Here is a 393,156-nt window from a genome sequence, read left to right on the forward strand (position 1 = left end):
AGCGCAATGGCGCAGGGGGCTTCAACGCCGGATGCCCCCGACTCTGATGCATCGGCCAACGTTAACGTCCAAAAGCAGTTCGATGCCGAATCCCTGGTCAAACTCCAACAGCATTTAAACGATATTAAGCAAGGGGTCTCCGTCGCCACGACGGATAAACAGCTAAGCGAGCTGTACGTCGAAACGCAGGAGCTGATTGGCAAGGCTGAGGACGGCGTTCAGCTACTGCATCCCGCATTAGAGCAGGTAAATACCCAGCTTGACGTGGTGGGCGCGCCACCCGCCGCGGGCGCACCGGCCGAAGCGCCGGAAGTGGCCCGCCAGCGCCGTGAATTGACAGACACCAAAGCGCAAATGGTGAAGACGCAAGGCCAGCTTGAAACGCTAAAAGCCGATGCGACAAACCTGTCCAAACATATTGTTCAATTGCGCCGAAGCGCGCTGAAAACCCAGTTGGCCCTTAACTCCGGCAGCATCATGAGCTGGCGCTTCTGGGCCGTGCTGTTTACGCCCCAGCAGGAAGATCTAAAAAAGTTTAACGACTTCAACCAGCAGTGGGCAAATGTCTGGAATGAGGCATGGCAGCCGGGCGCCCGTTCCGGCACCGTTGTGCTGGGGCTGTTAGCGCTGGCCTTTTGGGCGTTTGGCCGTCGGCTGCTGGAGCGAGGGCTCGTCTGGCTCAGCATTCAGGCATTTCCCGATGGCCGCCTGCGGCGCAGCTTTTTAGCCTTGGGAACGGTAACGGTGACGGTGTTTACGCTCTGGGGCGGCGCGCGGTTGATCTATCAGATTTTTGAAGATCTGGATGCCTTCACGCCGATCGTTGAACAGTTTTCTAACGCGCTGCTCGGGTTGACGATATTTTCAGCATTAGTCGTCGGGCTGGGCAGGGCGCTGCTGTCCATCCGGCGCCCTTCATGGCGGCTTATTGCCATGCCAGATCCTATCGCCAACGCGCTGCAGTTCTATCCTCCAATGCTGGCCGCGCTGCTAATGGCCTTCGGCTCCGTAGAGCAGGTCAATACCGCCATTAACAGCAGCGTGCCAACCGCTATCTTCGGCAACGGCATTATTGCGCTGCTGATTGGGCTATTGATGTTTTCAGCGCTGTACCGCGTTCGCATCGTGAGGCGCTCGCTGCTGGAGGAAGATGCGGCGGCGGAGGTCAAAGGTACGATAGCCGGTTTGATCTACGTCTGCGTTACGCTGGTTTCCACGGTGGCTCTGCTGGCGCTGCTCATTGGCTATATTTCTCTGGCGCGCTTTTTAAGCTATGAGCTGGTGTGGGTCGGCATCGTTCTGTCGGTGCTTTATCTGGCGGTAAAGTTTGTCAACGACCTGTGCGAGAGCCTGTTCTCGCTTAATAACGCCAGCGGAAAGTGGATAAAACAGACGTTCAATTTGAATGAACGCTATCTGGATCAGGCCACCATCCTGTTTTCCGCCATCGGCAAGACGGTGCTGCTGCTGTTGGCGATCGTCGCCCTGTTCAACGGTACCTACGGCACGACAACGCCGATAACGCTGGTTGAAAAAATTGTTGAGATTTTAGGCAGCGACAGCCTGGGCAAAATCAACATCGTTCCGGCGAATCTCATTAATGCGGCCATCAGCCTGACGATCGGCATTTATATCCTGCGAACCGCCCGACGCTGGCTGAGCGCCAAGTTTCTACCCAAAACGGCGATGGACGCCGGGATGCGCATGTCGCTGGTTACGCTGTTTAGCAACGTCGGCTACGTGCTGCTTATCCTGATTACGCTGTCGATTCTCGGCATCGAGTGGAACAAGCTGGCGTGGATCGTCAGCGCCCTGTCGGTGGGTATCGGTTTTGGCCTGCAGGAGATCGTAAAGAACTTTATTTCCGGCCTGATCCTGTTGACGGAGCGGCCGGTAAAGGTGGGCGATTTGGTCAGCATCAGCGGCGTTGAGGGGGACATTCGCCGCATTAACGTGCGCGCAACGGAGATTCAGCTCAGTGATAAATCGACGGTTATCGTACCCAACTCCCAGCTGATTTCTCAAAACGTCCGCAACGTGACGATGGGTAACGCACAGGGCGTCGCCACTATCGCATTGACCTTTCCGCTGGATATCGATCCGGAGCAGGTACGCGATATCCTGATTGAGGCCTACTCCTCCCATGAACTGATTTTTGACACGCCGGGGCCGTCGGTCACCTTTAGCCAGCTAACGCCTGACGGCATTACGCTAAGCGTTACGGGCTACGTCAGCAGCCCTCGTCTGGTGAGCCGCACCAAAAGCGATTTGCTGTATGAAATCTTAAAGCGCCTGCGTGCGGCGGGCGTTAAGCTGTCCAGCCCTCAGAGTTTGGTTCTTCAGCGGCATCCGCAGGATGATGTGGGGATTGAGCATAGAGGGGAAGAATAGAAAAGGGGGAAGCTCTCGCTTCCCCTGACGCCTATTTATCCTGCGCGGCCACGGCAACCGCCGTATTCACCGCGTCAGGAATGACGCTGCCGTGGTTTTTCCCCGGGAACAGGATAAAGCTTACGCTGGCGCCCTGTTGAGCCAGCGTTGCCGCCAGATCTCGCGCTTTTGTCACCTGCTGACGTTCGGCCTGCCTTTTGGCGCGTTCGGGGTCAACCGGCTGATTGACCTTGGCCGGATCGGGCTTCTCTTCGTACTCGCCGACGGTCATCGTGATGGACTTTGGATTAGCGGTTAACAGCGGGGAGCGTTTAGGAATAACGACGCCTTTTCCCCACCATAGCGAAGGGCTGGCCGCCACGTAGCGTTGGAAGCTTTGCGGGTGATTAAACAGAACGTACAGCGTAAACAGCCCGCCGAACGAATGGCCCGCCAGCGTTTGGCGAGACGCGTCAACGGCGTACTTAGCCGTAATCGAAGGCTTCAGCTCTTGTTCAATAAACTGATAAAAAGCCTCTGACTGCCCGCCCTTGGCGAACGCTTCGCCTTCCGCCGGCGGCGTATAGTCGCGCGTGCGAAGCTCCGTATTGTAGCTGACGCCGGTCGGGTAGCCGACGGCGATAATTAGGGGGGCCGGGCCGTTTTCAGAACGATAGCCGTTAACCGCGACGGGAAACTGGCCGTTGCCGTCCAGCATGTATAAAACGGGGTAGCCGCTCGCTGGCGCAGGCGCCTTCGGCACGGCGACGTAAATACGATATTCGTACCCTCGTGCGGAGGTCATGTCGTGCTGGCCGAGCGTAAAGTGTTGACGGGCGCTTTCTTCAATCGGAGGAATAACGGGCGAGGGCTTGGCGGATACGCCGGTGGAAAAGAGCAATGCGGCGGCGATGAGCGATTTATACATGGATAACATTTCCGAAGAGAAAATAGCGGTACCCGGTAACGGATACCGCATGAGGGTTAGAACTTCAGATTGAGGCCGACCCAGAAGCGGCGGCCGTCTTCAACGATCCAGTTGCCGCCGTTGGTATCAATATCATCCCCGGTTTCGTCGGTGATATTGAGTACGGCCATGTTCAGCTGGGCGTTTTTGCTAATCTGATAAGAGCCGCCTACATCAGCGGTCGTAAAGGCGTCGCGATAGCGGGGGCCGGTATAGCCGTTGCGCTGCCCGGCCCACACCTGCTTGCCGGTGTAGGTGACGCGCGCGTAGGTTTCCAGCCTGTCGTTAACCTCCCAAGTCAGCTTGCCGTTGGCGCTGTGCTTCGGCGTTTGCGCCAGCGGTTCGCCTTTTAGCGAAACCCCGCTGCTGAAGGACTCATCGTCGCTCGTACGCTTGGAGTCCAGATAGGTATAGTTTAAGTCCAGCTTCCACGAGGGAACGAGAGGAATGCTGGTCGCCGCTTCTACGCCCTTGATATTGGCTTCGCCGACGTTGTCAAAAGTATAAAGATTCAGGCCGGTAATGGGATCTTTAGTGCCCGTACTGTAGCTGGTGAGCTTGTTTTTAAAGTCGGTGTTAAACAGCGTCAGCGCGGCGCTGAAGCCCGATTCGTGATCGTAGGCGATGCCTATTTCTTCGTTTACGCTGGTTTCCGGCTTCAGGTTAGGATCGCCGTAAATGATGCCCGCGCCGCCCTGGGTTGCTGTGCCGTAGCTGGGGCTTATCTCGCGAAGCGTAGGGGCGCGGAACGCTTTAGCCACGCCGCCTTTCAGCGTAATTTCGTCCGTCAGGTGATAAACCAGGTAACCGCGAGGGTTCCAGTAGTCGCCGTAGGTCTCGTGATCGTCAAGGCGAACGCCGCCGGTAAAGATCAGATCGTCGGTTAACGAGATTTCATCTTCGACGAACAGGGACTGCTGGTAGGCCGAAATATTGGCGCCTTCCGTCTTTCCTTTGCCAATCGTCGAGCTGTCTTCCAGTTCGGAATACTGGTACTGACCGCCAATGGTCACCATGTTGCTCGGTAGAGGCAGCGTCATTTTGGCGTCGACCACCGTGTTGGTGATTTCAGGCCTTCGAGCGTCGTAGCCGCCGTTCCAGGCGCCAGTAGTGGCGTCTAGCTTATAGCTTTTGGTGATGCGCTTGGTTTTTTCCTGATAAACGCTGACGTCGGTAAAGCCAAAGTCCCAGCGGCCGTTATGGGTGATGCCCCAGTGGTTGCGCTCGTTGCTCAAATCGGTTTTTGCATTGGGCTGCTTTAAGCCGCCGCGAATGGTATAGGCATCGATAGATTTCCCCGGCGTTGACTCGCGCTTTTGTACGGTGCGGCCGGCTTCCAGCGTAATATCTTGAGATTCGGTCGGCGAAATGCTGAATTTGGTGGTGAAGTTTTTGTTATCGTTTTTGTTATAGCCGCCAATAATGTCGTCTTCAGGGCGGTAGTTAGCGTTGCCGTAGATTTGGAAGCCGAGCAGATTGTCCATCAGCGGGCCTGAAAGGTAGAAATTGCCACCGTAGAGGTTACCGGAATCGGCGTTTTCCTGAATGGTGGCGTCCATACCGACCGCGCCGACCCATTCGGTGCCGACTTTGCGGGTGATGATGTTGATAACGCCGCCCATAGCGTCAGAGCCGTACAGTGCGGACATTGGGCCGCGAATGACCTCGATGCGTTCAATCGCTTCCATCGGAGGAATAAAGCCGGCTTCAAAACCGCCGCTGCCGTTCGGGCGTGATTCACGGCTGTTCTGGCGCTTGCCGTCGACCAGGATCAGCGTGTAGTCGCCGGGTAAGCCGCGAATAGAGATGTCCTGGGTGTTGGTTTCACTGCCGGTGATGCTGATGCCTTCAACGTCTTTAACGGCGTCAGCCAGATTATGGAACGGCTTTTTCTCTAAATCTTCACGCGTAACGACGGAGATGCTGGCGGGGGCGTTGCGAATAGACTGTTGGAAGCCGGACGCTGTTACGACCATCGTCTCATCACCGTCGGCAGCAAAGACGGGGAGGGCGAAGCTGCCGATAATGGCCAACGTGAGGCGATTTAGCGAGTTGTTTTTCATTTATTATCCCTACTCAACGGTATGAAAACATCTGTGTGAATTTGTGTGGTTATGTAAAGAAATCGCAATGATAATAATTTCTATTTAGATTTGATCAAGCATTTTATTGAGAAATCTTTACAAATAAATTCGCCTCCGGCCGAAGCGCGAAGGCGAGATGAAGGAAATAGATGGAACGTTTTAATCAGTTATCGCCATTGGCAGGGTAGAATCCCTGATAAAGCTGCTCTACCGCCAGCCCGACGCGGGGCCCCATGCCCAGAATAATCGCTCTGTCGATGGCGACGATGCGCTGATTTTTCCAGGCTGGCGTTTGCTGTACGCCGGGGATCTCGCCAAGCTTTGCCATTCCGCCGGCGACGCTCAGGCTCTGTTGTGTTACCACAATAACGTCTGGATTACTGCTGATAATGCCTTCACCGCTGTACTTTTTGTACTGAACGTGAGCGGCGACGTTAACGCCACCCGCCATTGCCATAATGCCGTCGGCAATGCTTTGCCTGCCAGCAACCTGAGGCTCGGCGTTGTCAATATTGAGTAAAAACAGCACGTTGGTTTTCTTGGCGTGCCTATCTACGTTCTCTTTGACCGTGATGAGCGTTTTCTCAATGTCGGCGATCAGCGCGTCACCCGCCGCCTGACGGTTAAGCACAGTGGCGACCTGGCGAATGTTGTCGCTTAGCTGGGAAACGGTGGCCGGCGTACGGGGAAGCGCCACGACCTTAACGCCGAGCTTTGGCAGCTGGCTTAGCACGTACCCGGGCTCAGCGTCACTCCAGGTCAAAAACAGCGTTGGCTTTAGTGCGAGGATGCCCTCGCTGCTGAGCTGCTTCCAATAGCCTATCTGCGGCAACGACTGGGTTTGCGGCGGATATGAGGTTGTCTGATCCACCGCGATAACCTCATCGCCAGCGCCCAGCGCGTATACCACCTCGGTCAGCGAACCGCCCGCGATGACGACTCGCTCCTGAGCCTGCAGCCATAAGGGGGCGCTAAGCGCCGCCACTAGAGTAAGTAGTCGAATCATTCAGCGTCTCCTTAGAAGCTAAAACCAAAGCTGACGGCGGTATTAAAACCGGATGCCGGAATACTTTCGTGCGCCGTTTGGTAGCGCTTATCCGTCAGGTTATTCAGCGCCAGGTTGACCTGATACTGGTTTTCAGAGCCAAAGTAGCCGGTTAGCTCCAGGTTTGCCGTCGCCCAGCCCGGATAGTGGTACTCTTTGTCGGTCATTTTGTTATCTGCTCCGGACGCCGCGCGGATATAGAAATCAGCGTCTAGGTCCATAAAGTCCAGGAACAGGCTTTTCTTCACGCCGAAACGGCCCGTCAGCATCGGCTCGCCGGTGTCATAGGTGCTTCGGTTTTCCATCTTCAGCTCGCGCTGCATCATGTTGCCGGTGACGTAAGGAACGACGGCCCAGCCGCTGTATTCCGCGTGAAGCTCCATGCCGTAGGTATAGGCCTTATCCGCGTTGGCGTAGTACTCATAGGCTGAACGGCTGCCGTTGCTGTTACCGTTACAGACCGCGCCGCCGCTGCAGGGCAGCGTCGTGATGTAGTTATCGGCTACGGAGTAGTAAACGGCGGTGTCAATGAACCACTGGTGGCCGTTATAACGAAGCCCGATTTCATAGTTATCGGAGGTTTCCGCCTTCAGGTTCGGGTTGCCGTAGAGTATGCCGCTGCCGCCTGCGGTCGATTCGATGAACAGGTGAGACAGAGTAGGGAATACGTAACCCTCGGCATAAGAGAAGCGCAGCTCGGTATTGGCGAAGCCGGAATAGCGCAGGCTGGTAGACGTTGTCAGCGTGTTGTCTCTGACGGTTTTTTCATTTTCCGTCGCATAGCTTGTTCCTTGGCTTGAATGAACGGTGCGGCTGTGCCCGCTAAGAACTTTCGACTCCAGCCAGTACTGGCGAGCGCCCAGCGTCCAGGTCCAGTCTTCTGCTATTTGCAGCTCGTTTTGAGCAAAGAGCGCCCAGTTAGACTGCTCCCAAGCGTTATCAGAGTCCTTCTGCCGCTGGTAGTTAGTTGCCGGGGGAAAGCCGGTTGACGTGGAGGACGCCACTTGGCTTAAAGAATCTTGCGTGACCTTGTCACGTTGATACTGTGCGCCAAAGATAAGCGTGTCGTTGTTAAACGGCGTCAGGTCGGCTTGGAACGTTATCCCGTCCGTCTTCTGTTTATCATTAATATTGCTTTTCGTTGCAACGTTCAGGTCACCGATCATTGGGCTGCCCGTCGCCGTGCTGACTTCCACATGATTGCGGAACTGGCGCTCGGTTTCCTGGTGATAGCCGTCCAGGTGGAGATTTTTCAGTACGTCGCCGTCGAGCCGGTAGTCATAGAACAGGCCAATCTTTTCGCGCGTCAGCTTGGGGATTTTTACGCTAAAGGCCTGATAACCCGGTTCGTCGAAGTAGGTTTGAGTATCCAGCTTGTAGCGATCGAGAGAAAGCCCGACCTTGTGTTTACCCAGCGTATAGCCCAGCCATGCTCCTTGGCTTTGATTGTCGAAGCCGGTATTGGGCAGGCGGCCGTCCGGCGTATCGCGATCGCCATAGTCGGCATAGCTGGCGTTCAGACGATAGTCGAATCCCCCGACCGAGCCGTAAACGGCGGCCGACTCCGCCCAGCCGTCGGTTGCGCCGTCATAAACGACGTTGACCTTACCGCCGATCGGCTTATCACCGCCTTTTTTGGTGATAAAGTTGATAACGCCGCCAATGGCCTGTGAGCCGTAAAGCACTGAATGGGGCCCTTTAACGACTTCGATACGTTCGAGCGCAGAGCTGTCAATCAGCAGGCCGGGGCCAGAAGTGTGGCCGGAGCGTTGGTAAGTGACCTCTTGACCGTCGATAAGCAGCAGCACTCTTGACGGCGCTTCACCGCGGATGCGGATTTGTTTTCTACCCGCAAGCGCATTGTCATAGATCTCTACGCCGGGAACGTCGCGCAGGGCTTCGGCCACGGAATCGCCGGTAAGCTTGTCCAGCGCCTGACGGTCAATGACCTGAATGGACACCGGGCTTTCCCACAGCGGTTTTTCCGTACGGCTGGCGCTGACCACCATCGTCTCGTCTTCTTTTTCTTTGTCCGATCCAGATATCGCTTCGGCACTAGCGTTGGAAATCATTAGCAGAGGAAGAAGGGTGGTTAAAAAAGTTTTCCTTGTCTTTATCGTAGCTTTCATATTTTTTCTCTGTTTTTAATGAGAATGATTATCGTTGGCTTTTATAAAGAAAGAAAAGATGAGTTTCGAGTACTAATTTACCGATATTTGATCGCAGTCATAAAAATCAAAATTATTTTTTTGGAGTAAATATAAAAAATATCAATGAGTTAAATAATTAACCCTGGTTTGTTTTTGCAAATGATTAACATTTGCATTTAATAAAAGAACATAATGAAATGAAAACAAACATAAAAAATACATCTTTATATCCAAAGGAATTTGTTAAAAAAAAGAAAATTTTTATAAACGGCTAAACGGGGAGATCAAAAAATACCCCGTATTAGTGAGAAAAATTTCATTTGATAAACGATTATTATTATCATTTAATGCGGTGAATTTAGCTTAAAACGTCAGAACAAATCAGAGATCCAAAGATGGCTATTGATTTAACGCCTTACTATGCTCAGCCCGGCCCTTTGCCTTTTCCCGATCGTCATGCAACGATGCCGTGGCGCAACAGCGTGCCGCTTGCGCCGGAAGAAATAAATGACGCCTGGTTTTCGCTTATTCAAACGACGGTGCCTGCGCGTAAGCGCCTGCTGTATCTTCACATTCCATTTTGCGCCACCCACTGCACCTTTTGCGGCTTTTATCAGAACAAGTTTCATGAAGATAGCGCGCAGCGCTACGTTGACTATCTGCTCAAAGAGATTTCTCTGGAAGCGGGCAGCCGCCTGCATCAGTCCGCGCCGATCCATGCCGTTTATTTTGGCGGCGGAACGCCGACGTCTCTTTCAGCCGATGGGCTGTTTCGCATTATTGAGCGGCTAAAGTCGAGCCTTCCGCTGGCGCCGGACTGTGAAATAACGGTTGAAGGGCGGATCCTCAATTTTAACGACGAGCGCATTGACGCCTGCCTGGCTGCGGGGGCAAACCGTTTTTCTATCGGCATTCAGACCTTTGATACCCATATTCGCCAGCGTATGGCCAGAACCTCGGATAAAGAGCAGTCCATCGCGTTTTTGCAAAACCTGTGCAAGCGGGACAAGGCCGCCGTGGTGTGCGATCTGATTTTCGGCCTCCCGGGGCAGACAACGGAAACCTGGCGTGAAGATATCGCCATCGTTAGAGATATAGGCCTAGACGGCGTCGACCTGTACGCGCTAAACCTGCTGCCGACAACGCCGCTGGCCAAAGCGGCGGAAAACCAGCGCGTCACGCTGCCGGACGTCTCCGCTCGCCGCGATTTTTATCTTCAGGGCGCCGACATTTTAGACCAGTACGGATGGCGCCAGTTGAGCAACAGCCACTGGGCGAGGACGACCCGCGAACGCAATCTCTACAACCTGCTGATTAAACAGGGCGCCGACTGCCTGGCCATGGGATCGGGCGCCGGGGGCAACCTGAACGGGCAGGCCTATATGATGGAGCGCCGTCTGGAAAGCTACTATCAAACCCTTGATGCAGGCCGCAAGCCGATAATGATGATGACTCAGCCAGCGGGAAGCGCTTCTCGCTGGCGGCACGAGCTGCAGGCGGGCATCGAGGTGGGAAGAATTGACCTGCCCGCACTCACGCCGCGAGCTGGGGAGCTGACGCCGCTGGTATCCCAGTGGCGTCAGGCCGGGCTCGTGCGCGATGACGATCTCTGCGTTCGGCTGACGGACGAAGGGCGGTTTTGGGCCAGTAACCTGCTAGGCTCTTTGCAGCAGCTGGTTATGCAGCTTAACGCCTAAGGCTATCGCCTTATCCCCGATCTATTCCGCTGTCCACTGACGGCATAGATATCAAGAAGATAAAACCATAACGTGATTAGAAAGGACATTCCCATGAGTGAAGTAAGCCTGAATGAAACCGGCCTGAGTGAATTTATGAAGACCAATCCAGACGGCACGCTGGAGGACATAGCGCGTCAATACCAGACGTCGCTGCTGGACGTGGTAGACGCCTTACCCTCGCGCACGCTGGTCGGCGGCGAAAAGTTTGACGCCGTATGGGATGAGCTGACCACCTGGGGGCCGTTAACCACGCTGGTTCACAATCATGACGTCATTTTGGAGTTTCACGGCGAACTGCCTTCCGGCTTCCATCGCCACGGCTATTTTAACCTGCGCGGAAAGAACGGTCTGAGTGGGCACATCAAGGCGGAAAACGTCCGGCATATTGCGCTTATCGAGCGTCCGTTTATGGGCATGGCGACCGCTTCTATCGTATTTTTCAATGAGCAAAAGCAGGCGATGTTCAAGGTTTTCCTTGGTCGCGACAGCCACCGCCAGCTTCTGCCCGAGCAGGTTGAGGCCTTCCGGCGCCTGGGCGCGGGCTTAGCGAGCGGCGCTAAATGAGCGTGTGGTTAATCTTTGGGGCGGCGAAGGGAACCGGCGCTCACGTACTTGAATACGCATTGGCGCACCAACGGCAGGTTTTTGCTTTGCTGCGTAGAGAAGAGGACGCAGCGCGCCTGCGCGAGCGGGGCGTTATCGCTCTGGTTGGCGATGCGACGGATGCCGCCGCGGTCGAGCGAATTTGTACGATGGCGGGAGCGGATTGCACCATCGTTTCTACGATGGGCGGCAGCCATGACTATCTGGCGCACCGTACCGTTATCGACGCCGCCGAAAAAGCGGGCATAAAGGATATGGTGATGGTGACGTCGCTCGGCTGCGGCGACAGTTGGCCAACGCTGTCCGATCGCGCCAAGGCGGCGTTTGGGCAAGCGGTTAGAGAGAAGTCGCTGGCGGAGGTGTGGCTACAGACCAGCGGGCTTAACTACGGCATTCTTCGTCCTGGCGGCCTTTTAAACGGCGAAGCGACGGGAAAAGCGCAGTGCTATCAGCATCAGGAAGTGCATGGGTTCGTCAACCGCAGCGACGTGGCGTTAACCATTGCCAATCTCATCGGTAGCGGTCTGAGCGGACAGGTTTATAGCCTGATCGAGCCAGGGCTGGCGCCGGTTCGATAATCCTGTTGCAGAGGCATCGCAATTGAAAAGCAGTTTGAAAAGCTATCGCTATGCAAAAACGGTACTGTGGGGGCTGTTGGCGCTATTGCTGGTACTCACCCTGTCGGCGGCGAACCTCGGTGCGCTAAAGCTGTCGTTCGCCACGCTTTGGCACGCGTCTGCGGACGACGTCGTCTGGGATATCTGGTTAAACATTCGCCTGCCCAGAGTGCTGCTGGCCGCCGTGGTGGGTTGCGCTCTGGCGACGTCCGGCGCGGTCATGCAGGGGCTGTTCCGTAATCCGCTGGCGGATCCGGGACTGCTCGGCCTCAGCAGCGGAGCGGCGATGTTTGTCGGCCTGGCCATCGTTTTTCCCTATGCGCTTGGCCTTTATGGCCATATGGTTGCCGCATTCCTTGGTAGTTTAGCCGTCAGCATAATTATCTTTTTGCTGAGCCGCAGCAGCCACGGAACGATGTCCCGCCTGCTGCTGGCCGGTATCGCCATTAACGCGCTGTGCGGCTCTGCGGTTGGGATATTAAGCTACGTAGGCGACGATCAGCAGCTTCGCCAGCTGTCCGTTTGGATGATGGGCAGCCTGGGGCAGGCGCAGTGGTCTACGCTGGCTATCGCCGCGTCGGTTATTGTTCCCGTCACGCTGTTGACGCTGCTGTCCGCCAGCCGCCTGAACCTGCTGCAGCTTGGCGATGAAGAGGCGCACTATCTCGGCGTCAACGTTCACCAAATCAAAATCAGGCTGTTGGTGTTAAGCGCGCTGCTGGTCGGCGTTTGCGTTGCCGTTAGCGGCATCATCGGCTTCATCGGGCTGGTTATTCCACACCTGATCCGCATGCGCATCGGCGCCGATCACCGCTGGCTTCTGCCCGGCGCGGCGCTGGGGGGCGCGTGCCTGCTGTTACTGGCAGATACGATTGCGAGAACGGCGGCCGCGCCGTCCGAGATGCCCGTTGGGCTGATTACCAGCCTTATCGGCGGCCCGTATTTCTTGTGGCTTATTGTTAAACCTAAAGGAGGCACTCATGCTGGAGGCTGAGGGCGTTTATTATCAGGCCGGGCGGCTTTGCCTGACGCAGGACGTCAGCCTGAAGCTCAACCCCGGCGAGCTGGTCACAATTATTGGGCCAAACGGCGCAGGTAAATCAACGCTTCTTCGCCTGTTGACCGGCTATTTGAGGCCGTCTCAGGGAGAGTGTCGCCTGATGGGAAAACGGCTGTCGGAATGGTGTCCTCACGCGCTGGCGCGCACACGCGCAGTGATGCGCCAGCATTCCGGGCTGGCCTTTCCCTTTAGCGTCAGAGACGTCGTGACGATGGGGCGCTTTCCCTACGGCAAGGCGCGCCAGCATGAGGCTATTGAGCAAGTGATGGCGCGAACGGAGTGCATGCCTTTGGCCAATCGCGACTATCGACAGCTGTCCGGCGGGGAGCAGCAGCGGGTTCAGCTGGCCCGCGTGCTGGTTCAGCTGTGGCAACCTGAGCCTGAAGCCAAATGGCTGTTTCTCGATGAGCCTACGTCGGCGCTCGACCTTTATCACCAGCAGCAGACCCTGAGGCTGCTTAAACAGCTAACGCAGGAGCTGAATTTCAACGTTTGCTGCGTACTGCACGATCTCAACCTGGCGGCGCTTTACGCTGACCGCGTCGTGCTGTTGCATCAGGGAAAACTGGTGGCGCAGGGGACGCCGGAGCAGGTTATGCAGGCTGAATCGCTGACCCGATGGTATCAGGCTGATTTGGGCATTCAGCGCCACCCTGAAACGCAGCAGCCGCAAATTTATCTACGTCAGTGACAATGTCACTAAATGTTCTTGGGCGGCGGCAAAAGCCGCTTAGCTCAAGGCGACCTTTATGCCCAACCCAATCAACACGACGCCAAGGACCTTATCTACAGAGCGCTGCACCTTTGCCAGCCCGCGCCGAACGGGAGCGCTTTGAATAAGAACGACCAGCAGAGGCCACCAAATGGCCGCGAGGATCCAGATGATAAAGGCGTACCACAGCTTTTCTCCCGTACTGGAGTCCAGGCTCAGCACCTGAGTAAAAACCGAAAGGAAAAACAGCGTGGCCTTTGGATTAAGCAGATTGCACAGGTATCCCTGAATAAACGCGTTCTTGTAGGTTGTTTGCTGCCGTTCGACCTGCGATACGTCCATCTTTCCCGCGCCTTTAGCCAACAGCGCCTGTATGCCAATCCAGATGAGATAGCCCGCTCCGGCGTACTTTAACAGGTTAAACAGCCAGGGCGTGGTCGTTATCACCACCGCCAGGCCCGCGACGCAGTAGGCCATGTGGGTCGCTACCGCAACGATTATCCCAAGCGCGGTCACCATAGCCACCGAGCGGCGATAGCGCGCGGCGTTCTTTATCACCAAGAAGAAATCAGGCCCGGGGGACAGCATGCCGAGGGTTGCGATGGTGGCGACAAAAAGCGAGGTTTCTAACATAGCGGCTCCGGGAAAGCGTAAACGCACAATTGTCCATAATGTCAGAGCATTGGGCTGAAAAACAAGGGGGAAAAGCAGCCAAGGGAACGTAGCTCGCTTCAGGGGCGATAGCGATGCGGTTTTAAAACGTCTCTTTGAACAGCGGCGAAAGCCGCTTGCCCCGGATTATTTAGGAAATTTGAACGCAAAGTCGGCGATAAACTGTTCTCCGGCTTGTGCAATAGCCTGCGACAGCGCGCGATAATATGTCTCTAACCCATAGCTTTCAATCTGATGGATATGCTGACGTATAGGCGCACAGAACAGCTCGGCGTTACCGGCCTCGACTCTCTTATTGTTTGGCGGCAATTCCCCGGTAATTGACTTAAACCAGGTACGCACGGAGCCTTTTAGCGCGTTCGGCACCTTCGCGACGTTTTCACTATTAGTCAATACCTGCAGCGTAGGGAACTGGTCAGCGTTTACCGCGGTTTTCAGACGGTTAAAAAACTGAGCGAAGATTTCAAACGACTGTAAGTCTGCAACTTTTGGCTTTGTGGTTATTCCGTTCTTATTTCCTGACCTGTTCGTCGACGGGGCAGGTTTTTCTCGTGACGACGGGTCGTTTAACTGAAGGTCGAACAGCAGATTGCAGTGCTCGCGGCGCTTCTTGACGTCCTGGAACATTTCCAGAAATGTCGTGATAAATTCAGGCGTGATAAGGTCATGCAGTTCATGATTAATTAACCATTGGCCCCGAGCGAATTGGTTAGGCGTTTGAAACCAGGCGGGTATCGGATCGGCAAATTTCTTTGGCTTGCCGCTGCCGTCGAACTCCACAAATTCCGCACCGTCGTTGAAGGCAAATCGGCAGTTCTTGAAGGTTTTAATAGGATTACCGAACGTCATCGCATCTTTAACAAACTTTGCGACCTCATGAGACATCACGAAGGCTGACTGCCTGTCGGCATCTCGTAAGACATAGTTAAGATCTTCTACTGACTTCACACCCGGCTCAAGGTCGGAGAATTCAAGAAAAATGTGAAACATTTCGGCGACTTCCTGTTGGTATTCTATCTTTTATAGATTATCACAGACTCCCTAAACACACCATTAACCGCCCGGATGAAAACGTTTATCAACGGTATGACGTACAGTGAAGTCATACCAATGCGGTGTGATACGGATGCGTTTTCCAAAGACTTATTATCTTAGTAGTCTTTGATATGTCAATTAATTGCCGATGGCTATTAAACGATATGAATGTAGATGCGAACGCATTTGTTTGAAGGGATAGTTAGAAAAGCCAGCGGCAAGCTGGCTCCGTTGTCGTTGCCGTACGTCAGGCTAAACGGCGCGGTTCATTGTTTCAGATAACCAATAAACCTGTTGAACGCTGACAGCGCCGCTTTGCCTTTACGGTAGTAAATCACTGAATACTGCGCTTCGGTATAAACGGTGGCGGTAGGCTCGCGTTCCGCAATCTGCGCGCGCTTGCCGTTGATATAGGCTTCATCTTCTGAAACCAGCCTGAATTCTAATCCATAGCCTTTGAATATTTTAACCCGTTCTGCCTTTTGCTGTTTCTGCTGCTGACTATCAGGACGCTGAGCCCGATCGCGTATTTCCATTGCAGAACAGCCAAAAGCGACGAAAGCCAGCAGGGCGATGGTGACTATCTTACGCATGTCGTAGGTTTCCTTCGTTGCCTAAATTGTACGGTTAAAAAGACATATGCCAGCCGACGTTAGCGCCAGCGGCGTCGCCATCCCATGAGACGCCTACCGTCGCAGCGGAGCGGTACGTGGTTCGAAACTGTGCGCCGCCCGCAACGGAGCTTGCGCCATCGTATTCACCCACGGCTACGGCTAATCCGCTGTTATTGGCGTCATAGTGCAGCCCCGCGATAGCCTGCGCCATTGCCCCGACCTTCTTTATTTTCTGGCGATTCTGGTCAATGTCCCTATGGTTTTGGTCTATTTGCTGGCCGTTTTGCTCAATGGCTGCGGCATTGTGTGAGATAGCGGAGCTATTGTGGTTAATATTGCCGCTGTTCGTGTCTACCTGCGCCACTGTCGCTGTATCAACGGTATAGCTGTGAATCGTTCTGATCGTCGTTATGCCGTCTTTACCGTCCCGGCCATCTTTGCCGTCAACGCCGTTTTTAAGCGGTATTGCCTGTGCGATCGGCTGAGGCGTTCTTTGCGCCGGCGTCAGGTTTGTCTGCATGATTGGCGTTGGGGGAGTGGCGTTGCCGTATGTTATGACGGGAGCCTTGGTCAGTTGCTGAGTGATTGTTGGCGCTTTGGGTTGTGGCGGAGGGGTTATAGCAACCGGCGGTGGTGCAAAAATGACGTCCATATTTTGAATACGCGTCACCTCATTGCCTGCATATACCCATGCATAAGCCTTGTGATAGTCACTTCGGTCGGCATTAAACGCGTTATAAGCATCGTTTGCCTTGGTTCGGGCTGCTTGCAGCAGTGCGTCATACTGGTCAATAGTCATTGTAACCGGAGTGGCTACAGCAGAGGCGGCGAACAGGGCTGTTAGAGCGGTCAAGTTACGTATGTGCATCTAAATACTTCCTACATAAGTTTTAATCAGTTTAATAACGCATGATTTATGACTGGTTGAAAGTCTTTTATAAGTCTTTTGTCGGTATGAGGTTACAGACTAATGATAGAATGTGTAAAGTCTTTTTATTTGGTTTTTTATTAGGTTTAAATATGACTTTGAATGTGTTGTGGTTTTAATTTTTGCTTCTGAATTTAATTATTAAATCAATTAAAAATAAACTAATAGTCAGCTAGTTATATTTGAACAAGATTCAATAGAGAGAGCGCGGAAGAGAAACCGTTGTGGGGGTATTACGTTGGGGGATAGGGAGCCTATTGCGTAAGAAATAAGAAAACGGGGGAGGCGCGAAAGCCTCCCGCACGGTATGGCTATTTATTAACCTTAATAACGCGCTTCACGTCCAGCTCAATCGAATTCCAGTCCTTATCGATTTCGCCCTGTAGTTCGACCAGATCGTCAGGCGTCACAACCTGACCCTGCCAGCGCTTATCGTCAATGTCTACGTTCATCGTGCCGGTTTCATCGCGAAACAGGTATAGCTCTTTGCCGATTTGCTGAACGATGTTTCCGCGCAGAGTGACCCAGGCGTCGTCGCTCATCTTAAGGGCCTTGTCTACCGTTGTCGCAGAGGCTTTTGGGCCGGAGAAACCGCCCGCCGGCGCGGTTTGTGCCGTGCTTGAATTCGGGCCGTTGAACCCACCGGTTGACTGAGCCAGCAGCGGCGTGCTGATTAACGCGGTGACTAACGCCAGCATGGTTAATTTTTTCATTAACATCCTCCTCTTTTAAATGTGATTTCCTCTATTGACCAGGCTATTTAACACGCTTTTTCTTAACCAGATCTTAAGGCGAAAAAATAAAAAAATAGTGGGGATCTTGGGTGGATATCCCTCTTTTTATACGGTAAAAAGGGGCCGGATACGAGGAGAACCGCATGCGAATTTTATTGGTAGAAGACGACAGGTTGATTGGCGACGGTCTGAAAGCCGGATTGGGAAAGCTAGGCTTTAACGTGGACTGGTTTTCAGATGGCCTGGTTGGCCAAAGAGCGCTAAGCGCAGCGCCCTATGACGCCGTTGTGCTCGATCTCTCTTTACCCGGCATTGACGGTATGGACATCCTGCGCGCCTGGCGAACCGACGGGCATGACGTTCCGGTGCTGATTTTGACCGCGCGCGACGCTATCGAGAAACGCGTAGAAGGGCTACAGCAGGGAGCGGATGACTACCTGTGCAAACCGTTTGCCCTGACGGAAGTCGCCGCTCGCCTGCAGGCGCTTATTCGCCGTCGGCACGGCCAGCTTACGCCTACGCTAACCTATGGGGATATTACGCTTGACCCCGTTACGATGGCTGTCACCCAGCGGGGGAAGGCGGTTATCCTTAAGCCAAAAGAGTTCGCGCTGCTTACGCTGTTTATGCACAACGCGGGACGCGTGCTTCCTCGCTCACTGATTGAAGAAAAAATTTATAACTGGGATGAGGACGTTTCCAGCAACGCCGTCGAAGTGCATATTCACCACCTGCGCCGCAAGCTGGGCAATGAGACTATTCGCACCGTTTACGGCGTAGGCTATGCGCTGGGAGAACCCAAGTGAAATTCAACAGCCTGCGGCTGCGTTTAACTTTACTGTTTTCTCTGGTCGCGCTGCTGGCCTGGGCGTCGGCCAGCCTGATGGCCTGGTGGCAAATAAACAACAGCGTCAACGAACTGTTTGACACTCAGCAGATGCTGTTTGCCAAGCGGCTAACGGTGCTAAACCCTCAGTCGTTCTCTGAACCGCAAAGCCTGCAGGAAATGAAAAAGACGGTTCGCCACAATCGCGGCAAGCTGGACGACGACGCGCTGGCGTTTGCTATTTTCACCCTTGACGGCCAGCGCGTTCTTAGCGACGGAGACAACGGCAAAAGGCTAATCTTCGACTATCGCACCGACGGGTTTGCCGACGGAGGTCTTGTTGACGACGACGATCCCTGGCGCGTGATTTGGCTAATGGCGCACGACAAAAAGCATATTGTCGCCGTCGGTCAGGAGTGGGAGTACCGAGAAGACATGGCAAGGGACATCATTTTATCGCAACTGGCCCCTTGGCTGATTGCGCTACCGATGATGATCCTGCTGCTTATCGGCCTGATTACCTATGAGCTGCGCCCCTTAACGCGGATCGTCAATCAGCTGAACCAGCGTCGCCCTGACGACGACGCGGCGCTCGTCGTCCAGCGGGTGCCGAGCGAAGTCAAGCCGATGGTGGACGCGCTGAATCGGCTGTTTTCCCGCATTGGTCAGATGCTGACCCGCGAGCGACGCTTTACGTCGGACGCCGCACACGAACTTAGAAGCCCTCTGGCCGCGCTAAAGGTGCAGGCGGAGGTCGTTCAGCTGGCGGGGGACGATGACGATATGCGCAATGCCGCGGTTGTGAACCTGATGGACGGCATCGACCGCTCTTCCCGCGTCGTCGACCAGCTTTTGACGCTGTCTCGGCTGGATTCTCTGTCCCAGCTGAGCGACGTTCAGGAAATTGAGTGGCCGCTGCTGCTTCAGACAGCGATTGCCGACCACTATCAAAAGGCGCGCGCAAAGGACATCGAGCTTAGCCTGTCGGTAGAGCAGACGCCTAAACCGATAAGCGGCCAGCCGCTGCTGCTGTCTATTTTACTGCGCAACCTGTTGGACAATGCGATGCGCTATAGCCCGCCGGGCAGTACCGTGGCCGTGACGTTGACGTCAACCGGTTTTCGCATAGAAGACAACGGCCCGGGCGTTAATTCAGACTTTCTTGCGCGCATAGGCGAACGCTTTTTCAGGCCGCCGGGCCAGGAGAAAAGCGGCAGCGGGCTGGGGCTATCCATCGTGGAGCGGATAGCCCGCCTGCACGGGCTTGGCGTCAGCTTCCGCAATCGTCCTCAGGGCGGCTTTGTGGCTGAACTAAATATAAATATCGACTAAACTCAGAGTGATGCTAAAACAATAGTGACGTTCAAGGAGCGGGATGAGAATTCTTTTGGTCGAAGACGACGAGTTAATTGGAGACGGCATAAAGGTTGGCCTTGAAGAGATGGGCTTTACCGTAGACTGGTTTATCGATGGGCGACTGGGCGAGCAGGCGATACATTCCGCGCCTTACGACGCCGTCGTTCTTGACCTAAGCCTGCCTCACGTGGACGGTTTAGACATCCTTAAACACTGGCGCCAACAAAGGGTGGATACCCCGGTGCTTATTCTTACCGCCAGAGACGCGCTGAACGAGCGGGTGAGCGGCCTGCAGCTCGGCGCCGATGACTATCTGTGTAAGCCTTTCGCTCTTGAAGAGGTCGCGGCTCGCCTGCAGGCGCTGGTGCGCAGGCGGCACGGGCAGCTGAGTTCGGTGCTGGAATACGGCGATATCGTGTTTGACGTCGCCAGCGGCAGCGTGACCAAAGCCGGAGAACCCGTAACGCTAACCGCAAGAGAGCTGAAGCTGCTTGAACTATTTTTACTCAGTAAAAGCCGCGTGTTGAGCAAGGCGCTGATTCAGGAAAAGCTTTATTCCTGGAGCGACGACGTCAGCAGCAACACCGTTGAAGTGTATATCCATAACCTGCGCCACAAGCTGGGAAAAGACCTGATTCGAACTATTTACGGCATGGGCTATGCTCTGGGCAGCGATAAATGAAAAACCTCAGCCTGCGTACGCGCCTTATCGCCATTTTTACGCTTCTGATCGTACTGTCCTGGACGGTGTCCGCCGCGATTGGTTATGTCAAGGTTCGCCACCGCGTTCGCTTGATGTTCGACGCCGAGCAGATCCTTTTCGCTCAGCGCCTTGAGCGCTCGGGGCTGGACGATTTATTAAAGCTCGATCCCAACGATAAAAAAACCGCATTTTCCCCGCATTTTAGTCATCAGGCGCGTGAAGCGATCTCCTATGCGATTTTTACGCGGGAAGGGAAGCGGCTAATCGGCGACAAGACTGACGAAGCGGAGATAACGTATTCTCCCAACAAGATGTTGCTTGGCGACAAGCCACAGTTTATTGAAGGGAAAAAGTGGCGAGTGCTGTGGCTGGTTTCGCAGGATAAGCGGTTTGTTATCGCCATCGCTCAGGAAACCGCTTACAGAGAGCGGTTGGCCAAAAATATTCTGTGGGATCATCAGGTGACGCCGTGGGGCATTATGCTGCCTATCATGCTTATCGCCATTTTCTTTTTAATTAGCCACGAACTCGCTCCGCTTAAGCGCGTTTCGCGAGCGCTAAAGAAAAGGGCGCCGGATGACGAAAGCCCGATTGAAGAAGAGCATATGCCGAAAGAAGTTCAGCCGTTTGTCAATGCGCTGAACGCGTTGTTTCGTAAAACGGGCGATCTGCTGCGAAGGGAGCGTCGCTTCGTTTCCGACGCGGCTCACGAACTGAGAAGCCCGCTAACGGCGCTGAAGGTGCAAACGGAAGTTGCCCAGATGACGGCCAATAAGCCTGAAGTACAAAAGAGGGCGTTAGGCAACCTGACGCTGGGCATTGACCGCGCCTCCCGGCTCGTCGACCAGTTGCTGACGCTGTCAAGGTTGGATGCACAGTCTGAAATCCCGGACCGTGAAGCCGTTAACTGGCGCGCGCTGCTTGAAGAAATGCGTCCGACGTTTGAAGATACGGCACAGGCCAAAGGCACGGAGCTAAAAATCGACTATCGGGGTGATGCGCCGGTGACGCAGGGAAACGTCGTCCTGCTGTCGCTGCTTATCCGTAACCTGGTCGACAATGCGCTGCACTACACGCCGGAAGGCGGTGCCGTCCACGTAACGTTGAGCCACGAAACGTTTATCGTCGAGGATTCCGGGCCGGGCGTGACGAAAGAGCACTTGGCGCGCATGGGGGAGCGTTTTTATCGTCCTCCGGGGCAAAAGAAGATCGGCAGCGGCCTCGGTATTTCTATCGTGAAGCAGATTGCCGAGCTGCATCGCCTGAAGGTGGCGTTTCGAAACGGGGAACAGCGGGGATTTATTGCAGAAGTTTCTTTTAAGTAGCGTGAATGGGATAAAAGCAAGCGGCGAGGCCTGAACGACCTCGCCGTTTTGATTTATGATGCGGAGAAGAGCAGCCCAGGAAGCAGCAGGCCGCCCCAAACGATGGCGGCGAGAATAAGCGTCACCAGCACGGCGGCGGAACCGATGTCTTTTGCTCGTCCGGACAGTTCATGATGGTCATAGCCTATTCTGTCCACCACCGCTTCAATCGCGCTGTTGAGCAGTTCGACAATCACCACCAGAAAGACCGAGCCTATCAGTAAAATTTTCTCTATCGCCGGCACGTTTAGCCACAGCGCCGCTGCGGTAGCGACGATGCACAGCAGGCATTCCTGCCGGAAGGCAGCCTCGTTTCGCCAAGCGGCTATCAGCCCGGCGCGCGAATACCCCGCCGCCTTAACGATTCTCGTCAGCCCTTTGGCCTGTACTTTGCTCATCGCTACCCCCTTATTTTGCAGCGGATCGACAGGTTTTAAACATGTCCAGAGCCGGGTTATAGACGTTCGTTTGGATATCAAAGATGCCTAACAGCGAGTGGAACAGGTTGTCCTGGCTGAACGTACCGGTCTTGGCTTCTTTCTGCAGGCAGTTTTCGTCCAGATTTTGAGTTTCCCGGTATTCTGGCGACGTCCACAGGATAAACGGAACGTGCGTTTGCTGTGACGGTGCGATAGCGTAAGGCGCGCCGTGCAGGTAGAGGCCGTTCTCACCCAGAGATTCACCGTGATCGGACAGGTAGATCAGGGCGGTCGCGAACTTATCCCGATGTTTATCTAAAACCGCAATCACCTGGTCTAACATTGCGTCGGTATAGACGATGGTGTTGTCGTAGGTGTTAACCAGCGTTTTTGTGTCGCAGTTTTGAATATCGTTGGTATCGCAGGTTGGCGTAAACTTTCGATACTCGCTGGTATAGCGGTCGTGATAGCTGGGGCCGTGGCTCCCCATCTGGTGCATCACGATAATGCCGTCGTCATTTTGGCCGTTGATATAGTCTTCCAGCTTATAGAGCAGGACATCGTCCTTACACTCTCTGTTCTTACAAAGGTCTGGGAGTTTCAACAGCGTCATATCTTCATTAGGTACGCGATCGCAAACGCCCTTACAGCCGCCGTCGTTTTCACGCCAGAAGACGTTCACCTTCGCTCTGGCAAGAATATCAAGCACGCCTTCGGTATGCTTAGCCCTGGAGCCGCTGTAACCTTTGCGGTTCATGTCGGAGAACATGCAGGGTACGGAGACGGCCGTTGCCGTGCCGCAGGAGCTGACGTTCTGGAAGAACAGCACGCCGTCGCGCTTGGACAGCATCGGGTTGGTGTCGCGAGAATAGCCGCCGAGCGAGAAGTTTTCCGCTCTGGCCGTTTCGCCAACCACGAGCACCAGCAGCGTTTTCTTTTTCCTCTGCTGCGCCTCCGGGCCTTTTTTTGCATCCAGCCCAATCTGCACAAAGGGCTTTTGCGAATCAATATAGCTGGACACGTTGCTAATCAGCCCGGCAACGGCGTTTGACGGCACCAGCGTTTTTTCTACCCCGCGGTTGTTGCGAAAAAAGGGCGCATAGTCCTTAAAAAGGAAAAACGCGATGATGAGAACCACTAAAGCGGAAATAACGATACTTGCCGTTTTGGTCAGAAAAAAACGTATAGCGCCTCGTGAAGGCGCGACTTTCGTGAGCAGAACAATAATGGAGGGAATAATACCCAAACAGGTAAACCACATCACCATCTGCGGCGATACCAGATCCAGCGTTTCGTGAACGTTGGTCTCCAGCGCATTTTGGATCATGTTGCGGTCGATAACGACGTTAAAGGCATACATAAAGTAGTTAACGCCGGCGCCAATCAGAATGAAGGCGATTGCCAAGGGCTTTCGAATATAGGGCCAAAAAAGCAGGCTAAAAATAATATTCAACAAGCAAAAGAGCACTATCGGCATGGAGATGAAAAATACCAACGTCGCGAGAGAATCGACGCCGACGATCTTCCAGGCCTGAGTAAAAAATCGGGTATTTTGCGCAAGCGTAATAAACAGCGTCACGCCAAGAATAAACGTCAGGTCGCTGCATTGAATTTTCAAGACTTTTCTCACTACAGAGCTCCAGAGATAGCAATTATTCAAACGTGCATAGTTGAGCAATTAAACCTTAATCAATTATTAAGCCAAAATAGTGACGGAGTTCGTTGGCAACCCTTTAAATTTATTGCTATATATGGGCCATAGGCTCATTCCCTATCCTCTGAAAAAGCTAAAGGTGAATGATAAATGACGAGACTCCGTCAATAAGGGGGCTGTAAATGGAACAAACAACACAACCTGCGACCACGCTGAGCCACTTAAAAAGGCGAAAGTATAGTCTCCTAATTAAGTACGCGATGAAGATGTTTGAAGAAGGCGCTTTTCCAACCGTTAGCGAACTCGCGGTCGAGGCGCAGGTATCCCGAGCGACGGCCTACCGCTATTTTCCCACCCAGAGCGATCTCATCGCTGCCGTAGTAGAAGAAACGCTAAAACCCATCATCAACTGGCAGCCGGAACAGAGCGACGCGGAGTCCCGCGTAGAGGCGCTGCTGCGCTTTGCCTACCCCCAAATGTTGAAGCATGAAGGGGCGCTGCGCGCTGCGCTTCTGCTCTCTTTACAGCAGTGGGCCCAGCGGCGGGCGGCGGAGTTTAAGTTGACGTCTCTGGATGATGAAACCTCCGCAGATACGCAGGACCGACTGGTGCGGGGCCACCGTAAGGCGATTTTGTCTCTGGTTACGGAGCCGCTTAACCACGAACTGCCGGAAGCGATGGTTAAAAAGGTCAACTGCGCGCTGTCTATGGTGTACGGCTCGGAAGTTTTCATGGTGTTAAAAGACATCTGGCAGTTGGAAAACGACGAAGTGATGTCGATGACGCAGTGGATGGCGAAGGCCATACTGAATCAGGCCCGGGCCGATGCGAAGGAAAGTGAGGGGAAGGAAGCGCTTTCCCACACGTCTTGACGATGGCTGAGAAAAAGAGCGACGCTGTTTATCAGGATGTCGATTTTTCACAGCTTTATCTTAACCACATGCGGCGAGCGGGAAGAGTGACAAAGCCCGCTAGCAGCTGGGACGAAAAAGCGGAAAAGATGGCGCGAGTTTGCGCCAATCCTGAAGACGAGTATTTAAAAGCGTTTCTGTCGCGAATGGACCTGAGCGGCGCAGAGACGCTGCTTGACGTTGGCTGCGGCCCCGGCACGATTTGCCTTCCCTGCGCGCCGCGCTTGAGGCAGGTTTATGGGCTGGACTACAGCCCCGGTATGCTTGACGCAGCACGTCGACGGGCTAATGAGGCGGGGATCGTCAATGCGGCGTTTATTCAGCGTGAATGGGACGCCGCGTGGGACGACGTCCCCGTTTGCGATATCGTCGTCGCTTCCCGCTCTACGCTGGTTGCCGACATGGCAAGCGCGCTGCGTAAGCTTAATGAAAAGGCAAGAATGCGCGTTTATACCACGCACGCCGTCCAATCCCACTTTATCGACGAACGCATTCTTAGTGCCCTGGAGCGCCAAAGCGATGGGCTGCCTAACTATATTTATCCGCTAAATATTCTTTATCAAATGGGCATTCATCCACGTCTCGACTACATTGACGCCCACTATCCACAGCCGCAGCCTGAAAGCTATGAGGTGTTTGAACGGGCCGTGGGCTGGTCTTTGGGGGAGCTTAGCCTGACGGAAAAGCGACGCCTTAAAAGCTACTACCGCCGCTGTGAAGAGGACGACGTGGCGCCACTGAGTTCTCTCAGGCGTTGGGCGTTTATCTCCTGGCAAACGCAAGGCGGCAAATAAGGATTTACCGTGTTTTATATTTCAGATGACTTTATAGACAGACTGCTGCTCGATGACGTTCAGCAGGGCGATTTGACGACCAGAGCGCTGGGAATTGGCTCAGTGAATGGAGAAATGCAGTTTATTCGCCGCCAGGCCGGCAGAGTGAGCGGCGTTTTCGTCGCCTCTCGCATACTGTTAAAGCTTGGTTTGACGGTTGATATCCTCGCTTCCGACGGGCAGAACGCCCAATCAGGAGAGGTGCTATTGACGGCAGAGGGCCGGGCTGATGCTCTGCACCAAGGATGGAAGGTTGCGCAAAACGTGCTGGAGTGGAGCTGTGGCGTCGCCCAGTACATGGCCGAAATGACGCAGCGAGCGCAAAGCGTAAATCCTTCAGTGCGCATCGCCTGCACGCGAAAAAGCATCCCGGCAACCAAAGCGCTGGCTATTCCCGCCGTACTCGACGGCGGCGGCATCATTCACCGGGGCGGAACGGCGGAAACGGTACTGCTGTTTGCAAACCATCGTCGCTTTTTTTCCAATCCGAACGACTGGGCTGGCATGATCTCAAGGCTAAGAGCGCAGGCGCCGGAAAAGAAAATCATCGTAGAGGCCGACAGCGAGGAGGAGGCAATGGCCGCTTTAGCTGGGCAGCCTGATATTATTCAACTGGATAAGTTTACCCTGCCGCAGATCCGCCGCCTTCAGGATCTCGTCATAACGACTTCGTCACGCTGTCGGCTGTCGGTAGCCGGAGGAGTTCATCAGGAGAACGTTGCCGACTACGCGGCAACCGGCGTCGACCTTATCGTCACGTCGTCTCCATATTACGCGACGCCCGCGGACGTTAAGGTCGTTTTAGATCCTCAGCGGTAGGAATCTCAGTGGGTCACAGCCTCAGCGTTGGGCCCACGTGCTCAAACAGAATGTTGACGCCAATGCCGATAAGCACCAGACCGCCTAATACTTCTGCGCGCTTGCCTAACAGCGGGCCGATAAACCGGCCCAGCATCATACCCAGCGTCGCCATAATCATGGTCGCAAGCCCGATAGCCATTGCGGTATGGAAAATATTTACCTGAAGCAGGGCGAGACCAACGCCGACCGCCATGGCGTCGAGGCTGGTGGCGACCGCCGTAGCGGCTAAAATCCAGAATGAGTGCCTGTGCAGCTTGGGCGCCTCAACCTCCGGCGCCTTAAGGCCTTCAACTATCATCCGGGCGCCGAGAATAAGCAGCAGGCCAAACGCGACCCAGTGGTCCCACTCGGTAATATATTGGCCGGCAAACAGGCCGAGGCCCCAGCCGATAAGCGGCGTGATGGCTTCAATCGTGCCAAAAATAAGGCCTGTGCGGAAGGCTTCGCGAAAGCGGGGTTTGTGTAAAATTGCGCCCTTACCGACAGAAGCGGCGAAAGCGTCCATTGACATGCCAAAAGCAAGAATAAGCGTTGCGGAAAGATTCATTATTATTTTCTCTGGTCGGGAAAGCCAATAGCAAAACCAAACGTGGCCCAACCTTACCGCACGTTCGGAATGCTAATGGTCTCGCCTACCCGATAGGGCTGCCTACACCACGCCAGACGTAAAGCCCGGCGAGTATGTTGATGCAGGCGCTAATGTCAAAGACAAAAGCCGGCTACTCCCCAATAACGGACGCATTCTAACATTTGAAACGAAAGTCTGAAATTAAGAAGCGCCTATCAATTATTTTTATCAGTAAATGAGAATTATTTTCATCAATGGCTATATTTAAAACATTCTAACTTTTGATGAGTAAAATAATATTAGTAATAGTTAAATATAAGGGTGAAATGATAAAAGAAATAATCTTTTACCGCATAGAGGGAGATATCACTTCACTTAAAACATAAAGTTTTACATATGTTATTAAGGAATTACATCAATGAGGTTACTCACGAAATGAACAAGTGGTAAAAATGTCGTCACTTTATCTTAAAATGAAAGAGAGTTACACTCGAATATCCTTATGGTCCAATAGTGGACTTATGAACAAATAATGTTTCTTGTTATTATCGTGATAACAAAAGCATATTTCATTAATTGCTTTTATCGAGACAATAAAAAGTCAGCAGGGATATGAATTTAACTCTTTGACGTTAATCATAAAATGAATGGTATCTATGAATTTACCTCAAAAACCGCAGGAAAGCACTTTAAGACTTGTTGAGTGTATTTCAAATATAGGTGAAATCTATTCCCACAACCAGCAGGTTGTATTTTGTCAGGAAATTGAGAATAAGAGAAAAGAGTTCGTTTTCGCCGTGCAGGAAGGAAAGGTGGAAATTTACAGAAAAAATGTTTTCATTGGCGAGCTAAGCGCGCCTTGTATTATGGGGCTATTGCAGTCCTGTTTTCTTATCGATTTCTACCATTTAAAACCCAGCAGCGATAGCGTTATGGTTGTTACTGAACGTAGCGTGGCGATGGAAGCCATAACTCAAAAGGGACTGTGGAATGATGTTCTTAACTATCAAGCATATGTCTTTGATATACTCCTCTATCGAAGAGAGTTGATCATCAAAAATTCTGCCTATAGCGTTATTTGCAACCTGCTGGAAGAGCTGGCTAAACTGCCCTTGGCGGAGCGTGAAAAAATTAGCGTAGGAAGCTATATCCTCAAGTACAGTGATATGGCGCGCAGTGGGATGATGCGCATTTTGTCCGATCTCAAAATGGGTGGCTATATAGAAATGAAAAGAGGGAAGCTGATTCAGATATGCAAAAAGTTGCCTGAGAAGTATTAAACATTCCTATCTGATGTTTTGTAAGAAAAATCCTTTCACGATTAAATAAAATTTCGAAAGAAACAACACATCATCCTGCAAGTCGGTCTGATAACCTCAGATAATAAAAGCATCGTTTCTTATAATCAAATTGACATTAAAACGCCAAGATTTTTTCTGAAATCCTTGGCGTTTTGTTTTTTTAATATATTTTAAAAGGGTGTTCATTGTTTTTAATGGTGCTAATTTCAGCATTAAATAGTTTAGCGTGTTGCTAATTAAGGCGTGAAGACGACTTTGTGGTTGAACTTATTTGAGCATGACGCTTGGCTGACAGAGCTTTGCAGATAAAAAGCAAAGCTCTTCAAGCCATCAGGTAAGCGGAAAATTTAGGTTGTATAGCATGGGGCAGGCGTGGCAGCACTAATACCCATATTAAAATATGAATGCTCAGATAGAGGTTGTTTATAGTCAGCGTGATTTTTAAGACATCGAATGAAGGAATCCGATTAACGGGGCGTGGACGCCGCTTTCCGGCCTTTGGACCGACCGGAAAGCGCATCGTCGTTTTTATTGCATAAAGCGGCTCATTTCCTCAAAAATTTGCAGGTTTTCGCTGTAGTTGACCGCCTGCACGTCTTCAAGTTTTTCCACCTGGCTGACCATCTGGGAGAGGCGTAAATCCTTTTGTACCAAAAGCCAAATGCGGCTTTGGGTGCTGTCTTTGATTGGCATACAGAGGATACCCTCAACGTTGAACGCCCGGCGGGCAAACAGGCCGCAAATGTGCGACATGACGCCAGGATGGTTGCGCACGATGAGTTCCAAAGCAATGGCTTGATTTATTTGCGACATGTTCAGGCTCCAATCATTTCAATATTCGCCGCGCCGGGCGGCACCATCGGATACACTTTCTCGTTGATATCGATAAGCGCATGAATCAGACAGGGGCCCGGTCGGCGGATAGCCTCGGCCAGCGCGGTCTGAGGGTCGGCTTCGCTATTCAGGTCGCAGGTATCCAAGCCAAAGCCGGCGGCGATCTTCACAAAGTCGGTTAGGTAAGGGTAGGCGGCGGCAAAAATGCGCTCCTGATAAAACAGCGTCTGCTGCTGGTGAACCAGCCCCAGCGCCTGGTTATTCATCAGAATGATTTTAACGTCCAGACGATGCTCAACTGCGGTCGCCAGCTCCTGAATGTTCATCATCAGGCTGCCGTCGCCGGAGAAGCAAAGCACCTTACGAGAGGGTTCCGCCAGGGCTGCGCCGATAGCGGCGGGCAGGCCAAACCCCATCGTACCCAGGCCGCCGGAGGTCAGCCACTGGCGTGGACGGCGCAGCGGATAAGCCTGCGCTACCCACATCTGATGCTGGCCCACGTCGGTGGTGACAATAGCGCTTTCGTCCACGGAGTCGGCCACGGCTTTGATAAGCCCATAGTGGCTCAGCGGGTTGTCAATGTCGTTCATAACGGACGGATAGTCCGATTTAATCTGGTCGACGTTTGCTCGCCACGCCGCTCGTGGATTGGCTTCAATCAGAGGCAGTAGGTTTTTAAGCACCTGTCCGACGTCGGCCGCAATGGCGATTTGCGGCCGACGGATTTTACCGATTTCCGCCCGATCGATGTCTACGTGGATAATTTGAGCGTCGGGGCAAAACTGTTCCGCTTTACCGATAGCGCGGTCGTCGAAGCGCGCGCCCATGACGATAAGCAGATCGGCCTGTTGCAGGATAAGGTTAGTGCTGCGAGCCGCATGCATTCCCAGCATGCCGAGATAAAGCGGATGTTCCGCGGGCATGGTGCCCAGGGCCATCAGAGTCATGGTGGTCGGCAAACCGGCTCGCTCGGCAAGCTCCAGCGCGGCGCGCTGCGCCTCGGCGCAGACTATCCCGCCGCCTAAATAAAGCACCGGGCGCTTAGCCTGGTTGATTGCGGTGGCGGCGTCCATCACGGCGTGAACGTCAAACGGCGGCGGTGCGTCGGGTTTAGCGATGGGCGGCAGTTCGTCAAGCTCGATGGTGGCGGTCTGCACGTCTTTGGGAATATCTATCCATACCGGCCCTGGGCGCCCGGATTCAGCAATACGGAACGCGTCACAGATAACCTGGGGCAGTTCGTTGACGTGGCGCACCAGATAATTGTGCTTGGTAACGGGAATCGACATGCCGTAGGTATCCACTTCCTGAAAAGCGTCGGTACCTATCATGGAAGATGATACCTGGCCCGTGATGCAAACCAGCGGCACGGAGTCCAGCTTGGCGTCGGCGATGGCGGTGAGGAGGTTAGTCGCGCCGGGGCCGCTTGAGGCCAGGCACACGGCGGCCTTGCCGTTAGTTCTTGCCATTCCTTGGGCGATAAACCCGGCGCCCTGTTCGTGGCGAGCCAGTATGTGTCGGATGACCTTGCTTTGCCCAAGAGCGTCGTACAGCGGAAGCGCCGCGCCGCCGGGAATGCCGGCAACGGTCGTGATGCCCTGACGTTCCAATAAGCGAACGATTAACTCCGCTCCGGTAAAGCAGGTTTTTGGATGTGGCTTGCCCGATTCGACCATCGTTTTTATCCTTCTGTTTGGGCCGACGTTCCCGGGCGGGCGCCTATAAAGCAGAAACCCCGCCCGGTTTGCGCCGGCGGGGTTTCGAAATCTTGCGTTGATTCGGACCCGTTACGGCGCACTGCCGACGACCACCACCACACGCACGACGACCACCGCGGCAGGTTGCGCGGTGAGGAGGAGCGATTGAGCGAATGGGGTTGTCATTACGGGATTACCTTATCTGTTAAATGTGTCAGTAAATGACGCGAACGTTTTTATAAAAGCACAGGCTTACGAAAGGCTCAACGGGTTTATGCAAAAAATGCGCTCTCCCAGTAAAAAATGGGATATTCATCACCTTTATGTGAGTAACTCATAGTGTGAGTAGAGCGCCTGAACGTAGCGCATAAGCTCTCTGCGTACGCTCTCTGGCCCAATGCAGGTACAGCGAGTGCCGAAGCTTAACAAAAGCCGATAACCCCGTTCGTCCGGCACAAACGGCATAACGACGTGAAGTCGGCCATCTTCAGTTGGGGTTATATTTTGCGGCGGGCAGTATTCGTTCAGGGCTTCACGCAGGACCTTATCGGCAATGAGCTCAATATCTATCAGCCTCGGATCTATCCATGCGCTGCACGCCATGCTGGTTGGATTAAACGGCCTGGGCGTAAAAACAGTATTCTGCTCATGCATGCGGACAATTCGGCTCAGCTTGAAGGTGCGGAAATCGTTGCGTTGCAGACAGTAAGCGCGCAAATACCAGCGCTGCTCTTTTAACAGCAGCTGATAGGGCTCAACGCGTCGTACGCTTTGCGCTCCGTCGCCGTCTTCGTAGTGGATTTCCAGCACCCAATGCTTTTCCAGCGCGTCTCGCAGCGCGTTAAGGTCTACGTGGTGCGAAGGGTAGCCGGTCCATGACGTGAGGTCTATCGCAACCTGGCCGCTTTTAAACGCCACTTCTTCGGCGCGCTGAGGGGGAATCAGGCTTCTCACCTTCGCCCGCGCGGCGCTAAGTTCCGGCGTCGACAGGGCAGGAGACAGGGCGTTTAGCCCCGTCAGCAGCGTTGAAATTTCTGCGCTTGAAAACAGTCGCTTGTCGACTTTAAAGCGCTCTATAACCCCGATGCCGCCATTCGGTCCTGGCTCTGTGACAATCGGGATCCCTGCCCGCGCCAGGGTATCGACGTCGCGATATATCGTTCGAACGGAAACTTCGAACATTTCGGCCAATCTGGCGGCGCTTATCTTGTCTTTTTCCAATAGGGCCATCAGGATGGCAACAATTCGGTCTATTTTCATCGTTCGCCTCTAAATGCTGACATACAGATGTCAGGGTTAGCATGCCATAGTTTTGAAAAAGCGAGGGTATTTATCTTAACGGAGGTTAAACAATGAGCTACTTAGACGACTTTCACCGCCTGATGGACACGCAAAAAGAGATTGCGTTGGCGACCTGCCTGAACGACGAACCTAACGTCAGGATCGTCAATTTTTATTATTCTCAGGAAAGCCCGGGCGTCCTTTGGTTTGCGACCTTTAGCGATAACGTGAAGGTGGCGGAATTTGAGAAAAACGATCGCGTTGCCTTTACAACGGTTCCCTACGGTGACACAGAGCACGTGCGCGCTGCGCGGGCGAAGGTGAAAAAAAGCGCGCTGCCGCTGAGCGCGTTGCAGGATGCCTTTATCGATAAAATACCGGGCTACGCTGATATTATTACTATGGCGGGAGAGGCTTTAGCGCTGTACGAAATCCATTTTTCTCAGGCCAGCGTGGTGCTGGATGCGGAAAGAATGGGGAACATATCATTGTGACATTGTCACAAATAATTTCACCTCGGCAACCCATTGTAATAGTGTACTAGTTCAGTTAATGTGACGAGACGACGTTATCTTTATTATCGTATAGGTTAGGGAGCCACCTTTGTCCTCGTCCTCATCCAAAATAGAATTCCGCGGCGGCCCGCTGATGGTGCTGGTTCCCGCCGTGGTTTTCCTCATCGTTGCGGTTTACCTGTTTATATTCCAAAAGGCGTTCGACATGAACGGGCTTGCCATGGGCGGTTTTCTCGGCGTTATCGCCGGCTCGCTTTTGGCGAAAAACAGCGTCAACTATTGGAACGGCGCGATTGCTGGCATCGCCGCGCCGCTAACCGGCGTACTGGTCTGCATTCTGGTGATGGCCGGCATTTTTTCTTCCATGATGAAGGCTGGCGGCATTGCCGGGGGCTTCGTCTGGTTAGGCGTTGAAACGGGGATTTCCGGCGCGCTGTTCTGCACCTTCACTTTTATTGCCACCGCCATTATTGCAACGGCGACCGGCACCTCGATCGGTACTATTTTTGCCGCCGTGCCGGTTTTCTTTGCCGCGGGCGTTCAGCTGGGCGGCGATCCGGCCATGCTGGCGGGCGCGATACTGAGCGGCGCCATTTTCGGCGATAATCTGGCGCCGGTGTCCGACGTAACGGTTATCTCCGCCAGCACCCAAACCTACCGCGACGGCGAAACCGCCGAAGTGGGCGGCGTGGTGGTGTCCCGTAGCCCGTATGCGATTTTGGCCGGGCTTTTGACCATTCCCTTTTATCTGCTGTTCGGTCAGGGCCAAGAGGCCAATATGCGGCTTACGGAAACCGCATCGGCCAGCGGCCTGAGCATGCTGGTTCCGGTTATTATTCTGGTCGCGGTGGCCATCTATACCCGAAACATTTTTTCAGCGCTGATCGTCGGCGTCATCTCTGGGCTGGTTATCGGCCTGCTGATGGGACGCCTGGAGGTCAGTCAAATCCTGTCGGTGAAAGACGGCCAGCTGGACGGCATTCTCTATAACGGCGTAAGCAGCATGGCGGGAACGATTATGCTGTGCCTGTCGCTGTTTGCCGTTATCGGCATTCTGGAGAAAAGCGGCGCCATCGCCGCCATGACGCAGCGCCTGACCCGCGGCAATCAAACTATGAGCGCCGCCCGCGCAGAGGGTATCCTCGCCGCCGGGGCATTTTTATGTTCGACGGTGTTTGCCGGCGTCACCAGCGCGGCGCTCATCCTGTTTGGTCCGATTGGCGATAAGGTTGGCAAAAGCGCTGGCCTGCACCCGTACCGACGCTCCCACATTATGAGCGCCATGGCCAACAGCATACCGGTCATTCTGCCGTTTAGCGCCTTCGTCTTCGTCGTGATGATCGCGGTGAAGAGTCAGTCTTCCGGCGACGTTATCACGCCGTTTACGCTCTTAACCAGCGCGTTTTATCCCTGGGCGCTGTTCCTCGTTTTTGGCGGCAGCGTGATAACGGGCTTGGGACGTCGCTTTGAAGGCAATAACCGCGCCTCGCTGAAAGCGCCGATGGAGAATGAAAATGATGAACGATGAGTTTGAGCTTTACGATCTGCACGTCGAGGTCATCCCTGACGGCGACAGGCCCTACGTTTGTTCGCATCACACGGGGCAAGGCTTTGACGTCGTGGGCGAGAACCTGATTTTTCCAGAAGGGGGCCGCTTTTCCCTCTACGCCATGGGGGCGCTGCTGCCTCTGCTGCCGGCCAAGCAAAGAATGACTCATGCGCACGACTGGATGACGACCGATGCGCTGATAGCCTGTCCGGACCCATACTGCGGCGCACGTTTTAGGATTACGCGCACCGGCCTTAGAACGTTCAGGCACGGTGAGTGTACGGTCGTACCGCTTAATGCGGATACGCCTTCAAAATAAGAGTAACGGATAAACAATAATGGAAAACGCGATACGAATTAATTTGACGCCCGACTATCAGACATGTCGAATCATCAACGGCGGCTGGCAGCTCTCCGAAGGACATAAGCTACAGGGTGAGCACGACTTCTCGTCGGTTCTAAAAGCCTTTCATCAGTTGGCGGAACGCGGCTTCACCACCTTTGACTGCGCCGATATTTATACCGGCGTAGAAGAGCTTATCGGCCAGTTTATTCTTGAAAGAAGGCGCGACACGGGGAAAGACGACGTTCAGGTTCACACCAAGTTTGTGCCCGACCTGTCCGCGCTGTCCGAGGTCGACTATCACTACGTCGAACGCATCATCGCCCGCAGCCTAAAGCGCCTTAATAAAGAGCAGCTGGATCTGGTGCAGTTTCACTGGTGGGACTACCAGGTGCCCGGCTTTCTGGACATCGCCGGGCACCTGGTTCGCCTGAAGGAGGAGGGGCTGATTAAAAATCTGGGCACCACCAACTTTGACACGGCTCATCTGCAAAAGTTGGTCGATGCCGGTTACCCCTTGGTCAGCAATCAGACGCAGTACTCCGTGCTCGACAGGCGCCCCGAGCGGGCGATGGTCGACTTCTGCCAGCGCAACAACGTCAAGCTTCTGTGCTACGGCTCTCTGGCAGGCGGCTTTTTGTCTGAGTCATGGCTGGGTAAGCCTGCGCCTTCGACGTTGGAAAACCGCTCTCTGGTGAAATATCGCCTGATTATTGATGACTCCGTCGGTTGGGACGGCTATCAGCAGCTGCTACGGCTGATGAAAGAGATTGGCGAGCTTCGAGGCTGTTCACTGTCCAACGTGGCGGTAATGTACATATTGAATAAGCCCGCGGTTGGCGCAGCGATTGTCGGCACCCGCAGTGAGCGGCATATTGCCTCCAACGAGAAGGTCTTTAGCTCGCGGCTGCTGCCGGAAGACGTTCAGCGTATCGACGACTTCCTCAATCAGCACCGCATTCCCGACGGAGAGCCGTTTGGGCTGGAGCGGGAAGAGGGCAACAAGCATCGCAATATCATGAAAATGAACCTGAACGACGAGTAAAAAACGCAATAAAGGCGTGCTCGTGGCGCCGCTTTAGCGTTATGCTTCTGTTACTCAGACCGGCGGGGCCGTCAGGCTTTGGCCCCGCAATAAGAAAAGTAAAAGCGGGAGCATTCATGAACGTGATACTCGTGAAAACCGAGCCGGACGACGTATGGCTTGCCGAATCCCTTAGCCAATACAACACGGCCGACTACTATGCCAAATACGGCATAAGCTGGAAAACCCACCTGTTTACCACCAACTGGGAGATGCGGGAAAACTACCGCGTCGTCTACGACGATACCCACGTCGGTTTTTTGATGCTGGAAGCCGAACCGGAATCCGGCGAACTGTATATCCACGATCTGCAGCTGGATAAGGCCTATCAGCGTCGGGGCATCGGTTCTCAGGTGCTGACGCTCATTGAGCGCCTGGCGCGTCAAAGAGAAATCCAGCACCTGAGGCTGAGCGTTTTTATCGACAGTCCGGCGCAGGCGCTGTACGGCAGCAGAGGGTTTGTTGTGGTTAACCAGAATGAAAGTAGGGTGAGTTTGTATAAGCGGTTATAATAGTCGGTTCTTAATAACGAAACAGCAAGCGTTGGCTTGCTGTTTAACGCGAAGCTAACGCTGTGATGCTTAATGATAAAAGCTGAATTTGGAATAATTGATAAAATAGATGCTAGTGAAAACTACGACGTATATGAACCTGAAAAATACCACTGCGTCTATATTGATGATGATGTATATATCAACGACTGGTGGGAAGCACTCTTATCTATGAAAACGTATTTTCATTCAATGAGCCGTCCAAGCCATGCTCTTGCGCGTTGGGGTATTACTATCATTCCTCCGGAATCTTTAGCTAAATTCCAGCAGATCGTTTTATCCGATCGGCGGTTAAAGCAGGATCCACATCTTATGGTTTTAGCTGAGATAATACAAAAAGCAATTGATGGGAATAAGCACATGATACATTTCGGTGTGTAATGACCTAATTCGTAAATAGGGCCGCTTTCGCGGCCCTATTGTCATATTCACTACTTCAACGGCGGCACGCCGTCCTGCCAGCTATCCCAGTGGTTTACGATATAGTCGGTCATCTCTGAGCCTACCGTCGCGATGTTTTCCACCGTTTCCTTAAAGCCGCCGGCGGTCTGGCCCGGAGCCGGGTCCAGGTGTTCCAGCGTGGTTTCTTTCGGGTTGCCCTGATCGAAGTTCACCGCGCCGCGCAGGCTTAAAATCCGCTGCGTGGAGCCTTCCGTTTTGGCGATAACCTGAGTAATCGCCGCAATTTCCATTTCCGTCATCAGATAGTCATCCGCGCCGTACAGCTTGGCGATATACTGCGCCTCTTTTGACATGCCCGGCCCGTGGAAGAAGGTGTCTCCGGTCATATGCGTGCCGGTCAGCACCTTTGGCGTGCGGCGAGCGTTAGCGTCCGGATAGCGCTGGCGGTATTTCTGCGCGCCTTCGGAGTCTTGTAGCTTTGTGTCTCCCGTGATCTTCATGGCCCAGGAAACCAGCGTTGGGTTGAACTGATAGCGGCGGATGTTTTCATAGCCTTTACGCGGCATAAAGGTTTGGCCGTCGTGAAGGCCTTCTTCCGGTGCCCAGCGGTGGCCAAGGTCGTAGTCCACCGCCCAGGTGGCCCAGCTCACGTCGCCAATCGTTCCGCGGGACGGCGGCGTACCGGCGACGCCGTTAATGATGAAGTAGGCTTTGGACATATCAAACTTCGGGTTGAGAAGTATCGCCTGCATGGATGAAGAAGAGGCGACTTTCCCCATGCCCAGCACGGAACCGCATACGCCGCTGTCGTTACAGAAGACGGGGTTTGAGGCGCCCTTGACGGCGATGGGCTGGCTGTCTTTGAAATATTTTTCGTACCAGTTTTGGAATTCGCCCGCTTTATCTCCGGTGTTTTTACCAATTTCAAACATAGAGCCGACAAAAACCTTCACCTTAATCGGCGCATCGTCGGCCAGTGCGTGGCCTGACGCCAGAAGAGGAAGGAGAACCAGCGAACTAATACCTTTTTTAAACATCGTTTTGTTTCCCGTTTTTGTGTACGTAATCGTTTGCGCTATTTTCTCCGTTTGGGAACAAAAAGGCCAGATGTCGATAATGAATTTATGTCATTAAAGTTTGGCAGGACTATGCCAGGTGCTTATCGCTTGTAATTAAACCTGATGGAATAGGCGCCATTTTTCTTAATGGCGATGTCTGCGACAATGAAAATCTGAACGCGCTTCACGGCAGAAGAACTGCTTAAGAATTATACTAAAAGAAGAAAAACCACTGGCATAAATAGAGGAGGCGCACGATGTACAAGTCCATCTTAGTCCCTTTAGACGTCATGGAAGACGCACTGTCCCACAATGCGTTAAAGCACGCGGTTGGTTTGGCGAAAATGACCGGAGCGAAGCTGCATTTGCTGCACGTCTTGCCCATTTCCACCACGATCATCAACGCGTATGAGCTAGGCTATCTCGATTTGAAAGACAAGGCGTCGGCGATTGCCGAAGAGCGCTTAAAGCATCTGGCTGATGGCGTTGACCTGCCCAAAGACCGCGTTTCTTATTCACTGGCCTTCGGTTCAACCAGGGATGAAATTGTTGAATCGACGCAAACCGTACAGGCCGACCTTATCGTTATCGGCTCGCGCAGGCCCAATATAAAAACCCATCTTTTAGGCTCCAACGCCTCCGGCATCGTACGGTATGCAACGACGTCGGTGCTCGTCGTCAGGTAATCAACTCAGGTGCCGGGCGGAACATTTCGTCCGGCATGCTTTATTTTCTCTTTCTCAATATTGAATACTGTATTTTTATACAGTATCTTTGTGTCTGTCATTTCGGTCAGGGCCGCCTTCGTATTTCTACAAACGCCCCGGCCAGTGAGGGGGAGAAAATGAAAGACAAACTGTTGCATAAGCTTAAGGTCCTGGCCGAGTCGGCAAAATATGACGTGTCGTGCTCCTCAAGCGGCGTTGCGCGCAAGAATAACGGTTCCGGGCTAGGGAACGCCAGCGCCTGGGGCGTGTGCCACAGCTTTACCGAAGACGGGCGCTGCGTATCGCTGCTTAAGGTGCTCATGACCAACGTTTGCCTTTATGATTGCGCCTACTGCGTTAATCGACGCAGCAATGACGTTGAACGGGCTGCTTTCACACCCGAAGAGCTGGTTGAAATCACGCTGGAGTTCTATCGTCGAAATTATATCGATGGCCTGTTTTTAAGCTCGGGCGTGCTGAAAAGTCCCGATCACACGATGGAAAGAATGATAAGAGTAGCGAGAAGCCTGCGTACCGTTCACGGCTTCCAAGGCTATATCCATATGAAGACCATCCCCGGCGCCAGCCGCGCGTTAGTTTATCAGGCCGGGCTGGTAGTCGACCGCCTGAGCGTAAATCTGGAAATCCCGCTGGAGCAGGACCTCAAGCGCCTGGCGCCGGAGAAAGATCATCAGAGCGTCTATAAACCGATGCACTTTATTCAACAGGGCATGCAGCAAAGCCTGGAGGACAGAAAGAAGTTTCGTTCCGCACCGCGCTTCGCCCCGGCCGGGCAAAGCACGCAGATGATCGTCGGCGCTGCGGGCGACAACGATCGGGATATTCTTCATCTCTCCTCCTCCCTTTATCAACGCAGCGGAATGAAGCGGGTGTATTACTCTGGCTATATTCCTGTGAATACGTACGACGCCAGATTGCCAACGACCACGGTGCGTGAAAACACCCTCAAGCGGGAAAATCGCCTTTATCAGGCCGACTGGCTGATGCGTTTTTATCAATTCAGCGCGACGGAAATCGTCGATTCCGGACAGCCTTATCTCGAACTGGATATGGATCCTAAGCTGGCTTGGGCGCTCAGGCACCCAGAGCAGTTTCCTGTGGACGTCAACACGGCGGACTACGCCATGATTCTACGCATACCCGGCGTCGGCGTTAAGTCGGCGAAAATGATCGTCGCCGCCAGGCGGCACGGGCGGCTGACGCTTAGCGGATTAAAAAAGATCGGCGTAGTGCTAAAGCGGGCGCAGTATTTCATCGCGAATAACGAGCTGCCGCACTTTACCATACAGGAAGCGACGCCCGAATACGTCAGGCGAGCGTTGACCGAACCCGCAAGCGTTCGGCCGCCGTCACAGCAGCTGTCGTTAGGATTTTAAGGGGCAGGCCGTGTCTATTTTTTACTATGACAAAACCTTTGACGGGCTGCTCTCCACCGTTTTCGACGCCTATAGGCTAAAGATCTTCCCTGAACTGCTGCTAACCGAAGGCGACGTTGAGCCGCTGTTTATGACCAGACAGCACACGAGCGTAACCGATGCAGCCAAAGCGGACAGAGTGTGGACCGCCTTAGGGAAGCGCCTTTCCGGCAGAGCGCTTAACCATATTATGTACGTCTGGCAATCGGAACAGCAGGGCGCTGACATGCTGATCTTTAACTATATTCGTAAGGTGATTGATTCACCAACGCCCATTGAAACCGACTTCACCAATAGCGTGGTTAGCGAGATGTTGAAAATAGCCAAAAGGGTGGGTAACGATCGGATGCACTTAATCCAGTTCGTTCGGTTTCAGCAAACGAAAGAGGGCATTTTCTTCGCCTTGGTTTCACCAGACTATAACGTCCTGCCGATGTCCATTTCTCATTTCACCGATCGTTTCACCGACAGGCCGTGGGCCATATACGACATCAAAAGGAAATATGGCTTTTATTATGATTTAAGTGTCCTCAAAGAGGTCGTCATTCCGGACGATGGAAACGTCATAACGTCAGGTGGAAAGATTAACCCCGATTTTCTTCATGAAAATGAACGCATATTCCAAAATCTCTGGGTAACCTATTTTCAGTCCATATCAATACAAGAAAGAGCTAATCCAAAGCAGCAGGCGCGCTGTATGCCCAGGCGGTTTTGGCATTTGCTGCCGGAAATGTACGATCGCATCATTACCTGATTACGCCTGAATTTAGGATAGCCTTACTATATTATACCAATATTCACCAGCGTGTTTTTTGAGCAATTAAAACGATTTTTATTAATCGACGTTAATATAACAAAGTTGATAAAACCCTATCCACATAAATAGTAATTTATTATTTATTAGTAGGTTATATTTTATTTTATTTTTTGAATTAAGAGTAATAAAAATAATAACAAGGCTATATATTCCATTTGTTAGAATTTACTTTGTTGATTTAAACGCGTTGTTAATGTATTTTGCGACCTGTGAATAAAATGAAGCAAAGGAATTGGCTTATGAATAATAGGATGTTTAGAACCATATTTGATAAGGATAAGCGCCAATGGATTGTGACATCTGAATTAGCCAAATGCAGAAATAAGAGTTCTCGAATAAAAAAGCTGTGTTTGAGCACGCTGGCGCTGGCGGCGTTCGGCTCGGTTCCTAATATTTCCTTTGCTTCCCCCCTCTGCGACGCAGGCTACGTTTGTTACTTAGACTCCACGTGGACCCACCAAGGTATGAATAACGGCGTCGGAACGCTGTTAATTAACGACGGTAATGCCTATACGGTTTACGGCCCGACGTCGATGAAAACCAATATTACTTATCCAGTCCGCAAAGCCATAACGCTCACTGACGCATGGAATAACGGTTGGGTGAGCGGGTTGGCGGCCGCCGTCGATCCGTCAACGCTAGGCCAGATAGTCTTTTCAAATAACTATGAGGGCAGCGCAACCGTCGTCAACGACTCCGGCATTACCGAAACGGTAAACCTGTACGATCCCACCAAGCTGATTACGTCGAGTTCCGCATCTCAAACGATCGTGACGATTCTCGATCCCAGCGTAACAAACGTCGATTTTTACTATGATGCGGGATTTGTCAAAGTCACTGACGGGGAGGCGCGCGTACGCCTCAGCGGGCTTGACGCTATCACTACCGGATTGTCCCGAAATACCGCCTTCGCTCTGGCCGATGGTACTGGGAGCACGAAGGCCAAAATCGTATGGGAAAGTGACGTGGTCTATGAGCCCATCATTTTAAAGGACGATTTTTCCTTAACCAATACGAGCGGCTCACAGCAGGTTCTGTCCTACACATTCAAAGGGGCGTTTACCGCCTTCGACGGCACGCCGTGGACCGTTAACGGTCTGGATGACTATAAAGACTATCTGGCCTGGTTGAACGACAAGGTCAGGGACGGCAGCATTAACTCGGCGACCAAGTACGAAACCTATAAGTCGGCCGCGTATACGCAGCAGGCGTTTGATTATGATTACTTAATACCTGCGGGAACGGGGCCTGCCGAACTCTATGCGGCAAAAAACGGCGATGCGCTGCTGATGGCGAAGGGCGCTAACGCAACGGTAGAGGTCGCCGCGGGGGTGACCATTACTCAGAAAACGGGGCCGACGTCCGCCGTTGGCAACGCCGACTATGCGGATAACGCCAGCGTACCCTATGGCGTCGTTCTGGTGACGGAAGGCGGCCAGGGCCACAACTACGGAACGCTGCGGGCTCACGGAGGATACGGCCTGGTTTCCTCACAGGGAGAGGGCTCCAGATTTACCAACGAAAGCGTCGGGCTGATTGAAATCGGCTCAGGTTCATTGACCGACGATTCAGGCAAAAATCGCACTCAGACCATCGTTGCGCGCGACGGCGGCGAAGTCGTGAACCAGGGCCGCATCGTTCACTATGGCTCAAACGCCTCAACGTCTGACGCGTCAGTGGTTTTCTATGTATACAACAAAGGCGTCTTAACCAATGACGGCCTGATCTCTCTCGGCTCGACGGAAAAGCAGTGGTCTAACGGTGGCTATCAAACCATTAGAAGCATCGGCCTGACCGGCAGCGACAGCCGTTTTATCAATACGGCTAATGGCATTTTGCAGTTGGGCATCGACCCCGAAGACGGTAGCTCAACAGGCGTTGGCACAAACAGCTTCCTGTTGAAGCTGGACACGCAAAATACGCCGACCACTCAAAGCGAAAACCACGGCAAAATTAACGCCGGAAGCCGCGTTAGCGGCTCAAACCTGATTTACGCCATCAGCACCGGAATAAACTATTTCACTAACTACGGCGTGATTAATCTCGACGGTAACCGCGATGAAAACGGCGATCTGGCGTCCAATGCAGTTTTTAACGCCGCCATGTATCGTTCCAACAGCTCCAGCGCCAATCCGATAGACTTTGAAAACCAAGGCACCATTAACGTCGACGGCTACGGCAACGTTGCTCTGAAGGCCGTGACGCGTGGAAAAATCATTTCTTCCGGCACGATTAACGTCAAGGGAAACCGAACCTCGTCAGGACTAAACAACTACGGTGCCTGGGTTGAGGGCTCCGGTTCACTCATTGAGATCTCCGGCAACGTCAACCTGACCGGCGACGACTCTATCGGCGTGTACGCCACTAATCGGGGCACGATTAAGCTTTCCGGCAATGGCCAGGTTACCTTCGCCGACGGTGAAAATCAGATAGGCTATTACATTTATGGCGCGGGTTCAGCCATCAACAATACCGGCTCTGGCACGCAGGACGTCACGACCGCTCGTTCAACGCTGATGCGCCTTGACGGCGGAGCATCGTTTACCGGCTCCGCCAGCGCAGCGTCCATCATGAGCGCGTCGGGTGAAGGCTCGACGGTGATCGTAGCAACCGGTACCGGCACAACGGTAAGCTCTGGCGGCATGACGGTTAACGTCAGCGGTAAAGACGCCACCGGCTTTTTGGTCGAAGGCGGAGCCAAGGGAACCATCGATAACACGGCGATAATCAACCTTGACGGTGTGGGCGCCACGGCGGGGATCGCGGATGGAAAAAAGCATAGCTTGAGCGGTGAAGAACAGATTCTTACCGAGACGGAAATGCGCGCTACCGAACTGACGGCCGGCGCAACGCTGACCTCGACGTTAAACGGCGCGATTGGCTATATTGTCCGAAATCTGGCAACGCTGAAGAATACCGGCGACATCACGTTCACCGGCGTTGGCGCGACCGGCATCATGGTTGAAGAAGGGGCGACCGGTGTCAACGACGGCAATATAACGTTAGGTGAAAACGGCGTCGGCCTGTTTGCCTCGGCGAATACCAATACGACGTCTTTAACCAATACGGGCAACCTGACGCTAAATGGCGATGGCGCCGTCGGCATTTCGGCTACGGGCTCGAAAGTGGTCGTAGACATGGTAAGCAGCGGCGGCAGCACGCCAACAATAAAAATGAACGGCAATAACGCCGTTGGGGTTAAGGCGTCTGGCGGCAGCGTCGTTAATCTGGATAGCAGCGTCGTTATTGAATTCTCTGCTTCTGCGACCGACCAAATTGCCTTCTGGCTAAGCGGAAAATCCGACGCGGGCGCGTCTTCAACGGTCAACGTAGTCGCCAGCGCGACGCCGTATAGCGTGTCCGGCGAACGATCGACGCTGTTTTTCGTTGACGGAGCGGCAAACCTAAGCGGCGCTCTGAACGTTCTCGTTTCGGGTAAGGACGCCAGCGGTCTGCGGGTCAGTGGTACTGACTCTACCGCTACAGTGAATTCAGGCAGCCAAATTGAAGTCACTGGCGAAAACGCAACCGGCGTGCTTGCGCAGCTGGGCGGCAGCGCAATCATCGCCAGCGGCGCAGCGTTTACCGTTAGCGGCGTTTCGGCTACCGTGGGTATTGCCGAAGACGATGGTTCCGTGATTACTAACGGCGCGACCGTCACGTCCTCCGTCGGCAGCTCCGGCTCTACGGCGTTTATCGCCCGAAACGGCGGCGAGCTGAGAAATACCGGCAATATTGACCTGTCCGCCGGCAGCCAGAACGTAGCTATTGATATCTTCAACGGTAAGGTATACAACTCCGGCAGCATCAAGGCGAACGGTACGGCAATCCATATTCGCGGTTCCGGTTCCGTTATCAACAATAACGGCAGCATTGAGGCGACCGGCGGCAGAGCAGTTATTGAACTGGGGCAGGACGCCAGTCTGGATCTGGCCGCCGTATCCGGCAGCGGAACGATTACGGCAAAAGGCACGGCTGACGGCATTTTGCTGTCCGAAGGCGCTATTGCGCTAAACGTTTCCGATACCACCATCGACATGAGCGACGTCAGCAGCACCGGCGTCGGCATTCACAACAAGGCCGGTATCAGCGGCATTCGGTTAGACAACACCACTATCCGAGTTAACGACGGCGTAGGGATCTACACGGGCGCAACGCTTGACGCCAGCAACAGCGGTACGATCGCCGTTCGCGACGGGGTTGGCATTCTGTACCAAAACACTAACGGCACAGCGACCGCTAACGATCTGGACCTGTCAGGCTCACAGGGCCTGACGATTAACGTTAATGGAAACGGCGGGCGAGGCATCGTCGCCAACATGACCGGCGCAGATAAAACCGTAGACTCTGCGGTTAATGTCAACATTCTCAGCGCTTCCGGCAGTGCTGCACTGGACGTTACGGGGGCCGCGACGCTTATACAACGCGGCGACCTCGTTTCCGCGTCCGACGACGTAATCAAAGCGGGCAACGCGACCGCGATTATTAACAGCGGAAAGATCCACGCAGGTTCTCGTACCAGCAACGTCGTAGTAATGAACGACGCGCTAAACAAGTCGTTCACCAATACCGGCAATATTCTCGGCCAGTTGAACTTTGGCGCTGGGGTTAACGTCGTACAGTTGAAAAACGGCAGCGCCATTGACGGCGATATTGCGCTTGGCAGCGACGACGGCAACCAGATTACGCTTTCCGGCGCATCAAACTCGCTGACCGGCAATATCAGCGGTACGGGCAACGGCAATCGAGTTTCGCTGCAGGACGGCGCCGATGTCACCGGCAGCGTCTTGCTGGCCGGCGGAAATAACCGGCTCACGCTGAGCGACAGCGCCGTTTTGACCGGCAACGCGAGCACAGGCAGCGGCAATAACGAAATTTATCTGAGCGGCAGCGCTACGCTGGCCGGCACGCTGTCGGTCGGTTCGGGGGCCAATGCGCTAACGCTGTCAGACGCTTCACACCTCGATAACTTTACGGCGGTCAGCGGTGGAGAAAACTACGTCACGGTAAAAGACGGCGCGACCTTTCAAACGCTGAACGCCGGAACGGGCGGGGCAACCGACAGCCTGACGTTTGATAACGCCAGCTACGCGCTGACCAACGTCTCCAGTATTCAGCACTTTGACCGGCTGAACCTGATTAATGGCGCTCTTTTTACGACCGCTCTAGCGCTACAAATGGGTGACGGACCTTCGACGCTTGGCGTAATCAATGTCGATAGCTCATCAACCTTGAAGCTAAACTCCCTGGCCGCCTATACGCTGGATCATCAGCTTACGGGCAGTGGGCTGCTCGACGTCGTTTCCGGCACGTCGTTCAACTTTGCCTCAACGGTCGGCAATCAGTTTACCGGCACGGTACAGATGAACAGCGACAGCTTTGCGCTGTCCGGTACGAATACGCTGGCGCTGACCAACGCAACGCTAGCCGTTATGAATGACAATGTCACAATTGTTGGCATCGGAACGCAGAATGTCGGCGGGTTAGCGTTTGGCGGCGGCATGCTGGATTTCGGCATAACGATTCCTAACGCCAGCGTTTCCAGGGCGTTTATCCGCGCAACCGATGCTCTGGACGTAAGCGGCAGCGGCAGTGTGAAGGTCAACAGGTCCGGCTTTGACAACGGTACGGCGCCGACGGTTAATGCTACGCTGGGGCTATTGGATCAGCAAAACGAGGCGCTGGTGCAGCTGGTTTCCTCTGCTACCGTGAACGGCAATGCGGGCGCGATTCGCCTGATTGATGAAAACGGCGCCGCCATCAGCAACGGCAGCGTTGTGGCCATTGGTCAGAACGGTACGCACGCGGCTGACGCCACCTACGACTACCGCTTGGTAACGGACGGTTCAGGCGGTAAGGGGCTATACGTCGGCTACGGCCTGACGCAGGTAAACCTGCTGACGTCGGGTTTGACTCGGCTGACGATCGACGCTTCCCACAGCGCAGAAAAAACGCTGTCCGCCAAGGTTACCGGCACGGGCGATTTGGGCATTAAGGCAGGAAACGGCGCGAACGCGCTGACGATCGCCAATGAACACAATAACTATAGCGGGGAAACCGATCTGCAGACCGGTACGCTGATTTTAGGCAGCAACGGAGCGCTGGGTGAGACCTCAAAGCTAAGCCTGGCTAATGCAACAACCGTTAACGCCAGCGGCTATAGCCAAACCGTCGGTGAACTGAACGGCAGCGTGGGCTCCACGCTGGATTTAGGCGGCGGTTGGTTGACGATGCTTAACGGCGGTTCTTCTTCCGGCGCTCTGAGCGGCAGCGGGCAGATAACCGTCAGCGGCGGAACGCTGACCGTAAACAATGCCAATGCGGGCTTGAGCGCCACGACGACCGTTGACGCAGGCGCTATCGCGCTGTTGAAAGACGTCGCAGCGCTGGGAACCGGCGGCGTTGTGGCTAACGGCGCAGTGACGCTGAATAACGCCAGCGGCGCGTTCACTAACGCGCTTTCCGGCAGCGGAACGTTGGAAAGTCAAAACGGCAGCGGCGTGACGCTTATCGGCAACAACGCGGGCTTTAGCGGCGAAATGCGAATTGATGGCCTTTCCTCGCTAACGGTAAACGAAGGTAAAAACGTAGGAGCCGCCAGCGCTATTCAGAATGCAGGGCGCTTTATCGTGAATAACGCAGCCGATATGACGCTGCCTACGTTGGTTAACGGCGTTGGTTCGCTGGTAAAAAACGGCGCCGGTACGCTGACGCTCTCCGGCAGTAATACCTATAGCGGCGATACGCTGATTCAACAGGGCAACGTGGCCATTTCCCAAAGTGCGAACCTGGGGGATGGGTCCTCAACCAACCGCGTGGTGCTCGACGGCGGCCATTTACAAATCACCGCAAATACGACTTCAGGGCGCGACGTTACGCTAGCGAAAAGCGGTAGCGTAATTGTTGATAGCGGCGTAACCGCAACGCTGAACGGCTGGAATGACGGAGGCAATGCGGCGCTCGCCATCACCAAAGCGGGCGATGGAATTCTCATCTGGAACGGTGATAACAGCGCCAACGCGGCAGCGGTCAACGTGACCGGCGGCGTCTTGCAGGTCGAGGCGTTGGAGAATTTAGCCAGCGCGACCGGGGTAGTTAATTTATTGTCCGGCAGCGCGCTGTCGGTATTAAAAACCGGCGCGACGGCGGACAACCTGCATTTTACTCGCCAGCTTCAGGGCAGCGGCGAATTGCGCATCAATCTGGGCGACAGCGATAAGGCGTTTACCTTTGACGCCAGCGCCGGTGGCGGTGACTTTAGCGGTACGTTGACCATGAACGACGGGCACTTCATTCTGGATACTCAGGCCGACAGCGTGATGAGTAATGCAACGCTAGCTCTGAACGGCGGGGCCGGTAAGCTGGGCAGCATGAAGTTACAGGGTAACCATTTAATGGCAGGCCTAACGCTCAACGGCGGTCGTTTGGAAGTTGACTTCCGCGCGGCGGACCATCGTCCCGACGGCTTCCTGACGGTAGACCGATTGGATGCTTCCGGCGGCGGCTCCTTGGCCATTACCACACCGGCAAACCTGCCGAACCCGTTACCGGTGACCGGCGCGTCGCTGTTCGATCAGGACGACGGCGTCTATGACCAAATCGTCGCCGCTGCGTTGGTAAACGGCAGCGGCAGCCAGATCTCACTGGTTAAAGCGGACGGCTCGCCCGTTGGTTTGGACACCATCGTCGGCCTTATTCAAAGCGGCGTAACTGCAGGTAACGCGCACTATGGTTACTTCGGCGCAGTGAGAGACGATGGTCTGTATTTGGGCTATGGCCTAACACAGCTGGACGCTTTCGCTAACCAGTCCATCATTTTGGATAATACCAACGCCGTGGATAACGCCCTGGGCGCCAGGCTAACGGGAGACGGCGGATTTACCGTTAACGCAGCGGGAACCGTACGCATCGGCAACGCTGCCAGCGACTACAGGGGGACGACCCTCGTCAATCTGGGCAGCGTGGTTCTGATTACCGACAACGCCTTCGGCCAAACGTCCGAGTTGCTGATGCAGGCCAATGTCGGCGTCGACCTTAACGGCAATGCCCAGACGGTAGGCTCGCTCAATAGCCAAAGCGGCAGCCTGTTGAACCTCAACGGCGGCGAGCTGACGGTTAATCAGGGAGGAATGACAAACGGGCAGATGGTCGGTCAGGGAACTCTGAATTTGACCGGCGGGGTACTGAACGTAACGCAAAATAATGCCGGTCTTAACGCGCAGGTGAACGTTGACGCGGGCGCAACCGCTCGGCTGATTCAGGCTCAGGGCCTGGGGCTGAGCGCTATAAATCTTGAAGGGCTGCTGGACCTGGACGGCGCAGGCGGATCGCTAAACAATGCGCTGAGAGGCAGTGGGCACGTTGCGCTAAACAATGCAGCTAACGTAACCCTGACGGCGGATAACGCCGGTTTCAACGGCCTGTTCACGACCGATGTCGGTTCAACGCTAGCGGCGTCGGAGAAAAGGCAGCTGGGTTCAGCCTCCGTAAATAACGACGGTACGCTGATTTTGAACGCCGGTGGACACTGGGAGCTTGAGAACGACATTCAGGGAACCGGTACGTTGGTCAAACGCGGTTTTGGCACGGTGCAGATTGACGGTAGCAACGTCACAGTCGGCCAGACCAGAGTTGAAAACGGCCTGCTGCTGATCGGCAGCGAGCCAGGTTCGACGGCGAATCTGGTCAGCGACGTCTTTATCGATACGCAGGGCATTGTCGGCGGCTACGGCACGGTGACCGGCGAGGTAGAGAACAAAGGCAGCATCTCGGTTGGACGTGCGCAAAGCGGCAGCGAGTACGGTGGATTCACCATTGACGGCGATTACGTCGGCAGCGGTGGTAAAGTGGTGTTTTATACCCAACTCGCCGGGGACGGCTCTTCCACCGACCGGTTGACGATCGCGGGCGATACCCGCGGTCTCACCGACGTGGTCGTTCTTAACGCTAACGGGGCAGGGGAAAAGACGGAAAACGGCATTAGGCTTATCGAGGTCGGCGGTAACTCTGACGGCGTATTCAAGCTAAGCGGACGCGCCGTGGCCGGAGCCTATGAATACTTTCTGTATCAGGGCGGCGCAGCGACACCGGACGACGGCGACTGGTATCTTCGTTCAGAGATCTACTCACCGACGCCGGATCCCAGCGTATATCGCCCGGAGGGGGCTGGCTATATGGCCAACATGGCGGCTGCGGGTAAACTGTTTAGCCTGCGGCTGGAAGATCGTGAGGGCCGAGCGGAAAACTCCAGCATGTGGCTGCGCCAAGTCGGCTCCCGAACCAAGCACCGTGACACGTCAGGCCAGCTGCATACGGCGACCAACAGCTATGTGGTTCAGGGCGGCGGTGAGATTTGGGGTACGGATTTTGGCGATGCGGATCGCATAGGGCTGGGCGTTATGCTGGCCTACGGTAAGGCAAACAGCAAGGTTCGCTCAACTCAAACGCATTATCACGCCAAGAGTTCGATTGACGGCTACAGTGCAGGGCTGTATGGCTCGTGGTATCAGGATGCCACCACGTTGAACGGCCTCTACGTCGACAGCTGGGCGCAGTACAGCTGGCTGGACGCCGAGGTTAACGGCGAAGGCATGGCAAAAGAGTCGTATAACATGAAAGGCTATTCCGCCTCTTTGGAAGCGGGCTATCGCATGTCGGTTTACCAGAGCGCTAACGGAGAAGTCTTCCTGACGCCGCAGGGGCAGGTCACCTGGAACGGCATTAGGCCTGACGATCATTGGGAATCTAACGGTAAAGCCTATGTTACTGGTTCAGGTAAAAATAACGTTCAGACCCGGCTGGGAATGAAGCTTTCTCGCGACGGCGTCAACGATGCGGATAAGGGAGCTGATAAACTGTTTACCGCTTATGCCGAAGCTAACTGGCTGTATAACAGCGAACAGGCGGGCGCGGTGATGGACGGCGTGAAAATAAAGCAGGCCGGAAGTCGAAACGTCGGCGAGCTGAAGCTGGGCGCGGAAGGCAAGCTCAACGGCGGCCTGAACCTGTGGAGCAACGTCAGCCAACAGCTCGGCGACAAAGGCTATAGCGATACGTCGGTTACGCTGGGGATCAAGTACAGTTTCTAAGCGACGGCGTTTACGTTAGACTACGCGAATACGGGCCGGTGGTACAAACTACCGGCCCGATTTTATCGTCTAAATACTATAAGAGATATTGTCATCAATGACGGAAGAAGCAAACGCGCAGCACAGCGTTCCCGGCAGGACGCAAATTACAGAACTGCTGGCGGAGTACCACACCGTTAAGGGTTCGCTGCGTAAAATTATTATCGTATTTTTCTTAAGCGTCGCCATTGACGCCTACCTGATACTGGTCAACAGCGTGCTGGATATTCCCATGCTGGTTTTTACCCTCATTATGGGCGGCTACGTTCTGCTGCTTAATCACAGAAAAAAGGCGTTCGAAAGGCGCTTGGACTCCGTCTGCCTTCGCCTGTTTGAGCGCTGCTTTAATACGTCGGGAGCGATGCTGAACGACTATCTGCGTGAAGAAGAGGGCGCGGAGTAAAGCGCCGCGCCGCGTTTTTACGTCTGGCTAAAAGTCGCGCGATTCGCGCTCTATGAGTTCCGCCAGCTCGCCGTTTTGCAACCAGCGCTCAATCAAGGCGCTGACGCGAGCAAAAAGCTCCGGCTTGGCGCGAGGAACGCAAACCGCCTGGCGAATGGTGGTGAAGCTGTCCGGCAGGACGACAAAGTCCGGGTTGAGCTTGGCGGCGCGAACGAGAGGTTGCCTGATGCCCGCCGCCATGTCGCCTTCACCCGCCAGGAAGCGGTCGATGGCCTCCTGTGAGGAAACGCAGCGGTTTAGCGTGGCGTTTTTTAAATAGCGGGTTAGGAAAAGATCGTAGGCAGCGCCCTTGCCAACGTTAATCACCACGTCGGATTTGTCCATTTCTTCAACGCTTTTCCAGCCCGCGCTGCGAAGAACCAGGCAGGTGCCCTCAATCGTGATATAGGGCGTTGTAAACGCCAGCTGTTCTTCTCGCTTGGGGTCAACGGCTAAAAATGCGATATCCCACAGGTTAGCGGCACTGTCGTCGACCACGCTGCCGGCGGTGGGATAGGGGTGAAATCGCGGCGTGAGCCCAAGCTCGTTGGCAATTTTTCTGGCCAGAGAAACGCTGATCCCACCCGGCTCTTTTTGTCCGTCTTCCTGATAGGCCAGCACCGGATTACCCAGATTTATCGCAAAGCCCAGCCCGCTGGCTTGGGCAAGCTCATTACTTATTCCCGACATATATTTTCCCTGAAATCAATTTGTTGAAAGCGTTCAGATTACCACTGAACGTGGAGTAGGAAAGTTGTCACAGGTCACAGTAACGGAGGTTAACGGTGCTGTCCGCATAGCGCAGGCCTGACGCCATTTTTGAAGATCGGACGCATAAATTATCGGGCCGGTGTGGCCCGGCGTAATTTGCCTATAGCGGCTTGGCCGTAATAATGCGGCCCGCGCTGACGAAGCCGCCGCCGCCGAGGTGGTGGAGCGTAAACAGCGTAGGATCGGCGGAGTCAAACAGCCAGCGACCGCGGTTGAAAATGCGTTCATCGGCCGATGCGGAAATCACTTCGCCAAACAGCGTGTCGTACTTTTGCTGAGCGCCGACCTCCGGCAGAAGGCGACACTCCAACCAAGCGGAACAGCCTTCTTCAAGCAGCGGCACGCTTAGCGTTTGCGAATCCCGATATGGAATAGAAAAACGGCTGAATTTGTCTTCCTCGCGCCCCGATACGCTGCCGACCGCATAGGTAAGATCCGCGCTGGCTGCGGTTGGAATGCAGATGCCGAAAGCGCCGCTGGCTTCGATAAGCTCCCGCGTCCAGGCGCTCTTATCAATAACGATGGCCACTCGGGGCGGTGCGAATTCTACCGGCGTCGACCAGGCGGCCGCCATCACGTTTCTCTTTTGCGATAGGGGATCTCGGCTAGTGATAAGCACCGTTGGGCCGTGGTTTAGCAAACGGCTGGCGTGCTTTAAGTCAACGGGACGAAAGTGGGACATGGCTTTTCCTTATCGATGGCGCTAAAGCGGTAGAAACTAAAAAAGCGGATCGCTTCATCATATCCACAGGTCGTGAAAATAACCAGCGCACTCAATTGGCTGTATCGTTCTCTTATACTGCTGCGCTACACTACGGCGATAGCGGATCTCAAAATAAAAGGAATTATTGTTGAAATTCATTACCCGATTTTTTTCCCGCAGAGAGTCTCCCGATAGCGCTGAAGAACGGTTCCTGTTGGCTAAACGCCTTGAGGCTCAGCAAGATTTTGTTCAGGCTTTTTTCTGGTATGAAAAAGCCGCGTCGCAAGGGCACACCAACGCGCAAAATAACCTGGGGCTGCTTTATGAACGGGGTAAGGGCGTCGCGCCCGATAGCCAAAGGGCGATGTCGCTTTATCGCCGCGCGGCGGAGCTTGGCAACGCAAAGGCACAGCACAACCTTGGCCGGATGTATCATACGGGAGAGGCGGTCGAGCGGGACTATCCGCAGGCGCTCTTCTGGTACCTTGAGGCGGTTGAAAACGACGGCGTCGCCCATTCGCTGTTCGCCCTAGGATCGCTATATTACGCCGAAGACTTTCCCCAAAGAGATTTGGCCAAAGCCGTGGAATACTGGCGTCAGTCGGCGTTAAAGAACCTGAGTGAAGGACAGTTCCGGCTGGGGTATGAGTATCATCAGGGCGGCGGCGTCGAAATTGACCTGTGTCAGGCCGTCTACTGGTATCAGTTGGCCGCCGAGCAAGACCATCCCTCCGCCTTATTCAACCTGGCCCATATGTATTACTCTGGTGAAGCCGGTAGAGAAGATCCCGAACGAGGGCTTTCCTACCTTCGGCGCTCTGCCGAGCTGGGCTGTCTTTTAGCCCAGCTTGACCTGAGCGACAGGTATATGCACGGAGATGGCGCAGGAAAGGATCTCGCAGAAGCCCTTCGCTGGTGTGAAACGGCGGCGGAACAGGGCAGCCCAGAGGCTCAATACAATCTCGTCATATTTTATTTAAAAAGCGGTGATGCGGCGCAGCGCAAAAGGGCATTCGATATTCTTCACACGCTCGCGGCTCAAAGCGTCGCCAATGCCCAGTTTTTGCTTGGCGCTCTCTATCAGGAAGGCGAGCTGATTAATCCGGAACCTGAGCTTGCCATTTACTGGTATACCAAAGCGGCTGAACTTGGGCACAGAGGCGCTCAGCAAAGCCTGATCGCCGCGCAAAATATGGATATCCGCCTTGACCGCTATGCGCCAGACATAACCATGCGGCCCGAAAGCTTACCCTACGGTCAGACATTTATTTCACCCGACGGGAAATACGTTAATTAATATTCTTGCACTGACAAATATCGAAGGAACGGTAAGCCTGACGCTAGACGTCGTGGGCTATCAGTTCCCCGCCGACGAAGAAGACAACTGGTGTTTATTAAAAGTAGGCGTCGTACAGGGGCGCGATCGGTTTGATAAAGTCGATCCTTCGCTAGAAACGGGGGATCTGATTCGCCTCTATAATTGGTTTCTTGCACTGTCGGAAAGAAAGCTGCCGTCTTCTGCGCGATTGAACTTTGTTGAACCCTGTTTGGAATTGGAATATGTGTCCTACAAAGGTGACAATGTCACCATAGCCGTTGAGCTTGGGTGCGAAATTAAGCCTCCTTTTACCCTAAAGCGCGCTTACACCCGCTATTATGGATCATCTGGAGATAAGCGCTGGAAGCTGTTTTTTAATCTAAACGCAAAGGCTTTTTCAGCCATTTTGACCGAGTTAGAGGCGGCAATGGAGAAATATCCAACTCGCAAACATAGGTAGCTATTCTCAAGTCATTTGTTGTATGGGCCGAGGCGTACGGCCATCAATAAACCTACTGCCAAAAACTGTCACAACCGCGCGTTAAGCTCTCATAAACCGTTTACATAAACACGTTATGGGAGGCTTTATGGATTTTCACGGTAAAGTGGCGATCGTCACCGGAAGCACTAATGGCATTGGCGAGGCGGTGGCCGATTGCTTATATCAGCGAGGGGCCAGCGTCGTTATTGCATCAAGATCTAAACGTCTTGTTGAGAACAAAGCGAAATCCCTGTCTCCGGATGGCGAGAGAGTTCTGGGCATTCAGTGTGACGTGTCCGATCCGGCGCAGGTTGAACGACTAATTAACGATACGGTTAGCTATTTTGGCAGGCTCGATCTTGCGGTTAATAGTGCGGGCACGACGGGCGACCACGACAAAAGCCTGCCGGAGCAGACGATAGAAAATTGGGAAAGAGTGATAGCCACAACGCTGAGCGGCGTTTTTTACTGCATGAAATATGAGATACCGGAAATGCTGAAATCCGAAGGGGGCGTGATAGTTAACCTATCTGCAGTAAATGGATTTGTCGGTATTGCTGGATTGGCACCCTATACGGTAGCAAAACACGGCGTCATTGGCTTAACCCAAACCGCTGCGCTGGAATTCGCTGATAAAGGCATTCGAGTTAATGCCGTTGCTCCCGGCTATGTCGGCACGCCCAGAGTCAATGCGCTGCCGGAAAACGTTTTAAAAAGCTTTGCCGACAGCCACCCGATGAAAAGGTTGGCAAAAATGGAGGAGGTTGCCGAATTTATCATGTTCCTTCTGTCTGATAAGTCGGGATTCTGTACCGGGGGCATCTATCCCATTGACGGCGGATATCTGTCACAATAGCGGCTTTGGCAAGCATGAAGAAAGAGGAACGGAAGATAATGGAAAAGCAGCTAACGGAACTAAGCAAGTTTTTAAGCTTTGTGCTGCGCCATAAGCCTGAGGCTATTGGTATGACGCTGGATTCGGAAGGCTGGGCGGATGTTGATACGCTCATTGAGCGCGCAAAGACATCCGGAAAAACCTTAACGCCATCCCTTATTGCGACGGTTGTAGAAACTAACGCTAAAAAGCGGTTTAGCCTTTCCGACGACGGCAAGCGCATCCGCGCCGCTCAGGGGCATTCAACGGAGCAGGTGTCTATTGCCTATGAAGAAAAGACGCCGCCTGAATTTCTGTTCCACGGTACCGCCAGCCGCTTTCTCGACTCGATAAAGGAACAGGGGCTTGTTCCTGGTTCGAGGCACTATGTGCACCTTTCCGACTGCAAAGAAACCGCCGTAGCGGTAGGGCGCCGACACGGTTCGCCAGTCGTGCTGACGGTCAGAGCCGGAGAAATGCATAAGCAAGGGCTGAAGTTTTATCAAGCCGACAATGGCGTGTGGCTGACGCCGTTTGTTGCAGTGGCGTTTTTGGAACCATAGGGAAGAAAATTGGAAACCGTACAAATCGTCTATCCTAATGACATGTTTCATCCTGATGAAGCGGATGAAACGTTTGTCCATGAATATCAATGCGCTAAACAAAACGGCATCCATTGCCTGTTACTCGATTCTGAGGCAGCAGCTCTGGGCAAATATCGTTTTTCTTCATCATTTCATGTAGGCGTTCCGGTTATTTGGCGCGGCTGGATGATGAAAGAAAATGAGTATCGAAGTTTCTCCCTTGCAGTAGAAAGACAGGGAGGAGATATGATGACATCCATCGAAAACTATCTTCGGTGCCACCATCTGCCTGGGTGGTACGAAGATTGTCGAGATTTCACGCCAGAAACAGTCATCGTTGGCAAAGATTCAGACATTGATGCTTTGACGTCGTCGCTCCGATGGCCAGCCTATTTTGTTAAAGATTATGTTAAATCATTAACGACAACTCGAGGTTCTATTGCGCGTAACGTAGATGAAATTCACGACATTACAGCGCAGCTAAAGCAGTATCGAGGAGAAATTGAAGGGGGGATCTGTCTACGTCGCGTTGAGAAATTGGATGCCCAGACTGAAAGGCGCTATTTTTCATTTCAAGGGAATGTTCATGCAGCGGATAACTGTATTCCAGAACCGGTCACCGAAATTGCCCGTCAAATAGACAGTCCATTTTTCTCTATTGATATGGTTGCCAACGATAGCGGAGAGCTAAGGCTGGTTGAGATAGGTGACGGACAGGTATCCGACATTAAAGAATGGCCAGTAAATCTCTTCGTTCAGATGCTATGTGGTAAATGTCTGAGCCATACGTAAGGGCGGCTTTTGGTTATGTATTATTAAATGAGTTCTTAAAGCGAATGGATGGGTAATAGATGAATTTGACTAAAACAACGATAGCCCTAAGCCTACTACTCGCTTCAGCGGCCTATGCCGCTGGGGAAAGCAAAGGGGGTTCTTTGGCGTTTTTAACCAGCCTGATAAAGGGCGGCACGCAGGCCGTCGCGGCAAAGACCATGAGCAACGCAGCGGGTGTGATGGAGTATTGCGTAAAAAGAAAGCTGGTTGAGGCGACCGATCCTGAAAACCTCAAAAATAAGCTGAAGGATAAGCTTGGCCTAAGCGATCCTAAAGCCAGCAAGCAGAAGGAATACCAGGAGTATATGGACGGTCTTAAAGGCGTTATCACGCTTCACAATAATAAGACGCTCGACCTCAACAGCTTAGGCAATTCGGCGCTGGCAGAGAAGGTGAAATCCAAGGCCTGCGACGTCGCTTTGTCGCAGGGAATAAACTACATTTCCAAGTAATCGATGGCTAAAGCCGGTGAGAATAGCGCCCTCAAACCTGAGGGCATTATTTTTATCGGCCGACCCGCGCCTGTAACGCTGCCGGGTATCTTTCTCCCGTTATTTGCACGGCGTCAAGAGCCTGAGCGATGCTTGCCAAATCTTGACGTTCAAGCACAACGTTCGCGGCGCCCAGGTTCTCCGTAAGGCGATGCGGCTTGGTCGTACCGGGAATAGGGACAATCCACGGCTTTTGAGCTAACAGCCACGCCAGCGCGATTTGTGCGGGCGTAGCTCTTTTTTCAGCCGCGATGTCGTTTAGCAGAGCGACCAGCTTCTGGTTTTCCTCAAGCGCCTGAGGAGAAAATCGCGGTACCTGACTACGAAAATCGTCTTGACCAAAGGTAGCTTCAGCGCTGATTGTCCCCGTCAAAAATCCCTTACCCAGCGGGCTGAAGGGTACAAAGCCGATGCCTAATTCCTCCAGTACGGGAAGGATTTCCCGCTCAGGCTCCCGCCACCACATGGAGTATTCGCTTTGCAGCGCGGTAATGGGCTGAACGGCATGGGCACGGCGAATGGTTTGAACACCGGCTTCGGAAAGGCCGAAGTGTTTCACCTTACCTTCCTCAATGAGTTTTTTTACCGTACCGGCGACGTCCTCTATCGGTACGGCTGGATCGACGCGGTGCTGATAGAGCAGGTCAATGACGTCGGTTTTTAACCGACGCAGAGAACCTTCAACCGCTTTACGAATGTGCTCTGGCCGACTGTTGAGAATTTGCTGCTTATTATCATCGCCAAAAGTAAAACCGAACTTGGTGGCGATAACTACGCGGTTTCGAAGGGGCTTTAACGCCTCGCCTACGATCTCTTCGTTAAGGTAAGGGCCATACACTTCCGCCGTATCAAAAAAGGTCACGCCTTGTTCAACGGCGGAGCGAATAAGTTCGATAGCCCGTTTTGTATCGATTGCAGGGCCATAACCGTGGCTTAGCCCCATGCATCCAAACCCTAAAGATGAGACTTCCAGACTTTTACCAAGAATGCGCTTTTGCATAAGCTAATACCTCCAAACGAGTTTGAACAGAAACAGGGGAAGTCAGAGTGTAGCGCCGGCCTAGTAACAAGATTAGATAGGATAATCCACATAAAGATATGAATTTAATTCATGAGCAATAGAGACAGGTAAGGTGCGGTTAATTCGTTGCTTTTTAATATAAATGATTAACTAATGAGTTAATTTCATAGCTCCTTTCGTATTTCAATAAGTAATGCGCCTGCGATAACTGCGCTATCTTGTTTATGTGAATCGATATATCTCACTTTTATGAAGATAAGAGTAGAAAAAGGCCTATAAATACAGTTCGAGGAAACACAATGACATTAATATCAACAATGGCCATCGGGGCCTCATCCTGCACGGAAATCGACAAAGTAAAAATAGCGCGCAGCGGATCTCAGGCGTCGGTATCCGGGCCGGACTCATGGTTTAGCGGAAACGTCAGGATTGACGCGCCTTTTCAAGCGACGGAGCCTGCACGCGTTGGCGGCGCGACGGTAACGTTTGAACCCCAAGCGCGCACCGCATGGCACACTCATCCGCTTGGACAAACGCTTATCGTTACGCAGGGAAGAGGATGGATACAGGAATGGGGTAAGGCTGTCCGCGAAATAAACGCCGGAGACATCATTTGGATCCCTGAAGGCGTTAAGCACTGGCACGGCGCAACCGCCGAAACGGGCATGACGCATATAGCCATTGCGGAATCCCTTAACGGGAGCGCAGTGGAGTGGCTTGAGAAGGTCGATGACAAACAGTATAAGGGCGAATGCTAACGCATATCCCGCTGAAGGGCTCGTTGCGCCAGGCTGCGGCGAGTCCGTTTTATGGCTCTGAACCGCCGTAGCGTATAGCCTCAATAAAAAGTGAAAAGGCGGTCGTATGCTGCCTTCTGCTGGGATAATACAGGTAGTAGCCAGGAAACGGCTCACACCATTCGTCAAGAACGCGTATCAGCTGACCGTCTTCCAGCTCCCGCGCTACAACGTCCTCAGGGATGTAAACTAAACCCAGACCCGCTTTTGCCGCCTCAACTCGGTGAGCCAGCGGATTTATCGTAAGCTGGCCTTCAACGCGTACTTTCAGGGCTTTTCCCTGCTGAGAAAATTCCCATGGGAGCAGGCCGCCGGAAGTAGGAAGGCGCATGTTAATGCAGCGATGCGTTTGCAAATCGGCCGGAACGCGCGGGGCAGAATAGCGCTTGAGATATTCGGGAGATGCCACAATCGCCATTCTCATCGGCGGGCTTACCGGTATGGCTACCATGTCCTTTGCAACGGCTTCGCCTAATCGGATCCCAGCGTCAAAGCGCTGTGTAACGATATCCATCAAGGCGTTATCTACAGTAACTTCTACGTTGATGTCCGGCCATTTGGCTAAAAAATCCTTTAAAATCGGCCATAGAACGCGGTCTACAGCGTGCTCTCCAGCGGTAATTCGAATATTACCGGCGGGAACGTCGCGCATATCCTTGAGCATGTTCAGCTCGGTTTCAATATCCTGAAAATGAGGACCGATACGATCAATAAGGCTTTCACCAGCTTCGGTAGGAGACACGCTGCGCGTTGTGCGCGTAAGCAGGCGAATGCCCATACGTTCTTCAAGGCCTCGCATGGAATGGCTTAACGCCGACTGAGACAGGCCCAGTTTCGCCGCCGCCCGCGTAAAACTCTTTTCCTGCGCGACGACGAGAAACGCAATGAGATCGTTGAAATTTTCTTTTAGCACAGAGCGTCACTCCCTTAAAACAAGCCGAGGAATATAAGTATATAGGGTTAACTATGAACTTAACTCATAAATGGAAATTATTTTTATTCGTAGCGGTTAAAGTGAATTAAAAGGTTGAATAAATAACGACCATTGAAAAAAACACCTCCAAATGGTTATAAAAAAACGGTGGTTTTATTAAAAATTTTCCGCATGTTTCACATTCAATTTTCTTTTTCATGAAGCAATTATCACAAAATAAAAATATGGACTAAATATAAAGCTGGTGAATTAAAAAAGTGTTATCAGCTAAATACTAAACCAATATACCACGTTGATGTTGATTTTTAACTACAAATCAGAGTTAATTTCTTAAATTTAAACAACAACCAAACCATTAATCCATTTCATGTGGTTTGCACAATATATTCGATCGTGTTTAAATGCGTGGTGTAGGGATGAATGTCATCAGGAAGGATGCTTATGAACTCGCTTATATACACGCCCTTTATTTTCCTCGAAAAAATAACGTCTTCACTGCTGATAAGCGCGCCTGCTATCAGGTCTTTTCGGATCTTTATGCTCATTTCTTTGTATGGGCAACTGTCGTTTTTTTAGTTTAGACCACCAAGTAGAAACACGCTTTATAATTAAAATGGAGAATAATAATATAATGAAAAAACAATGGAAAAAAGTAATGCCGGTGGTGTTAGGTGGCTCATTCTTTTGTAGTCCATTCATAGAAGCGGCAGAATTAACGAACCAGAACTATACGAGCAGTATTAGCTCTATTACTAGTGGAAATCATACCGTTAGCAACGGCGATGTTACTTTAAACGCCTCAGGATATACCGGGAGCTCGGCCAACCAAAGGGCTATCATCAATACGATGAATGGCGCAGTAAACATTAATATCAATGAAGGCAAGACGTTAACGATAAGAGGCTTCAATAATAATACGTCGAACCAAAGCTCTACGCTGTATGCCTATAAAAACGGTACGCGAAGCGGGATCATGACCTTTACCGGCGGCAACGTCGTAGTAAGCAATGAAGTGACCAACAGCTATTCAAACGTTTATGGCCTGTTTGCTGGAGCTGGCGGCAAGTTTGATTTTAAAAGCGATGGGGATAATAAAATTAACCTTACCGTGTTGATGCCGCAGGCTGGTCTGGTTAACACCCACCGCTGGGGGATAGGCCTTTATAAAGGAGAGCTGGCGTTCGACGGCGGGGACTTCGTTATCCGCGTTGACGGCGATCCGGGCGCTAATTCTATCGATCGGCGAGTCGGTATCGTCGTAGCGGCAGGGAGTAGCGTCGACGTTAACGCCGATCGGATTTATATCGATGCCAACGAGCTGGCGCTTCATTTCGCCGGAACGACCGGTTCCGGCAATCCCACGGCCTATAACGTCGTGAATACCGCAAAATTTGAGGCTGACTCTATCATTTTCAAAGGTAGCCAGGGCATTTTAGCCGGGCTTTCAAGCGACTACTTCGGAACTCGGAACGTTATCGAGTTTACCGGCAAGACGTCAATTGAAGCCATCGTGCGGGGCGATGAGAATAACCTTTTTGGCGAAGTCGGCGGTGGTCGAGCGCTAGACCTTATGGCGACAGATATCACGTTTAACAGTAATGACACCGTTGTCCTGATTGGTGAAAACTTAACGCCTTTGGGGACACGCCCCGGCTACCAGCATGAATATGCCGGATGGATAGACCCCTATTGGTTGAGAACCGTCTCACTGACGGACGAAACCGTTTTAGAGGCTAACGCAGACGTTGCTATAAGCAGCAACGGCGGTTACTACAATACCGGCCTATACGTGTGGGAAAGCCAGGCGCATCTGAACGGAAAAACCAATATCGTTATGAAAAATGGCGTAGACACAACCAGGGCAGTCTATGTCTATGACGGCGGCATTGGCACGAGTAAAGCGGTATTTAGCGATGATTTAGCTATTTCATTAGCGGATACCGAAGCTCGCTATATTGCTGGAATAGAGGCGGCGGCAGGCGGTAAAGTCGACGTAAGAAAGGGACTTATTCTGAATGACAATAGCGACGTCTATTGGTCGCTCTATTCCCGAGGGGCAAACAGTCAGATTGACGTTAACTCATTGGGCGCTGGCGTTGTACAGGTTGTTGGGGATATCGGCGCCATTAACGGCGGTACCATCAACATGACGATGGACAATGCCAACTCCTATTTAACGGCGGCCAGCTATACCTCTACCTCAAGTTCAACCAGCAGGGGCACGGTCAATATGGATATCTCCGATCGCGCCGTTTGGAACATGACGGGGAATTCCTGGGTCACAAGCCTGACGCTGGATCGGGGCCACGTCAACTTTATGGCTCCGAACGACAGCGGAGCGTTTAAAACGCTGACCGTTCACGGTGATTACGTCGGCAGCGGGCTCTTAACCATGAACACGGCATTGGGAGGCGATGACTCCGCCACCGATAAGCTGATTGTAGAGGGAAGTACGACAACCGGCACGACGGGGCTGATTGTCAACAACTACAACGGTACCGGAGCGAAAACGACGAACGGCATCGAAATTATTACCGTTGCCGGTGCGTCAGACGGCATATTTGAATTGAGAAATCGAGTCGTTGCCGGTGCGTATGAATACAGCGTGGCGAAATCGGGCAATAACTGGTATCTGGTCAATACGCTCACTCCTGAGCCAACGCCTGAACCAGAGCCTGGCCCCGATCCGGATCCCGCGCCTGAAGAAAATGAAGACGGCACCAAGGTTATCCGCCCTGAAACCGGCGCCTATATCGCTAACCTGGCCGCGGCAAATACCCTGTTTACGACGCGGCTACACGATCGTTTAGGCGAGACGCAGTATACTGACTACCTGACGGGTGAAGCTAAGGTCACCAGCATGTGGCTGCGTCAGGAAGGTGGCCACAATCGCAGCAGAACGCAGTCCGGTCAAACGAAAACCCAGGCCAATCGCTACGTCGTGCAAATCGGCGGTGACGTTGCCCAATGGAGCAGCAACGGGCTTGACCGTTTCCATCTGGGCGCTATGGCCGGTTATGGCCACGTTCAGGGCAACACCCATGCGAAATACACTGACTACCGCGCCAAAAACAAGGTGGACGGCTATGCGCTGGGCCTGTACGGTACCTGGTACGCCAATCAGGCAGACAAATCCGGGCTGTACGTCGACAGCTGGGTGCAGTACGCCTGGTTTGACAATACCGTTCAGGGCGACGGCCTCGCTCAGGAAAGCTATGACTCTCAGGGTTGGCTGGCCTCGGTTGAAACGGGCTACAGCTTTAAAATGGGAGAAAATGAGCGCGCCAGCTACTGGCTGCAGCCTAAAGCCCAGCTAACCTGGATGGGCGTTCACGCCGATACGCATCGCGAAGTTAACGGCACGAAGGTGACCGGCACCGGCGATAACCTGTCTACACGCTTAGGTTTGCGCGCCTATGCGCAAGGCCACAGTGAAATAGACGATCGCACCGGCCGAGTATTCCAGCCGTTTGTAGAAGCCAACTGGATATACAACAGCAAAAACTTCGGCGTGACGATGAACGATGCTTCCGACTATCAGGCCGGCACTCGCAATATCGGCGAAGTGAAAGTCGGCGTTGAAGGCCACTTAAACAAGAACCTAAACATGTGGGGCAGCGTGGCTCAGCAGTTGGGTGGAGAAGGCTACAGCGACACTCTGGCCATTGTAGGGGTTAAGTACAGCTTCTGATTATCACCGATCGGGTTACCCCAGACGTTTTGGGGTAACCTGAAAAGCACATTTCATAGCGTTCTCCAATCAAGAACGCTACCTTATCAAAGCTTCAATTTTCATCTCTACGCCTGCGTGGCAACGTTAGCGGATTAAAGCACAGCAGCAATAATCGCGGTAACGGAAGGCCTTATGACATCATCTCCAACGTTGGAACGCTCTGCGCTGGTCATTAACGACCGGCAATATCATTTTATCGACTTAACGCAGTTCCTCCCGCTTGAGCGGCTTCAGAAAATACCGTTCAGTCTTCGTATCTTGCTGGAAAACGTCGCTCTGCGTTCTCCTGATATGCTGCCAAGGTTTCTGGAAATGCTTTCCGGCGATGCGCCTAACGGCGAGGTTGAGTTTTATCCCGATCGCCTAATGTTTCACGACACGACGTGCCTTCCCGCACTGGCGGACTTCGCCGCGATGCGCGATCTGACGACCGAGTTGGGTGGTGATGCCAGCACGATTAATCCCCGCATTCCGGCAGTGCTAACCATTGACCATTCGGTCATTGTGGAAAGCTATGCGTCCGCCTCCGCGCTGGAGGACAACATGCGGTTCGATTTTCGCCGCAACGCCGAACGATACCGCTTTATTCGCTGGGCGGAAAAGAGCCTGGACAACTTTCGGGTTATCCCTCCTGGAACCGGGATCATTCATCTGATGAATCTGGAAGCGGTAGCCGACGTCGTTACGGTGGACGCACATGAAAATATACCGCTTCTGCATTCAGACTGCATGGTGGCGACCGACAGCCACACGCCGATGATTAACGCATTGGGCGTGCTGGGATGGGGCGTTGGCGGGCTGGAAGGCCAGGCAGCACTGGTAGGTGAGCCCGTAACGTTGCGTTTCCCTGACGTGATAGGGATTTCCGTTTCTGGCCAGCTGTCGCCGAACGTCAGCGACAGCGATCTGGTTTTGCATATTACCCGTTTACTTCGAGAAACGGGCGTTGTGGGCAAGTTTGTGGAGTTTACCGGTCCGTCGCTGCACGCGATGCCCGTTGAGTCGCGCGCGACGATCGCCAACATGGCGCCGGAATATGGCGCAACGGTGGTGTTCTTTCCATTTGACGAACGCAGCGCAGAATACGTGAACACGACGGGGCGTAGCGAGGAGAAGCAGGCGCTGATCCGCGGCTATATGCAGGCGCAGCGCTTATGGCGCAGTGAAAAAACACCGCAGCCTGAATTCACCCAGCTTATTGAACTGGACTTGTCTGACATCGAGCCCTGCATGGCCGGGCCGTTTAATCCCCATCAGCAGGTGCCATTGAGCGGTGCCGCCAAAAGTTTTGATGACAGCCTGCCGCCAGAGGCCCGCAGCCTTAGTTGGCGCCATGCGGCATACCCAGAACCGATAAGGCAGGGGGCAGTTGCCATCGCCGCCATAACCAGCTGTACAACGACGGCGAATCCTTGGCTGATTGTTCAGGCGGCGCTGTTTGCCCGCAATGCGGCGCGATGTGGCCTCAAACCCAAGCCGTGGGTAAAAACCTCTTTTTCACCCGGTTCGCGTGCAGTAACGGACTATCTTGGCGCTTCGGGGCTGCTGGCCGAATTGGAAAAAGTTGGATTTAACGTAACCGGCTACGGCTGCATGACCTGCATTGGTAGCTCGGGCGCATTACAGCCAGCAATGGAAGAGATGGTGAGTCAGGGCCTTCAGGCCGTTTGCGTACTGTCAGGCAACCGAAATTTCCCGCGCAGAGTGAACCCTTCACTTGGCCATGGTTATCTGACTTCTCCCGCATTGGTCATTGCCTGGGCGCTTGCCGGGCATATGTCAATGGATATCACGAACGTCGCGCTGGGCTATGATGAACAACGACGCCCGGTCACAGTGTGCGACCTGATGCCGGAGCGTGAAGAAGTAGAACGATGGATTAGGCGGGCGATAAAGCGCGATGACTACGTTAAGCGCCGCGACGCCATTTGGCTGGGCACGCCGCACTGGCAGCAAATCGCCGCATCGGGCAGCGAGCGCTACCCGTGGGATGCAGAGTCGACCTATTTGCGCCGGCCTGGCTATCTTGAACGTTTACCTCGGGAGCCGTCCGAACCGCTGTCATTGTCCGGCGCTCGCCCATTTCTTTGGCTTGGCGACGATGTGACAACCGATCATATCTCGCCCGCCGGCGCTATCCCGGCGGCTAGCCCGGCCGGGCAATGGCTGTTGGCCCATCGTGAAGATCCTCAGGATCTCAACCTTTACTCTACGCGGCGAAGCAATCATGAAGTCATGGTGCGTGGGGCATTTACCAATAAGTCGCTGTCTAACCGGCTGCTGCCAGAAGCGCGGCGCGGGGCAGGAGGCTATGCCTGGGATGCTCAGCATCAACAAATACTACCAGCTTATGAAGCCGCGCAGAGCTGGCTGGCGCACGGCATACCATTGGTCATTTTTGCGGGAGAGCGCTACGGTGCGGGTTCAAGCCGCGACTGGGCCGCGAAAGCTCAAGCGTTGATGGGCGTAAAGGCCGTAGTCGCCCAAAGCTTTGAGCGTATCCACCGTACAAATCTCATAGGCATGGGCATTTTGCCGCTGCATATTACCGCCAGCGACGCTGCGCGCTTGCCGGATATGGACGGACGTGAAAATATTGACTTTCTGGGGCTGGAAAAGATACAACCAGGCAGCACATCATTAACGATGCGCATTAGCCGTGACGGCGGACTGCTTGGAGAATTCGCTCTGACGATCGTTCTGGACTCGCAGCAGGAGCTACGCTATCTGTATCATGGCGGCATTCTTCCATACGTTGTCCATCAAACCCTGAAGCGCCGATAACCGAAACGCCGAGCGAGAAACTATGCGATTTGACCTGGTCTCCTTATCCCTCTTTGTTGCCGTAGCACAGGAGCAAAATTTGACCCGCGCGGCGCGCCGAAAGCATACAGCGGTCTCGGCCGTCAGTAAGCGTATCGCAGAGCTGGAACAGCAGGTAGGTACGCCGCTGATGCTGCGTTTGCCTCGAGGAATTGAGTTAACGCCAGCCGGGCACTCATTGCTCTATCATGCGCGCAAAGTGTTCCAAAACCTTGAAAAGATGGAGGAGGAGCTGGGTGATTATGCCGCCGGCATTCGCGGTCATATCCATATCTATACGATCTCTGCCGTGCTGATGAGCAGCCTTCCTCATGCAATAAGCGAGTTTCTTACGCTCTACCCTCAAACCGACGTTGATATTGAGGAGCATACCGGCATTGGCGTCGTTCAAGGGCTGCTTCGGGGGGATGCTGACGTCGGCTTTTTCTCCAACTGGACGCCGGCTGCCGGCATTGAATTCTGGCCATGGCAGTATGACCGGCTGTCCGTTTTGGTCTGGTCGGGCCATCCGCTTGCTGAACGGGCGTCCCTGAAGCTGGAAGACTTTATTAACGAGAAGCTCATCGGCTCTCATCGCGAAAGCGCGGTGAGCCATATTCTAGACAGGCAGGCGCGTCGATTAGGAAAGTCGCTCAATATTGGGCTTCGCGTCAGCAGCTTTGTCTCAATGGCCGATCTGGTTGCCCAACGGCTTGGCATAGCCGTTTTGCCCATCAACGAAACGGCGCCTTTTGCCCTGCATGATGGCGTTCGCGTACTTCCCCTGACGGAGCCCTGGGCAAGGCGGGAATTGCTCGTTGGCGTAAGAAATTTCACCCAGTCATCTCCTTGCGTAAAAACGCTGATTGAGAGCCTTACGCCGTCCCAAACGCGTAAACACAATAAGGGAGAAGAGGAATGCGGCGAACCCCGGAAGCTCACAGACGAGTAGGCCAAATCAGGCGAAGCAAATGCAGGTAGGGCTTGCAGAGGTAATAGATATCCCCGTATCCAACAGCATACCGGTTGTGCTATCAACGTTGAAAACCTGAATATTGTCAGAGTCCTCATTGGCGCTATAAAACGTACGTCCATCCGGTGAGAGCGTGGTAAAACGCGGCGTTTTTCCTCCGCACGGAACCCAGCCGATCGGCGAAAGGCCCCCGTCATACTGACTAATCTCGAACACGGCGATGCTGTCATGCCCACGATTTGCCGCGTAGAGAAAGCGGCCTGACGGATGAACTTCGACTTCGCTTGCATCGTTACGCTGAGTATATCCCTCGGGTAAGGTGCTGAGCGTCTGTTTTAGTGACAGTGTTCCTTTTATAGCGTCAATATCGAATGCCGTCACCGTACCGCTTAGTTCACTAATTCCGTATAACCACCTGCCGTTAGGGTGAAAATCCGCATGGCGGGGCCAGCTTCCGGTCGGAAGTCGAACCTCATCAAGCAGGCATATCTGATTATGCTCCCAGCGGTACAACCGCATCATATCAATACCTTTTCCCGCCGGGCGCCCTTGAGCGGGAACGGCAAAAAGAGGGCCGTCGGGTGCGAAAACGACTTCATGCGGCCGAGACAGCGTCATAGCGGCATGAGTGTGCCCCGGGATTTTGGCATAGTGAACGGGAGGCAGAAGGCCCTCATCGCTTATCGGCAATGCGGCGACGTTGCCGCCTTCATGATTGGCGATAAGCAGCGTATTCATATCCGGAGTCAGCGAGGCGCTAACGGGATTGTTTTTACGGTTGGGATCCAGATCGGGATTTGGATGACGCGGCCCCGTCGTTTGATCATGTAGCCAGCCAAGCAGCCCGGTTGCCGGATCGCGCTTAAAAACGCCAACCCGATCGCCGTCGCCATGCAGCGCATATAAGCGGTTGCGTTTTATATCGATCGTTAGCCACGACGGGTTGTCCTGAATGGACGCAATGCACTGCAGGCGCTCCCATACTCCCGAATCCGTTATTCGAAAAACCTCGATGCCTTTTCCACGCGCCCCGCGCCAGGCGGACGTTCGGCAGCCTACGTAGGCATAAGTTGTCATTGTTGCTCCCGTTTTGGGACTTATTATCGTTTTTGTGGGGATGTAAAAGCAATATTCGATGAATGAATCTCAGCGGGTAGATGGCAAAGAATATAGCGATAGTCCACGCTTTATTCCCGTACCGATAATCTCTTTCAAGGTAATCACGTGCTGTATAATTATTCTAAATTGAATATTTAGCTCAATTAGCAACACAATTGATTTTAATTGAAATTTGATAAACAGAGCAAACCATTGTACATTAACAACATCTTTGTTGAATGATTTTATAATGTTTTTGAAACGGATGTCATCATGCCTATTTGCAAAAAAAACCTAATTTTCATTGGGTTAGTAACCGCTCCATTGGTCAGCAATTCAATTTATGCTGCGCCCCCCCATTATAACAATACCGGGGAAGTTAGCAGCGGCTTATGGGATTGGGAGAATCAAGGAAACGTTATTGGCGGTGGGGACGGGAACAGCGGCGAATTAGTTCTGCAAGGCTCAGCCAGCTACAATAATCCTTTTTTTGTTGGATACAACGGCGGCAATGGTTCTCTGACAATTAAAGACAATGCTGCATTCATTGGCGAGATTACCAGCTTCAACGTAGGGACAGCCACCAGTCAGATAACGCAATCTAATGAAACAAAAGGCGTTTTAAATCTTATCGGCGCCGGTATTGGCCACATTAACGCCAGCGTATTGAAAGTTGGCGATACCTCGGTATACGACAGATATACCCAACGAGATAAAAGCGTTACGGGGATATTAAATATTCTTGATGGCGCCAGCGTAAGCGTTGGTCCGGTTTCCGGTTCGCCGGGAACCTCTATGGGCGGTATTCTTTGGGCTGGAAGCGGAAATACTGCCAACACGGGCATAATTAACGTCAGTGGAAAAAATAGCCAGCTCTATATACGTAATGAAATTATAGAATCCAGCCCTTATGTTGAAGACTATATTGTCGATGGGAATGCCTATTTGGGTTACCTCGGCGATGCCACGGTTAACATATCTGACGGCGGTTCATTGATTACCGGTCGCATGATTGCGTCATTCGCCAGAAGCAGTGACGTTATTGATAATTTAACCAAAACGCCAACGGTTAATATCAACGTTACGGGTTCAGGGAGCAAATTAGGCATTCAAAGCCTATTAGCATTGGCTTCAAGCGATGCCGGCAGCGTTTATAGCATTGATTTTTTCGCACAAACTAAAGGGGTAGGAACCGCCGTTCTAACCGTCGCAGACGGTGCGGAAGTCTATTTCGAAGGCAAAGCGTATATGGATGCGGATGGTTTCGATGTACTGAAGTCAGGGTTATTTCTGGCGGGAGATACAGGGACATCCGCCACTGTAAACCTTAACGCAGGCGGTACGATTTCCATCTCTGACAGCATCCTGTCCCCGACTGAAGACGGGATTGTCGCCGGCGACGGCACATATGACTTTAATCTTAATGGCGGGACGCTTCGCGTTAATTCATGCGAATACTGCGACGATAAGCTGACTACCGCAGTTAATATGAACGTTCTCTCCGAATCGTTCCTGGAAGCTGATGCCGACAAGCAGATGATGCTTAACGGCAATTTGGTGGGCGAGGGCGGGCTGGTCAAAACCGGCGAAGGAAGCGTTATTTTCTCCGGTGAAAATAATTATACCGGCGGAACGCGCGTAGAGGCGGGAGAACTTCGAGCAAACTCCACCAACGCATTTGTTGATAATACGACTTATACGGTCAATGGCGGCCTGCTAAACCTTAACCACCACGACCTTATTATGTCATCACTCTCCGGCGCGGGCGGCGTAGTTGACGTTACGTCTGCGGATCTGACGATAAATCAGAATAATGACAGCTATTTTGCAGGGCAATTTGCTGGCGCAGGAACTATCGCTAAGTCAGGAACGGCTCAATTAGCCCTTAGCGGCGACAGCCGTGACTACAGCGGAATAACCACTGTTTATAGCGGCAACCTTGATTCAACCAACGCTTTAGGCGGGCAGATAATCGTTAAACCGGATGCGCTGCTTTCCGCCAAGGGCTATTTGGGGGAGACAACGGCAACCTCTGGCGGCAGCCTTTTGGTCGGAAGCCTGTATCACGCCAATCAGCCGAGCTTATCGACTCTGACCATTGATGGCCGCTTCAGCAATCAGGGCAATACCTATATAGGTAGAGTCAACAACAGCGACGGGGCGCTGGTAGGAAACCGGCTTGTGGTTAACGGCGACTATCAGGGCGGCGGTTCACTTCATTTTAATACCGTTGCCGGCGATGATAATTCCGTCACTGACCACATGACGATAATGGGTAATACCTCGGGAGAAACCAGCGTTTACGTCACTAACGTCGGCGGTATGGGGGATTACACAGAGAAAGGCATTGAGTTGATTAACGTCCGCGGCCAATCGGACGGGGCTTTCCGCCAAGCGGGGCGCATTACCGCCGGAGCGTATGAGTATTTCCTCAATAGAGGAAATGAAGAAAAGGGTACTGACAGTAACAATTGGTACCTGACTAACTATCGACCAAATCCAATTCCAACGCCTTCTGAACCCGATCCTGAACCAACGATCAGGCCTGAGGCCGGAGGCTATATTCACAATATCGCCTCGTCTAACATGCTTTTTGTTCATCGCTTACACGATCGCCTGGGTGAAACCTACTATACCGATGCGCTTACTGGCGAAGAAAAGGTCACCAGCATGTGGATGCGTAACGTTGGCGGACATACCCGTTCAAGAGACAGCAGCGGGCAGCTCAAAAGCCAGACTAATCGCTACATTCTGCACTTAGGCGGCGACGTTGCCCAGTGGAGCAACGACGGTCAGGACCGTTGGCATATCGGCGTTATGGGTGGCTATGCCAACAGCCGCAGCAATACGCGCTCATCGATAACGTATTATAGAGCCGATAGTTCCGTAGATGGTTACAGCCTTGGCGGCTATGGCACCTGGCAACAGAATGAAGGCGAAAACACGGGGGCCTATGTGGATACCTGGGCCTTGTATAGCTGGTTCGATAACCAGGTTCAAGGGCAGGGCCTGGCGACGGAATCCTATAAGTCTAAAGGTATTACGGCCTCTATTGAAACGGGTTATACCTTTAAAACCGGCGAATATAAAGACAGTAAAGATGAAACCAACGAGTGGTTTGTACAACCTCAGGCACAGCTAGTCTGGATGGGCATCAAGGCCGATTCGTTCACCGAGGCTAACGGCACGCGTATTCACAGCAAAGGCGCGGGGAATATTCAAACTCGTTTGGGCGTTCGCACTTTTGTTAAAGGGCATCATCAGTCTGATGAAGGCAAAGGACGCGAATTCGAGCCGTTTGTCGAAGCCAACTGGATACACAACACTAAAAAATTCAGTACGGAAATGGGAAATAAGCGAGTTACGCAGGCTGGCACAGATAACATCGCCGAACTTAAGCTGGGCGTTGAAGGCCAGATAAATCCTAATTTCAATCTGTGGGGGAACGTCGGCGTGCAGGTTGGCGACAGCGGATACAGCGATGCGGCGTTCATGCTGGGCATCAAATATAACTTTGGGCAATCTTCGAGGAAATGACGTAGTCAATTGTTCATAGCGTAATGAAAATTGCCGGGGTGTTTTGCGGCAACAAAGCGGCTTTCTTTGAAGGCCGCTTATTTCATTACTGCAGCACGAAAAAAGCTCGTGGATAAAACGGATGGCCTGAAGCAACAAACAAAAGGGTAATGGTGAATAAAATCTAAAGCTATCGGCATATAGCTTATTTAACATAATATACATTATGCGAACCAAGGTATCGGAATTTGCAATCTGGGATTCTGCTTGATGACTTATGCTGTTCAACGGCTCTGCGTGTGCCGGCTAAAGGCTGTCAAAAACCTTCAACGAACATCTGACAGCTGTAATGTCCGTTTTGGGTTAAGTGATGCCCGCCATGTATAATCACTACGAAGGCTCACGCTGCAGAGTTATTTACTTAACCGACTCAAAATCATTCAGGATTTTGCCGACCGGCATATGACCTCGCTATCAAGGAGTGTTATGGATCATATTCAACGGGAAACGCCTTGTCCGGGTCTGCGATTAAATTCAAGTCTACAAGTCTGGAAAGAAATGCATACCCTTTTACCATTCTCACCCGATCCCGTTGTGACTCATGGCGACGTCTCACTTGATAACCTTATTTTTGATAAAGGCATACTAATGGGTTGTATTGATGTTGGGCGAGTTGGACTTGCAGATCGGTATCAGGATCTTGCTATCCTCTGGAACTGTCTCGGGGAATTTTCACCTTTATTACAGAAACGGCTTTTTCAAAAATATGGCATTGATAATCCTGATATGAAGAAATTGCAGTTTCATTTGATGCTTGATGAGTTTTTCTAACCTGTAATCTCTCCAAATATCTTTGAGTATTAACACGTTATTTTTCCTGATATGTTCTATTGTTTATAGACTTATGAAATCATTTTTAGTGACACCGTCACCTTTATTGTCTGATATCATCTACAACTGGAGCGTCTCTTATGGCTAAAACGGCGAAACAGCTGCGTTACCTTCGCGCCCGGCCTGAAGACTATCCCGCCATTTTGGAGATAGCCGAGCCCTTTTACCCCGACGTCAACAATCACGACGGTCAGAAAGGCTTTCTCGACAGGCGTTTCAGCGCGCCGATGCTGGATGCGATCAATACGCGATTGGGGCTGTTAGTGGCAAAGGATGAAAATCACGTTGTTCTCGGCTTTTTGGGCCTTTCGCCCTTTTCTTTCGATTCCCCTTCGCCGGTCGTCGAGGCGATGGTCAAGGCGCTGCAACCCTGTTCGGCTCCGGCCCCCTTTATCTTTGGCCCCGTTTGCGTAGCGGAAAACGCCGGCGGCTTAGGGATTTTTAAAGGGCTTTATGCCGCCATGTGGCGTTTCCTGCCGGCATCGGAGTATCAAACCGGATTCGCTTTTATTAATGAAGGAAATCAGCGCTCTCTCAATGCCCATCTTATCAGATTGGGGGCAACGAAAGTCGGCTCGTTTCTGTTCGACGGTGAGCGCTATATCACCGTGAGCTACGCCAGATCGAAATAATAATAGGCTATTCCTGCCATAGATGGATACTATCAACGGCAATAGCTATTAGAATCAATACGATCTCTTTTTTATATACAATTAGACAGCATAACCAATACTATTTTGCTATAAGTAGTCATAACAATTAACTGATAAACTTCTTTTCATACCGCTTTTGGCGATTACCTTTTGAACAATAAAAACTTTTCTGAGGTTGGGAATGAATATACCACTAACGATTAACGTGCTCGTTTTCGTAGCACTTCTGGTACTGCTGGCGCAAACCCGCCGCACGCAGTGGAGCCTGGCCAAAAAAGTGCTGGTCGGCCTGATCGTCGGCGTTCTGTTTGGTTTAGGCCTTCAGTTCGTATACGGCGTCGACAGCCCGGTTTTAAAAGAGTCCATCTCATGGTTTAACATCGTCGGCAACGGCTATGTCCAACTGCTGCAGATGATCGTGATGCCGCTGGTGTTTGTTTCCATCCTCAGCGCCGTCGCCAAGCTGCATAACGCCTCTTCGCTCGGTAAAATCAGCTTCTTAACTATCGGCATTCTGCTGTTTACCACCATGATCGCGGCCTTTATCGGTATTATGATCACGCTGGCATTTGGCCTGACGGCGGAAGGCCTGGTGCAGGGCGCGCAGGAGACGGCTCGCCTGGGAGCGATTGAATCCAACTATATAGGGAAAGTGGCCAACCTGACCACGCCTCAGCTGATCCTCTCCTTTATACCCAAGAACCCGTTTGCCGATCTGACCGGCGCGAACCCAACGTCAATCATCAGCGTCGTTATCTTCGCCGCATTCCTGGGCGTCGCGTCTCTTCAACTGCTTAAGGATGACGAAGCTAAAGGACAGCGCGTGCTGACGGCTATCGATACGCTGCAGTCCTGGGTTATGAAGCTGGTTCGCCTGGTTATCAAACTGACCCCGTACGGCGTACTGGCGCTGATGACCAAGGTCGTAGCCTCTTCGAACGTACAGGACTTGATTAAGCTTGGTAGCTTCATCGTGGCCTCCTACATCGCGCTGGCGCTGATGTTTGTGGTTCACGGCATCCTGTTGAGCTTCACAGGCATTAACCCGCTGAAGTTTTTCCGCAAGGTGCTGCCGGTGCTGACCTTTGCCTTTACCAGCCGCTCAAGCGCGGCCAGTATTCCGATGAACGTAGAGGCGCAAACCCGCCGCCTCGGCGTCCCGGAGACAATTGCCAGCTTCTCGGCTTCGTTCGGGGCGACGATTGGGCAAAACGGCTGTGCCGGCATTTATCCCGCCATGCTGGCGGTGATGGTGGCGCCAACCGTCGGCATCAACCCGTTCGATCCAATGTGGATCCTGACGCTGGTCGCTATCGTTACCGTAAGCTCTGCGGGCGTCGCCGGCGTGGGCGGTGGCGCAACGTTCGCTGCGCTTATCGTACTGCCGACGATGGGGCTGCCGGTAACGCTGGTCGCACTGCTGATTTCCGTTGAGCCGCTTATTGATATGGGCCGCACGGCGCTTAACGTCAACGGCGCCATGACGGCGGGTACAATAACAAGCCAGATTTTAGGGCAGACGGATAAGGCAGTGCTTGACTCTGAGGACGACGGCGAATTAGCCCACCGCTAAGCGCTCTTCTGTTCATATGTAAAGAAATGCAGCCATCTCCGGGCTGCATTTTTTCATTTCATTACTCACTTCTTCACCAAAAAAACACACGACTTTGCTAGTCTTAAAACATATCGGCAAATCGTAAACCAAGGAGCCCTGTAATGAATAAACCGCTGATGATGGCCGTTGCCGCCCTGTTCTCTGTCGCTCCGCTGGCCGCGTTGGCCAACAACTGTGAAGAGATAAAGGCCGACATTTCACAAAAAATTATTAATAACGGCGTTCCGGAATCCAGCTTTACCTTGTCAACTCAGCCCGTTGGTCAGGACGTATCCGCAGACGCTAAAGTCGTTGGCACCTGCGGCGGTGGCCAACAGCAAATTATCTATAGCCGCGTAAGCGGTTCCGCTGCTGCAGACGCGGTGCAAACGCCTAAGGTTGAAGACACGGAACACCCGGACCTTCAGCCCCAAACCGAACCTAAAACCGAATCCCAAACCCAGCCTTGACGGTGTATGAGTATGGGTTCTTTATGTACTCAGAAGTTAGCTGCACCCTCACGTGTGACGTTGTCACTAAAATTGTGTAAAAAAAGTTAAATTGGCTATAGCCCTTGTTCTACAAGGGCTGTCGCTCTATTCCCTCCCCATTCCCATAAAATTTATCCCCCCCATAATTTGGAAATCCGCTTGGTATGATGTTATACCTTAAAACGTACGATAAGCCTTGGAAATGCTGTTTCCAGAGGACTTATTGATATTTTTTGCTAGATACATCCGCGTTTTTCCATGTTTAAACCAATTTCGCTAGCGCAGCGACCGTCTGAATCAGCGAATTGATTTTGTCCAAGAGCTCTGTCAGCTCACATCGTTTTCTCCTGGGGACTATATGCATAACAACTGGCATAAATCGGCGTTAATAAAACGCTTAATTTTGGGGGGGCTGCTGTTTATCGTCGTCATTGCTTTTATTGCCTATGGCATCGGCATCGACGCGCTTAAACAGCATAAAGAAGATCTGTTCTATTTAGGCCATCAACACCTTTATTTGGTCGCCTGTTCTATGCTTCTGGCGCTTGTCGTCGGATTGCCCAGCGGCGTGCTTTTAAGTCGACGCTTTGCAAGGCGCTGGGCTGAACCCGCCATGCAGATTTTCAACGTGGGCAACACGCTGCCGCCTCTTGCCGTGCTGGCATTGGCGATGGTCGTCGTAGGCATCGGCGATAAGCCCGCCATTTTTGCCCTGTTTTTGGCTTCTCTTTTACCTATCGTCCGCAATACCTATTCCGGATTGAAGGCAATTCCCCCTTCATTAATTGAGGCCGCCGACAGCATCGGCATGACGCCGCTACAAAGATTAATGAAAGTGGAATTGCCCAATGCGCTGCCGGTCATCATGACGGGAGTCCGCATTGCGGCCGCCATTAACGTAGGTACTGTACCGCTGACGTTCCTTATTGGCGCCAGCAGCTACGGCGAGCTGATCTTCCCCGGTATTTATCTGAACGACGCGACGCTTCTCTTTCTGGGCGCCACGGCAACGGCCGTTGTAGCCCTGCTGCTGGACACCGCCCTTGCCGCACTGAGCTATTTGCTTAGCCCACAGCTGGCCAGATAAACAACTTAACGGGATACCTATGTCTATATTCAAAAAGCGACTCATCAATAAACTACGAGCGCGTTGGCAGCGCGCCGCCTCGGTCGGCACACTGTGCGCCGGGCTGCTTTGCAGCGCCGCCGCTTGCGCGGAGCCTTTGGTACTTGCCAGTAAAAACTTTACCGAACAGCACATATTGTCAGCTATCACCGTTCAATATTTGGCGACTAAAGGAATTGAAGTAACGCCTAAAACCGATCTGGCATCAACCATCATTCGTTCGGCGATGTTGAACAAGCAGGTAGATATGGCTTGGGAGTACACCGGCACGTCGCTCATCGTCTATAACCAGATCAAAAAGCCGATGACGCCGGAAAAAACCTACCAGACGGTTAAAGAGCTGGACGGAAAAAAAGGCATCGTTTGGCTTGAACCGGCCAAAATGAACAACACCTACGCCTTCGCCATGCAAAAGACGCGAGCGGAGAAAGAGAATATTCATACGCTCTCTCAGCTGGTTGAACGCCTCAATCAAATGCAAAACGGCGACCAAAAGCGGCTTTGGATGATGGGTTTCGACCCCGAATTTGTAAACCGCTCTGACGGCCTGGCGCCAATGCAGCAAGCGTATGGCCTGAAGCTGGAGCGCCCGCAGATCCGCCAAATGGACTCAGGGCTGGTATATAACGCCATTCGCGACGGCTTTGTTGACGTCGGGCTGATTTATACCACCGATGGCCGCGTCAAGGGGTTCAATCTGCAGGTGCTGGAAGACGATAAGGGCTTCTTTCCAAGTTACGCCGTCACTCCTATCGTCAGGAGTGACATACTCGAGCGCACGCCGGGGCTTGCCGATGCGCTCAATACCCTGTCGCGCCTGTTGAACAACGACGTTATTTCAGCGTTAAACGCCAAAGTGGATATTGAACACCAGTCCGCTGAGCGCGTAGCAACGCAGTTTTTGAAAGACAACGGACTGCTTTAAGGAGGCGCTAAGTGGAAACTCTACAGTATATGTGGCAAGACGCAGGCTATATCGCCACCCTTACAGGCCAGCACCTGCTGCTGGTCAGCCTGGCCGTAGGCATGGCGATTGTCATTGGCGTGCCTCTGGGCGTGCTGATCGTAAAACATAAATGGCTTGCCGCGCCGGTTTTAAGCTTGGCGACCGTGGTGCTGACGATCCCTTCCATCGCCCTTTTTGGCCTGATGATCCCACTATTTTCCATGGTAGGCCAAGGCATTGGCGCGGTCCCTGCCGTAACGGCCGTCTTTCTCTACTCGCTGCTGCCCATCGTGCGCAACACGCACATCGCGCTCAGCAACCTGCCGGCGGGCCTGCGTGAGGCGGGTCGAGGCATCGGCATGACCTTTTGGCAGCGTTTGCTCTGGGTTGAAATCCCCATGGCGCTGCCGGTGATTTTTGGCGGCGTCAGAACCGCCGTTGTGATGAATATCGGCGTTATGGCCATTGCCGCCGTCATCGGCGCAGGTGGATTAGGCCTGCTGCTGCTGCACGGCATTAGCCGAAGCGACCCTCGTTTGCTGATTGCCGGCGCCGTCATGATTAGCCTGTTGGCTATCGCGATGGACTGGTTGCTGCACCGCTTACAGATTGCCCTGACGCCTAAAGGAGTTCGATAAATGATTAAATTAGAAAATCTGACCAAAGAGTTTAAGCAAAAGAACGGCCAGACCTTCAAGGCCGTCAACGACGTCAATCTGCACGTTCCTGAAGGCGAAATGTGCGTCCTGCTCGGCCCTTCCGGCTGCGGCAAAACTACGACGCTAAAAATGGTAAACCGTCTGATTCGCCCCAGCGGCGGCCGCATTCTTATCAACGGCGAAGACACCGCCAATATGGATACCGTCACCCTGCGCCGTAAAATCGGCTACGTCATTCAGCAAATTGGCCTGTTTCCCAACATGACGATTGAAGAGAATATCACCGTCGTTCCCCGCATGCTGGGCTGGGACAAGAAGGCCTGCAAAGAGCGCGCTGCCGAGCTGATGAATATGGTCGCCCTGGACCCTAACCGCTTCTTGAAGCGCTACCCGAAAGAGATGTCCGGCGGTCAGCAGCAGCGCATCGGCGTTATTCGCGCCCTGGCCGCGGATCCGCCGGTTCTGCTGATGGATGAGCCGTTTGGCGCGGTAGACCCCATCAACCGCGAGTCCATTCAAAACGAATTCCAGGAGATGCAGCGCAAGCTGAAAAAGACCGTCATGCTGGTAAGCCACGATATTGATGAGGCCCTGAAGCTGGGCGACCGCATCGCCATCTTCCGTAAAGGACAGATCGTGCAGTGTGCGACGCCGGACGAGCTGTTGGCCAAGCCGTCCGACGAGTTTGTCGGTTCCTTCGTTGGTCAGGACCGCACCCTCAAGCGCCTGCTGTTGGTGCAGGCCGGAGACGTGACCGATATGCAGGAGACGTTGACCGTTCGCCGCTCAACGCCGCTGAGCGAAGCGTTTGCCGTCATGGACGATAACGATATGCGTTCTATCGTGGTGGTTAACGACGATGAGAAGCCGCTTGGATTTGTAAAGCGTCGGGAGGCCCGCGGCGCTGACGGCGTTTGCGGTGAATTGACGCACCCGATCACCATAACCGCCCGAGCGGAAGACAATCTGCGAGTCGTGCTGTCTAAACTTTATGAGCACAACCTGGTGTGGATGCCGATCGTGGACGAACAGGGACGCTACAGCGGCGAAATATCGCAGGACTATATTGCCGACTACCTGAGTTCGGGCCGTACGCGGCGCAAGATTTCAGCGCAATAACGTGACACGGTCACTCACAATGTTAAAACGGCGCCATTCGGCGCCGTTATCTTATATAGGGAAATATAGAAAGCGTACTGAATAATCAGGAGGCCTTGGTCACTTTCAGAGCGTTAAAGCTTTGCGTTACCGGCATGAGCTCAATGCGGTTAACGTTCATGTGGGCCGGCAGCGTCGCTATCCAGAATACGCTCTCCGCAATGTCGTCCGCCGTCAGCGGATTAGCGCCGTCGTACAGGCTTGCCGCCTTTTCGTCATCACCTTTAAAGCGCACGTTGGAGAACTCAGTCGTCCCACAAAGGCCCGGCTCTACGTCAGTTACTCGGATAGCCGTGCCGGACAGGTCGGCGCGCAGGTTGAGGCTAAACTGCTTAACGAAGGCTTTGGTCGCCCCGTAAACGTTGCCGCCGGGATACGGATAGGTGCCGGCGATTGAGCCCAGGTTGATAACGTGGCCGCGATTGCGTTCGACCATCTGCGGCAGAATGGCGTGAGTTACAGACGCCAGGCCGATAACGTTCGTATTGATCATGGTAGTCCAGTCCTGAAACTGCGCCTGATGCGCTGGCTCTAAGCCTAAAGCAAGGCCAGCGTTGTTCACCAATAGATCGATTTCTTTGAAATCGCTCGGCAGGTTTTTCAGAACGTCCAGCAGTTTTTCGCGATCGCACACATCCAGCTCCACCGGCAGGAAGCGCTCCCCCAACTCGCTTTTAAGCTGCTGCAGGCGATCGAGGCGGCGGGCCGCGCCGATGACTCGGTGCCCTTCTTTAACAAATCGCCTAACGATGGCTTGACCAAACCCGGCGGACGCACCGGTTACGAAAACAATCATGGCATCTCCTTTTTAATCGGTTGAACGCACTGCTTAAAGGCAAAAGCGGTGGCTGTCTGAGCGTATCACAATAATTCGGCGGGCACACGGCGCGCTACTCGCAGCAAATAAGATCCAGATTAATATAGCCGCTAAGATCGCGCTCTTCCGGGCGAGCAAGATAAGGCAATTCGCCGATACAGGGCGCAGAGATATTCTGTTTAAGCGCCGCGATCGTTTCTGCATAGTAGGCCATGCCTGGGTTGATGCGGTTTGCGACCCATCCCGCAATGGTCAATCCGTCGCGCATAATGGCTTCAGCCGTTAAAATTGCGTGGTTGACGCAGCCCTGCTGGATGCCGACCACCAAAATAACCGGCATTTTTTCTTCAATCACCCATTCGGACAGCGGGCGCATGCCGTTGAGTAAAAAGCGCCAACCGCCAATGCCCTCGACGATAACGCAGTTGCTCTGCGACTGGAGTCGGCTTAACCCACGCGACAGGCTTTCATAATCCAGAGGGCTTTCGCCATAGGTCAGTGCGGCATGGTGTTCAATAATAACGGGATTAACGTCTCGATAGGTGACGGCTACGGACGAGGAAGACTGAAGCACCAACGCATCGTGGTTTCGCATCCCTTCATCCGTTTCATGAGAAGCGATGGCGATGGGCTTGTAGCCAGCAACGCTCTTCCCTCGCTTAATAAAGGCCTGCAGCAGGGCGCGTGAAACCACGGTTTTACCGACTTCGGTACACGTCCCCGTTACAAAAAATCGATTTGGCATAAAGGTATTTGCTCCAGAACCTTCAATAAAAAGAACAGCATCTGTAGAACGGGCGGAAAAGCGCCGTTAAGCGTTTACAGATTAACCTTTGTGCATACAAAGGCGTCATTACGTTAATGTCAAAAGTCTAGGCGATGCCCTGATGCAATAGATTGCGTTAGCTCAATGTTTAATGAATAAAGGGAAATGCGTTATAAAAACAAAGTGTTAATGGTTACTTCGGTAGCTATCCCTGAAGTAATCCTAACAGCAAAGAACCATCATAAAGCGCCATTTTGACCAGCGTCGATGCGGGCATAGTGCCTACGTTCATAAAGCGCGTCGGCTCCACGCGAAGCGAATGGGTGTAGTCCGGCATCGCCGCGCTGCGGATACTCTCTTCAATGACGGGATAAAGAATCGAAGACGCCTTGTTGAGCGGCGAGCCGATGAGGATTTTTTCGGGATTGAACACGTTGACCATGACGGCGGCGATTTGGCCCACGAGCGCGCCTACGTGCTGAATTATCTCTTTTGCCAGCGCGTCGTTCGCATTTGCATAGCGGCACAGGTTATCGATGCTCAGGGAAGAGAAATTTAACAGCGATTCCGGATGGGAACTCAGCAGGCCTTTCGTACGTTCAAGAATGCTTCCCATGCTGATGATAGTTTCCAGACATCCGCTATTGCCGCAGTAACAGGCTTTACCGCCTGCCTCAACGCGCGTATGGCCAATTTCTATGCGGCGGCTGGAGTCCGCGTGTAGCATGCGTCCCCCGCTGATAACTGACGCACCGACGGTATCGTCGATGGTGATTTGAATGACGTTCTGACAGTTCATCGCCGCGCCGTACAGCGCTTCGCTCATCGCCCAGGCGGCGATGTCCTGCTGTACGTATACCGGCAGTCCGGTTTTTTTACTCAGCGATGCAGCCAGCGGAAGGTCTTCTTCATCATAAAAAGGCAGCTTTTTAACGACGCCCGTCGCGGTATCGATAATGCCGGGAACGGTGATGGCGATAGCCGTCAATCGCTCCAACAGCGCCTGATGGCGTTCAAAAAAGGCCTCGATGACAACAGTAAAGCGAGTAAGCCAAGGAACGACTTTATTATCTACCGGGAAAGGAATCTGCTCTTCAACAATGAGGCGGTTGCTGAGGTCCTGCAGCGCCAGCGACAGATGGCCATAGTGGACGCGCACGCCAAGATAGTGCCAGGCCTTCGTGTCCAGCTCTACGCCTACCGCCGGCCGCCCTCGGCTGCCGGGTTCGCTGACTTCCGTTTCTTTTACCAGGTGGGCGTCCTGAAGCTCACGTACGATTTTGGTGATGCTTGCCGGCGCCAATTGGGAAATCTTGGAGAGCGAAATTCGAGAAATGGGGCCAAACATATCAATCAGACGATATACGGTTCCCGCATTGGCCTGTTTGATGTGGTCAATATGCCCCGGTTGCCCTTCTCTGTTCACCCTACTGCCTCTTTTCTCACTTGCGAAATAATTGTCGCGGTCGCCGGAATTTATTCGACAAGCTATGTATAATCATTGTTTATAGAAAAAGCACAAGATCGTCGAATTCTACCCGCCGTGACTCAAAACGACGCATTGAGACTACCGTGCCCGATGGCAGTGGATTATCGTTTAAGCCACTCGGTTTGTCATCCCTATCGAGCCGATTTCCTTGCGCGGGTTAACTGACTAAGGAATTGCTGTGGAACGCAATGAGTCTGAAAAAGACGCAGCACCAATGACCGAATCTCAACCTGAACCCTCTGCCCCCACAGATACCGCCTCCAAAAGCGGCCATCGTCGTACGCCCTTTATCGTTCGCGGCACGCCGAGCTTTGCCCGCGTAACCGCGGCGCTGTTTTCCGCCGGGCTTGCTACCTTTGCGCTGCTCTACTGCGTTCAGCCCATTTTGCCGATTTTATCCGCCGACTTTAACATTTCTCCCGCCAGCAGCAGCCTGTCGCTATCGTTGTCTACGGCGATGCTGGCGGTAGGACTGCTGTTTACCGGCCCTATTTCCGACGCGGTGGGCCGCAAACCCGTGATGGTGACAGCACTGCTCTTGGCCGCGCTATTCACTATCGCCAGTACGCTGACGACCAGCTGGCACGGCATTCTGATAACCCGATCGCTGGTCGGCCTTGCTCTGAGCGGCGTTGCCGCCGTCGCAATGTCTTATCTGAGCGAAGAAATAGACCCTATGCACGTGGCGTTTGCCATGGGGCTTTATATCAGCGGCAACTCGATTGGCGGCATGAGCGGCCGCCTTTTAACCGGCGTGCTGACCGATATTTTCTCCTGGCGGATTACGCTTGGCATTATCGGCCTTATCGCACTGGCGGCGGCGCTGGTTTTCTGGCGCATTCTTCCGCCGTCTCGGCACTTTCGTCCTTCATCCCTGCGTCCAAGAACGCTGCTGCTCAACTTTCGCCTGCACTGGCACGATCGCGGACTGCCGCTGCTGTTCGCCGAGGGTTTTCTGCTGATGGGCAGCTTTGTGACGCTGTTTAACTACATCGGCTATCGCCTGATGGAGGCGCCTTACAACATAAGCCAAACCTTCGTCGGCTTTCTCTCGCTGGTCTATCTCACCGGTACTTACAGTTCGCCGAAAGCGGGCGCGCTGACGTTTAAGTACGGCCGCGGGCGGGTATTTATGATTTCCGTCGGGCTGATGCTGCTGGGCCTGTGTATTAGCCTCTTCTCGTCTATCTGGCTGATTCTGGTTGGGCTTTTGATTTTCTCCTGTGGTTTTTTCGCCGCCCACTCGGTTGCCAGCAGCTGGATCGGGCAGCGGGCCAAGCGAGCAAAAGGCCAGGCGTCGGCGCTTTATCTGTTTTTCTACTATACGGGATCGAGCATAGCGGGCACCTCTGGCGGGCTGGTCTGGTATCATTACGGCTGGTCCGGCCTGGTGCTTTTCTTATCCCTGATGCTGGTCTGCGCGCTGTTTATCAGCCGATGGCTGTCACTTTTGCCTTCAGTAGGCAAAAAGAAAACCGCCTGATGAGAGGTTTATAAATGAATAACGCAAACGACAAGCCAAACCTGCTCTCGCGCCTGTTGAACGCCGTGGTGCAAAACGTACGAGAGCACCTGATGATTTATCTGGTGATTTGGCTTATCGTGCTGGCGCTGGATGTTTACTTTATCTGGTTTTATGAATAACGCAGGTTGCTATCTCTATACGAAAAAGGCGCCCTTCGGCGCCTTAGTCTTACCTATCCTAACGGCCTATTTTTTCATACTGCCAACCATATCTTCCGGGCGGACCCACTCGTCAAACTGGGCTTCCGTCAGGTAGCCCAGCGCCAGCGCGGAAGCTTTCAGCGTCAGTCCCTCTTTGTGGGCCTTTTTGGCGATTTCCGCCGCTTTGTCGTAACCGATATGGGTATTGAGCGCGGTAACCAGCATCAGCGACTCGTTAAGGAGTTTCGTGATGCGCTCCCTGTTTGGCTCGATGCCGGAAGCGCAGTGCACATTAAAGCTGTTCATGCCGTCGGCCAGCAGGCGTACGGACTGCAGGAAGTTATCGATGATCATCGGGCGGTAAACGTTAAGCTCGAAGTTGCCGGACGCGCCGCCGATGTTGATGGCGACGTCATTTCCCATCACCTGTGCGCACAGCATGGTCACGGCTTCACACTGCGTCGGGTTGACTTTACCCGGCATAATGGAGCTGCCCGGCTCGTTTTCCGGAATGGCGATTTCACCGATGCCGCAGCGCGGCCCGGAGGCCAACCAGCGCACGTCGTTGGCGATTTTCATCAACGATGCCGCTAGGCCCTTCAGGGCGCCGTGGCTGTGAACCAGCGCGTCGCAGGTTGCCAATGCTTCAAACTTGTTGGGCGCGGTAACGAACGGCTGGCCGGTCAGCGATGCAATTTCTTTTGCAACGCGAACGGCGTATTCGGGATGGGTATTAAGCCCGGTGCCTACGGCGGTACCGCCGAGCGCCAGTTCGCACAGATGAGGCAGCGAATCTTCAATGTGTTTGAGATTATAGGCCAGCATTGCCGCCCAGCCGGAGATTTCCTGCCCCAGCGTCAGCGGCGTGGCGTCCTGCAGGTGAGTGCGGCCGATTTTGACGATGTCTTGATAGGCCGCGGCCTTGTCTGCCAGAACCTTATGGAACGCTTTAAGCTCAGGAATAAGGTGCTCTCGAACCGCAATAACCGCCGCGACGTGCATTCCGGTCGGAAATACGTCGTTAGAACTCTGGCTCTTGTTAACGTCGTCGTTTGGGTGCACCAGGCGATCGTTACCACGCTTTCCGCCAAGGATCTCGCTGGCGCGGTTGGCCAAAACCTCGTTCATGTTCATGTTGGTCTGCGTACCGGAGCCGGTTTGCCAAATAGCTAAGGGAAACTCGTTCGGGTGCTTATCCGCCAGCACTTCATCCGCCGCGCTGATGATAGCGTTGCCCTTTTTCTCATCCAGCAGCCCCAGCTGCATGTTCACCACCGCCGCAGAACGCTTGACCTGAGCGAGAGCGTGGATAAGCGCTTTGGGCATTTTTTCCTGAGAAATGCGAAAATGTTCCAGCGAACGTTGAGTCTGTGCGCCCCACAGGCTGTTCTCAGGAACACCGATCGGACCCATAGAATCTTTTTCTGTACGCATAGCAACCATGATTTTCTCCTGATATCGATATAATAAAAATCGCGAACTACGTTATACTTTACCCGCAGCGAATACCTATCATCCCTCAACTGCGACAACGTTTCTGTGATGATACCGCCGTTAATGGGGATGAGACTCATTAATATTACTGATGTAATAGATTAACGTTATTTATGTATTTTCTGCTGTTGAAAAAACGCTGCTGAATTTAAGTTTACCACTAGCCAGGCAGGCTGCTGGTCAATACCCCAACAGAACGATAAGGATTGCATAATGAAAAAATCGCTGGTTGCCATTGGAATAGTGGCCGTATTAGGCGGCGCTTGGGTTGGCGGCGCCTGGTATACGGGAAAACAGATTCAAACTCAGATAGAAACGTCCATAGCGGAAGCCCAAACGCGCCTTGATAAGTTAGGCTATAAGGCCAATGTGAAAATTTCTGACTATCAGCGCGGCATTTTTTCTTCTCAGGCAACGTACACAGTAACCGTTGCAGAAAAGGGGCAATCCGATACTGTCTCTCTTTTACAAACTATCAGCCACGGCCCTTTCCCTTTAGCCAAGTTCAGCTTGGCGCCTAAACTGGCCTATTCACAGATTTCGCTGATGGAGCAGGCGTCGCTGAAAGACCTGTTTGTCATGACGGAAGGTAAATCGCCCTTTACCGCTAGCGTATTGACCGGCTACAGCGGCGATAGCGAACTTGATTTTACGTTACTGCCCCTACGGGAAAAAACGGAAGGCGGACTGACGTTTAGTGGTACAACCTTTAACGGCCAGGTGCGCGTTCAGGGCGACACCAGAAGCCTTTCTCTGACCGGCTCTCCTCTCGACCTTAACGAACTGGGTTCGACCTTCCGCTACGACGCCCTCAAGCTTGACGTGGCGATTGATAAAGACGAGGTGTACACCGTTACCGGCAGGCTCGGTAAAACCGTTATGACCTCGCCGAGTGATGAGGAAGAAGCGGGACAGGAGCAGATTCAGTGGGATGAGTTAACCGTCAACAGCCGCGGCAAAACGGGCTCTTTCGGCATGAATATGGGACAGGTCGACGTTGCGCTGAAGAATATGAACATCAGCAAAAACGGCACGCCCTATTCTACGATTGAAGGCCTGAAAGTTAACAGCAACGCGCAGGAGAGCGGTAAGTTCATTAACCAAACGGTAGACGTTGCGGTTGATAAGCTTAGCGTTGAAGGCAAGAACATGGGTTCCGGTTCAGCAAAAATCAAGCTGGACAATTTTGATGGAAAAACGCTTCAGTACTTTAACCAAAACTCCAATATTCTGGTTTATATGTTAAGCGGCATTCCCCTCGATCCGAATTCGGCTCAGGGTCTGAACGCTAATCTGATGACCTTTCTGGAAGGCAATCCAACCCTCAGCATAGCGCCTTTCGTTTGGAAAAACGACAAGGGCGAAAGCCAGCTAGACACTTCGCTAACCCTTATGCGCCCCGCTGATTTAGGTGAGCAAACGGATCCCGTTCAACAAATAGTCAGCTTAACCAAATCGTTTAGCAGCAAGGTTAAGCTTTCCGTTCCGATGATGATTGAACAGGCTCGCATGACGGCTGAACTTGAAGGCAACATCACGGGTGAAGAAGCGCAGGCTCAGGCGTCAGACTCTATCCGTCAGCTGATAGATATGGGCGTGAACCAAAAGCTTCTGACCAAGGTTGATGACAACACTGCAACCTTCTCGCTTAACTATGCGGACGCTCAGGTTGATTTAAACGGCCAGAAGATGCCTTTGGAAAGCTTCCTCGCGCTTTTCTTTGGGCCAGGATTCAACTAGTCAGAATATGAACGATTGATGAAAAAATAAACGTTTCCGCTTGAAATAAATTGTTTCAGGCGGAAACGTGTCAGCTAGCGATTGTTTTTAATGTTTTTAATTATTTCACTTTTACTATCAATTAATTAAGTTAATAATCCCTTCACTTTACTCAAGAATTACCCCACCGTTTCACAAATTTTTTCGGCATTTTCACTATTGTTAAGCCCTCTTTCCTGTGATAAACACCATAACCATAATAAAAGTGATGGTTAACCCAATTACAATAGCGTTCCAGCACATCGGAACATAACAGGAAGTTTTTATGAACCGCTTTGTCATTGCCGATGCAAAAGAGTGTATCGGATGCCGCGTTTGTGAAGTCGCCTGCGTGATGACCCACAATAACGGACAACACCCGGAAGTCCCTGAGCTCTACCTTCCCCGAATCAAAGTTATCAAGACCGCCGCTATCAGAACCGCCGTAACCTGCCGGCACTGTGAAGATGCGCCCTGCGCTCAGGTCTGCCCCAGCGGCGCCCTGACTCACGCAGACGACAGCATTCAGCTCAATAAGGATAAGTGCATCGGCTGTAAAACCTGCGTACTGGCCTGCCCCTTCGGCGCTATCGGCATGGTTGAAGAAAGCATAACGCTTGCGGGAAGTCATTCTGACTCACGCACGACGGCCCACAAGTGCGATCTGTGCGTCAACGACGCTCAAAGCCCCGCCTGCGTATCGGCCTGCCCGACGAAGGCTCTGCGCGTAGTGAGTGAAGAATCCATGCTGGCGCAGCAAAAGCAGAAGCTACAGCACGCCGCGCTGCGAGAAGACCCAACCGGCGCGACGCGCCTCGTTGTCGAGGCCCCCCGTCAGCTAACGGACCGACTGGCGGAAAAGGTTTCGGTTCCCCGCGGCGATGCGCATAAAATAGATCTTACGGCGCGCAAAGAAGAATTCGTTGAAATCTATAAGCGCTTTACGCCCGAGCAGGTAGAAACTCAGGGCAACCGCTGCATTACCTGCGGTAACCACGCCTTCTGTGAATGGACCTGCCCGCTGCATAATCGTATCCCCCATTGGATTTCCCTGGCTAAAGAAGGGAAGATTATCGAAGCCGCTGAACTATCCCACCAGACCAGCAGCCTGCCGGAAATTTGCGGGCGCGTTTGCCCTCAGGATCGCCTCTGTGAAGGCAGCTGTACGCTGAACGCGACGGGCGGCGTTACCGTTGGCAACATTGAGCGCTACATCACCGATACGGCCTTTGAAATGGGATGGCGCCCTGACCTTTCCCACGTAAAACCGTTGGGCAAAAAAGTGGCTATCATTGGCGCGGGGCCGGCAGGACTCGCCTGTGCGGACATTTTGGCGCGTAACGGCGTTGAGGCCGTCGTTTTCGATCGCCATCCGGAAATCGGCGGCATGCTGACGTTCGGCATCCCTTCCTTTAAGCTGGATAAAGACGTGATGGTCAATCGTCGCCACGTCTTCACTGAAATGGGAATTACCTTCCATTTAAATACGGAAATCGGTAAAGACGTCGAGTTTAGCCAGCTGGTTAACGACTACGATGCGGTTTTTGTCGGCGTTGGCACCTACCAGTTTATGCGCGCCGGACTGGACAACGAGGACTCGCCGGGCGTTTATGACGCGCTGCCGTTCCTTATCGCCAACACCAAGAAAGTAATGCACCTGCCCGAGCTGAAGGAAGAGCCTTATATCGATCTGTCCGGTAAGCGCGTCGTGGTGCTTGGCGGCGGAGATACGGCGATGGACTGCCTGCGGACCTCTATTCGACAGGGCGCCAGCGAAGTCACCTGCGCCTACCGGCGCGACGAGGCCAACATGCCGGGCTCTAAGAAAGAAGTGAAAAACGCGCGGGAAGAAGGCGTTGAGTTTATGTTCAACGTTCAGCCCGTCGCCCTGGAGCTAGACGACAATGGCCACGTGTGCGGCGTACGCCTGGTCAGAACCGAAATGGGCGAGCCCGATGCTGAAGGTCGTCGACGTCCTAAAGTGATTGCAGGCTCTGAGTTTGTTCAGCCCGCTGACGCCGTTATCAAAGCCTTTGGCTTCCGCCCCCACCCAATGCCCTGGCTTGCTGACGTTGGCGTTGAAGTTGACAGCTACGGCGTCATCCTTGCGCCTCACCTCAAGCAGTTTGCCTGCCAGACCAGCAATTCGAAAGTGTTTGCCGGCGGTGACGTCGTTCGCGGCGCCGATCTGGTGGTGACGGCTATCGCAGACGGCAGAAAGGCGGCCAAGAGCATCGTTCGCTACCTGACCGACGATGACGCCTTGCAAAGCAAAGCGGCCTAGTAAAACATCGCGTTAAACCGAATCGGGCGCCATTAGCGGCGCCCGATTGCTTTACTTCTCTGCGCGACTTTCCAGTACGCGTTCGACGGTGTCGACAATCGCCTGCGTTTGCGGGTCTATTTCTATATTGACAGAATCTCCCAGCCTTTTCGCTCCAAGCGTAGTTCGTTCCAGCGTCTCCGGGATAAGGTGCACGCAAAAGCGCCCTTTTGACACTTCGCCTATCGTCAGGCTAATGCCGTCAATGCCGATAAATCCTTTATACAGAACGTACTTCATCAGCGCATCGGGCATCTTAAACCAGATTTGACGGTTGTTCTCCGACGTCAGGATCTTCACAATCTCAGCCTGACAGATGACATGGCCGGACATCAGATGCCCGCCGATTTCATCACCGAAGCGCGCGGCCCGCTCCAGGTTGACGCTGTCGCCGACCTTCAGATTTCCTAAATTGGTTACGCGCAGCGTTTCTTTCATCAGATCGAAGCTGATAACGTCCTTTTCTATCGCCGTTATCGTCAAACAACAGCCGTTATGCGCAACCGAAGCGCCAAGCTCAAGCCCGGGCAGCAGCGCTTTGGGAAATTTAATTTTATGAACGCGAAAATTGGACTTTTCTTCAATGGCGACAACGGGCGCTGTCCCCTGAACAATACCGGTAAACATAAGCGGGCCTCGGAACAAAAAGAGTAAACTGGACTTAACATTGCCTGCGGGAAGTTTGACTCAAAATGTGTGAAAAACCAAATGCAGTTTTCATTTCAATCCCATATTGGCTTTACCCGCGTTTGACAGGTAGAATCATCCCCCCACGCATTTTGGCGCTTTTGGAGATTGGCGCCATCGCGTTATGACTCTCGCGTTTTAAAACAGTCTCACTTTATAAAACAGATAAGGTATATACGTGCAGAACTACATTAAAGAAGCGCGTAGCCTGTTGGTATTGGCTCTCCCCGTTATCGCGGCGCAGTTCTCCCAAACGGCTATGGGCGTTGTTGACACTATTATGGCGGGCGACTACAGCGCAACCGATATGGCTGCCGTCGCGGTCGCGACGTCAATCTGGATGCCGGCTATTCTTTTTGGGCAAGGGCTTCTAATGGCGCTGACCCCCATCGTCGCTCAGCTTAACGGCAGCGGAAGACGGGGCAAAATCGCCCATCAGGTTCGGCAGTCCGTTTGGCTGGCCCTGTTCGTCTCCCTGCTCGTCATGACGGTGCTGTACAACAGTCACTATATTATCGAGAGCATGCATAACGTCGACCCCGAGCTTGCCAGTATAACCGTCAGGTTCCTGCGCGTTATCATGTGGGGCGCTCCCGCCTATCTGCTGTTTCAGGTTTTTCGCAGCCAGTGCGACGGACTGTCTAAAACCAAGCCGAGCATGATAATCGGTTTTATCGGCCTGATGGTCAATATTCCCATTAACTACGTCATGATACACGGCAAGTTCGGCATGCCCGAGCTGGGCGGCGTGGGCTGCGCGGTGGCTACCGCATCGGTTTACTGGGTCATGTTTATTGGACTTCGCCTGTACGTTCACACCGCGCGTTCACAAAAGGACATTAACGCCCAACGCGGATTTGAGCTCCCCCAATGGTCGACGCTAAAGCGCCTGATTGGCCTCGGCTTGCCCGTTGCGCTGGCGCTGTTTTTTGAAGTGACGCTGTTTGCCGTCGTCGCCCTTCTGGTTTCGCCGCTGGGCGTCGTCCCCGTCGCAGGCCATCAGATTGCGCTGAACTTCAGCAGCCTGGTATTCGTTTTCCCGCTGTCTTTAGGCGTAGCGACCTCTATTCGCATCGGCTTCAGCCTGGGACAAAAAAAGGTTGATGACGCCAGAGTTGCTGCCTATACGGGCCTGATAATGGGCTTGATTATTTCTGCGATCACAGCGCTGTTGACCGTCATCTTTCGCCATCCGATTGCGCTTTTATATAACGATACGCCGGCCGTAGTAGCGATGGCGACTCAGCTTATGCTATTGGCCGCAATTTATCAGTGTTCTGACGCCGTTCAGGTTATCGGCAGCGGCGTGCTGCGGGGTTATAAAGACACGCGCTCTATTTTCTTTATCACCTTTACCGCCTACTGGATTATCGGTCTGCCCGTCGGCTATACGTTGGCCCTGACGGACGCCATCGTGCCACGCATGGGGCCTGCGGGATTCTGGACGGGATTCATTATTGGTTTAACCGCGTCGGCTATCATGATGATGTCGCGCATGCGGTGGCTGCAAAAACAGCCGACCGAAACCATTTTAGGGCGCGTACAGCGATAACCTGCGAGGTGAACGCCGCTGGCAGAAGGGCTACTTGAATAAAAAAACGACGGACTGCGCAGTAACTCATCAATTGAACGCGTTATTGCAAGAAAATCGTTTTTTTCCCTTGCCAGTGAATGCGTTCACCGTTAATATTCGTCCGCACTGCTGATGCAGTTGTTAAGAAATCAGTTATGCGTCCGTAGCTCAGTTGGTTAGAGCACCACCTTGACATGGTGGGGGTCGGTGGTTCGAGTCCACTCGGACGCACCAGATTTTAACTCATAAATCTGGCGCCTTCAGTCTTCATTCCCGTTTAATTCTCTCTTGTTATTTTGACACCGCCTCTATCTTATGAATTTTTTCATCGAGATTGAAACCTACTGCCCTGCCCGTTTCCCGTAAATACGTTCGTGCTATAACCACATTCCGCCTTTGAGCCAGAGGGAAGAAGAATGCTATTCTGACGCCACTTATCGATCGCATTACTCGGCAGTTGGAGGACAAGTGGCAACGACACTCAAAGGCGTTTACATGCGCGGCGGCACCAGTAAGGGGCTCTTTTTTCTGAAAGAATGGTTACCCGAAGATCCCGTAGCGCGAGACCGACTGCTGCTTCGAGCAATGGGAAGCCCTGACCCCTTCGCTACTCAGATTGACGGCATGGGCGGCGCAACCTCCAGCACCAGTAAAGTAGTTATCATTTCTCGATCGCAGCGCGCAGACAGCGACGTCGATTATCTGTTTGGCCAAGTCGCCATCAACCAGCCTACTGTCGACTGGTCGGGAAACTGCGGCAACCTGACCGCTGCGGTTGGGCCATTTGCCGTCAGCCAAGGGCTGGTGCATGCGCCTGAGAACGGAATGGCGGAAGTGCGCATTTGGCAGGCGAATATTCACGCCAGAATTATTTCACATTTTCCCATGCGAGATGGAATACCGCAGGAGGAAGGCGATTTTCAGCTGGACGGCATCCCCTTTCCGGGCGCCGAGATCGTCATTGATTATTTAGATCCCTGCGGCGCCAGCGATAGCAATCAGCCGGTCTTCCCTACGGGAAACGTCATAGACAACATTGATGTACCCGGCATCGGCCCTGTAAGCGTGACCATGATGAATGCGGCTAACCCCGCCGTCTTTATTCACGCCTCTACGCTTGGGCTGTCCGGTACCGAGCTTCCCGTGGAGATAAACGGAAATCAGAGCCTGCTGGCGCAGGCTGAACTTATCCGCGCCACGGCGGCGGTACGGATGGGGCTGGCGAAGGATCTGGAAGACGCCAGCCGCAATCGACTTCATACGCCAAAGCTGATTTATCTGGCGAAGCCGACCGGCTACCTCTCTACCGGCGGCGTGTGCGTTGAGGCCGAAACGCTGGATGTGAACGCCCGCATTTTTTCCATGGGCAAATTGCACCACGCCATGACCGGCACCGGCGCTATCGGCATCGCAGCGGCGGCGGCAATCCCCGGTACGCTGGTTCAGCAACTGCTCTCTGAGCCTCGCGGGCAGCAGCTAACGATGGGCCACCCAGCCGGGCGCGTTCAGGTTGGCGTTAAGGCGGAAAACAGCGGCAGCCAGTGGCGAATCGTTAAGGCGACGATGAGCAGAACGGCGCGTCGAATAATGGTTGGAGAAGTGTTTGTACCGAACGACGTGGTATAGTTCAACACGGTCAGACGTTGGCGGAAGTGACAACGCTTCCGCCCTTCTTTCGCGCTAATTGTCCTTTCTGGAAGAACCAATTACCGTCATATTGACGAAGTAGTCGTTACCAAGGATTCGGCCATTGCCAAACCAGGTTACGCCGTGCGATATCAGCTGTGGGTTGGCATCAGACTGGATGAGCCTATTCCCTTCATTATCTTCAATAGTGTAACCATTATCTTCAATGCTTCGCGCCAAAATCGGTTTGTCTAACCCCGAAGCGTAGAACATATCAATCGATCGCAAATATTCCGCGCCATAATTGTTAACAATGGCGATGACGCGCTGTTGATATTCAGGCCACGTCAGCGGCGTAGAGTCGCTTATATTCGCCGCAATCACCGCATACAGCTGCGCGGTAGACTGCGCAACGGCCATTCTGGCATGCATATCCTTATTAAATCGGGGCAAATTGAAGACCTGTTCGTTTTGCGATACCGCATTTTTGCCCGCATTTTCCTTATTGTCTGACTTCCAGAAAGTCCAACCGGACGGCTCTTTCTCTTCTTTCTTCTCCTTTACCGCAGGCTTCGGCGCGTTTTCAAGGTAGATGCGCGTGTTCACCGGCTGAAACATGGAAGACGCCAGATAAGCGGTGCATACCGCCTGCTGCTGTTTAAGGTTGCCGTTCACCAGCAAGGACCACGGGCTGCCGGACGTGGGGATTTTTCTGGCATTGATGCCCCGCTTGCTTAACTCGACGTTAACCTGCTGCTGCGTGACATCGCCGCGCGCCAGATCGCAAACCTGCTTCATCAGAAAATCATCGCGTTTTCCTTCAAGCTTTGGCGTCATCTCATTTAGCGTGTCGGTAATAATATTCCACGTCGGTATGCTGACATATTTCACGGCAAGATCGTCGGCGCTGGCTATTGCCTGGCTGGCCGAAAGGAGAAGAAGACCGCCGACGGCGGTCTTGATTACAGATGTTAAACGCATTTTTACACGACCAACGTTAATGATTAGCAACATCAATAGTCATACGGCGATTGGGCGCCAGACATGCGATCACCGCGGGGGATTTTTGCCCCGGACACGTGACCTTTGGCATAACATCACCCAGACCGCGCGTTTCGATTTGCGATGCGGAGATACCGCGAGCTATCAAAAGGCTTTTGACCGACTCCGCGCGCGCTAAAGAGAGCTGCTGATTTTTCACCGGTTGACCGATACGATCGGTATAGCCGGTTACGGTCACCCGCTTTCCCTTCTTCACTTCGCCTTTGAGATCTTCAGCCAGGCGATTGACCTGCTCAACGCCCTGCGGGCTTAAGGACGCACTACCGAAAGCAAACAGGCTCTCCGCGCTCAGTTCCTTATATACCGTCTTTACGGGCATTCTTAGACGCGCCAGGCAGTCCTCCGGTTTGAAGTAGAAGCTCTGTGCAGTCATGTTTGAATCAAATATCACTTTATATTGACAGGTGAGTACTGAATTATCCGGCTGGGTAAAATGGAAAATATAGTCCCATTCTTTCACCCGAAATACGCCTTCCTTAAAGTGCGGCGTACCGATTAACTCATAGACCTGCGCTTTAGATAGGCCCGGACGCATCTGCTTCAGGTTATCCTGATTTACAAAGCTGCCCTCTGCTCTCACGGCGCTATTGGGTTCTGGAAATACCGGATTCTCGGTTTTACCTTCTGAATTTACATCGCTGATGGAGCGGGTGCAGGCGGATAACAACACCATACAGCCCACGACCAGCGCCAGGGGAGTATTTACATATTTCATAATGACTTTCTCATTCAATAATGGGGAAACGGATCCCCCGGCCCGTCTACAGGCCGGGGAGTTAAGGTTGATTAACAGAGGATTACCACTGGTAACCTATGCCAACGGTGGCGCCAAGGTCGCCCTGGCTGTTAGTTGAGCCCGATAGCTTAGTGACCCATTTACCGTTATCGGAGATAGTTGATATACCCAGCGCAACGGCAGACTCACCTTGATAAGTACCGCCCGCAAGGCCGACCATGCTTGCACCTGGCTGATAAGGCTGTGGCAGCCCCGCCATCGCCATTGCCCCGGCAACGCCGGCGCTCAGCTTGTCTTTCTGGTCGTTCATCATGTTTTTCAGATCGTTGAACTTGCTGTTAGTGTACTGATAAGAGTTGCTCATCCCCTGTTTCAGCTGGCCCACGTTTACTGCGTCGGTGTTTTGCGTACCGGCCGCAACGTTGGTTATCTGACGTTCCCCGCCGGCGAACCCTACAGAGACGCTGTTATCACGATCGGTGACCGAGTTATTACCCAGCGATACCGAGTTGGTATGGGTGGCTTTCGATTTCGTACCAATCGCCACGCTGTTGTCCCCTGATGCCGTCGCACCGGCGCCGCCAGCCACTGCGTCTCTCCCCGTTGGCGTAGGCTTTGGCAGTTCGCTGGTGTTATTCACCTGGAACATGCCGTCCGTACCGTTAGAGATATTGGTCACGCGCTGATCGACCAGATCCAGCTGGTACTTGTTCACCGCATCGCTTGGATCAACGCCGTTCGCCACGTTGGTGATGGTCGTACCGCCGATATGGGTTGAGTTATCGTAGGTATCTCCTCCCATGGTCACCTTGTTATAGTTCACTGAGCCGTCAACGTTAATGTCGTACTTAACGCTGCCTTTATCCACTTCGTTGATATTGACATTAATATTCTCAAGCGCCTGATTAGTGGCATAGAGCTGGGAACCGTTGATGGCATCCGTACTGTCGGCAGAAATGCGGCCCGCGGCAACGTTGGTGATCGTGCGCTCATCGCCCTCACTGCCGACGCTTACCGTACTGGTTGGCGCAGTACCTGCAAATGTGTACTTATCGCCTCTGATCGTGACCTCTGTCGTCGCAACGGCCGCTGAAGTAACCGAACCAGCCCCAAGAGCGACGTCACCGGCATTGTTAGCAACGGCGCCAGCCCCCATTGCCACGCTGTTATCACCAAGAGTTTGAGCGCCCTGACCCACAGCTACGCTGCTTGCGCCGGTGGAGGCCGCATCGTCACCCATGGCGATTGAGCCGTTTCCGGTGGATCTGGCGTTAGGCCCTACCGCAATGGAATCTACGCCGATGGCAACGGAATCCGCTTTATCCGAATTCGCATGGAAGTACTTGATGCCGTTCTCGTAAATGTTGGTCGTTGCATCAGTGAGCTGCTGTACGTTAACCGCATCGCTTGGATCGACGCCGTAAGCCACGTTAGTGATACGGGTGCCGCCGGTCTTCGTGATGCTGTTATAGGTGTCGCCGCCTAGCGTAATGCTGTTGTAGTTCACCGAGCCATCAACGTTGGTGTCATACTTCACGGAACCCTTATCCAGATTATCGATAGCCTGATTAGTGGCATACAGCTGGGAACCGTTAATCGCATCCGTGCTGTCTTCTGTAATACGACCCGCGGCTACGTTAGTGATGGTCCGTTCGTTACCACGGCTTCCTACAGAGACCGTACTCAGCGGATCGATACCGGCAAAGCGATAGTATTTACCGTTGATGGTCACGCCCGCGGTTCCTACGGCCGCTTCCGTTACGGAACCGGAACCTAGCGCCACGTCGTTAGCATTTAGCGCCTGAGCTTCACGGCCCAATGCAATCGCACTGTCACCGGTAGCCAAAGCGTTGTAGCCTACGGCAGTGCTGCCTTGCCCCTGTGCCGAAGCGTCAGAGAGCGCCAACCCTGTGTCGTTAGTACGCACATAGCGAATGCCGCGACCGTTGATCTCGGTGTATTCCGTCGTCTGATCGCCCGCGAAGTTGTTAACGGTATCAATAATATTGGTAACGTTTTCATTGGTCTCGTTCAGCTGAGACATGTTTACCGCGTCGCTATCATCCACGCCTCGAGCCACGTTTTTGATGCGGGTACCGCCTGTTTTAGTGGTGCTGTTGTATGTATCACCACCCAGCGTAACGCTGTTGTAGTTGATAGTTCCATCAGGATTAACGTCATACTTCACCGCTCCCTGATCCAGACCATTAATAGCCTGATTGGTAGCATAAAGTTGTGAACCATTAATCGCGTCGGTACTGTCAGCGCTCAAACGTCCTGCCGCTACGTTGGTAACCAGACGCTCATTGCCTAGCGAGCCTACGCTCACCTGACTGGTCGGGTTTGCGCCTGCAAAGTAATAATCCACGCCCTGTAGCGTCACGCCCGTCGTACCGGTGGTGGTCCCCGTTACGGAACCGGAGCCGAGCGCCACGTCGCCGTCATTGAGCGACTGCGCGTCGCGACCCAGCGCCAGGCTGTTCTGCCCGGTTGCGCGCGCATCGTAGCCCACCGCCGTACTGCCCTGACCGTGGGCGAAAGCGTCCGACTCCGGCAGGCCGGTATCGTTGGTACGAACGTAGCGAATGCCGCGACCGTTGATTTCGGTATAGCTCTCGCTCTGATCGCCGGCGAAGTTGTTTACCGTCTCAGTAATGTTGGTGACGTTGTTGTTGGTCTCCGTCAGCTGAGAAAAGTTAACCGCATCGCTCGGCGCTACGCCGTCCGCCACGTTGGTGATGGTGGTGCCGCCCGTGTGGGTGCTGTTGTCGTAGGTGTTTCCACCCAAGGTGATACTGTTGTAATTCACCGAGCCATCAACATTGGTATCGTAATGAACGACGCCGGCATCCAGTGACTCAATGGCTGAATTAGTTGCAAACAGCTGTGAGCCATTCACGGCGTCAGTACTGCTGGATGAGATACGCCCCGCAGCAACGTTAGTGATGGTTCGTTCAGCATTTACGTCACCAACGCTGACCGTCGCAACGGGAGCGATGCCTGCAAAATTGAACAGCTCGCCGTTAATCATCGTGCTGGCGGTGGCTACTGCGGCCAGCGTTTTAGCGCCGGACCCCAAGGCTACAGAACCGTCATCCAAAGCTTGGGCGCCTTGCCCCAGTGCCAGACTGTTTGTTCCTATAGCCGCAGCATCTGCGCCAATCGCCGTCGCACGTTCACCTGACGCAGAAGAGTTCGCGCCAAAGGTTGAGCTTCCTAACCCTGATGCAATGGCGCCAGAGCCAAAGGCTGCAGAAAACTGGTCCAGCGCCTGAGCATTCTGGCCGACTGCGGTAGAAGCAAACTGCGTCGCTTGGCTGTTGGCACCAATCGCGGTAGTGAAATCGGATGAGGCAGTGCTTGCCTGACCGATAGCTACGGACGCAACATTGTTAGCCTGACTGTTCGCCCCCAGAGCCAGTGAGTAGTCACCTGTAGCCCTGCTTGACTGACCGATCGCAGTAGCGATATAGCCGGTAGCATTACTGTCCTGGCCCAGCGCCATGGTTTTTTCGCCGCTGGCGATACTGTTTGCGCCAATCGCCGTCGACTCAGCGCCTGCGGCATTTGCGGACAGGCCTATCGCCACGCCATCCTGACCTGATGATGTAGCGTTCACGCCCGCCGCCAGAGAATTAAGCCCCGTTGCGCCGTCGTTGTCATAGTTGCCGCCGACAGTGCCATTGTCATTGACGCTGTAGTAGTGGGTCTTCGCGCCGTCAACCACTTCGTTAAGCTGATCGACGTTGACCGCATCGCTGCCGTCCACGCCATAGGCCACGTTAGTGATGGTGGTGCCGCCCGTGTGGGTGCTGTTGTCGTAGATATTGCCGCCCAACGTGATGCTGTTGTAGTTCACCGTGCCGTCAACGTTAGTATTGTAATGAACGACGCCCGCATCCAGAGCTTCAATAGCTGAATTAGTGGCAAACAGCTGTGAGCCGTTGATAGCATCGGTGCTGTCAACGCTGATATGGCCCGCCGCCACGTTGGTAACCAGACGTTCACTGCCCGCCGAACCGACGCTCACCTGACTGGTCGGATTGGCGCCAGCGAAGGCGTAGTTATTGCCATTAATGGTCACGCCAGGAGTACCGGAAGTCAGACCCGTTATGGAACCGGCGCCCAATGCTACGTCATTGTCATAAGTCGCCTCGGCGAATTCACCCAATGCCATTGAACGAGAGCCGATAGATTTACTGCGCGTACCGATGGAAATACCGCTTCCATTCATTGCCGTAGCGCGATCGCCCAGCGCAATGCTGCTGTCGCCTTCTGCGCTTGCAAACGGACCAATTGCCGTGCTTCCGGCTTTTTGAGCCTTCGCTCCGGAACCTATGGCTGTCGCATCGGTATCCGCCGCCAACGATTCCCAGCCAATCGCAACCGCGCCGGTACTGGTCGGGTTGCTCGTGCTGGCGTCAACGCCTAACGCAATGCTGTTGATTCCCTGTGAACTTGCGCCGTAGCCGGTAGCAATACTGGATTCGCCAATGGCTTTGACGTTGTGCCCTACGGCCAAAGACGCCTGTCCAAGCGATAGCGCGCCAACCCCTGCAGCCAGCGAGTTCATGCCCGTTGCGCCGTCGTTGTCATAGTTAACGCCGATATTGCCGAAATCGTTAACGCTGTAATAATGCGTGGAGGCGGCATCTAACCCGCTTTTTAACTGCGCCACGTTAACGGCGTCAGTATCCAGCGTACCAGCGGCAACGCTGGTAATTTGGCGAGTGTAGTTATTTGCAACATCGCCGACGCTGACCGCACCCAGCGTGCTCCGCCAGACGGAACCGGTATTAAGACTGCCCGCTTTGGTTAATGGATCGTAGCCTTCGATACCCGCAACCGTTGATGCGACGGAGCCAGCCCCTAACGCCACCGAATTAAGGACGGTAGCGTTGGAAGCAAATCCCCAGTTGCCGCCCAACGCAAGCGATCCCTCCGCGGAAGCAGTACTGTAAGGCCCCACCGCCGTGGAGTAGGCAGCCAGAGAGTGTGCGCCATAACCCAGCGCGGTAGACCCAGTGAGGTTAGCCCGAGTATTGTTGCCCACCGCCGTAGCATTATCGCCATTTGCCATGGAGCTAGCGCCTAACGCGGTTCCATAGTAATTACTTTGTGCCCCCGTACCTACAGACACGGCGCCTTCAGCAGTAGCCTTAGCGGCCCGACCGAGAGCAACCGAATAGTTTCCACTGGCTTTCGCCGTATCGCCCAGCGCAGTAGCCGAACCACCGCTTGCGGTACTGGAGGGACCCACAGCGACAGCATTATCGCTGGTAACCGATGTGTTATTACCCAATGCTAAAGACTGATAGCCGGTCGTAGAGGAGTAGGCGCCGATGGCAATGTTATTACCATTCAGGTTATTCACGTTTGCCTGTTTGCCGATCGCAATACCGTTAAAGTTTTGCGCCTTTGCGTCAGACCCCATAGCAACGCTATCGCTTCCTGTTGACAGAGAACTTACGCCAACAGAAATAGATCCAGCGCCCGATGCTGTCGACATCGTGCCGATAGCCGTCGAGGCGGTACCGTTCGCTGTCGCCAACGTCCCCATGGCAAAGGCCTGCGTTTTGGTCGCAGAAGCGCTGGAACCCATCGCCAGCGCGTCTTGTGCTGAAGCCAGAGCCTTAAAGCCGAGTGCCAATGCGCCGGTTGACGCCGGATTCGCGGGGTCGCTTAACGCCTGAGCCTGTTGGCCAATGGCGATGCCGGTTCTTGACGTTACTGATGCAAGGTTACCCATAGCAACAGAACCTGACCCTGAGGCATTCGTTAGCGCGCCGATGGCGGTTGCCGCATCTCCCGATGCCGCTGCGCCGCTGCCCATAGCGAAAGCCTGTTTTTTGGTTGCCTTAGCAGAGGCCCCCAACGCCATGGCGTCTTGAGCATTAGAAAATGCGCCCCAGCCAATGGCGATAGCCCCCGTAGAGGCAGGGTCGGCAGGATCGACTAATGCTTTCGAGGACTGGCCGATAGCGACGCCGCTACCAGACGTACTTTGTGCGTTAAGGCCCATCGCGACGGAGTTATTGCTCGTCGCCATGGCATTTTGCCCCATTGCCAACGAGGCTTCTCCGGCGGCTTGCGCACCGTTGCCATAAGCGGAAGCCGCCAAGCCGGAAGCGATAGCGTTAGTTCCCGTCGCGACTGAATCGACACCGGTAGCCTGAGCGCCTTTACCAATGGCAACGGCATCCTGTTGATTAGCCAACGCGTTAGCGCCGATTGCAATAGTATATTGCTCGCTGGCCGTCGCCGTTGGCCCAATGGCGGTCGCGTTACCCGTAGCCGCAGTTGCTTTTCCGCCGTTAACTGAGGTGTTACTTGCGACGTTGCCATCCAGCGTTGCACTGCTGACGCCAGTACCCGCAACCCAGGCTCGTGCATCTTCAATCGGAATCATTACCAAAACGGCGGCGCCGATAATCCCTGCGGCAGAAGACGACAGCTGAAGGCTGCCGCTTTTGCCTTTACCTTTTGCTTTAGCAAATTCACTTACCGCAGTCCATATTCTTAAACTGGGATTCCAAACCAGCCGATAAATCTTATTCATATCTAACTCCCGCTGTTTCTAATGAAACGGCAATATCCTTATTTACTTTGATGGGTAAGCTTGTTTAACGCGATGCATTCCCGATCAATAAACGGTCGTTCAAGCGAAACGCTATTAAGCTTGCTTTGGTTGGCGTTAAACAGTGCTCTGGTCCTGTCGGTATCCTGTTTAACGTGTTGTAAATAACCGCCCACGAAGAAAGTTGCTTCTGTAAGCGCGTCTTTTTTTACTGCTTCTTCTACATTCCAATTTTCAATAGACTGAAATACGGAATCTTCAGAACCTTTACCGATATAAAGTTGAGCAATTTCCTGTTGATAAGGTAATTGCCACTTATAATTGACAGCTTGCTTTTTCAGGTTATGCGTTAATTCAGCCCGGGTGCCTTTCCACTGTTTCGCCGTTAGCCACAGTTGCCATAGTCTTGCGTAGTCTCTTTCCCGTGCATTAGCGGACGAACTCAGCATGCGAAATGCCTTCATTGCGTCATCATATTGACCAAGCGCCGCATAGTTGATAGCTGACGGAACTGCTGACACGGTGGCCATTTCACTAATCTTTAGGCGATCGTAAATGCTTCTAGCTTCCTTATTGCGACCGGATAGATCGTCGTTGATGGCGTCCAAAAACAGCTGTTGGTGCGTTGATCCCATCTCTTTTGAAATGGTAGGCTCGGCGCTCTCTTGCGCCGCTATAGCGGTATGCCCATGTATTACAAAAAATCCTGCAAACATCACATATGAGAAAAGCTTTTTTGCTAAAAAAACTTTTCGACAAGAAGAAAAATCTACTACGTCATGCATTTGAAAGTACCTGAACTTGCAAAAATAAAACAACGCAATGACTTCCAAGCTATTTTGTTAATTGTGACACGATGGAAATCACATTTTCCAAAATAATAAAATGAAAATCATCATCATTTAATATTTATAAGATTTATTCTCCAGCCTTATAATAAAGCGGTGTAATATCACTATATTTAATATGATAACCACGCCCCTTTGAGTACTGAATGAATCCCTCTGGCATACCTATAGAATTAATTTTCTTATTTAAATGAGTGAACACTTGCCATAGCCTTTGCGTGGAAGGACTTAGGTCGTTGTCCTCCCATATTTCTTTTAAAAGCACTTCTTTACTTACACCATGGAAACGTGCGTGGTTTAAGAGATAAAGAAAAAGGTTCATCATCGTGTCGTTAAAAAATAACGCACCGAAGAGCAAGTTTTTTTCTGAACCGCTGGTTGTCAATCTATAAAGGCATTTATTTTCTATATCTAAATGAAAATCTTTACCAATAAGATACCCATACAATTGATAATGCATAAACCTACATCCAAATAATTACTCAGGTTATAAATACATTCAAAAACCCTTTTCCAATTTTGCGTGATTATATGAGTGTTCACATTACATTCAACGCATTGGAAAACATGTTCTTGAAATCAATCCACCCCGTTTTTTTAGATTTAAAACCCATTAAAGAGCATAGGGAAAGATATAAAAACTAATGCGTACCAAAAAAATGATATTTGATACAACAAAGCGTTAGTTTTATAAACTCAACATAAAACAGCAAAATTCATTTTCACTTAAAAATTAAATAACAATATATTTAATCATCCTCATGTTTCATAAAGAAAATTACGTAAATTTTTTTGAAAAAACTCTTCCTATCCTTTGTACCGTAAACGTAAATGCGTTTATCAAGCACAGTTGTGAGAACAGTATGTTTTCTTGCCTCATGCTGGCGTTGAAAGATAGTAAGTAGAAAAGGGAAAATAGTGGACAAAAGTAATTTGAAGTAATCTAAAGAGTAGACTAACCTGTTGTAATAAAATAAAAATAGCAATACATAGCGTCGCACTTAAGAAAAACACGCCGTCTAACGCTATCCATTTGAATAGATTGGCTTTAGATTTCTTAAGAAATTTGTTTGGTTCACCGTTGATTGATGATCATTCATGCAACAAATTGATTTTATAGGCCATTCGGTAACCCTGTTATGAAAGTCCATTATGAGATCGAAAAGAAGGTAATCTTTGCTCCGGAAACGTGCACTATGTGGCCTACGGACGATCCCCTAGCTCGGATCACGCTTTATGCTACCGCCAGCCAGTGTTTCCTTCTGCTTTTACAAAATGCGGGTGACACACTAAGTCAAAAATTTCTTTTTGCCGAAGTCTGGGAGAAAAACGGTCTGTACGTTAACGCCAATACGCTCTATCAAAATATTGCCGTGCTTCGTAAGGCGCTTAAGTCGATAGGAATTAAAGAAGAAGTGATTAAAACAATTCCTCGACAAGGGCTGAAATTCGTTGGAAAGAGCACCCTTATTCAATATGAAGAGAAGATCGAGGCACTTATCGAGCGACAAGTACCATTACCAGACGTCGAACCTGATAAAGATAGAGTCTTGGCGCCACCGACGGTAAGAAGTAGCGACATGGAAGTAAAAAAAGCTTCTCAATTCATACCGTGGCGAAAAAAAGCGGTCTGGTTAATTCCAGTAACCACGATCGTACTGTCCCTCTTTCTGATTGTTTACTCGTTTATGATGAAGAACAATCAGACCGAACGTTTCTTCAACGAATATAGCTATATTGATGAGTTTGAAGGGTGCAAAATTTATTCAACCAATCAAAACCTCGGCGTCAACCATACCTTTCTTTCTGCCCTCACCCGTTTAACCGGCTTGACCTGCTATAAGGGCGACAGCATATGGTTGACGCTTAATCATCAACTTCAAGTCAAATCAGCCATAAAATGCAGCAATGATATAAGTTCACCGGACGCTAAATGCAGCACATGGCTCCAACTTGGAGATAACCAATGAATAAAAAAGGCGTATTCGCACTCTGGGGCGTGGCAATCCTCATGTCAATCGGTGCAGCAGGGCTAACATTTATGAAAACATCCTCCGTCAGTGATTTTTCCTGTCAAGGAGAGGTTGTTGTCATTCCCATCGGACATAAAACTAAAATGGCGTCATCAATAAAATTTAACTTTACCGATGGCAATGGCCGCTATGATTCTAATGCCACCGTCACGCAGACGGGGGTACCTGACCAATCGTTCAGCAACACGATTTATTTCAAATACTGGCGCGAAGGCGATGAAACCGTCATGTTATCGGATAGCAACAATGCGCTTTCTGAAACCCTTAAACCGCTGTTGGATATTCCCGACTTTTTCTTGTATCGCGATCGGGGCATTGCGCTAAAAATTCTGAAAATAAACCGCAATAGCTTTATGTTTACTCACGACGACACGCCGATCTTCTACTGTAAGTCGAAAGATTAAAATAGAGCTATTATTCACTTGCCACAATATAAATCCCGCACTCAAAGCCGCCATTTCTCCCTTCGCGCGAACTTCCCGCCAGACCGCTGTCTATCGGGACTTTTGGAGATTCCCACTAAATTCATTTGCCATTTTCCTGATTATTTCGACATTTATCCATTTTCTTCCTGACACATTCCCCTTTATAATAGGCAAATTCGTTAGGTGAAAGGTTTCAGCAAAGTATCGGAGTCATGCCTTTTCGCCCTGATAGTCGCGGCCTGTCGCGAATTTCTGGCGAGATGGGCAATGTTTCGCAATACTAATAGAATTCCAGCCGAGAGTGCCGGCTTTCATCATCATCTTCTCTCACAACGTATTGGTAAAAGTGTCATCATGAAGAAAACTAAAATTGTATGTACCATTGGCCCGAAAACCGAATCAGAAGAAGTGCTGGGTAAACTCCTGAAAGCAGGAATGAACGTCATGCGCTTAAACTTCTCTCATGGCGATTACGAAGAACACGGCCAGCGCATCAAAAACATCCGCGCAGTACAAGAAAAAACCGGCCTGAAGGCCGCTATCCTGCTAGATACCAAAGGTCCGGAAATCCGTACCGTTAAGCTGGAAGGCGGAAACGACGTCTCTCTGGTTGCAGGTCAGACTTTCACCTTTACCACCGACCTCAGCGTCGTAGGCAACAAAGATCGCGTGGCGGTCACCTACAGCGGCTTTGCCGAAGACCTTAAGGTCGGTAATACCGTTCTGGTCGACGACGGCCTGATCGGTATGGAAGTTATCGAAATCAAAAAAGGCGAAGTGGTTTGTAAAGTACTGAACAACGGCGATCTGGGCGAGAACAAAGGCGTCAACCTGCCTAACGTGTCTATTCAACTTCCTGCCCTGTCCGAAAAGGACAAGAAGGATCTGGTTTTCGGCTGTGAGCAAAACGTTGACTTCGTTGCCGCTTCTTTTATTCGCAAGCGTTCCGACGTGTTAGACATTCGTGCGCACCTTAAGGCGCACGGCGGCGAACACATTCAGATCATTTCCAAAATCGAAAACCAGGAAGGCCTGAACAACTTTGATGAAATCCTGGAAGCTTCCGACGGCATCATGGTTGCCCGCGGCGACCTGGGCGTTGAGATCCCGGTTGAAGAAGTTATCTTCGCGCAAAAGATGATGATCGAGAAGTGCGTCAAGGCGCGTAAAGTGGTTATCACCGCGACCCAGATGCTGGACTCCATGATCAAGAACCCGCGCCCTACTCGCGCTGAAGCCGGCGACGTAGCGAACGCGATCCTGGACGGCACCGACGCCGTTATGCTTTCAGGCGAAAGCGCCAAGGGCAAGTACCCGCTGGAAGCCGTTACCATCATGGCAACCATTTGCGATCGCACCGACCGCGTAATGCCTTGCCGCGTAGACGCCCTGACGACGACCGGCAAGCTGCGTATTACCGAAGCCGTTTGCCGCGGTGCCGTTGAAACCTCCGAGAAGCTGGACGCAACGGTTATCGTAGTAGCCACCGAAGGCGGTAAATCTGCCAAGGCCGTGCGCAAGTACTTCCCGACCGCGCCGATTCTGGCTCTGACTACTAACGAAACGACCGCCCGTCAGCTGCTGCTGAGCAAAGGCGTAACGACTCAGATCGTCACTGAAATCACCTCTACCGATGACTTCTACCGCATTGGTAAAGAAGCAGCTCTGGCCAGCGGCCTGGCTAAGAAAGGCGACGTGATCGTAATGGTTTCTGGCGCGCTGGTTCCAAGTGGAACCACCAACACCGCATCGGTTCATATCCTGTAATTTTTTTCCAGAAGCACTTTCAAGCGCCGCACCGCGGCGCTTTTTTTATGTATTGATAAAATTTTTTAGGGTATCTTTCAAAGCGCGCCATTTTCACATTTGAGACGTGGGTAAACCTTTATACGTTTCAGCTCAATGGCTGCGCCCACGCCGCTTTTCCCTAGGCTTTTGTTAACACTGAGTAAGCCCTTTTTTCACGGTGGAAAATATTTTGCTCATTCTTTAACCAATCGAGCTAAATACTTTGCAGTAAGTTAAAAATTTATTCTCATTCCAAAAAAGTTTGTGTAATACTTATAGGGCTACATGCAAAAAGTTAACTCAAATTGAGGGTGTAAATATGAACCGTACTAAAGTGGTACTGGGTGCAGTAATTTTAGGTGCTACTCTGTTAGCTGGCTGTGCAAAAAGCACTGACACTGCTACTAACAGCAAGCTGACTCAACTGATCAGCGATGTTGCTGCTTTACGTTCTGATGTACAAGTTGCTAAAGATGAAGCAGCTCGTGCTAACCAGCGTTTAGACAACATGACTCGCGGTTACAAGAAGTAATAACTTCTTTGTAAGGAAAATGGCGCACTTCAGTGCGCCATTTTTTTTACCCTCTGCCCTATACTCTCCCCGTTTTCATGCATAACTGAGCGTATTTCTTCTTTTATTTTCTCATTGAGTTCAAAAATCAAAATAGGCCATGAGGCCAACACGTTATTGCCAACGCTAAATAGTTGAACTCAGGCCGCGTACATAAACACTTTCGGCTCTATTCTTCAATGCCAGAGCGCTTAAAAAAGCGATAGGTGCATTTTTAGATAGAACTTATATCTACGGCGCCTTTTAATTTGCAACGCCTTAAACAGCGTTCTATGCGTAAAAAATAAAAAGCGCGGTAGCTCATAGTGAACGACCGCGCTTTTTCTGAACAACTTACGATAATTAGCGGTTTACCTGCAGCGGCAAACCAGAACGACGAGTAATTTCTGCGCTCATTTTCGCAGAGTCAGTACCGGCATCGTTCATAAACTCTGCAACGGCTCCGTGCAATTCGATAGGCATGGTTTGCGCATCGTCCTGCTCGGTGCGAGACAGCGGCTGGTGAACCTCGATATACCTTTTACCGTCAGGCTCTACGGTAGCCTTCACCGGCTCGTTAACGATTTGAACGCGCGTGCCGACAGGTACGGTGTTGAACAGCGCTTCAATGTCGTTCGGACGCAGGCGAATACAGCCAGAGCTAACGCGCATGCCGATACCGAAATCGGCGTTAGTACCGTGGATCAGATAGGTACCTCCGGCAGCGGCCAAACGCAGCGCAAACAGCCCCATCGGGTTATCCGGACCGCCGGGCACCACGGCCGGCAGCGTAATTCCCTGAGCCGCATAGTGCTTACGGATATTAGCCGTTGGCGTCCAGGTTGGATTCGCTCTTTTCTCCGTAATCGCCGTGGTCATAACCGGCGTTTCACGCCCCAGTTGGCCAATGCCGATCGGATAAACGATAACGGTATTGCTGCCTTTAGGGTAGTAATACAGGCGAAGTTCAGACAGGTTAATAACGATGCCTTCACGAGGCGCATCCGGCAGGATCATCTGAAGCGGGAGGATCAGCTCTGAGCCTGGTTTAGGCAACAGCGGGTCAACGTTAGGGTTGGCTTCCAGCATGGCAATCAGGCCAATTTGATAATCCGCCGCGATGCGCTCCAGAGAACGCCCGTCGTTCGGAACAATCAGCACCCTATTCTCGCCGATTAAACGGCTGTTGCTTGGTGGCAACTGATATTCCATTGCCTGGGCGAAGGCCGCCTGTCCTATCAACACTAAGGCCACAATGGCTTTACATACTGCAAAAACACGGTTCATGCTTAATTCCTAACCTTCTGCTATTAATCGGTCTCTTTGGCTGGTTCTCAAACACGGGCTTAGTAAATAACCGCCGGAGATTACTATTATGTCGCAAAACAGAGCCTTCACCTAGTTCAAGCGCACAAGAACGCCTTGAGAAATGGTAAGATTTCTTATCATACCCATGATTTATAAGTAAAAATAGCTCGTCAATTATTTGCTATAAAAGACTCTATCTCTGTGATAACAATAATGATGTATTCAAAGCCGCTGAGATGGACTAAGATAATTAAATGTTAATTCAAAGTAAATTATTATGGAGAACGTCATGGCACAAACCGTTACTATGAAAGGTAATCCCGTATCCGTTGGCGGTCAGCTTCCAAAAGCCGGCGCTTCAGTAAAATCATTCACACTCACGGCCAACGATCTTTCCGACGTCAGCCTCAGCGCTTATAAAGGAAAGCGCAAAATTCTGAACATTTTCCCCAGTATTGATACCGGCGTATGCGCTACTTCGGTAAGAACCTTCAACAAGCGCGCAGGTGAAGCGAATAACACCGTTGTATTGTGTATATCCGCCGACCTGCCCTTTGCTCAATCCCGCTTTTGCGGCGCGGAAGGTCTTAGCAACGTCGTTACTCTCTCCGCTTTTCGCAGCCCCGATTTTAAGCAGGACTATGGCGTTGAGGTGCTCGACGGCCCGCTTAAAGGCTTAACCGCCCGCGCGGTAGTCGTGCTGGATGAAAATGACCGCGTGCTCTACAGCGAGCTGGTCAAAGAAATTTCCACTGAGCCAGACTATGACGCAGCGCTGGCCGCGTTAAAATAACGGCATCATAAAAAGCAAAGGGAGAACCGGCTGGCTCTCCCTTCTTTATTTAGCTTTATTCAGCCTCGACGCTATTCGCTTTCCGCCTTCGCCTGCTGGCTCAGCCCATACTCCCGAAGCTTATTGGCTATTGCCGTATGCGATACGCCCAGCCTCTTGGCCAGCTTACGGGTGCTAGGATAACTGCCGTAGAGCTGCGTCAGCACCGCACACTCAAACCGCTTGCAGATTTCGTCCAGCGAACCGTCCATGATGTCGTTGTTGAGCATCATCTCGGCCGTCACTTCGGGCAGAACGATGTCTTTCGCCTGTAGCTCGCTGCCTTCCATCTGCGTTACCGCACGATAAAGCACGTTTTTTAACTGCCTTACGTTGCCGGGCCAGCCGTATTGGGTCAACAGCGGCGTAATATCCGGCGACAGACGCGGCTTCGTGATACCTAACTGGTCAGCAAACAGCGTAATAAACTGCTCGGCCAATGGCATAATATCGGGTACGCGCTCGCGAAGCGGCGGCAGCGTCAGCGTCAGCACGTTAAGGCGGTAGTACAGGTCTTCACGGAATACGCCCTGGCTGACTAAATTAAACAGGCTCTTTTGCGTCGCGCAGATAACGCGCACGTCGACGTGCACCTCTTTATCTTCACCAACCCGGCGGAAAGTGCCGTCGTTTAGAAAGCGCAGCAGCTTGCTTTGCATTTTAGGCGACATCTCGCTGATGTTATCCAACAGCACCGTTCCGCCATTCGCCTGCTCAAAAAATCCCTTTTTGGCTTCCTGCTGGGCGCTTCCCGCATGCCCATACAGTTCGCTTTCAACCACGTCGTCAGGCAGCGAGGCGCAGCTCAGCGCCAGAAAGGGCTTGTCGCGACGCGCGCTCCTCATGTGGCAAGCCTGTGCCAGAACGTCTTTTCCCGTACCGGTATCACCGACGATCAGCAGCGGCGCGTCCAGCATCGCCAGGCGGTTAGCCTGCTCAATCAGAGTCTTCATTTTACCACTGACGGAAACGATGTGGCTGAAGGCCTGATTGTCCGCCACGTTTTTATTTTGCAGCTGTCGTCCGATTTTAACCGCCGACTTCAGCACCACGACGGCGCCGGTCACCGTTTTTTCGGCGCTTCCTTCATCGCTTTGGTATATCGGCATAATGTCCATCAGGTAATCCTGCCCGCGAACAATAACCCGCTCAGAGTGAGGCGTAATGCTCTCGCCTTCCAAATGGCGAAGGAAAGGATAGCCGTTAACCAGAACAGAGGCGGGCTGCGCCACGATTTTATCTTCCGTCACGCCAAACAGCGCTAGCGCCGCAGAGTTAACTAAATCAATGCGCCCTTTCAGGTCGATAGACATAACGGGTTCCGGCAGCGATTCAAACAGCGCTTTCAACGCGCGCAGGCGCTGCTCCGAAGGCATGTAGGACACGGTCCGTACGTCGATAACGCCTTTAATACGCCGGATGCTGACCATTAGCGCGCTAAATACGTCAAAATCTATAGAGGAAAAGTTCAGATAAATCTTACCGCTGAGGTCAAGCTCAATGCCGCGAAGGTCGAGATGACGTTCAACCAGTAGATCGAGGAGTTCCCGGGTTAACCCCAGTCTGTCTTCGCAAAGGACTTCAAGACGCATGATAAAAGCCTTGTACCGTGGACGCTGTAATCGGGTGAGGCGCTATCATACCCGCAGACGCCCGCCAAATGAAGATAAGTGTCACAAAAAGTTGACAGATCTAACACTAAAACGCCGACAAAATGAAACTAGCTATCTCAAAATCACTTATCTCATGAATTTTAAGACAATGTTCTACCGTTAAGGGCTCTTTCTATTACATTGGAGAAATGAATTTTTTAGTTCCCTTTCTGCGAAAACAGTGATTAATTAACGTTTCCATAATAAATAACCTTATCGAGACACAGCATGAAAGACGCAACGCTAGCCCTACACCACGGATTCCAATGTGACCCGGTAACAAAATCCGTCGCCGTTCCTGTTTATCAAACGGTCGCCTATGAGTTCGACAATGCCCAGCACGGCGCGGATCTCTTTAATTTGGCGGTTCCCGGAAATATCTATACCCGCATCATGAACCCGACCAACGATATTCTAGAAAAACGCCTGGCGGCCCTTGAAGGCGGAATCGCCGGGCTGGTGGTATCCGCCGGCAGCGCCGCTATCACCTATGCCATACAAACGCTGGCCAGCGCTGGGGACAACATCGTCAGCACGCCCCAGCTTTATGGCGGCACCTATACGCTATTTGCCCACATGCTGCCCGGATTCGGCGTCAACGTGAAGTTTGCCCGCGACGACTCGCCGCAGGCCATCGCTGAACTTATCGATGAAAAAACCAAGGCGGTATACTGCGAAAGCATCGGCAATCCCGCGGGCAACGTTGTTGATATAGAGGGATTGGCCAACGTCGCTCACGCCAAAGGCGTACCGCTTATCGTCGACAACACCGTCGCTTCGCCGGTCCTGTGCAAGCCAATTCAGTTCGGCGCGGACATCGTCGTTCACTCAATCACCAAATACGTCGGCGGTCACGGCAACTCGCTCGGCGGCGTAATTATCGATTCGGGAAAATTCCCCTGGGCTGAACATAAAGAACGTTTTCCCATGTTCAGCACGCCGGAAGCCGCTTACCACGGCGTGGTCTATACCGACGCCTTTGGCCCCGCGGCTTTTATTGCCCGCGCGCGTACCGTACCGCTGCGCAACTGCGGCGCGGCGCTCTCTCCGATGAACGCTTTTCTGTTGCTTCAAGGACTAGAGACGCTGTCGCTGAGAATGGAACGCCACGTCGAGAACGCGCGTAAAGTGGCCGAATACCTGCAAAGCCACGATAAGGTTGGCTGGGTCAGCTACGCGGGCCTTCCCGATCACCCCCACTACGCGCTGGCGCAGAAGTATATGAACGGCACGCCGTCGGCGATCCTCTCCTTCGGCCTGAAGGGAGGATATGAGGCCGGGGTTCGTTTTTATGATGCGCTGAAGATTTTCAAGCGCTTGGTCAACATCGGTGACGCCAAGTCTTTGGCCTGCCACCCTGCTTCCACCACTCACCGCCAGATGTCCGAAGAAGAACAGGCCAAGGCGGGCGTGAAGCCTGAGATGATACGCCTGTCTATCGGCATTGAGGCCATCGAAGATATTCTTGAGGATCTGAATCAGGCGTTAAGCGCCTGACGGCGGGCGTAAGCGTAAGACAAAGGCCGCGAAAGCGGCCTTTTTACTATTTGTCCTTTCCTCCAACTTTCGACAGCCCGTTTTTAAGCTGGCCGATAAGCTGGGTTCTAAAATCGCCCAGCCGGGGCTTATCGCCGTCCAGCCAGGGCAGAGGTCGACACAGCTCCATCGCTTTGATGCCCAGACGCGCTGTCAACAACCCTGCCCCGATGCCCTGCGCCGCGCGGGCCGAAAGCCTTGCCGTGATGTCTTGAGACAGCCAGTCCATACCGACTTCACGGATAAGCTCGCTGGCGCCGGCGAAGGCAATGTTTAGCAGCACCAGCTTAAACAGCCGAATGCGGCTAAAGTAGCCCAGCTCAATGCCGTAGATGTTGGCGATGCGGTTGATTAGGCGAATGTTGCGCCAGGCGATGAACGCCATATCCACCAGCGCCAGCGGGCTGACGGCGATCATCAGCGCCGATTCCGCCGCTGAACCGCTGATTTCCCGACGCGCCTGCTGATCCAACACGGGCTGCACCAGCTCGGCGTAGAGCGTAACCACCTCTCTGTCGTTTTGCGTTTCATGCAAAGAGGCCTGCCAACGGCGCAACGCGGGATGGCTGTTGTCAATTCCCGCCTGCTTGGCCAGCGTTTCGCAAAACGCGCGACCTTTGCCAAGCCCGTGGCTTTGCAGCAGTTCGCGGGCCGTATCGCGCTCCTGAGCCCGCTCTCTCAGGCGATAAAGCCGCCGCCATTCGGTAATCACCGAGCCCACTCCCGCCACGACGATAATCGCGCCTGCGCCGTAAGCGCCCAGCGTGATCCATTCGTGTTGAGCGATTGCATCGGAAATACGGTAAACCCCCTGAGCAATGACGCTAATGCCAAACAGCCCTAAGCCGAGCGTCACCATCTTTCGCCACAGGCTTTTTTTCGGCCTCAGCACGTTGGCGATTAGCCCTTCGGCTTCGCCTTCCGCCTCCTCGGCCTCAAGCTCCGGCGCCGTAGGATAAAAACGTTCGGCCTGCTCGTCATCAAACCGCTGATGGTGACGCAGCTCAGGTTCTTTTTCTTCGACCAGGGGCTTATCGAACTCGATTCGTCCCTTGATGGGTTGGTTCATCTCAGTTTGTCTCCTAACAGGAACTCCATTACCGCGTCCAGTCGAATGTGCGGCAGCGGCGTATCGACGCTCATTGGCTTAGGCCGGAAAGCGTCGAAGTGGAAGCCCTGCGTTTGCCAAAAAGAGGGCTCCGGCAGACGAGCCGGAACTTCTCCGGGATAGACGGTTAAAAGCTGTCCATCCTCTAATCGGTGTCCTTTGAGCGCCGGCATTCGGTTTCCCTGATGCTCGATAATTCCGCTATCGGTCGCCTGTACGGAGGCAAGCCCGACGCAGTCCATGGTAATCCCCTCAAAGGCGGCATTCTGCCAGGCTTCCTGTACGAGCTGCTGAAGCAGGGAAACCAGATTGGCATGCTGGTCGGGCGTAATATGGTCCGCCTTGCTGGCGGCGAACATCAGCCTGTCGATACAGGGTGAAAAAAGCCGGCGGAAAAGAGAGCGCTGGCCGTAATGAAAGCTCTGCATCAGCTGCGTCATCGCCAGGCGCATATCGTTGAACGCCTGCGGACCGCTGTTTAGCGGCTGGAGACAGTCCACCAGCACGATTTGGCGATCGAAATTCAGAAAATGGTCCTTATAGAACCCTTTCACAATATGCTGACAATAATAGTCATAGCGCGCTTTCAGCATGCCGAAGTTAGTGTGCTTATCGGCCTGCGCAAGCCTGGGTTCATTTTTCTCGTCGATCTCCGGCCAGGGGAAAAACTGCAGCACCGGCGCGCCGGCCAGCTCCCCAGGTAAAACAAACCGCCCCGGTTGGATAAAGTGCAGCCCCTCCTGTTTACACTGTTGCAGATAAAGGCTGTAGGCCTCCGAGATTTCCGCCAACAGGTTTTCATCTACTGGCCCCAGCGGGTCGCATTTACGGCACAGTTCCAGCCAAGGCTCGGCCCATTTGGCGCGTTCCCCTTGGCGGACGTCGTTCATTTGCCGACTCCATTCCAGATAGCTTTGTTCAAGCATCGGCAGATCGAGCAGCCACTCTCCCGGATAGTCGACAATCTCCAAATAGAGCGTCGAATGCGTCGTAAAATGGCGCATCAGGGAATCGTTGGAGCGAAAGCGTAACGCCAGACGGATCTCGCTGACGCCGCGCGTCGGCACCGGCCAGCTTGGCGGCGTGCCATAGAGGGACGCCAGCCCTTCATCATAGGCGAAGCGGGAAATGCCGAAGTCCTGTTGAGGGATCCTTTTCACGCCAAGCAGGCGCTCTTCGCGCACGGCGGAGAACAGCGGCAGCCTGGCGCCGTTGTTGACGTTCAGCAGTTGATTGACAAACGCCGTGATAAACGCCGTCTTGCCGCTGCGGCTAAGCCCGGTCACCGCCAGCCTTAGGTGACGATCCAGACCGCGATTAACCAGCGATTGAATTTCGTTCTTCAGTCGTTTCATCAGAAGCCTTCTTCATGCGGCGGGCGGTCAACGCTATTCCTTTTCTCAACAAAGGTTCGCCAAACAAAATTAAGGCCGTACGCGCCGGCCGCCACAGGTTAAGTTTCAATAGCAATGATAACACGAACGTCGGGCCGTAATATTTACTCAGGAAAAAGAGCAGCATCGCCAGCGTTTGAACGACCTGCTGCCTTTTAAAAGAACGCGTCATTTTTTGAATTCCTTACCCGTGGAGCTTTGTATCAGACCGCGCCGAAGGTTCCTTAAGCAAGGAACCCGGCGCAGAAGGGAAAGTGTCGATTGAAGGCGCTACAGGCGACGAAAACGGCTTTCAACCTGAAAGGTGTCGGAGGTCAGATAGCGCTCCAGCTCGCGCAGGCGGCGTTCGCTCGCCTCCAGCTCCTGCGTCGCCTGATGAAGCCGCTGGCGAACCGGAATGCGGCTGTGTAACGAGGCTTCCGCGCTCGGGGCGCTGTCCAGAAAGAAAACCATGGTGAAATAAATCACGATGGTGATGAAGAAAAAGCCGAAAAACAGCGCCAGTACCGCCAGAATGCGTACAACGACGACCGGAATGCCCAAGTAGCGGGCGATCCCCGCGCAAACGCCGCTAATCATGCCCTCTTCAGGAATACGATATAGCTTGTTGTTCATTAACGTTGCCTCCAGTTGGGATGCTCTTCGTCTAAAATAGATTCCAACGCCGCAATGCGCTCTTTCATTCGCTGAGCCTGTTCACTCAGCGCCATGAGGCGCTGCATATCCTGCGAGTTAAGCTGTCCGCCGTTACTCTGCTTATTGCGGTAGTGCAGCCAAAGCCAGATCGGGACAATAAACAGAATAAACAGCGTCAACGGTACGGCAAGTAAACCCATTAGCCAGCTCATTGATATTCCTTACTTTTGATGATTCGGGGGTCGCTTATCCGCCAAAGGGATAAGCGACATAGCTACACCTGACTATCAGGCTTCTTTATCTTTGTTCATCTTGGCCTTCAGCGCGGCCAGCTCGTTGTCGATCGCTTCGTTGACCTTCAGCTCGGTGAACTGCTGCTGTAGGCTCTTTTCTTTGCCAAAGCCAACGCTTTGCGCTTCTGCTTCCATATGGTCGATGCGGCGCTCGAACTGCTCGAAGCGGGCCATCGCTGCATCGACCTTACCGCTGTCCAGCTGGCGACGGACGTCGCGTGATGAAGCGGCGGCCTGATGGCGCAGCGCCATTGCCTGCTGGCGAGCGCGCGTTTCGCTCAGTTTAGCCTCAAGTTCGGTAATATCGCTACGCATACGCTCCAGCGTTTCGTTAACTAACGTCAGCTCTGACTCCAGAACGGCCACCAGATCGGCCACTTTCTGCTTTTCAATCAGGGCGGCGCGCGCCAGGTCTTCTTTATCTTTACGCAGCGCCAGCTCCGCCTTTTCCTGCCACTCGACCACCTGCGCCGTGGCTTGTTCAATGCGGCGGGTCAGCTGCTTCTTCTCGGCCAGCGCTCTGGCGGAGGTAGAACGAATTTCAACCAGCGTGTCTTCCATTTCCTGAATCATCAGGCGAACCATTTTTTCCGGATCTTCCGCTTTCTCCAGCAGAGTGCTGATATTGGCGTTTACGATGTCTGCAAAGCGAGAAAAAATACCCATGGCTGTGTTCCTCTTTATCTACGGTCGTTAATTAAGGTAGTGGCAAGATGCCTTCCCTTTGCATATATCAAGAAGCGTGCCAAGTTTGCACAAAAAATTAACACACTGATTTAAAAGTAAATATATTTTTACTTGCCATCTGGCTATAAAAAATGATTTGATGAAAAAAACCAACTAATGGCGAATTTAACCATGAATAGCGGTGTAAACAGCGGTATAGACAACCTAATCGGTCAGTCCAACAGCTTTATCGACGTGTTAGAACAGGCGTCCAGAGTCGCTCCGCTCACCAAGCCAGTGCTGATTATCGGCGAACGCGGCACGGGGAAAGAGCTTATCGCCCATCGATTGCACTATTTGTCCAAACGGTGGCAGGGGCCGTTTATTTCGCTGAACTGCGCCGCTCTGAGCGATACCCTGCTCGATTCAGAGCTGTTCGGTCACGAAGCCGGCGCGTTCACCGGCGCGCAAAAGCGACACCTTGGCCGCTTTGAGCGTGCCGACGGCGGAACGCTGTTTCTTGACGAGCTGGCGAACGCCCCCATGCTGGTGCAGGAAAAGCTGTTGAGGGTGATTGAATACGGTCAGCTAGAGCGCGTTGGCGGCACTCAGCCTTTACAGGTGGACGTGCGCCTGGTCTGCGCAACCAACGAAGACCTCCCCGAACTGGCTCGTCAGGGGAAGTTTCGCGCCGACCTGCTCGATCGCCTGGCGTTTGACGTTATTAACCTCCCTCCGCTTAGAGAGCGGCGCTCAGACATCATGCTGCTGGCTGAGCATTTCGCCATTCAGATGTGTCGAGAACTGGAACGCCCCCTTTTCCCCGGCTTTACGCCGCTTGCCGTTGATACGCTGATGGGCTATCGCTGGCCGGGCAACGTGCGAGAGCTGAAGAACGTGATTGAACGTTCCATTTATCGCAATAAGGATGCCGATGAACCGCTGAACGATATTATTATCGATCCTTTCGTTCACACGCAAAGCGCAAAACAAAAAGATCCTTTATCGTCTGAAGCGCCTTTATCATCGCTTCCACCGCTGCCCGTCGATCTTAAAGGCTGGCTGGCGCAGCAGGAGCGGGAGCTGGTTGAACAGGCCCTGATGAAGAGCCAGTACAACCAGCGGCAGGCGGCAAAGCTTTTATCGCTCAGCTATGACCAGCTGCGCGGCATTTTGCGTAAATATGAGCAGGGTAAGAAAGATGAATGACTCACTATCGGCACTCCCGCGCCGATAGTTTTTTAACCACTCGACTCCTCAACCGCGATGAATACCGGTTAAAGATTGGGATGGCGGCTATACTCTTGTATAATCATCGGCTGACTTCCATAACCAAGATCTTTTGAGATATGCGTGGGTTAAAATTAGGGGCTTTGCTCTGTGCCAGCCTTGCGCTGCCCGTTCAGGCGGCGCCAAATGACGAATCTCCCGTGGAGGGCGCTGCGACAACGCAGGCGGCGTCTCCCGCTGTCGACGTTCGTCAAAGCGGCTTCGTTTACTGCGTCAATGGCCTCATTGACAGCTTTAACCCGCAAATTGCCAACGGCGGCGTCATGGTGGATACCATTGCGGCCCAGCTTTACGATCGCCTGCTGGACGTCGATCCTCTTACCTATCGTCTGGTTCCCGAACTGGCCGAGCGTTGGGAAACGCTGGACAACGGCGCAGCTTACCGTTTTCATCTGCGCAAGGACGTACCGTTTCAGACTACGCCCTGGTTTACGCCAACTCGAAAAATGAACGCAGATGACGTGATTTTCAGCTTTAACCGGATTTTTAACCCGGAAGCGCCCTATCACGCCGTCAACGGCGGCCATTACCCCTATTTCGACAGCATGCAGTTTTCCAATACGGTTCGCGAGATTAAAAAAATCGACAGCTACACGGTCGAAATTCGGCTCAAGCAGCCGGACGCCTCCTTTCTGTGGCACATGGCGACGCACTATGCGCCCGTATTGTCCGAAGAGTACTCTCGCAATCTGCTGAAGATCGGAAAACAGGAACGTATTGACCGGCTGCCGGTCGGTACCGGACCGTTTTTACTCAACGAATACCGTCCCGGTCAGTTTATTCGGCTACAGCGCAATGAAAGCTACTGGCGCGGCCTGCCCCGCATGCCGCAGGTGGTTATCGATCTGGGCGCAGGCGGGACGGGCCGCCTGTCAAAATTACTGACCGGTCAGTGCGACGTACTGGCCTACCCGGCCGCCAGCCAGCTGACTATTTTACGCGACGATCCCAGGCTTCGGATCTCTCTGCGTACCGGCATGAACGTGGCCTATCTGGCGTTCAATACCAGCAAGCCGCCGCTAAACGATAAGCGGGTTCGCCACGCGATCGCGCTGTCTATTAATAACCCAAGGCTGATGCAGTCCATCTATTACGGCACGGCGGAAACGGCGTCCTCTATTCTGCCCCGTACTTCCTGGGCCTACGACAGCGAATCGGAAATTACCGAATACAACATTGAGAAAGCCAAGCAGTTGCTAAAAGAAGCCGGCGTCGGTCCTCTTCGCCTGCACCTGTGGGTTTCCACCGCGTCTCAAGCCTATAACCCAAGCCCATTGAAAACGGCGGAGCTTTTGCAGGCGGATCTGGCCCGCATCAATATCAAAGTCACCATCGTGCCGATTGAAGGCCGCTTTCAGGAAAACAGCTTAAGCGATGAGGACCACGATCTTACGCTTGCCGGGTGGGCGACCGACAGCAACGATCCCGACAGCTTCTTCCGCCCGCTGCTAAGCTGTGCCGGCATTGATTCACAGACAAACTACGCCCGGTGGTGCCACCCTGAGTTTGATAGTCTGCTGAATGAGGGCGTTATGGAGCAGGATCTTTCCTCCCGAATAGCCATCTACCGTCAGGCGCAAAAGACGCTGGCGGATGAGCTGCCGATCCTGCCGCTGGCCTCATCGCTGCGCATTCAGGCCTACCGCTATGATATAAAAGGCTTGGTTCTCAGCCCGCTTGGCAACGTCTCTTTTGCCGGCGTGTATCGGGAAAAGGCGTCTAAGGAGCAGCAATGATTATTTACTTACTTCGTCGACTGCTGCTGGCGCTGGTAACGCTTTTTATCCTGACTATCGTAGGGTTTAGCGTTTCTTACTATACGCTCCACGCGCCGCTGGCCAATGAGAGCGCGGTCCCCGCCTATATTCACTATATCGGCGGCCTGCTGAAGGGCGATTTTGGCGTTTCCGCTATCAACGGCGAGTCAATTAGCGAACAGCTGAAGTTCGTTTTCCCCGCGACGCTGGAGCTGTGCGTGCTGGCCTTTGCTATCTCCCTTGGGTTAGGCCTGCCGCTGGGAATTATGGCCGCGATGTTTAAACACAAGTGGCCCGATAACGTCATTACTACAGTTTCCCTGTTCGGTTTTTCTATCCCCACGTTTTGGCTGGGCCTGCTGCTAACGCTGCTGTTTTCTCTGAATCTTGGCCTGCTGCCTGCCTCCGGGCGTTACGACCTGCTCTATCAAATTCCTCCAGTGACCGGCGTCGCCCTGATTGATGCCTGGATGTCCGACTCTCCCTATCGGGAGCAGATGATGATTAGCGTTATCATGCACCTTATTCTGCCGGTTACGGCGCTGTCGGTTGCGCCGACAACGGAAGTTATTCGCCTGATGCGCCAAAGCGTTCTTCAGATTATTGGTCAAAACTATATCAAAGCGGCCGCAACCCGCGGGCTCTCTCGTTTTACGATTATAAGGCGCCACGTGCTGCACAACGCGCTACCCATTATTTTACCGAAGCTAAGCCTGCAGTTTTCGACCATGCTGGCGCTGGCTATCGTAACGGAAACCGTGTTTAGCTGGCCGGGATTGGGGCGCTGGCTCATTATCGCCATTCGTCAACAGGACTTCGCCGTTATCTCGGCAGGAATCATCATCATGGGTGCGCTGGCCATCGTCGTTAACCTGCTGGCCGATATTTTTAACGCCATGACCAACCCGTTGAAAAATAAGGAATGGTATGCTTTCCGATAACGTATACCGAGAAAAGAAGATGCCCAGCGCGCTGAACTACGTCTGGCATCATATCCACCGGGATATTCTGGCCATGATTGGCCTGTACGGCATGCTGTTTTTGATAGTGCTCTGCCTGTTTGGCGAAGCGCTCGCGCCCTATCAGCTCGATCAACAGTTTCTCGGCTATCAGCTGCTGCCGCCTTCCTGGTCGCGCCATGGGGACGTTTCCTTCTTCCTCGGCACCGACGATCTGGGCCGCGACGTGCTAAGCCGCCTGCTAAACGGCGCTGCGCCGACGGTTGGCTCGGCGATTCTGGTTACGCTGGCCGCTGCGCTGGTAGGTACTCTGATGGGCGTGCTGGCCGGCGTTAGCCGCGGGCTTCGCTCCGCATTTCTTAACCATATTCTCGACATTTTGCTGGCCGTTCCTTCCCTACTGCTGGCTATTGTGGTTGTCGCGTTTGTCGGTCCCAGGCTGGAACATGCGATGTTCGCCGTATGGCTGGCGCTGTTGCCGCGCATCATTCACACCATTTACCTCACCGTACATGACGAGCTGGAAAAAGAGTATGTGATCGCCGCGCGTTTGGACGGAGCGTCTACGAGCTATATCCTGTGGAACGGCCTGCTGCCGAATATCGCGCCGGTTTTGGTTTCTGAATTCACCCGAGCGCTGTCGATGGCCATTATGGACATCGCCGCACTCGGCTTTCTCGGCCTTGGCGCCCAGCTCCCCTCTACCGAATGGGGAACCATGCTGGGCGACTCTTTAGAGCTGGTATACGTCGCGCCCTGGTGCGTCATGTTGCCCGGCGCTGCGGTGATGATTAGCGTACTGCTGGTTAACCTTCTCGGTGAAGGCGTTTACCGCACAATTACGACAGGTGATGAATAATGCCGCTTCTGGATATTCGCAATCTGACCATTGAAATTATGACGCCGGACGGCCCGGTAAAGGCCGTTGACCGCGTAAGCCTGGCTCTGACCGAAGGTGAAATTCGCGGCCTGGTGGGCGAATCAGGTTCAGGAAAAAGCCTTATCGCCAAGGCTATTTGCGGCATTAGCAAAGACAGCTGGCGCATTACCGCCGATCGCTTTCGGCTCAACGACGTTGACCTTTTGAAGCTCTCACCTCGTCAGCGTCGAAAGCTCGTTGGCCACAACGTTTCAATGATTTTTCAGGAGCCGCAGTCCTGTCTCGATCCGATGGAGAAAGTCGGCAAGCAGATTGTTCAAACGATCCCCGGCTGGACCTACAAAGGCCGATGGTGGCAGCGCTTTAACTGGCGCAAGCATCGCGCAATAGAACTGCTTCATCGCGTAGGCATCAAGGATCATAAGGACATCATGAACAGCTATCCTTATGAGCTGACTGAAGGTGAATGTCAAAAGGTCATGATAGCTATCGCCCTGGCCAACCAGCCGCGGCTTCTGATCGCCGATGAGCCAACCAATGCGATGGAGTCTACGACCCAGGCGCAGATTTTTCGCCTGCTTGCAGGCATGAACCAGAATAACAACACGACCATCCTGCTTATCAGCCACGACCTGCAAATGATGAGCAAGTGGGCGACGCGCATCAACGTCATGTACTGCGGACAGACGGTAGAAAGCGCCCCCTGCGAGGAGCTTCTGACGGCGCCCCATCACCCCTATACTCAGGCGTTGATCCGCGCAATGCCGGACTTTGAGCGCGCGTTGCCCCATAAAAGCCGCCTGAATACGCTTCCCGGCGTCATCCCGTCACTGGAGCACCTCCCCATTGGCTGTCGCCTTGGGCCTCGATGCCCCTACGCACAAAAGAAGTGTATTGAAACGCCGCGCCTGCGCGACGTAAAGGGACACAAGTTCGCCTGCCATTTCCCGCTTAACTATGAGGAACCGTCCTGATGGATACGCTGCTTGAAGTCCGTAACCTGTCCAAGACGTTTCGCTACCGAACCGGCCTGTTCCGTCCGCATGAACTGGATGCGGTAAAGCCGGTCAGCTTTACGCTGAGAGAAAAGCAGACGTTGGCCATTATCGGGGAAAACGGCTCGGGAAAATCAACGTTGGCCAAAATGATATCAGGCATGATCAAACCCACCTCGGGCGATATCGTGATCGACGGACACCGCCTGGAGTTTGGCGACTATCGCTACCGCAGCCAGCATATCCGCATGATTTTTCAGGATCCCAACACCTCCTTTAACCCGCGCCAGCGCATTGGCCAGCTGTTGGATATCCCTCTGCGGCTAAATACCTCTTTGGAAGCCTCTGAGCGAGAAAGGCGCATTAATCTGACGCTGCGTCAGGTGGGGCTATTGCCCGAGCACGCTTACTACTATCCGCAGATGCTGGCCTCCGGGCAAAAGCAGCGGGTTGCCTTAGCCCGAGCGCTGATTTTGCAACCCAAAATTATCGTTGCCGACGAAGCGCTGGCGTCGTTGGATATGTCATTACGTTCACAGTTAATCAACTTAATGATGGAACTGCAGGAAAAACACGGTATATCCTATATCTACGTCAGCCAACATCTCGGCATGGTCAAACACGTCAGCGATCAGCTTATCGTTATGCAACAGGGCGAGGTGGTCGAACGCGGCAATACGGCGGAAGTTATCGCTTCCCCGCTGCATGATATTACGCGCCGAATGATAAACAGCCACTTTACCGAAGCGCTGACCGCCGATCACTGGCGAAAGGACATTGCCCATATTTAACCGTTTGTGCGGCCTCTTTTTCCTGCGCTTTACGCATAAAACGGGCGTAGGAGGAAATGGTCGTACGATGCAACGCGACAAAGGTGCACGATCTTTACAACAGGCATGATAGAATCGCACCGTTTTATTAACAGAGATCGTTTCGGACACATTCCGTCGGTCTATATTGACTACAAGGATCATAGCTATGGGTTTTCTAACCGGTAAACGTATTCTGGTAACCGGCGTTGCCAGCAACCGCTCAATCGCTTTTGGCATCGCGCAGGCGATGAAACGCGAGGGCGCTGAACTGGCTCTGACATATCAGAACGACAGGCTGAAGTCGCGCGTAGAAGAATTTGCCGCCGAACTTGGCGCAAATCTCGTTCTGGCCTGTGACGTAGCGGAAGATGACAGCATTACTGCCCTGTTCTCTGAGTTAGGGAAAACCTGGCCTAAATTTGACGGTTTTGTTCACTCTATCGGCTTCGCTCCGGGCGACCAGTTGGACGGCGACTACGTTAACGCCGTTACCCGTGAAGGCTTCAAAATCGCTCACGACATCAGCTCCTACAGCTTTGTCGCAATGGCCAAGGCCTGCCGTTCAATGCTGAACCCAGGCGCTGCGCTGCTGACGCTATCCTACTTGGGCGCAGAGCGTGCTATCCCGAACTACAACGTCATGGGCCTGGCTAAAGCCTCTCTGGAAGCTAACGTACGCTATATGGCTAACGCCATGGGCCCTGACGGCGTTCGCGTTAACGCGATTTCCGCCGGCCCGATCCGTACGCTGGCCGCGTCCGGCATTAAGGACTTCAAAAAGATGCTGGCCCACTGCGAAGCGGTCACGCCGATCCGTCGCACCGTTACCATTGAGGACGTCGGCAACAGCGCCGCCTTCCTGTGCTCTGACCTTTCTGCCGGCATCAGCGGCGAAGTGGTTCACGTCGACGGTGGCTTCAGCATCGCCGCAATGAATGAATTAGAACTGAAATAATTTATTGATCGTTCATCAAAAAGCGGGCCGTCATCGGCCCGCTTTTTTACTTTTTACAGATAGCGACACAGATAGGCGCTAGTCTCACATACCTGAACCGTAAACTCGCTTTTTCCCGGAACGGGGAACGATTCTCCCACGCCAAAGGCAACCCACTCCGTCGAACCGGGCAACAGAACGTTTAATGAACCGGCAATGACGGTCATCTCTTCCGGTTGGTTGGTGCTGAAATTATACTCTCCCACTTCCATTACGCCGACGCTCGAACGGCCAATGCTGCCGTTCTCAAAGCCGATAGACTTTACTTTTCCTGCAAAATATTCATTTACGCTCAGCATATTCCTACCGCCCAATAGTTTAGAACCGCACTGCTTATAAAAAGCGAGGCTCTCTGGTTTTAAAAACAGTTAATGATGAAACGCCCTTACGTTCAGCATTCGCCGAGCCGTTCCTCTTTTGTAACATACTTTAAGCCGCTCCTCACCCATCAATTTATTCAATTAGCTTGCCCCCACGCGGCGTTTTGTGTAAAAAGGCCATCATAAAACGCCTATTCACTACTGCGGAAAATATGTTTCAAGATAACCCGCTGCTTGCCCAGCTTAAACAGCAACTCCACGCCACCGCGCCTCGCGTAGAAGGCATCGTCAAAGCAACGGAAAAAGGCTTTGGATTTCTTGAAGCGGACAATCAAAAGAGCTACTTCATTCCACCGCCGCAGATGAAAAAAGTGACCCATGGCGACAGAATTATTGCAACGCTGCACTCCCAAAATGATAAAGAACAGGCAGAGCCTGAAACGCTGGTAGAACCCTTTTTGACGCGCTTTATCGCCCGCGTGGTAAAAAAAGGCGAGCGCCTGTTCGTTCAGTCCGATCACCCGATGGTAAAAGACGTCTTTCCGGCAAAAGTGAAAAGCGGCGTTCCTACGCCGCTTAACGAAGGCGACTGGGTCGTTGCAGAAATGAAGGGCCACCCGCTCAGCGGAGAGCGCGGGTTCAGCGCGCTAATAACCGAATTTATCACCTTTAGCGGCGATCACTATGCGCCGTGGTGGGTGACATTGTCACGTCACCAGCTGGAGCGAGAGGCGCCGCAGTGGACCCCTTGCGACATTCAGGATGACGGCATTGTTCGTCGCGACCTAAGCCAGCTGCACTTCGTCACCATTGACAGTGAATCGACGCAGGATATGGACGATGCGCTTTACGTTGAACGCGGCGATAACGACATTCTCAAGCTGTTTATCGCTATTGCCGATCCTACGGCCTACGTCAGCGAGGGAAGCGAGCTGGACGTTATCGCACAAACACGTGTGTTCACCCACTATCTTCCCGGCTTTAATATTCCCATGTTGCCAAGGGATTTATCGGAAAATTTGTGTTCTCTTCAACCAAACGAGCGGCGCCCTGCACTTGTTTGTCAGGTATCCATCTCGGCTGATGGCGCTTTGAGTGAAGATATTGAGTTTTTCAGCGCCTGGGTAACGTCAAAAGATAAGCTGGACTACGACCACGTTTCTGATTGGCTGGAAGGCAAAGACGGCTGGCAACCGCAGAGTGAACCATCGGCTGAACAAATTCGCCTGTTGAACCAAATCGCCCTTCGCCGCATAGAGTGGCGCACTCAACACGCCCTGGTGTTTAAAGACAGGCCCGATTATCGCTTCATTTTAGGAGAAAACGGCGCCGTTTTAGATATCGTGACCGAGCGCCGCCGTATCGCTAACCGCATCGTCGAAGAATCAATGATTACGGCAAACGTCTGTGCAGCTAGCGTATTAAAACAAAAGCTGGGCTATGGAATATTCAACACCCACGCCGGCTTCGATCCCGCTCTGGTTGAACAGGCCGTCGACGTATTAAAAAATAACGGGATTAGTTTCGATAAAGATGAACTCTTAACGCTGGAAGGCTTCTGTCGCCTACGCCGTTTGCTTGACGCACAGCCAACGTCCTATCTGGACGGCCGCATCAGGAAATATCAAACCTATGCAGAGGTAAGCACTGAGCCAGCCCCCCACTATGGCCTGGGGCTTGAGGCCTATGCAACCTGGACGTCGCCGATAAGAAAGTACGGAGACATCATTAACCACCGCTTGCTTAAAGCGCTCATTCACGGACAACCGTCAACCGCGCCGGATCGGAGCGTTATCCAGCCGCTGAGCGATCGCCGCCGCGCAAATCGCCTTTCTGAACGAGACGTCAGCGATTGGCTCTACGCCCGATTTCTTCAGGATAAGGCCGGAAACGGCGTTCATTATCAGGCCGAGATTATTGACGTATCTCGCGGCGGAATGCGGGTCAGACTGCTGGATAATGGTGCAGTGGCCTTTGTACCGGCACCCTTTATCCATGCCGTACGCGATGAACTTACCTGTAGCTCAGAGAGTGGAGCGGTTATATTAAAGGGAGAGCCGCTATATCGTCAGGGTGACACTATCAGCGTGACGGTCGAAGAAGTTCGAATAGAGACCCGCTCAGTCATTGCCAGACCGGCGCCGTCGCTCGCGTAATCACGCTGCGGCCAATAAAAAACCCGCCGAAGGCGGGTTTTTGGCTGCTGGGTGACACCTTATAGGGCTACAACGTTGGCAGCAGACGGGCCACGTGGGCTGTCTTGAATAGAAAATTCAACGTGCTGGCCTTCTGCCAGAGTCTTGAATCCATCAGCAGCGATAGCAGAGAAGTGTACGAACACGTCCTTGCTGCCGTCGGTTGGGGTGATAAATCCAAAACCTTTACTTTCGTTGAACCACTTAACGTGACCAGTTTTCTTAGACATTACAAAAATTCCTATTGATATTTAACCTGCCAAAAAAGGCATATACGACCCATTCGGACTATCTATTAAGGACAAAAATCACTCATCGTTCCACTATTGTCATTAACCATAGGGAAGTCCAAAATGATTACCAAAGTAGCTCTCATTAATGGGTCAATTTCATTACCTCATATCTATTAAATTTAGGCAAGGTGTTTTCAACCACACAATTAAAAATTAGATCGGGAGCACATAAATTACCACACGCCTTTTATAGAAACGGTTAAGCAGTTTTGATTCCATTTCTAATTCATCGAGTAGTAAATATACCAAAAAGGACAAAATTAAGACGCCCGTGCAACCTTTTTTATCTCATGATAAAATAGAAAGGTTAATCATAATACAATATGCTCAATTCATGACAATGTTACAGTATTTAAACGGCTACCCCGAAACGCTTCGGCAACAGGTTAAGATTCTGATTGAAAGGGATCAATTGGGAACGTTCCTTTTGAAGCGCTATCCTACCCCTCACGGCTATACGACAGATAAGTCGTTATATCAATATGCTACTTTAATAAAAAATGAATATATAAGAAATTCATCGCAGCTAAGTAAAGTTTGCTATGACAATAAGATTCACATTATTAAACATGCATTGGGTATGCACACGTCAATATCGAGAATTCAGGGAAGTAAATTAAAAGCCAAGAGTGAGATTAGAATATCAAATGTATTCAAATTGGCGGCCGAACCCTTATTAAAAATGATCGTAGTTCACGAATTAGCCCACTTAAAAGAAAAGTCGCACAACAAAGACTTCTATCAATTATGCTGCTATATGGAACCGGAGTACCATCAGTTGGAATTCGATGCGCGACTCTATTTGACCTATCTGGAAAAATTCGGGCCACTCTATTGAAAAAGCGAACAAAGGCGTTGGCGTTTTACTCCTCGTCCCAAAAGGCGACGCGCCCTTTTCCCGTATGATTTTCTCTGATTTCCTGAGCAACCAGCGCAATCGCTTCCCCGCTTCCCATGCCCTGAGCCATCAGCTCCTGAATGCGCTCAACCGCTTTTTGCTGCTCTTCATGATTTAACGTCGGAAAGTCTGCTGAAAACATAAACGCCCTTTTACACTGGCGAGCATCGGAGCGCCGTGCGCCCGATGGCCCAATAAAATCAATACGCTCTTGGCGCGAAGGAGATTATACTCCCATTTAGAGGTGTGAAACATGTACAAATTCATTGATCCAGAAGTTGCTAGTGGGTTTGGTGACTCAGCTTGGCTTAACGCTCAAAAAATCAAATTTCTACAGTCATGAACAACGACATTCTCAATCACTTTATACGACGTTTCCAACTGCTGTCATTACCCGAAACGCCGCTCGGGCGACAGATAAAGCAGGCCGCCGTATTGATTCCAATCATTCGAAAAGAACAGCCATCGATCCTGCTCACGCGCCGTTCAAGAACGCTGCGCCACCATCCTGGGCAAGTGGCGTTTCCCGGCGGCGCCGTCGACATCAGCGACGTAAGCCTTAGCGCAACGGCGCTTAGGGAAGCCTGTGAAGAGATAGGCCTTGAGCCCAAAAATGTTGACGTATTAGGGCAGCTTCCCTCGCAGGACAGCATCAGCGGCTATCGGGTCACGCCCATTATCGGCCTGCTGCCCGATGGGCTACATTTTAGGCAAAATCGCGATGAGGTCGACGCCCTGTTCGAAGTCCCTCTAACCCACATTCTGCGCATCCAAAACTACCGGACGATTAACGTGTTTCGCCGGGGCCAAGGTCATGATATTTACGTTATGCCGTACAAAGGCCACCTAATCTGGGGACTTACCGCAGCAATCCTTCGACAGCTGGCAATACAGGAAACGTTTTCAAGATAACTATTTTCAGCCTGAATTAGATAAATGAGAAGAAAACGATTGCTTTAATAATCTTCTAATTTTATAGCTAGCCTCACGATAAAAAGACTATAATTAGCGAGTATTGTAAAACTAAATTTCACCCATATCTTTATGCTCAGGCCAATTGACTAGTTCAATGAAATGACCTGAGCCGTTTTTACATCATTTATTTCCCTGAGGAACCCCGCGTGATTAGCGTTTTCGACATGTTCAAAATTGGTATTGGCCCTTCCAGCTCACATACGGTTGGGCCAATGAAAGCCGGCAAAGCGTTTGTCGACGATCTCTGCCGCAGCGGGATGTTAACTAATGTGAATCGTATTGTCGTCGACGTTTATGGTTCACTCTCCCTTACCGGTAAAGGGCACCATACGGACATTGCCATTATTATGGGGCTGGCGGGAAATCAGCCCGATACGGTCGATATTGACAGCATTCCCGGCTTTATCCGTCGGGTAGAAGAAACGGAGCGCCTGTCGCTGGCCGCCGGCCAGCATGAGGTTCTATTTCCACGCGTAGGCGGCATGGTCTTTCACAGCGAAAACCTTCCCCGTCACGAAAATGGCATGAAAATCACTGCATTTGCAGGCGAACGTGCGGTATATAGTAAAACCTACTATTCCATCGGCGGCGGCTTTATCGTTGATGACGAAAACTTTGGAAAAGAGGACAAGAGTGAGATCAGCGTCCCCTATCCGTTCAAATCCGCCGAGGCGCTGCTGACGCTTTGTAAGCAGTACGGGCTTTCTATTTCCGGGCTCGTTATGCAAAACGAACTCGCTATGCACAGCGTTAAGGAGATTGACAGCTACTTCGCCGCCGTCTGGCAAACGATGAAAGACTGTATCGATCGCGGAATGAATACCGAAGGCGTACTGCCCGGCCCACTTCAGGTACCTCGTCGCGCGGCGCCCCTGCGCCGTATGCTGCTGTCGTCTGATAAGCTGTCTAACGATCCGATGAACATCATCGACTGGGTAAACATGTTCGCGCTTGCGGTAAATGAAGAAAACGCCGCCGGCGGCCGCGTCGTCACCGCGCCAACCAACGGCGCCTGCGGCATCGTCCCGGCAGTATTGGCCTACTACGATCGCTTCATTCAACCGGTTTCCCCCGAAGCCTACATCCGCTATTTCATGGCAGCGGGCGCCATTGGCACGCTTTATAAAATGAACGCCTCCATTTCCGGCGCTGAAGTGGGCTGTCAGGGCGAGGTAGGCGTAGCCTGCTCAATGGCGGCCGCCGGCTTAACGGAACTTTTGGGGGGAAGCCCTCAGCAGGTCTGCGACGCAGCGGAAATCGGTATGGAACATAACCTTGGACTGACCTGCGACCCGGTCGCCGGGCAGGTACAGGTTCCCTGCATTGAACGTAACGCCATCGCGTCGGTAAAGGCCATTAACGCATCCCGAATGGCGCTTCGCCGCACCAGCGAGCCCAGGGTGTCGTTAGACAAAGTGATAGAAACCATGTACGAAACCGGTAAGGACATGAACGCCAAATACCGGGAAACCTCGCGCGGTGGGCTGGCGATTAAGGTCGTTCCCTGTGATTAACGCGCATTTGATATAGCTAAAACGGCGCCTTTGGCGCCGTTATTTTTTACCGCTTTCGGTAGAGCCGAACGTAGAAATCGGCCTCGCACTCAAAGGTCGTTTGCCCCTTTAATTCGGCAGTCAGCGCTTCGCTTGCACGCCAGGCAAATGGCGTCATTAACAACAGATCCGCTGCCTGCATTCCCGTAAGCGTCATTGAATAACTTATTCTTTGCTGGCTAACGAACTCGAATCCGTCAATCTCTTCCAATATGTCATCATGCGGTTTCGCTTCGCGATAAATCAGCGCTTTTAACTGAAAAAGATGGCGCGGAGCGGGAACTGCCGTGACGATAACGCCGCCGCTCTTGACGACTCTTTTCAGCTCTTCATCTCTGCAGGGTGCGTAAATGCGCACAACGCCGTCGATTGCATCATCGGTAAACGGCAAGCGGTGGCTCGAAGCAACGCAGAACTCAATGCCGCTATGGCGTTTGGCGGCGGCTCGTATTGCGTCCTTTGATATATCAAGCCCGTAGGCGGCAATGTTGCGACTAGCGCTAAGCGATCGTTCAATAAAGCCGGTGTAATAGCCCTCTCCGCAGCCAATATCCAATAAGGATAAATGGCCGTCTCTCGGTAACGCACTATCTAACAAATGCATTACCGTTTCGCATAGAGGCTGATAGTGTCCGCCGTCTAAAAACCGCCGCCTTGCCTGCATCATCATTGCGTTGTCGCCGGGCAGCTTAGACTTCTTATGCTGTACGGGCATCAGGTTAACATAGCCTTCTTTTGCGCAGTCAAACTGGTGCCGATTATCGCACAGCCACGCTCTGTCATTTAGCCGAAGGGGTAAATGACAGAGAGGACACTGATAGTGCATAGGAGTTCCTAATGGACAAATGAGAAAAATGCGTTTTTACACAACAAACATGAAGGAAGTATACCATTAACGCCGCGCTAAGCCGACGCGTTAACGCATCCTTCCTTCACTGTGTATACGTCAATAACGGATTAAAACGCAATAACGTCCAGAGCCGACGGGCCCCTTGAACTTCTCTGCGTAGAAAACTCAACGTGTTGGCCTTCAATCAGCTGCTTGGTCGACGTCGCAATGGCGTTTCGGTCAACGTAAACATCGGAAGTGCCGTCTAGGGGGGAGATCAAACCAAAACCGTGGTCTTTATCGAACCACTTTACATATCCAGTTCTTAAAGTCATTGTTATACCTCTTACTTCAAAATTAATTTCAAATAGTCTATTTCCTTCTACAGTGAGTTATAAAAACGTCTGTACTTGGAGTCACAGGCAGTTATCGGTTAGTCCGATTTAAAACCGTGTTAAGAAAAACAGCCATAAAAAAACCCGCATCAGGATGCGGGCTTCTTGTGCTAACGTCGCGTGCTGATTACAGCGCGATAACGTTGGCAGCGGCCGGACCGCGCGGGCTATCCTGGATGGTATACTCGACTTTCTGGCCTTCAGCCAGGGTCTTGAAACCTTCGCTCATGATTGCAGAAAAGTGAACGAATACATCCTTACCACCATCATCTTGCTCAATAAAACCAAAACCTTTGCTTTCATTGAACCACTTAACTTTGCCAGTTTTCTTGGACATCTTTAACTTACCTTTAATTTAGTTAACCTGCCATACATCATAGGGTATAGGCATTACGGCCAGATTCTCAGAGTTTACTTATGGAGGCACTAAGAAGATGTTCATCTAACAAGCGAAATCAAACGATAACGGCTTTAAGAGGGAACGAGCTTTACTCTAATGTCGTACACATAAATAGGTCTGCAACACAGGCCGGGTTACATTTACTCATAATGCCCCGCATAACGCAAGCGTTTTCTTCCCTCTTTTGAATAAAAGAAATGCTGGCGTCATCAATCGGTTAAAACAGATTAATAGAGCGATAACTCGCCCGCCGGGCGCGTTTTAAAACGACGGTGCAGCCACATGTACAGCTCCGGCGCTTTTAATATCTCTTTTTCCACAATTTTATTCATGAAGGCCGCGGCTTCAGCCGTATCCTTCATGGGGAACCCTTCAGGCGGTTCGGTAATCATTACCGTGTATCCACTGCCGTCAGCGTGGCGCTTCGGTGTAAAGGGCAAAATAACCGGATTGGCCTGACGCATCAAAATACTGGTTCCCACCGTCGTTGCCGCTTGAGGAACGGCAAAAAACGGCGCAAAGACGCTGTTACGAGGGCCGTAGTCATGATCGGGGGCATACCAGAGGATCTCTCCCTTACGCAAAGCGCTAATCATGCCCTTCACATTATGGCGGTCAATAAACGCTTTATTTGAGCGGCTGCGGCCTAAAAACTGAACCCAGTCCATCAGTTTGTTATTGTGGGCTCGATAAACGCCGATGCCGGGGTTGTACATGCCGTAGATTCGGCCGCCCAGCTCCAGCGTTAAAAAGTGGATTCCAACGAGAAGAACGCCTCGGCCCCCTTCCCTTATGCGAGACATGATTTCGGGGTTGTCGATTTTACACCACTTTTTGATTCGGCTATCGGGCCAAAACCATGCCATTCCGGTTTCAAACAGCCCCATACCTAAAGCTTCAAAGTTCTCAACCAGCATTCTCTCTTTTTTATCCTGACTGAGCGCAGGAAAGCAGAGCTCGATATTTCTTCGCGCGATGTGGCGTCGGCGTGAAAGGAAGCGCATAGAAAAACGCCCGATTCTGCTGCCGATAAAAAAGATAACGGGATAAGGCAGCTGAACCAGGAGATAGAGAAGCGCTAACCCAAACCATACGTGCCAATACTTAGGCAGTAGGAAAGAATAGCGAAAACGCGGAGGCTTCATAACTGACATACAATCTCTCTGATTACTCGTAACACAATTAAAAACGGGCTGAAAAGCCATTGTACAAAGAGAGATTAATGAGCCAGATAGGCAGATTAAAATGCCATTGATACAACGCTATCTATGCTCATTATGACAGATCGGATGTGTGAAAGTTCGTTTATCTAAAAAAAAACCAATAGATTGACAATTATTTAAATTCACTCGGTTTTCTTTTCAATTCTCCGGGCATAGCGCTGCGCCATTACGGCACAAACCATAAGCTGGATCTGGTGAAAAATCATTAACGGCAGCACCATCATTCCTACTGCCGCTGCGGGAAACAGCACGTTGGCCATCGGAATGCCGTTAGCCAGGCTCTTTTTCGAACCACAAAAAACGATCGTGATTTCATCTTCTTTAGAAAAACCCAGCGCGCGCGCAACCACCGTATTGACCACCAGCACGATAGCCAACAAAACAAGCGAGAAGAAAACGATGGTCAGCAGCGACCATCCATTGACCTTGTGCCAAATCCCCTCAACGACCGCTTCGCTGAAGGCCGTATACACAACTAACAAAATGGAGGTTCTGTCCGTTTTGTTAATCAGCTTTTTGTGTCGCTCTACCCAATTGGCGATCAGCGGCCTGGCAAGGTGCCCGATAACAAACGGCACCATCAGCTGAATAATGATATCGATAATGGCCTGTACCGTATCCGCACTCCCTTCCTGAGTATGCATCAACAGTCCGACCAGAATGGGGGAAAGGAACACCCCAAGCAGGCTGGAAGCCGAAGCGCTGCAAATGGCGGCCGCAACGTTGCCTCCGGCAATAGAGGTATAGGCGATGGCCGACTGAACCGTCGCCGGTAGCGCACACAAATAAAGAAACCCTAAATAGATGCCGGAAGACATTACGCCAGGAACAAAAACGCCTAACCCGAGCCCTAATAAAGGAAACAGTATAAAGGTGCTAAACAGCACGACCAGGTGCAAACGCCAGTGCCCTAGCCCATTGACGATATTCTGCCTCGACAGCTTGGCGCCGTGCATAAAAAACAGCAGCGCGATCGCCGCCTTGGTCAACCAGCCGAAAAAAACCTTGGCGTCACCTTCACAGGGGAACAGCGATGCAAGAACGACGACGGTAATAAGGATTAATAAAAAAGGATCGATCCGGAGGAACTTCAGCCACGACATGAAACAAACATCCCATACAACAAGCGTATTCTTTAATCTATGCTATTTTGCTGTAAAAGCAACCTGAAGCGCCCCGCTTCGTTCGATTCTCCATCCGAATATCCCGCAATTTGTATCAAGAAAACGATATCGTTTGCTTTTTTCCGTTCGGCTTTATGACATAATCCTGCCTTCGTATCAGGCTATGTCCCACCCAACATGACGAACAGACAGGATCGTAGAAAGAATGGCTTCTCAACCCGCATTAAAACCAATTAGCGATATTGCACTGCGTTACGGCATTTCCTCTGAACACCTCATTCCCTATGGCAACGATGCGGCAAAAGTCGATTTATCGCTGCTGAACTCCCGCCCGGTCAAGGGAAAGCTGATTTTAGTTTCCAGCATTACGCCTACGCCTCTGGGCGAAGGAAAAACAGTGACCACCATTGGCCTAAGCCAGGGACTTAACGCAATCGGTCACGACGCGATCGCCTGCATCCGCCAGCCAAGCCTTGGGCCGGTTTTCGGCGTGAAAGGCGGCGCGGCCGGTGGCGGAAAAGCGCAGGTTTTGCCTATGGAGAAGCTAAACCTACACCTCACCGGAGATATTCACGCCATCACCGCCGCACACAACCTTGCCGCCGCGGCGCTGGACGCCCGCCTGTATCACGAACAGCGGTTGGGCGATGCGTTTACCGAACAGACTGGCCTACCCCGACTGAATATCGACGTCGAACACATTCTGTGGAAACGCGTCGTTGACCACAACGACCGAGCGCTGCGCCACATTGAGGTCGGCGTCGGCGGCGGCGTTAACGGCGTTGAACGTCAGGACGGTTATGACATCACGGCGGCGTCCGAGCTGATGGCCATTCTGGCCCTGTCTGAAAACCTGAAGGACATGCGCCAGCGCATTGGCCGCATCATTCTGGCGCTGGATACTCAAGGCCAGCCGATTACGGCAGAAAAGCTGGAAGTCGCCGGCGCGATGACCGTTCTGATGAAAGACGCCATTCAGCCTACGCTGATGCAGACCAGCGAAAATACGCCGGTGCTTATTCACGCCGGCCCGTTCGCCAACATCGCCCACGGCAACTCTTCCGTTATCGCCGACCGCATTGCGCTTCAGCTTGCTGACTACGTCGTCACCGAAGCCGGCTTTGGTTCCGATATGGGAATGGAAAAGTTTTTTAACATTAAGTATCGCCAGTCGGGCATCAAGCCGTCCTGCGTTGTATTGGTCGCCACGCTGCGCAGCCTGAAGGCCAACAGCGGCAAGTTCAACATTAAGCCAGGCCAATCGCTGCCGCCTGAGATCGCCGAAAGCAACGTTGAGCTACTGGCTCAGGGATGCCAAAACCTCGGCTGGCACATCAACAACGCCAAGCGCTATGGCTTACCGGTAGTTATCGCCATCAACAAATTCCCGACGGATTCCGAGCAGGAGTTGGACTACCTGCGCGAATTTGCGCTTTCCTGCGGCGCCGTGGGCGTTGAGGTCAGCCGGGCATTTGCCGAAGGCGGTCAGGGTACGGCTGAGCTGGCCAAGGCCGTCGTGGCCGCAAGCCAGAATGAGGCAAAGGTAAACCTGCTTTATCAGGACGAAGTGCCTTTACGCAGCAAGCTCCAAACGCTGGTTGATACCTACGGTGCAGACTCCTTGATATTAACCGAGCAGGCTGAAGCGCAGCTGGCCGCGCTGGAAAAGCAGGACTTCGGACGCCTTCCCCTGTGTATCGCCAAGACGCCGCTGTCTATCAGCGCCGATCCTTCGCTGAAAAACGTTCCGCAAGGGTTTTCCGTGACCATTTCATCGCTGAAAGTCTCGGCGGGCGCAGGCTTTATCCGCGCCTATGCGGGAAATATCATGACGATGCCCGGTCTGGGAACGCTGCCTGCCTATCGAAATATCGATCTTGACGACAATGGGGAGATCGTAGGATTAAGTTAAAATACCGCTCAATTCTTACCCAATTGTAGGTAATCCTCAATAACCCTACGCTTACAGTGTTGTGCTCAAGCCGCCAATTACCGATAATACGGCGGCTTTTTTTCTTTTAGGCATCAAGATGAGCGACTATTTGCTGCTTTTTGTCGGCACCGTTTTTGTCAATAACTTCGTTTTGGTCAAGTTTCTCGGGCTGTGCCCCTTTATGGGCGTCTCCAAGAAGCTTGAAACGGCGATTGGCATGGGGCTGGCGACTACGTTCGTATTAACGCTGGCGTCGATCTGCGCCTGGCTGGTGGAAAACTACATCCTGTCCCCACTGGGACTGGGCTATCTGCGCACGCTGGCGTTTATTTTCGTCATTGCGGTCGTAGTACAGTTTACCGAGCTGGCCGTGCGTAAAACCAGCCCGGTGCTCTACCGGCTGCTGGGCATCTTCTTGCCGCTGATTACCACAAACTGTGCGGTTCTGGGCGTCGCCCTGCTTAACGTAAATCAGTCGCACGGTTTTATGCAGTCAACGATTTACGGCTTTAGCGCCGCCGTTGGCTTCTCTTTCGTTATGGTGCTGTTCGCCGCGCTGCGCGAGCGTCTCGCGCTGGCCGACGTTCCTGCGCCGTTTAAAGGTTCATCGATCGCCCTGATTACCGCAGGGCTGATGTCATTAGCATTTATGGGCTTCACCGGGTTGGTACGATTTTAATGATTTCACTGTGGTCTAGCATCATTGCCCTGACGCTGCTTGCACTGGTTTGCGGCGCGGTCTTGGGCTTTGCCGCGCGCCGGTTCAGAGTTGAGGCCGATCCCATCGTGGATAAGGTCGAGGCCCTGCTGCCCCAAAGCCAATGCGGCCAGTGCGGCTATCCGGGATGCCGTCCCTATGCTGAAGCCGTAGCCAATCAGGGCGAAGCGATTAATAAGTGTGCTCCCGGTGGTGAAAGCGTCATGTTAAAGCTGGCCGATACGCTGGGCGTAGAGCCTCAGCCTTTCGATCCGGACGTGGCGGAAATCAATCCGGTAAGAAAAGTTGCCGTCATTGATGAATACAACTGCATCGGATGCACGAAGTGCATTCAGGCATGCCCGGTTGACGCCATTGTTGGCTCAACTCGCGCTATGCATACGGTAATAACGGCGCTCTGCACGGGCTGCGACCTCTGCGTCGCTCCCTGCCCAACGGACTGTATTGAAATGCGCCCGGTGCCCGAAACGACAACAAACTGGAAGTGGAATTTGCAGTCAATTCCGGTCAGGATCGTCGAGATAAATTCACATGTTTGATCTGTTCGCTCGATTCAAAAAAACCGCCCTGTGGGATTTCAAAGGCGGCATTCATCCTCCAGAGATGAAGGATCAAACCCGTCACGTCCCCATTCGCCGCCTGCCGCTTCCCGAACGGCTATATATCCCTTTGCAACAGCACTCGGGGCCGGGAGGCGAGCTGCTGGTCAAAGTAGGCGACTACGTGCTGAAAGGCCAGCCGCTAACGGCCGGTACGGGCAGAGAGCTTCCCGTACACGCATCAACGTCGGGTACCGTGACCCATATTGGCTTTTACCCCAGCACTCACCCTTCCGCGATCCCCGAGCGCTGCGTCCAACTGGAACCAGACGGCTTGGACAAGTGGGGCAAGATGCCGACGCTTGTAAACTATCGCGACTATGAGCCACAGCGGCTTATTGCCCATATTCATCAGGCTGGCGTCGCCGGGCTGGGCGGCGCCGTATTCCCCACCGCCAATAAGATAGACGGCGGCCTGAGCAAAACCAGGACGCTGATTATCAACGGCGCAGAATGCGAGCCCTACATCACGGCGGACGATCGCCTGATGCAGGAATACGCCGATGAGCTCGTACAGGGCTGTGAAATTCTTCGCCACGTCCTTGAGCCGGAAACTATCCTAATAGCCATTGAGGACAACAAGCCTGAGGCCATTAGTGCGTTAAATAATGCGTTACAGCGTCACGAAAGTGGCGCAATAGAAGTTCGCGTTATTCCAACTAAATACCCTTCCGGCGGCGCCCGCCAGCTTACCAAGATCCTTACGGGCGAAGAAGTTCCACACCAAGGACGTTCGTCAGACATTGGCGTACTGATGCAAAACGTCGGTACGGTATACGCCATAAAGCGCGCCATCATCGACGGCGAACCTCTGCTGGAGAGGATCGTCACCTTAACGGGCGAAGCCATGGCGCACAAAGGCAACGTATGGGCCCTGTTGGGCACGCCTGTTTCATTTCTGCTTAAACAGGCTGGCTATCGCCCGCAGACGCCGCCGCGCGTCATTATGGGCGGTCCCCTAATGGGATTTGTTCTTCCCGACGTGAAAGTCCCGATTACCAAAATGAGCAACTGCCTCATTGCGCCAACGGAAGAAGAAATCGCATCGCCCGAGCCGGAGCAGGCATGCATACGATGCAGCCAGTGTGCGGACGCCTGCCCGGCAGGCCTTTTGCCCCAACAGCTCTACTGGTTTAGCCGCGGAAAAGAACACGAAAAGGCTCGCGCCTATAACCTGTTTGACTGCATTGAGTGCGGCGCCTGCGCCTACGTCTGCCCAAGCCATATCCCCCTGATACAGTATTATCGGCAGGAAAAGGCCGAAATTCGCGATCTGGACGAACAGGCCGAACTCGCACGCTCTGCAAAAATTCGTTTTGAAGCAAAGCAGGCCCGTCTTGAAAGAGAAAAACAGGCGCGACAGCTAAGGCACAAGAAGGCCGAAACGCAGCCTGATAGCGAAGACAGCGAACTGATTCAATCCGCGCTGGAAAGAGTGAAAAAACGACGGGAAAGCGCCAGCAGAGTCTCTACGCCTCCGGTGATTAAATCCATCGAGGGCGCAGCCTTACCGGATAACGCCGCCGCCATCGCGGCCCGCCAGGCAAGAAAAGCCCAGCGTTTGGCTAATGCAAGAACCGAAGTCACGCCGTCAGAAGCTTCAACTCCCGCCGCTGACGACCGTAAGGCCGCGTTAGCGGCGGCAATTGCCCGCGCCAAGGCGAAAAAAGCCCAACAGCAGTCGGCGACGGCCAAAGAGGCTGCCGTTCAGGCTGCGCCAAAAGAAGAAACCGAACAGAACGATCGCAAAGCCGCCGTAGCTGCCGCCATCGCCCGCGCCAAAGCGAAAAAGGAGCAGTCACAGTCAGCGGAGCCTGACGTCGCCGCTCCCCTGCGGGAAGAGCACGCGCAGGACGACCGCAAGGTCGCCGTTGCCGCCGCTATCGCCCGCGCTAAAGCGAAAAAAGAGCAGTTGGCGCAATCAGCCTTATCCCCTGAGACGGATGAGACTGAAACGGCAGGACTTCAGGGAAAGAACGTCCCCCTGTCTGAAGCCGATGAGCGAAAGGCGGCCGTGGCACAAGCCATCGCCAGAGTAAAGGCGCGTAAAGCCCAACAGGCCGCCGCATTGACAACAGCGAGTGAAAAATAGATGTCGTTTCGTATTACCAGCTCACCGTTCTCTCATTCCCAGCGTTCAACGCAAAGGCTGATGCTGTGGGTCATTTTGGCCTGCCTGCCGGGAATTGCCGCGCAGTGGTACTTCTTTGGCTACGGTACGCTGATTCAGATCGCGCTGGCCGTTCCTGTCGCCTTACTGTCAGAGGCGTTAGTATTGCGCCTTCGCCATCAGCCGATAAAAAACAGCCTGACCGATAATTCCGCGCTATTAACCGCCCTGCTGCTGGCCATCAGTATTCCTCCGCTCGCGCCTTGGTGGATTATCACTATCGGCACGCTGGCTGCTGTCGTCATCGCTAAACAGCTTTACGGCGGACTGGGGCAAAACCCCTTTAATCCCGCCATGGTAGGCTACGTTATTCTGCTGATATCGTTCCCCGTTCAAATGAGCAGCTGGCTGCCGCCAGAGCCGCTACGAGCGACGACCATCACGCTTTTAGATTCAGTGAACCTGATTTTTACCGGCCATACCTCAAGCGGCGGCGACGTATTTACGCTAATGCTTGGCGTTGACGGCATGAGTCAGGCGACGCCGCTAGATACGTTGAAAACCGGGCTGCGTGGCGGGCATGCGATAGCCGACGTGATGCAGGCCCCCGTTTATAACGATTTCGGCGGCGTAGGCTGGCAGTGGGTCAACGTTGGTTTTTTCATCGGCGGCCTTCTTCTTTTGATTAAACGAATCATTCACTGGCACCTCCCCGTCAGCTTTTTATGCTCGTTGGGCGCCGTTTCTCTTCTGGGATGGTTGATTGACCCGAGCCACAACGCGGCCCCATGGTTTCACCTGCTCAGCGGAGCGACTATGCTGTGCGCCTTTTTCATTATTACCGACCCGGTAACGGCCTCAACGACGGTTACGGGGCGGCTGATTTTCGGCGCGCTGGTCGGCGCACTGGTCTGGCTGATTCGAAGCTATGGCGGCTACCCGGACGGCGTAGCCTTCTCCGTGCTGCTTATCAACATGACCGTACCGTTGATCGACCACTATACGCAGCCTCGCGCATACGGGCATCGGTGAGGTAACGGCATGCTGAACACCATGAGAAAGCACGGACTGACGCTGGCGCTCTACGCGGCGCTATCAACGGCGTTAACTTCCGGCGTCTATTTAATGACGCGTTCAACGGTCGAAGAACAGGCCGCGCGCCAGCAAAAAGCGCTGTTTGACAACCTGTTGCCGCCCAGCGCCTATAACAACGCGCTGCAAAATGAATGTTACATTGTCACAGATGGCGCGCTGGGTAATGGCGCCCCCCATCGGCTTTACCTGGCTCGAAAGGACGGTGCGCCCGTTGCGGCCGTGATTGAAACCACCGCGCCCGACGGCTATTCTGGCGCAATCCAACTTATCGTCGCCGCCGACTTTAACGGGACCACACTGGGCGTTCGTACGCTTGAGCATCACGAAACGCCGGGGCTGGGCGATAAAATCGAGCTGCGCATTTCCGACTGGATCACCAAATTTGCAGGGAAAACCGTTAACGGCGAGCAGGACTCTCGCTGGGCCGTTCGCAAAGACGGCGGTGAGTTCGATCAGTTTACGGGGGCGACTATTACGCCACGCGCCGTCGTCAAAGCGGTAAAACGGACGGCGCTGTACGTTCAGACCCACCATTCCCAATTTAGCGCCCTTCCTCACTGTGAGGCTAAGCCATGAGTGAAATGAAAAACCTGCTCAGTCAGGGCCTGTGGAAAAACAACTCTGCGCTGGTTCAGCTGCTGGGCCTCTGCCCGCTTCTGGCAGTTTCCTCCACGGCCACCAACGCGCTTGGACTGGGACTTGCCACTACGCTAGTGCTGGTCTGCACCAACGTCGCCGTCTCGGCCCTGCGCCGCTGGGTGCCGCAGGAAATACGCATTCCTATTTATGTGATGATCATTGCGTCCGTGGTTACGGTCGTGGAACTGCTGATTAATGCTTACGCCTATGGCCTTTATCAGTCGCTGGGCATCTTTATTCCCCTTATCACCACCAACTGTATCGTTATCGGGCGAGCCGAGGCTTTTGCTGCGCAAAATCCGGTAGCGCTGTCCGCCGTTGACGGTTTTGCTATGGGCATGGGCGCTACCTTTGCGCTGTTTATTCTTGGCGCTATGCGCGAAATTTTAGGTAACGGAACGCTGTTTGACGGCGCTGACGCGCTGCTCGGCTCTTGGGCAAAAGTATTGCGAATTGAAGTCATTCATCTAGACAGCGCCTTTCTGTTAGCAATTCTGCCTCCCGGCGCGTTTTTAGGCCTCGGTTTTCTTTTGGCGTTAAAATATGTTATTGATGCCAAAGTTAAAGCGTACAAAAAGAGAGTCGCCGTAGCCTCTGCTTCACAGCAAAGCCACGAACCCATTCAGTAAGGACACCCAGTTTGAATCAGGCAAAGCGTATAGAAATCCTCACTCGGCTTAGGGACAGTAACCCTAAGCCAACGACGGAGCTAAATTTCTCCACTCCGTTCGAGCTGCTTATTTCCGTTCTGCTTTCAGCGCAGGCCACGGACGTCAGCGTCAATAAGGCGACCGCCAAGCTATACCCTGTAGCCAATACGCCAGAAGCCATTCTGGCGCTCGGCGTAGACGGCGTGAAGGAATACATAAAAACGATTGGTCTGTATAACAGCAAAGCGGAAAACGTGATTAAAACCTGCCGCCTGCTGATTGAAAAACACGGCGGCCAGGTTCCGGAAGACAGAGCCGCGCTGGAAGCGCTGCCCGGCGTGGGAAGGAAGACCGCCAACGTAGTGCTTAACACCGCCTTCGGATGGCCCACCATCGCTGTAGACACCCACATCTTCCGCGTCTGTAACCGCACAAACTTCGCGCCGGGGAAGAACGTCGAGCAGGTTGAAGAAAAGTTATTAAAGGTCGTTCCAGCCGAATTCAAGGTAGACTGCCACCACTGGCTTATCCTTCACGGCCGCTATACCTGTATTGCCCGTAAGCCCCGCTGCGGCTCCTGCCTGATTGAAGATCTTTGCGAATACAAAGAAAAGACCGAGATCTGACCCGGTTGGGCTATCGAAGCGACCTTTCGCTGGCCCACTACTCTACCGCTTTTCCATTCCCACATGCTTAAACCGAGCTTTTAACTTTCACAACAAATATCAAACATTTCACCAACCGCGTAGCCTATACTAGATAGGTTAATCGCCCATTTCGGCGTCAACAAAGCGCGGCGGACACAGCATAGAAGCCGCCCGCGCGGACTCTATCACTAACGGATCGTGGAGTATAACAATGAAGCTATTTTATAAGCCGGGCGCCTGTTCTCTGTCTCCCCATATCATTCTTAACGAAATCGGCCTTAGCTATTCCGTTGAGAAAGTCGACCTGGCGACCAAAAAAACGGAACACGGCGAAGACTTTTTAAAGGTCAACCCGAAGGGGCAAGTGCCTACGCTTCAGCTTGATGACGGTGATATTCTGACCGAAGGCGTCGCTATCGTGCAGTATCTGGCGCACCGCGCTCCTACCAAGCACTTAATGCCGCCAGCCGATACTAAGCCGTTCTACCATGCGCTTGAATGGTTAAACTTTATCTCTACTGAACTGCATAAGGGGTTTAGCCCCCTGTTTAACCCCAAAACGCCGGAAGAGTATAAGCAAGTGGCGAAAGAAAAGCTGTTCAACAGCTTTAGCTACGTAGACAGCGTGCTGCAGGCGCGTCCTTACATTCTCGGCGCCAGCTTCAGCGTGGCGGATGCCTACCTGTTCACCGTAACGCGTTGGGCGGCGGCGGTAAAACTGGATCTCAGCGGCCTGAAGGCGCTGGCGGACTATATGGCCCGTATGGCTAACCGCCCTGCCGTTAAGGCTGCTCTTAAAGCCGAAGGCTTAAACTAGCAACGTGCGCATGTAAAAACGGGCCATTTTGGCCCGTTTCTCGTAAAGAGAGGCTTACGGTCGAATTACAGCTTTACGGCCTTAAAATGATGCTCCGGCGCGACGATGTTATCCTGCGCGGCCACGATCTGCAGCTCGTACTCACCTCTGCGCTGCGTTTCCAGCATGATTTCATACACTGCGGCGGTAACGTGTTCCAGCGCCTCAGGCAGCGGCTTTTCTTGCAGCAGGTTCACCAGCATCAGGCCGCTGGTAATATCCCCCACTCCGACCGGCTGGCGAGGGCCAAAGTCAACCAGCGGGCGGCTGATGTGCCAGGCTTCATCGGCGGTTACCAGCGCCATCTCAAAGCAGTCGGCACGATAGCCGGCTCGGCTAAGATGTTTCACCAGTATCACTCTGGGCCCTTTTCGACAAAGCTCTCGGGCCGCGGCAACAACCTCTTCTACGCTGGCAATCGTTTTTCCACTCAGCTGCTCCAGTTCAAGCAGGTTGGGCGCCATCATGTCGCTTGCGGGCAGCGCTTCGGCACAGAAAAACTCCGCCACGCCCGGCGCAACGATACACCCTTTTTCTGGATGCCCCATCACCGGGTCGCAAAAATACCAAGCGTCAGGATTGGCCGCCTTAACCTTTGCAACAACGTCTAGAATCGTTTTTCCCTGCTCCGGCGAACCAATATAGCCGCTCAATACGGCATTACAGCGGGCAAGCTGGTGGATCTCGTCAATGCCGCGGGCAATTTCCGCAATGTGGGCAGCCGGCATAACGCATCCCGTCCACTGGCGATATTGGGTGTGGTTGGAAAACTGAACCGTATTCAACGGCCAGACGTTAACCCCCATTCTGCGCATAGGAAACTCGGCGGCGCTGTTTCCCGCATGGCCATAAACAACGTGAGATTGGATGGAAAGTATATTTTTCATAGTTAAAACGCGAACCTGAATTAAAAACGCAGTGAGGCCATTGTGTCAGAAACCGCTATCGCCGCGCTATGCGATGAGACAAAAAAATTCGGCCGCAGAGCGGCCGACGAAATGGAACGTAATCTTTCCGACTATTTCCAGGCGATCAGGCAATAGTGTTTCTTACCGCGGCGCAGCAGCGTATAGCGTCCGAACAGACGATCGCCGTCGGCAAAGGCATATTCAGGGTTTGACTGTTTTTCGCCGTTGATCGTGACCGCATTAGAACTAATCATCGTTCTGGCCTGGCCGCGAGACGGAACCAGCTCGGCAGTAACCAGCGCCTGCTGCAGATCGGCGCCCTTTTCCAGCTCAATAACCGGCATGCCGTCCTGCGCCAGTTGGGCGAAGTCCTGCTCGGTCATCTCGGCCAACTCGCCGGAGAACAGGCTTTGGGTAATGCGCTGAGCGGCCTGAAGCCCCGCATCTCCGTGAACCAGACGCGTCACCTGCTCGGCCAGCACGTACTGCGCACGCGGCGCTTTACCGCTGTTCTTATCCTCTTCTTCCAAGGCGTCAATTTCTTCGATGCTCATGAAGGTAAAGAACTTCAGGAAGCGATAAACGTCCGCATCGGCCGTATTGATCCAGAACTGATAAAACTTGTAAGGGCTGGTCTTATTCGCATCCAGCCAAATCGCGCCGCCTTCGGTTTTACCAAACTTGGTGCCGTCAGACTTGGTGATAAGCGGAACGGTGAAACCATAGGCCTGCTTCTGATGAAGGCGACGAGTAAGATCGATACCCGACGTAATGTTGCCCCATTGGTCAGAGCCGCCGATTTGCAGCTCTACGCCAAGCTCTTTATTCAGACAGGCGAAGTCGTAGGCTTGAAGCAGGTTGTAAGAAAACTCGGTGAAGGAGATCCCACTGTCGTCGCGGTTTAAGCGCTGCTTAACGGCTTCTTTATTGATCATCGCGTTAACAGAGAAGTGTTTACCGATGTCGCGCAGGAACGTTAGCACTTTCATGCCGCCGAACCAGTCGTAGTTGTTAGCCATCACGGCGCTGTTGGCGCCGCAGTTAAAGTCCAGAAACGGCGAAACCTGCTGGCGAATCTTTTCTACCCACTCGGAAACAGTCTCTTCCGTGTTCAGCTTACGCTCTGCGGCCTTAAAGCTGGGATCGCCAATCAGACCCGTCGCGCCACCGACCAAAGCAACCGGCTTATGGCCCGCCAGTTGAAAGCGCTTTAAGCACAGGAGCGGAACCAAGTGACCCAAATGCAAGCTGTCGGCCGTCGGATCGAAGCCGCAATAGAGAGCAATCGGCCCTTGCGCCAACCGCTCCGCCAGCGCTTCTTCATCCGTAAGCTGGGCTACCAGCCCACGCTCTTGCAGTTGTTCAATCAGGTTTTTCGCCATCGATAGATAACTCCGTTGTTATAGTTTTACGCAGGCCTCAGGCCGCGTGGTTAAAACACATATTTTTGTCGAATGGGATAGCATAAACGCCGCCACGAATAATGACCAGTACTTAAGGCGCTAAACGATCGATATTCCAATGAGTTTGCTCTCGCTGATACAGAAAACGGTCGTGAAGCCGATTTATGCGCCCCTGCCAAAACTCGATTTCGTTAATGCTGACGCGAAAGCCGCCCCAGAAGCTGGGCAAAGGCACTTCTCCCTGCAAAAACTTCTGCTTAAGTTCAAGAAACTTACCTTCAAGGACGCTTCGCGCCGAAATACGCGACGACTGTTGGGAGACCCAGGCCGCAATCTGGCTCTCTTTAGGCCGGGAATGAAAATATTTTAATACTTCTGTCGGCGACAGGCGTTCCGCTCTCCCGGAAACGATCACCTGGCGTTCAAACATGTGCCACGGGAACAGTAAACTTACCTGATTGTTTTGCGTAATCTCGCGCGCTTTTCGACTACCTAAATTGGTATAAAAAACAAATCCCTTTTCATCGTAGTGCTTGAGCAGCACGATGCGCTGAGACGGGCGGCCGTTTTCATCCACCGTCGCTACGCACATCGCGGTCGGATCGGAAATCTGGGCCTCGCAGGCCTGCTTTAGCCAAAGCTCAAAAAGGGAAAGCGGATCTTCAGGAAGATCCTTTCTACGTAAGCCGCCCTGCGCATACTCCCGACGCAAATCGGCAATGTTTTTTGAAGTGGGCATCGTCAAAAAGCCTATCAGTGTGAAATGAGGCCCTATCTTGCACCCACTCCGGCAGGATTTCAAACGTGGACGAGAAAAAGCAATGCGTTACGGCGCGTTGACGGTGTACAAAAATCCCGCCGGACTCGAGCGCCGTTTTGCGCTGACTCGGGCGGGATGTCAAAAAAGTCGGACTATTTGATCAGCTGACATTCCCTGAGCCTGATATCTTCACCGCGCATAACGATGGCGCCGTCCCCTTTAGACCAAAAGGTATATTCCCCATCGCTGTATCTGGCGCCAGAGGCGGAAACGGCCTGAACCAGCCGACGGGACTGACCGTCCATCATGAGAGTGACGGAATCGCCGGCATTGTCCAGCGTCACTTCCAGCGTTTGCGTTTCACACTGATAAACCAACGTCTCTTTCGCGGCGTCCTGCGCGCTACATCCCGCTATCGCGATAACGGCAGCGATCGTAAACAGCTTTTTCATCGTGTTCCTCCCGTAAAGGTATTTTATTAAATCAAGGAATATAAACTGCGCCCAAAACCGTCTCTCTGGATGCGCCGGTGACCGCCGGTAAATTTCCGGGTTCGCCGGACAGCGTTCTTGCCGCCAGCCAGGCAAACGCTATCGCCTCCATATCGTCACCGCTGATGCCGTAACTGTCCGTTGTTTCAACCGCTGACTCGGGCAAACATTCAGCCAGCCTCGACATCATTAACGGATTGCGCGCACCACCGCCGCATACCAGCAAACGATGACAGCCTCCGGCAGCGATAACCTGTTCAGCGATAGTTTGAACCGTAAATTCCACCAGCGTCGCCTGTACGTCCGCCGGCTCGAGATGCGAGAAGCCTTCAAGCTGCTCATGCAACCATTGAAGATTGAAGCGCTCCCTTCCGGTGCTTTTGGGCGGGGGCTGCTGAAAATAGCGATCGGACATCAGTTTTGCCAGCAAGTCTGCGTTTACGCGGCCTTCACGCGCCCAGCGGGCGTCTTTATCAAAACCCTCGCCCTTGTGCTCCTGTATCCAGGCGTCCATCAGCATATTGCCCGGGCCGGTGTCGTAGCCGCTTACCGGCTGGCCTGGAATGAGTAAGGACAAATTGGCGATGCCGCCAATATTGAGAATAAAGCGTCTTTGCGTATCGTCGGCCAGCACGGCCTGATGAAACGCAGGCACCAGCGGCGCGCCCTGGCCGCCGAAGGCCATGTCTTTACGCCTGAAATCGCCAACGGTGACGATGCCGGTCATTGCGGCAACGCGGTTGTTATCGCCTAACTGCATGGTGAACGGCAGTTCCCCCGTCGGCTCATGCCACACGGTTTGACCGTGGCAGCCAATGGCCACAACGTCTTTTGATTCGATGCCGTTATTTTTCAAAAGCCCCAGAACGGCCTCGGCAAACAGAATGCCCAGGCGCAGATCCAGGCGCCCCAAGTGGGAAAGCGTAACGGACTGTCCCTGACAGACGGAAAGGACATCCTGACGGATATCGTCAGGCATAGGATGGAAATAGCTGGCTTTTTGAATTACGGTAGCTTCAGCGATCGTCACCAAAGCTACATCAACGCCGTCAAGACTGGTTCCTGACATGATACCTATATAGTTACCCGCTTTCATTCGTTCATCCCCGTGGCTTTTTTCGTCGTAACCGCTTGGGGCTATTAAAACAAAAATACCCCCAGGATTGCCATATGAAAGAACGATAAGCGTGGGAACGAAACGCTATCCCTTACTGCTGATTTCCATGTCTGCGATATTTTTCTCAAATTTACGAATGATCTCGGCAAACAGCGCCAGCTGCTCCTTCGGGATATCCCGTTCAATCCCTTTTCTAACGCCGTCAACAACGCTGTTCACTTGTTCCAGAATTGGTTTGGCTTCTTCTGTCAAATTGATCTGCTTAGCTCTGCGGTCGCATGGACAAGGTTCTCTCTTTACGTATCCCATACCTTCCAGCTGGTCCAGCGTCCGAACCAGTGACGGCTGCTCGATGCCGATCGCTTTAGCCAACTGAATTTGAGACTGGTTTGGAGGCAGCCCGTTCAGATAATAGAGCGTCACCCAATGCGTTTGAGTGAGCCCGAGCGGCTTAAGCTGAAGGTCAATAATACTGCGCCAGCTACGGACCAAACGGGCAATATCTGCCCCTAAGGTATAATCGTTTTTTGAATTCATAAGATAACCTGACAATTAGTGTAAAACATCAATAACATTAATACGTTTACAATTATTACGCCTTTCATCAAAAAAGACTAATAAATAAAGCATCATTTCGAAATTAATCGACATTAATATGGATTTAATCTACCGTTAAAGCAACATTAAATAAAGGGGAAAGTGATGTGGCGTGCCACACCGCAAAGATAAAACATGCTCAATACATTAATAAAACTGAACTTAACATTAAGTAATTATCAATTAAAAAGCGCCAACTTCGTCCTTTGGCGCTTATATAAAACTGACATCTAAAGCGTTTTAAATTATTTTATCACGCCGCACGCGGCTCTCGCGCCACCGCCGCCCAGAGCCTGCGGATGATCGTCATGGTTATCGCCGCCTGCGTGAACCATTAGCGCAAGCCCCTTAATCTGGGCAATGGTTTTCAGACGCGGTGCAAGTACGGGATAGCTGGCCTTACCATCGCTATCAACGTAAATAGCCGGCAGATCGCCCAAGTGCCCTTTGGCGTTATACGGCCCCAAGTGCTTACCGGTTTTTTCCGGATCAAAATGTCCACCGGCAGCCAGCGCGGCTACCGATTTACCGTCTTTCATACCGGCGTCGCAGCTGCCTTTTTCATGCACGTGGAATCCATGCACTCCTGCGGGAAGCGACGTCAGGTTTGGCGTAAACAGCAAACCATATTCCGTTTCCGTAATAGTGATATTACCGATAGATTGCCCAACTCCCTCAGCGGAAACACTATTCACTGGAACCTCTACGGTAGCGGCCTGAACGCTGGCGCAGGCCGCCAGTGCGGCTAAAGCGGTTAAATAACGTTTCATTGTTTTATCCTTTTAAAAATGCTTAATTATCTAAGCCTTTTTATTATGAGTCATCTATTGGTTAATTACATTTTTGCAACTTGGTAAAGTGACCAAAGTCACGATAACCGCTTGTAGAAGAACCATTTTTATATCGTATCGAAATATAAAAACGTGTGTACATATCAAAAAAGAGAGGGCTGGCTATGTGTGTCATCCTCTTTATCTACAGGTTTCCTGTTCTTAAGCATTTTCCGTTGACGGCATAAGCGTAGCACGTTCTGCTTTTCAGCATCCGTCATGCTCATCCACTGGAAACGCTCGTCCCTGCTTCTGAAGCAGCCCAAGCAGTAGCCTCGATTGTCAGATTGACAAATTCCACGGCATGGAGAGGGAATTGCAAAAAACTCTAACTGTTGAGGCATAGTTGTCTGCTTAGAGAGCGCAATAATTAAACGAAAGATTACTCTAAGGTAATAGATGCAGTTTGACCAGAAAGCAAGCAGCTTATTTGACTCGCCAAACCTCATCCCTCGAGCCTTGTTCTGCGTAAAAATGGCCGCCAGCGCCATCCGTGCGCAATTGCGGGTCACAGCCTGATTATCATATCGATGGAATATCAGTCCATTAACGATAAGAATAATCGTTTATTAATAACGACGCTCGGGTATACTTCATTACGCCTATCACTATCGCTTTTTTGTATTACGAGGACTGCAGCATGCGTTTACTTCACACCATGATCCGCGTAGGTAACCTACAGCGCTCTATCGATTTCTATACTCAGGTTTTGGGCATGCGCCTACTGCGCAGCAGCGAAAATACAGAATATAAATACTCGCTGGCGTTCGTTGGCTATGGCGACGAAAGCCAGGGCGCCGTTATTGAATTAACCTACAACTGGGGCGTGGAAAGCTATGAAATGGGCACCGCGTTCGGCCATATCGCTCTAGGCGTTGATAACGTTGCACAAACCTGCGAACAAATTCGCAGCGCCGGTGGCAAAGTGACGCGCGAAGCGGGCCCGGTCAAAGGCGGCACGACCATTATCGCCTTCGTCGAAGATCCGGACGGATACAAGATAGAGCTTATTGAAAACAAACAGGCCGCCAACGCGTTGGGCAACTGATCCCCTCTCGTCTATCGGGCGCATTTCGCGTCCGATAGTTTTTTTCGACCTATCCCGCAAAATGACCATTACCAAAGAGATTGCCGAGCATCTGGCTCCGTTTTTTGGCATAATGCCCCCTTTTAATCGTCCGCAAAACAGGTAAGTATGGCTGATACAAATACACAGAACTGCTTAAGCGAGCGCTTTCGCGGCTTCTATCCCGTCGTTATTGATGTAGAAACGGCAGGATTCGACCCTCGAACTAACGCCCTGCTGGAAATCGCCGCCTTTACCTTAAAGATGAACGAACAGGGTTGGTTAATTCCCGACCAAAGCCTGCATTTTCACGTCGCTCCCTTTGAGGGTGCAGTGTTATCGCCGGAGGCGTTGGCCTTTAACGGCATCGATCCCCATAATCCTTTACGCGGCGCGGTCAGCGAATATGACGCTTTGCACGCTATTTTTAAAATGGTGCGCAAAGGGATAAAAGACCAGTCGTGCAATCGAGCCATCGTCGTAGCGCACAACGCGGCCTTCGATCACGGATTTCTAATGGCCGCCGCTGAGCGTGCAGGCCTGAAGCGTAACCCCTTTCATCCTTTCGCTACGTTCGATACCGCGGCCCTGAGCGGCCTGGTGCTGGGACAAACGGTACTGGCGAAAGCCTGCATTACGGCCGGGCTTCCCTTCGACAGCGCGCAGGCGCACTCTGCCCTTTACGATACCGAAAGAACGACCGCGCTCTTTTGTGAGCTGGTTAACCGCTGGAAGAAGCTGGGCGGCTGGCCGCTGACGCCGGAACTGTCCACTCACGGCTAGATAGCGTCCCTTAAACGATATCGGCCACCCCGAGGGATGGCCGATGCTTCACTGGTTTCGACTAATGAGAAACGCTTACGCTTCGTCCGCGCTTTGGGCTTTAGCCGCTTCCTTTAGCAGCGGCTGCAGTTCACCGCGTTGATACATTTCAAGAATGATATCGCATCCGCCGATAAGCTCTCCATTAACCCAAAGCTGTGGGAACGTCGGCCAATTAGCATACTTGGGCAGCTCTGCCCGGATATCCGGGTTCTGTAAAATATCAACGTAGGCAAAACGCTCTCCGCAGGCAGAAATAGCCTGAACGGCCTGTGCGCTGAAGCCGCAGCTTGGCAGTTTAGGAGAGCCCTTCATGTATAACAGGATTGGGTTTTCCGCGATTTGAGCCTGAATTTTTTCTACTGTGGTCATGATTTGCTTCCTTAAGCAGACATTGCGCATTTTTGAGTATTGTAGCCTTGAATACGAACAGAAAAAACACTACTTTTCACAGGGATTTAAGCCAGGATGCCGATTTTCGCCTATCCTTTAGTGAGTTCGGGCATTCATGCCCCCGTTCGTTACGATGCTTTTTCCTTTTTTCTCTTTTAATATAGGAAAAAGTTGATAGAATTACCCAATATAACAAAGTTACAACATTTTATTTTCAAATGAGTCATGACGCATGGCCCTCAATCGCAGGCTATGTCGTCACAGAACTCTACTTTTATAAAAGGAGCAAATAATGTCGTTTGAATTACCCGCACTGCCTTATGCCAAGAATGCCCTGGAACCCCATATCTCCGCAGAAACGCTGGAATACCACTACGGCAAGCACCATAACACTTACGTCGTTAACCTGAACAATCTGGTTAAAGGCGGCGAGTTTGAAGGTAAATCACTGGAAGAGATTATCATGAAATCTTCCGGCGGCATCTTCAACAACGCGGCTCAGGTTTGGAACCACACCTTCTATTGGAACTGTCTGGCGCCTAACGCGGGCGGCGAGCCAACCGGCGCGCTGGCTGACGCTATCAACAAAGACTTCGGTTCTTTCGCCGCATTCAAGGAACAGTTTACCGACTCTGCCGTGAAGAACTTCGGTTCTGGCTGGACGTGGCTGGTGAAAAAAGCTGACGGCAAGCTGGCTATCGTGAACACTTCGAATGCCGCTAACCCGATGACCGACGGCGATAAGCCTCTCCTGACGGCTGACGTTTGGGAACACGCGTACTACATCGACTATCGCAACGCGCGTCCTAAGTATATGGAAAACTTCTGGGCGTTGGTTAACTGGGCGTTCGTCGCCAAGAATCTGGGCTAATCCCCCTTACCTAACGCTTTAAACGAAGCCGCCCTCTTTAGTTAAAGAAGGCGGCTTTTTTCATTTATCGTCGACGAAGTACACGACCTCGTGCGCTTCATGCGGCGCCGGAACCTCAAGCTTATCCAGCATCCTGGCAAGCGCCGATTCTGCAACGGGGTAAGGCCTGTCGGCGTTCTGCTTTTTCCAGCGGGCAAAAGGAACCTCGATGTAAACTATCCTGACCTTTGCCCGATAGGCGACAAACAGTGAAACCAGCTGTTGGCGAAGCGAATACGTCAGGTTTGTCGCATTCCAGACAAAGTCGCTGCTTTGCCGCAATAGCTCTCTCGCCCGTTCCTTAGCCTGCTGAACCACCCAGCCGTTAGAGGCTTTGTCATTCGGCTCAATGCGGTGCTGCCGACGGATGTCGTCCAAACTCACGACCGGCATCCCCCGGCAGTATCGGTCCAGATAGCGATCCTTCCCCATCCCCGGCAGGCCGCACAGCATGGTCACCTGACATTCGCAATCGTCATAAGGTTGATAGTCAGCCTGCCCGCCCTCTTTTGAAAAGTAGACGAAACGCGCCAACGCAGAAGGAAACTCCCTCGCCTTTTTCCAACAGGCCTGTTCCATACAGTACAGTTCAAAAAGCTCAATACGCTCCAAAAGCGCCTGTCGGTCCCCACACTCGCGCCCGAGTACGTCAGCTTTAGCCAACGTTGCCAATAGCCCCATATCGCATCGCAGAGATGCCGCCAGCAGCGCTTTTTGCGGATCGGGCTTTTCCATGATCCACAGCGGCAGCCCGTGATGGCGAACAAGCGCTGCTATCTCTTCACGAAGAGCAAAAGGCGTAGGAACGTCTTTAAACAGGATCTGCCTGGCGCTAAGCTCGCCTCGTTTCGCATGCCCAGGAGAAACAATAGTGCCGTCTTCATCAATTCGGGTTGTGCTTCTCTTTTCTACGTCGTGTAGCGCCGCCGCCGCCCAGAGGACTTCCTGACGCAGCAAAGAAAGCTGCTGATATTCCGGCAGTTCGACTAACGCACGCAGTACGCGCTGCGTATGCTCAGCAACGTCGCCCTCGGCGTGATGCTTTGGATCCTGCATAACGCCGTGCATATCGGCAAAAAAAGAAAAGCGCTGCGTTAAGTGGCTCCACGACCTGTCGTCACTAAAGCGCCAGTTCATGCTCGCCTCCCCGATCGTTACGCTCATAGCGGAGCTGCGCCCTTTTCCAGCTGCGTTTCCAGTGAACGTCGGTCTTTACGTGATTTTTTCGAACATACTTAAAGACGTTGTGCGCAAATGCCTCTACGGGATATTCATCCTGATTTCGGCTGACAACCCCCTCCATAGAACAGGGTTGATTTGTATGCGTATCCCACGAATCAAAACCGCTGGGCCCTTGGGACGTTTCAATAATTTGCCGGCTGAACGCGACTCCATCACTGGCGCTGTCGATATTAAGCTCGGGTACCCGAGGAAAATCAAACAGGGCCGCGTAAAATCCAACCTCTTCCCAGCTTAGCCAACAGTCTTTGCAGCGTACCGCAAAGACGAAAAAGTCATGCTCCAAACGGCGGTATTCAATCGAATGAATAGCGTATAAATTTTCACCAAAGATTTCGATGTCGTTTAAGTCGTTCTTAATCAGCGCCCAGCGCTGACGAATTTTCTGCGTCCACGCCGACTGCGTCGGCGCTGCATGAGAGCGTGCAAATACGCCGTACTTATTCAGGCAGTTGTTTTCGCCGTCCAACTTTTCGGTATGCACCAATGCCTCAATGCGGGAAACGTCATCCCACCACGTAGGGTTAATGCGATCGTCGCTGGTAGTACCGGGCGAAAACGGATAGTGATAGGTCCTGCCGTATTTCCTTGATTGTCCATTCATCATGTTTATTCCTATGTCTACGAGTGCGCGCAGTTTCGCCGCGCGGTAGACGCTGTCCTCATGAGTAATGGTCAAAAGGCAACTGTGTCTGAAACGAGCGCACGGTCTGTTTACCCAGGCTAGCGGGCTATTTTAACGAGAAAAAAGCGTAATAACGGAGGAGATTAAACGCAGTGTAGGTGAAAGCGCGCGAATATTAACAGGATAGAGAGAGGATTGCCAATAGCGGGGAGCACAAATTCTCACCGCTATTGTTCAATTACGGCAGTTCAACCTTAAAAAGCTGACGGAAGTTATGGCTCGTTGCCTGCGCAAACGCTTCAAGCTCAACGCGCTTTAAAACGGCCAGGTATTCGGCCACGTCGCGCACGTAGGCGGGGCGATTCTCCTTGCCGCGATGGGGCACCGGCGCTAAATAAGGCGAATCGGTTTCAATCAGCATGCGGTCTAATGGCACGTAGCGCGCCGCTTCCCTAAGCGCGTCCGCGTTGCGGAACGTCACAATGCCGGAAAACGAAATATAAAAACCAAGATCCAACAGCTGCCTTGCCGTATCGCAGTCTTCGGTAAAACAGTGCAGTACTCCGCCGCAGTCTCTCGCATTCTCTTCTTTCAGAATAGCGAGTGTATCTTTACGCGCGTCGCGAGTATGAACAATCACGGGCTTATTCAACGCATTGCCAACCTGAATATGCTGTCGAAAGCTAAGCTGCTGTAGCGGAATATTATCCTGCTGATAATAGTAATCCAGCCCGGTTTCTCCCAGCGCCACTACGCGAGAAGCCGCAGCCAAAGCCTGAAGTTGCTCAAGCCGATACGGCTCATCGAGATTTAGCGGATGAACGCCGCAGGAAAGAAAGACGTTCGAGTACGCAGCGACGCTGTCATAAAGCGCCTGAAAGCCTGGCAACGTTGTAGATACTGCCAGGCAGGCATGAACGTCACGGCGCTTGGCCTCCGCCAGAACGCCGTTCAGATCGACGCCCTGCTTGTCGAAGTCTAAAGCGTCAAGGTGACAGTGTGAATCAACTAAGTACATAAGAAATATTGCTCAAAGAACCCAACGTTAAGCTAATCCGCTCTCCGTTTGGTTTAACATATTGGTTAATAAAAGCTCGCGATTTATGCCGGCGACCGTCTGCAGTTCGCGCCGACACGCAAGCCAGCGCTGCGTTATACGGTTAATCTGCCCTGGGGACATAATGACCGCCAATCGCTGTACGGTATCGATCGCATCCTGATTGACAATATAGCTCCCCGCGCCCTGCTGATGCTTAACGACGTCCAGCAGCAGCGAAACGCTCCAGTGGATGCGCTCGGCCGCATTGTCTTCATTGAGCAGCGGCAAAAGCAGCAGCAAATCGCGCCGTTCAAAGGCTTCAGCCATCCGCTGACAAATCGCCGCGCGCGCGGCCCAGACGTCAGACGTTAACAGCTGCTGCGCGGCAACGGGCGCGCCGTTGCTTAATCGCAGCGCGGTGCGCAGGCTGTCCGGCTGTCCGGCGTTCTGCCGGCGCAGCCACTCAACGCTAAACGCCTCATCCGGACACGCAAGCAGCCAATGCAGGCACCGGCTTCGAATGGTCGGCAGCAGCGCAGAAGGCTCGTGACAAGACAGCAAAAAGTAGGTGTGTTCCGGGGGCTCTTCGAGGGTTTTTAGCAGCGCGTTGGCCGCCGCTTCGCTCAGCCGTTCCGTTTCACGGATCCAGGCGACCTTAACGCCGCCCTGCTGCGCACGGTTGTAGAGCGTTTCCGTCAGCTGGCGCACCGTTTCAACGCCGATAGCCGTTTTGCCCTTTTCCGGTTCGACAACGTGCCAATCCGGGTGGGTTCCCGCCTTCATCATGTGACAATTATGGCAGACGCCGCAGGTTTTCTCCCCCTGCGGTTCCTGACACATCAACCAGTATCCCAACGCCTGAACCAGCGGCTCATCGCCGCAGCCAGGGATCGACTGCAGCAGCAGCGCATGATGGCTGCGATCGGAGGAGTATTGGGCAACCAGCTGCCGGTATGCAGGGGTCAGCCACGGATACCAAATCACGCGTTTTTCTCCAACCACTGCCTTACGGCGGTACGAATATCCGACGTCACCTGCTCTAAAGGCTGAGACGCGTCGATAGTAACGATCGAGCAGTCCTGCTCGGCCAACTCTCTATAGCGCTCGCGAGTACGCTCAAAAAAGGCCAAAGACTCTTTTTCTATGCGGTCCAAAGCGCCTCTTGCTCTGGCTCTCGCCAAACCCTGCTCGGGAGGAATATCCAGATAAAGCGTCAAATCGGGGTGGAAATTGCCTAAAACGGCGTCTCTAAGGGTCGTCATCAGCCCTGCATCGATGCCTCGGCCGCCTCCCTGATAGGCCTGAGACGAAAGGTCGTGCCGATCGCCTATCACCCACTCTCCCTGCGCCAGAGCCGGTTTTATTACGTTCTCGACCAGCTGCACGCGTGACGTGTACATCATCAGCAGTTCGGCTTTATCCGTAATTCGTTCATCGTGCACACCCTCTTTGACCAGCGCACGCAGTTTTTCCGCCAGCGGCGTACCGCCAGGCTCTCGCGTAAAGCGGATATGTTCGATGCCCCAACGCTTAAGTTCAGAAACAACGGTTTCCCGCGCGGTGGTTTTCCCCGCGCCTTCCAGCCCTTCAATAACGATAAACTTACCCTGAGTCATTACTATTTTCCCGCTCGAAGCGTTTGCAAATACTGACGAACCGCCTGATTGTGACTTTGCAGGTTGGTGGTAAACGTATGGCCGCCCTTACCGTCGGCGACAAAATACAGATAGTTGGTCTTCGCCGGATGCGCCGCGGCTTTCAAAGAGGCCAGCCCCGGCATGGCGATGGGCGTCGGCGGCAGTCCGTCAATTGTATAGGTATTGTAGGGCGTCGGCGTAGTTAAGTCTTTACGGGTAATGTTGCCGTTATACTGGCTACCCATACCGTAGATCACCGTCGGATCGGTCTGCAGCTTCATGCCAATGCGCATGCGGTTGATAAAGACGGAAGCCACCTTGTCGCGTTCGGCGTCCACCGCCGTTTCTTTTTCAATAATCGACGCCATGATCACCATTTCATACGGCGTCTTATACGGCAGGTTTTCTTCGCGCCCCGCCCAAACTTCGTCTACGGTCTTCTTCATTTTATCGTGGGCGCGCTTAAGCAACGCCAGATCGGTCGTCCCGGCCGTATAGTTATAGGTATCCGGATACAGCCAACCTTCCGGGTGAACCGGGGAGTCAATTGCCAGCTTCTCCGCGATCTGCGCTTCGCTCAGCCCCTGCAGTGAATGCTTCACATAAGGCGCCTGTTCAAGCAGCGGGATCCAGTCCTGCACTCGCGTGCCTTCAATGAATCGAATAGAAAACTGAGCCTCTTTTCCGGAGCGAAAAAGCAGCAGCATCTCTTTCACGTCCATATCCGGCGTCAGCTGGTAGGTTCCCGCTTTAAATCCGCCCAGTTCCGGCTTGAGGCGCAGCAGCCACGGCAGCGGTTTAACGTCCCCGATAACGCCTTTATCCACCAGGAGTTTGCCAAGCGCCGCCTGTCCGGTTCCCGCAGGAAGCGTAAAATAAACGGCGTCTTGAACGCTAAGCGGCGTCTGTTCGTATTTTTGCAGCCATTGATACCCGACAAAGGCTCCGGCAGCTCCTGCCAGAATTGCGACGGCTAAAATCCCTATGAGTTTTTTCTTCATTGCCCTGGTCACTTAATGGGTGGTTTTAAACGCGGTTACTGTATGACGCTATCGTGGTACTACAATACCAAATTCTATAAGCAAAACGGCCCGGTGAATATACCGGGCCGTCTTAATTATATTATTGCGACGGCTCCGCAGAGCCGCTCACTGCTTAAACCTTACGGAACAGCACAGAACCGTTGGTTCCGCCGAAGCCGAAAGAGTTACACAGCGCGTATTCCATCCCCTTAACCTGGCGCGCTTCGTGAGGCACAAAGTCCAGATCGCACCCTTCGTCCGGATTGTCCAGGTTGATAGTAGGAGGTATCGCCTGATCGCGCAGCGCAAGAATAGAGAAAATAGACTCTACCGCGCCGGCTGCGCCCAGCAGGTGGCCCGTCATTGACTTGGTTGAGCTGACCATCACGCGCTTGGCGTCTTCTTTGAAGATCGTTTTCACCGCTTGCGCTTCAGCTTTATCCCCGGCATTCGTTGAGGTGCCGTGTGCGTTGACGTAGCCAATTTGTGACGGCGTCACGCCTGCATCGCGCAGCGCGTTTTCCATAGCCAATGCGGCGCCCGCGCCGTCTTCCGGCGGTGACGTCATGTGGTAGGCATCGCTGCTCATACCGAAGCCGACGACTTCAGCGTAGATCTTGGCGCCGCGCTTCTTGGCGTGGTCGTACTCCTCCAACACCAGAATGCCCGCGCCGTCGCCCAGCACAAAGCCGTCGCGGTCTTTGTCCCAGGGGCGGCTCGCCGCCTGCGGATTATCGTTACGCGTAGACAGCGCGCGGGCCGCGCCGAAACCGCCAACGCCTAACGGCGTACTCGCCTTTTCGCCGCCGCCGGCTACCATGACGTCCGCATCGCCATAGGCGATAATACGCGCCGCATGGCCAATGTTGTGAACGCCAGAAGTACAGGCCGTAGCAATAGAGATACTAGGACCTCTAAAGCCATAAATAATGGATAAATGGCCTGCGATCATGTTCACGATCGTCGAAGGCACAAAGAATGGGCTCACCTTGCGCGGACCGCCGGTCATCAAAGCGCCGTGGTTTTCCTCAATCAGGCCAAGACCGCCAATGCCAGAGCCGATGGCGGCGCCGATGCGAGGCGCATTTTCCGGGGTAATTTCAATACCGGAATCTTTAATAGCCTGCATGCCGGCTACGATACCGTATTGAATAAAGGGATCCATTTTTCTCGCGTCTTTACGCGAAATAAAATCGTCTGAATTAAAACCTTTTACTAAACCAGCAAAACGCGTGGCAAAGGCGCTGGTGTCGAAATGGTCAATAAGGCTGATACCGCTCTGCCCGGCAAGAAGAGCCTGCCATGTAGTCTCTACAGTGTTGCCGACAGGGGATAACATGCCCATTCCGGTCACTACAACTCGACGCTTAGACACGTTGAATCCTCCAGAGGGGGGAATGACTTGTTGTTGGATATGAAAAAACTTAGGCGGTCGAGTGACCGCCTAGATAGATATGTCTGATTACGCGTTAGCAGCCGTGATGTAATCAATCGCCGCTTGAACCGTAGTAATCTTTTCTGCTTCTTCGTCTGGAATCTCAGTATCAAACTCTTCTTCCAGAGCCATAACCAGCTCAACGGTGTCAAGAGAATCAGCGCCCAGGTCTTCTACGAAAGAAGCACTGTTTTTGACTTCTTCTTCTTTAACACCCAGTTGCTCAATGATAATTTTCTTAACACGTTCTTCGATAGTGCTCATACTCTTAAATTTCCTATCAAAACTCGCTAACGCGATGGTTTTCGTAGTTTATTCAATGTTGAAAAAGATGCAACCAAATATAGGCTGGTCGAACCAGAATTTTGAACCAACTTGCTAAATTTAGCGCAAATTGAACAAAAATTCATCGATTCTTTACAGCATATACATGCCACCATTCACATGTAAGGTTTCACCCGTAATGTATCCAGCTTCATCAGAGGCCAAAAATGCAGCAGCGCTGGCAATCTCTTTTGCGTCGCCTAAACGGTTTGCGGGAACCTGTGACAAAATGCCTGACCGTTGTTCATCTGTCAATGCACGCGTCATGTCGGTCTCGATAAAACCGGGAGCGATGACGTTAACCGTAATGCCTCTGGAGGCAACCTCACGCGCCAGCGATTTGCTAAAACCGATAACTCCGGCCTTAGCCGCGGCGTAGTTAGCCTGCCCTGCATTACCCATTGTACCAACAACTGAGCCAATAGTAATTATGCGGCCATAACGTTTTTTCATCATGGCGCGCATAACGGCCTTCGACAGGCGGAAAATGGCGGTCAAGTTGGTATCAATAATGTCCTGCCACTCTTCGTCTTTCATACGCATCAGCAGGTTATCGCGCGTAATGCCGGCATTGTTGACGAGAATATCAACATCGCCAAATTCCGCACGAATCGCCTCAAGCGTCGATTCGACTGAAGCGGCGTCGGTGACGTTCAGCGCCAGGCCTTTGCCCTGTGCGCCCAAATATTCGCTAATAGACTGAGCGCCGCTTTCTGACGTAGCCGTGCCGATGACGCGTGCGCCCTCAGCGGCCAGTCGCTGTGCAATAGCTTTGCCAATCCCGCGGCTGGCGCCGGTGACAAGAGCAATTTTTCCTTCTAACTTCATGCAGTTCCCCTTTAGGATAAATTCGGTTTTCGCTTACCCTTCAAGCGCGCCTTGCAGGCTGGCAGGATCGTTGACCGCAGCCGCGGACAGAGTGTCCACAATGCGCTTAGTCAAACCGGTCAGCACTTTACCTGGCCCCATTTCCAGAAGATGGGTCACGTTTTGCGACGCCATAAACTCAACGGTTTCCGTCCAGCGAACGGGGCTATAAAGCTGGCGAACCAGCGCGTCGCGAATCGCATCGCCGTCGGTCTCAGCTTTTACGTCTACGTTATTGATAACGGCGATCTTCGGTGCGCTAAACTCAATGTCTTTCAACGCCTGAGCCAGCTTGTCGGCCGCGGGCTTCATCAGCGCGCAGTGGGACGGAACGCTGACGGAAAGCGGCAGCGCGCGCTTGGCGCCAGCGGCTTTACATGCGGCGCCCGCGCGTTCGACGGCTTCTTTATTGCCGGCGATAACAACCTGCCCTGGCGAGTTAAAGTTGACGGGCGCAACGACCTGCCCCTGAGCGGACTCCTCACAGGCTTTGGCAATTTCATCGTTGCCAAGACCAATGATGGCGTACATCGCGCCGGTACCTTCCGGCACGGCGTCCTGCATCAGCTTGCCGCGCAGCTCAACCAGGCGAACGGCGTCTTTAAACGCCAGAACGCCGGCGCAAACCAGCGCAGAGTATTCACCCAGGCTATGGCCCGCCAGCATCGCTGGGGCCTTACCGCCCTTTTGCTGCCATACGCGCCAAACGGCGACCGAAGCGGCCAGCAGCGCGGGCTGCGTTTGCCACGTTTTGTTCAACTCGGCTTCCGGCCCCTGCTGGACCAGCTGCCATAAGTCATAGCCGAGCGCCTCAGAGGCTTCGGCAAACGTTTCTTTTACCAGTGAATTCTCTTCGGCCAATGCGGCGAGCATGCCTACGGACTGAGATCCCTGGCCCGGAAAAACAACGGCAAATTGACTCATACTTTTATTATTCCTGATGCAGTTAGAATCGAATTAACGCTGAGCCCCAGGTGAAACCACCGCCAAAGGCCTCAAGCAAAATTAACTGGCCGCGCTGAATACGACCATCGCGCACCGCTTCGTCCAGCGCGGACGGAACGGAAGCCGCCGAGGTGTTGCCGTGACGATCGAGCGTAACGACAACTTTTTCCATCCCCATGCCCAGCTTTTTGGCCGTCGCTGAAATAATGCGTAGGTTCGCCTGGTGGGGAACCAGCCAGTCCAGCTCGGACCTGTCGATACCGTTCGCCCCAAGCGTTTCGTCAACGATATGGGCCAGCTCCGTCACCGCGACTTTAAATACGTCGTTGCCCTTCATGGTCAAGAAATCGGGTTTGGAAGGATCTACGCGATCGTGATTCGGCAGCGTCAACAGTTCGCCATAGCGGCCGTCGGCGTGAAGATGCGTCGAGATGATACCGGGTTCTTCGGACGCCCCGATAACCACGGCGCCCGCACCGTCGCCAAACAGAATAACCGTTCCGCGATCGGCTGGATCCAACGTGCGGCTAAGGGCGTCAGACCCCACAACCAGCGCGGTTTTTACAAAACCGGTTTTAATAAACTGATCGGCCACGCTCAGCGCATAGGCAAAGCCCGCGCAGGCGGCGGCGACGTCAAAGGCGGCCGCGTCTTTAATGCCTAAATAATTTTGAATCTCACAGGCCGCGCTTGGAAACGCATTGCTTGACGACGTAGTAGCAACAATAATCAGGCCGATATCGCTTTTATCGATACCCGCCATTTCGATTGCCTTATCTGCCGCGTGACACCCCATTGTCGCTACGGTTTCATCCGCCGCAGCAATATGACGCTGACGAATGCCGGTACGGGACACGATCCACTCGTCGCTGGTTTCCACCATCTGCTCTAAATCAGCATTGGTACGCACTTGTACAGGCAGGTAGCTGCCTGTACCGAGAATTTTTGTATACATGAAATGTCATTCACTCTTAGGTAATACCGCCTGAAGACGAGCGGCAATTTGCATGGGCACGCTGCGTTGCACGGCCTGTATGGCCTGCTCTATGGCTACAGCAAAAGCCTGTTGATTAGCCGCACCGTGACTTTTTATCACCGTACCGCGTAATCCTAACAGACAAGCCCCGTTATATCGATCGGGATTTAAGTGTCCGAAACGTTTAGATAAACGTTTTTTGAACCAATAGCTAAAGATCTTCATCCACCAGGTCGGCCTGCGCTTCCCCGATGAAAGTAAAGAAAGGAAGACTCGAATAACGCCTTCGAGCGTTTTCAGCGTTACGTTGCCGACAAAACCATCGCACACCAATACGTCGGTTTTCCCGGTTAAAAGATCGTTCCCCTCAAGGTAGCCGATATAGTTTATCTGCTGTGCATTCTTGAGTATAGCGGCGGCGGCCTGAATATTATCAAGACCTTTGGTCTCTTCTTCACCAATATTCAGCAGCGCAACGCGAGGATTATCGACCTGTAAAATCTCTTCCGCCATCACCGCGCCCATTACCGCAAACTGCACCAGCATGTCGCCGTCGCACTCTACGTTGGCGCCCAGGTCAAGAACCAGCGTTTTGCCGCCCTGCTGATTCGGAATCGCCGACACCAGCGCGGGGCGTTCTATGCCGTCAAGTGGCTTGAGCATAAGCTTTGCCAGCCCCATGAGCGCCCCGGTGTTGCCGGCACTGACGCACGCCATCGCCTCTCCGCTTTTCACTAAGTCCAAGGCAATGCGCATGGACGTCCCTCGACTATTGCGAATAGCCTGCGACGGCTTCGCGTCATTAGCCACCATGGACTCAGCGGGAATAATTTCAAGACGGGAAAGAACCTCGGACGAGGCGGATTTGAGCAGCGGCTCGATATTAGAAGAGAGACCAACCAACTTAATGATTAGTTCTGAATTAGAAGCCAATGCCTGCAAAGATGCAGGCACTGTGACGCAGGGACCGAAGTCCCCGCCCATAGCATCTAACGCAATGGTTAGACTTGCCAAGGTATCACCTAAAATTACTTAGCGATTACCTTGCGGCCACGGTAGTAACCGTTAGCGGTAACGTGGTGACGCAGGTGGGTTTCACCAGAAACTTTATCCACGGATACTGCAGCGGTAGTCAGTGCATCGTGAGAACGACGCATGCCACGTCTTGAACGGGTACTTTTGTTCTGTTGTACGGCCATCGACCTTACTCCTCGGTTACTTTTGCTTTAAACTGGCTAATACGGCAAATGGATTTGGCTTCTCCGCCTCGGGAGGCAGCTCGCCAAACGTCATTTCCGCGTCGGACACTTCACAGTGTTCATGTTCATGCACCGGCACGATCGGCAAAGACAGAATGAGTTCATCCTCTGTCAAAGCCAGCAGATCGATTTCGCCAAACTCATCGACGTCGACCGGCTCATAACCTGCCGGTAATGCTTCAGCCTGCTCATCATTTTTGACCGGACTGAAACAATACGTTGCCTGAACGGTGTATGCATAAGGCTGATTGCAGCGCTGACAGAGCAGCGTAACGGGAACCGTCGCCTTTCCGTTCAACACGACCAAGCGCTGATTATCGATAAAAAACGATAGCTCAGCCTCAATATCACCATCCACGCTCTCTACCGACTCGGCTAAACGCGTAGCCTGCTCTGCGGTATAAACACCGGCATAGTCCAGGCTTTTTTGAGCCGCGCGAAGCGAATCGATAGTTAAGGGTAATTTTACCTTTTGCATAGGGCGCGCATATTAACGTTGTCATGGCCTTTAGTCAAAGGAAAAGCGCGAGATACGCGCTAAAAACGTGCTTTTTGACCTAAAGGGCTTTCAATAAGGCGCGTAGTTTAAGATAGACGACGTCGTTTCGCTACGTCTATTAATAGAAATCCCCTTTTCTTCTTTGTATGTTTACATTTTCTTTCACTATTTGTGCTCGATAAAATAAACCGGGTACACTGCCGCTTCTCACAACAGCTTTGGAAACGCTATGACTTCGCTAATCCTCGCCTCAACGTCGCCCTATCGCCAGTCCTTATTATCAAAGCTTGCGCTTCCCTTTACGGCGCTGGCTCCCGACGTTGACGAAACGCCACTTCCGGGCGAATCCGCGGATGAACTCGTCGTTAGGCTGTCAAAGCTAAAAGCGCAGGCCGTTGCGCTTAAGCATCCGCAGTCGCTGGTGATTGGTTCCGATCAGGTTTGCGTGCTGAACGGGCAGATTGCAGGTAAGCCGCTCACGCGCGAAAATGCCGTGGCGCAGTTAACTCTGGCGAGCGGGAATGCCGTTACGTTTTATACCGGACTTTGCCTTTATATACCGCAGACAAAAACCTATCGGACGGTATGCGAACCGTTCATCGTCCACTTCCGTACGTTAAGTAAAGACGAAATAGAAGCCTACGTAGACAAAGAACAGCCGCTGTACTGCGCCGGCAGCTTTAAGTCGGAAGGTTTGGGCATTACGCTGTTCAAACGCTTGGAGGGCCGAGATCCCAATACGCTCGTCGGCCTGCCGCTGATTGCGCTGAATAGACTATTGCTGGAGGCCGGAGTAAATCCGCTGCTGAACAATAAGTGACATTGTCACTAATGAAAGGCCGCCTACGATAAAAGCAAAGGCGGCCCTTTTTCCTGCATTCAAACGCTATTTCGCGCCGCGCAAAACGGTCAAACAGCGACGCAGCCTATCATCCATTGGCGCTTCAACACGCATCGTCTCCCCCGTTGCCGGGTGTTCAAACCTTAGCGCCGCTGCGTGCAAAAACAGCCTGTCCAGGCCCGTCCCCGCAAGCTGCGCGTCAAATTCTCGATCGCCGTAGCGGTCGTCAAATGCAATAGGATGCCCTGCGTGCAGCGCATGAACGCGAATCTGGTGGGTTCTTCCCGTCACGGGGCTGGCCTTGATAAGCGTCGCAAATGAAAAACGCTCTTCTACCTTAAAGCGCGTCTCTGAAGGCTTGCCTTCGGCATCAACTCGAACAATACGCTCTCCGCTTTGCAGCACGTTCTTAAGCAGCGGCGCCTGCACCACCTTACAATGGGACTGCCACTGCCCTCTGACCAGCGCCAGATAGTCCTTTTGCATGGTTTTAAGCCTGAGCTGTTCGTGAAGCGAACGCAGCGCAGAGCGCTTTTTCGCCACTAACAGCACCCCCGAGGTCTCTCTGTCGAGGCGGTGAACCAGTTCAAGAAAGCGCGCGTCCGGCCTTAACGCACGAAGCCCTTCAATCGCGCCGAAGCTTAAGCCGCTGCCGCCGTGAACCGCCGTTCCGGAAGGTTTATTCAATACCAGCAGATGCTCATCTTCAAAAATGATGCAGTGCTCCAGCGCCGCGACCTTGTCCAATTTGGCTGAAACGACGTTTTCGACCTTCTCGGCCACTCTGACGGGCGGAATGCGCAGTATGTCTCCATCTTCCAACTTATACTCCGGCTTAATGCGCTTTTTGTTCACGCGCACTTCTCCCTTGCGCAGGATTCGATAAATCATGCTTTTAGGGACGCCTTTAAGCTGGGCGATCAGGAAGTTATCGACCCGTTGACCGGCCGTATCGGCCGTTACGGTGACCATTTGTACTGTAGGTTGATGTGTTTTCATGGCGCAGAGTTTAACACGATCGTTTTTTGCTAAATATGCCTTGATGAAATTGTTTTGTGTCTACACTTAAGATAAGCCCCGTTTACGCCATCAAACGGTTTAAAACATGCTGTGGATAAAAAAATATCCTCCGTCACCGAGGGCAATCGGCGTACGGTTTTCAACACCTTTTCCACAACATTATGCTTAAGTGCAAAAGTCACCTTGCCATAATGCCTTTGGCAGTTAATAATGTGGCTGATTTTCTGCCTTATTCACTCTGAACCAAGAGTAATAGGCAAAAAATGACATTTGCAGATAGCTCAAACGGTGCAGCAATGGCGTAAGACACGGTGAGTATCGGGCAATGAGCGGGCTGCTGCGAGCGGCTTGGATGGACACATAGAAAACCGGTTTGCACTGAGATGATTCAATATCGGTCGCCGATTTTCCTGATAAAAAGCGCCGTTTTTTGCAAAGCAGAAACGGGCTTACCGAGATAATGCGCCCCTGCGCAGGCGACAACCGTGAGGTTGACGATCCTGCTATAAGACTCGGGGCCGTCGGTTAATGCCATCTATTGACACCTCTCGCGCAGACTCAGTGGACAATAGAAAAATGAGTACTTTTTAATGAAAAGAATGTTGATTAACGCAACTCAACAGGAAGAGTTGCGCGTTGCTTTAGTTGATGGACAGCGTTTGTATGACTTAGATATTGAAAGTCCTGGCCATGAACAAAAAAAGGCAAATATTTACAAAGGAAAGATCACCCGCGTAGAGCAGAGCCTGGAAGCAGCCTTTGTTGACTACGGCGCAGAACGTCACGGTTTCCTCCCCTTTAAAGAAATTTCTCGCGAATACTTTTCCTCCGGCGTCGGCGGCCGTCCTAACATTAAGGATGCCGTTCACGTAGGTCAGGAAGTCATCGTTCAGGTCGATAAAGAAGAGCGCGGCAATAAGGGCGCCGCGCTGACAACCTTTATCAGCCTGGCGGGCAGCTATCTGGTTCTGATGCCGAACAACCCTCGCGCCGGCGGCATCTCCCGTCGTATCGAAGGTGAAGATCGCCAAGAGCTTAAGGAAGCGCTGGACTCGCTGGAAATTCCTGACGGCATGGGGCTTATCGTCCGTACCGCCGGCGTTGGGAAATCCGCCGAAGCCCTTCAGTGGGACCTCTCCTTCCGCTTAAAGCATTGGGAAGCCATCAAGAAAGCGGCCGAAAGCCGTCCTGCTCCATTCCTGATTCACCAGGAGAGCAACGTCATCGTTCGCGCTTTCCGCGATTACCTTCGTCCCGATATCGGCGAGATCCTGATCGATAACATCAAAATTCTCGACTTGGCCAAAGAGCACATCGCTGCGCTAGGCCGTCCGGACTTCAGCAGCAAGATTAAGCCCTATACCGGTGAAATCCCGCTGTTTAGCCATTACCAAATCGAATCCCAGATTGAGTCTGCCTTCCAGCGCGAAGTGCGCCTGCCTTCCGGCGGCTCAATCGTTATTGACACCACCGAGGCGCTGACCGCCATCGACATCAACTCCGCTCGCTCTACCCGCGGCGGCGATATTGAAGAGACGGCGTTCAACACCAACCTCGAAGCAGCGGACGAAATTGCGCGTCAGCTGCGCCTTCGTGACCTGGGCGGCCTTATCGTCATCGACTTTATCGACATGACGCCGGTTCGCCATCAGCGTGAAGTGGAAAACCGCCTGCGCGACGCCGTTCGTCAGGACCGCGCCCGCATTCAGATTGGCCGCATTTCTCGCTTTGGCCTGCTGGAGATGTCCCGCCAGCGCTTGAGCCCGTCGCTGGGCGAATCCAGCCATCATATCTGCCCTCGCTGCAGCGGCACCGGTACGGTTCGCGACAACGAATCGCTCTCTCTGTCCATCCTTCGCCTGATTGAAGAAGAGGCGCTGAAGGACAACACCAGAGAAGTCGATGCGATTGTCCCTGTTCCTATCGCCTCTTACCTGCTTAACGAGAAGCGCGAAGCCATTAACGCCATTGAACGCCGCTCCGGCGGTAAAGTACGCGTTGTGGTCGTTCCCAACGACAACATGGAAACGCCGCACTACGAAGTTATCCGTAAGAAGCCGGGTGAAGAAAGCCAGGTGCTTAGCTACATGCTGCCTCAGCTGCACGAAAGTGAAATCGAGTCGGAAGAGGAAGTTTATCACGAGCGTAAAGCGCCCGAGCAGCCTGCTCTGGCCAGTTTCTCTATGCCTGCTGACAGCGCGCCTCTAGAAGAAACCAAGGCTCTGCCTGCTCCCGTCAGTACGGCTGCAACAGCGCCTGCCGCACCAGGGCTGCTTAGCCGCCTTGTTAGCGGACTGAAGAACCTGCTTGCCTCTCCGGAACCGACTAAACCGGTAGTCGAAGAGACAAAAGAAAAGTCTTCATCCGAGAGGCCGGATCGCCGAAATAATCGCCGCAGCGGCGGACGTAAAGAGCGCGGTGAACGTACCGAGCGCACTGACCGCAACTCCGAGCGCCAAACTCGTGAAGCTGGTCAGGAATCTCGCCGCAATAACCGTCAAGCGCAAAGTCAGGATGCCGCAACTGAAGGCAGTGCTGATAACCGTCGCGAAACCCGCGCCGAGCGTCAACGTCGCCGTAACGAAGAAAAGCGCCAACAGCAGGCTGTAAATCAGCAAAACGACGCCATCGTTGAAAGCGCAGCGGAAGACGCCGTCACAGAAGAAGAGAAGCCCGTTCCGACCCAGCGCCGCCAGCGCCGCCAGATGTCGCAAAAAGTTCGCACTGCGACTCAGGGCGAACGCAGCGCAGACGCCGTCGAAAGTACCACTGCGCCAGTACCGCCGACCGAGAAAGAAGAAATCAAGCTTCTGCCTCAGGCTAACGTAGCTCAGGAAAACGGCGTCGCGTCAGAAAACGCTGAAAAGAATGGCTTTACCAATAACGGTGGTGAAAACAACGGCATGCCTCGTCGTTCTCGCCGTTCGCCTCGCCACCTGCGCGTCAGCGGGCAGCGTCGCCGTCGCTATCGCGATGAGAAGTACCCAACCGTATCAGCGATGCCTTTAGCTGCTGCCGTTGCTTCTCCCGAGCTTGCGTCAGGTAAGGTGTTTATCAACTATGCGGCAATCGCCGCCGCTCAGGCCGCCCTGCAGGAAGACGCCGTTCAGGCTGAAGTTCAGAGCGACGTTCAAGAGCAGGTAGCCGTTTCCAGCGTCGTTATCGCTGAAGGCGTGCAGCAGCCGGAAGTCGTTGAGTCTCCGATAGCTGAGGTCGCTGCAATTCCGGCGGTAGAAGCCGTAGCAGCAGCGCCTGAAGTGGTTGAAGCAGTGATTCAGCCTTCCGCTGAGCCGGTTGAGACTGAAGCTGAGGCCGTTGCCGTACAGCAGGAAGAAACCGTTCACGTTCAACAAGAATCAACGCCGGACGTTCTGACCTCGATTGAAACGCCTGCGCCGATCCGCGTAGAAACCATTCAACCGGCTAGCCATGCCTACGGCGCGTCCGCTTCTGCGCCCGCCGCCAAGCCAGTCATGCCGGAAGAAACGGCTGAACCCGTGGTTCAGGAAGCGGCTCCAAAGCCGTTTGAAGAACCCGCAGTTCAGGCTGTTACTGTGGTAGAACAAACCGTGCGCGAGCAAAACGTCTCCAGCGCTCCGGCCTTTAAGCCTGCTGCTGTACCGATGGACGACGCGGAGCCCGCTCCCGTAGCGCAAGCGCCTGTCGTTTCAACCGACGCCTCGGCGCAGAACGCCAAAGGTTCTGCAGGCGGCCATTCGGCAACCAGCCACGCGGCTGCCCCGGCGGCAAGGCCTGCTCCCATTGACGACTAACCGTCAATAACACAAAAAACCCGCCGTTTGGCGGGTTTTTTTATGGTTCGCTTTAAGCGCCCGGCCAATATAAACGGCCAGGCTTGGAGAAATTCAGTACACTTTATGCATCAGGTTAATAACCAAAGATTCAACCTTACCTTTCGTGAACTGCGCAAACGAGGTGAAGTGCTCAGACTGGCTGTGCAGATCTAACGCTTCCTGTGACGCCCAGCGTTCAATAAAGACGTACACCATGGGATTTTGATTATCCTGATGCAGGTCGTACTGGTGACAGCCCTCTTCAGCCCTGCTGCTGTCAACGATCTTTTTCAATGCTTCCACTAAAGGCGCCTGAAAGTCGCTCTTAATCGTCAACGTAGCCACAATGGTAATTTCACTCATTATTGATTTTTCCTTTGCCGTAAAAAGTGTACTTTCGGTATTCTCTCCTCTAACGAACTTTTTAGCCAGCCTCTTAAACTTCATCTTTCACACTATTTTTACTTAATCGGCCATTTTTCTTTATGCGGATAAAAGCGTTGACACTTCGCCTTCAATCCAGTTAACTAGTACACAAATACTCCCAGAGAGATACGCTCATGATGACAATGACTACAGCTGCAACACGCCCCCTCTCGGCCAAGACGTTAATCTGGTGGCCAGACAAGCCTTAACGGCGGGTCGGCTTTCTGCTGTAAAAAGAACGCCTATAGCCCGCAGCCTGCGGGCTTTTTAGTGCCCGCCGTTCGGTAAGTTTGATAAAAACGCAAAACAAATACGGTGATAAGACGCTATGCCAATACAGAAACCCGCTTTACAGATCGTCACGGTAGAGACGCCCTACCGAAACGATCCCACGGCCATATTCAGCCAGCTCTGCCATCAACGCCCGGCCACGTTGCTGCTCGAGTCCGCAGAGATAGACAGCAAGCAAAATCTGAAAAGCCTTTTGGTTATCGACAGCGCGCTGCGCATTACCGCTGACGGGCATCGCGTAACGCTGCAAGCATTGACGGAAAACGGCGACCGCCTGCTCACGCTGTTAGACGAGCGGCTATCGAGCGACGTAGCCCATAGAAGCGGCCCACGATTCAGAGAGTTGGTTTATTCTCCCCCTGACGCCGCACAGGATGAAGACGCGCGCCTGAAGGCAAGCTCCGTCTTTGACGCCCTACGTCAGCTCTTATCGCTGCTTGAGGTCCCCGCAGATCAGAAAGAGGCCATGCTGATAGGCGGGCTGTTTGCCTACGATCTGGTCGCCGGTTTTGAAGACCTGCCCCAGCTTAAAAGCGATCGCAACTGCCCGGACTACTGCTTTTATCTGGCCGAGACGTTATTGATCCTCGATCACCAAAACCGCGAATCGCGCCTGCAGGCCAGCCTGTTCGTCCCCCACCGGGACGATGCCGAAAGAAGGCGCCTGAAGGCGCGCTTAAGCGAGCTTCAAACCCAGCTCCTTGAACCGCCGTCGGACATTCACGCCGTCGCGCTCGAAAGCATGCAGCTTGACTGCGATCGCAGCGATGAAGACTACGGCCGAATCGTTCAGGAGCTACAGGAGTCCATCCGCCAGGGCGATATTTTTCAGGTTGTTCCTTCCCGGCGCTTCACGCTTCCCTGTCCTTCGCCTTTAGCCGCCTATCAGACGCTAAAAGAGAATAACCCCAGCCCCTACATGTTTTTCATGCAGGATGACAACTTTACGCTGTTTGGCGCATCTCCCGAAAGCGCCTTGAAATACGACGCAGAAAGCCGCCAGATTGAGATCTACCCCATTGCCGGCACGCGCCCGCGCGGCCGCCTTCCCGACGGCTCGCTGGATAAGGATCTGGACAGCCGCTACGAACTCGACATGCGTACCGATCATAAGGAGCTGGCGGAACACATCATGCTGGTCGACTTAGCACGCAACGATCTGGCCCGCATCTGCGAACCAGGCAGCCGCTACGTCGCCGACTTAACCAAGGTTGATCGCTACTCCTTCGTTATGCACTTGGTATCGCGCGTTGTCGGAACCCTTCGGCGCGATCTGGATGCGCTGCACGCCTATCAGGCCTGTATGAACATGGGAACGCTGAGCGGGGCGCCAAAGGTTAAGGCTATGCAGCTTATTGCACAGTATGAGGGCGTGCGCCGCGGCAGCTACGGCGGCGCCGTGGGCTATTTTACCGCTCACGGCTCTCTTGATACCTGTATCGTTATCCGTTCGGCCTACGTTGAAGACGGCATCGCCACCATTCAGGCCGGCGCGGGCGTCGTTTTGGATTCAAATCCCCAGTCCGAAGCCGATGAAACGCGCAATAAGGCCCGAGCGGTGCTGCGCGCTATCGCCAGCGCCCATCAGGTTAAGGAGATTTTCTAATGGCCGATATTTTACTTCTCGACAACGTCGACTCGTTTACCTACAACCTCGTCGATCAGCTTAGAGTCAGCGGGCACCGCGTCACCGTGTACCGTAACCACCTGCCCGCCGAGTTTATTCTCCAGCGGATGAGCGATATGAAAAAGCCTATCCTGCTGCTTTCTCCTGGCCCTGGTAAGCCTTCCGAGGCGGGCTGTATGCCGGAGCTGCTGCAAAGGCTAAAGGGGAAAGTGCCGATTATCGGCATCTGTCTGGGCCATCAGGCGATTGTTGAAGCCTATGGCGGAACCGTAGGCCAGGCGGGCGAAATTCTGCACGGCAAGTCCTCCCCCGTAACGCATGACGGACAGGCTATGTTTGCCGGGCTGCCTTCCCCGCTGCCCGTCGCCCGCTATCACTCTTTGGTCGGAAGCCAGCTTCCCGATGAGCTTATCGTCAACGCACACTATCAGCAGATGGTGATGGCCGTTCGACACGACGCCCATCGCGTTTGTGGGTTTCAGTTCCATCCGGAGTCCATTTTGACCACCCAGGGCGCAAAGCTGCTGGACCAAACGCTGGCCTGGGCCGAATCGTAGGAGGCGAGATCAAAGCGGCTATTTTTTATTATAAAAAGATTGACAACGCCCCTTTAAACTAGTTAACTAGTACACAGAAACGCAGCGCACTATTTGCAACAGGCTGTTCGTAAACACCTCGTAAACATATAGGTACTTATGATGACAATACAAACTCAATTAACCCTTTGGTGGCGACCTCTCCTTTAGCGGGCGGTCTACTTGCACCTGTTTGTCATCAAACAACGCAATAACCAAGAAGCCCGCGCCCTGCGGGCTTTTTTGTGGGCGCTCCCCACAGTGCGTAAAGAACATAACTTAGAGCGGCGAAAGAAAATGCAAACACAAGACATCAAGCAGTCAATCCTTAATAAGCTTTACGGCGCACAGGCGCTCACTCAGCAAGAAAGTCAGGCATTGTTCAGCGCCATCGCCAGGGGAGAACTGGAGTCGTCGCAGCTGGCCGCCGCGCTGATCAGCATGAAAGTCCGCGGGGAGACGCCGGACGAAATCGCAGGCGCGGCATCCGCATTTTTAGCCGATGCTCAACCCTTTCCTCGCCCAGATTACGACTTCGCCGACATCGTAGGTACCGGCGGTGACGGAACCAATAGCATCAATATTTCCACTGCCAGCGCCTTCGTAGCGGCCTCCTGCGGCATCAAGATCGCCAAGCACGGCAACCGCAGCGTATCAAGCCGTTCGGGCTCCTCTGATCTGCTGGCGGCAATGGGCATCAGGCTTGACCTGCCGGCCGAAACGTCCCGCAAGGCGCTGGACGACCTCGGCGTTTGCTTCTTGTTCGCGCCGCAGTATCACGCCGGCTTTCGCCACGCAATGCCGGTGCGTCAGCAGCTTAAAACCCGCACGCTGTTCAACGTATTAGGGCCGCTTATCAACCCTGCCCGCCCGAAAAAAGCCCTGATCGGCGTCTATAGCCCCGAGCTGGTTCGCCCTATCGCCGAAGCGCTGCGAGTGTTGGGCTACGAACAGGCGGCCGTCGTGCACGGCGGCGGCATGGACGAAGTCGCCATCCACGCGCCTACGGAGGTCGCGGAACTGCGTGACGGCGAAATCAGCGTTTACAGTCTGGATCACCGCGATTTCGGCCTGAATAAATACGCACTGTCCTCACTGGAAGGCGGGACGCCGGATGAAAACCGCGATATTCTGTCTAGACTGTTACAGGGAAAAGGCGAAGTGGCTCACGCCAGCGCGGTTGCCGCCAACGTCGCCGTGCTGATGCGGCTGTTTGGCCAGGAATGCCTGAAAGAAAACGCGCAAAGAGCAATGGACATCATTCACAGCGGCGTAGCCTATGACCGCGTTCAGGCTCTCGCGGCAAGAGGATAAATCATGCAGGAAACCGTATTAGCGCGCATCGTTCAAGACAAGCAACAGTGGGTTGATGAACGCCGCCAAAAGCAGCCGTTAGAAAGCTTTAAAAGTAAAATATCGCCCAGCGAGCGCAGCTTTTATCAGGCGCTGACCGATAACAAAACGGTCTTTATTTTGGAATGCAAAAAGGCATCGCCGTCAAAGGGGCTGATTCGCTCGCACTTTGACCCTCGCGCCATTGCCGAAAGCTATCGCCCTTTTGCCTCCGCTATTTCCGTCTTAACCGACGAAAAGTACTTTCAGGGCAGCTTTGACTACCTGACGATAGTAAGCCAGCAGGTGCATCAGCCCGTGCTGTGCAAAGACTTTATCATTGACGCCTACCAGATTTATCTGGCGCGCTTTTACCGTGCGGACGCCATTTTACTCATGCTGTCGGTGCTAAATGACGAACGGTATCAGGAACTGGCCGCCGTTGCCCACTCGCTAAATATGGGCGTACTGACCGAAGCCAGCAACGAAGAGGAACTGGAGAGAGCTATCGCCCTCAATGCGAAGGTCGTCGGCATCAACAATCGCGATCTGCGGGATCTCTCCATCGATCTCAACCGTACCAGAACAATGGCGCCCAGGCTGCCATCTTCAACCATCGTCATCAGCGAATCCGGTATTCATACCTATGGTCAGGTGCGGGAGCTGAGTCAATATGCCAACGGGTTTCTCATTGGCAGCGCGCTGATGTCTGAACCTGATTTGGATCTGGCGGTTCGTCGCGTCGTTTTCGGCGATAACAAAGTGTGCGGATTAACCCGCCCGGAAGACGCCGAAGCCGCTTATCGCGCCGGCGCGGTCTACGGTGGATTAATTTTTGTGGGCAAATCGCCCCGCTATATCGACCTGGCTCAGGCGCAAAAAGTGGTTCACGCCGCGCCTCTGCGCTGGGTCGGCGTATTTTGCAACGCCAAGCCGGAAACCGTTTGTTTGGCGGTCGAGCGCCTTAATCTCAGCGCCGTCCAGCTTCACGGCCAGGAAGATGACGCCTATATCGCCCTTTTACGCCAACGCCTTCCCGGCGGTTGTGAAATCTGGCAGGCCAGAAGCGTCGGCGAGCATATTCCCAAACTCGACACGCCGCACGTCGACCGCTACCTGCTGGACAACGGCGCGGGCGGCTCCGGGCAAACCTTCGACTGGTCGCTTTTAGCCGGCGCCGCGCTTGAGAACGCCATGCTGGCCGGCGGATTGACGCCGGACAACGCACAACAGGCCGCAGTGCTTGGCTGTCGGGGGCTAGACTTCAATTCCGGGCTGGAAAGCGAACCAGGAAAAAAATGCGACGATAAGGTTCGCGCGGCGTTTTCCACCTTACGCCAATACTAAATTCGTTTATTACACAATAATTCAATTCGTGACGTCCCTGATGTCGGCAACAAAAGGATATAACATGACATTGCTTAACCCTTACTTCGGCGAATTTGGCGGAATGTACGTTCCACAAATATTAATGCCGGCGCTACAGCAGCTCGAACAGGCCTTCGTCAGCGCGCAGAGCGATCCCGGCTTTCAGCGGGAATTCCACGACCTGTTGACCAACTATGCGGGGCGCCCCACGCCGCTAACCCTGTGCCGCAACCTGACCGCCGGTACCAAGACAAAGCTATACCTCAAGCGCGAAGATCTGCTGCACGGCGGCGCCCATAAAACCAACCAGGTACTCGGCCAGGCGCTGTTAGCCAAAAGAATGGGTAAAACGGAAATTATCGCCGAAACCGGCGCCGGCCAACACGGCGTAGCGGCCGCGCTCGCCAGTGCGCTGCTGGGCCTGAAGTGCCGGGTGTACATGGGTGCGAAAGACGTCCAGCGCCAGTCGCCGAACGTCTTCAGAATGCGCCTGATGGGCGCTGAAGTTATTCCGGTTCACAGCGGTTCATCAACCCTTAAGGACGCCTGTAACGAAGCGCTGAGAGACTGGTCCGCCAACTACGACAAGGCGCACTACCTGCTCGGCACCGCCGCCGGCCCTCACCCGTTTCCTACCATCGTGCGGGAATTCCAACGCATGATCGGAGAGGAAACCAAAGCGCAGATGAAGGAGAGAGAAGACCGCCTGCCCGATGCGGTGCTGGCCTGCATCGGCGGAGGTTCTAACGCTATCGGCATGTTCGCCGACTTTATCAACGAGCCGGGAGTGCGCCTTATCGGCGTTGAGCCAGCGGGGCTTGGCATCGAAACCGGTCAACACGGCGCGCCCTTGAAACACGGTCGCGTAGGCATCTATTTCGGCATGAAGTCGCCGATGATGCAGACCGACGAGGGGCAAATCGAAGAGTCTTACTCTATCTCTGCGGGGCTAGACTTCCCGTCCGTTGGGCCGCAGCACGCCTACCTCAACAGCATCGGGCGCGCGGAATACGTTTCCATTACCGACGACGAAGCGCTGGACGCTTTCAAACAGCTTTCGCGCCACGAGGGCATCATCCCTGCGCTGGAGTCCTCCCACGCGCTGGCCTACGCGCTGAAGATGATTGCGGCCGAACCGCAAAAAGAACAAATCCTGGTGGTTAACCTGTCCGGCCGGGGAGATAAAGACATATTTACCGTTCACGATATTTTAAAAGCGCGGGGAGAGATCTGATGGAACGTTATCAACGCCTGTTTAACCAATTGGAAGCCAACGGAGAAGGCGCGTTTGTCCCCTTCGTCACGCTGGGCGATCCAAACCCCGAGCTGTCGCTAAAGATTATTGATACCCTGATTGACGCAGGCGCCGATGCGCTGGAACTCGGGATCCCGTTTTCCGACCCGCTGGCGGACGGCCCCACCATTCAAAACGCCACTCTGCGCGCCTTTGCCTCAGGAGTGACGCCGTCACTTTGCTTTGACCTGTTGGCAAAAATACGCGCCCGTCACCCCAATATTCCGATCGGCCTGCTGATGTACGCAAACCTGATTTTCACCCGCGGGATCGACGAGTTTTACGCCCGCTGCGCCGCGGTTGGCGTAGACTCCGTACTGGTTGCCGACGTGCCTTTCGAAGAGTCAGAGCCGTTTCGCACCGCAGCGCTACGCCACGGCGTAGCACCGATCTTTATCTGCCCGCCTAACGCTAACGACGACCTTCTGCGCCAAATAGCCACCCACGGCCGGGGCTATACCTATCTGCTCTCCCGAGCCGGCGTTACGGGCGCAGAAAACAAGGCCCATCAGCCGCTTGAGCACCTGATAAACCGGCTTAAAGAGTACAACGCCGCCCCAGCCATTCAAGGGTTCGGCATTTCCGAGCCGTCTCAGGTTAAGGCCTCCATCGACAGCGGCGCTGCGGGTGCGATATCGGGCTCGGCTATCGTAAAAATTATTGAGGAGCTCAGCGCCAAGCCGGATGAGATGCTCAACAGGCTGGCCGAGTTTGTAAGAAACATGAAGGCAGCAACTAAAAGGTAATTCATTCAAGAAGCCATAATGCAAAACGGGCGCCTATAACGGCGCCCGTCGTCTATCCGCGACCGGAAATTATTCACTCACTACTGCGCCCACCGGCAGCACAAAGCTGAACTCGCTGCCCTTGCCCGGCTGGCTTTCAATCTCCAGCCGAGAATCGTGATGGTTGAGCGCGTGTTTAACAATCGCCAGCCCCAGCCCGCTGCCGCCCGTCTGCCTGGAGCGGGAAGGATCGACCCGGTAGAACCGCTCCGTCAGGTGGGAAAGATGTTGCCGCTCAATGCCCGGCCCATTGTCTTTCACGCTAAAGCGCGCGCCTTTTGGCGTCAGCGTCCAGTCAACCTGAACGGCCGTTCCTTCCGGCGTATGGTTAACCGCGTTGTACACCAGGTTAGACATCGCGCTGTAAAGCTGCTCCGGATTGCCGTAAACGTACAGCCCCGGCGTAACGTTGAAGTTAAGCTTATGCTTACCGCCGCTTAGCACTTCTCCTTCGCGCAGCAGCGTATCCAGCAGCGCCGGAACGTTAATCTTTTCATTCGATACGTGGCGCGGCGCGGCTTCAATGCGCGACAGGGTCAACAGCTGATTGACCAGCAGGTCCATGCGCTCGGTCTGCCCTTTCATGCTGGCCACGGCGCGCTGGCGAATTTCAGGGCGCGTATCTTCATCGTCCAGCATTTCCAGATAGCCTCTAAGCACCGTCAGCGGCGTTTTCAACTCATGGCTGGCATTGGTGAAAAACTTGCGCCTCACCTCTTCCAATTGTCGCACCTGCGACACGTCGCGTGCTGAAATCAGTATTTGCCCTTCATCATAAGGCACCGCGCGAAACTCAATGTGGCTGCCGTTGTTGAACTGAAGGGTCAGCGGTTCGCCGAACTGCCGCTGGTTAATAAAGTCGGTAAACTGCGGATAGCGAATCAGGTTAAGAATGTGCTGGCCGTTGTCCTCCGGCCAGCGAAAGCCCAGCATGCTTTGCGCCAGGCGGTTACACCAAAAGATATGGCCGCTTTCCGTACTGAGCACCACTGCGTCCGGCAGCGATTCCGCGCCGCTGCGAAAGCGCTTGATAAGCGAAGTCAATTCTCGCCGACGCTGGCGGTTGCGGTGCTGCATCTGATACAGGCCGTAAAACAGCGGCTCCCAGCTTCCTCTTCCCGACGGCGGCATAATGCTGCGATCCAACCACAGCCAGTGAGAAAGCTTCAGCAGGTTGTAAAAGTGCCAGCACAGCGCAGCGCTGACGGAAATCAGCAACAGCAGCGTCAAATGGCCGATAAAAATGCTTAACAGCAGCGCGGGAAGACAAAAGAGAAACAGCTCTAAAATGATTTTTTTCCACGACAGGCGTTCTAACACTGGCAGTTTCCTAATTAAAAGCGCGTTGAAAAACGGTAGCCGGAACCGCGTACGGTCTGCAGCATCTTATCATAGCCGCTGCCCTCCAGCGTCTTACGCAGTCGACGAATAAACACGTCTACCGTTCTGTCCTCAACGTAAACGTTGGTGCCCCATACCTGATTTAGCAGCTGTTCGCGGCTGTAAACCCGTTCCGGATGGCTCATAAAAAAGTGAAGCAGCTTGTACTCCGTCGGTCCCATATCGAGCGGCACGTCGTCCGCCATGACTCGATGAGAAGACGGATCGAGCACCAGGCCGCTAAACGTCAGCTGCTCGTGTTCCGTCATCGGCGACGCTCTGCGCATCACCGCCTTGATGCGGGCCATCAGCTCTTTGGGCGAAAACGGCTTGGTCACATAGTCATCAGCGCCGGACTCCAGCCCCTGCACCCTGTCGTCCTCTTCGCTGCGCGCGGTCAGCATGATGATAGGAATATCTTTGGTCAGCGCTTCGCGCTTCATCGATTTGATAAACTGTATGCCGGAACCGCCCGGCAGCATCCAGTCCAGCAATACCAGATCGGGATACGGCTCTTTTAACTGCGCCTGCGCGCTGGCCAGGTCCCCCGCTTCTACCGTCTGATAATCGTGCTGTTCCAGCACAAGAGAGATCATTTCCCTGATAGGCGCTTCGTCTTCAACGATCAGTATGCGTTTCATCATCGGCGTTAGGCTCTTTCGCTGTAGATCTTTATTGGAGCTGTAATGCGGGCCAGTATGCTACAGATATATGACAGTTTTATGACGTTAACAACCTGAACGTTGTGAATTAACTCGAGATTAACGGAAAAAGACCGCCGCTTGGCCATTCGCTGCGTATAATGTCGCGAAGGAAAGGTTTCTACACTACTGCGAACGATAACCGTGAGGATCCATGCGAATTATTCATACGTCTGACTGGCACCTGGGACAATACTTTTTTACTAAAAGCCGCGCCGCAGAGCATGAAGCATTCCTGAACTGGCTGACTGAACAGGTAGTTACCTACCGAGTCGACGCCGTTATCGTCGCTGGGGACGTGTTCGACACGGCGTCGCCGCCCAGCTACGCCCGCGAGCTGTATAATCAGTTTATCGTCAGGCTTCAGCCGACGGGCTGCCGCCTGGTGGTTCTTGGCGGCAATCACGACGCCGTTGCCGTACTGAACGAGTCCCGCGCGCTTTTAGCCTGCCTTAACGTTGACGTAATAGCCGACGTCGCAGAAGACGAATCACAAGAGCTGTTGCTGTTAAATGATAGAACAGGAGAGCCCTCGGCCCTGCTGTGCGCCGTGCCGTTTATACGAAAGCGTGACATTGTCACTAGCCAGGCGGGGCAGTCGGCGGAGGAAAAGCGTATAGGAATGCAGTCGGCCATCGCCGAGCACTATCGGCGCGTTTACGAACTGGCGCTGGCTAAAAGAGCAGCGCTCGGTCGTCACTTTCCCATTATATTAACCGGGCATCTGACGACCGTCGGCGCCTCAACGTCAGACTCTGTCAGAGAGATTTACATCGGTACGCTTGACGCGTTTCCCGCACAGGCCTTCCCGCCGGCCGACTACATCGCGCTGGGCCATATTCACCGGCCTCAGAGGGTGGCAGGCCTTGAACACGTTCGCTACTCCGGTTCCCCCATAGCCCTAAGCTTTGACGAAACCGGCCAGGAAAAGAGCGTCGTTTTAGTCGACCTTAATCCTGACGCTTCGCCGCAAATAACGCTGCTGCCGGTGCCGGAATTCCAGCCCATGCGCTTAATCAAAGGCGATATCGACGAGGTGCTGGCCAGACTTGACGCGTTTAAATCGTCCAGCGAGGAGCGCCCCGTTTGGCTGGATATAGAAGTCGATACCGCACTTTACCTCAGCGATCTACAAAAGCGCATTCAGCTAATGGCCGACGACCTGCCGGTGGAGATCGTTCTGCTGCGGCGCAGCAAAACCATGACGCATCGCCATCTGGAACGACAGGAGAAAGAGACGTTGACCGAACTGACCGCCAATGACGTTTTTGAGCGCCGACTGGCGCAGGAACAGCAGGAATCTCCCGATGAAAACGTCGCTTCGCGCTATCCTCGGCTGAGAGAGATGTTTAACGGCATATTGGATGAAGTCAGGCTTGAGGGTGAACAAAAGGCACAGGAGGAGATAAAGTGAAAATTCTCAGCCTACGCCTTAAAAACCTCAATTCGCTTAAGGGCGAGTGGAAAATCGACTTCACGCAGCCGCCTTTTTGCGACAATGCGCTGTTCGCCATCACCGGCCCCACCGGAGCGGGTAAAACCACCCTGCTGGACGCCATCTGCCTGGCGCTCTATCACAAAACGCCCCGCCTCGCCGTCGGCCCGACGCAAAACGATCTGATGACCAACCATACCGCCGAATCTCTGGCGGAGGTCGAATTTGAGGTTCAGGGCATCGGCTACCGCGCCTTTTGGAGCCAGCGGCGCGCCAAAGGCCTAGCGGACGGCAACCTGCAGGCGCCGAAGGTTGAACTCGCCTATTTGAGCGACGGAAAAATCATCACCGATAAGGTTCGCGACAAGCTTGAGGCCATAGCTCAAATCACCGGCCTCGATTTCGGACGCTTCACCAAGTCCATGATGCTCTCCCAAGGGGAGTTCGCCGCCTTTCTCAACGCCGAACCTAACGAACGGGCTGAGCTGCTGGAAGAGCTGACCGGCACCGAGATATACGGCCAGATTTCCGAGCGGGTCTTCCTGCGCCATAAAGAGGCCAAAAGCGAGCTGGACGCGCTATACGCCCGATTCGAGGGCGTACGGCTGCTTGGCGATGAGGAGCTGAATTCGCTACGCGAACAGGCACAACAGCTTCACCAACAGGAGCAGGTCCTGGAGCAGCAAATTCAGCAGTTGACCAACGACGGGCAGTGGCTGGCCCAGCAGGACGACTATCGGCAGCAGCTATCGACGGCCCAGCGGCAGTTAACCGACGCTCAGGACGAGCTGCAAAAGAGCGCCGATCGGCTGGAGCGCCTGCGGCAAAGCGAACCGGCTGAAAAGCTTAATCCCCTTTACGGCGAACGCCAGCGGCTGCGGGATGAAACTCGTGAGTTGGAACAAACGCTTGTTCGCTTAACGACAGAGACGGAACGGCTTCGCCTGAACGTCACACAGAGCCAGCGGGCCTGTGAACAGGAAGAAAAGACGCTAAGCGCCATGCTCATTGAGCATGAACAAACGAGAACGCTGATCGATGAACGGATAGCGCCGCTCGATTTACACATTGCCGCCAGGCGTCAGGAGCTGGAGCAGTGGACGGCGCAGAGGGTTGAACTGACCGGGCAGAAGCAGAACGCGTCTTCTGCTCACGCAGCGCAGCTTGCCCAAAGCGGGACGCTTGAACGACGACAAAGCGACCTGGAAGACTACTTCTCTCGCCACAAGCAGCACGCTCAGTGGGGGGAAAACCTCCCCCTGTGGCAAAGCCTGATGGAAGAGCTAACGAGACAAAAAGCCGAGCTTGTCCTGTTGGCTCAAGACGTAGAACAGCGCCGCCAGGATCGGGAAAATCTTGAGCGCGCCTTCACCCAAACGTCTCAGGAGCAGCAGGAAGAACAAACGAGGCTTCAGTCCCAGCAAGAGGCGTTCGAGCGCCTTCAGAAACAGCATCATGCGTTAGCGGCTGAATGCGACTTGGCGTCCCTTCGAAAACGGCGGACGGCACTGGCAAACGCCCGAGAGGGCGCGCGCGAGCAGCGCCAGCTTCAGGCTCGCTATTTAGAAACGCAGGCCCGGCGCAGCGCGCTCGGTGAACGACAGGCGCTGCTCATGGTCGATATTGAGCAACAAAAGGTCAGGCGAGCGACCAATCGGCGAGAGCTGGAAGATAAGCAGGCCCATTTGGCCGATTTGGAAACGCTACACCAACAAGAAGTATTGCTGGCCCGCTTTGCGCAAGAGAGAGCACAGCTGAAATCAGGCACTCCCTGCCCTCTTTGCGGCGCGCTGGAGCATCCCCTTAATGAAAAAAGCGGCGCCCATAGCGATAACGGCAGTGCGGAGCGGCTCGCAGCGCTAAAGGCCGACGTTCAGCGTCTGCACGATGACGACGTACGGCTACTGAGCCAGATTCAGGCGCGAGAAGACGAAGTTCAACGCCTGCGACTCGAAGCGACGGCGTTAGACCGCTCGTTGACCGAAGCGCAATCCCAGTGGCAAACGCTTGGCCAAACGTCAGAGGCGACCTTTAGCATCGAGGATGAACGAGGCCTCAATGACCATCTGAGCGCCCTTTTGCTGCACGAACAAGCGCTGGAAGAGAACCTCTCGCGTCTGGAACAGGCGGAAAAAGATCTCCAACAGCAGAAAGAGCGGTTAAATCAGCACGCCGTCAGCCTGAAAGAGGCTCAACAGCGCGTAACGCTGCTGGCGCAGGATCTCGCGCACCGCGCGCAGCAAAGCCAGCAGTCGGAAGAGCGGCTCAAATCTGCGGGCGATAAATATCAAAGCCGATTGGAACAGCTGCGCCAGCGGCTGGAAAAGCATTCACTTCCCCTGCCTTTGCCAGAAGGCTATGCGGACTGGCTTAGCGCCCGCGAAGGCGAATGGCGCCAATGGCAAACCCACCGCGCTGAATCCGCAGAGCTAGAGCAGCAGGCCGTTGCGCTCAATGGCGATCTTCTCGCGCAGCGGGAGCGCATATCGCTTATACAGGCCCAGCTACAGGACATCGATGAGCGGCTTGCCGCCGGTCAAAAAGAGGTCGAGCGCTTAACCGAGGAGCGCCTGGCGCTCTTTGGCGAACGAACGACGGCGGAAGCCCTGCGTGAAATGACGAAAGCGCGTGCTGAACGAGAACAGGCGCTGGCCCAAACTCGCCAACGCTGGCAGCAAAACAACAGCGAGCTGCAGTCGATGAGCGGGCGGCTGTCGGCGCTCGACCTACAGCTTCGCCAGAGCCGGGAACGCCTGACGAAGCTCGAAACGCTTTTCCTTCAGGCGCTCAACGCCAGCGTTTTCAGCGACGAAGACGCCTTTTTGGCCGCCCGGCTTAGCGACGAAGAACGACTGTCGCTTAACGCTCTTAAAGAGCGCCTGGCAACGGCGTTCGCTCAGGCTACCGCGCTGGTTCAGTCGGCCGAACAGCGCCTTCTCCAGCACGTCGAAACGCCCCCCGCTCACCTGCCGCATGGTGAAACTCGCCAGACGATCGCGGAGCGGCTGGCGCAGCTTTCTCAGGAGATCCGCGCCAACGGCGTGCTTCAGGGGGAGGTTCGCCAAAAGCTGACGGAAGATGGGCTCGCCCGCGAGCGCCAGGGAGAGCTTCAGGCGCTTATTGCCCGCCATCAGAAAAATCTGGACGACTGGTCGACGCTAAACGCGCTGATCGGCGCAAGCGACGGCGCCAAGTTCCGCCGGTTCGCGCAGGGCCTGACGCTGGACCACCTGGTCTATCTGGCCAATCTTCAGCTTGAGAGGCTGCACGGCCGCTACCAGCTTCAGCGCAAGTCAGACGGCGCTCTGGAAATGCAGGTCATTGACACCTGGCAGGCAGACAGCGTGCGTGATACCCGCACGCTGTCCGGCGGCGAGAGCTTTTTAGTCAGCCTATCGCTGGCGCTGGCGCTATCCGACCTTGTGAGCCATAAAACGCGCATCGACTCCCTGTTTCTGGATGAAGGATTCGGCACGCTGGACAGCGAAACCCTCGACATCGCCCTCGACGCTCTGGACAACCTTAACGCCAGCGGGAAAACCATTGGCGTCATTAGCCATATTGACGCAATGAAAGAGCGAATTCCGGTACAGATTAATGTGAAAAAGGTGAACGGGCTTGGCGTGAGTCGGTTAGACGAAAAGTTTAGAAATTAGTGCGTTATTTCCAATAGCGACGCGCGGCCTGAAGTAAAAGTGCGGCAAGCCACGTTGCGATTGGGTATGATGGCATCTATGTTTATACAGAGCGCTGCTCTCTTTACGTTAAATGGAAATAAGTATGTTGTGGTTTAAAAACGTTATGATTTATCGCCTCAGCCGTGAGGTTTCACTCTCTGCTGACGAAATGGAAAAGCAGCTCAAGCCGCTAACGTTCACCCCCTGCGGCAGTCAGGATATGGCTAAAACAGGCTGGGTTTCGCCGATGGGTTCGCACAGCGACGCATTAACGCACACAACGGGTAACCAGATCCTCATCGTTGCCCGTAAAGAAGAGAAAATTTTGCCGGCGCCGGTCATTAAGCAGGCGCTCAATGCGAAAATCGCACAGCTTGAAGCGGAGCAGCACCGCAAGTTGAAGAAAACGGAAAAAGACGCGCTAAAAGACGAAGTGCTCCATACGCTCCTCCCTCGCGCCTTCAGTCGCTTCAACCAGACCAGCCTGTGGATAGATACGGTAAACGGCCTGATTATGATCGACGCAGCCAGCGCCAAACGAGCAGAAGATACGCTGGCCCTGCTGCGCAAGAGCCTTGGCTCGCTGCCGGTCGTGCCTCTTACGATGGAAAGCCCCATCGAGCTGACGCTGACCGAGTGGGTTCGTTCCGGACAACTGCCGGAAGGCTTTACGCTTCAAGAGGAAGCCGAACTTAAGGCGCTGTTGGAAGGCGGTGGAGTGATTCGCTGTAAAGGGCAGGAGCTGGTGTGCGACGAAATCGCAACGCACATCGAGGCAGGTAAGCTCGTCACCAAGCTGGCTCTGGACTGGCGCGAGCGCATTGAGTTTATGCTGGCCGACGACGGCAGTCTGAAGCGCATCAAGTTTACGGAAACGCTGCGTGAACAAAATCAGGACATTGATAAAGAGGATTACGCAGCCCGCTTTGACGCAGACTTTTCTCTTATGACGGGAGAGACCGCCGCGTTAATTAGCGAGCTCATCGAGGCGCTCGGCGGCGAACGCGCAGAATAACCTTTATATATACATGGTTTTTCAACCTCTCGCGCTAAGAATAAATAAAGGCGCGACGGTCTAAAAATGGTGGGATTTATATTTTCATTACAAGCAGGAGTGGTAAACTACCCTCCTGCTTACAACACATTATAAACAGAATTATAGTTTTACTCTTTTTTAGTTTTTGGCCCATTAGTTCCATAATTTGCTAAAAACACAGTTTTGCGAACCAATTTAGCGAAAGTAAACGGAGGGAGCGTTTGCATAATTATATCATTAACGACCGGGTTCTTTTTAATACGCATACCGGTACGTTAAGCCGCCTTGACGACCCGCGGCAGATAAGCACGCTCGACGGACACGCTAAGCGCCTGTTTTTGCGCCTGATAGACAGCGGTTATCAGATTATTCCCTTCGATCAGCTGGCGCAGGAAATTCACCGCCCGCCTTCTTCTGAAGCCACCGCGCTTTTGGTACACATACTGGAAGGCATCTCTGAATCGTTTCTGAAAATTCGAGAGCCGGAACCCATATTAACCACCTACTCTTACGGCGTTCAGCTTTCAACCGACGTTGAACTTAAGGTTATTGCCAGCTACAGAACCTTTAACAACAACGGCAAAGAAAAGCCCTATATTGCCAAGAGGCCCATTCTCAACGCGACGCTTCTGGCGGAGAAATCCAATATTCAGACGTCTTCCCAAAGTCGGCTTCGCCGGTTTATTTGGTACTACATTCGCGTTGCGCTGCTGGCGGCGCTGTTTATCATCCTGCTCTATGGCGCCCTGTCGCTGTTTTCCAGCCGGCCTAACTACTACGCCGACTATCACTATCAGGGCAACTATTACAGCTGTAAGGTGTTTATCCATAACCAAAAGCCAACCGATTTAGCTCGCCTGAAACAGCGCATCGACAGTCTGAAAATAGACTGTTCTACACCTAAAAACGTGTACTTCAGCCTCCCCGCCGACGACAGGCGGGAGTCCTTTCAGGTCTGTCAGGGCGATCCGGATAAAGATGACGCTCCCTGCGTTAATTACTATGTGGTGAAGGTCAAATGAAACGTAGCCTGTCTCTTATCATCATCGCTGCTGTGGGAGCAACAATACTGCTGATAACCAGCATTTATCTGTTCTACACCCGCCAACAGGACTCGTTCACCTGCTCTACCCATGGCTCTTATCTGTTTGAAAGAAGCGATAAGAGTACGGATGCGCTAATGATATCCAACATGACGTTTCATTTTAAAAACGGTAAAGGCAAGAACATGATAACGGGGTACATTGAGACCGACGGCCAGCGTTATATCATTGACAGAACGATCCTGTTTGACTATTACCGCAGTAAAAACAATGACTTTACCCTAAATACTACCGACATTTTACGCACGTCGCACGACACGCTCCCCAATGAATTGGGCGAACGCTACCTTTACCGCTTTAGTACGGAACGCCATGAATCGACCTATCTGCACGTCATTGATATGAATAGCGGCAAGAAGATTTTTTCCAACGGAACGCTGCCGTATTTTATTTGCCAGTAGTGCGTTCGCCGGTCAGCGCTTTTCGTCTTACGAAATTTCGTGAAAACGCTGACCTTTCATTGCTATATCCTAAATAATTCGAGTTGTATGACAAAACGCCTACGGCGTTTTGAACAGCGCAAAGCGCTGGCCCTGAAAGGGTGAACCCCGTAGGGGGAATTACGCAGCCAACGCACAGGCAACTTGAAGTATGACGGATATAAACCTTCATATTTCTTTCATTCTTTTTATTGGCCATCGATTTATACTAAGCGCCAAGACGTCCAATTCTGGAGAATAGCCCACTGGACGGGGCTATTATGGTGAACAATCCACATGACACGACCTTCTTCCCGACTGTTACGCCCTTTAACCGTTGCGATTGTCGCGGTATTTGCCGCTGGGGCTTACTTTTACTTCAAATCACCGGCTGACAGCGGAACGTCAACGGCGAAAAATGCCAGTGGCCAGACCCAGGCGCCAACGGGCCGTCGCAATATGCCGATGCCTCCGGTGCAGGCCTCTGTCGCCACGACTCAAGACGTTCCCCGCTACCTGAGCGGCTTGGGGACGGTAACCGCCTCAAACACCGTTATCGTTCGCAACCGCGTTGAAGGCCAGATCGTTGCCATCCACTTTATCGAAGGGCAAGACGTTAAAGAAGGCGACCTGCTGGTTGAAATAGACCCTCGTCCTTTCGAAATACAGCGGGCTCAAGCCGAAGGCCAGCTACAAAACCTACAGGCGACGCTGGTCAACGCCAGGCGAGATCTGGCGCGCTATCAGTCGCTGATTAAAACCAAAATGATTTCACAGCAGCAGTTGGATGAACAAACTGCGCTGGTCAAACAAACCGAAGGCAGCATCAAGGCGGCCCAAGCGACGCTGGATAACGCTCACCTGATGCTGACCTACAGCCGAGTTACCGCCCCTATTTCCGGTCGAGTTGGCCTGCGTCAGGTTGACGTCGGCAATTATGTCACCAGTGGTGACAGCACTGGTTTGGTGGTTATTACGCAAACTCGCCCCATCGACGTCCTGTTTACGTTACCCGAAGCCGCACTAAGCGACATACTCACAACCTATCGAAGCGGCGCGCCTCTGATCGTTGAGGCCTGGGATCGGGAAAATAAGCGGCTTATCGCCACCGGCACGCTGCTAAGCCTGGACAACCAGATCGACGCGGCTACGGGCACCATTAAGCTCAAGGCGCGCTTTGACAATCAGGATGAGCGCCTCTTCCCCAATCAGTTCGTTAATACGCGCATCAAGGTCGATACGCTTAAAAACGCCCTCGTCATTCCCGCCGCCGCCGTACAGACCGGCAACAATGAAAACTTTGTCTGGGTTCTCGGCGACGATAGCAAAGTGACGAAGCAGGCCGTAACCGTCGGTCTGCGCTACGGCGAGCTGAGCGTCATTAACAGCGGGCTGTCGCCAGAACAGCGCGTCGTTACCGACGGCGTTGACCGACTTAAGGAAGGCGTGCAGGTAGAGGTCGTCACGCCTGGCGCCGCGAAGGATGGCGGTCTCCGGGGACCGTCAACGAAATGAGCGCCGTCAGCGAAATGAAAGCCGAGCGCGCTCTGCCGACGGGCGGCGGCCTGTCCCGCCTTTTCATTCTCCGCCCGGTTGCGACCACGCTGCTGATGGTGGCAATCCTGCTGGCGGGCATTCTCGGCTACCGGGCGCTTCCGGTTTCCGCGCTGCCCGAAGTCGACTACCCGACGATTCAGGTCGTTACGCTTTATCCCGGCGCCGGGCCGGACGTCACTACCTCGGCCATCACCGCGCCGCTGGAGCAACAGCTGGGACAGATGTCCGGCTTAAAGCAGATGTCTTCCCAAAGCTCCGGCGGCGCGTCGGTCATTACGCTTCAGTTTCAGCTCGATCTGGCGCTGGACGTCGCCGAACAGGAGGTTCAGGCCGCCATTAACGCAGCGACCAACCTGCTGCCGGGCGATCTGCCCTATCCACCGATTTACAGTAAGGTCAACCCGGCCGATGCGCCAATCCTGACGCTTGCCGTGACTTCCGATGCCGTTCCCATGTCGCAGGTGCGCGACATGGTGGAAACGCGCGTGGCGCAGAAAATATCGCAGGTTTCCGGCGTCGGGTTGGTTAGCCTGTCCGGCGGCGAACGACCGGCAGTCAGAGTAAAGCTGAATCCTCAGGCGCTGGCCGCCTATGGGCTGGATAGCGAAACGGTCAGAAGCGCCATCACCGGCGCCAACGTTAACTCGGCGAAGGGCAGCCTCGACGGGCCAACCCGTTCCGCCACCCTGTCGGCCAACGACCAGATGCGCTCGCCGGAAGATTACCGTCAGCTGATTATTTTCTACAAAGACGGCGCGCCTATCCGGCTCAAGGATATCGCCACCGTTGAAGACGGCGCAGAAAACGCCCAGCTTGCAGCCTGGGCGAATCAAAAGCGGGCCATCATCATCAACATTCAGCGCCAGCCGGGCGCCAACGTGATTACCACCGCCGATGAAATTCGCAGCCTGCTGCCCCAGTTAACCAACAGCCTGCCGAATGCCGTCAACGTACAAATACTGACTGACCGAACCATCACCATTCGCTCCTCCATTGACGACGTGCAGCTAGAACTTATGCTGGCCGTCGCGCTGGTAGTTTTGGTTATCTATCTGTTTTTACGCAATCTGCCCGCAACGATTATTCCCAGCGTCGCGGTCCCGCTCTCTCTGGTTGGCACGTTCGCCATCATCTATTTCCTCGGGTTTTCCATTAATAACCTGACGCTGATGGCGATGATCATCGCCGCCGGCTTCGTTGTCGATGACGCCATCGTGGTGATAGAAAACATTTCTCGCTATATCGAACAGGGAGAGAAACCGCTTAACGCCGCGCTTAAAGGGGCGGGAGAAATCGGCTTTACCATCGTGTCCCTCACCGTTTCACTGGTGGCCGTGCTTATTCCCCTGCTGTTTATGGGCGACGTGGTAGGGAGGCTGTTTCACGAATTCGCGCTAACGCTGGCGGTGGCGATACTGCTTTCCGGCGTGGTTTCGCTCACCCTGACGCCGATGATGTGCGCCCGCCTGCTGAGCCATGAGTCGCTGCGTAAACAAAACCGCTTCTCTTTAGCCTTTGAGAACTTCTTTACTCGCGTGGTCGCCGGCTATGGCCGCTATCTCACCGTCGTGCTCAAGCACCCGATGACTACGCTCGGCGTGGCTCTCGGCACGCTGGCGCTCACCGTCACGCTTTATCTGTTCATCCCCAAAGGCTTCTTTCCGCTGCAGGATAACGGGCTCATTCAGGGAACGCTGGAGGCGCCGCAGGCCATTTCATTCAGCGCGATGGCCAAGCGCCAGCAGGAAGTGACCGCACTGCTGTTAAAAGATCCCGACGTTGAAAGCGTTTCGTCGTTTATCGGCGTCGACGGCAACAACGCCACGCTCAACGGCGGGCGAGTTCAAATCAACCTGAAGCCCTTAAGCCAGCGCGACGCGCGGGCGCCGGAAATCATCGATCGCCTGCTCGCTCGAGTAGAAAGCGTGCCCGGCATAACGCTATACCTACAGCCGGTACAAGACTTAACCATTGAAGACAAAATCAGCCGAACGCAGTATCAGTTTACGCTACAGGCTATGTCGCAAGAGCAGTTAACTCAATGGGTGCCGGTACTGCTCGAACGCCTTAAAGCGCTGCCGCAGCTGGCTGATGTCACCAGCGACTGGCAGGATCGCGGTCTGATGGCCTATGTGAACGTCAACCGCGACGACGCGAGCAGGCTTGGGATCGATATGAGCGCTATCGACAACGCACTGTATAACGCCTTTGGGCAGCGCCTGATTTCCACCATTTATACCCAGGCTAATCAGTACCGCGTAGTGCTGGAGCAGCAGGTCGATAAAGACCGGGTGATGGACGCCTTTGACGCTATTTACCTAAAAAACGCCAGCGGTCAGCCCGTTCGCTTAACCAGCATCGCCACCGTTGAAGAACGCTTTGCGCCGCTTTCCGTCAACCGAATCTCCCAGTTCCCGGCCGCCACCGTCTCCTTTAACCTGCCGCCGAACGTCTCGCTGGGGGAAGCAACCCGCGCCATCACCGACGCGGAGCGCGAGCTTAACTTCCCAAGTGACATTGTCACTCAATTCCAAGGCGCCACGCTGGCGTTTCAAGCCTCGTTAACCAGCACCCTGTGGCTTATCCTGGCGGCGATCGTCACGATGTACATCGTGCTGGGCGTGCTGTATGAAAGCTTTATTCATCCGGTCACCATTCTGTCAACACTGCCCAGCGCAGGCGTCGGCGCACTGCTGGCGCTGATGCTATTTGGCAAGGAGCTGGACATCATCGCCATCATCGGCATCATTTTGCTGATAGGCATCGTCAAGAAAAACGCCATCATGATGATCGACTTCGCGCTGGCCGCCGAGCGAGAGGAAGGCAAGTCGCCCTATGACGCTATCTATCAGGCCTGCCTGCTGCGTTTTCGCCCCATTCTGATGACGACCATGGCGGCCCTGCTCGGCGCGCTGCCGCTGATGCTAAGCCAGGGCATCGGCGCAGAGCTCAGGCAGCCGTTGGGCATCTGCATGGTTGGCGGCCTGCTGGTAAGCCAGGTGCTGACGCTGTTCACTACGCCGGTGATTTACCTGCTGTTTGACCGCCTTAGCCACCGCTTGGTCGTACGCAAGCCAGAGCAGCAAGAGGTTGCGCCGTGAGGTTCTACGCCCTGTTTATTCACCGGCCGGTGGCGACCACCCTGCTGACGCTGGCGATTGTGCTCGCCGGCCTGCTGGGCTTTCGGCTGCTTCCCGTTTCGCCGCTGCCGCAGATAGACTTCCCGGTGATTTCCGTCAGCGCATCGCTGCCCGGTGCGTCGCCGGAAACCATGGCCGCCTCAGTGGCCACGCCGCTGGAGCGCGCGCTGGGCTCTATCTCTGGCGTCAACGAAATGACCTCCAGCAGCTCTTTGGGCAGCACTCGCATCATTTTGCAGTTTGACATGGACCGCGACATCAACGGCGCGGCGCGAGACGTGCAGGCGGCGATCAACGCCGCGCAAAACCTGCTGCCAAGCGGCATGCCGTCTCGTCCCACCTACCGCAAGGCGAACCCGTCCGACGCACCTATCCTGATCCTGACGCTGACGTCTGACGTCTATTCGCCGGGTGAACTGTACGACTACGCCTCTACCCAACTGGCGCAAAAAATCTCGCAGCTGGAGGGCGTAGGCGACGTCAGCGTTGGCGGCAGCTCCCTGCCGGCCGTTCGGGTGGAGCTAAATCCGCAGGCGCTTTTTAATCAGGGCGTCTCTCTGGACGACGTCAGAAACGCGATCAATAAAGCCAACGTGCGCAGGCCGCAGGGTTCTCTGAATCTGGAATCACAGAGCTGGCAAGTGCAGACAAACGATGAAATAAAAACCGCCGAAGGCTATCGTTCGCTGATTATTCACTACCAAAACGGCACGCCGGTCAGGCTGCAGGACGTTGCCGACGTCGCCGACTCCGTGCAGGACGTCCGCACCGCGGGGATGGCCAACGGCGTACCGGCTATCCTCATCATGGTGCGCCGAGCGGCGGACGCCAACATTATCGACACCGTCAACCGCATACGCCAGGAGCTGCCGGAGCTGCAAAGCGCCATTCCCAGCGCAATTAATCTTTCTATCGCTCAGGACCGTTCCCCGACTATTCGCGCTTCGCTAAGCGAGGTCGAACGTGCGCTGGCCATTTCAGTTGCGCTGGTTATTCTGGTGGTTTTACTGTTCTTACGCGAAGGCCGCGCGACGCTTATTCCCGCCGTCGCGGTGCCCGTATCGCTGATAGGCACCTGCGCCGCCATGTATCTGCTGGGATTTAGCCTGAATAACCTGTCGCTGATGGCGCTTACCATCGCCACCGGCTTCGTGGTGGACGATGCGATCGTCGTATTGGAAAACGTGGCGCGCCATATTGAAAACGGCCTTAAGCCTTTTGACGCCGCGCTTAAGGGCGTGAGTGAAGTAGGCTTTACCGTACTCTCCATGAGCCTCTCTTTAGTGGCGGTGTTTATCCCTCTGCTGTTTATGAGCGGCCTGCCCGGCCGATTGTTCAGCGAATTCGCCGTCTCGCTGTCGGTCGCCATCGGCATTTCGCTGGTGGTTTCTCTGACGCTCACGCCCATGATGTGCGCACGGCTGCTTAAGGCTCATCCTCCCAAGAGCGAACGCGGCTTTGGCCGCTGGCTTCTCGCCATGCAGCACGGCTATGCGCGATCGCTTGCCTGGATGCTTAACCGCGCGCCGCTGGTGCTGACTCTCTTTATCGCAACCGTAGCGCTAAACGTTTGGCTGTATACGATCGTGCCGAAAACCTTTTTCCCCGAACAGGATACAGGAAGGCTGATGGGCTTCGTTCAGGCCGACCAGAGCATTTCGTTTCAAGCCATGAAGCAAAAGATGAGCACCTTCATGAAGATAGTCAACGGCGATCCCGACGTTGACAACGTAACCGGCTTTACCGGCGGTTCGCGCACCAACAGCGGCTCAATGTTTATCTCGCTCAAACCGCTCGGTGAGCGTAAGGACACCGCACAGCAGGTGATTAGCCGCCTGCGCGGCAAGCTGGCCAAAGAGCCCGGCGCCAGCCTGTATCTTATGGCGGTACAGGACGTACGGGTCGGCGGCCGTCAGGCCAACGCCGGATATCAGTACACGCTGCTGTCCGACGACCTTGCATCGCTTCGTCAGTGGGAGCCTAAAATTCGCTCAGCGCTGGCGGCGCTGCCCGAACTGGCGGACGTTAACTCCGATCAGCAGGACAAGGGCGCGGAAATCGCCCTGACCTACAACAGAGAGACCATGTCGCGCCTCGGCATCGACGTAACGGCGGCCAACGCGCTTTTAAATAACGCCTTCGGCCAGCGGCAGATTTCCACCATTTACCAGCCGCTCAACCAGTACAAGGTCGTCATGGAAGTGGCGCCGCAATACGCTCAGGACCCCAGCGCGCTGGACAAAATGTTTGTCATTAACGGCGAGGGCAAGGCCGTCCCCCTTTCCTATTTTGCGCAGTGGTACCCTTCCAATGCGCCGCTTTCGGTCAACCATCAGGGGCTTTCAGCCGCCTCTACGGTCTCTTTTAACCTGGCCGACGGTTATTCACTGTCAGACGCGACCTCTGCCATAGAGCGCACGATGACGGCGCTGGGCGTCCCGCCGACCGTCCGCGGCTCATTCGCCGGTACCGCACAGGTGTTTAAAGAGCTGCTGCAGTCACAAATTATGCTGATCGTCGCCGCCGTGATAACCGTCTATATCGTGCTCGGCGTCCTGTATGAAAGCTATATTCATCCTCTGACCATCCTTTCTACGCTGCCGTCGGCAGGCGTTGGCGCTATACTCGCCCTAGAGCTTTTCGATACGCCGTTTAGCCTGATAGCGCTCATCGGCGTGATGCTGCTGATAGGCCTGGTGAAAAAGAACGCTATCATGATGGTCGACTTTGCCCTGGCGGCGGAGCGAGAAGGCAGATTGACGCCGCGTGAAGCCATCTATCAGGCCTGCCTGCTGCGATTTCGCCCCATTATGATGACCACGCTGGCGGCTATCCTCGGCGCGGTGCCGCTGGTATTGGGCAGCGGCGACGGCGCGGAGCTGCGTCAACCCCTTGGTATCACCATCGTCGGCGGCCTTATCGTCAGTCAGCTTCTGACGCTGTACACCACGCCAGTGATTTATCTTTATTTCGACCGTCTTAGCCGCTGGTTTGAACGCCGCAGAGCGTCAGGCCGCGCCATAGGGCTGCGGGCATAATTTTCAGGAGTCCGTTCATGACCGATAACGCCCCTCACGTACGCTGGCAGCTGTGGATCGTTGCTCTCGGCTTTTTTATGCAGTCGCTGGACACGACGATCCTCAATACCGCCCTGCCCGCCATGGCCCACAGCCTGAACGAAAGCCCTCTGCGCATGCAGTCGGTTATCGTTTCTTACGTATTGACGGTGGCGATTGGGCTACCCGCCAGCGGCTGGCTGGCCGATCGCATCGGCGTTAAGCGCGTATTTCTTGCCGCCATCGTGCTGTTTACTCTAGGCTCGCTGCTCTGCGCACAGGCCGAAAGCCTGCAAGAGCTTATCCGCGCCCGCATCGTCCAGGGCATCGGCGGCGCGATGATGGTGCCAGTAGGCCGCCTGACGGTGATGAAAATCGTCCCCAGAGAGCAATATATGGCGGCCATGACCTTCGTCACGCTTCCCGGTCAGGTAGGCCCGCTGGTAGGGCCGGCGCTGGGCGGCTTTTTGGTCGAATACGCCAGCTGGCACTGGATCTTCTTGATTAACCTGCCGGTCGGGATTATCGGCGCACTGGCCACGTTTTGGCTGATGCCCAACTATAAGATGCCGCCGCGCCGGTTTGATATGGTGGGATTTATTTTGCTGGCGGTCGCCATGGCAACGCTGACCCTGTCGCTGGACGGCCACAGCGGGCTGGGGCTGACGCATTCCGCCATCATTCTGCTTTGCGCCTGCGGCGCCTGTTCGCTCGGCCTTTACTGGCTCTATGCCCGCCGGGCAGAATCGCCTATTTTCAACCTGTCGATGTTCCGCATCCCCGCCTTTTCCGTCGGGCTAAGCGGAAGCCTGCTGGCCCGCATCGGCAGCGGTATGATGCCCTTCATGACGCCGCTGTTTCTTCAGGTCGGGCTCGGGTTTTCGCCCCTCCACGCGGGGCTGATGATGATCCCGCTGATTATCGGCAGCATGAGCGTGAAGCGGCTGGTGGTTCGCATCGTCAACCGCTTCGGCTATCGCCACGTTCTGTGCGTCTCCACGCTTGCTCTGCCGGTGTTTACGCTGCTTGTCGCCCTTTGCGGCATACGGGGCTGGTTCTGGGCGCTGCCGTTTATCCTGTACCTGCTCGGCGTGACCAACGCGGTGCGTTTCTCCACCATGAACACTCTGACGCTTAAGGATCTGCCCGACGAATTCGCCAGCGGCGGCAACAGCATGCTGTCGATGGTCATGCAGCTTTCCATGAGTCTTGGCGTCAGCATCGCGGGCATTCTGCTGGGCGTGTTTTCAGCCCATCAGGCCGCGGCGGGAACGCCTGAGATCCAGCAGGCGTTTTTACACACCTACTTTGGCATGGCGCTGATTATGACGATCCCAACCTTTATCTTTATGCGAGTTCCGCTTAATAATGCGCCAAACGTTCAGCTTGAATCGCGCAAGAAGCGTTAACGCCCTGACGGAGAAGCCGAGAGATGAAAATAGGCATTACCGGTAAGCTCTTTCTCGCCATTTTGGCGACCTGTATGCTCGTTATCGTTACCATGAACTGGGGCGCACGCTTAAGCTTTGAGCGGGGATTTACCGACTATATTCGCCACTCTAACGAACAGCGCTTTAACCTGCTGGCGAACTCTCTGGCCGAGCGCTATCGCATTGAGGGAAACTGGGACTTCCTTCGCTATAACGAGAAACAGCTCTACCGCCTCCTTCGCTCTTTTGACCAAAACGACGGCCATGAAGACATGCCGCCCCCGCCCGGATGGCGCGTTCCCTTTTGGGTGTTCGACACTCACGATCGCTTGATCTCCGGCTCATCCCACCCCGTGCCGAACGAAGCGACGCGCACCGCCATTACTCTCGACGGTAAAATCATCGGCTGGATCGTCGCCGTTCCCAGCGAAAAGCTAACCCGGCAGGCCGATATCAACTTCTCTTTGCAGCAAAGCCGCACCAGCTGGATTTTAGTCGCGCTGTCCACCTTTTTGGCTGCCCTGATGACGCTGCTGGTATCCCGCAGCCTGCTTTCTCGCGTAAAAACGCTGGTCAACGCCACCCATAAGCTTGCCGCCGGCGACTTCAGCGCCCGGGTCGCCGTCGCCAGCAAGGATGAACTGGGTACGCTTGCCAACGACTTTAACCTGCTTGCCCATACGCTTGAGAAAAACGAGTCTATGCGGCGCGCCTTCATCGCCGACGTGTCTCACGAATTGAGAACGCCGCTGGCCGTCCTGCAGGGTGAGCTTGAGGCCATGGAAGACGGCGTCCGCCAGCTAACGCCAACGTCGCTTCAGTCGCTTCAGGCGGAGGTCAGCGCGCTGACGAAGCTGGTTAACGATCTTCACCAGCTCTCTCTTTCCGACCTCGGCGCGCTGAGCTATAAGAAAGCGCCGCTAAACGTTATCGACGTTCTCGAACAGTCGTTGGCTATCTATCGGGGGCGCTTTGAGCAAAAGGGCCTGGATATCGAGACCTGCCTGCCGCCAAAAGCAGTTATCTTCGGCGATCCCGACAGGCTTGCCCAGCTGTTCAATAACCTGCTGGAAAACAGCCTGCGCTATACCGATACCGAGCCCGGCGGGCGGCTTATCGTTTCGGCCGATATAGAGAAAGAAAACCTGTTAATCCGCTGGCAGGACTCCACGCCCGGCGTGACGGACGAGCAGATGACGCAAATCTTTGAACGCTTTTATCGTACCGAACTCTCGCGCAACCGCACCAGCGGCGGCTCAGGGCTTGGGCTTTCTATCTGCTGGAATATCGTAAACGCACATGACGGACGCATTAGCGCAGCGCATTCCCCTTTAGGCGGACTGGAAATTGCGGTAACCTTACCTCTCATTTCTACGGCGAGCGCAGCGGTACGATGACAGAAAAAAGCGAACTGGCCGAAGGCGGCCTGCCCCCCATCCTCATCGTTGAAGACGAACCCAAGCTTGGGCGCCTGCTGGTCGACTATCTGCAGGCGGCCGGCTATCAGACGCAGCTGTTAACCCACGGCGGCGAAGTGGTTGAGCACGTTCGCCGTTTTCCGCCTTCGCTCATTCTTCTGGACCTGATGCTGCCCGGCGTCGACGGTATGACCCTCTGCCGCGAAATTCGCCTCTTTTCCGACGTGCCCGTTATTATGGTGACGGCGAAAACCGAAGAGCTGGACCGGCTTTCCGGGCTTGAAATCGGTGCTGACGACTACGTGTGCAAGCCCTACAGCCCCAGAGAGGTGGTCGCCAGAGTTAAGGCGCTGCTCAAACGCAGCTATACGACGCCCCGCCCGCTATCGGCTCAGGACGACGCTCTGAGGCTTGACGAGACGCAGTTTCGGGTGTCCTATCGCGAGCTTCAGCTTGACCTCACCGCCGCTGAGTTCCGACTGCTTAAGGCGCTCATGGCCAATCCCGGACAGGTGCTGACCCGTGAATCTCTGCTAAATAATCTGTATGATGACTACCGCGTCGTTACCGACCGCACCGTCGACAGTCATATAAAAAACCTGCGCCGCAAGTTGGAAACGTTGGACGCAGAACGGGTCTTTATTCGCTCCGTTTACGGATTAGGATACCGTTTTGAGGGATAGTCCAGGCTATATTCCTTAGTGATTTATGCGCAATGTCGCCCATAATTGAAGGAATACGGCCTAATACAAGGAAAGACAATGGAGTCCACTGTCGAATGAAATATCAATCAAAGAGCGCCGCTGCGGCGGTCTTTCTTAGCGTTACCGCTGCGTTCTGTGCGCAGAATGCGCTTGCGGCGCCCTCAGAGGGCTGCGCAATCAGCGAAAGCGTCAACGCCAATAACCACCTTATTCTTTTAAGTTACCCCTATACAACGCCCGTCAAGCGCGTTGAGACCTACACCGAAAGCGATGACACCGGCTCTGCCTTTTATTCGGTCTTTAACTATGACCGCTGCGGCCAGATCCTCGACATGCACTATCAGCTGGTAAAAAACGAGCAGCGCTTTATTCTGGATTCGGAATACGGCCTGACGAAAATGGACGACGGCTGGCTAAATAGTTACAGCGTCACTATGTATAACATCTTTGCCAAACAGCGGGTGCTGGCATTCGCGCGCGAAGGGACAACCCGCTATCGCACCGACGCTAACGGGCTTATCGTCGGATCAATAGAAAACTATACCGCCGGCAGCAAAGAAAAAATAGAAAGTGGTGAAACGCGCGGCAGCTATCTGTTAGACAGCACAAAGCGTATTGCTAACGTAACCCTGCTCGGCTCGGACGGCGGTGATAATCGTTTTTTCTACAACGGCAGCGGCATGCCGTTTTCATTCACAAGCCCCAACTCCCATATTATTTATCTGTACGACAAGCAGGGGCGTCAGGACAGTTCGCTCGAAATCAGCGTGTCATCGTTCTACTTCGGCAGCAAAAAAAGCAACTGTACGGAATGGAACTCCCATAACGACTGTACCAGAGCCGTTTCCGATGAAATTGAGCTGTTTCCTAACTATGCCGTTCAAAGGAAGAGCGTCTTTCGGTCTACCTTTAGCTATTGGGATGAAGAGTCAAATCAAGATGCAAGGTTGGTAAATAAAGAAAAATGAAACACAGCCTTATTGCAATCGCACTGGGAGCTGCGTTTTTTAGCGGCACTGCTTTGGCTGACATACCGTGTGATGAAGCTGTTATTAAATATCGTCAGTTGAACGCGGATATTCTCGGTAAGAGCCTGCCACAAGGCCACCCACGCAGCGTTGAGACGACGATAAGCAACCGCTCGGAAAACGGTGAGAGTACCATGTCAGACGAGGTCAACTATGATGCCTGCGGTCGCCTGACAAGTGGGAGAGAACGCATCAATTCTGTTACATTCAGTTCTTCAGGGTCAACGATAAAAGTTGAAGGAAGTGCACATATGAGAGCGCATCCCAATGGCTGGAAATATGACATCGCCATGACGACATCCGTTGAAGAAGCCGGCAAGCAGCAGATTGGCCAAATAAACAGCCAAGGTTTCTACGCGCTGAATGAGCAAGGATGGATTTCAGTGTATAAAAACACTATCACTACGGGCTTATCAGGACAGAGTAAATCAACTATCGCCACGTCTCACTACCGTATCAACGATAAAAACCAGTTGGTTTTTTCGCAAACCGACAAGGGGCTAGACAGAGGCGAAGTACGCTATACCTATAACTCAAACGGCCAGCCAGAATTTATCGTTTCGCAGAAGAAACAGATAAGCACTGTTTATGATGCCAATGGCCGTAATTTAGCGTTCTTTTCTATAACGCTTTACCCTTGGGCACTGATTTCAGCAAGCGGGCGCTGCCAAGAATGGGATAAGCAGGATAACTGTACTTTAGTAAAACATAGCGAAATAGAAATTGGCAAAAAAGGGCAAGGAACATCAAGAAACTTGGAAACCCGCACCGTTTATCGCTATTGGGATGATGCAAAATAGCTCTGGCCCACACACAAAACCACATAACGACGCCTATTACACGGCGTCGCCTATTTCTCCGTCTTTCTCTGCCAGTTTTACCTTCATTTAGCGCCACTCTTTCATCATTTTTGCTATCCCTACAGACATAAAAATATAACTAATTAATAAATATAAAATTTATTTAAATTAAATTGCACTGCCTTCAAATTATTTCCGACAAAAATCACATTCCTGATAAAAACCCCTAGTCTTTCACTTTGCTTCAAGTAACCTGCTAATTCGAATTAGCACATAGAAAAACAAAAATTATCGCCTTTATACCTCTCTGCCTATCAAGGGGAACCGGTTTATAACCAACATAAAAGGGACCACTCTATGAAAGCGAACAAACTCCTCTTTACCCTAACCTTAGCCTGCGGGCTTACCTGCACCTCTGCGGCTCTTGCCGCGCAATATACGCTGAAAGTCGGGCACAGCGCCCAAACCTCTTTTCATATGCACAAAGCGTGGGAAAAATTTGCCGACGAGGTTAAAAAAGGGTCGAACGGCGAGATAGACGTTCAAATCTTCCCGGCGGACCAAATGGGCAACAGCCTCGAACAGCTCGAATACGTCCAAACCGGTACGCTAGACATGACCTCCCAATCAATGAGCCTGTTGGCCAACTGGGATAAAGCGTTCGGCATTACCGAAATGCCCTACGTCTTCACCAGCCGCGAAGAGGCGCTGAGCGTGCTCAACGGCGACTTTGGTCAATATCTGTTTAGCAAGCTTGAACCCCTGGAGCTTAAAGGACTGGCCGTGGCGGAAAACGGCTTTCGCCAGATAACCAATAACCGCGGGCCGATTTATAAGCCCGACGATCTGAAAAACCTGAAAATACGCACCATGCAGATAGACTCCCACATTCTCGCCTATCGTCACATGGGCGCAAACCCGACTCCCATGGCGTTCGGCGAGCTCTATTCGGCCCTGCAACAGGGCGTAGTCGACGGGCAGGACAACCCGCTAAGCCAAATTGTCACCAGCCGCTTTTATGAAGTGCAGAAATACGTTTCTCTGGCCAATATCGTTTATAGCACCGACGTCGTATTAATCGGCCTGAATAAATACAACTCGCTGCCGGAAAAATACCAAACGCTGATTAAAGATGCGATGAAATCCGCCATGGCCTATCAACAGGAGTTAATTAAGCAGGAAGAAGACGGCTACGTCGCTTTTCTGGAAAAGGCTGGGCTTAAAGTCAATTCGCTGTCGCCAGAGCAAATCGCCGCATTCAAAGAGAAGGTCAATGAGGTTCGTCCTCAAATGATTAAATCCATCGGCCAGGAAAACTGGGACAAGCTGGAGAGCAGCATTAAGGCGTATCACGCTAATAAGCAGTAGATAAGGCATATAAAACCCGTACCTCACCTGCCTTCTGAAACAGGAAGGCGGGCATCCCATTGCCGGAAAACGCGTTATGAAAATTATTTACTATATTAACGAGAACCTCGAAAAAGGATTATTAATATTAACGCTGGGCCTGATGAGCGCATTTATCATTATTCAGGTCGTTATGCGCTACGTATTTCAATCCTCCCTGGCCTGGTCTGAAGAGTTTATCCGCTGGCTTTTTGTTTGGTTTATCTGGATTGGAATTAGTTACGGCTTTAAATTAAAAAAGCACGTTAGCATTCCGCTTATCGTCGATCTGTTCCCAGACAAAATCAGAAAAGGCATCGCCATATTCACTCAATTATCCATGGCCGTCTTTTTCATCTTTCTTTGCTACTACAGCTATAAGCAGGCCACGTCCCCGCTGGTGCTTCGCCAGTCTTCCGTCGTCCTTGCCTGGCCTATCGACAAACAGAACGTCAGCATGTTTTGGCTTTACGCCTCGATGCCTTTAGGCGCCCTGCTTTCCTCATTTCGCCTGTTTCAAAACGCCGTTCTGGATATCGGGCGTTTTAATAAACATTAAGGGGACATCATGGTTACGTTAGTTCTTTTTTCCGTTTTCCTGATCCTTCTGGTTCTGAACTATCCCATCGGCGTATGCATGGGAATAGCCACCTTTATCGTCGTCTATTTTGTTCCCGGCGCGCCCGGCGGTATGGCGCTGCTGACGAAAAGCGCGGTCATGGGCGGCAACAACTTTCCGCTTATCGCCATCCCTATGTTTGTACTGGTAGGCGAAATTATGCAGACCGGCGGGCTGTCGCGCAGGATCATCGCCTCCGCCGCGCGCGTAGTTGGCAGCGTAAAAGCCGGGCTGGCCTACGTTAACGTGCTGGCCAGTATGATCTTCGCGGCTATTTCCGGCTCTTCTCCGGCGACCGTCGCCGCCATCGGCAGCAACATGATCCCCGAGATGAAGAAGTATGGCTACGACCCGACCTTTTCCACCGCCGTCACCGCGGCCTCCGGCACGCTGGGCGTAATGATCCCGCCGTCGATTCCCTTCATCATTTACGGCGTGACCGCCAGCGAATCCATCGGCGCGCTGTTTCTGGCCGGCATCGTGCCCGGTATTCTTTTCGCGCTGTTTTATGCCCTTCTGTCGCGCTATTTGTTGCGCCATCAGAAAAACGATCGGGAGCTGACGCAGGGAATAAAAGAAGAAGCGCCGCCCATCGCTGGCGGCATCGCCAACAGCAGCTGGTGGGCGCTCCTGGTGCCTATCATCATTCTCGGCGGCATCTACGGCGGCATATTCACGCCGACCGAAGCCGCTGGCGTTACCGTCGCCTATGCGCTGTTCGTCAGCCTGTTTATTTATAAAGAGCTTAAATGGTCAGACATGCCGGACATTCTGACCCGCACCAGCGTCACTTCCGTCTGCTGTCTTATCATGGTGGTGATGGCAAGCCCCTTCGGCAAGCTGTTGACCATTGAACAGGTGCCCAATCAGGTCGCTGAATTCATTACGTCTCTTTCCAACGATAAGTGGACGGTTATTTTACTTATCAACCTGATGCTGCTGGTCGTCGGCATGTTTATGGACACCATTGCCGCCATTATTATCCTGACGCCGATCCTGCTGCCGGTGATGGTCGGCTTCGGCGTCAATCCCGTCCACTTCGGCGTCATCTTAACCTGCAATCTAGCCATCGGTTTTTGTACGCCGCCGCTCGGCATCAACCTGTTTGTCGCCAGCAATATTAGTGAAATCCCCATAGCCCGAGTGATTAAGGCCATATTCCCCTTCCTGTTGGTCATGCTGCTGGCGCTGGCGCTCATCAGCTATATCCCGGCTATTTCTCTTTATTTGCCGTCCGTACTGAATTCATAGCGATGGAATCGTTTTTAGTTAATCTCTGACGAGGAAAATATGGAAAAGAAAAAGGTGTTAGTAACCGCAACAAACTACTCGCGGCTATGCGCTGCGGGGAAAAAGCTGCTTGAGGAACACGGCTGTGAAATTATTGAGAACCCGTTCGGACGCCCGATGACGTTTTCCGAACTGCAAGAGTTCGCACCGCAGGCCGACGCCGTGGTAGCCGGCGTCGACGACTGGAACAGCAGCATATTTAGCCTGACGCCCAGGCTGAAGGCAATTTGTCGTTTTGGCGTCGGCGTTGACAATATTAATCTTGAAGATGCTTCAAAAGCCAACATCAAGGTCACCAACGCTGCGGGTATGAATGCCAACGCCGTAGCGGAATTAACCATCGGACTGTTGATATCCGCCATGCGCAACATCCCTCAGCTTTATCAAACCACGCAGCAAGGGCAGTGGGATCGCTTCGTCGGTGACGAGCTGATAAACAGAAAGGTCGGCCTGCTGGGCTTTGGCAACATCGCCCGCTGCGTGGCGAAAAAGCTGATGGGCTTTGATGTAGACGTATCGACCTACGACAAGTATCCCAACCTTGAGGCCGCGCGGGCGCTCAACGTCACAATTTGCGATAAAGAGGAGATCTTGCGCACCTCCGACGTCGTCATTCTGCTGCTCCCCAGCCTGAAAGAAACCTACCATTTTATGAATGACGACGCCTTCAGCATGATGAAGCCCGGAAGCTATTTCATCAATACCGCCAGAGGCGCGCTGGTGGATGAGGCCGCGCTCTACCGTGCGCTTACCTCCGGCAGGCTTTCCGGGGCGGCCATCGACGTTTACGAGGCGGAGCCAACGCAGAAAGGCAATCCGCTATTTACGCTCGACAACGTCATCACTACGCCCCACACCGCCGCAGAAACCTATAAAACCTATCACGATATCGGGCTTTTGACCGCACAGGCGATTCTGGACGTGTTCAACGGGCGAGAACCCAAGAATTTATTAAATTGAAATAAGCAACAGGAGACTTAATGAAGACTATTAACGGCATTATTCCGGTTATGCTGACCCCCTTTACCCCGGATAATAAAATCGACTATCCCAGTCTGGATCGCCTTATTGAATGGTATATCGCAAGCGGTATTGACGCGCTGTTTGCCGTCTGCCAGTCCAGCGAGATGATTTATCTCTCTTTGGAAGAGCGCGTGGAACTTTCCCGCTACGTGATAAAACAGGTCAACGGGCGCGTGCCGGTTATCTCTTCCGGCCACATCAGCGACGAGCTGGAAGACCAGAAGCGCGAGCTGCTGGCCGTGGCGCAAACCGGCCCGGACGCCTTGGTTTTAGTGACCAACCATCTGGATCCTAAAAACGAGGGAACAGAGGTCTTTTTATCCAATCTGCGGGCGCTGTTGGATACGCTGCCGCCAGAGCTTCCGCTGGGGCTTTACGAGTGCCCGGCCCCCTATCGCCGCCTGTTGACAGATGAAGAGCTGACGTTTTGCGCCAACAGCGGGCGCTTTGTGGTGATAAAAGACGTCAGCTGCGATCTGGCGACCGTTCAACGCCGCCTGTCGCTGACAAAAAATACGCCGCTAAGCATCGTCAACGCCAATGCGGCTATCGCCTATCCCGCGATGTTAGCAGGCGCGCGCGGATTTTGCGGCGTAATGGCCAACGTGCATCCTGAACTTTACGTATGGCTGCAGTCACAGGGAAGCCGCCGTTCAGCGTTAGCCGACGAAGTAGCCCGCTTTCTTTCGCTGTCTGCGCTGGTTGAGAAATGCGGCTATCCCAAAAATGCCAAAATTTATCAACAGCGTCTGGGCATTTTCAAAAGCACACACTGCCGGGTGACCGCAGATGACGTGTTGGAAACCCAGTGGGCGCTCAGCGTTATTCTGGATCAGATCCGCGAAGGCACGGAAGACTATCAGCGTAAAGTCGGACTGAGGCCCTGATCGCTTGAATGTTCATTCGCGCGCGGGTTTTCCACGCCGCGCGCGAATCGTTTTCATCGATTGTTTCTTTCGCCAAACTCCTTCAGAATGACCGCTTTCGTGCGTTTTTATTACGCGCCGTTCTCGTTTCCTCATCAAAAGGTTCACTAGCGCTATGGCTAAAACCGCTGAAGAAATCGCGCAGGCTCTTAACGTCTCTATCACCACGGTTCGTCTGGTGTTGACCAACAAAGCGGAACAATATCGCATCAGTCCGGCTACCCAAAAAAAGGTTGAAGACTACGTCGCAGAGCATGGCTATACGCTGAACTACACGGCTCGCAGCCTGAGAATGAAAAAAACCTACACGCTGGGGCTTGTCGTTCCCAGACTGTCCAACCCTTTTTTCGCCAAGCTGTCGGAAAAGCTGGAGACGCGCTGTCGCCAGGAGGGCTATCAGCTCATGACCAGCTGCACTTATGGCGACGAGGCCTACGAGAACCGGTTGGTAAAAGCGCTGGAAGAACGCAACGTTGACGGCATATTCATTGCGCCGACGTCTAAAAAAAGTCAGGAACACCACGTAAAGCATCGAAAAAAGCCGCTGGTGTTTCTCGACCGCGACTTCGGCAGCACGCTGCCAAACATTGCTGCTATCGTGACGGACAACCTCGACGCCGGCTTTACGCTAACCGACGCCATGCTCAGGCAGCAGCCTTCGCCCGTTCACTTCTTCGCCGGCAATCCAACGCTGCCGACCATCGTTGCTCGCATGGAGGGCTACCGTCAGGCAATAACGTCTGTCGAAAAGCGCCGGGAAGACGACCTCATTTCCTGTAGCCCCTATGACGCCATCGACGACGGGGAACTGATGATGAATGCCTTTATCGATCGACACGGCTGTACGCCAAAGGCGCTTATCGCCTCTTCGCTGACGGTGATGGAAGGCGCGCTTTTTGCCGTTAAAAATCGGCTCGGCGCAATTCCTCCGGAAATGAATATTGGCACCTTCGATGAGTACGTGATGCTGAGCTTTTTAACCAACAGCGTATGGTCTATGCGCCAAGATAAGGAGGCGCTGGCGGCTAACGCGTTCAACGCGATGGAAGAGCAGATTGCCGGCCGTCCGAAGTTTGGCCTTCAGGTATGCAGGGCGACGCTGATGTCGCCCTTGTCCTAAACGCGCGCGTTACCTAGCCAGCGGTTGGGATAAATCAGCCGATTTCCAGACGAACTTCTCGATAAACGCCTTCGAGCCCCGCTGATTCTCTGGATATTTCTTTTGAGAGGCGCAGCGCAGCAGCATTAACTGCTCGCCTCGCTGAACGGCCACCAAGTAGAGACCGTCGACATATTCATTGTTCACCACTTTGAACGACCACGCGGTTCCCGCCTTGGCGAATGATCCCTCAGCCAACGTTATGGGAGAAGCTTTACCCGTTTCCACGGTCGAAAACCTTCGGTTCAAATATTGTTGCAGCTGTTCGCCAAACTGCGGCGTTGAGGTTGAGGCTTTCGGCCTTTTTTCAATTTCCAGCGATACCAGTTGGCCGGTTTTCAAATTGTGATAATAGAATTGCGTTTCACCGTCCGCTTCCAGATGAAAGTCACCGATCCTCACAGGCAGGGTCAGGTCGTACGTTTTGCTGACGACGGCGGTATTGTCCTGCGTGAACGCCCAGTATCGGCCAAAAAATCCGGACGTCACCACCGCCTTATCAAGCTCTTTCCCCCGCTCAGTTCGCCCTTCGCTCCAGGCGACATCCGCAACGTATTTCAAAGCGGTATCATAAACGCTGTAATCGCCGTTGTGGCTGTACTTCTGCATCTCCATCATGCTGTTCAGCGATTGGCTGGCTTTTTGCAGATCGTTCATCCGATACTGAGCGATACCCAGCGCGCCGTAAAGCTGTACCAGCTCATAGGGAAATTTGGCGTCATTTAATGCCTGCGTCGCCTGTTCGATAACCTCCTCCCATGGAGAATCCCCCATACGCAGGCTGCTGGGCGACAGTTTATCCAGACGTTCTTTCATCGTCATTTTCCCGTACAGCTTGGGGGCGTCGTCCCACGTCAGCGCGGCGAACAGCTTTTCAATCTTGGGCGTCATCGCCGACACTTTATCTTCGTAGACGTTAACCTGCGCTTCCAGCATCCACTCCCCTCGCGCCACGGCCCAGCGTGCGCGAACGTCAGCGGGATGTTCATCGTTTCCTGGCAATACCTTCGACGTTCTTGCCGATACGGCCTGCGGAAAACTCAGCGTCGGAAGCGAATTATTTATCGCCTCCTTATCAGATTTCGTTTGGTAGTCCAGCCAATGGTCGAGGTTCTTCTGCGCAAAGGATGGGCCACCCTGCGGCGGATCGTCCGGATCGCGATAGTCCGGTTCACGATATGAAACGGAAAAGCTCAGCATCGCGGCGCTATCCAGCCCTCTGTCGCGAATATAGGTTATCTCGGCCCTGTCGCCGCGTTCGTCAGCCGGATCGAAGCTCGCCAACACCCATCCGTCCTGAACGAGGGGAAAACTCATCTTCGCCAACGAGTAGTCGAGCCGGTGAGTTTGTTCATCTATGGTCCATATTTGAGGCCAGGCCCGAGACTGGAGAAACATCTGCATCTGAAGCCGATAGACGTCGTTAATCCGCCCGGCATTGGAGGCATCGGAAATAGCAATATTCAGCCACTTGTCAGGCTCGGAAGCGACAACGCCCCAGGGCTTGTTGGCAAACTCTTCCGCCAGCTGGCTGGCCTCAGAGAACTTATGCTGCTTTTCCAACAGATACAGTATCAGCTCAATGGTATGCTGATACTCATACATGTTGAAAGCGGGCATCGAATCCGCCGTTTGGCGCGCTCGCTGGGCCAGCGTCAGCGCGTTCGATAGCTCCCCTTTTCGCCCCTGCTCTACCGCGGCGTCAATGTCTGCCCGCCAGCTTAGATATGACAGGCGCTGCTTCTCTTTTTCTGCGCTGCTCATATCGGGGCTGCCTTCTTCATTCAGCCACTGCTGCACCATCGATTCGCCATAGGTTGCTTCTTTTGCATAGCCGGAAAGGCTGAAGGCGCCTAAAAGAACGCACAGCAGTAAAGGGGACGTTTTCATAACTACATTCCGTAAAAAAGAGTACCTAATAATTGCCCTTATCATTATAGAGCGTCAATGATTGCTATCATGATTTTAGCAGTCTACAATCCCCGCCTTGGGAAAACGTTCCCAAAGTCGCGCCAAAGGGCTATGTCCCGCGCGGCTCTGACCTGCGATCAGACAATACAGAGATAACCTATGTTTAAACCGGAACTTCTTTCTCCGGCCGGTACGCTGAAAAATATGCGCTATGCCTTTGCTTACGGCGCAGACGCAGTGTATGCCGGCCAGCCGCGCTATAGCCTTCGAGTGCGTAACAACGAATTCAACCACCAGAACCTTCAGTTGGGCATTAATGAAGCCCATGCGCTGGGCAAAAAGTTTTACGTGGTAGTGAATATCGCGCCCCATAACGCCAAGCTGAAAACCTTTATTCGCGACCTGACGCCGGTAGTGGAAATGGGGCCCGACGCGCTGATCATGTCCGATCCCGGGCTCATCATGATGGTGCGCGAAGCCTTCCCCCATATGGACGTTCACCTGTCCGTTCAGGCCAACGCCGTCAACTGGGCGACGGTCAAGTTTTGGAAGCAAATGGGGCTAACCCGCATCATTCTTTCGCGCGAGCTGTCTTTGGACGAGATCGCAGAGATCCGCCAGCAGGTGCCCGACATCGAGCTGGAAGTTTTCGTTCACGGTGCGCTTTGCATGGCCTATTCCGGCCGCTGCCTGCTTTCCGGCTATATCAACAAGCGAGATCCCAATCAGGGTACCTGTACCAACGCCTGCCGTTGGGAGTATAAGGTTCAGGAAGGCAAAGAGGACGACGTCGGCAACATCGTTCATATTCATGAGCCGATTGCGGTGAAAAACGTGGAGCCGACCCTCGGCGCAGGCGAACCGACGGATAAAGTGTTTATGCTGGAAGAGTCCATGCGCCCGGGCGAATACATGAGCGCCTTTGAAGACGAGCACGGCACCTACATCATGAACTCCAAAGATCTGCGCGCCATTCAGCACGTCGCCCGCCTGACCGAGCTTGGCGTACATTCGCTGAAAATTGAAGGCAGAACCAAGTCGTTCTACTACTGTGCGCGTACGGCTCAGGTATATCGCCGCGCTATCGACGACGCCGTCGCCGGCAAGCCGTTTGACGACTCGCTTTTAACGACGCTTGAGTCCCTCGCCCACCGCGGCTACACCGAAGGCTTTCTGCGTCGCCACGTGCACGATGAATACCAAAACTATGACTACGGCTATTCGGTGTCCGACCGTCAGCAGTTCGTCGGCGAATTTACCGGAGAGCGTCGTGATGGCATGGCGGCCGTTGAGGTGAAAAACAAGTTTTCCGTCGGCGACAGCGTTGAGATGATGACGCCGCAGGGCAACGTTCACTTTGTGATTAAGGAAATGCTAAATCGCAAGGGTGAAACGACCGACGTCGCGCCGGGAAACGGACATCTGGTTTATCTGCCGGTGCCTGACGACGTCAGCCTTGAGTATGCTTTGTTGATGCGTAATCTCGGTGACGGAAACGACACGCGCAATCCCCACAGTGCATCCAACAATGCATAAAACGGCATTTCCGCAAGCTGAGTGAGTAAAAAAACGTCATGATGTGTAAATTTTTAGAAACCGATCACATCTATGAGGAAAAAAATAGACTAACATCGCAGTCCTAAAGATTAATAACTAGATGTGTTCCTATTATCTGTTTAATAGAAACCACCTCCTTACCAGTCCAATCTCCCTTGGGCTGGTTTCTTTTTTTAAGGGGGTATAGAAACTCCGCTTGTGCTTTTCAGCCCCCTATCCCCATCAGAGAATTTTCTTAAAATTTAATTCGATACGTCTATCATTGAGCATAAGCAATGCTTGATATTTACCCTATTACTGGCAAACATATTTTTGATAATTTCGGTCTGCGTTAAACCACGCAGACCGAAAAGAATAAAGAAAGTGGGGAGAGGAAAGGCGCTTAGCGGCTGCCTTGGAGATGTTCTTCGCGGATCGAGTGCTGCATTTTCTGCCAAATAACGCCGCTTGCCTTACCGTAGTGGCGAACGCATTCCATCACCTGATCGTGCAGTTTTTCTCGACTGATATCCGCCAGGCGACGGTAAAAATTCAGCGCCAGCTGCCTTGCTTCCGGATTGGCGAAATAGTGACGCCCTACGCGCATATACAGCCCCTTGATGCCGTTTAAGATCAGGCCGTAAATAGGATTGCCGGAGGCAAACGCCAGTCCGCGGAAAATATTGTAATCAAGCTCGGTAAAGCTTTCCGGCCGCTCTTCCGACAAATCCGCCAGCGCCAGCACTTCTTGCGCCTTTTCCGGGTTTTGGCGCACCGCCGCGCGGATGAAAATAGCGGCGATATTGGTTCTCACCGCCAGCAGGTTGTCCATCAATTGAGGAACGCTGTCGTGGTCCAGACGCGCCAACGTCTCCAGCAGGCTCAGGCTGGACGTTTCCCAAAAATTGTTCACTCGCGTCGGCTTACCGTGTTGAATCGTCAACCAACCGTCTCTGGCCAAGCGCTGAAGTACTTCTCGCAGCGTGGTTCGAGTTACGCCAATCAGTTCGGACAGCTCCCGTTCAGCGGGAAGAATAGAACCGGGTGGAAAGCGATTGTTCCAGATGCTTTCAATTAAATACTCTTCCGCAAATCCAGCCGGGCTCTGCGCTTTAATCACCATAAAAGCGTTATTCCATCAGGGTACACATAGATAGGCTGCATCATATCAGAAGCCTATAGCCGGACATAGCGGCAATAGAAGCCTTTGGAACAAACTGTGGATTGGATTACAAAAATATGTTTTTTTGAAAAGGCTCTCGCTAAAACGGTACATTGGCGACCATAGTTTCAGACAGGAACGATAATTCTTTAACATAAATGACATTTGAAAGATGGTTTTAGTATAAATCTGGTTTACACTAGGCCGCATGAACAATTGCACAAACGCAATAAAGTGAAGGAATCATGTTATCTTTTCTGAATGGCTGTTCTAAAGGGCGCGGCGCGTGGTTTCTGCTGGCTCTCAGCGTTATTATTTTTGAGGGTGTCGCCCTTTATTTTCAGCACGTCATGCTGCTTCGCCCCTGCGTCCTTTGTATTTATGAACGCTGTGCTCTGTTCGGCATTTTGGGCGCAGCTCTCATCGGTATGATTGCGCCATCGTCGACGGTGCTTCGCTATCTGGCCATTATTGTTTGGATTTACAGCGCAATCGAAGGCGTTTTGCTGACCTGGAAGCACACCATGATGCAGCTTTACCCTTCACCAATGAACGTGTGCGATTTCTTCGTCAGCTTCCCTTCCTGGCTACCTCTGGATAAATGGATCCCGTCGGTATTTGTCGCCAACGGCGACTGCTCGGAAAAGCAGTGGTCCTTCCTGTCGATGGAAATGCCCCAGTGGCTGCTGATCATTTTCGGCGTTTACCTGTTAATCGCTCTGCTGGTCGTTCTCGCCCAGTTCGTTAAACCGAAAAGACGCTATTTTTCTTAACTAGTCCACAATCTTTTATGTAACGGCGCCAATGGCGCCGTTGTCTTATCCAACGACCAAGCGCTTCACTCACAGCCTACTGCGCCTCCAGGCTTTCTTGCATTTTCAACGCCTCGATGCAGCGTAGCAAGCAGCATACGGGACTGTTCTCGACCGGCTGTTCTGACGTCACCAGCGTGATGTCCCGGTAAAAAGCGGGCTCGAGCGCAATGGCGCGCATATCGGCTGCCAGCGAATTGAGCGCCAGCCCCGGCAGCAGCGCGATCCCCAATCCTTGACGAATAAAGCTTAGCGCCGTGCTGGGGTGGTTAAATTCGTACTGAACGTTGGGTATGACGTTCCTTTCCTTAAACAGCGTCATAATACTCAGCTCATAGCGCCCCTTGCTGACTATCAGCGGCTCTTTGCTTAACTCCTCTACGCTGACTGCGGAACGTTCGGCAAACGGATGTGAGTCAGGAACGACGACGGTGAATCGGTCCTTATAAACGAGCGTGCTGCTCATACCGCTGACGGGGAAATGAACAAATCCGGCGTCAATCTCCTGGCGCTGAAGCGCGCTCATAATCTCTACGCTGTTGGCCTCATAGAGAGTAACTTTAATTTTTGGGTGGTGCGTCTCAAAGTAACGAACGACCTGAGGCAAAATGCGTGAGCACACGCTGGGGAAACAGCCTACGCTAAGCGTTCTGCTGGGCGCCTCTTTTTCCTGTTCGGCCAGTTCGCGGATCGCCGCCACTTCCTGCATAATGGTACGAATATGGGCGACGATGCGCTCTCCGAACGCCGTAAGGCGCAGCGGCTTGCCCTTTTCACGCGTCAGAATCGCCACGCCGAGCTCATCTTCCATAGCCAGAACGGCCTGGCTGACGGCGGACTGCGTCATATGTAACCGCTTCCCCGCTTCCGTAAAGCTAGCGTACTCCAGTACGGCAATAAGCACATTCATTTGCGTCAATGTCATAATGAATAACTAATGATATTTATTAAAATGATTAATTTTACTAATACTGAGTGAGGGACTAGAATTTTTCCGTTATTTAAATCACAAAATGATGCATGGTTTCGATTTATTCATAGATATTTAATAAGCGTACTTCCCCCTGTTACGCCCAAAAGTTCTCGGGATGAAAGCGGACCTGCTCTCCGTTTAGACAGGCTATTATGAAAGACAAACTGTGGACAAAAGATTTTTGGGCCATTACGGTCATCAGCTTCATTATTTTCTTCGTGTTTTATATTCTCTTAACGCTATTGCCTATCTATATATCAGACAGGCTGCACGCCACGGCGGATAAAGCGGGTTTGCTGGTGACGCTGTTTTTAATTGCAGCGATTGCCATTCGCCCTTTTTCCGGACTGTGGGTAGGAAAATATTCAAATAAAAAAATTCTGGTTATTTCCTCTTTTGCTTTTCTGGTCGTTACGGCGCTATATCCTTTTTGCACCAGCATCGAAACGCTTCTATTTATTCGCGTACTTCATGGCATAACGTTTGGCGTTCTCACGACGGTTAAGGGAACCATCTCCGCCCGGCTTATTCCCCTGTCTCGTCGAGGTGAAGGGATCAGCTTTTTCTCTCTGGCGATGGGGCTGGCGATGGTCGTGGGCCCTTGGATTGGCCTAAACATGGCGCGCACAGGCGCATTCTCTTTCGCATTTATGCTGTGCACGGCCGTTAGCGCTATCGGCATTGTTTTAGCGCTCATTATGCGCGTTCCTCTGCTGCATTCCGCCACGGGGAATGAACACGGCGCAGCCCCTAAAATCAGCTTTAGCGCCATGTTCGATCGCGCCGCTATGCCGTTCGCTATCGTGACCTTTTTTATGACGTTCTCATATTCCGGCGTATCCGCCTTTCTCGCGCTGTATGCCAGAGAGTTAAACCTGATGGAGGCTGCGAGTAACTTCCTGCTGTGCTACGCCGCGCTGCTGATGTTCTGCCGCCTGTTTACCGGTCATATCTGCGATAAAAAAGGGCCTAAGTACGTTATCTACCCCTGCCTGATTGCCTTTACGGTCGGGCTGGCGCTGTTGGGATATGCGCACGACAATATGACGATGGTGATTTCCGGCGCGCTCATAGGCATTGGCTACGGTTCAGTCACGCCGGTGTTTCAAACGCAGATCATCAGCTCCGTTGAACACCATAAAATCGGCGTTGCCAATTCGCTGTTCTTTAACGCGATGGATGCAGGGCTAGCCATTGGCGCGTTTGTCATGGGGATCACCGTTGAAGGCGCTGGATATCGCGTTATTTATCTTGCGGGCGCCGTGCTGGTGGTTATTGCAGGCATTCTTTACATACGGCAAATGAAGGCGGCGCGTGCGGTAGCGCATGCCTGATGAATTCCTGAGGTCGTCGATGGCGACCTCAGGGCGCTTGGCACTACAGGCTAACCCGATAGCGGGGTCGTTTTTTGCAGGCTTCGCGATAGCTGGATCTCTGACGCACAAAAATCAAGCAGCTTCCTTACGCGGCTCAACGGATGTTCGGGAAGCGCCTCATCGTACTGTCTGTCATCGCTGGGGATCCTATGCAGTTTGCTTTCCCGCAGCCGCGCGAAAAGTTCCTCACCGGAGTTCAGCATTTCCGGCTCTTCCTCACTGAATTCGATTTCCCCTTTGTGGAGCAGAAGGTTTGCAACTATGGCCTCCCGAACGCCGGTAGTTCCCCTCTCCACGTCTTCGACGTTAATTTGAAACAGGGCGTCCTTAAACGGCAGCCAGATAATGCCGACGTAATAGATGCCCAGTGAGCCTGGCGTAGGATCCCGATACTTAAAAATCGCCCGCAGCGCAGGAACCTTCTGAATATTCAGCGTTTCAATGTCTATCAACGCGCCAGAAAGACGTTCCGTTTCGCGTTGCCAATACTCTTTCGCGGCCTCAACGTCGCTTAGGGAGAATGGCCATTCGCAGGCGGGGAAAAGCTGAATTCGCACGGCTTCACGCTGCGGTGCGAACCATGCAATGCTGGCTTCATTTTGATGGTGTAGCTCCCAGCCTTCGGTATTTAACGTAAGGTCCGTCAAGCGGGGCTTTTTTGAACCGAATAGCGAAGAAAAAAATGACAGCACGCGCATCTCCTTAACACAGTAAATTCCTACAAATTATTGTCGCTACTGATGCCTGCGGGCATAGTTACTGGGAATCGCCCCAATGGCTAAAATAAGCAGAATTGAAAAAATACGCGCCCAAAGCCCGCTGTCTATAAGATAATTGATGACCACATGCTCAGCGCCACAAAGCGCCAACGCAAGCAGCCATGCATACTTCATACCAATATCCCGAAACCTTTTCGCTAGCGTATTGACCCAAACCCAAAATAGTAAGATCGCAACAATGAGGAAAATACACAGAACCTTAAGCGACAGTATTTCATAAAAAGAAACAATAGTAGAAGCTAAGGCTATCTGCGCGGCAACGCAGGCCAATTGATAAATTAAAAACGGCCTTCTGCGCATTTGAGCGTTGCGCAGCCCCAAAAAAGCCTCAGAGAAAACGCGGCGTCCTAGTGTTGGTCTTTCCATAACCATTATTTCTATTCTACCTTTCTAATTAGGAATATAGCGGTGAGAAGCGTTACGCTAAGCGGCTTATGTCGCTCATCTTCTCTTCGTATTTACACTAAATAAAATAAACCTTTGCCTTGGCCGACGGATTTTAAGCTGGCGATAACGGCTGGCGCAATCAAAAAACACCGCCTAAGCTAACTAGGCAACGTTATCGATGCGACGATCCTTGCCGACTATTGGGACGTGCTAGCTCCGTCGCTGCCGTCTCTTACGATAAGATCAGTTTGCTGGAAACGTTCGGCCCCTATGGCGGGCTGCTCGTCACCTATTTAATGCTGTTGGCCGCATTTCTTTCGGTTGTTATGCGGGAAAGACGATTTTTCCTAAATAAAGCACGGCCGTTAGTGTCCCTTAAGGAGAGCGCGTAATGAATAAAAAAGAGATCGTTCCTGACTATCGCCTGGACATGGTTGGCGCCCCCGGCCCTTATCCCGCCGCTGCTACGCTGGAGGCTATGCCTTCTCTGAAACCGGGAGATATTCTTGAGGTAGTCAGCAACTGCCCCCAATCAATTAATAACATTCCGCTTGATGCGAAAAATCACGGCTATACCATGTTGGATATTCAACAGGACGGCCCAACTATTCGCTATTTAATTCAGCGTTAATTATTTCCCTCCTTTATTTAAAAGAACAAATAGAGGGAGAAGTATTTCCAAACATAAAAATCTTAACAAAACCTTATTTGAATAGAATTAATACAAAAAACATCAAGAACAATAAAAATAATAATTTCAATAACAAACAATCATGATGTTAACATATTTATTTAATTTTCAATAAAGTAAAAAACAGGCTGACGTCGTTTATAAAAGCTGTTATCTTTCTCAAAAAGCTCCCGCTTCAGGTTTTAATTATATTTATACCATTGCAGATAAATGGAATTTTGATGAAGATATCTAATATAAAAAAGAAGTCTCTATTACTTTTTGTCCTTGTCGTCCTTATTGGTTTTCTGTTTAAAGATAACGTCATTCACGCCTACAGGTCAGTGCTGAAACTCGGCGACCCGGCCAATAGTTCCGAAATAGGACATTACCAGGTTGAAATAGAAGCCAGAAAAATTGATGGCATTAAAAGAAATATTTCATCGCTCACTTACTCAAAGGTTAGCAACACGTTCTTCAGCACGATTAACTTTCCGCCTTCCATCGTTGAATTAAGCAAAGACGGTCGCTTAATCAGAACCATTCCCTTAAATTTCATGAAGGATGCGGAAACCATCGAGCATATTGAAGGCAATATCTTCATCCTGGCAGATGAAAAAGACTATACCATTTACGCAATCGAGCTAGGTGAAGATTCAGAGATAACCGTTCTTAAGAAGCTAAGAATATCTCTGGACGAATCACCGACCAACAGCGGATTTGAAGGCCTCGCCTATTCGCCAACTGACCAAATCCTCTATTTATTTAAAGAAAAGGATCCGATCGTCATCTATAAGGTAAAAGGCTTCTTTGGCTCTGATAATTTACACATTATCGACGACAAGGCGCTCCAAAGTAACTTAACGACGCAGGACATTTCCGCCGCAGACTTTTATGCCCCGAACAACACGCTGCTTATCGCCTCTCATGAGTCCAAGCTCGTCAAAGAGATTTCTCTTTCTGGCAAGGTCATCGACAGAATGTATTTACGTAAAGGATGGCACGGCCTGAAAGAAGACATCAGGCAGGCAGAAGGGCTCGCCATGGATGATAACGGCGACCTGTACATCGTCGGTGAGCCAAACCTGCTGTATAAATTTGTCAAAAAAAGCCGCTAACGCTCACGACAGACGTTAAAACGGCCTGATATAGCTTCGCGCCTGTCTTACCCCGTCAGGCGCTTAGTCCAGCCATTCGGGCCGATTTAAAATATGATCCTGCCAGTCTTCAACTTCACTCTCAGGGACCGCAATATGACGCACGGAAATGCGGGCTGCGTGCATCGCAGACGCTGAGCCGCTAATCAGAGGATGCCACGGCGCCAGCCCCTTCCCTTCGTGTATCCGGCGATAGGCGCAGGTTTCCGGCAGCCATTCGAAGGTCAACAGGTTTTCACGCGTCAGCTTGATGCAGTCCTCTTCCAGCTCGAAGCGGCGTTCGTACTGACGGCAGCGACAGGTTTTTATATTCAGCTGATTGCAGGCGACGTTGGTGAAGTAGATTTCATCCGTATCTTCGTCCATCAGCTTGTGCAGGCAGCACTGGCCGCACCCGTCGCATAGGGATTCCCATTCTTCATCGTTCATTTCAGCCAGCGTCTTGCGCTGCCAAAAGGGGAGCTGATTCATATAGCCTGTATCTCTAACCAAAAGCGTGAACAACGTTAAAAGCGAACGCCCGTAGCGTCAGTACGGGCGTTCGATTTAATACCAATGGCGGGATTATAGCACGCGGCTGTGAATTTCTTTACCGTTAAGAGCGACGGTAAAGCTATCGCCGTGGTTCAGCGGCCCGACGCCGGAAGGCGTGCCGGTTAAGACAATGTCTCCAGGGCGCAGCGTAAAGAAGCGGCTCATATAGGAGATCAGCGGCAGAATGGGCAAAATCATATCCCGCGTATTTCCTTCCTGACGCACCTCGCCATTAATCACAAGGGACAAGGACGCCTGCAGGGCATCGCCAAACTCGCTTACGGGAATAAAGCCCGAAATCGGGCAGGCACCGTCAAACCCCTTGGCCTTTTCCCATGGTTCGCCGGCTTTTTTACACTCGGCCTGTAAATCTCTTAGCGTCAGGTCCAACGCAATGCCGTAGCCGGCAATGGCGTTAACGACCCGGCTTTCTTCCGCATTTTTTAGCGGCAGGCCGATAAGCACGGCCAGTTCGACTTCATGGTGCACAGAGCCAAGCCCATCAGGAATGGCGACCGGCTGACTGATATCGCACAGCGCCGTTTCCGGCTTGATAAATAACAGCGGCTGCACGGGCGCATTGCCGCCCATCTCTTTGATATGATCAGAATAGTTCTTGCCTACGCAAACCACTTTATTTACCGGCAGTTCAAGCAGGTCGCCCTGCCAGTCGCGATGTTGATACATATGCCTGCTACTCCTTTAACGCAACCGTAATCGGTGCGCCTGTTTTATCAGATGTTGTCGCTTATCAACCTGACTCGGCGTCGGCTGAGACTTTTTTATAGATTAAGTTTTGGATAGTAACACTATGCTGCTACCAAAAATCTAGGCCAAGTCTCGCAATTTTCCAAATTGATTCAATCAATAGATTAAAAAACAACCGCTATCGGAGCAGCGCCTCCAGAATGTCTTGGCAACTGGATTCATAGCCGTAGACGGGCAGCGCTCTGGCTTTCTCCTCCAGCGCCTGTGCCGCCTCGCCTGGAGAAGACGAACGCGCCACGCGGCCGACTCCATCGGTTAACTCACCGATGACGTTGGAATAGCAGATGTTATCGTCAAATCGGGCGGAGCCCTTTCCCGCCCAATAGCTCCCGTAGCCAATCACAACCACCGGGACGACAACACTCAAAAAGCCTGTAATACGCAAAATGGGCCTCCTGCCGCATTGGAATTTGTTTTATTTCTTCACTACGCTGTCCGCCAGCATGCCGACGTTAATGCCAAAATAGGTCGAACGATTCCAGTGCATCAGCGTACGAAAGTTGTTAAACACCATAAAGGTTCGCCCCTGCGCGTCGTCTGGCTGAACTATCCAGGCACGCTGCCCGTTGGGGATTTTCGCCGGAGATACGGCCCTAATGCCGAGCTTTTTCCACTGCCCGACCGTTTTGCCGCGCTCATCTTCCAACCCTACCCACTCGGCCTTAAAGTCTTTGGCAACCGTGACCTCTATGCCCCAGCCCTCTTTCGCATTCCAGCCTTCGGTTGCAAGGTAGTTGGCGATGGAGGCAAATACGTCGTCCGTGTTTTGCCAAATATCGACCTTTCCGTCACCGTTTCCGTCCATGCCGTATTTCAAAAACGACGTCGGCATAAACTGACACTGTCCCATCGCGCCGGCCCACGAGCCTTTAAAACGTTCGGGTGCGATGTGGCCCTGCTGCAAAATCTGCAGTGCGGCCATCAGCTGATCGGTAAAAAAGGCTTCGCGACGCCCGTCAAAGGCCAGCGTGCTCAGCGCGGAAACGATGTCCTCTTTTCCCTGAAAGCGCCCGAATCCACTCTCTGAGCCCCACAGCGCTACAATATAGTTTGCCGGTACGCCGGAACGCTTGCTGACGGCATCCAGCTGCTTTTTATAGTCAACGTACGCGGCGCGGGCGCGCTTTATTTTCGCCGCCGACAAAGAGCGGCGCAGATAATCGTCCAAGGTCAGCTTTTTTTCCGGCTGGTTTTGATCCGCCGTGACCACCCGCTTAAGGTAGTAGACGTTAGCAAACGCCCGTTCAACGGTCTGCTGCGTGATGCCCTGCGTCAGCGCTTTTTCCTTTAGCGTTTCGACATAGGCGCGAAACTTCGCCTCTTCTTGCGCCTCTACAGGCGAAGTCGACTGCGCCCAGGCGCAGCTCAAGGCGCTGGCCGTCAGGAGCATTCCTGCGGACAAAAGCCGCGCTGCTGATAACTTCATCATCCCTAATCCTGAATTCCGTTTTTTATCGACGGGGTATCCCGCGTTGTTCATCACGTCGGCGCCTTTGGAGTCAAAGTTCGGTTTTCAACAGGCTTTCTACCGGCGGCGGCACCTGCAGGTAAAAACCCTGCTCGGACAGCGCCTGCTTAACGCGCTCGATATCGGCCATCGCCAGCGCCTCTCTTTTGGCAAGATCCAGCGTCATCGCCAGCGCGGGGGTTCCAAACGTTCGCATCAGCTCCTCCGGCACGCGGGAAAAGTCGTCCAGGGATTCGATATAGAGGTAAGTACCCTCTTTTTTACTGCTTCGATAAATAGCGCATCGCATGCGTGTGGGGTTCCTAATAGCCTGAATCATTAAAAAATCGACGGACCGATGAGTCTGAAAGAAGCGACTAAGTGAATCATTTAGTCGCGTAATCTAAACGAATAAACGCGCCCACCGTTTGATTCACTGCGAATTAATTCTTTCATCGGCTTGCCTAGATATGCCGCTAACTATAACATGCTGCCATATATTGGTGTATTTTACAGATACGGCTCTATTTAACGATGATTGAGCCCAACTTGAGTCAGAATCGATGTCACAATCGCCCGTTGAATTGAAAGGCAGCAGCTTTACGCTGTCAGTTGTCCATCTACATCATTCAGAGCCCGACGTTATTCGCGAGGCGCTAACGGAGAAGGTCAAGCAGGCGCCGGCATTTTTACAAAATGCGCCCGTCGTGTTAAACGTCGCCACGCTGGAGCCGGGTGCAGACTGGCTTGCGCTTCAGCGCGCCGTGAGCGAGGCGGGCCTTCGCGTCGTGGGCGTCAGCGGCTATCAGGGCGATGAGCAAAAGCAGGCGATTCAGTCAGCAGGCCTGCCGCTTCTGACCGAAGGGAAAAGCCCCAAGGCGTCAAAAGCGGCGGCAGCGGCCCCTATTCAACCCCCGTTGGCAAAAACTCAAATCATCGATAAACCGATTCGCACCGGGCAGCAAATTTATGCCCGCAACAGCGATTTGATCGTGGTAAGCCACGTCAGCGCCGGCGCTGAGCTGATTGCCGACGGCAATATCCACGTTTACGGCACGATGCGCGGCCGCGCCTTGGCCGGCGCCAGCGGCGACTCTGGCTGTCAGATATTCTGCACACAGCTGGCTGCCGAACTGGTATCTATCGCGGGCCAGTACTGGCTGAGCGACCGAATACCAAAAGAATTTTATGAACGCAGCGCCAGACTGTTTTTAAAATCAAATATACTCACCATTGAACCACTAAATTGAAGCCCTTTTACAAGGAACACGCTATGGCACGTATTATTGTTGTTACTTCCGGTAAGGGTGGCGTTGGTAAAACTACCTCCAGCGCGGCCATTGCTACCGGTTTAGCACAAAGAGGTAAGAAGACCGTCGTTATCGATTTCGATATCGGACTACGTAATCTTGATTTGATCATGGGATGTGAACGCCGTGTCGTGTATGACTTTGTCAACGTAATCCAAGGGGACGCGACGCTGAATCAGGCGTTAATCAAGGACAAGCGTACTGAAAACCTGTACATTCTGCCGGCATCGCAAACGCGCGACAAAGACGCGCTGACCCGCGAAGGCGTGGAGAAAGTGCTGAACGAACTCGACGAGATGGGTTACGACTTTATCGTCTGCGACTCTCCGGCCGGTATTGAAAGCGGCGCGCTGATGGCGCTCTACTTCGCCGACGAAGCGGTGATCACCACCAACCCGGAAGTCTCCTCCGTTCGCGACTCAGACCGCATTCTGGGCATCCTTGCCTCTAAGTCTCGCCGCGCAGAAAACGGTCAGGATCCGATTAAAGAGCACCTGCTGCTCACCCGCTACAACCCCGGACGCGTTACCCGCGGCGATATGCTGAGCGTGGAAGACGTGGTTGAAATCCTGCGCATTCCCCTGCTGGGCGTCATTCCGGAAAGCCAGTCCGTGCTGCGCGCCTCGAACCAGGGCGAGCCGGTCATTCTGGATGCGGAATCCGACGCGGGTCAGGCTTACTCTGACACCATCGACCGCCTGCTGGGCGAAGAAAAACCCTTCCGCTTTTTAACCGAAGAGAAGAAAGGTTTCTTAAAGCGTCTGTTTGGAGGGAACTAAGACATGGCACTGTTAGACTTTTTCCTGTCGCGTAAAAAGCAGACGGCCAACATCGCCAAAGAACGCCTGCAGATTATCGTGGCCGAACGCCGCCGCGGCGACAGCGAACCGCACTACCTGCCGCAGCTCAAGCGCGATATTCTTGAGGTTATCTGTAAATACGTGCAGATCGACCCTGAAATGGTTAGCGTGCAGCTGGAGCAAAAAGGCGACGACATCTCCGTGCTGGAGCTGAACGTGACCCTACCGGAAGCCGAAGAGAAGCGGAGCTAAATCCCCTTTTCTCTTTTACTAAATGGAAAAAACGCCGTTTATTGCTTGTTGAATAAACGGCGTTTTTTATTCAGGCGTCATTTATCCCCGCCAACAGCGCCCGATAAATATCCGCATTCTCCTGCTCAAAGCAGACAACGTTCACCTTCTCAATCGCCGGATTGTCGGCAAGCGCATCAAAAATCGCCGCCAGCGCGATTTCCGCCGCCGCTTCTTTTGGGAAACGATAAATGCCGGTGCTGATATTGGGGAAAGAGACGCTGGCTATGCCAAGCGCTTTCACCCGTTGAAAACAGCTGCGATAGGCCTTTTGCAGCAATTCGGCCTCATTTCTTTGCCCGCCGCTCCAGAACGGCCCAACGGTGTGGATCACGTATTTAACGGGCAGCTTTCCCGCCGAGGTGACAACCGCTTCGCCCACGTCGCACTTGCCCTGGCGCGCGATGATTTTGCGGCATTCGTCGAGGATCTCCTTCCCGCCGGCTCGGTGTATGGCGCCGTCAACGCCACCACCGCCCAAAAGAGAGGTATTCGCCGCATTCACAATCGCGTCAGCGGCGATAAGGGTGATGTCGCCTTTCAGGACGTGGATTTTCTCTTTCATACGGTGATTTCCTTAACAGAGCTACTGCTACTGCTGCTGCGCCATAAACGCCCTCAGCCGCTCTCCCATCAGCTCGCCGCGCCAGCCTTGCAACAGCTCGGGCGTACACGTTTCCTCACGGGACTGCCAGTAGGACTTCAGCAGCTGGTTAATCTGCCGGCGGGAGGCCAACAGCTCGGCATTCAGACCGCACTCCGTTGAAATCGTCTGAACGAGCGTCTTAATCTCTTTAAAGACCCTTTTATAGTTCGGGTAGTCAACGATGCGGACAATCCTTTCAGGCAGTTCAGCGTCGTCCAGCGCCGCGCCTTCTGCCGCCAGCTTTAACAGAGTGCGCCCGTGAAAGCGGATCTCTGGCCCGCTCAGACCAAGCGACTCCAGCTCGGACATCGACGTCGGCTGACGTTTCGCCACCTGCCAGAGGCTGTCTTCTCGTACGACAAAATTGACCGCCATATCGCGCTCGCGCGCGTAGTTCAAGCGCCACGCGGCCAGCAGCTTAAGTACGCCCAGCTGGCGCTCGTCCAGCTGCCAGGCGTTGTTGATTTCAAAGTAGGCCGCGTCAGGACTGAGCGTTTCGCCGCGGCGGGCGCTCATCATGATGCACTCGTCCTCTGCCGCAGCCAGCCAGCCTCGCTCCTGCGTTTCGTTTTGGATCTTTTCAGCGATCGGCAGCAGGTAGTAAACGTCGGCAGCGGCATAAACACACTGCTTCTCCGTGAGCGGCCTTGCCAGCCAGTCGGTGCGAGATTCGCTTTTGTCCAGCTCAACGCCCAGATACTCGGCCACCAGCGTGGCAAATCCGGTAGACAGCGGACGCTGGTTAAACGCCGCCAGCACCTGCGTATCAATCATCGGATCCGGCATCACGCCGAATTCATGTTGGAACACTTCCAGATCTTCGCTGCAGGCGTGAAGATACTTAATCACCTGCTTATTGGTCAGCAGCGCGACGAACGGCGACCAGTCTTTAATATTAAGCGGATCAACCAAAGTGACATTGTCACCATCATACAGCTGTATCAACCCCAGCTGAGGGTAATAGGTTCGGGTGCGGACAAACTCGGTGTCCAGCGCAATAAGCGACTTCTGGGAAGCGCTGTCGCACATGCCCTTCAGCTGTTCATCAGTCGTAATCAGTTGATAGTTCAAAACGGTTCTCTTTATAGAATTTCTTAACTACAACGCCGGATAATCCGGCGCTATGAATAGATAAATACACAGAGCGCTATACCGCCCTACTTGTCGTCTTTAGGCTTCATCGCCTCGTCGCGCAGCGCCTTTCTCAAGATTTTGCCCACGTTGGACTTCGGCAGCTCTTCGCGAAACTCGATAATTTTGGGCACCTTGTAGCCGGTTAACCCTTCGCGGCAGTGCGCCAGCAGCTCTTCGCGCGTTAGCGTAGGGTCTTTTTTTACTACGCAGATTTTTACCGTCTCGCCGGAAACCTCGTGCGGCACGCCGATAGCGGCCACCTCCAGCACTTTCGGATGGTGGGCCACGACGTCTTCGATTTCGTTGGGGTACACGTTAAAGCCGGAAACCAGAATCATGTCCTTCTTGCGATCGACGATTTTCATAAAGCCCTGTTCATCCATCACCACGATATCGCCGGTCGCCAACCAGCCGTCTTTCAACACTTCTCGCGTTGCTTCCGGGCGCTGCCAGTATCCTTCCATCACCTGCGGCCCCTTTACCCACAGCTCTCCGGCCTCGCCTTTAGCAACGTCGTTGCCGCTGTCGTCCACCAGGCGAACCTCGGTCGATGCGACGGGAAGACCGATGCTGCCGCTGTATTCTTTCAGGTCGTAGGGGTTACCCGCCACCAGCGGCGAGCACTCCGTCAGGCCGTAGCCTTCAAGCAGGTGCGTGCCGGTGAGCTGGTGCCAGCGCTCGGCGACGCTGCGCTGCACTGACATACCGCCGCCGACGGTAATGTGCATGCGGCTGAAGTCCAACTCGCGGAAGTCTTCATCATTAAGCAGGGCGTTAAACAGCGTGTTTACGCCGGTCAGGGCCGTAAACGGATAGCGGGAGATCTCTTTCACCATGCCCTTTAAATCGCGCGGGTTAGTGATAAGAAGGCTACAGCCGCCGATTTCCATAAACAGCAGGCAGTTCACCGTAAGGGCGAAGATGTGATAAAGCGGCAGCGCCGTCACCACCATCTCGCCGCCGACGGTCAGCAGCGGGCTGTAGTTGGCACACGCCTGCGCCATATTAGCCAGCAGGTTGCGGTGGCTCAGCATGGCGCCCTTAGCGACGCCGGTCGTTCCGCCGGTATACTGCAACAGCGCCAGATCGTCATGGCCCAGCTGCGGCTTGACGTACTGCTGGTGGCGACCGGTGCGCAGCGCGCAGCGAAACGACACCGCGCCGGGCAGGCTGTATTTGGGCACCAGCCGTTTAACGTATTTCACGACAAAGTTGACCAGCGAACGTTTGCCCACGGCGAGCTGATCGCCCAGGCCGGTCAAAATAACGTGCTCAATAGCGGTGTTCTTAACCACCTTATCCAGCGTGTGGGCAAAGTTGGAAACGATGACGATGGCCTTGGCGCCGCAGTCGTTTAGCTGATGTTCCAGCTCCCGCGGCGTATAGAGCGGGTTTACGTTAACCACCACCAAGCCTGCGCGCAGCACGCCAAACAGCGCTATCGGATATTGCAGCACGTTGGGCATCATCAGCGCGACCCGATCGCCCTTTTTCAGGCCCAGCGTATTTTGTAAGTAGGCGGCAAAGGCGCGGCTGCGCTTTTCCAGCCGGCGAAAGGTCATCACCTTGCCCTGATTGATATAGGCAGGCTGATCGGCAAAGCGCCTGACCGAGTTCTCAAACATATCCGCCAGCGAGTTATAGCGATCCAGATTGATGTCCGACGGAACGTCTTTGGGATAGCGAGATAGCCAGATTTTTTCCAATTTTAACTCCTTTACGACCGCGTCCTTTTCCCGTTGTTATTCTCATCGGAAAGGCTAAGAGCGCGCCACAGTGCAATATTTATTCAGGGCTTAATGCAATAACAATTCTATTCTCGACCCGGCAGCTTCTTCCAAGCCACTTCGTTACGCAGATAAACGGGTTCTATGCGATCCGCCGGCAGCGTTTCGCCTCGCTGCCAGCGCGCCAGCGCCAGAGGCAGCATATCCTGCGCGTGGGGAAACAAAACGCCACCGTCCCGAAGCCTGGCCGGGCTGCCGTTCCCCATATCGGGATACGTTTGCCAGCCGGTGCCGACGGTCGCCCACTCGCCGCCGACGGCGCTCAGCGACTCGCTCACGCTCAAGGGAGCAAGTACGCTTTCACCGCCAACGGCCAGCCATTCGCCCTGCGCCGAGCGCTCATAGCGCCCCCAGTAAACTTCGCTCATGCGGGCATCAATCGCCGACAGCACTCGCGTTGCTCCGCTAATGCGGTAAGCGCCCTGCGCCATGGTTTCCAACGTTGACAGGCCAATGACCGGCAGCTCAGCACCCAGCGCCAGCCCTTGCGTAATGCCAATAGCAATGCGTACGCCGGTAAAGCTGCCGGGGCCATGACCAAACGCCAGAGCGTCAAGGTTTTGCAGCGTCAGGCCGGACTCATCAAGCGCCTGCTGCACCATAGGAAGCAGGCGTTGGGCATGTTCACGCGGACACTCGGCATAAACCGAATGAACCTCGCCGTCGTTCCAAACGGCGACGGAACAGGCTTCAGTAGCAGCGTCAATGGCCAGAATTCGTGTAGACATAGAAAACCTCAGGCAGGACCTTCTTTTTGAATATAACTAAAGTGGGCAATAGTATCATATAGGCACCATTCGCCTCTATTTATCGTCATTCGGCGGCGTTCCCTGCTTTAGAAAAGCCATCGCTTTGTCCAAATCGCGCGTGCGCGGCGCCGGCGGCAGGCTATTGAGGAAGATTTCGCCGTAGGGGCGCATCACCAGGCGATTATCGCAAATGACAATCACGCCGCGATCGGTCGTGTCGCGAATAAGCCGCCCTACGCCCTGCTTAAGGGTAATGACCGCGTCGGGAAGCTGAACCTCTTGAAACGGATCGCCGCCGCGCAGCCGGCAGTCCTCAATGCGCGCCTTAAGCAGCGGATCGTCCGGCGCGGTAAAGGGCAGCTTGTCGATAATCACGCAGGACAGCGCATCGCCCCGTACGTCTACGCCTTCCCAGAAGCTGTTGGTCGCGACCAGCAGCGCGTTGCCCGAAGCGACAAACTCCGACAGCAGCTTGGCTTTGCTGGTCTCTCCCTGCATCAGAACCGGCAGCGTCATGGTTTCACGAAAGACCACCGTCAGGTCGCGCATCATCTTGTGCGACGTACAGAGGAAAAAGCAGCGTCCGTCGTTGGCCTCAATCAGCGGGCGCAGCATGTGAGCCAGCTGCTTTGCGCCGTTGAACTGATTGGGGGACGGCAAAAAGCGCGGCACGCATAAGAGCGCCTGGTTGGCGTAGTCAAAGGGGCTGGCCAGCAGCAGCGTCTCCGACTTGGTCAACCCCAAGCGCTGATTGAAGTGCTCCAGCGACTCATTGACCGACAGCGTGGCGGAGGTAAATATCCAGCTCCCCTTTTTGTCCTTCATCACTTCCTGAAACTTTTCCGCGACCGACAGCGGCGTCAGCGCCAGAATAAAGTGGCGGGCGCTGCACTCATACCAGTAGCTATAGCCGGGGATCGAGACGTCCTTCAGGCGGGTTAAGCGCGAACGGTAAAGGGTCGCGCGTTCGAAGGCGGCGTCCAGCAGGGCCGAACGCCCAAGCGCCATTTTAATGACGTCGTAACACAGCGTCAGCGCGTCGTCTACCAGCAGCAGCGCCCGTTGAACCGAAGCCTGCTCAAGCAGGTCTCGCAGGTTGCCGCGAAAGCCCGGATCGCCGAGCGCCAGCCTAAAATCCTGCGTGCTTTGCGTCAGGCGATCGGCGCTCTTTTGCAGCTGCGCCATATCCCGCACTTCCGTGCGGTAGGCGATAGTGATGTCTTTGGCCAAGTCCATCAGCTGGCGGCTGGAGAGCTGCTGGCCGAAATACTGGCTGGCGATGTCCGGCAGCTGGTGCGCCTCGTCGAAAATCATCACGTCGGCGTCGGGGATAAGCTCGGCAAAGCCGGTCTCTTTAACTACCACATCGGCTAAGAACAGGTGATGGTTAACCACCACCAGATCGGCCTCCATCGCTTTACGCCGCGCCCTGACCACGAAGCACTCTTTGTAGTTGGGGCAGTCGCCGCCCAGACAGTTGTCGTTGGTGCTGGTCACCAGTGGCCAGATGAAGCTGTCTTCCGCCACCTGCGTGCAGGTGCTGATATCGCCGTCTACGGTGCTGGAAGACCAGCGTCTAAGCTTGACGAGATCCTTAAGCGATGCGTCGGACAGCTCGCCGCCGGTCATGCTCTGCTGCTCCATGCGCTCCAGGCACAGGTAGTTGGAACGCCCCTTAAGCAGCGCCAGCTTGCCGCTAAACTCCAGCGCGGTAGCTACCGTCGGCAAATCGCGGGCGAACAGCTGGTCTTGCAACGCCTTGGAGCCGGTCGAAACGATGACCTTCTTTTTAGAACGCAGAGCGGGAACCAGATAGGCGTAGGTTTTACCGGTACCGGTGCCGGCTTCAACCACCAGCTCCTGGCCCTTTTTTATGGCCGTCGTGATGGCTTTCGCCATTATCCGCTGGGGTTCACGCGGCTTGAAACCGTCAATCGCCTTGGCCAGCGCGCCTTTGGGAGAGAAATCGTCCGTCAAATCAGTTGTCCGTCATTGTGGCCGCCATCATATGACGGAAAGTAAAAAACAAAACTGTCGACTATTATGCCAAGGCTCCCCACCTATCACCACTCGGATTTCCATTTCCACTGCTTTGATATCGCGAGTTCTTGTGAAAATGTATTCCCGCAGGCGGTTATGTTAACCTCTCGCCCTATCCGTTTTCTAAACCGAATATGTAGAACGGTTTTATTGTTGAACTCACCCTTCAGGAGCAATGCCCTATGACTCTCGAACGCATCAACCCGGCCAAGCGCTGGTCGGACGCCGTGGTTTATAACGATACGATTTACTACACCAGCGTGCCGGAAAATCTGGACGCCGACGCAACAGAACAAACCGCCAACGTGCTGGCCGATATCGACAGAATGCTCGCGCAGCTAGGGTCGGATAAAACCCGCATTATCGATGCGACCATATTTTTGGCCGATCGCCGGGACTTCGCCGCCATGAACGCCGCCTGGGACGCCTGGGTCGTCGACGGCAAGGCGCCGGTGCGCTGCACCGTTGAGGCGGCGTTGATGAATGCGAAATATAAGGTGGAAATCAAGATTGTTGCCGCCCGCTGAGCGTTAAGCCGATAGCTGAACGTATATTAATGATGATGGCCGGAAGATTTTAATTCGTCTCCCGGCTTTTATTTTTAGGCAAGAAGTGGAAATTCCCCAAGCATACAAAAACAGGTAACAAGATCGGATATAAGATAAAAATCAATGTGATAGGCCAACAACAATTCACAATTCAAATCGATGAGGCAAAAATAGAATTAAAAATAGAATATTTCACCAAACAGCGACAACATAACGATCTATTAGGAATATTCGGCCTGACTAAGGCAGAAAATATGACCTAAGAGATTTATTAATATCAATAAGATAGCCCCTTCGCTCCCCCGTCTTAAAATTGACACGTTACAACGCGTTATTTTTAATAGCTGCCACAGTAAAAGCAGACTTCATGGTCCAAGAGCCCCAAAAAGTCTCTCTGCGTCGTCAAAAAGATAAGGGACTACGATTTTGAAACGCTATCTAACCACTACTCGCCTATTCCTCACTGTAGGCTTAAGCTATATTTTATTCGCTACGTCAACTCAAGCAACGGTGATTTATCATTATCCCGTGTGGACAGGCTCTACTGACAATGCGGGTACCTGCACTTATAGTCTATCCGATCTTGCGCCACTATCAGTACCGAGAACGCTGGTTGTTGATAACAACCTGCCTAACGATACTGAGTTGTTCCACTGGAACTACAGTGAGTTTGTACCCAATATAAGCGGGTACTGTATGCCTAATGGTGAAAGATTAGGCAATAGCAGCGATATGGCTGTCCTTTCGACGTCTCTCCTTCCTCAATTTGGAGCTTTTGAGACCAACGTTCCTGGAATTAGGCTAAAAATTTATTACACGTATACTGACCGTGGCGTGGGAAAGGACGGCAACACGGAGACAACGCGATGGTATCATGACGGTGCTCTACTACCAGGGACAACGCCTCTTAATATTGAATACCTGTGGGAAGGGGCTTATTTCGGAAGCCACTTTGCCCCCGACGGCAACATGGCACCTATGCCTAAGACTAAATATTCTTTTTCTCAGACGGCTAATCGGATCGGTTATTCCCTTCGCGCCGTATTAGTTAAAACGGGATATGTGACGTATACCTCAACACCATTATCACTTCGGGCAGGCGTATTCTTTGGCAATAATAAAGATGGCTGGACTTCAGTTCCCAACCTTATTGGCAGTGGGGGCATTACCATCGTTCCCCCTTCCTGCCGCCTGAAAGGCGCGACCGACTATACTATTGACATGGGCCGCTGGCTCCATGCCGGCCCCAGCAGCCTCCAGCCTGGTATATCTCTGCCAGTCAATGGCCTTGCCAAGCCCGTCAACATCAACCTTGAGTGTTCCAGCAAGCTGAACAACGTCTATTTCCGATTTGAAGACGCGGGCACCTCTCCGTTGAGCAATAATAATATTAGTTTGTATGACAGCGGTGGTACCAAAATCGACGGATTAGAAATCGAAATGCTGTACCGCGGTAATCACCTCAACGTGGATAATTCTTCCAAAACCAATGTCGGCCCGCAGGGTACGATAAATACGAGCCCTGCGGATACCCTCTTCAACAGCCAGTCCACCATCCCCTTCACTGCCCGCTACGTTCAGCGCAGCGCGATTAAAAAAGGCGGCGCCAGCTATACCGGGCCGGTCACCGGCAAAGTAAATATGTACGTCACCTATCAGTAATGACCGCACCGTTGGCGGCGCTCCAGTCGCCAAATCCAAAGCGTCTCAAATCTCAACTGTTCCATGAAATTCAGGGAAATAATTCACCAACAATTCGCAGTTCAGAATATTTCAATGATGTTACAAATCAAAAAAGATCAATTCGCTAAAAAATAATAACATCACGATCTAATCATTAAACAAAGCCATTTAGAGGTAGAAAAAATACCCCTTGTCATCTATCAATATCAATAAGATAGAATCATTGCACTTCCTCTAACAATTGACACGTTGACTAAACGCTATATTTTAACCGCCATACCAAAGGCTGGTTCTATAAGTCAAACAGGCGGAGAATTCCACAGTTTTCGAATGGATATAAACGCTAAAACACGCATTAATTCTCAGAGTAAAATTTAAAGCTCCGCAGCAATAGTCGGCCTCAATTAAAGCAACGCTCAGTAATACCTTCGGAACCTTCAGCAAAGGGACAGGAAATAATGTTGAAATCTCATTTTAAAGCGGCTTATACGCTAAGCGTTATTGGGCTATGCTACTTTTCATTTAGCTTTTCGGTTCAGGCTTTAACGCTAGTGCACTATCCCCAGTGGGTTGCTGGCGGAGCGGCTAGCGGCACTTCCGGCACCTGTTATCACACTCTTCCTGAACTGGCCCCTCTCTCTGTGACAAGAACGCTTGTCGTAGATAATCACCTACCGGTAGGTAGCGAACTTTTTCATTGGGGATACGGTGAATTTATTCCCAATATTAACGGTTACTGTATTCCGAATGGCACTAATAACGTTTCGTCTTACGGTCGTTTTTTCACCGTATTGGCGGGAAACGCTTTCGCCGATGCCAACGGTGCTTTTGCGACCTCCATACCTGGTATCGGAATAAAGTTTTTTATAACCTATACGTCAAGAGGCGTTAGCGCCTACCGCCCCGCAGCCTCATCCCAAACGAGCCGTTTAGTCAGCTATGCTGGCTGGATCCCGGCTTCAACGCCTATCAATATCGAATACCCTATAATGAATAGCAATGGTTCGGGCGTTTGGTTTTATACCGACGTTACTACCACCTCACCAGCAACGCATCACTTCTCACAACAGGCTAATAACGTAGGTTATTCTATCCGCGCCGTGTTGGTGAAAACGGGCAATATCACTTATACAACCACACCGCTATCTATTCCCCAATCGGCTGAGTTTAAGGCGATAGATCTTGGAAATACGACCAACCTTCCAAACCTTATCGGCGGCGGCGGAATAACCATTGTTCCCCCTACCTGTAGATTAAAAACGCCAACTGACTATGCTATCAATATGGGTCGCTGGGTACACAGCGGCCCTGGCAGCCACCAACCCGGTATTGCTCTCCCTGCCTACGGCGTGGCCAAACCTATCAACATCAACCTTGAGTGCTCAGGTTCTCTGGACAACGTCTACTTCCGATTTGAAGACGCAGGAACTTCACCGCTGAGCAACAAAAACGTCAGCTTGTATGACGGTAGCGGCACCAGAATTGACGGACTGGAAATCGAAATGCAGTACGGCGGTAGTCGAATTAACGTGGATAATACAACCAAGACCGATGTAGGCGCCCATGGCACAGTCAAAACCAATCCGCAGGATTTCTCCTTCAACAGCCAATCCACCGTCCCCTTCACCGCCCGCTACGTGCAGCGCAGCGCGATTAAAAAAGGCGGCGTCGGCTATACCGGGTCGGTGACGGGCAAGGTGAATATGTACGTAACTTATCAATGATGATGGCATCGGAGGCGGCGAGTTTGCCGCCAACCGTCAGACATTAAATTAGAGTAGAACGGAACGATCAAGGTAATATACCACCAACAATTCAACATTAAAAACAATGAGATAATTTTTTTATTAAAAACAAGATATTACTCCAAGCGGTGATCTTATCACGATCTATTAGGGAAATATTTTTAAACTAAATCAGAAAATTTAACCTGAGTAATTTATGAATATCAATAGGATATGACCTACATTCTCTGACCTAAAATTGACACGTCGCACCGCACTATTTTTAATAGCCAGCATTCATTAAGGCGACAATAGTTAATTCTTCAACGGACAGGGATATAATCATGTTGAAATCTGATATTAAAACCACTCATATTTTTGGGGTTTTATGGTTATATTTTTTTTGTTTTTCAACCCAAGCAATAACTTTTACACACAATCCCAACGCTACAAGCTCCTGCTATTACAACTTACCAGAGCTTGCTCCTCTGTCTGTTCCAAGAACCTTGGTCGTGGATAATAATCTGCCAAATGGCACCGTGCTATATAGCTGGGGATATAATGAGTTCATTCCCAACATTAATAGTTATTGTACGGGATTGCCAGTATCATCTACGCTCCCTTCCACCATATTATTCTTTTACCCTGCAGGGCAACATGCCTTTTCAGGCGGAAGTAACGGCGCTTACCCAACGCGGATCCCTGGTATTGGAATAAAATTTTATTTTACCTACACGGCCAGAGGCGCTAGCGCCAGAAGCACTACACTCAACACATCTGCAGCACAGGCAAACGGTTCTATTCTTTCACCTTCAGAACCACTCAACGTTGAATATACTTTGCTCTATAACATTATGTTTCCACCTGTTGGTGTTGAATTCAGGTCGGACATAATATCTTCCAACCCATTTAGTTATTCTTATAGCCAACAGGCCAACCACATAAACTATTCAATTCGCGCTGAACTGATTAAAATAGGAACCATACCTTACAGTTCAACACTCTTATCATCTCCCCTATTCATGAATAATCCCCCCTCAGTCAGGGTAAATAACAGCTACACTAGCGTATCCAATGTAATTGGCGGTGGAGGAATTAGAATTGTTCCGCCGTCCTGCCAATTAAAAAGCTCAACCGACTATTCCATCAATATGGGCCGTTGGCTTCACAGCGGCCCCAACACACTCCAACCCGGCATATCTCTTCCCGCTTACGGTCCGACCAAACCTATCAACATTAGCCTTGAATGCTCCAGCAAGCTGAACAATGTTTACTTCCGATTTGAAGATACTGGTACAGTAAAGCTGAGTAATAAAAATATCAGTCTCTACGACGATAATGGAACCAAAATTGATGGAATAGAAATCGAAATGCTTTACAACGGCAGCCGCATTAACGTGGACAACTCAACCAAGACTAATGTAGGCAGTCAAGGAACGCTTAATACCAATCCTGCAGAGACTACCTTCAACAGCCAATCCACCATCCCCTTCACCGCCCGCTACGTGCAACGTAGCGCGATTCAAAAAGGCGGCGTCAGCTATACCGGGTCGGTGACGGGCAAGGTGAATATGTATGTGACCTACCAGTAATCCCTACATTATGGGCGGCGCATATCCGCCCAATCTGTATTTTCGACTTAAATATCTTATAAAATTCAGCGCAATAGGCCGCCAACAATTCGCACTTCAGAGTAAACAAGTGAATCTATCTATCAAAACAGGTAGTTTTACCATTAAATAAGCGCATAACGAGCTAATCATTGCGCCATTACGTTCCAAAATAGAAAAAATAACCTGGCGCATTTATTCTTATCAATAAGATAGCAACATCCTATTTATCTCTCAAATTGACATATCGGCAGCTCGATAGATTTAATAGCTGCCATAGAAAGGGCTGGAAAGGGTTAAAAGACTCATTAATTTTCTAATAACCGTAAACGATAAAGCACAGGTTGAGATAAATTAAAAGTAACGCGTCATTATTTCCAATGACCAGGCCATCATTATTAACCTCTCCGGAGCCTTCCACAAAGGGATGATAGATTATGTTGAAATCTTATGCCAAGATCATTTATATATTAGGTTCTGTCGGGCTGTGTTATTTTTCATTTATCCATACGGCTCAATCGGTGACGTTCACCTATAACCCTAATGCGACAAGCATTTGCTACTACAATCTACCTGAACTTGCCCCTTTATCGGCGCCAAGGACGTTGGTTGTTGACAACACGTTACCCATCGGCGCTGAGCTATATCATTGGGGATATAACGAGTTTATTCCCAATATTAACGCCTACTGCCAGTCAAGCGGAAAACTTCCAACGCCTACTGGTATTATATCTATGTATTTTTTCCCCGTGACGGGTATAGCTCCGGACGCTAATGGCGTTTATCCAACCTCTATTTCTGGCATTGGCATAAAATTTTATTTTACCTATACGTCCAAAGGAACCAGCATTTATTCGAGTCCCTATGCGACGACGAGCCTACTTGGGGGAACAGGTAATTGGTTGGCAGCCAATGAACCGCTCAACATAGAATACTCTTTTACCGCGGACATGATAGGTTCGAGGTTCTACAATGACATTCAAAACTCTTCTAATTATTATCTTTCCCAGCAGGCTAATAACGCCGCTTATTCCATTCGGGCTGTATTGGTTAAAACAGGCAGCATAGGTTACAGCTCAACACCGCTATCGATGTCTCGTGCTTCTACCGTTCAAGTTGGTGGTCTTAGCGGCAATCTTCCCGTCCCCAACGTCATTGGCGGTGGGGGTATCACCGTCATTCCTCCCGCATGTCGACTAAAAACCTCCACCGACTACACCATTAATATGGGGCGCTGGGTTCACAGCGGTCCAGGAAGCCGTCAGCCGGGCGTATCTCTACCTGCCTATGGTCCGATCGTGCCTGTCGACATCAATCTGGAGTGTTCTGGTCGCGTGGACAACATTTCCTTTAGGTTTGAAGACGTTGGCTCATCCCCGTTGACCAATAACAACATTAGCCTGTATGACAGCGGCGGCACTAAAATTGACGGACTGGAAATCGTCCTGTTTTACGGCAGCAACAAGATAAATGCAGATAACGTATCCCAAGTTGGTCTTGGCAGCTGGGGAGAAACAAATACCAATCCCAAAGATACTTCATTCAAACCATCCATTGCCCGCTTTACTGCCTATTACGCCCAGCGTGCGCCTATTCAAAGAAACGGCGTCAGCTACACCGGGCCGGTGACGGGGAAGGTGAATATGTATGTGACCTATTACTAACGACCGTACCAAAGGCTGTGAATCTACTGCTCGAAATATCAGGCGTTCATTCAGATCGAATATAGAATCTTCTCTAACGAAACAGCGATGTTAAAGCCGTACCGAGGCAGGCGATAACGTCATCAGTCGACCTCCCCATTTGCATATGTATCGTGGCGCCATCCAGCGCCATGACGCTGGCCGCCAGCAGCGTCGGATCGGCAATCTTCCAATGAACGCCCAAGGCTTCCTGAACGGCAAGCTTATGATCGCGGGTCAGTCGCTCAACGTCAGGCAACATCTCACCTATTTCTGACGTCGCATTTAAAAACGCGCAGCCGCGAAAATCAGGCATACCTCCCCAGTCCCTAAGCGTGTAAAGCAGCGCATTGATATTACCGACTCCCGCTTGTATATGCCGGACCATCTCGCCGTTAAACCAGTCCATCCAGAGAGCGTGTCGGTATTCGAGATACGCCAGAATCAGGGCATTTTTACTGGGGAAGTGACGATAAAACGTTACCTTCGTTACCTGGGCCTGCTCGATAATTTTATCGATGCCAGTGGCTCGTATCCCATGCAGATAAAAAAGCTCATGCGCTGTATGCATGATTTTCTCTTTCGCACTGCGCTTATCCGACACATCTGTTTTGACGTTCATCTTTTTTACCATTGACACGTTTATGCAATGGGCCTAGATTACCACCATGTAGACAGATCTGTCTACATGCAACTAACGAGGATTTTGTTATGAATAACCGCCCTCCACTTCCCCCATTTACCCATGAAACCGCACGTCAAAAAGTTCGCCTGGCCGAAGACGGCTGGAACAGTCGCGATGCGGAAAGCGTCTCCCTCGCCTATTCACCGGACACCCAGTGGCGAAATCGTACGGAGTTTGCTAGCAATCGCGGCGAGGCCAAAGCATTTCTTCAGCGCAAATGGAAAAAAGAGCTGGAGTATAGGCTGATCAAAGAGCTGTGGGCTTTCGAAGGTAATAGGATTGCCGTTCGTTATGCCTATGAGTGGCACGATGACTCTGGCAATTGGTTCCGTTCTTACGGCAATGAAAACTGGGAGTTTGCAGCAGACGGATTAATGCAACGCCGCTACGCCTGTGTCAACGATATGCCGATTAAAGAATCGGAACGCCTTTTTCACTGGCCTCTGGGACGTCGTCCTGACGACCACCCAGGCCTGAGCGACCTCGGTTTATAGCGCATCAATATTAAGATGTCACTGTAGGCGATCTGCGTTCCAGGTTTTGCCCCTCTAATACCGATTGCCGGCAACGGCGTGAAACGCTCTTCACGCCTCATAAGGCTTTATATCAATTGATGAGGGCTAGTAACCGGCTAACTTAACATGCATGCGGTCTATTGTTAGCCACAGCGCGAGCTAATCCATAGTAAAAAATGAAAGCGCCTCAAAAATCGAACGAGGCGCATTATTACTGCGGATCCTGTATCGGAACAGGAATAACGTATCGGCCCTTTTTCTTTATTTATATTATTCATCCCCTAATAAAAACGGGCTCATCGCTGAATGCCTTTTATAATTCTCCGTCGCCAAAATGTGATTCGACGTCGCATAGCAATACCGACAGCCGTGCAGGCAGGTGTTATAAGCGCCGATATCGACGCTTTTCACGCAGCCGCATCCCTCCCGCTGGCCTCTATCTTTTGCCGAGCTTACCTCTATCGCAAACAGCTGCTTTAAAAGCGCCTCGTCGATGCACTTGCCGTGCGCAATGCCAACGCTGGTTAAATCTATCGGCTCTGCACAGCTAAAAATCTCCATACCGTTGGCGCGAGCAATCTCGGCAAGCTCCCGCGCCAGCGACTGACACAGGCTGGCATCCTGAGCGATATCGGTATAAATAAGCGAAGGCGTCGCCTTTAAATTTCTCGCCGTTTTGGCGTAGATATCGGCAAAGCTGATAACAACGCGCCGGCAGTAGCCGTTCAGGCTTTCAGCCAGCTTGCCGAACAGCCGCAGATGCTCGTCGAACGGCAGCAGGTTGGAAAGAAGAATGGGATCGTAGCGCCACACTACCTTTTCTTCGCCTATTTGGTCGGAAAGCCGCTTAAAAACCTCAAGGCCTTTTAAAGGATGCAGCGTCTTGGCCTCCAGCGCGCGCGGATAGCCGGTCAGCGTGTATTGAAAATAGTAGCGATAGCCCAGCGAGTCCAGCTCCGGCAAATACGACATCAGCCGGGTTGGATTGCGAGTCCAGAAGACGATAGCGTCAACGTCTTCGACGGCCAGAGAAATTCGGCTAACCTGGCGTGGATTAAACGGGTTTCGATTCAACAAAAAACCCGCCCTGACGCGCTGGATAAACCAGTCGGAGTAAAAAGCGGGAATGTCCGTTCGGCGGCTTGCGCTGATAATCATGCGAGTTTCTTGTTTATCGCTTTGCGTCAGATGGCCACTTTAAGCATTACCATCCCAACAAGCAACAGCGCAAGCCCTGCCCAGCCCTTTCCGTTTAGGCGCTGGCCAAACATTATCCAACCAGCGGCTATGGTAGCGGCAATACCAAATCCGCCCCACAGCGCGTAGGCAATGGCTAGGTCCATCCCCTTCACTGCCTGCGCCAGCGCGCTGAACGCGCCGAGCACGCAGGCAAGGGAAAGCAGGCCAAGCCAGACTCGCTTAAAGCCGTCAGACAGTTTTAAAAATACGTTGGCGACAATTTCCAAAACGATAGCGAGCGCTAAAAACGCAACGTGGTAGATATCAAGCTGCTGCATGATTGCTCTCCCGCTTGTTACCCTGCGTTTTAGCAACGCGGGTGCCCTGCTTGATAAGCATAATGCCTAACAGCAGCGTACCGAGCCCAAGCGCCTTCATCGGTGAAATCGCTTCGTCAAAAATCAGGGCGCTAAACAGAGTAATCAGCACCACGCCTACGCCTTCCCACAGCGCGTAGGCAACGCCTAGGGCGACGCGCTTAACGGAAAGCGACAGCAGGATATAAGAAAGGGTTATCATCACATACATAACGACGTGCCCAGAAATATGCCCGGTTTCGCTGGCATATTTCATCGATAGCGTACCGATAACCTCGCTTACGATCGCCAGAAATAAAAAGAACCAATAAATCACGTTATTTTCTCCGCTAAATTTTTATAGGCGTATTTCCGCAAAAAAGAATTAGCGAATTTATTTCAAATAAGAAATAAATAGAGACCAATCGTTTTTATAGTAGAAAAACGCTTTTTAATTATTCGTTAGCTAATGAATGAATTAACAAAATAATTCGTTAGCCAAAAGCCAGGAGAAAGACGCTAACGCTCGGCGCTCCAGTTGAGCAGGCTGGCGAGTACAGAAGAAATGAAGAAAACGAAGGTAGATGTTTGCAGTAAAGAACGTTGTATAGACGTCATAATAAGTTGGTTGTCAGTCGTGTAAAAAACCACGATTTGCTCTTACCCCTCCCGTAATATGGTTAGCGACTCTATTTCTACCATGCCAAAATGGCGAAATCAAATAAAGAAACGCATTTTATTTATAAAAGCAACGCCTGTTCCGTGGCCAATTTAATAAAACGGCTGCTTTGCTGCATAAAAAAACCGCCTGCGTTTAGCGTCAGGCGGCTTTTTATTGACAAGCGGCGCTTAGCCTTTCGCGTGAGCTACCGCTTCGCTGGCAAGCTCGGTGATGCGCTTAAAGTCGCCTTTGGCGATAGCGTCAGTTGGAACGAACCATGAACCGCCGACGCACAGCACGCCAGGCAGAGCCAGATAGTCGCGGCAGTTGGCAAGCGAAATCCCGCCTGTCGGGCAGAAGCGAACCTGAGGAATGACGCTGCTGATAGCCTGCAGCGCCTTCACGCCGCCGTTGGCCTCGGCTGGGAAAAACTTGAACTCGCGCAGGCCGTAGTCCATACCGAGCATCAGTTCAGACACGCTGCTAACGCCGGGAATAAGCGGAATGTCGCCGTCAACCGCCGCCTGCAGCAGGGGTTCTGTCAAACCGGGGCTGATGGCGAACTGGCCGCCGGCCGCCGCAACGTCGGCCAGCTGCTGCGGAGTAAGCACCGTACCCGCACCGATAATGGCTTCCGGTACCTCTTTGGCAATGGCGCGGATCGCGTCGAGGGCGCAGGGAGTACGCAGCGTCACTTCTAAAACGCGTACGCCGCCGGCAACCAGCGCCTTTGCCAAAGGAACCGCGTCCTTTAGCTCTTTAATCACGATGACGGGCACAACCGGCCCGGCGGATAAAATGCTTTCTGCGCTCGTTTTCCAATTTTTCATTTATTGAGTTCTCCAGGTGGCCGGTTGATACTCTTGGTATGCCGCAGCCGTTAAAAATAGCGCGCGGCGGGCGGCCGCACGCGGGGTTCATACTCTACGTCAGGCCGACCAAAAAACGTCAACCGGCGTTTTGGTTTGATGCAGTATCGCGCGCACGGGCATCTCGTTAACGTCGTCTCCCGCCTGCGCCTGATGATAAACGGCCCGCTTATTCTCACCGACTAAGTGAAGAAAAATCTGGCGGCTGTTAAGCAGCGCGGGCAGCGTCAGCGTCAGCCTGTCTAACGGCGCCGTCAGCGGCGTCATGCCAATGCACAGGCGTTTGGACGTCATATTCAGCGCGGCGGCAAGATTGTCCGCGCCGGGAAACAGCGACGCTGTATGGCCGTCGTCGCCCATCCCCAAAATGACGACGTCAAACGGTTTGGCTATCTCTTCAAGCGCCTTTTCAACGTCGTCCACGTCGCTAAACGGCGTTGGGCTGGCGTTCTTTAACGGCACAAAGCGCGCCGCCTTTGCCGCATCGCGCAGCAGGTTTTCACGAACCAGACGTCCGTTGCTTGACTCATCGTCTTCATCTACCCAGCGTTCGTCCGCCAGCGTTATCGTCACTCGCGCCCAGTCCAGCGGATGCTGGCTGAGCAGCTTGAACAACCCCAGCGGCGTCTTTCCGCCGGAAACCACCAGACTTGCCTGTCCCTTTTCCTTAATCCCTTGCTGTAACGTAGCAACGATACGTTGAGCCAGCCGGCGGTTTAACTCGTCTGCGGTAGGAAAGCTCGTTAAGTTGGCCATGGCGTTCACCCTTTATCTCTTTTTATCCACCTGATTTCGGCGACCCGTCGGTCGCCGATGCATAAATCGGCTCGGCGATTTTGCTATTCGAACTCGCTCCACGAGCGGCCATCGCGAGTAATCATCGCAACAGAAGCGACCGGCCCCCAGGTACCCGACTGGTACGGCTTGGGCGGTTCGTTATCCGCAGCCCAAGCGTCCATAATAGAATCAACCCACTTCCAGGCCTCTTCTACTTCGTCACGGCGCACGAACAGCGCCTGAATACCGCGCATGGCCTCCAGCAGCAGGCGCTCATAGGCGTCGGCGACGCGCTGCTCGTGGAAGGTGTCTGAGAAACTCAGGTCAAGCTTGGTGGTTTGCAGGCGATGCTTGTGATCGAGCCCCGGCACTTTATTAAGGATCTGTACCTCAACGCCTTCATCCGGCTGCAGGCGAATGGTCAGCGTATTCGGCGGCAGCGACTGGTAAGAGTCGCGGAACAGGTTCATCGGCGGATTCTTAAAGTAGACCACCACTTCGGTACACTTGGTCGGCAGACGCTTACCGGTTCTCAAATAGAACGGCACGCCGGCCCAGCGCCAGTTGTCGATGTCGACGCGAATAGCGACAAAGGTTTCCGTATTACTGCGCTTGTTGGCGCCCTCTTCTTCCAGATAACCGGGCACTTTCTGCCCCTGAACGAAGCCCGCCGTATACTGACCGCGAACGGTTCTTTCACGTACGTTAGTGTGATCGATGCGCCGAAGCGAACGCAGCACCTTAACCTTTTCGTCGCGGATGCGGTCGGCGCTGAGATCGACCGGCGGCGACATGGCAATCATCGTCAGAATTTGCAGCAGGTGGTTTTGCACCATGTCGCGCATCTGGCCCGCTTTGTCAAAGTAGCCCCAGCGGCCTTCAATGCCGACCTCTTCAGAAACGGTGATCTGCACGTGATCGATGGCCGAATTGTCCCACTTGGCGGCAAACAGCGAGTTGGCAAAGCGCAGCGCCAACAGGTTCAATACCGTTTCTTTACCGAGATAGTGGTCAATGCGGTAAACCTGCGATTCGTCAAAATACTGCGCAACCTGATCGTTGATTTCCTGAGAAGACTTCAAATCTGTTCCCAGCGGCTTTTCCATCACCACGCGGCTGGGAAACTTGCTTAGGCCGGCTTCGCCCAGTCCGCGGCAAACGGCGCCGAACGTGCTTGGCGGCATAGCGAAGTAGTTGATGGTAATTCGGCTTTCCTGATCGAGCATCTCTCCCAGGCGAGTAAAGCCGGCGCCGTCGTTAACGTCCAGATTGCAAAAGTCCAGACGCTGGCTCAAACGCTGCCAGACTTCGGCGTCAACCGCCTCTTTCATGAAGGTTTTCAGCGCGGTTTCAACGACCTCAATATAGGCAGCCTTATCCCAGTCTGCCCTTCCCACGCCGATAATGCGGGTATCGATATGGATATGCCCCGCTTTCTCCAGCTGATAAAGGGAAGGCAGCAGCTTGCGGCGGGCCAGGTCGCCCTTTGCGCCAAAAATAACCAAGTCACACGCCTGAGCGATTGAATCATCCACCATGACAGTCTCCTCAATCGACCGCAGCTTTGTCTCTTTTGCGGTCTGAAGTTCTTGTAATTTTATTACATAAGTACTCTACTCTTTTACTTTACTGACGTAAACAGTCAAAAGAAAAAGCGTGCCTCATATAATAAAACGCCGTTTCAATAGGCTTAATGCGTTAAAACTGCAAGAGTTTTATCTCGTATTCGCCCTGTTTTTTATCGCGTTCTTGTCAAAATAAGACCGCGATCAAAGTTCGTGAAAAAAAATTACAAAAATGCGTTTTTGTCGCGACGCGCGCTTTTACGCCATAGTATATTTTCATAAAACCAAGATTGGTTTCTCCTTTAAATGTAATAGGTAAAAGAGCGCGAGGCAGAAAAGAGATGTTGGAAAGAATTCATCAATGCCGAGATTCACTGAGTAAATCGGAGCAGAAAGTCGCCGATGCCATCCTCGCCGCGCCTCAAACGGCCATTCATTCCAGCATTGCGACGCTGGCCAAGATAGCAAACGTCAGCGAGCCTACCGTTAACCGCTTTTGTCGACGGCTAAATACGAAGGGGTTCCCTGACTTTAAGCTGGCGCTGGCCCAAAGCCTCGCAAACGGAACGCCCTACGTTAACCGCAACGTGAGCGAAAACGACGCCACCGACGCCTTTACCTACAAAATCTTTGATTCCGCCGTCGTCAGCCTTAACATGGCGAAAAGCAGCCTTGACATTATAGCCATTAATCGCGCCGTTAACCTGCTGATCGCGGCGAAAAAAATCTCGTTTTTCGGCTACGGTGCCTCTTCCGTCGTCGCTCATGACGCCATGAACAAGTTCTTTCGCTTCAACGTGCCGGTCATCTATTTTGACGACATCGTTTTACAGCAGATGAGCTGCATGAACGCGAACGCTGGCGACGTCGTGGTGCTGATCTCACACAGCGGCAGGACGAAAAACCTGGTTGAGCTGGCGGAGATCGCCATTAAAAACGGCGCCACCGTTATTGCCATAACCTCTCAGGGAACGCCGCTGGCAAAAGCGGCGGATCTTGCCATCCTGCTCGACGTGCCGGAAGATACCGACGTTTATATGCCGATGGTCTCTCGCCTTGCTCAGCTCACGATTATCGACGTTCTGGCCACCGGCTTTACGCTACGCAACTCACAGGCCAAGGACAGCCTGAGGCGGGTAAAAGACGCCCTGAAAGAGTCTCGCTTCGACAAAAAGTAACCTTTTGTCATTAACGTTTTCGATCGGGTCGCGGCGCGTCGTGAAACGAGGCAGCATCGATTTGTGAAGTGATTGAGATAATGGTATAAAGCCTGACGGTATTAGAGCCTGTTTAAACGGGCCCGCCATACGAGAAACGAGAAATATACGACAAAAAGCAGCAACCTCAGGTATCACCCTACCTGATTTTCTACCAACAGCTAGAAAATGGCGGTCAAGCGCTATCGGCCGCATAAATGGAGTTACTCATGTCCAGAAGGCTTAGAAGAACCAAGATTGTTACCACGTTAGGCCCTGCAACTGACCGTGACAATAACTTAGAAAAGGTCATTGCAGCAGGCGCCAACGTTGTTCGCCTCAATTTCTCCCACGGTTCCCCAGAAGATCATCTCCTCCGCGCTAACAAAGTTCGAGAAATCGCCGCCAAGCTAGGCAAACACGTTGCTATCCTCGGCGACCTCCAGGGCCCCAAAATCCGCGTATCCACCTTCAAGGAAGGCAAAGTTTTTCTTAACATCGGCGATAAGTTCCTGCTTGATGCTAACCTTTCCGTTGGCGATGGCGATAAAGAAAAGGTCGGCATCGACTATAAAGGGCTGCCGTCCGACGTAGTTCCCGGCGATATCTTGTTGCTGGACGACGGTCGCGTACAGCTCAAGGTATTAGAAGTTCAGGGTATGAAGGTGTTCACTGAAGTGACCGTCGGCGGCCCGCTTTCTAATAATAAAGGTATCAACAAGCTGGGCGGCGGCCTGTCGGCAGAAGCGCTGACCGATAAAGACAAGGCCGACATTCTTACCGCGGCTAAAATCAACGTTGACTACCTGGCCGTTTCCTTCCCGCGCACCGGCGAAGACCTCCACTACGCCCGCCGACTGGCGCGCGACGCCGGCTGTAACGCCAAAATCGTCGCAAAAGTCGAACGTGCCGAAGCGGTATCAACCGATGAAGCGATTGACGACATCATTCTCGCCTCGGATTCCATTATGGTGGCCCGCGGCGATCTCGGCGTTGAAATCGGCGATCCGGAGCTGGTTGCCGTACAGAAGAAGCTTATTCTCCGCGCGCGCCAGCTCAACCGCACCGTGATTACCGCCACGCAGATGATGGAGTCGATGATCACTAACCCAATGCCGACCCGTGCGGAAGTGATGGACGTCGCCAACGCGGTGCTTGACGGTACCGACGCCGTGATGCTGTCGGCGGAGACTGCCGCCGGCCAATACCCGGCTGAAACCGTCGCCGCCATGGCCCGCGTTTGCATCGGCGCGGAAAAGATGCCGCGTCTTAACGTCTCCAAGCACCGTATGGACGTTCAGTTCGACAACGTTGAAGACACCATTGCGCTATCGACCATGTACGCCGCTAACCACCTGAAGGGCATTAGCGCGATTATCGCCATGACCGAGTCCGGCCGCACGGCGCTCATGATGTCCCGCATCAGCTCCGGCCTGCCGATTTTCGCCATGTCTCGCCATGAGCAAACGCTGAACCTGTGCGCGCTTTATCGTGGCGTAACGCCGGTGCTGTTCCCCGGCGACTGCGACGGCCTTACCGCCGCAATGGCCGCAACCAATCTTTTGAAGGAAAAGGGCTTCCTGATGTCCGGCGATCTGGTCATCATCACCCAGGGCGACGTGATGGCGCTGGTCGGCAGCACCAACACCTGCCGTATTTTGCGGGTTGAATAATTGTTGTTCTGCTTATAATGAGAAAAGGGCCGATTTCGGCCCTTTTCTTTATAGTTAATCTCGTTGGCTACTTTTTCTTTCTCGGCCACAGATCCCTTCTTTTATAGGGCTGGATCTCCCCGTTTCTGCGCGTCTTGATAAACTTGAGGATCCAAACGTACTGTTCGCGATTTGGCATCACCAGCTTTTCCAGCTCTTCATTCATTCGACGGGCAATGGTCGGCGAATCCGCATCGGCGATGTCGTCCATCGGCGGATGGATATAGATATCCAAAATCCCCTCTTTCGCACGATACACGGGAAACAGCGGAACGATCGCCGCGTGGCACACCTTCATAAGGCGCCCCACCGCGGGCATCGTGGCCTTATAGGTGCCAAAGAAATCCACAAACTCGCTGTGCTCCGGACCGTGATCCTGATCGGGGAGATAATAGCCCCAGAATCCCTGACGAACCGAACTGATGAAGGGCTTTATGCCGTCGTCCCGGGCGTGCAGTCGGCCACCGAAGCGGCGGCGGGCCGCGTTCCACAGCCAATCGACCAGCTCGTTTTTCTGATTATGAAACATGGCCGCCATTTTCTGCCCCTTCGCAGCCAATAGCATAGCGGGTACGTCGACGCTCCAGCCATGAGGCACCATGAAAATCACGTTGCGACCGGCGGCGCGCATCTCTTCCATCACCTCTTCGCCGTGCCAGCGTACCCTTTTAAGCAGATAGTCCGGGCTGCGCACGGCCTGCTCAACCATCAGCAGCATTGACTGGGAGGCGGTGGCAAACATATCGTCAATTAAGGCTTCCCGCTCGCGTTCTTCCATTTCGGGAAAGCAGTAATAAAGGTTAATTCGCGCTCTTCGGCGAGCGTCGCCCGAAAAGCGGCCAACCCACTTGCCGAGCGCCCCCAGCAGCGGATTTCTTATCTTGGCTGGAACAAAAGCCAAAAGCAGCATGGCGCCGACGCCAAGCCAGACTCCCCAATATTTGGGAAGAAAGAAAGACTTCTTGAAAACCGGAATAAACTCAACGTTTGAACGAGATTGTTTCTGCATGCCAAAAGCTCATTAAGTCGACGAACCGCGTCCGCCTTTATCATTATTGAATTATTACTCGTTATACTTCGAGTATATACTCTTCATACTTCAAGCTGCAGGTGCGTTGGCTACGCTCGTTCACCCGAATCACTTACTTATGTAAGCTCATCGGGACTCTCTCCCTTGCCGCCTTTCTGCAACTTGAATTATTTCGAGTATAGGCCGTGTCCTTAAGACACAAAAGAAAACGCTGCCAGGATCGTTAGCAGCGTTTTCTCTTTTTCTCCAAGATCTAGAAAGTTAGCTGCGGCACAACTTCTTTCACCAGAGCGACATATTCAGCGCGATCTTTACCCGCCAGGCCGTCGGAACGAGGCAGCGTCGCGGTCAGAGGGTTAACCGCCAATTCGTTGACCCACAGCTCATAGTGCAGGTGCGGCCCGGTTGAACGTCCGGTATTGCCCGATAGCCCAATGCGATCGCCGCGCTTCACTTTCTGTCCCGGCTTCACCAGAATCTTATTCAGGTGCATATAGCGGGTGCTGTACTGACGGCCGTGGCGGATAGCGACATAGTTGCCCGCTGCGCCGCTGAACTTGGCGACCACCACTTCGCCGTCGCCGACGGCCAATACCGGAGATCCGATAGGCATTGCAAAGTCAACGCCCTTATGCGGAGCGACTCGGCCAGTGATCGGGTGCAGGCGACGCGGGTTAAACTGGGATGAAATCTTATACTGCTTGGTGGTCGGGTAACGCAGGAAACCCTTCGCCAGCCCGGCCCCGTCCTTATTATAGAACTTGCCGTCGGTAGAGCGGATAGCGTAATAGTCTTTGCCGCCGCTTTGCATTCTGACGCCCAGCAGCTGGCTGTTTTCATTCTTGCCGTTCAGCTTCTCTCTGGAAAGCAAAACGGAGAAGCGATCGCCCTTGCGCAGCTTGCGGAAGTCGAGCTGCCACTGCAGCGCCTTCGTTACCGCGTTGATTTCGCCGTTCGTTAAGCCCGCGGCGCGCGCGCTGGAAACAAAGCTGCCGTCCAGAGTGCCGACAACTACGTCGTTTTTCCATTCTCCCTTTAAAACGTCTACCGTTTCTTTAAACGCGCCGTCGACGCGTTGATAGGTTCGGGTTTCCCGGCGAGAAACGACCCAGGTCAACGCCTGCAAATCGCCTTCTTCGTTCAGCGTCCAGCTCAGCTGCTGACCAATCTTCAGGTTAGCCAGCGCGCTGTTTTTGTTCGTCAGCAAATAGACGTCGGAGGAATCGATGCCGAACTGGGTAAGAATGCTGCTTAACGTATCGCCGCTGGACACAACGTACTCGTTGGGCGCACCCGCGTCGCCAATCTTTTCGTCCAGCTCGTCTTTAGGAATATCGTCATCCGGCGTCGGCTGGTCCATCGGCTCGGAGTTGTCTACCGCGGCCGTCGAACCATTGGCGGACTCATTGGGAATGGGGATAGTCGGGAGCGGAATAAACCTCTCGCCCTCTGAAGCAGGCTTATAAATAGCGGCCTGCCAAACGAGTGCACTCCAGGTGAGAAACAGAAGAGCCCCAAAAGTCAGCTTATGGGGCATAGGTAAATTGTTATACTTTACGGCAATCGAGCGAACCACTTGCAGCACTACGAATATTCCTCATTGTTTCATTCCAGGCAGCTCGCAAACTGTTGGGATAGCTGAGTTAGAAATTGTAAGTAGCTATCTTTACCTAACGTTATATTGCTGCCGAGCGGATCAAGCACGCCAATTCGGACATCGGTCCCTTTAGCGACAGCGTTGACGACGGCTGGCTGGAATTGTGGCTCAGCAAAAACGCACTGCGCTTTATGCTCAACCAACTCTGTTCTTATACTATGCAATCGTTGCGCGCCGGGTTGGATTTCCGGATTAATAGTAAAATGACCCGACTGGGTTAATCCGAACGCTTTCTCGAAATAGCCATAGGCATCATGGAAAACGAAATATCCTTTACCCCGCAACGGCTGCATTATATTAGCAATATTTTCTTTTGTCTTCTCTAGTTCTTTTTCAAACTGTGCCAGATTAGCATCTAATTTGTCTTTATTTTGCGGCATAAGTTCCAATAATTTATCGTGGATTGCGATAGCTGAGCGTTTTGCAATCTCCGGCGACATCCAAATGTGCATATCCATACCGCCGTGATGATGTCCATGTTCATCATCATGTTCTTTATTATCAGTAGATTGCGTATCGTGGTCGTGGTCATGATCGTGGTGTTCGTCTCCCTCGGTTCCCTCCGCCAGCAGAGGCTTAACCGACGCCAGTTCGGTCAGCACGATTTGTTTAGATACGTCCACTTGTGAAAGAGGCTTGGTTAAAAAAGCTTCCATATCGGGGCCAATCCAAACGACTAGAGAGGCCGAGCGTATTTTCTGGACATCTGACGGCCGAAGCGCATAATCATGCGGCGAAGCGCCATCGGGAAGCAAAACGTCCGTATCCGTTACGCCATCCGTAATAGCTGCAGCAATAAATCCCAGCGGCTTGGTCGAGGTTAATACGGTCGCGAACGCGCTTGAGCTTACGCCGGCGGCGCATAGGACGCCAACGAGAAAAAGACGCCGTAATCCGCTAGATTTTCGTATTTGCTGCATGTGTATGCCTCACTATAGGTAGCTATTTTGTAAACGAGTGTTTGACTATTTTGGTAGATGACTATCGCCTCTGGTATGTTATAATATAACAAATCAAAGGTTGTGCAAGAAAAATGAACTATGTCCACTTTGCTTAAGCTAGACCGCATTTCCGTCGTTTTTGGTCATCGTAAAGTGCTGTCCAACGTTTCGCTCAAGCTTGACGAAGGCCGCATTCTGACGCTTCTAGGCCCAAACGGCGCGGGTAAATCGACGCTGGTGCGCGTCGTACTCGACCTCATAAAACCCACGTCCGGTTCCGTTAGCCGCAGTAAAAACCTACGCATTGGCTACGTGCCGCAAAAGCTGCATCTTGACCCGACGCTTCCCCTGACGGTGTCGCGCTTTATGACTCTGCGTCCGGGCGTAAAAAAGGACGATATTCTACCGGCGCTGGCGCGCGTACAGGCGGAACACCTGATTTCCATGCCGATGCAAAAGCTCTCCGGGGGTGAAACCCAGCGCGTGCTGCTGGCCAGAGCGCTGCTGAATAAGCCCCAGCTGCTGGTGCTGGACGAACCGACCCAGGGCGTAGACGTCAACGGCCAGCTGGCGCTGTACGACCTTATCGCCCATCTGAGGAGCGAGCTGAACTGCGCCGTGCTCATGGTTTCTCACGATCTTCACCTGGTGATGGCAAAAACCGACGAGGTGCTGTGCTTAAATCAGCATATTTGCTGCTCAGGCGCGCCGGAGGCGGTGTCTCATCATCCTGAATTCATCGCCATGTTCGGCCAGCGCGGCGCCCAGCAGCTGGCGATTTACCACCATCATCACAATCACCACCACGACCTTCACGGCCGTATCGTGCTCAAGCAGACAGGCAGTAATAAATCATGATTGAACTGTTATTTCCCGGTTGGATGGCGGGCGTACTGCTATCACTCGCGGCGGGTCCGCTGGGCTCATTTGTGGTTTGGCGCCGTATGTCCTACTTCGGCGACACGCTGGCGCACTCTTCCCTGCTAGGAGTCGCCTTCGGCCTGTTGCTCAACGTAAATCCATTTTATGCCGTTATCGTGATTACCCTACTGTTGGCTATCGGGCTGGTCTGGCTGGAAAGACGGCCGCAGTTCGCCGTCGACACCCTGTTGGGCATTTTGGCGCACAGCGCGCTCTCTCTCGGCCTGGTCACCATAAGCCTGATGTCAAACGTTCGGGTAGATTTGATGGCCTACCTGTTTGGCGATCTGCTTTCCGTCACCGCCGAAGACCTGTGGGCCATCGGCGCGGGCGTTGCCGTAGTGCTGCTTACGCTCTGGTGGCAGTGGCGCAACCTTCTGTCCGTCACCATTAACGCCGAGCTGGCGCACGTCGACGGTATCAATCCTGAACGCTCGCGTCTGCTCTTGATGCTCATTACCGCGCTGACGATAGGCGTGGCCATGAAGTTTGTCGGGGCGCTTATCATTACGTCGCTGCTGATTATTCCCGCCGCCACCGCGCGCCGTTTCTCCCGAACGCCGGAACAGATGGCGGGCTTCGCCGCGATTGTCGGCATCATCGCTGTCAGCGGCGGGCTGACGCTTTCCGCCTACCACGACACGCCGGCCGGGCCGTCGGTGGTGCTGTGCTCCTGCTGCCTGTTCCTGCTCAGCCTGTTTAAAAAGCAGCTTGGAGACTGACGCCCTCCTCTTATTATTCATTTATTGCGGTCTGTTTACGAAAACACATATTTTCAGAGTGAATAGCGGCGCAATAAGATCTAAAATATCGCCCGACGGTGAAAAACGTCTTGCTCCAGTTTGATAAAGACTCAGAGCAAGGCGCTTTTTTATAGCGATGCTGTAAAATATTTCACTACTTAACCGCTGCAGACAACGTTGAAGTCAACACTGTGAATATCGATATTATCGGCCTGTTAAACAGCAACTATATATTGCTGCTGTTCGTCGTATTGGCACTCGGCCTGTGCCTTGGAAAGATTCGCTTGGGGAGCGTCCAGCTCGGAAACTCCATCGGCGTACTGGTGGTGTCGCTGCTGCTGGGCTACTTCCACTTTTCTATTAACACCGAGGCGCTGAACCTTGGCTTTATGCTGTTCATTTTCTGCGTGGGCGTCGAAGCCGGGCCTAACTTCTTCGCCATATTTTTCAGAGACGGCAAAAACTATTTCATGCTGGCGCTGGTGCTGGTCGGCAGCGCCCTGCTCATTGCGCTGGGCCTGGGCAAGCTGCTCAAATGGGACATCGGCCTGACCGCAGGCATGCTGGCCGGCTCCATGACGTCAACGCCGGTACTGGTTGGCGCAGGCGATACGCTGCGCCATACCGCGACCGATTCGGCTACGCTGGCCCAGGCGCAGGATCACCTGAGCCTCGGGTACGCGCTGACCTACCTGCTCGGCCTCGTCAGCCTGGTTTTCGCCGCCCGCTATTTGCCTAAGCTACAGCATCAGGATCTGCCGACCTGCGCCCAGCAAATCGCCCGCGAACGCGGTCTGGATAACGACAGCCAGCGTAAGGTGTACCTGCCGGTGATCCGCGCCTACCGCGTCGGCCCGGAGCTGGTAGCATGGGCCGCCGGGAAAAACCTGCGGGAGCTTGGCATCTATCGTCAAACCGGTTGCTATATAGAAAAAATCCGCCGCAACGGCATTATCGCATCGCCGGACGGCGACGCCGTGCTTCAGCTGAATGACGAAATTTCGCTGGTCGGTTATCCGGACGCTCATGCCCGCCTTGACCCCAGCTTTCGCAACGGTAAAGAAGTCTTTGAGCGCGACCTGCTGGACATGCGCATCGTCACCGAAGAGATTGTGGTTAAAAACAACAACGCGGTCGGCAAACGGTTAAGCCAAATTAACCTGACCGATCACGGCTGTTTTCTTAACCGCGTTATCAGAAGCCAGATAGAGATGCCGATTGACGACAACGTCGTTCTGAATAAGGGCGACGTTTTACAGGTCAGCGGCGACGCTCATCGGGTAAAAAGCGTCGCTGAGCGCATCGGCTTTATTTCTATCCACAGCCAATTGACCGACCTGCTGGCCTTCTGCGCCTTCTTTGTTTTGGGGCTAATGATAGGACAGATAACCTTCCAGTTCAGCAGCTTCTCTTTTGGCATCGGCAACGCCGCCGGGCTGCTGTTTTCCGGCATCATGCTGGGCTTTATGCGCGCCAACCACCCGACCTTTGGCTACATACCACAGGGAGCGCTGAACATGGTGAAAGAGTTCGGCCTGATGGTGTTTATGGCGGGCGTTGGCCTTAGCGCGGGCAGCGGCATCGGCAACAACCTCGGCATTATCGGCGGACAGATGCTCGGCGCCGGCCTTATTGTCAGCCTGGTTCCGGTGGTTATCTGCTATCTGTTTGGCGCCTACGTTCTGAAGATGAACCGCGCTCTGCTGTTTGGCGCCATTATGGGGGCCAGAACCTGTGCGCCGGCGATGGAAATTATCAGCGATACGTCGCGCAGCAACATACCGGCATTAGGCTATGCCGGCACCTATGCTATCGCTAACGTTTTGCTCACGCTGGCCGGTTCGTTGATTGTCATTATCTGGCCTGGGATTTTTTAATTTGTTATAAATCAATTAGATAATTGAATTTTTTAAAAAAGTACTAAAAATTCAATTTTAAGGTGAACTAATCGAACGGCCCGGCGTCTTAATAAGTGCCACTGCTTTACTTTCAATCTTCCCTCATTGAGGTTGGCCCGATAAGCTCTTAATACGTTTCATGCTTATCGGGCTTTTTATTGTCCATTTTCCGGCCTTCTGTCAAAACCGCCCCGCTACTCTCTGTTAATTCGCCCCAAACGGCCCCGGTATACCCGGAGTTCACTTTTTCTTTAGGCATGCGCGCGCACAATATCATACAATAATGGTATACCGCGTCCGGCTTGTGCCGTTCAACCTCATAGGGAAGCGTGATTGCTATGTCATTAATCAAAAAAATCTTTATCGGCTATCTGGTCTGTTTCGCCATCGGGACCGCGCTGCTTTGCAGCTACTATCTCCCTTCCAGCCATATCGTAAAAATCACTGGCTCTGAAGTAAAACGGGTGGATAACGACGGCCCTATTTCGGCGGAAAACCCGGCTGACGGGCCAACGCGCGACGTGTACTACATCTACACCATTGATGAAGATAAAAAGATCGTGGTTTATCGCAATGAAGATACCGCCTGGAGCTTCCCTTGGTACTTCAAGTTCAACAGCGCCGACATTCAGGCTCAGGCTCAGGCCGCCAACGATGCCAACCAGGTAACTCGCATCACTTACTACGGCTGGCGTTTCAACATGCTCAACATGTTTAAAAATATCGTCTCCGTCAAGCAGGTTGAAAGCTACGAATCGTCCACCTTTTCTTTTTATACGATAGTGAAAGGATTCGGCTGGTTCGTCTGGCTGCTGCTTATCGTTTTACAGGCCGCAATGCCCTCTCTGTACACCAGCTGGCGCGAGCGCAAGGACTTCCGTCGCCCGGACGGCTCGGTCGTTAAGTAACGCATTCTAACGGCGGCTTCGGTCGCCGTTACTGTCTCTCTGCTCTACTCCGATCTACCCCTTCTCCCTTCTATAATTCAGCCCTCCCTTTGTGCTAGAATCCGCGCAGTTTTCCTTAATGAGTAAAAGTTTTCATGAGTAATGCCCCAACTATCGGCTTTGTTTCCCTCGGCTGCCCCAAGAACCTCGTTGACTCTGAACGCATTCTGACCGAGCTTCGCACGGAGGGTTACCAAATCGTTCCCCGCTATGACGGCGCCGACCTGGTGATTGTCAACACCTGCGGCTTTATCGAAGGCGCGGTTCAGGAGTCGCTGGAAGCGATTGGCGAAGCGCTGGCGGAGAATGGCAAAGTTATTGTCACCGGCTGCCTCGGGGCAAAAGAAAATCAAATCAGGGAAGTTCACCCTAAGGTGCTGGAAATTACCGGCCCGCACAGCTATGAACAGGTACTGGCCCACGTTCATACCTACGCGCCAAAGCCGGAATATCATCCGTTCACCAGCCTAGTGCCGGCTCAGGGCGTTAAGCTTACGCCCAAACACTACGCCTATCTGAAAATATCAGAAGGCTGCAACCACCGCTGCACGTTCTGCATCATTCCGTCTATGCGCGGCGATTTGGAGAGCCGCCCCGTCGGCTCCGTACTGGACGAAGCCAAGCGGCTGGCGGAGGCCGGCGTTAAAGAGCTGCTGGTGATCTCTCAGGACACTTCAGCCTACGGCGTAGACGTCAAGCACAGAACCGGTTTCTGGAACGGCCAGCCGGTAAAATCCGATATGGTCAGCCTGTGCGAACAGCTGGCAACGCTCGGCGTCTGGGTTCGCCTGCACTATGTTTATCCCTATCCGCACGTTGACGACGTCATTCCGCTAATGGCCGCGGGCAAAGTTCTGCCCTATCTGGACATTCCGCTACAGCACGCCAGCCCGAAGGTGCTCAAGGCGATGAAGCGGCCTGGTTCGGTGGAACGCACGCTGGAGCGAATCAAGCGCTGGCGCGAAATTTGCCCACAGCTTACGCTGCGCTCTACCTTTATCGTCGGCTTCCCCGGCGAAACGGAAGAAGACTTCGAGATGCTGCTTGAGTTCCTGCGGGAAGCCCGGCTCGACCGCGTCGGCTGCTTTAAGTACAGCCCGGTCGAAGGCGCCGCGGCAAACGACTTGGACGACCAGGTTCCAGAGGAAGTTAAAGAAGAGCGCTTCCATCGCTTTATGCAGCTACAGCAGCAGATCTCCGCTGAACGCCTGCAGGAAAAGGTCGGCATGACCCTGCCGGTCATTATCGATGAAGTCGACGAAGAAGGCGCTATCGGCAGAAGCATGGCCGACGCCCCAGAAATCGATGGCGTGGTTTACCTCAACGAAGAGCGCGGCGTAAAGCCCGGCGACGTTGTTCCGGTGCTGATTGAAAACGCCGATGAGTATGACCTGTGGGGAAGCGTAGTGCGCTAAGTAAAACGCGTTCTCAGGTTCAAATGCAATCCCGATGGCCTTTCCGGCATCGGGATTTTTTATTCTTTCCGGGTTTTCCCCTTTCTTTTTCATTATCAAAGAAAATTTTGCTTGCCTATTCGCTCAAATTGACTATATATTCATTTTATTCGATTTTTTAGTCAAAAAAGACCCTTATTTATCTGGAGCGATCGTTATGAAAAAAGTTTTAGCTACCCTGTTATTCGCCAGCGCCGCATTGTCCGTACAGGCTGCTGAGACTATCCGCTTTGCCTCATCCGCTACCTATCCTCCGTTTGAGTACATTGATAACAATAACCAAATCGCCGGCTTTGATATCGACCTCGCCAAGGCGCTGTGTAAAGAGATGAAGGCCGAATGCACCTACTCAAACCATCCGTTTGACAGCCTGATCCCGGCGTTAAAATTCCGGCGCTATGACGCCGTTATTTCCGGAATGGACATTACGGCCGAGCGCAGCAAGCAGGTGCTGTTCAGCCAGCCTTACTACGCCAACTCGGCGGTGCTTATTGTACGTAAAGGCACTATCACGTCGCCTGACCAGATAAAGGGTAAAAAGGTGGGCATGGAAAACGGCTCGACGCACCAGAAATATATGAACGAGAAGCACCCTGAAGTCACGACCGTCCCCTACGACAGCTATCAAACGGCGGTGATCGACCTGAAGAATGGCCGTCTTGACGCGGTGTTTGGCGATACGGCGGCGGTAAACGAATGGCTGAAAACCAATCCGGAGCTAGAAACGCTGGGTGAACACATCGCCGATCCCGCCTATTTCGGTTCGGGCCTCGGCATTGCCGTTCGTCTGGACAACGCGGCGCTGATGGAGAAGATCAACGGCGCGCTGGACGCACTGAAGAAAGACGGAACCTATCAGAAGATTAACGACAAGTGGTTCCCTAACTGATCTAAATTAAACCTCACGGCGGCCTCATCACGAGGCCGTTTTTGTTTTTCATCGGCGCGGTGATAGGATAACCCCCTGTGCCAACGACCGTCCGACAAGGAGTCCCCTATGTACCACGCTCTCTACCATTCTCCGGTAGGGCCGCTTCGCATCGTTGCCGACGATGCCGCCCTCAAGCAGCTCTGGCTTCCCAATGAGGTTAAAAGCCGCAGGCCTGAAAACGGCTGGATAGAAAATGAGGCGCATCCCATTATCGCTTCCGTTATCCGCGTACTGACGGAATATTTCGCGGGCAAGAGAGTTGATTTCAACGTCATTCCCTGCGAACCGGAAGGTTCCGAATTCCAGCGGGCGGTGTGGCAGAGGTTAAGAGATATCGACTACGCGGACGTCATCAACTACGGCGCCATTGCCGCAAGCGTGGGCCGGCCTAAAGGCGCTCAGGCCGTCGGGGGCGCGGTAGGCTCTAACCCTATCGCCATCGTCCTGCCCTGCCATCGCGTTCTGGGTAAAGACGGTACCTTAACCGGCTACTCCGGCGGGCTGGACGTCAAAAAGGCGCTGCTGGCGCTGGAAGGTATTCCCTATAAAGAGCGCAACTGAGGTGAATTAACGCTGACGCTGCAGTAGCGCCAGCGTTTCATAGTGCGCAGTGTGCGCAAACATATCGAACAGGCGAACTTTAACGATGCGATAGTCCGCCAAGTGGCGAATGTCCTGAGCCATGGTCACGGCATTACAGCTGGAATACAGAATGTAGCCCGGCGCCGTTTCGCGCAGATAGTCACACAGCGGCTTGCCAATTCCCCGCCTTGGCGGATTCACCAGCACCAAATCAGGCGTTTGAAGATGGCTTTTAGCAAACGCCGTCGAATCCAAGGCGTCAAAGCGGATATCCGTTAGCCCTATCGCTTTTGCAGAGCGCTTGGCGCACTCAATGGCCTGAGCGCTGATTTCTATCCCCGTAAGCGATATCGCCTTTCCCGGCACGCTGGCGCAGTGCAGACCGAAGCCGCCTACGCCGCAGAACAGATCCCACATGCTGCTAACGTCTAGTTCACTAACCCATTGTTGCGCTTCGGCGTACAGCGCTGCGCCGACGGCAGGATTGGTTTGAAAAAAGCTCTGCGGGCGAATAAACAAGGGGATGCCGTTAAACCGCTCTTCCAGCGCATCGCTTGCTGTCAGAATAATTTCCTTTTCGCCTTCCAGAATCGCCATATGAACGGGCTGAACGTTAGCCGAAACGACGCGCAGCTGAGGTAGCTCCGCCAGCAGCTCCGGCAGCGCCTGCCTAAGCTGGAGCAGTTTGTTTTCAGAACGTAAAACGAAGCGCACCATAGCGCTTCCGTCATGCCGGCTTTGGGTAACCAGAATGAACTTTAGCTCGCCGCGCCGCTTCTCTACGTTGTAAGGAACCAGCCCCGCTTTGGCGATAAAGCGTTTAAGAGAGGGAAACAGCGCTTGGATCGCTTCGGGATAAAGCGGGCATCCGCAGAGATCGACCGCTGCTCCGTCTTTCATCGGCAGCCCTAGGATCGGACGCTCAACGCTGCCGCTGACCACCATTTTAGCTTTGTTTCTAAAGCCCAGCGCATCGCTGGTAAAAGGCGCAAGCGTCTGCTCTACGGGAAGGCCGTTTAACAGCGTACTCAAATCGTGAAGCTTATCCCTCAGCTGCTGCTCATAGGGACGGTCAAGCCACTGGCATGAACGGCACAGCCCCGATGCATAAAGCTCACAGGGCGTCTGTTCTGTCGCTATCATTTAAGACGAGTCTTCGAACGAACGCTTAATGAAGCGTATGGGTGATTGGACGAGCGATCTGAATTTCTTCTTCGGCTTCACGATCGGTTTCAGAGCTGGTTAACAGCTCGTTGGTTCCCGCTTCAAAAATGATTTGCGCAGTTTGCTCTTCCGCTTCCTGCAGCAAAAGATGGAACTGTTCTATCGCAATGCCTGCGCCGATGCTTAAGGACTGACAGATAACCAGCTTGGGCAGGTTATCATCCTGCACGTCGACAAACACTTTGGTGGTTAACGATGAGGCATTGATTTGGCTAAGATCGGCAACTAAAGGAATAAGCGCCACGGGGCGAATTTCCGCCACGGCGGAAAAAAGAATAACGTTGTCGACCAAATCAACCTTGGCGTCAAATATGCCGTTAATGTTTTGCAGATGCGGTAAATGCAGGGCCTGACAGGAATCGCACTCGAAGAAAGAGATACCCAACTGACCCAGCCAGCTGCGCATTAACGCCAAATCAGGGACATAAAGCTTACCCATTATGGTATTTCCTCGATAAAATCAAAAAACAGTGCATATACGTCGTCCATATTACCTTATTTTGAGCCCATTGAGGTAAGTTATTACCGATTCTTACAACAGGCCGGAGAAAAAAATGCCGCTAACCCGCTTTTCAACGATGGATCCCAACATGCTGCTGAGTATAGTCAACATGAAGCTCAGGGACGAGTTCGACTCCCTCGAAGAACTGGCCCGCAGCTATGACATCGACGCAGACGCGCTGTGCGAAAAGCTGTTGGACGCCGGATATCGCTATCAGCCATCCAACAATCAGTTTATCGCTAACGCGTGATCCAGCCCTGCTCATGCAGGTAATCGAGAATAAACGGGCGGCTTTCTTTAGCCAGCGTCGCTGCGATCTGTCCGCTCCAGTTGACGTGCTTTTTGTTGTCGCTTCGGGACGCGTAATAGGCCGTTATTTGTGCGTCATAATCGGCCAACGCCGCTTTATCCAGCGGGTGGTAGCGATTTTCATGAACGGTAATCGCCGTAGGCAACCTTGGCTTACGCTCCGGATCCTGCGCCGGATGCCCGAGACAGAGCCCAAACAGCGGCAAAACGTGCTTTGGCAATGCCAGCAGCGCCGTCACGTCGGCGATATGGTTTCTCAGTCCGCCGATATACACGCCGCCTAATCCTAGAGACTCCGCCGCGATAAGGGCGTTTTGCGCCATGATGGCGGTATCAACGCAGCCTAAAAGCAGCTGCTCCGCATAGCCAAGCTGGGCCTCTGGATACACTTCCTGATTGCGATGAAAGTCGGCGCAGAACACCCAGAATTCAGCCGCCTGGGCGACGTAAGCCTGCCCGCCGCTGCACGCGACCAGCTTTTGACGTAACTGAAGATCGGTCACCCGAATCACCGACGTGCACTGCAAAAAGCTCGAGCTGGAAGCGCTCTGCGCAGCACGGAGAATTGCCAGCCGCTGTTCCTCGCCTATGGGTTCAGGCGTAAAGGCGCGGATGGAGCGATGTGCACAGAGAAGATCGATAGTTGGAGTCATGGGATTTCCTTTTTAAGTCTCGATGCGCTGACAGCCTGTTGCTGCCCTACTTTAGAGCGCTACGCGGAATTCGCTATTTTAACCACGCATTTTTATTTTGACTCAGCAAAAAGTGATATTAAAACGCTTCGCTGCATGCCTAAGCTGCGCCAAGGCTTCAAGAAACCTATGCTAAACGCGCGGTAAGCGCAGCCGTGAAGCGGTAGTCCTCATGGAAAGCCTTCGCAGCGAATGCCCTGACGGTTGGAAAAACGCTCCGCCGATGGCTACAAACCTATCCGACTGAGAAAACGCATAAAACATCGCTCACCGTCCGCGAAGCCTCCTCAGATAGGCCATATTTATCAAACCAACAGGCAATTCCTACTTTTTTTTATCACCAATTGCGGGCATAGTATCGACAATTTATCATATGGCTAACGGCGATCCCGCCGCTCCGGTCAACCTCTAAGGAGATTTCATGTTTGTAGTCATTTTTGGGCGCCCCGGCTGCCCCTACTGCGTCCGCGCAAAAGAGCTGGCAGAAAAACTGAGTCAAGAGCGCGACGACTTCAGCTACAACTATGTCGATATTCACGCTGAAGGCATTACTAAAGCCGATCTGGAAAAAACCGTCGGTAAGCCGGTAGAAACCGTTCCGCAAATCTTTATTGACCAGAAACACATTGGCGGTTGTACCGATTTCGAAGCCTACGCCAAAGAACATCTGGGTCTTTACACCAACTCATAAGAGCGGGTAATGCAGAAAAAACGGCGCCTTGGCGCCGTTTTCTATTTCTATCGCAGTCCTTCTACTCTTCCCGACTGATACCGAAGTGGCGGTAGGCGTGCTGCGTCGCCATTCGTCCTCTTGGCGTACGCTGAATAAAGCCCTGCTGGATGAGGTAAGGCTCAATGACGTCCTCAATGGTTTCCCGCTCTTCGCCGATGGCCGCCGCCAGGTTGTCCAATCCGACCGGCCCGCCCATAAACTTGTCGATAATCGCCAACAGCAGCTTACGGTCCATAAAGTCAAATCCTTCGGCGTCGACGTCCAACATGTCCAGCGCGCGGGTCGCAACCTCTGCGCTAATAAGACCGTCGGCGCGCACTTCGGCAAAATCGCGCACGCGGCGCAGCAGGCGGTTGGCGATACGCGGCGTTCCGCGCGCTCGGCGAGCGATATGGTTAGCCCCCTCCGGCGAAAGGTCGAGATCCATGCACTGCGCGCTGCGAGAAACGATAGAGGCCAGATCTCCTACCTGATAGAACTCCAGCCGCTGCACGATGCCGAAGCGGTCGCGCAGAGGAGACGTTAGGGAACCGGCGCGGGTGGTAGCGCCGATAAGCGTAAAGGGAGGCAAATCTATCTTGATGGAGCGCGCCGCCGGTCCTTCTCCTATCATGATATCCAGCTGATAGTCTTCCATCGCCGGATAGAGAATTTCCTCAACGACCGGCGACAGGCGGTGGATCTCATCGATAAACAGCACGTCGTGAGGTTCCAGATTGGTCAGCATAGCCGCCAGATCGCCCGCCTTTTCCAACACCGGCCCTGACGTGGTCCTGAGGTTAACGCCCATTTCGTTGGCAACGATATTGGCAAGCGTCGTCTTTCCTAGCCCCGGCGGCCCGAAAATCAGCAGGTGATCCAGCGCATCGCCTCGAAGCCTGGCGGCCTTGATGAAGATTTCCATCTGCTCGCACACCTGAGGCTGGCCGACATACTCGCTCAACAGCTTTGGCCGCATGGCGCGATCGACCGTGTCCTCTTCAGAAAACTGCTCGACGGGAGATATTAAGCGATCGGCTTCAATCATAGTTTGTCTCTTTCAGCTTGCGTCGACACTTATCGGCGGCTATAGCGCAGCGCGCAGCGCCTCGCGGATCAGAGTTTCAGAACCGCTTCCCGGCTTGGCCACTTTACTCACTAAACGGCTGGCTTCCTGAGGCTTATAGCCCAGCGCCACCAGCGCGGAAACGGCCTCGGCCTCAGCGTCGCCGTCTGCGTTTTTCGCACTGGCAACCGGAGGCAGCGTGCCGCCGCCGTTGAACAGATCGCCGTTTAGCCCCTTAAAGCGGTCTTTCATCTCCACGACCAGGCGCTCTGCGGTTTTCTTTCCGACGCCCGGCAGCTTCACCAGTATGCTAACCTGCTCTTGCTCAACGGCCTGTACAAACTGCTGCGCCGACATGCCGGAAAGGATCGCCAGGGCGAGCTTGGGGCCTACGCCGTTCACTTTAATCAGTTCGCGAAACAGCGCCCTTTCCTGCTTATCGTTAAAGCCGTACAGCAGCTGAGCGTCCTCACGCACGATGAACTGAGTAAAAATCGTCGCTTCCTGGCCGCGTTCCGGCAGCTCATAAAAGCAGCTCATCGGCATAAACACTTCATAGCCGACGCCGTTAACTTCAATAAGCACTTCAGGCGGCTGCTTTTCCAGAATAATGCCGCGTAAACGACCAATCACGATTTGAACTCCTTAACTCACCGGTTGGGGAAACGGCACGCAGATCTTTGCATAAAACTGCAGCGCGCACTGTCATTTCGCCTATTACAAACAAAAGCTGGATAAATATCCAGATAAATATGTCAATTGTGCGTTTTTGTTTATATTCGTTTGCGGGCTTTTATTCAAAAACGGCGCGTATTCTGTGCGCCTTGAAGAAAAACCTACTCCGCTACGCGGCCGCGGGCCAGGGTCAGCCTTCCGTTACCCATGCGAAGCGTATTTTGAAAAAGATGGCAGTGAGTAATGGCGATAGCCAAGGCGTCGGCGGCATCCGCCTGCGGATTGGCGGGAAGCTTGAGCAGCGTTTTCACCATATGCTGCACCTGCGACTTTTCGGCGGCTCCCGTGCCAACCACCGTTTGCTTAACCTGACGCGCCGCGTATTCAAATACCGGCAGGTCCGCGTTCACCGCAGCCACGATCGCAGCCCCCCTCGCCTGGCCAAGCTTAAGCGCCGAGTCGGCGTTGCGCGCCATGAATACGCGCTCGATGGCAAAATAGTCGGGATGGAATTGAGTAATAATCTCGCTTACGCCGGCATAAACCAGCTTCAGCCGAGTGGGAAGATCGTCGACAGCGGTGCGGATACATCCGCTGCCGAGATAGGTCAAAACTCGCCCCTGCTGGCGAATAACGCCGTAGCCTGTTATCCGCGAGCCGGGGTCGATGCCAAGAATGATGGCCATTACAGCGTTGCCGCCACCTCGTCAGAGATTTCACCGTTATGGTAAACCTCTTGAACGTCGTCAGAGTCTTCCAGCATATCGATAAGACGCAGCAGCTTAGGCGCCGTTTCGGCATCCAGTTCCGCCTTAGTGGAGGGAACCATGGAAACTTCCGCCGCTTCGGCGACCAGGCCGGCTGCATCCAGCGCATCTTTGACTTCGCCGAAGCTTTCCGGCGTGGTGAACACGTCAATAGCGCCGTCGTCATAGGTCACGACGTCGTCGGCGCCCGCTTCCAGCGCGGCATCCATTACCATATCTTCATCGGTCCCGGCCGGATAAGAGATGACGCCCTTCTTGGTAAACAGGTAGGACACCGAGCCATCGGTACCCAGGTTGCCACCGGTCTTGGTAAAAGCGTGGCGAACTTCGGATACGGTGCGATTGCGGTTGTCGCTCAGACACTCAACCATTACGGCGGTGCCGCCCGGGCCGTAACCTTCATAAATGATGGTTTCCATGTTGGCATCGTCATCGCCGCCAACGCCGCGAGCAATAGCGCGGTTAAGCGTATCGCGCGTCATGTTGTTTGACAGCGCCTTATCGATAGCCGCACGCAGGCGCGGGTTGGAGCCAGGATCGCCCCCGCCGAGCTTGGCGGCCGTTACCAGTTCGCGAATGATTTTTGTAAAAATTTTACCGCGCTTGGCATCCTGTGCCGCTTTACGGTGCTTTGTGTTGGCCCATTTACTATGACCTGCCATAAAAAATCTCCAGTAGAAAGCCCTGTGGCTTAATCTTAATCAACAGTCAATTAACAACAAAATTCCTCAATCGCCTGCCGGTTGCTCCATGACTTGGTCATTAAAGCCGCCTGCCGCGCGTCAACCCACCGGTAAGCATCGTGCTCTGACAGCTCAACCTCCCGTTCCGCAGGCAAAGCCAGACAGAACCAGTGTTCAAGATTGTGCGTCGTTCCGGGCGCATAGCGATGGCGAAAGTGGGTAAAAATCTCAAACGTTACGCTGCGCTGACAGTTGTGCAGCGGCAGGCGTTCCGCCTCGATATCAATGCCCGTTTCTTCCTTGACCTCACGACGCGCCGTTTGTTCCACGGATTCCCCCTCTTCCAAGCTGCCGGTAACCGACTGCCAGAAGTCAGGATCGTCGTGACGTTGTAACATAAGCACCCGCCCGCCGTCGTGGCTAAAAATAACGACCAGTACGGATTCCGGGCGCTTATAGGTTTTCACATTACTTGTCCTGCTGCGGGATAACGCTGATAGCCAGCTCCTGCAGCGCCGCCGGGTTCGCGAAGCTCGGTGCGTCCGTCAGCGGGCAGGCCGCCGCCGTGGTTTTCGGGAACGCGATAACGTCACGGATATTCTCCGTACCGGTCATCAGCATCACCAGACGGTCGAGGCCGAAAGCGATGCCGGCGTGAGGCGGCGTGCCGAACTTCAGCGCGTCCAGCAGGAAGCCGAATTTTTCGCGCTGCTCCTGCTCGGTAATGCCCAGAATGCCGAAAACCACCTGCTGCATCTGTGAATTGTGGATACGCACTGAGCCACCGCCGACTTCATAGCCGTTAAGCACCATGTCGTAAGCGTTAGCCACCGCAGACTCTGGATCGCTCTTCAGCTGTTCCGGCGTAAGATCTTTTGCTGAGGTGAACGGGTGGTGCATCGCCGTCAGGCCGCCTTCGCCGTCGTCTTCAAACATCGGGAAGTCGATAACCCACAGCGGCGCCCAGCGCTGCTCTTCGGTGATGCCCAGATCGCGGCCAACCTTCAGGCGCAGCGCACCCATGGCGTCAGTGGCGATCTTTCTGGTGTCCGCGCCGAATAAAATAATGTCGCCGTCTTTTGCCTGAGTGCGCTCAAGCAGTTCGGCAATGATTTCCGGCGTCAGGAATTTGGCTACCGGGCTCTGTACGCCCTCAACGCCCGCCTGGCGATCGTTAATTTTGGCCCAGGCCAGCCCTTTCGCGCCATAGATAGACACAAACTGGGTGTATTCGTCGATTTGCTTACGGGTAAGCGCAGCGCCGCCGGGGACGCACATGGCGATAACGCGCCCTTTAGGGTTGTTTGCCGGGCCGGAGAAGACCTTGAAGTCGACGTCTTTCACCAAATCGGCGACGTCGACCAGCTCAATCGGGTTGCGCAGATCGGGCTTGTCCGAACCATAGCGGCGCATAGCTTCAGCAAAGGTCATTACCGGGAAGTCGCCTAAATCGACGCCCTTCATCTCCTGCCACATTTCGCGCACCATCTTTTCCATCACCGCACGCACCTGATCTGCGGTCATGAAGGAGGTTTCCACGTCGATCTGGGTGAATTCCGGCTGGCGGTCCGCACGAAGGTCTTCATCGCGGAAGCACTTCACGATTTGATAGTAGCGATCGAAGCCGGACATCATCAAAAGCTGCTTAAACAGCTGAGGTGACTGCGGCAGCGCGTAGAATTTCCCCTTGTGGACGCGGCTTGGCACCAGATAGTCGCGGGCGCCTTCCGGCGTGGCCTTGGTAAGCATCGGCGTTTCGATATCCAAAAAGCCGTTGCTGTCCATGTAGCGACGTACGAACGCCGTCATGCGGGCGCGAGTCTTCAGACGTTCGGCCATCTCTGGGCGGCGCAGGTCAAGGTAGCGATACTTCAGGCGCTGTTCTTCGCTGTTGTTTTGGTTGGAGTCAAGCGGAAGCGGTTCTGAACGGTTAATGATATTCAACGACTGGGCGAAAATCTCTACGCCGCCGGTCGCCATATCCTTATTAACCTGGCTATCGGGGCGAGCGCGCACCGTGCCGGTAATTTGAATGCAGTATTCATTGCGCAGCTCGGACGCCAGCTCAAACGCCGCTTTACAATCCGGGTCGAAAAACACCTGCACGATGCCTTCACGATCGCGCATGTCGATAAAAATTAACCCGCCCAAATCGCGACGGCGGTTGACCCAACCGCACAGAGTAACTTCCTGCCCAACGTGAGAGGTGTTGAGCTGACCACAATAATGAGTACGCATAACGCTATCCTTTTATTCAGCCGAACCGTTCGCCGGGCAGTTAGCCTGGCAGGCTTTGGCACAACGGGTGTCTGATGGGCTATTCTTACGGCTTTGCGGGGCATCGCTCGCATACCAGCCGGAACCCTTCAAACTGAAGCTTCCGGGGGAGACCAGTTTTTTCAACGCTGCTTCACCGCACTCAGGGCATTCCACCAGCGGCGCATCAGCAAACTTCTGTAGTTTATCCATGCGATAGTGGCAAGCGCCACATTCGTATTCATAAATAGGCATAATTATCGCTTTTTAAACGCTGAGTTATTTACGAACCGTTCAGGGCACGCTAAACCTTGCCCAAAAGCCGGTTATTATAATGGAAATAATCACCGCCGATAAGAGCGCATCGCCGTACGAAGAAAAGATGCGTTGCATTTCGCGACTAAGCGAACAAAAAACAGCCGTTCTACCCTGCCGTTTAAACAATTAGCCCCTTTTCCGTCGGTCGCATAGGGCAAAAACGATAAGGCAAAAGGCTAAGATCTGGCAAGAAGTATGTTTTTTGTTTTATAAAACATGAAATAACTTCTTATTGGCGTTTTATGGCGGAAATCTTTCACATAGCGAGTTATGATTCTGTTGTAAAAATAGCGGGTAGCGAGGTAAAAAAATGGTTAGCGCACTGTATGCGGTATTGGGTGCACTACTATTGTTCAAACTGTCTCTAAACGTCGTAAAGTTGCGCACGCAGTACCGCGTTCCCTTTGGCGACGGGGGCTTTTATGAGCTGCAAACCGCAATCCGCATTCACGGCAACGCCGTCGAAAATATCCCTATCGCCCTTATTCTGATGGTCATCATGGAAATGAACGGCGCCAACATCTGGCTGGTGCACGCCTGCGGCATTATGCTTTTTGCCGGACGGTTTATGCACTACTACGGCCTGCACCACCGCGACTGGCGCTTTCGCCGCTCCGGCATGAGCGCCACCTATATTTCCATCGGCATGATGGCCTGCGCCAACGTTTACTATCTTCCTTGGGAGCAGCTGTTTATTTTATATTAACGGTTGAACAACATGAGTTCCGTTACAAAGGATAAAAGAACAATACGATGAATCCCGTTATCTATTTCGAAATTCCCGTGCAAGACGTTGAGAGAGCGACTCAATTTTATGAAGAAGTTTTTGGCTATAAGCTTGCCCGGGCGATAAACGCCCGTACTCGAGAACCTTATGCGTCTATCTTTCCACGGAAAAAAAATCAGGCGGGCGCTTTCGGCATTTTATTGAAAGCCAAAGAAAATAAACCGTCAAAAGCGGGCGTAGTCGTCTATTTTTCTTCAGACAACATCGAAAACACACTATGTAAAGCAACGAAAAATGGTGGCGTCATCGTCAGCCCTTCCGAAAATACAGGGATTGGATATACCGCAACCATTGAAGATACAGAAGGAAATCTTATCGGCATCCTTCAGGAATGCGTCGACGAAAATAAGTAACAAATTCCTAAAGACGAGAGCGGGCGGGCTTTTGACAAGACGCCCGCCGTACAGACATTGTTCCCGCGTTTTGGTATACTTGCGCCCCTGACTTAATACCACTAACAACGCCACTCACAGATATGCCGAACCGAGATATGCTATTTGCCGCCCCCATCGATAAGCTGGGCGATTGGACCTTTGATGAACAGGTTGCCGAAGTTTTTCCTGATATGATTCAGCGATCCGTTCCCGGCTATTCCAACATTATCTCCATGATAGGCATGCTGACGGAGCGCTTTGCCCGAGCGGACAGCACGCTGTACGATCTTGGCTGTTCTTTAGGCGCAGCGACTCTTTCCATGCGCCGCAACGTGCACGTCGATAACTGCCGCATCGTCTCCGTGGATAACTCACCTGCGATGATCGAGCGCTGCCGCCGCCATATCGACGCCTTTCGCGCCGCTACGCCGGTAGAGGTGATTGAGGCGGACATTCGCGATACGGTGATTGAAAACGCGTCCATGGTGGTGCTGAACTTTACGCTTCAGTTTTTAGAGCCGGACGACCGACAGACTTTGCTCAACCGCATCTATCAGGGGCTATTGCCCGGCGGCATTTTAGTGCTGTCGGAGAAGTTCTCTTTTGAAGACCGCCCCATTGGCGAACTGCTGTTTAATATGCACCACGACTTTAAGCGCGCCAACGGCTACAGCGAGCTGGAAATCAGCCAAAAGCGCAGCATGTTGGAAAACGTGATGCTCACCGACAGCGTAGAAACCCACAAGGCTCGCCTTCACAGGGCCGGTTTTCCCCACGCGGAAACCTGGTTCCAGTGCTTTAACTTCGGCTCGCTTATCGCCGTAAAAGATGAGGTCGCCCATGATTGATTTCGGCGACTTCTATCAGCGTATCGCCAAAGGCCAGCTTAGCCACTGGCTGGAAACGCTGCCCGCCCAGCTGGCGGCCTGGCAAAAGGAGTCTCTGCACGGCCAGTTCAAGCAGTGGTTTAACGCCGTCGACTACCTGCCGCACGTCACGCCCGAACGGCTGGACCTGCTGCACAGCGTAACGGCCGAGGCCGCGCCCAATGCCCTAAGCGAAGGCCAGATTCAGGGCATCACGACCCACCTTCGTACGCTGATGCCCTGGCGCAAGGGGCCGTTTCATCTCTACGGCATCCACATCGATACGGAATGGCGTTCGGACTGGAAATGGCAGCGCGTAGCCCCTCATCTTTCCTCGCTGGTTGGCAGAACGGTGCTTGACGTCGGCTGCGGCAGCGGTTATCACCTGTGGCGTATGGTTGGCGCAGGCGCGCAGTTGGCCGTCGGCATTGACCCAACTCAGCTGTTCCTCTGCCAGTTTGAAGCCGTACGCAAGCTTATCGGCGGCGACCAGCGCGCGCACCTTCTGCCGCTTGGCATAGAGCAGCTGCCGGCCCTCGGCGCGTTTGACACCGTATTTTCCATGGGCGTGCTGTACCATCGCCGTTCTCCGCTCGATCACCTCTATCAGCTTAAAAACCAGCTGGTGAGCGGCGGCGAGCTGGTGCTTGAGACGCTGGTCGTTCCGGGAGACGCCCAAACGGTTCTGCTGCCGGGCGATCGCTATGCCCAGATGAAAAACGTTTACTTTATTCCCTCAACTGACGCATTGGCCAATTGGCTTGAAAAGTGCGGCTTTATCGACGTTCGCGTCGTGGACGTCTGCCCGACGACGACCGAAGAACAGCGTAAAACCGAATGGATGATCAATGAATCTCTGGCGGACTTTTTAGATCCTCGCGACGCAACGAAAACGCGCGAAGGCTATCCGGCGCCTGTCAGAGCGGTTCTCATTGCCAAGAAACCCTAAAGGACAAAGGAATGATACAAAAATGGCTTCTGGGCGCGGCCCTGCTGTTTATCGGCGGGTGCACCGTACAAGTCTCAGACAATCGGAGTGAGGCCTTGGCTCAGGAGAACGGCGCCCTGCCGGTTGATATCCAGCTTCAGCGCCTTCATTCCTATCCCAAGGGCGGAAGCGTGGTTATCCCTGCATCGCAAATGAAGGCAGGAGACATTCTGCTAACCTCCCCCTACGGCCCCACGTCGCTCGGCATTCGCCTGTTCAGCGGCTCGACGGTCAGCCATGCGGCGATTTACCTTGGGGATGATAAGGTCGTTGAGGCCGTCGGCGGTAGCGGAGTCCAGGTCGTCACGCTCGAACAGGCGCTCGACCATAACTCAAAAATCGTCGTTATGCGCGTGCCGGGCCTGACGGAAGAACAGGCGCTCTCGATTCAAAACTTCTCTGAAGAAAGCCTGGGGAAACACTACAACTACAACGGCGTCGCGCTGATAGCGCCGTTTATGCTGACTCGCCAGCTGTGCAGCCTGAACCCCTTCTCGTCGGAGTTTCGCAACGGCTGCATCTCTCTGATGGCCCAGCTCCAGTTGGGAAGCGATGAAGACGCCAAGGGCAACTATTTTTGCTCTCAGTTCGTCATTGAGGCCTACAACCGCGCCGGCAGGCCGATCACCGAATCCGCGCCGGTCTGGATAAGCCCGGTAGACCTTCTGCACATGCGCGAAGGCGACGTCGCCTCCTTTACGCCCAACGTGCCTTTACAATACGTTGGCCATCTCAAGCGCGGCGTGGTGGAAAACACCACCATTGCGCTACAGCAGTTCTTTCATCTCGACTGACGTAAAAAAGCCGGAACGAATTCCGGCTTTTTCTCTATATTAGCCCATCACACTCTGACGCCGTGCAGCGAAGAACGCACCATTTCGGGCGCGAACATCGCCTTCATCGCCGCCACCATATCGCCGTCAACCTGAAAGCGCTCAAATTCATCGCCTTCCCCACCAAGACCGATGTTGACGCCCGCTCTGCGATAGCGCATGGGCGATGCGGTCACCAGGCCTGCGGAGGTGTGCACTTCACTGGCGCCCGCTTCTATGAACTTATGGATATTGGTCAACCGAACGCCTCCGCCGGGCATAATTATCGGCCTCTGGCTTAGCTGCACCAAGCGGCGGATCAGCGGTAGCCCCACCTCCGCCGTTTGCTGCTGCCCGGAGGTCAGAATTCTGTCGACGCCCATCTCCGTCAACTGTTCCAGCGCCAAAAAGGGATTGACGCACATATCAAAAGCGCGATGAAAGGTGACGGACATCCCCTGCGTTAGCGAAAAGACCTGCTTCATTCGCTCCCGGTCAATCGCGCCGTCCTCCGTCAGCATGCCGATGACAATGCCGGAAAAGCCGAGATCGCGAATGTGCGCAATATCGCTTTTCATAATGTCGAACTCGCTGGCGGAATAACAAAAGTCGCCGCCTCTGGGGCGTACAATCGGATGTACTGGGACTGAGATTCGACGCGCGGCCCACTCAAGCATGCCCAGGCTGGGCGTTATTCCCCCCTCCGACTTACTGGCGCAAAGTTCTATCCTGTCCGCCCCCGCTCGTTCAGCTATCGTTGCGCAGTCGACGCTGTAGCAACACACCTCTAGCTTTGGCATCCCACCTCCTAATCAGCAAAAATCAAAACACCGCTTGAGCATATCAATGCATCTGACGTAGTCTACGGAAGGCAAACTGCAATAAATACGCAACAACGGTGGATTAAGGACTTAAGTATGGCATCGAATTTTGATTTATATGTGGAGAGGCGTCACACGGATAGTGATAAGTGGCACAAATATGAAAATAAGGAGATTATTCCGCTGTGGGTCGCGGACAGCGATTTCAAATCTCCCGATGCCGTGATTGAAGCCCTGCAGCAGCGCGTCGCCCACGGCGTATTCGGCTATGGATATCCGTCGCCGGAATTAACAGAAGTCTTTATCTCCCGCATGAAGTCACTCTACAACTGGGAAGTAAAGCCGGAGTGGCTGGTGTTTCTCCCCGGCTTGGTTAGCGGCCTGAACCTTTGCGTTCGCGCATTAACCACGCCGGAGCAGGCTACTATCGCGCCGCACCCTATTTATCCACCGTTTATGAAATCCGCTCGCTTGGCCAACCGCCAGCAAATCTCGGCCCCCATCAAGCTACAGGGGAAGCGCTGGGTGCTGGACCTCGACGCGGCAGAGCCTCAGCTTACCGGCAACGAGAAGCTGCTGATGCTGTGCAACCCCCACAACCCGGGCGGAACGGTATATCGCCGCGCTGAATTGCTGGCCCAACTCGATTTTGCGCAGCGTCATAACCTGATCGTCTGCTCGGACGAAATCCACTGCGATTTGCTGTTAGACGAAGGCGTTGAACATATTCCCTTCTCTTCCCTAAGTGAAGACGCCGCCCAGCGCTCCATTACGCTGATGGCGCCATCCAAAACGTTCAATATCGCAGGGTTGGGTGCCTCCATCGCCGTCATCCCTAACGCTGCGCTGCGTCACCGTTTCACCGAAGCGCGCGCGGGGATCGTTCCCAGCGTTGATATCCTTGCCTATGTTGCCGCGACTGCGGCTTATAAAGGCGGCGATGAATGGCTGACCGAACAGCTCGCCTACCTGCGCGCCAATCATGCGCTGGTGATGGAAAAGATTAATGCGATCCCCGGCCTGAAGCTTATGCCGGTTGAAGCAACCTATTTGGCGTGGATTGACGCTTCCGGGCTGCCGGTGAGCAATCCACACGCCTTCTTCGAAGAGGCTGGCGTAGGCCTCTCGCCGGGGAGTGATTTCGGCAATCCCAACTTCGTTCGCCTCAACTTTGCCTGTCGGCGCGAACTCCTAAGCGAAGCGTTGGAACGAATGGAAAAAGCCGTAGCCGCTTTACCGGCTGAAATAGAATAGCGTGGACGCGACAAGCCTCTTGGTGACGTTGTCACTGAGAGGCTTTGTCATTTTTAATTAGCCTTCCGACTTAACCACGTCGCGGATGCTGTAAGGATGAAGCTTTATCGTTACGCCCTCTTCCGTAACGGCCAGCGTCGGATTAGGCAGTGATTCTCCCTCTCCGATCGGATTGCTGAACTTAAGCTTAAGCTGGGGCATCAGCAGTATCTCATCGGAAAACAGCGCCAGCGCCGTTTGGTGGAAATCATCGCCGTTGGCGCTGGGTACTACCCATTCCACGTGCTCCCATCCCTCATGTGGATACAGCCTGTTTCCCGGATAAGGCAGCTCAACGCAGTCTATCGTCCACTCTCCAACCCGCAGTGGTTCGTTCAGGCCAAACAGGCAAATGGGGCGACCGTTTATCTCCTTTTCGGAAATCAGCTCGCCGCACTTTGCCAATCCCAGGCGCCAGCGCTCCGCCGTTGCGTGTTGAAAGCAGCGCACCGAGATATGATCGGCGTGATAGTCGGTTAGCGAGAGTTCCAAGCGAGCCAGCAGTCGCTGTAGCTTTTGCTCAAAAGTCGGCAGGCTCTGCCACAGATCCTGCAGCTCGGTAATGCGATGAAATGAAAGCATAGCGTTCTCCCGAATAGCTCTCCTAAAGGTGGCCGCTTACGTAGGCCATAAAACGGCGGCGCTATTATTCACTATTATGGCTTTCAGGCAAAGCAACGCATGAAGGCACCATTTTATCAGCCCCTACGCTCCTCACGATCGGCCTTTCTCCCTTATCCCAATCAACTGTTTTATCCATATCCTCTCTCATTCGCATTATCTATTGGCTTTTATATGGGTAAGATCGTTTTAAAAAAGAGCGATAGCCTAAGCTCGGCTTTGCAAGCGGCCATACGTCACTCTTTTACAGGAAAGGGGGATCTAAGAAAAATGGTAAAGAGGCAGGAATGGAAACACAAAGGCTCGGAAATTCCGAGCCTTTTTAGGTACAGAATGAATTAGAAATCAATTTAGTTTAATAACTAATGCAAAAACGTCATTTAAAGCAGTAAAGACAAATTTTCATTCTGTATCGTGGCACGAACACTTCAATCACTGAAAAGTATGAAAATGCGTGCTTCTGATTTATCGTTATCATACTCTTATTCCCCCAAGCGCACTTCTGTTTGCATGTTAAGACGTCTGTATTAACACTCAACTCGGGAAAGTATCCTTAAGATAAATCACACATTTCTATGCTTTCAGGAAAGCTTTTAGGAAAGTGCTACCGCAGGTTCTGCTTCTGCTTCTTTATAATATGCTGAGTAAACGTATTTAACCTGGAATGTCCGGCTACAATTAACACAATAGAAACGCTGATAACCTGCTCGCCCCTTTCCGTGCTTTCTTACAGACTGTGTATCATGGCAATAACGACAGGGCGTTCTCTTCTTGAACATAATTTACTCCTTAAAATGAATACCACATTAAAAACTATTCGCCTAAATTAATCGATGTCATAAAGATCGCGTTATCCGAAAAACGAAAAGATGCCCCGTCAGCAGGGATCTGTTTATTATTAATTTCTCATTACATAAAAGAATGGAAATAAAAACAGCTCATTAGGTCTAAAAAGATAATTAACTTAATAAGACACTTAAGAAATAACGCTTTGAGGCCGGGGAATCGATTAATCTTCCACCACTCTGACGAACTGACCCCTTTTCTGGTTTCTCATCAATGTATGGCTCGGATATTCTCCAAACGTTTTTCGATACTGTTCGGAAAAGCGCGAAAGATGTTGAAATCCCCACTTCGTCGCAATACTGGAAACTGAACTTTCAGCCGACGCATTAAGCAGATCGCGAAGCGCGCCGTTCAAGCGTAGATTAAGAAACCACTTACCCGGCGGCATGCCGACCGAATTGCGAAAAATCAGTTCCAAAGCTCTCAGGCTATATCCCGTACGTTCGGCAATATTAATTAAACTGGAACTTACGTCCTCTCTGGACATAACAAAATCTTCACTATCGCGAATCAAATTGTTATGCCGATGCGAGATGGCGCTCTTCTTCTCTTCGTTGTTTAAAATAACGCTATGGCATAATGCCGAGACGTAATGATTAAACAGCTTATCGCATAAAGCATCTGAGAATTCAGAGTCAGGATCGACAGATCCCATCGCCCGGCTCTGGCTTACGGTAAACACTTCGTCCGTGAGCCTGATAAGTTCATCAACGGCATTCTTCCCCAAACGAAGGGAAACAATCCTGTCTTTCGATAGCGGCAAAGGTTCTCCGCTGTATGCAACCGCCGCCTGCTGTAGAAGCTTTCGCTCAACGCTATATACGACCCAGCGCGCCGGCCCGGAAGTGTGATACAGCAGCTCGCATCCTTCAGGGTAAATTTGCACTTCATCGGGGTCTATCGGCGTTGTGTTATAGCGAGCAACCTCGCTGCCATAGGCCATAAAGCCAATACAGACCCGATCCGACGGCATACGCCCTCGGGCAATAACGGGAAAACTGTAGTTACCGGTTTCCAAACACCCTACTTTAGCCCTAACTCTTTGGTGATAAAGGCTTAGCTGAGTTGAAGAAAACAGCCGGTGTTCAAAATATCCGCCGAGGATAACGTCGGTCGCTTTGGCAACGTCCAGTCCCAAATAAACGTGACACTGATAAACGGGAAAAGATACCATTCAATATAACGCTCTTATCTCAATATTTCGTTTTTTGGATAGACAAAACGAAAAATAACGATTACTCACTGAAACAGAAACGGCTGGGTTTAGGTTATTTGGCGATTAAAGCCTAAATAAAAACCACCCGCCGACCCGATGAGTAAAAGGAAAAGGGCTTAAAAGGAAAGCAAATGACGGTGGTTTCCCGACATTCTTAAAACCAACAGGTTAGCTATCTAAGGCAAGACAGAATAAAACTGACCGCCCTTTTCCTTTAAATAAAAAGAGAAATCTAACATTACAATCCCTAACTTTGACTACGTTAAACCAATTTAAGAAAATGCGTTATCCAAAAAACGAAAAAATAGCAATATAGAGGTGTTTTTATTTTGTTATGCGGAAATGTTTTTTCCGTTTATTAAAAAAACAATGCGGTAGAGAGAGTTACGTATGCTCTCTCGCCGTGATATTTGAAGGTTCCTACAGCATGCACGTTAATATTTATTCATCATACATATAGCTTTACTATATTGCCGGCGCAGACGGCATTAATGAAAAAATGGAACATTGTGCGGCTTAAAAGAAACAATTCGTTATGAAAGGAAACAAAACACACTTACAAAAACGCCAATTAAATAAGAAAAATTCGGGCCTATTGAACACAACTTCAACAGTAAAAAAGCGAGCACGTTACAGAATAGCTTTACCAAATATAAAAAAACGGAACCTTTTGGTTCCGTTTTTTTATTCCGTAAGTAAACTAACTCTCATCTTCCCACTTAAGTACCGGCTTATCGTCGTTAATGAGATAAACGGCGTTAACCTGTTCATTAATCAACGGGAGAAAACTCTCCCCGTCGGGTAGAAAAAGCTTAACGGCCATACCGCACTCGGCAGTTAACGCTCGGGGTGCATCAATAACGCTATAGGTCAATCCCTTTGCCGCTAGCGCCTTTTTCAATTGAATAATGCCCAAAGGCGTATGAAAAAGAAAAAGATAGCCGTAATGCGCCGTATTATTCTTCATTCAGCTCGGCCTCTAACGACTTCCTGAGAATCAGGGTATATATCATTCCAATGGCCAGAACGATAATAATACCGACGGCTACAACAAGCTTTCCACCTTCAGTCGGGCCCGCTGGGCTGGAAGCCATTGAGAAATTGTGAGCAATCGCAGCGCCCGTCAGCATTCCCAGCACGCTGACAGCGGCGTCTGAGCTGCCCTGCCCGGCGCTAACCAACTGACGAAGCGGACATCCGGTGATAAAAACGCCGCACAGGCCAACCAGCGCCATTGACAGAAAATTCCATACGCCGTCGGAATGAGCGATAGGCTGATTTTCAAAACCCAGGTTAAACTTGCCAAGATAGACGTTACCCGCGGCCACCAGCAGCGTTAAAGCCAGTACGCCGAGCGCCATGTTAAAGTTACGCGACATAAATACGTTTTTAGCCATACCGATAAAACAGAAGCGAGTACGCTGCACGATAGCGCCAATGAAAAGCCCTGCCGCAATTGAAAGCCATACGGGGGCGTGGCTGGCGCCCGGCCCCTTTTCACTAGCGCGAAACAGGCCGCTGTCCCAAAGAAAAATTCCCAACAGCGCAATGCAAACAATAGGGAATATAGCCCCCTCAACCGATGACTGTCGGTAGCTGCGGGGCAGCGAAAACCCTTTTTTAAGGAACAGGCTGCCGATGCCGATGCCTGAAACAAGCCCGATAAGTCCGACAACCGCGTTCAGATCGCCGGCGCCGAGGCGAAGCACCATTCTTAACGGACATCCTAAAAAAACCAGGCATCCCAGCATCATAAAAAAGCCCAGTGCAAATCGCACCAGAGGCGCAGAGCCGGCCTTCGCCTTAAATTCTTTAAACAACAACGCCGCCGCAAAAGCGCCAATGACAAAGCCTGTAATCTCCGGCCTGAAGTACTGTACCGTAGGCGTGCCGTGTAGCCCCATACTCCCCGCGCTGTCGCGCAAAAAGCAGGCGACGCAAACGCCCATGTTAGGCGGGTTGCCCGCCGTTGCCAGAATTAAAGCAAACGCGCCTATGATGGCGCCGGAAATAACCAATATCCACGTTCTGGACATAATTTTTATTCCTATGATGGCGGGATAAATCCCTACTAATAGACCTATTAAGTAACTGGGAATTCTACTTAAAACACCGCAACATATCTTTGCCCATCGTCACAACATCCTGTCCTTACAGCACTTTTTTTTCAAACAGGGACTCCAAATCGTTTTATAATTTATTTATCTTCGCCGCGCGAAAAGAAGTTCGGGTTTTCTCCCAAAAAGAGTATGTTATGAAGGCACTGCCAGCCTTCATTTCGCTTTTTGCCGCATGGCTTTTTATACTTTAAGAAATCACCGTGCGTTATACGGGACGGGTTTACTAACGTGAATAATGGATTTTTTAGCCAAGGCCTTGCGCTACCGGATTTGATATTCGGTTCTTCTCTTTATTTTCCCCCTGTTTTTAAGGCTCTGTTTTTCGGTCTCATCCTATGGCTGCTGGTTCACCGCTGGCTTCGAGACTGGCTCTATTCCGGGGACGTCTGGCATCCGACTTTAATGGATCTGTCTCTTTTTATACTCTGCGTTTGCAGCGCTCTGTGGGCATTAACTCGTTGGTAATAGTATGAAGCTCAATACGTTAAAATATTTTTCGACCGTCATCGTATTTGCCGTTGCCGTCGTCTCCGGCTGGTGGCTGTGGAACTACTATATGCAATCCCCTTGGACGCGCGACGGTAAAATCCGAGCGGAGGTCGTTAACATTACGCCGGAGGTCTCCGGCAGGCTGACGCAGATACACGCCAAAGACAACCAGAGCGTAAAAAAAGGCGATTTGCTGTTCGTTGTTGACGCCAGCGCCTACCAGATTGCGGTGGACAAAGCAGAAGGCGACTTAGCCAAAGCGCTTTCCGACCTGAATAAGGCAACGCACGAAGCCGCCCGCCGGCGGGGGCTGGCGGGCAGCGTCATCTCGAAAGAGGAACTGGACGACGCCAATCTGGCCGTTGAGGCCATGCAGGCTAACTATAAGGCCGCGCAGGCGACTCTCGAGCAGGCGAAGTGGAATCTGGCCCATACCCATATTTATGCGCCCGTCGACGGCTACCTGACCAATCTTCAAACGCGGATCGGCAGCTACGCCACCGCCGGCTCGCCTTTGGTTGCGCTGGTCGACACCAACTCGTTTTACGTCATGGGCTATTTCGAAGAAACCAAGCTGGGCAACATCAAGCCGGGGCTCAAAGCAGACATCACGCTTTACAGCGGCAACGCGGCCTTAAGCGGCGAAGTCGAGAGCATCGGGCGAGCGATTTACGACCAAAGCGTCGATCCGGACAGCGATATGCTGATGAACGTCAAACCCAACGTCCCCTGGGTTCGCCTGGCGCAGCGCGTGCCGGTAAGGATTCGACTGACCCAGGTTCCCGACGGCGCCCTGCTGGTCGCCGGCACAACCTGTACAGTTTCCATTAAGCCTTAGGCCCGCGCGTGAACATCCCCTGGTTGGAATGGAAAAGCACCCCGTGGGGCAAGGCGAACGCCGGCCAGTGGCGATACGCCCTGCGTAACGCCATCGCGATGTGCCTGTCGCTGGGCATCGCGTTTTGGCTCGACCTTGACGATCCCTACTGGGCAATGACCTCCGCCGCCGTCGTCAGCTTTCCGACGATCGGCGGGGTTATCAGTAAAAGCATCGGACGAATTCTGGGCAGCCTTTTGGGCGCGCTGGCCTCAATGCTGATTGCCGGCGCCTGTCTGAACGACCCTTGGCTGTTTACCTTTTTCATTGCCGGATGGCTGGCTCTGTGCACCTATATTTCTAACCACTACCAGAACAACGTTGCCTACGCCTTCGCGCTGGCCGGTTATACGGCGGCGATTATCGCCTTTTCCCTCACCAACAGCGCCGACTCGATGGACATTTTCAATATTGCCCAAGCGCGAGTCTGTGAGGTTGTTACCGGTCTTCTGTGCGGCGCTTTGATGATGATGATTCTGCCCAGCACGTCTGACGGAAGCGCCATGCTGGATGCGCTCAAGCGCATGCACGTCAAGCTGCTCGAGCACGCCCAGCTGATGTGGCAGGCGGGAACCTCGCCCCAAATGCGCACCGCGCACGAGGGCGTTATCAGCCAGATCCTTACCATGAACGTGCTTCGCATTCAGGCCGTATGGAGCCACTACCGCCTTCGCCGTCGCAAAAACATTCTGAATTTTATGCTCCACCAGCAGCTGCGCCTGACCAGCATTATCTCAGGCATTCGTCGCATGATGGTCAACTGGCCGGAGCGGCCGGAAACGCTTACCGACGGGCTGCAAAGATTACTGGACGAACTGCGCCAGCCGGATACCAACAAATACCGCCTGGCCAAGGTGCTTAAAGATCTCTACCCGACCGACCCCAACGACTTTCGACATCGCGCCTTCTGGTTCAGGCTGCGCCATTTTTGCTGGATCTACCTTCAGTCCAGCCGCTGGCTGCGCCAGTTGGACAACGCCGCGCCGGATACGGTTCTTCAGCCGCCCAAGGTCAACACGCTGGCTCAGCATACGGATACCGTCGAGGCGTTGTATAACGCGCTGCGCACGTTTTTATGCATCGTCATCGGCTGCGCCTTCTGGATTAACACCCAGTGGGACGCCGGCTCTGCGGGCCTGACGCTGACCGCCATCAGCTGCGTGCTCTACTCTTCTACCGCATCGCCCATAAACAGCGTCATGACGCTGATAAAGGCGGTCGTGCTGCTTTCCATCGCCTGCTTTGTCGTGAAGTTCGGCCTGATGATCCAGATTTCCGATCTTTGGGTCTTTTTTCTGTTCCTGTTTCCCGTTCTGCTCACCATGCAGATGATGAAGTTACAGCATCCTCGCTACGCCGCCCTCTGGGGGCAAATGCTCGCCTTTATGGGATCGTTTCTCGCCATCACCAATCCGCCGACCTACGATTTCGACATTTATATTAACGACAGCGTTGGCAAGCTGGCGGGCGTACTGCTGGCGGGCGTCGCGTTTCAAATTCTTCGCCCCAGTTCAGATAAGGTGAAAAGCCACCGGCTTATTCGCGCGCTGCGGCGCGACTTTATGGACCAGCTCAGCGCCCATCCTCAGCAAAGTGAAAACCAGTTTGAGTCCGTGGTTTATCACCGAGTCAGCCAGCTCAGCCAAAGCAAAGACGAGCTTTCTCGCCTGTGGGTGCTGCGCTGGGGCGTCGTATTGCTCAACTGCAGCCACGTGGTTTGGCGGCTGCGCGACTGGCAGACGCGTTCCGATCCGCTGTCCGTTGTGCGGGAAGTCTGCATTCGCTGCCTGAAGGACATCATGTCGGAAAAAGGCATTCAGCACCGCACGCTGGAGGCCTCGCTAAACGAGCTGCTTCGCATCTGCAACGCGCTCTCGCACCATCACGACCCCGCGGCCAGAGAGCTCGCCGGGCTGGTTTGGCGCCTACACTGTTCGCTGTCGCCGCTGCAGACTGCGGCGGTACCGCCCGCACAATAAAAACGGCCTCTTGCGTTCACTGCAAGAGGCCGGGTTCAATCGGAAACGATAGCGCTTATTTTTTCTCCGCTACCGCATCCTTCTTCAGCATCATAATGGCCAAGGCTCCGATGATGGTCAGCACCGCCAGCGTCAACAGCCCGGCAATGGAGTTATTCATCACGCTTTCCGCCTTAACGCGAATGAGCGGCGCCAGGAAGCCGCCGATGGCGCCGAACATGTTCACAAAACCAATCCCGGCCGCCAGCGCAACGCCGGACAGCACGCCGGTAGGGATCGTCCAGTAAACGGGCTGTACGGCAATAAAGCCCGCCGCGGCAAAACAAAGTGCAATGATAGCGACCACCGGCGTTGCAAAGGCGGAAACGCCGATGCCGACGCCGGCGATGGCCAGCGTTATCGCCGCCAGGTTGCGACGGTTGCCCGTTTTGTCGGAATAGCGAGGGATGTAGTAAGTCCCGAACATCGCCGCAATCCACGGGATCGCCGCCACCAGTGATGCCTTAAAGCCCACGTTAGTGCCTATCAGGGCCGCTACCTGGGTCGGCAGGAAGAAAATGAGGCCATATACGCTGATTTGAATCAGCATATAGATAACGGCCAGATGCCAGACCTGCACGTTGGTAATTGCGTCAAGCAGGCGCGACGTCTGCTTTTGCGACTCCTCGCTGGAAATCTGGTCGAGCAGCGCCCTGCGCTCTTCCGGCGTTAAGAAGCGCGCCTTTTCCAGATTGTCATCCAGATACATAAAGGTCCAAAATCCCGCCAATACCGCCAGCGCGCCTTCAATCATAAACATCCAGAACCAGCCAGGATGGCCGCCGAAACCGTGCATTTCCAGCAGCGCGCCCGACAGCGGCGAACCTAACGTCAAGGCCAGAGGCGCCCCCATATAGAACAGCCCCATAACGCTGCCGCGCGTACGCTGCGGGAACCACTGCGAGGTCAGGTAAATCATGCCGGGGAAGAAGCCCGCTTCGGCCGCGCCCAAGAGCGTGCGTACCGTCAGGAACTTCCACTCCTCGTCGCAAAACGCCATCGCGGAAGAGAGTACGCCCCAGCACAGAGTGGTTAGTCCAATCCACTTTCTGGCGCCGAACTTTTTCATCAGCAGGTTAGCCGGCGCCCCCAAACAGGCGTAGGCGACGAAAAAGATCCCTGCCCCCAGCGCATAGGCTTCATTACTAAGCCCGGTATCAATCTGATAAGACTCCTTGGCAAAGCCGATATTGGCGCGGTCAAGAAACGCCAGAATGTACAGCGTCAGCATAAACGGCACCAGCCGCCAGCGTGTTTTAGTTACAGCCGTATCGAGAACCGTAGTCATGACTAGATCCTTATAGTAATTATCGTTTTTATGGAGCCCGCGTCGGGCGGGCTCTCAATGATGAACTAACGGCGCGGCGTTAATGCGTATACGGACGCGTTAACTGGCATTGCGGATTCAGCTCCACGCCGAAGCCCGGCTTATCAAGCGCGGACTTATGCATACGTCCGTTAACCGGTACGGGTTCATCAAGCAGGATGGGATCAAACTGAGGACGCAGCGTCGAGCAGTCCGGGCTGGTCATCAGGAATTCGCTAAACGGCGTATTGGTAAAAGTGATCACCGCGTGGTGAGAGTAAACGGAAGAGCCGTGCGGAACCACCAGCTGGCCGCGCGACTTGGCGATAGCCGCAATCTCCAGCAGCGTCGTCAGACCGCCGCACCAGCCGACGTCCGGCTGCATGATGTCGATGCCGGTTTCAGACAGCGTTCGGAAAGACTGTACGGTACCGTGGTGTTCGCCGGAGGTGACCATCATTCCCGGCGGGGCGTTGCGCTTAAGCTCGGCGTAACCTTCGTACTGCTGAGGCGGCAAGCACTCTTCAATCCACTTCAGGTTATAAGGCGCGCAGGCGTGGGCCAGCTTGGTGGCGTAGTTAACGTCCTGGCTCATCCAGCAGTCGAGCATCAGCCAGAAGTCCGGGCCGCACTTCTCGCGCATGTCCGCCACCATGGTGGCATCTTTACGAATGCCGGCGTCGCCGTCGTGAGGCCCCCAGTGAGTCGGCATTTTCCCGCCGATGAAGCCCATTTTTTGCGCCAGATCCGGACGCGCACCCGTTGCGTAAAACTGGATTTCATCGCGAACCGCGCCGCCGAGAAGCTTATAGACCGGCAGGTCGACCACTTTTCCAAACAGGTCCCATAGCGCTAAGTCAACGCAGGAGATGGTGTTCATCACCAAGCCGCCAGAACCGGAATAGTACATGGTGGCGTTCATCATCTGATCGTGAATGAGCTTGATGTCGGAGACGCACTTACCTTCAATAAAGCGGTTGAGGTGTTTTTCAACGATAAAACAGCCCATTTCGCCACCGGTGGAAACGGCAAACCCCTTCACGCCGTTATCGGCCTCAACTTCGACGATAAGCGTTCCCAGCACGTTAATCCCGAACGACTGACGGGATTGCTCATACTGCTTGTACTTGCTCATCGGCGTAGCGATGTGGTCGTCAATCCAATGGCCGCCGCCCTGATCGTGATAGTCCGCACCGCCGGAACCCTTCTCGGCAGTAGCGCCGCCCATAAAATAAGCGCTGACCCGTTTGATTTTAGGTAATTTCATGGTTATCCTCTGTTTCGCTTAGTTGGCAATAGTTAGAAGTTGTTGCAAGGCTTTCTCTAGTTTGTTTTTTATGGAGTTAGCCTTCTCTTTCACTGCATCAATCTGTGGGAACGGTGATTCCCCCATCTTGAATCCTCTGATTTCCATTCCGAGCTTGTAACCCAGCGGGAAAGGAAGCGAAGACATCATCATCATGACCGGCAGCGCAGCCATTTGCAGCGCCAGCGCCTCTTCGTCGCGGCCCGCTTGCGTCAGGCGATAGATCTTGACCATCACTTCCGGCAGCACGCCTGACGTTGCCGTCATGCACCCTTTGCCGCCCGCCTTCAGCGAAGGGTAAAGAAACTCCTCTCTGCCGGTCAGTACGCAGAACTGCGGGTTCACCTCTTTGCACAGCGTGAGCATCTGCATAAAGTCAACCGCGTTGCCGCCAGAGTCTTTAATCCCGACCACGTTCGGCAGGCGAGCCAGTTCAGCAACCATCGACGGCGTAAGGGCATCGGCAAAAAACGGAATGTTGTAAAGGCACACCGGCAGCGTCGTGCTCTCGATAATGCTTTTCATCGTCGCGACGATAACGTCCGGCGCGTGGCGATAAAACGTCGGCGGCATCAGCACCAGCCCCGCGGCGCCCTTCTCCTTGGCAAACTCCCCCAGTGCAATGCTTTCCTGCGCGCAGCTGGAGGGAATGCCGCACCAAACCGGCGCGCGCCCGGCGGCCTGATGGATAACGGTTTCCATCAATGAGCACTTTTGTTCAAACGACATTAGGCCGGACTCGCCGACGGAGCTAACCGGGAACAGCCCGCTAAGCCCTGCGTCTATCTGAAAATCGACAATTTTTCTAAGCTCGTCCAAGTCGGGCTGCCCGTTCTTCCACGGCGTCAGCATCGCGCTGTAGATACCTGAAGGTCGAATCATGACGTGTTTTACTCCTTCTTTATTAATTTATAACGACACTCTGGGCTGCATTTCGCACCCCATCTCTTTGGAAATCAGCGCGGCGGCATGCATTACCCTTTCCGCCAGCGCCTGCAGGTTGCTTTCGTTCACCTGCAGCGTGGTGCCAACCGCCGAAATGGCGGCCACCAGCCGATGTGAGGAGTCAAACACGGGTGCGGAAATGCACTGAATGTTTAGCAGGTCTTCCTGATTGTCGAAGCTCCAGCCGCGCTGCCTAATCAAGGCCAGCTCGCGGACCAGCTCTTCTTCGCAGGAAAGGGTATAAGGCGTCATCACCTTAAAATCGATGGCCGACATCAGCTCCTTCTGGCGCTGCGGGCCTGCCCAGGCCAGCAGGCATTTCCCCAGCGCAGAGCTATAAAGAGAAACGCGCTTGCCCTCCCAAGAGCGCACCTGGATGGTGCTCTGTGAGTCTATTTTTAATAAATAGATAGGATCGTCGCCGTCGAGAATGCCCAGATGGCAGACCAGGCCGGTATCCAGCATCAGGCGGGTTAAGTGGTCTTTGGCAATTTTCCGCAGATCGAGCTGTTCTACCGACCGGCTTCCCAGCTCCATCAGCTTGAGCCCTAAACGGAGGCTTCCGTCATCGCTTTGCGCCAGCAGGCGAAGCCGCTTTAGCTCGTCAATCATCAGGTAAAGGGAGCTTTTGGGCAGCATCAGGCTGGTCGCCACGTCAGTGATAGTGCAATGGCCGTTTTCCGCTACAAAGTCAAGAATATCGATAGCTCTGGAGAGCGCAGGAACTTTCGATTTTTTGTTATTTTCCATTATATTGGAATCCGTTCTTTTATATTAGAAGCCATTTCTACCACTGACGAATGGGTGAAAAAAACACCGACGTGTCCAATCTGTGACCGCTCTCTCACAGCGACTGAGTAATAAATTCGGCTTTCCAACCGGATGGAAAAAAAGCTTAAAAAGCAGAGGGATCTCCCACTAAAAACACGCTTCAGAAACGGATAAAGCGGCGAGCTTCTCAGCGAGAATAAAGAGGCGTTGAATAAAAAAAGGACGATGAGTCAACATCGTCCTTTTTGCGGGTATTCATAAAGGGAGAATTAGAAGCTAAAGCGATAACCGCCGTTAACCTGCCGCTGTTCGAACGCATTGCCGCTGGTGTAATCAGCTTCCAAATACAGCGTATGCTGCCCGCTAATCTGCGCGCTAATGCCCAGACCGTTGTTCCAACCGTTGCCTTTAAAGCAGTGCTTCTCTTTGGAACCGTTCAGACGATAGTCGGTATCGCCGGAGAACTCCCGCAGCGCGCCGGTCTTCAGATAAACGTTCACCTTACTGTCGCCCGCCATAGTTTCATAACCCAGCAGCACGCTGGCGCGGCCCAGCATCGACTCATAGCTGCTCAGATCGATGTTCAGGCCGTTGCTGGCCTTCATGTCCATGGCGTTCTGATGGCTATAGGTAAACTGCGCCTGCGGTTCAACGTAGAAACCGCTTCCCGTCTGGTTCAGGCTGAATTTTTTCCCGGCTTCCAGCGAGGTACTGAAGCCGCTGGCGCTACCGTCAGCGTTAACGCCGTTGTTCTGGCTGTCCAGCACGCTGAAGCCGTTCTTCTGGCGAGACGCCTTCAACACCAGGTCGCTGTAAAAACCGCCCTGCGCCATGTAGCTGGCGTACATGCCCATATAGTCAGAACTGGCCGTGCCGCCGCCGCCGCGATAGTCCGGCGAGGCGTGGGTAGAACCGATAAACAGGCCGATAAACAGCGGAGTTCCAACGGAAATACGTTTGTCCGCGCCGAACTGTACGCCGCTGTAGCCCATGTCAAAACCGCTCAGCTTGCCGCTGGCAAACGCGCCAAACTTGCCGCCGTAACCGCGGATCCAAACGTTGCCGCGCTCGCCGCTCTGGCGCAGGTCCCCCATGCGCTGCATCAGCGTCTGGTTTTCGGCGTAGTTCATCAGATAGCCGACGTTTAAGTAGTTACCGCCAGCGTCCGCTGCCGAGGTCGGAGTTGGATCCGGATCCGGCGTTGGCAGTGGTGCGGAGCTGGAAGCGTAAAGTTCCCAGTTGTTGCCGTTTTTACGCACGTCGTACAGATAGCCGCCCAGCTCAACCTGTGACGTCGCCGCAAACGTCGCTGCCCCGTCGGCGGTTTCCACCACCGTCAGCACCTCATTACCGGTGGTTGCCATGCTGCCCTGATTGTTAATCGTCAACAGATGGTTGCCCGCGCTGGTTCCGGTGACTTTCAGCAAATCGCCTGAGTTATTCACGCCGTCGCCGTCGCCCACAATATCAGCGCGCATAATAAACGTACCGTTTCCGCTTAGGTTGGCAACCTGTAGTATGGAATAGTCGCTGCTTGACTGCGCGCGGCTGGCAAAATCAATAGTTGAATTCGCCAGAGCCAGCTTATCTACTTTGGAGCTGTCGGAAACATTCCACAGGCTGTCCTGCATGGTAACGTTTAAGTAGCCATCATTGGCATTGTCGCTATAACCCTGGCCGCTCCACACAGAGCCGGTACGCATGTTTAAGTCAACAAGCCCGCCTCTGGAAATAACCCCGCCGGTAATCGTCAACTTACCGTTGGCATCCACGGTGCTTGGGGCATAACCACACTCGCAGTCGTCCTGAGTGACAATAGCCCAGTCGGTAACGTATTCCATATTAATTGCCACATCACCGCTTAAATTAATGTGGCTGCTGCCATCCAAATAGATACCCGTCGATCCGGTTTTACTGTTAATGGTAACGTTTTCCGCTGAGATCGTTGCGCCACGTTGAGAATAAAGGCCAGTCCAACCGCTATTAACGTTAATATCGGTATAGGCCAAATTCAGTGACGCATTGCCATATGCTGTGGCAACGGCGAAATTGTCAGAAGACAGTATGTTGCGATTATCGGCAGTACCCAAGTAGTTCAAGACGCTCAGACTCTGGTCGTCGCCACCTACGGATATCGCATACCCTCTGTCAGAAGATACATGGCTACCGGCGCCGATGTTCATTGTCCCGCCAACCTCGTTGCCAGATACGTGAATATCCAGGCCCGAGCTATAAACGCCTGAAACATGAACCATCAGCGCATCAGCCGTCAGAGTGCCACCGCCAACGCTGGAAATACCGTTAGCACGGTCTCCAGAGGTCGTGATTGAGGAACCGCTGCCTAAATCAACGACAGCATTCCGGCTCAGCACAATGCCATCGCTCTCTTCTCCTTGGGTCTTGATAGTCAAACCGTTTGCAGTAACGCGCGATAAATATTCGCTGTCATTAAATATTATGCCTGCGCTTCTGTACCCTGAGGTGCTAATCAAACTCCCGTCGCCAAGATCAACCGAAGCCCCGCCCCGTTGAAAATAAATACCGTACCTATACGCTCCTGATGCTTCAATCGTTAATCCGTCGGCCTTTAACGATGCGGTTTGGCTAAGTAAACGGATCCCAATACCGTCTGTAGCGAGAATTGTGCTCCCTTGACCCAGATCGAAATCCAGCGAACCACCGTCAATAGAAATGCCCATACCGAGACCGCCCATGCCGTCTACGTTAATCGTCAGCGCATTTGCGGTAAACGTACTGTCATTGTTGGCGCCGCCAGTACGTATACCAACGCCGCCGTTGCCCGTCATATTGATAGTCACCCCGTTGGCTAAATCAACGTGGCCGGTCGTTGTGCTGTTAATCGCGCTGTAGCTTGAACCTGTAGCGACAATAACGTCATTGTCTTGAAGGGTAATGTCGCCGCCTGACTGTGGCCCCAGCTCAGCCGCGCTGACCTGACAAACGCAGGCGCTCAGGCTGACGAAACCCAATATAGCTAGCTGGCGATAAAAAGAGCTTTGAGAGAAATGCTTTATCCGCATAATTGAAAATTCCCTTTTCACTTTTAACTAATTTATGTCCATAGCCCCGCAATCTAACGAGGGAAAAACATTCAAAAAAACAAATCATCCAACGCCCAACAGATTAATCGCTGAGAAAAGAGGATTAAACAACGAATTAAAAACCCTTTTGGCATCAACAAATAAATATAAAACAAGACATTATTCATGACGACTATTCTTATATTAATAACATCTTACGATCTAACAAAAGGGATAGTCAATAGCTATTGATCGATCTAAACTGATCGAAGGCATCAATATTATAAAAATGTAAATTTATTTTAACTCACTGTTTTAAATAAAAATAGAACCCCACAGCATGTACATAACTCATTGTTTTAATTTTTATTTTAAAAAATAAAAATCTCCCCCCAAGAGATAGTAAACATCTTGACATTATTTTTTAAAAATAAAATATGTTTCATTTTCAACTCTATTGACTAGCAATAGAGATTAAAAAACGAGTATGTAGATTGATAAAGCACAAAAAGTAAAGCGCTCAATGAAAGGTAAGATTGAACATATAAATTAATTGAAAATAACACACGGAAACAGATATACATTGGTATTTATATTTTTCACGTCATGAATTTTTAGCAATGCCGATAACATGATTCAAAAAGGAATAAACGTAATGCCGAGAACGGCGCTTTTGGTCATTTTGTTTCAAAAATAGAACGTTAACCTAAACCCTGCGTCCCCGTGAGTTCCCTAGCTCAGGGCAAACGAACAGCAAATTTTGCGAAACGCCATTTTCCGTCGTCCATAAAAAAGCGGACGATAATCGCTCACCGCCCGCTTTACTATAATTAACGATAGCCTATAGCTTAAAAGCTAAAGCGATAGCCACCGTTCACCTGCCGCTGGTCGAACGCATTTCCGCTGGTGTAATCAGCCTCCAGATACAGCGTATGCTGCTTATTAAGCTGCGCGCTAATACCCAGGCCGTTGTTCCAGCCGTTGCCCTTGAAGCTGTGCTTCTCTTTGGAACCGTTCAGACGATAGTCGGTATCGCCGGAAAACTCCCGCAGCGCGCCGGTCTTCAGATAAACGTTCAGCTTGCTGTTGCCCGTTATGGTTTCATAACCCAGCAGCACGCTGGCGCGGCCCAGCATCGACTCATAGCTGCTCAGATCGATGTTCAGGCCGTTGCTGGCCTTCATGCCCATGGCGTTCTGATGGCTATAGGTAAACTGCGCCTGCGGCTCAACGTAGAAGCCATTACCCGTCTGGTTCAGGCTGAACTTCTGCCCAGCTTCCAGCGAGGCGCTAAAACCGCTGGCGCTGCCGTCGGCGTTGACGCCGTTGTTCTGGCTGTCCAACACGCTGAAGCTGTTCTTTTGGCGAGATGCTTTCAACACCAGATCGCTGTAGAAACCGCCCTGCGCCATGTAGCTGGCGTACATGCCCATATAGTCCGAACTGGCCGTGCCGTCGCCGCCGCGATAGTCCGGCGAGGCGTGGGTCGAGCCGATAAACAGGCCGATAAACAGCGGGGTTTCAGCGGAAATGCGTTTGTCCGCGCCGAACTGTATGCCGCTGTAGCCCATATCAAAGCCGCTCAGCTTGCCGCTGGCAAAGGCGTCAAACTTGCCGCCGTAACCGCGGATCCAAACGTTGCCGTGCTCGCCGCTTTGACGCAGGTCCCCCATGCGCTGCATCAGCGTCTGGTTTTCCGCGTAGTTCAACAGGTAGCCGACGTTCAGATAGTTGCCGCCGGCATCTGCTGCCGTCGTGGGTACCGGAGACGGCGAAGGCTTTGGATCCGGAGTAGGATCGGGTGTTGGCGTAGGATCCGGCGTAGGGGTTGGGTCCGGGCTTGGAGTAGGATCTGGCGTTGGGGTGGGTTCCGGCTCGGTGCCTGAAGAATAAAGTTCCCAGTTAGTCCCGTTCTTACGTACGTCGTACAGATAGCCGCCCAGCTCAACCTTTGAAGTCGCTGCAAAGGTCGCCGCACCGTCGGCGGTTTCCACTACCGTCAGTACTTCATTGCCGGTGGTCGCTAAACTGCCCTGGTTTTTGATCGTCAACAGGTGGCTACCGGCGCTGGTTCCGGTGACTTTCAGCAGGTCGCCGGCGTTATTAACGCCGTCACCGTCCCCGACGATGTCAGTGCGCATAATGAACGTGCCGCTGCCGCTCAAAGAGTCCATCGTGAGCGTAGTAAAGGCGCCGGTCGGCGCTACGTCGCTGGAGAAGTCAATGGTAGAATTGCTCATCGTCAACGCATCCAGATAGGAGTTTCCTGCGACGTTCCAAAGGCTCCCCGCCATCGCAACGTTTAGCGTTCCCACATTTGCGGCGCTGCTATAGCTATAGTTATCAGCGACCCCGTTCCAGACGGAGCCTGACTGCATATCTAATGAAACCTGCCCGCTCCGGCCGGCCATTACGCGTCCGTTAATGGTTAATTTTCCGCTTGCACTGACCAGTGTATCCGCACCGTCCGTCGACACTATTGCGTTATGGCTGAGGCGGGCCATATTCAAAACCGTATCGCCAGTAAGTTCGACCCGCCCGCCGCTGAATGCACTTACCCCCGAGGAGGATGCGCTACTGTCTGCGCCGTTAATCGTGAGATAGTCCCCTTTGATAACGCCGCCGCTGCTCGCAGAAAGGCCGGTAGAGCTAACGCCAGCCAGGGTATTTGTAAGATTAACATCGGTATAGGCCAGATTGATTTGCGCATTGTCGCTAAACGCCTGGGCGGCAAAAGAGCCGTTTGCAGAGACAACGTTGCGGTTATTGGCTGTCCCTTTAAAGTTAAGCACCGTCGCTTCGCTGCCGCCGTCAGAGGAAAGCCCATAGGCTCCATCGCCTGGCGTAATGGTACTCCCCGCGCCAACGTTGACCGTTCCGCCATTTCTAACCCTTATCCCCTCGCCATAGCTTGACGCCGAATTATCAATGGTCAATTTGTCAGCTTCGAACTCACCACCGTCAACGAAAACACCGACAGTACGAGAGCCCGAGCCTTGAATCGTCGAGTTAGAACCCAGATTCACATAGGCATTTTCTTTTACCGTTACGCCATTGGCGCCAATGCGCGTGGAGTCATCCCCCTGCGTATTAATGAACAGATTGGTCGCGGTAAACGTTGCTCTATCACCGGTTCCACTGCCATCAATGTAAACGCCGCTGGCCGCTATGCCGGTTGTCGTTATGCGGCTTCCGCTGCCAAGATTAACCGACGCGCCGGCCCGCCGATCGATATGGACGCCGTGCTTAGATTCTCCCTGCGTGTAGATATCGATCCCTTCCGCCGAGATTGACGACGCTCCGTTCATATAAATACCGACACCGTCCTCTACCCGGATCGAACTTGCCGTTCCCAGATCGATGTTAGCCGCAGCGCCCGTAACGTTAATCCCCGCCGTATTGCCGCTGCCTTTAACAACAACGCTAAGTCCATTGGCCGTTAACGTGCTGCCGTTGGCCTGCATTTGAATGCCTTTCGCAACGGTAACGCCGTTGGCCGCAGCGTCAACCACAATGCTCACGCCCTGCGCTAAGTTCACCGTTCCGGTTGCATCGTTCAAGACGCCGTAAGCAAAACCGTCCGTACTATCGGCAACAATGCTGTCGTTATTTTGCAGCGTAATGTCTGCCCCTGACTGGCTTCCCAACTCGGCGGCCTTTGCCTGCTGTGAACAGGCGTATGACCCGAACCCAATAACGCCGAGTAACGCCAACTGATGATAAAATGCGCGTTGAGACTTTTTCTTTATTTTCATCCCTGTCATTCCTTTCTGCCGCAGATCCCGTTTAGCACCATGCCCAATGTAAAACGCGGCTTCTAACTTAAAAAGGCGGCAAAAGCCGCCTATAACTTAAAGATCAATTTATTAAAAACTAAAGCGATAGCCGCCGTTGACCTGTTGCTGATCGAACGCGTTGCCGCTGGTGTAGTCCGCTTCCAGATACAGCGTATGCTGCTTGCTAATCTGCGCGCTGACTCCCAGACCGTTGTTCCAGCCGTTGCCCTTGAAGCTGTGCTTCTCTTTGGAACCGTTCAAACGATAGTCGGTATCGCCGGAGAACTCCCGCAGCGCGCCGGTCTTCAGATAAACGTTTACCAGGCTGTTGCCCGCCGTTGTTTCATAGCCCAACAGCACGCTGGCGCGGCCCAGCATTGACTCATAGCTGCTCAGATCGATGTTCAGGCCGTTGCTGGCCCTCATGCCCATGGCGTCCTGATGGCTATAGGTAAACTGCGCCTGCGGCTCAACGTAGAAGCCATTACCCGTCTGGTTCAGGCTGAACTTCTGCCCGGCTTCCAAAGAGGCGCTGAAACCGCTGGCGCTGCCGTCGGCGTTGACGCTGTTGCTTTGGCTATCCAACACGTCGAAGCTGTTTTTCTGACGGGACGCCTTTAACACCAGATCGCTGTAAAAGCCACCCTGCGCCATATAGCTGGCGTACATCCCCATATAGTCCGAGCTGGCAGTGCCATCGCCGCCGCGATAGTCCGGCGAGGCATGGGTCGAGCCGATAAACATGCCGATAAACAGCGGGGTTTCAACGGAAACGCGCTTGTCAGCACCGAACTGCACGCCGCTGTAGCCCATGTCAAAGCCGCTCAGCTTGCCGCTGGCAAAGGCGTCAAACTTGCCGCCGTAGCCGCGGATCCAGACGTTGCCATGCTCGCCGCTCTGGCGCAGGTCGCCCATGCGCTGCATCAGCGTCTGGTTTTCGGCGTAGTTCATCAGGTAGCCAACGTTCAGATAGTTGCCGCCCGCATCAGCGGTTGAGGAAGGCGTGGGCGATGGTGTTGGTGACGGAGTTGGATCCGGATCGGGCGTCGGTTCAGGGGTGGAACCAGACGCGTAAAGCTCCCAGTTGTTGCCGTTTTTGCGCAGATCATACAGGTAGCCGCCCAGCTCCACCTTTGAGGTTGCCGCAAACGTCGCTACGCCGTCGGGAGTTTCCACCATCGTCAGCACTTCGTTGCCGGTGGTCGCCAGGCTGCCCTGGTTTTTGATCGTCAGCAGGTGGCTGCCGGCGCTGCTCCCTGTTACTTTCAGCAGGTCGCCGGCGTTATTAACGCCGTTACCGTCCCCTACGATGTCAGCACGCATAATAAGCGTGCCGCTGCCGCCGAAATTATCAACGGTCAGGGTCGTATAGCCGCTGCTTGACGCCGCATGACTGGCAAAATCGACGGTTGAGTTTGTCAACGACAGCTTATCTAATTCGGAGCTGGTGGGAACATTCCACCGGCTGTCCTGCATATAGACGTTCAGCATGCCGCCGTTGACGTTGTCAGTATAAGCCTCACCGGTCCAAACGGAGCCGGAGCGCATGTTCATATTAATAACGCCGCCTTTGGAAACTACGGCGCCGTTTAGCATCATCTTTCCGTCAGCGTTTACCCTGCTGGCCGCATAACCGTCGCTGCTGTCATCGCGGGTACCGATAGCCCACTTGCTGGCATCCCCCATATCGATAACGATATCGCCGCTTAAATCAACCTGACTGTCGCGAAGCAAATAGATACCGACTGACGCTCCGTCGCTGCCGTCAATGGTTACATTTTGACCAACGATGGATCCATAGGTTTGTGCATAGAGGCCGAACCAGCCGTTTTTAGCATAAACGTCGGTATAGGCTAAATTCAGTGAGGCGTTGACCATCGCCGTTGCAACGGCGTAATCATTAGCGGTGAGCGTATTACGGTTGTCGGCAGTTCCTTTAAAGTTGGCAACGGAACCGCTGCCGGCGGCCGCGATCGCATAATAGGTATTGCTCGTAATGGCGCTGCCCGCACCGATATTAACGCTGCCGCCCTGGCCGCCGGAAGAGCGATCCAACAGAATACCGGCGCTGTTGTTTCCAGAAACCTCAATCTTTAACGCATTTGCTGCCAAAGTCCCGCCGTCGAAAAGGCTGAGGCCGTGCGCATAGCTACCAAGCGTAGTGATAGAGGATCCGCTACCTAAATTAACAACGGCGCCCTTCCTGATATCCATACCATATGCGGAATCGCCTTTGGTATTGATAGATAAATTATCGGCGACAAAGGTTGTATCTGGCCCGCCCGACGACGATCCGATTCTAACGCCTGAATAGCCTGAATTAATTACGCTTCCGCTGCCCAAATCGACAGAGGAGCCAGGCATTTGAAAATGGATCCCGTTCCCTTGCTCTGCGTTAATCGTCAACTTATCGGCTCGCAGCGTCGCGCCTGCGTTAAAAAAGTTAATACCGGTGCCCTGCTTGACGTTGATAACGCTATCGGTACCTAAATCAACGCTTGCGTTAGCGCCGTCATTGATGTTGATCCCATTGCCACCCGTATTGAGAACGTTAATCGTAAGCCGGTCTGCGGTTACGGCCACGCTGCCGCTGCCGTTAGTCCAAATGCCTATACCGTCGCCGGATGTTCCACCTGCATTGACGGTAATTGTCACATCCTTGGCCAAGTCAACGATGCCAGGAGCATTAACCTGAATAGCCGAATCGCCGCTTATAGGCGTATAGACAACGGTATCATTATCCTGCAGGGTAATATTACCGCCCGTTTGTTGCCCCAGCTCAGCGGCGCTAACCTGACAAACGCAGGCGCTCAGGCTGGCAAAACCCAAAATGGCTAACTGACGATAAAAGGAGCGTTGGGAGAAATGCTTAGTCTGCATAGTTGAAAATTCCTTTTCATTTCCAGGTAGTTAATATCCGTCTCACCCATAATTTTGTGAGTAAAATGATTTTCAAAACAATTTTTTAATGTAAAATAGTAGGTAAAAAAACAACACTCTTACGTACAAAACAAGGAATTTGAAAACCATTTTTAGATACAACCAAATACATAATAAAGTAATGCTTATGATTAATAGCATTACTACTTATAAATATTACATTTCAACTCAAAAAATAGTCAATAACTATTACAGATCGCTTAATTGATCGAGAGAATCGATCCAAACGTAAAGCACTCACCCTCAAAAAACAATATAACAATTTGATTTTATTAAAAAATTTAAAAATAAATTATTTTATTTATAAATAAAAAAATAAATGAATAAAATATATAAAAAGAATAGATTCCAACCAAACAAAATGCGTTGCAATTTATTTAAAATAAAAATAAATATGTATTACAAATCTAAAAGCAAATATTAAAACCACTTTTATGAAACAATTAAAGAATCAATGTAAATATAAAAACACCCATATTGAAATAGGGAAAACGATCTAAACTATATTTACATATTTTTATTAGAAGATACGTATCCATTCTTATCTCATACGGAAATATACATTTTTGCTATTCAGAAAAACCGCCAAAAAAGGGGAACGTTTGCATACCCGCTATGACGGCATTTAAGGGAACTTTACGCCGTTAATACAGCGTATCCTCTTTGCTCAGAACAGGGTCATAAATGGATATAATTTGAAGAGAACGAAGCAGATGAGATGGGCGCCCTTTTGTTACCATAAAAAACGGACGATAACCTCTTATCGTCCGTTTTATTATCGACCTCTACTGTCTATAGATTAAAAGCTGAATCGATATCCGCCGTTAACCTGACGCTGGTCGAACCTGTTGCCCGTTGCACTATCAACTTCAACATAAAGCGTGTGATTTCCATTGATATTGGCACTAACACCCAGACCGTTGCTCCACCAGTTGCCCTTGAAGCTGTGCGCCTCTCGAGAGCCGTTCAACTTATAGTCGGTATCGCCGTCAAATTCCCTGACAAATCCGGTCTTTAGGTATACGTTGACCTTGCTGTTACCCGCCGTCGTTTCATAGCCAAACAGCGCGCTGGTGCGTCCAATTATGGACTCATAGCTGCCAAGATCGATCTTCAGGCCGTTGCTGGCGTTAACGCTCGCTGCGTCCTGATGGCTATAGGTGAACTGCGCCTGAGGCTCTATATAAAAGCCCTCGCCCGGCTGGTTCAGGCTGAACTTCTGCCCTACTTCCAGCGAGGCGCTGACGCCCGTTGAGCTGCCGTTGCCGCTGACGCCGTTATTCTGGCTATCCAGTACGCTGAACTTGTTTTTAAGGCGAGAAAGCTTGGCAATACTGTCAACGTAGAAACCGCTGTCTGCCATATAGGTCGCATAAAGCCCCATGTGGTGTGACTGTACGGTGCCGTCTCCGCTGCGATAGTCCGGAGAACCACGCGTTAAGCCCATAAACGTACCGATATACAGCGGCGTTTCCGGGGAAATGCGTTTATCAAATCCCAACTGGGTTCCGCTATAGCTCATGTCGAATCCGCTCATCTTGCCGCTGGCAAAAGAGTCGAACTTGCCGCCGAACCCTCTCATCCATGCGTTGCCCTGCTCGCCGCTTTGGCGCAGGTCGCCCATGCGCTGCATCAGCGTCTGGGTTTCTGCATAGTTGATCAGGTAGCCGACGTTGAGGAAATTACCGCCGGCGTCTGCCGTGGTCGTAATCGGCGGTTTTGGTTTCTCTTCTGGATCCGGGTCCGGATCTGGGGTCGGATCGGGATCTGTCGGAGGAACATAAATGCCAGAGGAGTACAGCTCCCAGTTATTGCCGTTCTTACGTACGTCATACAGGTAGCCGCCTAGCTCAACCTGAGACGTAGAGGTAAAGTTTGCCGCGCCGTCCGCCGTTTCGACTACCGTCAATACTTCATTGCCGGTGGTCGCCAGGCTGCCGCGGTTCATTACGGTCAATGAATGATCGCCAGAGCTGGTTCCCGTCACGACCAGCTTATCGCCCGCGTTGTTGACGCCGTCTCCGTCGCCCACGATGTCGGTGCGTAAAACGAACGCGCCGTTTCCGCTAAGGTTAGCCACGCTCAGCGTCGAATAGTCGGCGGCCGTCAGCGCGTGTGATAAATCGACCGTCGTATTGTTCAGCGTCAGGTTATCCAGATTGGAATTTCCCGCTACGTTCCAGCGGCTGTCGTTCATGGTGATATTCAGCAAGCCGCCGTTGACGTTGTCGCTATAGGCGTTCCCCGTCCATGTCGAGCCGGACGCCATGTTCACGTTGACCAATCCGCCTCTTGACTGAATGCTGCCGTTAATCGACATTTTTCCCGTCGCGTTAATCCGGCTGGCCGCATACCCGTCGTTATGTTGAGTATCTATCGCCATTTGATCGGCGCTGGCCATATTTACCGTCAGGTCGCCGGTCAGATCGATCTGGCTGTTGGTCATGGCGTATATGCCGCGGGTTCCCGCGGCGCCGGTCACGGTAAGATTCTCACCGGTAATTACGCCGCCGCCGAGCGCCCACAGCCCCAGAGCCAAACCTCCGTTGCGGTCGACCGTGACGTCGGTATTCTTCAAGTCGATTTTAGCGCTGGAAAACTGGGCTGAAGCACCATAGGAACCGCCTGAAAAGATGGTATTGCGATTATCCGCCGTGCCGATAAAGTTGATGGTGGTATTGGTACCGTTAGTCACCAGGCCACCGCCCAATTCGGAAGAAACGTGGCTGCCCGCACCGATATTAGCCGTACCGCCGCGTACTTCAAGGCCGTTAGAGTTATTGCCCTTGGCGTCAATCGTCAGCGCATCCGCTTTGATTTCACCAAAGCTCCAGATGCCGTGCGCATCGCTACCGTTGGTCATAATCTTGCTGCCGGCGCCCAGATCGACAATAGAGTTTCTCTGAACGTTCATACCGTACGCGCTGGAGCCCTGCGCATCGATAGTCAAACCGGTCGCGGTAAATTTCGCCGGGCCGTTTGCCGCTGTGCCATTCAGGCCACCAACATAAACGCCGTAGCTGCCGCGCCCATTGGTTTTAATCGAGCTACCGCTACCTAAGTCAGCAGTGCTGCCGTAGTCATCAACGCTCAACCCTATGCCGCTGTCGCCTTTGGTTTCAATAGAAAGGCGGTTTGCCACCAGCGTAGACGCGCTGTCAACCATGACGCCGCTGGCGCTTGCGTTTGCTGCCCCTTCAACCTTAATGCTGCTGCCCGTGCCCAAGTCGGCATGCACTTTACTGCCAGCTAAATTAAGGCCAACGGCGCTTCTACCAACGACGTCAACGGACAGGCCGTTAGCCGTCAAAACGCTATTAGCCCCCTGAATAAGAATACCTTTAGCGTAGTGAGTAGGATCCGTCACGCTGATGGTAACGTTATTACCCAGGTTGATAGTCCCCGTATTGTTATAGGGGTTCATTACGCCATAGAGGTTTCCTGACGAATCCCCAGCGTCGGCGATGATCCTGTCACCGTCGTTAACCGTGATGTTTGTGCCGCTTTGGCTGCCTATATCGGCAGCCTGTACCGGCTGTAGGAAAATGACCGAGCTCAGGCTAAGAAGGCCAGCCGCCGCCAAACGGCGCTGGAGTGAGCGTCTTGTGAATTTAGAGAGATGAGTTCCCTGAAATTCCCTATCGTGCAGATTAATGTCCATAACATTCCTTTCAACTACACACTAAAAAACAATTCCTTTTTGGGTTTGCCTGAATACGTTAATTTTTAACAAAAACAGCCAGGCTAAAGAGCACCCTAATATTGAGCCCTTGGCATAAAGCGAATAAAAAAACGGTTGTTATAAGATCTACGAATGAGTTGGATTTTATATGAACAGTTTGGAACCGCAAATTGTTCTTACCTAATAAAACACACGTATTGATAGGTTTTGCGAATTGAATGCTAGATTTCGATCGGAGTTAACGATCTAAATAGTAATTAAATGTGTCACATCAACACGCTACACTTTGACAAAATAAAATTAACATATTGATATAAAATACATTAAATTAACAAAATGAACCTTTACTCATTAATATTTTGTTATTCAATAAATGCGATAATTCTGGTTTCTTCCCCTGTTTCTTATGGCCAATAAAGTCAGCAAAAAGTATAAAAAATCAGCAAAAAATCACCCTAATGATTAGTGCGCTAATTAAGTTGCCGCCATTAAGTCAAAAGATAGAAAGTCTATAGATGGACTTTATATAAAAGAGTTGCCAATTTAATAATCACGGAGGAAATATAAATTAAAGCGTTTTTACCCCCTTAATAGCTTCCTCTATCGCCTCTTTTTTCAGACCTATGCCCCACTTCCGTTCACTTGGCCACGCAAAGTAAGGCATCGCTTCTACCGACGCCCAAAATCTGCATATCGATTGCTGCCGATCAAAGAATTTGTGATAACTACCGCTGAATTTATTCATTTTATGAGAAGAGGAGTGGTTTCTTATCTTATACTTAGAGCTCGCCCCTACAGATACAGCATAAAGATAATGAAAGAGATGATTACGGCAGTGGTGATGGCATTTACTCTGTTTGCCCAGCCGGCCGCTTACGCCGAAAGCGTCGTCGCGGTTGACGCCGACGTATACCGGTTTGATAAACACGATGACTTCAATATTTTTTGGAGTGACCTACAGCTTGCCGTTCAACATAACGACAAACGAGCCGTTGCCAAGATGATGCTTTTTCCCTTTAGCGACTATGAGCATTCGCCGGTTATTTTTCAAAGTGAAGACGAGTTTATCGCCCACTATGACGAGCTTTTTGACCGGGAGATGGTAGAACTTATTAAAAACAATCGATATCGCCCTGGCGATCCCGATCAAAGCGAGGTGCTTGATGCAGCCTCCCCAGAGGGCTTCGTTATTGAACACGAAAACAGCGATCTCGGCTACAACCTGGTGATAGAGAAAGTGGACGGCGTTTACAAAATCGTTCGCGTCGCGTTTTATTCCTAGTTCTCTCTCGGCGGTCATAGCTATCCTCGCGCTGCCACCTCTAACGTTGACCTTATTGCGCGATCGTTCATGTCGCCTTGAATCGTTTCATCTCATGATTTAAATCAACATTCCTCTCTCCTGCCGCCTTCATTTCGACGAAGGAATCACAAATTTAATATGCCTTTTCTTTATGATGAATGAGCCCATCGCTAAGGCTATCGTTGCGAATCAGTGCGAGCGTCGAACCGATGGCGTTTATCGACAATCTCGACAAGCCTCTGGGCAAAGGCTTCTCGGCAAGGATAGAAACGATGAGTGATATAGCTCTGACGGTCAGTCTACTGGCTTTGGTTGCCGTTGTTGGCCTATGGGTAGGCAACTGGAAGGTTCGCGGCGTTGGGTTAGGCATAGGCGGCGTGCTGTTTGGCGGGATCGCGGTAGGCCACTTCAGCCACGTTTATCACATCTCTTTGAATGAAAATATGCTGCACTTCATTCAGGAATTCGGACTCATTCTCTTTGTTTATTCCATCGGCATTCAGGTCGGCCCTGGGTTCTTTTCCTCTTTGCGCCGTTCCGGCATGAGGCTAAACGCCTTCGCCTGCCTTCTGGTTCTGACCGGCGGTCTGGTTACCGCCGCGCTGCATAAAATCTTCGCCATTCCTTTGCCGATTGTGTTAGGCATTTTTTCCGGCGCCGTGACCAATACCCCTTCACTCGGCGCCGGGCAGCAGGTTTTATCCGATCTGAGCGCGCCGGCCGAACTGGTTAATCAAATGGGTATGGCCTATGCCATGGCCTATCCGTTCGGCATTTGCGGCATTTTGTTAGCCATGTGGATTATTCGCCTGGCGTTTCGCATCAACGTCGATAAAGAAGCCAAGGCATTTGACCAAATTTCCGGCGCGGCGGCCGATAATCTGCAAACGATGAACATTCAGGTATGCAATACGAACCTGGTCGGTATGCAGTTGCAGGATATTCCTATCGTTAATGAAGAAGGGGTCGTTTGCTCCCGCCTAAAGCGCGAAAATCTGCTGATGGTGCCTTCAGCGACAACGACGATAGAAATGGGCGACCTGCTGCATTTAGTCGGCGATCGCCACCTGCTCAATCAGGCGAAGCTGCTAATCGGCACGGAGGTCGACGTCGCGCTGTCGACCCGAACTCGGGATCTGCAAATGGCCCGCGTCGTGGTCACCAGCGAAAAGGTGATGGGGAAAAAGATTGCCGATTTAAACCTGCACCGCTACGACGTGGTTATTACTCGGCTTAATCGGGCCGGCGTTGAGCTGGTGGCAAGCAGAAGCCTGTCTCTGCACTTTGGCGACATTCTTAACCTGGTCGGCAAGCCGTCGTCAATAGACACCGTCGCCGATCTCGTCGGCAACGCTCAGCAGCGCCTGCAGCAGGTGCAAATGCTGCCGGTTTTCATCGGCATTGGCCTTGGCGTACTGCTGGGCTCGATTCCGCTGTTCATTCCCGGCTTCCCCGCCGCCCTTCGGCTAGGGCTGGCCGGCGGCCCGCTGGTAGTAGCGCTTATTCTTGGGCGTATCGGCACCCTTGGGAAAATGCACTGGTTTATGCCGCCCAGCGCCAACCTGGCCTTAAGGGAACTTGGGATCGTACTGTTTCTTTCCGTCGTAGGGTTTAAGTCCGGCGCCAGCTTTATCAGCACGCTGCTAAACGGCGACGGCGTTATCTGGATGGGGTACGGCGCCTTAATCACGATAGTCCCGCTGTTGGTCGTCGGGCTGCTGGCCTATGCGGTAGCGAAAATGAACTACTTAACTATCTGCGGCCTGCTCGCCGGCTCGATGACAGACCCGCCGGCGCTGGCGTTCGCTAACGGAATGCATCCTACCAGCGGAGCTGCGGCGCTTTCTTATGCGACGGTGTATCCGCTGGCGATGTTCCTACGCATTATGTCGCCACAGCTTCTGGCGCTCATTTTCTGGATCTAGGCGGCGTCTCGCCGAACGTCAGCGCCGGGTGGCGATAAGCGTCACTCGGCGAGTTTTTTCTGCCAAAATATCGCCTGCCCCATTTCCGGATCCAGTTCATAGCCGCTAAAACCAAACTTCCGGTAGCTGCTTTGGGCGCCGAGGTTGCCCTGTAGTACTTCTAAGGTCATTTTGCAGCACCCTCGCTCTTTAGCGATGCTTTCAACCTTGGTCAACATGCGTTGAGCAATCCCCAATCCCCTGTAAGCGGCGTCAACCGTCACGTCATGGATATTCACCAGCGGACGAGCGGCGAAGGTAGAGAAGCCCATAAAGCAGTTAATGAGCCCGGCAGGCTTTCCTCCTACGTAGGCCATTACGCTAAAAGCATGAGGCAGCCTTGACAGCTCTGCCGCCAGCCGCGATTTGACGTCGTCCTCCAGCGCTTCGCCTCCGCCCATAGGATCTTTCGCATAGCCATCCAAAAGCGCTATCAGATCTTCCGCCTGCCCGGCGTTGTTATAATCTACCAATATCACTTCTACGTTCATTACTGTCTTCCTATAGCGCGGTGAAAGCGCATCACTATAGCAAAGCCATTCCGTCGCGTCTCGCTTGGGGCTATGCCTCACTCATTTTCTTAACGATGAGCGCTTAGCGCGTGCGCGCCCTTCTTCCTTAATACAAATAGGGGTAATATGGCAGTGTTTTAAACCGACGGTTTCCAATAAAAAAGCCCGCCATGAAAATACGGTTCAATATAGTAGACGCAGAAAAAAGATCGGCTCAAGCCTGGAAGGGAAATGCGCAATGACGCTGCTACTGGCGCTGTTAACCAAGCTGCTGATAGGCGCGCTGCTAGGGCTGGTCATCACCACGACCGGCGTCGGCGGAGGAATTCTGGTTTTACCCGTACTGACCTGGATGTTCGGCATGGACACGCTGAGCGCCGTGGCGACCGCAAACCTGATGTCGATGCTGATGAAGCTTTCATCAAGCTGGGTACACTTCCGATTGGGCAATATTCCGCTAAAACCTTCAATGGTGATATTGCTTATCATGCTGCCTAGCACGCTGTTGGCAAGCTACGGCATTACCCTGCTCGCCGACGTTGACGCATGGTACGCCCACGTTCAATGGGGAATCAATTCGCTGGTCGTTATCGCCATCGCCCTTTCGCTTTTTATCTTCTGCACCCGGATGTTCCACCCTGACCGGATGGCCGTTCAAAGCGCGCGCCAGCCGGGCAGACTGAGTCAGTTCATCGTCCCCGGAACCTGTGCGGGCATAACGATTGGCGCAACGGGCGTCGGCGGCGGCGTCGTCATGCTCCCGCTGCTAATGAGGTTTGCCCGTATGGACATTAAGCGCTCGATAGGCACGTCGGTCTTCGTCACGATGCTGCTGTCCGGTGCGTCGGCCTTTGCCTACGGCCAGGGCGGCTATACCGATGTACAGCTGGCGCTGATATTGAGCGTGGGCTCCATTCTCAGCCTGCCCCTGGCCCGCTATCTCTTAAAAACCGTATCGGAAAAAACGTTCCAATGGGTCACTTTTGCCTTTATCGTGACCAGCGCCGCAACGATGCTTTATCGCATGATATAAAAATGCGGCGAGCCTTCGCCCGCCGCGCGCCTTTTAGGCTTTTGTTCCTTTAGCCTTTTACGCAAACCACCTGCTTTAGCGTATGAACAATCTCAACCAGCTCGGACTGTGCCGCCATCACGGCGTCGATGTCCTTATAGGCCATTGGGATTTCGTCAATCACGTCAAGATCCTTACGGCACTCCACGCCCACCGTCGCTTCAATCTGGTCTTCCAGCGAAAAGCGGCGTTTTGCCTCCGTACGGCTCATGGTTCGCCCCGCGCCGTGGCTGCATGAACAGAAGGATTCCGGGTTTCCCTTTCCGCGAACGATAAAGGACCGAGCCCCCATAGAGCCGGGAATAATTCCCAATTCTCCCGCCTTAGCGCTCACCGCGCCTTTACGGGTTACCAGCACGTCCTGACCAAAGTGGTGTTCTTTCTGTACGTAGTTATGGTGGCAGTTCACCGCTTCCATTTCTAACGTAAACGGCTTGGCAATCACTGCTCTCACCGCGGCAATCACGCTGTTCATCATGGCTTCGCGGTTCAGGCGAGCGAAACGCTGCGCCCAGTCGACGGCAAACACGTAGTCGTCATAGTGTTCGCTTCCCTCGACCAGATAGGCGAGATCCTGATGGGGAAGATTAATGAAGTAGCGCTGCATGTCCTTTTTAGCCAGTTCAATAAACACGTTGCCGATAGCGTTTCCTACGCCGCGCGATCCCGAATGCAGCATAATCCACACCGCCTGATTCTCATCCAGGCAAACTTCAATAAAGTGGTTGCCGGTTCCCAGCGTTCCCAAGTGAACGCGGTGGTTACTGTTGCGAAGCTTGGGGTACTTATCGACGATTCGCTGGAAGTCCGGGTCCAGCCCGGCCCAAATCTTATCTATCGCATCGGGTACGTTACCCCATGCCCCCTTATCACGCTTAGAGCGAGTATAGGAACGTCCGTGCGGTACGGCCTTTTCAATGGCGTCACGCAGCGCGGCCAGGCTGTCCGGCAGGTCGCTGGCGTGAAGCGAGGTCTTCGCCGCCATCATACCGCAGCCGATATCCACCCCCACTGCGGCGGGAATAATGGCGCCGACGGTCGGAATAACGGACCCAATCGTGGAGCCTTTTCCCAAGTGTACGTCGGGCATCACGGCGATATGTTTAAACACAAACGGCATTTTGGCCGTATTTTCTAGCTGACGCTTCGCCTCTTCTTCAACGGGAACGCCCTTGGTCCACATTTTTACCGGACGTCCGTGTTCTACGTTGATAACATCAATAGCGGGTTTCATCATTTTTCCTTTTATTTATTATCGCATCGGTTACGCATTCCCTTAACCAACGCTTTAAGCTCAAGCAAGGTGGATTTTTCTCTCACTCAATATGCGGCGACGTACTAGGTGACCTTTGTCCTCTATCGGTACGCTCTGCAGACGCTTTATCCTATAGCCATAATCGTGCCAATTCCGGCCAATTAAAAATAATTAATTGATTTATAAATGATTTTAATTAAACAACCACGAATACCAAGAGCTACCGCAGCAGATTAGTTATTGGATTTTTATCTTTTTAGATAACTTTATATCTTTTTGTATATGCTCATTATCGCCCTACTCACCCCATATTTACACTACCTGAAAAAACCCGCGTAGAATCCAACGCTTTCTGCACCTATAATAGCCTTCGTTATTTACCCGTTATAAGGAAAGAGAAAATGAATACACGGCTTCCGGCCATCGCCCTGGCGTTGAGCATCGCCAGCCCCTTGGCTCTTGCGGCGTCAAAAACGCCTGCGCTTAGCGAAGTTGCGCCCTATCCCGATGCACAAAAGGGCCAAACCCGTTACGCCATTTTTCTTCCGGAAATGAAGCACGAAAACGGCTTGAAGGTTGAGCTGCTTATCGGTAAAGAAATGGACGTTGACTGTAACCGTCACGCCCTCGGCGGTAAGCTTGAGTCAAAAGATCTCAAGGGTTGGGGATATAGTTACTACGTCGTTAATGACGTCAAAGGCCCCGTTGCCACAATGATGGCTTGCCCGGATGGGGTAAAGCATAAAGAATTCGTTACTATCCCTCTTGGCAGCGATCTCATTAGCTATAACAGCAAGCTGCCCATCGTCGTTTATGTGCCCAAGGACATCGACGTTCGCTATCGCGTTTGGTCCGCTGAAGTCGCCGTTACGCCTGCCGAGGTGAAGTAACTCCTCTGCGGCGACTGCTCCTATGGACAGTCGCCGCATTTATGATGGCAAGGCGACGGCCTAATTCGCATTCACACTATAGCTGTATTTGTAATAGTCGCTTTTTTTCTTGATAACGCCGTTCAAAATTATTCCTTTCACCTCAACGCCGCTTTGAGTAAGTCGACCAATGCCGGCTTCAACCTCTTTTATCGTATTTACGCCAAAACGCGCCACCAGCAGCGTTGTTCCCGCGAATCGCCCGATAATGGCCGAATCCGTTACCGGCAAAACGGGCGGGGTATCGACGATGACGATGTCATAGCGTTCACCAACCTGCCGCAATAAGCTCTCAAGACCGCCGAGCATAAGAAGTTCTGACGGATTCGGCGGCGTTTGCCCGCGAGAAATAAAGTCAAATCCTCCGGGCTCAATGTGCTGTAGTACCGCATCCAGCACACACTTCCCCGACAGAACGTCAGAAAGCCCCACGCCATTGCCCACGTTGAAGAGAGTATGCGCATATCCTTTCCTCATGTCGGCATCAATATAGAGTACTTTTTTTCCCGCTAATGCCACGCTCGCTGCCAGGTTGCTGCTAATGAACGTCTTGCCGCACTCCGGCGTTAAGCCAGAAATCATCAGCACGCCGTTGCGCGCCTCTATCATGGCAAAATGAAGGCTGGTGCGTAATCCACGAATAGCCTCAATGGAAAGATCCAAGGGGTGAGTCGCGGCCAACAGGCCGCGAGGCGGCAAGTTGCCCACCTTTGCTTTTCGCATAAACCATCGATGACGGCGCGGCTCTTTCTTTTTTACTATGTCAGAGAAAGGAACGCTGGCGTACACGTTAATCCCCCTTTCCTCTAGCTGCTCCGGCGACTCAATCCCCTTATTCAAAACCATGCGCATCAAGACAATGCCAGCGGAAACGACCAGCCCCATGATAAATCCAAGCGCGACCACTAAAGCCTTCTTGGGCCGTATCGGCGCCGGGTAGGATAAGGCGGAATCAATAATCCTCACGTTACCAATCGCGCTGGATTTAGCGATATTGAGTTCCTGTTGGCGCTTTAGCAGCTGCATGTAAATAGCGCGCCCCGACTCTACGTCCCGGCTTAGGCGTAACACCTCCTGCTGCGTCGCCGGCATGGCGGAAACGCGCTCATTCAGCCTCTGTTTTTCCTGCTCCAGCGTCAGCTTTTTTTCCATCAGCGACTTATAGGCCGGATGGTTCTTTTTATAGAGCTGCGCTATTTCCGCTTCGCGAAAGGTCAACTCGTTGAGCTGATTTTCAATGTTTACCGTCTGGGCCAGAACTGACTGCGCCTCCAGATTCAGGTCAACGGAGTCCTTCTGCTGTCGATATTGGTTGAGCTTATCCTCGGCCGCATCGAGCTCGCTGCGCACTCTGGGCAGCAGCTGCTGTAAAAAACTCAGGCTTTTCGAGTCTCTCGCGGCCTGGCGGGCGATGCTCTGAGTCAGATAGTTATCCATAATGCTGTTAAGGATAGTTTCGATCCGGCCCGGCTCTTCCCCCGTCAATGCCAGCTGCAGCATTCCGCTGTCTTTCCCTCGATCGGTAACGACAAACTGTTGCTGAAGCCGATGGATAGCCTCCTGACGGGTCAAGTACGCTACGTTAAAGACCGTACTTTCCTGAACGTCGATAGAAGCAACGTTAATGCCGACGCCGCCGCTTTCCACAAGCTCACCGACGCGCCCTTCCAGCTCGACGCCGTTAAACCGCAGGCGATAGCTACCTTTTTGCTCAGCGTTCACGTCAATCTTGAGCACGGACTCCTGCTCATCAGGCAGCCGCAAATAGCTTACGCTCAACGTTCCCGCGCGTTTCCCCATAAGCTTCGCCCAGCCTTTACCCCATAGAGGGAAATAGTCCGGCCTCACCTCGTAGCGCAGGTTAAGGTCGTCTACCGTTTGGCCCAGAATCATTCTGGACTGCAGGATCTGAATATCCGGCGCGGCGGAAACCTGCCCGTCGGAAAACATCTGGTTAAGGTTTTTAAGAATTACGCTGTCCTGCCTTTGTTCCACCTGAACCAGCGCATCCGCTCGATAAACGGGCGTGGCCATCAGCGCGTACAAAACGGCGCCAGCGACGAAAGCCGCCGTAACGCAAAAGATGAAAATCCAACGTTCCGCCAGCGTCGCAATCAGGGCGACGAGGTCAATTTCCTGTGAAAAGGGAGGCTCAAGCCTGGTGGTCGCTTCGGTTGACATAATCAACATCTACCTTTCTATATCCAAGTTTATTACTCCAGCGTTCGCCGGCGCTGTCGAGCAAGCGATACACATAGTGGAAAGCCTCTCGGTCACGGCGGTAGGGATCCGGTATATCCCTTTTGTCCACCCACTGTGAAAAAAGCAGCGTTCTCCCCCTCGCCTCCGGAGCGGTATCGCTTATGGCCTCAATATGCCGCCTCTCCATCACTAGAATAAGGTCATAGTCCCTAATCAGCCTCGGCGTTAACTGTCGGGCAAAGTGCCCTTCGAGGGACAGCCCATACTCTTGGGCAACGCTCAACGCCTGAGGATCTGCTGGGAAGTCAGCCATGGCGGCGATACCTGCTGAAGCAATAAACTTGCCCGGAAGGCGGCGGCGCAAAAGCCGTTCGCCAATAGGCGAGCGACAAACGTTTCCTGTACAGACCACCAATACAGAATCAAATGTCATTGTGGCCAGTTCCTAATCATGCGCGCGGCTTCAGAGAGATCGTGAATGCCGGTAATCGTTGGCACCAGTTGGGTAATAACGCGATTCCAGCGCACGATTGGAGCGGCGGTAACAAAGACGACGTCGTAAGGCTTTAGATAAAACTCCGTAGCCATGATCATGGCCGCAGCGTCTTTGGCATCAAGCTGGTAGATACTGGCGATCTTTCCCTCTTCGTCGCCTTTAAGCTGGCGTATAACAAAAATGCCCGACGCGTCGGAAAGCGACTGAGAAATCCCCTGAGCGTTGCCGATGGCCTCCGCCAGCGTCATACCGCTGCGGTCCATTTTCATGGTGGTCTGCTTACCGACTTCTCCCATAACGAACACTTTCTGGTCATCGTTACGCGGAACAAACAGGATATCGCCGGGATAAAGCAGGCGATTTTGAGTCAAATCGCCTTTTTGCATTAGCGCGTGCAGAGAAATAACCGAATCCTGTCCGTCGTGCGTCAGCACGACGTTGCGCCAGTCGGCATCTTCCGCCAGCCCTCCGGCTGCGTTAATCGCATCCATAACCGTGAGCGGGATATTGGTGATGGGCTGCTGCCCCGATTTGGCAACCTCTCCCGTTACGTAAGCCTTCTGGGAGCGAAATGCCGCAATGCTGACGTCAACCTGAGGGTTTTCAATAAACTTGGACAGGCGCGTCGTCAGCACCGTGCGAACTTCGCCGATCGTTTTTCCAGCCACCTTCACCAACCCGGCATAGGGATAAAAAATGGCGCCGTCCTCATTTACCCAGTTCCCCGTATCGCTGGCGCTGCGGTACTGACCGGCCGGAGTGGTGAGTTCAGGGTGATCCCAAACCGTTACCATAAGCACGTCGCCAACGCCGATTTGATATCGATAACGGCTTAACAAACCGTCCAAATCAGGGTTTTGGCGAGATATAATCGGTTCAGGCCGTAACGCTTCTATAACGTCAGGAGTAATGGAATATACGCTAATCAGATTTTTCCAGTCATATTCTTCATTCGGCTCCTCCGCCGAATGGCTTAATTCCTGGCCGGGCGTAACGGTGCAAGCGTTTAATAAAAGAATAAATATAGTTACGTAAAAGAATTTTACTATCCCATGTTTGTTGCTTACTGACTTATTAAAGATAAGAAAAACTTTATCCATACATAGCTTCTCAACAACCATTAACCAATTTTAATTAACAGGGTTATTTTCAACGGCGTTATTAATAATCAAAGTATCATTTAATAACGGATGTGGATAGAGGCATTTATCTGAAGGTAATCCTAAGGATCTACCTTCCTCAATAATAATTTAATAGAGATAGTATAAATAGCTAAGCGCCAGCCTATGCATACTGCCGCTAAATGCCCAAGGCCAAAGCGTTACAAGAGCCCTCCTGTTAAAAGCCGCTCTCACTTGCATTGGCTTACACAAGGTCCCCGTCGTCATGAAAAACGCACTACTTATTCACTCATTGGAAACTTTAATTTAATCACGAACCGTCAAAAAATAGAGAGATAGAGAAATAGGAAATAAAGAAACTCAGCATAATAATAGATAATTATTGCTTAGAACAACCAAAAGTTTTCAAAGTAATCATAATAAAATATTTATATAACCACTAAATCGTCAACGGGTTATTACGCCTATTATTTAATCATAGGCAAACTGAATTTCACTATTATCCATCGATAATAATTAGATAACCGTCCTGCTATTTATTATTGACCTTGTACCAACACGCCATCCGCCTTAATTATTTAATGAAATGTTAAAAATAAACAAAATGACCACTCACTCGCCGCCCGTTTTTAACACTCTTTTTTCCGCATAAAAGCAGTACAACTCTACATAGACATTGACAAATAAATTGATATATCACCATGCAAGAGGCTATTAAAGAGAGTATGGTATCGGGGTTAAATTACGACGGGCGATTAAGTCCCGCCATTTTTTATTTTTGAGATGGTTAGGTTATCCCCAGATGAAAACGCATGGAATGAACGGCGTTCGGCCGTTTAGTGCATTAATTGACGCCTGTTGGCGCGATCCCTATACAATTCAACGTTTTTTCAAAGACATTATCGCCGGCATTACCGTCGGCATTATCGCAATCCCCTTGGCTATGGCGCTGGCGATCGCCAGCGGCGTTCCCCCGCAGTACGGGCTGTATACCTCTGCGGTTGCCGGCATAATTATCGCCGTCACGGGGGGCTCTCGCTATAGCGTGTCCGGACCTACGGCCGCCTTTGTCGTGATCCTCTATCCCGTATCACAGCAGTTTGGCCTGTCTGGGTTGCTTATCGCCACGCTGATGTCCGGCGTTTTCCTTATTATTATGGGGCTCGCTCGCGTCGGGCGGCTCATTGAGTATATCCCCATTTCCGTTACGCTGGGATTTACCTCCGGTATCGGTATCACCATCGCGACGATGCAGATAAAGGACTTTTTCGGGCTCACGGTAGACGTTCCCGAACACTATGTCGATAAAGTCATCGCTCTGGCATCGGCGCTCCCGACTATCAGCTGGGCCGATACGCTTATCGCCAGCGTCACGCTGGCCGTTCTGATTTTGTGGCCAAGGTTGGGGCTGCGCGTTCCTGGGCATCTTCCCGCTCTGCTGGCCGGCACCGCCGTCATGGCCATTCTTTCATGGGCCGGCTATTCCGTCGCTACCATTGGCTCGAAGTTTCACTACCTGATGCCGGACGGCTCCAGCGGTCAGGGGATCCCTCCCATCCTGCCCCAGTTCGTTCTGCCTTGGAACTTCCCCGACGCCTCCGGCCAGCCCTTCGTGCTGAACTGGTCTACGATTTCCGCCCTGCTGCCTGCCGCTTTTTCAATGGCGATGCTTGGCGCCATTGAATCTCTGCTGTGCGCCGTCGTTCTTGACGGCATGACGGGCAGAAAACACCACTCAAACAGCGAACTGTTAGGGCAAGGGCTAGGCAACATCGCGGCACCCTTCTTCGGCGGCATCACGGCTACTGCTGCAATAGCGCGTTCCGCCGCCAACGTCCGCGCTGGCGCCACCTCCCCCATTTCGGCCGTCGTACACTCGGTTTTGGTGATTTTGGCGCTGCTGGTGCTGGCGCCGGCGCTTTCCTATCTGCCGTTGGCCGCGATGTCATCCCTGCTGCTGCTGGTGGCCTGGAACATGAGTGAAGCGCACAAGGTGGTTGATATCCTAAGGCGCGCGCCGAAAGACGACATCATCGTTATGCTTTTATGCATGTCGCTCACGGTACTGTTTGATATGGTAATCGCTATCACCGTTGGTATCGTGCTCGCCTCGCTTTTATTTATGAGACGCATCGCCCGCATGACGCGCTTGACGGAAATTAAAGGCGGCAGCGACGATAGCTGCATCGCGATGCGCGTAAGCGGCCCGCTGTTCTTCGCCGCGGCGGAGCGCATTTTTAACGAATTGACTCAACGTTTAGACGGTCAAAAGACGATTGTTTTACAGTGGGATGCCGTGCCGGTTTTGGATGCCGGCGGCCTTAACGCACTACAGCGTTTCATTGACGTTCTGCCGGAAGGCGTTGAGCTGATTAACTGCGATATTCAGTATCAGCCGCTCAAAACGCTGGCAAGGGCGAAGATTAAGCCTGTCGACGGGCGGCTTTCATTCTATTCATCTTTGGATGAAGCGCTGGCGGCGGCTAAGCGATAAGCTCGAAATAACCCTGTATCAACGGCAGGGCGGCCTATAGCCGACGCTATGATTGTCCATATGCCCCGTTTTTCCTACGGGGCTTTCTATTTACAGCAGGCTCAATGCTTCATCGAGCTCAGCTTCCGCTTCTTTTAATTTACGCGTTTTATTGGCTATCTTCTCCGGCTTGCCGGACGCCTGGGCTTCAGCCAGTTCAACCCGGCGCTCTGCGACCTTACGCTCCTTGTTTGCAACCTTTTCCTCTTGATTTACGCGGTATTCACCGCTATTGCAGTGAGCCTCTACGTTACGCATCGCGCGCTCCAGCCCCGCCAGGCGGTACGGATTGTTATACTGCCGGGCATACTCCATCTGCTGAGCGATCTTCTCTTTCTTTATTTGACAGTGGTCTTTACCTTCGTAGTGACTTCCCGCAACGACGGCGGCTGATGAAGCCATAAGCGGTAAAATTAAAATAAATTTCTTAAACATAATGCTCTCCCTAAGCATAAATCGCATTCTCAAATATCGAGAACGCCGGCATCTTATCATGCAAAAATAACCACACAATCGGAGGAAACATTACGTAACATATCCTGAAAGATTCCTGATGATATAGATAAAAAACAGATAAATCATGTAATTATAAATATTGTTGTTATTTGAAATAATATTAAATCAAAAGCGTTTTATCCCTATTGAAATAAAAAAGGGAGCTCGGTTGGCTCCCTTGATGGTTATTAACGGTATTTCACATTAACAGCTGGTGTCCAGCTCATCGAAACTTTTAACCAGGTCGTCAATCGCCTTTATTTGCTTAAGGAACGGTTCCAGTTTATTCAGCGGCAACGCCGACGGACCGTCACACTTAGCGTGGGCCGGATCCGGATGGGCCTCGATAAACAGGCCCGCCAGGCCAACCGCCATTCCCGCACGGGCCAGCTCCGTCACCTGCGCGCGACGCCCGCCGGAAGCGGCGCCGAACGGATCGCGGCACTGTAGCGCGTGGGTCACGTCAAAGATAACCGGACTGTTGCCGCTCACCTGCTTCATCACGTTAAAACCCAGCATGTCTACAACCAGGTTGTCATAGCCAAAGTTGCTGCCGCGATCGCACAGGATAATCTTGTCGTTGCCGCCTTCTTTAAACTTGTCGACGATGTTGCCAACCTGACCCGGGCTGACGAACTGAGGCTTTTTAACGTTAATCACGGCGCCCGTACGCGCCATAGCTTCAACCAAATCCGTCTGGCGAGCCAGAAACGCGGGCAGCTGAATGACGTCAACCACGTCCGCTACCGGCTGAGCCTGTGCAGATTCATGAACGTCAGTGATGACCTTGACGCCGAACGTCTGCTTAAGCTCCTGGAAAATTTTCATTCCCTCTTCCAGGCCCGGGCCGCGATAAGAGTGAATTGATGAGCGATTGGCCTTATCGAAGGAGGCCTTAAAGACGTAAGGAATGCCGAGTTTTTGCGTTACGGTCACGTAGTGTTCGCAAATGCGCATCGCCAAATCGCGAGACTCCAATACGTTCATGCCGCCAAACAGAACGAACGGTAGATCGTTCGCAACCTTAATCTCGCCAATATTCACTACTTTCTGATTCATTCGGTAGGTTCCTTAGTTATTAATCAACGTTATGCCGCAGCTATGCCGCCGGGCTGCGCCTCATTATTTATTAATGGAGCGTGATGTTGCCGTTGTTCGTCTGCTCAATACTGCTGAGCTGCATTTTAATCACTTCCGTCACCGGATCTTCCGGGCACTGTTCGATGAAATAGTTCAAATCGCGAGCGGCAATGTGATTGCAGTCCAACTGTGCGTAAATCAACCCGCGATCGCGAATTTCATAAGGGTCTTCCGGATCAAAACTCAGCGTCAGCTCACTCGCTCTCAATGCCAATTCGGGCCGGTTTTCCTGCATCAGCGCGCCCTTCAGCGTTCCCAACAGCTTAATGACGATTTGACTGTTTTCCGAATCGTTCAGATCGTCATAGGCCAGCTTTGCGTCGATGCCAAGATGCCCTTTGAGCCAAATGTCTAAAACGTGACAGGTTAACGTTTCGCCATTAAGCGGATTAATCACCCAGCTATCGCCGTCCAGCCAGTCGGCCTTCACCAGCAGCTGCGTCGGAAACATGACGGGGAAAAGGGGAATATCCAGGCTGTTGGCAATGTAAATGAGGATAGTCCCCAGCGAAGACGGCGCGCCGCACCGCGTTTTTAGTACGTGGTCTAACCAAAGCGTTTCTGACAGGCGATAAACGCCCTCGGCGGACCCGAAATCCCACGTGTGGTAAAACAGATCTAAAAGCCTTTCAAGCCGGAGATCGACGTCAAGATTTTCCGGTATGCGAACCCGGGCCTGAGCTGCCAAGGCATCCAGCTCGCGGCGCACTTCATCTTCCGGAAAGTCATCGCGAATAAGCCGCGTAATGAGGCAAATTCCGTCCAGTAAAGCGTGGCTGTTAAATTCAAAATCGGTAATGTTGTCGCGACTCATGCATACTCCATGATTAACGGCAATTTGGTCACTGCCAGGGCTACAATGAAATAAACAACAAGCAGCGCGGCCATAAAGGCCGTCACGCGCAGCGCTTGGCCCATTGTACGCCGACTCAGCGCAATATGCCCTAAGCCAATGTAGATTATCACGCCGACAAGCTTTTCAGTCATCCACGTTCCCTGCGGCGTAAACGGATAAAAGTGGGTAATAAAAACCAGCGCAATTCCGGTAATAAACAGCACCGTATCGTTAACGTGGGGAAGAACTTTTACCCACTTACGCGCAAGCAGCGCCGATCCCCTCCATCGCCAGTAGAAACGCAGAGCGAACATGGCAATGCTAACAATGGCTGTCGCAACGTGTAGCCATTTAACCCACAGGTACATAAATGCGTCTCCGCTAAACGGCCGGCCGCAGCAAGCCGCCTTAGAATGTGTTAATGACTGAACCAGCGCCCGAGCGTAACGCGATCGTTACCGCCGTAGTCCTGATGCGTTGCGATAAGATCAAATCCCCGCTGCTTAAACAGCGTTCTTACCTTTTCTCCCTGCTCCCAGCCGTGTTCTACCAAAAGCCATCCCCCCTGCTTGAGGTAATCGGGCGCATTCTGAACAATCCACAGCAAGTCCGCCAGGCCGTCCTGCTCCGCCACCAGCGCGCTGCTGGGCTCAAAGCGTACGTCGCCCTGCTGAAGGTGAGGGTCGTTTCTGTCGATATAGGGAGGATTGCTGACGATAGCATCAAAATAGCATTCGCTAAGCGGCTCAAACCAGTTTCCCTGAACAAAATGAACGTTATCAATACCCAAACGTTCTGCATTGTCCTGCGCCAGCGCGATGGCGGCGGGTTGAAGATCGATGCCGGTGACGGAACTGTCCGGACGTTCACTGCCCAAAGCCAGAGCGATCGCGCCGGTCCCGGTCCCGAGATCGAGAATATCGCACTCCACCGTAGGAAGATGTTCCAAAGTCAGTTCAACCAACCTTTCCGTATCGGGCCTGGGAATAAGCGTTGCAGGCGACACGTTCAGCATAAGGGACCAAAACTCTCTCGAACCCACCAGGTAGGCTATCGGCTCTCCGGCTATTCTACGCACGAGCAGGCTTTCCAACTGGGTCAATGCCGTTGGCTCAATCGCCGTTTCGCTAAACGCCATCAGAAACGTTCTCGTTTTACCCGTAACGAAGCCGAGGATAATTTCTGCATCCCGTTTCGGGCTATCGCCGCCCTTCAGCCGGGCGATAGCCTGTTCCAGCCATTGATTAAAAGTCATAGCGGGATTAGGCGTCCAGCTCGGACAGCGCCGCCAGCTGATCGGCCTGATATTCCTGAACGATAGGCTGAATCAACATATCGAGCTTGCCTTCCATCACTTCGTCGAGGCGATAGAGGGTCAAATTGATTCGGTGATCGGTCACCCGTCCCTGTGGGAAGTTATAGGTTCTGATACGATCGGAACGGTCGCCTGAACCCAGCAGGTTGCGGCGCGTAGACGCCTCTTCCGACTGGCGCTTTTGCATTTCCGCCTGACGAATTCGCGCTCCCAGCACCGACAGCGCTTTGGCCTTGTTTTTATGCTGCGAGCGCTCGTCCTGACATTCGACGACGATGCCGGTCGGCAAGTGGGTGATTCGGATGGCGGAATCGGTGGTGTTGACGTGCTGCCCGCCCGCGCCGGAGGAGCGGAAGGTGTCTATTTTCAAATCGGTCGGGTTGATTTCCGGCAGCTCCGCCTCTGGTACTTCAGGCATGATGGCGACCGTACAGGCCGACGTGTGAATGCGGCCCTGAGACTCCGTTTCCGGCACCCGCTGCACGCGGTGGCCGCCCGACTCGAACTTGAGGTGGCCGTATACGCCATCGCCGGAAACTTTTGCGATAACTTCTTTATAGCCGCCGTGTTCGCCGTCGTTGGCGCTCATCACCTCGATGCGCCAGCGCCGAGCTTCCGCATAGCGGCTGTACATTCTAAACAAATCGCCGGCAAAAATAGCCGCCTCGTCGCCGCCGGTTCCGGCGCGCACTTCCAGAAAGCAGTTGCGCTCGTCGTCCGGATCTTTTGGCAACAGCAGAACCTGAAGCTGCTGCTCGAGTTCTTCAAGCTGACGCTGCCCTTCGTCTATCTCTTCCTGAGCCATCTCTTTCATTTCGGGGTCAGTCAGCATGAGTTCTGCTGCGCTCAGATCTTCCTGAACTTTACGCCACTGGCGAAAACAGGCGGTAACGTCCCCTAACTGGGCATACTCGCGAGAAAGTGCACGAAACCGTTCCTGATCGGCGATCACGGTCGCATCGCCTAAATGCGCCTGCACTTCTTCATGGCGCTCCTGTAAAGCTTCTAGTTTGGCAACTATAGAAGGTTTCATTCGTGGCTAAACCCTATGGTAAATATTGAAGGTCACTAATACTGGTCCAGCCCGAGGCTGTCGCGCAATACGTTTAACTGCTCAAGATCGCCGCTGCTGGCGGCTTTCTGAAGCGATTTGGTTGGTGCGTGGATAAGACGATTGGTTAATCGATGGGACAATGTCTCAATAGTGCTTTCTACGTCGGCACCCTGGGCTATCGCGGTCAGAGCCTTTTCAACCAGCTCTTCGCGCACGCCTTCCGCCATCGCGCGGTAGTCTTTAATCGCCGTGACGGCCGACTGAGAACGCATCCAGGCCATAAAGTTGGCGCTTTCCTGCTTAACGATGTCTTCTGCCTGAACGGCCGCGGCCCGGCGCTGAGAAAGATTATGTTCGATAATGGAGTGCAAGTCGTCAACCGTATACAGATAGACGTTCGAAAGCTTGCCGACTTCCGGCTCAATGTCCCGAGGCACGGCGATATCAATAAACAGCATCGGCTGATTGCGGCGCGCTTTTAAAGAACGCTCCACCATGCCTTTACCGATTATCGGCAGCGGGCTCGCGGTCGAACTTATCACAATATCGGCTTTATACAGAGACGCATCGATTTCCGGCAGCGTGATGACGTCGGCCTCAACTTCATCGGCCAGCTGCTGCGCCCGCTCGCGAGTGCGGTTCGCTATCGTCATTTTCTTAACCTGATGCTCGCGCAGATAGCGGGCAACCAGCTCAATAGTCTCTCCCGCTCCCACAAGCAGAACGTTGACGTCGCGCATCGACTCAAAAATCTGGCGCGCCAGCGTACAGGCGGCAAAGGCGACGGAAACCGCGCTTGAACCAATTTCGGTTTCTGTCCTGACGCGCTTGGCGACGGAGAACGACTTCTGAAACAGGCGCTCAAGTTCGGTATTCAGCTTTTGATGTTCCTGCGATTCGGCAAAGGCCTTTTTTACCTGGCCTAAAATCTGCGGTTCGCCTAACACTAAAGAATCCAACCCGCTGGCAACGCGCATCAGGTGGCTGACGGCGTCAAAGTCCTGGTGCCAGTAGAGGCTGCCCGCCAGCTCGTCCTTAGTCAGATGATGATATTGACACAGCCAGTGGGTTAGCTGAGAAAGCGCGTTGTCATCGGGCTCAACGCTTAAATACAGCTCGGTTCGGTTGCAGGTAGACAGCACGACGCCGCCCTGCACCAACGGCTGTTGGTGCAGGCTATCGAGCGCCTCGCCCAGCGTGTCCGGAGAAAACGAAATTCGTTCTCTTAAGGACACTGGCGCGGTTTTGTGATTGATTCCAAGTGCAAGAAGCGTCATGAACTGCCGTTTTTATTATATATCGACGGTCAAACCGTTATCTTAATGAGATATTCTACTTGATGCTGACTGTCAATAAAAGTCGCGCATTACCACGAAGGCAAATCGCAAAAAGCGGCGTAAAAAATGTAGCGCCGCCTGTTCATTCTATACTGCCTAAGTAAGATCGTCGTTGACGTTTGGCTCGCAGCCGATTAGCGTTACACCACTCTACCGCATAGAGGCGGTAATTCACCATCGACAGGATCTGACGACATCATGAAGACACCTTTACGAACTTCCTCGTTCATTAAGCTCATTCCGCTAGCCAGCGTGCTGCTGACCGCCTGTACGCTGACGGGCACTGGCGAGCAAAGCGGTGCGTCTCCCCTGTGGCAATCCCATGAACAGCAGGTCAAGGCCTTGACGCAATACCAAACGCGCGGCGCTTTCGCCTATCTGACCGACAGCCAGAAGCTTTATGCGCGTTTCTTCTGGCAGCAGCAAACCCCCGAACAGTATCGACTGGTGTTAACCAATCCATTGGGAAATACCGTGATGGAGCTTAACGTTCAACCGGGGATGGTTCAACTGGTTGACGACAAGGGACAGCGCTACGTCAGCGATAATGCCGAAAAGATGATTTTCGAGCTAACCGGTATGACCATTCCTCTTGAAAACATGCGCCAGTGGATGATTGGCCTGCCCGCCGACGCTAAAGACCTCACCTTCACGCCAGAGGGGCAGCTAAAAAAGATTACGCTTGACCAAAACGGCCAACGTTGGACCGTGGAATATCGAAACTATGATACAAAAGCCCAACCGGCCCTCCCCGGTCTGATCGAAATTTCCCACGGCGATGAGCGCATTAAGCTGAAAATGGACGACTGGACGCGGCAATGATGAACAAGTGGCCCTCTCCCGCCAAGCTGAATCTGTTCCTATATATTACTGGCCGTCGCTCCGACGGCTATCATTCGCTGCAGACGCTGTTTCAGTTTTTAGACTATGGCGACACGCTGAGCTTTAACGTTCGTCAGGACGGCCGCGTAAATTTGATGACGCCCATCGCCAACGTCCCTGACGACCAAAATCTGATAGTGCGCGCCGCCCGGCTGCTCCAGCGGCATACCGGCAGCGCTCTGGGAGCGGATATCTCCGTCGACAAGCGTCTGCCAATGGGCGGAGGCCTGGGCGGAGGATCGTCAAATGCGGCGACAGTGCTGGTCGCGCTTAATCACCTGTGGCGCTGCGGGCTGTCGCAGGATGAGCTTTGCCGAATCGGGCTGACGCTCGGCGCCGACGTGCCCATTTTTATCTACGGCCACGCCGCGTTTGCAGAGGGCGTCGGAGAACGCTTTACGCCGGTTGAGCCTCAGGAAAAGTGGTATCTGGTCGCTCATCCTGGCGTAACTATCCCTACCGTAGCCATTTTTACCGACCCGGAGCTACAGAGGAATACGCCTGAAAGAGATCTCGAAACGCTGTTATCTTCGCCTTTTTTCAACGATTGTGAACCAATCGCAAGAAAAAGGTTCCCCGAGGTTGAACAGCTTATTTCTTGGCTGTTAGAATATGCGCCGTCACGCCTCACAGGGACAGGTGCTTGCGTATTTGCCGAGTTCGATACTGAAGCCGCCGCCCAACGCGTGTTACAACAAGCCCCTGAATGGTTGCACGGCTTTATTGCGCGAGGCGTTAACGTTTCGCCACTAGCGTCGTTCCTGTCAGGGCAAGAGTGAGCGCCGCGCTGATGCGGTAAACAAAGCTATTTGGAGTCGGCCCTGTTTACCGCATTTTGCGGTCTCAAATTTATCGTATACCGTCACCTATCCACGCTGTCGGTATCTTTCTGGATGCAAGCCTGAGGTTCTTCTCGTGCCTGACATGAAGCTCTTTGCTGGTAACGCTACGCCGGAACTAGCACAACGTGTAGCCAATCGTCTTTATACTTCTCTGGGTGACGCCGCTGTAGGCCGTTTTAGTGACGGTGAAGTGAGCGTTCAAATCAACGAAAACGTCCGCGGTGGTGATATTTTTATTATTCAATCCACCTGTGCGCCGACCAACGATAACCTGATGGAACTGGTCGTTATGGTCGACGCGCTGCGCCGCGCTTCTGCTGGGCGTATCACTGCGGTTATTCCTTACTTTGGCTACGCTCGTCAGGATCGTCGCGTACGTTCCGCCCGCGTGCCTATTACGGCCAAAGTCGTTGCGGATTTCCTTTCCAGCGTCGGCGTCGACCGCGTTTTAACCGTCGACCTGCACGCCGAGCAAATCCAGGGCTTCTTTGACGTTCCGGTTGATAACGTTTTCGGCAGCCCAATCCTGTTGGAAGATATGCTGCAGCAGAATCTGGAAAGCCCTATTGTCGTATCTCCGGACATCGGCGGCGTCGTTCGCGCTCGCGCTATCGCCAAGCTGCTTAACGATACCGACATGGCCATCATCGACAAGCGCCGCCCTCGCGCCAACGTCTCTCAGGTGATGCACATCATCGGCGACGTCAATGGCCGCGACTGCGTTCTGGTTGACGATATGATCGATACCGGTGGAACCCTGTGCAAAGCGGCTGAAGCCTTAAAAGAGCGCGGAGCCAAGCGCGTATTCGCCTACGCGACGCACCCGATCTTCTCCGGCAACGCCGTCGACAACATCAAGAACTCAGTGATTGATGAAGTCGTCGTTTGCGATACGATCCCGCTGTCAGCCGAAATCAAGGCTATCAACAAGGTTCGCTCGCTGACGCTTTCCGGCATGCTGGCTGAAGCCATTCGCCGCATTAGCAACGAAGAGTCCATTTCCGCCATGTTCGAACATTAATTTCGAACCTGCTGAAATGTAAAAACCCGGAAGCAAACGCTCCCGGGTTTTTTATTTGCAGAAATTAAAACGGAAAATCTCTTTTTCCGGCAAACTTTGCCTTTACGTCATCTTTCCGGTTCTCTGTGCCCTATCGCGCGAATTTACAGATGCTTATGGCGATAGCGGCGGTTATCGTAGTGCTTAATCCACCAGTAGCGGTCGGCCACTTTCTCGCGCCCGCTAATGCGTGCGCCGACCAGCCAAATAAAGGCGCCGATAAAGATACCTGCGATGGGAAGGTTTGCTAAATCGCCTGACAGCAAGGCGATGTCTTTTACGTGAGAGACGATCGTCAGGCCCGCGCCACAAATCATGAAAATAAGGCCGAAGACCATAAAGATGTTACCTAGAATAACGAAGGTTTTCCGTTTCATAAGCTCCTCCACCAAGTGCTTGCTGAAGTAATTATTAAGCTGCTTACCTTTGCTATGAGTATAACAGCGGGGGGCAGTAAATGTGTGGGTGCGATCACAGCTCGGACATTAACACTTACAATTTCCTTACATTTCACAAAAAACCTGACGGTTCTTCAATATTCTCAACTTCATTCCTTAAGTCTGCGCCCAAACGCACTATTTTGTGATTCCCCCCAAGAACGGTAGAATAGTCCCCTACTCTGTTTTCAATTTCGGGCTAGCGCTAGAAAGCCCGATATGCGTTGATTTGGATACTGACTGTGAGCAGCATTAAACTGATTGTTGGCCTGGCGAACCCCGGTGCCGAATACGCCCAGACGCGACATAACGCCGGAGCCTGGTTCGTTGATTTATTGGCCGATCGCTATAACCAACCGCTAAAGGAAGAGCCCAAGTTTTTTGGTTATACTTCCCGCCTTAGCATTGGCGGCCAGGACGTTCGACTGTTGGTTCCCACCACCTTCATGAACCTGAGCGGTAAAGCCGTTGTCGCCATGGCAGGTTTCTTCCGCATTTCGCCTCAGGAAATTCTGGTTGCCCACGACGAGCTCGATCTCCCCCCCGGCGTCGCCAAACTTAAGCTAGGCGGCGGCAACGGTGGACATAACGGGCTAAAAGACATCGCCAATAAGCTAGGGAACAACCCCGATTTTTACCGTTTACGCATTGGTATCGGCCACCCTGGGGATAAAAACAAGGTCACAGGGTTTGTATTAGGAAAACCGCCGGCCTCAGAACAGTCGCTGATAGACGACGCCATTGACGAAGCCGTACGCTGTACGGATATATTAATAAAAGAAGACGTCACTAAAGCGATGAACCGGCTCCATGCCTTTAAGGCTGGCGCATAGCGATAGCTCAGCCGTCAGTCCCGGCTGACGGTTTTCGCATCGCCCCCCTTGATGTTACGGTAAATTAGCACCACCTAGCGTGCGGCAACATTCTGATTTTTGAGTTAAAGCCATCAACGGTTTTCCGACTGCCAAAAATTCATCTCCCTCGATAGCTCGTGCGCCAATCTTTTCTAAAATCCCTCGTCGAAAGAGTGTTTGTGCTAACGAGTCCCCCCCTCATTTGCTTGCATTCTCCTAACTGACGGTAATGCGCGCTTCCTTCGTGAACGTGCACTCGTAGCCTGGCCTGTCGTTAACTCAATGAAAACATTAATATTGATAAAAATGTCATTACTAACCAAAATATATCTTTCTGTTATAATTTTTTAATAATTATGGAATGACAAAAATTAAGTAAATAAAAATTAAAGGTTACAAAAAGGTATTTCTCACCCGGTCATTTAGGATAGAGAATAAAAACGCTTTTAATACAATAAATAAATATGAATTTCTTCGCTAACCCGATAAATTCAAGTACCATCCATTAATCTCTACGCTGGAAAATTTGCCATATCCCCCACAAAAAAATGCGCAGCCCTGCATCAAACAGAGTCTCTATCAGATCTCGACAAAACTAATGACAAATGCTTCCATTGAACTCAAAACACACAATAAAATACATATAGTTCAACAAATTAAACAAAATTACGTTTAAGAGAAAGGTAAGGGTTTAACATAAAAAATAGGGGTAAAACTAAGGCAAAAAGCCAAATCACAACACTTATACAAAGTAAAGACAGTTTCTCTTACCCTTAGTTTTTTAAAGTAAAATACGCACAACAACTCAGTAACCCTAATTTAATTTCAGCCCATGCCTGAATCCTAACTTATTTGTTACTATTCATAATAGGATGGGTTATTCGTGCCCTTTTTATGCACTATTTTTTACTTCCAGCATTGTGTCTCAACGCCCGTTGCGGTAAGCTGTGAGAAGTAAATCTATAATGGATGATAGATGAATATGCACGTACGCAGTGATGAAGTGCATAAATCGGATGGTGCACACGTGTGCAGTGATTTATGCCACCTGACCAGAATGTCATTAAAACACGCTCACAATATGAAGAAGGTTGAGGCCCAATCATATTGGCGTCGTTGCATGTTTTTCTTGGGCGCCAGCGCCGTCGTCACGCTTTTCTTTGGCATCGTCTTCTTTACTACGCCAACGCTGATAACCTACTTCATTGAAATGATCGTTTCCATCATGGGAATTACGATTTCTCACGCTTGGTATCGCGTTACGGCCAACAACATCCACTGGCATAAAAGCTGGTATGCGCACGTTAGAGGCCTTGAAAACCAGCTTGCATCCTGCACTAAAAAGCCCATAAGGATGATAAGCGGAATACAGGCGCCCCACAGCCTCAATGACTCATTCCTCCTTAACAGAATGCTCAACGTGGTCTTTTTCGTGTTCTGGTGCATTCTTCCCGTTATCTCGCTGCTGAAATTTTTCTACTACTTCGTTTACGTCAACGGCGTTTCCCTTTCGCTGGCTAACACCCTTTTTCTGTGCATACCTTTCCTTATTATGGTTTTCCTCTCTATCGCGCTTAACGTCTTTATGTGCATGTTCTCATCAAAAGATGATGCGGAGATCGACAACCGAGAACTCGATATCGCCCTACAGTATAAAAACGGCCAAAACCAACAGAACTGAACGCCCCGTTATGCCCTCCTTTTAGCCCTTTTCAAGCCTCTTTCCCACCCTTGCTCTATAAGCCTATAGCCATATTCCCGTTCGATGAACAGCAGGAAAGCTGACTCCGCAATCAAGATCGGGTATCATTCTGCGGTTTCTTTTTTATTGTGAAGCAGGCGATTTTTATTCTCTGCCGCTTTTGTCGTTGCGCCCAACGGACTAATCCCCTCTATTGGCTTAGCGATAAACAACATGACGCTGTAATAAGGTAATCCGGTGAATATACAGGCACTCTTATCAGAAAAAATAACGCAGGCGATGATTGCCGCAGGCGCGCAGGAAAACTGCGAAGCCCACGTACGCCAGTCTGCAAAACCTCAGTTTGGCGATTATCAGGCAAACGGCATTATGGCCGTTGCAAAACAGATGGGACTCCCTCCTCGCCAGCTCGCCGAGCGAGTGTTATCGCATCTTTCCCTTTCTGGCATTGCCAGCACCGTTGAAATCGCCGGCCCGGGCTTTATTAACATCTTTTTGGACGCACAGTGGTTGGCGGAAAATGCAGAACGGGCGCTGCAAAGCAGCCGGCTGAACGTGACGCCAGCCCAGAAGCAGACCGTCGTCGTTGACTACTCCGCCCCTAACGTTGCTAAAGAAATGCACGTAGGCCATCTGCGCTCAACGATCATTGGCGACGCCGTAGTCCGCACGCTGGAGTTTTTAGGCCATCACGTTATCCGCGCTAACCACGTCGGCGACTGGGGCACTCAGTTCGGTATGCTTATCGCCTATCTGGAAAAGATGGAAAACGAGCACGCTGACAACATGACGCTTTCCGATCTGGAAGCGTTCTATCGTTCGGCTAAACAGCACTATGACTCCGACCCGGTTTTCGCCGAACGCGCCCGCGAATACGTAGTGAAGCTTCAGGGCGGCGATGAGTACTGCCGCACGATGTGGCGCAAGCTGGTCGACGTCACCATGCAGCAGAATCTTGCCACCTATCAGCGCCTGAACGTCACGCTAACCGTTGATGACGTTATGGGCGAGAGCATCTATAACGCCATGCTGCCCGGCATCGTTGCCGACCTTAAGGCTAAAGGCCTGGCGGTGGAAAGCGAAGGCGCCACCGTGGTCTATCTGGATGAGTTCAAAAATAAAGACGGCGACCCGATGGGCGTCATCATCCAGAAAAATGACGGCGGCTATCTCTATACCACAACGGACATCGCCTGCGCCAAATACCGCTACGAAACGCTGGGCGCAGACCGGGTGCTCTACTATATCGATTCGCGCCAGCATCAGCATCTGATGCAGGCTTGGACGATCGTTCGCAAAGCGGGCTACGTGCCGGAAAACGTTACGCTTGAACACCACATGTTCGGCATGATGTTGGGCAAGGACGGCAAGCCGTTTAAAACCCGCTCGGGCGGAACTATCAAGCTTTCCGAGCTGCTGGATGAGGCAATTGAAAACGCGGACGCCAAGCTGCGTAACCTCATTGTAGAGAAAAACCCGGACATGTCGGAAGACGAACTTAACAACGTGATAAATGCGGTGGGCATCGGCGCGGTAAAATACGCAGACCTCTCCAAAAACCGCACCACGGACTACGTTTTCGACTGGGACATCATGCTGGCGTTAGAAGGCAACACGGCGCCCTACATGCAGTATGCCTACACCCGCACCGCGTCTATCTTTAAGCGCGCGGGCATCAGTGAAGATGCTCTCAGCGGCGAACTGGTCATTGCCGACGAACGCGAAAAAGCGCTAGCGGTTCGGCTGCTGCAGTTTGAAGAAACGCTGTATGCGGTCGCAAAAGAAGGTACGCCTCACGTAATGTGCGCCTACCTCTACGACGTCGCCACGCTGTATTCAAGCTTCTATGAAAACTGTCCGATTCTCAACGCCGACAGCGATGCGATTCGCCAAAGCCGCCTGAAGCTGGCCGCCCTCACCGCACGCACGCTGAAACAGGGGCTCGACACGCTCGGCATTCAAACCGTAGAGCGCATGTAGCGTTCAGCCATTAACGAAAAAGCAAAGGCGCCGAGAGGCGCCTTTCTTATATCCATACTCATCTACACTACCGGCTTAGGCCACTCGACGGGCGAAATCGCGAATGCGGAAGCCTAACGCGGCCAGCGTACCAAAATAGGCCACGATGCCCACAATCACGACGGCCAGCAGCCTTAAAATACGCATCGGCATATTGCCGATGTCCCATGCAGGCATCAGGTACATCATTCCCAACAGCGCGGCCGTCATAACTAACAGCGCGACAACAAGCTTCACAAAAAACGATAGCCACCCTGCCTTTGGCTGAAAGTGGTTACGCTTTCGCAACTGCCAGTACAGCAGCGCCGAGTTGATGCAGGCAGCAATGCCGATAGAGAGCGACAGCCCGGCATGCTTAAGCGGCCCGATAAACGCCAGGTTCATCATTTGAGTAGCAAACAGCGTAAAAAGCGCAATCCTGACCGGGGTTTTGATGTCCTGACGGGAATAGAATCCCGGCGCCAGCACCTTAACCAAAAGAAATCCCATCAGACCAACGGAGTAGGCAATCAGCGCCTGACGCGTCATCATAGCGTCATACGCGCTAAATTCGCCGTACTGAAACAGCGACTTGATGAGCGGCTCAGACAGCACGCCAAGCGCGACGGAACAAGGCAAGGCCAAAAGAAAGCAGAGGCGCAGCCCCCAGTCCATCAACCCCGAATAGGCTTCGCTGTCCCCGCTGGAGAAGCTTTTAGCCAGCGAAGGCAAAAGAATGGTTCCCAGCGCTACGCCCAGCACGCCGGAAGGCAGCTCCATCAGGCGATCGGCATAATACATCCAGGAAACGGAGCCGGATGCCAGAAAAGAGGCGAATATGGTATTGATGATCAGAGAAATCTGACCAACGGATACGCCAAGGATCGCCGGCCCCATTTGCCTGAGCACCCGCCAGACGCCGCTGTCTTTCAGGCTCACTCTCGGCAGCACCAGCATGCCGATTTTCTTAAGGTACGGGAGCTGGTAAAGCAGTTGAAGCACGCCTCCGGCAACCACGGCCCACGCCAGCGCCATGATAGGCGGATCGAAATACGGCGCGCCGAAAACCGCAAATCCAATCATGCTGATATTCAGCAGCGTTGGCGCAAAGGCCGGGACAGAAAAGCGATTCCAGGTATTGAGGATTGCTCCCGCCAGCGAGGATAGCGAAATCAGAAAAATATAGGGAAACATGATCTTCAGCAGCTGCACCGTAAGCGCATATTTCTCTGGATCTTTGGTAAAACCGGGCGCAGTGGCCCAAAGCACCCACGGCGCGGCGACGATGCCGATGAGCGTCACCAGCGCCAGCACCAGCGTCAGCAGGCCGGAAATGTAGGCAATAAAGGTTTTAGTCGCCTCTTCTCCCTGCTGGGTTTTGTACTCGGCAAGAATTGGCACAAACGCCTGAGAGAAGGCCCCTTCAGCAAAAATGCGGCGCAGCAGGTTCGGCAGCTTAAAGGCGACGAAAAAGGCGTCCGTGGCCACGCCGGCTCCGAATGCGCGAGCGACGATCGCATCGCGGGCAAATCCTAACACCCGAGAAACCATCGTCATAGAACTGACGGCGGCCAACGATTTAAGTAGATTCATAATGATTGAATTAAACGGCTTTGAATGAATCGTATCGCCCATCGCGGCGATACGGAGCTGGGCGTAGTTTACGTGGTGTTAAGGGAATCACCAATCGAAAAGCGTATAAAAATATGAATCCCCGTCGCTTTATCGCCGACGGGGATCGTCGCTCACACAGAATGAGTGACAGCGTCACCAATTAGCCAATCAGCTCGTCCAGGGTTGCCTTCAAGGTATTAACCAGCTGTTTTAGCTGAGCGACCTCCTCTTCCAACGCTTCAACGCGTTCGGACAAAGAAGAGGAATATTCCACATCACAGGGCGCGGCACCCGCAGCGCTGACGTTATCAACCTCCCCGCTGAACAGGTGCGCATAGCGCAGCTCTCTTTTTCCCGGCTCGCGCGCCAGCCTGACAATAAAGGGGCCGTCCTCACGTTCAGTCAGGCCTTCCAGCGTCTTTTCCACCTCTTCCATATCGCTAAACTCGAACAGCCGATTTGAGCGCGTGCGCAGTTCTCCCGGCGTTTGCGCTCCCCGCAGCATCAGCAGGCACACGATGGCCAATTCGGCGGGGGTTAACTTTAAATCGCCAAACTCGGTGTTGCAAAAGCGATGGACGTATTTAGCCACGCGGCTGCCCGTTCCGCTTGAAGGGCGAACGAGGTGCTTTTTCTGCAACGCGTCCAGCGTCTCCTGCACTTCGCTTTCGCTTAACGACATCACCGGCTCGCGACTGGTTTTCTGATTGCAGGCCAGCGTCAACGCGTTAAGAGAGAGCGGATACTGGTCGGGCGTAGTGACCTCTTTTTCCAGCATGCAGCCAATGACGCGGGCTTCTCTTTCATTCAAAACGTATTTCATTACAGGCTGATTCCTTACGCTAAAGGTTTCCAGTTCGGGTTAATTAACGCCATCATGACGTGGTCGCGCCACTCGCCGTTTATTCGTAAATAGCTTTTCGCATAGCCTTCTCGCTCAAATCCAAGCCTTGTCAGTAGGTTGCCGCTGCGGTGATTATGAGGCATATAGTTGGCCATAATGCGGTGCATTCTCTGCTGTTGAAACATGTAGCGCAGCGCCGGTTGCAGCGCTTCATACATCATTCCCTGACCTTCCCATTTTTTGCCCAGAGAATAGCCCAATATGCAGGCATAAAAATCTCCGCGAATGACGTTACTAAAGTTTGCAACGCCTCTGACTTCTTTTTCGTCCGCGTCGAGCAATAGGAAATAAAACGCGCTGCCCTGCTTGTGCAATTCATTGATGATGTTCAAACGAACCTGCCAGCCGGAAGGATAACAGTAGCTTTGATCTCTGACCGGCTCCCAAGGCCTGAGGAACTCGCGGTTTTCGGTATAGTAGTCCGCCAGCCGATAAGCGTCGCGATCGCAGGCCAGACGAATAACCAAACGTTCAGTGGTTAAGGTAACTTTGGGTATATTTGAGCGATAGCCAAACATTCGCCCCCCTAAAAATTAATCCAGCGCATTAAAAGACAAAGATAGTCTACTAAAATAGTATCGTTGTTACGTAAATAAGTTCAGAATAGTCAAAAAAATCCTCTCATTGCTTATTTTTTCGCTTACGGTGAAATTATGCCTCGCGTGTCGCACGTTAGGAATTTGGGTAAATATTTTTTACTCGTGGATAACCTGCTGGTCGTTCTCGGTTTCTTTGTCGTCTTCCCTCTTATTTCGATACGCTTTGTCGACCAGCTCGGCTGGGCGGCGCTTTCCGTTGGTCTGGCGCTGGGCATGCGCCAGTTTTTACAGCAGGGATTAGGCATCTTCGGCGGCGCTCTGGCGGACCGCTTCGGCGCCAAGCCGCTTATTGTAACGGGAATGCTGATGCGAGCGGCAGGATTTGCCGCAATGGCCATGGCCGACGAGCCGTGGATCCTGATGCTCTCCTGCGTCCTTTCCGCCTTTGGCGGCACGCTGTTTGACCCGCCGCGCATCGCGCTGGTCATCAAGCTTACTCGCCCCCATGAGCGAGGCCGTTTTTATTCATTGCTCATGATGCAAGACAGCGCCGGCGTAGTTATCGGCGCGCTGTTGGGAAGCTGGCTTTTGCGCTACGACTTCCACTGGGTTTGCTGGTCCGGCGCGGGCTTTTTCATTCTGGCCGCCGCGCTTAATGCCTTCGTGCTGCCCTCCTACCGCGTATCTACGTCCGTACGGGCGCCCATTCTAAACGGCATTAAGGCTGCCGTTCGCGATCGCTTTTTCCGCCGCTACGTGCTGACGCTGACCGGCTATTACGTGCTGTCGATTCAGGTCATGCTGATGCTTCCGCTGCTGGTCAACGAAATATCCGGCGAGCCGGAAACCATTCGTTGGATGTACCTCATTCAGGCGCTTCTCTCCCTGACGCTGCTGTACCCTATTGCTCGCTGGAGCGAAAAGCGCTTCAGGCTGGAAAGTCGACTAATGACCGGGCTGCTGCTAATGACTTTCAGCCTTGTTCCTTTGGGATTTATCAATTCCCTATCCCTCGCCCTGGGGCTTATATTCTTCTTTTATCTGGGGCTGATTATCGCCGAACCGGCGCGAGAAACGCTCAGCGCATCGCTTTCCGCTCCGCAGGCTCGCGCCAGCTATATGGGATTTAGCAGGCTTGGCCTGGCGCTGGGCGGTGCCATCGGCTATACCGGCGGCGGCTGGCTGTATGATATAGGCCACGAGCTTAACCTGCCGCAGATCCCCTGGATGCTGCTGGGCGTAACCGGGATTGTTACCGCGCTGGCGCTTTATCGACAGTTTACGCCTCAGGCGATAAGGCCCAAGAAAGCCGCGGCGTCATAATGCCTCTATTGCCTGCGGGCTCTTGGGCTTGTACCCTACGCTAATGATTTATTCACTATTATCAAAGGTCAGTATGCTAAAACAGTTTCCTCGCTTTGTTTTTTTCCTGTTTATCGCTTTTCTGTTTGGCTGCAGTCAAATGACGCAATACTCCTTAAGCGAGCAGGACATCAATAAGTACCTCAGTAAAAATACCGAGAAGGCCACCCGTAGCTTTAGCCTCAGCGGCCTGGCGGAAGCGGACCTGTCATTAAGCAATCTCAATGCACAGATCGGCCGTACACAGGGCAAAATTACGCTCTCTGGCAACGCTCTGTTCGCCGTCTCCTCGCTGCTGGGCAAACAGGACGCCAACCTTCAGCTAACGCTCAACGCGCGCCCGGAGTTTGACCCTGTCAAAAGCGCCATCTATCTAAAGGATTTAGAGCTGGTGGACTATGACCTGCAAACCAGCCAAGGGAAGGTGAAAAACGTAAAAACCTTTATTCCTTTACTCAACAGCGCGCTACAGCTTTATTTCAACGACCAGCCGGTTTACGTTCTGAATTCGGACAAGAGCGCGCTGGAAGCCTCGGCGAAAAAGCTGGCTAAAGGCATTCAGGTTGAAGAAGGCAAGCTGGTATTCGAATTTATTAAGTAAATAAGCAAACGGGGCGCAAGGCGCCCCGTTTTATATCTTGAGTATCCTACTCGACTATTCCCCCCTTCCCGACTTCACCGCTCGCAGCACGACAAACTTGTTGTTTGACGCCAAAAGCTCACAGTGGCCAAACAGGCGCTTTAGCTTTTGGTGATAGCCAAGATGTCGGTTGCCGACAATCCGCAGCTCTCCGCCTTGCGACAGGCAGCGGCGCGCATCAAGGAACATCTGCCAGGCGATGTCGTCGGTGATCACCTGCTGTTGGTGAAACGGCGGGTTACAGATAACGGCGCTAAGGCTTCCATCGGCGATGCCCATCAGCGCATGCTGGGCCTCAAAGCGGCTGCGGGAAAGCGCCTGCGGCAGGTTCTTTTCCACGTTTAGCCGACTGGAGGCGACCGCCATAAAGGATTCATCGCGGAAAGTCACGTGAGCCTGAGGGTTTTGCGCCAACAGCCTCAGCCCTAAGACGCCGTTGCCACACCCCAGATCCACCATATTCCCCGGCGCGTTTGACGGCAGATAGTCGGAAAAGAACCGCGCCCCGATGTCCAACGAAGTGCGGGAAAAGACGTTAGGATAGTTATGTATCTCGTAGGACGTTCCCTCAAGCGGCCATGACGCCAGCGGGTTAAACGCCGCGACGTCAGGGCGCTCGGCGCGACAAAAAATCAGCCGCGCCTTTTTCCACGCAAGGCTAGTACGGGTTGGCCCCAGAATCTGCTCAAACAGCCGTAGCGTTGACGTATGCACATCGCGACTTTTCGCCGCGGCGATAATTTGCGTCTCCGACGTAACCACCTGCCGCAGGGCGTGCAGCTGATGCTCCAGCAGCGCCAGCGTCTTGGGCACTTTTATCAACACGGCCGACGGTCCAGCAGGAAGCGGCGTCAGGCTGTCCGTAAAAGTTACATTGTCACCATTGATTCCATTGCGCGCAAGATTACTCTGCGTCGCATATTGGCTGATAAAAGAGTCGCTGTTGCACACGGGGTGATACTCCGCCAGCGCGCAGGCCAGAGCGCCAAAGGCGTCGTTGAGAATAATCAGCGGCCCGCTGTTTAAGCGTGAATAGTCGAGCTCATTTAGCAAAAACTCATCGGCCGCTTCCCACGCCCGCAGCGGGCTATCGCGACCGGGATCGGGGAAACGGCTCAGCGACAGCCCGGCAAGCTGGCTCTCACCAATGGAAAGCTTCGCTTCTTGTGGTTCCGTCATTGTGCTTCGCCATCCTCGGCTTCGGTCAGCTCATCCCGCATGGCCTGAAGCGCTTCTCGCGCCAGAGAGGCCAGCGCGCGATAAAACGCCGTTGTCGCATGAGCCTCTACCTTGCCTAAAAAGCGCCCGCACCAGGGAAGAAGATAGTCATCAAACAGCGCCAGCTGTGCCTGAACCTCGTCGGCCTCCGCCGCGTTGTCCTCGATCCAGGATGCGGCCAAAAGCAGTTGGCCAAAGCCGTTGGCCGCAGAAGCAGACAGCGGGACGCCTCTTTCGGTTAAAAACGCCCTCGCCTGCGCCTCGCTCGGCCCTTCATAGTCAGAAGCATAAGGCGACACGCTGCCGCCTTCGCCAAACATGGCCTGATAGTCTGCCGCCAGCTTTTGGCGATCGGTATCGTTGCCCATCCGTTCCAGTAGCTCGTCCTGTTCCAGCGGCCAATGCTGCTTTAGCTTGCCTTCGCCCAGCAGGCCAAACAGCGGATCGAGCACCGTATCGTCCGGCGACCGGGAAAACAGAGAGCCGAGTATCCGGCAAACAATTGAAAACTCATTCATAAACGTTAAACTCGCTAATTCTTGCTATAACCCCAGCACGCGCTTGTCTTTCGGATATTTCACCGAGTAAGACAGCCCAAGCAATCGGGACTCGTTAGGCGCCAGGTTTAAAGACCACTGAACCTCGCCCTTATCTTTATCAAAAGTTGCGCCGTCGTGGCGTAGGTTTTCTACGACAACGTCGCTGCTGCGGCTCATCGGCACCTGATCGATAACCGTCAGCGCGATAGGCTCGCCGCGCGTATTCTTAACCTCGATGCGGTAGGCATAGCTACGCTGGCTTGCGTTGCCAAAAAACTCGGCCTTTTCCGTCGTTTTGGCGTCATTTTCGCGACTGACCAAGATCTTCCGATCGCGCCCCAGAGAGATATCCAGCGTTTTCTGAATACGGCGCGGATCTATGCTTCCCTGACCGACAAACGCCCCCTCATAGAAAACGCTCGATCTGCCCGGCAGCAGGTTCAGGCTTTCCCAGTCTTTTAGCTGTACCTGTAAAAAAGCGTCCTGCTCGATTTTCGGCACGGCAACATAGCGATACTCGCCCTGAACATCAAGCTGTTTTATGACGACGGAGTGCCCTTTGCCGTCCGCGGCAATGCGATAAGGCAGAGAAATGCTGAACCGGGCGTTAAGCCCTCCGGAATCGGTGACCACATAGTCCGACATCGACTTTTTGGCGCTGACAGAGCGCATTCTCGAACTGTCCGCCACCGGCGCTTCCACCGCCATTGGCGCCGGCGTAGCGACTTCATACATGGCGTCGTTGGAACTCGTCTTGCCCGATAGCATCGGCGCGCGGTAAAGATCGATATACCACGGAGAAAGCGCCGGAGCCTGTGCTCCCCGGCTCGGATTGCCGGTAGAGAGCGTAAGCTTGACGTTATCCCAGTCAATGCCGCTGTTTTGATAAACGTTGGCCTTATAGGTCAGCTTTACCGGTTGAGAAATGCTGTCGACCCGAACGTCATAGGTAGGAACCCAGCCCGCATCGCCGATCGCGTAGGATAGGGTTACGTCGCTGGTCATCGCTTTGGGGGAGTAGAACTTCACCACCAGCTGATTTACCGCCTGGCCGTCTTTTTGCTGCGCCTCGGCCAGCTGATGATTAAGCCTGTCGATATTTCTCTCAATCTCTTCCGCCTTTTCCTTCAGGTCGATGTCGGCCAGCAGCGCCTCATTCATTTTATCGCTAACAAGCTGCAGCATTTTATTGACCTGGTCTACGGTCGCCCCTTCCTTCTCGCCGCCTACGCTGCGGTTGCTTTCCAACACGGCCAGCTGGGCCTGGATAACCTGCCGGCGGGCATTAACCCGATTCTGTTCTCTGACCTCGGCTTCCAGCTGCTTTTTCAGTTCATCCACTCGAGCGGAAACTCGCTCGTTGAGATAATCTCGGCGCACGCTGAACGACTTGACCACCGCGCCGCCGCCCGCCTCAAGCTGCAGGCTCTGTTCGTTAAGCCCGTCGGCGATATTGGTAAAAATCACTTCGCTTTCCCCCGCGGGAAGCGTCACTTTATTGGCGTTAAACAGCTCGGCTCCGCGCAAGAAAACAGTCACGTCGTGCAGACTTGCCCTTTCCATCTGCGACTCAGCCCACGCAGAGGAGGAAAAGGCCAAGGCGACGGCACCGTACAGCAGCGTTGTACGGTAGAAAGTCGCGCGGTAGGAAAATGCATACTTCATCGTTTTATCCTTAAAATCGTGATGACATAGCCCTCTTTAAACGCTAAAGAGAGGCAAATTCCGCGATATGCGGCTTTCCGTGAGATTCAAGAAAATCCAGAACCCGGCGCGGCGTGACGTTAAGAATGCGCTCTTCCGGGAAGTTAACGTCGCGCAGCACCCGTAATGACTTATCAAAACCGCCCAGCGCGAAGGCGGTATGGGAATCCGACCCCAGCGCGACCCAGCCCCCCGCGTCGCGAATGGCCTTAGCGACCTCAATGCAATTTTTTTCACTGCCCGCGCGGGAATGAATAAAGGACGAGTTATTGATCTCCAGCGCCACGTTGTGGCGCGCCGCGGCTTCAGCAACGGCTGGAATATCAATCGGATATTTAGGATTACCCGGATGGCTTATTATCTGCACCACGCCGCTGGATATGGTCGCTATCATCGCCTGCGTGTTGTCATCTTTGCCCATAGGGGCCAGCACCGGTTCGTGAAAGCCAGCGATGACTAAGTCCAGCGTCTTGGCGATCGCTTCATCGCAGTCCGTTTCGCCCTGCAGGTTTTTGATATTGGCCTCGATGCCATACAGCAGGCCGACGTCGTTCACTATTCTGGGGATCACCGCCATATTCATAAAATGCCAGCGGTGAGGCGCATCCACCATGTCAGGACCGTGATCGGTAATGGCAAACAGCCTGATGCCCTTACTCTTGGCGATAGCAAAATAGTCGCTTACCGTACTGTAAGCGTGCGTGCTGGCGATAGTATGCGCATGCAGATCGACCGGATACATAGCTGACTCCCTTTTTAATGCTAAAAATCAACGAATTCGGGACAGAAAAAGCTTGAGATGACGGGCTGTACGCGCAATTGGCGCCTATCCCAAAATACATCCTCAAAGTATACCTTGAGTTGCGCCAATGCCGGATAATTACTTTTGTTAACACCGGAGAACGGCGCCGATGTCGCTAAAGTCGCCCACAGTTGTTGATAGCTTGAGCAAACGGACAAAGAACGCGAATTTATGCTTGACCGAATCCGGTCTTCTCCCTATAGTAGCGCCCCGTTGACCTTCATTATTAGATCAACAAAAATACGGTGAGATGTCCGAGTGGCTGAAGGAGCACGCCTGGAAAGTGTGTATACGGCAACGTATCGAGGGTTCGAATCCCTCTCTCACCGCCACATTCAAGAGCCCGCTAATTAGCGGGCTCTTCTCGTTTTCAGGCTAATAAAACGGCCCCGCCAAACGCCCAATAAATAAGATCGGTCATCCTCATTGCCCTTTCCTTCTTTATCACCCGATAAAAAAACGGCCTCCCGTTTGGAAAGCCGTTTTCATAAACACATCAACTACGCTTAGAAGCTATAGCGAATGCCGAGATGGCCGCTGTAAGGCGTCTCTACGTGGCTGCCTTTTGCGTAGTTAAACTCCGCGTAGGTTGACCACTGATTGTCCAGCTGTGCGGTCAGGCCTACGCCGTACTTGCCCACGGTGCCGGACATATCGTTAGAGAAGCGCTCGGTGTCGTTGATAACCACGTCGTTGTTCTTTTTGAACTCGTGGCTCACCGCCAGGCGAACGTAAGGCTTAATCAGCGCGCCGTCTTCCATCAGGAAAGACTTGCCGAACGTCGTACCGATCTCGCCCTTCACGGACTCCGCAGAATCGGCCTTAACCTTCATGCCGCTGCTAAACCGATAGCCGGTCTTCTCACCGTGGAACACGGAGCCCAGCACGTAAGGTTCGATAAAGTAGCTGTCAACCTTGATGTGCTTACCCGCTTCCAGCGAGAAGCCGATACCGTTGCTGTTGTCTTTGGCCGTGGTTTTTCCGTCGTTGAACCTGGCGCTGTTTTCCGTTCTGAAGTGGTTTGCCTTCAGCACGCCGTCGAGATAGTAGCCGCTGTTGTGCATCCAGGTGGTGTAAAGGCCGATCGCGTAGCTGTCGACTTTACCGTCGCTGGTGCGAGCGTCCAGCTCTGAATGCGTGTAGGAGAACATGCCGCCGACCAGCAGGCGTCCATTATCCAACGCAATAGCATGGTCTCCGCCCAGCATGACGCCGTTCATATCCTGCCGATAGCCGACGTTATCGGTAGAGATGCGGTTGCGGCTGGTGATGTATTTCCCCCACGCGCCGTCCTGCGCCGTATGGTTATCGCGCAGATCGCCCAAGCGAGTTCTCAGCGTCGACAGCTCGCCGTCCCAGATAGTTGGGGTTACGTTAGCCATCGCAATTGCGTTCTTACCGCTTTCGGAAATTTCAGGCTTGGGATTCGGCGTTGGATCCGGACCTGGGCCTGGCCCCGGTTCGGGATTCGGATTTGGATCCGCCGCCTGCGGAGACAGATACCAGTTATCGCTATCCGTACCTTCGCCCTGAACCAGATAGTACTTATAGGCCCCTAAATCGACGCTGCCGTTAACCAGCGTAAAGCTGTCACTGGCGCTGCCGTTGGCAAAAATCAGGTGGTGCGGATTGACGCCGGCGACGCCGCTTCTCAGCTCCTGACCGGAATCCATCACCTTGACGTTGAAGGCGCCGCTGATGCTGTTAGTAACGTTCAGAAAATCGCCCTGCCCACCGTTAATATTGGTGTTCATCACAAAGGTGCCGGAACCGGTTAAATTATAGATTCTCAAGCGGCTGTACTTACCCGCATCGCTGCCGTCTCTGCTGCCAAACGCGACGGTGCCGTTATTAGTCAACGCCTCAACCGTAGCCTCAGACGAAACGCTATCGGCATTGTGCTTAAGGTACAGGAATGAGCTATCGCCGGCCAAATTTACCTGAATCGCGTAAGCGCCCTTGCCGTCCATAACGCCGGTCCAACTGTGAAGATCGCCGCCTTCCATCGTCAGAGAACCGTCGTTAACGTCCAGCGTACCGGTTGAGTATGCGCCATAGGCGATAGTAGACTCGCCGCCGTTTTGAATAGTCGTATTTGAAATATGACCAAATTCGTTAACCAGCTGCGTGCCGCCGTCTACCAGGGTTTTATCCGCATCGGCGTAGTATTCCACGCGCTGTACGCCGCCCTGATGAATAGTAGACTCGGTTGCAACCTGATCTTTACCAATCCAGCCGTCCTGTTCGACCCACCGGCCGCCGGTCCAACCGCCCTTCTTGCCGCTGACGATCTGTAACCCGTAAACCTGAGTGCCTACAGCCTCGCCGGTTTGAATGCGCTGAACGCCGCCTTCATAAATCGTGGCATTATTTGCCGTTTGGCCGTCGACTCTGACAGTGCTGTCCGACGTCCACTGGCCGTTTGCCCAGGTACCGTCAACACCGGTAATAATCTGGGTACCGTAAACTTTCGCGTCGTCAGAAGAACCAAAGGTAATAAACTGCAGCGCGCCTGCGTGAACGGTCGTATTGCTGTCGGCCGCCGTTCCCTTGCCCGAATAGACCTGCTGAACGGCGCCGTCGTACAGTACGGTGTCAATCGCCAGGCCACTGGTCATCTGATAGCTGCCGCTGCCGATGTGGCTGTTGGTGGCCGTGCCGCCGTAGATAATATGTTCGCCGCCGTTAATGACGAGAACGTCTTTGGTATTAGAGGTACTGGTGACAGACTGCTCCAAGTGGCCGCCGTCAACCAGAATGGCCTGCGCATAGCCGCGCGTACCGACGACCATCCGCCCGCCGGCATTAACGGTGGTGTTATAGGCTTTGGCGTCATTTCCCAAGCTTAGGCTACCCAGATTTTCAACGACGGTATTGTAAGCCACCGAGTCTTCCATCATGGACAGAAAGCCGCTGTATATCTTGGTGGCGTCGCTTGGATTAACGATCCCGCCCTTCACCACGTTTCCAATGGCGACGCTCCCGCTTCTAAAAGTAAGCTGAAAAGAATCAACAACGTTGTTCAGGCTATAGGAATTATTTTCAACGTAGAGGATCTGCTCTGGGAACCAGGTTCTGGTGAGCGTTTCACCGTTGATATATTGGTTTCCAGTGATAATTGATTGATATTTGCTCTCCCACTTTCCCTTCGCTATCGGCCACCCGTCGGTTGCGGTGCTTAGAATCGCGTTAACGTCCGGCGTCTCTATTTCAGAGAGGAAGGGAGGAGGAGGAACGGGCGCTTCTGCGGCATAAGCAGCAAAAGAAGTCGAGAATAGCGCAGGCAACGCCAGCACTAGCTTATTAAGCGTCATATCTAAGTCCTTTTTTATAAAAGATAAATCCCTATATCTACTTGAATGACAACAGTACCTGTCGTAATTGCATGTCCATTTCCCTTTTATTAGAAAATTTCCCGCCTAATGCGTAGCTGCCCATAAAAGTCAAACAGGGATATGACAAATATAATAAATGTGTTGTTTTTATATTTCAACCTAAGAAAATCAATTCATTAGTTGTATAATTAATAGTGTTTATCGTTATTTTTAAAAATAAATACATTTATAATCATTGCGTTGCATTCATTACTTATTCAATAACAATAATTAGCCTTCGTTATTTATAATTTCACCAAACAAAATTAAATTTGTTGATTAAATAAAATTAAAAATTCTAGACGCGTTGTTAATGACCTTTGCGCCTGACGCTATCTGGCTTGATGGTTGTTTGAGCACAATCGAAAATGCAATAGGATATGAATTGAATGATTTTTGTCAGAACGAATGAAAGGTGCTACCTATTCTATTAATAGGCAGTACCTACTCTATTCAATGCCACATGAGAACGTTAAAAATACTTCGGCACCTTTAGGCGCCGAAGTATCGATTTCAAGCACTATTCGGATTCAGGCTTTACCCGCAGGCTACACCAGTTGTTGCTCTCTTTGATACCGCCGTCCGGCGAGGTATAGCCCAGGCATCCCATGATGCTGTCATATAGCTCTATGTGGCGATGCGTTACGCCCTTGTCCGCCTGCTTTTGCAGTTGTTTAAACATCTCGGCCTTTTCTGGGGATTCAAGATATTTATCCGACATCCATACCAGCATAGGAACCCTAAACTGCTCCGGCGGCGCCATCTTGCGCGGCGTGCCGTGCAGATGTTCCCGCTCATTGATGGATTCTCCGTGATCTGCGGCATAGAACACGATCGCCTTTTTATCTCTGAGCTGGTCGAACACGCTGGTGATAAAGCTGTCGACATAGGTCACCGAATTATCATAGGAGTTGATAAGCTCCTCCTTGCTACAGGGCGAATCTATCCCAACGCACTCGGGCGTCCACTGGGCAAAGCTGCGCGGATAGCGCTGAGTATAGTTATAGTGCGACCCTTTCGTATGAAGAACGACAAGATGCTTTCCTTTGGGATGATCGATAAGCGAGCGCCTTAGTTCTTCCACCAGCAGCATGTCGTCTACGTGCTTGCCTCGGTTTCTCGGCTCAGCCCCGATCTGTTCACGGTAGGCGATGTTGTCTGACATAGTATTACTGTAAAACCACAGTTCGCTCTGCATGGCGTACAAATCTGAACTAAAGCCCAACTGATTGAGGACAGCAAAAACGTTCTGCTCTTTTAACGTTCGCTGAGGATTCTCTTCCGCCCCGCCTTCTCGAACAAACATACAGCGTAAAGAAAGCTTGGTGGCCGTATCGCACGACTCGCCGCGAAACGCTATCAGGTTTTTCTCTTGAGCAAGCTTCGGCGTTGTATTGCGCTCGTAGCCCAAAATGCCCATATGATCCCAACGCGTCGTTTCGCCAATGATGAACACTACGTAGGCGTCGTCCAGATCGTCCGGCGCTTTATAGGTAAATTTCGTCATTGGATTGAACAACAGCTGATTATCGGACGACTCGTCAATTTGCGTCCAGGCATAGAGCCCCAGCGCAGAAATCCAGTTGGAAGGAAGATATGAATTAGAGACCACGCCGCCGTAGCTGGGTAAATCCACGCCGCTGGCACGCTCGACCTTCTTTTGCTGGAGATCCAAGAGGCGGATAGGCCCCCAGACCAGCAGCCCGGCTAATAAGACCACGAGCACGTTCTTCACCCGCTGCCCGCGGGTTTTGAGCTGCTGTAAAAGGGTATCCTGACCGCGATTAATCCAGATAGCCGCCAGCGGCAGCGCGCTGATTAGGACCAGCCAGCCGATAAAGTGCCAACCGACGACTTCCTTTGACAAATCGATATCCGTCGTCATTACTGAGGCGATAATGCCGTAGCCGATAACAACGTTCAGGAAGGTCATATAGTAGCTTGCCCCGGCGGAGCACAGCACGACCAAAGAGGTCAGTATTCGCCAAGCGCGACGCCCCGGCAGCGACAGGATTCTCAGCAGGCAAAACGTTGCGAGAACCGTAGCCGACAGCTCTACTACCGCCGCTGCGCCTTTCCACACGCTAAAATCGTAAGAGTAACCAATGAACCTGCGGTAAAACACCGCGCTATTCATAAATAGCCCAATATAAAGGGCTAATAAAAAACTCAGCTTCTGCTGCGTTATCGATCTTATATATTCCATGCAAACAGCCTAGGGAAAAGAAAAAACTTCAACCTCGGCGCAAATGCGCCAGGGCAATTAATATGCACAAAAGGAGAGCGTCCGATTTTCCTCAAGTGCGGCTAAGTAGACCACGCCAAATGAGAAAAGTGTCTTATAGCGCCATCATTTGCGGGATTTTTTTTAATTACGGGAGCGAACGCTTAAAAAGCAAACAAAACGCGCCCTCTGCGGCGCGTTGTTATAATGCATTTTTCACTGTCGATCTATACAAATAGTTTCATTTCACAATAATTGATTACTCTTCTAATTAGCGCATCCGCCAAATTAGCCAATGAGTGTGGATAGCCGATCGAACTCACTTCGCGCCGTTCGTTCATACGTTAGCGGGGTTAGCGTAATATAACCCTGCTGTACGGCTAAAATCTCGCCGTCGCTCAGCGCTTCAGGCTCCCCTTCCTGAATCCTTATCCAATAATAGGATTCTCCGTACGGATCGCAGGTTTCGGTCGCGCTCAGCTTTTCAACGTTTCCTCTTCCCTGAACCGTAACCTTTATGCCCTTCACGCCGTCAGGCTCAACGCCCGGAAAGTTAACGCTTAGGCAAACCGATGTGTCCCAGCTGAGCGCCGTCAGCTTTTTCAGCGTTTCGGCTAAATAACGTTTGGAGCAAGACCAGTCTAGCGCTCCATCTGCCCGTTCGTTTTGGCTTAGCGCAATCGACGGTATGCCCATCAGCATTCCGGTCATCGCTGCGCCGACGGTGCCGGACAGCAACGTCTCAAAACCAAGATTAGAACCTGAATTCACGCCGGAAAGCACCAGATCGGGTAAAGCCGCTTTCATTATCTGATTGACGGCCAGCGCTACGCAGTCTGCCGGCGTGCCGTAAACGGCGTAGTGCCGCTCGCCTCGACGTGAAACCCGCAGCGGTTCCCTAAGGCTAATGCCGTTGGACACGCCGCTTTTGTCTACCGCAGGTGCGATAACCCACACCTCATCGGCAATAAGCCGAGCAGCCTGCTCAAGAAGCGCGATGCCTGGCGCATCAATGCCGTCATCGTTTGTTAAAAGAACCCGACGAATGCCTTTCTTTACCACGTCACTTCTCCTTAATTTTGGGGATTCAGCCTAACACAAATCGTTTCAGCCTAGCTAAAAAAGCGGCCATCGGAAAGTCGGCGACGGCGCTCGCATAGATATTAACGCGACATAACGTGTATAATAGCGCATCGATTTAGGCGCCACCTCGCGCAAAGATAGAATAATTCATTGATATTAAACGATTTAAGGTGATATAAGCTATGGGATTCAAATGCGGCATCGTCGGACTGCCAAACGTGGGGAAATCCACCCTGTTCAACGCGTTAACCAAGGCGGGTATTGAAGCGGCCAACTTTCCGTTCTGTACCATCGAGCCTAATACCGGCGTCGTTCCCATGCCAGATCCTCGCCTCGACCAGTTGGCCGAAATCGTTAAGCCGCAGCGCACCCTGCCTACAACGATGGAATTCGTCGATATTGCCGGCCTGGTGAAAGGCGCGTCCAAGGGCGAAGGCCTTGGTAACCAGTTCCTGACCAACATCCGCGAAACTGAAGCTATCGGCCACGTCGTGCGCTGCTTTGAAAACGACAACATTATTCACGTGAATAACAAGGTGGATCCCGCAGAAGATATCGATGTTATTAACACCGAGCTGGCGCTGTCCGACCTGGAAGCCTGCGAACGCGCTATTCACCGCGTACAAAAGAAAGCCAAAGGCGGCGATAAAGATGCAAAAGCTGAGCTGGCCGCACTGGAAAAATGCCTGCCCCATCTGGAAAACGCCGGCATGCTGCGCGCGCTGAAGAGCCTGACGGAAGAAGATAAGGCGGCTATCAAATACCTGAGTTTCCTGACGCTGAAACCAACGATGTATATCGCCAACGTCAACGAAGACGGCTTCGAAAATAACCCCTATCTGGATAAAGTGCGTGAGATTGCCGCTGCTGAAGGCTCTGTCGTTGTTGCCGTGTGCGCAGCCGTTGAATCTGATATTGCCGAACTGGACGACGCAGACCGTGAAGAATTCATGGCTGAACTGGGTCTTGAAGAGCCAGGTCTGAACCGCGTGATCCGCGCGGGCTACGAACTGCTAAATCTGCAAACCTACTTCACTGCAGGCGTTAAGGAAGTCCGCGCCTGGACCATCCCCGTCGGCGCTACCGCGCCTCAGGCGGCGGGTAAAATCCACACCGACTTCGAAAAAGGCTTTATCCGCGCCCAGACTATCTCCTTTGACGACTTCATCACCTACAAGGGTGAGCAAGGCGCTAAAGAGGCCGGCAAGATGCGTTCTGAAGGTAAGGACTATATCGTTAAAGACGGCGACGTGATGAACTTCTTGTTCAACGTCTAATTGCCTTTGCTATCCGAAAAATCCACGCAGCCGCGTGGATTTTTATTTTCCGCTTTGTCTACTTCAACAACCTCACCTTCACCGCCTTCCCCTTAATCTTCCCCTGCTGCAGCTGCTTCCACGCGTGGCGCGCCACCGACTGCTTCACCGCTACGTACGCGTGCACGGGGTGGATCGCAATCTTGCCGATGTCTGCGCCGTCTAGCCCGATATCGCCGGTTAACGCGCCCAAAATATCGCCCGGGCGCATTTTGGCTTTCTTACCGCCGTCGATACACAGCGTCGCCATGACGGCTTCCAGCGGGGTGATGCGCAGGCCGGTCGGCGCAGGCTGCCAGTGGATTTTCATATTGAGCATATCCTCCAGCGCATTGGCGCGCTGGGCCTCTTCCGGTGCGCAGAGGCTAATGGCCAGCCCGCTTTCTCCGGCGCGAGCGGTGCGGCCGATACGGTGAACGTGCACTTCCGGATCCCACGACAGCTCGTAGTTGATCACCATCTCCAGCGCTTTAATGTCCAGCCCTCGCGCAGCGACGTCGGTCGCCACCAGCACGCGGCTGCTGCCGTTAGAAAAACGCACCAGCGTCTGATCGCGGTCGCGCTGCTCCATGTCGCCGTGCAGCGCCAGCGCGCTCTGGTTACTGTCGTTCAGAGCGTCGCATACCGCCTGACAGTCTTTTTTGGTATTGCAGAACACCACGCAGGAGGCAGGCTGGTCACGGCTCAATAGCTTCTGCAACAGGTCTATTTTTCCGCTGCGGGAAATCTCATAAAACTGCTGTTCAACCGCAGGCAACTCGTCCACGGTGTCAGTTTCAACGACGAGCGGATCGTGCTGAATGCGGCGGCTAATGGCAGCAATAGCGTCGGGCCAGGTGGCGGAAAACAGCAGCGTCTGACGCTGAGTGGGCGCGTGGGCGATCACCGCGTCGATGTCGTCGGCAAAGCCCATATCAAGCATCCGATCGGCTTCATCCAGCACCAGCGTCCGTAAAGCATCAAGGCTTACCGTCTCCTTTTTCAGGTGCTCCAACAGCCGCCCCGGCGTCGCGACAATAATATGAGGCGCGTGGCTCAGGGAATCGCGTTGGATATTGAATGGAACGCCGCCGCAAAGCGTCAGCACCTTAATGTTTGGCCTGTAGCGCGCCAGTCGGCGCAGCTCGTTTGCAACTTGATCGGCAAGTTCGCGTGTCGGACACAGCACCAGCGCCTGAGTGTTAAACCGTCCTGCCTCGATGTGCTGTAACAGGCCCAGACCAAACGCGGCGGTTTTGCCGCTGCCGGTTTTCGCCTGTGCACGAACGTCTTTCCCGGCAAGGATCGCCGGTAGCGCCGAGGCCTGAACCGGCGTCATCGTCAAATAGCCCAATTCGGTAAGGTTGGAGAGTTGCTCCGCAGGAAGCGCATTAAGTTCAGCAAATGAGGTCACGGTGAAAATTCCGGATGAAGTAAAAGGGCCAATGGGCGGCAATGATAGCATCCCTTCTCTGCCACGCCGTGAGGAATTTTTATCTCATCGCCGTCGGGCAGCTATAGCCTGAACCGCTAACCTCTCTGAATAAGCCGCAGGCAAGAACCCTCAACATTCATCGCTGGGTTTACTTGGGCTTACTAAGCACCCCAAAGCCATCTTCTGGCTTTGAGGCATGCGCGACTAATGGCTAATAACAACCTTCCCCACGTGCTGGCGTGAGCCGAAATACTGCCAGGCCTCTCTAACCTGCGTAAACGGAAATACGCGATCGATAACCGGCATAATTTTATGCTGAACTAACGCCCGGTTCATTTGCTCAAAATCCTCTCGCGATCCCACGCTTATCACTCGGAAACGGGCAGCGCTTTTAAACAGGCTGAAGAAATCTATCGCTGCGGCGTCCTGAGCGACAAATCCAATCAGCGCTAATTCACCGCCAATACAAACGGACTGAATCGACTGATTCAATGTTCCTGGGCCACCGACCTCAACCACCCGGTTAACGCCTTGCTCGTTAGTCAAGCGTAAAACTTCCTGGCTCCACTGAGGATGTTGAACATAGTTGATAACCTCATCTGCCCCTAACGTTCTCAGCCGAACAGCCTTAGCCTCGCTGGATGTGGTAGCGATAACTTTTGCTCCCATTGATTTGGCCAACTGGATAGCAAACAGTGAAACGCCACCTGACCCCAAGGTTAATACGGTTTCTCCAGCCTTAATCGGCCTGTCGCCATTGAGCGCCGCCCAAGCGGTGACCGCCGCACAGGGAAGCGTTGCGCCTTCCTCATAGCTTAAGTAGTCCGGCAGTGATAACAGCGACTCTTCGCTAACGACTTTGTATTCGGTTAACCAACCGTCGCGATCGCTGCCGTACAGCTCGTTACGGGATGATGCCTGAAAAACCCCTCCAAACCAGCGCGGCATGAAGGTATTCACGACCCTATCACCCACCTTAAAACGCTCGACGCGCTCACCGACACGCACTACATCTCCAGCGGCGTCGGACAGTGGGATATGCCCAGCGCCGGCGGGAAGCGTATATTGGCCGTTCATAATGGCCAAATCGCGATAATTAAGCGACGTGGCGCGGATCCGTACCAACACTTCCCGCGCCTGAGGTTCGGGCATCTCCTCCTGATGAGGCACCAAATAATCCAAACTGCCGAACTGCTTGAAACGATAACTTTGCATAATTAAATTTCCACCATGTGCATGACATTTTCCGTATAGCGCGTGCCGCTAGCGGCATCGGACGGAAAAACGGCGTCAATTTCAGCTAATTCACGGTCATTCAGCTTAACGTTCAGCGCCCCGAGGTTTTCGTCCAAATTTTTGATTTTTCGAGTACCGGGAATAGGTACTAAATGCTCCCCTTGCGCCAATACCCATGCGAGCGCTAGCTGTGCCGGGGTACAGCCTTTGTCCTGCGCCAAGGAGGTCACTTTTTCAACCAGTTGCAGATTGTGAATAAAGTTGTCCCCCTGAAAACGCGGATTATCACGACGAAAATCATCAGCGGTAAAGTCATCCGGGCTTTTTATCGTACCGGTTAGAAAGCCTCTACCAAGCGGGCTATAGGGAACAAAGCCAATGCCCAATCGGTCGCAAGCGGCAAGAACCGAATTCTCAGGATCTCGAGTCCACAGAGAATATTCGCTTTGCAGCGCCGTAATCGGGTGCGTCCTGTGCGCTCGTTCCAACGTTTGGGACGAAGCTTCGGACAGGCCGAGATAGCGCACTTTGCCCGCCTGAACGAGTTCCGCCATAGCGCCGACCGTCTCCTCAATAGGCACATTGGGATCGATACGATGCTGGTAATACAGATCGATGTAGTCAACGCCGAGGCGCTTCAGGCTGGCGTCACAGCTGGCATGAACGTATTCAGGCCTGCCGTTAACGCCGCGCGCAGCAGGATCGTTCGGATTGAGCTGGATGCCAAATTTAGTGGCTAGAAAGACTTCATCTCGCCTTCCCTGAATCGCTCGACCAACCAACCGCTCATTAATATAAGGGCCATACATATCCGACGTATCGAGAAAATTAATCCCGTTATCCAACGCGTGGCGAATCGTTCTTAACGACTCGTCATCATCATGCGCGCCATAAAAAGCGCTCATTCCCATACAGCCAAGCCCAATGGCTGAGACCCGCGGACCGTTTTTACCCAATCTACGAATTATCATAATAACCTCTTGTATTAATAAAGATTAATGTTGTAAAAAATAAGTGGCGATGCTCAGATTAGTTCGTTCTTCCAATCGAGGAGGTGATTTTGGCTTTGCTATTCACGGCTATTCTCTCCCTGGATAAAGCTGTTAAAAGACAGCAGAGAAAGTCTAGACAATGATGATTAATGAAAATATATTGATAAATTGAAACTTAAATTTCGAAAATGAAATCATGCTGGATGAATTAGCGCTGTTTGTAAGCATTGTAGAAACGGGAAGTTTGCGCGCGGCAGCCAAGAAAGCCTCAATCCCGGCCCCGACGCTAACGCGCCGACTGCAGAAGCTGGAACAGCATTTGGGCTGTCGCCTGCTGCATCGCAGCGCTCGGCGAATGACGCCAACGCGAGAAGGATGGCAATACTACGAGCAGTGTAGGCCGCTGGTTCATTCTCTACAGCAGGCAACCGCCAAACTGGACGTTACGCTCCATCAGGTTAGCGGCCTTCTCCGAGTTCTGGCTCCGGTAGATTTGGCTAATGACAATCTGGCGCCGGCCTGGATGACCTTTTTAGCCCAATATCCAGAAGTCCGCCTCGAGCTGGAACTGGATAATTATACTCAGGATCTGATAGGACACGGCGCCGACGTAGCCATTCGCGTTGGCGCACAGCCCGACTCATTGCTTAACATGCGTAGATTAGGGCAGGCAAAAGAAGTCCTGTTGGTAGCCTCCCCCGACTATCTGGCAAAGCGCGAGCCGCTTAAATCAGTAGACGATCTGGAGCTACACGATCTGGTCGTCAGCTCACCGCTGTCTACCTGGACAATGCAACACAGTCAAAGCGGGGAGATCGTACGCTGGCAGCCACAGGGAAAATTTTGTGTTAATGGCGTCTATTTAGCGCTTCAGGCTGCGCAGGCTGGATTAGGGATCTTGTTTTGCCCCATTAGCCTATGCCATGGCCAGCTGCGCAGCGGAAAGCTGGTTCGAGTACTGCCCGAATGGCAAGGCGCCCCGCGAGATATCTATGCCGTGTGGTCACAGCAGCGCTACGTTCCGGCCAGAGTTCGAGCGCTTATTGAACATCTTGCTGACTTTTGCCGCCAAAATCCGCAGCTAGCGATCTAAATACGTCCCCTGTACAGCCTTTAATCAACTATCTATTAGGAACCCATACGGCTACATGGGTTCCTAAACTCATATCACGCGGTTAAACGGACAGCGTACAGTTATCTATCAACCGCGTGCTGCCGATATAAACGGCCAACGCACAGAGCGTTCGATCTTCAATGCGCTCTACTGGCCTTAGGCTATCGGCATCAACCAGGCTGATATAGTCGACCTTCGCCAGAGGCTCTCGTTTGATTTCGTCTTTCAGGCGCGAAGCCAGCGCTAAACCGTCTCTTTCTCCATCGAAAACCAGCTTTTGGGCAAGCTGAATTGCCCGATATAAGCAGACCGCCGCCCTGCGCTGTTCGAAATCCAAATAGCTATTACGGGAACTTTTGGCCAAGCCGTCCGCCTCACGAACGATAGGACAGCCGACAACGCTTACGTCAATATTCAAATCCCTGACCATGCGTCTAATAACCGCCAGCTGTTGAGCATCTTTTTCACCAAAGTAAGCGCGGTTCGGTTGAACGATATTGAACAGCTTGGACACCACGGTACATACTCCCCTAAAGTGCCCCGGGCGGCTTTTGCCACATAGCTCTTCCGTTAGCCCCGTCATGTCGACGTAGCTGGAGAAGTTCTTACTGTACATCTCTGTCGCCTCAGGGTGAAAAATGACGTCCACGCCCTCTTCCGCACAGCGCTGGCTGTCTCGCTCAAAATCGCGAGGATAGCTGGCTAAATCTTCTTTTGGCCCAAACTGCATAGGATTAACGAAAATAGATACCACTACTTTATCGTTTTCAGCCTTGGCCCTATGCATCAGGCTCTGATGCCCTTCGTGAAGAAATCCCATTGTCGGCACTAACCCGACGCTTTTCCCTTCCTGTTTCCAGGATTTGACTCTCTCCCGCAGTTCGGGAATGGAGGTGATAACGTTAATCACAGCGCGGCTCCTGTTTTTTCGTGATTTCACAACGCGACTACAATATCAGCCGAGAGTCCGTTAAGTCATCAAGTGGTGGAATAAAATGTACGGCTGTCTCGTTACAATCGCTACGGCCTGTATATCAACATAGGCATACTAGTCAATATGGACTTTAACTGACTAAAAATCAGAAAAATGTTAATTAACAAAATTTTTAACAATTAAAACATAGAGATAGAAAAACTCCCCACCCAAAATAACACACATTAACCATCATAAAACCAAAAAACAAACAGGATAGAACATAATAAAAACCAAAAAAAGAAAAAATAGAAAAAGGAATTAATAGAGTTAATAAAATAATAAATTAACAATAAAAAACCCCTCTATTTAATTAATAATTATTAATTAAAGATAGAAACAACAAACATAAATTAGACAATAAGAGAATAAAAAACAATATCATGTTTTCATTGAAATTTTTAAAACAACAAAAACAGACTGTGATTATATACAACGATCAATCAAAAGATTACAATAGCTAAAAACTATTAATAAACTGAATTCGATCTGTAAAAACAATTTTATTAAGTATATTCACTTAACTATAATTTTAAAATACCAAGATTGAGAATTTTTCAAAATGAAGCACAAATAATATTTAGGATTGCCTATGTCCTGTTATACGGTTCCGCTTCCCAAATGCCCTATTTGTAGTAATCATCGCAGCGTTATACGTTACGGCTATAGTAAGACAAAGGCACAACGCTATCGTTGCATGAGCTGCCAAAAGTCATTTCAGCTTAAATATATTTATACAAAAGAAAAATCTGCGCTTGCCGTTGAATAAAATATATTTATCGTATTAATACGTTTAAAAAGCGTCACTCTCCGCCACTGCGTATTCACTTGCATAAATTTTTATGTATATTGGGCGTTACGTTTACAGTGGAGGAAACGTCGTGCAAAAAATGTTAATACTCTCCCTTCTGCTGTTGCTGACCGCATGTTCCGCGAATACGGCAACGGGCGTAGGCGCATCGGGTGGGACTTCAGGTGTGAGTATCGGTATAGGCGGTGGGATCGGATTTTAACCCCCGTTCAGGTTAAGCCCTGGCTAACGTCAGGGCTTAAAAATCGACGATTATTTATGTAACGCCAGCTCCGATGAAGCCTTTCCTTCGTGAGGCTTTCTAAGGTACATATACCAGAAGGGAAGCCCAACCATCATTCCTCCCAGAATATTCCCAATAGTTACCGGCAATAGGTTTTTTACAAGAAAATGGCTTACCGTTAAGTCAGCAAATCTCTGTGGGTCAGCGCCAACAGAATGCCAAAACTCAGGCGTCGCGAAGTCCTTTATTATAATCCCCATAGGGATCATGAACATATTAGCGATACTGTGCTCAAAGCCGCTGGCGACGAACATACTGATGGGCAAAATGAGAATAAACATTTTATCTATCAGGCTTTTTCCCGCATAGCTCATCCAGACGGCTAAACAAACCATCACATTAGCCATAATTCCTAAAAAAACCGCCTCTATAAAGCTGTGTTCCAACTTATGTTGGGCGGTGTTTAGTACGTTCAATCCCCACTGCCCATTGTCTAAAACGTGTTGACCTGCAAACCACATAATGGCGACTAAAGACAGCGCGCCGATAAAATTGCCGATATAAACATTAAGCCAGTTAGCCGCCATCTGGCTCCCGCTAATCCTGCCCCCCGCTTTCGCTACGCAGGTTAAAATCGTAGAGGTAAACAAATCGACGCCGCAGGCGACGACCAGCATAAGTCCCAGAGAAAAGCAGGCGCCGCCAAGAAATTTGGACCAGCCAAACGGCACGTCAGCAGTCCCCGTTGTCGCGGTAATGTAAAAAACAAACGCGATAGAAATAAATGCGCCCGCCAATATGGCGGATATGTAGGTTTGAAACAGCGGTTTATTCGTTTTATAAATCCCGGCATCTTCTGCAATATGGGCCATATCGGACGCTGAAAAACATCCGGGACCGGTTAGATCGCGACCATTCATACGTACTCCCTAAGAGCCTTATAGGATAGGCCCTAAGTCATCAGTTGCTACACGGCCCACAGAAAGCGCAGCTCTGGCGATATGAATGCGCAGGCGGCTCGTCGTAACCGTGTGAGAAAATTAACGTTGGAATATCACTGAAGCGGGCTTCATCGGATAGAGATATTTATCTAAATGAAGCTGCATTTGAAAATGCACGTTGCGTGCCAAACTGAGAAATACTTAATCACATGAAAATAAATAAAAATAAATTTTTTATTACAGACATGTTCCCTTTTTCAGCAGAAGTGTCGAAGTGGCCTCGTCATTTATGCTGAAAAAATGAACAGATAAAGCCTGCGCACTTTTTAAGGCGCACGTTTAAGGCTGTAAATATTGAAATCAGCCATGTCCCTATCCGTCGTTTTTAGCGCCAGTCCTCCAACCGGTCGCCCTCTTACGGCCCCCAGCCACGTTCAGCTGGCCTATTTTTCACAATTCTCCTTTCTCTTGTCTATAGTTAAAAGGATGTTCGTAATCCTATCTGGTTACAAAAAAACTTGAGTTCTGCACTCTGTCTTATACAAAAGGAGTTAAAAACATCATGGCTAAACCTTATGTCAAGCTCGATAAAAACAACGCCGCGGTTCTTCTCGTTGACCATCAGGCCGGCCTGCTCTCTTTAGTTCGAGATATCGATCCCGACAGGTTCAAAAATAACGTTCTCGCTCTGGCCGATCTTGCAAAATATTTCAAACTCCCGACGATCCTGACCACCAGCTTTGAAACTGGCCCTAACGGCCCTTTGGTTCCCGAACTAAAAGCGTTGTTTCCGGATGCGCCTTATATAGCCCGCCCTGGCAACATTAACGCCTGGGATAATGAAGACTTCGTCAAAGCGGTTAAGGCCACCGGGAAAAAGCAGCTGATTATCGCCGGCGTGGTGACTGAAGTATGTGTGGCCTTCCCGGCCCTGTCGGCTATTGAGGAAGGGTTTGAGGTTTTTGTCGTGACGGACGCTTCCGGTACGTTTAACGAGCTCACCCGTCATTCCGCCTGGGACAGAATGTCGCAGGCCGGGGCGCAGCTAATGACTTGGTTTGGCGTTGCCTGCGAGCTCCATCGCGATTGGCGAAACGACATTGAAGGCTTAGCGGCGCTTTTCTCTAATCATATTCCCGACTATAGAAACCTGATAACCAGCTTTGACCTGAAAAATAAGGGATAAAAGTAATCAATTAGTGAGTCGCTTTTCCCTCAAGTTTCTTCATTAGCCCTGCATTTGTGGGGCTATTCTCAATTCTGTACCCTATAAATAAAATCTAGACAACAGGAACATAGTAGTCACACTTTATATTTACCCTATCTCTGAAAATTGCACCGTTATAGGTAAATATTTCAATATCCTTCCCCTCTCGCCGCTTTATACGATATTTCGGCAAAACGTTAGTATAAATATACCGAGAAAAGTGGAAAAAGTTTTCAACGCTGCCGTCAAAATGAAACTTGGCGTATCGCCCTTCAACGTTAACGACGGTGCTTACGCTTCTTGTCCGTTCTGTCGCTACTGTACACGCAATGGTAAGCGCTCCTGAAACCCTGCTGTCGAGCTTAAGATCGTAAAGCATGCATATATTAGTCGCTAAAAGCCGCATGTTATCCCTAATTAATGACAGCTTTAACACTTTACTATTGTCACTGACTATTGAGAGCTCCGGTTCCTGATACATCACTTCTAAAACGGTATGGAAAACCTTCTTTAAATAGCATAGTTCAGGAATTACAGCGCCATAGTCGTGGCCATCAAGATTTATTGCCGCTCGAAATCTGGAGAAATCCCAGTCCAGGGCGTTTCTAAACTGAAGAGGAGTACAGCCAAAATGCTTCTTAAAAGCCCTATTAAAGCTTTGAGAAGACTCAAACCCCATCTTGTGAGCAATGTCGCCAATGCGCAAGTTGGTTAATTTCAGCAGCATAGAGGCTCGGGACAACTTTCTCTGACGAATATAGCAACCGAGATTCTCTCTCGTATATAGCTTAAATACGGTTTGAATTTGCCGCCTACAGTATCCAGATATTTCAGTGACCTGACTTATATCTATGTCATCTTCAATATGTTTTTCAACCCACAGAAGCGTATCTTTAACAATCGACTTTCTTATTGGCATAATTAATATGTTATGTAGATATAACGCAGCAGTTCTTAATTACTTAAGGCTAAGGTTCTTGACGTTAGCCACAGCGATCGTTTCCCTTCTAATCATCAATAAATTAAAAGAATGCTGGTAAAGATATAAAATAAGAAGCCAGCTTGGCTTATCAAAGCATTACAATAATGTCCGAAAAAATCTCAAGCAAGGAATATTTTCACCAAAAAATAAAAAACATACAAACAGACAATGAATACAATAAGTTATAGGCAATTATTTCTAAACCATTCCAATTCAACTCTTAATAACATAAGAAACTATTATCTTGATAACAAATAATTGCACAAAAAGTTAATTTTTCTCTTCGGTAAAATCTTTTTGTGCATCCTCCTAAAAACCACATAGCCAGCATCACATTGAAAAATATAATATTATTATACTTGCAATCCTAATAAAGATTAAACAAATTAACAAAATGCTATAAATTAAAAGTGTTGTTATATAAAATAAAATAATTGAAATCGCCAGGTTAATAGTAAAGATCAATCTATCGGATATAAATATCTACAGGCACTTATTGAGCGTTTAAAATACCCATCATTCATAATTTATATAAAAAATAAAAGTACAAAAATGCCTAATTTAAAGAATAAGCCGACTATATGCCATTTATGCAACGGAGAGAACTGCGTCAGGAAGCATGGGAAATCGCGAGCGGGTTTACAACGTTACTACTGTAAAAACTGCAAAAAATCCTTTCAAATAAAATACATATATACAACCTATGAGAGCCCCCACAAAGAAACTATCCTGAGTATGACCAATGCAGGAAAAAGTCCTGATGAAGTATCAAAGCTTCTCAACATCAGGAAGACAAAAGTCCAATTGGTGGTATCCGCCTTAAGTGGTAAAGAAGCGCCATTACAATACAACAAAATAAAGAGTAACTCTTAACAACTGCCGTTATGCATTATGGAAAACAACATCAATAAAAGATGCCTTTACCCGCAGTCTCAATGCTCATCTTCCATGTTTCCCGATTCGCGAGATGACGTAGATCTATATATTCTGATGGAAACGCTTCTTTTAAAAAAGAAATGCCTATTTGTCATTGTGCTTTTTTTTGGATTGAGCGGCCTGCTGCTATCTTTACTATTACCTCAAAAATGGACAAGCCAAGCAATCGTCATTCCGCCGGAGATGCCCGAGCTAATTCAAATCAAAAAAGAACTGACCGAGCTTCGTGCATTAGATATAAATTATGATGTCGATGCGAATACGCTTTACCAACAGTTCATCAAACGATTTGATTCCTCTACTCTTCAGGAAGAGTACTTAAGTCAGTCTCCTTACATAATGAAACAGCTGGCAAACAGTAGCTTTGATGCTGAAGCTCGCCGTCGGCTAATAGTTAAAACGACAGAACTGCTGGAATTGATGTCCAGTGGTTCATTGAGTCAAAAAGAGCCTCGTCCATATACGTCCTGGACGCTTAAGTTTACCGCAGCCACAGCAGATGACGCACAAACGGTCCTTAGTGGCTACATTGACTATGTTTCAACAATAGTAAGAAAAGAAGTTATTAACGATCTGCTTAGCTCGTTAGCATTAAAAATCCAAACAGAAAAGGATAGCCTAGCGTTAGAACGAAAAGCGCTAGAAAACGAACGCAATATAAATATACTGCGCCTTAACTATTCGCTGGAAGTCGCTAATGCCGCAGGAATCAAGCAGCCAGTGTACAGCAGTGGCTTAGCGGTTAAAGACGATCCCGACTACTCCGTTGCCTTAGGTTCTGACGGTTTAGCGCAAAAGCTAAAAATAGAGCAATCTATTACGGACGTTGCCCACTTAAACGCATCAATTCAAAACAGAGAGATGCGTTTAAATAGAATGGAAAAAATCAACATCCAAGATGTAGCGTTCCAGCCTTACAAATACCAAATGGCTCCCAATTGGCCGGTAAAAAAGGATGGCCCTAGTAAGCCGCTTATTCTGACTCTATCAACGCTATTCGGCCTTATGGTCGCCTGTGGCTATATCTTGATGCATCAGGCTATTCTAAAAAGAAAAGATATATTAAGTCATAATTCAACCACAAACGCACTTTACTCATGATATGAGTCATAAAAAAGGGAGCTTACGCTCCCGTTTTTAGCCCTACCGTTTCTGATTACATATTCGCAATCATCGCCTTGCCAAACTCTGAACATTTCAGCAGTTTAGCGCCGTCCATCAGGCGTTCGAAGTCGTAGGTCACGGTCTTGTTCTTGATAGCGCCTTCCATACCTTTAACAATCAGGTCGGCGGCTTCGAACCAGCCCATGTGACGGAGCATCATCTCGGCAGACAGAATAACCGAGCCCGGATTGACCTTATCCTGCCCCGCATACTTAGGCGCCGTACCGTGAGTGGCTTCAAACAGCGCGCACTCGTCGCCGATGTTAGCGCCCGGAGCAATACCGATACCGCCGACCTGTGCGGCCAGCGCATCAGAGATGTAGTCGCCGTTCAGGTTCATAGTGGCGATAACGTCGTACTCAGCCGGGCGCAGCAGGATTTGCTGCAGGAAGGCGTCAGCAATCACGTCTTTAATAATAATGTCTTTGCCGTTTTTCGGATTCTTGATTTTCATCCACGGGCCGCCGTCCAGCAGCTCGCCGCCGAACTCTTCTTTGGCCAGCTGATAGCCCCAGTCCTTGAAGGCGCCTTCGGTGAACTTCATGATGTTGCCTTTGTGGACCAGCGTGACGGACTCACGTCCGTTATCAATCGCATATTCAATAGCGGCGCGGATCAGGCGCTTGCTGCCCTGCTCTGAACACGGCTTGATGCCGATGCCGCACTGCTGAGGGAAGCGAATTTTCGTTACGCCCATCTCTTCTCGCAGAAACTTGATAACCTTATCGGCTTCCGGCGTTCCCGCCTTCCACTCAACGCCGGCGTAAATATCCTCTGCGTTTTCACGGAAAATCACCATGTCGGTCAGTTCAGGATTTTTCAGCGGGCTTGGCGTGCCTTCGTAGTAGCGAACAGGACGCAGACACACGTAAAGATCGAGCTGTTGACGCAGCGCTACGTTAAGTGAACGGATGCCGCCGCCTACCGGCGTCGTCAAGGGGCCTTTGATCGCTACTTTGTATTCTCGAATGAAGTCCAGCGTTTCATCCGGCAGCCAGACGTCTTTACCGTACAGCTCTGTCGATTTTTCCCCGGTATAAATTTCCATCCAGGAAATTTTACGTTCACCGCCATAGGCTTTCTGTACTGCGGCATCAACAACCTCAATCATCACCGGCGTTACGTCAACACCAATGCCGTCACCCTCAATGTAGGGGATAATAGGATCGTGCGGAACGTCGAGTTTACCTTTGGCATTCATCGTAATTTTTTTGCCTGTAGCCGGTACAACAACTTTGCTTTCCATCAAACTCTCCTCTGAGGACCTGTTTGTTAATTTTTTGTAAGACTCACGATGATACTACTTGAATAATTTGTCACCGCCAATAAAAAATGTTTTCGGGTATAATGGTTTAACGATTCAACGCACAGAACGCCATGTTAACATTAGCCACTAAAAAAAATTCCGCCAGCCGTCGGCGGCCAAAAAAGACAAAAGCTCTTGAATTTAAAGGGCCTCGACGCCTTATTTTGCTAAATAAACCCTTTGATGTCCTACCTCAATTTACCGATGAAGCGGGAAGAAAAACGCTGAAAGATTACGTGCCGATCCCCGGCGTATACGCCGCCGGTCGCCTCGATCGCGACAGTGAAGGGCTTATTGTTCTCACAAATGACGGCCGCCTGCAGGCAAAATTAACACAATCACAACATAAAGTTCATAAAGTTTATTTTGTTCAGGTGGAAGGTATTCCAGATGAAAGCGCGTTAGAGAAACTTCGCCAAGGCGTAACCTTAAACGACGGCCCTACGCTTCCCGCTGGAGCTGAGCTGGTTGATGAACCTGAATGGCTGTGGCCGCGCACGCCCCCAATCCGCGAGCGCAAGTCAATTCCTACCCAGTGGATTAAGATAACCCTGCACGAAGGCAGAAACCGGCAGGTGCGAAGAATGACGGCCCACGTTGGCTTCCCTACCCTGCGGCTAATTCGCTATAGCGTAGACGGCTGGACGCTAGAGGGGCTTCAACCGGGTGAATGGAGAGAGGTGCATAGTGTCTGAAACTCAGTATAAGCCCCACGTAACGTTGGCCTGCGTCGTTCAAGCCGAAGGTCGATTTCTCATGGTGGAAGAACGCATCAACGGCCGCCCGACGCTAAACCAGCCGGCGGGCCATCTGGAAGCCGGGGAAACCGTGCTGGACGGCGCCGCCCGCGAGCTGTGGGAAGAAACCGGCATACGGGCTCGCCCTCAGGAACTGCTCCGCATTTACCAGTGGCTGGCGCCGGACGGAACGCCGTTTATCCGCTTCACGTTTTCTATTGATTTAGAAAGCATGGTGGCCGCTTCGCCAAACGACACCGATATCGATCGCTGCCTGTGGCTGAGCGCGGACGATATTCTTACCTCGCCTAACCTACGTTCGCCACTGGTAAAAGAAAGCTTGCTGCACTATCTGCAGCCAACGCGCTATCCGCTGGATATTTTGACCTATTTTGGCGGCTAGATTGGCGGTGCCAACGGCCTTACAACGTGATAGAATCAGCGGTTATTGTGTTATACAGCAACAGCAGCATTCACTAGCTACACGAGAGACCTATGTCAGATAATCGTCAGAAAAAAGTCGTTGTCGGAATGTCCGGCGGTGTTGATTCCTCAGTCTCAGCCTATCTGCTTTTACAGCAGGGCTATCAGGTCGTTGGCCTGTTTATGAAGAACTGGGAAGAAGACGACTCTGATGAATACTGCTCGGCCGCGACCGATCTGGCCGATGCGCAGGCGGTTTGCGACAAGTTGGGCATAGAGCTCCACACCATTAACTTCGCTGCCGAATACTGGGATAACGTATTTGAGCACTTTCTGGCCGAGTACCGGGCCGGGCGCACGCCAAACCCCGATATTCTGTGCAATAAAGAAATCAAGTTTAAAGCCTTTCTTGAGTTCGCAGCAGAAGACCTGGGAGCAGACTATATCGCAACCGGTCACTATGTCCGCCGTCAGGACGTTGACGGCAAAAGCCGCCTGCTGCGCGGCGTAGACGACAATAAAGACCAAAGCTATTTTCTCTATACGCTCAGCCATGAGCAGGTCGCCCAAAGCCTGTTCCCGGTTGGCGAACTGGAAAAGCCGGAAGTGCGCCGCATTGCCGAGGAGCTCGATTTAGTCACGGCCAAGAAAAAGGACTCTACCGGCATCTGCTTTATCGGCGAGAGAAAGTTTAAAGACTTTCTGGCCCGCTACCTGCCGGCTCAGCCGGGCGATATCGTCACCGTGGACGGCGAGGTTATCGGCAAACATCAGGGGCTGATGTACCACACTCTGGGCCAGCGTAAAGGTTTAGGCATCGGTGGAATGAAAGACGGTGGTGAAGACCCTTGGTACGTGGTTGATAAGGATCTGACGGCCAATCGCTTAATCGTCGCACAGGGCCACGACCACCCTAGCCTGTTTTCCACCGGGCTTATAGCTCAACAGCTGCACTGGGTCGACAGAAATGAAGTTACCGAGACCTTCCGCTGTACGGTGAAAACCCGCTATCGCCAACAGGACATTCCGTGTACCGTCACGCCTCTGGGCCCCGATCGCCTGGAAGTGCGTTTTGACGAACCCGTCGCGGCGGTAACTCCCGGACAGTCCGCCGTGTTTTACCAAGGGGAAGTCTGCCTCGGCGGCGCCATTATTGAAGAACGCATACAGGATTAACCGTGGCCAAAAATTATTACGATATAACGATCGCGCTGGCCGGCGTCGCTCAGGCGTCCCGTCTGGTTCAACAGCTGGCGCTCGGCGGGCAGTGCGATGCGCACGCTCTGCAGGTGTCTCTTCGCAGCATAATGGTGACGGATTCCCCCACTACGCTGGCTATTTTTGGTCAGGAAAGCGATTTAACCCTCGGGCTGGAGTCGCTCCCTGCGGTACTTACCAACAGCCGCAAAGAGCTTAGCGCCGACCTGACCCGCTACCTGCTCAGCCTGACGGTGCTTGAACGCAAGCTGTCGTCAAATCCTCAGGCTCTTGATGAGCTTTCTAACCGTATCTCTCAGGTGGAGCGCCAATTGCTCCACTTCGATATTGATTCCGAAACCGTCGTTCACGCGCTGGCCGACATCTATGTCGACGTTATCAGCCCGCTGGGGCCGAGAATTCAGGTTACGGGCGCGCCGGAAGCGCTACAAAAACCGTTGATCCAGGCGAAGGTTCGCGCCGCGCTGCTGGCTGGCATTCGCGCCGCCGTCTTATGGCAGCAGGTAGGCGGCCGCCGGCTTCAGTTCATTTTTTCACGCAGTCGCCTGCTTACGCAGGTGCACCAGATTCTTTCAAATCGTTAAACATTTAGACTTCAGGAGTCCTATTGATGGAATTATCTTCACTGACCGCCGTATCACCGATTGATGGACGCTATGGCGACAAAGTCGACGTTCTGCGCTCCATTTTCAGCGAATTCGGGTTACTGAAGTTTCGCGTAACGGTTGAAGTTCGCTGGCTTCAAAAGCTGGCAAGCTGCGCACAAATCAAGGAAGTCCCCGTTTTTAGCAAAGAAGCAAACGATTACCTTGATAATATCGTCACCAGTTTTAACCAGGAAGACGCCGCCCGCATCAAAACCATTGAGCGCACAACCAACCACGACGTTAAGGCGGTGGAATACTTCCTGAAGGAAAAAGTCGCCGGCGTAGCCGAACTTAACGCAGTATCGGAATTCATTCACTTCGCCTGCACGTCGGAAGATATCAACAACCTGTCCCACGCGCTGATGCTGACGACAGCCCGCCGCGACGTGCTGCTGCCAAACTGGCGCACGCTTATCGATACGGTGAAGGCGCTGGCCGAGCAGTACCGTACGATCCCCCTCCTTTCTCGAACCCATGGGCAGCCTGCCACGCCGTCAACCATCGGCAAAGAGATGGCTAACGTCGCCTACCGAATGGAACGGCAGTATGCCCAATTGGCGAAGGTAGATATTCTCGGCAAAATCAACGGCGCCGTCGGCAACTATAACGCCCACCTGGTAGCCTACCCAGAGATTGACTGGCACCGCTTTAGCGAGGAGTTTGTGGCCTCTCTGGGCGTAACCTGGAACCCCTACACAACCCAAATTGAGCCGCACGACTACATTGCCGAGCTCTTTGACTGTGTCGCTCGCTTTAACACTATCCTGCTGGATCTTGACCGTGACGTTTGGGGCTACATTGCCCTTAATCACTTTAAGCAGAAAACCGTCGCCGGGGAGATCGGTTCCTCAACGATGCCTCATAAAGTGAACCCTATCGACTTCGAAAACTCCGAGGGCAACCTGGGGCTGGCTAATGCCGTACTGGGACACCTGGCCACTAAGCTGCCGGTATCCCGCTGGCAGCGCGATCTGACGGACTCCACCGTGTTAAGAAACCTCGGCGTCGGCATCGGCTACGCGCTCATTGCTTACCAGTCCACCCTTAAGGGACTTAAAAAACTGGAAGTGAACGAAGGCCATCTGCGCGAAGAACTCGATAACAACTGGGAAGTGTTGGCGGAACCTATCCAAACGGTTATGCGCCGCTATGGAATTGAAAAGCCCTATGAAAAGCTGAAAGAGCTTACTCGCGGCAAGCGCGTAACGCAGGCCGATATGCATCGCTTTATCGACGGACTGGAGCTGCCGGCAGAGGAAAAAACTCGCCTGAAGGGCATGACGCCGGCCAACTATATTGGCTATGCCGTCGAAATGGTGGATCTTCTCAAGTAGACAGCGCCGTAATGGTTAAGTAAAACGGGGTGCCAATAGGCGCCCCGCTTCATTTTCTACCCGCGCCCTCAGGCGTCTTTAGCAAAACGCTCGTGGGTCTGCTTAACGATCTCCACCAATACGCTGCTTGCTGCCCTCAGGGATTTAACCGGCAGATATTCGTAAATCGAGTGGAAGTTGTGCCCGCCGGTAAAGACGTTTGGACAAGGCAGCCCGTTTTGCGACAGCGCCGCGCCGTCATAGCCGCCGCGCATCGGGATAACCTTCGGCTCAATGCCCAGGCTCCGATAGGCGTCCACGGCGATATCGATAGGATAGCTGGCATCGTCCTGCAGGCTATTAAACACGTTGGTATAGCGATCCGCCAGCTTGCAGGTTACGCTGCCTTCGCCCCACAGGTCTTCGCAGTGCTGCGCCAAGCGAGATAAAAACTGCATGCGGTGCTGGTATCCCTGTTCGGTAAAGTCCCGAACGTCCATCTTCAACACCGTTTTGGCGCTGTTACCCTGTAACTGTTTGACCCAATAGTAGCCTTCCCGGCCTTCTGTATACTCCGGCGCTTCACCGCCCGGCAGCATGGCGATATATTTATGCGCCATCAGCAAAGAGTTTTTCAATCGGCCTTTAGCCGACATGGGGTGAGCGGACTGGCCGGTAAACACCAGCTCCACATCGCCCGCGTTCCAGTTCTCATAAACCAGCTCGCCAATGCCGCAGCAGTCCAGCGTGTAGGCAAAATCCGCGCCGAAGGCCTTAACGTCAAACGCCTTCGCGCCGCGAAGCCCCTGCTCTTCATCAGGCACCAGGCCGACTTTTACCGTTCCGTGCTTGATTTCCGGATGGGCTAACAGAAACTGAACCATGTTCACAATGGAGGCAATGGCGGCCTTATCGTCAGCGCCCAACAGGCTGGTGCCGTCGGTGACGATAACGTCGTCGCCTACATACTCTTGAAGCTCGGGGAACTCGCTCTGCCGCAGGAAAATTTGCTGCTCTTCGTTCAGGCAGATATCTCCCCCCTGATAGGAAACGATTTTTGCGTGAGTATCGCTGGTTTGCTCGGCGCTGGTATCCAGGTGGCCGAAAAAGGCCACCGTCGGCAGCGGATAATCAACGTTAGCGGGGAGCGTTGCCGTCAGTATCGATCGCTCATTGACCATGACGTCCTTAAGCCCAAGCGCGCGCAGCTCTTCAGCCACCTGATTGGCTAAAACCCTTTGCCCTTCCGATGACGGCATAATGCCCGCAGCGCCCTTGTCGCGGTCCGTAGTCGTATTGATCTTGGTATAGGAAATAAAGCGATCGACGATATCCATCATATTTACCTTTACATATTTAATAGTCGCTGATTACGTTAACATAGCCCCAAGCGGCGTTAAACCGCTTTGAGAAAATCCTGAACGCGTGTCTCAATAACGAAAGGCTATCGTACAACTTTTCAACACGCGCTGCCTGACCAAGCGGAAATATTCGCGCTGCTTTTCTCTATTTGCTGAAAATCCTACCGCAGAAAAGCATGCAAATTGGGTGAATTAGTGCGCCCGCCATGACAACTCGTTAAAAACCGTGCAGTGCGCTTTTGATGCTATCCTTACCCCATCGCCTGTATCACTTGGGGGCATCGTGGTAAACTTGCAGCACCGCTGGTTAATCCCTTAACCTTTTCAGCCTTTTGCTCATGGCTACTATATAGTTACCGTATATCCGCTCATCCGTAACCGCCAAGTCTGACAGTCTTCAGGTTGCTCTACGATGACATATTAGGAAAGAAAATGGGTTCGATTACAGATCTATTCCACGCACTTTTACAACACGACTTTAAAACGTTGGCGAATCCGGAGTTTCTTTGGGCCATTTACGGCATTCTTTTCGTCATTATCTTTCTGGAAAACGGCCTGCTTCCCGCCGCATTTCTTCCGGGGGACAGCCTCCTGCTGCTGGCCGGCGCGCTGATAGCCCAGGGCTCGCTTCACTATCTTCTGACGCTTGCCGTACTTTCAGCGGCCGCCGCGCTGGGCTGTTGGTTAAGCTATTTGCAGGGGAGATGGTTAGGGAAAACCAAAACGGTCCAGGGATGGATGGCAAAAATTCCGGCACACTATCATCAACGCGCCCATAACCTGTTTCATCAACACGGTTTCTTTGCGCTGCTGATAGGCCGATTCTTAGCGTTCGTCCGCACGCTGTTGCCTACGATTGCCGGTCTGTCCGCGCTTGACGGCAAACGATTTCAAATCTTTAACTGGCTTAGCGCCGTTCTGTGGGTTGGCGTAGTGACGAGTATTGGTTATCTGATAAGCCTAACGCCCTTCTTTAAGCACCATGAAGCGCTGGTGATGAATGGCCTCATGATTCTTCCTATTGCGCTATTGGTTATTGGCCTGCTTGGTTCTCTGCTCGTGGTATTAAGGAAGAAGTCGCACCAGAAGAAATAGCCTATTGGCATTGAGCGGCTAGTCCGATGCCAGACCTTGCTCGAAGTTTTTACCGGTTAGCGGCGTTTTCCATACCTATGACGCAGGAAGAAAAAAACGCCGTAATTGCCTCATCAAACTGCAGCTCTTTTAACAGCATACGATGTTTAAAATAGCGTTCCCGCCCCTCTTTCTCCCAGCCCCATTCAACGCTGACAGAGCCTGCATTCGGCTCAAGCGTTAACATAACTTTTGCGTCAGGGTTCAGCCTTCTGGCCTGTAAAAGAAAGTCGGATATGTCCATCTGCATTCTCATTTTTCTTATAGAAATGAGTCTTATATTACCATCATTTTTTACTACGCAGGCACCAGGCTTGCGCGCTATGGCTCAGGGCAGGATGATTCGAAGGATAACGGCGCTGAAACTATACTAATATAGGAAGAAAAAACGGTTTACACCCAAAAGCCCGCAATCATGCAGACTTTAGGGCGCGGGGTTCTATTAGCTACGAAGCTTTCTGTATATTGCAAGCATGACAATCGCGCCAATAACTGCAACAACAAAGCTGCCCATATTAAAACCGTCTACTTTACCAAACCCGAAGAAGGTGCTGATCCAGCCGCCAACAACTGCACCGACGACGCCGAGTATTACCGTCATTATAAAGCCGCCGCCGTCTCTCCCCGGCATAATCCACTTAGCTAAAATACCCGCAATCAGGCCAAATACAATCCATGAAAGAATACCCATATACACCTCATTTTCTGCATCAATAACCAACTAATACCTTTAAAAGAGTAAACGCGATAAAGCTATATTTCAACTTACCGGCCTACCTGACAGCTCACTGCACCACCAACGCTCAGGCGCGGATATCGTCATATTCACGGGTTTTATCAAACTCATGCTTCGCAAACGGGCAAAGAGGAATGACTTTGCGATTTTCCTGACGCATTTTTTCGACCACGCGCGCAACGAGTTGCTTACCAACGCCTTGGCCTTTCAGGCTTGGGTCGACGTCGGTATGCTCGATGATGCTCAGATGCTCTCCCGTAGGGACGAAAACAATCTCCGCCACCAGGTTGCCCTGTTCATTATTAACATAAAATTTGTTGTGGCCTTCCAGTATTTCCATAGCTCCCTCGCTTGGTTGTGACGATACCCTCAGCGCCCTGTATTGGGTGGGTATCCGTAATATAAATCACCGCTGTGATGCCTGCTTCGTCCAAAACGGGCTACGGTGCCTTTATTGGCTCGGTATAAGTATAGTTCTGTAAAAACGGGAGGACGTAATTTCAGGCAATAAAAAAACCGCAAATCGCGGCTCGTTTTTCGTTCTATCAAACTGTTTTTTATTGATTTTGAATGGTGCCCGGGACGAGACTTGAACTCGTACGGCGTTGCCGCCGAGGGATTTTAAATCCCTTGTGTCTACCGATTCCACCACCCGGGCTGATGCTGGAGGCGCGTCCCGGAGTCGAACCGAGGTGGACGGATTTGCAATCCGCTGCATGGCCACTCTGCCAACGCGCCTTATCTGATACGCCTAACACTCAACCGCGGGGGTTGAATTGGAGCGGGAAACGAGGTTCGAACTCGCGACCTCAACCTTGGCAAGGTTGCGCTCTACCAACTGAGCTATTCCCGCTTCGTGTTCGACCGGCAAAGGCTGCCGATTTAATCACTTACCCTCTGCGGCCCAGCCGCAATCGGATGCTGTGCATTCTACTTACCTGACGAGGTGAGTCAATAGAATTATTAAAACATTTGGTTCGTTTGCTGCTTTTTCCGGCGTATTGCCTAGTGCTCCAGCAGATCGTTACGCGAAGCCTTCAAATACTGGAACATAGACCAGAACGTAAGGATAGCGGCGATGTAAAGAAGCACAAAGCCCAGCACCTCAACCCACTGATTAGGACGCCACAGCAAACCGATCAGCGCCATCATCTGGGCCATGGTTTTCACCTTTCCAATCCAGGAGACGGCCACGCTGCTGCGCTTACCGATTTCCGCCATCCACTCTCTCAGGGCGGAAATAATAATTTCTCGAGCGATCATCGTTGCAGCCGGCAGTGAAATCCACCAGACGCTGTAGTGTTCAACCACCAGCACCAACGCCGTTGCGACCATCACTTTGTCGGCAACCGGATCGAGAAATGCGCCAAACCTCGTCGTCTGCTTCCACTTTCTTGCCAGAAAACCGTCAAACCAGTCCGTTACCGCCGCAATGACAAAGATAGAGGCGCACGCTAACGGAGCCCAAGTATAGGGAAGATAAAACGCCAATACGAAAAACGGAATCAGAATGACGCGAAACAGAGTAAGCAGAGTAGGTATATTAAATCGCATAATGTTCTGGTGCTCTATCACTCAGAATAAATTAGGGAGGGCTTGCTATATGTTGCTACATTGCCCTCAATGTTTCAATGCATTGTGTATTTTTTCTGCCAAAGATTGCGATATTCCCGGAATTTTTGCGATTTCCTCAACGGAAGCATTAAGCAGCGGCTGTAAACCACCCATATATTTCAACAACGTTTGGCGACGCTTAGGCCCCACGCCTTCGATATGCTCCAGCGAGCTGGTCTTTTTCACCTTAGCCCTGCGCTGCCGATGCCCGGAAATAGCGTGATCGTGCGATTCATCCCTAATGTGTTGAATTACGTGTAATGCGGGTGAATCGGGAGATAAAGACATCCCCTCACCTTCGGCCTCAAAAAACAGCGTTTCCAGACCGACCTTCCGATCGCTGCCTTTGGCTACGCCTATCAGGCGCGGTTTGGATTTGTCCCAAGCGACGTCAAGTTGATGAAAGACCTCTATCGCCTGCCCCAACTGCCCCTTGCCGCCGTCGATGAAAATAACGTCGGGAATTTTTTCCTCTGTCAACGCCTTGCCGTATCGCCTGCGGAGCACCTGAGCCATAGCCGCATAATCGTCCCCACCGGTAATGCCGGTAATGTTATAGCGCCGATACTCCGCTCTTAGTGGCCCGTTTTTATCAAATACTACGCACGATGCTACCGTTTGCTCCCCCATCGTATGGCTAATGTCAAAGCATTCCATGCGATTAATTTCGGGCAGATTTAACAGTTCGGCCAACGCCGTCAGGCGCTGATGGACAGTAGATTGCTGAGACAGCTTAGTTTTAAGCGCGATGCTGGCATTGGTTCTGGCCAGCTTCAAATAGCGCGCCCGGTCGCCCCGCGGGCGGGTCTGAATCTGAATTTTCCGCCCCGCCACTTCTGAAAGCGTTTCTTCCAGCGCAGTTTTATCCGGCAGATTAAAGTCCAGCAGGATTTCCCCAGGCAGCGACCTTGACTGGCTCCCCTGAAGATAAAACTGCCCGACAAACGTCTGGATAACCTCTTCCAGATCGGTTCCCTTGGGGATTTTAGGATAGTAGCTGCGACTGCCCAGCACTTTTCCCTGCCGTAAAAACAGTACGTGCATACAGGCGATGCCTGACTCATAGCTGACGCCGATAACGTCCAAATCATCGCTGTCGCCGGAGACGAACTGTTTCTCAGTAACTCTACGGATAGCCTGAATCTGGTCGCGAATGCGGGCCGCCTCTTCAAAATTGAGCGCCTTACTGGCCTCTTCCATACTGGCAATGAGCTGATCGAGAACCTGGCTATCTTTCCCTTCTAAAAACAGGCGAATATAGTTCACCTGCTTTTGATATTCCTCATCCGTCACCAGACCTTCAACACAGGGCCCCAGGCAGCGACCAATTTGATACTGTAAACAGGGCCTTGAACGGTTTCTATATACGCTGTCTTCGCACTGGCGGACGGGAAATATTTTCTGTAGCAGCGCCAACGTTTCGCGCACCGCACCGGAGTTGGGGAACGGGCCGAAATACTCCCCTTTCGCATGTTTGGCGCCGCGGTGAATCTTTAAGCGGGGATGCCTGTCAGAACTGAGAAAGATCAGCGGGTACGACTTGTCGTCACGAAGTAAAACGTTATAACGCGGCTGGTACAGTTTGATATAGTTATGTTCCAGCAGCAGGGCTTCCGTTTCCGTATGAGTGACGGTCACATCAATGGAGTGAATGCTTTTTACCAACGCCTCCGTCTTCTTACTGGAAACGTTTTGACGGAAGTAGCTGGACAGGCGCTTCTTTAAATCCTTCGCTTTTCCCACATAAATAACAACGCCAGAGGCATCGTACATACGATAAACCCCTGGCTCGTTGGTTACGTGCTTTAAAAAAGCCTTGCTGTCAAAATGCTCAGTCACTGTTTAGCAATTTATCCGATGAAACGATGCCGTGCCGTATTGCCAGATGAGTGAGCTCAACGTCGCCGCTGATGTTAAGCTTGCTGAACATTCTATAGCGATAGCTATTGACCGTTTTCGGGCTAAGATTCAGCGCCTCGGCGATTTCATTCACCTTAAGCCCTTTGGTGATCATCATCATAATCTGAAGTTCACGTTCAGACAGCGCGGAAAGCGGCGTATCTGCCTCTGGCGCCAGCTGGCTTAGCGCCATCTGGCGAGCAATATCCGCACCGATGTAGCGCTGCCCGGAAGCAATAGCGCGGATCGCGTTGATAACTTCATCCGGCGCAGCTCCCTTACTCAGGTATCCTGACGCTCCGGCCTGCATAACTTTTGCCGGCAGCGGATTTTCCGTATGAATCGTCAACATGATCACTTTAATATCCGGAGAGTAGCGGAGGATCTTTTTCGTCGCCTCAAGCCCCCCTATTCCCGGCATGTTCATGTCCATAAGGACGATGTCAGCCTCATTGGCGCGGCACCATTTTACGGCGTCTTCGCCGGTCTGCGCTTCGCCAACAACTTTTATTCCTTTAACATCTTCTAAAATGCGTCGGATCCCTGCGCGCACCAGTTCGTGGTCATCAACAAGAAGAACGCTTATCAACAGAAAATCTCCAAAAACAAAAAGAATAAAATCGACGCACTTATCCGCAGAAACGCCGCGCCAAGCGGGGATACAAAAAGGAATCGCTTCGAACGCGCGCCACAGAATCCCCTTAAGAAATCAGATAATTATTTCAGCTGACGCCCATTAACGCAATCACTATCGTTTGAGCAAACGACCGCAAGCCGAATGTATCCTGTCAGTAAGCCAAACTCCGCGACAGTATACAATACATACCCCGTATAAAAACGTCCGAGCCTGTAGCAAGAGTGCGAGACATAAACTTGCCTCTGAGGTTCCATACTCTATAAATACGGGAGAGTTCTCCCGTATTTTCTCATGCATTGTATCGCCACTGTCCTATCCACATTTGCGCTAAGGTTGGCATTTTCACCAAAAAGATGGCACATTCCCCACAATGCTTAAATTACGTTAATGCCATTTACAACAGGAGAAACTCATGGCCGTTGTACTTCAAGTCGATTTCAACATGTCGGCGGAAATGCTGGGAGACGCACTGTCCAAAAGCGCCGTTGGGCTAGCGGAAAGCATCAATCAGGAACCCGGGTTTATCTCTAAAATCTGGACAGAGAATAAGGAAACCGAAGAAGCCGGAGGCATCTATCTGTTTACAGACAGGGACTCCGCTGAGCGCTATTGGCAAATGCACAAACAGCGTATCGCTTCATTCGGCGTCACTCACGCTAACTGTAAAATCTTCGATATCAATGAGCCTTTAACTCTGATTACTCACGGTAAAATCGACTGATTGCAGATTGCCGAAGGCGTTTGTATCAAGCCGTTTGAAATATCCTTATCGATTAACCAAGCGGGATACTCAGCCCGCTCATTTTGTTGATTATCCTTTTTTTTCATAATCTCATTGCCCATACTCAACAAATCATCTCTATACAAATAGCTGATTTTCGGTCCCTGCCATGCTTTATCGAAAACCAATACCGCAATGCCAAAAGACGCCGTCGTTACAGCCTGTTTATTATTTGCCGCAACGAACCACTTTGGCAGTTCAAAAGGTATTCTTCCGCGAATAAATGCCACATGATCTATTTGTTCTGCGGGCCACCACTCTTCAGCCGTGGCGACTTTAACCAAATAAACATAGCGACCGCCCTTGTCCCTTTGTTCAAGCGTGTGACGCATGATATGAGACATCCCGGTAATATATTGCCCTTTATACTGCTTCGATCTTGAATACGGAGGATTAGCAAAGGCCGCGCCTTTAGCCTCATCCAGTTTGGCTGCCCAATCTTTAGTCAGCGCATTGTCCTCAATAGTATAAAAATAAGGGCATTTGCTGTTTTCCCCATCGCTAAAAAGATCGAGAACCAGAGGGCCGTAAAGCGCATCAATTGCCCAAAAGAGCGCATCAGGCGTACACCACTGGTCGCCTACGTCTTTAAGATAATGAGATTTTTTTTTACGCTGTCGGTTAATTTGTTGAAAATACTCAGTTTCAGAAAAATCGATCATTGTGACCCTTAGAATATTGGGCCCAGACGGAAACACACTGCGCTTATTACGTGCGCAGTTACCCCTATCTTTAATAGGGATAAATTAAAGTCCGTTTACCGATTTATGTTGATTACCGTTTGGAGCGAGATATAACGAGTTAAAAATGCAAACATTTTTCATTAAAAATGTTAACGCGTTTCGACTTACTCTTTACGCCTTCATTTCTTTAAGAAATAAAAATGCTTTTGCACAGTAAAAATATAAACCAATAAATAAAAAAAGCGAACCTAAAGATATAAACAATTACTTCAAAAGTTGATACAACATTACAAAATGTATAAATTAAAATCACACAAGACCACAAAATAACATAAATTTCAATGCGTTACAAAAATGGCAATTTTAAAAAACAAATAAATTTAATTAATTATCTTTAATTAATAAGCGATTAATAATATAGATTTAATAGAATGCATAATTACAAGAATTAAAAACCGCATGCGGTATCGACCATCCACTATCATCCTGGCAATATTTTCCGCTGCGTCTCGCCGCTCTTTGAAGAGCTTTTTACATAGTTTTGCATAACATTGTTGTCGTTTTCATAGACAGAGTATGAACGAGCTTCTTAGAAACTACTCCATAAAACACAGAGACTTAAATCTCGAAATAACCATCATTCTTATTCAAAAAACCTAGTGATTTTACCAGCTTGTTTTATATGACAAAACTCGGCGATAATAATCACAGCGTTTTATCAGTTAAAAATGACTGTTTTTGGTTTGCCGTGAAGCCGACTCCACACACTTTTTGGTTTCACGGCTATTTTTTTGCCTTTTTTCAACGATAAAAAAGGCTATGTTTCCATAGCCCTTTATATATCAACTAGTTTCTTAACCTTGGTGCCTGAAGCTGGTCACGGATGGAAGCCGCCAACTCGTCCAGAGACGGCTGTTCTGGATGCGTTTCATCCTCCTCACGCATCAGCTGAATCTCCGCCAGATAGGTATGCACAGGTTGCCCGTCATCGTCTTCCATCACAACGTGATACCAAGGAGATTTCCTCAGGCGATCGTCGGCAGCTACTTCATCCTCAGAAGCCGGTTGAGTAAGGGAGTATTCAGCGTCAATATCAATAATGACGCCGAGGCTTCCCAATAGTGAATGTCTAACCTGCTGACCAATAGAGAACTTACTGGTAACCATCGTCTCCTCCTCGTATTCAGGCTGCGCCTTTCTCTTAAATATGGGGGGTGTCGGTCACATTTCAAGCCAATTTTGATAACACTGACTTAACTTTACTCGCGTAAAACGTTTCCTCTTTGGTTTAGACGGTGCCTCTCAACATTCTCCGACGACTCAGATACACTTCACCGGTTTCGGTAGACCGGCGATCTTTGTAGCCTGTTTGGCCGGGCCTTTGCTAAACAACCGATAGAGATAGCGGCTGTTCCCCTTCTCTTCACCATACTTCTGCGACATGGCTTTCACCAACATGCGGATAGCCGGTGAGGTATTAAATTCCTTATAAAAATCGCGGACAAAGCGAACGACTTCCCAATGTTCTTCGCTGAGCTCTATCCCTTCCTGACGGGCGAGTTCCACTGCCATTGACTCACTCCAGTCCTCAACGTTTACCAGATATCCCTGTGCGTCGGTATCAATCGTTCTTCCCTCAAACTCAAACATAGCGCCTCAAATCCCAAACCCTTTTCCCTTATTGTATAGTAAAAACCTTTGTCGTGTTTACACGCGGAAACGCTGCATGTGGATAGCATTGCACAAATCATAAAAAAAACGCTATAAATGATTAACTCATACCGTCGGTGTATAGTGCACCCATCGTTATCATCATCAAAAATAAGGGAAGTTCATGGCTATTGAATGGGTGGCGGCCTATCTGGCGCTAGGCGCAGTCGTCGGCTTTATGGCTGGTTTACTGGGTATCGGCGGCGGAGGGATCATGGTGCCTATTTTGACGGCAATTTTTGCCGCTCAGGGAACGCCGCCGGAACATCTGGTACATATGGCGCTCGGTACGTCCATGGCTTCCATCGTTTTCACCGCCATATCCAGCCTGCGGGCACACCACAAGCATCAGGCTGTTCTTTGGCCGGTCGTTTGGAAAATCACGCCAGCCATTCTATTGGGAACGCTTTCCGCAACCTGGCTTGCCGCCATGCTGCCGACTAAAGCGCTAGGCATTTTCTTCTCCTGCTTTATGGGCTACGTTGCCTTACAGATGATCCTTAACATTAAACCGAAGCCCAGCCGCCAACTGCCTGGAATGGTAGGAACGTCTATCGTAGGGCTTTCTATCGGCGGCATCTCCGCGCTGGTCGCTATTGGCGGAGGTTCTTTAACTGTTTCATTCCTGAGCTGGTGCAACGTACGCATACAGAATGCTATTGGCACTTCGGCTGCCGTAGGTCTGCCAATAGCCCTTTCCGGCAGCATCGGCTATATGATTAACGGCTGGGGCTCGGCCGGTACGCCGGACTATAGCATCGGCTATGTCTATTTACCTGCAGTGATCCTTATCTCCGTCGTCAGCTACTTTACCGCGCCGCTGGGCGCAAAGCTGGCTCATCGCCTGCCGGTCGCTACGCTTAAAAAGGTATTTGCCTGTCTGCTTATCCTGCTCAGCCTGAAAATGCTGCAGACCATCTTCTTTAACTAGCCACCTAAAAAGCAAAAATCCCACTGTTTCGGCAGTGGGATTCTAATCACCTTAACGATGGTATTGCTGGCTGTCTGCGGGCGCTTCTTCTCTCTCATCAAGGCTATAGTCTCGCAGAACGCTTGCGACCCTGAGCCGATAGCCTGCAAATATGTGGCTGCGCCCTTTAGCCTGCGCTCGGCGATGCTGTTCGATATTTCTCCACTGCTTTACCGCTTCCTCATCTCGCCAAAAAGAAAGGGAAAGCAGCTTTTCCGGATGGGTCAGGCTTTGAAAACGCTCTATTGAAATAAAACCGTCTATCTGGGATAGCATGGGCTTCAGCTCGGCGGCAAACTGTAGATAGGCATCTCGTTGCCCCTCCGCTGCTTCAAGTTCAAAAATTACGGCAATCATCGCTTCTCCCGTCTTATGAATATCTGAATAATCCCTCTTAATAGGCAGCAAGATACAACAGACGGTTAGCGGTTTAAAAGAAGAAGCTACTTCATTTCAGATTTAGGCCTAACCTCCGTACTGCCTTTCAGCCGGGGCCGATTCGCTTCTATCTCCGTTAACGGCTGCGTTTCGCGTAAAGACAGGCGGGAGCGCCCAGCGAGCTCCTGATATTCTTTAGTATTAAGACGCTTCCAATAGAGCTCATCATCAGTGACGTCACGCACGTACTTGGCCGGGATCCCCATCAGCATTTGCCTTGTTTGCCCAATAAATCCCGCCTTAACGAAGCTCATCGCACCGACAATACTTTCATCGCCGACAATCGCGCCGTCCATAATTACGCTGTTCATACCTATCAACGCATCGCGCCCGATAACACAGCCGTGAAGTATCGAACCGTGTCCGATATGCCCACATGAATGTACGACAGTATCCATGTCGCAGTAGCCGTGCATAATGCAGCAGTCCTGAAGATTAGCGCCATCCTCAAGAATCAGCCTCCCATAGTCCCCTCGAAGCGATGCGTGAGGGCCGATATAAACGTTTTTGCCGACGATAACGTCGCCAATAAGAACTGCGCTGGGGTGAACGTAGGCTGTGGGATGAACGACGGGGATAACCCCCTCAAACGAATAGAAGCTCACGGATGACTCCTTGTATCCGACGACCGGCATGAGTGATTAATCAGGCAAACAGGTTACCTCAGCGACATTATGGAATAAGCGTGATTATTCAATATTGGTGAGCCGTTTCGCTAAAAATAAATTGTTATTCCCACAAATAAAAAGTCGATATACTCCCGCCTGTTTTTTCACAATATATTTATGGCTCACGCCATAAACAGGAGTTTTCCCCTATGACAGGTCTGTTTTTGGGTCTTCTTCTCGGTTTTGTCATGCAGCGCGGTCGTTTTTGCATAGCAGGTGGGTTGCGGGATCTTTACCTCTTCCGCGATAGTCGAATGACTATTGCCATCCTCATTATTATCACGCTTCAAAGTATCGGCTTATTCGCTTTTATCGAGCTAGGCTGGGCCAAGCTGCCTTCAGGTGACTTTCGCTGGCTGGCGACCTTAGTCGGTGGACTGATGTTTGGTATCGGCATGGGTCTGGCCGGATCTTGTTCTACCGGCGCCTACTACCGAGCGGCTGAAGGCCTGGTTGGCAGCATGGTCGCTGTAGTGGGTTTCGTTATATCCAGTTGGTACATACGACAACCTTCGGGCAAACAAATTTTCGCCCCAATCAGCGCGCCGTCTCTACCTGATGCATCCTTAACCCAAACGCTTAACATCTCTCCCTGGATAGCCGTTCTGGCCTTAACGCTGATTACGCTGTTCCTTACCTATCGCTACATGAATAAGAAATCATTCCCCATTCCTCAGCCTAAGCCGAGAAAAACGGGCATTTCCCACCTGCTGTTTGAAGCAAGATGGCATCCCTTTATAACCGCCGCCATTATTGGCGTTATTGCGTTACTCGCATGGCCTTCAAGCCTGATGTCAGGACGCGTCGGTGGATTGGGGATAAGCGGCCCCAGCGCTCAGCTGTTTTCTTTAATCACCGAAGGCAAAACCGGTTTCTTCGGCTGGGCGGGATATCTTCTCATCGGCATTTTTGTCGGCGCGCTTGTCGCTGCCTGGGGAAGCCAGGAATTAAGGGTTCGTTCCCCCGGTTGGAAAGCATTGGCCAAAAGCCTGTTCGGCGGCCTACTGATGGGTATAGGTAGCGGGTTGGCGGGTGGATGCATGCTCGGCAATACGGTTGTTAATACGGCCTGGTTCTCCTGGCAGGGATGGCTGTTCATCCCCTGCATTTTGTTAGGTAGCTGGCTGGTCAGCTATTTCACTATCATTATTCCTAATCAATTAGTTAAAAAGAGTGAGGCATAACGTCATGAAAACGATAAAGCTTGATACTACGGGCAAACTCTGCCCCTTTCCGCTGATTGAAGCCAAAAAGATAATTGTCGGACTCAACGTCGGTGATACGCTGGTTATTGATTACGACTGTGCTCAGGCGACGGAGAACCTGCCCCGCTGGGCCGTAGAGGAAGGCCATAAGGTGACCGACTTTCAACAAACCGGCGACGCTCAGTGGCAGATTAGCATTCAGAAAGGTTAAGCCTTAGCGGCCTTAAACCTGCCTGCATCGGCCTCGATAAGCACAGGCCGATGCGGAGAATGATTCTATCATCGACGTCAGCCCTTCCTTTCCTATATCACTTCACATAAATATCAGGCGTTACGCCACGCTATCGTCAATATCGACTGGAATAAAAGGCAAGAGATGAATACCAGGAAGAAAGGAGATGGGCTGTGAGGGGTTCGAACCCGCGACCTATGGATTAAGAGTCCACTGCTCTACCAACTGAGCTAACAGCCCTTTGCGTCTGGGGAATAAAATACGCCCCTGATTTAGCGTGTTCAAGAAAAAATTTCTTCTTTAAGCCTTCCGGAAAAGTAAACGAAAAACAATGTTTATCACGCCAGCAATAAAGCCAACAACAGCGCCAATAGGGGCATATGATTGAATATCAGACAGAGTAAGGATCTCGCCCCTACCGTAAAAAATAGCTTCGCCAAACAAAACTACAGCATGAATAGATACGCCAATTAGGGCGTACTTTACCACCATGGATAGCAGGTATTTTATTGTAGATATCATCATAGTACCTCCACTCCATCGTATTTACCCGATCTCTTAATTTGGATATAGGCAAATTCCGACAGTGCGAGTTTCTAATGCGGATGGGTCACAAAACAGCTTTTCGTACCTACAAGCGCAAAAGAAAACGGGCCAGCTTTCGCTGACCCGTTGTCAAATTTGGCGGAGGAGGTGAGATTCGAACTCACGGATAGTCGCCCATCGACGGTTTTCAAGACCGTTGCCTTCAGCCGCTCGGCCACTCCTCCGTAACGGCGTGAAATATAGAACAGCTTGAGGTAGCTTGTAAAGCAGAGAATTTAGCAAATTCGTTTGTTCGGCTGAAAAAACAGCAAAATATCATTTTTTGCCGATTTTATAGCCTCTCCGTTCGCCAAAATCCCCCAATTTCGATAATACACCTCAGCTACCTGATCCAGCTCATCCAGTCCGCAACCATGTAGAAAAGCAGACAAAACGCCATAAAAGCAGCAATATCTTTTATTAACGGCATAGCATTTCCTCGCGTCAGCATTCATCATGCAGTGAGTAAGCCATCCATTTCTTAATGGAATCTTAAGACGTGGGAAAAAGGAAATTAATTGCTCGTCAGCATCCTATGCTATCTATTTTATCAGCCCCAGCCTCTTAATCTCTTTCTTGGGACAGACATCCATCACAACCGTCAGGCCGGCATCCTGCGCCAGCTTTTCTGCATCGTGGTTCACAACGCCAATCTGCATCCAGAGCACTTTTGCGCCGATGGCAATAGCCTCTTGCGCAACGCCGTAAGCCGCATCGGCATTGCGAAAAACGTCCACCATGTCAACCGGGGACTCTATATCCTTAAGCTCTGCGTAAACCTTTTCGCCTAACAGCGTTTTTCCAGCAAGCTTAGGGCTTACGGGAATGACTCGATATCCCTGCCCCTGAAGGAATGCCATAACTTCATTACTCGGCCTTTCCGGATTATCGCTTGCACCTACCAGCGCAATGGTTTTCACGTTCTGTAAGATAGCCAATATTTTGCTGTCGCTCATGTTTCGTTTCCTCTTATGGGTCGCACCTGTGAGAATAAAGTATACATTTTCTATTTTATCGCTTTTTTATAAAACGCAGTTTCAGTAATCTATCTGTTATCACTCTTTTTCAAGGAATTTTACCGACTATGCAACTGACGACGCGGACCATCCCGGTTCAAAAGAACGTAGCGCTGGTAGCCCACGACCACTGTAAAGCATTTTTACTCAAGTGGGCGGAAGACAATAAGCAGACGCTGGCCAAGCACACGCTTTTCGCGACGGGAACAACGGGCAACATGATCCAGCGCGCCACCGGAATCAACGTACACAGCATGCTCAGCGGCCCAATGGGAGGCGACCAGCAAATTGGAGCGCTAATTTCCGAAGGTAAAATCGACGTTCTGATTTTCTTTTGGGATCCGCTCAACGCCGTCCCCCATGACCCTGACGTTAAAGCGCTTCTACGTCTGGCGACCGTATGGAACATTCCTGTGGCAACCAACCGCGCAACTGCAGATATGCTAATGTCATCCGTCCTGTTTGAAGAAGAGGTAGAGATAGCGATCCCCGACTATCAGCGCTATCTTCAAGAACGCTTAAAGTAACGGCCTTTTCTCCGGACGGAAAAGAAAGCCCGACTCACGTCGGGCAATTGTTCTATCAGGGTTTACGCTTCACCACCGCGCCCATGTCAAGCAGCTGTTTCACAAATACGGACGGTGACTCCGTATCCTGCAGCAGCCATACGCGATGGCGTGCGCGCGTTAAGGCGACGTAGAGCAGGCGGCGTTCCTGCGCGTCGGGAAACGTTTCCGCCTGGGGTAATAAAACCCGTTCGACGACGCCTTCCTCATCTCTCGCGGGGAACCCGTCCGCCCCGTCCTTCAGGCCAACGATAATGACGTAGTCAGCCTGCCTCCCTTTACTCGCATGTATAGTAGAAAATTCAATTTTCAGAGTTGGCCAGCGCGTTGGCGCCTTATTTAAAATCTCAGGTTTGGAATAATGATAACGGCCCAAAACCAGAATATCGTCATCCGGCGAGGCATAACCGCTGAGCTTATTGAGCAGCGCCTCCAGCTGCTGTTCGGGTAAAAGCACGATGGGATGCTTTTCACCCTGAAACTCACTTTGGATCCTGCGCTTAATCTGCGCGGGATTTTGTTGGACGTATTCACCGGCGATTTCCGCCGTTTCCTGCCCAAAGCGATAGGTCGTAGTCAGAGCGCAGCGTTCTCCGGCGCCAAAGGCGTCGTTAAACCTGGAGGTTAATTCGGGCGCCGCACCGCTGAACCTGTAGATAGACTGCCAATCGTCCCCAACGGCAAACAGGGCGGTCTCTGCGTTCTGCCGGCGTAAGGCTTTTATTAACGCCGCTCGCAGCGGCGATATGTCCTGAAATTCATCGACCAAAATATGCCGCCAAGGGCTGACAAACTTGCCCTTTTCAATCAAGCCGATGGCCTGATGCAAAAGCCCTGAAAAATCTACCGCGCCTTCCTCTTTCAACGCCTTTTTCCATGCCTTTAACAGGGGAGACAATAAACGGATCTTCTTCTGAAACTCCGACTTAATCTCCGGCGGCGCTAGCGCAACCATATCGGCCTGACTGCCGCCGCACTCGCGCATAAGGCGAAGCCAGCCGTCCAAACGAGCGCCCATACGTTCGGTCAGCGACGCGTCCTGCCAAAACTGCTCTCCGCTCAACGGCCAGCCCAGGTCTTGCGCGATCCAGTTCCGCCAACCTGAGGCCTGGCTCTTTTTCGCTGTACACTGTGCCCGCCATTCGGCGCATAGGAAATCCCTACGTCGCTCTGCATCGGTTTCTAATTTACTGATTGAAGGCGGCTTTTTACTGCACTGAGAGATGACCGACAGGGCCAGCGCGTGGAAAGTTTTCGCGTCAACATGGGATGCGCCAAGCCGCCGACTAACGCGTTCATTCATTTCCTGAGCGGCCTTACGCCCAAAAGCCAACAGCAGGATCTCTTCTTCTCGCGCAATCCCTCGGTAAAGCAGCCAGCCTGCCCGCGCGGCCAAAACGGACGTTTTACCGCTGCCAGCGCCCGCCAACACCAACACGTTTTTTTCTCCACTGAGCACGGCTCGGCACTGTGATGGATTTAGCGGCTGAGACTCAACGCTGGCGAAAAAGTCTTGATGCTCTTCCAGCATGTTCCGGATCCACTGCCGGTTAGCCTTTTCTACTTTTTCTTCACCCTCGTTTAGCCACTGCATGCAGACGTCATAAAAACCGCAGCAGGAAGAAAACGCCGTTAACCTCTCCTGAGGCAAAGGGATGGACGACAGAGTGGCTCGGATATCCGCCTGAATCTGGGCAAGATCTTCTTGCGTTAGCCAACGGCCCTGTGCCAGATGGGCTTCAATCGCCAGAACCCTGTCGGACAGTAAAGACGCCGTGATCCTCTCCATCTCAACGTCCCACCGGCGCCATACCGTCATCAAATGATGATAAAATTGCTGAGTTTCTTGCCACTGGGTTCCGTGAAGGCGGACGACCTTCTCTTCCGGAAGCTCAAACTCCAGTTCCCCCCAAACCAGCCCTCTTTTACAGCGCACCGCCAACAGTTGATTAAACGGAATAGCCGTCATGTGTTTAGGACCGCTGACCTCTACGCCCGCGTTCAACATTTTCACTTTATTATAAGGATGCTGAGCCAGATGCTGCCCTACTGCCGTTGACTTTAGTTCCATGATATACCGCTTAAACTCATGCCGTTTATTAACGTCCGCAGGCAAAACGCCGATTTTTGCTCGCGTTTTCACTGCCTATAGCCGAATAATTTATCATTACGGGAGGAATATCTAACGCTTTTCGATTGAGTAAAGCAAAATAAGCCGTAACATAACGGGTTTTATCATACTTGACCGCCTTACTTTGAGGGAATCACGGTTATTCCTGAAGGCAAGCAGATCGGCGGCAAACGGGAGCCAGGAGCGATTTATGCGCAGCGTACTGAATATACTTAATTTTATCCTCGGTGGCGTTTTTACCACCTTAGGCTGGCTGCTGGCCACCATCGTCACCGTACTACTGATTTTTACGCTTCCGTTGACGCGTTCCTGTTGGGAAATTACCAAACTGTCTCTGTTTCCCTTCGGCAACGAAGCCGTTCACGTCGATATGATTAACCCCGATGACCGCAATTCGGTAAGAAACGCTGGCGGTACGCTGCTTAACGTATTCTGGTTTATCTTCTTCGGCTGGTGGCTCTGCCTTTCTCACATTACGGCCGGTATCGCCCAGTGCCTGACTATCATAGGAATACCGGTCGGTATCGCCAATTTCAAAATTGCCGTAGTCGCTTTGTGGCCCGTAGGGCGTCGAGTCGTGCCTGTCGAAATGGCGCGTCAGGCCAGAGTCGATAGCGTTAAGCGCCAAATGCGCTCCCCCCGTTAAGGCCTACGATAATGACGGCACGTCAGGGGCTTCGACGCTATTTTTATAACAGCCATTGGCTATACGGCATCCGCATATTTATCGCGCTTAGCGGCACCGTTTTTGCACCCTGGTGGTTAGGTGAAAGCCTGCTGACGATCCCATTAACGCTCGGCGTCGTTGCCGCAGCGTTAACCGATTTAGATGACCGATTAACGGGACGGTTACGCAATCTGGTCATCACTCTGTCCTGTTTCTTTATTGCCTCCGTCTCGATTGAAATCCTCTTCCCCTACCCTTGGCTATTTGCTCTTGGCCTTTTGCTCTCGACCGCGGGCTTCATTCTGCTTGGATCGTTAGGTCAACGGTATGCCACGATCGCGTTTGGCGCGCTTCTAATTGCAATTTACACAATGCTCGGCGTTTCCATGTACTCAGCCTGGTACACGCAGCCGCTGCTTCTGCTTGCCGGCGCCGTTTGGTATAACTTCATCACCCTACTGGGCCACATCATTCTCCCGATCCGCCCACTGCAGGATAATCTGGCCCAGTGCTTTGAAAAGCTAGCGGCGTTTCTTGACGCCAAAGCGATGCTATTCGATCCCGACGAAGAGCAGCACTTCGCCCGTCAGCTCATTCACCTGACGATGGTCAACGGTTCCCTGGTCGACACGCTAAACCAAACAAAGGCCTCGCTGCTAACCCGACTTAAGGGGGATCGGGGGCAGAGAAGCACTCGACAGATGCTGCACTACTACTTCGTTGCACAGGATATTCACGAGCGAGCAAGCTCCGCCCACGCTCAGTATCAACAGCTTAGCGACTCACTGCGCTATACCGATATTCTGTTTCGCTTTCAACGACTGCTGACGCTACAGGCAAAATCGTGCCTAAGCCTTGCCCACGCCGTTCGCTATCGCCAAAAGTATGTCTATAACGTCTATCAAACGCAGGCGCTTCTTCACTTGGAAAAGAGCCTCTCCAACCTGACGTCGAAATATGAGCTGCCGCCCGGCTTGATGCAGTCGCTTTCTCACCTGCTGAATAATTTAAAATCGATTGACGCTCAATTAAGCAGCCTTGAGTCAGAACAGGCGGCAGACGTTCAAAGCCTGCAGGACAACACGCTAGCGGACGATAAAATTGCGGGCCTGCAGGACATCAAAGCGCGTTTTGCTCAACACCTGACGCCGCAATCAACGCTGTTTAGACACGCCGTACGGATGTCCCTCGTTTTATGCCTCGGCTATGCGATTATCCAGTTTGCTCATCTACAAAACGGCTACTGGATTATGCTTACCAGCCTGTTTGTCTGTCAGCCGAACTACAACGCAACGCGAACCCGCCTGACGCTTCGCGTCGTCGGAACGCTAGCCGGCATTTTAGTTGGGTTGCCCATTCTCTATTTCGTACCATCGCAGGAAGGGCAGCTTATTCTCATCGTTATCAGCGGCGTTTTGTTTTTTCTTTTTCGCAACGTGCGCTACGCCTACGCCACAATGTTCATTACGTTGCTGGTTCTGTTTTGTTTTAACCTGCTGGGAGAAGGGTTTCGCATCGCGCTTCCGCGCGTAGTTGACACCCTGCTGGGCTGCGCTATCGCCTGGGCCGCCGTTAGCTTTATATGGCCAGACTGGAAATTCCGCCACATCAGCACCGTTCTGAATAAAGCGGTCAACGCTAACTGTCGATATTTGGACGCTATTCTCGAACAGTACCATCAAGGGAAAAGCAACGGTGTCGATTATCGGATCGTACGTCGCAACGCTCACAATTGCGACGCTGAGCTGGCCTCCGTTGTTTCAGGAATGGCAGCAGAACCGAAACGGGATCCGGCTTTATTAGACAAAGGATTTCGCTTGCTCGGCCTAAACCATACCCTTCTTGGCTACATCTCGGCTCTAGGCGCCCATAGAGAAAAGTTGACGGAAAACTCAAACGTATTGGCTATGTTAAACGACGCCGTTTGTTATATCGACGGAGCCCTACAGCGTGAAGCGAGCGAAAGCGCTCTGGCACAGACGCTGAAAAACGTAAATCGCCAGATATCAGCAATCGGCGCAAGCAACGACGATACGGCGCAGCTTATCGCTCAGCAACTTTCCCTGATTATCGATCTGCTGCCCGAGTTCATAACGCTATCAGGTAGCCTGGCGAACGAGCGCATTTCCGCAGTCTGAGCCAGGCTGACCGTTGTTATTTGTGGTGGGGAAACGCCTCCTCTTCCAACGCATCGTGTTGACTAAGCCCATCGAGCAGAGCTTGACGTACTTCACTAGGCAACGCGGCTGCATGGCAGCCTAAAATCGCACCAGCTAAAGAAAACAGCAGCTCGGTTTTGACATCCTTTCTAATTTCTCTGATTTTAATAAACGTTTCTAATGCGCCGACTTTAATCAAATCTTCAATGCTTTCTACGTTCACTAACCACAGCAGGCGCTCTGTAGCTAACGTCAGGTTAGGAAGATCTTTTAAGCGCGTACACTTAGGAGCGTTCTTTTTCTTACTGTCCATCATAGCCGCCACAAAGGCGCATGAAAGAAAGCTTCTCAATCTTTCTTCATTTTGCCAAAGCGCCTGATGTACGTGATAGTACTTCATGAAAACCGGAACGCCCTTTTTATGATAAATATACTGCTCCATTCCCTGATTGATGAATGTCGACTCCAGCTTGCTATTAGCCCTTAGGTAAAATTTTCCTTCAGAAACCAATGCGAACATAACGTTATCTTTGCAGATGCCGTATCCTCCAAACATAGACTGGGAACTCAGCTCCCCAAAATCACTAAAGTGGGCAATGATTTCTTTGACATACTGCCTCATAACTTCTCTTTTCATACAGATCCTTAATTGTTTTCAATGTGTAGCGTATGGCCTCATTGAACGACTAAGATAGATTAGTTAGTCGATGAAATAATCGACAAAAAGAACAATTATCAAATTTTCCCTTGAATTAATAGATAGTTAATCACCTGTTCATGTCAAATTTGCGAGACATCGTGAAAATAGTTGATTTTAATTAACGCCTCGGATACTGTATATGCATACAGTAAAGATTGAAGGGGTATTTTATGTACATCGCGCCACTGATTACCAATAACGCTTCACATACACTTTTTTCCGGATTGAGTAACAGCAGAATCGGCATGACCACCAATCTGGTCAGCGAGATTGTGTACGACCCACAGAACCCTTTTACGCTACATTTGCTGCTCCCCTTTTTGCAGCAGCTCGGGCAGCAGCCGCGCTGGCAGCTATGGCTTTCATCTGAGCGTCGCTTGAACAGACATTGGATAAGCCGTTTGGGGCTATCGGAGAAAAAAAGCATTTCTCTGCGCACTTCTTCTACACAAGAAAGCGTGTTAATGCTGGAAAAAGCGCTTCGCAGCGGCAACTTCAGCTCCGTCATCGCATGGCTACCGGAATTAACCCAGCAGGATAAAGAGAGCTTGAATCAGGCCGCAGCTGAAGGAGACTGCTACTGCTTCGTATTACAGCCGATGATGATATACCGAAACAATGCTCCTCAAGGTTCGCTTAACGGACAGTGGCACTAAAATTTAGCACAGCGAATGCGGCCTCAGAGCACCCGAAAGAATCAATATCTATATGAAAAACAAATTGAAATTAGTGAAAAGAGCAAAACATCAGGTGAGCAAGACGATAACGCCACCTTTCTTATTGTTGCCAGCCTACTGCTTATAACCCAAAGGAAGAATGAGGTGGTTTTTATAGGTGAAAATTTCATATATATAAATCAACACCTAAAGCATAAGGGAGATAATTCATTATTAACCAAGAAAGAACGCCGGCTATTTTTACTATATAAATAAGCTACTCAAATTAGCTCAACCTATACTTACAACATAATAAAAAGACGTTTTATTAACGCATTAAATATGCTTCTTTACTTAAGCTAACATAAAATTACATTTCTCCTTATTGTTAAGCCAACTCCTTGCTGCCTTCGAGCTGTGAAATCGCACAATATGCTCATAAACATATGTATCTCAAGCGTAGTACAATAATTTTTTTGCATATCGTGTCCAAACGCCATTATTACTAAGGAAAACGCTTTCCTTTATTAAGCCATATTTCCTTCTATAAACTATGTTAATAAGCATGCTAAACAAGATATTTTTATGTTCTTTTAGTATTCAAGACTTGTAACTTTTCTTACAAGCGGTAAACTTTAGCATGATCAGGTTGCTTGTTATGGTTCCGGTTTTTCGATGTCAGTCATGGAATGATAGTTGAATGTTAACTTCGAACCTTTGTACCGGGCCCAATAAGCGTATAACTGAATCATAACTAATTTAGATGATAACGAGGCGCAAAATGAAAAAGACAGCAATTGCATTAGCAGTGGCATTAGCAGGTTTCGCTACCGTAGCGCAAGCTGCTCCCCTAGATAACACCTGGTACACCGGTGCTAAAGTGGGTTGGTCTTACTACCATGATACTGGTTTCTATAACAAGTATGCATCTGGTGCAGATACTCATCCGCATCAACTCGGTGCCGGTGCTTACGTTGGCTACCAGGCTAACCAGTATCTGGGCTTTGAGTTTGGCTACGACTGGTTAGGCCGTATGACCTACCGTGGCGATGACAGCGCTGCTTATAAAGCACAAGGCATCCAACTGTCTGCCAAGCTGAGCTACCCGATCATGAACGATCTGGATATCTACACCCGTTTAGGTGCGATGGGCTGGCGTGGTGACGTAACTGCTCACCCTGCAGCAGGCGGTACCTACAAAGATCACGAAACTGGCGTTTCTCCGCTGGCTGCCGTTGGTGTTGAATATGCAATCACCCCGAGCCTTGCTACTCGCCTGGACTACCAGTGGGTTAACAACATCGGTGACGCCGACAGCGTTGGCACCCGTCCGGATAACGGCATGCTGAGCCTGGGCCTGGCTTACCGTTTCGGTCAGACCAAGCCGGCTCCTGCCGTTGCTCTGCCGGTTGTACAGACCAAGCGCTTCACTCTGAAGTCTGACGTTCTGTTCGCTTTCAACAAAGCAAGCCTGAAAGCAGAAGGCCAGCAGGCTCTGGATCAACTGTACGGCGAACTGAGCGCGCTTAAGCCTCAGGACGGTTCTCTGGTAGTTATCGGTCACACTGACCGTATCGGTTCAGAAGCCTACAACCAGAAGCTGTCTGAGAAGCGTGCACAGACCGTTGTTGACTACCTGGTCAGCAAAGGCATCCCGGCAGACAAGATCTCTGCTCGCGGCGAAGGCAAATCTAACCCGGTTACCGGTTCTACCTGTGATGGCATGAAGCGCGGCGCAGCTCTGATCGACTGCCTGGCTCCGGACCGTCGTGTAGAAATCGAAGTAACTGGCGCTAAAGACGTCGTTACTCAAGTTAACGAAGCTGTACAGGCTGCTAAATAAGCAACCCTTACGCTCTTAGCATCAAAAAACCCCGCGCTAAGCGGGGTTTTTTATTGATAACACATATTAAAAAATTATTTAACTACTTGTCCTCAGACAAAATAGCCTTCAGATCCTGCTTAAGCAGAGACATTTGGTTCGCGTACAGCTCTTTTCGTTCAGCGTCTTCTATCAGCTGCACTATCGTTTCCGATAGCGTAGCGCCGCGGCGCTGTGAAAGCGCGGAAAGCCGCTGCCAGACTAAAAACTCCAGATCGATAGACTTCTTGCGAGTATGCTGCTGCTCTGCGTTAAAATGCCGCTTGCGCCGCGCCCGGATGGTCTGCTTAAGGCGATTTTCCAAATTTGGATTTATGTGAGCTTTAATCCACTCCAATACCTTTGTTGGCTCATTCTCCAACCGCAGCAGTTCTTCAACGACCTCTTGCGCCGCGCTATACTCGATATAGCGGGTGATTTCCTCGCCTTCCCGGTGCTTTTTGACTAGATACTTCCATTTCCAGCCGCTTTCCAAATTGTCCAACTGCTGATATTTCATGGTATAAACACCCGCTTAGTGACCGCGTAACATCCGTAGCATAGCACTTTTTTTCACCATCACAACCCCAATCCCACTCTTTCGCCCGCATTGATTTTAAACCTACCCTAGGGAGTATGAACTGCGCTCGATTCTTGTATAATCTCGTTTTCTTTTTAAATAAAAGCAGCGAATATTTTGACGATTAATCAGCTTGAATGGCAACAGCTGTTGCCGGACACCACGCCCTATACAGGACTGTTTGAGCAAGAGTTCCGCCGCGAGCCTATCGATCTCGCCATCACGCAGCCGCGCCTTCACCAGGCTTTGGCAGCCTTCTGTGGTCAGCATACCGCATCGCCTTTTATGGTAGTCAAAGCGGTAGACAGCCGCGCCTATCTTGCCCTGATTAACGACGGCGTTGAAAAATTTGTCTCTCCGTCTCCCTCGCCTATCGGCAGCCGTTACGACATCCAGGGAAAGATCGTAACTCGTTCCGATGCGCAAAGCGCTGAAGACAACTTTGCCGCAAAGTCAGCCAGCCTCTATGAAGAATGGCTGGAAGCGGAACAGCTGTTTGGCTGTCTGCGCAAATGCGGCGATAGCTATACGCTTGAGCCGGGGCTGGTTCATCAGGCTAACGGCGGCGTACTTATTCTCTCCGTCAGAACGCTGCTGGCACAACCCCATCTGTGGCTGCGTTTAAAGCAGGCCGTACTCAGCAAGCGCTTTCAGTGGTGCTCAGCCGACGAAACCAGGCCTCTTGCGCTTTCCATCCCTTCGATGCCTCTCGACCTGAAGGTCATTCTGGTGGGCGACCGCTATGGACTGGGAGCGTTACAAGATCAGGAGCCTGAGCTTATCGAACAGGCGCTTTACGCTGAATTTGAAGACGATCTGACGCTTAATGATGAAAACGATATCGTAACCTGGTGCGCCTACGTTACCAGCGTCGCCTGCCGCTATCAGCTGCCTGAAGTTAATGCCGACGCCTATCCGCATCTTATCAGAGAAGGCGCCAGGAGAAGCGGAGATCAGGAAAGGCTGCCGCTGTGTCCACTGTTTATTAGCCACCTGCTGTCAGACGCGGCGCGCTTTACCGATTCGTCAATCACGGCTCAGGCCGTTATCCAGGCAAGAGACGATAAGCGCTGGCGCGAAAGCTATCTGTCAGAAATGGTGCTGGACGATATCGATTTAGGGCAGGTTCATATTGAAACCGAAGGCGCGGTCATCGGCCAAATCAACGGCCTGTCCGTGCTGGAATATCCCGGTCATCCACGTGCGATGGGGGAACCGTCTCGCATCAGCTGCGTCGTTCACCTCGGTGACGGTGAAATTACCGACATAGAGCGCAAATCCGAACTTGGCGGCAACCTGCACGCAAAGGGAATTATGATTATGCAGGCCTTTATTACTTCTGAACTGGCCTCTGAACAGCAGTTTCCTTTCTCCAGCTCGATCGTTTTTGAACAGTCTTATGGCGAAGTCGACGGCGACAGCGCCTCTCTGGCAGGGTTGTGCGCTCTGATAAGCGCCCTTTCTCAGTTGCCGATAAGCCAGCAAATCGCCGTAACCGGTTCTGTCGATCAGTTCGGCAACGTCCAAACTATCGGCGGCATTAATGAAAAAATCGAAGGCTTTTTTGACGTATGCAACGCGCGTGGCTTAACCGGCTCGCAGGGTATCATTCTGCCGCTAACCAACGTGCGCCATCTGTGCCTGAAGGATGAAGTCATCGAGGCCGTAAAGCTTGGACAATTCACTCTGTGGGCGGTCGAGCACGTCCGCGATGCGCTGCCTCTGCTGACGGGAGTGCCCTATATTGAAGAGAATGCGCCCTGTATTTTAAGCGCCATTCAAGAGCGGATATCTCAGGCCGGCGGCGGCGATCGTAACCGTCTTCCCTGGTTTTTACGCTGGATTAATTGGTTTAACCGTGGCTGATCGGACTTGTTCGGCTTACATCTGTAAGCTAATCTAGTCGGCTACGATTGTGGGTATACTGCCCTTTACCTGTTAAAAAATTAAGGTTAGTCAATTATGTTTGAAAAACGCGAATCCTATACAAAAGAAGACCTGCTTGCCTCAGGTCGCGGTGAACTATTTGGCGCAGGCGGTCCGCCGCTTCCGGCCCCGAATATGTTGATGATGGATCGCATTATCAAAATGACAGAAACCGGCGGGCAGTACGACAAAGGCTATGTTGAAGCCGAGCTGGATATTCAGCCCGACCTGTGGTTTTTCGGTTGCCACTTCATCGGCGATCCCGTCATGCCCGGCTGCCTCGGTCTGGATGCGCTTTGGCAGCTGGTTGGCTTCTATCTGGGCTGGCTTGGCGGAGAAGGTAAAGGCCGCGCGCTGGGCGTCGGTGAAGTTAAGCTGACAGGTCAAATTCTGCCGACGGCGAAGAAAGTGACCTATCGCCTTCACATGAAGCGCGTCATTAACCGTCGCCTGATCATGGGCATGGCCGATGGTGAAGTGCTGGTCGACGGCCGCGTTATCTATACTGCTACCGATTTAAAAGTCGGCCTGTTTAAAGACACCAGCGCATTCTAAAAATCCTCACTGAAAAAAGCGCCTTCGGGCGCTTTTTTACTATCGTCCCGCCCCCTCTTTTTATCCGTTACGCGAATACGCTCCCTGCGTAGTACACTTAAATTCTACGCTAAGTGATAGACTTACCTTTCAACAAGTCGTCATAATGGCGTCACTATTCAGTCGCCACCATTCAGTTGCCACGGAGTCATGATGAATCAGGAAAAACTCTATATCGAAAAAGAGCTGAGCTGGTTATCGTTCAACGAGCGAGTTCTTCAGGAAGCGGCGGATAAAAGCAATCCGCTTATCGAGAGGATCCGCTTTCTGGGCATCTATTCAAGCAATCTGGATGAGTTTTACAAGGTCCGCTTTGCCGACGTTAAGCGACGCATCCTGATTAAAGAAGAACAGGGTTCCGCTTCCAGCTCTAAACAGGTATTGAAAAAGATCCAGTCGAAGGTGCTAAAAACCGATCAGGAATTCGATAACCTGTATAACGAGCTGCTGCTGGAAATGGCGCGAAACCAGATATTTCTTATCAACGAACGCCAGCTGTCGGAAAATCAGCAGGTGTGGCTGCGCCACTATTTTAAAAACCATCTCCGCCAGTACATTACGCCCATTATTTTGTCTAACGACATCAATCTCGTTTCATTTTTAAAAGATGACTTCACCTATCTGGCGGTTGAGATCGTCATTAGCGAAGACAAAAAAGAGTATGCGCTGCTGGAAATTCCGTCCAATAAAGTATCGCGCTTTATTACGCTGCCGCCCGAACCGCCCAGACGGCGTAAGCCCATGATTCTGGTGGACAACATTATCCGTCTCTGCTTGGACGACATCTTTAAAGGCTTTTTCGATTACCAGTATCTGGAAGCCTACTCGATGAAGATGACGCGCGATGCCGAATACGATCTGGTCAACGAAATGGAATCCAGCTGGCTTGAGCTAATGTCCTCCAGCCTTAAGCAGCGATTAACGGCGGAACCGGTGCGCTTTGTCTATCAGCGCGATATGCCGAACGACATGGTGGAAATCCTGCGCCATAAGCTTGGCATTTCGTCCTATGACTCGATTATTCCCGGCGGGCGCTACCACAACTTTAAAGACTTCATCAACTTCCCCAACGTGGGGAAAGATAATCTGCTAAACAGGCCGCTGCCCCGTCTAAGGCACAATTGGTTTACTCTGTTTCGCAACGGATTCGAAGCCATAAGGGAACGGGACGTTCTGCTTTATTATCCTTACCACACGTTTGAACACGTACTTGAGCTGGTGCGCCAGGCCTCTTTTGACCCAAGCGTGCTGGCGATAAAGATCAATATTTATCGCGTCGCGAAAGATTCCCGCATTGTAGAGTCGATGATCAACGCCGCCCACAACGGTAAAAAGGTCACCGTCGTCGTGGAACTGCAGGCGCGCTTTGACGAAGAGGCTAATATTCACTGGGCCAAGCGCCTGACGGAGGCTGGCGTCCACGTCATTTTCTCCGCACCGGGCCTCAAGATCCACGCTAAGCTGTTTTTAATCTCACGCATTGAAGAGGGGCAAATCGTCCGCTATGCGCACATAGGGACGGGCAACTTTAACGAAAAAACCGCCCGGCTTTATACGGACTTCTCCCTCCTAACGGCCGACGCCCGGATAACCAACGAAGTTCGCCGGGTATTCAACTTTATTGAGAACCCCTATCGCCCCGTCAGCTTTGAGCACCTTTTGGTTTCACCTCAAAACTCGCGCCTGATGCTTAATAAGCTCATTGACCGAGAGATTTCCTGCGCGCAGGCAGGCCTTGAGGCCGGTATCACGCTAAAAATCAACAACCTGGTGGACAAAGAGCTCATCGACAGACTTTATGCAGCATCCGGCGCGGGCGTAAAAATTCGGCTGATTGTCCGGGGAATGTGCGCTCTCGTCCCTAACATTCCGGGCGTTAGCGAGAACATTCAGGTAACGAGCATCGTCGATCGCTTCCTTGAACACGCCCGCGTCTATATTTTTGAAAACCAGGGCGACAAGCAGGTCTTTATCTCCTCAGCCGACTGGATGACCCGCAATATCGACTACCGTATCGAAGTCGGCGTCGCGATCCTTGACCCGGTGCTGAAGCAGAGAGTGCTCGACATTATTGACTTGCAGCTTTCCGATACGGTCAAAGCCCGCATTATCGATAAAGACTTAAGCAATGATTACGTTCCGCGCGGCAACCGCCGGAAAGTGCGCTCCCAAATAGCCATCTATGACTATTTAAAAGCGATTGAAGAAGCCTCGACAGAAACGCCAACGTCAATTGAGTAATTTTTATGCCTTTAACCAAAACTACCGCATCAAAACAACAAGAAATTGCCGCGATCGATCTGGGGTCCAACAGCTTCCACATGGTGATTGCGCGCGTCGTCAACGGCGCGCTGCAAGTTTTAGGTCGCCTGAAGCAGCGCGTTCGACTGGCCGACGGTTTGGACAAAGACAACGTATTAAGCGAAGAGGCTATCGTTCGCGGCCTTAACTGCCTTAGTCTGTTTGCTGAACGCCTGCAGGGTTTTCCTATTAACAGCGTCCGCATTGTTGCAACGCATTCGCTAAGACAGGCCGCCAACAGTCAGGAATTCCTTGAGCGGGCAAAAGAGATTTTGCCCTACCCCATAGAGATTATTTCCGGCCAAGAAGAGGCTCGCCTTATCTATATGGGCGTTGCCCACACGCAGCCGGAAAAAGGCCGTAAGCTGGTCATTGATATCGGCGGGGGGTCAACCGAAATGGTTATCGGCGAAGACTTCTCTCCGGTCTTGGCCGAAAGTCGACGCATGGGCTGCGTAAGCTTTTCTCGCCAATTCTTCCCCGATGGGGAAATAAGCTCGCAAAACTTCAACAGGGCCAGGATTGCGGCCGAACAAAAGCTGGAAAGCCTAACCTGGCAGTATAAGGTTCACGGCTGGCAGTACGCATTCGGCGCATCCGGCACGATAAAGGCGGTACACAACGTTATTATTGAAGAGATGGGAGAGCCTGACGGTACCATCACGCCCGAGCGTCTTGAATGGGTCATCAAGCAGACGCTGAAGTTTAAATCCTTTCGCTCACTAAAGCTGGCCGGGCTTTCTCCCGACCGTCAGGGCGTATTCGTTGCAGGGCTAGCCATTCTGAGCGCCGTTTTCAATGCCCTATCGTTAAAAGCGCTTCGCCTGTCCGACGGAGCCCTGCGCGAAGGCGTTATCTATGAAATGGAGCACCACTTTCGGCATCAGGACATTCGTAGCCGAACCGCTATCAGCCTGGCCGAGCATTACAATATCGACCGAGATCAGGCCAACCGCGTTTTAACGCTGACGAAAAATCTATATGCCCAGTGGGTTAAGCAAAACGAAGCGCTGGCCGACCCTCAGTCGGAAGCACTGCTGGGCTGGGCCGCGATGCTGCATGAGGTTGGCCTCAGCATTAACTACAGCAACCTGCAGCGTCATTCCGCCTACATTTTGCAGAACACCAACCTCCCCGGCTTTAATCAGGAACACCAGCTGCTGTTGGCTACGCTGGTGCGTTTCCATCGTAAAAGCATAAAGCTGGATGAGCTTCCCAGCTTTAACCTGGTCAAACGGCATCAGGTTATTCCCCTGATCCAGTTACTGCGCCTGGCCGTACTGTTAAGCAACCAGCGTCGCTCAACGACGGAGCCAGACTACCTGAAGCTAAAAAGCGACGGTTTCCACATAACGTTGACCTTCCCCTGTGACTATCTGGAGAAAAACAGCTTGGTACAGGCAGATCTGGAACGGGAACAGGAGTATTGGGAAAACGTCAGCGGCTGGCGCCTTATGCTTGAATGCGATGATTAATAAATATCCTCCGGCATAGCCGGAGGTTTTTCATATGCGCCTATAAGGCTCTCCTACCAGCCGCGCCCTAACAGGCGCATCGCGATCTGACATTTGCATCTATGGGTTACTTACGGCCCGTAAACGGGCTGCCTGGATATGGGATCGATAACTGTTCCCCCATTTTATCCTCTTTCAATTGATGCTTTATGTACTCTTGTATTCGGGATGTATTTTTCCCCACCGTATCTACATAGTACCCTCGGCACCAAAACTCTCGATTGCGATATTTGAACTTTAGATCTCCAAACTGCTCATAAAGCATCAGGCTGCTTTTACCTTTCAGATATCCCATAAAGCCC

At 52.4% G+C, this 393,156-nt stretch carries 346 protein-coding genes, 7 tRNA genes, 7 pseudogenes, 1 riboswitch and 1 other annotated feature (1 of these 362 only partly in view); of the genes and pseudogenes, 182 read left to right on the forward strand and 178 right to left on the reverse strand.

The window, feature by feature from the left end; genetic code table 11:
* A protein-coding gene (locus G544_RS19800) for a DUF3772 domain-containing protein (RefSeq protein ID WP_081650717.1) crosses the window boundary here: on the forward strand, positions 1-2,391 show its 3' portion. 60 nt of this gene lie to the left of the window's left edge; the window shows 2,391 of its 2,451 coding nt (coding positions 61-2,451); its start codon lies off the left edge, out of view; its stop codon occupies positions 2,389-2,391.
* A 31-nt stretch (positions 2,392-2,422) separates the two neighbouring features.
* Here G544_RS19800 and G544_RS0102630 read toward each other — a convergent pair whose 3' ends face one another.
* From G544_RS0102630 to G544_RS0102645, 4 genes are all read right to left on the reverse strand, one after another.
* Positions 2,423-3,298, reverse strand: a complete 876-nt coding sequence (locus G544_RS0102630; protein ID WP_027273145.1) for an alpha/beta hydrolase — start codon at positions 3,296-3,298, stop codon at positions 2,423-2,425.
* Positions 3,299-3,354: 56 nt separating this feature from the next.
* A complete protein-coding gene (locus tag G544_RS0102635; protein WP_027273146.1) occupies positions 3,355-5,400 on the reverse strand; it encodes a TonB-dependent receptor domain-containing protein in 2,046 nt (681 codons plus the stop codon).
* A gap of 184 nt (positions 5,401-5,584) precedes the next feature.
* Positions 5,585-6,427 (reverse strand): heme/hemin ABC transporter substrate-binding protein, encoded by an 843-nt coding sequence (locus G544_RS0102640; protein ID WP_027273147.1) that lies wholly within the window; start codon positions 6,425-6,427, stop codon positions 5,585-5,587.
* Positions 6,428-6,438: 11 nt separating this feature from the next.
* The gene (locus G544_RS0102645; RefSeq protein ID WP_027273148.1) at positions 6,439-8,595 is read right to left on the reverse strand and encodes a TonB-dependent receptor plug domain-containing protein; all 2,157 of its coding nucleotides are present in this window, start codon (positions 8,593-8,595) and stop codon (positions 6,439-6,441) included.
* A gap of 416 nt (positions 8,596-9,011) precedes the next feature.
* Between G544_RS0102645 and hutW the strand changes: the two genes are divergently transcribed.
* The 5 genes from hutW to G544_RS0102675 all read left to right on the forward strand — a co-directional run bounded on the left by hutW (position 9,012) and on the right by G544_RS0102675 (position 13,326).
* The gene (hutW, locus tag G544_RS0102655; RefSeq protein WP_027273149.1) at positions 9,012-10,313 is read left to right on the forward strand and encodes a heme anaerobic degradation radical SAM methyltransferase ChuW/HutW; all 1,302 of its coding nucleotides are present in this window, start codon (positions 9,012-9,014) and stop codon (positions 10,311-10,313) included.
* A gap of 93 nt (positions 10,314-10,406) precedes the next feature.
* The gene (gene hutX, locus G544_RS0102660; RefSeq protein ID WP_373876141.1) at positions 10,407-10,919 is read left to right on the forward strand and encodes a heme utilization cystosolic carrier protein HutX; all 513 of its coding nucleotides are present in this window, start codon (positions 10,407-10,409) and stop codon (positions 10,917-10,919) included.
* Entirely contained in the window at positions 10,916-11,536 is a 621-nt protein-coding gene (locus G544_RS0102665) for an NAD(P)H-binding protein (protein WP_027273151.1), read from the forward strand. The genes hutX and G544_RS0102665 overlap by 4 nt, the downstream gene beginning before the upstream one ends.
* Before the next feature lie 34 nt (positions 11,537-11,570).
* Positions 11,571-12,569 carry a FecCD family ABC transporter permease gene (locus G544_RS0102670; RefSeq protein WP_051155566.1) on the forward strand — a complete coding sequence of 333 codons (999 nt, stop codon included), beginning with the start codon at positions 11,571-11,573 and terminating at the stop codon, positions 12,567-12,569.
* Entirely contained in the window at positions 12,556-13,326 is a 771-nt protein-coding gene (locus G544_RS0102675; RefSeq protein ID WP_036023077.1) for a heme ABC transporter ATP-binding protein, read from the forward strand. The genes G544_RS0102670 and G544_RS0102675 overlap by 14 nt, the downstream gene beginning before the upstream one ends.
* 39 nt (positions 13,327-13,365) lie before the next feature.
* On the opposite strand, the gene G544_RS0102680 is transcribed toward G544_RS0102675, so the two are convergent.
* The 5 genes from G544_RS0102680 to G544_RS0102700 all read right to left on the reverse strand — a co-directional run bounded on the left by G544_RS0102680 (position 13,366) and on the right by G544_RS0102700 (position 17,309).
* Complete coding sequence (locus tag G544_RS0102680) at positions 13,366-13,980, reverse strand: LysE family translocator (RefSeq protein ID WP_027273153.1); 615 nt, start codon at positions 13,978-13,980, stop codon at positions 13,366-13,368.
* A 165-nt stretch (positions 13,981-14,145) separates the two neighbouring features.
* The gene (locus G544_RS0102685; protein WP_027273154.1) at positions 14,146-15,009 is read right to left on the reverse strand and encodes a hypothetical protein; all 864 of its coding nucleotides are present in this window, start codon (positions 15,007-15,009) and stop codon (positions 14,146-14,148) included.
* Positions 15,010-15,320: 311 nt separating this feature from the next.
* Positions 15,321-15,647: a hypothetical protein gene (locus G544_RS21235; protein ID WP_051155539.1), complete on the reverse strand. Its 327-nt coding sequence runs from the start codon at positions 15,645-15,647 to the stop codon at positions 15,321-15,323.
* Between the two features lie 34 nt (positions 15,648-15,681).
* On the reverse strand, positions 15,682-16,536 hold the full coding sequence (locus G544_RS21240) for a YadA C-terminal domain-containing protein (protein WP_051155540.1): 855 nt from the start codon (positions 16,534-16,536) through the stop codon (positions 15,682-15,684).
* A gap of 371 nt (positions 16,537-16,907) precedes the next feature.
* Complete coding sequence (locus G544_RS0102700; protein WP_027273155.1) at positions 16,908-17,309, reverse strand: YgiW/YdeI family stress tolerance OB fold protein; 402 nt, start codon at positions 17,307-17,309, stop codon at positions 16,908-16,910.
* Positions 17,310-17,473: 164 nt separating this feature from the next.
* Here G544_RS0102700 and qseB point away from each other — a divergent pair, with 164 nt between their 5' ends.
* The 4 genes from qseB to qseC (G544_RS0102720) are packed head-to-tail and all read left to right on the forward strand — an operon-like array spanning position 17,474 to position 21,540.
* Positions 17,474-18,136, forward strand: coding sequence for a quorum sensing response regulator transcription factor QseB (gene qseB, locus G544_RS0102705; RefSeq protein ID WP_027273156.1), 663 nt, complete (start codon positions 17,474-17,476; stop codon positions 18,134-18,136).
* On the forward strand, positions 18,133-19,488 hold the full coding sequence (qseC, locus tag G544_RS0102710) for a quorum sensing histidine kinase QseC (RefSeq protein ID WP_027273157.1): 1,356 nt from the start codon (positions 18,133-18,135) through the stop codon (positions 19,486-19,488). Before qseB ends, qseC (G544_RS0102710) begins: the two co-directional genes overlap by 4 nt.
* A gap of 43 nt (positions 19,489-19,531) precedes the next feature.
* Positions 19,532-20,194 carry a response regulator gene (locus G544_RS0102715; RefSeq protein WP_027273158.1) on the forward strand — a complete coding sequence of 221 codons (663 nt, stop codon included), beginning with the start codon at positions 19,532-19,534 and terminating at the stop codon, positions 20,192-20,194.
* Positions 20,191-21,540 carry a quorum sensing histidine kinase QseC gene (gene qseC, locus G544_RS0102720; RefSeq protein WP_027273159.1) on the forward strand — a complete coding sequence of 450 codons (1,350 nt, stop codon included), beginning with the start codon at positions 20,191-20,193 and terminating at the stop codon, positions 21,538-21,540. Before G544_RS0102715 ends, qseC (G544_RS0102720) begins: the two co-directional genes overlap by 4 nt.
* A gap of 53 nt (positions 21,541-21,593) precedes the next feature.
* Here the strand turns inward: qseC (G544_RS0102720) and G544_RS0102725 are convergent, their stop codons facing one another.
* Entirely contained in the window at positions 21,594-21,977 is a 384-nt protein-coding gene (locus G544_RS0102725; protein WP_027273160.1) for a diacylglycerol kinase, read from the reverse strand.
* A 10-nt stretch (positions 21,978-21,987) separates the two neighbouring features.
* Entirely contained in the window at positions 21,988-23,616 is a 1,629-nt protein-coding gene (gene eptA / locus G544_RS0102730; protein ID WP_245614577.1) for a phosphoethanolamine transferase EptA, read from the reverse strand.
* Between the two features lie 218 nt (positions 23,617-23,834).
* On the opposite strand from eptA, the gene G544_RS0102735 reads away from it, so the two are divergent.
* Genes G544_RS0102735 through modD form a run of 3 tightly spaced genes read left to right on the forward strand, consistent with a single transcriptional unit; the run spans position 23,835 to position 26,215 of the window.
* Positions 23,835-24,524, forward strand: coding sequence for a TetR/AcrR family transcriptional regulator (locus G544_RS0102735; protein ID WP_027273162.1), 690 nt, complete (start codon positions 23,835-23,837; stop codon positions 24,522-24,524).
* A 2-nt stretch (positions 24,525-24,526) separates the two neighbouring features.
* The gene (locus G544_RS0102740) at positions 24,527-25,357 is read left to right on the forward strand and encodes a class I SAM-dependent methyltransferase (protein WP_027273163.1); all 831 of its coding nucleotides are present in this window, start codon (positions 24,527-24,529) and stop codon (positions 25,355-25,357) included.
* A 9-nt stretch (positions 25,358-25,366) separates the two neighbouring features.
* Positions 25,367-26,215, forward strand: a complete 849-nt coding sequence (modD, locus tag G544_RS0102745) for a ModD protein (RefSeq protein ID WP_027273164.1) — start codon at positions 25,367-25,369, stop codon at positions 26,213-26,215.
* Positions 26,216-26,228: 13 nt separating this feature from the next.
* On the opposite strand, the gene mntP is transcribed toward modD, so the two are convergent.
* Positions 26,229-26,804, reverse strand: coding sequence for a manganese efflux pump MntP (gene mntP, locus G544_RS0102750; RefSeq protein ID WP_027273165.1), 576 nt, complete (start codon positions 26,802-26,804; stop codon positions 26,229-26,231).
* Between the two features lie 19 nt (positions 26,805-26,823).
* Positions 26,824-26,997, reverse strand: a riboswitch (yybP-ykoY riboswitch).
* 484 nt (positions 26,998-27,481) lie between these two features.
* On the opposite strand from mntP, the gene G544_RS19815 reads away from it, so the two are divergent.
* On the forward strand, positions 27,482-28,105 hold the full coding sequence (locus G544_RS19815) for a helix-turn-helix domain-containing protein (protein WP_036023080.1): 624 nt from the start codon (positions 27,482-27,484) through the stop codon (positions 28,103-28,105).
* A 549-nt stretch (positions 28,106-28,654) separates the two neighbouring features.
* On the opposite strand, the gene ilvN is transcribed toward G544_RS19815, so the two are convergent.
* The 4 genes from ilvN to G544_RS0102770 all read right to left on the reverse strand — a co-directional run bounded on the left by ilvN (position 28,655) and on the right by G544_RS0102770 (position 31,917).
* Complete coding sequence (gene ilvN, locus G544_RS0102760; protein WP_027273166.1) at positions 28,655-28,939, reverse strand: acetolactate synthase small subunit; 285 nt, start codon at positions 28,937-28,939, stop codon at positions 28,655-28,657.
* Between the two features lie 2 nt (positions 28,940-28,941).
* Positions 28,942-30,636: an acetolactate synthase large subunit gene (ilvB, locus tag G544_RS0102765; protein WP_027273167.1), complete on the reverse strand. Its 1,695-nt coding sequence runs from the start codon at positions 30,634-30,636 to the stop codon at positions 28,942-28,944.
* A 111-nt stretch (positions 30,637-30,747) separates the two neighbouring features.
* On the reverse strand, positions 30,748-30,843 hold the full coding sequence (ivbL, locus tag G544_RS21545; RefSeq protein WP_071783243.1) for an ilvB operon leader peptide IvbL: 96 nt from the start codon (positions 30,841-30,843) through the stop codon (positions 30,748-30,750).
* 135 nt (positions 30,844-30,978) lie between these two features.
* Positions 30,979-31,917: a helix-turn-helix transcriptional regulator gene (locus G544_RS0102770; RefSeq protein ID WP_027273168.1), complete on the reverse strand. Its 939-nt coding sequence runs from the start codon at positions 31,915-31,917 to the stop codon at positions 30,979-30,981.
* A 92-nt stretch (positions 31,918-32,009) separates the two neighbouring features.
* Between G544_RS0102770 and G544_RS0102775 the strand changes: the two genes are divergently transcribed.
* From G544_RS0102775 to G544_RS0102800, 6 genes are all read left to right on the forward strand, one after another.
* Positions 32,010-32,432, forward strand: coding sequence for a pyridoxamine 5'-phosphate oxidase family protein (locus tag G544_RS0102775; protein WP_027273169.1), 423 nt, complete (start codon positions 32,010-32,012; stop codon positions 32,430-32,432).
* Positions 32,433-32,541: 109 nt separating this feature from the next.
* Positions 32,542-33,981, forward strand: coding sequence for a Na+/H+ antiporter NhaC family protein (locus G544_RS0102780; RefSeq protein WP_027273170.1), 1,440 nt, complete (start codon positions 32,542-32,544; stop codon positions 33,979-33,981).
* Positions 33,968-34,321 (forward strand): TIGR04076 family protein, encoded by a 354-nt coding sequence (locus G544_RS0102785; protein WP_027273171.1) that lies wholly within the window; start codon positions 33,968-33,970, stop codon positions 34,319-34,321. The genes G544_RS0102780 and G544_RS0102785 overlap by 14 nt, the downstream gene beginning before the upstream one ends.
* A gap of 19 nt (positions 34,322-34,340) precedes the next feature.
* Positions 34,341-35,390: an aldo/keto reductase gene (locus G544_RS0102790; RefSeq protein WP_027273172.1), complete on the forward strand. Its 1,050-nt coding sequence runs from the start codon at positions 34,341-34,343 to the stop codon at positions 35,388-35,390.
* A gap of 116 nt (positions 35,391-35,506) precedes the next feature.
* Positions 35,507-35,941, forward strand: a complete 435-nt coding sequence (locus G544_RS0102795; RefSeq protein WP_027273173.1) for a GNAT family N-acetyltransferase — start codon at positions 35,507-35,509, stop codon at positions 35,939-35,941.
* 72 nt (positions 35,942-36,013) lie between these two features.
* Positions 36,014-36,361, forward strand: coding sequence for a hypothetical protein (locus tag G544_RS0102800; RefSeq protein ID WP_027273174.1), 348 nt, complete (start codon positions 36,014-36,016; stop codon positions 36,359-36,361).
* A 50-nt stretch (positions 36,362-36,411) separates the two neighbouring features.
* On the opposite strand, the gene G544_RS0102805 is transcribed toward G544_RS0102800, so the two are convergent.
* Positions 36,412-37,419 carry a purine-nucleoside phosphorylase gene (locus G544_RS0102805; protein WP_027273175.1) on the reverse strand — a complete coding sequence of 336 codons (1,008 nt, stop codon included), beginning with the start codon at positions 37,417-37,419 and terminating at the stop codon, positions 36,412-36,414.
* A gap of 278 nt (positions 37,420-37,697) precedes the next feature.
* On the opposite strand from G544_RS0102805, the gene G544_RS0102810 reads away from it, so the two are divergent.
* From G544_RS0102810 to G544_RS0102830, 6 genes and pseudogenes are all read left to right on the forward strand, one after another.
* Entirely contained in the window at positions 37,698-38,126 is a 429-nt protein-coding gene (locus tag G544_RS0102810; protein ID WP_027273176.1) for a universal stress protein, read from the forward strand.
* Positions 38,127-38,284: 158 nt separating this feature from the next.
* Positions 38,285-39,544: a putative DNA modification/repair radical SAM protein gene (locus G544_RS0102815; RefSeq protein ID WP_027273177.1), complete on the forward strand. Its 1,260-nt coding sequence runs from the start codon at positions 38,285-38,287 to the stop codon at positions 39,542-39,544.
* Positions 39,545-39,554: 10 nt separating this feature from the next.
* On the forward strand, positions 39,555-40,337 hold the full coding sequence (locus G544_RS0102820; RefSeq protein ID WP_027273178.1) for a TIGR03915 family putative DNA repair protein: 783 nt from the start codon (positions 39,555-39,557) through the stop codon (positions 40,335-40,337).
* A 314-nt stretch (positions 40,338-40,651) separates the two neighbouring features.
* Positions 40,652-40,765 (forward strand): annotated as a pseudogene (locus G544_RS22660) (ESPR-type extended signal peptide-containing protein); the annotation flags it as partial.
* A gap of 99 nt (positions 40,766-40,864) precedes the next feature.
* On the forward strand, positions 40,865-50,488 hold the full coding sequence (locus G544_RS0102825) for an autotransporter outer membrane beta-barrel domain-containing protein (protein ID WP_161624101.1): 9,624 nt from the start codon (positions 40,865-40,867) through the stop codon (positions 50,486-50,488).
* A gap of 97 nt (positions 50,489-50,585) precedes the next feature.
* A complete protein-coding gene (locus G544_RS0102830) occupies positions 50,586-50,930 on the forward strand; it encodes a hypothetical protein (RefSeq protein ID WP_027273180.1) in 345 nt (114 codons plus the stop codon).
* 27 nt (positions 50,931-50,957) lie between these two features.
* On the opposite strand, the gene G544_RS0102835 is transcribed toward G544_RS0102830, so the two are convergent.
* Together G544_RS0102835 and G544_RS0102840 are read right to left on the reverse strand one after the other, a co-directional pair.
* Positions 50,958-51,659, reverse strand: coding sequence for a transporter substrate-binding domain-containing protein (locus G544_RS0102835; RefSeq protein WP_036023083.1), 702 nt, complete (start codon positions 51,657-51,659; stop codon positions 50,958-50,960).
* 181 nt (positions 51,660-51,840) lie between these two features.
* Positions 51,841-52,422, reverse strand: a complete 582-nt coding sequence (locus G544_RS0102840) for a flavin reductase family protein (RefSeq protein ID WP_027273182.1) — start codon at positions 52,420-52,422, stop codon at positions 51,841-51,843.
* 169 nt (positions 52,423-52,591) lie between these two features.
* On the opposite strand from G544_RS0102840, the gene G544_RS19820 reads away from it, so the two are divergent.
* The 6 genes from G544_RS19820 to G544_RS0102870 all read left to right on the forward strand — a co-directional run bounded on the left by G544_RS19820 (position 52,592) and on the right by G544_RS0102870 (position 56,986).
* Complete coding sequence (locus tag G544_RS19820; protein ID WP_051155541.1) at positions 52,592-53,740, forward strand: tetratricopeptide repeat protein; 1,149 nt, start codon at positions 52,592-52,594, stop codon at positions 53,738-53,740.
* 19 nt (positions 53,741-53,759) lie between these two features.
* A complete protein-coding gene (locus G544_RS0102850; protein ID WP_428829219.1) occupies positions 53,760-54,221 on the forward strand; it encodes a WapI family immunity protein in 462 nt (153 codons plus the stop codon).
* 127 nt (positions 54,222-54,348) lie between these two features.
* On the forward strand, positions 54,349-55,098 hold the full coding sequence (locus G544_RS0102855; RefSeq protein WP_027273184.1) for an SDR family NAD(P)-dependent oxidoreductase: 750 nt from the start codon (positions 54,349-54,351) through the stop codon (positions 55,096-55,098).
* A 14-nt stretch (positions 55,099-55,112) separates the two neighbouring features.
* Positions 55,113-55,679, forward strand: a complete 567-nt coding sequence (gene kptA / locus G544_RS0102860; RefSeq protein WP_027273185.1) for an RNA 2'-phosphotransferase — start codon at positions 55,113-55,115, stop codon at positions 55,677-55,679.
* A gap of 9 nt (positions 55,680-55,688) precedes the next feature.
* Positions 55,689-56,492 (forward strand): ATP-grasp domain-containing protein, encoded by an 804-nt coding sequence (locus G544_RS0102865; RefSeq protein ID WP_027273186.1) that lies wholly within the window; start codon positions 55,689-55,691, stop codon positions 56,490-56,492.
* A gap of 59 nt (positions 56,493-56,551) precedes the next feature.
* On the forward strand, positions 56,552-56,986 hold the full coding sequence (locus G544_RS0102870; RefSeq protein WP_027273187.1) for a DUF2501 domain-containing protein: 435 nt from the start codon (positions 56,552-56,554) through the stop codon (positions 56,984-56,986).
* 52 nt (positions 56,987-57,038) lie between these two features.
* Here the strand turns inward: G544_RS0102870 and G544_RS0102875 are convergent, their stop codons facing one another.
* Positions 57,039-58,025, reverse strand: a complete 987-nt coding sequence (locus G544_RS0102875) for an aldo/keto reductase (RefSeq protein ID WP_027273188.1) — start codon at positions 58,023-58,025, stop codon at positions 57,039-57,041.
* Between the two features lie 320 nt (positions 58,026-58,345).
* Between G544_RS0102875 and G544_RS0102880 the strand changes: the two genes are divergently transcribed.
* Positions 58,346-58,804, forward strand: coding sequence for a (R)-mandelonitrile lyase (locus tag G544_RS0102880; protein WP_027273189.1), 459 nt, complete (start codon positions 58,346-58,348; stop codon positions 58,802-58,804).
* 49 nt (positions 58,805-58,853) lie between these two features.
* Here the strand turns inward: G544_RS0102880 and G544_RS0102885 are convergent, their stop codons facing one another.
* Positions 58,854-59,756 carry a LysR family transcriptional regulator gene (locus tag G544_RS0102885; protein WP_027273190.1) on the reverse strand — a complete coding sequence of 301 codons (903 nt, stop codon included), beginning with the start codon at positions 59,754-59,756 and terminating at the stop codon, positions 58,854-58,856.
* Between the two features lie 868 nt (positions 59,757-60,624).
* Here G544_RS0102885 and G544_RS21245 point away from each other — a divergent pair.
* The 3 genes from G544_RS21245 to G544_RS0102905 all read left to right on the forward strand — a co-directional run bounded on the left by G544_RS21245 (position 60,625) and on the right by G544_RS0102905 (position 67,264).
* Positions 60,625-63,468, forward strand: a complete 2,844-nt coding sequence (locus G544_RS21245; RefSeq protein ID WP_051155544.1) for an autotransporter outer membrane beta-barrel domain-containing protein — start codon at positions 60,625-60,627, stop codon at positions 63,466-63,468.
* 174 nt (positions 63,469-63,642) lie between these two features.
* Positions 63,643-66,294: an aconitate hydratase gene (acnA, locus tag G544_RS0102900; protein ID WP_027273192.1), complete on the forward strand. Its 2,652-nt coding sequence runs from the start codon at positions 63,643-63,645 to the stop codon at positions 66,292-66,294.
* A gap of 22 nt (positions 66,295-66,316) precedes the next feature.
* Positions 66,317-67,264: a LysR family transcriptional regulator gene (locus G544_RS0102905; protein ID WP_027273193.1), complete on the forward strand. Its 948-nt coding sequence runs from the start codon at positions 66,317-66,319 to the stop codon at positions 67,262-67,264.
* 6 nt (positions 67,265-67,270) lie between these two features.
* Here the strand turns inward: G544_RS0102905 and G544_RS0102910 are convergent, their stop codons facing one another.
* Complete coding sequence (locus G544_RS0102910; RefSeq protein ID WP_027273194.1) at positions 67,271-68,362, reverse strand: lactonase family protein; 1,092 nt, start codon at positions 68,360-68,362, stop codon at positions 67,271-67,273.
* Positions 68,363-68,656: 294 nt separating this feature from the next.
* On the opposite strand from G544_RS0102910, the gene G544_RS0102915 reads away from it, so the two are divergent.
* The 9 genes from G544_RS0102915 to osmV all read left to right on the forward strand — a co-directional run bounded on the left by G544_RS0102915 (position 68,657) and on the right by osmV (position 79,378).
* Complete coding sequence (locus G544_RS0102915; protein ID WP_134389041.1) at positions 68,657-71,920, forward strand: autotransporter outer membrane beta-barrel domain-containing protein; 3,264 nt, start codon at positions 68,657-68,659, stop codon at positions 71,918-71,920.
* Between the two features lie 441 nt (positions 71,921-72,361).
* Positions 72,362-72,730 carry a phosphotransferase gene (locus G544_RS19830; protein ID WP_338043195.1) on the forward strand — a complete coding sequence of 123 codons (369 nt, stop codon included), beginning with the start codon at positions 72,362-72,364 and terminating at the stop codon, positions 72,728-72,730.
* Positions 72,731-72,870: 140 nt separating this feature from the next.
* On the forward strand, positions 72,871-73,422 hold the full coding sequence (locus G544_RS19835; protein ID WP_051155545.1) for a GNAT family N-acetyltransferase: 552 nt from the start codon (positions 72,871-72,873) through the stop codon (positions 73,420-73,422).
* A gap of 202 nt (positions 73,423-73,624) precedes the next feature.
* Entirely contained in the window at positions 73,625-75,016 is a 1,392-nt protein-coding gene (locus G544_RS0102930) for an L-cystine transporter (RefSeq protein ID WP_027273196.1), read from the forward strand.
* 143 nt (positions 75,017-75,159) lie between these two features.
* A complete protein-coding gene (locus tag G544_RS19840; RefSeq protein ID WP_051155546.1) occupies positions 75,160-75,507 on the forward strand; it encodes a DUF1161 domain-containing protein in 348 nt (115 codons plus the stop codon).
* Positions 75,508-75,886: 379 nt separating this feature from the next.
* A complete protein-coding gene (locus G544_RS0102940) occupies positions 75,887-76,615 on the forward strand; it encodes an ABC transporter permease (RefSeq protein WP_027273197.1) in 729 nt (242 codons plus the stop codon).
* 19 nt (positions 76,616-76,634) lie between these two features.
* Positions 76,635-77,579, forward strand: a complete 945-nt coding sequence (locus G544_RS0102945) for a glycine betaine ABC transporter substrate-binding protein (protein WP_081650725.1) — start codon at positions 76,635-76,637, stop codon at positions 77,577-77,579.
* A gap of 29 nt (positions 77,580-77,608) precedes the next feature.
* Positions 77,609-78,238 carry an osmoprotectant ABC transporter permease OsmW gene (gene osmW / locus G544_RS0102950; RefSeq protein ID WP_373876148.1) on the forward strand — a complete coding sequence of 210 codons (630 nt, stop codon included), beginning with the start codon at positions 77,609-77,611 and terminating at the stop codon, positions 78,236-78,238.
* Positions 78,239-79,378 (forward strand): osmoprotectant ABC transporter ATP-binding protein OsmV, encoded by a 1,140-nt coding sequence (gene osmV / locus G544_RS0102955; RefSeq protein WP_027273200.1) that lies wholly within the window; start codon positions 78,239-78,241, stop codon positions 79,376-79,378.
* Positions 79,379-79,463: 85 nt separating this feature from the next.
* On the opposite strand, the gene G544_RS0102960 is transcribed toward osmV, so the two are convergent.
* From G544_RS0102960 to mlc, 3 genes are all read right to left on the reverse strand, one after another.
* Positions 79,464-80,213, reverse strand: a complete 750-nt coding sequence (locus G544_RS0102960) for an SDR family NAD(P)-dependent oxidoreductase (RefSeq protein WP_027273201.1) — start codon at positions 80,211-80,213, stop codon at positions 79,464-79,466.
* Between the two features lie 94 nt (positions 80,214-80,307).
* Positions 80,308-80,979: a dethiobiotin synthase gene (bioD, locus tag G544_RS0102965; RefSeq protein ID WP_027273202.1), complete on the reverse strand. Its 672-nt coding sequence runs from the start codon at positions 80,977-80,979 to the stop codon at positions 80,308-80,310.
* Positions 80,980-81,205: 226 nt separating this feature from the next.
* A complete protein-coding gene (gene mlc / locus G544_RS0102970; RefSeq protein WP_027273203.1) occupies positions 81,206-82,426 on the reverse strand; it encodes a sugar metabolism global transcriptional regulator Mlc in 1,221 nt (406 codons plus the stop codon).
* Between the two features lie 277 nt (positions 82,427-82,703).
* Here mlc and G544_RS0102975 point away from each other — a divergent pair, with 277 nt between their 5' ends.
* Both G544_RS0102975 and G544_RS22080 read left to right on the forward strand, forming a co-directional pair.
* Complete coding sequence (locus tag G544_RS0102975) at positions 82,704-83,972, forward strand: MFS transporter (RefSeq protein WP_027273204.1); 1,269 nt, start codon at positions 82,704-82,706, stop codon at positions 83,970-83,972.
* A gap of 14 nt (positions 83,973-83,986) precedes the next feature.
* Positions 83,987-84,133 (forward strand): DUF2770 family protein, encoded by a 147-nt coding sequence (locus G544_RS22080; protein ID WP_245614576.1) that lies wholly within the window; start codon positions 83,987-83,989, stop codon positions 84,131-84,133.
* A gap of 66 nt (positions 84,134-84,199) precedes the next feature.
* On the opposite strand, the gene fumC is transcribed toward G544_RS22080, so the two are convergent.
* Positions 84,200-85,597: a class II fumarate hydratase gene (fumC, locus tag G544_RS0102985; RefSeq protein WP_027273206.1), complete on the reverse strand. Its 1,398-nt coding sequence runs from the start codon at positions 85,595-85,597 to the stop codon at positions 84,200-84,202.
* Positions 85,598-85,861: 264 nt separating this feature from the next.
* On the opposite strand from fumC, the gene G544_RS0102990 reads away from it, so the two are divergent.
* Entirely contained in the window at positions 85,862-87,388 is a 1,527-nt protein-coding gene (locus G544_RS0102990; protein WP_027273207.1) for a YdgA family protein, read from the forward strand.
* Positions 87,389-87,692: 304 nt separating this feature from the next.
* Positions 87,693-89,690 carry a formate-dependent uric acid utilization protein AegA gene (gene aegA, locus G544_RS19845; RefSeq protein WP_036023091.1) on the forward strand — a complete coding sequence of 666 codons (1,998 nt, stop codon included), beginning with the start codon at positions 87,693-87,695 and terminating at the stop codon, positions 89,688-89,690.
* Between the two features lie 51 nt (positions 89,691-89,741).
* On the opposite strand, the gene G544_RS0103000 is transcribed toward aegA, so the two are convergent.
* A complete protein-coding gene (locus G544_RS0103000; RefSeq protein WP_027273208.1) occupies positions 89,742-90,356 on the reverse strand; it encodes a riboflavin synthase in 615 nt (204 codons plus the stop codon).
* 238 nt (positions 90,357-90,594) lie between these two features.
* On the opposite strand from G544_RS0103000, the gene G544_RS0103005 reads away from it, so the two are divergent.
* The 3 genes from G544_RS0103005 to prpF all read left to right on the forward strand — a co-directional run bounded on the left by G544_RS0103005 (position 90,595) and on the right by prpF (position 93,615).
* On the forward strand, positions 90,595-91,968 hold the full coding sequence (locus tag G544_RS0103005; protein WP_027273209.1) for an MATE family efflux transporter: 1,374 nt from the start codon (positions 90,595-90,597) through the stop codon (positions 91,966-91,968).
* A gap of 178 nt (positions 91,969-92,146) precedes the next feature.
* Positions 92,147-92,223: transfer RNA gene (locus G544_RS0103010), tRNA-Val, on the forward strand.
* A 234-nt stretch (positions 92,224-92,457) separates the two neighbouring features.
* Positions 92,458-93,615, forward strand: coding sequence for a 2-methylaconitate cis-trans isomerase PrpF (gene prpF, locus G544_RS0103015; RefSeq protein ID WP_027273210.1), 1,158 nt, complete (start codon positions 92,458-92,460; stop codon positions 93,613-93,615).
* Between the two features lie 54 nt (positions 93,616-93,669).
* Here the strand turns inward: prpF and G544_RS0103020 are convergent, their stop codons facing one another.
* The 5 genes from G544_RS0103020 to G544_RS19850 all read right to left on the reverse strand — a co-directional run bounded on the left by G544_RS0103020 (position 93,670) and on the right by G544_RS19850 (position 103,298).
* A complete protein-coding gene (locus G544_RS0103020; protein WP_134389039.1) occupies positions 93,670-94,596 on the reverse strand; it encodes a hypothetical protein in 927 nt (308 codons plus the stop codon).
* A gap of 16 nt (positions 94,597-94,612) precedes the next feature.
* Positions 94,613-95,392, reverse strand: a complete 780-nt coding sequence (locus G544_RS0103025) for an OmpA family protein (protein ID WP_027273212.1) — start codon at positions 95,390-95,392, stop codon at positions 94,613-94,615.
* A gap of 82 nt (positions 95,393-95,474) precedes the next feature.
* Positions 95,475-101,972 (reverse strand): YadA-like family protein, encoded by a 6,498-nt coding sequence (locus G544_RS0103030; protein ID WP_027273213.1) that lies wholly within the window; start codon positions 101,970-101,972, stop codon positions 95,475-95,477.
* 38 nt (positions 101,973-102,010) lie between these two features.
* Positions 102,011-102,775: a hypothetical protein gene (locus G544_RS0103035; RefSeq protein ID WP_027273214.1), complete on the reverse strand. Its 765-nt coding sequence runs from the start codon at positions 102,773-102,775 to the stop codon at positions 102,011-102,013.
* Between the two features lie 133 nt (positions 102,776-102,908).
* Positions 102,909-103,298 carry a winged helix-turn-helix domain-containing protein gene (locus G544_RS19850; protein WP_036023096.1) on the reverse strand — a complete coding sequence of 130 codons (390 nt, stop codon included), beginning with the start codon at positions 103,296-103,298 and terminating at the stop codon, positions 102,909-102,911.
* Positions 103,299-104,034: 736 nt separating this feature from the next.
* Here G544_RS19850 and G544_RS0103050 point away from each other — a divergent pair.
* The 4 genes from G544_RS0103050 (at position 104,035) to G544_RS19855 (ending at position 107,616) form a co-directional block, all read left to right on the forward strand.
* A complete protein-coding gene (locus G544_RS0103050) occupies positions 104,035-104,808 on the forward strand; it encodes a transcriptional regulator (protein WP_161624102.1) in 774 nt (257 codons plus the stop codon).
* A complete protein-coding gene (locus G544_RS0103055; protein ID WP_027273217.1) occupies positions 104,805-105,275 on the forward strand; it encodes a hypothetical protein in 471 nt (156 codons plus the stop codon). The genes G544_RS0103050 and G544_RS0103055 overlap by 4 nt, the downstream gene beginning before the upstream one ends.
* Positions 105,276-105,650: 375 nt before the next feature.
* Positions 105,651-107,063, forward strand: a complete 1,413-nt coding sequence (gene pykF, locus G544_RS0103060; protein WP_027273218.1) for a pyruvate kinase PykF — start codon at positions 105,651-105,653, stop codon at positions 107,061-107,063.
* A 340-nt stretch (positions 107,064-107,403) separates the two neighbouring features.
* On the forward strand, positions 107,404-107,616 hold the full coding sequence (locus tag G544_RS19855) for an LPP leucine zipper domain-containing protein (protein WP_036023098.1): 213 nt from the start codon (positions 107,404-107,406) through the stop codon (positions 107,614-107,616).
* A 399-nt stretch (positions 107,617-108,015) separates the two neighbouring features.
* Here the strand turns inward: G544_RS19855 and G544_RS19860 are convergent.
* A pseudogene (locus G544_RS19860) lies at positions 108,016-108,846 on the reverse strand (L,D-transpeptidase family protein); the annotation flags it as partial.
* A gap of 385 nt (positions 108,847-109,231) precedes the next feature.
* Between G544_RS19860 and tpx the strand changes: the two are divergent.
* Positions 109,232-109,735, forward strand: a complete 504-nt coding sequence (gene tpx / locus G544_RS0103070; RefSeq protein ID WP_027273219.1) for a thiol peroxidase — start codon at positions 109,232-109,234, stop codon at positions 109,733-109,735.
* Positions 109,736-109,806: 71 nt separating this feature from the next.
* On the opposite strand, the gene tyrR is transcribed toward tpx, so the two are convergent.
* Positions 109,807-111,366: a transcriptional regulator TyrR gene (tyrR, locus tag G544_RS0103075; protein ID WP_027273220.1), complete on the reverse strand. Its 1,560-nt coding sequence runs from the start codon at positions 111,364-111,366 to the stop codon at positions 109,807-109,809.
* Between the two features lie 288 nt (positions 111,367-111,654).
* Between tyrR and G544_RS0103080 the strand changes: the two genes are divergently transcribed.
* The gene (locus G544_RS0103080) at positions 111,655-112,923 is read left to right on the forward strand and encodes an O-acetylhomoserine aminocarboxypropyltransferase/cysteine synthase family protein (protein ID WP_027273221.1); all 1,269 of its coding nucleotides are present in this window, start codon (positions 111,655-111,657) and stop codon (positions 112,921-112,923) included.
* Between the two features lie 46 nt (positions 112,924-112,969).
* Here the strand turns inward: G544_RS0103080 and G544_RS0103085 are convergent, their stop codons facing one another.
* The 6 genes from G544_RS0103085 to pspA all read right to left on the reverse strand — a co-directional run bounded on the left by G544_RS0103085 (position 112,970) and on the right by pspA (position 117,059).
* A complete protein-coding gene (locus G544_RS0103085) occupies positions 112,970-114,031 on the reverse strand; it encodes a YcjF family protein (RefSeq protein WP_027273222.1) in 1,062 nt (353 codons plus the stop codon).
* Positions 114,028-115,425 carry a YcjX family GTP-binding protein gene (locus G544_RS0103090; protein ID WP_027273223.1) on the reverse strand — a complete coding sequence of 466 codons (1,398 nt, stop codon included), beginning with the start codon at positions 115,423-115,425 and terminating at the stop codon, positions 114,028-114,030. Before G544_RS0103090 ends, G544_RS0103085 begins: the two co-directional genes overlap by 4 nt.
* On the reverse strand, positions 115,388-115,636 hold the full coding sequence (locus tag G544_RS0103095; RefSeq protein ID WP_027273224.1) for a hypothetical protein: 249 nt from the start codon (positions 115,634-115,636) through the stop codon (positions 115,388-115,390). Before G544_RS0103095 ends, G544_RS0103090 begins: the two co-directional genes overlap by 38 nt.
* Positions 115,637-115,734: 98 nt before the next feature.
* Positions 115,735-116,079 (reverse strand): envelope stress response membrane protein PspC, encoded by a 345-nt coding sequence (gene pspC / locus G544_RS0103100; protein WP_036023100.1) that lies wholly within the window; start codon positions 116,077-116,079, stop codon positions 115,735-115,737.
* Complete coding sequence (pspB, locus tag G544_RS0103105; RefSeq protein ID WP_027273226.1) at positions 116,079-116,312, reverse strand: envelope stress response membrane protein PspB; 234 nt, start codon at positions 116,310-116,312, stop codon at positions 116,079-116,081. Before pspB ends, pspC begins: the two co-directional genes overlap by 1 nt.
* Before the next feature lie 75 nt (positions 116,313-116,387).
* Positions 116,388-117,059 (reverse strand): phage shock protein PspA, encoded by a 672-nt coding sequence (gene pspA / locus G544_RS0103110; protein ID WP_027273227.1) that lies wholly within the window; start codon positions 117,057-117,059, stop codon positions 116,388-116,390.
* A gap of 192 nt (positions 117,060-117,251) precedes the next feature.
* On the opposite strand from pspA, the gene pspF reads away from it, so the two are divergent.
* The 7 genes from pspF (at position 117,252) to fabI (ending at position 124,707) form a co-directional block, all read left to right on the forward strand.
* The gene (gene pspF, locus G544_RS0103115; RefSeq protein WP_027273228.1) at positions 117,252-118,268 is read left to right on the forward strand and encodes a phage shock protein operon transcriptional activator; all 1,017 of its coding nucleotides are present in this window, start codon (positions 117,252-117,254) and stop codon (positions 118,266-118,268) included.
* Between the two features lie 140 nt (positions 118,269-118,408).
* Positions 118,409-120,085, forward strand: a complete 1,677-nt coding sequence (gene sapA / locus G544_RS0103120) for an ABC transporter substrate-binding protein SapA (RefSeq protein ID WP_027273229.1) — start codon at positions 118,409-118,411, stop codon at positions 120,083-120,085.
* Positions 120,082-121,047 carry a putrescine export ABC transporter permease SapB gene (sapB, locus tag G544_RS0103125; protein WP_027273230.1) on the forward strand — a complete coding sequence of 322 codons (966 nt, stop codon included), beginning with the start codon at positions 120,082-120,084 and terminating at the stop codon, positions 121,045-121,047. The genes sapA and sapB overlap by 4 nt, the downstream gene beginning before the upstream one ends.
* On the forward strand, positions 121,034-121,924 hold the full coding sequence (sapC, locus tag G544_RS0103130; protein ID WP_027273231.1) for a putrescine export ABC transporter permease SapC: 891 nt from the start codon (positions 121,034-121,036) through the stop codon (positions 121,922-121,924). The genes sapB and sapC overlap by 14 nt, the downstream gene beginning before the upstream one ends.
* Complete coding sequence (sapD, locus tag G544_RS0103135; RefSeq protein ID WP_027273232.1) at positions 121,924-122,919, forward strand: putrescine export ABC transporter ATP-binding protein SapD; 996 nt, start codon at positions 121,924-121,926, stop codon at positions 122,917-122,919. The genes sapC and sapD overlap by 1 nt, the downstream gene beginning before the upstream one ends.
* Positions 122,919-123,731, forward strand: coding sequence for a putrescine export ABC transporter ATP-binding protein SapF (gene sapF / locus G544_RS0103140; protein WP_036023103.1), 813 nt, complete (start codon positions 122,919-122,921; stop codon positions 123,729-123,731). The genes sapD and sapF overlap by 1 nt, the downstream gene beginning before the upstream one ends.
* A gap of 187 nt (positions 123,732-123,918) precedes the next feature.
* Positions 123,919-124,707 (forward strand): enoyl-ACP reductase FabI, encoded by a 789-nt coding sequence (gene fabI / locus G544_RS0103145; protein WP_027273234.1) that lies wholly within the window; start codon positions 123,919-123,921, stop codon positions 124,705-124,707.
* Between the two features lie 53 nt (positions 124,708-124,760).
* Here fabI and ppnP read toward each other — a convergent pair whose 3' ends face one another.
* Positions 124,761-125,045 (reverse strand): pyrimidine/purine nucleoside phosphorylase, encoded by a 285-nt coding sequence (ppnP, locus tag G544_RS0103150; RefSeq protein ID WP_027273235.1) that lies wholly within the window; start codon positions 125,043-125,045, stop codon positions 124,761-124,763.
* A 233-nt stretch (positions 125,046-125,278) separates the two neighbouring features.
* Here ppnP and G544_RS0103155 point away from each other — a divergent pair, with 233 nt between their 5' ends.
* Positions 125,279-127,222 (forward strand): exoribonuclease II, encoded by a 1,944-nt coding sequence (locus G544_RS0103155; RefSeq protein ID WP_027273236.1) that lies wholly within the window; start codon positions 125,279-125,281, stop codon positions 127,220-127,222.
* A 59-nt stretch (positions 127,223-127,281) separates the two neighbouring features.
* Here G544_RS0103155 and cspE (G544_RS0103160) read toward each other — a convergent pair whose 3' ends face one another.
* Positions 127,282-127,491 (reverse strand): transcription antiterminator/RNA stability regulator CspE, encoded by a 210-nt coding sequence (cspE, locus tag G544_RS0103160; RefSeq protein ID WP_027273237.1) that lies wholly within the window; start codon positions 127,489-127,491, stop codon positions 127,282-127,284.
* A 397-nt stretch (positions 127,492-127,888) separates the two neighbouring features.
* Here cspE (G544_RS0103160) and G544_RS0103165 point away from each other — a divergent pair, with 397 nt between their 5' ends.
* Complete coding sequence (locus G544_RS0103165; RefSeq protein ID WP_027273238.1) at positions 127,889-128,392, forward strand: YgjP-like metallopeptidase domain-containing protein; 504 nt, start codon at positions 127,889-127,891, stop codon at positions 128,390-128,392.
* A gap of 25 nt (positions 128,393-128,417) precedes the next feature.
* Here G544_RS0103165 and G544_RS21555 read toward each other — a convergent pair whose 3' ends face one another.
* Positions 128,418-128,594, reverse strand: coding sequence for a YoaH family protein (locus G544_RS21555; RefSeq protein ID WP_071783245.1), 177 nt, complete (start codon positions 128,592-128,594; stop codon positions 128,418-128,420).
* Between the two features lie 197 nt (positions 128,595-128,791).
* Here G544_RS21555 and G544_RS0103175 point away from each other — a divergent pair, with 197 nt between their 5' ends.
* Both G544_RS0103175 and G544_RS0103180 read left to right on the forward strand, forming a co-directional pair.
* Entirely contained in the window at positions 128,792-129,364 is a 573-nt protein-coding gene (locus tag G544_RS0103175; protein ID WP_036023105.1) for a CoA pyrophosphatase, read from the forward strand.
* Positions 129,365-129,573: 209 nt separating this feature from the next.
* The gene (locus G544_RS0103180; protein ID WP_027273240.1) at positions 129,574-130,941 is read left to right on the forward strand and encodes an L-serine ammonia-lyase; all 1,368 of its coding nucleotides are present in this window, start codon (positions 129,574-129,576) and stop codon (positions 130,939-130,941) included.
* 46 nt (positions 130,942-130,987) lie between these two features.
* On the opposite strand, the gene rlmA is transcribed toward G544_RS0103180, so the two are convergent.
* The 5 genes from rlmA to G544_RS0103205 form a co-directional block, all read right to left on the reverse strand.
* Positions 130,988-131,806: a 23S rRNA (guanine(745)-N(1))-methyltransferase gene (gene rlmA, locus G544_RS0103185; protein WP_027273241.1), complete on the reverse strand. Its 819-nt coding sequence runs from the start codon at positions 131,804-131,806 to the stop codon at positions 130,988-130,990.
* A 131-nt stretch (positions 131,807-131,937) separates the two neighbouring features.
* Positions 131,938-132,144, reverse strand: a complete 207-nt coding sequence (locus G544_RS0103190) for a cold-shock protein (protein WP_027273242.1) — start codon at positions 132,142-132,144, stop codon at positions 131,938-131,940.
* 187 nt (positions 132,145-132,331) lie between these two features.
* Positions 132,332-132,541 (reverse strand): transcription antiterminator/RNA stability regulator CspE, encoded by a 210-nt coding sequence (cspE, locus tag G544_RS0103195; RefSeq protein ID WP_027273243.1) that lies wholly within the window; start codon positions 132,539-132,541, stop codon positions 132,332-132,334.
* Between the two features lie 290 nt (positions 132,542-132,831).
* Complete coding sequence (gene lpxL, locus G544_RS0103200; protein WP_027273244.1) at positions 132,832-133,749, reverse strand: LpxL/LpxP family Kdo(2)-lipid IV(A) lauroyl/palmitoleoyl acyltransferase; 918 nt, start codon at positions 133,747-133,749, stop codon at positions 132,832-132,834.
* Positions 133,750-133,949: 200 nt separating this feature from the next.
* Entirely contained in the window at positions 133,950-134,930 is a 981-nt protein-coding gene (locus G544_RS0103205; RefSeq protein ID WP_027273245.1) for a bile acid:sodium symporter family protein, read from the reverse strand.
* A gap of 226 nt (positions 134,931-135,156) precedes the next feature.
* Between G544_RS0103205 and G544_RS0103210 the strand changes: the two genes are divergently transcribed.
* The 9 genes from G544_RS0103210 to gstA all read left to right on the forward strand — a co-directional run bounded on the left by G544_RS0103210 (position 135,157) and on the right by gstA (position 144,159).
* Entirely contained in the window at positions 135,157-136,863 is a 1,707-nt protein-coding gene (locus G544_RS0103210) for a formate--tetrahydrofolate ligase (protein WP_036023107.1), read from the forward strand.
* 118 nt (positions 136,864-136,981) lie between these two features.
* Positions 136,982-137,563 (forward strand): electron transport complex subunit RsxA, encoded by a 582-nt coding sequence (gene rsxA, locus G544_RS0103215; RefSeq protein WP_027273247.1) that lies wholly within the window; start codon positions 136,982-136,984, stop codon positions 137,561-137,563.
* Positions 137,563-138,141 (forward strand): electron transport complex subunit RsxB, encoded by a 579-nt coding sequence (rsxB, locus tag G544_RS0103220; protein WP_027273248.1) that lies wholly within the window; start codon positions 137,563-137,565, stop codon positions 138,139-138,141. Before rsxA ends, rsxB begins: the two co-directional genes overlap by 1 nt.
* Complete coding sequence (rsxC, locus tag G544_RS0103225; RefSeq protein ID WP_027273249.1) at positions 138,134-140,293, forward strand: electron transport complex subunit RsxC; 2,160 nt, start codon at positions 138,134-138,136, stop codon at positions 140,291-140,293. The genes rsxB and rsxC overlap by 8 nt, the downstream gene beginning before the upstream one ends.
* A complete protein-coding gene (rsxD, locus tag G544_RS0103230) occupies positions 140,294-141,343 on the forward strand; it encodes an electron transport complex subunit RsxD (RefSeq protein ID WP_027273250.1) in 1,050 nt (349 codons plus the stop codon). It abuts the gene before it with no gap.
* A 9-nt stretch (positions 141,344-141,352) separates the two neighbouring features.
* Positions 141,353-141,982 carry an electron transport complex subunit RsxG gene (rsxG, locus tag G544_RS0103235; RefSeq protein WP_027273251.1) on the forward strand — a complete coding sequence of 210 codons (630 nt, stop codon included), beginning with the start codon at positions 141,353-141,355 and terminating at the stop codon, positions 141,980-141,982.
* Positions 141,979-142,674: an electron transport complex subunit E gene (locus G544_RS0103240; RefSeq protein ID WP_027273252.1), complete on the forward strand. Its 696-nt coding sequence runs from the start codon at positions 141,979-141,981 to the stop codon at positions 142,672-142,674. The genes rsxG and G544_RS0103240 overlap by 4 nt, the downstream gene beginning before the upstream one ends.
* Before the next feature lie 11 nt (positions 142,675-142,685).
* Positions 142,686-143,321 (forward strand): endonuclease III, encoded by a 636-nt coding sequence (gene nth / locus G544_RS0103245; protein ID WP_027273253.1) that lies wholly within the window; start codon positions 142,686-142,688, stop codon positions 143,319-143,321.
* Between the two features lie 232 nt (positions 143,322-143,553).
* Positions 143,554-144,159, forward strand: coding sequence for a glutathione transferase GstA (gstA, locus tag G544_RS0103250; RefSeq protein WP_027273254.1), 606 nt, complete (start codon positions 143,554-143,556; stop codon positions 144,157-144,159).
* Between the two features lie 65 nt (positions 144,160-144,224).
* Here the strand turns inward: gstA and pdxY are convergent, their stop codons facing one another.
* The 8 genes from pdxY to G544_RS0103290 form a co-directional block, all read right to left on the reverse strand.
* Positions 144,225-145,085, reverse strand: coding sequence for a pyridoxal kinase PdxY (gene pdxY, locus G544_RS0103255; protein WP_027273255.1), 861 nt, complete (start codon positions 145,083-145,085; stop codon positions 144,225-144,227).
* 131 nt (positions 145,086-145,216) lie between these two features.
* Positions 145,217-146,488 carry a tyrosine--tRNA ligase gene (tyrS, locus tag G544_RS0103260; protein ID WP_027273256.1) on the reverse strand — a complete coding sequence of 424 codons (1,272 nt, stop codon included), beginning with the start codon at positions 146,486-146,488 and terminating at the stop codon, positions 145,217-145,219.
* 112 nt (positions 146,489-146,600) lie between these two features.
* On the reverse strand, positions 146,601-147,248 hold the full coding sequence (gene pdxH / locus G544_RS0103265; RefSeq protein ID WP_036023110.1) for a pyridoxamine 5'-phosphate oxidase: 648 nt from the start codon (positions 147,246-147,248) through the stop codon (positions 146,601-146,603).
* Between the two features lie 173 nt (positions 147,249-147,421).
* Complete coding sequence (locus G544_RS0103270) at positions 147,422-147,721, reverse strand: MliC family protein (RefSeq protein ID WP_027273258.1); 300 nt, start codon at positions 147,719-147,721, stop codon at positions 147,422-147,424.
* A 31-nt stretch (positions 147,722-147,752) separates the two neighbouring features.
* Positions 147,753-148,856, reverse strand: a complete 1,104-nt coding sequence (gene anmK, locus G544_RS0103275) for an anhydro-N-acetylmuramic acid kinase (protein ID WP_027273259.1) — start codon at positions 148,854-148,856, stop codon at positions 147,753-147,755.
* A 105-nt stretch (positions 148,857-148,961) separates the two neighbouring features.
* Complete coding sequence (gene slyA / locus G544_RS0103280; protein WP_027273260.1) at positions 148,962-149,414, reverse strand: transcriptional regulator SlyA; 453 nt, start codon at positions 149,412-149,414, stop codon at positions 148,962-148,964.
* A 305-nt stretch (positions 149,415-149,719) separates the two neighbouring features.
* The gene (gene sodC / locus G544_RS0103285; protein WP_036023112.1) at positions 149,720-150,244 is read right to left on the reverse strand and encodes a superoxide dismutase family protein; all 525 of its coding nucleotides are present in this window, start codon (positions 150,242-150,244) and stop codon (positions 149,720-149,722) included.
* Positions 150,245-150,408: 164 nt separating this feature from the next.
* A complete protein-coding gene (locus G544_RS0103290) occupies positions 150,409-150,648 on the reverse strand; it encodes a DUF1289 domain-containing protein (RefSeq protein ID WP_027273262.1) in 240 nt (79 codons plus the stop codon).
* Positions 150,649-150,944: 296 nt separating this feature from the next.
* Here G544_RS0103290 and gloA point away from each other — a divergent pair, with 296 nt between their 5' ends.
* Both gloA and rnt read left to right on the forward strand, forming a co-directional pair.
* Positions 150,945-151,352, forward strand: coding sequence for a lactoylglutathione lyase (gloA, locus tag G544_RS0103295; RefSeq protein ID WP_027273263.1), 408 nt, complete (start codon positions 150,945-150,947; stop codon positions 151,350-151,352).
* Positions 151,353-151,499: 147 nt separating this feature from the next.
* A complete protein-coding gene (gene rnt, locus G544_RS0103300; protein WP_027273264.1) occupies positions 151,500-152,153 on the forward strand; it encodes a ribonuclease T in 654 nt (217 codons plus the stop codon).
* Positions 152,154-152,228: 75 nt separating this feature from the next.
* Here rnt and G544_RS0103305 read toward each other — a convergent pair whose 3' ends face one another.
* Positions 152,229-152,564: a Grx4 family monothiol glutaredoxin gene (locus G544_RS0103305; protein ID WP_027273265.1), complete on the reverse strand. Its 336-nt coding sequence runs from the start codon at positions 152,562-152,564 to the stop codon at positions 152,229-152,231.
* Positions 152,565-152,877: 313 nt separating this feature from the next.
* Here G544_RS0103305 and sodB point away from each other — a divergent pair, with 313 nt between their 5' ends.
* Complete coding sequence (gene sodB / locus G544_RS0103310) at positions 152,878-153,456, forward strand: superoxide dismutase [Fe] (protein WP_027273266.1); 579 nt, start codon at positions 152,878-152,880, stop codon at positions 153,454-153,456.
* 60 nt (positions 153,457-153,516) lie between these two features.
* On the opposite strand, the gene G544_RS0103315 is transcribed toward sodB, so the two are convergent.
* From G544_RS0103315 to yceD, 14 genes are all read right to left on the reverse strand, one after another.
* The gene (locus tag G544_RS0103315; RefSeq protein ID WP_027273267.1) at positions 153,517-154,632 is read right to left on the reverse strand and encodes an AAA family ATPase; all 1,116 of its coding nucleotides are present in this window, start codon (positions 154,630-154,632) and stop codon (positions 153,517-153,519) included.
* Positions 154,616-155,338 (reverse strand): RNA ligase family protein, encoded by a 723-nt coding sequence (locus tag G544_RS0103320; RefSeq protein ID WP_027273268.1) that lies wholly within the window; start codon positions 155,336-155,338, stop codon positions 154,616-154,618. The genes G544_RS0103315 and G544_RS0103320 overlap by 17 nt, the downstream gene beginning before the upstream one ends.
* Positions 155,339-155,597: 259 nt before the next feature.
* Positions 155,598-156,377, reverse strand: coding sequence for a metal-dependent hydrolase (locus G544_RS0103325; RefSeq protein ID WP_027273269.1), 780 nt, complete (start codon positions 156,375-156,377; stop codon positions 155,598-155,600).
* Between the two features lie 27 nt (positions 156,378-156,404).
* Complete coding sequence (gene holB, locus G544_RS0103330) at positions 156,405-157,382, reverse strand: DNA polymerase III subunit delta' (protein WP_027273270.1); 978 nt, start codon at positions 157,380-157,382, stop codon at positions 156,405-156,407.
* Positions 157,379-158,014 (reverse strand): dTMP kinase, encoded by a 636-nt coding sequence (gene tmk / locus G544_RS0103335; protein ID WP_027273271.1) that lies wholly within the window; start codon positions 158,012-158,014, stop codon positions 157,379-157,381. The genes holB and tmk overlap by 4 nt, the downstream gene beginning before the upstream one ends.
* 2 nt (positions 158,015-158,016) lie before the next feature.
* Positions 158,017-159,036, reverse strand: coding sequence for an endolytic transglycosylase MltG (gene mltG, locus G544_RS0103340; protein ID WP_027273272.1), 1,020 nt, complete (start codon positions 159,034-159,036; stop codon positions 158,017-158,019).
* Positions 159,037-159,190: 154 nt separating this feature from the next.
* The gene (gene fabF, locus G544_RS0103345) at positions 159,191-160,432 is read right to left on the reverse strand and encodes a beta-ketoacyl-ACP synthase II (protein WP_071783247.1); all 1,242 of its coding nucleotides are present in this window, start codon (positions 160,430-160,432) and stop codon (positions 159,191-159,193) included.
* Between the two features lie 87 nt (positions 160,433-160,519).
* On the reverse strand, positions 160,520-160,756 hold the full coding sequence (gene acpP, locus G544_RS0103350; protein ID WP_027273274.1) for an acyl carrier protein: 237 nt from the start codon (positions 160,754-160,756) through the stop codon (positions 160,520-160,522).
* Between the two features lie 153 nt (positions 160,757-160,909).
* Positions 160,910-161,644, reverse strand: a complete 735-nt coding sequence (gene fabG, locus G544_RS0103355; protein ID WP_027273275.1) for a 3-oxoacyl-ACP reductase FabG — start codon at positions 161,642-161,644, stop codon at positions 160,910-160,912.
* A 33-nt stretch (positions 161,645-161,677) separates the two neighbouring features.
* Positions 161,678-162,607, reverse strand: coding sequence for an ACP S-malonyltransferase (gene fabD, locus G544_RS0103360; RefSeq protein WP_027273276.1), 930 nt, complete (start codon positions 162,605-162,607; stop codon positions 161,678-161,680).
* A 22-nt stretch (positions 162,608-162,629) separates the two neighbouring features.
* On the reverse strand, positions 162,630-163,583 hold the full coding sequence (locus tag G544_RS0103365; RefSeq protein WP_027273277.1) for a beta-ketoacyl-ACP synthase III: 954 nt from the start codon (positions 163,581-163,583) through the stop codon (positions 162,630-162,632).
* A 6-nt stretch (positions 163,584-163,589) separates the two neighbouring features.
* The gene (gene plsX / locus G544_RS0103370; RefSeq protein WP_027273278.1) at positions 163,590-164,618 is read right to left on the reverse strand and encodes a phosphate acyltransferase PlsX; all 1,029 of its coding nucleotides are present in this window, start codon (positions 164,616-164,618) and stop codon (positions 163,590-163,592) included.
* Positions 164,619-164,632: 14 nt separating this feature from the next.
* On the reverse strand, positions 164,633-164,803 hold the full coding sequence (rpmF, locus tag G544_RS21560) for a 50S ribosomal protein L32 (RefSeq protein WP_071783248.1): 171 nt from the start codon (positions 164,801-164,803) through the stop codon (positions 164,633-164,635).
* A gap of 16 nt (positions 164,804-164,819) precedes the next feature.
* On the reverse strand, positions 164,820-165,341 hold the full coding sequence (gene yceD, locus G544_RS0103375; RefSeq protein ID WP_027273279.1) for a 23S rRNA accumulation protein YceD: 522 nt from the start codon (positions 165,339-165,341) through the stop codon (positions 164,820-164,822).
* Between the two features lie 250 nt (positions 165,342-165,591).
* On the opposite strand from yceD, the gene G544_RS0103380 reads away from it, so the two are divergent.
* The gene (locus G544_RS0103380) at positions 165,592-166,182 is read left to right on the forward strand and encodes a Maf family protein (protein WP_027273280.1); all 591 of its coding nucleotides are present in this window, start codon (positions 165,592-165,594) and stop codon (positions 166,180-166,182) included.
* 66 nt (positions 166,183-166,248) lie between these two features.
* Here the strand turns inward: G544_RS0103380 and rluC are convergent, their stop codons facing one another.
* Together rluC and G544_RS22085 are read right to left on the reverse strand one after the other, a co-directional pair.
* Positions 166,249-167,202 (reverse strand): 23S rRNA pseudouridine(955/2504/2580) synthase RluC, encoded by a 954-nt coding sequence (gene rluC / locus G544_RS0103385; protein WP_027273281.1) that lies wholly within the window; start codon positions 167,200-167,202, stop codon positions 166,249-166,251.
* A gap of 409 nt (positions 167,203-167,611) precedes the next feature.
* On the reverse strand, positions 167,612-167,758 hold the full coding sequence (locus tag G544_RS22085) for a hypothetical protein (protein ID WP_154656326.1): 147 nt from the start codon (positions 167,756-167,758) through the stop codon (positions 167,612-167,614).
* Positions 167,759-167,813: 55 nt separating this feature from the next.
* Between G544_RS22085 and rne the strand changes: the two genes are divergently transcribed.
* Positions 167,814-170,996, forward strand: a complete 3,183-nt coding sequence (rne, locus tag G544_RS0103395) for a ribonuclease E (RefSeq protein ID WP_027273282.1) — start codon at positions 167,814-167,816, stop codon at positions 170,994-170,996.
* A gap of 93 nt (positions 170,997-171,089) precedes the next feature.
* Here rne and G544_RS0103400 read toward each other — a convergent pair whose 3' ends face one another.
* Positions 171,090-171,380, reverse strand: a complete 291-nt coding sequence (locus G544_RS0103400) for a putative quinol monooxygenase (protein WP_027273283.1) — start codon at positions 171,378-171,380, stop codon at positions 171,090-171,092.
* Positions 171,381-171,771: 391 nt separating this feature from the next.
* Here G544_RS0103400 and G544_RS0103405 point away from each other — a divergent pair, with 391 nt between their 5' ends.
* The 6 genes and pseudogenes from G544_RS0103405 (at position 171,772) to trpA (ending at position 178,676) form a co-directional block, all read left to right on the forward strand.
* Complete coding sequence (locus tag G544_RS0103405) at positions 171,772-173,340, forward strand: anthranilate synthase component 1 (protein ID WP_027273284.1); 1,569 nt, start codon at positions 171,772-171,774, stop codon at positions 173,338-173,340.
* A pseudogene (locus tag G544_RS0103410) lies at positions 173,340-173,909 on the forward strand (glutamine amidotransferase-related protein); the annotation flags it as partial. The gene G544_RS0103405 and the pseudogene G544_RS0103410, both read left to right, overlap by 1 nt.
* Before the next feature lie 171 nt (positions 173,910-174,080).
* Positions 174,081-174,183, forward strand: a sequence feature (Trp leader region).
* 71 nt (positions 174,184-174,254) lie between these two features.
* Positions 174,255-175,250 (forward strand): annotated as a pseudogene (trpD, locus tag G544_RS22665) (anthranilate phosphoribosyltransferase); the annotation flags it as partial.
* Positions 175,251-175,253: 3 nt separating this feature from the next.
* Positions 175,254-176,615 carry a bifunctional indole-3-glycerol-phosphate synthase TrpC/phosphoribosylanthranilate isomerase TrpF gene (gene trpCF / locus G544_RS22670; protein ID WP_027273287.1) on the forward strand — a complete coding sequence of 454 codons (1,362 nt, stop codon included), beginning with the start codon at positions 175,254-175,256 and terminating at the stop codon, positions 176,613-176,615.
* A gap of 64 nt (positions 176,616-176,679) precedes the next feature.
* Complete coding sequence (gene trpB / locus G544_RS0103425) at positions 176,680-177,870, forward strand: tryptophan synthase subunit beta (RefSeq protein ID WP_027273288.1); 1,191 nt, start codon at positions 176,680-176,682, stop codon at positions 177,868-177,870.
* Positions 177,870-178,676 (forward strand): tryptophan synthase subunit alpha, encoded by an 807-nt coding sequence (gene trpA / locus G544_RS0103430; RefSeq protein WP_027273289.1) that lies wholly within the window; start codon positions 177,870-177,872, stop codon positions 178,674-178,676. The genes trpB and trpA overlap by 1 nt, the downstream gene beginning before the upstream one ends.
* Positions 178,677-178,745: 69 nt before the next feature.
* On the opposite strand, the gene phoR is transcribed toward trpA, so the two are convergent.
* Both phoR and phoB read right to left on the reverse strand, forming a co-directional pair.
* Positions 178,746-180,035 (reverse strand): phosphate regulon sensor histidine kinase PhoR, encoded by a 1,290-nt coding sequence (gene phoR / locus G544_RS0103435; RefSeq protein WP_027273290.1) that lies wholly within the window; start codon positions 180,033-180,035, stop codon positions 178,746-178,748.
* 14 nt (positions 180,036-180,049) lie between these two features.
* Positions 180,050-180,739, reverse strand: a complete 690-nt coding sequence (gene phoB / locus G544_RS0103440) for a phosphate regulon transcriptional regulator PhoB (RefSeq protein WP_027273291.1) — start codon at positions 180,737-180,739, stop codon at positions 180,050-180,052.
* Between the two features lie 211 nt (positions 180,740-180,950).
* Here phoB and sbcD point away from each other — a divergent pair, with 211 nt between their 5' ends.
* The 19 genes from sbcD to G544_RS0103535 all read left to right on the forward strand — a co-directional run bounded on the left by sbcD (position 180,951) and on the right by G544_RS0103535 (position 207,963).
* Positions 180,951-182,210 carry an exonuclease subunit SbcD gene (gene sbcD, locus G544_RS0103445; RefSeq protein ID WP_027273292.1) on the forward strand — a complete coding sequence of 420 codons (1,260 nt, stop codon included), beginning with the start codon at positions 180,951-180,953 and terminating at the stop codon, positions 182,208-182,210.
* A complete protein-coding gene (locus G544_RS0103450) occupies positions 182,207-185,887 on the forward strand; it encodes an AAA family ATPase (RefSeq protein ID WP_027273293.1) in 3,681 nt (1,226 codons plus the stop codon). Before sbcD ends, G544_RS0103450 begins: the two co-directional genes overlap by 4 nt.
* 124 nt (positions 185,888-186,011) lie before the next feature.
* On the forward strand, positions 186,012-186,923 hold the full coding sequence (rdgC, locus tag G544_RS0103455; protein WP_027273294.1) for a recombination-associated protein RdgC: 912 nt from the start codon (positions 186,012-186,014) through the stop codon (positions 186,921-186,923).
* Positions 186,924-187,165: 242 nt separating this feature from the next.
* Positions 187,166-187,966 carry a hypothetical protein gene (locus G544_RS0103460; protein ID WP_027273295.1) on the forward strand — a complete coding sequence of 267 codons (801 nt, stop codon included), beginning with the start codon at positions 187,166-187,168 and terminating at the stop codon, positions 187,964-187,966.
* Entirely contained in the window at positions 187,963-188,448 is a 486-nt protein-coding gene (locus G544_RS0103465) for a hypothetical protein (RefSeq protein ID WP_027273296.1), read from the forward strand. Before G544_RS0103460 ends, G544_RS0103465 begins: the two co-directional genes overlap by 4 nt.
* Positions 188,449-188,763: 315 nt before the next feature.
* On the forward strand, positions 188,764-189,981 hold the full coding sequence (locus tag G544_RS19865; RefSeq protein ID WP_036023118.1) for an MdtA/MuxA family multidrug efflux RND transporter periplasmic adaptor subunit: 1,218 nt from the start codon (positions 188,764-188,766) through the stop codon (positions 189,979-189,981).
* Between the two features lie 14 nt (positions 189,982-189,995).
* Positions 189,996-193,124, forward strand: coding sequence for an MdtB/MuxB family multidrug efflux RND transporter permease subunit (locus G544_RS0103475; protein WP_027273297.1), 3,129 nt, complete (start codon positions 189,996-189,998; stop codon positions 193,122-193,124).
* Positions 193,121-196,201, forward strand: coding sequence for a multidrug efflux RND transporter permease subunit MdtC (mdtC, locus tag G544_RS0103480; RefSeq protein WP_027273298.1), 3,081 nt, complete (start codon positions 193,121-193,123; stop codon positions 196,199-196,201). Before G544_RS0103475 ends, mdtC begins: the two co-directional genes overlap by 4 nt.
* A 17-nt stretch (positions 196,202-196,218) precedes the next feature.
* Positions 196,219-197,628 carry a multidrug transporter subunit MdtD gene (gene mdtD / locus G544_RS0103485; protein WP_027273299.1) on the forward strand — a complete coding sequence of 470 codons (1,410 nt, stop codon included), beginning with the start codon at positions 196,219-196,221 and terminating at the stop codon, positions 197,626-197,628.
* A 23-nt stretch (positions 197,629-197,651) separates the two neighbouring features.
* Positions 197,652-199,046 (forward strand): envelope stress sensor histidine kinase BaeS, encoded by a 1,395-nt coding sequence (gene baeS / locus G544_RS0103490; protein WP_027273300.1) that lies wholly within the window; start codon positions 197,652-197,654, stop codon positions 199,044-199,046.
* Positions 199,043-199,750 (forward strand): response regulator, encoded by a 708-nt coding sequence (locus G544_RS0103495; RefSeq protein ID WP_051155547.1) that lies wholly within the window; start codon positions 199,043-199,045, stop codon positions 199,748-199,750. The genes baeS and G544_RS0103495 overlap by 4 nt, the downstream gene beginning before the upstream one ends.
* 95 nt (positions 199,751-199,845) lie before the next feature.
* Complete coding sequence (locus G544_RS0103500; RefSeq protein WP_027273302.1) at positions 199,846-200,739, forward strand: hypothetical protein; 894 nt, start codon at positions 199,846-199,848, stop codon at positions 200,737-200,739.
* A complete protein-coding gene (locus G544_RS22090) occupies positions 200,736-201,599 on the forward strand; it encodes a hypothetical protein (protein WP_134389035.1) in 864 nt (287 codons plus the stop codon). The genes G544_RS0103500 and G544_RS22090 overlap by 4 nt, the downstream gene beginning before the upstream one ends.
* Positions 201,600-201,956: 357 nt before the next feature.
* Positions 201,957-202,967 (forward strand): TRAP transporter substrate-binding protein, encoded by a 1,011-nt coding sequence (locus G544_RS19870; protein WP_036023121.1) that lies wholly within the window; start codon positions 201,957-201,959, stop codon positions 202,965-202,967.
* A 76-nt stretch (positions 202,968-203,043) separates the two neighbouring features.
* Positions 203,044-203,544, forward strand: a complete 501-nt coding sequence (locus G544_RS21250) for a TRAP transporter small permease (protein ID WP_051155548.1) — start codon at positions 203,044-203,046, stop codon at positions 203,542-203,544.
* A 9-nt stretch (positions 203,545-203,553) separates the two neighbouring features.
* Positions 203,554-204,855: a TRAP transporter large permease gene (locus G544_RS0103520; protein WP_027273304.1), complete on the forward strand. Its 1,302-nt coding sequence runs from the start codon at positions 203,554-203,556 to the stop codon at positions 204,853-204,855.
* A 39-nt stretch (positions 204,856-204,894) separates the two neighbouring features.
* A complete protein-coding gene (locus G544_RS0103525) occupies positions 204,895-205,854 on the forward strand; it encodes a phosphoglycerate dehydrogenase (protein ID WP_027273305.1) in 960 nt (319 codons plus the stop codon).
* 20 nt (positions 205,855-205,874) lie between these two features.
* The gene (locus G544_RS0103530; protein ID WP_027273306.1) at positions 205,875-206,804 is read left to right on the forward strand and encodes a dihydrodipicolinate synthase family protein; all 930 of its coding nucleotides are present in this window, start codon (positions 205,875-205,877) and stop codon (positions 206,802-206,804) included.
* Between the two features lie 154 nt (positions 206,805-206,958).
* Positions 206,959-207,963, forward strand: coding sequence for a LacI family DNA-binding transcriptional regulator (locus G544_RS0103535; protein WP_027273307.1), 1,005 nt, complete (start codon positions 206,959-206,961; stop codon positions 207,961-207,963).
* Positions 207,964-207,972: 9 nt separating this feature from the next.
* Here G544_RS0103535 and G544_RS0103540 read toward each other — a convergent pair whose 3' ends face one another.
* On the reverse strand, positions 207,973-209,892 hold the full coding sequence (locus G544_RS0103540) for a hypothetical protein (RefSeq protein WP_027273308.1): 1,920 nt from the start codon (positions 209,890-209,892) through the stop codon (positions 207,973-207,975).
* A gap of 180 nt (positions 209,893-210,072) precedes the next feature.
* Here G544_RS0103540 and trhP point away from each other — a divergent pair, with 180 nt between their 5' ends.
* Complete coding sequence (gene trhP / locus G544_RS0103545) at positions 210,073-211,449, forward strand: prephenate-dependent tRNA uridine(34) hydroxylase TrhP (RefSeq protein WP_027273309.1); 1,377 nt, start codon at positions 210,073-210,075, stop codon at positions 211,447-211,449.
* A 403-nt stretch (positions 211,450-211,852) separates the two neighbouring features.
* Here trhP and fadR read toward each other — a convergent pair whose 3' ends face one another.
* Positions 211,853-212,572 (reverse strand): fatty acid metabolism transcriptional regulator FadR, encoded by a 720-nt coding sequence (gene fadR / locus G544_RS0103550; RefSeq protein WP_027273310.1) that lies wholly within the window; start codon positions 212,570-212,572, stop codon positions 211,853-211,855.
* 284 nt (positions 212,573-212,856) lie between these two features.
* Between fadR and dsbB the strand changes: the two genes are divergently transcribed.
* Positions 212,857-213,384 (forward strand): disulfide bond formation protein DsbB, encoded by a 528-nt coding sequence (gene dsbB / locus G544_RS0103555; RefSeq protein WP_027273311.1) that lies wholly within the window; start codon positions 212,857-212,859, stop codon positions 213,382-213,384.
* Between the two features lie 76 nt (positions 213,385-213,460).
* On the opposite strand, the gene G544_RS0103560 is transcribed toward dsbB, so the two are convergent.
* Positions 213,461-214,348, reverse strand: coding sequence for a LysR family transcriptional regulator (locus G544_RS0103560; protein WP_027273312.1), 888 nt, complete (start codon positions 214,346-214,348; stop codon positions 213,461-213,463).
* Positions 214,349-214,548: 200 nt separating this feature from the next.
* Between G544_RS0103560 and G544_RS0103565 the strand changes: the two genes are divergently transcribed.
* A complete protein-coding gene (locus G544_RS0103565; protein WP_027273313.1) occupies positions 214,549-215,730 on the forward strand; it encodes an MFS transporter in 1,182 nt (393 codons plus the stop codon).
* 50 nt (positions 215,731-215,780) lie between these two features.
* Here G544_RS0103565 and G544_RS0103570 read toward each other — a convergent pair whose 3' ends face one another.
* Both G544_RS0103570 and G544_RS0103575 read right to left on the reverse strand, forming a co-directional pair.
* Positions 215,781-216,464 (reverse strand): hypothetical protein, encoded by a 684-nt coding sequence (locus G544_RS0103570; RefSeq protein ID WP_245614575.1) that lies wholly within the window; start codon positions 216,462-216,464, stop codon positions 215,781-215,783.
* 42 nt (positions 216,465-216,506) lie between these two features.
* Positions 216,507-216,917 (reverse strand): DUF805 domain-containing protein, encoded by a 411-nt coding sequence (locus tag G544_RS0103575; RefSeq protein ID WP_036023124.1) that lies wholly within the window; start codon positions 216,915-216,917, stop codon positions 216,507-216,509.
* Between the two features lie 183 nt (positions 216,918-217,100).
* Here G544_RS0103575 and G544_RS22460 point away from each other — a divergent pair.
* The 3 genes and pseudogenes from G544_RS22460 to G544_RS0103585 form a co-directional block, all read left to right on the forward strand.
* Positions 217,101-217,330: pseudogene (locus G544_RS22460) on the forward strand (selenium metabolism membrane protein YedE/FdhT); the annotation flags it as partial.
* Positions 217,330-217,569 (forward strand): sulfurtransferase-like selenium metabolism protein YedF, encoded by a 240-nt coding sequence (gene yedF / locus G544_RS0103580; RefSeq protein ID WP_027273316.1) that lies wholly within the window; start codon positions 217,330-217,332, stop codon positions 217,567-217,569. The pseudogene G544_RS22460 and the gene yedF, both read left to right, overlap by 1 nt.
* A gap of 281 nt (positions 217,570-217,850) precedes the next feature.
* Positions 217,851-218,726 (forward strand): SdiA-regulated domain-containing protein, encoded by an 876-nt coding sequence (locus tag G544_RS0103585; protein ID WP_081650728.1) that lies wholly within the window; start codon positions 217,851-217,853, stop codon positions 218,724-218,726.
* Between the two features lie 63 nt (positions 218,727-218,789).
* On the opposite strand, the gene G544_RS0103590 is transcribed toward G544_RS0103585, so the two are convergent.
* The 5 genes from G544_RS0103590 to G544_RS0103610 all read right to left on the reverse strand — a co-directional run bounded on the left by G544_RS0103590 (position 218,790) and on the right by G544_RS0103610 (position 221,824).
* Complete coding sequence (locus tag G544_RS0103590) at positions 218,790-219,236, reverse strand: YcgN family cysteine cluster protein (protein WP_027273318.1); 447 nt, start codon at positions 219,234-219,236, stop codon at positions 218,790-218,792.
* A 93-nt stretch (positions 219,237-219,329) separates the two neighbouring features.
* On the reverse strand, positions 219,330-219,986 hold the full coding sequence (locus G544_RS0103595) for a fumarylacetoacetate hydrolase family protein (protein WP_027273319.1): 657 nt from the start codon (positions 219,984-219,986) through the stop codon (positions 219,330-219,332).
* 199 nt (positions 219,987-220,185) lie between these two features.
* Positions 220,186-220,452: a hypothetical protein gene (locus tag G544_RS0103600; RefSeq protein WP_027273320.1), complete on the reverse strand. Its 267-nt coding sequence runs from the start codon at positions 220,450-220,452 to the stop codon at positions 220,186-220,188.
* Between the two features lie 30 nt (positions 220,453-220,482).
* The gene (locus G544_RS19880; RefSeq protein ID WP_071783274.1) at positions 220,483-221,493 is read right to left on the reverse strand and encodes a lytic murein transglycosylase; all 1,011 of its coding nucleotides are present in this window, start codon (positions 221,491-221,493) and stop codon (positions 220,483-220,485) included.
* 73 nt (positions 221,494-221,566) lie between these two features.
* Positions 221,567-221,824 (reverse strand): YcgL domain-containing protein, encoded by a 258-nt coding sequence (locus G544_RS0103610; RefSeq protein WP_027273321.1) that lies wholly within the window; start codon positions 221,822-221,824, stop codon positions 221,567-221,569.
* 253 nt (positions 221,825-222,077) lie between these two features.
* Between G544_RS0103610 and minC the strand changes: the two genes are divergently transcribed.
* From minC to minE, 3 genes are read left to right on the forward strand one after another with little or no spacing between them, the layout of a single operon-like run.
* Entirely contained in the window at positions 222,078-222,764 is a 687-nt protein-coding gene (minC, locus tag G544_RS0103615) for a septum site-determining protein MinC (RefSeq protein WP_027273322.1), read from the forward strand.
* Positions 222,765-222,787: 23 nt separating this feature from the next.
* Positions 222,788-223,603 carry a septum site-determining protein MinD gene (minD, locus tag G544_RS0103620; RefSeq protein WP_027273323.1) on the forward strand — a complete coding sequence of 272 codons (816 nt, stop codon included), beginning with the start codon at positions 222,788-222,790 and terminating at the stop codon, positions 223,601-223,603.
* Positions 223,604-223,606: 3 nt separating this feature from the next.
* Entirely contained in the window at positions 223,607-223,876 is a 270-nt protein-coding gene (gene minE / locus G544_RS0103625; protein ID WP_027273324.1) for a cell division topological specificity factor MinE, read from the forward strand.
* A gap of 70 nt (positions 223,877-223,946) precedes the next feature.
* Here minE and G544_RS0103630 read toward each other — a convergent pair whose 3' ends face one another.
* From G544_RS0103630 to yoaA, 5 genes are all read right to left on the reverse strand, one after another.
* Positions 223,947-224,480 carry an O-acetyl-ADP-ribose deacetylase gene (locus G544_RS0103630; RefSeq protein ID WP_027273325.1) on the reverse strand — a complete coding sequence of 178 codons (534 nt, stop codon included), beginning with the start codon at positions 224,478-224,480 and terminating at the stop codon, positions 223,947-223,949.
* Between the two features lie 27 nt (positions 224,481-224,507).
* Complete coding sequence (gene rnd / locus G544_RS0103635; RefSeq protein ID WP_027273326.1) at positions 224,508-225,632, reverse strand: ribonuclease D; 1,125 nt, start codon at positions 225,630-225,632, stop codon at positions 224,508-224,510.
* An 86-nt stretch (positions 225,633-225,718) separates the two neighbouring features.
* Positions 225,719-227,401, reverse strand: a complete 1,683-nt coding sequence (fadD, locus tag G544_RS0103640; RefSeq protein ID WP_027273327.1) for a long-chain-fatty-acid--CoA ligase FadD — start codon at positions 227,399-227,401, stop codon at positions 225,719-225,721.
* A 107-nt stretch (positions 227,402-227,508) separates the two neighbouring features.
* The gene (gene tsaB / locus G544_RS0103645; protein ID WP_027273328.1) at positions 227,509-228,210 is read right to left on the reverse strand and encodes a tRNA (adenosine(37)-N6)-threonylcarbamoyltransferase complex dimerization subunit type 1 TsaB; all 702 of its coding nucleotides are present in this window, start codon (positions 228,208-228,210) and stop codon (positions 227,509-227,511) included.
* 75 nt (positions 228,211-228,285) lie between these two features.
* The gene (gene yoaA, locus G544_RS0103650; protein WP_027273329.1) at positions 228,286-230,208 is read right to left on the reverse strand and encodes a DNA repair helicase YoaA; all 1,923 of its coding nucleotides are present in this window, start codon (positions 230,206-230,208) and stop codon (positions 228,286-228,288) included.
* 245 nt (positions 230,209-230,453) lie between these two features.
* Between yoaA and G544_RS0103655 the strand changes: the two genes are divergently transcribed.
* The 5 genes from G544_RS0103655 (at position 230,454) to G544_RS22095 (ending at position 237,500) form a co-directional block, all read left to right on the forward strand.
* Positions 230,454-230,798, forward strand: a complete 345-nt coding sequence (locus G544_RS0103655) for a RidA family protein (RefSeq protein WP_027273330.1) — start codon at positions 230,454-230,456, stop codon at positions 230,796-230,798.
* 999 nt (positions 230,799-231,797) lie between these two features.
* A complete protein-coding gene (locus tag G544_RS22400; RefSeq protein ID WP_027273331.1) occupies positions 231,798-232,481 on the forward strand; it encodes a fimbrial protein in 684 nt (227 codons plus the stop codon).
* Between the two features lie 479 nt (positions 232,482-232,960).
* Entirely contained in the window at positions 232,961-234,226 is a 1,266-nt protein-coding gene (locus G544_RS0103665; RefSeq protein ID WP_027273332.1) for a fimbrial protein, read from the forward strand.
* 344 nt (positions 234,227-234,570) lie between these two features.
* Positions 234,571-235,818 carry a fimbrial protein gene (locus tag G544_RS21960; RefSeq protein ID WP_081650730.1) on the forward strand — a complete coding sequence of 416 codons (1,248 nt, stop codon included), beginning with the start codon at positions 234,571-234,573 and terminating at the stop codon, positions 235,816-235,818.
* Between the two features lie 455 nt (positions 235,819-236,273).
* Positions 236,274-237,500, forward strand: a complete 1,227-nt coding sequence (locus G544_RS22095) for a hypothetical protein (protein WP_147654603.1) — start codon at positions 236,274-236,276, stop codon at positions 237,498-237,500.
* 73 nt (positions 237,501-237,573) lie between these two features.
* Here G544_RS22095 and G544_RS0103680 read toward each other — a convergent pair whose 3' ends face one another.
* A complete protein-coding gene (locus tag G544_RS0103680) occupies positions 237,574-238,089 on the reverse strand; it encodes a TetR/AcrR family transcriptional regulator (RefSeq protein WP_161624103.1) in 516 nt (171 codons plus the stop codon).
* A 140-nt stretch (positions 238,090-238,229) separates the two neighbouring features.
* On the opposite strand from G544_RS0103680, the gene G544_RS0103685 reads away from it, so the two are divergent.
* Complete coding sequence (locus tag G544_RS0103685; RefSeq protein ID WP_027273336.1) at positions 238,230-238,697, forward strand: nuclear transport factor 2 family protein; 468 nt, start codon at positions 238,230-238,232, stop codon at positions 238,695-238,697.
* A gap of 291 nt (positions 238,698-238,988) precedes the next feature.
* Here G544_RS0103685 and G544_RS19885 read toward each other — a convergent pair whose 3' ends face one another.
* From G544_RS19885 to zwf, 6 genes are all read right to left on the reverse strand, one after another.
* On the reverse strand, positions 238,989-239,876 hold the full coding sequence (locus tag G544_RS19885; RefSeq protein WP_036023128.1) for a DUF1848 domain-containing protein: 888 nt from the start codon (positions 239,874-239,876) through the stop codon (positions 238,989-238,991).
* A 26-nt stretch (positions 239,877-239,902) separates the two neighbouring features.
* Positions 239,903-240,235, reverse strand: coding sequence for a multidrug/spermidine efflux SMR transporter subunit MdtI (gene mdtI / locus G544_RS0103695; protein WP_027273337.1), 333 nt, complete (start codon positions 240,233-240,235; stop codon positions 239,903-239,905).
* Positions 240,222-240,590: a multidrug/spermidine efflux SMR transporter subunit MdtJ gene (mdtJ, locus tag G544_RS0103700; protein ID WP_027273338.1), complete on the reverse strand. Its 369-nt coding sequence runs from the start codon at positions 240,588-240,590 to the stop codon at positions 240,222-240,224. The genes mdtI and mdtJ overlap by 14 nt, the downstream gene beginning before the upstream one ends.
* Positions 240,591-241,102: 512 nt before the next feature.
* The gene (locus tag G544_RS0103710) at positions 241,103-241,744 is read right to left on the reverse strand and encodes a bifunctional 4-hydroxy-2-oxoglutarate aldolase/2-dehydro-3-deoxy-phosphogluconate aldolase (RefSeq protein ID WP_027273339.1); all 642 of its coding nucleotides are present in this window, start codon (positions 241,742-241,744) and stop codon (positions 241,103-241,105) included.
* A 99-nt stretch (positions 241,745-241,843) separates the two neighbouring features.
* Positions 241,844-242,539, reverse strand: coding sequence for a 6-phosphogluconolactonase (pgl, locus tag G544_RS0103715; RefSeq protein ID WP_027273340.1), 696 nt, complete (start codon positions 242,537-242,539; stop codon positions 241,844-241,846).
* A gap of 83 nt (positions 242,540-242,622) precedes the next feature.
* Complete coding sequence (gene zwf / locus G544_RS0103720; RefSeq protein WP_027273341.1) at positions 242,623-244,098, reverse strand: glucose-6-phosphate dehydrogenase; 1,476 nt, start codon at positions 244,096-244,098, stop codon at positions 242,623-242,625.
* Positions 244,099-244,466: 368 nt separating this feature from the next.
* Here zwf and G544_RS0103725 point away from each other — a divergent pair, with 368 nt between their 5' ends.
* Both G544_RS0103725 and pyk read left to right on the forward strand, forming a co-directional pair.
* Positions 244,467-245,303, forward strand: a complete 837-nt coding sequence (locus G544_RS0103725) for a MurR/RpiR family transcriptional regulator (protein WP_027273342.1) — start codon at positions 244,467-244,469, stop codon at positions 245,301-245,303.
* Positions 245,304-245,551: 248 nt separating this feature from the next.
* On the forward strand, positions 245,552-246,994 hold the full coding sequence (gene pyk / locus G544_RS0103730) for a pyruvate kinase (RefSeq protein ID WP_027273343.1): 1,443 nt from the start codon (positions 245,552-245,554) through the stop codon (positions 246,992-246,994).
* A gap of 67 nt (positions 246,995-247,061) precedes the next feature.
* Here the strand turns inward: pyk and lpxM are convergent, their stop codons facing one another.
* The 3 genes from lpxM to znuA all read right to left on the reverse strand — a co-directional run bounded on the left by lpxM (position 247,062) and on the right by znuA (position 250,640).
* A complete protein-coding gene (lpxM, locus tag G544_RS0103735) occupies positions 247,062-248,042 on the reverse strand; it encodes a lauroyl-Kdo(2)-lipid IV(A) myristoyltransferase (protein ID WP_027273344.1) in 981 nt (326 codons plus the stop codon).
* A gap of 274 nt (positions 248,043-248,316) precedes the next feature.
* Positions 248,317-249,648, reverse strand: coding sequence for a murein DD-endopeptidase MepM (mepM, locus tag G544_RS0103740; protein WP_027273345.1), 1,332 nt, complete (start codon positions 249,646-249,648; stop codon positions 248,317-248,319).
* A 20-nt stretch (positions 249,649-249,668) separates the two neighbouring features.
* Entirely contained in the window at positions 249,669-250,640 is a 972-nt protein-coding gene (gene znuA, locus G544_RS0103745) for a zinc ABC transporter substrate-binding protein ZnuA (RefSeq protein WP_027273346.1), read from the reverse strand.
* A gap of 120 nt (positions 250,641-250,760) precedes the next feature.
* On the opposite strand from znuA, the gene znuC reads away from it, so the two are divergent.
* The 7 genes from znuC to G544_RS0103780 all read left to right on the forward strand — a co-directional run bounded on the left by znuC (position 250,761) and on the right by G544_RS0103780 (position 258,116).
* A complete protein-coding gene (znuC, locus tag G544_RS0103750; RefSeq protein ID WP_027273347.1) occupies positions 250,761-251,519 on the forward strand; it encodes a zinc ABC transporter ATP-binding protein ZnuC in 759 nt (252 codons plus the stop codon).
* Complete coding sequence (gene znuB, locus G544_RS0103755) at positions 251,516-252,304, forward strand: zinc ABC transporter permease subunit ZnuB (RefSeq protein ID WP_027273348.1); 789 nt, start codon at positions 251,516-251,518, stop codon at positions 252,302-252,304. Before znuC ends, znuB begins: the two co-directional genes overlap by 4 nt.
* A gap of 212 nt (positions 252,305-252,516) precedes the next feature.
* Positions 252,517-254,202, forward strand: coding sequence for an aspartate:alanine antiporter (locus G544_RS0103760; protein WP_027273349.1), 1,686 nt, complete (start codon positions 252,517-252,519; stop codon positions 254,200-254,202).
* Positions 254,203-254,561: 359 nt separating this feature from the next.
* A complete protein-coding gene (locus G544_RS0103765; RefSeq protein ID WP_027273350.1) occupies positions 254,562-255,131 on the forward strand; it encodes a DUF1523 family protein in 570 nt (189 codons plus the stop codon).
* A gap of 134 nt (positions 255,132-255,265) precedes the next feature.
* Positions 255,266-256,585, forward strand: a complete 1,320-nt coding sequence (gene rimO, locus G544_RS0103770; protein WP_027273351.1) for a 30S ribosomal protein S12 methylthiotransferase RimO — start codon at positions 255,266-255,268, stop codon at positions 256,583-256,585.
* Positions 256,586-256,781: 196 nt separating this feature from the next.
* The gene (gene artJ / locus G544_RS0103775) at positions 256,782-257,513 is read left to right on the forward strand and encodes an arginine ABC transporter substrate-binding protein (RefSeq protein ID WP_027273352.1); all 732 of its coding nucleotides are present in this window, start codon (positions 256,782-256,784) and stop codon (positions 257,511-257,513) included.
* A gap of 108 nt (positions 257,514-257,621) precedes the next feature.
* Positions 257,622-258,116, forward strand: a complete 495-nt coding sequence (locus G544_RS0103780; protein ID WP_027273353.1) for a methylated-DNA--[protein]-cysteine S-methyltransferase — start codon at positions 257,622-257,624, stop codon at positions 258,114-258,116.
* A gap of 6 nt (positions 258,117-258,122) precedes the next feature.
* Here the strand turns inward: G544_RS0103780 and rlmC are convergent, their stop codons facing one another.
* Complete coding sequence (rlmC, locus tag G544_RS0103785; RefSeq protein WP_027273354.1) at positions 258,123-259,280, reverse strand: 23S rRNA (uracil(747)-C(5))-methyltransferase RlmC; 1,158 nt, start codon at positions 259,278-259,280, stop codon at positions 258,123-258,125.
* Between the two features lie 25 nt (positions 259,281-259,305).
* On the reverse strand, positions 259,306-259,800 hold the full coding sequence (locus G544_RS0103790; RefSeq protein WP_027273355.1) for a YbjN domain-containing protein: 495 nt from the start codon (positions 259,798-259,800) through the stop codon (positions 259,306-259,308).
* 115 nt (positions 259,801-259,915) lie between these two features.
* Here G544_RS0103790 and G544_RS0103795 point away from each other — a divergent pair, with 115 nt between their 5' ends.
* Positions 259,916-260,113 carry a DUF4250 domain-containing protein gene (locus G544_RS0103795; protein WP_027273356.1) on the forward strand — a complete coding sequence of 66 codons (198 nt, stop codon included), beginning with the start codon at positions 259,916-259,918 and terminating at the stop codon, positions 260,111-260,113.
* Here G544_RS0103795 and nfsA read toward each other — a convergent pair.
* Positions 260,103-260,825, reverse strand: a complete 723-nt coding sequence (gene nfsA, locus G544_RS0103800) for an oxygen-insensitive NADPH nitroreductase (RefSeq protein WP_027273357.1) — start codon at positions 260,823-260,825, stop codon at positions 260,103-260,105. The two genes, G544_RS0103795 and nfsA, sit on opposite strands and share 11 nt — an antisense overlap.
* 460 nt (positions 260,826-261,285) lie before the next feature.
* On the opposite strand from nfsA, the gene G544_RS0103805 reads away from it, so the two are divergent.
* Entirely contained in the window at positions 261,286-261,555 is a 270-nt protein-coding gene (locus G544_RS0103805) for a GrxA family glutaredoxin (protein ID WP_027273358.1), read from the forward strand.
* A 61-nt stretch (positions 261,556-261,616) separates the two neighbouring features.
* On the opposite strand, the gene ruvB is transcribed toward G544_RS0103805, so the two are convergent.
* The 7 genes from ruvB to G544_RS21565 all read right to left on the reverse strand — a co-directional run bounded on the left by ruvB (position 261,617) and on the right by G544_RS21565 (position 267,278).
* The gene (ruvB, locus tag G544_RS0103810) at positions 261,617-262,624 is read right to left on the reverse strand and encodes a Holliday junction branch migration DNA helicase RuvB (protein ID WP_027273359.1); all 1,008 of its coding nucleotides are present in this window, start codon (positions 262,622-262,624) and stop codon (positions 261,617-261,619) included.
* 39 nt (positions 262,625-262,663) lie between these two features.
* Complete coding sequence (gene ruvA / locus G544_RS0103815) at positions 262,664-263,275, reverse strand: Holliday junction branch migration protein RuvA (RefSeq protein WP_027273360.1); 612 nt, start codon at positions 263,273-263,275, stop codon at positions 262,664-262,666.
* A 203-nt stretch (positions 263,276-263,478) separates the two neighbouring features.
* A complete protein-coding gene (gene ruvC, locus G544_RS0103820; RefSeq protein ID WP_027273361.1) occupies positions 263,479-264,003 on the reverse strand; it encodes a crossover junction endodeoxyribonuclease RuvC in 525 nt (174 codons plus the stop codon).
* On the reverse strand, positions 264,003-264,746 hold the full coding sequence (locus G544_RS0103825; RefSeq protein ID WP_027273362.1) for a YebC/PmpR family DNA-binding transcriptional regulator: 744 nt from the start codon (positions 264,744-264,746) through the stop codon (positions 264,003-264,005). Before G544_RS0103825 ends, ruvC begins: the two co-directional genes overlap by 1 nt.
* A gap of 50 nt (positions 264,747-264,796) precedes the next feature.
* On the reverse strand, positions 264,797-265,234 hold the full coding sequence (nudB, locus tag G544_RS0103830; RefSeq protein WP_027273363.1) for a dihydroneopterin triphosphate diphosphatase: 438 nt from the start codon (positions 265,232-265,234) through the stop codon (positions 264,797-264,799).
* Position 265,235: 1 nt separating this feature from the next.
* Entirely contained in the window at positions 265,236-267,005 is a 1,770-nt protein-coding gene (gene aspS, locus G544_RS0103835) for an aspartate--tRNA ligase (RefSeq protein ID WP_027273364.1), read from the reverse strand.
* A gap of 12 nt (positions 267,006-267,017) precedes the next feature.
* Positions 267,018-267,278, reverse strand: a complete 261-nt coding sequence (locus tag G544_RS21565; RefSeq protein WP_071783254.1) for an FmdB family zinc ribbon protein — start codon at positions 267,276-267,278, stop codon at positions 267,018-267,020.
* A 373-nt stretch (positions 267,279-267,651) separates the two neighbouring features.
* Here G544_RS21565 and G544_RS0103840 point away from each other — a divergent pair, with 373 nt between their 5' ends.
* The 5 genes from G544_RS0103840 to G544_RS19890 all read left to right on the forward strand — a co-directional run bounded on the left by G544_RS0103840 (position 267,652) and on the right by G544_RS19890 (position 271,150).
* On the forward strand, positions 267,652-268,047 hold the full coding sequence (locus G544_RS0103840; RefSeq protein WP_027273365.1) for an MAPEG family protein: 396 nt from the start codon (positions 267,652-267,654) through the stop codon (positions 268,045-268,047).
* A gap of 47 nt (positions 268,048-268,094) precedes the next feature.
* Positions 268,095-268,481, forward strand: a complete 387-nt coding sequence (locus G544_RS0103845) for a VOC family protein (protein WP_027273366.1) — start codon at positions 268,095-268,097, stop codon at positions 268,479-268,481.
* A gap of 122 nt (positions 268,482-268,603) precedes the next feature.
* Positions 268,604-269,350 carry a carboxy-S-adenosyl-L-methionine synthase CmoA gene (cmoA, locus tag G544_RS0103850; protein ID WP_027273367.1) on the forward strand — a complete coding sequence of 249 codons (747 nt, stop codon included), beginning with the start codon at positions 268,604-268,606 and terminating at the stop codon, positions 269,348-269,350.
* Positions 269,343-270,317, forward strand: coding sequence for a tRNA 5-methoxyuridine(34)/uridine 5-oxyacetic acid(34) synthase CmoB (gene cmoB, locus G544_RS0103855; RefSeq protein WP_027273368.1), 975 nt, complete (start codon positions 269,343-269,345; stop codon positions 270,315-270,317). Before cmoA ends, cmoB begins: the two co-directional genes overlap by 8 nt.
* Before the next feature lie 11 nt (positions 270,318-270,328).
* Entirely contained in the window at positions 270,329-271,150 is an 822-nt protein-coding gene (locus G544_RS19890) for a YaeF family permuted papain-like enzyme (protein WP_036023132.1), read from the forward strand.
* A 47-nt stretch (positions 271,151-271,197) separates the two neighbouring features.
* On the opposite strand, the gene cutC is transcribed toward G544_RS19890, so the two are convergent.
* Positions 271,198-271,968: a copper homeostasis protein CutC gene (cutC, locus tag G544_RS0103865; protein WP_027273369.1), complete on the reverse strand. Its 771-nt coding sequence runs from the start codon at positions 271,966-271,968 to the stop codon at positions 271,198-271,200.
* Positions 271,969-272,085: 117 nt separating this feature from the next.
* On the opposite strand from cutC, the gene G544_RS0103870 reads away from it, so the two are divergent.
* The gene (locus tag G544_RS0103870; protein WP_027273370.1) at positions 272,086-273,243 is read left to right on the forward strand and encodes a MalY/PatB family protein; all 1,158 of its coding nucleotides are present in this window, start codon (positions 272,086-272,088) and stop codon (positions 273,241-273,243) included.
* Between the two features lie 57 nt (positions 273,244-273,300).
* Here the strand turns inward: G544_RS0103870 and G544_RS0103875 are convergent, their stop codons facing one another.
* From G544_RS0103875 to yedE, 5 genes are all read right to left on the reverse strand, one after another.
* Positions 273,301-273,864: a VOC family protein gene (locus G544_RS0103875; RefSeq protein WP_027273371.1), complete on the reverse strand. Its 564-nt coding sequence runs from the start codon at positions 273,862-273,864 to the stop codon at positions 273,301-273,303.
* Positions 273,865-274,496: 632 nt separating this feature from the next.
* Entirely contained in the window at positions 274,497-274,682 is a 186-nt protein-coding gene (locus tag G544_RS22675; protein ID WP_420864719.1) for an IS1/IS1595 family N-terminal zinc-binding domain-containing protein, read from the reverse strand.
* A gap of 230 nt (positions 274,683-274,912) precedes the next feature.
* Positions 274,913-275,923, reverse strand: coding sequence for an AraC family transcriptional regulator (locus tag G544_RS19895; protein WP_051155551.1), 1,011 nt, complete (start codon positions 275,921-275,923; stop codon positions 274,913-274,915).
* Positions 275,924-276,665: 742 nt separating this feature from the next.
* Positions 276,666-276,932: a putative Se/S carrier protein gene (locus G544_RS19900; protein WP_036023135.1), complete on the reverse strand. Its 267-nt coding sequence runs from the start codon at positions 276,930-276,932 to the stop codon at positions 276,666-276,668.
* Entirely contained in the window at positions 276,922-278,001 is a 1,080-nt protein-coding gene (yedE, locus tag G544_RS0103890) for a YedE family putative selenium transporter (RefSeq protein ID WP_027273372.1), read from the reverse strand. Before yedE ends, G544_RS19900 begins: the two co-directional genes overlap by 11 nt.
* 312 nt (positions 278,002-278,313) lie before the next feature.
* Between yedE and G544_RS21570 the strand changes: the two genes are divergently transcribed.
* From G544_RS21570 to G544_RS0103900, 3 genes are read left to right on the forward strand one after another with little or no spacing between them, the layout of a single operon-like run.
* Positions 278,314-278,550, forward strand: a complete 237-nt coding sequence (locus G544_RS21570; RefSeq protein WP_071783256.1) for a DUF1656 domain-containing protein — start codon at positions 278,314-278,316, stop codon at positions 278,548-278,550.
* Positions 278,551-278,554: 4 nt separating this feature from the next.
* The gene (locus G544_RS0103895) at positions 278,555-279,412 is read left to right on the forward strand and encodes an efflux RND transporter periplasmic adaptor subunit (RefSeq protein WP_027273373.1); all 858 of its coding nucleotides are present in this window, start codon (positions 278,555-278,557) and stop codon (positions 279,410-279,412) included.
* Positions 279,413-279,420: 8 nt separating this feature from the next.
* The gene (locus tag G544_RS0103900) at positions 279,421-281,430 is read left to right on the forward strand and encodes an FUSC family protein (protein WP_027273374.1); all 2,010 of its coding nucleotides are present in this window, start codon (positions 279,421-279,423) and stop codon (positions 281,428-281,430) included.
* A gap of 55 nt (positions 281,431-281,485) precedes the next feature.
* On the opposite strand, the gene G544_RS0103905 is transcribed toward G544_RS0103900, so the two are convergent.
* From G544_RS0103905 to G544_RS0103940, 8 genes and pseudogenes are all read right to left on the reverse strand, one after another.
* The gene (locus G544_RS0103905; protein ID WP_027273375.1) at positions 281,486-282,757 is read right to left on the reverse strand and encodes an MFS transporter; all 1,272 of its coding nucleotides are present in this window, start codon (positions 282,755-282,757) and stop codon (positions 281,486-281,488) included.
* A gap of 79 nt (positions 282,758-282,836) precedes the next feature.
* Positions 282,837-284,042: an L-rhamnonate dehydratase gene (rhmD, locus tag G544_RS0103910; RefSeq protein ID WP_027273376.1), complete on the reverse strand. Its 1,206-nt coding sequence runs from the start codon at positions 284,040-284,042 to the stop codon at positions 282,837-282,839.
* Between the two features lie 18 nt (positions 284,043-284,060).
* Positions 284,061-284,963, reverse strand: a complete 903-nt coding sequence (locus tag G544_RS0103915) for a dihydrodipicolinate synthase family protein (RefSeq protein ID WP_027273377.1) — start codon at positions 284,961-284,963, stop codon at positions 284,061-284,063.
* A 27-nt stretch (positions 284,964-284,990) separates the two neighbouring features.
* Positions 284,991-285,776 carry an IclR family transcriptional regulator gene (locus G544_RS0103920; protein WP_036023138.1) on the reverse strand — a complete coding sequence of 262 codons (786 nt, stop codon included), beginning with the start codon at positions 285,774-285,776 and terminating at the stop codon, positions 284,991-284,993.
* Between the two features lie 290 nt (positions 285,777-286,066).
* Positions 286,067-288,838, reverse strand: a complete 2,772-nt coding sequence (locus G544_RS0103925; RefSeq protein ID WP_027273379.1) for an autotransporter outer membrane beta-barrel domain-containing protein — start codon at positions 288,836-288,838, stop codon at positions 286,067-286,069.
* Between the two features lie 848 nt (positions 288,839-289,686).
* Positions 289,687-291,630: pseudogene (locus G544_RS0103930) on the reverse strand (autotransporter outer membrane beta-barrel domain-containing protein); the annotation flags it as partial.
* Positions 291,631-292,704: 1,074 nt separating this feature from the next.
* Positions 292,705-294,432, reverse strand: a pseudogene (locus tag G544_RS22680) (autotransporter outer membrane beta-barrel domain-containing protein); the annotation flags it as partial.
* A 1,921-nt stretch (positions 294,433-296,353) separates the two neighbouring features.
* Complete coding sequence (locus tag G544_RS0103940) at positions 296,354-299,215, reverse strand: autotransporter outer membrane beta-barrel domain-containing protein (RefSeq protein WP_027273382.1); 2,862 nt, start codon at positions 299,213-299,215, stop codon at positions 296,354-296,356.
* An 835-nt stretch (positions 299,216-300,050) separates the two neighbouring features.
* On the opposite strand from G544_RS0103940, the gene G544_RS0103950 reads away from it, so the two are divergent.
* Both G544_RS0103950 and G544_RS0103955 read left to right on the forward strand, forming a co-directional pair.
* On the forward strand, positions 300,051-300,518 hold the full coding sequence (locus G544_RS0103950) for a hypothetical protein (RefSeq protein ID WP_027273383.1): 468 nt from the start codon (positions 300,051-300,053) through the stop codon (positions 300,516-300,518).
* 293 nt (positions 300,519-300,811) lie between these two features.
* Positions 300,812-302,464 carry a putative transporter gene (locus G544_RS0103955; protein WP_027273384.1) on the forward strand — a complete coding sequence of 551 codons (1,653 nt, stop codon included), beginning with the start codon at positions 300,812-300,814 and terminating at the stop codon, positions 302,462-302,464.
* A gap of 41 nt (positions 302,465-302,505) precedes the next feature.
* On the opposite strand, the gene G544_RS0103960 is transcribed toward G544_RS0103955, so the two are convergent.
* Positions 302,506-302,994, reverse strand: a complete 489-nt coding sequence (locus G544_RS0103960) for a GNAT family N-acetyltransferase (protein ID WP_027273385.1) — start codon at positions 302,992-302,994, stop codon at positions 302,506-302,508.
* A 271-nt stretch (positions 302,995-303,265) separates the two neighbouring features.
* On the opposite strand from G544_RS0103960, the gene G544_RS0103965 reads away from it, so the two are divergent.
* A complete protein-coding gene (locus G544_RS0103965; protein ID WP_027273386.1) occupies positions 303,266-304,048 on the forward strand; it encodes a sulfite exporter TauE/SafE family protein in 783 nt (260 codons plus the stop codon).
* Positions 304,049-304,097: 49 nt separating this feature from the next.
* Here G544_RS0103965 and G544_RS0103970 read toward each other — a convergent pair whose 3' ends face one another.
* Positions 304,098-305,321 (reverse strand): RtcB family protein, encoded by a 1,224-nt coding sequence (locus G544_RS0103970; protein WP_166792013.1) that lies wholly within the window; start codon positions 305,319-305,321, stop codon positions 304,098-304,100.
* Positions 305,322-305,743: 422 nt separating this feature from the next.
* On the opposite strand from G544_RS0103970, the gene eco reads away from it, so the two are divergent.
* Positions 305,744-306,232, forward strand: coding sequence for a serine protease inhibitor ecotin (eco, locus tag G544_RS0103975; protein WP_027273388.1), 489 nt, complete (start codon positions 305,744-305,746; stop codon positions 306,230-306,232).
* 60 nt (positions 306,233-306,292) lie between these two features.
* Here the strand turns inward: eco and G544_RS0103980 are convergent, their stop codons facing one another.
* From G544_RS0103980 to G544_RS0103990, 3 genes are read right to left on the reverse strand one after another with little or no spacing between them, the layout of a single operon-like run.
* On the reverse strand, positions 306,293-308,452 hold the full coding sequence (locus G544_RS0103980; RefSeq protein ID WP_027273389.1) for a polysaccharide biosynthesis tyrosine autokinase: 2,160 nt from the start codon (positions 308,450-308,452) through the stop codon (positions 306,293-306,295).
* Positions 308,424-308,906 carry an arsenate reductase/protein-tyrosine-phosphatase family protein gene (locus G544_RS19905; protein WP_051155552.1) on the reverse strand — a complete coding sequence of 161 codons (483 nt, stop codon included), beginning with the start codon at positions 308,904-308,906 and terminating at the stop codon, positions 308,424-308,426. Before G544_RS19905 ends, G544_RS0103980 begins: the two co-directional genes overlap by 29 nt.
* Positions 308,903-310,069, reverse strand: a complete 1,167-nt coding sequence (locus tag G544_RS0103990) for a polysaccharide export protein (RefSeq protein WP_051155553.1) — start codon at positions 310,067-310,069, stop codon at positions 308,903-308,905. The genes G544_RS19905 and G544_RS0103990 overlap by 4 nt, the downstream gene beginning before the upstream one ends.
* Before the next feature lie 823 nt (positions 310,070-310,892).
* On the opposite strand from G544_RS0103990, the gene dauA reads away from it, so the two are divergent.
* A complete protein-coding gene (gene dauA, locus G544_RS0103995; protein ID WP_027273391.1) occupies positions 310,893-312,584 on the forward strand; it encodes a C4-dicarboxylic acid transporter DauA in 1,692 nt (563 codons plus the stop codon).
* A 90-nt stretch (positions 312,585-312,674) separates the two neighbouring features.
* On the opposite strand, the gene G544_RS0104000 is transcribed toward dauA, so the two are convergent.
* From G544_RS0104000 to hemA, 7 genes are all read right to left on the reverse strand, one after another.
* A complete protein-coding gene (locus G544_RS0104000) occupies positions 312,675-313,058 on the reverse strand; it encodes a DUF1090 domain-containing protein (protein WP_161624104.1) in 384 nt (127 codons plus the stop codon).
* Positions 313,059-313,322: 264 nt separating this feature from the next.
* On the reverse strand, positions 313,323-314,177 hold the full coding sequence (gene kdsA, locus G544_RS0104005; RefSeq protein ID WP_027273393.1) for a 3-deoxy-8-phosphooctulonate synthase: 855 nt from the start codon (positions 314,175-314,177) through the stop codon (positions 313,323-313,325).
* A 70-nt stretch (positions 314,178-314,247) separates the two neighbouring features.
* A complete protein-coding gene (gene sirB1, locus G544_RS0104010; RefSeq protein ID WP_027273394.1) occupies positions 314,248-315,072 on the reverse strand; it encodes an invasion regulator SirB1 in 825 nt (274 codons plus the stop codon).
* Positions 315,069-315,461 (reverse strand): SirB2 family protein, encoded by a 393-nt coding sequence (locus tag G544_RS0104015; protein WP_027273395.1) that lies wholly within the window; start codon positions 315,459-315,461, stop codon positions 315,069-315,071. Before G544_RS0104015 ends, sirB1 begins: the two co-directional genes overlap by 4 nt.
* Before the next feature lie 50 nt (positions 315,462-315,511).
* Complete coding sequence (gene prmC, locus G544_RS0104020) at positions 315,512-316,348, reverse strand: peptide chain release factor N(5)-glutamine methyltransferase (protein WP_027273396.1); 837 nt, start codon at positions 316,346-316,348, stop codon at positions 315,512-315,514.
* Between the two features lie 7 nt (positions 316,349-316,355).
* Complete coding sequence (gene prfA, locus G544_RS0104025; protein WP_027273397.1) at positions 316,356-317,441, reverse strand: peptide chain release factor 1; 1,086 nt, start codon at positions 317,439-317,441, stop codon at positions 316,356-316,358.
* Between the two features lie 35 nt (positions 317,442-317,476).
* Positions 317,477-318,739, reverse strand: a complete 1,263-nt coding sequence (gene hemA / locus G544_RS0104030) for a glutamyl-tRNA reductase (RefSeq protein WP_027273398.1) — start codon at positions 318,737-318,739, stop codon at positions 317,477-317,479.
* Between the two features lie 258 nt (positions 318,740-318,997).
* Here hemA and lolB point away from each other — a divergent pair, with 258 nt between their 5' ends.
* From lolB to prs, 3 genes are all read left to right on the forward strand, one after another.
* The gene (gene lolB / locus G544_RS0104035) at positions 318,998-319,621 is read left to right on the forward strand and encodes a lipoprotein insertase outer membrane protein LolB (RefSeq protein WP_036023144.1); all 624 of its coding nucleotides are present in this window, start codon (positions 318,998-319,000) and stop codon (positions 319,619-319,621) included.
* A complete protein-coding gene (gene ispE / locus G544_RS0104040; RefSeq protein WP_027273400.1) occupies positions 319,618-320,460 on the forward strand; it encodes a 4-(cytidine 5'-diphospho)-2-C-methyl-D-erythritol kinase in 843 nt (280 codons plus the stop codon). The genes lolB and ispE overlap by 4 nt, the downstream gene beginning before the upstream one ends.
* Before the next feature lie 136 nt (positions 320,461-320,596).
* Entirely contained in the window at positions 320,597-321,544 is a 948-nt protein-coding gene (prs, locus tag G544_RS0104045; RefSeq protein WP_027273401.1) for a ribose-phosphate diphosphokinase, read from the forward strand.
* A gap of 143 nt (positions 321,545-321,687) precedes the next feature.
* Here the strand turns inward: prs and ychH are convergent, their stop codons facing one another.
* Positions 321,688-321,960: a stress-induced protein YchH gene (ychH, locus tag G544_RS0104050; RefSeq protein ID WP_027273402.1), complete on the reverse strand. Its 273-nt coding sequence runs from the start codon at positions 321,958-321,960 to the stop codon at positions 321,688-321,690.
* A 302-nt stretch (positions 321,961-322,262) separates the two neighbouring features.
* On the opposite strand from ychH, the gene pth reads away from it, so the two are divergent.
* The 3 genes from pth to argS all read left to right on the forward strand — a co-directional run bounded on the left by pth (position 322,263) and on the right by argS (position 326,556).
* Complete coding sequence (gene pth / locus G544_RS0104055; protein ID WP_027273403.1) at positions 322,263-322,853, forward strand: aminoacyl-tRNA hydrolase; 591 nt, start codon at positions 322,263-322,265, stop codon at positions 322,851-322,853.
* Positions 322,854-323,931: 1,078 nt separating this feature from the next.
* Positions 323,932-324,555: a RipA family octameric membrane protein gene (locus G544_RS0104060; RefSeq protein ID WP_444979800.1), complete on the forward strand. Its 624-nt coding sequence runs from the start codon at positions 323,932-323,934 to the stop codon at positions 324,553-324,555.
* A 258-nt stretch (positions 324,556-324,813) separates the two neighbouring features.
* Positions 324,814-326,556: an arginine--tRNA ligase gene (gene argS, locus G544_RS0104065; protein WP_027273405.1), complete on the forward strand. Its 1,743-nt coding sequence runs from the start codon at positions 324,814-324,816 to the stop codon at positions 326,554-326,556.
* 75 nt (positions 326,557-326,631) lie between these two features.
* Here the strand turns inward: argS and murJ are convergent, their stop codons facing one another.
* The 3 genes from murJ to rimJ form a co-directional block, all read right to left on the reverse strand.
* A complete protein-coding gene (gene murJ / locus G544_RS0104070) occupies positions 326,632-328,167 on the reverse strand; it encodes a murein biosynthesis integral membrane protein MurJ (protein ID WP_027273406.1) in 1,536 nt (511 codons plus the stop codon).
* A 181-nt stretch (positions 328,168-328,348) separates the two neighbouring features.
* The gene (locus G544_RS0104075; RefSeq protein WP_027273407.1) at positions 328,349-329,011 is read right to left on the reverse strand and encodes a YceH family protein; all 663 of its coding nucleotides are present in this window, start codon (positions 329,009-329,011) and stop codon (positions 328,349-328,351) included.
* A 14-nt stretch (positions 329,012-329,025) separates the two neighbouring features.
* Positions 329,026-329,610, reverse strand: coding sequence for a ribosomal protein S5-alanine N-acetyltransferase (gene rimJ / locus G544_RS0104080; protein WP_027273408.1), 585 nt, complete (start codon positions 329,608-329,610; stop codon positions 329,026-329,028).
* A gap of 135 nt (positions 329,611-329,745) precedes the next feature.
* Between rimJ and mdtH the strand changes: the two genes are divergently transcribed.
* Positions 329,746-330,954 carry a multidrug efflux MFS transporter MdtH gene (gene mdtH / locus G544_RS0104085; protein ID WP_027273409.1) on the forward strand — a complete coding sequence of 403 codons (1,209 nt, stop codon included), beginning with the start codon at positions 329,746-329,748 and terminating at the stop codon, positions 330,952-330,954.
* A 73-nt stretch (positions 330,955-331,027) separates the two neighbouring features.
* Positions 331,028-331,594, forward strand: coding sequence for a lipoprotein (locus G544_RS0104090; RefSeq protein WP_027273410.1), 567 nt, complete (start codon positions 331,028-331,030; stop codon positions 331,592-331,594).
* Positions 331,595-331,648: 54 nt separating this feature from the next.
* On the opposite strand, the gene rlmG is transcribed toward G544_RS0104090, so the two are convergent.
* Genes rlmG through G544_RS0104110 form a run of 4 tightly spaced genes read right to left on the reverse strand, consistent with a single transcriptional unit; the run spans position 331,649 to position 335,836 of the window.
* Positions 331,649-332,812 (reverse strand): 23S rRNA (guanine(1835)-N(2))-methyltransferase RlmG, encoded by a 1,164-nt coding sequence (gene rlmG, locus G544_RS0104095; RefSeq protein ID WP_036023145.1) that lies wholly within the window; start codon positions 332,810-332,812, stop codon positions 331,649-331,651.
* Positions 332,809-333,369 carry a TorD/DmsD family molecular chaperone gene (locus G544_RS0104100; protein ID WP_027273412.1) on the reverse strand — a complete coding sequence of 187 codons (561 nt, stop codon included), beginning with the start codon at positions 333,367-333,369 and terminating at the stop codon, positions 332,809-332,811. Before G544_RS0104100 ends, rlmG begins: the two co-directional genes overlap by 4 nt.
* Before the next feature lie 24 nt (positions 333,370-333,393).
* On the reverse strand, positions 333,394-335,055 hold the full coding sequence (locus tag G544_RS0104105) for a DUF4139 domain-containing protein (protein ID WP_027273413.1): 1,662 nt from the start codon (positions 335,053-335,055) through the stop codon (positions 333,394-333,396).
* 43 nt (positions 335,056-335,098) lie between these two features.
* Positions 335,099-335,836: a phosphatase gene (locus G544_RS0104110; RefSeq protein WP_027273414.1), complete on the reverse strand. Its 738-nt coding sequence runs from the start codon at positions 335,834-335,836 to the stop codon at positions 335,099-335,101.
* 304 nt (positions 335,837-336,140) lie between these two features.
* Here G544_RS0104110 and G544_RS0104115 point away from each other — a divergent pair.
* Positions 336,141-336,228, forward strand: a tRNA-Ser gene (locus tag G544_RS0104115).
* A 174-nt stretch (positions 336,229-336,402) separates the two neighbouring features.
* Here the strand turns inward: G544_RS0104115 and G544_RS0104120 are convergent.
* The 3 genes from G544_RS0104120 to surE all read right to left on the reverse strand — a co-directional run bounded on the left by G544_RS0104120 (position 336,403) and on the right by surE (position 342,556).
* A complete protein-coding gene (locus G544_RS0104120) occupies positions 336,403-339,210 on the reverse strand; it encodes an autotransporter outer membrane beta-barrel domain-containing protein (RefSeq protein ID WP_027273415.1) in 2,808 nt (935 codons plus the stop codon).
* 580 nt (positions 339,211-339,790) lie between these two features.
* Positions 339,791-341,476 (reverse strand): kdo(2)-lipid A phosphoethanolamine 7''-transferase, encoded by a 1,686-nt coding sequence (gene eptB / locus G544_RS0104125; RefSeq protein WP_027273416.1) that lies wholly within the window; start codon positions 341,474-341,476, stop codon positions 339,791-339,793.
* Between the two features lie 306 nt (positions 341,477-341,782).
* Positions 341,783-342,556 (reverse strand): 5'/3'-nucleotidase SurE, encoded by a 774-nt coding sequence (gene surE, locus G544_RS0104130; protein WP_027273417.1) that lies wholly within the window; start codon positions 342,554-342,556, stop codon positions 341,783-341,785.
* A gap of 203 nt (positions 342,557-342,759) precedes the next feature.
* Here surE and ychF point away from each other — a divergent pair, with 203 nt between their 5' ends.
* Entirely contained in the window at positions 342,760-343,854 is a 1,095-nt protein-coding gene (gene ychF, locus G544_RS0104135; RefSeq protein ID WP_027273418.1) for a redox-regulated ATPase YchF, read from the forward strand.
* 58 nt (positions 343,855-343,912) lie between these two features.
* Here the strand turns inward: ychF and dbpA are convergent, their stop codons facing one another.
* The 3 genes from dbpA to G544_RS0104150 form a co-directional block, all read right to left on the reverse strand.
* Complete coding sequence (gene dbpA, locus G544_RS0104140; RefSeq protein WP_027273419.1) at positions 343,913-345,286, reverse strand: ATP-dependent RNA helicase DbpA; 1,374 nt, start codon at positions 345,284-345,286, stop codon at positions 343,913-343,915.
* Positions 345,287-345,511: 225 nt separating this feature from the next.
* Complete coding sequence (locus G544_RS0104145; RefSeq protein WP_027273420.1) at positions 345,512-346,522, reverse strand: zinc-dependent alcohol dehydrogenase family protein; 1,011 nt, start codon at positions 346,520-346,522, stop codon at positions 345,512-345,514.
* A gap of 2 nt (positions 346,523-346,524) precedes the next feature.
* Positions 346,525-347,514, reverse strand: coding sequence for an aldo/keto reductase (locus G544_RS0104150; RefSeq protein ID WP_027273421.1), 990 nt, complete (start codon positions 347,512-347,514; stop codon positions 346,525-346,527).
* 217 nt (positions 347,515-347,731) lie between these two features.
* Here G544_RS0104150 and G544_RS0104155 point away from each other — a divergent pair, with 217 nt between their 5' ends.
* Positions 347,732-348,628: a LysR family transcriptional regulator gene (locus G544_RS0104155; RefSeq protein WP_027273422.1), complete on the forward strand. Its 897-nt coding sequence runs from the start codon at positions 347,732-347,734 to the stop codon at positions 348,626-348,628.
* Between the two features lie 82 nt (positions 348,629-348,710).
* Here G544_RS0104155 and panC read toward each other — a convergent pair whose 3' ends face one another.
* Entirely contained in the window at positions 348,711-349,559 is an 849-nt protein-coding gene (gene panC, locus G544_RS0104160; protein WP_245614572.1) for a pantoate--beta-alanine ligase, read from the reverse strand.
* 655 nt (positions 349,560-350,214) lie between these two features.
* On the opposite strand from panC, the gene G544_RS22685 reads away from it, so the two are divergent.
* The gene (locus tag G544_RS22685; RefSeq protein ID WP_420864718.1) at positions 350,215-350,391 is read left to right on the forward strand and encodes an IS1/IS1595 family N-terminal zinc-binding domain-containing protein; all 177 of its coding nucleotides are present in this window, start codon (positions 350,215-350,217) and stop codon (positions 350,389-350,391) included.
* Positions 350,392-350,685: 294 nt separating this feature from the next.
* Here G544_RS22685 and focA read toward each other — a convergent pair whose 3' ends face one another.
* Positions 350,686-351,576 carry a formate transporter FocA gene (focA, locus tag G544_RS19910; RefSeq protein ID WP_051155554.1) on the reverse strand — a complete coding sequence of 297 codons (891 nt, stop codon included), beginning with the start codon at positions 351,574-351,576 and terminating at the stop codon, positions 350,686-350,688.
* 583 nt (positions 351,577-352,159) lie between these two features.
* On the opposite strand from focA, the gene ycaC reads away from it, so the two are divergent.
* Positions 352,160-352,783: an isochorismate family cysteine hydrolase YcaC gene (ycaC, locus tag G544_RS0104170; protein ID WP_027273424.1), complete on the forward strand. Its 624-nt coding sequence runs from the start codon at positions 352,160-352,162 to the stop codon at positions 352,781-352,783.
* A gap of 94 nt (positions 352,784-352,877) precedes the next feature.
* On the opposite strand, the gene G544_RS0104175 is transcribed toward ycaC, so the two are convergent.
* Complete coding sequence (locus G544_RS0104175; protein WP_027273425.1) at positions 352,878-353,723, reverse strand: helix-turn-helix domain-containing protein; 846 nt, start codon at positions 353,721-353,723, stop codon at positions 352,878-352,880.
* Between the two features lie 615 nt (positions 353,724-354,338).
* On the opposite strand from G544_RS0104175, the gene G544_RS22690 reads away from it, so the two are divergent.
* Positions 354,339-354,659: an IS1/IS1595 family N-terminal zinc-binding domain-containing protein gene (locus tag G544_RS22690; RefSeq protein ID WP_420864717.1), complete on the forward strand. Its 321-nt coding sequence runs from the start codon at positions 354,339-354,341 to the stop codon at positions 354,657-354,659.
* Positions 354,660-354,734: 75 nt separating this feature from the next.
* Entirely contained in the window at positions 354,735-355,823 is a 1,089-nt protein-coding gene (gene wzz(fepE), locus G544_RS0104180; RefSeq protein WP_051155555.1) for an LPS O-antigen length regulator Wzz(fepE), read from the forward strand.
* 55 nt (positions 355,824-355,878) lie between these two features.
* Here the strand turns inward: wzz(fepE) and icd are convergent, their stop codons facing one another.
* The gene (gene icd / locus G544_RS0104185) at positions 355,879-357,132 is read right to left on the reverse strand and encodes an NADP-dependent isocitrate dehydrogenase (RefSeq protein ID WP_027273427.1); all 1,254 of its coding nucleotides are present in this window, start codon (positions 357,130-357,132) and stop codon (positions 355,879-355,881) included.
* Positions 357,133-357,263: 131 nt separating this feature from the next.
* Here icd and rluE point away from each other — a divergent pair, with 131 nt between their 5' ends.
* The 5 genes from rluE to purB all read left to right on the forward strand — a co-directional run bounded on the left by rluE (position 357,264) and on the right by purB (position 361,551).
* A complete protein-coding gene (rluE, locus tag G544_RS0104190; protein WP_027273428.1) occupies positions 357,264-357,887 on the forward strand; it encodes a 23S rRNA pseudouridine(2457) synthase RluE in 624 nt (207 codons plus the stop codon).
* Positions 357,880-358,332 carry an NUDIX hydrolase gene (locus tag G544_RS0104195; protein WP_036023150.1) on the forward strand — a complete coding sequence of 151 codons (453 nt, stop codon included), beginning with the start codon at positions 357,880-357,882 and terminating at the stop codon, positions 358,330-358,332. Before rluE ends, G544_RS0104195 begins: the two co-directional genes overlap by 8 nt.
* A 92-nt stretch (positions 358,333-358,424) precedes the next feature.
* A complete protein-coding gene (gene mnmA / locus G544_RS0104200; protein ID WP_027273430.1) occupies positions 358,425-359,528 on the forward strand; it encodes a tRNA 2-thiouridine(34) synthase MnmA in 1,104 nt (367 codons plus the stop codon).
* Between the two features lie 2 nt (positions 359,529-359,530).
* Positions 359,531-360,154 (forward strand): high frequency lysogenization protein HflD, encoded by a 624-nt coding sequence (hflD, locus tag G544_RS0104205; RefSeq protein ID WP_027273431.1) that lies wholly within the window; start codon positions 359,531-359,533, stop codon positions 360,152-360,154.
* A 26-nt stretch (positions 360,155-360,180) separates the two neighbouring features.
* Positions 360,181-361,551 carry an adenylosuccinate lyase gene (gene purB / locus G544_RS0104210; protein ID WP_027273432.1) on the forward strand — a complete coding sequence of 457 codons (1,371 nt, stop codon included), beginning with the start codon at positions 360,181-360,183 and terminating at the stop codon, positions 361,549-361,551.
* A gap of 68 nt (positions 361,552-361,619) precedes the next feature.
* Here purB and pepT read toward each other — a convergent pair whose 3' ends face one another.
* Entirely contained in the window at positions 361,620-362,867 is a 1,248-nt protein-coding gene (gene pepT, locus G544_RS0104215) for a peptidase T (RefSeq protein WP_027273433.1), read from the reverse strand.
* Positions 362,868-363,323: 456 nt separating this feature from the next.
* Between pepT and G544_RS0104220 the strand changes: the two genes are divergently transcribed.
* Complete coding sequence (locus tag G544_RS0104220) at positions 363,324-363,986, forward strand: DedA family protein (RefSeq protein ID WP_027273434.1); 663 nt, start codon at positions 363,324-363,326, stop codon at positions 363,984-363,986.
* A gap of 49 nt (positions 363,987-364,035) precedes the next feature.
* On the opposite strand, the gene G544_RS0104225 is transcribed toward G544_RS0104220, so the two are convergent.
* The 9 genes from G544_RS0104225 to uvrY form a co-directional block, all read right to left on the reverse strand.
* A complete protein-coding gene (locus G544_RS0104225; RefSeq protein ID WP_027273435.1) occupies positions 364,036-364,269 on the reverse strand; it encodes a hypothetical protein in 234 nt (77 codons plus the stop codon).
* A 198-nt stretch (positions 364,270-364,467) separates the two neighbouring features.
* Positions 364,468-364,716, reverse strand: a complete 249-nt coding sequence (locus tag G544_RS0104235; protein ID WP_027273436.1) for a GlsB/YeaQ/YmgE family stress response membrane protein — start codon at positions 364,714-364,716, stop codon at positions 364,468-364,470.
* A 112-nt stretch (positions 364,717-364,828) separates the two neighbouring features.
* Entirely contained in the window at positions 364,829-365,101 is a 273-nt protein-coding gene (locus G544_RS0104240; RefSeq protein WP_027273437.1) for a GNAT family N-acetyltransferase, read from the reverse strand.
* A gap of 231 nt (positions 365,102-365,332) precedes the next feature.
* A tRNA-Leu gene (locus G544_RS0104245) sits at positions 365,333-365,419 on the reverse strand.
* Between the two features lie 6 nt (positions 365,420-365,425).
* A tRNA-Cys gene (locus tag G544_RS0104250) sits at positions 365,426-365,499 on the reverse strand.
* Positions 365,500-365,538: 39 nt separating this feature from the next.
* Positions 365,539-365,614 (reverse strand) — tRNA-Gly (locus G544_RS0104255).
* 152 nt (positions 365,615-365,766) lie between these two features.
* The gene (gene pgsA / locus G544_RS0104260) at positions 365,767-366,315 is read right to left on the reverse strand and encodes a CDP-diacylglycerol--glycerol-3-phosphate 3-phosphatidyltransferase (protein WP_027273438.1); all 549 of its coding nucleotides are present in this window, start codon (positions 366,313-366,315) and stop codon (positions 365,767-365,769) included.
* A 66-nt stretch (positions 366,316-366,381) separates the two neighbouring features.
* A complete protein-coding gene (gene uvrC, locus G544_RS0104265; RefSeq protein ID WP_027273439.1) occupies positions 366,382-368,214 on the reverse strand; it encodes an excinuclease ABC subunit UvrC in 1,833 nt (610 codons plus the stop codon).
* Positions 368,207-368,863, reverse strand: coding sequence for a UvrY/SirA/GacA family response regulator transcription factor (gene uvrY / locus G544_RS0104270; protein ID WP_027273440.1), 657 nt, complete (start codon positions 368,861-368,863; stop codon positions 368,207-368,209). Before uvrY ends, uvrC begins: the two co-directional genes overlap by 8 nt.
* A gap of 490 nt (positions 368,864-369,353) precedes the next feature.
* On the opposite strand from uvrY, the gene G544_RS0104275 reads away from it, so the two are divergent.
* Entirely contained in the window at positions 369,354-369,632 is a 279-nt protein-coding gene (locus G544_RS0104275) for a monooxygenase (protein WP_245614580.1), read from the forward strand.
* On the opposite strand, the gene G544_RS19915 is transcribed toward G544_RS0104275, so the two are convergent.
* The 3 genes from G544_RS19915 to tusE all read right to left on the reverse strand — a co-directional run bounded on the left by G544_RS19915 (position 369,614) and on the right by tusE (position 372,025).
* The gene (locus G544_RS19915) at positions 369,614-370,354 is read right to left on the reverse strand and encodes a phage N-6-adenine-methyltransferase (RefSeq protein WP_071783260.1); all 741 of its coding nucleotides are present in this window, start codon (positions 370,352-370,354) and stop codon (positions 369,614-369,616) included. The genes G544_RS0104275 and G544_RS19915 overlap by 19 nt on opposite strands.
* An 867-nt stretch (positions 370,355-371,221) precedes the next feature.
* Complete coding sequence (hspQ, locus tag G544_RS0104285) at positions 371,222-371,542, reverse strand: heat shock protein HspQ (protein ID WP_027273442.1); 321 nt, start codon at positions 371,540-371,542, stop codon at positions 371,222-371,224.
* 153 nt (positions 371,543-371,695) lie between these two features.
* On the reverse strand, positions 371,696-372,025 hold the full coding sequence (tusE, locus tag G544_RS0104290) for a sulfurtransferase TusE (protein WP_027273443.1): 330 nt from the start codon (positions 372,023-372,025) through the stop codon (positions 371,696-371,698).
* Positions 372,026-372,209: 184 nt separating this feature from the next.
* On the opposite strand from tusE, the gene G544_RS0104295 reads away from it, so the two are divergent.
* Complete coding sequence (locus G544_RS0104295) at positions 372,210-373,016, forward strand: sulfite exporter TauE/SafE family protein (RefSeq protein WP_027273444.1); 807 nt, start codon at positions 372,210-372,212, stop codon at positions 373,014-373,016.
* 51 nt (positions 373,017-373,067) lie between these two features.
* Here the strand turns inward: G544_RS0104295 and G544_RS0104300 are convergent, their stop codons facing one another.
* Positions 373,068-373,412, reverse strand: coding sequence for an antibiotic biosynthesis monooxygenase family protein (locus G544_RS0104300; RefSeq protein ID WP_027273445.1), 345 nt, complete (start codon positions 373,410-373,412; stop codon positions 373,068-373,070).
* Between the two features lie 86 nt (positions 373,413-373,498).
* Positions 373,499-374,098, reverse strand: coding sequence for a carnitine operon protein CaiE (gene caiE, locus G544_RS0104305; RefSeq protein WP_027273446.1), 600 nt, complete (start codon positions 374,096-374,098; stop codon positions 373,499-373,501).
* A gap of 251 nt (positions 374,099-374,349) precedes the next feature.
* Between caiE and G544_RS0104310 the strand changes: the two genes are divergently transcribed.
* Together G544_RS0104310 and G544_RS0104315 are read left to right on the forward strand one after the other, a co-directional pair.
* Positions 374,350-375,345: a YeeE/YedE family protein gene (locus G544_RS0104310; protein WP_261798558.1), complete on the forward strand. Its 996-nt coding sequence runs from the start codon at positions 374,350-374,352 to the stop codon at positions 375,343-375,345.
* A 4-nt stretch (positions 375,346-375,349) separates the two neighbouring features.
* Entirely contained in the window at positions 375,350-375,577 is a 228-nt protein-coding gene (locus G544_RS0104315; RefSeq protein WP_027273448.1) for a sulfurtransferase TusA family protein, read from the forward strand.
* Between the two features lie 188 nt (positions 375,578-375,765).
* On the opposite strand, the gene G544_RS0104320 is transcribed toward G544_RS0104315, so the two are convergent.
* The 4 genes from G544_RS0104320 to G544_RS0104340 form a co-directional block, all read right to left on the reverse strand.
* Positions 375,766-375,838 (reverse strand) — tRNA-Lys (locus tag G544_RS0104320).
* A 60-nt stretch (positions 375,839-375,898) separates the two neighbouring features.
* On the reverse strand, positions 375,899-376,123 hold the full coding sequence (locus G544_RS0104325; RefSeq protein ID WP_027273449.1) for a hypothetical protein: 225 nt from the start codon (positions 376,121-376,123) through the stop codon (positions 375,899-375,901).
* 157 nt (positions 376,124-376,280) lie between these two features.
* Positions 376,281-376,368, reverse strand: a tRNA-Ser gene (locus G544_RS0104330).
* A gap of 357 nt (positions 376,369-376,725) precedes the next feature.
* Complete coding sequence (locus G544_RS0104340; RefSeq protein ID WP_027273450.1) at positions 376,726-377,139, reverse strand: CoA-binding protein; 414 nt, start codon at positions 377,137-377,139, stop codon at positions 376,726-376,728.
* A 128-nt stretch (positions 377,140-377,267) separates the two neighbouring features.
* Between G544_RS0104340 and G544_RS0104345 the strand changes: the two genes are divergently transcribed.
* Positions 377,268-377,726, forward strand: coding sequence for a methylglyoxal synthase (locus G544_RS0104345; protein WP_027273451.1), 459 nt, complete (start codon positions 377,268-377,270; stop codon positions 377,724-377,726).
* A 55-nt stretch (positions 377,727-377,781) separates the two neighbouring features.
* On the opposite strand, the gene helD is transcribed toward G544_RS0104345, so the two are convergent.
* Complete coding sequence (gene helD / locus G544_RS0104350) at positions 377,782-379,836, reverse strand: DNA helicase IV (protein ID WP_027273452.1); 2,055 nt, start codon at positions 379,834-379,836, stop codon at positions 377,782-377,784.
* 250 nt (positions 379,837-380,086) lie between these two features.
* Here helD and G544_RS0104355 point away from each other — a divergent pair, with 250 nt between their 5' ends.
* Positions 380,087-380,542, forward strand: a complete 456-nt coding sequence (locus tag G544_RS0104355; protein ID WP_027273453.1) for a YccF domain-containing protein — start codon at positions 380,087-380,089, stop codon at positions 380,540-380,542.
* A gap of 8 nt (positions 380,543-380,550) precedes the next feature.
* Positions 380,551-382,701: a YccS family putative transporter gene (gene yccS, locus G544_RS0104360; protein WP_027273454.1), complete on the forward strand. Its 2,151-nt coding sequence runs from the start codon at positions 380,551-380,553 to the stop codon at positions 382,699-382,701.
* Between the two features lie 16 nt (positions 382,702-382,717).
* On the opposite strand, the gene G544_RS0104365 is transcribed toward yccS, so the two are convergent.
* Positions 382,718-383,359, reverse strand: coding sequence for a TfoX/Sxy family DNA transformation protein (locus G544_RS0104365; RefSeq protein ID WP_081650734.1), 642 nt, complete (start codon positions 383,357-383,359; stop codon positions 382,718-382,720).
* Positions 383,360-383,592: 233 nt separating this feature from the next.
* On the opposite strand from G544_RS0104365, the gene G544_RS0104370 reads away from it, so the two are divergent.
* The gene (locus tag G544_RS0104370; RefSeq protein WP_027273456.1) at positions 383,593-384,078 is read left to right on the forward strand and encodes a cell division inhibitor SulA; all 486 of its coding nucleotides are present in this window, start codon (positions 383,593-383,595) and stop codon (positions 384,076-384,078) included.
* 781 nt (positions 384,079-384,859) lie between these two features.
* The gene (gene ompA, locus G544_RS0104380) at positions 384,860-385,921 is read left to right on the forward strand and encodes a porin OmpA (protein WP_027273458.1); all 1,062 of its coding nucleotides are present in this window, start codon (positions 384,860-384,862) and stop codon (positions 385,919-385,921) included.
* An 82-nt stretch (positions 385,922-386,003) separates the two neighbouring features.
* Here ompA and matP read toward each other — a convergent pair whose 3' ends face one another.
* Entirely contained in the window at positions 386,004-386,459 is a 456-nt protein-coding gene (matP, locus tag G544_RS0104385) for a macrodomain Ter protein MatP (RefSeq protein ID WP_027273459.1), read from the reverse strand.
* Between the two features lie 177 nt (positions 386,460-386,636).
* Between matP and G544_RS0104390 the strand changes: the two genes are divergently transcribed.
* From G544_RS0104390 to ppx, 4 genes are all read left to right on the forward strand, one after another.
* Complete coding sequence (locus G544_RS0104390) at positions 386,637-388,385, forward strand: AAA family ATPase (protein WP_027273460.1); 1,749 nt, start codon at positions 386,637-386,639, stop codon at positions 388,383-388,385.
* A 96-nt stretch (positions 388,386-388,481) separates the two neighbouring features.
* Positions 388,482-389,000 carry a bifunctional 3-hydroxydecanoyl-ACP dehydratase/trans-2-decenoyl-ACP isomerase gene (fabA, locus tag G544_RS0104395; RefSeq protein ID WP_027273461.1) on the forward strand — a complete coding sequence of 173 codons (519 nt, stop codon included), beginning with the start codon at positions 388,482-388,484 and terminating at the stop codon, positions 388,998-389,000.
* Between the two features lie 192 nt (positions 389,001-389,192).
* Positions 389,193-391,280, forward strand: coding sequence for a polyphosphate kinase 1 (gene ppk1, locus G544_RS0104400; protein WP_027273462.1), 2,088 nt, complete (start codon positions 389,193-389,195; stop codon positions 391,278-391,280).
* Positions 391,281-391,285: 5 nt separating this feature from the next.
* Complete coding sequence (ppx, locus tag G544_RS0104405; protein ID WP_027273463.1) at positions 391,286-392,815, forward strand: exopolyphosphatase; 1,530 nt, start codon at positions 391,286-391,288, stop codon at positions 392,813-392,815.
* 106 nt (positions 392,816-392,921) lie between these two features.
* Here ppx and G544_RS0104410 read toward each other — a convergent pair.
* Positions 392,922-393,156: IS200/IS605 family transposase (locus G544_RS0104410; protein ID WP_027273464.1), on the reverse strand; the 235-nt coding region annotated here is incomplete at its 5' end.

Source organism: Leminorella grimontii ATCC 33999 = DSM 5078, from assembly GCF_000439085.1.
Taxonomy (GTDB): domain Bacteria; phylum Pseudomonadota; class Gammaproteobacteria; order Enterobacterales; family Enterobacteriaceae; genus Leminorella; species Leminorella grimontii.

Excerpts from the sequence above, each read along its gene's own strand:
- znuA (WP_027273346.1), bottom strand. The coding sequence starts at position 250,640 with ATGCAGCAAATACGAAAATCTAGCGGATTACGGCGTCTTTTTCTCGTT.
- G544_RS0103590 (WP_027273318.1), bottom strand. The coding sequence starts at position 219,236 with ATGAATCAGCTCCCCTTTTGGCAGCGCAAGACGCTGGCTGAAATGAAC.
- ychF (WP_027273418.1), top strand. The coding sequence starts at position 342,760 with ATGGGATTCAAATGCGGCATCGTCGGACTGCCAAACGTGGGGAAATCC.
- gstA (WP_027273254.1), top strand. The coding sequence starts at position 143,554 with ATGAAGCTATTTTATAAGCCGGGCGCCTGTTCTCTGTCTCCCCATATC.
- G544_RS0102930 (WP_027273196.1), top strand. The coding sequence starts at position 73,625 with ATGAATATACCACTAACGATTAACGTGCTCGTTTTCGTAGCACTTCTG.
- G544_RS19900 (WP_036023135.1), bottom strand. The coding sequence starts at position 276,932 with ATGAAGAATAATACGGCGCATTACGGCTATCTTTTTCTTTTTCATACG.
- G544_RS21240 (WP_051155540.1), bottom strand. The coding sequence starts at position 16,536 with ATGCACATACGTAACTTGACCGCTCTAACAGCCCTGTTCGCCGCCTCT.
- G544_RS0102915 (WP_134389041.1), top strand. The coding sequence starts at position 68,657 with ATGCCTATTTGCAAAAAAAACCTAATTTTCATTGGGTTAGTAACCGCT.
- G544_RS0102785 (WP_027273171.1), top strand. The coding sequence starts at position 33,968 with ATGATGAACGATGAGTTTGAGCTTTACGATCTGCACGTCGAGGTCATC.
- G544_RS0104295 (WP_027273444.1), top strand. The coding sequence starts at position 372,210 with ATGGCTATTGAATGGGTGGCGGCCTATCTGGCGCTAGGCGCAGTCGTC.
- G544_RS21250 (WP_051155548.1), top strand. The coding sequence starts at position 203,044 with ATGAAAATTATTTACTATATTAACGAGAACCTCGAAAAAGGATTATTA.
- G544_RS0103780 (WP_027273353.1), top strand. The coding sequence starts at position 257,622 with ATGTACCACGCTCTCTACCATTCTCCGGTAGGGCCGCTTCGCATCGTT.
- znuB (WP_027273348.1), top strand. The coding sequence starts at position 251,516 with ATGATTGAACTGTTATTTCCCGGTTGGATGGCGGGCGTACTGCTATCA.
- G544_RS0103805 (WP_027273358.1), top strand. The coding sequence starts at position 261,286 with ATGTTTGTAGTCATTTTTGGGCGCCCCGGCTGCCCCTACTGCGTCCGC.
- osmW (WP_373876148.1), top strand. The coding sequence starts at position 77,609 with ATGTGGCAAGACGCAGGCTATATCGCCACCCTTACAGGCCAGCACCTG.
- ruvB (WP_027273359.1), bottom strand. The coding sequence starts at position 262,624 with ATGATTGAAGCCGATCGCTTAATATCTCCCGTCGAGCAGTTTTCTGAA.
- rsxG (WP_027273251.1), top strand. The coding sequence starts at position 141,353 with ATGCTGAACACCATGAGAAAGCACGGACTGACGCTGGCGCTCTACGCG.
- G544_RS0104365 (WP_081650734.1), bottom strand. The coding sequence starts at position 383,359 with ATGAAAAGAGAAGTTATGAGGCAGTATGTCAAAGAAATCATTGCCCAC.
- G544_RS0103925 (WP_027273379.1), bottom strand. The coding sequence starts at position 288,838 with ATGCGGATAAAGCATTTCTCTCAAAGCTCTTTTTATCGCCAGCTAGCT.
- G544_RS0103765 (WP_027273350.1), top strand. The coding sequence starts at position 254,562 with ATGTCATTAATCAAAAAAATCTTTATCGGCTATCTGGTCTGTTTCGCC.
- phoB (WP_027273291.1), bottom strand. The coding sequence starts at position 180,739 with ATGATGAAACGCATACTGATCGTTGAAGACGAAGCGCCTATCAGGGAA.
- G544_RS0103400 (WP_027273283.1), bottom strand. The coding sequence starts at position 171,380 with ATGAGTGAAATTACCATTGTGGCTACGTTGACGATTAAGAGCGACTTT.
- rnt (WP_027273264.1), top strand. The coding sequence starts at position 151,500 with ATGGCTGATACAAATACACAGAACTGCTTAAGCGAGCGCTTTCGCGGC.
- hutW (WP_027273149.1), top strand. The coding sequence starts at position 9,012 with ATGGCTATTGATTTAACGCCTTACTATGCTCAGCCCGGCCCTTTGCCT.
- G544_RS0103840 (WP_027273365.1), top strand. The coding sequence starts at position 267,652 with ATGGTTAGCGCACTGTATGCGGTATTGGGTGCACTACTATTGTTCAAA.
- matP (WP_027273459.1), bottom strand. The coding sequence starts at position 386,459 with ATGAAATATCAGCAGTTGGACAATTTGGAAAGCGGCTGGAAATGGAAG.
- aspS (WP_027273364.1), bottom strand. The coding sequence starts at position 267,005 with ATGCGTACTCATTATTGTGGTCAGCTCAACACCTCTCACGTTGGGCAG.
- trhP (WP_027273309.1), top strand. The coding sequence starts at position 210,073 with ATGTTTAAACCGGAACTTCTTTCTCCGGCCGGTACGCTGAAAAATATG.
- G544_RS0103575 (WP_036023124.1), bottom strand. The coding sequence starts at position 216,917 with ATGGAAAGACCAACACTAGGACGCCGCGTTTTCTCTGAGGCTTTTTTG.
- G544_RS0103325 (WP_027273269.1), bottom strand. The coding sequence starts at position 156,377 with ATGTACTTAGTTGATTCACACTGTCACCTTGACGCTTTAGACTTCGAC.
- pdxH (WP_036023110.1), bottom strand. The coding sequence starts at position 147,248 with ATGCCCACTTCAAAAAACATTGCCGATTTGCGTCGGGAGTATGCGCAG.
- G544_RS0103315 (WP_027273267.1), bottom strand. The coding sequence starts at position 154,632 with ATGAACTGGCGCTTTAGTGACGACAGGTCGTGGAGCCACTTAACGCAG.
- G544_RS0104345 (WP_027273451.1), top strand. The coding sequence starts at position 377,268 with ATGCAACTGACGACGCGGACCATCCCGGTTCAAAAGAACGTAGCGCTG.
- G544_RS0104235 (WP_027273436.1), bottom strand. The coding sequence starts at position 364,716 with ATGGGTATTCTTTCATGGATTGTATTTGGCCTGATTGCGGGTATTTTA.
- hspQ (WP_027273442.1), bottom strand. The coding sequence starts at position 371,542 with ATGGTTACCAGTAAGTTCTCTATTGGTCAGCAGGTTAGACATTCACTA.
- G544_RS0103685 (WP_027273336.1), top strand. The coding sequence starts at position 238,230 with ATGAATAACCGCCCTCCACTTCCCCCATTTACCCATGAAACCGCACGT.
- G544_RS0104150 (WP_027273421.1), bottom strand. The coding sequence starts at position 347,514 with ATGATAATTCGTAGATTGGGTAAAAACGGTCCGCGGGTCTCAGCCATT.
- cmoB (WP_027273368.1), top strand. The coding sequence starts at position 269,343 with ATGATTGATTTCGGCGACTTCTATCAGCGTATCGCCAAAGGCCAGCTT.
- G544_RS19840 (WP_051155546.1), top strand. The coding sequence starts at position 75,160 with ATGAATAAACCGCTGATGATGGCCGTTGCCGCCCTGTTCTCTGTCGCT.
- G544_RS0103665 (WP_027273332.1), top strand. The coding sequence starts at position 232,961 with ATGTTGAAATCTCATTTTAAAGCGGCTTATACGCTAAGCGTTATTGGG.
- minC (WP_027273322.1), top strand. The coding sequence starts at position 222,078 with ATGTCACAATCGCCCGTTGAATTGAAAGGCAGCAGCTTTACGCTGTCA.
- G544_RS22095 (WP_147654603.1), top strand. The coding sequence starts at position 236,274 with ATGTTGAAATCTTATGCCAAGATCATTTATATATTAGGTTCTGTCGGG.
- znuC (WP_027273347.1), top strand. The coding sequence starts at position 250,761 with ATGTCCACTTTGCTTAAGCTAGACCGCATTTCCGTCGTTTTTGGTCAT.
- G544_RS22085 (WP_154656326.1), bottom strand. The coding sequence starts at position 167,758 with ATGGCATTAACCGACGGCCCCGAGTCTTATAGCAGGATCGTCAACCTC.
- rlmC (WP_027273354.1), bottom strand. The coding sequence starts at position 259,280 with ATGATAGCGACAGAACAGACGCCCTGTGAGCTTTATGCATCGGGGCTG.
- G544_RS0103980 (WP_027273389.1), bottom strand. The coding sequence starts at position 308,452 with ATGTCAACCGAAGCGACCACCAGGCTTGAGCCTCCCTTTTCACAGGAA.
- G544_RS0103875 (WP_027273371.1), bottom strand. The coding sequence starts at position 273,864 with ATGCTTTCATTTCATCGCATTACCGAGCTGCAGGATCTGTGGCAGAGC.
- G544_RS0104145 (WP_027273420.1), bottom strand. The coding sequence starts at position 346,522 with ATGCAAAGTTATCGTTTCAAGCAGTTCGGCAGTTTGGATTATTTGGTG.
- dauA (WP_027273391.1), top strand. The coding sequence starts at position 310,893 with ATGAAAACGCATGGAATGAACGGCGTTCGGCCGTTTAGTGCATTAATT.
- G544_RS19885 (WP_036023128.1), bottom strand. The coding sequence starts at position 239,876 with ATGATTATCAGCGCAAGCCGCCGAACGGACATTCCCGCTTTTTACTCC.
- G544_RS19855 (WP_036023098.1), top strand. The coding sequence starts at position 107,404 with ATGAACCGTACTAAAGTGGTACTGGGTGCAGTAATTTTAGGTGCTACT.
- G544_RS0102960 (WP_027273201.1), bottom strand. The coding sequence starts at position 80,213 with ATGATTGTTTTCGTAACCGGTGCGTCCGCCGGGTTTGGTCAAGCCATC.
- G544_RS0104105 (WP_027273413.1), bottom strand. The coding sequence starts at position 335,055 with ATGAAGTATGCATTTTCCTACCGCGCGACTTTCTACCGTACAACGCTG.
- G544_RS19870 (WP_036023121.1), top strand. The coding sequence starts at position 201,957 with ATGAAAGCGAACAAACTCCTCTTTACCCTAACCTTAGCCTGCGGGCTT.
- G544_RS0103035 (WP_027273214.1), bottom strand. The coding sequence starts at position 102,775 with ATGCATGACGTAGTAGATTTTTCTTCTTGTCGAAAAGTTTTTTTAGCA.
- G544_RS0102990 (WP_027273207.1), top strand. The coding sequence starts at position 85,862 with ATGAAAAAATCGCTGGTTGCCATTGGAATAGTGGCCGTATTAGGCGGC.
- mnmA (WP_027273430.1), top strand. The coding sequence starts at position 358,425 with ATGTCAGATAATCGTCAGAAAAAAGTCGTTGTCGGAATGTCCGGCGGT.
- G544_RS0102805 (WP_027273175.1), bottom strand. The coding sequence starts at position 37,419 with ATGTTTAAAAAAGGTATTAGTTCGCTGGTTCTCCTTCCTCTTCTGGCG.
- G544_RS0102810 (WP_027273176.1), top strand. The coding sequence starts at position 37,698 with ATGTACAAGTCCATCTTAGTCCCTTTAGACGTCATGGAAGACGCACTG.
- G544_RS0102825 (WP_161624101.1), top strand. The coding sequence starts at position 40,865 with ATGAATAACGGCGTCGGAACGCTGTTAATTAACGACGGTAATGCCTAT.
- G544_RS0104000 (WP_161624104.1), bottom strand. The coding sequence starts at position 313,058 with ATGTTTAAGAAATTTATTTTAATTTTACCGCTTATGGCTTCATCAGCC.
- G544_RS0102640 (WP_027273147.1), bottom strand. The coding sequence starts at position 6,427 with ATGATTCGACTACTTACTCTAGTGGCGGCGCTTAGCGCCCCCTTATGG.
- tmk (WP_027273271.1), bottom strand. The coding sequence starts at position 158,014 with ATGACTCAGGGTAAGTTTATCGTTATTGAAGGGCTGGAAGGCGCGGGG.
- ppx (WP_027273463.1), top strand. The coding sequence starts at position 391,286 with ATGCCTTTAACCAAAACTACCGCATCAAAACAACAAGAAATTGCCGCG.
- G544_RS0102665 (WP_027273151.1), top strand. The coding sequence starts at position 10,916 with ATGAGCGTGTGGTTAATCTTTGGGGCGGCGAAGGGAACCGGCGCTCAC.
- tyrR (WP_027273220.1), bottom strand. The coding sequence starts at position 111,366 with ATGCGTCTTGAAGTCCTTTGCGAAGACAGACTGGGGTTAACCCGGGAA.
- hutX (WP_373876141.1), top strand. The coding sequence starts at position 10,407 with ATGAGTGAAGTAAGCCTGAATGAAACCGGCCTGAGTGAATTTATGAAG.
- G544_RS0103565 (WP_027273313.1), top strand. The coding sequence starts at position 214,549 with ATGAAAGACAAACTGTGGACAAAAGATTTTTGGGCCATTACGGTCATC.
- G544_RS0104075 (WP_027273407.1), bottom strand. The coding sequence starts at position 329,011 with ATGAAATACGTTTTGAATGAAAGAGAAGCCCGCGTCATTGGCTGCATG.
- osmV (WP_027273200.1), top strand. The coding sequence starts at position 78,239 with ATGATTAAATTAGAAAATCTGACCAAAGAGTTTAAGCAAAAGAACGGC.
- rne (WP_027273282.1), top strand. The coding sequence starts at position 167,814 with ATGAAAAGAATGTTGATTAACGCAACTCAACAGGAAGAGTTGCGCGTT.
- acpP (WP_027273274.1), bottom strand. The coding sequence starts at position 160,756 with ATGAGCACTATCGAAGAACGTGTTAAGAAAATTATCATTGAGCAACTG.
- G544_RS21565 (WP_071783254.1), bottom strand. The coding sequence starts at position 267,278 with ATGCCTATTTATGAATACGAATGTGGCGCTTGCCACTATCGCATGGAT.
- yceD (WP_027273279.1), bottom strand. The coding sequence starts at position 165,341 with ATGCAAAAGGTAAAATTACCCTTAACTATCGATTCGCTTCGCGCGGCT.
- G544_RS0103960 (WP_027273385.1), bottom strand. The coding sequence starts at position 302,994 with ATGAACGTAGAAGTGATATTGGTAGATTATAACAACGCCGGGCAGGCG.
- G544_RS0103380 (WP_027273280.1), top strand. The coding sequence starts at position 165,592 with ATGACTTCGCTAATCCTCGCCTCAACGTCGCCCTATCGCCAGTCCTTA.
- cutC (WP_027273369.1), bottom strand. The coding sequence starts at position 271,968 with ATGCCAAAGCTAGAGGTGTGTTGCTACAGCGTCGACTGCGCAACGATA.
- rdgC (WP_027273294.1), top strand. The coding sequence starts at position 186,012 with ATGTTGTGGTTTAAAAACGTTATGATTTATCGCCTCAGCCGTGAGGTT.
- G544_RS0104225 (WP_027273435.1), bottom strand. The coding sequence starts at position 364,269 with ATGGACATATCCGACTTTCTTTTACAGGCCAGAAGGCTGAACCCTGAC.
- G544_RS0103520 (WP_027273304.1), top strand. The coding sequence starts at position 203,554 with ATGGTTACGTTAGTTCTTTTTTCCGTTTTCCTGATCCTTCTGGTTCTG.
- G544_RS0103095 (WP_027273224.1), bottom strand. The coding sequence starts at position 115,636 with ATGACGCGTTCTTTTAAAAGGCAGCAGGTCGTTCAAACGCTGGCGATG.
- pspF (WP_027273228.1), top strand. The coding sequence starts at position 117,252 with ATGAATAGCGGTGTAAACAGCGGTATAGACAACCTAATCGGTCAGTCC.
- G544_RS22685 (WP_420864718.1), top strand. The coding sequence starts at position 350,215 with ATGTCCTGTTATACGGTTCCGCTTCCCAAATGCCCTATTTGTAGTAAT.
- fabI (WP_027273234.1), top strand. The coding sequence starts at position 123,919 with ATGGGTTTTCTAACCGGTAAACGTATTCTGGTAACCGGCGTTGCCAGC.
- G544_RS0102975 (WP_027273204.1), top strand. The coding sequence starts at position 82,704 with ATGACCGAATCTCAACCTGAACCCTCTGCCCCCACAGATACCGCCTCC.
- G544_RS0104315 (WP_027273448.1), top strand. The coding sequence starts at position 375,350 with ATGAAAACGATAAAGCTTGATACTACGGGCAAACTCTGCCCCTTTCCG.
- G544_RS0104120 (WP_027273415.1), bottom strand. The coding sequence starts at position 339,210 with ATGACGCTTAATAAGCTAGTGCTGGCGTTGCCTGCGCTATTCTCGACT.
- G544_RS21960 (WP_081650730.1), top strand. The coding sequence starts at position 234,571 with ATGTTGAAATCTGATATTAAAACCACTCATATTTTTGGGGTTTTATGG.
- G544_RS19830 (WP_338043195.1), top strand. The coding sequence starts at position 72,362 with ATGACCTCGCTATCAAGGAGTGTTATGGATCATATTCAACGGGAAACG.
- mntP (WP_027273165.1), bottom strand. The coding sequence starts at position 26,804 with ATGAATCTTTCCGCAACGCTTATTCTTGCTTTTGGCATGTCAATGGAC.
- sbcD (WP_027273292.1), top strand. The coding sequence starts at position 180,951 with ATGCGAATTATTCATACGTCTGACTGGCACCTGGGACAATACTTTTTT.
- G544_RS0103305 (WP_027273265.1), bottom strand. The coding sequence starts at position 152,564 with ATGACCACAGTAGAAAAAATTCAGGCTCAAATCGCGGAAAACCCAATC.
- G544_RS0102800 (WP_027273174.1), top strand. The coding sequence starts at position 36,014 with ATGATAAAAGCTGAATTTGGAATAATTGATAAAATAGATGCTAGTGAA.
- kptA (WP_027273185.1), top strand. The coding sequence starts at position 55,113 with ATGAAGAAAGAGGAACGGAAGATAATGGAAAAGCAGCTAACGGAACTA.
- trpB (WP_027273288.1), top strand. The coding sequence starts at position 176,680 with ATGACATTGCTTAACCCTTACTTCGGCGAATTTGGCGGAATGTACGTT.
- G544_RS0103610 (WP_027273321.1), bottom strand. The coding sequence starts at position 221,824 with ATGCGATGCGCTATTTATCGAAGCAGTAAAAAAGAGGGTACTTACCTC.
- gloA (WP_027273263.1), top strand. The coding sequence starts at position 150,945 with ATGCGTTTACTTCACACCATGATCCGCGTAGGTAACCTACAGCGCTCT.
- G544_RS0103950 (WP_027273383.1), top strand. The coding sequence starts at position 300,051 with ATGAAAGAGATGATTACGGCAGTGGTGATGGCATTTACTCTGTTTGCC.
- G544_RS0103845 (WP_027273366.1), top strand. The coding sequence starts at position 268,095 with ATGAATCCCGTTATCTATTTCGAAATTCCCGTGCAAGACGTTGAGAGA.
- G544_RS0103030 (WP_027273213.1), bottom strand. The coding sequence starts at position 101,972 with ATGAATAAGATTTATCGGCTGGTTTGGAATCCCAGTTTAAGAATATGG.
- G544_RS0102870 (WP_027273187.1), top strand. The coding sequence starts at position 56,552 with ATGAATTTGACTAAAACAACGATAGCCCTAAGCCTACTACTCGCTTCA.
- cspE (WP_027273237.1), bottom strand. The coding sequence starts at position 127,491 with ATGTCTAAGAAAACTGGTCACGTTAAGTGGTTCAACGAAAGTAAAGGT.
- G544_RS0102790 (WP_027273172.1), top strand. The coding sequence starts at position 34,341 with ATGGAAAACGCGATACGAATTAATTTGACGCCCGACTATCAGACATGT.
- G544_RS0102685 (WP_027273154.1), bottom strand. The coding sequence starts at position 15,009 with ATGTTTCACATTTTTCTTGAATTCTCCGACCTTGAGCCGGGTGTGAAG.
- cmoA (WP_027273367.1), top strand. The coding sequence starts at position 268,604 with ATGCCGAACCGAGATATGCTATTTGCCGCCCCCATCGATAAGCTGGGC.
- G544_RS0103080 (WP_027273221.1), top strand. The coding sequence starts at position 111,655 with ATGAAAGACGCAACGCTAGCCCTACACCACGGATTCCAATGTGACCCG.
- G544_RS0104275 (WP_245614580.1), top strand. The coding sequence starts at position 369,354 with ATGTCGGCGGAAATGCTGGGAGACGCACTGTCCAAAAGCGCCGTTGGG.
- G544_RS0102875 (WP_027273188.1), bottom strand. The coding sequence starts at position 58,025 with ATGCAAAAGCGCATTCTTGGTAAAAGTCTGGAAGTCTCATCTTTAGGG.
- G544_RS0103940 (WP_027273382.1), bottom strand. The coding sequence starts at position 299,215 with ATGGACATTAATCTGCACGATAGGGAATTTCAGGGAACTCATCTCTCT.
- lolB (WP_036023144.1), top strand. The coding sequence starts at position 318,998 with ATGAAGACACCTTTACGAACTTCCTCGTTCATTAAGCTCATTCCGCTA.
- sodC (WP_036023112.1), bottom strand. The coding sequence starts at position 150,244 with ATGAAACGTTATTTAACCGCTTTAGCCGCACTGGCGGCCTGCGCCAGC.
- rsxC (WP_027273249.1), top strand. The coding sequence starts at position 138,134 with ATGTTTGATCTGTTCGCTCGATTCAAAAAAACCGCCCTGTGGGATTTC.
- G544_RS0104325 (WP_027273449.1), bottom strand. The coding sequence starts at position 376,123 with ATGATGATATCTACAATAAAATACCTGCTATCCATGGTGGTAAAGTAC.
- pspA (WP_027273227.1), bottom strand. The coding sequence starts at position 117,059 with ATGGGTATTTTTTCTCGCTTTGCAGACATCGTAAACGCCAATATCAGC.
- G544_RS0104015 (WP_027273395.1), bottom strand. The coding sequence starts at position 315,461 with ATGTACCTGTGGGTTAAATGGCTACACGTTGCGACAGCCATTGTTAGC.
- G544_RS0103210 (WP_036023107.1), top strand. The coding sequence starts at position 135,157 with ATGGCTTCTCAACCCGCATTAAAACCAATTAGCGATATTGCACTGCGT.
- G544_RS0102675 (WP_036023077.1), top strand. The coding sequence starts at position 12,556 with ATGCTGGAGGCTGAGGGCGTTTATTATCAGGCCGGGCGGCTTTGCCTG.
- G544_RS0103205 (WP_027273245.1), bottom strand. The coding sequence starts at position 134,930 with ATGTCGTGGCTGAAGTTCCTCCGGATCGATCCTTTTTTATTAATCCTT.
- G544_RS0104220 (WP_027273434.1), top strand. The coding sequence starts at position 363,324 with ATGGGTTCGATTACAGATCTATTCCACGCACTTTTACAACACGACTTT.
- sapF (WP_036023103.1), top strand. The coding sequence starts at position 122,919 with ATGGATACGCTGCTTGAAGTCCGTAACCTGTCCAAGACGTTTCGCTAC.
- minE (WP_027273324.1), top strand. The coding sequence starts at position 223,607 with ATGGCACTGTTAGACTTTTTCCTGTCGCGTAAAAAGCAGACGGCCAAC.
- zwf (WP_027273341.1), bottom strand. The coding sequence starts at position 244,098 with ATGGTGGATGATTCAATCGCTCAGGCGTGTGACTTGGTTATTTTTGGC.
- lpxM (WP_027273344.1), bottom strand. The coding sequence starts at position 248,042 with ATGCAGAAACAATCTCGTTCAAACGTTGAGTTTATTCCGGTTTTCAAG.
- lpxL (WP_027273244.1), bottom strand. The coding sequence starts at position 133,749 with ATGAAGCCTCCGCGTTTTCGCTATTCTTTCCTACTGCCTAAGTATTGG.
- trpCF (WP_027273287.1), top strand. The coding sequence starts at position 175,254 with ATGCAGGAAACCGTATTAGCGCGCATCGTTCAAGACAAGCAACAGTGG.
- G544_RS0103560 (WP_027273312.1), bottom strand. The coding sequence starts at position 214,348 with ATGACATTGACGCAAATGAATGTGCTTATTGCCGTACTGGAGTACGCT.
- G544_RS0102700 (WP_027273155.1), bottom strand. The coding sequence starts at position 17,309 with ATGAAAAAATTAACCATGCTGGCGTTAGTCACCGCGTTAATCAGCACG.
- rsxB (WP_027273248.1), top strand. The coding sequence starts at position 137,563 with ATGATTTCACTGTGGTCTAGCATCATTGCCCTGACGCTGCTTGCACTG.
- G544_RS19880 (WP_071783274.1), bottom strand. The coding sequence starts at position 221,493 with ATGAAGTTATCAGCAGCGCGGCTTTTGTCCGCAGGAATGCTCCTGACG.
- G544_RS0104110 (WP_027273414.1), bottom strand. The coding sequence starts at position 335,836 with ATGTATCCGGTCGATCTGCATGCGCATACTATCGCCAGCACGCACGCT.
- G544_RS0102830 (WP_027273180.1), top strand. The coding sequence starts at position 50,586 with ATGACGGAAGAAGCAAACGCGCAGCACAGCGTTCCCGGCAGGACGCAA.
- minD (WP_027273323.1), top strand. The coding sequence starts at position 222,788 with ATGGCACGTATTATTGTTGTTACTTCCGGTAAGGGTGGCGTTGGTAAA.
- G544_RS0103630 (WP_027273325.1), bottom strand. The coding sequence starts at position 224,480 with ATGAAAGAGAAAATCCACGTCCTGAAAGGCGACATCACCCTTATCGCC.
- tusE (WP_027273443.1), bottom strand. The coding sequence starts at position 372,025 with ATGTTTGAGTTTGAGGGAAGAACGATTGATACCGACGCACAGGGATAT.
- mltG (WP_027273272.1), bottom strand. The coding sequence starts at position 159,036 with ATGAAGAAAAAACTCATAGGGATTTTAGCCGTCGCAATTCTGGCAGGA.
- kdsA (WP_027273393.1), bottom strand. The coding sequence starts at position 314,177 with ATGAATCAGAAAGTAGTGAATATTGGCGAGATTAAGGTTGCGAACGAT.
- sapD (WP_027273232.1), top strand. The coding sequence starts at position 121,924 with ATGCCGCTTCTGGATATTCGCAATCTGACCATTGAAATTATGACGCCG.
- G544_RS0103710 (WP_027273339.1), bottom strand. The coding sequence starts at position 241,744 with ATGAAAAATTGGAAAACGAGCGCAGAAAGCATTTTATCCGCCGGGCCG.
- ychH (WP_027273402.1), bottom strand. The coding sequence starts at position 321,960 with ATGAAACGGAAAACCTTCGTTATTCTAGGTAACATCTTTATGGTCTTC.
- qseC (WP_027273159.1), top strand. The coding sequence starts at position 20,191 with ATGAAAAACCTCAGCCTGCGTACGCGCCTTATCGCCATTTTTACGCTT.
- G544_RS0103955 (WP_027273384.1), top strand. The coding sequence starts at position 300,812 with ATGAGTGATATAGCTCTGACGGTCAGTCTACTGGCTTTGGTTGCCGTT.
- G544_RS0104240 (WP_027273437.1), bottom strand. The coding sequence starts at position 365,101 with ATGGAAATACTGGAAGGCCACAACAAATTTTATGTTAATAATGAACAG.
- G544_RS0102945 (WP_081650725.1), top strand. The coding sequence starts at position 76,635 with ATGTCTATATTCAAAAAGCGACTCATCAATAAACTACGAGCGCGTTGG.
- G544_RS0104300 (WP_027273445.1), bottom strand. The coding sequence starts at position 373,412 with ATGATTGCCGTAATTTTTGAACTTGAAGCAGCGGAGGGGCAACGAGAT.
- G544_RS0103535 (WP_027273307.1), top strand. The coding sequence starts at position 206,959 with ATGGCTAAAACCGCTGAAGAAATCGCGCAGGCTCTTAACGTCTCTATC.
- G544_RS0102940 (WP_027273197.1), top strand. The coding sequence starts at position 75,887 with ATGCATAACAACTGGCATAAATCGGCGTTAATAAAACGCTTAATTTTG.
- ivbL (WP_071783243.1), bottom strand. The coding sequence starts at position 30,843 with ATGACAACCCCATTCGCTCAATCGCTCCTCCTCACCGCGCAACCTGCC.
- sirB1 (WP_027273394.1), bottom strand. The coding sequence starts at position 315,072 with ATGAGTCGCGACAACATTACCGATTTTGAATTTAACAGCCACGCTTTA.
- pspC (WP_036023100.1), bottom strand. The coding sequence starts at position 116,079 with ATGAACAACAAGCTATATCGTATTCCTGAAGAGGGCATGATTAGCGGC.
- G544_RS0102835 (WP_036023083.1), bottom strand. The coding sequence starts at position 51,659 with ATGTCGGGAATAAGTAATGAGCTTGCCCAAGCCAGCGGGCTGGGCTTT.
- fabA (WP_027273461.1), top strand. The coding sequence starts at position 388,482 with ATGTTTGAAAAACGCGAATCCTATACAAAAGAAGACCTGCTTGCCTCA.
- G544_RS0102740 (WP_027273163.1), top strand. The coding sequence starts at position 24,527 with ATGGCTGAGAAAAAGAGCGACGCTGTTTATCAGGATGTCGATTTTTCA.
- G544_RS0102635 (WP_027273146.1), bottom strand. The coding sequence starts at position 5,400 with ATGAAAAACAACTCGCTAAATCGCCTCACGTTGGCCATTATCGGCAGC.
- G544_RS0103825 (WP_027273362.1), bottom strand. The coding sequence starts at position 264,746 with ATGGCAGGTCATAGTAAATGGGCCAACACAAAGCACCGTAAAGCGGCA.
- G544_RS0103050 (WP_161624102.1), top strand. The coding sequence starts at position 104,035 with ATGTGGCCTACGGACGATCCCCTAGCTCGGATCACGCTTTATGCTACC.
- G544_RS19915 (WP_071783260.1), bottom strand. The coding sequence starts at position 370,354 with ATGATCGATTTTTCTGAAACTGAGTATTTTCAACAAATTAACCGACAG.
- G544_RS19895 (WP_051155551.1), bottom strand. The coding sequence starts at position 275,923 with ATGGTATCTTTTCCCGTTTATCAGTGTCACGTTTATTTGGGACTGGAC.
- ruvC (WP_027273361.1), bottom strand. The coding sequence starts at position 264,003 with ATGGCCATCATTCTTGGCATCGACCCCGGCTCGCGGATAACAGGCTAC.
- G544_RS0103595 (WP_027273319.1), bottom strand. The coding sequence starts at position 219,986 with ATGTATCAACATCGCGACTGGCAGGGCGACCTGCTTGAACTGCCGGTA.
- G544_RS0103585 (WP_081650728.1), top strand. The coding sequence starts at position 217,851 with ATGAAGATATCTAATATAAAAAAGAAGTCTCTATTACTTTTTGTCCTT.
- mdtH (WP_027273409.1), top strand. The coding sequence starts at position 329,746 with ATGCCTCGCGTGTCGCACGTTAGGAATTTGGGTAAATATTTTTTACTC.
- G544_RS0103465 (WP_027273296.1), top strand. The coding sequence starts at position 187,963 with ATGAAACGTAGCCTGTCTCTTATCATCATCGCTGCTGTGGGAGCAACA.
- G544_RS0104155 (WP_027273422.1), top strand. The coding sequence starts at position 347,732 with ATGCTGGATGAATTAGCGCTGTTTGTAAGCATTGTAGAAACGGGAAGT.
- murJ (WP_027273406.1), bottom strand. The coding sequence starts at position 328,167 with ATGAATCTACTTAAATCGTTGGCCGCCGTCAGTTCTATGACGATGGTT.
- G544_RS0103540 (WP_027273308.1), bottom strand. The coding sequence starts at position 209,892 with ATGAAAACGTCCCCTTTACTGCTGTGCGTTCTTTTAGGCGCCTTCAGC.
- aegA (WP_036023091.1), top strand. The coding sequence starts at position 87,693 with ATGAACCGCTTTGTCATTGCCGATGCAAAAGAGTGTATCGGATGCCGC.
- rpmF (WP_071783248.1), bottom strand. The coding sequence starts at position 164,803 with ATGGCCGTACAACAGAACAAAAGTACCCGTTCAAGACGTGGCATGCGT.
- G544_RS0103270 (WP_027273258.1), bottom strand. The coding sequence starts at position 147,721 with ATGAAAAAGCTGTTTACGATCGCTGCCGTTATCGCGATAGCGGGATGT.
- G544_RS0102905 (WP_027273193.1), top strand. The coding sequence starts at position 66,317 with ATGCGATTTGACCTGGTCTCCTTATCCCTCTTTGTTGCCGTAGCACAG.
- G544_RS19815 (WP_036023080.1), top strand. The coding sequence starts at position 27,482 with ATGAATTTACCTCAAAAACCGCAGGAAAGCACTTTAAGACTTGTTGAG.
- rsxA (WP_027273247.1), top strand. The coding sequence starts at position 136,982 with ATGAGCGACTATTTGCTGCTTTTTGTCGGCACCGTTTTTGTCAATAAC.
- rimO (WP_027273351.1), top strand. The coding sequence starts at position 255,266 with ATGAGTAATGCCCCAACTATCGGCTTTGTTTCCCTCGGCTGCCCCAAG.
- G544_RS19850 (WP_036023096.1), bottom strand. The coding sequence starts at position 103,298 with ATGCATTATCAATTGTATGGGTATCTTATTGGTAAAGATTTTCATTTA.
- rhmD (WP_027273376.1), bottom strand. The coding sequence starts at position 284,042 with ATGAAATTACCTAAAATCAAACGGGTCAGCGCTTATTTTATGGGCGGC.
- G544_RS0103000 (WP_027273208.1), bottom strand. The coding sequence starts at position 90,356 with ATGTTTACCGGTATTGTTCAGGGGACAGCGCCCGTTGTCGCCATTGAA.
- G544_RS0103915 (WP_027273377.1), bottom strand. The coding sequence starts at position 284,963 with ATGATTCGACCTTCAGGTATCTACAGCGCGATGCTGACGCCGTGGAAG.
- qseB (WP_027273156.1), top strand. The coding sequence starts at position 17,474 with ATGCGAATTTTATTGGTAGAAGACGACAGGTTGATTGGCGACGGTCTG.
- slyA (WP_027273260.1), bottom strand. The coding sequence starts at position 149,414 with ATGAATTCAAAAAACGATTATACCTTAGGGGCAGATATTGCCCGTTTG.
- G544_RS0103905 (WP_027273375.1), bottom strand. The coding sequence starts at position 282,757 with ATGACTACGGTTCTCGATACGGCTGTAACTAAAACACGCTGGCGGCTG.
- purB (WP_027273432.1), top strand. The coding sequence starts at position 360,181 with ATGGAATTATCTTCACTGACCGCCGTATCACCGATTGATGGACGCTAT.
- G544_RS0102815 (WP_027273177.1), top strand. The coding sequence starts at position 38,285 with ATGAAAGACAAACTGTTGCATAAGCTTAAGGTCCTGGCCGAGTCGGCA.
- G544_RS22690 (WP_420864717.1), top strand. The coding sequence starts at position 354,339 with ATGCCTAATTTAAAGAATAAGCCGACTATATGCCATTTATGCAACGGA.
- G544_RS0103165 (WP_027273238.1), top strand. The coding sequence starts at position 127,889 with ATGACAATGTTACAGTATTTAAACGGCTACCCCGAAACGCTTCGGCAA.
- ompA (WP_027273458.1), top strand. The coding sequence starts at position 384,860 with ATGAAAAAGACAGCAATTGCATTAGCAGTGGCATTAGCAGGTTTCGCT.
- ilvN (WP_027273166.1), bottom strand. The coding sequence starts at position 28,939 with ATGTCGCAAATAAATCAAGCCATTGCTTTGGAACTCATCGTGCGCAAC.
- eco (WP_027273388.1), top strand. The coding sequence starts at position 305,744 with ATGAATACACGGCTTCCGGCCATCGCCCTGGCGTTGAGCATCGCCAGC.
- G544_RS0103530 (WP_027273306.1), top strand. The coding sequence starts at position 205,875 with ATGAAGACTATTAACGGCATTATTCCGGTTATGCTGACCCCCTTTACC.
- G544_RS0103680 (WP_161624103.1), bottom strand. The coding sequence starts at position 238,089 with ATGCATACAGCGCATGAGCTTTTTTATCTGCATGGGATACGAGCCACT.
- sodB (WP_027273266.1), top strand. The coding sequence starts at position 152,878 with ATGTCGTTTGAATTACCCGCACTGCCTTATGCCAAGAATGCCCTGGAA.
- G544_RS19905 (WP_051155552.1), bottom strand. The coding sequence starts at position 308,906 with ATGACATTTGATTCTGTATTGGTGGTCTGTACAGGAAACGTTTGTCGC.
- G544_RS21245 (WP_051155544.1), top strand. The coding sequence starts at position 60,625 with ATGAATGGCGCAGTAAACATTAATATCAATGAAGGCAAGACGTTAACG.
- G544_RS0103870 (WP_027273370.1), top strand. The coding sequence starts at position 272,086 with ATGGCATCGAATTTTGATTTATATGTGGAGAGGCGTCACACGGATAGT.
- G544_RS0103240 (WP_027273252.1), top strand. The coding sequence starts at position 141,979 with ATGAGTGAAATGAAAAACCTGCTCAGTCAGGGCCTGTGGAAAAACAAC.
- trpA (WP_027273289.1), top strand. The coding sequence starts at position 177,870 with ATGGAACGTTATCAACGCCTGTTTAACCAATTGGAAGCCAACGGAGAA.
- G544_RS0103795 (WP_027273356.1), top strand. The coding sequence starts at position 259,916 with ATGCCGCTAACCCGCTTTTCAACGATGGATCCCAACATGCTGCTGAGT.
- nfsA (WP_027273357.1), bottom strand. The coding sequence starts at position 260,825 with ATGACTCCAACTATCGATCTTCTCTGTGCACATCGCTCCATCCGCGCC.
- G544_RS0103025 (WP_027273212.1), bottom strand. The coding sequence starts at position 95,392 with ATGAAATATGTAAATACTCCCCTGGCGCTGGTCGTGGGCTGTATGGTG.
- pepT (WP_027273433.1), bottom strand. The coding sequence starts at position 362,867 with ATGGATATCGTCGATCGCTTTATTTCCTATACCAAGATCAATACGACT.
- sapC (WP_027273231.1), top strand. The coding sequence starts at position 121,034 with ATGCTTTCCGATAACGTATACCGAGAAAAGAAGATGCCCAGCGCGCTG.
- baeS (WP_027273300.1), top strand. The coding sequence starts at position 197,652 with ATGAAAATAGGCATTACCGGTAAGCTCTTTCTCGCCATTTTGGCGACC.
- G544_RS0103920 (WP_036023138.1), bottom strand. The coding sequence starts at position 285,776 with ATGGAAAATAACAAAAAATCGAAAGTTCCTGCGCTCTCCAGAGCTATC.
- ispE (WP_027273400.1), top strand. The coding sequence starts at position 319,618 with ATGATGAACAAGTGGCCCTCTCCCGCCAAGCTGAATCTGTTCCTATAT.
- G544_RS0102795 (WP_027273173.1), top strand. The coding sequence starts at position 35,507 with ATGAACGTGATACTCGTGAAAACCGAGCCGGACGACGTATGGCTTGCC.
- G544_RS0103990 (WP_051155553.1), bottom strand. The coding sequence starts at position 310,069 with ATGGATAAAGTTTTTCTTATCTTTAATAAGTCAGTAAGCAACAAACAT.
- G544_RS0103055 (WP_027273217.1), top strand. The coding sequence starts at position 104,805 with ATGAATAAAAAAGGCGTATTCGCACTCTGGGGCGTGGCAATCCTCATG.
- G544_RS19835 (WP_051155545.1), top strand. The coding sequence starts at position 72,871 with ATGGCTAAAACGGCGAAACAGCTGCGTTACCTTCGCGCCCGGCCTGAA.
- G544_RS0102770 (WP_027273168.1), bottom strand. The coding sequence starts at position 31,917 with ATGAAAATAGACCGAATTGTTGCCATCCTGATGGCCCTATTGGAAAAA.
- fumC (WP_027273206.1), bottom strand. The coding sequence starts at position 85,597 with ATGGTTGCTATGCGTACAGAAAAAGATTCTATGGGTCCGATCGGTGTT.
- tyrS (WP_027273256.1), bottom strand. The coding sequence starts at position 146,488 with ATGGCGAAAAACCTGATTGAACAACTGCAAGAGCGTGGGCTGGTAGCC.
- yedF (WP_027273316.1), top strand. The coding sequence starts at position 217,330 with ATGAATAAAAAAGAGATCGTTCCTGACTATCGCCTGGACATGGTTGGC.
- acnA (WP_027273192.1), top strand. The coding sequence starts at position 63,643 with ATGACATCATCTCCAACGTTGGAACGCTCTGCGCTGGTCATTAACGAC.
- G544_RS0103405 (WP_027273284.1), top strand. The coding sequence starts at position 171,772 with ATGCCAATACAGAAACCCGCTTTACAGATCGTCACGGTAGAGACGCCC.
- ppk1 (WP_027273462.1), top strand. The coding sequence starts at position 389,193 with ATGAATCAGGAAAAACTCTATATCGAAAAAGAGCTGAGCTGGTTATCG.
- G544_RS0103085 (WP_027273222.1), bottom strand. The coding sequence starts at position 114,031 with ATGAACCAACCCATCAAGGGACGAATCGAGTTCGATAAGCCCCTGGTC.
- G544_RS0102645 (WP_027273148.1), bottom strand. The coding sequence starts at position 8,595 with ATGAAAGCTACGATAAAGACAAGGAAAACTTTTTTAACCACCCTTCTT.
- yedE (WP_027273372.1), bottom strand. The coding sequence starts at position 278,001 with ATGTCCAGAACGTGGATATTGGTTATTTCCGGCGCCATCATAGGCGCG.
- rlmG (WP_036023145.1), bottom strand. The coding sequence starts at position 332,812 with ATGACGGAACCACAAGAAGCGAAGCTTTCCATTGGTGAGAGCCAGCTT.
- eptB (WP_027273416.1), bottom strand. The coding sequence starts at position 341,476 with ATGGAATATATAAGATCGATAACGCAGCAGAAGCTGAGTTTTTTATTA.
- pgsA (WP_027273438.1), bottom strand. The coding sequence starts at position 366,315 with ATGCGATTTAATATACCTACTCTGCTTACTCTGTTTCGCGTCATTCTG.
- sapB (WP_027273230.1), top strand. The coding sequence starts at position 120,082 with ATGATTATTTACTTACTTCGTCGACTGCTGCTGGCGCTGGTAACGCTT.
- G544_RS0103790 (WP_027273355.1), bottom strand. The coding sequence starts at position 259,800 with ATGGGTAAGCTTTATGTCCCTGATTTGGCGTTAATGCGCAGCTGGCTG.
- G544_RS0103970 (WP_166792013.1), bottom strand. The coding sequence starts at position 305,321 with ATGAAACCCGCTATTGATGTTATCAACGTAGAACACGGACGTCCGGTA.
- rluC (WP_027273281.1), bottom strand. The coding sequence starts at position 167,202 with ATGAAAACACATCAACCTACAGTACAAATGGTCACCGTAACGGCCGAT.
- G544_RS0104100 (WP_027273412.1), bottom strand. The coding sequence starts at position 333,369 with ATGAATGAGTTTTCAATTGTTTGCCGGATACTCGGCTCTCTGTTTTCC.
- G544_RS0102630 (WP_027273145.1), bottom strand. The coding sequence starts at position 3,298 with ATGTATAAATCGCTCATCGCCGCCGCATTGCTCTTTTCCACCGGCGTA.
- pykF (WP_027273218.1), top strand. The coding sequence starts at position 105,651 with ATGAAGAAAACTAAAATTGTATGTACCATTGGCCCGAAAACCGAATCA.
- G544_RS0104340 (WP_027273450.1), bottom strand. The coding sequence starts at position 377,139 with ATGAGCGACAGCAAAATATTGGCTATCTTACAGAACGTGAAAACCATT.
- G544_RS22080 (WP_245614576.1), top strand. The coding sequence starts at position 83,987 with ATGAATAACGCAAACGACAAGCCAAACCTGCTCTCGCGCCTGTTGAAC.
- G544_RS0103190 (WP_027273242.1), bottom strand. The coding sequence starts at position 132,144 with ATGACTTTAAGAACTGGATATGTAAAGTGGTTCGATAAAGACCACGGT.
- G544_RS0102680 (WP_027273153.1), bottom strand. The coding sequence starts at position 13,980 with ATGTTAGAAACCTCGCTTTTTGTCGCCACCATCGCAACCCTCGGCATG.
- G544_RS0104355 (WP_027273453.1), top strand. The coding sequence starts at position 380,087 with ATGCGCAGCGTACTGAATATACTTAATTTTATCCTCGGTGGCGTTTTT.
- G544_RS0103500 (WP_027273302.1), top strand. The coding sequence starts at position 199,846 with ATGAAATATCAATCAAAGAGCGCCGCTGCGGCGGTCTTTCTTAGCGTT.
- bioD (WP_027273202.1), bottom strand. The coding sequence starts at position 80,979 with ATGCCAAATCGATTTTTTGTAACGGGGACGTGTACCGAAGTCGGTAAA.
- pdxY (WP_027273255.1), bottom strand. The coding sequence starts at position 145,085 with ATGAAAAATATACTTTCCATCCAATCTCACGTTGTTTATGGCCATGCG.
- G544_RS0104090 (WP_027273410.1), top strand. The coding sequence starts at position 331,028 with ATGCTAAAACAGTTTCCTCGCTTTGTTTTTTTCCTGTTTATCGCTTTT.
- G544_RS0103020 (WP_134389039.1), bottom strand. The coding sequence starts at position 94,596 with ATGCGTTTAACATCTGTAATCAAGACCGCCGTCGGCGGTCTTCTTCTC.
- G544_RS21235 (WP_051155539.1), bottom strand. The coding sequence starts at position 15,647 with ATGCGTAAGATAGTCACCATCGCCCTGCTGGCTTTCGTCGCTTTTGGC.
- G544_RS0103155 (WP_027273236.1), top strand. The coding sequence starts at position 125,279 with ATGTTTCAAGATAACCCGCTGCTTGCCCAGCTTAAACAGCAACTCCAC.
- mdtI (WP_027273337.1), bottom strand. The coding sequence starts at position 240,235 with ATGCAGCAGCTTGATATCTACCACGTTGCGTTTTTAGCGCTCGCTATC.
- G544_RS0102840 (WP_027273182.1), bottom strand. The coding sequence starts at position 52,422 with ATGTCCCACTTTCGTCCCGTTGACTTAAAGCACGCCAGCCGTTTGCTA.
- mdtD (WP_027273299.1), top strand. The coding sequence starts at position 196,219 with ATGACCGATAACGCCCCTCACGTACGCTGGCAGCTGTGGATCGTTGCT.
- G544_RS19865 (WP_036023118.1), top strand. The coding sequence starts at position 188,764 with ATGACACGACCTTCTTCCCGACTGTTACGCCCTTTAACCGTTGCGATT.
- G544_RS0103290 (WP_027273262.1), bottom strand. The coding sequence starts at position 150,648 with ATGCCTCAACAGTTAGAGTTTTTTGCAATTCCCTCTCCATGCCGTGGA.
- G544_RS0104310 (WP_261798558.1), top strand. The coding sequence starts at position 374,350 with ATGCAGCGCGGTCGTTTTTGCATAGCAGGTGGGTTGCGGGATCTTTAC.
- pyk (WP_027273343.1), top strand. The coding sequence starts at position 245,552 with ATGTCCAGAAGGCTTAGAAGAACCAAGATTGTTACCACGTTAGGCCCT.
- G544_RS0103175 (WP_036023105.1), top strand. The coding sequence starts at position 128,792 with ATGAACAACGACATTCTCAATCACTTTATACGACGTTTCCAACTGCTG.
- dsbB (WP_027273311.1), top strand. The coding sequence starts at position 212,857 with ATGTTATCTTTTCTGAATGGCTGTTCTAAAGGGCGCGGCGCGTGGTTT.
- cspE (WP_027273243.1), bottom strand. The coding sequence starts at position 132,541 with ATGTCCAAGAAAACTGGCAAAGTTAAGTGGTTCAATGAAAGCAAAGGT.
- G544_RS0104370 (WP_027273456.1), top strand. The coding sequence starts at position 383,593 with ATGTACATCGCGCCACTGATTACCAATAACGCTTCACATACACTTTTT.
- anmK (WP_027273259.1), bottom strand. The coding sequence starts at position 148,856 with ATGAAAGCGGGTAACTATATAGGTATCATGTCAGGAACCAGTCTTGAC.
- rsxD (WP_027273250.1), top strand. The coding sequence starts at position 140,294 with ATGTCGTTTCGTATTACCAGCTCACCGTTCTCTCATTCCCAGCGTTCA.
- pspB (WP_027273226.1), bottom strand. The coding sequence starts at position 116,312 with ATGAGCTGGCTAATGGGTTTACTTGCCGTACCGTTGACGCTGTTTATT.
- G544_RS0103895 (WP_027273373.1), top strand. The coding sequence starts at position 278,555 with ATGAAGCTCAATACGTTAAAATATTTTTCGACCGTCATCGTATTTGCC.
- fadR (WP_027273310.1), bottom strand. The coding sequence starts at position 212,572 with ATGGTGATTAAAGCGCAGAGCCCGGCTGGATTTGCGGAAGAGTATTTA.
- hemA (WP_027273398.1), bottom strand. The coding sequence starts at position 318,739 with ATGACGCTTCTTGCACTTGGAATCAATCACAAAACCGCGCCAGTGTCC.
- G544_RS21555 (WP_071783245.1), bottom strand. The coding sequence starts at position 128,594 with ATGTTTTCAGCAGACTTTCCGACGTTAAATCATGAAGAGCAGCAAAAA.
- rlmA (WP_027273241.1), bottom strand. The coding sequence starts at position 131,806 with ATGCACTATCAGTGTCCTCTCTGTCATTTACCCCTTCGGCTAAATGAC.
- G544_RS22675 (WP_420864719.1), bottom strand. The coding sequence starts at position 274,682 with ATGTTCAAGAAGAGAACGCCCTGTCGTTATTGCCATGATACACAGTCT.
- ilvB (WP_027273167.1), bottom strand. The coding sequence starts at position 30,636 with ATGGTCGAATCGGGCAAGCCACATCCAAAAACCTGCTTTACCGGAGCG.
- G544_RS0103475 (WP_027273297.1), top strand. The coding sequence starts at position 189,996 with ATGAAAGCCGAGCGCGCTCTGCCGACGGGCGGCGGCCTGTCCCGCCTT.
- G544_RS0103495 (WP_051155547.1), top strand. The coding sequence starts at position 199,043 with ATGACAGAAAAAAGCGAACTGGCCGAAGGCGGCCTGCCCCCCATCCTC.
- G544_RS0102855 (WP_027273184.1), top strand. The coding sequence starts at position 54,349 with ATGGATTTTCACGGTAAAGTGGCGATCGTCACCGGAAGCACTAATGGC.
- G544_RS0102775 (WP_027273169.1), top strand. The coding sequence starts at position 32,010 with ATGAGCTACTTAGACGACTTTCACCGCCTGATGGACACGCAAAAAGAG.
- G544_RS0103090 (WP_027273223.1), bottom strand. The coding sequence starts at position 115,425 with ATGAAACGACTGAAGAACGAAATTCAATCGCTGGTTAATCGCGGTCTG.
- rluE (WP_027273428.1), top strand. The coding sequence starts at position 357,264 with ATGTTAACATTAGCCACTAAAAAAAATTCCGCCAGCCGTCGGCGGCCA.
- G544_RS0102880 (WP_027273189.1), top strand. The coding sequence starts at position 58,346 with ATGACATTAATATCAACAATGGCCATCGGGGCCTCATCCTGCACGGAA.
- G544_RS0102725 (WP_027273160.1), bottom strand. The coding sequence starts at position 21,977 with ATGAGCAAAGTACAGGCCAAAGGGCTGACGAGAATCGTTAAGGCGGCG.
- icd (WP_027273427.1), bottom strand. The coding sequence starts at position 357,132 with ATGGAAAGCAAAGTTGTTGTACCGGCTACAGGCAAAAAAATTACGATG.
- G544_RS0103655 (WP_027273330.1), top strand. The coding sequence starts at position 230,454 with ATGACTCTCGAACGCATCAACCCGGCCAAGCGCTGGTCGGACGCCGTG.
- sapA (WP_027273229.1), top strand. The coding sequence starts at position 118,409 with ATGCGTGGGTTAAAATTAGGGGCTTTGCTCTGTGCCAGCCTTGCGCTG.
- focA (WP_051155554.1), bottom strand. The coding sequence starts at position 351,576 with ATGAATGGTCGCGATCTAACCGGTCCCGGATGTTTTTCAGCGTCCGAT.
- rimJ (WP_027273408.1), bottom strand. The coding sequence starts at position 329,610 with ATGTTTGGCTATCGCTCAAATATACCCAAAGTTACCTTAACCACTGAA.
- G544_RS0103320 (WP_027273268.1), bottom strand. The coding sequence starts at position 155,338 with ATGAATGGACAATCAAGGAAATACGGCAGGACCTATCACTATCCGTTT.
- G544_RS0102910 (WP_027273194.1), bottom strand. The coding sequence starts at position 68,362 with ATGACAACTTATGCCTACGTAGGCTGCCGAACGTCCGCCTGGCGCGGG.
- G544_RS0102735 (WP_027273162.1), top strand. The coding sequence starts at position 23,835 with ATGGAACAAACAACACAACCTGCGACCACGCTGAGCCACTTAAAAAGG.
- prmC (WP_027273396.1), bottom strand. The coding sequence starts at position 316,348 with ATGACTTTTAATCAATGGCTGGAACAGGCTATCGCCCGGCTGAAGGGC.
- artJ (WP_027273352.1), top strand. The coding sequence starts at position 256,782 with ATGAAAAAAGTTTTAGCTACCCTGTTATTCGCCAGCGCCGCATTGTCC.
- tsaB (WP_027273328.1), bottom strand. The coding sequence starts at position 228,210 with ATGTCTACACGAATTCTGGCCATTGACGCTGCTACTGAAGCCTGTTCC.
- G544_RS0103365 (WP_027273277.1), bottom strand. The coding sequence starts at position 163,583 with ATGTATACAAAAATTCTCGGTACAGGCAGCTACCTGCCTGTACAAGTG.
- fabG (WP_027273275.1), bottom strand. The coding sequence starts at position 161,644 with ATGAAGTTAGAAGGAAAAATTGCTCTTGTCACCGGCGCCAGCCGCGGG.
- G544_RS0102715 (WP_027273158.1), top strand. The coding sequence starts at position 19,532 with ATGAGAATTCTTTTGGTCGAAGACGACGAGTTAATTGGAGACGGCATA.
- pgl (WP_027273340.1), bottom strand. The coding sequence starts at position 242,539 with ATGGCCAACTTAACGAGCTTTCCTACCGCAGACGAGTTAAACCGCCGG.
- G544_RS19890 (WP_036023132.1), top strand. The coding sequence starts at position 270,329 with ATGATACAAAAATGGCTTCTGGGCGCGGCCCTGCTGTTTATCGGCGGG.
- tpx (WP_027273219.1), top strand. The coding sequence starts at position 109,232 with ATGGCACAAACCGTTACTATGAAAGGTAATCCCGTATCCGTTGGCGGT.
- G544_RS22400 (WP_027273331.1), top strand. The coding sequence starts at position 231,798 with ATGCCTAAGACTAAATATTCTTTTTCTCAGACGGCTAATCGGATCGGT.
- ycaC (WP_027273424.1), top strand. The coding sequence starts at position 352,160 with ATGGCTAAACCTTATGTCAAGCTCGATAAAAACAACGCCGCGGTTCTT.
- prfA (WP_027273397.1), bottom strand. The coding sequence starts at position 317,441 with ATGAAACCTTCTATAGTTGCCAAACTAGAAGCTTTACAGGAGCGCCAT.
- G544_RS0104175 (WP_027273425.1), bottom strand. The coding sequence starts at position 353,723 with ATGCCAATAAGAAAGTCGATTGTTAAAGATACGCTTCTGTGGGTTGAA.
- fabD (WP_027273276.1), bottom strand. The coding sequence starts at position 162,607 with ATGAGTCAATTTGCCGTTGTTTTTCCGGGCCAGGGATCTCAGTCCGTA.
- G544_RS0104060 (WP_444979800.1), top strand. The coding sequence starts at position 323,932 with ATGTCATTAAAACACGCTCACAATATGAAGAAGGTTGAGGCCCAATCA.
- ppnP (WP_027273235.1), bottom strand. The coding sequence starts at position 125,045 with ATGCTGAGCGTAAATGAATATTTTGCAGGAAAAGTAAAGTCTATCGGC.
- G544_RS0103525 (WP_027273305.1), top strand. The coding sequence starts at position 204,895 with ATGGAAAAGAAAAAGGTGTTAGTAACCGCAACAAACTACTCGCGGCTA.
- G544_RS22090 (WP_134389035.1), top strand. The coding sequence starts at position 200,736 with ATGAAACACAGCCTTATTGCAATCGCACTGGGAGCTGCGTTTTTTAGC.
- G544_RS0103725 (WP_027273342.1), top strand. The coding sequence starts at position 244,467 with ATGTTGGAAAGAATTCATCAATGCCGAGATTCACTGAGTAAATCGGAG.
- helD (WP_027273452.1), bottom strand. The coding sequence starts at position 379,836 with ATGGAACTAAAGTCAACGGCAGTAGGGCAGCATCTGGCTCAGCATCCT.